This window comes from Rhodosalinus sp. K401 (assembly GCF_041365735.1).
In the GTDB taxonomy this organism is placed as follows: Bacteria; Pseudomonadota; Alphaproteobacteria; order Rhodobacterales; family Rhodobacteraceae; genus Rhodosalinus.
The window spans coordinates 1-441700 of the sequence record NZ_JBGFSI010000001.1 but is presented as its reverse complement, the minus strand read 5'-3'; the positions used below and the strand labels follow the sequence as shown (position 1 = coordinate 441700).

General features: G+C 69.7%; 429 protein-coding genes, 10 tRNA genes, 2 other RNA genes and 5 pseudogenes (1 of these 446 cut by a window edge). 231 read left to right on the top strand and 215 right to left on the bottom strand.

Going from position 1 to position 441700, the window contains the following annotated elements:
- A protein-coding gene (locus AB6A66_RS02230) for a RecQ family ATP-dependent DNA helicase (protein WP_371054610.1) crosses the window boundary here: on the bottom strand, nt 1-4257 show its 5' portion. It extends 849 nt beyond the left edge of the window; the window shows 4257 of its 5106 coding nt (coding positions 1-4257); its start codon is at nt 4255-4257; the stop codon falls past the left edge of the window.
- A gap of 701 nt (nt 4258-4958) precedes the next feature.
- Nucleotides 4959-5849 (bottom strand): LysR family transcriptional regulator, encoded by an 891-nt coding sequence (locus tag AB6A66_RS02225; protein WP_371054609.1) that lies wholly within the window; start codon nt 5847-5849, stop codon nt 4959-4961.
- Nucleotides 5850-5967: 118 nt separating this feature from the next.
- Here AB6A66_RS02225 and AB6A66_RS02220 point away from each other — a divergent pair, with 118 nt between their 5' ends.
- From AB6A66_RS02220 to AB6A66_RS02205, 4 genes are read left to right on the top strand one after another with little or no spacing between them, the layout of a single operon-like run.
- Nucleotides 5968-7092, top strand: coding sequence for a mandelate racemase/muconate lactonizing enzyme family protein (locus AB6A66_RS02220; RefSeq protein WP_371054608.1), 1125 nt, complete (start codon nt 5968-5970; stop codon nt 7090-7092).
- Nucleotides 7089-8252 carry a mandelate racemase/muconate lactonizing enzyme family protein gene (locus tag AB6A66_RS02215; protein WP_371054607.1) on the top strand — a complete coding sequence of 388 codons (1164 nt, stop codon included), beginning with the start codon at nt 7089-7091 and terminating at the stop codon, nt 8250-8252. Before AB6A66_RS02220 ends, AB6A66_RS02215 begins: the two co-directional genes overlap by 4 nt.
- A complete protein-coding gene (locus AB6A66_RS02210; protein WP_371054606.1) occupies nt 8249-9736 on the top strand; it encodes a flavin-containing monooxygenase in 1488 nt (495 codons plus the stop codon). Before AB6A66_RS02215 ends, AB6A66_RS02210 begins: the two co-directional genes overlap by 4 nt.
- 26 nt (nt 9737-9762) lie before the next feature.
- The gene (locus AB6A66_RS02205; protein ID WP_371054605.1) at nt 9763-11409 is read left to right on the top strand and encodes an ABC transporter substrate-binding protein; all 1647 of its coding nucleotides are present in this window, start codon (nt 9763-9765) and stop codon (nt 11407-11409) included.
- 803 nt (nt 11410-12212) lie between these two features.
- Here AB6A66_RS02205 and AB6A66_RS02200 read toward each other — a convergent pair.
- Together AB6A66_RS02200 and AB6A66_RS02195 are read right to left on the bottom strand one after the other, a co-directional pair.
- Nucleotides 12213-13271: an extracellular solute-binding protein gene (locus tag AB6A66_RS02200; RefSeq protein ID WP_371054604.1), complete on the bottom strand. Its 1059-nt coding sequence runs from the start codon at nt 13269-13271 to the stop codon at nt 12213-12215.
- Nucleotides 13258-14991, bottom strand: coding sequence for a chloride channel protein (locus AB6A66_RS02195; RefSeq protein WP_371054603.1), 1734 nt, complete (start codon nt 14989-14991; stop codon nt 13258-13260). Before AB6A66_RS02195 ends, AB6A66_RS02200 begins: the two co-directional genes overlap by 14 nt.
- Before the next feature lie 105 nt (nt 14992-15096).
- Here AB6A66_RS02195 and AB6A66_RS02190 point away from each other — a divergent pair.
- Nucleotides 15097-15225 (top strand): annotated as a pseudogene (locus AB6A66_RS02190) (integrase core domain-containing protein); the annotation flags it as partial.
- Between the two features lie 513 nt (nt 15226-15738).
- Here AB6A66_RS02190 and AB6A66_RS02185 read toward each other — a convergent pair.
- From AB6A66_RS02185 to hisD, 13 genes and pseudogenes are all read right to left on the bottom strand, one after another.
- Nucleotides 15739-16080: pseudogene (locus tag AB6A66_RS02185) on the bottom strand (IS256 family transposase); the annotation flags it as partial.
- Nucleotides 16081-16441: 361 nt separating this feature from the next.
- A tRNA-Phe gene (locus AB6A66_RS02180) sits at nt 16442-16516 on the bottom strand.
- A gap of 77 nt (nt 16517-16593) precedes the next feature.
- Nucleotides 16594-16770 carry a DNA gyrase inhibitor YacG gene (locus AB6A66_RS02175; protein WP_371054602.1) on the bottom strand — a complete coding sequence of 59 codons (177 nt, stop codon included), beginning with the start codon at nt 16768-16770 and terminating at the stop codon, nt 16594-16596.
- A complete protein-coding gene (locus AB6A66_RS02170; RefSeq protein ID WP_371054663.1) occupies nt 16767-17801 on the bottom strand; it encodes a ribonuclease E/G in 1035 nt (344 codons plus the stop codon). The genes AB6A66_RS02175 and AB6A66_RS02170 overlap by 4 nt, the downstream gene beginning before the upstream one ends.
- On the bottom strand, nt 17798-18373 hold the full coding sequence (locus AB6A66_RS02165) for a nucleoside triphosphate pyrophosphatase (RefSeq protein WP_371037964.1): 576 nt from the start codon (nt 18371-18373) through the stop codon (nt 17798-17800). Before AB6A66_RS02165 ends, AB6A66_RS02170 begins: the two co-directional genes overlap by 4 nt.
- 4 nt (nt 18374-18377) lie before the next feature.
- Nucleotides 18378-18596, bottom strand: a complete 219-nt coding sequence (gene infA, locus AB6A66_RS02160) for a translation initiation factor IF-1 (protein ID WP_005620785.1) — start codon at nt 18594-18596, stop codon at nt 18378-18380.
- An 82-nt stretch (nt 18597-18678) separates the two neighbouring features.
- Nucleotides 18679-19569 (bottom strand): carbon-nitrogen hydrolase family protein, encoded by an 891-nt coding sequence (locus AB6A66_RS02155; RefSeq protein WP_371054601.1) that lies wholly within the window; start codon nt 19567-19569, stop codon nt 18679-18681.
- Between the two features lie 173 nt (nt 19570-19742).
- Nucleotides 19743-20324 carry a GNAT family N-acetyltransferase gene (locus tag AB6A66_RS02150; protein WP_371054599.1) on the bottom strand — a complete coding sequence of 194 codons (582 nt, stop codon included), beginning with the start codon at nt 20322-20324 and terminating at the stop codon, nt 19743-19745.
- Nucleotides 20324-20725 (bottom strand): nuclear transport factor 2 family protein, encoded by a 402-nt coding sequence (locus AB6A66_RS02145; RefSeq protein WP_371054598.1) that lies wholly within the window; start codon nt 20723-20725, stop codon nt 20324-20326. The genes AB6A66_RS02150 and AB6A66_RS02145 overlap by 1 nt, the downstream gene beginning before the upstream one ends.
- Nucleotides 20722-21183: a low molecular weight phosphatase family protein gene (locus AB6A66_RS02140; RefSeq protein ID WP_371037960.1), complete on the bottom strand. Its 462-nt coding sequence runs from the start codon at nt 21181-21183 to the stop codon at nt 20722-20724. Before AB6A66_RS02140 ends, AB6A66_RS02145 begins: the two co-directional genes overlap by 4 nt.
- A gap of 3 nt (nt 21184-21186) precedes the next feature.
- The gene (locus tag AB6A66_RS02135) at nt 21187-21666 is read right to left on the bottom strand and encodes a UPF0262 family protein (RefSeq protein ID WP_371054596.1); all 480 of its coding nucleotides are present in this window, start codon (nt 21664-21666) and stop codon (nt 21187-21189) included.
- 72 nt (nt 21667-21738) lie between these two features.
- Complete coding sequence (locus AB6A66_RS02130; RefSeq protein ID WP_371054595.1) at nt 21739-22368, bottom strand: trans-aconitate 2-methyltransferase; 630 nt, start codon at nt 22366-22368, stop codon at nt 21739-21741.
- A 4-nt stretch (nt 22369-22372) separates the two neighbouring features.
- The gene (gene hisD, locus AB6A66_RS02125) at nt 22373-23674 is read right to left on the bottom strand and encodes a histidinol dehydrogenase (protein ID WP_371054593.1); all 1302 of its coding nucleotides are present in this window, start codon (nt 23672-23674) and stop codon (nt 22373-22375) included.
- A gap of 169 nt (nt 23675-23843) precedes the next feature.
- Between hisD and AB6A66_RS02120 the strand changes: the two genes are divergently transcribed.
- Entirely contained in the window at nt 23844-24248 is a 405-nt protein-coding gene (locus AB6A66_RS02120) for a cytochrome c (protein ID WP_371037956.1), read from the top strand.
- A 19-nt stretch (nt 24249-24267) separates the two neighbouring features.
- On the opposite strand, the gene AB6A66_RS02115 is transcribed toward AB6A66_RS02120, so the two are convergent.
- The 3 genes from AB6A66_RS02115 to AB6A66_RS02105 are packed head-to-tail and all read right to left on the bottom strand — an operon-like array spanning nt 24268 to nt 26233.
- On the bottom strand, nt 24268-24747 hold the full coding sequence (locus AB6A66_RS02115) for a DUF2948 family protein (protein ID WP_371054592.1): 480 nt from the start codon (nt 24745-24747) through the stop codon (nt 24268-24270).
- On the bottom strand, nt 24744-26015 hold the full coding sequence (gene murA, locus AB6A66_RS02110; protein WP_371054590.1) for a UDP-N-acetylglucosamine 1-carboxyvinyltransferase: 1272 nt from the start codon (nt 26013-26015) through the stop codon (nt 24744-24746). Before murA ends, AB6A66_RS02115 begins: the two co-directional genes overlap by 4 nt.
- Before the next feature lie 2 nt (nt 26016-26017).
- On the bottom strand, nt 26018-26233 hold the full coding sequence (locus AB6A66_RS02105) for a hypothetical protein (protein ID WP_371037953.1): 216 nt from the start codon (nt 26231-26233) through the stop codon (nt 26018-26020).
- Nucleotides 26234-26317: 84 nt separating this feature from the next.
- Here AB6A66_RS02105 and AB6A66_RS02100 point away from each other — a divergent pair.
- Nucleotides 26318-26392, top strand: a tRNA-Thr gene (locus AB6A66_RS02100).
- Nucleotides 26393-26423: 31 nt separating this feature from the next.
- Nucleotides 26424-26603, top strand: a pseudogene (locus tag AB6A66_RS02095) (DNA cytosine methyltransferase); the annotation flags it as partial.
- Here the strand turns inward: AB6A66_RS02095 and AB6A66_RS02090 are convergent.
- Complete coding sequence (locus tag AB6A66_RS02090) at nt 26603-26878, bottom strand: hypothetical protein (protein ID WP_371037983.1); 276 nt, start codon at nt 26876-26878, stop codon at nt 26603-26605. The pseudogene AB6A66_RS02095 and the gene AB6A66_RS02090 overlap by 1 nt on opposite strands.
- Before the next feature lie 229 nt (nt 26879-27107).
- Nucleotides 27108-28022, bottom strand: a complete 915-nt coding sequence (locus AB6A66_RS02085; protein WP_371054589.1) for a LysR substrate-binding domain-containing protein — start codon at nt 28020-28022, stop codon at nt 27108-27110.
- A gap of 220 nt (nt 28023-28242) precedes the next feature.
- On the opposite strand from AB6A66_RS02085, the gene katG reads away from it, so the two are divergent.
- Nucleotides 28243-30417: a catalase/peroxidase HPI gene (gene katG, locus AB6A66_RS02080; RefSeq protein WP_371054588.1), complete on the top strand. Its 2175-nt coding sequence runs from the start codon at nt 28243-28245 to the stop codon at nt 30415-30417.
- A gap of 249 nt (nt 30418-30666) precedes the next feature.
- Here the strand turns inward: katG and AB6A66_RS02075 are convergent, their stop codons facing one another.
- Nucleotides 30667-32265: a GMC family oxidoreductase gene (locus AB6A66_RS02075; protein ID WP_371054587.1), complete on the bottom strand. Its 1599-nt coding sequence runs from the start codon at nt 32263-32265 to the stop codon at nt 30667-30669.
- Between the two features lie 105 nt (nt 32266-32370).
- Here AB6A66_RS02075 and AB6A66_RS02070 point away from each other — a divergent pair, with 105 nt between their 5' ends.
- Complete coding sequence (locus AB6A66_RS02070; RefSeq protein WP_371054586.1) at nt 32371-33255, top strand: LysR substrate-binding domain-containing protein; 885 nt, start codon at nt 32371-32373, stop codon at nt 33253-33255.
- A gap of 81 nt (nt 33256-33336) precedes the next feature.
- Complete coding sequence (locus tag AB6A66_RS02065) at nt 33337-34371, top strand: NAD(P)-dependent oxidoreductase (RefSeq protein WP_371054584.1); 1035 nt, start codon at nt 33337-33339, stop codon at nt 34369-34371.
- Here the strand turns inward: AB6A66_RS02065 and AB6A66_RS02060 are convergent.
- The 6 genes from AB6A66_RS02060 to metF all read right to left on the bottom strand — a co-directional run bounded on the left by AB6A66_RS02060 (nt 34292) and on the right by metF (nt 40391).
- On the bottom strand, nt 34292-35080 hold the full coding sequence (locus AB6A66_RS02060; protein WP_371054583.1) for a cobalamin-binding protein: 789 nt from the start codon (nt 35078-35080) through the stop codon (nt 34292-34294). The two genes, AB6A66_RS02065 and AB6A66_RS02060, sit on opposite strands and share 80 nt — an antisense overlap.
- Before the next feature lie 66 nt (nt 35081-35146).
- Nucleotides 35147-35782 carry an ATP-binding cassette domain-containing protein gene (locus tag AB6A66_RS02055; protein WP_371054581.1) on the bottom strand — a complete coding sequence of 212 codons (636 nt, stop codon included), beginning with the start codon at nt 35780-35782 and terminating at the stop codon, nt 35147-35149.
- Nucleotides 35779-37455, bottom strand: a complete 1677-nt coding sequence (locus AB6A66_RS02050; protein ID WP_371054580.1) for an ABC transporter permease — start codon at nt 37453-37455, stop codon at nt 35779-35781. Before AB6A66_RS02050 ends, AB6A66_RS02055 begins: the two co-directional genes overlap by 4 nt.
- Before the next feature lie 64 nt (nt 37456-37519).
- A complete protein-coding gene (locus AB6A66_RS02045) occupies nt 37520-38719 on the bottom strand; it encodes an ABC transporter substrate-binding protein (RefSeq protein WP_371054579.1) in 1200 nt (399 codons plus the stop codon).
- Nucleotides 38716-39345: a CDP-alcohol phosphatidyltransferase family protein gene (locus AB6A66_RS02040; protein ID WP_371054577.1), complete on the bottom strand. Its 630-nt coding sequence runs from the start codon at nt 39343-39345 to the stop codon at nt 38716-38718. Before AB6A66_RS02040 ends, AB6A66_RS02045 begins: the two co-directional genes overlap by 4 nt.
- A 179-nt stretch (nt 39346-39524) precedes the next feature.
- The gene (gene metF / locus AB6A66_RS02035) at nt 39525-40391 is read right to left on the bottom strand and encodes a methylenetetrahydrofolate reductase [NAD(P)H] (protein ID WP_371054576.1); all 867 of its coding nucleotides are present in this window, start codon (nt 40389-40391) and stop codon (nt 39525-39527) included.
- Between the two features lie 93 nt (nt 40392-40484).
- Between metF and AB6A66_RS02030 the strand changes: the two genes are divergently transcribed.
- Nucleotides 40485-41390, top strand: coding sequence for a LysR family transcriptional regulator (locus AB6A66_RS02030; protein WP_371054662.1), 906 nt, complete (start codon nt 40485-40487; stop codon nt 41388-41390).
- Between the two features lie 7 nt (nt 41391-41397).
- Here the strand turns inward: AB6A66_RS02030 and AB6A66_RS02025 are convergent, their stop codons facing one another.
- Nucleotides 41398-41604, bottom strand: a complete 207-nt coding sequence (locus AB6A66_RS02025) for a cold-shock protein (protein ID WP_371054575.1) — start codon at nt 41602-41604, stop codon at nt 41398-41400.
- 218 nt (nt 41605-41822) lie between these two features.
- Between AB6A66_RS02025 and AB6A66_RS02020 the strand changes: the two genes are divergently transcribed.
- Nucleotides 41823-42137: an arsenate reductase family protein gene (locus AB6A66_RS02020; protein WP_371054574.1), complete on the top strand. Its 315-nt coding sequence runs from the start codon at nt 41823-41825 to the stop codon at nt 42135-42137.
- A gap of 47 nt (nt 42138-42184) precedes the next feature.
- Nucleotides 42185-42553 carry a hypothetical protein gene (locus AB6A66_RS02015; protein ID WP_371054572.1) on the top strand — a complete coding sequence of 123 codons (369 nt, stop codon included), beginning with the start codon at nt 42185-42187 and terminating at the stop codon, nt 42551-42553.
- Here the strand turns inward: AB6A66_RS02015 and AB6A66_RS02010 are convergent.
- The 5 genes from AB6A66_RS02010 to thrS all read right to left on the bottom strand — a co-directional run bounded on the left by AB6A66_RS02010 (nt 42537) and on the right by thrS (nt 47260).
- Nucleotides 42537-43097 carry a DoxX family protein gene (locus AB6A66_RS02010; RefSeq protein ID WP_371054571.1) on the bottom strand — a complete coding sequence of 187 codons (561 nt, stop codon included), beginning with the start codon at nt 43095-43097 and terminating at the stop codon, nt 42537-42539. The genes AB6A66_RS02015 and AB6A66_RS02010 overlap by 17 nt on opposite strands.
- 2 nt (nt 43098-43099) lie before the next feature.
- On the bottom strand, nt 43100-43855 hold the full coding sequence (locus tag AB6A66_RS02005; RefSeq protein WP_371054569.1) for a putative DNA-binding domain-containing protein: 756 nt from the start codon (nt 43853-43855) through the stop codon (nt 43100-43102).
- Nucleotides 43852-44709: a DUF692 family multinuclear iron-containing protein gene (locus AB6A66_RS02000; protein WP_371054568.1), complete on the bottom strand. Its 858-nt coding sequence runs from the start codon at nt 44707-44709 to the stop codon at nt 43852-43854. Before AB6A66_RS02000 ends, AB6A66_RS02005 begins: the two co-directional genes overlap by 4 nt.
- An 81-nt stretch (nt 44710-44790) precedes the next feature.
- Entirely contained in the window at nt 44791-45084 is a 294-nt protein-coding gene (locus AB6A66_RS01995; RefSeq protein ID WP_371037936.1) for a DUF2282 domain-containing protein, read from the bottom strand.
- 217 nt (nt 45085-45301) lie between these two features.
- Nucleotides 45302-47260 (bottom strand): threonine--tRNA ligase, encoded by a 1959-nt coding sequence (gene thrS, locus AB6A66_RS01990; RefSeq protein ID WP_371054566.1) that lies wholly within the window; start codon nt 47258-47260, stop codon nt 45302-45304.
- Between the two features lie 179 nt (nt 47261-47439).
- On the opposite strand from thrS, the gene AB6A66_RS01985 reads away from it, so the two are divergent.
- The 3 genes from AB6A66_RS01985 (at nt 47440) to AB6A66_RS01975 (ending at nt 49998) form a co-directional block, all read left to right on the top strand.
- Nucleotides 47440-48204 carry an alpha/beta fold hydrolase gene (locus tag AB6A66_RS01985; protein ID WP_371054565.1) on the top strand — a complete coding sequence of 255 codons (765 nt, stop codon included), beginning with the start codon at nt 47440-47442 and terminating at the stop codon, nt 48202-48204.
- The gene (locus tag AB6A66_RS01980) at nt 48197-49174 is read left to right on the top strand and encodes an alpha/beta hydrolase (RefSeq protein WP_371054564.1); all 978 of its coding nucleotides are present in this window, start codon (nt 48197-48199) and stop codon (nt 49172-49174) included. Before AB6A66_RS01985 ends, AB6A66_RS01980 begins: the two co-directional genes overlap by 8 nt.
- A 113-nt stretch (nt 49175-49287) precedes the next feature.
- Complete coding sequence (locus tag AB6A66_RS01975; RefSeq protein WP_371054562.1) at nt 49288-49998, top strand: alpha/beta fold hydrolase; 711 nt, start codon at nt 49288-49290, stop codon at nt 49996-49998.
- 9 nt (nt 49999-50007) lie between these two features.
- On the opposite strand, the gene AB6A66_RS01970 is transcribed toward AB6A66_RS01975, so the two are convergent.
- Nucleotides 50008-50526 (bottom strand): glutathione peroxidase, encoded by a 519-nt coding sequence (locus tag AB6A66_RS01970; protein WP_371054561.1) that lies wholly within the window; start codon nt 50524-50526, stop codon nt 50008-50010.
- A 117-nt stretch (nt 50527-50643) separates the two neighbouring features.
- Between AB6A66_RS01970 and AB6A66_RS01965 the strand changes: the two genes are divergently transcribed.
- Together AB6A66_RS01965 and AB6A66_RS01960 are read left to right on the top strand one after the other, a co-directional pair.
- Entirely contained in the window at nt 50644-50949 is a 306-nt protein-coding gene (locus tag AB6A66_RS01965) for a DUF4389 domain-containing protein (protein WP_371054560.1), read from the top strand.
- A gap of 93 nt (nt 50950-51042) precedes the next feature.
- Nucleotides 51043-51285 (top strand): CDGSH iron-sulfur domain-containing protein, encoded by a 243-nt coding sequence (locus AB6A66_RS01960; protein ID WP_371054559.1) that lies wholly within the window; start codon nt 51043-51045, stop codon nt 51283-51285.
- Between the two features lie 42 nt (nt 51286-51327).
- On the opposite strand, the gene AB6A66_RS01955 is transcribed toward AB6A66_RS01960, so the two are convergent.
- The 6 genes from AB6A66_RS01955 to AB6A66_RS01930 form a co-directional block, all read right to left on the bottom strand.
- On the bottom strand, nt 51328-53154 hold the full coding sequence (locus AB6A66_RS01955) for a M3 family oligoendopeptidase (protein WP_371054558.1): 1827 nt from the start codon (nt 53152-53154) through the stop codon (nt 51328-51330).
- Nucleotides 53155-53262: 108 nt separating this feature from the next.
- Complete coding sequence (locus AB6A66_RS01950) at nt 53263-53421, bottom strand: hypothetical protein (RefSeq protein ID WP_371037927.1); 159 nt, start codon at nt 53419-53421, stop codon at nt 53263-53265.
- 68 nt (nt 53422-53489) lie between these two features.
- The gene (locus AB6A66_RS01945; RefSeq protein WP_371054557.1) at nt 53490-55097 is read right to left on the bottom strand and encodes an ATP-dependent DNA ligase; all 1608 of its coding nucleotides are present in this window, start codon (nt 55095-55097) and stop codon (nt 53490-53492) included.
- Between the two features lie 145 nt (nt 55098-55242).
- The gene (locus AB6A66_RS01940) at nt 55243-56259 is read right to left on the bottom strand and encodes a ligase-associated DNA damage response exonuclease (protein WP_371054556.1); all 1017 of its coding nucleotides are present in this window, start codon (nt 56257-56259) and stop codon (nt 55243-55245) included.
- A gap of 37 nt (nt 56260-56296) precedes the next feature.
- A complete protein-coding gene (locus AB6A66_RS01935) occupies nt 56297-57247 on the bottom strand; it encodes an alpha/beta fold hydrolase (RefSeq protein WP_371054555.1) in 951 nt (316 codons plus the stop codon).
- Nucleotides 57247-57534, bottom strand: a complete 288-nt coding sequence (locus AB6A66_RS01930) for an SCP2 sterol-binding domain-containing protein (RefSeq protein ID WP_371037923.1) — start codon at nt 57532-57534, stop codon at nt 57247-57249. The genes AB6A66_RS01935 and AB6A66_RS01930 overlap by 1 nt, the downstream gene beginning before the upstream one ends.
- Before the next feature lie 66 nt (nt 57535-57600).
- On the opposite strand from AB6A66_RS01930, the gene AB6A66_RS01925 reads away from it, so the two are divergent.
- The 5 genes from AB6A66_RS01925 (at nt 57601) to AB6A66_RS01905 (ending at nt 62680) form a co-directional block, all read left to right on the top strand.
- Complete coding sequence (locus AB6A66_RS01925) at nt 57601-58161, top strand: tetratricopeptide repeat protein (RefSeq protein ID WP_371054553.1); 561 nt, start codon at nt 57601-57603, stop codon at nt 58159-58161.
- A gap of 29 nt (nt 58162-58190) precedes the next feature.
- The gene (locus tag AB6A66_RS01920; protein WP_371054552.1) at nt 58191-61094 is read left to right on the top strand and encodes a helicase-related protein; all 2904 of its coding nucleotides are present in this window, start codon (nt 58191-58193) and stop codon (nt 61092-61094) included.
- A 4-nt stretch (nt 61095-61098) separates the two neighbouring features.
- Entirely contained in the window at nt 61099-61488 is a 390-nt protein-coding gene (locus AB6A66_RS01915; RefSeq protein WP_371037920.1) for an RNA-binding S4 domain-containing protein, read from the top strand.
- Between the two features lie 57 nt (nt 61489-61545).
- On the top strand, nt 61546-61884 hold the full coding sequence (gene fdxA, locus AB6A66_RS01910; RefSeq protein ID WP_371054551.1) for a ferredoxin FdxA: 339 nt from the start codon (nt 61546-61548) through the stop codon (nt 61882-61884).
- Nucleotides 61885-62170: 286 nt separating this feature from the next.
- Nucleotides 62171-62680 carry a CarD family transcriptional regulator gene (locus tag AB6A66_RS01905; RefSeq protein WP_371037918.1) on the top strand — a complete coding sequence of 170 codons (510 nt, stop codon included), beginning with the start codon at nt 62171-62173 and terminating at the stop codon, nt 62678-62680.
- A gap of 81 nt (nt 62681-62761) precedes the next feature.
- Here AB6A66_RS01905 and AB6A66_RS01900 read toward each other — a convergent pair whose 3' ends face one another.
- Both AB6A66_RS01900 and AB6A66_RS01895 read right to left on the bottom strand, forming a co-directional pair.
- On the bottom strand, nt 62762-64630 hold the full coding sequence (locus AB6A66_RS01900) for a monovalent cation:proton antiporter-2 (CPA2) family protein (protein WP_371054550.1): 1869 nt from the start codon (nt 64628-64630) through the stop codon (nt 62762-62764).
- A gap of 25 nt (nt 64631-64655) precedes the next feature.
- Nucleotides 64656-65111, bottom strand: a complete 456-nt coding sequence (locus AB6A66_RS01895) for an Lrp/AsnC family transcriptional regulator (RefSeq protein WP_371037916.1) — start codon at nt 65109-65111, stop codon at nt 64656-64658.
- 146 nt (nt 65112-65257) lie between these two features.
- On the opposite strand from AB6A66_RS01895, the gene hppD reads away from it, so the two are divergent.
- The 14 genes from hppD (at nt 65258) to AB6A66_RS01825 (ending at nt 78610) form a co-directional block, all read left to right on the top strand.
- Nucleotides 65258-66355, top strand: a complete 1098-nt coding sequence (gene hppD, locus AB6A66_RS01890; RefSeq protein ID WP_371054549.1) for a 4-hydroxyphenylpyruvate dioxygenase — start codon at nt 65258-65260, stop codon at nt 66353-66355.
- 244 nt (nt 66356-66599) lie between these two features.
- A complete protein-coding gene (locus AB6A66_RS01885) occupies nt 66600-67067 on the top strand; it encodes a DUF4863 family protein (RefSeq protein ID WP_371037914.1) in 468 nt (155 codons plus the stop codon).
- A 45-nt stretch (nt 67068-67112) separates the two neighbouring features.
- Nucleotides 67113-68678 carry a benzoate-CoA ligase family protein gene (locus AB6A66_RS01880; protein ID WP_371054547.1) on the top strand — a complete coding sequence of 522 codons (1566 nt, stop codon included), beginning with the start codon at nt 67113-67115 and terminating at the stop codon, nt 68676-68678.
- Entirely contained in the window at nt 68678-69496 is an 819-nt protein-coding gene (locus AB6A66_RS01875) for an alpha/beta fold hydrolase (RefSeq protein WP_371054546.1), read from the top strand. Before AB6A66_RS01880 ends, AB6A66_RS01875 begins: the two co-directional genes overlap by 1 nt.
- A 4-nt stretch (nt 69497-69500) precedes the next feature.
- Nucleotides 69501-69938 carry a DUF309 domain-containing protein gene (locus tag AB6A66_RS01870; protein WP_371037911.1) on the top strand — a complete coding sequence of 146 codons (438 nt, stop codon included), beginning with the start codon at nt 69501-69503 and terminating at the stop codon, nt 69936-69938.
- Between the two features lie 143 nt (nt 69939-70081).
- A complete protein-coding gene (gene boxC / locus AB6A66_RS01865) occupies nt 70082-71743 on the top strand; it encodes a 2,3-epoxybenzoyl-CoA dihydrolase (RefSeq protein WP_371054545.1) in 1662 nt (553 codons plus the stop codon).
- 67 nt (nt 71744-71810) lie between these two features.
- The gene (gene boxB, locus AB6A66_RS01860) at nt 71811-73262 is read left to right on the top strand and encodes a benzoyl-CoA 2,3-epoxidase subunit BoxB (RefSeq protein WP_371037909.1); all 1452 of its coding nucleotides are present in this window, start codon (nt 71811-71813) and stop codon (nt 73260-73262) included.
- A gap of 54 nt (nt 73263-73316) precedes the next feature.
- Nucleotides 73317-73490 (top strand): hypothetical protein, encoded by a 174-nt coding sequence (locus tag AB6A66_RS01855; RefSeq protein WP_371037908.1) that lies wholly within the window; start codon nt 73317-73319, stop codon nt 73488-73490.
- 141 nt (nt 73491-73631) lie between these two features.
- Nucleotides 73632-73826 (top strand): hypothetical protein, encoded by a 195-nt coding sequence (locus tag AB6A66_RS01850; RefSeq protein WP_371054543.1) that lies wholly within the window; start codon nt 73632-73634, stop codon nt 73824-73826.
- On the top strand, nt 73823-75016 hold the full coding sequence (gene boxA / locus AB6A66_RS01845) for a benzoyl-CoA 2,3-epoxidase subunit BoxA (protein ID WP_371054542.1): 1194 nt from the start codon (nt 73823-73825) through the stop codon (nt 75014-75016). The genes AB6A66_RS01850 and boxA overlap by 4 nt, the downstream gene beginning before the upstream one ends.
- Entirely contained in the window at nt 75016-75465 is a 450-nt protein-coding gene (locus AB6A66_RS01840; RefSeq protein ID WP_371054541.1) for an acyl-CoA thioesterase, read from the top strand. The genes boxA and AB6A66_RS01840 overlap by 1 nt, the downstream gene beginning before the upstream one ends.
- A 101-nt stretch (nt 75466-75566) precedes the next feature.
- Nucleotides 75567-76478 (top strand): helix-turn-helix transcriptional regulator, encoded by a 912-nt coding sequence (locus AB6A66_RS01835; protein ID WP_371054540.1) that lies wholly within the window; start codon nt 75567-75569, stop codon nt 76476-76478.
- A 5-nt stretch (nt 76479-76483) separates the two neighbouring features.
- A complete protein-coding gene (locus tag AB6A66_RS01830; protein ID WP_371054539.1) occupies nt 76484-77764 on the top strand; it encodes a 3-hydroxyacyl-CoA dehydrogenase family protein in 1281 nt (426 codons plus the stop codon).
- Nucleotides 77765-77866: 102 nt separating this feature from the next.
- Nucleotides 77867-78610, top strand: coding sequence for a HisA/HisF-related TIM barrel protein (locus tag AB6A66_RS01825; protein WP_371037902.1), 744 nt, complete (start codon nt 77867-77869; stop codon nt 78608-78610).
- On the opposite strand, the gene AB6A66_RS01820 is transcribed toward AB6A66_RS01825, so the two are convergent.
- A complete protein-coding gene (locus AB6A66_RS01820; RefSeq protein ID WP_371054538.1) occupies nt 78603-79193 on the bottom strand; it encodes a transglutaminase-like cysteine peptidase in 591 nt (196 codons plus the stop codon). The two genes, AB6A66_RS01825 and AB6A66_RS01820, sit on opposite strands and share 8 nt — an antisense overlap.
- A complete protein-coding gene (locus AB6A66_RS01815) occupies nt 79190-79885 on the bottom strand; it encodes a metal-dependent hydrolase (RefSeq protein ID WP_371054537.1) in 696 nt (231 codons plus the stop codon). The genes AB6A66_RS01820 and AB6A66_RS01815 overlap by 4 nt, the downstream gene beginning before the upstream one ends.
- Before the next feature lie 252 nt (nt 79886-80137).
- Between AB6A66_RS01815 and AB6A66_RS01810 the strand changes: the two genes are divergently transcribed.
- The 8 genes from AB6A66_RS01810 to AB6A66_RS01775 all read left to right on the top strand — a co-directional run bounded on the left by AB6A66_RS01810 (nt 80138) and on the right by AB6A66_RS01775 (nt 85510).
- Nucleotides 80138-80800 (top strand): ceramidase domain-containing protein, encoded by a 663-nt coding sequence (locus AB6A66_RS01810; RefSeq protein WP_371054536.1) that lies wholly within the window; start codon nt 80138-80140, stop codon nt 80798-80800.
- Nucleotides 80801-80832: 32 nt separating this feature from the next.
- Nucleotides 80833-81120: an Asp-tRNA(Asn)/Glu-tRNA(Gln) amidotransferase subunit GatC gene (gene gatC / locus AB6A66_RS01805; protein ID WP_371054535.1), complete on the top strand. Its 288-nt coding sequence runs from the start codon at nt 80833-80835 to the stop codon at nt 81118-81120.
- The gene (gene gatA, locus AB6A66_RS01800; RefSeq protein WP_371054534.1) at nt 81120-82601 is read left to right on the top strand and encodes an Asp-tRNA(Asn)/Glu-tRNA(Gln) amidotransferase subunit GatA; all 1482 of its coding nucleotides are present in this window, start codon (nt 81120-81122) and stop codon (nt 82599-82601) included. Before gatC ends, gatA begins: the two co-directional genes overlap by 1 nt.
- Nucleotides 82602-82631: 30 nt before the next feature.
- On the top strand, nt 82632-83339 hold the full coding sequence (locus tag AB6A66_RS01795; protein ID WP_371054533.1) for a hypothetical protein: 708 nt from the start codon (nt 82632-82634) through the stop codon (nt 83337-83339).
- A complete protein-coding gene (locus AB6A66_RS01790) occupies nt 83300-84016 on the top strand; it encodes an N-acetylmuramoyl-L-alanine amidase (RefSeq protein ID WP_371054532.1) in 717 nt (238 codons plus the stop codon). The genes AB6A66_RS01795 and AB6A66_RS01790 overlap by 40 nt, the downstream gene beginning before the upstream one ends.
- A 33-nt stretch (nt 84017-84049) precedes the next feature.
- Nucleotides 84050-84431, top strand: an RNA gene (gene rnpB, locus AB6A66_RS01785) — RNase P RNA component class A.
- Between the two features lie 127 nt (nt 84432-84558).
- The gene (gene rpmG, locus AB6A66_RS01780) at nt 84559-84726 is read left to right on the top strand and encodes a 50S ribosomal protein L33 (RefSeq protein ID WP_371037894.1); all 168 of its coding nucleotides are present in this window, start codon (nt 84559-84561) and stop codon (nt 84724-84726) included.
- 94 nt (nt 84727-84820) lie between these two features.
- Entirely contained in the window at nt 84821-85510 is a 690-nt protein-coding gene (locus tag AB6A66_RS01775; protein ID WP_371054530.1) for a VIT family protein, read from the top strand.
- A gap of 83 nt (nt 85511-85593) precedes the next feature.
- On the opposite strand, the gene AB6A66_RS01770 is transcribed toward AB6A66_RS01775, so the two are convergent.
- The gene (locus tag AB6A66_RS01770) at nt 85594-86367 is read right to left on the bottom strand and encodes a Bax inhibitor-1 family protein (protein ID WP_371054529.1); all 774 of its coding nucleotides are present in this window, start codon (nt 86365-86367) and stop codon (nt 85594-85596) included.
- A gap of 148 nt (nt 86368-86515) precedes the next feature.
- Nucleotides 86516-86725 (bottom strand): DUF1127 domain-containing protein, encoded by a 210-nt coding sequence (locus AB6A66_RS01765; protein ID WP_371054528.1) that lies wholly within the window; start codon nt 86723-86725, stop codon nt 86516-86518.
- A gap of 116 nt (nt 86726-86841) precedes the next feature.
- Here AB6A66_RS01765 and AB6A66_RS01760 point away from each other — a divergent pair, with 116 nt between their 5' ends.
- Complete coding sequence (locus tag AB6A66_RS01760) at nt 86842-87693, top strand: LysR family transcriptional regulator (protein WP_371037890.1); 852 nt, start codon at nt 86842-86844, stop codon at nt 87691-87693.
- Here the strand turns inward: AB6A66_RS01760 and AB6A66_RS01755 are convergent.
- Nucleotides 87690-88664: an NADPH:quinone oxidoreductase family protein gene (locus tag AB6A66_RS01755; protein WP_371054661.1), complete on the bottom strand. Its 975-nt coding sequence runs from the start codon at nt 88662-88664 to the stop codon at nt 87690-87692. The two genes, AB6A66_RS01760 and AB6A66_RS01755, sit on opposite strands and share 4 nt — an antisense overlap.
- Nucleotides 88665-88912: 248 nt before the next feature.
- Between AB6A66_RS01755 and AB6A66_RS01750 the strand changes: the two genes are divergently transcribed.
- The 7 genes from AB6A66_RS01750 (at nt 88913) to AB6A66_RS01720 (ending at nt 95755) form a co-directional block, all read left to right on the top strand.
- Complete coding sequence (locus AB6A66_RS01750; protein WP_371054527.1) at nt 88913-89296, top strand: helix-turn-helix domain-containing protein; 384 nt, start codon at nt 88913-88915, stop codon at nt 89294-89296.
- Between the two features lie 42 nt (nt 89297-89338).
- Nucleotides 89339-90130, top strand: a complete 792-nt coding sequence (gene hisN / locus AB6A66_RS01745; RefSeq protein ID WP_371054526.1) for a histidinol-phosphatase — start codon at nt 89339-89341, stop codon at nt 90128-90130.
- 71 nt (nt 90131-90201) lie between these two features.
- Nucleotides 90202-91599 (top strand): magnesium transporter, encoded by a 1398-nt coding sequence (gene mgtE, locus AB6A66_RS01740; protein ID WP_371037887.1) that lies wholly within the window; start codon nt 90202-90204, stop codon nt 91597-91599.
- The gene (locus AB6A66_RS01735) at nt 91596-92153 is read left to right on the top strand and encodes a 5-formyltetrahydrofolate cyclo-ligase (RefSeq protein ID WP_371037886.1); all 558 of its coding nucleotides are present in this window, start codon (nt 91596-91598) and stop codon (nt 92151-92153) included. The genes mgtE and AB6A66_RS01735 overlap by 4 nt, the downstream gene beginning before the upstream one ends.
- A gap of 53 nt (nt 92154-92206) precedes the next feature.
- The gene (locus AB6A66_RS01730; protein WP_371054525.1) at nt 92207-93019 is read left to right on the top strand and encodes a YmdB family metallophosphoesterase; all 813 of its coding nucleotides are present in this window, start codon (nt 92207-92209) and stop codon (nt 93017-93019) included.
- Nucleotides 93020-93021: 2 nt separating this feature from the next.
- Nucleotides 93022-93954 carry a DMT family transporter gene (locus AB6A66_RS01725; protein ID WP_371054660.1) on the top strand — a complete coding sequence of 311 codons (933 nt, stop codon included), beginning with the start codon at nt 93022-93024 and terminating at the stop codon, nt 93952-93954.
- Between the two features lie 85 nt (nt 93955-94039).
- Complete coding sequence (locus tag AB6A66_RS01720; RefSeq protein WP_371054659.1) at nt 94040-95755, top strand: SLC13 family permease; 1716 nt, start codon at nt 94040-94042, stop codon at nt 95753-95755.
- Here AB6A66_RS01720 and AB6A66_RS01715 read toward each other — a convergent pair.
- Together AB6A66_RS01715 and AB6A66_RS01710 are read right to left on the bottom strand one after the other, a co-directional pair.
- Nucleotides 95730-96632, bottom strand: a complete 903-nt coding sequence (locus AB6A66_RS01715; RefSeq protein WP_371037884.1) for a DMT family transporter — start codon at nt 96630-96632, stop codon at nt 95730-95732. The two genes, AB6A66_RS01720 and AB6A66_RS01715, sit on opposite strands and share 26 nt — an antisense overlap.
- A gap of 233 nt (nt 96633-96865) precedes the next feature.
- Nucleotides 96866-98635, bottom strand: a complete 1770-nt coding sequence (locus AB6A66_RS01710; protein ID WP_371054524.1) for an SLC13 family permease — start codon at nt 98633-98635, stop codon at nt 96866-96868.
- A gap of 144 nt (nt 98636-98779) precedes the next feature.
- On the opposite strand from AB6A66_RS01710, the gene AB6A66_RS01705 reads away from it, so the two are divergent.
- Together AB6A66_RS01705 and AB6A66_RS01700 are read left to right on the top strand one after the other, a co-directional pair.
- Nucleotides 98780-99526, top strand: a complete 747-nt coding sequence (locus tag AB6A66_RS01705; protein ID WP_371037882.1) for a YebC/PmpR family DNA-binding transcriptional regulator — start codon at nt 98780-98782, stop codon at nt 99524-99526.
- Nucleotides 99527-99590: 64 nt separating this feature from the next.
- Nucleotides 99591-100505, top strand: coding sequence for a DMT family transporter (locus AB6A66_RS01700; protein ID WP_371054523.1), 915 nt, complete (start codon nt 99591-99593; stop codon nt 100503-100505).
- Nucleotides 100506-100517: 12 nt separating this feature from the next.
- On the opposite strand, the gene choV is transcribed toward AB6A66_RS01700, so the two are convergent.
- The 3 genes from choV to choX all read right to left on the bottom strand — a co-directional run bounded on the left by choV (nt 100518) and on the right by choX (nt 103455).
- Nucleotides 100518-101549, bottom strand: coding sequence for a choline ABC transporter ATP-binding protein (gene choV / locus AB6A66_RS01695; RefSeq protein WP_371037880.1), 1032 nt, complete (start codon nt 101547-101549; stop codon nt 100518-100520).
- A complete protein-coding gene (gene choW / locus AB6A66_RS01690) occupies nt 101546-102379 on the bottom strand; it encodes a choline ABC transporter permease subunit (RefSeq protein WP_371037879.1) in 834 nt (277 codons plus the stop codon). The genes choV and choW overlap by 4 nt, the downstream gene beginning before the upstream one ends.
- 146 nt (nt 102380-102525) lie before the next feature.
- The gene (choX, locus tag AB6A66_RS01685) at nt 102526-103455 is read right to left on the bottom strand and encodes a choline ABC transporter substrate-binding protein (RefSeq protein WP_371054522.1); all 930 of its coding nucleotides are present in this window, start codon (nt 103453-103455) and stop codon (nt 102526-102528) included.
- A gap of 115 nt (nt 103456-103570) precedes the next feature.
- Between choX and betI the strand changes: the two genes are divergently transcribed.
- The 5 genes from betI to AB6A66_RS01660 all read left to right on the top strand — a co-directional run bounded on the left by betI (nt 103571) and on the right by AB6A66_RS01660 (nt 108446).
- Nucleotides 103571-104176 carry a transcriptional regulator BetI gene (gene betI, locus AB6A66_RS01680; RefSeq protein ID WP_371054521.1) on the top strand — a complete coding sequence of 202 codons (606 nt, stop codon included), beginning with the start codon at nt 103571-103573 and terminating at the stop codon, nt 104174-104176.
- A gap of 4 nt (nt 104177-104180) precedes the next feature.
- A complete protein-coding gene (betB, locus tag AB6A66_RS01675) occupies nt 104181-105638 on the top strand; it encodes a betaine-aldehyde dehydrogenase (protein ID WP_371054520.1) in 1458 nt (485 codons plus the stop codon).
- A gap of 82 nt (nt 105639-105720) precedes the next feature.
- Nucleotides 105721-107379, top strand: a complete 1659-nt coding sequence (gene betA, locus AB6A66_RS01670) for a choline dehydrogenase (protein ID WP_371054519.1) — start codon at nt 105721-105723, stop codon at nt 107377-107379.
- A gap of 54 nt (nt 107380-107433) precedes the next feature.
- A complete protein-coding gene (locus tag AB6A66_RS01665; RefSeq protein ID WP_371054517.1) occupies nt 107434-108108 on the top strand; it encodes a thermonuclease family protein in 675 nt (224 codons plus the stop codon).
- A gap of 89 nt (nt 108109-108197) precedes the next feature.
- Nucleotides 108198-108446, top strand: a complete 249-nt coding sequence (locus tag AB6A66_RS01660) for a YdcH family protein (protein WP_371037873.1) — start codon at nt 108198-108200, stop codon at nt 108444-108446.
- 63 nt (nt 108447-108509) lie between these two features.
- Here the strand turns inward: AB6A66_RS01660 and AB6A66_RS01655 are convergent, their stop codons facing one another.
- The 3 genes from AB6A66_RS01655 to AB6A66_RS01645 form a co-directional block, all read right to left on the bottom strand.
- Nucleotides 108510-108983, bottom strand: coding sequence for a hypothetical protein (locus AB6A66_RS01655; RefSeq protein ID WP_371054516.1), 474 nt, complete (start codon nt 108981-108983; stop codon nt 108510-108512).
- Between the two features lie 75 nt (nt 108984-109058).
- The gene (locus AB6A66_RS01650) at nt 109059-110450 is read right to left on the bottom strand and encodes a short-chain fatty acyl-CoA regulator family protein (RefSeq protein ID WP_371054515.1); all 1392 of its coding nucleotides are present in this window, start codon (nt 110448-110450) and stop codon (nt 109059-109061) included.
- Between the two features lie 85 nt (nt 110451-110535).
- The gene (locus AB6A66_RS01645; protein ID WP_371054514.1) at nt 110536-111750 is read right to left on the bottom strand and encodes a multidrug effflux MFS transporter; all 1215 of its coding nucleotides are present in this window, start codon (nt 111748-111750) and stop codon (nt 110536-110538) included.
- 183 nt (nt 111751-111933) lie between these two features.
- Here AB6A66_RS01645 and AB6A66_RS01640 point away from each other — a divergent pair, with 183 nt between their 5' ends.
- The 8 genes from AB6A66_RS01640 (at nt 111934) to AB6A66_RS01605 (ending at nt 118161) form a co-directional block, all read left to right on the top strand.
- The gene (locus AB6A66_RS01640; RefSeq protein WP_371054513.1) at nt 111934-113466 is read left to right on the top strand and encodes an acyl-CoA carboxylase subunit beta; all 1533 of its coding nucleotides are present in this window, start codon (nt 111934-111936) and stop codon (nt 113464-113466) included.
- 79 nt (nt 113467-113545) lie between these two features.
- On the top strand, nt 113546-113890 hold the full coding sequence (locus tag AB6A66_RS01635; RefSeq protein WP_371054512.1) for a hypothetical protein: 345 nt from the start codon (nt 113546-113548) through the stop codon (nt 113888-113890).
- Nucleotides 113860-114264 (top strand): DUF6497 family protein, encoded by a 405-nt coding sequence (locus AB6A66_RS01630; RefSeq protein WP_371054511.1) that lies wholly within the window; start codon nt 113860-113862, stop codon nt 114262-114264. The genes AB6A66_RS01635 and AB6A66_RS01630 overlap by 31 nt, the downstream gene beginning before the upstream one ends.
- A 214-nt stretch (nt 114265-114478) precedes the next feature.
- Entirely contained in the window at nt 114479-114625 is a 147-nt protein-coding gene (locus tag AB6A66_RS01625) for a hypothetical protein (RefSeq protein WP_371037866.1), read from the top strand.
- Nucleotides 114626-114748: 123 nt separating this feature from the next.
- A complete protein-coding gene (locus AB6A66_RS01620) occupies nt 114749-115096 on the top strand; it encodes a hypothetical protein (protein WP_371054509.1) in 348 nt (115 codons plus the stop codon).
- A 45-nt stretch (nt 115097-115141) separates the two neighbouring features.
- Nucleotides 115142-115501 (top strand): hypothetical protein, encoded by a 360-nt coding sequence (locus AB6A66_RS01615; RefSeq protein WP_371037864.1) that lies wholly within the window; start codon nt 115142-115144, stop codon nt 115499-115501.
- 319 nt (nt 115502-115820) lie between these two features.
- Nucleotides 115821-116024: a hypothetical protein gene (locus AB6A66_RS01610; RefSeq protein WP_371037863.1), complete on the top strand. Its 204-nt coding sequence runs from the start codon at nt 115821-115823 to the stop codon at nt 116022-116024.
- A gap of 136 nt (nt 116025-116160) precedes the next feature.
- Complete coding sequence (locus tag AB6A66_RS01605) at nt 116161-118161, top strand: acetyl-CoA carboxylase biotin carboxylase subunit (protein WP_371054508.1); 2001 nt, start codon at nt 116161-116163, stop codon at nt 118159-118161.
- Between the two features lie 40 nt (nt 118162-118201).
- On the opposite strand, the gene AB6A66_RS01600 is transcribed toward AB6A66_RS01605, so the two are convergent.
- The gene (locus AB6A66_RS01600; RefSeq protein ID WP_371054507.1) at nt 118202-118678 is read right to left on the bottom strand and encodes a DUF4174 domain-containing protein; all 477 of its coding nucleotides are present in this window, start codon (nt 118676-118678) and stop codon (nt 118202-118204) included.
- Between the two features lie 128 nt (nt 118679-118806).
- On the opposite strand from AB6A66_RS01600, the gene scpA reads away from it, so the two are divergent.
- The 6 genes from scpA to AB6A66_RS01570 are packed head-to-tail and all read left to right on the top strand — an operon-like array spanning nt 118807 to nt 124313.
- Nucleotides 118807-120948, top strand: a complete 2142-nt coding sequence (gene scpA, locus AB6A66_RS01595) for a methylmalonyl-CoA mutase (protein WP_371054506.1) — start codon at nt 118807-118809, stop codon at nt 120946-120948.
- A gap of 55 nt (nt 120949-121003) precedes the next feature.
- Nucleotides 121004-121630 carry a VOC family protein gene (locus AB6A66_RS01590; protein WP_371054504.1) on the top strand — a complete coding sequence of 209 codons (627 nt, stop codon included), beginning with the start codon at nt 121004-121006 and terminating at the stop codon, nt 121628-121630.
- Complete coding sequence (locus AB6A66_RS01585) at nt 121627-122118, top strand: N-acetyltransferase family protein (protein ID WP_371037859.1); 492 nt, start codon at nt 121627-121629, stop codon at nt 122116-122118. Before AB6A66_RS01590 ends, AB6A66_RS01585 begins: the two co-directional genes overlap by 4 nt.
- A 30-nt stretch (nt 122119-122148) precedes the next feature.
- Nucleotides 122149-122832 carry a TerB family tellurite resistance protein gene (locus AB6A66_RS01580; RefSeq protein WP_371054503.1) on the top strand — a complete coding sequence of 228 codons (684 nt, stop codon included), beginning with the start codon at nt 122149-122151 and terminating at the stop codon, nt 122830-122832.
- 3 nt (nt 122833-122835) lie between these two features.
- Nucleotides 122836-123870, top strand: coding sequence for an endonuclease/exonuclease/phosphatase family protein (locus AB6A66_RS01575; protein WP_371054502.1), 1035 nt, complete (start codon nt 122836-122838; stop codon nt 123868-123870).
- A 32-nt stretch (nt 123871-123902) separates the two neighbouring features.
- Nucleotides 123903-124313 carry a hypothetical protein gene (locus tag AB6A66_RS01570; protein WP_371037856.1) on the top strand — a complete coding sequence of 137 codons (411 nt, stop codon included), beginning with the start codon at nt 123903-123905 and terminating at the stop codon, nt 124311-124313.
- Between the two features lie 3 nt (nt 124314-124316).
- Here the strand turns inward: AB6A66_RS01570 and AB6A66_RS01565 are convergent, their stop codons facing one another.
- From AB6A66_RS01565 to AB6A66_RS01550, 4 genes are read right to left on the bottom strand one after another with little or no spacing between them, the layout of a single operon-like run.
- Nucleotides 124317-125864 carry a Ppx/GppA family phosphatase gene (locus AB6A66_RS01565; RefSeq protein ID WP_371054501.1) on the bottom strand — a complete coding sequence of 516 codons (1548 nt, stop codon included), beginning with the start codon at nt 125862-125864 and terminating at the stop codon, nt 124317-124319.
- A gap of 50 nt (nt 125865-125914) precedes the next feature.
- Nucleotides 125915-128089, bottom strand: a complete 2175-nt coding sequence (locus AB6A66_RS01560) for an RNA degradosome polyphosphate kinase (RefSeq protein ID WP_371054500.1) — start codon at nt 128087-128089, stop codon at nt 125915-125917.
- A gap of 54 nt (nt 128090-128143) precedes the next feature.
- Nucleotides 128144-128812 (bottom strand): chromosomal replication initiator DnaA, encoded by a 669-nt coding sequence (locus AB6A66_RS01555; RefSeq protein WP_371054499.1) that lies wholly within the window; start codon nt 128810-128812, stop codon nt 128144-128146.
- Between the two features lie 5 nt (nt 128813-128817).
- Entirely contained in the window at nt 128818-129885 is a 1068-nt protein-coding gene (locus tag AB6A66_RS01550) for an AI-2E family transporter (protein ID WP_371037852.1), read from the bottom strand.
- Nucleotides 129886-130283: 398 nt separating this feature from the next.
- Between AB6A66_RS01550 and proS the strand changes: the two genes are divergently transcribed.
- A complete protein-coding gene (gene proS / locus AB6A66_RS01545) occupies nt 130284-131639 on the top strand; it encodes a proline--tRNA ligase (RefSeq protein ID WP_371054497.1) in 1356 nt (451 codons plus the stop codon).
- Nucleotides 131640-131651: 12 nt separating this feature from the next.
- Here the strand turns inward: proS and AB6A66_RS01540 are convergent, their stop codons facing one another.
- The gene (locus tag AB6A66_RS01540; protein WP_371054496.1) at nt 131652-134381 is read right to left on the bottom strand and encodes a hypothetical protein; all 2730 of its coding nucleotides are present in this window, start codon (nt 134379-134381) and stop codon (nt 131652-131654) included.
- A 182-nt stretch (nt 134382-134563) separates the two neighbouring features.
- Between AB6A66_RS01540 and AB6A66_RS01535 the strand changes: the two genes are divergently transcribed.
- A complete protein-coding gene (locus AB6A66_RS01535; RefSeq protein ID WP_371054495.1) occupies nt 134564-135250 on the top strand; it encodes an SIMPL domain-containing protein in 687 nt (228 codons plus the stop codon).
- A 17-nt stretch (nt 135251-135267) separates the two neighbouring features.
- Here AB6A66_RS01535 and AB6A66_RS01530 read toward each other — a convergent pair whose 3' ends face one another.
- From AB6A66_RS01530 to AB6A66_RS01515, 4 genes are all read right to left on the bottom strand, one after another.
- Nucleotides 135268-136560, bottom strand: coding sequence for an O-acetylhomoserine aminocarboxypropyltransferase/cysteine synthase family protein (locus tag AB6A66_RS01530; RefSeq protein ID WP_371054494.1), 1293 nt, complete (start codon nt 136558-136560; stop codon nt 135268-135270).
- Nucleotides 136561-136765: 205 nt separating this feature from the next.
- Complete coding sequence (locus AB6A66_RS01525; protein ID WP_371054493.1) at nt 136766-137395, bottom strand: AAA family ATPase; 630 nt, start codon at nt 137393-137395, stop codon at nt 136766-136768.
- A gap of 4 nt (nt 137396-137399) precedes the next feature.
- Nucleotides 137400-137570 carry a hypothetical protein gene (locus AB6A66_RS01520; RefSeq protein ID WP_371037846.1) on the bottom strand — a complete coding sequence of 57 codons (171 nt, stop codon included), beginning with the start codon at nt 137568-137570 and terminating at the stop codon, nt 137400-137402.
- A 75-nt stretch (nt 137571-137645) separates the two neighbouring features.
- Nucleotides 137646-138647: a hypothetical protein gene (locus AB6A66_RS01515; protein ID WP_371054492.1), complete on the bottom strand. Its 1002-nt coding sequence runs from the start codon at nt 138645-138647 to the stop codon at nt 137646-137648.
- A 175-nt stretch (nt 138648-138822) separates the two neighbouring features.
- Between AB6A66_RS01515 and AB6A66_RS01510 the strand changes: the two genes are divergently transcribed.
- A complete protein-coding gene (locus tag AB6A66_RS01510) occupies nt 138823-139287 on the top strand; it encodes a GNAT family N-acetyltransferase (protein ID WP_371054491.1) in 465 nt (154 codons plus the stop codon).
- A 44-nt stretch (nt 139288-139331) separates the two neighbouring features.
- On the opposite strand, the gene AB6A66_RS01505 is transcribed toward AB6A66_RS01510, so the two are convergent.
- Nucleotides 139332-139415 (bottom strand) — tRNA-Tyr (locus AB6A66_RS01505).
- 149 nt (nt 139416-139564) lie between these two features.
- On the opposite strand from AB6A66_RS01505, the gene rlmB reads away from it, so the two are divergent.
- The 6 genes from rlmB to AB6A66_RS01475 all read left to right on the top strand — a co-directional run bounded on the left by rlmB (nt 139565) and on the right by AB6A66_RS01475 (nt 143367).
- A complete protein-coding gene (gene rlmB, locus AB6A66_RS01500) occupies nt 139565-140344 on the top strand; it encodes a 23S rRNA (guanosine(2251)-2'-O)-methyltransferase RlmB (RefSeq protein ID WP_371054489.1) in 780 nt (259 codons plus the stop codon).
- Nucleotides 140345-140359: 15 nt separating this feature from the next.
- The gene (locus tag AB6A66_RS01495; RefSeq protein ID WP_371054488.1) at nt 140360-140740 is read left to right on the top strand and encodes a hypothetical protein; all 381 of its coding nucleotides are present in this window, start codon (nt 140360-140362) and stop codon (nt 140738-140740) included.
- Nucleotides 140741-140816: 76 nt separating this feature from the next.
- Nucleotides 140817-141941: a 3,4-dihydroxy-2-butanone-4-phosphate synthase gene (gene ribB / locus AB6A66_RS01490; RefSeq protein ID WP_371054487.1), complete on the top strand. Its 1125-nt coding sequence runs from the start codon at nt 140817-140819 to the stop codon at nt 141939-141941.
- Nucleotides 141941-142495, top strand: coding sequence for a 6,7-dimethyl-8-ribityllumazine synthase (locus AB6A66_RS01485; protein WP_371054486.1), 555 nt, complete (start codon nt 141941-141943; stop codon nt 142493-142495). Before ribB ends, AB6A66_RS01485 begins: the two co-directional genes overlap by 1 nt.
- The gene (gene nusB / locus AB6A66_RS01480) at nt 142492-142971 is read left to right on the top strand and encodes a transcription antitermination factor NusB (protein ID WP_371037839.1); all 480 of its coding nucleotides are present in this window, start codon (nt 142492-142494) and stop codon (nt 142969-142971) included. Before AB6A66_RS01485 ends, nusB begins: the two co-directional genes overlap by 4 nt.
- A gap of 75 nt (nt 142972-143046) precedes the next feature.
- On the top strand, nt 143047-143367 hold the full coding sequence (locus tag AB6A66_RS01475) for a hypothetical protein (RefSeq protein ID WP_371054485.1): 321 nt from the start codon (nt 143047-143049) through the stop codon (nt 143365-143367).
- 294 nt (nt 143368-143661) lie between these two features.
- Here the strand turns inward: AB6A66_RS01475 and AB6A66_RS01470 are convergent, their stop codons facing one another.
- Nucleotides 143662-144429, bottom strand: coding sequence for a hypothetical protein (locus tag AB6A66_RS01470; RefSeq protein WP_371054484.1), 768 nt, complete (start codon nt 144427-144429; stop codon nt 143662-143664).
- Nucleotides 144426-145718 (bottom strand): hypothetical protein, encoded by a 1293-nt coding sequence (locus AB6A66_RS01465; RefSeq protein ID WP_371054483.1) that lies wholly within the window; start codon nt 145716-145718, stop codon nt 144426-144428. The genes AB6A66_RS01470 and AB6A66_RS01465 overlap by 4 nt, the downstream gene beginning before the upstream one ends.
- 116 nt (nt 145719-145834) lie before the next feature.
- On the opposite strand from AB6A66_RS01465, the gene AB6A66_RS01460 reads away from it, so the two are divergent.
- Nucleotides 145835-146293, top strand: a complete 459-nt coding sequence (locus AB6A66_RS01460) for an MmcB family DNA repair protein (protein WP_371054482.1) — start codon at nt 145835-145837, stop codon at nt 146291-146293.
- On the opposite strand, the gene AB6A66_RS01455 is transcribed toward AB6A66_RS01460, so the two are convergent.
- Entirely contained in the window at nt 146290-146508 is a 219-nt protein-coding gene (locus AB6A66_RS01455; RefSeq protein ID WP_371037834.1) for a DUF6324 family protein, read from the bottom strand. The two genes, AB6A66_RS01460 and AB6A66_RS01455, sit on opposite strands and share 4 nt — an antisense overlap.
- Before the next feature lie 330 nt (nt 146509-146838).
- On the opposite strand from AB6A66_RS01455, the gene AB6A66_RS01450 reads away from it, so the two are divergent.
- Nucleotides 146839-146915 (top strand) — tRNA-His (locus tag AB6A66_RS01450).
- A gap of 37 nt (nt 146916-146952) precedes the next feature.
- Here the strand turns inward: AB6A66_RS01450 and AB6A66_RS01445 are convergent.
- A complete protein-coding gene (locus tag AB6A66_RS01445; protein WP_371054481.1) occupies nt 146953-147243 on the bottom strand; it encodes a DUF6476 family protein in 291 nt (96 codons plus the stop codon).
- On the opposite strand from AB6A66_RS01445, the gene AB6A66_RS01440 reads away from it, so the two are divergent.
- Entirely contained in the window at nt 147242-148294 is a 1053-nt protein-coding gene (locus AB6A66_RS01440) for a pseudouridine synthase (RefSeq protein ID WP_371037832.1), read from the top strand. The genes AB6A66_RS01445 and AB6A66_RS01440 overlap by 2 nt on opposite strands.
- A gap of 142 nt (nt 148295-148436) precedes the next feature.
- Complete coding sequence (gene rpoH, locus AB6A66_RS01435) at nt 148437-149330, top strand: RNA polymerase sigma factor RpoH (RefSeq protein WP_371037831.1); 894 nt, start codon at nt 148437-148439, stop codon at nt 149328-149330.
- A 12-nt stretch (nt 149331-149342) separates the two neighbouring features.
- Here rpoH and phaZ read toward each other — a convergent pair whose 3' ends face one another.
- On the bottom strand, nt 149343-150614 hold the full coding sequence (gene phaZ, locus AB6A66_RS01430) for a polyhydroxyalkanoate depolymerase (protein WP_371054480.1): 1272 nt from the start codon (nt 150612-150614) through the stop codon (nt 149343-149345).
- Between the two features lie 101 nt (nt 150615-150715).
- On the opposite strand from phaZ, the gene AB6A66_RS01425 reads away from it, so the two are divergent.
- The 3 genes from AB6A66_RS01425 (at nt 150716) to phaR (ending at nt 153791) form a co-directional block, all read left to right on the top strand.
- Nucleotides 150716-152509 carry a PHA/PHB synthase family protein gene (locus AB6A66_RS01425; protein WP_371054478.1) on the top strand — a complete coding sequence of 598 codons (1794 nt, stop codon included), beginning with the start codon at nt 150716-150718 and terminating at the stop codon, nt 152507-152509.
- Between the two features lie 135 nt (nt 152510-152644).
- On the top strand, nt 152645-153109 hold the full coding sequence (locus AB6A66_RS01420) for a phasin family protein (RefSeq protein ID WP_371037828.1): 465 nt from the start codon (nt 152645-152647) through the stop codon (nt 153107-153109).
- A gap of 124 nt (nt 153110-153233) precedes the next feature.
- On the top strand, nt 153234-153791 hold the full coding sequence (gene phaR, locus AB6A66_RS01415; RefSeq protein ID WP_371037827.1) for a polyhydroxyalkanoate synthesis repressor PhaR: 558 nt from the start codon (nt 153234-153236) through the stop codon (nt 153789-153791).
- Nucleotides 153792-153795: 4 nt separating this feature from the next.
- Here the strand turns inward: phaR and AB6A66_RS01410 are convergent, their stop codons facing one another.
- The 4 genes from AB6A66_RS01410 to AB6A66_RS01395 form a co-directional block, all read right to left on the bottom strand.
- Nucleotides 153796-154986 carry a DegT/DnrJ/EryC1/StrS family aminotransferase gene (locus tag AB6A66_RS01410; RefSeq protein ID WP_371037826.1) on the bottom strand — a complete coding sequence of 397 codons (1191 nt, stop codon included), beginning with the start codon at nt 154984-154986 and terminating at the stop codon, nt 153796-153798.
- A 115-nt stretch (nt 154987-155101) separates the two neighbouring features.
- Nucleotides 155102-156040, bottom strand: a complete 939-nt coding sequence (locus AB6A66_RS01405) for a glycosyltransferase family 2 protein (RefSeq protein ID WP_371054477.1) — start codon at nt 156038-156040, stop codon at nt 155102-155104.
- A gap of 287 nt (nt 156041-156327) precedes the next feature.
- Nucleotides 156328-157935, bottom strand: coding sequence for a peptide chain release factor 3 (locus tag AB6A66_RS01400; RefSeq protein WP_371054476.1), 1608 nt, complete (start codon nt 157933-157935; stop codon nt 156328-156330).
- Between the two features lie 88 nt (nt 157936-158023).
- Entirely contained in the window at nt 158024-159031 is a 1008-nt protein-coding gene (locus tag AB6A66_RS01395) for a Hint domain-containing protein (protein WP_371037823.1), read from the bottom strand.
- 152 nt (nt 159032-159183) lie between these two features.
- On the opposite strand from AB6A66_RS01395, the gene AB6A66_RS01390 reads away from it, so the two are divergent.
- Together AB6A66_RS01390 and AB6A66_RS01385 are read left to right on the top strand one after the other, a co-directional pair.
- A complete protein-coding gene (locus AB6A66_RS01390; protein ID WP_371037822.1) occupies nt 159184-159966 on the top strand; it encodes an SDR family oxidoreductase in 783 nt (260 codons plus the stop codon).
- 59 nt (nt 159967-160025) lie between these two features.
- Complete coding sequence (locus AB6A66_RS01385; protein ID WP_371054475.1) at nt 160026-161144, top strand: ABC transporter ATP-binding protein; 1119 nt, start codon at nt 160026-160028, stop codon at nt 161142-161144.
- Nucleotides 161145-161259: 115 nt separating this feature from the next.
- Here AB6A66_RS01385 and AB6A66_RS01380 read toward each other — a convergent pair whose 3' ends face one another.
- A complete protein-coding gene (locus tag AB6A66_RS01380) occupies nt 161260-161919 on the bottom strand; it encodes a helix-turn-helix transcriptional regulator (RefSeq protein ID WP_371037820.1) in 660 nt (219 codons plus the stop codon).
- Nucleotides 161920-162146: 227 nt separating this feature from the next.
- Between AB6A66_RS01380 and AB6A66_RS01375 the strand changes: the two genes are divergently transcribed.
- Genes AB6A66_RS01375 through AB6A66_RS01360 form a run of 4 tightly spaced genes read left to right on the top strand, consistent with a single transcriptional unit; the run spans nt 162147 to nt 164631 of the window.
- Nucleotides 162147-162368, top strand: a complete 222-nt coding sequence (locus AB6A66_RS01375) for a twin-arginine translocase TatA/TatE family subunit (RefSeq protein ID WP_371054474.1) — start codon at nt 162147-162149, stop codon at nt 162366-162368.
- Nucleotides 162369-162371: 3 nt separating this feature from the next.
- The gene (gene tatB, locus AB6A66_RS01370; RefSeq protein ID WP_371037818.1) at nt 162372-162854 is read left to right on the top strand and encodes a Sec-independent protein translocase protein TatB; all 483 of its coding nucleotides are present in this window, start codon (nt 162372-162374) and stop codon (nt 162852-162854) included.
- Nucleotides 162851-163777 carry a twin-arginine translocase subunit TatC gene (gene tatC, locus AB6A66_RS01365; protein WP_371037817.1) on the top strand — a complete coding sequence of 309 codons (927 nt, stop codon included), beginning with the start codon at nt 162851-162853 and terminating at the stop codon, nt 163775-163777. Before tatB ends, tatC begins: the two co-directional genes overlap by 4 nt.
- Complete coding sequence (locus tag AB6A66_RS01360) at nt 163777-164631, top strand: ATP-binding protein (protein WP_371054473.1); 855 nt, start codon at nt 163777-163779, stop codon at nt 164629-164631. The genes tatC and AB6A66_RS01360 overlap by 1 nt, the downstream gene beginning before the upstream one ends.
- Nucleotides 164632-164710: 79 nt before the next feature.
- Here the strand turns inward: AB6A66_RS01360 and AB6A66_RS01355 are convergent, their stop codons facing one another.
- The 4 genes from AB6A66_RS01355 to AB6A66_RS01340 form a co-directional block, all read right to left on the bottom strand.
- A complete protein-coding gene (locus AB6A66_RS01355) occupies nt 164711-165574 on the bottom strand; it encodes an NAD-dependent epimerase/dehydratase family protein (protein WP_371054472.1) in 864 nt (287 codons plus the stop codon).
- Entirely contained in the window at nt 165571-166398 is an 828-nt protein-coding gene (locus AB6A66_RS01350; protein ID WP_371037814.1) for a glycosyltransferase, read from the bottom strand. The genes AB6A66_RS01355 and AB6A66_RS01350 overlap by 4 nt, the downstream gene beginning before the upstream one ends.
- The gene (locus AB6A66_RS01345) at nt 166395-167615 is read right to left on the bottom strand and encodes an NAD-dependent epimerase/dehydratase family protein (protein ID WP_371054471.1); all 1221 of its coding nucleotides are present in this window, start codon (nt 167613-167615) and stop codon (nt 166395-166397) included. Before AB6A66_RS01345 ends, AB6A66_RS01350 begins: the two co-directional genes overlap by 4 nt.
- A 233-nt stretch (nt 167616-167848) precedes the next feature.
- On the bottom strand, nt 167849-169045 hold the full coding sequence (locus AB6A66_RS01340; protein WP_371054470.1) for a sugar-transfer associated ATP-grasp domain-containing protein: 1197 nt from the start codon (nt 169043-169045) through the stop codon (nt 167849-167851).
- A gap of 311 nt (nt 169046-169356) precedes the next feature.
- Here AB6A66_RS01340 and lon point away from each other — a divergent pair, with 311 nt between their 5' ends.
- Nucleotides 169357-171762 (top strand): endopeptidase La, encoded by a 2406-nt coding sequence (gene lon / locus AB6A66_RS01335; protein ID WP_371037811.1) that lies wholly within the window; start codon nt 169357-169359, stop codon nt 171760-171762.
- A 127-nt stretch (nt 171763-171889) separates the two neighbouring features.
- On the opposite strand, the gene AB6A66_RS01330 is transcribed toward lon, so the two are convergent.
- A complete protein-coding gene (locus AB6A66_RS01330) occupies nt 171890-172123 on the bottom strand; it encodes a hypothetical protein (RefSeq protein WP_371054469.1) in 234 nt (77 codons plus the stop codon).
- Between the two features lie 276 nt (nt 172124-172399).
- Here AB6A66_RS01330 and AB6A66_RS01325 point away from each other — a divergent pair, with 276 nt between their 5' ends.
- The 12 genes from AB6A66_RS01325 to AB6A66_RS01270 all read left to right on the top strand — a co-directional run bounded on the left by AB6A66_RS01325 (nt 172400) and on the right by AB6A66_RS01270 (nt 182689).
- Nucleotides 172400-172879: an HU family DNA-binding protein gene (locus tag AB6A66_RS01325; RefSeq protein WP_371037809.1), complete on the top strand. Its 480-nt coding sequence runs from the start codon at nt 172400-172402 to the stop codon at nt 172877-172879.
- 138 nt (nt 172880-173017) lie between these two features.
- Nucleotides 173018-173092: transfer RNA gene (locus AB6A66_RS01320), tRNA-Val, on the top strand.
- 647 nt (nt 173093-173739) lie between these two features.
- Entirely contained in the window at nt 173740-174918 is a 1179-nt protein-coding gene (locus AB6A66_RS01315; RefSeq protein WP_371037808.1) for an ABC transporter substrate-binding protein, read from the top strand.
- A 78-nt stretch (nt 174919-174996) separates the two neighbouring features.
- The gene (locus tag AB6A66_RS01310; protein WP_371037807.1) at nt 174997-175920 is read left to right on the top strand and encodes a branched-chain amino acid ABC transporter permease; all 924 of its coding nucleotides are present in this window, start codon (nt 174997-174999) and stop codon (nt 175918-175920) included.
- A 1-nt stretch (nt 175921) separates the two neighbouring features.
- Complete coding sequence (locus AB6A66_RS01305; protein ID WP_371037806.1) at nt 175922-176953, top strand: branched-chain amino acid ABC transporter permease; 1032 nt, start codon at nt 175922-175924, stop codon at nt 176951-176953.
- 4 nt (nt 176954-176957) lie between these two features.
- On the top strand, nt 176958-177704 hold the full coding sequence (locus tag AB6A66_RS01300) for an ABC transporter ATP-binding protein (RefSeq protein ID WP_371054468.1): 747 nt from the start codon (nt 176958-176960) through the stop codon (nt 177702-177704).
- A 4-nt stretch (nt 177705-177708) separates the two neighbouring features.
- The gene (locus AB6A66_RS01295; RefSeq protein WP_371054467.1) at nt 177709-178410 is read left to right on the top strand and encodes an ABC transporter ATP-binding protein; all 702 of its coding nucleotides are present in this window, start codon (nt 177709-177711) and stop codon (nt 178408-178410) included.
- Between the two features lie 140 nt (nt 178411-178550).
- The gene (gene ectA / locus AB6A66_RS01290; RefSeq protein WP_371054466.1) at nt 178551-179126 is read left to right on the top strand and encodes a diaminobutyrate acetyltransferase; all 576 of its coding nucleotides are present in this window, start codon (nt 178551-178553) and stop codon (nt 179124-179126) included.
- The gene (gene ectB, locus AB6A66_RS01285; RefSeq protein WP_371054465.1) at nt 179116-180390 is read left to right on the top strand and encodes a diaminobutyrate--2-oxoglutarate transaminase; all 1275 of its coding nucleotides are present in this window, start codon (nt 179116-179118) and stop codon (nt 180388-180390) included. The genes ectA and ectB overlap by 11 nt, the downstream gene beginning before the upstream one ends.
- Nucleotides 180391-180394: 4 nt before the next feature.
- Nucleotides 180395-180778: an ectoine synthase gene (locus AB6A66_RS01280; RefSeq protein WP_371037801.1), complete on the top strand. Its 384-nt coding sequence runs from the start codon at nt 180395-180397 to the stop codon at nt 180776-180778.
- Nucleotides 180779-180793: 15 nt separating this feature from the next.
- A complete protein-coding gene (locus AB6A66_RS01275; RefSeq protein ID WP_371054464.1) occupies nt 180794-182203 on the top strand; it encodes an aspartate kinase in 1410 nt (469 codons plus the stop codon).
- A gap of 249 nt (nt 182204-182452) precedes the next feature.
- On the top strand, nt 182453-182689 hold the full coding sequence (locus AB6A66_RS01270; RefSeq protein WP_371037799.1) for a hypothetical protein: 237 nt from the start codon (nt 182453-182455) through the stop codon (nt 182687-182689).
- Between the two features lie 39 nt (nt 182690-182728).
- Here AB6A66_RS01270 and AB6A66_RS01265 read toward each other — a convergent pair whose 3' ends face one another.
- The 7 genes from AB6A66_RS01265 to AB6A66_RS01235 all read right to left on the bottom strand — a co-directional run bounded on the left by AB6A66_RS01265 (nt 182729) and on the right by AB6A66_RS01235 (nt 190649).
- The gene (locus tag AB6A66_RS01265) at nt 182729-183955 is read right to left on the bottom strand and encodes a threonine synthase (protein ID WP_371054463.1); all 1227 of its coding nucleotides are present in this window, start codon (nt 183953-183955) and stop codon (nt 182729-182731) included.
- A 63-nt stretch (nt 183956-184018) separates the two neighbouring features.
- Nucleotides 184019-184780 carry a sulfite exporter TauE/SafE family protein gene (locus AB6A66_RS01260; RefSeq protein ID WP_371054462.1) on the bottom strand — a complete coding sequence of 254 codons (762 nt, stop codon included), beginning with the start codon at nt 184778-184780 and terminating at the stop codon, nt 184019-184021.
- A complete protein-coding gene (locus tag AB6A66_RS01255) occupies nt 184773-185921 on the bottom strand; it encodes a mandelate racemase/muconate lactonizing enzyme family protein (protein WP_371054461.1) in 1149 nt (382 codons plus the stop codon). Before AB6A66_RS01255 ends, AB6A66_RS01260 begins: the two co-directional genes overlap by 8 nt.
- A complete protein-coding gene (locus AB6A66_RS01250; protein ID WP_371054460.1) occupies nt 185918-187516 on the bottom strand; it encodes a thiamine pyrophosphate-binding protein in 1599 nt (532 codons plus the stop codon). Before AB6A66_RS01250 ends, AB6A66_RS01255 begins: the two co-directional genes overlap by 4 nt.
- A 40-nt stretch (nt 187517-187556) precedes the next feature.
- On the bottom strand, nt 187557-189116 hold the full coding sequence (locus AB6A66_RS01245) for a tripartite tricarboxylate transporter permease (RefSeq protein ID WP_371054459.1): 1560 nt from the start codon (nt 189114-189116) through the stop codon (nt 187557-187559).
- Nucleotides 189113-189592, bottom strand: coding sequence for a tripartite tricarboxylate transporter TctB family protein (locus AB6A66_RS01240; RefSeq protein WP_371037793.1), 480 nt, complete (start codon nt 189590-189592; stop codon nt 189113-189115). Before AB6A66_RS01240 ends, AB6A66_RS01245 begins: the two co-directional genes overlap by 4 nt.
- A gap of 73 nt (nt 189593-189665) precedes the next feature.
- The gene (locus tag AB6A66_RS01235; RefSeq protein ID WP_371054458.1) at nt 189666-190649 is read right to left on the bottom strand and encodes a tripartite tricarboxylate transporter substrate binding protein; all 984 of its coding nucleotides are present in this window, start codon (nt 190647-190649) and stop codon (nt 189666-189668) included.
- Between the two features lie 160 nt (nt 190650-190809).
- On the opposite strand from AB6A66_RS01235, the gene AB6A66_RS01230 reads away from it, so the two are divergent.
- From AB6A66_RS01230 to AB6A66_RS01220, 3 genes are read left to right on the top strand one after another with little or no spacing between them, the layout of a single operon-like run.
- Nucleotides 190810-191721: a LysR substrate-binding domain-containing protein gene (locus AB6A66_RS01230; protein ID WP_371054457.1), complete on the top strand. Its 912-nt coding sequence runs from the start codon at nt 190810-190812 to the stop codon at nt 191719-191721.
- A gap of 18 nt (nt 191722-191739) precedes the next feature.
- A complete protein-coding gene (locus AB6A66_RS01225) occupies nt 191740-192336 on the top strand; it encodes an alpha/beta hydrolase (RefSeq protein WP_371054456.1) in 597 nt (198 codons plus the stop codon).
- A gap of 3 nt (nt 192337-192339) precedes the next feature.
- Nucleotides 192340-193077: a sulfite exporter TauE/SafE family protein gene (locus AB6A66_RS01220; RefSeq protein WP_371037789.1), complete on the top strand. Its 738-nt coding sequence runs from the start codon at nt 192340-192342 to the stop codon at nt 193075-193077.
- Here AB6A66_RS01220 and AB6A66_RS01215 read toward each other — a convergent pair.
- The 12 genes from AB6A66_RS01215 to AB6A66_RS01160 form a co-directional block, all read right to left on the bottom strand.
- Nucleotides 193074-194120 (bottom strand): YeiH family protein, encoded by a 1047-nt coding sequence (locus AB6A66_RS01215; protein WP_371054455.1) that lies wholly within the window; start codon nt 194118-194120, stop codon nt 193074-193076. The genes AB6A66_RS01220 and AB6A66_RS01215 overlap by 4 nt on opposite strands.
- 56 nt (nt 194121-194176) lie before the next feature.
- A complete protein-coding gene (locus tag AB6A66_RS01210; RefSeq protein WP_371037787.1) occupies nt 194177-194857 on the bottom strand; it encodes a fumarate hydratase C-terminal domain-containing protein in 681 nt (226 codons plus the stop codon).
- Nucleotides 194818-195783, bottom strand: coding sequence for a fumarate hydratase (locus AB6A66_RS01205; protein WP_371054454.1), 966 nt, complete (start codon nt 195781-195783; stop codon nt 194818-194820). The genes AB6A66_RS01210 and AB6A66_RS01205 overlap by 40 nt, the downstream gene beginning before the upstream one ends.
- Nucleotides 195780-197522, bottom strand: a complete 1743-nt coding sequence (locus AB6A66_RS01200) for an L-aspartate oxidase (protein WP_371054453.1) — start codon at nt 197520-197522, stop codon at nt 195780-195782. Before AB6A66_RS01200 ends, AB6A66_RS01205 begins: the two co-directional genes overlap by 4 nt.
- Before the next feature lie 4 nt (nt 197523-197526).
- Complete coding sequence (locus AB6A66_RS01195; RefSeq protein WP_371037784.1) at nt 197527-197868, bottom strand: succinate dehydrogenase; 342 nt, start codon at nt 197866-197868, stop codon at nt 197527-197529.
- Nucleotides 197865-198197, bottom strand: a complete 333-nt coding sequence (locus tag AB6A66_RS01190; RefSeq protein ID WP_371037783.1) for a succinate dehydrogenase — start codon at nt 198195-198197, stop codon at nt 197865-197867. The genes AB6A66_RS01195 and AB6A66_RS01190 overlap by 4 nt, the downstream gene beginning before the upstream one ends.
- A 1-nt stretch (nt 198198) precedes the next feature.
- The gene (locus tag AB6A66_RS01185; protein ID WP_371054658.1) at nt 198199-198909 is read right to left on the bottom strand and encodes a succinate dehydrogenase/fumarate reductase iron-sulfur subunit; all 711 of its coding nucleotides are present in this window, start codon (nt 198907-198909) and stop codon (nt 198199-198201) included.
- A gap of 531 nt (nt 198910-199440) precedes the next feature.
- Entirely contained in the window at nt 199441-200574 is a 1134-nt protein-coding gene (locus AB6A66_RS01180) for a porin (protein WP_371037782.1), read from the bottom strand.
- A gap of 245 nt (nt 200575-200819) precedes the next feature.
- Nucleotides 200820-201653: a polysaccharide deacetylase family protein gene (locus tag AB6A66_RS01175; RefSeq protein WP_371054452.1), complete on the bottom strand. Its 834-nt coding sequence runs from the start codon at nt 201651-201653 to the stop codon at nt 200820-200822.
- A 106-nt stretch (nt 201654-201759) separates the two neighbouring features.
- Complete coding sequence (locus AB6A66_RS01170; protein ID WP_371054451.1) at nt 201760-202746, bottom strand: polysaccharide deacetylase family protein; 987 nt, start codon at nt 202744-202746, stop codon at nt 201760-201762.
- Complete coding sequence (locus AB6A66_RS01165; protein WP_371054450.1) at nt 202743-202961, bottom strand: hypothetical protein; 219 nt, start codon at nt 202959-202961, stop codon at nt 202743-202745. The genes AB6A66_RS01170 and AB6A66_RS01165 overlap by 4 nt, the downstream gene beginning before the upstream one ends.
- Nucleotides 202962-203172: 211 nt before the next feature.
- On the bottom strand, nt 203173-204114 hold the full coding sequence (locus AB6A66_RS01160) for a LysR family transcriptional regulator (RefSeq protein ID WP_371054449.1): 942 nt from the start codon (nt 204112-204114) through the stop codon (nt 203173-203175).
- 442 nt (nt 204115-204556) lie between these two features.
- Between AB6A66_RS01160 and AB6A66_RS01155 the strand changes: the two genes are divergently transcribed.
- The 3 genes from AB6A66_RS01155 to AB6A66_RS01145 all read left to right on the top strand — a co-directional run bounded on the left by AB6A66_RS01155 (nt 204557) and on the right by AB6A66_RS01145 (nt 206965).
- Nucleotides 204557-205909 (top strand): lipocalin family protein, encoded by a 1353-nt coding sequence (locus AB6A66_RS01155; protein WP_371054448.1) that lies wholly within the window; start codon nt 204557-204559, stop codon nt 205907-205909.
- Between the two features lie 178 nt (nt 205910-206087).
- Nucleotides 206088-206633 (top strand): hypothetical protein, encoded by a 546-nt coding sequence (locus AB6A66_RS01150; protein WP_371054447.1) that lies wholly within the window; start codon nt 206088-206090, stop codon nt 206631-206633.
- 17 nt (nt 206634-206650) lie between these two features.
- Nucleotides 206651-206965, top strand: coding sequence for a hypothetical protein (locus AB6A66_RS01145; RefSeq protein ID WP_371037776.1), 315 nt, complete (start codon nt 206651-206653; stop codon nt 206963-206965).
- A gap of 274 nt (nt 206966-207239) precedes the next feature.
- Here the strand turns inward: AB6A66_RS01145 and AB6A66_RS01140 are convergent, their stop codons facing one another.
- Together AB6A66_RS01140 and AB6A66_RS01135 are read right to left on the bottom strand one after the other, a co-directional pair.
- Nucleotides 207240-207917: an AIM24 family protein gene (locus AB6A66_RS01140; protein WP_371054446.1), complete on the bottom strand. Its 678-nt coding sequence runs from the start codon at nt 207915-207917 to the stop codon at nt 207240-207242.
- Between the two features lie 12 nt (nt 207918-207929).
- The gene (locus AB6A66_RS01135; protein ID WP_371037774.1) at nt 207930-208730 is read right to left on the bottom strand and encodes a hypothetical protein; all 801 of its coding nucleotides are present in this window, start codon (nt 208728-208730) and stop codon (nt 207930-207932) included.
- A 121-nt stretch (nt 208731-208851) separates the two neighbouring features.
- Between AB6A66_RS01135 and AB6A66_RS01130 the strand changes: the two genes are divergently transcribed.
- From AB6A66_RS01130 to AB6A66_RS01095, 8 genes are all read left to right on the top strand, one after another.
- Nucleotides 208852-209850, top strand: a complete 999-nt coding sequence (locus tag AB6A66_RS01130) for a TAXI family TRAP transporter solute-binding subunit (protein WP_371054445.1) — start codon at nt 208852-208854, stop codon at nt 209848-209850.
- A gap of 585 nt (nt 209851-210435) precedes the next feature.
- Nucleotides 210436-211719 (top strand): lipocalin-like domain-containing protein, encoded by a 1284-nt coding sequence (locus tag AB6A66_RS01125; RefSeq protein WP_371054444.1) that lies wholly within the window; start codon nt 210436-210438, stop codon nt 211717-211719.
- Nucleotides 211720-211918: 199 nt separating this feature from the next.
- Nucleotides 211919-213421, top strand: coding sequence for a BCCT family transporter (locus AB6A66_RS01120; RefSeq protein ID WP_371054443.1), 1503 nt, complete (start codon nt 211919-211921; stop codon nt 213419-213421).
- Entirely contained in the window at nt 213418-215352 is a 1935-nt protein-coding gene (locus AB6A66_RS01115) for a glycine betaine ABC transporter substrate-binding protein (protein ID WP_371054442.1), read from the top strand. The genes AB6A66_RS01120 and AB6A66_RS01115 overlap by 4 nt, the downstream gene beginning before the upstream one ends.
- Before the next feature lies 1 nt (nt 215353).
- The gene (locus AB6A66_RS01110) at nt 215354-216718 is read left to right on the top strand and encodes a mechanosensitive ion channel family protein (RefSeq protein WP_371054441.1); all 1365 of its coding nucleotides are present in this window, start codon (nt 215354-215356) and stop codon (nt 216716-216718) included.
- Nucleotides 216719-217098: 380 nt separating this feature from the next.
- Nucleotides 217099-217395, top strand: coding sequence for a hypothetical protein (locus tag AB6A66_RS01105; RefSeq protein WP_371054440.1), 297 nt, complete (start codon nt 217099-217101; stop codon nt 217393-217395).
- A 168-nt stretch (nt 217396-217563) separates the two neighbouring features.
- Nucleotides 217564-217953 (top strand): SHOCT domain-containing protein, encoded by a 390-nt coding sequence (locus tag AB6A66_RS01100; protein WP_371054439.1) that lies wholly within the window; start codon nt 217564-217566, stop codon nt 217951-217953.
- 24 nt (nt 217954-217977) lie between these two features.
- A complete protein-coding gene (locus tag AB6A66_RS01095) occupies nt 217978-219402 on the top strand; it encodes a YbaY family lipoprotein (protein ID WP_371054438.1) in 1425 nt (474 codons plus the stop codon).
- Nucleotides 219403-219516: 114 nt separating this feature from the next.
- On the opposite strand, the gene AB6A66_RS01090 is transcribed toward AB6A66_RS01095, so the two are convergent.
- Nucleotides 219517-219942, bottom strand: a complete 426-nt coding sequence (locus AB6A66_RS01090) for a hypothetical protein (RefSeq protein ID WP_371054437.1) — start codon at nt 219940-219942, stop codon at nt 219517-219519.
- A gap of 464 nt (nt 219943-220406) precedes the next feature.
- Nucleotides 220407-220494: transfer RNA gene (locus AB6A66_RS01085), tRNA-Ser, on the bottom strand.
- 239 nt (nt 220495-220733) lie between these two features.
- On the opposite strand from AB6A66_RS01085, the gene AB6A66_RS01080 reads away from it, so the two are divergent.
- The 7 genes from AB6A66_RS01080 to AB6A66_RS01050 are packed head-to-tail and all read left to right on the top strand — an operon-like array spanning nt 220734 to nt 227215.
- On the top strand, nt 220734-221633 hold the full coding sequence (locus AB6A66_RS01080) for an SPOR domain-containing protein (RefSeq protein ID WP_371054436.1): 900 nt from the start codon (nt 220734-220736) through the stop codon (nt 221631-221633).
- A 30-nt stretch (nt 221634-221663) separates the two neighbouring features.
- Nucleotides 221664-222833, top strand: coding sequence for a D-alanyl-D-alanine carboxypeptidase family protein (locus tag AB6A66_RS01075; protein WP_371054435.1), 1170 nt, complete (start codon nt 221664-221666; stop codon nt 222831-222833).
- A complete protein-coding gene (gene tmk, locus AB6A66_RS01070) occupies nt 222830-223456 on the top strand; it encodes a dTMP kinase (protein WP_371037762.1) in 627 nt (208 codons plus the stop codon). Before AB6A66_RS01075 ends, tmk begins: the two co-directional genes overlap by 4 nt.
- Nucleotides 223453-224580, top strand: a complete 1128-nt coding sequence (locus tag AB6A66_RS01065; RefSeq protein ID WP_371054434.1) for a DNA polymerase III subunit delta' — start codon at nt 223453-223455, stop codon at nt 224578-224580. The genes tmk and AB6A66_RS01065 overlap by 4 nt, the downstream gene beginning before the upstream one ends.
- Nucleotides 224581-224632: 52 nt before the next feature.
- Nucleotides 224633-225439, top strand: coding sequence for a TatD family hydrolase (locus AB6A66_RS01060; RefSeq protein ID WP_371054432.1), 807 nt, complete (start codon nt 224633-224635; stop codon nt 225437-225439).
- Nucleotides 225436-226236 (top strand): MBL fold metallo-hydrolase, encoded by an 801-nt coding sequence (locus AB6A66_RS01055; RefSeq protein ID WP_371054431.1) that lies wholly within the window; start codon nt 225436-225438, stop codon nt 226234-226236. Before AB6A66_RS01060 ends, AB6A66_RS01055 begins: the two co-directional genes overlap by 4 nt.
- Nucleotides 226237-226279: 43 nt before the next feature.
- A complete protein-coding gene (locus AB6A66_RS01050) occupies nt 226280-227215 on the top strand; it encodes an AEC family transporter (protein WP_371054430.1) in 936 nt (311 codons plus the stop codon).
- Nucleotides 227216-227287: 72 nt separating this feature from the next.
- Here AB6A66_RS01050 and AB6A66_RS01045 read toward each other — a convergent pair whose 3' ends face one another.
- Entirely contained in the window at nt 227288-228517 is a 1230-nt protein-coding gene (locus AB6A66_RS01045; protein WP_371054429.1) for an acyl-CoA dehydrogenase, read from the bottom strand.
- Nucleotides 228518-228630: 113 nt separating this feature from the next.
- Here AB6A66_RS01045 and AB6A66_RS01040 point away from each other — a divergent pair, with 113 nt between their 5' ends.
- Complete coding sequence (locus AB6A66_RS01040) at nt 228631-229614, top strand: LysR family transcriptional regulator (protein ID WP_371054428.1); 984 nt, start codon at nt 228631-228633, stop codon at nt 229612-229614.
- Here the strand turns inward: AB6A66_RS01040 and AB6A66_RS01035 are convergent.
- The 5 genes from AB6A66_RS01035 to AB6A66_RS01015 form a co-directional block, all read right to left on the bottom strand.
- A complete protein-coding gene (locus tag AB6A66_RS01035) occupies nt 229535-230227 on the bottom strand; it encodes a M48 family metalloprotease (RefSeq protein ID WP_371037755.1) in 693 nt (230 codons plus the stop codon). The genes AB6A66_RS01040 and AB6A66_RS01035 overlap by 80 nt on opposite strands.
- 58 nt (nt 230228-230285) lie before the next feature.
- Complete coding sequence (locus tag AB6A66_RS01030; RefSeq protein WP_371054427.1) at nt 230286-231467, bottom strand: VWA domain-containing protein; 1182 nt, start codon at nt 231465-231467, stop codon at nt 230286-230288.
- 5 nt (nt 231468-231472) lie between these two features.
- Complete coding sequence (locus AB6A66_RS01025) at nt 231473-231637, bottom strand: apolipoprotein acyltransferase (protein ID WP_371037753.1); 165 nt, start codon at nt 231635-231637, stop codon at nt 231473-231475.
- Nucleotides 231638-231643: 6 nt separating this feature from the next.
- On the bottom strand, nt 231644-233011 hold the full coding sequence (locus tag AB6A66_RS01020; RefSeq protein WP_371054426.1) for a DUF2927 domain-containing protein: 1368 nt from the start codon (nt 233009-233011) through the stop codon (nt 231644-231646).
- Between the two features lie 143 nt (nt 233012-233154).
- Entirely contained in the window at nt 233155-233994 is an 840-nt protein-coding gene (locus AB6A66_RS01015) for an AAA family ATPase (protein ID WP_371054657.1), read from the bottom strand.
- A 184-nt stretch (nt 233995-234178) separates the two neighbouring features.
- On the opposite strand from AB6A66_RS01015, the gene dksA reads away from it, so the two are divergent.
- Nucleotides 234179-234601: an RNA polymerase-binding protein DksA gene (gene dksA, locus AB6A66_RS01010; RefSeq protein WP_371037750.1), complete on the top strand. Its 423-nt coding sequence runs from the start codon at nt 234179-234181 to the stop codon at nt 234599-234601.
- Nucleotides 234602-234676: 75 nt separating this feature from the next.
- The gene (locus AB6A66_RS01005; RefSeq protein ID WP_371054425.1) at nt 234677-235852 is read left to right on the top strand and encodes an FAD-dependent oxidoreductase; all 1176 of its coding nucleotides are present in this window, start codon (nt 234677-234679) and stop codon (nt 235850-235852) included.
- Nucleotides 235853-235876: 24 nt separating this feature from the next.
- Here AB6A66_RS01005 and xth read toward each other — a convergent pair whose 3' ends face one another.
- Nucleotides 235877-236656, bottom strand: coding sequence for an exodeoxyribonuclease III (xth, locus tag AB6A66_RS01000; protein ID WP_371054424.1), 780 nt, complete (start codon nt 236654-236656; stop codon nt 235877-235879).
- 296 nt (nt 236657-236952) lie between these two features.
- Here xth and AB6A66_RS00995 point away from each other — a divergent pair, with 296 nt between their 5' ends.
- Nucleotides 236953-237195 carry a hypothetical protein gene (locus tag AB6A66_RS00995; RefSeq protein WP_371054423.1) on the top strand — a complete coding sequence of 81 codons (243 nt, stop codon included), beginning with the start codon at nt 236953-236955 and terminating at the stop codon, nt 237193-237195.
- A gap of 7 nt (nt 237196-237202) precedes the next feature.
- Here the strand turns inward: AB6A66_RS00995 and AB6A66_RS00990 are convergent, their stop codons facing one another.
- The gene (locus AB6A66_RS00990; protein WP_371037746.1) at nt 237203-237526 is read right to left on the bottom strand and encodes a HesB/IscA family protein; all 324 of its coding nucleotides are present in this window, start codon (nt 237524-237526) and stop codon (nt 237203-237205) included.
- A gap of 80 nt (nt 237527-237606) precedes the next feature.
- Here AB6A66_RS00990 and AB6A66_RS00985 point away from each other — a divergent pair, with 80 nt between their 5' ends.
- The 7 genes from AB6A66_RS00985 (at nt 237607) to AB6A66_RS00955 (ending at nt 244624) form a co-directional block, all read left to right on the top strand.
- Nucleotides 237607-238779, top strand: a complete 1173-nt coding sequence (locus AB6A66_RS00985) for a deoxyguanosinetriphosphate triphosphohydrolase (protein ID WP_371054422.1) — start codon at nt 237607-237609, stop codon at nt 238777-238779.
- A 144-nt stretch (nt 238780-238923) separates the two neighbouring features.
- On the top strand, nt 238924-240669 hold the full coding sequence (gene argS / locus AB6A66_RS00980) for an arginine--tRNA ligase (RefSeq protein WP_371054421.1): 1746 nt from the start codon (nt 238924-238926) through the stop codon (nt 240667-240669).
- Between the two features lie 77 nt (nt 240670-240746).
- Nucleotides 240747-241847, top strand: a complete 1101-nt coding sequence (locus AB6A66_RS00975) for an SPOR domain-containing protein (protein ID WP_371054420.1) — start codon at nt 240747-240749, stop codon at nt 241845-241847.
- Nucleotides 241844-242863, top strand: a complete 1020-nt coding sequence (locus AB6A66_RS00970) for a glycoside hydrolase family 3 N-terminal domain-containing protein (RefSeq protein WP_371037742.1) — start codon at nt 241844-241846, stop codon at nt 242861-242863. The genes AB6A66_RS00975 and AB6A66_RS00970 overlap by 4 nt, the downstream gene beginning before the upstream one ends.
- Entirely contained in the window at nt 242856-243647 is a 792-nt protein-coding gene (locus tag AB6A66_RS00965; RefSeq protein ID WP_371037741.1) for a ScpA family protein, read from the top strand. The genes AB6A66_RS00970 and AB6A66_RS00965 overlap by 8 nt, the downstream gene beginning before the upstream one ends.
- The gene (scpB, locus tag AB6A66_RS00960; protein WP_371037740.1) at nt 243640-244311 is read left to right on the top strand and encodes an SMC-Scp complex subunit ScpB; all 672 of its coding nucleotides are present in this window, start codon (nt 243640-243642) and stop codon (nt 244309-244311) included. Before AB6A66_RS00965 ends, scpB begins: the two co-directional genes overlap by 8 nt.
- Before the next feature lie 97 nt (nt 244312-244408).
- The gene (locus AB6A66_RS00955) at nt 244409-244624 is read left to right on the top strand and encodes a hypothetical protein (RefSeq protein ID WP_371054419.1); all 216 of its coding nucleotides are present in this window, start codon (nt 244409-244411) and stop codon (nt 244622-244624) included.
- Between the two features lie 21 nt (nt 244625-244645).
- On the opposite strand, the gene AB6A66_RS00950 is transcribed toward AB6A66_RS00955, so the two are convergent.
- The 8 genes from AB6A66_RS00950 to AB6A66_RS00915 all read right to left on the bottom strand — a co-directional run bounded on the left by AB6A66_RS00950 (nt 244646) and on the right by AB6A66_RS00915 (nt 250272).
- The gene (locus tag AB6A66_RS00950; RefSeq protein ID WP_371054418.1) at nt 244646-245722 is read right to left on the bottom strand and encodes a 2'-deoxycytidine 5'-triphosphate deaminase; all 1077 of its coding nucleotides are present in this window, start codon (nt 245720-245722) and stop codon (nt 244646-244648) included.
- Nucleotides 245723-245771: 49 nt separating this feature from the next.
- A tRNA-Pro gene (locus tag AB6A66_RS00945) sits at nt 245772-245848 on the bottom strand.
- Nucleotides 245849-245919: 71 nt separating this feature from the next.
- Entirely contained in the window at nt 245920-246804 is an 885-nt protein-coding gene (locus AB6A66_RS00940; protein ID WP_371054417.1) for a MerR family transcriptional regulator, read from the bottom strand.
- Between the two features lie 11 nt (nt 246805-246815).
- Nucleotides 246816-247118: an integration host factor subunit alpha gene (ihfA, locus tag AB6A66_RS00935; protein ID WP_371037736.1), complete on the bottom strand. Its 303-nt coding sequence runs from the start codon at nt 247116-247118 to the stop codon at nt 246816-246818.
- 100 nt (nt 247119-247218) lie between these two features.
- Complete coding sequence (locus tag AB6A66_RS00930; protein ID WP_371054416.1) at nt 247219-248190, bottom strand: beta-ketoacyl-ACP synthase III; 972 nt, start codon at nt 248188-248190, stop codon at nt 247219-247221.
- Complete coding sequence (plsX, locus tag AB6A66_RS00925) at nt 248187-249287, bottom strand: phosphate acyltransferase PlsX (protein ID WP_371054415.1); 1101 nt, start codon at nt 249285-249287, stop codon at nt 248187-248189. Before plsX ends, AB6A66_RS00930 begins: the two co-directional genes overlap by 4 nt.
- Before the next feature lie 22 nt (nt 249288-249309).
- Entirely contained in the window at nt 249310-249516 is a 207-nt protein-coding gene (rpmF, locus tag AB6A66_RS00920; RefSeq protein WP_371037733.1) for a 50S ribosomal protein L32, read from the bottom strand.
- Between the two features lie 192 nt (nt 249517-249708).
- Nucleotides 249709-250272 carry a DUF177 domain-containing protein gene (locus AB6A66_RS00915; protein WP_371037732.1) on the bottom strand — a complete coding sequence of 188 codons (564 nt, stop codon included), beginning with the start codon at nt 250270-250272 and terminating at the stop codon, nt 249709-249711.
- 88 nt (nt 250273-250360) lie between these two features.
- Between AB6A66_RS00915 and AB6A66_RS00910 the strand changes: the two genes are divergently transcribed.
- The 4 genes from AB6A66_RS00910 to AB6A66_RS00895 all read left to right on the top strand — a co-directional run bounded on the left by AB6A66_RS00910 (nt 250361) and on the right by AB6A66_RS00895 (nt 254756).
- The gene (locus tag AB6A66_RS00910; RefSeq protein ID WP_371054414.1) at nt 250361-250813 is read left to right on the top strand and encodes an outer membrane protein assembly factor BamE; all 453 of its coding nucleotides are present in this window, start codon (nt 250361-250363) and stop codon (nt 250811-250813) included.
- Nucleotides 250814-250912: 99 nt separating this feature from the next.
- Complete coding sequence (locus AB6A66_RS00905) at nt 250913-251659, top strand: GNAT family N-acetyltransferase (RefSeq protein ID WP_371054413.1); 747 nt, start codon at nt 250913-250915, stop codon at nt 251657-251659.
- A gap of 44 nt (nt 251660-251703) precedes the next feature.
- Nucleotides 251704-253533 (top strand): ABC-F family ATP-binding cassette domain-containing protein, encoded by a 1830-nt coding sequence (locus AB6A66_RS00900; RefSeq protein ID WP_371054412.1) that lies wholly within the window; start codon nt 251704-251706, stop codon nt 253531-253533.
- A gap of 104 nt (nt 253534-253637) precedes the next feature.
- Complete coding sequence (locus AB6A66_RS00895; protein ID WP_371054656.1) at nt 253638-254756, top strand: acetoin utilization protein AcuC; 1119 nt, start codon at nt 253638-253640, stop codon at nt 254754-254756.
- A gap of 167 nt (nt 254757-254923) precedes the next feature.
- Here AB6A66_RS00895 and AB6A66_RS00890 read toward each other — a convergent pair.
- The 3 genes from AB6A66_RS00890 to speB form a co-directional block, all read right to left on the bottom strand.
- Nucleotides 254924-254997, bottom strand: a tRNA-Gly gene (locus AB6A66_RS00890).
- 61 nt (nt 254998-255058) lie between these two features.
- Entirely contained in the window at nt 255059-257104 is a 2046-nt protein-coding gene (locus AB6A66_RS00885; RefSeq protein ID WP_371054411.1) for an ASKHA domain-containing protein, read from the bottom strand.
- A 270-nt stretch (nt 257105-257374) separates the two neighbouring features.
- Nucleotides 257375-258334 (bottom strand): agmatinase, encoded by a 960-nt coding sequence (gene speB / locus AB6A66_RS00880; RefSeq protein WP_371054410.1) that lies wholly within the window; start codon nt 258332-258334, stop codon nt 257375-257377.
- Between the two features lie 134 nt (nt 258335-258468).
- Between speB and guaB the strand changes: the two genes are divergently transcribed.
- From guaB to AB6A66_RS00865, 3 genes are all read left to right on the top strand, one after another.
- Nucleotides 258469-259917, top strand: coding sequence for an IMP dehydrogenase (guaB, locus tag AB6A66_RS00875; protein WP_371037726.1), 1449 nt, complete (start codon nt 258469-258471; stop codon nt 259915-259917).
- A 21-nt stretch (nt 259918-259938) separates the two neighbouring features.
- A complete protein-coding gene (locus AB6A66_RS00870) occupies nt 259939-261096 on the top strand; it encodes an RsmB/NOP family class I SAM-dependent RNA methyltransferase (protein ID WP_371054409.1) in 1158 nt (385 codons plus the stop codon).
- Between the two features lie 107 nt (nt 261097-261203).
- Nucleotides 261204-263510: an ATP-binding protein gene (locus AB6A66_RS00865; RefSeq protein WP_371054408.1), complete on the top strand. Its 2307-nt coding sequence runs from the start codon at nt 261204-261206 to the stop codon at nt 263508-263510.
- A gap of 27 nt (nt 263511-263537) precedes the next feature.
- Here the strand turns inward: AB6A66_RS00865 and AB6A66_RS00860 are convergent, their stop codons facing one another.
- Nucleotides 263538-264128, bottom strand: a complete 591-nt coding sequence (locus AB6A66_RS00860) for a gamma-glutamyl kinase (RefSeq protein ID WP_371037723.1) — start codon at nt 264126-264128, stop codon at nt 263538-263540.
- A gap of 188 nt (nt 264129-264316) precedes the next feature.
- Between AB6A66_RS00860 and recA the strand changes: the two genes are divergently transcribed.
- The 4 genes from recA (at nt 264317) to AB6A66_RS00840 (ending at nt 269159) form a co-directional block, all read left to right on the top strand.
- Nucleotides 264317-265393 (top strand): recombinase RecA, encoded by a 1077-nt coding sequence (gene recA, locus AB6A66_RS00855; RefSeq protein WP_371054406.1) that lies wholly within the window; start codon nt 264317-264319, stop codon nt 265391-265393.
- Between the two features lie 175 nt (nt 265394-265568).
- Nucleotides 265569-268256, top strand: coding sequence for an alanine--tRNA ligase (gene alaS / locus AB6A66_RS00850; protein ID WP_371054405.1), 2688 nt, complete (start codon nt 265569-265571; stop codon nt 268254-268256).
- A 5-nt stretch (nt 268257-268261) separates the two neighbouring features.
- Complete coding sequence (locus AB6A66_RS00845; RefSeq protein WP_371037975.1) at nt 268262-268549, top strand: DUF1330 domain-containing protein; 288 nt, start codon at nt 268262-268264, stop codon at nt 268547-268549.
- A 61-nt stretch (nt 268550-268610) separates the two neighbouring features.
- Nucleotides 268611-269159, top strand: a complete 549-nt coding sequence (locus tag AB6A66_RS00840; protein ID WP_371054404.1) for a histidine phosphatase family protein — start codon at nt 268611-268613, stop codon at nt 269157-269159.
- A gap of 10 nt (nt 269160-269169) precedes the next feature.
- Here AB6A66_RS00840 and AB6A66_RS00835 read toward each other — a convergent pair whose 3' ends face one another.
- From AB6A66_RS00835 to AB6A66_RS00825, 3 genes are all read right to left on the bottom strand, one after another.
- Nucleotides 269170-269856 (bottom strand): DUF6639 family protein, encoded by a 687-nt coding sequence (locus tag AB6A66_RS00835; protein ID WP_371054655.1) that lies wholly within the window; start codon nt 269854-269856, stop codon nt 269170-269172.
- Nucleotides 269857-269894: 38 nt separating this feature from the next.
- Nucleotides 269895-271712, bottom strand: a complete 1818-nt coding sequence (typA, locus tag AB6A66_RS00830; RefSeq protein ID WP_371054403.1) for a translational GTPase TypA — start codon at nt 271710-271712, stop codon at nt 269895-269897.
- A gap of 64 nt (nt 271713-271776) precedes the next feature.
- Nucleotides 271777-272106: an SMR family transporter gene (locus AB6A66_RS00825; protein ID WP_371037717.1), complete on the bottom strand. Its 330-nt coding sequence runs from the start codon at nt 272104-272106 to the stop codon at nt 271777-271779.
- Between the two features lie 165 nt (nt 272107-272271).
- Between AB6A66_RS00825 and AB6A66_RS00820 the strand changes: the two genes are divergently transcribed.
- On the top strand, nt 272272-272949 hold the full coding sequence (locus AB6A66_RS00820; protein ID WP_371037716.1) for a sugar transferase: 678 nt from the start codon (nt 272272-272274) through the stop codon (nt 272947-272949).
- A gap of 11 nt (nt 272950-272960) precedes the next feature.
- Nucleotides 272961-275075, top strand: a complete 2115-nt coding sequence (locus AB6A66_RS00815) for a Wzz/FepE/Etk N-terminal domain-containing protein (RefSeq protein WP_371037715.1) — start codon at nt 272961-272963, stop codon at nt 275073-275075.
- Here the strand turns inward: AB6A66_RS00815 and AB6A66_RS00810 are convergent.
- Together AB6A66_RS00810 and AB6A66_RS00805 are read right to left on the bottom strand one after the other, a co-directional pair.
- Nucleotides 275063-276592, bottom strand: a complete 1530-nt coding sequence (locus AB6A66_RS00810; RefSeq protein ID WP_371054402.1) for a hypothetical protein — start codon at nt 276590-276592, stop codon at nt 275063-275065. The two genes, AB6A66_RS00815 and AB6A66_RS00810, sit on opposite strands and share 13 nt — an antisense overlap.
- Nucleotides 276589-277905 (bottom strand): lipopolysaccharide biosynthesis protein, encoded by a 1317-nt coding sequence (locus AB6A66_RS00805; RefSeq protein ID WP_371054401.1) that lies wholly within the window; start codon nt 277903-277905, stop codon nt 276589-276591. The genes AB6A66_RS00810 and AB6A66_RS00805 overlap by 4 nt, the downstream gene beginning before the upstream one ends.
- 53 nt (nt 277906-277958) lie before the next feature.
- Between AB6A66_RS00805 and AB6A66_RS00800 the strand changes: the two genes are divergently transcribed.
- Nucleotides 277959-279242, top strand: a complete 1284-nt coding sequence (locus AB6A66_RS00800) for a DUF2793 domain-containing protein (RefSeq protein WP_371054400.1) — start codon at nt 277959-277961, stop codon at nt 279240-279242.
- A 31-nt stretch (nt 279243-279273) separates the two neighbouring features.
- On the opposite strand, the gene AB6A66_RS00795 is transcribed toward AB6A66_RS00800, so the two are convergent.
- Genes AB6A66_RS00795 through AB6A66_RS00755 form a run of 9 tightly spaced genes read right to left on the bottom strand, consistent with a single transcriptional unit; the run spans nt 279274 to nt 291025 of the window.
- Nucleotides 279274-280395 carry a glycosyltransferase gene (locus tag AB6A66_RS00795; RefSeq protein WP_371054399.1) on the bottom strand — a complete coding sequence of 374 codons (1122 nt, stop codon included), beginning with the start codon at nt 280393-280395 and terminating at the stop codon, nt 279274-279276.
- A complete protein-coding gene (locus AB6A66_RS00790; protein WP_371054398.1) occupies nt 280392-281501 on the bottom strand; it encodes a glycosyltransferase family 4 protein in 1110 nt (369 codons plus the stop codon). The genes AB6A66_RS00795 and AB6A66_RS00790 overlap by 4 nt, the downstream gene beginning before the upstream one ends.
- Entirely contained in the window at nt 281498-282655 is a 1158-nt protein-coding gene (locus AB6A66_RS00785; protein WP_371054397.1) for a glycosyltransferase, read from the bottom strand. The genes AB6A66_RS00790 and AB6A66_RS00785 overlap by 4 nt, the downstream gene beginning before the upstream one ends.
- Nucleotides 282648-283472 (bottom strand): FkbM family methyltransferase, encoded by an 825-nt coding sequence (locus AB6A66_RS00780; RefSeq protein ID WP_371054396.1) that lies wholly within the window; start codon nt 283470-283472, stop codon nt 282648-282650. The genes AB6A66_RS00785 and AB6A66_RS00780 overlap by 8 nt, the downstream gene beginning before the upstream one ends.
- Nucleotides 283469-285601, bottom strand: coding sequence for a bi-domain-containing oxidoreductase (locus AB6A66_RS00775; protein ID WP_371054395.1), 2133 nt, complete (start codon nt 285599-285601; stop codon nt 283469-283471). Before AB6A66_RS00775 ends, AB6A66_RS00780 begins: the two co-directional genes overlap by 4 nt.
- Nucleotides 285598-287292 (bottom strand): heparinase II/III family protein, encoded by a 1695-nt coding sequence (locus tag AB6A66_RS00770; RefSeq protein WP_371054394.1) that lies wholly within the window; start codon nt 287290-287292, stop codon nt 285598-285600. Before AB6A66_RS00770 ends, AB6A66_RS00775 begins: the two co-directional genes overlap by 4 nt.
- Nucleotides 287289-288518, bottom strand: coding sequence for a glycosyltransferase family 4 protein (locus tag AB6A66_RS00765; protein ID WP_371054393.1), 1230 nt, complete (start codon nt 288516-288518; stop codon nt 287289-287291). The genes AB6A66_RS00770 and AB6A66_RS00765 overlap by 4 nt, the downstream gene beginning before the upstream one ends.
- Before the next feature lie 5 nt (nt 288519-288523).
- The gene (wecB, locus tag AB6A66_RS00760) at nt 288524-289660 is read right to left on the bottom strand and encodes a non-hydrolyzing UDP-N-acetylglucosamine 2-epimerase (RefSeq protein ID WP_371054392.1); all 1137 of its coding nucleotides are present in this window, start codon (nt 289658-289660) and stop codon (nt 288524-288526) included.
- 6 nt (nt 289661-289666) lie between these two features.
- Nucleotides 289667-291025: a nucleotide sugar dehydrogenase gene (locus AB6A66_RS00755; protein WP_371054391.1), complete on the bottom strand. Its 1359-nt coding sequence runs from the start codon at nt 291023-291025 to the stop codon at nt 289667-289669.
- Nucleotides 291026-291238: 213 nt separating this feature from the next.
- Between AB6A66_RS00755 and AB6A66_RS00750 the strand changes: the two genes are divergently transcribed.
- The 3 genes from AB6A66_RS00750 to AB6A66_RS00740 all read left to right on the top strand — a co-directional run bounded on the left by AB6A66_RS00750 (nt 291239) and on the right by AB6A66_RS00740 (nt 295583).
- Nucleotides 291239-291784 (top strand): transcription termination/antitermination protein NusG, encoded by a 546-nt coding sequence (locus AB6A66_RS00750; RefSeq protein WP_371054390.1) that lies wholly within the window; start codon nt 291239-291241, stop codon nt 291782-291784.
- Between the two features lie 135 nt (nt 291785-291919).
- Complete coding sequence (locus AB6A66_RS00745; protein ID WP_371054389.1) at nt 291920-292273, top strand: hypothetical protein; 354 nt, start codon at nt 291920-291922, stop codon at nt 292271-292273.
- 583 nt (nt 292274-292856) lie between these two features.
- Nucleotides 292857-295583: a calcium-binding protein gene (locus AB6A66_RS00740; protein ID WP_371054388.1), complete on the top strand. Its 2727-nt coding sequence runs from the start codon at nt 292857-292859 to the stop codon at nt 295581-295583.
- A gap of 99 nt (nt 295584-295682) precedes the next feature.
- On the opposite strand, the gene AB6A66_RS00735 is transcribed toward AB6A66_RS00740, so the two are convergent.
- Both AB6A66_RS00735 and AB6A66_RS00730 read right to left on the bottom strand, forming a co-directional pair.
- A tRNA-Ile gene (locus AB6A66_RS00735) sits at nt 295683-295759 on the bottom strand.
- A gap of 119 nt (nt 295760-295878) precedes the next feature.
- Nucleotides 295879-296232 carry a hypothetical protein gene (locus tag AB6A66_RS00730; RefSeq protein WP_371037698.1) on the bottom strand — a complete coding sequence of 118 codons (354 nt, stop codon included), beginning with the start codon at nt 296230-296232 and terminating at the stop codon, nt 295879-295881.
- Between the two features lie 339 nt (nt 296233-296571).
- Here AB6A66_RS00730 and AB6A66_RS00725 point away from each other — a divergent pair, with 339 nt between their 5' ends.
- From AB6A66_RS00725 to rnd, 4 genes are all read left to right on the top strand, one after another.
- Nucleotides 296572-297132, top strand: coding sequence for a peptide-methionine (R)-S-oxide reductase (locus AB6A66_RS00725; RefSeq protein ID WP_371037697.1), 561 nt, complete (start codon nt 296572-296574; stop codon nt 297130-297132).
- 93 nt (nt 297133-297225) lie between these two features.
- Nucleotides 297226-298269: a phosphoribosylformylglycinamidine cyclo-ligase gene (purM, locus tag AB6A66_RS00720; protein ID WP_371054387.1), complete on the top strand. Its 1044-nt coding sequence runs from the start codon at nt 297226-297228 to the stop codon at nt 298267-298269.
- On the top strand, nt 298266-298856 hold the full coding sequence (gene purN / locus AB6A66_RS00715) for a phosphoribosylglycinamide formyltransferase (protein ID WP_371054386.1): 591 nt from the start codon (nt 298266-298268) through the stop codon (nt 298854-298856). The genes purM and purN overlap by 4 nt, the downstream gene beginning before the upstream one ends.
- Nucleotides 298857-298956: 100 nt before the next feature.
- Nucleotides 298957-300129: a ribonuclease D gene (gene rnd / locus AB6A66_RS00710; RefSeq protein ID WP_371054385.1), complete on the top strand. Its 1173-nt coding sequence runs from the start codon at nt 298957-298959 to the stop codon at nt 300127-300129.
- Nucleotides 300130-300138: 9 nt separating this feature from the next.
- Here rnd and AB6A66_RS00705 read toward each other — a convergent pair whose 3' ends face one another.
- Nucleotides 300139-300633: a hypothetical protein gene (locus AB6A66_RS00705; RefSeq protein ID WP_371054384.1), complete on the bottom strand. Its 495-nt coding sequence runs from the start codon at nt 300631-300633 to the stop codon at nt 300139-300141.
- 134 nt (nt 300634-300767) lie between these two features.
- Here AB6A66_RS00705 and AB6A66_RS00700 point away from each other — a divergent pair, with 134 nt between their 5' ends.
- Nucleotides 300768-301175: a SufE family protein gene (locus AB6A66_RS00700; RefSeq protein ID WP_371054383.1), complete on the top strand. Its 408-nt coding sequence runs from the start codon at nt 300768-300770 to the stop codon at nt 301173-301175.
- Between the two features lie 99 nt (nt 301176-301274).
- Here the strand turns inward: AB6A66_RS00700 and AB6A66_RS00695 are convergent, their stop codons facing one another.
- Nucleotides 301275-301946: a DUF1638 domain-containing protein gene (locus AB6A66_RS00695; protein WP_371054382.1), complete on the bottom strand. Its 672-nt coding sequence runs from the start codon at nt 301944-301946 to the stop codon at nt 301275-301277.
- Nucleotides 301947-302068: 122 nt separating this feature from the next.
- A complete protein-coding gene (locus tag AB6A66_RS00690) occupies nt 302069-302776 on the bottom strand; it encodes a corrinoid protein (protein ID WP_371054381.1) in 708 nt (235 codons plus the stop codon).
- Nucleotides 302777-302970: 194 nt separating this feature from the next.
- Here AB6A66_RS00690 and AB6A66_RS00685 point away from each other — a divergent pair.
- Nucleotides 302971-304062: pseudogene (locus tag AB6A66_RS00685) on the top strand (PA0069 family radical SAM protein).
- Nucleotides 304063-304104: 42 nt separating this feature from the next.
- On the opposite strand, the gene bmt reads toward AB6A66_RS00685, so the two are convergent.
- Both bmt and AB6A66_RS00675 read right to left on the bottom strand, forming a co-directional pair.
- Nucleotides 304105-305121, bottom strand: a complete 1017-nt coding sequence (bmt, locus tag AB6A66_RS00680) for a betaine--homocysteine S-methyltransferase (protein WP_371037689.1) — start codon at nt 305119-305121, stop codon at nt 304105-304107.
- Between the two features lie 100 nt (nt 305122-305221).
- Nucleotides 305222-305536 carry a DUF1476 domain-containing protein gene (locus AB6A66_RS00675; RefSeq protein ID WP_371037688.1) on the bottom strand — a complete coding sequence of 105 codons (315 nt, stop codon included), beginning with the start codon at nt 305534-305536 and terminating at the stop codon, nt 305222-305224.
- A gap of 156 nt (nt 305537-305692) precedes the next feature.
- On the opposite strand from AB6A66_RS00675, the gene purC reads away from it, so the two are divergent.
- The 7 genes from purC to AB6A66_RS00640 all read left to right on the top strand — a co-directional run bounded on the left by purC (nt 305693) and on the right by AB6A66_RS00640 (nt 314781).
- On the top strand, nt 305693-306454 hold the full coding sequence (gene purC / locus AB6A66_RS00670; RefSeq protein ID WP_371037687.1) for a phosphoribosylaminoimidazolesuccinocarboxamide synthase: 762 nt from the start codon (nt 305693-305695) through the stop codon (nt 306452-306454).
- Between the two features lie 174 nt (nt 306455-306628).
- Nucleotides 306629-306859 (top strand): phosphoribosylformylglycinamidine synthase subunit PurS, encoded by a 231-nt coding sequence (purS, locus tag AB6A66_RS00665; protein ID WP_371037686.1) that lies wholly within the window; start codon nt 306629-306631, stop codon nt 306857-306859.
- Nucleotides 306859-307902 (top strand): alcohol dehydrogenase catalytic domain-containing protein, encoded by a 1044-nt coding sequence (locus tag AB6A66_RS00660; protein ID WP_371054380.1) that lies wholly within the window; start codon nt 306859-306861, stop codon nt 307900-307902. The genes purS and AB6A66_RS00660 overlap by 1 nt, the downstream gene beginning before the upstream one ends.
- 11 nt (nt 307903-307913) lie before the next feature.
- Complete coding sequence (purQ, locus tag AB6A66_RS00655) at nt 307914-308582, top strand: phosphoribosylformylglycinamidine synthase subunit PurQ (RefSeq protein WP_371054379.1); 669 nt, start codon at nt 307914-307916, stop codon at nt 308580-308582.
- 36 nt (nt 308583-308618) lie between these two features.
- Complete coding sequence (locus AB6A66_RS00650; RefSeq protein WP_371037683.1) at nt 308619-310382, top strand: ATP-binding protein; 1764 nt, start codon at nt 308619-308621, stop codon at nt 310380-310382.
- A 7-nt stretch (nt 310383-310389) separates the two neighbouring features.
- Nucleotides 310390-311724: a sigma-54-dependent transcriptional regulator gene (locus AB6A66_RS00645; RefSeq protein ID WP_371037682.1), complete on the top strand. Its 1335-nt coding sequence runs from the start codon at nt 310390-310392 to the stop codon at nt 311722-311724.
- A gap of 420 nt (nt 311725-312144) precedes the next feature.
- Nucleotides 312145-314781 (top strand): ribonuclease E/G, encoded by a 2637-nt coding sequence (locus tag AB6A66_RS00640; RefSeq protein WP_371054378.1) that lies wholly within the window; start codon nt 312145-312147, stop codon nt 314779-314781.
- A gap of 10 nt (nt 314782-314791) precedes the next feature.
- On the opposite strand, the gene AB6A66_RS00635 is transcribed toward AB6A66_RS00640, so the two are convergent.
- Nucleotides 314792-315016 (bottom strand): sulfurtransferase TusA family protein, encoded by a 225-nt coding sequence (locus tag AB6A66_RS00635; protein ID WP_371037973.1) that lies wholly within the window; start codon nt 315014-315016, stop codon nt 314792-314794.
- A 93-nt stretch (nt 315017-315109) separates the two neighbouring features.
- Here AB6A66_RS00635 and AB6A66_RS00630 point away from each other — a divergent pair, with 93 nt between their 5' ends.
- The 4 genes from AB6A66_RS00630 to AB6A66_RS00615 are packed head-to-tail and all read left to right on the top strand — an operon-like array spanning nt 315110 to nt 319471.
- Entirely contained in the window at nt 315110-315859 is a 750-nt protein-coding gene (locus tag AB6A66_RS00630) for a cytochrome c biogenesis CcdA family protein (protein ID WP_371037680.1), read from the top strand.
- A 58-nt stretch (nt 315860-315917) separates the two neighbouring features.
- A complete protein-coding gene (locus AB6A66_RS00625) occupies nt 315918-317162 on the top strand; it encodes a hypothetical protein (RefSeq protein ID WP_371054377.1) in 1245 nt (414 codons plus the stop codon).
- Entirely contained in the window at nt 317159-318511 is a 1353-nt protein-coding gene (locus AB6A66_RS00620) for a cytochrome P450 (protein WP_371054376.1), read from the top strand. The genes AB6A66_RS00625 and AB6A66_RS00620 overlap by 4 nt, the downstream gene beginning before the upstream one ends.
- A gap of 60 nt (nt 318512-318571) precedes the next feature.
- The gene (locus AB6A66_RS00615; RefSeq protein WP_371054375.1) at nt 318572-319471 is read left to right on the top strand and encodes a fructose bisphosphate aldolase; all 900 of its coding nucleotides are present in this window, start codon (nt 318572-318574) and stop codon (nt 319469-319471) included.
- A gap of 19 nt (nt 319472-319490) precedes the next feature.
- Here the strand turns inward: AB6A66_RS00615 and AB6A66_RS00610 are convergent, their stop codons facing one another.
- From AB6A66_RS00610 to ssrA, 5 genes are all read right to left on the bottom strand, one after another.
- Complete coding sequence (locus tag AB6A66_RS00610) at nt 319491-319721, bottom strand: ribbon-helix-helix domain-containing protein (RefSeq protein ID WP_371037676.1); 231 nt, start codon at nt 319719-319721, stop codon at nt 319491-319493.
- Nucleotides 319718-319894, bottom strand: a complete 177-nt coding sequence (locus AB6A66_RS00605) for a DUF4169 family protein (RefSeq protein WP_371037675.1) — start codon at nt 319892-319894, stop codon at nt 319718-319720. The genes AB6A66_RS00610 and AB6A66_RS00605 overlap by 4 nt, the downstream gene beginning before the upstream one ends.
- On the bottom strand, nt 319891-321282 hold the full coding sequence (gene fumC, locus AB6A66_RS00600) for a class II fumarate hydratase (RefSeq protein ID WP_371054374.1): 1392 nt from the start codon (nt 321280-321282) through the stop codon (nt 319891-319893). The genes AB6A66_RS00605 and fumC overlap by 4 nt, the downstream gene beginning before the upstream one ends.
- 67 nt (nt 321283-321349) lie before the next feature.
- Nucleotides 321350-321850, bottom strand: a complete 501-nt coding sequence (locus AB6A66_RS00595; RefSeq protein WP_371054373.1) for an SspB family protein — start codon at nt 321848-321850, stop codon at nt 321350-321352.
- A 164-nt stretch (nt 321851-322014) separates the two neighbouring features.
- Nucleotides 322015-322369: a transfer-messenger RNA gene (gene ssrA / locus AB6A66_RS00590) on the bottom strand.
- A 224-nt stretch (nt 322370-322593) separates the two neighbouring features.
- Between ssrA and AB6A66_RS00585 the strand changes: the two genes are divergently transcribed.
- The 12 genes from AB6A66_RS00585 to AB6A66_RS00530 all read left to right on the top strand — a co-directional run bounded on the left by AB6A66_RS00585 (nt 322594) and on the right by AB6A66_RS00530 (nt 336077).
- On the top strand, nt 322594-323583 hold the full coding sequence (locus AB6A66_RS00585) for an MDR family oxidoreductase (protein ID WP_371054372.1): 990 nt from the start codon (nt 322594-322596) through the stop codon (nt 323581-323583).
- A 259-nt stretch (nt 323584-323842) separates the two neighbouring features.
- Nucleotides 323843-324256: a universal stress protein gene (locus AB6A66_RS00580; protein WP_371054371.1), complete on the top strand. Its 414-nt coding sequence runs from the start codon at nt 323843-323845 to the stop codon at nt 324254-324256.
- A 67-nt stretch (nt 324257-324323) separates the two neighbouring features.
- The gene (locus AB6A66_RS00575; RefSeq protein WP_371037670.1) at nt 324324-325982 is read left to right on the top strand and encodes a BCCT family transporter; all 1659 of its coding nucleotides are present in this window, start codon (nt 324324-324326) and stop codon (nt 325980-325982) included.
- A gap of 132 nt (nt 325983-326114) precedes the next feature.
- Nucleotides 326115-327338, top strand: a complete 1224-nt coding sequence (locus AB6A66_RS00570; protein ID WP_371054370.1) for an aminotransferase class V-fold PLP-dependent enzyme — start codon at nt 326115-326117, stop codon at nt 327336-327338.
- A 51-nt stretch (nt 327339-327389) separates the two neighbouring features.
- On the top strand, nt 327390-328811 hold the full coding sequence (locus AB6A66_RS00565; RefSeq protein WP_371054369.1) for a deoxyribodipyrimidine photo-lyase: 1422 nt from the start codon (nt 327390-327392) through the stop codon (nt 328809-328811).
- Nucleotides 328812-328890: 79 nt separating this feature from the next.
- Nucleotides 328891-330099 carry a class I SAM-dependent methyltransferase gene (locus AB6A66_RS00560; protein WP_371054367.1) on the top strand — a complete coding sequence of 403 codons (1209 nt, stop codon included), beginning with the start codon at nt 328891-328893 and terminating at the stop codon, nt 330097-330099.
- Nucleotides 330099-330539, top strand: a complete 441-nt coding sequence (locus AB6A66_RS00555; protein WP_371037666.1) for a TrgA family protein — start codon at nt 330099-330101, stop codon at nt 330537-330539. Before AB6A66_RS00560 ends, AB6A66_RS00555 begins: the two co-directional genes overlap by 1 nt.
- Nucleotides 330536-331669, top strand: a complete 1134-nt coding sequence (locus tag AB6A66_RS00550) for an NUDIX domain-containing protein (protein ID WP_371054366.1) — start codon at nt 330536-330538, stop codon at nt 331667-331669. The genes AB6A66_RS00555 and AB6A66_RS00550 overlap by 4 nt, the downstream gene beginning before the upstream one ends.
- Before the next feature lie 72 nt (nt 331670-331741).
- Nucleotides 331742-332776 (top strand): cysteine synthase A, encoded by a 1035-nt coding sequence (locus AB6A66_RS00545; RefSeq protein WP_371054365.1) that lies wholly within the window; start codon nt 331742-331744, stop codon nt 332774-332776.
- 4 nt (nt 332777-332780) lie between these two features.
- Entirely contained in the window at nt 332781-335171 is a 2391-nt protein-coding gene (locus tag AB6A66_RS00540; protein ID WP_371054364.1) for a DUF3772 domain-containing protein, read from the top strand.
- 46 nt (nt 335172-335217) lie between these two features.
- Nucleotides 335218-335940: an alanyl-tRNA editing protein gene (locus tag AB6A66_RS00535; RefSeq protein ID WP_371054363.1), complete on the top strand. Its 723-nt coding sequence runs from the start codon at nt 335218-335220 to the stop codon at nt 335938-335940.
- Nucleotides 335941-335987: 47 nt separating this feature from the next.
- Nucleotides 335988-336077 (top strand) — tRNA-Ser (locus AB6A66_RS00530).
- Between the two features lie 308 nt (nt 336078-336385).
- Here the strand turns inward: AB6A66_RS00530 and AB6A66_RS00525 are convergent.
- The 13 genes from AB6A66_RS00525 to AB6A66_RS00465 all read right to left on the bottom strand — a co-directional run bounded on the left by AB6A66_RS00525 (nt 336386) and on the right by AB6A66_RS00465 (nt 346596).
- Nucleotides 336386-336886 (bottom strand): hypothetical protein, encoded by a 501-nt coding sequence (locus tag AB6A66_RS00525; RefSeq protein ID WP_371054362.1) that lies wholly within the window; start codon nt 336884-336886, stop codon nt 336386-336388.
- Between the two features lie 6 nt (nt 336887-336892).
- Nucleotides 336893-337948 (bottom strand): phage portal protein, encoded by a 1056-nt coding sequence (locus tag AB6A66_RS00520; RefSeq protein WP_371054361.1) that lies wholly within the window; start codon nt 337946-337948, stop codon nt 336893-336895.
- Complete coding sequence (locus tag AB6A66_RS00515) at nt 337948-338667, bottom strand: HK97 family phage prohead protease (protein WP_371054654.1); 720 nt, start codon at nt 338665-338667, stop codon at nt 337948-337950. The genes AB6A66_RS00520 and AB6A66_RS00515 overlap by 1 nt, the downstream gene beginning before the upstream one ends.
- Nucleotides 338667-339938 (bottom strand): phage major capsid protein, encoded by a 1272-nt coding sequence (locus AB6A66_RS00510; RefSeq protein WP_371054360.1) that lies wholly within the window; start codon nt 339936-339938, stop codon nt 338667-338669. The genes AB6A66_RS00515 and AB6A66_RS00510 overlap by 1 nt, the downstream gene beginning before the upstream one ends.
- On the bottom strand, nt 339931-340266 hold the full coding sequence (locus AB6A66_RS00505) for an HNH endonuclease (RefSeq protein WP_371054359.1): 336 nt from the start codon (nt 340264-340266) through the stop codon (nt 339931-339933). The genes AB6A66_RS00510 and AB6A66_RS00505 overlap by 8 nt, the downstream gene beginning before the upstream one ends.
- Nucleotides 340257-341972: a terminase large subunit domain-containing protein gene (locus AB6A66_RS00500; protein WP_371054358.1), complete on the bottom strand. Its 1716-nt coding sequence runs from the start codon at nt 341970-341972 to the stop codon at nt 340257-340259. Before AB6A66_RS00500 ends, AB6A66_RS00505 begins: the two co-directional genes overlap by 10 nt.
- Complete coding sequence (locus AB6A66_RS00495; RefSeq protein WP_371054357.1) at nt 341969-342433, bottom strand: helix-turn-helix domain-containing protein; 465 nt, start codon at nt 342431-342433, stop codon at nt 341969-341971. Before AB6A66_RS00495 ends, AB6A66_RS00500 begins: the two co-directional genes overlap by 4 nt.
- Nucleotides 342430-342645, bottom strand: a complete 216-nt coding sequence (locus AB6A66_RS00490) for a hypothetical protein (RefSeq protein WP_371054356.1) — start codon at nt 342643-342645, stop codon at nt 342430-342432. Before AB6A66_RS00490 ends, AB6A66_RS00495 begins: the two co-directional genes overlap by 4 nt.
- Nucleotides 342646-342925: 280 nt before the next feature.
- Nucleotides 342926-343480 carry a hypothetical protein gene (locus AB6A66_RS00485; RefSeq protein ID WP_371054355.1) on the bottom strand — a complete coding sequence of 185 codons (555 nt, stop codon included), beginning with the start codon at nt 343478-343480 and terminating at the stop codon, nt 342926-342928.
- Complete coding sequence (locus AB6A66_RS00480) at nt 343477-343665, bottom strand: helix-turn-helix transcriptional regulator (protein WP_371054354.1); 189 nt, start codon at nt 343663-343665, stop codon at nt 343477-343479. Before AB6A66_RS00480 ends, AB6A66_RS00485 begins: the two co-directional genes overlap by 4 nt.
- Nucleotides 343666-343742: 77 nt before the next feature.
- On the bottom strand, nt 343743-344381 hold the full coding sequence (locus AB6A66_RS00475) for a hypothetical protein (RefSeq protein ID WP_371054353.1): 639 nt from the start codon (nt 344379-344381) through the stop codon (nt 343743-343745).
- Entirely contained in the window at nt 344378-345625 is a 1248-nt protein-coding gene (locus tag AB6A66_RS00470) for a tyrosine-type recombinase/integrase (RefSeq protein WP_371054352.1), read from the bottom strand. Before AB6A66_RS00470 ends, AB6A66_RS00475 begins: the two co-directional genes overlap by 4 nt.
- A gap of 404 nt (nt 345626-346029) precedes the next feature.
- Nucleotides 346030-346596, bottom strand: a complete 567-nt coding sequence (locus tag AB6A66_RS00465) for a carboxymuconolactone decarboxylase family protein (RefSeq protein WP_371054351.1) — start codon at nt 346594-346596, stop codon at nt 346030-346032.
- Nucleotides 346597-346953: 357 nt separating this feature from the next.
- Here AB6A66_RS00465 and AB6A66_RS00460 point away from each other — a divergent pair, with 357 nt between their 5' ends.
- Together AB6A66_RS00460 and AB6A66_RS00455 are read left to right on the top strand one after the other, a co-directional pair.
- On the top strand, nt 346954-347583 hold the full coding sequence (locus AB6A66_RS00460) for a TetR/AcrR family transcriptional regulator (protein WP_371054350.1): 630 nt from the start codon (nt 346954-346956) through the stop codon (nt 347581-347583).
- A 128-nt stretch (nt 347584-347711) separates the two neighbouring features.
- Complete coding sequence (locus AB6A66_RS00455) at nt 347712-348071, top strand: hypothetical protein (protein WP_371054349.1); 360 nt, start codon at nt 347712-347714, stop codon at nt 348069-348071.
- Between the two features lie 12 nt (nt 348072-348083).
- On the opposite strand, the gene AB6A66_RS00450 is transcribed toward AB6A66_RS00455, so the two are convergent.
- Nucleotides 348084-349070, bottom strand: coding sequence for a YeeE/YedE thiosulfate transporter family protein (locus AB6A66_RS00450; protein ID WP_371054348.1), 987 nt, complete (start codon nt 349068-349070; stop codon nt 348084-348086).
- A 529-nt stretch (nt 349071-349599) separates the two neighbouring features.
- Between AB6A66_RS00450 and AB6A66_RS00445 the strand changes: the two genes are divergently transcribed.
- The 4 genes from AB6A66_RS00445 to AB6A66_RS00430 are packed head-to-tail and all read left to right on the top strand — an operon-like array spanning nt 349600 to nt 353535.
- Nucleotides 349600-350343 (top strand): acetoacetate decarboxylase, encoded by a 744-nt coding sequence (locus AB6A66_RS00445; RefSeq protein ID WP_371054347.1) that lies wholly within the window; start codon nt 349600-349602, stop codon nt 350341-350343.
- A gap of 16 nt (nt 350344-350359) precedes the next feature.
- The gene (locus tag AB6A66_RS00440; RefSeq protein WP_371054346.1) at nt 350360-351661 is read left to right on the top strand and encodes an NAD(P)/FAD-dependent oxidoreductase; all 1302 of its coding nucleotides are present in this window, start codon (nt 350360-350362) and stop codon (nt 351659-351661) included.
- 24 nt (nt 351662-351685) lie between these two features.
- Complete coding sequence (locus AB6A66_RS00435) at nt 351686-352477, top strand: 3-hydroxybutyrate dehydrogenase (RefSeq protein ID WP_371054345.1); 792 nt, start codon at nt 351686-351688, stop codon at nt 352475-352477.
- Nucleotides 352474-353535, top strand: coding sequence for a patatin-like phospholipase family protein (locus AB6A66_RS00430; RefSeq protein ID WP_371054344.1), 1062 nt, complete (start codon nt 352474-352476; stop codon nt 353533-353535). The genes AB6A66_RS00435 and AB6A66_RS00430 overlap by 4 nt, the downstream gene beginning before the upstream one ends.
- Before the next feature lie 18 nt (nt 353536-353553).
- On the opposite strand, the gene AB6A66_RS00425 is transcribed toward AB6A66_RS00430, so the two are convergent.
- Nucleotides 353554-354840: an alpha/beta hydrolase gene (locus AB6A66_RS00425; protein ID WP_371054343.1), complete on the bottom strand. Its 1287-nt coding sequence runs from the start codon at nt 354838-354840 to the stop codon at nt 353554-353556.
- An 89-nt stretch (nt 354841-354929) separates the two neighbouring features.
- On the opposite strand from AB6A66_RS00425, the gene AB6A66_RS00420 reads away from it, so the two are divergent.
- Nucleotides 354930-355097 (top strand): DNA cytosine methyltransferase, encoded by a 168-nt coding sequence (locus AB6A66_RS00420; protein WP_371054342.1) that lies wholly within the window; start codon nt 354930-354932, stop codon nt 355095-355097.
- Between the two features lie 694 nt (nt 355098-355791).
- The gene (locus AB6A66_RS00415) at nt 355792-356016 is read left to right on the top strand and encodes a hypothetical protein (RefSeq protein WP_371054341.1); all 225 of its coding nucleotides are present in this window, start codon (nt 355792-355794) and stop codon (nt 356014-356016) included.
- Here AB6A66_RS00415 and AB6A66_RS00410 read toward each other — a convergent pair.
- Complete coding sequence (locus AB6A66_RS00410) at nt 356013-356462, bottom strand: hypothetical protein (protein WP_371054340.1); 450 nt, start codon at nt 356460-356462, stop codon at nt 356013-356015. The genes AB6A66_RS00415 and AB6A66_RS00410 overlap by 4 nt on opposite strands.
- A 109-nt stretch (nt 356463-356571) precedes the next feature.
- On the bottom strand, nt 356572-357090 hold the full coding sequence (locus AB6A66_RS00405; protein ID WP_371054339.1) for a DUF3489 domain-containing protein: 519 nt from the start codon (nt 357088-357090) through the stop codon (nt 356572-356574).
- A 226-nt stretch (nt 357091-357316) separates the two neighbouring features.
- Here AB6A66_RS00405 and AB6A66_RS00400 point away from each other — a divergent pair.
- A pseudogene (locus AB6A66_RS00400) lies at nt 357317-357442 on the top strand (IS3 family transposase); the annotation flags it as partial.
- 10 nt (nt 357443-357452) lie between these two features.
- On the opposite strand, the gene AB6A66_RS00395 reads toward AB6A66_RS00400, so the two are convergent.
- The 11 genes from AB6A66_RS00395 to AB6A66_RS00345 form a co-directional block, all read right to left on the bottom strand.
- Nucleotides 357453-357734: a hypothetical protein gene (locus tag AB6A66_RS00395; protein WP_371054338.1), complete on the bottom strand. Its 282-nt coding sequence runs from the start codon at nt 357732-357734 to the stop codon at nt 357453-357455.
- Nucleotides 357735-358250: 516 nt separating this feature from the next.
- Nucleotides 358251-358724 (bottom strand): DUF427 domain-containing protein, encoded by a 474-nt coding sequence (locus AB6A66_RS00390; protein ID WP_371054337.1) that lies wholly within the window; start codon nt 358722-358724, stop codon nt 358251-358253.
- A complete protein-coding gene (locus tag AB6A66_RS00385) occupies nt 358721-359125 on the bottom strand; it encodes a DUF4149 domain-containing protein (RefSeq protein ID WP_371054336.1) in 405 nt (134 codons plus the stop codon). The genes AB6A66_RS00390 and AB6A66_RS00385 overlap by 4 nt, the downstream gene beginning before the upstream one ends.
- Complete coding sequence (ubiG, locus tag AB6A66_RS00380; protein ID WP_371054335.1) at nt 359119-359841, bottom strand: bifunctional 2-polyprenyl-6-hydroxyphenol methylase/3-demethylubiquinol 3-O-methyltransferase UbiG; 723 nt, start codon at nt 359839-359841, stop codon at nt 359119-359121. Before ubiG ends, AB6A66_RS00385 begins: the two co-directional genes overlap by 7 nt.
- The gene (locus tag AB6A66_RS00375) at nt 359831-360652 is read right to left on the bottom strand and encodes an isoprenylcysteine carboxylmethyltransferase family protein (protein ID WP_371054334.1); all 822 of its coding nucleotides are present in this window, start codon (nt 360650-360652) and stop codon (nt 359831-359833) included. Before AB6A66_RS00375 ends, ubiG begins: the two co-directional genes overlap by 11 nt.
- Complete coding sequence (locus tag AB6A66_RS00370; RefSeq protein WP_371054333.1) at nt 360649-361584, bottom strand: NAD(P)/FAD-dependent oxidoreductase; 936 nt, start codon at nt 361582-361584, stop codon at nt 360649-360651. The genes AB6A66_RS00375 and AB6A66_RS00370 overlap by 4 nt, the downstream gene beginning before the upstream one ends.
- Entirely contained in the window at nt 361581-362798 is a 1218-nt protein-coding gene (locus AB6A66_RS00365) for an FAD-binding domain-containing protein (protein WP_371054332.1), read from the bottom strand. The genes AB6A66_RS00370 and AB6A66_RS00365 overlap by 4 nt, the downstream gene beginning before the upstream one ends.
- 282 nt (nt 362799-363080) lie before the next feature.
- Nucleotides 363081-364964, bottom strand: a complete 1884-nt coding sequence (locus AB6A66_RS00360; protein WP_371054331.1) for a PHA/PHB synthase family protein — start codon at nt 364962-364964, stop codon at nt 363081-363083.
- A 56-nt stretch (nt 364965-365020) separates the two neighbouring features.
- A complete protein-coding gene (gene phbB, locus AB6A66_RS00355) occupies nt 365021-365752 on the bottom strand; it encodes an acetoacetyl-CoA reductase (protein WP_371054330.1) in 732 nt (243 codons plus the stop codon).
- A gap of 34 nt (nt 365753-365786) precedes the next feature.
- On the bottom strand, nt 365787-366296 hold the full coding sequence (locus AB6A66_RS00350) for a hypothetical protein (RefSeq protein WP_371054329.1): 510 nt from the start codon (nt 366294-366296) through the stop codon (nt 365787-365789).
- Nucleotides 366297-366316: 20 nt separating this feature from the next.
- Complete coding sequence (locus AB6A66_RS00345) at nt 366317-366571, bottom strand: hypothetical protein (protein ID WP_371038633.1); 255 nt, start codon at nt 366569-366571, stop codon at nt 366317-366319.
- A gap of 304 nt (nt 366572-366875) precedes the next feature.
- Between AB6A66_RS00345 and AB6A66_RS00340 the strand changes: the two genes are divergently transcribed.
- The gene (locus AB6A66_RS00340; protein ID WP_371054328.1) at nt 366876-367268 is read left to right on the top strand and encodes a CBS domain-containing protein; all 393 of its coding nucleotides are present in this window, start codon (nt 366876-366878) and stop codon (nt 367266-367268) included.
- 17 nt (nt 367269-367285) lie between these two features.
- Here the strand turns inward: AB6A66_RS00340 and AB6A66_RS00335 are convergent, their stop codons facing one another.
- From AB6A66_RS00335 to AB6A66_RS00295, 9 genes are all read right to left on the bottom strand, one after another.
- Nucleotides 367286-368029, bottom strand: a complete 744-nt coding sequence (locus AB6A66_RS00335) for a Crp/Fnr family transcriptional regulator (RefSeq protein ID WP_371054327.1) — start codon at nt 368027-368029, stop codon at nt 367286-367288.
- Between the two features lie 292 nt (nt 368030-368321).
- Nucleotides 368322-370082 (bottom strand): SLC13 family permease, encoded by a 1761-nt coding sequence (locus tag AB6A66_RS00330; protein ID WP_371054326.1) that lies wholly within the window; start codon nt 370080-370082, stop codon nt 368322-368324.
- 143 nt (nt 370083-370225) lie between these two features.
- Entirely contained in the window at nt 370226-371290 is a 1065-nt protein-coding gene (locus AB6A66_RS00325; protein ID WP_371054325.1) for a glycosyltransferase family 4 protein, read from the bottom strand.
- Complete coding sequence (locus AB6A66_RS00320; protein ID WP_371054324.1) at nt 371287-372876, bottom strand: ABC transporter permease; 1590 nt, start codon at nt 372874-372876, stop codon at nt 371287-371289. The genes AB6A66_RS00325 and AB6A66_RS00320 overlap by 4 nt, the downstream gene beginning before the upstream one ends.
- The gene (locus AB6A66_RS00315) at nt 372873-373673 is read right to left on the bottom strand and encodes an ABC transporter ATP-binding protein (RefSeq protein WP_371054323.1); all 801 of its coding nucleotides are present in this window, start codon (nt 373671-373673) and stop codon (nt 372873-372875) included. The genes AB6A66_RS00320 and AB6A66_RS00315 overlap by 4 nt, the downstream gene beginning before the upstream one ends.
- On the bottom strand, nt 373663-374646 hold the full coding sequence (locus tag AB6A66_RS00310; protein ID WP_371054653.1) for an ABC transporter substrate-binding protein: 984 nt from the start codon (nt 374644-374646) through the stop codon (nt 373663-373665). Before AB6A66_RS00310 ends, AB6A66_RS00315 begins: the two co-directional genes overlap by 11 nt.
- Before the next feature lie 44 nt (nt 374647-374690).
- Nucleotides 374691-375704: a YbhN family protein gene (locus AB6A66_RS00305; protein WP_371054322.1), complete on the bottom strand. Its 1014-nt coding sequence runs from the start codon at nt 375702-375704 to the stop codon at nt 374691-374693.
- Between the two features lie 3 nt (nt 375705-375707).
- The gene (locus AB6A66_RS00300; RefSeq protein ID WP_371054321.1) at nt 375708-377348 is read right to left on the bottom strand and encodes a sulfatase-like hydrolase/transferase; all 1641 of its coding nucleotides are present in this window, start codon (nt 377346-377348) and stop codon (nt 375708-375710) included.
- The gene (locus AB6A66_RS00295) at nt 377345-378085 is read right to left on the bottom strand and encodes a CDP-alcohol phosphatidyltransferase family protein (RefSeq protein WP_371054320.1); all 741 of its coding nucleotides are present in this window, start codon (nt 378083-378085) and stop codon (nt 377345-377347) included. Before AB6A66_RS00295 ends, AB6A66_RS00300 begins: the two co-directional genes overlap by 4 nt.
- Nucleotides 378086-378221: 136 nt before the next feature.
- Between AB6A66_RS00295 and AB6A66_RS00290 the strand changes: the two genes are divergently transcribed.
- The 3 genes from AB6A66_RS00290 to AB6A66_RS00280 all read left to right on the top strand — a co-directional run bounded on the left by AB6A66_RS00290 (nt 378222) and on the right by AB6A66_RS00280 (nt 381964).
- On the top strand, nt 378222-378773 hold the full coding sequence (locus AB6A66_RS00290) for a cytochrome b (protein ID WP_371038623.1): 552 nt from the start codon (nt 378222-378224) through the stop codon (nt 378771-378773).
- A gap of 69 nt (nt 378774-378842) precedes the next feature.
- Nucleotides 378843-380462: a glucans biosynthesis glucosyltransferase MdoH gene (mdoH, locus tag AB6A66_RS00285; protein WP_371054319.1), complete on the top strand. Its 1620-nt coding sequence runs from the start codon at nt 378843-378845 to the stop codon at nt 380460-380462.
- Nucleotides 380462-381964 (top strand): glucan biosynthesis protein, encoded by a 1503-nt coding sequence (locus tag AB6A66_RS00280; protein ID WP_371054318.1) that lies wholly within the window; start codon nt 380462-380464, stop codon nt 381962-381964. The genes mdoH and AB6A66_RS00280 overlap by 1 nt, the downstream gene beginning before the upstream one ends.
- On the opposite strand, the gene AB6A66_RS00275 is transcribed toward AB6A66_RS00280, so the two are convergent.
- The 7 genes from AB6A66_RS00275 to AB6A66_RS00245 all read right to left on the bottom strand — a co-directional run bounded on the left by AB6A66_RS00275 (nt 381961) and on the right by AB6A66_RS00245 (nt 390624).
- Complete coding sequence (locus AB6A66_RS00275; RefSeq protein ID WP_371054317.1) at nt 381961-382701, bottom strand: endonuclease/exonuclease/phosphatase family protein; 741 nt, start codon at nt 382699-382701, stop codon at nt 381961-381963. The genes AB6A66_RS00280 and AB6A66_RS00275 overlap by 4 nt on opposite strands.
- Before the next feature lie 87 nt (nt 382702-382788).
- Complete coding sequence (locus AB6A66_RS00270; RefSeq protein ID WP_371054316.1) at nt 382789-383424, bottom strand: ABC-type transport auxiliary lipoprotein family protein; 636 nt, start codon at nt 383422-383424, stop codon at nt 382789-382791.
- Between the two features lie 8 nt (nt 383425-383432).
- A complete protein-coding gene (locus tag AB6A66_RS00265) occupies nt 383433-385172 on the bottom strand; it encodes an MlaD family protein (protein WP_371054315.1) in 1740 nt (579 codons plus the stop codon).
- A complete protein-coding gene (locus tag AB6A66_RS00260; RefSeq protein ID WP_371054652.1) occupies nt 385173-386012 on the bottom strand; it encodes an ABC transporter ATP-binding protein in 840 nt (279 codons plus the stop codon).
- Nucleotides 386013-386014: 2 nt separating this feature from the next.
- Nucleotides 386015-387145 carry an ABC transporter permease gene (locus AB6A66_RS00255; RefSeq protein ID WP_371054314.1) on the bottom strand — a complete coding sequence of 377 codons (1131 nt, stop codon included), beginning with the start codon at nt 387143-387145 and terminating at the stop codon, nt 386015-386017.
- A gap of 209 nt (nt 387146-387354) precedes the next feature.
- Complete coding sequence (locus AB6A66_RS00250; RefSeq protein ID WP_371054313.1) at nt 387355-389376, bottom strand: hypothetical protein; 2022 nt, start codon at nt 389374-389376, stop codon at nt 387355-387357.
- A 21-nt stretch (nt 389377-389397) separates the two neighbouring features.
- Nucleotides 389398-390624 carry an acetyl-CoA carboxylase biotin carboxylase subunit family protein gene (locus AB6A66_RS00245; RefSeq protein WP_371038615.1) on the bottom strand — a complete coding sequence of 409 codons (1227 nt, stop codon included), beginning with the start codon at nt 390622-390624 and terminating at the stop codon, nt 389398-389400.
- 343 nt (nt 390625-390967) lie between these two features.
- On the opposite strand from AB6A66_RS00245, the gene AB6A66_RS00240 reads away from it, so the two are divergent.
- Both AB6A66_RS00240 and AB6A66_RS00235 read left to right on the top strand, forming a co-directional pair.
- Nucleotides 390968-391747, top strand: a complete 780-nt coding sequence (locus tag AB6A66_RS00240; RefSeq protein ID WP_371054312.1) for an ion channel — start codon at nt 390968-390970, stop codon at nt 391745-391747.
- Between the two features lie 92 nt (nt 391748-391839).
- The gene (locus AB6A66_RS00235; protein WP_371038613.1) at nt 391840-392655 is read left to right on the top strand and encodes a formate/nitrite transporter family protein; all 816 of its coding nucleotides are present in this window, start codon (nt 391840-391842) and stop codon (nt 392653-392655) included.
- A 13-nt stretch (nt 392656-392668) separates the two neighbouring features.
- Here AB6A66_RS00235 and AB6A66_RS00230 read toward each other — a convergent pair whose 3' ends face one another.
- The 5 genes from AB6A66_RS00230 to AB6A66_RS00210 are packed head-to-tail and all read right to left on the bottom strand — an operon-like array spanning nt 392669 to nt 396058.
- A complete protein-coding gene (locus AB6A66_RS00230; protein WP_371054311.1) occupies nt 392669-393946 on the bottom strand; it encodes an MFS transporter in 1278 nt (425 codons plus the stop codon).
- A complete protein-coding gene (locus tag AB6A66_RS00225; RefSeq protein ID WP_371054310.1) occupies nt 393943-394812 on the bottom strand; it encodes an MBL fold metallo-hydrolase in 870 nt (289 codons plus the stop codon). The genes AB6A66_RS00230 and AB6A66_RS00225 overlap by 4 nt, the downstream gene beginning before the upstream one ends.
- 23 nt (nt 394813-394835) lie before the next feature.
- Nucleotides 394836-395579: a ZIP family metal transporter gene (locus tag AB6A66_RS00220; RefSeq protein ID WP_371038610.1), complete on the bottom strand. Its 744-nt coding sequence runs from the start codon at nt 395577-395579 to the stop codon at nt 394836-394838.
- Between the two features lie 12 nt (nt 395580-395591).
- Nucleotides 395592-395759: a hypothetical protein gene (locus AB6A66_RS00215; RefSeq protein WP_371054309.1), complete on the bottom strand. Its 168-nt coding sequence runs from the start codon at nt 395757-395759 to the stop codon at nt 395592-395594.
- Nucleotides 395760-395770: 11 nt separating this feature from the next.
- The gene (locus tag AB6A66_RS00210; RefSeq protein ID WP_371054308.1) at nt 395771-396058 is read right to left on the bottom strand and encodes a hypothetical protein; all 288 of its coding nucleotides are present in this window, start codon (nt 396056-396058) and stop codon (nt 395771-395773) included.
- 131 nt (nt 396059-396189) lie between these two features.
- On the opposite strand from AB6A66_RS00210, the gene AB6A66_RS00205 reads away from it, so the two are divergent.
- From AB6A66_RS00205 to AB6A66_RS00190, 4 genes are all read left to right on the top strand, one after another.
- Nucleotides 396190-396567 carry a cupin domain-containing protein gene (locus AB6A66_RS00205; protein ID WP_371038607.1) on the top strand — a complete coding sequence of 126 codons (378 nt, stop codon included), beginning with the start codon at nt 396190-396192 and terminating at the stop codon, nt 396565-396567.
- Nucleotides 396568-396571: 4 nt separating this feature from the next.
- Nucleotides 396572-397984, top strand: a complete 1413-nt coding sequence (locus AB6A66_RS00200; RefSeq protein ID WP_371054307.1) for a dihydrolipoyl dehydrogenase — start codon at nt 396572-396574, stop codon at nt 397982-397984.
- Between the two features lie 36 nt (nt 397985-398020).
- Nucleotides 398021-399334, top strand: a complete 1314-nt coding sequence (locus AB6A66_RS00195; RefSeq protein ID WP_371054306.1) for a DUF2254 domain-containing protein — start codon at nt 398021-398023, stop codon at nt 399332-399334.
- A gap of 136 nt (nt 399335-399470) precedes the next feature.
- Nucleotides 399471-399647: a hypothetical protein gene (locus tag AB6A66_RS00190; RefSeq protein ID WP_371054305.1), complete on the top strand. Its 177-nt coding sequence runs from the start codon at nt 399471-399473 to the stop codon at nt 399645-399647.
- A gap of 367 nt (nt 399648-400014) precedes the next feature.
- Here the strand turns inward: AB6A66_RS00190 and AB6A66_RS00185 are convergent, their stop codons facing one another.
- Nucleotides 400015-401487: a ferric reductase-like transmembrane domain-containing protein gene (locus AB6A66_RS00185; RefSeq protein ID WP_371054304.1), complete on the bottom strand. Its 1473-nt coding sequence runs from the start codon at nt 401485-401487 to the stop codon at nt 400015-400017.
- Nucleotides 401488-401610: 123 nt separating this feature from the next.
- On the opposite strand from AB6A66_RS00185, the gene AB6A66_RS00180 reads away from it, so the two are divergent.
- The 6 genes from AB6A66_RS00180 to arcC all read left to right on the top strand — a co-directional run bounded on the left by AB6A66_RS00180 (nt 401611) and on the right by arcC (nt 408439).
- Nucleotides 401611-402696 (top strand): polyheme membrane-associated cytochrome C, encoded by a 1086-nt coding sequence (locus AB6A66_RS00180; protein ID WP_371054303.1) that lies wholly within the window; start codon nt 401611-401613, stop codon nt 402694-402696.
- A 211-nt stretch (nt 402697-402907) separates the two neighbouring features.
- Nucleotides 402908-403366 (top strand): TspO/MBR family protein, encoded by a 459-nt coding sequence (locus AB6A66_RS00175; protein WP_371054302.1) that lies wholly within the window; start codon nt 402908-402910, stop codon nt 403364-403366.
- 436 nt (nt 403367-403802) lie between these two features.
- On the top strand, nt 403803-405278 hold the full coding sequence (locus tag AB6A66_RS00170) for a YfcC family protein (RefSeq protein WP_371054301.1): 1476 nt from the start codon (nt 403803-403805) through the stop codon (nt 405276-405278).
- Nucleotides 405275-406504 carry an arginine deiminase gene (locus AB6A66_RS00165; RefSeq protein WP_371054300.1) on the top strand — a complete coding sequence of 410 codons (1230 nt, stop codon included), beginning with the start codon at nt 405275-405277 and terminating at the stop codon, nt 406502-406504. The genes AB6A66_RS00170 and AB6A66_RS00165 overlap by 4 nt, the downstream gene beginning before the upstream one ends.
- An 8-nt stretch (nt 406505-406512) precedes the next feature.
- On the top strand, nt 406513-407514 hold the full coding sequence (gene argF, locus AB6A66_RS00160; protein WP_371054299.1) for an ornithine carbamoyltransferase: 1002 nt from the start codon (nt 406513-406515) through the stop codon (nt 407512-407514).
- Between the two features lie 4 nt (nt 407515-407518).
- Nucleotides 407519-408439: a carbamate kinase gene (gene arcC / locus AB6A66_RS00155; RefSeq protein WP_371054298.1), complete on the top strand. Its 921-nt coding sequence runs from the start codon at nt 407519-407521 to the stop codon at nt 408437-408439.
- Between the two features lie 105 nt (nt 408440-408544).
- Here the strand turns inward: arcC and AB6A66_RS00150 are convergent, their stop codons facing one another.
- A complete protein-coding gene (locus AB6A66_RS00150) occupies nt 408545-409006 on the bottom strand; it encodes a hypothetical protein (protein ID WP_371054296.1) in 462 nt (153 codons plus the stop codon).
- A gap of 11 nt (nt 409007-409017) precedes the next feature.
- Nucleotides 409018-409305: a hypothetical protein gene (locus AB6A66_RS00145; protein ID WP_371038595.1), complete on the bottom strand. Its 288-nt coding sequence runs from the start codon at nt 409303-409305 to the stop codon at nt 409018-409020.
- Between the two features lie 249 nt (nt 409306-409554).
- On the opposite strand from AB6A66_RS00145, the gene AB6A66_RS00140 reads away from it, so the two are divergent.
- The 3 genes from AB6A66_RS00140 to AB6A66_RS00130 all read left to right on the top strand — a co-directional run bounded on the left by AB6A66_RS00140 (nt 409555) and on the right by AB6A66_RS00130 (nt 415124).
- Nucleotides 409555-410307, top strand: a complete 753-nt coding sequence (locus AB6A66_RS00140; RefSeq protein ID WP_371054295.1) for a VWA domain-containing protein — start codon at nt 409555-409557, stop codon at nt 410305-410307.
- Between the two features lie 562 nt (nt 410308-410869).
- Nucleotides 410870-412015 (top strand): efflux RND transporter periplasmic adaptor subunit, encoded by a 1146-nt coding sequence (locus AB6A66_RS00135; RefSeq protein WP_371054294.1) that lies wholly within the window; start codon nt 410870-410872, stop codon nt 412013-412015.
- Nucleotides 412016-412028: 13 nt separating this feature from the next.
- The gene (locus AB6A66_RS00130) at nt 412029-415124 is read left to right on the top strand and encodes an efflux RND transporter permease subunit (RefSeq protein ID WP_371054293.1); all 3096 of its coding nucleotides are present in this window, start codon (nt 412029-412031) and stop codon (nt 415122-415124) included.
- Between the two features lie 29 nt (nt 415125-415153).
- Here AB6A66_RS00130 and AB6A66_RS00125 read toward each other — a convergent pair whose 3' ends face one another.
- Both AB6A66_RS00125 and cls read right to left on the bottom strand, forming a co-directional pair.
- On the bottom strand, nt 415154-415996 hold the full coding sequence (locus AB6A66_RS00125) for an endonuclease/exonuclease/phosphatase family protein (protein ID WP_371054292.1): 843 nt from the start codon (nt 415994-415996) through the stop codon (nt 415154-415156).
- Between the two features lie 216 nt (nt 415997-416212).
- Entirely contained in the window at nt 416213-417664 is a 1452-nt protein-coding gene (gene cls, locus AB6A66_RS00120; RefSeq protein WP_371054291.1) for a cardiolipin synthase, read from the bottom strand.
- A 219-nt stretch (nt 417665-417883) separates the two neighbouring features.
- Here cls and AB6A66_RS00115 point away from each other — a divergent pair, with 219 nt between their 5' ends.
- From AB6A66_RS00115 to glnT, 5 genes are all read left to right on the top strand, one after another.
- Entirely contained in the window at nt 417884-418552 is a 669-nt protein-coding gene (locus tag AB6A66_RS00115) for a helix-turn-helix domain-containing protein (RefSeq protein ID WP_371054290.1), read from the top strand.
- 150 nt (nt 418553-418702) lie between these two features.
- On the top strand, nt 418703-419593 hold the full coding sequence (locus AB6A66_RS00110; protein ID WP_371054288.1) for a glutamine amidotransferase family protein: 891 nt from the start codon (nt 418703-418705) through the stop codon (nt 419591-419593).
- A gap of 1 nt (nt 419594) precedes the next feature.
- Nucleotides 419595-420272, top strand: a complete 678-nt coding sequence (locus AB6A66_RS00105) for a protein GlxC (RefSeq protein ID WP_371054287.1) — start codon at nt 419595-419597, stop codon at nt 420270-420272.
- Nucleotides 420272-421603, top strand: coding sequence for an FMN-binding glutamate synthase family protein (locus AB6A66_RS00100; RefSeq protein WP_371038586.1), 1332 nt, complete (start codon nt 420272-420274; stop codon nt 421601-421603). Before AB6A66_RS00105 ends, AB6A66_RS00100 begins: the two co-directional genes overlap by 1 nt.
- Nucleotides 421604-421640: 37 nt before the next feature.
- The gene (glnT, locus tag AB6A66_RS00095) at nt 421641-422969 is read left to right on the top strand and encodes a type III glutamate--ammonia ligase (RefSeq protein WP_371054286.1); all 1329 of its coding nucleotides are present in this window, start codon (nt 421641-421643) and stop codon (nt 422967-422969) included.
- A gap of 9 nt (nt 422970-422978) precedes the next feature.
- On the opposite strand, the gene AB6A66_RS00090 is transcribed toward glnT, so the two are convergent.
- Nucleotides 422979-423797, bottom strand: coding sequence for a cyclopropane-fatty-acyl-phospholipid synthase family protein (locus AB6A66_RS00090; protein ID WP_371054285.1), 819 nt, complete (start codon nt 423795-423797; stop codon nt 422979-422981).
- Nucleotides 423798-424066: 269 nt separating this feature from the next.
- Here AB6A66_RS00090 and AB6A66_RS00085 point away from each other — a divergent pair, with 269 nt between their 5' ends.
- From AB6A66_RS00085 to arsJ, 5 genes are all read left to right on the top strand, one after another.
- Entirely contained in the window at nt 424067-425386 is a 1320-nt protein-coding gene (locus AB6A66_RS00085; RefSeq protein ID WP_371054284.1) for a glycine cleavage T C-terminal barrel domain-containing protein, read from the top strand.
- A 99-nt stretch (nt 425387-425485) separates the two neighbouring features.
- Nucleotides 425486-426307, top strand: coding sequence for a methylenetetrahydrofolate reductase (locus AB6A66_RS00080; protein ID WP_371054283.1), 822 nt, complete (start codon nt 425486-425488; stop codon nt 426305-426307).
- A gap of 176 nt (nt 426308-426483) precedes the next feature.
- Nucleotides 426484-427329, top strand: coding sequence for a helix-turn-helix domain-containing protein (locus tag AB6A66_RS00075; RefSeq protein WP_371054282.1), 846 nt, complete (start codon nt 426484-426486; stop codon nt 427327-427329).
- Nucleotides 427326-428324: an ArsJ-associated glyceraldehyde-3-phosphate dehydrogenase gene (locus AB6A66_RS00070; RefSeq protein ID WP_371054281.1), complete on the top strand. Its 999-nt coding sequence runs from the start codon at nt 427326-427328 to the stop codon at nt 428322-428324. Before AB6A66_RS00075 ends, AB6A66_RS00070 begins: the two co-directional genes overlap by 4 nt.
- Entirely contained in the window at nt 428321-429589 is a 1269-nt protein-coding gene (gene arsJ, locus AB6A66_RS00065; RefSeq protein ID WP_371054280.1) for an organoarsenical effux MFS transporter ArsJ, read from the top strand. Before AB6A66_RS00070 ends, arsJ begins: the two co-directional genes overlap by 4 nt.
- Before the next feature lie 57 nt (nt 429590-429646).
- Here arsJ and AB6A66_RS00060 read toward each other — a convergent pair whose 3' ends face one another.
- The 5 genes from AB6A66_RS00060 to AB6A66_RS00040 form a co-directional block, all read right to left on the bottom strand.
- Nucleotides 429647-430228, bottom strand: coding sequence for a TIGR02281 family clan AA aspartic protease (locus tag AB6A66_RS00060; RefSeq protein WP_371038578.1), 582 nt, complete (start codon nt 430226-430228; stop codon nt 429647-429649).
- A gap of 54 nt (nt 430229-430282) precedes the next feature.
- Nucleotides 430283-430900 carry a MarC family protein gene (locus AB6A66_RS00055; RefSeq protein ID WP_371038577.1) on the bottom strand — a complete coding sequence of 206 codons (618 nt, stop codon included), beginning with the start codon at nt 430898-430900 and terminating at the stop codon, nt 430283-430285.
- A gap of 167 nt (nt 430901-431067) precedes the next feature.
- Complete coding sequence (locus AB6A66_RS00050) at nt 431068-432672, bottom strand: methyl-accepting chemotaxis protein (RefSeq protein ID WP_371054279.1); 1605 nt, start codon at nt 432670-432672, stop codon at nt 431068-431070.
- The gene (locus AB6A66_RS00045) at nt 432669-432968 is read right to left on the bottom strand and encodes a hypothetical protein (protein WP_371038575.1); all 300 of its coding nucleotides are present in this window, start codon (nt 432966-432968) and stop codon (nt 432669-432671) included. Before AB6A66_RS00045 ends, AB6A66_RS00050 begins: the two co-directional genes overlap by 4 nt.
- A gap of 64 nt (nt 432969-433032) precedes the next feature.
- Complete coding sequence (locus tag AB6A66_RS00040) at nt 433033-434892, bottom strand: ABC-F family ATP-binding cassette domain-containing protein (protein WP_371054278.1); 1860 nt, start codon at nt 434890-434892, stop codon at nt 433033-433035.
- A 213-nt stretch (nt 434893-435105) separates the two neighbouring features.
- Between AB6A66_RS00040 and ndk the strand changes: the two genes are divergently transcribed.
- Nucleotides 435106-435528 carry a nucleoside-diphosphate kinase gene (gene ndk / locus AB6A66_RS00035; protein ID WP_371054277.1) on the top strand — a complete coding sequence of 141 codons (423 nt, stop codon included), beginning with the start codon at nt 435106-435108 and terminating at the stop codon, nt 435526-435528.
- Between the two features lie 230 nt (nt 435529-435758).
- On the opposite strand, the gene AB6A66_RS00030 is transcribed toward ndk, so the two are convergent.
- Complete coding sequence (locus AB6A66_RS00030; protein WP_371054276.1) at nt 435759-436937, bottom strand: pyridoxal phosphate-dependent aminotransferase; 1179 nt, start codon at nt 436935-436937, stop codon at nt 435759-435761.
- 74 nt (nt 436938-437011) lie between these two features.
- On the bottom strand, nt 437012-437374 hold the full coding sequence (locus tag AB6A66_RS00025; RefSeq protein WP_371038571.1) for an MmcQ/YjbR family DNA-binding protein: 363 nt from the start codon (nt 437372-437374) through the stop codon (nt 437012-437014).
- Between the two features lie 196 nt (nt 437375-437570).
- On the opposite strand from AB6A66_RS00025, the gene cysS reads away from it, so the two are divergent.
- From cysS to AB6A66_RS00005, 4 genes are all read left to right on the top strand, one after another.
- Nucleotides 437571-439031, top strand: a complete 1461-nt coding sequence (gene cysS / locus AB6A66_RS00020) for a cysteine--tRNA ligase (protein WP_371054275.1) — start codon at nt 437571-437573, stop codon at nt 439029-439031.
- A 298-nt stretch (nt 439032-439329) separates the two neighbouring features.
- A complete protein-coding gene (cimA, locus tag AB6A66_RS00015) occupies nt 439330-440943 on the top strand; it encodes a citramalate synthase (RefSeq protein ID WP_371054274.1) in 1614 nt (537 codons plus the stop codon).
- A gap of 16 nt (nt 440944-440959) precedes the next feature.
- Nucleotides 440960-441130: a hypothetical protein gene (locus AB6A66_RS00010; RefSeq protein ID WP_371054273.1), complete on the top strand. Its 171-nt coding sequence runs from the start codon at nt 440960-440962 to the stop codon at nt 441128-441130.
- The coding region (locus AB6A66_RS00005; protein WP_371054272.1) for a squalene/phytoene synthase family protein at nt 441127-441700 on the top strand (574 nt) is incomplete at its 3' end. The genes AB6A66_RS00010 and AB6A66_RS00005, both read left to right, overlap by 4 nt.

The window sequence follows — 441700 nt, the reverse complement described above, 5'->3', positions numbered from 1 at the left end:
GCTCGGAAGGCCCTCGTTCGCCATCTCGACCGGGATGCCCAGGTGCTCGGCATAGCTGCGCACGGGTTCAAGACGGCGCCAGTCGCGGGCGATAATGGCGGCGTTGCGCCATTGCCAGTCCGGATCAAGCCGAGACAGGCGCACGAACTCATCGAGTGCCGCGACCGCCTGCACGTCATCGCCCGGTGGGGTGTCGAGCAGCGTCACGCGGCCGTGGCCGACCGGGTCGATCCTGGCCATTCCGCCGCCGGGACCGTCGTTTCGCCGTGCGCGGTCCACGCAGATCTCGTGCCCGTCTTTCATGCGGTGCCGTGCAGGCGCGATGACCGCGTTGGCCGCCGCTACAATGTTCCTGGAGGATCGGTAGTTTTCGGTCAGGAAGGTCGGCTTGGCGGAGTAATCCTCTTCGAAGCTGCGGATGAAATCGATCGAGGCGCCGGCAAAGGCATAGATGTTCTGATCGTCGTCTCCGACGGCGAAAAGGCTGAGGCGTTGATCCGGGTCGTCAAGACTGCGGCCGGCCACGGCCGAGATCAGCGCGTACTCCTCGGGCCCGATGTCCTGATACTCGTCCACGAGGATCCACCTGAAGCCCTGGATGAGCGTCTCGCGCAGCGCCTCCGCCTCGGTCTTGGACATGCCTTCGCCGCGCAGCAGGGCGACCGCCTGCATGACGATCCCGTCGAAGTCACGCTGACCTTCGGCCAGTCCGGCAAAGCTCGCCCCTAGAAGGCGCATGGCCAGGGCGTGACAGGTCGAGACCGTCACCCGGGTCGCGTCCTTGCCGATGAGGCGGCGCAGCCTCTCGCGGATCTCCGATGCGGCATGCCGATTGTAGGTGAGAACGAGGATGCCCCGCGGATCCTCGCGCCGCACGCGCACCAGATACGCGATACGGTGCACCAGGACCCGGGTCTTGCCCGAGCCCGGTCCCGCCAGAACGAGCACGTTGGTCTGCTCGCGGTCGTCCTTGACGATCTGTTCCTGAACCGGGTTCTCGAGCGCATCGACGATCGTCTTCCACGAGCGGCTCGTCGTCTGGCGCCGAAGCTCCGTGCCCCTGCCCGGCAGCCACCGACGGATGAAGGCGTCTCGATCGAGGACGAAGTAGTCCTCGGCGAGCCGCTGTGCCTTGTCCAGTTCCTCCAGCCCCATCTCGGCGTAGGTCGCCATCACATGGGTCTGGATGGTCTGCTCCGAGTAATGTTCCTCGAGCGGCGCGAAGTGCTGGACCGTGAACTTCCCGCCCATTGGATTCACATGCACGGTCATGGCCGGGCGGAACACGGTCAGGCCGCGGCCGAGCGTCAGGACCTGCTGCTCGTGAAGCCAGAGAAGGGCGCGATCCATCAGGCGATTGGCATCACGCACCGCGCCGCGAAGGAACGCGTCTCCGTTCAGCGCGGCCAGCATGTCGCCCAGCGTGGTCTCGACCCGGACGTCCTTGCCGCGCGCACCTTTCGGCGCCCGTTCGAGGAGATGCGTGAGAAGCCGCTCGCCCGCCTGCCGTCGCAGCGCGGCGGTTTTCTCGAGAACATCCCATGTCCGCTGTAGCCGGACCGACAAGGTGGTTCGACTGAGCTTGCGCAAGCTCAGATTGCCGCGGCCGCCGTCCTGATCACGTCCGTCGAACGTCATGCCGCGCAACAGCATCTCGACGAGGTCGGGCCGGACCTTCGAGTGCCCGCCATCCCGCAAGGCCTGGCACGTCTCGGTCAGGTTGAGTGGGAGCGGTTCGCCCGCGTCGGCCTCGGGTGCCGTCTCGCGCATGAGGGCGATCAGATCCGCTTCGAGCCGTGCTGCCTGCTCCAGTCTCCTGTGAGATGCATCCTCGACGGCCACGTGCATGAACACCGTTACAGCGGTGTCGTTGCTGGCGATCCCGAGCACCTCGAGATCGGCCAACGCTTTCCGTAGCGCATTGCCCGCAAGGCCGCTGGCGCCGGTCAGCTCGTCGGTGGAGATGCCGGCATCGGCGTCGGCGGTCATCACGTGCCGGACGACATCAAGCAGCTGCTTGCGCCGCGTTCCTGTGATCCGCGCCTTGTCGAGCAGTTCGGTCGCTTCCGCGAGGTTCCGGATGCGCAGCGAGGAGGGGAAAACCTGAACGCGGTTTTCCTCGCGAGAAAGAAGCTTCGCCTCTTCGAGCCAGGCCACGGCGGTCTTGACGCGCGTATCGTCCGTGGCGCTGTCGCGCTCGAATTCGGCGTCGTGCTCCTCCCGCACGATTTCACCGGAGGTGGCGATGACCGATCCGTTCTGCTTGAGCCGCTGATCGAGCCGCTTCAAGGCCTTGAGGATGGCACCGATCTCGTGCCGCGCGAGGCGAGAGCGCGCCGAAAGACTGAACTGACGCTCCACGTCGTCCGCGCTGAAGAGCAAGACGCATTTGGCGGGGGCGCGATCCCTCCCGGCGCGGCCGGCTTCCTGCAGGTAATTCTCCAGTGAACCGGGAATGTCGCCATGGACGACGAGCCGGATGTCCGGCTTGTCGATGCCCATCCCGAACGCGTTCGTGGCCGCAATCACGCGAAGCTCGCCCACGCGGAACCGCTCCTGGATCTCGCGCTTTTCCTCCGCGGAGAGCCCGGCATGGAAACGCTCGGCCGCCAGCCCCTGCGACTTCAGGAACTCTGCGGTCTTCTCCGTGGCGCTCCGTGTGGCGCAGTAGACGACGGCGCCGGACGCACCTTCGGGCGGAAGGCCGGACTCGATCGCATCGAGGATGTCTGCGAGCTTCGTGGTCGGTTGGGTGGGGCGAACAGCGAACGAGAGGTTCGTCCGCACCGCGCCGCCATCCAGCAGGTGCAGGTCGACGCCGAGCCGTGAGTGGAAGTGTTCGCGGATGTCGCGCACGACTTCGGGTTTCGCGGTCGCCGTCAGGCACAGGACAGGTGCGGTGGCCTCGTCGCCGGAATACTCCCGGATGAAACGGCTGACGTATCGGTAGTCCGGGCGGAAGTCGTGGCCCCATTTCGAGATGCAGTGGGCTTCGTCCAGAACCCACATTCCGACCTCGCGCTGCCGAAGCGCGTTGCGGATCGAGACCGATCGCAATTGCTCGGGCGAGATCAGGAGGATTGCCGCATCGCCCATCCGCACCTTCTCGAGCGCGTCGTGTCGCTCGGGCAGCGACAGCATGCCGTTGACGGTGACGGCGGAAGAGATCCCTGAACGCGCCAATCCCTGCACCTGGTCGGCCATGAGGGCCACGAGCGGCGAGATCACGACCGTCAGAGCGCCGGTCTTGTCGAAACGCGAGAGGGCCGGAATCTGGTAGCAGACCGACTTTCCCGTGCCCGTCGGCAGAATGCCCAGAACGCTCCGTCCGTCCATCGCTTCGGAGACGATGCGTTGCTGAAGGGGATGGCCGTCTGCGTCTACAGGTTCGGGACGGAATGACGGAAATCCGAACCAGCGCTCCAGGGCCCGCGTCGGATCGCTTGTCTCGGTGCACCAGGTGCAGTTCGGCCGCGAACATCGCCTGTCGCGTAGATGTTTTACGATCAGCGATGCTTCCCGGAACTGGTGGCGCACCCAGGGCGGCATTACCGAGTCTCCACCCGCCACCGAGATCCAGGACAGCGCGTAGGCCATCGGCCAGCCCAGTTGCGGGCTCGAGAGGCGCGAGATCGTCTGTTCCAGACGCTGGGTGCAGACCTGTCCATCCAGCAGACGCCGGATCGCTTCCGAGGCGTCGGGAACATCCGGCGTTTCGGCGCCTCGGATGTGCCGGAACAGGGCGTCGAAGCCGGCCGAATCCTCCGCGCGAGTCGTGAGAAAGTGATAGGCGGCCATCGCGTCAGGTGAGGTCCGGGCCAGGTCGCCGAACGCGGAGATCTGATTGGCCAGAACGTCGAACACGAGGCGCGCATCGAGCTCAGGGTCGTTGACATGCCCGGCCTCGAGCCGGCCGTCGTGGTGATGTTTCACGAGGTGGTGATACGGGTTCCTCGGGAAGGCGAGCGGGTTGAGCCAGAGCGTATCGATGGGCGCCGCGCTCAGTTCCGCGAGGCGCGCGCGGCTCGCCACAAGGTGCGGAAGGTCATGTCGCAGGATGTTATGACCGACCAGAAATTCGGCGCCGGCGCAGAATGCCTCCAGGCGGTCGAGTGCTGCTTCAAGCTCGCCGCGGTCGTGCCGGAGCACGTGATCTCCAGTCCCGTCTACGGCAGCGAACGAGAATATCCGTGCCGTCTTGGGATCGACCTCGAGATCGATCGACACGGCCTTGGCGAGCGCCGTGGGCAGCTCCATCAAGCTATGCTGCGGCTCACGTCCCACGTTCAGACGCTCATGGCCCGCTCGCGCCGCCAGCGTCTTCGTGACGTGCCGGGGGAAGGGCGGCAAGACACCGCGGAGGGAAGGCGATCCAGGAACTCATGGGACCTATTGAACACCAATTTTCGACATGAGAGTGGCCGGATGCTGGCAACACCGTCAATGCGTGTGGCGCGGCACGGCGCACGGCCTGAGAGCCGCTGGGTGCTCCGTTGGGGGTCAGCGATGGACCACCGATCGAAAACCCCGTAAAAACACGGTGCCTGTGAACCGCCGTGAGCGCCCGGATAAGCTGCCGCGCGCTGTCGCGCTCGGCATGTGTCGCGCTGCCCCGCTTGAAGAAACGCCGGGTTACCGGTTCGGCGGATCTCCTGTCACACAAGACGCTGTCACGATCCCGTCGGGCTGTGGGAGGGGCTGCATCCTCACCTGGAGACGTGGTCCCGGGCCATGTCGGACGGCCGTGGCGTGAGGTCTTCTTGGGCTTGGCTGGGCAGTTGCCTCGGCGTAGGAAGCGGCCCTCGGCCCCGGAGCGCTTTGATGGACCAGGCCGGGAGCGTGCTCGCGCCAAGCTTGGAAGCATGACCGGTTCCCGGCACCTGTTGCGCCCGGTGCCTCGGTTGGTGCGCGCGTGCGTAAGCCTTTCGTGTCGTGGCCGTCCGGACGGGACCGCCTCTTCAGGAGGCATCACCGCGTCGCCTTTCGTCCGCGCTGGCCTCCATCTCCCTCGCGGCAATCCTGATCGCGTCGAGGAGGGGGCCGAGTCTCGCATCGGGCTCACCCGGCGTCGTCGCAACGAAGACATCCACGGAGAACTGGGGCGCTTCGGCAATCAGATGGAGTTCTGCGCGCTCGATCAGGGAGGCGGCGCCGGGTAGAGGAAGAAAAGCGCAGCCGCCGAACTGCCGGAGCGTCGACCGGGCGATGCCGCTCACGCCGACGACGAGGGAAGAAACGGCGAAGTCCCCGACCTCGCGCAGGTGCCACGCGTTGAAGCGCGCGCCCCAGTTCACGTAGACGTAGTCGGCGGGCAACGTGCCGTTCCAGGCCGCGGGACGGTCCGCAACCATGCGTAGCGGCAGGGACGCGATGCGCTCCAGCCTCACGCCGCGCTCGTGCGAGGGCTCGAAGACCAGCGCGAGATCCATGAGTCCCTCCTCGATCCGGGCGCAGAGCGTGTCGGAATAGTCCGACATGAGGCGCAGCTGCACCGGCGGATCGGCCGCGCGCAGCTGCGCGTAGGATGCAGGCGCGAAGAACTCCCAGAGATCCTGCTGCATCCCGGCGCGGATCGGACGTGCACCGGCCGACACCGACTGGACCGTCGTCTTTCCCTGACGCCACGCGCGCAGCGCCGTCTCGGCGAGGGGAACCAGCGCCTCGCCCGCCTCGGTCAGGCGCACACCGTGACGACCGCGGTGAAAGAGGCGCGCCTGCATCTCGTCTTCCAGCGCGCGGATGCGAGCGCTCATGGCGGAATGGCTGACATGCAGGCGCTCCGCCGCGCGGATGAAACTGCCCGTATGCGCGGCTTCCAGGAAGGCGGAGATGTGGGCGAGTTGGGTCATGGGTGACGCCCCCCGAAAGGATGCAGGTTTTCTGCATTCTTCATATCAAAGTTTGCGTTTTACAAGATCGTGAAACCGCCCCTACCGTCCGAACGAGGAGGACTTTGGGAGGAGCCTCATGCGTATCACCCGGCTCACCGCCCATGCGGTGGAACTGCCGATCCGAGGCGAGGGCTACCGGATCTCGGGCGGGCGGCTCTATCACGCGATCCACAGCACGATCCTTCGGGTGGACACGGACGAGGGCGTGACCGGCTGGGGCGAGAGCTGCCCCTTCGGCTCGAACGTGACGCCAGGGTTCGCCGGCGGCGTTCGCGCCGGGCTCGCCGAGCTTGCGCCCGTGCTTCTCGGGCAGGACCCGCGGCGGACGGACGTGCTCGCCCGGCTCATGGACGTGACGCTCGCAGGACACGCCTATGTCAAGTCGGCGGTGGACATGGCGTGCCTGGACATTCTGGGGAAGTGGCAGGGCCGGCCGCTCCACGAGGTGCTCGGCGGGCGCTTCGAGGGCGTGCCGGAGATCCACGGCATCGTCCACGGCCCCGACACCGAGACGATGCTTGCCATGGTCGCCGCCTACCGCCGGCAGGGCTACACGCGTTTCAAGCTCAAGCTCTCGGGCGATCCCGACCGCGACATCGAGGCGCTGCGCGCGGTTGACGCGGCGCTGGAGTGCGGGGAGTCGATGTCGGCCGACGCCAACCGCGGCTGGACGCTGCAGGAGGCGCTGCGCGTGGTGCGCGCGGCGCGCGACCTGGATTTCCTGCTGGAGCAGCCCTGCCACGACTACGAGGCTTGCCGCGCGCTGCGCCGGCGCACGGACATTCCGATCATGCTGGACGAGGTGATCGACGGGATGCACGCGCTCCTGCGCGCGCTCGCCGAGGACGCGGCAGACGCGGTCAACTTCAAGATCGCCAAGGTCGGCGGGCTGACGCGGGCGCGACGGATGCGCGACGTCTGTGCCGAGGTCGGCATGGAGATGGGGATCGAGGACATCGGCGGCAGCGACATCTCCAACGCGGCGATGGCGCATCTGGCGCAGGCGACGCCGGCCAAGCTGCGCCGGCCGTGCCTCGAGTGGAACACGCTCGTCTCGCGCCGGACGGTCGAGGGCGGCGCCCGCATCGAGGCGGGCCGCATGGCCCCGCCGGAGGGCGCGGGCCTCGGCATCGTTCCCCGCGAGGACGCACTCTTTGACGTGGTGTTCGACACGAGCGCCGCGCAGGCGGGGGCGGCATGAAGATCGCGCGCATGACGATCCATTCGGTGGCGCTGCCGTTCCGGCTCGGCCGGTATACCTTCTCCGGCGAGCGCGAGATGGACGGCGCCGACAGCACCGTGATCTGCCTCGAAACCGATTGCGGGCTGCGCGGCTATGGCGAGGTCTGCCCGGCCGGCGCCTTCTACATCCCGCAGAATCCGGAGGCCGCGCGCGCCTGCCTCGCGTTGCTGGGGCCGAAGATCATGGGGCTCGATCCGCGGGAAATCGGAGTCGTGAACACCGCCATGTCGAAAGCGGTCAGTGGCCACGACTACGCCAAGGCGCCGATCGACATGGCTTGCTGGGACCTGCTCGGTCAGGCCACGGGGCAGCCGGTGCACCGCCTGCTCGGCGGGCGGCGGGCGGAGTCGGTGCCGGCCCACCGGGCCATCGCCTTCGGCGCGCCCGAAGAGGCAGTCGCCACGCTGGAGGCGCACCGGGCGCGGGGCTTCCGTCACTTCCAGCTCAAGGCAGGCTGCGGGGTGAAAGCCGACATCGCGAGGATCTCGGCGGTCGCCGACGCGCTCGGCGAAGACGAGGTGCTCTGCGTGGACGCGAACGGCGCATGGACCTTTCACGAGGCGATGCTGATCCTGCGCGGGACCGGCGAGCGCGACTTCATCCTCGAGGAGCCCTGCGCGCGCTACGAGACCAACCGCTCGGTGCGGCTGCACACGAACCTGCCGATGAAGCTCGACGAGTCGATCGACGATCTGCGCTCGCTGCTCAAGGCGCAGGAGGATCAGACCGCCGATATCGTCAGCATCAAGCTGTCGAAGTTCGGCGGGCTGACGGGTGCGCGGCTGGTGCGGGATCTGTGCGAGCGGCTGGGCATGGTGATGAACATCGAATGCGTCTTCGGCAGCGAGATCACGAGTTCGGCGGTCGCGCATCTGGCCATTTCGACCGCGCCGCGGCATCTTCTGAACGCGAGCCACTACGGCGACTACTTCGACGCCTCGCTCGGCGAGGGCAGTGCGCGCGTGGAGGGCGGGCGGATCGTCGTGGACGATCGCCCCGGGCTCGGCCTGCGCATCGACGAGGCCGCGCTCGGGCCGCCGCTCATGAGCTTCGGGGCCGAGGCCCGGCCCAGGCGCGCCGCCTCCGGGCGCGGCGCGGCGGTGGGAGAAGAGGCATGAGCGAAAGGGTTGCAGTCATCGGCGCCGGTCCGGCGGGTATCGCGGCGGCGCGGTATCTGAAGGGTCAGGGCTTCGCGCCGGTGCTGTTCGAGGCGCATGACGCGCCGGGCGGTCAGTGGAACCGGGAGAACCCCAAGAGCGGCGTCTGGCCCGGAATGCGGACCAACACGGCGCGGATGGTCACGAAACTCTCCGACGCCGACTATCCGGCAGGCACGGCCCTCTTTCCGCGCAACGGCGAGGTGTTGGCGATGCTGCAGACCGTGGCGGAGCGCTTCGGGCTGCTGGACGACGCGCGCTTCGGCGCCGAGGTGACCGGGCTCGCGCGCGGCGGCGCGGGCTGGCGGCTGACATGGCGCGACGGGCAGGGCGAGCATGCCGAGAGCTTCCCGCGCGCGGTCGTCGCCACGGGGCGCTTCAACCGGCCCTGGGCGCCTGAGATGCCTGGGCTCGAAAGCTTCTCCGGCACGCTCGGCGTGCGTCACAGCTTCGACTATCAAGGCCCGGAAGCCTGGCGCGGCAAGCGCGTGGTGATCGCGGGCGGCGCCACCTCGGCGGTGGAGATCGCTTCCGATCTCGCCATGGCGGGCGCGGCGGGTGTCCACGTCGCCCAGCGCCGCCAGCGCTACGTGATCCCCAAGATCGTGGCCGGCGTGCCGATCGAATATCTTGGCCTAACACTTCGCGCCGCGCGCGCGGCGGAGACGGCGCCCCCCGACCGCCTCGCCGCCGACCGGGACCGCTTCATCAAGGAGATCGGCGGGAATCCGGCCGCATACGGTTGTCCGCCCGCAGACCCGGACGTGGAGAAGGCGGGCGTGACGGGCTGCCCATACTACCTCGACCTCGTCGCCGAGGACCGCATCGCCGTGCATCCCTGGATCGCGCGGGTCGAGGGCCGGCGCGTCATCTTTGCAGACGGTGGGCATGTCGAGGCGGACGGCATCCTGATGGCGACGGGCTTCCGCCTGTCGCTTCCGTTCCTCTCGGACGAGATCGCGCGGACTGTCCGGCTCTCACCCACCGACATGGAGCTCGCCGAGTTCACACTGCATCCCGATCTGCCCGGCCTCGCCTTCCTCGGGCTCTGGCCGCAGTTCGGCCCCTACATGGTCGCGCTGGAGCAGCAGGCCCGCTTCGTGGCCTACGCCTGGGGCGGCGCGATCGCGATGCCGGACGCCACGAAGCTCCGCGCCGCCCTGCGCCCGCTCTCGGCGACCGGCGTGCCGGGCGGCGGACATCAGGCCCATGTCATGGCGCTCCATTTCGCGCGTCTGGCCGGGGTGGCCCCGCCCGAAACACTCGCGCGGCGGCCCGTCCTTGACCGCAGCCCGGTGACTGGCGAGACTTTCCGCGTCGCCGGGCCGAACGCCGATCCCGGTGCCGAGACGCGTCTGCGCCGCGACTTCGACCTTTTCGCCCCCGCAGACGCGAGCGCCGGCCCGGCTGGATTGCCGCGGCGCGACGGCTCTGACGCCGCCTGAGACACAGCACCAGGGAGGAGAGCACCATGACCCGTTACATGCTGACCGACCGGCATCTGCACCCGCTGGCCGAGCCGACCGCGCGCGCCTTTCGCGCGGGCCGCGTCACGCGGCGCGAATACCTCGCGACCATGGCGGGCCTCGGCGTGAGCGCGGCGGGCGCGCTGGCGCTGGGCGGTCTGCCGGGGCCGGCCGCCGCACAGGAGGGCACGCCTCGAAAGGGCGGCGTTCTGCGCATCTCGATGGCCGTGAAGGCTTTCAAGGAGCCGCGGCAGATCGACTGGGTGCACATCGCCAACATCGCGCGGCAGTGCAACGAGCACCTCGTGCGCTGGAACCGGGACTTCACGTTCGAGCCCTGGCTCCTGGAAAGCTGGGAGGTGAGCGACGACGCGCGCACCTATCTCCTCAACATCCGGCCCGGCGTGCGCTGGTCGAACGGGGACACGCTCAACGCCGACGACGTGATCCACAACCTCACGCGCTGGTGCGACGCGACGGTGGACGGAAACTCCATGGCCTCGCGCCTCTCCAGCCTGATCGACGCGGAGACGCAGCAACTGCGCGAGGGCACGCTGGAGCGGGTGGACGACCTCACCGTGCGGGTGACCCTGCCGCAGCCCGACATCACCCTCATCCCGGGCCTCGCGGATTATCCCGGCATCGTGCTGCACCGGAGCTACGCGGGCTCCACCGATCCCTTCGAGGCGCTTTCGATCACCACCGGCCCTTGCGAGCTCGTCGCCTGGGAAATCGGCGGCCGCGCCGAGGTGCGCCGCAAGGAGTCGCCCTGGTGGGGCGGCGAGTTCTGGCTCGACGGCGTCGAGTGGATCGACCACGGCGTGGACCCGGCGACCGCCGCCGCCGCCATCGACGCCGGCGAGGTGCATGCGACCTATGAAACGCAGGCCGACATGATCCCGGTGCTCGAGGACATGGGTGTGACCACCTCGGGCATCGCCACCGGCTCGACGATCGTTCTTCGGATGAACGTCAACCAGCCGCCCTACGACGACGTGCGGGTGCGCCGCGCCCTTCAGATGTCGGTGGCGCCGGCGCCGGTGCTCGCCATCGGAATCGACGGGACGGGGGAGGTGGCCGAGAACCACCATGTCGGGCCGATGCACCCTGAATATGCCGATATCGGGCCGGCCGTGGTGGACCGAGCGCAGGCGCGCGCCATGCTCGAGGAGGCCGGGCATCTCGACACCGAGTTCGAGCTGATCTCGATCGAGGGCGACTGGCGCAAGGTCACGGCCGACGCGGTGGCCGCGCAACTGCGCGACTCCGGGCTTTCGGTGAGGCGCACCGTGATCCCCGGCGCCTCCTTCTGGAACGACTGGACGAAGTATCCCTTCTCGGCGACCGACTGGAACGGTCGCCCCCTCGGCGTGCAGATCTACGCCCTCGCCTACAAGTCCGGTGTTCCCTGGAACGAGACGGGTCACTCGAACCCCGAGTTCGACGCCAGGCTCGACGAGGCGCTGGCGACGCCCGACGCCGACGCCCGGCGCGTGCTGATGGAAGACCTCGAAACCATGCTGCGCGAGTCCGGCGTCATCATCCAGCCCTACTGGCGCTCGATCTTCCGCTCCCACACGGACGGGGTCGAGGGCTACGAGATGCACCAGGCCTTCGAGCAGCACCTCGACCGCGTCTGGCTTTCCGCGTGACACGCCGCAAGGACGGCGTAAGGGCGGCTCAAGGAGCCGCTCCGGCGACGAGCGGCGCGCTCCCGCCCGACGCGGCCGCCGCAGCGGCGCCAAAATGTGGCTCGAAGCCGGCGTCCGGAGTTCGCTGTGGGCGTCACGTCGCGCGATCGACCAAGCTTCCATCGGGCGCTCGTTGATCGGGCGGTGTCTTGGGCGGTGACGTCGGCTGACTGCGTGGAGCCGGCGCGAGGTGCCGAAAGAAGGCGTGGGGTCACAGGGCGGCTGGAGGGATCTCACGGCAGAAGCTCGACCGAGCGGATCTTGGCCTGACCGAAAAGCTCCGGGCGATCGTGGACGCCCACTGCCACGCGAGCATCTGCAACCGGCGGAAGCTGGCGGGATGGTTCTCCAGGAAAGCAGACGCCGCGCGAAGCGCGCCGGAAGCTTGCGAAATGTGAGGCCTCCGCGCCCGGCGCGCTGCCTGGAAAGACCGCCCAGACGACCGGTCTCACCCACGCCTAGCAGACGCAGCGAATCTCCGGTTCGACGGGCCGCAGCGCGGCGCGAAGGCACCTCGGCCAAGGGCGGTAATGGGCCGCCGTCTGCGGCAACTTGTTCGAACTGGCGACTTGGGTGCCGTGTTGCCGCATGACACCTCTGAGACCGACGTTGCGAATGTCCGTCATGCGCAGACGACGGCACCGCACAGGAAGCCGCCGCGACATGGCCGCAGAGGCCGAAATCGGAGGCCTGGAAGAAGGCAACTCAGTCGAACGACAGGATGCCTCGATGCCGCCCTGGACCGATAGGCAAACCCGAACGGGTCACTCTGCCGCGTCAAGCCACGCGTGAAACCGACGCTGGCGCTGTTCTTCGGTGTTCGCGTACCAACTGCTGTCCTGAACGAGCGCCCGGCCCCCATGCTGAGGAGCGTTCGGCAGGTAGGCGCGCATTGGCACGCCCGTATCCGGGTTGAGACCGATCCGGTCGAAGGCGGACCGGCGGGTCGGGCCATAGGGGATACGGGCGGCGAAGCGCGCCATGCTGGCCGCCTCGGTGGCATGGATGATGAAGTCACGGGCGGCATCGAGCGCATCGGTCGCAGCGGCAATCGCCCAGACCTCGATGCCGATTATGCGGCCATCCCAGACGATGTCGATGGGCACCCGGCCGTTTTGTGCCACGTCGAAGAACCGGCCGTTGAAACCGGCCGCCATGACCGCCCGGCCATCGCGCAGCATCTCGGCGGGTTCGGCCGGGTCGTCCCACCAGACGATGTCGTCCCGGATTGTATCGAGCTTGCGGAACGCCAGCCGCAGCCCGCGATCGGTGCTCAGAAGGCCGTAGACCTGCTCGGGGGGCACGCCCTCGGCCAGCAGCGCCCATTCCAGAATGCCATCCGGACTGCGCTGAATGGCGCGTGGGCCGGGAAAGCGGGCGGTGTCGAAGAAATCCTCGATACGGGTCGGCTTGATCCCGGCAAAGGCGCGGTCGTCGAAGGCCATGACCCGGGCATAGGCGTTTTGCGGCACGGAACAGCGATCCGGCTGGACCGGGGTGAAATCCGCCAGCGCCTCGGACGAGAAGAGCGCACCCGGATCAAGCCTCAGCAACAGGCCGCGTGCGCAGGCGACCCGGGCCTGGTCGGCCAGCATGTCGATCAGATCCCAGCCCTCCGCAGGTCCGCGCTCGGCCAGGGCGGCCCAGCTCCCATCATAGACGGTCACGTCAATCTCCAGGCCGGTTTCCGCTTCGAACGGGTCGATGATGGCTTGTCTTTGCGCGGCCTCGTAGGCCCCGCCCCAGGAGACGATCGTCAGATCCCCTGCGGCGACCGGCGTGGCGCAAAGCGCCCAGGCAAGACAGAGATCAGACAGACGCATTCTCTTCCCTCCTCAGCCGGGCCGCCTCGTCCAACCAGGCCGCTACGAGATCCGCCTCGGTAACCGCGCCCAGGAATTTGCCGTCCGTCTCCGAGACGACCGGCACCGCGTCACCGACGAAACCGCGCAGGCGCTCCATTGCCTCGGCCAAATCGGTCGTGTCGTGGAAAACCAGCCTGGCCGGAACGATGCCTGACCCAACACGGTCGACATCGTCATGCGGACCGGGCGTAAATACGCCCAGCAGCCTGCCGTCTCGGTCAAGAACGAAGGCTTCGCGCCATCCCTGCCCGAGCAACCGGTCCGCTACCTCCTCCGGCGCGTCATCGGCCGTGGCGGTCAGGGCATCGGACTGAAGGTAATCAACGACCCTCAGCGCCGCGAGATGCGCGTGATCCCGTCCAAGAGAGAAGTCGATGCCGCGGCGGGCCAGTTGCACGTCGAACAGGGATCGGCCAAAGGCGCGATGCGACACGAGGTTGGAGAACACGACCGCAACCATCGCGGCGATGGTCACATCGTAGTTCCGGGTCAGTTCGAACACGATCAGGATACAGGTCAGAGGCGCGCCGATCACGGCACTGGCGAAACCCATCATGCCGCTGATGGCATAGATCGCCGCGCCTGACGTGGGCACGGCGGCGACCCCGCTCGCCACGGTCCAGAAGAACACGCCGATCAGGCTGCCGATCAGAAGCGCGGGGCTGAAGGCCCCCCCGGAAAAGCCCGCCCCGATGCAAAGGGCGGTCAGCACGATCTTGGCAATGATCAAGACCACGACCTCGCCGGGCCCGAAAGCGCCGTCGATCGTGGCAAAGCGCAGCGTAGAGGTGCCGATGCCCAGCACGTCCGGCAGGGCCAGCGCCGTCAGGCCGACCGCCAATCCGGCCAGTGCGGTGCGCAGCTCTGGCCGCTTCACCCAACGCGCCAGCGATGGCCCGACAGCCAGCAGAAGCCGCATGAAGACGATCGCCCCCGCGGCGACGAGAATGCCGAGCGCCGCGACAAGGGCGAATTCGTAGCCATGCGCGATGCCGGGTGCTTCGATCCTGAACAAGGCGGTCCGTTCGAAGATCACGTTCGCGAAAACGTAGCCGGTCACCGAGGCCACCGTCACCGGCGCGAAGGCGCGGGTGGCGTAGTGGCGCAAGACGACCTCATGCGCGAACAGCACGCCTGCGATCGGGGCGTTGAACGCGGTCGATATCGCCGCTGCGACGCCGCAACCGATGGCGATGCTGGCAAGGTTGGGTACACCGAGGCGCAGGTGCCGGGCGAACCCGCCGAAGATCGCGCCGAGATAGACCATCGGTCCGTATTGGCCGACCGAGGCCCCCGCGCCCAGCGACAGCGCGGCAGTCCCGGTCGAGATCAACCCGCTGCGCAGGCCCGGAAGCGGCTTGTGGAACTGCACGGCCTCGATCACATCCGGTGGACCCAGGGGCCGCCCGACAGGTGACAGGTGACGATGCACCAGCCCCACGATCAGCCCGCCCAGCGTCGGCACGAGGATCGTGGTCATGGCCACCAGCCACGGCAGGCTTTCCCATTGCACTCGCGCCTTGGGGGCGACCAACAGACCGGTGTTCAGCAGCGTAACAAGCTCCACCAGTGCGACGGCAGCCAGCGAGGCCGCACTCCCGACGACAAGGGCAATTCCGGTCAGAACGAGCACGCGCCAGAGTAGGGGCACCGTATCGGTGTTCGGGTCTGTGGCCATCCTAAATTAGATTGAACCACGTGAGAGGACGACGCAACGCCGCCCAAGATCGTGATGATTTCCGAGGGTGCGAGCGTCCTTAGAGGTCCATGGCCATCATCTGGCCGAACCTCTTCGGCATGGCGCGACGACTACAACCATCACCGCCCGCACACGAGCCTCGACGGGCTCATGCCGCGGGAATCCTTCAACCGGTCAGAGAAGGACCAAACCCGGAAAGGACTAAACTTCTGAACGAGGAAAATCAGGGGAGCAGGTCGGATCGTTTAAAAGCATGACTTGGCACTTTCAACGCTGTCCGCCCAGGTAACGCAGGACTCAATATCCTGCACATCGCTCCTTAGGTTCTCCACGTCGTTCAGGAGATCATTGTAGTCGTCGACGAGTTCGTTGTGAGTGCGCAAGAGTTGGTCATATTCGTCAACGCACTCGGTAACGTTCGACTTGCAAGTAAAGCCTTGGTAGTCACACTGATAGCGGTCGAAGCAAACCGCAGCGGCGTCAACACACTTGCCGAGGGAGGAGCAGACAGTGTCCCCGTAGTCGAGGCATGCCGGTCGTGTTCCAATGCGACAGGTGAAGCTTTGGCTGAAAGATACTGAGGGGTACATTAACAGAGCTATCAAAAGAATGGATCGTATCATTCATCTCTTTTTCTTTGTGAGCGTTTCGCCAAATTCTATCTGACTTACACTTGGCGCTGGATGCGGAGAGATATGCGCAGAAGTTGGTGACGCGTGATCCAGTGGCAGCCTGAAGTTGGCGGACGGCGTCTCGGAACTCAACCCCGCTGATGACCTCCGGCAAACGGTTGCGGCCGTCGAGCGTTCGCCATTTCGCCTGGGCGGACATCATCAGACTGAAGGCCATGGCCGGGCCGGTTTTTTGGCTGAGGCAGACCTAGGTGCGCTTTGTTCCATGTCTGACGGTGGCGAACGTGCTCTCGATCGGGTTAGACGTGCGGTTGTGCTTTCAATGTTCGGCGGGGTAGTCGTTGAAGCTCAGGAGCGCGTCCCGGTCTTTGACCATCTCGGCGAACGCGTCCCATTTCACGCCGTAGGCCTCGACGAAGAAGTCGAAGGCGACGTTAGGCGCGTCTGAAGCTGCGACCAAGCCTCCCGCAGGTACCGCGTTCCGGTTCTGAGCCATTCGCAAGAGATGCTTTCCCGGAAGGTCAACGTCACGGATGCGAAGGTGATACCAATATTCATCGAGCTGCTGTGCGGCCCTGGTTGCTCGTGAGGCGGCTACTGCGGATGAACGCGTCCTCAGAGAGTACGAGAGATCTTGCTGGTCGAGTAGTACTTCCGAAGGTCTCGAGGCACCCTTCGCCCGAAATAGCAGATGCCGCTCTTGGTGAACGAAAAGGGGACCGAAATGTCATACGCCATGACCTGCCCGCACAGTTTCCTCAAGAATCCGAGGCGTATCGATGGGTCGGCGAAGGGAGTGGTGCCCGGGGGCGGAATCGAACCACCGACACGAGGATTTTCAATCCACTGCTCTACCCCTGAGCTACCCGGGCACGGGCGCATGGCGTTGATGCGGGGTGGCGGCGTTCTAGGCGCTGTCGCGCCGGCTGTCCAGAGGCTTCACGACAGATTATCGACCGCCGCTCATCCCGCCCTCTTCGGGGTCGTCCGCATCGTCGCTGGCGGGCGATCCGGGCAGGGCATACCGGCCGGAGAGCCAGCGGTAGAGGTCGATATCGGCGCAGCGCCTCGAGCAGAAGGGCCGGGCGGCGGGGTCCGTCGGTTTCTTGCAGATCGGGCAGGTCACGGGCGAGCCAGGGGCGGCCGCGCGCGTTGGCGTTGAAGCTCGACATGACCGAGCGGGGTCCAGCCCACGAGTGCGGTGTCGACCGGGTCGCGGCGGAATGCGGCGCGCAGCGCGGCGTCGAGCTTCGGCCGATCCTTTCGCGGCATCGGTGCTGGGTCGATGACGATCTGCCCGCCGAGACCCCGAAGCCGAAGCGCCCGCGGCAACGCCTTCGCGGCGGCGAGGTTCGCCTTGAGCCCGGCGGCGGCGGACGCGTCCGCGCCCGTGTCGACATCGACGGCGACCAGCGCGCGCGTCGCCTCCACAGTCATGCGCGCCCCGCCGGGGAGGGCGGTGTCCGGCGCCGCGAGCGCGTCGATGGCGTCGAGCACGCCGGTCTCGGCGAAGCTGTCGGGCCCACGCTCCACCTGCGCCGGCTCGGTCCATTCGCGCCAGGCAAGCGCGTGGGGTCCGTCGCCCTCCACGAGCGTCTCGGGGGCAGGCCCGGTATCGGCCAGGATCTTGCGCGCCAGATCCGTGACCGCGCGGATATCGGCGGCGATCGCGTCGTCCTCCGCCTCCGCGCAGGACGAGCGCAGGACGAGACCGAGCGACGCCCCGGCCTCGCCCGCGTCCGGCAGGAAAGTGCTTTTGGCAAGCCCGATCAGCGCGTCGCGGCGTGTTTCGTCACGAATGCGGCGGCTGACATTCACGCCGGGCACATCGGGCGTCGCGATGGCGTAACGGCTTTTGAGCATGACGCGCGTGGTGACTGGAAACGCCTTGCCCGGCTCGGCATGGCCGCTGACCTGGACGATGAGCGGCTTGCCCGGCGCGACGCCCTTCGCCTGGCGCAGGAAGGCCATGCCGTCCGGCGTGCGCACGAACATCCCGCCAAGCCCCTTGAGCGGCCGGTCGGGCAGGGCGCGGTAGATCGTCCCCGGGCTGGGCGTGTCGCCGTCGACGAAGAGATCCTCGAGCACCCCGTCCACCAGTAGCGCGGCCGCCTCACGGCCCCGCCACGCCCCGAGCGCCACGATACGCCCCTTCACGGCGTGCGCCATAGCGGCCATCCCGCCGCCTGCAGAAGCCCCGCCGTCTCGGAGAGCGGCAGGCCCACGACGCCCGAGTAGGAGCCCCGGATCCACGGGATGAACGCCTCGGCCATGCCCTGGATGCCGTAGCCCCCCGCCTTGCCGTGCCAGTCGCCGCTGGCGAGATAGGCGGCGATTTCCGCCGCGCCCAGCCGCTTCATCTTGACCGTCGTCGTCACCGCGCGCTCCCAGACGCGTTCGCCGCGCCGGACCGCCACGGCGGTCACGACCTTGTGCCGCCGACCCGAGAGAAGTTCGAGAAAGGCCCGCGCCTCGGCCTCGTCGGCGGGCTTGCCGAGGATGCGTCGGCCGACGGCCACGGTCGTATCGGCGCACAGCACCAGATCGGTTTCGCCCGCGGGCACCGCTTGCGCCTTGCGGGCGGCGATCCTGACGCAGTACCCGCGCGGCAGCTCGCCGGGCAAGGGCGTTTCGTCGATCTCGGGGGGGTGTATGTCGTCGGGCGTCACGCCGAGCCGGGCAAGCAGTTCACGCCGACGGGGGCTGGCGGAGCCCAGAATCAGCCGCAACCGCTTACTTGAAGCGATAGTTGATCCGACCCTTGGTCAGATCGTAGGGGGTCATCTCGACCTGGACCCGGTCGCCCGCGAGGACGCGGATACGGTTCTTCCGCATCTTTCCTGCCGTGTGCGCGATGATCTCATGGCCATTTTCAAGCTCGACCCTGAATGTCGCGTTCGGCAGGAGCTCCTTCACGACACCGGGAAATTCGAGCGTATCTTCCTTGGCCATGATCTCTCCTGTAACTTCGTCCCGCCCTGTCGCGGAACGCGCTAGTAAATGAGGGCTTTCGGAGGGATTTTCAAGACACCATTCAGCGCAGCGCGCAGGTCGTGACCGCGCCGATGCGCGGGGCCTGCTCGTCCCAGTGAGTGGCGTTGAGCACCACCCCGTCGGCGCGCACCTGCGCGATCCGGTCGCGGTCGATCTCGGCGAAGGTCCAGCCGGGCGCATCGACCGCGCCGGCGGCAAGCACGCCGGTGGCGGGAAATCCGGTGTCCGGCGGGCCGAAAACACCGCCCGCGCCCGCGTTGGTGTCCACGGCCGGCGACCAGCGCGCATCGCCCACGGTCGAGGACATCACGCTCACGCACTGCCCTTCGAGGGCGCGCGCCATGGCACCGATGCGCACGCGCCAGTAGCCGGCCAGCCTCTCGGTGCAGGACGGGACCAGCAGGATTTCCGCGCCGGCCTCGACGAGGGCCCGCGCGAGCAGCGGATATTCCGCGTCATAGCAGATCAGGATGCCGACGCGGCCCAGCGCCGTTTCGAAAAGCTTGAGCGAGCCGCCCGGGGCCACGTCCCACTCGTCGCGTTCGAAGCGGGTCATGATCTGCTTGTCCTGATGGCCCTGCGCGCCCGAGGGCGCGAAAAGGCAGGCGCGGTTCACCGGCCGCGCGCCGAGCGCGGGATCGAAGACCGGCGCGGACGCCGCGAGGATGTGCACCCCATGGGCGCGGGCAAGCCCCGCGTGCAGGGCGCCGGCCTCTTCCATGCGCTCGGAGACGGCGTGAAGCGAGCGTTCCAGATCTCCGGCGGCCGCCTCGCCCGCAAGGGTCGCGAGTTCCATGGCGCCATATTCGGGAAACACCAGAAGTTCGGCCCCTTGCCCCGCGGCCTCGGCGACCCAGGCGGCGATCTTGTCCTCGTACTGCGCCCAGTTTTGCAGCCAGTCCATCGGATAGGCGGCGGTGGCGACTTTCATGTCCGATCTCCCTTGACTGTACCGCGGCAGGAAATCGCTTCGAAGCGATTTCCGCAAGCGGGTTCGGGCCTGTGCCGGCCCCCGGCCCACCCGTCGGGCGCGGCCCGAGAGAGCAGGGCGCCCGCGCCGCCCGGGGGCGGCGCGAAAGACCGTTCGAACGGTCTTTCGCTGCCTCAGAGCTCGCGCATCCAGAACTGGAGTGGTTTTTCCGTCTCTTCCGGCTGGTCTGTGTCCTTCCAGCTGAAATGCGCCACGACGCCGGGAAGCGGCGCGTAGCCGCGTTTGCGCCAGAACGGGTCGAGGGGCGCGTGATCGGCAGGGCGCAGCGGATGGTCGGCGGGGCGCAGCACGCCACAGAAACAGACTTTCGCATAGCCGAGGCGTCGCGCGTGCGCCTCGCGCAGATCGAAGAAGCGATGCCCGACGCCCTGCCCGCGATAGGCCGGAAGAAGCACCGATTCGGCGCAGTAGAAGAGGCTGGACAGATCGAGTCCGGTGCCCTCGAAGGCGGCGGCGAAATCATCGGCGTGGTCGGTCATCGGCGTGCCCGTCGCCGCGCCGACCAGCCGATCGCCGTCGAAGGCGCCCACGAGAACCGCGCGCTCGCTCTCCCGGTAGACCTCCAGATAGCGGCGCTCGTAGTCGAAATCCCCGTCGTAGAGATAGGGAAAGGCGCGAAACACCTCGATCCTCAGCCGCGCCACGTCGTCGAGCGCCCGCTCCAGCGCCTCGCCCGTCAGGGTCTCGACCCGCATCACGAGACCTGCCGGATCCAGTCGGCGAGGTTGTAGTAGGTCACGATGCGCGTGATCTTCCCGTCGCGGAGCGAGAAGAACGATCCCGCCGGCAGGCGATAGGTCTGCCCGCTGGCTTCCGGCAGCCCCTCTTCCGTGGACAGGTAGGTGCCGTTCACCATGTATTCCGCGGCCGCCCGCGCGCCGCCCTCGGCCTCGAACACCACCATGTCGGTCAGGGTTTCCCTGTAGCAATGGCCCATATGGGCGCAGAACTCGCCGAAGGCGGTCTTGCCGACGCGCCCGCGCCCCTCGTTCACGTGATGCTCCACGTCGGTATCCAGGCAGTCGAGCATGCCCTGCACGTCGCCCGCGTTGAACGCGTCGAAATAGCGCCTGACGGTTTCGCTTGCCGTTGTCATTCGTCCTCCTGTGGCTGTCCCCATGTCTCGATGAGCTTGGCCGCGATCTGGTCGCGGGTCTTGCGGTAGGCGGCGAGCTTGGCCTCGCGCGTCTCGCCCAGACCGGTCGGATCCATGATCGGCCAGTATTCCACGTCGATATGGAAGAACCGTGTGAGGTCGAGCGCCCGGTGGCGGCTTGCCGGCGAGAGCGCGATGACGAGATCGAAGGCCGACAGGTCATCGCCCCATTGCTGCATCTCGTCGAAGCTGCGCACCCGGTGGCGGGCGAGTTCGACCCCGATCTCGGCGCATACGGCGATGGCGAACCCGTCGATGTCGAGATCCGACAGCACGCCGGCGGACTGCACGTAGGTTTCGAAGCCGTAGAACTTCTTCATGATGCCTTCCGCCATGGGCGAGCGGACGGCGTTGTGATCGCAGCAGAAGAGGACCGACTGCGGAAGGTCCAGGGCCACCGTTCAGCCCCCGAAATGCAGCACGCAGATCAGCGTGAAGAGCCGCCGCGCCGTCGCCTCGTCGACGTCCGCCTTGCCCTCCAGCCGCTCCTGCAGGATGCGGGAGCCCTCGTTGTGGATGCCGCGCCGGGCCATGTCTATGGTCTCGATCTGGCCGGGCGGCAGCGTCTTGACGGCGTCGAAATAGCTTTCGCAGATCTGGAAGTAATCCTTCACCACCTGACGGAACGGGCTGAGCGACAGGTGGAATTCCGCCGCGTCGCTCCCGTCCTCGGTGTCGATGTCGAAGACGAGCCGCTTGTCGCGGATCGCCAGCCTGACCCGGTAGGGGCCCTCGGGCACGGCGCGTTCCTCGCGCGCTGGCAACGCGAAGAGGTTTTCCTCGAGCAGGTCGAAGATCGCCACCCGCCGCTCCTGTTCCACCTCCGGCGTGGGCGGGGGCAGGTTGCTGTCGTCGATCTCGATATGGCTTATGCGGGACATGGGATGATGCAGTTGAACAGCGGCTCTCGCGCCCTGACTAGCCCGCCCGTGCGCCGTGCACAATCCGCCCGCTCATGCGGTGTGGCGGAACACGCTCGTCTGGAACCTCTGCTCGGCGCCGGCCGGCGTGACGTGGGTGAGGCGCTCCGTGGCGAGCAGCCGGAAGCGGCGCGGGGCCAGCGCATCGAGCTCGGCGGCCAGATCCTCGGGCGCATAGCGCTGCACGGGCAGTCCCGAACATCTCTCTGGCCCGTCGTCGGCGAAGGTCGACAGGATAGCTGTGCCGCCGTCCCGCAGCGCCTTCTGCATCGTGTCGACGTAGGCCGCGCGATCGGCGGCCTCGACGAGAAAGTGGAACGCGGCCCGGTCATGCCAGACGGCATAGTCGCCGCGGTCCGGACTCCAGCCCGTCACGTCGGCCGTCACGAAGCGCACCCCGGGCACGTCCTCTCCGAGCCGCGCGCGCGTCTGCTCCACGGCCGCTTTCGAAAGATCGAGCAGCGTCACGGGTCCGAGCCCCCGCGCGATCAGCAGGTCTACCAGCCGCGACCGGCCCGCGCCGACGTCGATGATCGGATCGCCCGGCGCGGCATGGGCCGCCACGAGTGCGGCGAGCCGCTCCGGCGCCGACTCGAACCAGCTCACCTCCGCCTCGTCGCGCCCCTCGTAGACCTCGTTCCAATGCGTTTCATCACTGCCCATGCGGTCACTCGTTCAGCTTCGCCAGGCGCGCGGCCACGGACAGCCCGTGCGCCTCGAGGCTTTCGGCCCGGGCGAGGCGCTCGGCCGCGGGCCCGATCGCGCGAAGCGCCTCGGGCGTCATGCGCGCCGTGGTGGTGCGCTTGAGGAAATCGAGCACGGAAAGACCCGAGGAGAACCGCGCCGACCGGGCGGTCGGCAGCACATGGTTGGGCCCGCCCACGTAATCGCCGATGGCTTCGGGGGTCCACTGCCCGAGAAAGACCGCCCCCGCATTGGTGATGCGCGCGGACAGCGCCTCGGGGTCTGCGACGCAAAGCTCCAGGTGTTCGGGCGCGATGCGGTCGGCGAGCCGGGCCGCCTCGTCGAGGTCGCGCACGGTGACGATCGCACCGAAGTCGCGCCAGCTCGCCCCGGCGATGGCGCGCCGCTCGAGCGTCTCGAGCCGCCTGTCCACCGCCGCGGCCACGGCCCGTCCGAACGCCGCGTCGGTGGTCACGAGAAGCGCCTGCGCGCTTTCGTCGTGTTCGGCCTGGCTCAACAGGTCGAGCGCGATCCAGTCGGGATCGTTGTCGCCGTCCGCGATCACCAGGATCTCGGACGGCCCGGCGATCATGTCGATGCCCACGCGGCCGAACACGCGCCGCTTGGCCGCCGCGACATAGGCGTTGCCGGGCCCGGTGATCTTGTCCACCGGGCGGATCGTCTCGGTGCCGTAGGCCAGCGCCGCGATGGCCTGCGCGCCGCCCACCCGGTAGATCTCGTCCACCCCCGCGATCCGCGCCGCCATCAGAACGAGGGGGTTCGCCTTGCCGTCGGGCGTCGGCACGGTGATGGCCAGCCGGCCCACCCCGGCGGTCTTGGCGGGCACCGCGTTCATCAGCACCGACGAGGGGTAGGAGGCAAGCCCGCCGGGCACGTAAAGACCCGCCGCCGCCACGGGCCGCCAGCGCCAGCCGAGCGTCGCGCCCTCGGGATCGGTCCAGGAGGCATCTTCGGGAATCTGGCGGGCGTGATAGGCCCGGATGCGCTCGGCGGCGAGTTCGAGTGCCGCGCGCTCCTCGGGCGTGACGCGGGCGCACTCGGCCTCGATCTCCTCGGGCGTGAAGGCCAGGCGGTCGGGGGTGAGCTCCAGCCGGTCGAAGCGCGCGGTCAGTTCCACGAGCGCCGCGTCGCCGCGCGCGCGCACGTCGGCGATGATCGCGGCCACGGCCGCGTCCACATCGGCGCTGTCCTCGCGCTTGGCCTCGAGCAGCGCCGCGAAGGCGGCCTCGAAGTCGTGCTCGGCGGTATCGAGAAACTGGGGCATGCGTCGCCTTCCCTGCGTCTTGCTGCGGACATAGCCGCGTGCGCGCCGGCCCTCAAGTCCGGTCCCCGGACATGCGCCGTTGACGGCCGTCAATGCGCGCCCCGGCGCCGCCGGGAACACTTGACCGACGGGTCATCGGGCCCGGACAGGACAGGAAGGAGCACGTCAAATGAAAGCGAACCGCAACTTCGGCGCCGCCCTGGGGGCCGCGCTGGCGATCCTCGTGGCGCCCATGTCGCAGGCCGAAGAAGTCGGGGAGGCGGAATACGTCGCGGCCTGCGCCTCGTGCCACGGCGCGTCCGGCGAAGGCGATGGACCGCTTGCCGATCTCATGACCGTCGAGGTGCCTTCGCTTACCGGGCTTTCGGCGGCCAATGACGGGACCTTCCCGATGCTCGACGTCATCCAGGTGATCGACGGCCGCACGGGTGTGCGCGGACATGGCTATCCGATGCCGGTCTGGGGCTCGCGCTACAAGGCCGAGGCGATGGAGGCCGGCGAATACGCCGCCGAGATCGAGGTGCGCGGCCGGGTCCTCTCGCTCGCGATGTACATCCAGTCGATCCAGGAATGACGGGCCGTGCCGGGGCGGCTCAGTCGCCATGCTCCGGCGCCTTCCCCGAGGGCGCGCGGTAGGGGCGCGTCACGTCCCGAAGCCGGAGTTCCAGCGCCTCGAACTCGAGGCGGATGGCGCCGTCGCCCGCAAGCACGAGCGTCAGCGCGCCGGCCCCTTCCGGCCCGGGTTCGAACTCGAGCGCGAGCAGCGACAGCACCACGTCCGCGTCGCGCCGGTCGATGCCCTGGCTCGCCACCCCGAGCACGTTCTCGACCGCAAGGACCGATCGCGTCCGCTCATAGGGCCGCCCGCGCGCCTCGGCCGCGGCGCGGTCCTCCCAGCGGAACCGGTTCATCAGAAGCGAGAAGCGCCGGCGCCGCGGCTCCCACAGCATTTCCGTGGCCGGGAACACCGCGTCCTGCAGCAGTGCGGAGATCACCGGAACGTCCTCGGCGTCGAGCGCGCCCAGGTTGAGCGGCGTCTCCCGTCCCTCCTCGAAGCGCGCGTCGCGGGTCATTGCGCCGGAACCCTCTCGATCTTCGCACCGACAGCCGAGAGCTTTTCCTCCACGCGCTCGTATCCGCGATCGAGGTGGTAGACGCGGTTGACGGTCGTATCGCCCTCCGCGGCCAGGCCCGCGAGGATCAGGGACACGCTGGCGCGCAGATCCGTGGCCATCACCGGCGCGCCCTTGAGCCTGTCGACGCCGGTGACGCGCGCGGTCCCGCCCTGCACGTCGATCCGCGCGCCCATCCGCATCAGTTCGGGCGCATGCATGAAGCGGTTCTCGAAGATCCGCTCCTCGAGAACGGAGGCACCGTCCGCCGTGCACAGAAGCGCCATCATCTGCGCCTGAAGGTCGGTCGGGAAGCCCGGAAACGGCTCGGTCGTCACGTCCACCGCCTTCACCCGGTCGCTCCGGCGCGACACCTTGAGGCCGTTTGCGGTCTCGGTCACGTCGATCCCGGCGGCGTCGAGCTTTTCGCAGAAGGCGCCGACGAGGTCGATCCGCCCGCCGAGGCACTCCACCTCGCCGCCGCAGATCGCGGGCGCGAGCATGTAGGTGCCCAGCTCGATGCGGTCGGTCACCACCCGGTGCGTCGCGCCGTGGAGCCGGTCCACGCCCTCGACCGTGATCTCGTCGGTGCCTTCGCCCTCGATCGCCGCCCCCATCGTCCGAAGGCACCGCGCGAGGTCCACGATCTCGGGCTCGCGCGCGGCGTTGCGGATCACCGTCGTGCCGCGGGCGAGCGTCGCGGCCATCAGCACGTTCTCCGTCGCGCCGACCGAGACGAAGGGAAACTCGACCGGGCCGCCCCTCAGCCCTCCGGCCGGCGCCCTGGCGTGCACGTAGCCGTCACGCAGATCCATCTCCGCGCCGAGCGCTTCGAGCGCGCGCAGGTGCAGATCGACGGGCCGCGCACCGATCGCGCAGCCGCCCGGAAGCGAGACCTCGGCCTGACCCGCGCGCGCCAGCAGCGGCCCCAGCACCAGGATCGAGGCGCGCATCTTGCGCACGATGTCGTATTCGGCCCGGTGCCCCGTGAGCGCGTGGCTCGACAGCGCCAGGACCTGCCCGTCCTGGAGCGCGGACACCTCCGCCCCCAGCGACTGCAGCAGCGTCGTCATCGTGCGGATGTCGGAAAGCCGCGGCGCGTTCGTGAGCGTGAGCGGCTCCTCGCTCAGCAGCGTCGCGGGCATGAGGGCGAGGCAGGCGTTCTTCGCGCCCGCGATCGGGATCTGCCCGTGAAGCGGGCCATTGCCCGTGACGATGATGGAATCCATGCCTACTGCCCTCTCTCGCCGCCTGTGCCCCCGCCCGTTCCGGCGGTGTCGTTCTCGTTGCGCGCGGCATCGTCGCCGTCGTCGCGCGCGGCGTCTTCGCGGGCGCGGGCCTGCGCCTTCCGCCGGGCGATATTCGCCTTGAGGGCGGCCTTCAGCCGCTCTTCCCGCCCTTCGTTCGGCGGACCGGAGGCCCCTTGCCGCTTCGCGCCTTTCGTCATGGAAAACCTCTACAGGAGCCCGGGCGCAGCGTCCAGAATGCGCTTGCGCGACCGGGCGATAGCGTCTAATGACCCGCGCGTCGGGCTGCCGTAGCTCAGGGGTAGAGCACTCCCTTGGTAAGGGAGAGGTCGAGAGTTCAAATCTCTCCGGCAGCACCAGAAACCACCACAAAATTAATTGGATAAGCGGATGCTGCGGCGCAGGCTGCCCAGTTACCCCGGCGTTACCCTCGGGGTCAACGGCAAGACCGTTGCCGAGCACGCGCCCGAGGCAGACTTTGTCGGGATGCCCCGCCTGACCGTGCCGATGGTGGCGCGCATTCAGGGCTTCCCGGATGACTGGCACTTCACGGGCCGCAAGACCGCCGCCTACAGGCAGGTGGGCAACGCATTCCCGCCGCCCGTTGCGCGGGCAGTGGGCGAAAACGTGCGCGCAACCTCGGGCTGGCGGTCCCGGCAGGAGCTGAAGGCGTCCTTGCTCATGCCGAGGGCGCGGGCGATGGTCGAGACGTGGCAGCCGCGCCCGGCCAACTCCTCCACGAGGGCGATGCCCAAGGGGGTCACGCGCCAGTGGCTCCGGCCCGTCTCCCCCGGCTCCGGCGGGACCAGCCGGGCGGGCAGGTTGTCGTCATTGCGGTCGGTCATGGGCGTCTCCCGCTTCGGCTTGTCGGTCCGCGCCTCGGGATTGCTGGCGAACGAGCATCGTCGATCGTAAAGGCGGCCGATCCGGCGCTCGGTATCGCCCGTGCCGCGTCTTGGACGCTTCCGGATCCGTGTGTGCCGTGAACAGCACATACGCTCGACCGAGCGCCTCGAGCCACACGCGCAAGCGCCGGCTCGAACTCATCCGCGCCAACGGCGCGTCCGTCCCGATCTAGCTCGCGCCGCCCTTGTCGGCGGGCCGGGTTGCGGCGTGGCGCACAACCTTGGCGACCCGGTGCAGTTGCTCGGCCAGCGGGCTCGATTTCCTCCAGATCATGCCGATCCGTCGCGCCGGGCCGGGCGGGGCGAAGCGCGCCACGCTGACCGCGGCGGAGCGTGTCTCGACGGGCACCGCCATCTCGGGGATCAGGGTGACGCCGATGCCGGCGCCGACCATCTGCACCAGGGTGGAGAGCGAACTTCCGTCCAGAAGCTCGCGCGGGCGCGCAGCGTGCATGTTGCAGAAGGACAGGGCCTGGTCGCGGAAGCAGTGCCCCTCCTCGAGCAGGAGAAGACGCATCTCGCGCAGCCGCTCGGCGCTCGGAACGGGCTTGTCCGCATCGCCGGCCGGCCGCACCAGAACGAACTCTTCGGCGAAGAGGTCGATTTCGGCCAAGGCAGGTTCCGAGACGGGCAGGGCGACGATCGCGGTGTCGAGGCGGCCCTCCGACAACTCCTCGATCAGTCGCGCGGTGAGCGTTTCGCGGACCCGGATGTCGAGTTCGCCGTAGCGGCGCGACAGTTCGGCCATGATGCCGGGCAGAAGATAGGGCGCCACGGTCGGGATGATCCCGATCCTGAGCCTGCCGGCCAGGCTGTCCCGCGCGGCGCGGGCGAGATCGGAAAGCTCGTCGACCGAGCGCAGGATCTCGCGGGCGCGGGCAGAGACCTCCTCTCCGAAGCCGGTCAGGCGGACCCGCCGCGCGCCCCGCTCGAAAAGCGGCGTGCCGAGCGTTTCCTCGAGGTCGCGGATCTGCATGGAGAGCGCGGGCTGCGAGATCGCGCAGGCATTGGCCGCCCGCCCGAAATGCCCGTGTTGCGCCAGCGCGTCGAGATAGCGAAGCTGCTTGATGGTCAGATTTCTCATAAGTACGACTTATCAACCATATCAGAAAAAGAAACTTACACAAATCGCTCGGGTTTGCTAGAACGATTCCAGGAAGCGGGAGGGGTTCGTCACCGCGGCGCGCCGGTGGCAGCAGGCCAGAAGCAAGGCCCGCCACAGCGCCGCGCCGTTTACCGCAGGGCCCACACGCAGGCACCTCCCGGCCGCCGGACACGCAACGCAGTCACGATCGGAGAAAGACATGGACGGAAACGATATCCCCGCAGGCAAATGCCCGGTGATGCATGGTGGCATGACCGCGCTCGGCACCACCGTGATGGACTGGTGGCCGAACGCGCTGAACCTCGACATCCTGCATCAGCACGACCGCAAGCCCGACCCGATGGCGGAGACCTTCAACTACCGCGAAGAGGTCGAGAAACTCGACGTCGACGCGCTGAAGGCCGACCTGCACGCGCTGATGACCGACAGCCAGGAGTGGTGGCCGGCCGACTACGGGCATTACGGCGGCCTGATGATCCGCCTGGCCTGGCATGCCGCCGGATCCTACCGTCTGGCCGACGGCCGGGGCGGTGCCGGAACCGGCAACATCCGCTTCGCGCCGCTCAACTCTTGGCCGGACAACACCAGCCTCGACAAGGCGCGGCGCATTCTGTGGCCGATCAAGAAGAAATACGGCAACCGGATCAGCTGGGCCGACCTGATCATCCTGGCGGGCAACGTCGCCTATGAGTCCATGGGGCTCGAGACCTTCGGCTTCTCCTTCGGGCGCGAGGACATCTGGCACCCCGAGAAGGATGTCTACTGGGGCGCCGAGCGGGAGTGGCTCGCCCCGTCCGACACCCGCTACGAGGATGTGAGCAAGCCCGACACGATGGAGAACCCGCTCGCCGCGGTGCAGATGGGCCTGATCTACGTCAACCCCGAGGGCGTGAACGGCCAGCCCGACCCGCTCCAGACGGCCGCGCAGGTGCGCGAGACCTTCGCGCGGATGGCGATGGACGACGTCGAGACCGCGGCGCTCACCGCGGGCGGTCACACCGTGGGCAAGTGCCACGGCAACGGCGACGCGGCCGCGCTCGGCCCCGAGCCGGAGGCCTGCGGCCCCGAGAGCCAGGGCCTGGGCTGGGCCAACGCGGCGCAGGCGGGCCTTGCAAGCAAGGCGATCACCTCGGGGATCGAGGGCGCCTGGACGACGGAGCCCACCAAGTTCGACATGGGCTATTTCGAGATGCTCTTCGGTCACGAGTGGGAACTGAAGAAAAGCCCCGCAGGCGCGTGGCAGTGGCAGCCCGTCGACATCAAGGAAGAGGACATGCCGGTCGATGCGAGCGACCCCTCGGTGCGCCGCATGCCGATCATGACCGATGCCGACATGGCGATGAAGATGGATCCGACCTACAACGCGATCTGCCAGAAATTCATGGCCGATCCGGAGTATTTCAAGGACAGCTTCGCCCGCGCCTGGTTCAAGCTGACGCACCGCGACATGGGCCCGAAGGAGCGCTACATCGGCCCCGATGCGCCTCAAGAGGATCTGATCTGGCAGGATCCGGTCCCGGCCGGCCCCACGGGCTATGACGTCGCGGCGGTCAAGCAGAAGATCGTCGACAGCGGGCTTTCCGTGGCCGACATGGTCGCCACGGCCTGGGACAGCGCGCGGACCTTCCGCGGCTCGGACATGCGCGGTGGCGCCAACGGCGCGCGCATCCGTCTCGCGCCACAGAAGGACTGGGCCGGGAACGAGCCCGAGCGTCTGGCGCGCGTGCTGGCGGTGCTCGAGCCCATCGCGGCCGAAACGGGCGCGTCCATCGCGGACGTGATCGTGCTGGCCGGCAACGTGGGCATCGAGAAGGCCGCGAAGGCCGCGGGGATCGATGTCGAGGTGCCCTTCGCGCCGGGCCGCGGGGACGCCACCGACGAGATGACCGACGCGGACAGCTTCGCCCCGCTCGAGCCCGTCGCCGACGGCTACCGCAACTGGCTGATGAAGGATTACGCGGTGAGCCCCGAGGAGCTGATGCTCGACCGGACGCAACTCATGGGGCTGACCGCGCCCGAAATGACCTGTCTGCTGGGCGGGATGCGGGTGCTCGGCACCAATCACGGGGGCACGAAGCACGGTGTCTTCACCGACCGTGAAGGGGCGCTCACCAACGACTTCTTCGTGAACCTGACCGACATGGCCTATGCGTGGAAGCCCGCGGGCGAGAACCTCTATGAGATCCGCGACCGCAAGACCGACGAGGTCAAGTGGACGGCCACGCGCGTGGACCTCGTGTTCGGCTCGAACTCCATGCTTCGCGCCTATGCCGAGGTCTACGCCCAGGACGACAACCACGAGAAGTTCGTGACCGACTTCGTGGCGGCCTGGACGAAGGTCATGAACGCCGATCGGTTCGACCTGGTGGCGTGACGCGGGCAAGTGCGGGCCGCCCCGGCGGCCCGCCATGAGGACTGCAGGGCGCGGCGTCGCGGGGGAACCCCGGGCGCCGCGCCTTCGCGTTTCGGGACCGGCCCGGCGCGGCCGGCGCGCGGAAGGGCTATGCCGACCCGTCATCCGCCGGCCCGCTGCGCCCGGCGCCGGCCCCGGGCCGGGAACGGTCGCTTTTCGGGACATCGCGCCGGATGTGCCCGTGCCGCGCCCGCGCGGCGCGGGCCGCGCCTAACCGGCGAGGATCATGTCGGCCGCGCGGGTGGCGGTCATGATGGCGGGGGCGTTCGTGTTGGCCGATGTGATGTTCGGAAAGACCGAGGCGTCCACCACGCGCAGCCCCTCCACGCCCCAGACGCGCAGCGCCGGATCGACCACGCCGCCCGCCTCCCGCGGCGCCATGCGGCAGGTTCCGCAAGGGTGGAAGACGGTGGAGGCGCGCGCGCGGAAATCCTCGACGATGGCGCCGTCGCCCGCCCCCTCGGGCGTGAAGCTTTCCGCGCCGGCGACGAGCCCGCGCAGCGCCCGCGTCCCGAGAAGCCGCTCCACCAGCCGCGCGCCTTCCACGACCTGGGCGATGTCCTCGTTGGTGGAAAGATAGTTGGGCCGGATCCGCGGCGCCTGGGCGGGATCGGGCGACGCGATGTCGATGCGCCCGCGGCTCGTCGGCCGGCACGGATTGAAGCCGAGGCAGAAGCCGGGCCACGGGTCGGGTTTCAGAAGCGGACGGCGGCCCGTCAGGACCGTGGTGTAGCTGAGCGGGTTGAAATAGAGTTGCACGCCCGCCCGGGCCGCCCCGGGGGCGCCGCGCAGCAACCCGCCCATCTGGTTCACGCTGAGCGACAGCGGCCCGCGCCGCGTCAGGAGATAGCGCAGCGCCGCGCCAAGCTGTCCCGCGCGCCGGCCGAGCGCCTGGTTGAGCGTCGCCTCCGTGGCGTGGAAGATGTAGCTGACCGCGAGGTGATCCTGCAGCCCGCCGCCGACCGCGGGATTGTCGACCCGCACCGGGACGCCCATCCCCGCCAGAAGCGCGCCGGGCCCGATCCCGGAAAGCTGCAGGAGCTGCGGCGACTTCACGGCGCCTGCGGCGAGAAGGATCTCGGCCCGGCAGCGTGCGACACGGTCCGCGCCGCCCTTGCGGTAGCGCACCGCGACCGCCCGCGCGCCATCGAAGACAAGTCCCGTCGCCTCTGCCCCCGTGCGCACGACGAGGTTCCGGCGTCGCCGGGCGGGCGCGAGGAAGGCGTCGGCGGACGAGCAGCGACGGCCGTGCCGCGTGGTGACGTGGTAGGGCCCCGCGCCCTCTCCGGTCACGGTGTCGCCCTCGGCAAGCCCGGCCTCCCGCGCGGCGTCGAGATAGCGCCGCGAGACGGGATGATGCTCGCCCGAGCAGTCCGTCACCCAGAGCGCGCCGTCGCCGGCCGCGCGGCCGTCCGCGCCGACGCGCCGCTCCACGCGCTCGAAGGCGGCGGCGGTTTCCGCCGCGCCCCAGCCCGGGTTGCCCGCGGCCGCCCAGTCCTCGTAATCCTCGGGCAGGCCGCGGCAGTAGACCATCGCGTTGATCGCGCTCGATCCGCCCAGAAGCCGCCCGCGCGGCCAGTAGAGGTCGCGCCCGCCCAAGCCCGCATCCGGCTCGGAGCGGAAGCGCCAGTTCATGCGCGGGTGGTGGAAGAGATGCCCGTAGCCGAGCGGTACCCGGACCCAGGGCGAGCGCCCCGCGCCCCCCGCCTCGAGCAGGAGGACGCTGTGCCGGCCCGACGCGCTCAGCCGGTCGGCAAGCACGCAGCCGGCCGAGCCGGCGCCCACGATGACGTAGTCGAACTCTTCCATGTGCCCGGTCTCCGACCCTTGCAAGACGGAGGGTTTCAGGCTTGCAGACCAAAGACAAACAATGGAAATAGCGGGTATGACCCCATTGCGCTTTGGCCATCCGCGATGAAATCCCTGCCGCCCCTTGCCTGGCTGCGCAGCTTCGAGGCAGCGGCGCGCCATGGCGGCTTCGCCGCCGCGGCCGAAGAGCTTGGCCTGACGCCCGCCGCCGTCAGCCAGCAGATCCGCGCGCTCGAGGCACGGCTCGGGTTTCCGCTTTTCCGGCGGCTGCCGCGGGGCGTCGCGCTCAACGAGATGGGGCAGGCCTACCTGCCCTCGGTGCGCCGCGCCTTCGAGGAGCTGTCCACCGCCACGGCGGGGCTTTTCGGGCCGGGCCGTGCCGAGATGGTGGTGGTACGCGCGCCGCCAAGCTTCGCCGCCCTCCGCCTCGCCCCGGTGCTGGGACGCTTCCGCGAGGCGCGCCCCGACGTCCCGCTGCGGCTTTCGACCTCGATCTGGGCCGAGGCGTCCGACGACGACCGGGTGGACATCGACATCCGCTACGGCGACGGGCGGTGGGCCGCGCCCGGGTCGCACAGGCTGACCGAGCCCGTCTCGTGCCTCGTCGCCGCGCCGGGCGGCGCGCCCGCGCCCGGCGAGCCCGCGGCGCTTCTGAAGGCGGTGGCGCCGCGCGCCATCCATGTCGCCGGCTGCGAGAGCCTGTGGCATCTGGCCGCGCGGCGGTTCGGTCTCGACCCGGGCGCGACCGGGACTGGGCTCGGCGTGGATTCGTCGCTCGTCGCGCTGGAGATGGTGGCGGCGGGGCTCGGCGTCGCGCTCATCGCGCGGGATCTCGCGCAGCCCTACCTGGAGGCCGGCCGGGTCGTCTGCCCCGGGCCGATCGAGATCGCCCATGACGAGGCGCATTACGCCGTTCTGACGGAGGCGGGCCGCACACGGCCCAAGGCATGCCTTTTCCGGGATTGGCTGGTGGCCGAGTTCACCGGCTGAGAGGCGGGCGAATGCCGCTTGCCAGACGCCGCGCGCCGCGCGACGCTCATGATCGGCGAGGCAGTGCAGGACGGGTGCGCAATGGACGGGAAGATCGGTTTCATCGGGTTGGGGAGCCTTGGCGCCAATCTCGCCGGAAGCCTCCTGAAGAACGGGGCGGATCTGTCGGTGAGCGATCTCGACGCGGCGCGGGTCGGCGCCTTCGTCGCGCGCGGCGCGCACGAGGGGCACGACCCCGCGACCGTGACGGAACGCTGCGACACGGTCATCACCTGCCTGCCGAGCCCCGCCGCCTCCGACGCGGTGGTGCGGGCGATGCTGCCGGCCATGGGCCCCGGCAAGACATGGATCGAGATGTCGACGACCGACGCCGCGGAGGTGCGGCGCCTAGCGGCCCTCGTGACGCGGCGCGGCGGCCGGGCCGTGGAATGCCCGGTCTCGGGCGGCTGTCACCGCGCCGCCACGGGCAACATTTCGATCTTCGCGGGCGGCGAGCGCGACAGCGTGGACCACGTCATGCCGCTCCTCGCCGTCCTCGGACGGCGGGTGCTGCACACCGGGCCGATCGGCACCGCCTCGACGCTCAAGGTGATGACGAACTACCTCGCCACCGCGAATCTTCTGAGCCTTTGCGAGGCGCTGGTGACGATGAAGGCCGCGGGGCTCGACATGGCCACGACCTACGAGGCGATCCGCATCAGCTCCGGCAGTTCTTTCGTGCACGAGACCGAAAGCCAGCTCATCCTCTCGGGGTCGCGCGACGTGAACTTCACCCTCGATCTCGTGCAGAAGGACATCGGCCTCTTCCAGCGCATCGCCGAGGCGCATGGCGTGCCGCTCGAGCTGTCGCCCGAGATCATCCGCATCGTCACCGACGCGCAGGCGCGGCTCGGCGTGGCCGCGCAGTCGGACCGCGTGATCGAGCGGCTCGAGGCGGCCACCGGCCTCGAGGTGCTGGCCGAGGGCTTTCCGCGTGCACTCGTGGACGACGAGCCGGAGGCGCCGAGCTACGAGGTCGTCCCGCCGGGCCGCGCGGCTAACGGCGCGCCGCGTCCAGAAGCGCCGTCAGCGCATCCAGCCCGTCCGTCAGCGCCGCCGGACCCGGCTGAAGTATGAGCGGCGACTTGATCTCGTGGATGCGGTCCGCCCGCACCGCGGGGATCGCGTCCCAGCCGGGCCGCGCGGCGATCCGTTCGGGGCGCACCTTCTTGCCGCACCAGGAGGCCACGATCACCTCGGGGGCGGCGGCGATCACCTGCTCGGGCACGACGATCCGGTCGCGCGCGGCGGGTGCGGCGGCGAGCGGGGCGAACACGTCCTCGCCGCCGGCCACGCCGACGAGCTCGGACACCCATCCGATGCCGGAAATGAGCGGCTCGTCCCACTCCTCGATGTAGACCCGTGGCCGCGGCCCGTTCGGCACGCCTGCGGCGAGGCGGGCGAGGCGTGTCTCGTATCCCGCGGCAAGCTCCTCGGCCGCCGCGCGCCGGTCCACCAGCGCGCCCACCGTTCGGATCATGGCGAGGATCCCCGCCACGTCGCGCTGGTTGAAGAGATGCACGGCGACGCCAGCGCGCGCCAGTTCGGCCGCGATCTCCGCCTGAAGATCCGAGAAGGCCAGGACGAGATCGGGTTCCAGCGCCAGGATCTTCGGGATGTCGGCCGAGGTGAAGGCGCCCACGCGGGGCTTCTCGCGGCGCACGCGCGGCGGCCGCACGGCATAGCCCGTGACCCCCGCGATCCGGTCCTCCTCGCCCAGAAGGTAGAGCGTCTCCACCGTCTCCTCGGTCAGGCAGACGATCCGGTCGGGCGGGAAGCGGCGCATGTCCGGTCTCCTTCGATGGCAGTCGGCCGGGACGGTCGCGGCTTCGCCCCGCCGATGCAAGGGGCCTCAGCCCAGCCTGACCACCGGCCCGCCCGCCGCCTCGGCGTCGGCCACGTCGTGGGTGACCATGAGCACCGGCAGCCCCCGGTCCTTCGCGCGGGCGAAGACGAAGCTGCGGACCTGCGCGCGGCGGTCGGCGTCGAGGCTCGAGAACGGTTCGTCGAGAAGCAGCGCCCGCGGCTCTGCCAGGAGCGTGCGCATCAGCGCCACCCGCAGCTTCTGCCCGCCCGACAGCGTGGCCGGGTCGCGCCCGGCGAAGCCTGCGAGCCCCACCTCGGCGAGCGCGGCCTCCACCGCCGCCCGCCGCGCCGCTCGGCCGCGCACGCTCTGCGCGAGGCCGAAGGCAAGGTTGTCGCCGACCGAGAGATGCGGGAACAGAAGGTCGTCCTGGAAGAGGATGCCGATGCCGCGCCGCTCGGGCGGCAGGGCGGTCACGTCCTCGCCGTCGAGGCGGATCCGCCCGCTCATCGTGAAGGGAGGGCCGAGCGTGCCGATCACGGCGGCCAGAAGCGTGGATTTCCCCGAGCCCGAGGCCCCCATGACCGAGACGACCTCGCCCGGGGCCACGGCGAGGTCGAGCGACAGAAGCGGCGTGCCGCCCCGAAGGATGCGAAGCCCCTCGAGCACGAGGCCCCCGCTCATGGCCGCATCCCCCGGCGATCGCGATGGACGAGGCGCGGCAGGCCGAGCGCCAGCGCGAAGGGCAGGAGCGCGGCGGCCGTTTGCGCCAGCGCGTAGACGCCGATGGCGCGCCGGTCGCCCCCCGCGGCGAGCGCCACAGCCTCCGTCGTCACGGTGGCCACGCGCCCGCCGCCCACGAGCAGGGTGGGCAGGTACTGGCCCACGGAAACGGCGAAGCCCACCGCAGCGGCGGTCAGCGCCGGGGCGAGCAGCATCGGCATCCGCACCCGCCAGAGCACCCGCTCGGGCCCGGCGCCGAGCGTGCGCGCCACCGTGCCCATGCGCGCGTCCCATGCGCGCCACGGGTCGCCGAGCGCGAGAAAGACATACGGAAAGACGAAGAGAAGATGCGCGGCCGTCACTGCCCAGATCCCGGTGGTGAGGCCCGCGGCCAGCATCGCGGCCTGAACGCCGGGCAGGAACGCCACCTGCGGCACCAGCAGCGGCGCGTAAAGCAGCCACAGCCCGCCCGCGCGCAGGCGCAGGCCATGGCGGTACTCGGCCTCGAGGCAGCCGATGGCAAGCGCGAGCGCGGCCAGCGTGGCGATGACCGCGATCACCGCCGTCTGGCGCAGCGCCGCGCCCAGTTCGGGACCGTGGCGCGCCCAGCTTCGCGCGGTGAGCGCGTCGGGGAACGCCTCCGGGAAGGGCCAGAGCGCGGCCACCGACCAGAGCGCGAGCACCCCGAGCCCGGCCAGCACGGCGGTGGACGAGACCAGCGCCAGCCCGAGGGACAGGACCCGAAGCGCGCGGCCCCGGGGGCCCCGGCGGCCGGTGCGGATCCAGGCCCGTCCAAGCGCCGCCGCCGCCCCCTCCAGCGCGCGCCACAGCGCCAGCGCGCCCAGCACCAGGCCCAGTTGCAGCGCCGCCGCCGCCGCCGCCTGCAGGCGGAGCGCGAGGTCCGGATCCGCCATCCAGCGCACGAGCTGCACCGCCAGGGTGGAGGGCGTGTTCGGTCCAAGGATCACGGCGACATCCACCACCGTCATCGAGTAGGCGAGCACGACATAGACCGGCAGGCGGATCTGGGCGTAGAGCCTGGGAAACACCGCCACGAGCCAACCCGCCTCGCGCCCGTGGCCCAGCGCCCGCGCGGTGGTCAGCGCGCGGGCCTGGTCGGTCTGGCCCATCGCCGCGATGGACATGAGCAGGAGAAAGGGCACCTCCTTCGCCGCGAGCCCCGCGACGAGGGCGAGGCCCCAGGGATCCTGCACGACCAGCCAGTCCGGCGGCCGCTCGAAGCCGGAAGGCCACGGCGAGAGCGCGCGCATGACCCAGCCCGAGGGCGTGATCAGGAAGGCAAGCCCGAAGGCCGCCGCGGCATGCGGGACGGAAAGAAGCGGCGAGAGCGCCCTGCGGATCGCGCCGAAGACGCGCGTGCCCGACCACGAGGCGAGGATGAGCGCCGTGACGGCGAGCGAGAGCGCCGTCGCCGCGAGGCCGGTGACGAGGCTGAGCCGCGACGCCGCTGCAAGACCAGGCCAGTCGAGAAGCGACCGGAAGGCATCGAGGCCGGGCGCGGCGCGTCCGATCGCGGGCAGGATGCCGAAGGCGGGCAGAAGCGTGCCGGCCAAGCCCGCGGCCACGGGCAAAAGCAGAAGCGCGACGGTGAGGGCGGGGACGACGGGCAGCACCCGTCCGCGCCGGGGCGCTTGCCCGGCGCGCGCCGCGCCGGCGGTGGTGGCGCGGGCCTCCACGCTATTCGGTGACGCCGTAGCGCGCGATCCAGTCCTGCTCGATGCGTTCCATCCAGGAAGGGTGCGGCTCGGGCAGGGCGGGGCCGAGCGCGTCGGGTGGCAAGGTGGCGATACCGAGCTCGATCGCGTCGAAGCGGGCGCGGTCCCCGGGCGAGAGCGTGTCGAGGTCCAGCACCGTCCCGTAGCCCAGCACGTCGGGGTCGAGCGCGCGGGCCTGCGCCTCGGGCGACAGGAGGAAGTTGGCGACGACCATCGCCCCGGCCTTGGCCGAGGCGTTGTAGGGGATCGCCACGAAGCTCGCGTTGCCGATGCTGCCGCCCTCGGGCACGAAGGTGCGCACCGTGGCGGGCAGCTGGAAATTGGCGATGGCGGCCGACGCCTCGCCGGGGCTGAAGGAGATCGCGAGGTCGATCTCGTCGTCGGCCATCAGCTGGATCTGGCGCGGCCCGCTTTGCGGATAGGCCCGGCCCTGCCGCCAGAGATGCGGCGTGAGCGCGTCCACGAAGGCCCATAGCGGCGCGGTCACGGCCTCGTAGTCCGCTTGCGCGGCCGGCGCCAGAAGCACGTCCGGGTCCTCCACCACCCCGTAAAGCGCCTGCTTGAGGAAGGTGGAGCCCAGGAAGTCGGGCGGCTGGGGATAGGTGAAGCGCCCCGGGTTGGCCTCGGCCCAGTCGAGGATCGCCTGCATCGAGGGCAGCGGCCCGGGGATGTCCGCGGTGTCGTACATGAAGACCACCTGCGCCGTGGCCCAGGGGCTTTCGTAGCCGTCGGTGGGCACGGTGAAGTCGACCGTGACCGGCTTGCCCGAGACATCGACATGGCGCCAGTTCGGCAGATCCTCGGCGAAGGAGCCGAAAAGGAGGTCGTTCTCCTTCATGGCCGCGAAGTTCTCGCCGTTGATCCAGATGAGATCGACGGCGCCGCCCGCGTCGCGGCCCGCGGTCTTCTCGGCGAGCACGCGGCTCACCGCGTCGGCGGTGTCCGACAGTTTCACGTGCTCGAGCGAGACACCGTGCTCCTCGGCCACGCGCTGGCCGACCCAGGCGATGAAATCGTTGGTGGTGGTCGAGCCGCCCCAGGCGTTCCAGTAAACGGTCTGGCCGCGCGCCTCCTCGAGCACGGCGTCCCAGTCCGCCGGGTCCGGGTCGGCGAGGGCAGAGGCGGGCAGGGCGGCGAGAAGCGCGGCGAGCAGTCGTGTCATGCGGGATCCCCGTCGGTGGGTTTCGGAAAGACCTTCCGTGCCAGCAGAAGGCGCGAGGCGGCGGTGACGAAGCAGAGCACGCCGAAGGCCCAGGCCATGGGCGCGAAATGCTGCGGCAGAAGGCAGAGCAGCACGAAGAAGGCGATGGTCTCGGCGCCCTCAAGAAGCCCGCCCGTGAAGTAGAGGGACTTCACGCCGCGCGCGTCGGTGCGCATCTTCCGCTTCTCGGCGAGGATCGCGAAGCCCAGAAAGCTCGCCCCGTTGACGTAGAAGCTGAGAAGCAGGAAGGCGCCCGCGGCGCCGTTGGCGGCGGGATCGAGCCAGACGAAGCCCAGGGGCACCGCGCCGTAAAAGAGGAAATCGCTCGTGATGTCGAGGTAGCCGCCGAAGTCCGAGGGCCGTGTGGCGCGCGCGACCGCCCCGTCGAGGCCGTCGGCGAGACGGCTGGCAAGCAGGAGGAAAAGGCCCGGAAGCAGGTATCCCAGAGCGATCGCGCCGGCGGCCGCGAGGCCGAGGGCAAGCCCCGCGAGCGTCACCGCATCGGCCGTGATGCCCCGGCGCGCGACGACACGCCCGAGGGCGTCGAGCGGCGGGTCGATCAGCGGGCGGAGGCGGGCGTCGAACATGGCGTCGTCTTAGGCGAGGCGAGCGCGGCGCACGAGTCCCAATTCCGTGAGAGCGAGGTCAGGGGCGGCGTGCCGGAAGGGCCTTCGAAGGCCCTTCCCGCGCGCTCCCCGCCCGGTGTCGCCGCGCCTGCGGGACGCAGCGCCGCAAGGCGATTGAGGCGCCTTGCCCCGCCCTAGTCTCAGGCGACGTTCTCGAGCTGGAGATCGGGCTTGAGCCCCAGCGCGAAGCAGACGTCGCGGGTGAGTTCGGGCCGGTTCAGCGTGTAGAAGTGCAGCGTCTCCACGCCGCCGTCGATGAGCTTGCTGCAGAGCTCGCTGCACACCGCCGTGGCCAGCAGATCCTCGCGCCCGTCGCGGCGCGCCTTCTCGAAGGCGCGGTCGAGCCAGTCGGGAATGACCGCGCCGCAGCCCTTGGCGAAGCGTTTCACGCCGTCCCAGTTCTCGATCGGCATGATGCCGGGCGTGATCCGCGCGTCGAGTCCCGCCTTCTCGCAGCGGTCGCGGAACCGGAAGAAGGTCTCCGGCTCGAAGAAGAACTGGGTGATCGCCTCGGCCGCGCCCGCGTCGATCTTGCGCTTGAGCCAGTCGATGTCGGCCCCGTCATGCGGCGCCTCCGGGTGGGGGTCTGGATAGGCGCCCACGCGGATGGTGAACCGTCCCGTCGCGGCGAGCGCCTCCACGAGTTCCACCGAGGACGCGAAGCCCTCGGGATGCGGCGTGAAACGGCCCGCGCCCTTGGGCGGGTCGCCGCGGAGCGCCACGATCTCGGTCACGCCTGCCTCGGCGAAGCCCTCGGCGATGGCGAGCGTCTCCGCCTTCGAGGCGTTCACGCAGGTCAGATGCGCCGCCACGTCGAGGCCGGAATGCTTGTGGAGCGTTCCTACCGCGTCGCGGGTGAGCTCCCGCGTCGTGCCGCCCGCGCCATAGGTGACGGAGACGAAGCGGGGCGAGAGCGGCGCGAGCACCTGCACGGTGTCCCAGAGCCGGAAGGACGCTTCCAGCGACTTGGGCGGAAAGAACTCGAAAGAGACGCGCGGTGCGGACATGCCTGACCCTCCAATCGTTCCGCGCCTTGTCGCACGCGGGCGGACGTGAAACAAACTCATAAATCTCAAGACCAAGATGAGCCGAACATGAAGATGCACCTGGAATTGCGGCACCTGCGGTCGATCAAGGCCATTCACGACAATGGCGGGCTGGCCCGCGCGGCGGACGCGCTCAACATCACGCAGTCGGCGCTCAGCCATCAGATCAAGGGCCTCGAGGAGCAGACGGGGGTGGAGCTTTTCGTAAGGCGTTCGAAGCCCATGCGCCTGTCCGCGGCGGGCCAGAGGCTTCTGCGGCTCGCCGAGCGGGTGCTGCCGGAGGTCGAGGCGGCGCAGGCGGAGTTCGCAGGGCTGCGCGCCGGCCGCTCGGGTCGGCTGCACATCGCGATCGAGTGCCACGCCTGTTTCGAGTGGCTCTTCCCGGTCCTCGAGGGCTTCCGGAAGCTCTGGCCCGACGTGGACGTGGACATCCGCCCGGGCCTCGCCTTCGACGCGCTGCCGGCGCTTGCCAAGGAGGACGTGGACCTTGTCGTGTCCTCGGACCCCGAGGAATTGCCGGGCGTGACGTTCACGCCGCTCTTCGAGTATTCCCCGGTGTTCGTGGCGGCGTCCGCGCATCCGCTGGCCGCGAGACCGTTCGTCGAGGCCGAGGATTTCAGGGGCGAAACGCTCATCACCTACCCGGTGGAGCGGTCGCGCCTCGACGTCTTCAGCCAGCTTCTGAGCCGCGCGCGGGTGGAGCCCGCGGCGATTCGGCAGGTGGAACTGACCGCGGTGATCCTGTTGCTCGTCGCGTCGAACCGCGGCGTGTCGGTGCTGCCCGACTGGGTCGTGCGCGAGGTGAAATACAGCTCCGATTACGTGACCCGCCCACTGACCGCGAACGGGATCACGCGCAGCCTCTACGCCGCGACCCGGGCCGAGGACGCGGAGAAGCCCTACATGGTGGACCTCATCCGCCTCGCGCGCAGCGAGGCGGAGCGGATGCAGGCGGCGTGAGGCGCTTTCAGAGCGCCTTCAGGTCGCTCGCCATGGTGCGGCCGTCCCGGCCTTCCCTGAGTTCGTAGGACACTTTCTGGTTGTCGGCGAGCCCGGTCATTCCGGAACGCTCCACGGCCGAGATGTGCACGAAGACGTCCTTGCCGCCGTCCTCGGGCGCGATGAAGCCGTAACCCTTGGTCGTGTTGAACCATTTCACGGTGCCTGTCGGCATTTTCCGTGTCTCCTTTCCGTCTTCCGTCGTCAGCCCCGCCGCGGAGGCGAAGCGCGGTCCGGACGTCAGGTCCGGAATCGGAAGGTCGAGCCGGAAATCTGAACGGCCGTTGCCGCAAGGGAAGGATTGCATGCGAAATGTAAAATGCAAGCAAAACGGTGGTGATCCCGGGCCGCGCGCGATGTAGGACACCGGGGACGATCGACGGAGCGACGCGCATGCTGATCTACGGGCTGAAGACCTGCGACACCTGCCGAAAGGCGCTGAAATCCCTGCCGGAGGCGCGGCTCGTGGACATCCGTGCCGAAGGGATGCCGGAACCGGTGCTCCGGCGCGCGGCCGCGCAATTCGGGCCGGATCTGGTGAACCGGCGCTCCACCACCTGGCGCGCGCTGTCGGAGGAGGACCGCGCGCTCGCGCCCGAAACGCTCATCGCGCGCCAGCCGGCGGTCATGAAGCGCCCGCTTATCGACGACGGCGGAACGCTCTATCTCGGCTGGTCGGACGAGGTGCGCGCGGCGCTTGTCGGATAGCGCCGTGCGCGGGCCCATTTCGCGAAGAAGAGGTCAAGGAGTACGCCATGCGCAACGCGGCACTGACGCTCGGGATCATCGCCGGGGTGATCGGCATGATCGTGGGTTTTTTCGGGTACGGCTACGTCGAGCTCTCGAACCGGTTCGCCGAGGTCGACGAAATCTTCGGCCCGCTCGACAACAAGAGGCTGATCCAGGCGACCTCGATCCTCTCGCCGCTCCTCGCGATCGCGGGCGGGGCGATGGCGCGCGCCCGGGCGCTCTGGGGCGGGATCCTGCTGATCCTGTCCGCGGGCGGCATGTATCACGCCTTCGGGTTCAACGTGGCCACGATGTTCCCGATCGCCTTCGCGGGGCTCGGCGGGCTACTCGCGCTCGCCGCCGGAAAGCCCGACGAGCCTAAGGCGCATTTCTGAGGCGGGTCGCCAGCAGGCGGTCCAGCGAAAGCAGCCCCGCGCCCTTCAGAACGAGGGTGAGCAGCAGGAACACCCAGAGCGCGCGCTGATCCAGGATCGCCCCGTCCGGGAACCGGTCGAACCACGCCCCCAGCGTCTCGGCATGCTCGATCCCGCCATGGCCGTAGAGGTCGGTCAGGCTTTGCACCGCGATGAACCCGATCATGGCAAGCGCCGCGAGCCGCGTGGCGAGGCCCAGAACCACAAGCGCGGGCAGGACGAACTCCGCCAGCGTGCCCGATACGACGACCAGCCAGTGCCAGAGCCCCAGCTGCGAGGTATCAAAGCCCGCGGCCTCCATCTGCCGGGGGAAGATCTGCGCGTAGGCACCCATCGAGGGCTGCAAGAGACCGAAAAGGCCGTCGCCCGTCTTCGTTCCGGCCGCATGCCAGAAATAGACCAGCAGCACCGCGGCGAAGAGGAAGCGCGCCAGGGTGGGCAGGATCACCGTCTCGCGGTCCAGCGGGTCGGTGGCGCGGTCGTAGAGGGAAAGAAGGGCGTTCATGGTCATTCCTCGGGTGGCGTGAGGCCGGTGATCGCGCCGGCCCCGAGAAGGAGGCCGAGCGTCGCGGCGAGGTCGAAGCCGGGCGCGGCGGCCTCGGCGGCGGCATGGGCCTCGCCGAAGGGCGCACCGTGGGCGAGCGTGGTCACGAAGGCCGCGCCGCCCGGCGCCAGCAGATGCGGCGCGGGATCGAAGCCCGGGCGCGCCACCAGCACGTCCTGCGCGCCGGGCGCCGGTTTCGGCGCGCCCTCGACCATGTTGAAGGCCCAGATCGCGTGGAGCGGCCAGCGCGAGCGCAGAACGCGCACGGCGGGCGCGAGCGAAAGCCGGGTGTGCATCAGCCTGTCGGGCGGCAGCGCCTGAAGCGCGTCGGGCGCGATCGGCTCTGCGTCGGCGGCGTGATAGGCGTGGCGGAGCGCCAGGTCCAGCCGCGCCGCGTCGGGCAGGTAGCCGTGGCGGGCGAGCGGCGCGAAGCGTTCCAGAAACCCCGGCAGCGCGGCCCCGTAGAGCGCGAGGCGCGGATCCTCGGGCGGGTGCGCGCGCAGGAACGCCAGCGCCATGTTGCGGAACGCCGCGGCCCCGGTGAGCTTCGCGAGCAGCGGAAAGCCGACCTCGAGCGCCTCGAGCAGGCTCGCGGTGACGTTGTTGCGGTAGACGTCGAAGCGTCGTGCCGCCGGCCGGCCCGTCCCGTCGGTCAGCCCCGGGGGCGCCGGACGCACGGGATCGAGCAGCGCGGCGCGGAACTCGGTCTCGCGGTTCATGCGGCCACGCGCTCCAGCGCGGCGGCGGCGCGGCCGGCCTCGGCGCGGAGCACCGGCCAGTCCGGCACGTCGGTGTCCCATTCGACGAGCAGCGGGCGCGGGCCCGCCCGATCCAGAACCCGGTCGAGCAGCGCCCAGACCGGGTCGGCCACCTCGCGCCCGTGGCTGTCGATGAGAAGCGGCGCACCCGCCTCGTCGGCGTCCTCGTCGTGGCCGCCGAGATGGATCTCGCCCACATGCGCGACGGGGAAGTCGTCCACGTAATCCTGCGGCGAATGGCCGAGATTGGTGGCCGACACGAAGACGTTGTTGACGTCGAGCAGCAGACCGCAGCCGGTGCGCCGGGCGATCTCGGAAAGGAACTCGGTCTCGCTCATCTCGCTTTCGGCGAAGGCGAGGTAGCTCGACGGGTTTTCCAGCAGCATCCGCCGCCCGAGCGCCTCCTGCACCTCGTCGATGTGGCGGGAGACGCGCGCGAGGGTGGCGCGCGTGTAGGGCAGGGGCAGAAGATCGTTCAGGAACGCGCCGTCATGGGTGGACCAGGCAAGGTGCTCGGAAAAGCTCGCGGGCGCGATCCGGTCGCAAAGGGTTTTGAGCCGCGCGAGGTGATCGCGGTCGAGCGGCGCCTGCCCCCCGATCGACAGACCGACGCCATGCACCGAAACGGGAAAGCGCTCGGCGAGCGCGGCGAGCTGCGCGCGGGGGCGTCCGCCCGCGCCCATGTAGTTCTCGGCGTGGATCTCGATCCAGCCGACGGGCCCCGGCTCCGCCGTGAGGCCGGCGAAATGCTTCGCCTTGAAGCCCACGCCGACACGCGCGGGAAGCGATATGTCCTGGCTTGATGCGTCGAACATGGCGGGCGGTCTCCCTTGCGTCGGGTCAGGCGGTGGAGGAAGGGGCGGGCGTTCGGCCCGCCCCGAAAGCTCCGCCGCGTGTCAGCCCTGCTGCGGCAGGTCACGCTCCAGCGGTTCGAGCGATCCCATCCGGTCCCCCGGAAGCTCCATCGATTCGCAGGTGCCCTCGTCCACGAGGGTCCAGGCGTTGCCCTGGTAATCGACGGTGGACGTGCCCGCACAGGTCGTGCCGGGGCCGGCCGCGCAGTCGTTCTCGCCGGCGAGCGAGACGCCGTAGCACTTCTCCTGCGCCTGGGCGTGTGCCGTGCCGGCATAGGACGACAGGGCGGCGGCGACCGCGCCGGCGACTGCGGCGGATTTCAGCGTGATGGACATTTGTGGATCTCCCTCCAGTTTGGTCCGTGCTGCCGCGGAGCCGCGGCTGGGGGAGTCATACCGCTGCGACGACATGACACGCCAGTCACGGCCGCGTGCTTCACGGCGCCGTCATCGCGAGTGACGGGGCCGTGAGACCGGCTCGCGACCTGCATGGGGCAACGCCGCGATCGCCGGCGTCGGGGCGCGCGCCGCACGGGCGCGCCGCCCCCGAATGTTACAAACGGTCGGGCGCGCGCGCCTCGTCGGCCAGCGCGTTCACGAAGGCGTCCATCGGCTCGGTGCTGGTCGCCTTCTCGCCGAGGCGCCGGATGGTCACCGTGCGCTCCTCGACCTCGCGGTGACCGCAGGCGAGGATCACCGGCACCTTGGCGAGTGAATGCTCGCGCACCTTGTAGTTGATCTTCTCGTTGCGGGTGTCGGCCTCCGCACGAAGCCCGGCCGCGCGCAGCGCCGCGACAACCTCCGCGACATAATCGTTGGCGTCGCTGGTGATCGAGGCCACGACGACCTGACGCGGCGCAAGCCACATGGGCAGCCTGCCGGAGTAGTTCTCGATCAGGATCCCGATGAATCGCTCGAAGCTGCCCAGGATCGCGCGGTGCAGCATGACGGGGCGGTGCTTCTCGCCGTCCGCGCCGATATAGCTCGCGTCCAGCCGCTCGGGCAGGTTGAAGTCGGCCTGGAAGGTGCCGCACTGCCACTCGCGCCCGATCGCGTCGGTCAGCTTGAAGTCGAGCTTCGGGCCGTAGAACGCGCCTTCGCCCGGGTCGATCTCGTAGTCGTTCCTGACCGAGAGGATCGCCTTCTCCAGCGCCGCCTCGGCCTTGTCCCAGACCGCGTCGGACCCCACGCGCACATCGGGACGGGTGGAAAGCTTGATGTCGAAGCTGCCGAAGCCCGTGTCCTTGTAGACCTTGGACAAGAGATCGATGAAGCCCGCGCATTCCTGCTCGATCTGGTCCTCGGTGCAGAAGATGTGCGCGTCGTCCTGGGTGAAGCCCCGCACGCGCATCAGCCCGTGCAACGCGCCATGCGCCTCGTAGCGGTGGCAGGAGCCGAACTCGGCCAGCCGGAGCGGCAGGTCGCGGTAGCTCTTGATGCCCTGGTTGAAGACCTGCACGTGGCAAGGGCAGTTCATCGGCTTGAGCGCGTTCACCCGCTTCTCGTTGGCGTGCTCCTCGTCGATCTCCGTGATGTACATGTTCTCACGGTACTTGTCCCAGTGGCCCGACGCCTCCCACAGCTTGCGGTCCACCACCTGCGGCGTGTTGATCTCGCGGTAGCCCGCGGCGTCAAGGCGCCGGCGCATGTAGTCCTGAAGCTCGCGGTAGATGGTCCAGCCGTCGGGGTGCCAGAACACCATGCCGGGCGCCTCCTCCTGGAAGTGGAAGAGCTTCATCTCGCGGCCGAGGCGGCGATGGTCGCGTTTCTCCGCCTCCTCGAGGAAGGTCAGGTAATCCTTGAGCGCCTTGCGGTCCTTGAAGGCCACGCCGTAGATGCGCTGGAGCATCGGGCGCGAGCTGTCGCCGCGCCAGTAGGCGCCGGCCACCTTCATCAGCTTGAAGGCGTCGGCGGGGACCTGCCCGGTGTGGGCGAGATGCGGGCCGCGGCAGAGATCCTGCCAGTGGCCGTGCCAGTACATCCGGATGGGCTGTCCTTCCGGGATCGCCTCGACGAGCTCCACCTTGTAGGGCTCGTTGTTCGCCTCGTAGTAGCGGATGGCGCGGTCCCGCTCCCAGACCTCGGTGGTCACCGGGTCGCGGCGGTCGATGATCTCGCGCATCTTCTTCTCGATCGCGCCGAGATCGTCCGGGGTAAAGGACTCCGCGCGGTCGAAGTCGTAATACCAGCCGTTCTCGATGACGGGGCCGATGGTGACGCGCACCTCGGGCCAGATCTCCTGCACCGCGCGCGCCATGATGTGGGCGAGGTCGTGCCGGATGAGTTCGAGCGCGGGCGCGTCGTCGGCCATGGTGTTGATGGCGATCGCGGCATCCGCCTCGATCGGCCATTGCAGGTCCCAGTGGGCGCCGTTCACGTCGGCGCTGATCGCTTTCTTCGCGAGCGATTTGGAAATTCCCTCGGCGATCTCGCCGGGGGTGATCCCGGCGGGAAAGTCGCGGACGGAGCCATCGGGGAAGGTCAGGGAAACGGTGGACTGGTCGCGGGCCATGTCCGCTCTCCTCGTCGGTTCGGCGCCTACGAAGCGCCCGGTTGCGGGTCAGGGTTCGCGGGCGACATGGCGGGACGGGCCCGGGAAGTCAAGGATGACGGTGTCGTGCCGACACCCGCCGGGGCTTTTCACCCGGCCCGATCGCGGGCACTCTTCGCGCGCCACCGATCGGAGGATCCATGACAGAGCCCAGCTATCTCGACACGCCGCAGCGGCGCCGCATCGCCTATCATCGGACCCCGGGCGAGGGGCCGGGCGTGGTGTTCCTCGGCGGTTTCATGTCCGACATGGAAGGCACCAAGGCGCTGCACCTCGAGGACTGGGCGCGAAACGCGGGCCGCGCCTTCCTGCGCTTCGACTACTCCGGCCACGGGCAAAGCTCGGGTGCCTTCACCGACGGGTGCATCGGCGACTGGGCCGAGGACGCGGAGGCGGTGCTGGATGCGCTGACCGAGGGGCCGCAGGTGCTCGTGGGCTCCTCGATGGGCGGCTGGATCGCGCTGCTGACCGCGCGGGCCAACCCCGAGCGGGTGGCCGGCCTCGTCACCGTCGCCGCCGCGCCCGACTTCACGGAGGACGCGATGTGGGCGGGCTTCGACGCCGAGCAGCGCGCCGATCTCGAACGCGACGGCGTGGTGCACCTGCCCTCCGACTACGGCGAGCCCTATCCGATCACGAAGCGGCTTATCGAGGACGGGCGCGCGCATCTGGTGCTGCGCGCCGCGCTGCATCTGCCCTTTCCCGCGCGCTTCCTTCAGGGCACCGCGGATGCGGACGTCGACCGCGCGGTGGCGCTCGCGCTTCTCGACCACGCCACCGGTCCGGACATGCGGCTGACCCTTGTCGAGGGGGCGGATCACCGGTTCTCGGAGCCGGATTGCCTCGAGCTGATCACCGACAGCGTGGAGGAGGTGAGCGCCCGCGCCGCGCGCCGGCGTGGCTAGGGCGGTGGCCTGGGCGCTTCTTCTCGTCGCGACGGCGGCTGCGGCGTTCTGGTTTCTGGGCCCGCGCGAGACGGTGGCCGTTGCCGCGCCCGTGGCGCCCGAGGCGCTGGGCGATCTCGACCGGCATTTCGCCGATGCGGAGGCGCGCTTCGACGATATCGTGCCCGGCACGGAAAAGCGCGTGCTCTGGGCGGGCGCGCCGGGCGCGCGCACGGATCTGGCGATCCTCTACGTTCACGGGTTTTCGGCGACGTCCGAGGAGATTCGCCCGGTGCCCGACCGCGTGGCCGGGGCGCTTGGCGCGAACCTCGTCTTCACGCGGCTTCAGGGCCACGGCCGGGGCGGGGCGGCCATGGCCGAAGCCAGCGTCGCGGGCTGGATGTCGGACCTTGCCGAAGGCCTCGCGGCGGTGCGCGCCGCCGGTGACCGCGTGGTCGTGATCGCCACCTCGACGGGCGCCACGCTCGTCACGCTGGCCCTCGGCCGGCCCGAACTGGCCGAGGGCGTGGCCGGCGTCGTGTTGGTGTCGCCCAACTACGCCCTTCACGGGCGCTTCGCGGGTCTGCTCACCTGGCCCGCCGCCCGGATCTGGTTGCCGTGGATTCTCGGACCGACGCGGGGGTTCGAGCCGCGCAACGAGGCGCATGCGCGCTACTGGACGCAGAGCTATCCGGTGGAGGCGCTCCTGCCCATGGCCGCGCTCGTCGCGCATGTGCACAGGCTCGATCCGGGCGGCATCGGGGTGCCCGCGCTTTTCTGGTTCTCGGATGACGACCAGGTCGTGCGCGCGGACGCCACGCGCGCGGCGGCCGCGCGCTGGGGCGGCGCGGTAAGACTGCACCCGGTGTCCCCCGGCTCCACGGACGATCCCGCCGCCCATGTCCTCGCGGGCGATATCCTGTCGCCCGGACTGACGGACGCCGCCGCGACGGCGATCACGGCATGGATCCGCGCCTTGCCGGAGGGGTGAGCGCGGGCCTATGGCCCCTCCGTCCGGGGGCTGCTATCGAAACGGCCGCAGACGGCGGGGGAACGGGATGAACGGGCAGACGGCGCAGGACGTCACGAACGGGCAGGCGGTGCATGGCTGAACCGCTCGTCCTTCTGCCGGAGTTCATGTGCGACGCGCGCCTCTTCCTGCCGCAGATCACCGCGCTCGGCCGCGATCGCCCTGTGACGGTGGCCCCGCTCGCGGGCGGGGAGCGGGTGGAAGAGATCGCCTCGCACCTCCTGCCGCAACTGCCGCAACGGTTCGCGCTGGGCGGTCTGGGCCTGGGCGGCATGGTCGCCATGGAGATCCTGCGCCGCGCGCCCGACCGGGTGGCGCGGCTGGCGCTCATGGACACCGAGCCGCTGGCTGAGACGCCCGCGCAAGCCGGGGAGCGCGATCCCCTCATCGTCCGGGCGCGCAGCGGGGCGCTCGACGCCGCGGTGGCCGAGGTGATCCGGCCGGATCACCTGGCACCGGGGCCCGGCCGTTTCGAGGTGATGGCGACGCTCGCCGAGATGGCGCGCGGGCTGGGCGTCGAGGCGTTCACGCGACAGATCCGGGCGCTTCAGCGCCGGCGCGACCAGCAGGCGACACTGCGCCGGTGCAAGGTGCCCACGCTGCTGCTGTGCGGGGCCGAGGACACGCTCATGCCGGTCAAGCGCCACGTCTTCCTGGCGGAGCTCATCCCCGGCGCCACCTTGCGGGTCATCGACGGGGCCGGGCACTTGCCGCCTCTCGAGGTGCCGGAGGATACCACCGAGGCTCTGTCAGAGTGGCTGAGCGCGCCGTTCGTCCTGCGCTGAGCGCGCGGCTCAACTGCCCGCCAGCAGGGCCTCCACCGGCTCGGTGATCCGGCCCGACATCGGCCGGGCGGTGGCGCCGAACGTTTCCACCACGCGGCCCTCGCCATCCAGAAGCACCTTGTTGAAGTTCCACGACGGCTCGAACGTCGCGGTCTCCTTCAGCCAGGCGTAGAACGGGTGTGCCCCGCTGCCCCGCACGGGCGTGATGGTCGTCATCGGCATGTCGATGCCGAACGTGATCTCGCAGAACTCCTTCACCTCGTCGTCGGAGGCGAGTTCCTGGTTGAAGTCGTTCGACGGCACGGCAAGCACCACGAGGCCGGCGTCGCGGTAGCGGTCGTAAAGCGCCTGCAAGCCCTCGTATTGCGGGGTGAAGCCGCACATCGAGGCCGTGTTGACGACAAGGACCGGCTTGCCGGCATAATCCGACAGCCGGATCTGGCCGCCGTCGATGCTGTCGAAGATGAAGTCCTCGGCCGCGGCAGCGGTGGCGAAGACGGCGAGGATAATGGCGAGCAGCTGTTTCATGCGGGCCTCCCGTGGCTGATCGGAAAGATAGCTGCGTCATCTCCAAGTCAAGCGTCGCCGGGCTTGGCCCGAACCGGGCCGGCGCGGTATGCTTGATCTGCCATTCCGGAGGGACCGATGCCGCGCAACGATGAAGAGAAGCTGAACGGGCGCCTGCATGGCGCGCAGCCCCACGCGCCCAGGGAGTCCATGCCGGTGCGGCTGCTGCACGTGGTGCTCATCTGGATCATGCTGAGCCTCGCGCAGACCGTGCTGACGGTGGCCACGGTGATCCAGGCCGTGCTGATGCTGGTGAACAGGGGCGATCCCAACGCGCGGCTGGCGGAGTTCGGCACCGATCTCGGGATATGGATCGCGAAGGCCGCGCGCTTCCAGACCGGCGCCTCCGAGGTCAAGCCCTGGCCCTGGACGGAGCTTGACTGACCGGCGGGGAACGGGACGTCCGCGGGCGTCGTTGCATTGACCGCGCCGCACGCCGTGCCACGTTCGTGCCCTGCGCCAACGAAGGAGAATCCGATGTCCGACACCCCCGACATCCCGCAGAAAGCCCCGTTCCCGGCCGAGGTATCGGCTGGCAAAAGCTATTTCTGGTGCGCCTGCGGGCGCTCGTCGCGTCAGCCGTTTTGCGATGGAAGCCACAAGGGCACCGGCATCGAGCCCGTGAAATACACCGCCGAGAGCGACGGCCGCGTCTTTTTCTGCGGTTGCAAGCAGACGGCGCGCGGGCCGCTTTGCGACGGCACGCACACAGGGCTCTGATCCGCGCGGCGCGCCCGTCCGGCGCGGCGCGCGGCAGATATCCTAGTCCTCCATCGCCTCGAGCTCGTCGATGAGCCCGGCGATCATGGAAAGTCCCTTGTCCCAGAAGGCCGGGTCGGAGGCGTCGAGCCCGAAAGGCGCCAGAAGCTCCTTGTGGTGCATCGACCCGCCAGCCTTCAGCATCTCGAAGTACTTCTCCTGGAAGTCGGGATCGCCCTCCTCGTAGGCGGCATAGAGCGCGTTCACCAGCCCGTCGCCGAAGGCATAGGCGTAGACGTAGAAGGGCGAGTGCACGAAATGCGGGATATAGGCCCAGAAGGTCTCGTAGCCCTCCATGAAGGTGAAGGCGGGGCCGAGGCTCTCGCCCTGCACGCTCATCCAGATCGCGTTGATGTCGTCCGGCGTGAGCTCGCCGCCACGCCGGGCGTCGTGCAGCTTGCACTCGAAATCGTAGAAGGCGATCTGGCGCACGACCGTGTTGATCATGTCCTCGACCTTGCCGGCCAGCAGCACCTTGCGCTCGTTCCGCGTCTTCGCGTTCTCCAGAAGCCGCCGGAAGGTCAGCATCTCGCCGAAGACCGAGGCCGTCTCCGCCAGCGTGAGCGGGGTGCGCGACAGGAGTTCGCCCTGCCCGGCGGCGAGGCGCTGGTGCACGCCGTGGCCGAGCTCGTGGGCGAGCGTCATCACGTCGCGCGGCTTGCCGAGGTAGTTCAGCATCACGTAGGGGTGCACCTCGGTCACCGTCGGGTGCGCGAAGGCGCCCGGCGCCTTGCCGGGCTTCACGCCCGCGTCGATCCAGCCGCTGGTGAAGAACGGCTCGGCGAGCTCGGCCATCCGCGGGTCGAATTCCGCGTAGGCCGCGCGCACCGTCTCGCGCGCCTCGTCCCAGCCGATGGTGCGCGTCTCCTCCATCGGAAGCGGGGCGTTGCGGTCCCAGACTTCCAGCGTGTCGAGGCCGAGCCAGCGGCGCTTGAGCTCGTAGTAGCGGTGGCTGAGGCGCGGATAGGCGGCCACGACCGCGTCGCGCAGCGCCTCGACCACCTCGGGTTCGACGTCGTTGGCCAGGTGGCGCGCGGTCTGCGGCGTGGGCATGCCGCGCCAGCGGTCCATCACCTCCTTCTCCTTGGTCTGCGTGTTGTGCACGCGGGCGAAGGTGCGGATGTTCTCGGAGAACACTTCGGCGAGCGCCCGCGCCGCGGCCTCGCGCGTCGACCGATCGTGATCCGTGAGCAGGGTGAGCGTCGATTCGAGCCCGAGCGCCTCACCCTCCACCTCGAAGCTGAGCCCCGCCATCGTCTCGTCGAAAAGGCGCTCCCACGCGTCGCCCACGACGCCCAGGTCGTGCAGGAACTTCTCCAGCTCGTCCGAAAGCTGGTAGGGCTTCATGGCGCGGATGCGCTCGAACACGGGGCGATAGCGGGCAAGCTCCGCGTTCTCGCCGAACAGCCGCTCGAGGTGGTCGTCCTCCAGCCGGTTGAGCTCGAGCGTGAAGAAGACCAGCGGCGTGGTGAAGTTGGTGATCTTCTCCTGCATGTCGGAGAGGAACTTCGCCCGTCCCGCGTCGGTGGTCTGCTGGTAGTAGCGCAGCCCCGCATAGGACATGATGCGTCCCGCCACCGTCTCGATCCGCTCGTTGCGGCGCACGCAGTCCAGAAAGCCCGCCGCGTCGAGTTCGCCGAGCCGGCCCTCATAATCCGCCGCGAAGGTGCGGCCCTCGGCCTCCAGCCAGTCGAGGTCGCGTGCGATCTCTGCCGCGTCGGGCGCGGCATAAAGGTCCGTGAGGTCCCATTCCGGCAGATCGCCAAGGCCCTCGGGGCCGGAAGCGGAACCGGCGCTGGCGTCGAAGACGGGGCGGGGGGCGTGGCGCATGGGGATCTCCTGCGAAATTGGATGCCTGCGAGAGATAGGCTGGCGCGGCGGGGCGGATCAAGGCCGCGCGCCGAGGCGCCGCGGGTGCCCCGGGGGAAGGCGGCGCGCTCAGGGCCGGCCGAACAGACGCATCAGTACGTAGACCGCCGCGCCCGCGATCAGCGCCACGACCGCCGCCTTCAGCAGAAACGAGGCGATGGGTATGATGATCATGAGCCCGAAGACGATCGCGGCGGTTACGATCGCGATCCAGAGCGAATCTTGCATGTCCCGGTCCTCCGCTTGCCCGGCCCGCGCCGGAATCGCCGCGAGACTACCCGCGCCGCGGCCCGAAATCATCCCTCCGCGCCAGCCTGGCCATGGGCGGTCAGCATCTCCCTCAGATCGTCGAGCGTGTTCGCCTCGGCGGCCGGCTTGTCGCGGCGCCAGCGCGCCATGCGCGGGAAGCGGAGCGCGAGGCCGGACTTGTGGCGGGGGCTTTCGTGGATGCCCTCGAAGGCGATCTCGAACACCTGCTCGGGGCGCACCTGCCGCACGGGGCCGTAGCGTTCCAGCGTGTTGCGCCGCACCCAGCGCGTGATCTCGGCGAATTCCGCGTCGGTCAGGCCGGAGTAGGCCTTGGTGAAGGGGACAAGGGCGTTGCCCGACCAGACCGCGAAGGTGAAATCGGTGAAGAGATTGGCGCGCCGCCCGTGCCCGGCCTGCGCGTAGATCATCACCGCGTCCACGGTCAGCGGGTCGAGCTTCCATTTCCACCAGTCGCCGCGCTTGCGGCCCGCGAGGTAGGGGCTTTCGCCGCGCTTCAGCATCACCCCCTCGGCGGCCCGCGCCCGCGCCTGCCCGCGTGCATCCGCGAGCGCGGCCCAGTCGTCGAAGTCCAGAATCGGCGGAAGAACCAGCGGCGCCTCCGGCGGAAGATCGGCGAGCAGGCGTTCAAGCCGCGCGCGCCGCTCGTCGAAGGGACGGGCACGAATGTCCTCGCCACCCTCTTCCAGCAGGTCGTAGGCCGCGAGCGCGACCGGCGCCTCGGACAGAAGCTTCTTCGGCACGGTCTTGCGCCCGAGTCGCTTTTGCAGCGCGTTGAAGGACAGCGGCCCGTCGCGCCAGGCCAGCAGCTCGCCGTCGATCACCGTGCCGGGCGGCAGGAAGTCGCGCGCGCGGGCGAGTTCGGGAAAGCGATCCGTCATCAGCTCCTCGCCGCGGGACCAGACGAAATGCTGGCCGTCGCGCAGGATAAGCTGGCCGCGGATCCCGTCCCATTTCCACTCCGCCCGCCAGCCGGACGGATCGCCCAGCGTTTCCGGCCCCGCGTCGAGCTGGTGGGCGAGGTAGAACGGGTAGGGACGCGAAAGATCCGCCGCGCCCGCCTCGGAGTGCACGAGCTCCTGCCAGCTCGTGGTCGCGGGATCCCAGGCGCCCATCAGCCGATGCGCCATCTCGGCCTCGTCCCGGCCGAGCGCGCGGGCAAGCGCGCGCGTCATCAGCTTCTGGCTCACCCCGATGCGCCAGCCGCCGGTGAGGAGCTTGTTGAAGAGGAAACGCTCCGCGGGCTCCAGCGCCTCCCAGGCGTCGAGAATCGCGGCGCGCCGGTCCGGCAGCGGCCGGTCAGCAAGCGCCCTGAGCGCCGCGATCCACTCGGCCAGCCCGCGGTCGCGCGGGTGCGCGGGCGGCGGCAGGATGAGCGCGATGGTCTCGGCCAGATCGCCGACGATCCCGTAGCTTTCCTCGACGATCCAGAGCGGCAGGCCCGCGCGCTCCGCCGCCCATTCGCGCAGCTGTGTCGTCGTGATCGCGCGCCGCGGCCGCCGGCCCGAGAAAAGCGCCACGGTCCAGAGCCGGTCCGCGTCTGGCGCGGTCGCGAAATAGTCCGACAGCGCGTCCACCTTGGCCGATGTGCGCGTGGTCTCGTCGACCCGGGCGATGAGGCGGGCGAAGTCCTTCACGAGACCTGCGCGCGCCGGAGGTTGGAAGCCGAACGGCCGGGAATCGCGACAGACCTCCGGTTTTCCACAGCCATGTCCACAGGCGGACGGCGGCCGGGGCCCCGGCATGCGAGGATCAAGCCGCAAGTCGTTGACCGGACACGGATCATGGCGCCACCTCGGCCTCGTCTTCGGCCTCGCCGCCGAACTGCGTGGGCACGATGCGGGCATCGAATCCCTCCGCGCTCAGCCAGCGTGAGAATATTTCGGTGTAACCGTGCGTCACGAATATCTTTTCGGCACCCGTCCCCCGGATTGCCCACAGCAGCCCCTCCCAGTCCGCGTGATCCGAGAGCACGAAGCCGCGGTCGACGCCCCGGCGCCGCCGCACGCCGCGCAGGCCCATCCATCCGCTGGCCACGGCGGTGGACGCCGGGCCGAAACGTCGGGCCCAGGTGCTGCCAAGCGCGGCGGGCGGCGCGAGGACGAGCGCCCCCGGGAAATCCTTCGGGTCGAGCTCCGGCGTCACCTGCCGCGTCTCGGGCAGGGGCAGGCCGGCTTGTCGCAGCACGTCCGTGACGCCCTCGACCGCGCCGTGAGTGAGGATCGGGCCGATGCCGGTGTCGAGCATCGACAGCAGCCGCTGCGCCTTGCCCAGCGCGTAGGCGCCGAGCATGGCGGTGCGCCCGTCGCGCGCCGCGCCCGCCCACCAGTGGTTCAGCGCGCCGGCGACCTCGTCCTGCGGCGCCCAGCGGAAGACCGGCAGCCCGAAGGTGCACTCGGACACGAAGGCATGGGCGCGGAGCGGCTCGAACGGCTCCGACAGCCCGTCCGCCGCAATCTTGTAGTCCCCCGAGACGACCCAGACCTCGCCGGCGACCTCCACCCGGATCTGGGCCGAGCCCGGCACGTGGCCGGCCGGGTGGAAGGAGACGACCGCATCGCCGATCCGTCGTTCCTCGCCATAGCGCATCGTTTCGAGCGCCACGTCGCCGAGCCGGTGGCGCAGGACCGGCGCGGTGCCGTCCGTGCAGAGGTAGCGGCGGTGCCCCGGCCGCGCGTGGTCCGCGTGGGCGTGGGTGATGACGGCGCGATCCACCGGCCGCCAAGGGTCTATGTGAAAGTCGCCCGCCGGGCAGCGAATGCCGCGGTCGGTGAAATCGAGAACCGGGGGCCGTGTCATGCGCGCCAGTATAGGGCCGGCTTGCCGCGTGGCCAGCTTAGGCAGGTGCGCCCGCCTGTTCGAGGAAGAAGGACGCCGTCGCCCGAAGGATGCGGTCGCGGATCTCGGCGCGCTCCATCAGCACCTCGTGCTCCGCGCTCTCGAGCAGTTCGAGCCGGCCCGAGGGCCAGCCCCGCATCCGGTCATGGACGCGCGCCTGGTCGACGATCCGCTCCCGGCTGCCGAGCCAGGCGATGGCGGGCAGGTCCGGCGCGGGCCGGCGGGCGAGCGCGCGGCACTCCGCCAGCGCCTCGTGCAGCCAGTGAAGGCTGGGTCCACCCAGTTGCAGCTCGGGCCGCGCGTGCAGGTGGGACTGCATCGTCGCCCACATCCCGGCATCGGTGGTGAGCGTGTTGCCCTCGAAGGGGGCCGTCGCGATGTAGGATTGCGGGCCGGTTCCCGGCGCCACGACATGGCCGAGGCCGAGGCGCGCGCCGCTCCAGCTGATCGCCCAGGCGGCGGGCCGCATCAGCGCAGAGATCCGGATCCCCCACATCGGCCCGGTGAAGGCCGCGCCCGCCACGTCTAGCCCGTCCATCAGCGCGCGCAGGCCGATGCAGCCGCCCATGGAATGCGCCAGCAGGAAGATGGGCGCCGGAAGGGCCTCGGCACGCGCGACGGCCAGCATCGCGGCCACGTCGCGCTGGTAGTCCGAGAAACGCCCGACATGGCCGGTAAGCGGCTCTCCCAGAAGCCGCTCCGAAAGGCCCTGGCCGCGCCAGTCGACCGCCAGGACGGCGAGGCCGCGGTCCAGAAGCCGCGCGGCCACATGCGCGTATTTCTCGATGTACTCGGTGCGGCCGGGAAACACGAGCACCGTGCCGCGCGCGGCATCGTCGGGTTGCCAAAGTCCCATTCGAAGCCGCGCCCCGTCCTCGGCGTGCACCCAGACGGCCCGCGCCGCGGGCCAGCCGTTCACCAGGTCGTCGAAGAAGGGCGCATCTTCCATCAGCCCAGCGCGGAGCCGAGCTTCATCGCCATGCCCATGTCGCCGTCCACGCTCAGCTTGCCCGACATGAAGGCCGAGGTCGGGTCCATCTCGCCTTGCAGGATCTGCTGGAACGTGTCGGCCGAGGCGGTGAGCGTCACGTCGGCCTCCTCGTCGGCCGCACGCACCCCCCCGGCGTCGAGCATGATCGCGCCCTCGCCCTCGATGACGAATTTTGCAATCCCGTCAAATCCGCCCGAAAGCTTCTGGTTCAGGGCGTTCACGGCCTCGTTGATCATGTCGCTCATCACATCGCTCCTTCGAAACGCCACGCGCCTCTGGATTCGGCGCGGGTAACAGCTATTCTAGGATTTATGGTCACAAGCGCCTTCCCGATCAAACATCTCGTCGCGGCATTCGCCGCAGCCCTCTCCTTCGCGCCGCCGGCGTGGTCCGAGGACGGCGCGGCGGACGAGATGCTTGGCGAACTCCGCTCTGCCTCTCCGCAGCAGGCCGAACAGGTCGCCGGCGAGATCCGCAACCTCTGGTCGAAGTCGGGCTCGGCAGCGATGGATCTTCTCCTGCGCCGCGGCCGCGACGCGCTCGAGAACGAGGATTACGTGGTCGCGGTGGAGCATTTGACCGCGCTGACGGATCACGCGCCCGATTTCGCCGAAGGATGGGCCGTGCGCGCAATGGCGTTCTTCCGGCAGCAGGAATACGGCCTCGCCCTTGGCGATCTGCGCCGCGCGCTCGCGCTCAACCCGGACCACTTCGGCGCGCTCTACGGCCTCGGCGTCATCATGGAACAGCTCGAGGAGCCGCGCCTGGCCTGGCGCGCCTACGAGGAAGTGCTTGCCATTTACCCGCATCATCCCCAAGTGGGGCCGGCGATGGAACGGCTCGAGCGCGAGGTTCTCGGCGCGGAACTTTAGCCGCCGCGCCCGGCCGCGGGGAGTAGCGAATGACACGGCAAGGCAGGACCCTCGCGGTTCTGGGCCCCACCAACACGGGCAAGACCCACTACGCGATCGAGCGGATGCTGGGCTACCGGACGGGGGTGATCGGGCTGCCGCTCCGGCTTCTGGCACGAGAGGTCTATGACCGGATCGTCGCCGTGCGCGGCCCGTCCGTGGTGGCGCTGGTGACCGGCGAAGAGCGGATCGTGCCCCCGCGCACGCAGTACTGGGTCTGCACCGTCGAGGCGATGCCCGAGGGCATGGGCGCCGATTTCGTCGCCGTGGACGAGATCCAGCTTTGCGCCGATCCCGAGCGCGGGCACGTCTTCACCGACCGACTGCTGCGGATGCGCGGCCAGCACGAAACGATCTTTCTGGGCTCGGACACGATGCGCGCGCCCATCGCCGCGCTGGTGCCCGGGGTCGAATTCGTGCGCCGCGAGCGCCTGAGCGAACTCACCTACACCGGCTCGCGCAAGATCAGCCGGATGAAGCCGCGCAGCGCCATCGTGGGCTTCTCGGTCGAGAACGTCTACGCCATCGCAGAGCTGATCCGCCGCCAGAAGGGCGGCGCCGCGGTGGTGATGGGCGCGCTCAGCCCGCGGACGCGGAACGCGCAGGTGGAACTCTATCAGAACGGCGACGTGGATTACCTCGTCGCCACCGACGCCATCGGCATGGGGCTCAACCTCGACATCGACCATGTGGCCTTCTCCGGGGTGTCGAAATTCGACGGGCGGCGGGTGCGGCCTCTGGCGCCCAACGAATTGGCGCAGATCGCCGGCCGCGCCGGGCGCGGCATGGCGAACGGCACATTCGGCGTCACCGGGGAGGCGCCGCCGCTGCCCGACGAGGTCGCGCTTGCCATAACCGAGCACCGCTTCACCCCGTTGCGCCGGCTGCAATGGCGCAACGCGGCGCTGTCCTTCGGATCCGTCGAGGCGCTCATCGCGTCGCTCGAGGCCCCGCCGGAGAGCGAGATCCTGGCCCGCGCGCGGGAGGCGGACGATCTTCGCGCGCTCCGCGCGCTCTCCGCGCAGGCGGAGGTGCGCGCCCGCGCCTCGGACGGGCCGTCGGTGCGGCTTCTGTGGGATGTCTGCCGGATTCCCGATTTCCGCGGCATCAGCCACGCCGAGCACGCGAGCCTTCTCGAGGCGATCTACGGCCACCTGCACGAGCGCGGGCGCGTTCCGGACGAATGGCTCGCTCGCCACGTGGCGCGCATCGACCGGACCGAAGGCGACATCGACACGCTCTCGCGTCGGCTGGCCTTCATCAGGACCTGGACGTATGTGGCGCAACGCGCCGGCTGGGTGGCGGACGAAACCCATTGGCGCGAGGCCACCCGCGCGGTAGAAGACCGCCTGTCGGATGCGCTGCACGCGCGGCTGACGCAGCGTTTCGTGGATCGGCGCACCTCGGTGCTGATGCGCCGGCTCAAGCAGAAGGAGGCCCTGTTGGCCGAGGTGAACGAGAAGGGCGAGGTGACCGTCGAAGGCGAGTTCGTCGGTCGGCTGGAGGGGTTCCGGTTCCGTCAGGACCAGGCGGCGGCCGGACAGGAGGCCAAGACGCTGAAATCCGCGGGTCTGCAGGCGCTTGCGCCGCATTTCCACCTGCGCGCCGACCGGTTCTACAACGCGCCCGACACCGAGATCGACTACACCGAGCAGGGCGGCCTGATGTGGGGCGACCAGGCGGTGGGCAAGCTGGTCGCGGGCGATGAGCCGCTCAAGCCCCGGGTCAAGGCTTTCGTCGACGAGGAGGCGGGTGCGGAAGTCGTCCAGAAGGTCGAGCGCCGCCTGCAGCATTTCGTCGATCGCAAGATCGCCACGCTCTTCGAGCCGCTCCTCGCCATGAGCCGCGACGAGGCGTTGACGGGCCTCGCCCGCGGCTTCGCGTTCCGCCTTGTCGAAGGGCTCGGCATCCTGCCGCGCGGGCAGGTCGCCGCCGAGGTCAAGGACCTCGACCAGGCTGCCCGCGGCGCGCTGCGCAAGCACGGCGTGCGGTTCGGCCAGTTCACCGTGTTCATGCCGGCGCTGCTGAAGCCCGCGCCCACGCGGCTTCGCCTGATGCTGTGGAGCCTCGCGCAGGGTCTCGACACCTTTCCCGAGGCGCCGCCGCCGGGCCTTGTCACCGTGCCCGTGGACCGAAGCGCGCCGCGCGGCTATGATGCCATGGCGGGCTATCGCAACGCGGGCGAGCGGGCGATCCGACTCGACATGCTGGAGCGCCTCGCAGATCTCCTGCGCGCCGAAGATGGCCGCGCGGGCTTCGAGGCCAAGCCCGAGATGCTGTCCATCACCGGCATGACGCTCGAGCAGTTCGCGGACTTGATGCAGGGGCTCGGCTACCGTGCCGAGCGCGGCGAACGGCCCAAGGCGAAACCGGCCGCGGCGCCGGCGGGCGCGCCGGACGCCGCCGGGACCGAGGCTGCGTCTGCGCGCGAGGCCGGGACCCCCGAGGGGACCGAGGCAGAGACGCCACCGGCGACAGGGCACGACGCGGCGCCCGCCCCGGATGCGCCGGCCGCCGCGACCAGCGAAGAGAAGGTGCCCGGGGCCACCGGCGAGGCCGTGCCCGATACCGTCGACACGGCTCCGCCCGACGATGCGGCAGCGCCCGACGATGCGGCAGCGCCCGACGCCTCAACGCCCGAAGGCGCCGAGACCGAGGTCTTCTACACTTTCACCTGGATCGGACGGGGCGCGCGGGCGGGCAATCAGCGCGGCCGTGGCGCGGGCGCCGAGGGCCGCGGCAAGCCGAAGGGCAAGGGCAAGCCCAAGGCGAAGGGCAAGCCGCGCCGCGAGGAGGGCGAGAAAACCTTCAAGTCCGGGCCCCGCAAGGCGGATCGGATCGATCCGGACAACCCGTTCGCTGCCGCGCTCATGGGCCTCAAGACACGGGACTGACGGCGTGAACGGGCCGCGACCGACCCAGCGCCTCGACAAGTGGCTCTGGCAGGCGCGTTTTTTCAAGACGCGCAGCCTGTCGGCGCGGGAGATTTCCGCCGGGCATTGCCGGGTGAACGGCGCCCGGGTCACCAAGCCCGCCACCGGGGTGGGCGCGGGCGACGTGTTGACCTTTGCGCAGGGCCGGCGCATCCGCGTGGTGCGCGTCGCGGCCCTGCCCGAGCGGCGCGGGCCCGCCGCCGAGGCGCAGACGCATTACGACGATCTCGACCCGGTCGGGCCTGACGCCGAGGACGCGCCAGGGGCCGCCGCCGCCCCGCGTCCAGAGCCGGGCGGGCGCCCCACCAAGCGGGCACGCCGCGCCTTCGACCGGACGCGCGGCCCCGGCGCTTGAATGTCCCCCCCGGCTGGATTAGCTGGAAGCCGGAAGAGACAAAGCCGGAACCGCCCCATGACCTATGTCGTCACCGACAACTGCATCGCCTGCAAGTACACCGACTGCGTGGAAGTCTGCCCGGTGGACTGTTTCTACGAGGGCGAGACGATGCTGGTGATCCACCCCGACGAGTGCATCGACTGCGGCGTCTGCGAACCCGAATGCCCGGCCGATGCGATCCGCCCCGACACCGAGCCGGACATGGACAAATGGGTCGAGTTCAATCGCAAGTATTCCGACCTCTGGCCGGTGATCATCACCAAGAAGGACCCGCTGCCCGAAGCCGACGCGCGCGACGGCGAGGAGGGCAAGCTCGACAAGTATTTCACGGAAGCCCCCGGCGAGGGCGGCTGACCGGCCGATTCGCCCCTGCGGTCGCGTGGCGGCCGCCTATGGGACACGAAGTTTCCACGTTAAGCATTTGACGTGGCGCTGCTTATTCGATGCTGCACATGCACGCGCTGGAATTCTGCGCCCAAAGGTGCTATATTTCTGTCACATTGAGTTGCCCGGCCTGCGCCCCGCAAGGGTTTTCAGTAGGCCACGGCAGCGCATATGACGCTTCGGGCTCGGGAATATACCCATATTTCCGACCGTTTTTTGTCGCTCGTTGCTCGGGCGGCGCGCGAGGAAGGACCGCATGAGCAAGACCAAGAAAATCGAATTCCGTCCCAACGATTACGTCGTGTATCCCGCGCATGGAGTCGGGCAGATCCTTTCGATCGAGGAACAGGAAATCGCCGGCCTCAAGCTCGAGCTTTTCGTGATCTCGTTCGAGAAGGACAAGATGACCCTGCGTGTGCCGACGAACAAGGCCACCGAGATCGGGATGCGGTCGCTGTCGACGCCGGATGTCGTGTCCAAGGCAATGTCCACGCTGAAAGGCAAGGCGCGGGTGAAGCGGGCCATGTGGTCGCGCCGCGCGCAGGAATACGAGCAGAAGATCAATTCGGGCGACCTTATCGCCATCGCCGAGGTCGTGCGGGACCTTCATCGCGCCGACGATCAGCGTGAGCAAAGCTACTCCGAGCGCCAGCTCTACGAGGCGGCGCTGGAACGCCTGACCCGCGAAGTGGCCGCCGTTGCGGGCGGCGACGAGGTGGCCGCCGCGCGCCAGGTGGACGAGGTGCTGCTTTCGCGCGCGGCCTGACCAGGCCTTGCAGTGCACGTCGAGGGCCGCGGAAGACCGCGGCCCTTTTTCGTGCCGGGGCGACGGAAGGCGCGGGGCCGGTCAGGCCACGTCCTGCTTGGGTTCGAGCAGTTCCGTGAGCTGGGTTTCTAGGTCGCGCTCAAGCTCGCGCGCGCGGGCGATGTAGGCCTCGTTCTCCGACGGCGGGATATCCGGATCCCAGACCTTGGCGAGTTCTCGCACCGCCTCGCGGTCGTGCCGGTAGAAGGTCTTCTCGGCTTCGGCGGCCTCGAATTCGGTCAGCCCAATGTTCTCTAGCACGTAGCGCCCGGCCCGCAGCGAGCCGTCGAACATCTCGCGCACGATGTCGTTGGCCCCGGCGCGGTAGAGGTGGAAGACGTGGGTGCGGTCGCGCGCACGGGCGATGATATGCAGGTCCGGCCGCTCGCGCCGGGCATAGGCGACAAGGCGCGTGGATGCCTCCGGATCGTCGAGCGCCGCGACCAGCACCTTGGCGTTCTTCAGCCCCGCGGCATGCAGAAGCTCGGGCCGGGTCGGATCGCCGAAGAACCCCTTGAAGCCGAAGCGCCGCATCAGCTGGATCGTCTTCATGTCGTGATCGAGCACGACGGTGTTGTAGCCGGTGGACTGCACCAGCCGGTTCACGATCTGCCCGAACCGCCCGATCCCGGCGATGATGACCGGCCCGCTCTCGTCGATCTCGTCGGGTTCGACCGGCTCGCGCCCCTCGGCATGGCGTTTCGCCAGCCAGTCATGGAGGAGAAACAGAAGCGGCGTGGCCAGCATCGACAACGCGATCACCAGCAGCACCTGTTGCGAGAGCGTCCGCTCCAGCACACCCGTCTGCACCGAGAAGGAGGTCAGCACGAAGCCGAATTCCCCCGCCTGGGCGAGGCTAAGCGTGAAAAGCCACTGCTCGCGGCCCTTGAGGCGAAAGGCGAGGCCGAGGCCGTAAAGCACCGCGCCCTTCAACACGATCAGGCCCAGCGTGAGCCCCAGTATGAGCGCAGGCGCACCGAAGAGGACCTCGAAGTTGATCCCCGCCCCGACGGTGATGAAGAAGAGCCCCAGCAGCAGGCCCTTGAAGGGCTCGATGTCCGACTCGAGCTCGTGGCGGAATTCCGAGTTGGCGAGCACCACGCCGGCAAGGAACGTGCCCAGCGCAGGCGACAGCCCCACGAGCGTCATGAGCGAGGCGATCCCGACCACGATGAGAAGCGCCAGCGCGGTGTACATCTCGCGCAGTCGTGCGGCGTGGATGAAGCGGAAGACCGGCCGCGTCGCGTAGACGCCCGTGAGTATGATCGCGCCGACGGCGCCCAGCGTGACCAGCGTCGATGCCCATCCGGGCAGGTCGGCGACGAGAGACATGCCGCCTGCGTGTCCGAGGGCCTCGCCGTGCTCGACCGAGGCGTGCTCCGCCCCGCCTGCGGCGCCCTGCAGCGCGAGAAGCGGCAGCAGCGCCAGCATCGGGATCACCGCGATGTCCTGCGTGAGCAGGACCGAGAAGGCCGAGCGCCCGCCCGCCGTCTGGATCAGGCCCTTCTCCGACAGCGTCTGGAGCACGATCGCGGTGGAGGAGAGCGCGAAGATCATGCCGAGCGCGACCGCCACGTTCCATGCAAGGCCCGCGGCCATCGCGCCGCCCGCGACCAGCGCCATGGTGATGGCGATCTGCAGCCCGCCGAGCCCCAGAAGCTTGTGGCGCATGTTCCACAGAGCCCTTGGCTCGAGCTCGAGCCCGATGAGAAAGAGCATCATCACCACGCCGAATTCGGCGAAATGCTGAAGCTCCTCGGTATCCGCCCCGACGAGACCCAGCGCGGGTCCGATCACGATGCCCGCGGCGAGGTAGCCCAGCACGGAGCCGAAACCGAGCCGAGACGCGATGGGTACCGCGATGACCGCCGCGGCAAGGTAGATCGAGGCCTGGAGCAGGAAGTGTTCCATGCGGGTGCGGGTCCCGTTGCGGTTCTCAGGTCGGTAGCGGCGCGTCGCGCTTCAGCTGGTCCATGACGATCTGGCTGCGCACCCGTGCCACGGCGGGGTGGGCGAGAAGCACGTCGTGGATGAGTCGGTTCAGCGCGTGAAGATCGGGGCAGTATACCCGAAGAAGGTAGTCCGCTTCGCCGGTCAGTGTCCATGCGCTCACGATTTCGGACCGGGTGGAGACGAGGCGCGCGAAGCCCGCCGACTGCTCGGGGCCGTGGCGGGCGAGTTCCACCTGCACGAAGGCCTGCACGATCAGTCCCAGCCGTTCGGCGTCGAGACGAGCCGCGTAGCCCCGAATGTAGCCTTCCGCCTCCAGTTTCTGGCGCCGGCGGCCGGCCTGGCTGGGCGAGAGGTTAAGCCGTTCGCCGAGCTCCTGCGCGGTCAGGTGCGCGTCGGACTGAAGCGCGTCGAGAAGGCGTAGATCGGTTCGGTCCAGCATATGCGTGACCCCTGCATTTCAAGGCAGCATAATGCGGGTTTCGCGCGAAATGAAGGTGTGAGCATTGGCAGAATGCGCAGAAGCGGCGTTCGTGGTGCGATACTGTGCGGTGAAACGCGACTGGATCGACCGAGGAGGAGACGCAGATGGGACCTTTCCCGCACGACGCGCCCAAGGCGCAGATCACCGAGGCGAACCCTGCCGGCACCGACGGGTTCGAGTTCGTGGAATTCGCGCATCCCGACCCGCAGGCGCTTCGCGACCTCTTCGCGAAAATGGGCTACGCGCGCGTCGGCCGGCACAAGTCGAAGAACATCGAGCTCTGGCAGCAGGGCGACATCACCTACATCGTCAACGCCGAGCCCGGCAGCTTCGCGTCGCGCTTCGTCGAGGAGCACGGCCCCTGCGCCCCCGCGATGGGCTGGCGCGTGGTGGACGCGCAGCACGCCTTCGAGCACGCGGTGAAGATGGGCGCCGAGCCCTACGAGGGCCGCGACAAGACGATGGACGTGCTGGCGATCAAGGGCATCGGGGGCTCGCTCATCTACTTCATCGAGGATTACTACGAGACCTCGCCCTACAACGCGGAATTCGAGTGGCTCGCCCCGTCGAAGCCGCGGGGCGTGGGCTTCTACTACCTCGACCACCTGACCCACAACGTCTACCGCGGCAACATGGACAAGTGGTTCGAGTTCTACGGCAAGCTCTTCAACTTCCGCGAGATCCGCTTCTTCGACATCGAGGGCAAGTTCACCGGCCTCTACAGTCGCGCGCTGACCTCGCCCGACGGCAAGATCCGCATCCCGATCAACGAGGACCGGGGCGAGACCGGGCAGATCGTCTCCTACCTGAAGAAGTACAACGGCGAGGGCATCCAGCACATCGCCGTGGGCACGGAGGACATCTACGGCTCGACCGACGTCATCGCCGAGCGCGGCATCCGCTTCATGCCGGCGCCGCCGGACACCTACTATGACCTCAGCCACGACCGCGTGCAGGGCCACGAGGAGCCCGTGGACCGGATGAAGACGCACGGCATCCTGATCGACGGCGAGGGCGTCGTGGACGGGGGCGAGACGAGGATCCTGCTGCAGATCTTCTCCAGGACCGTGATCGGCCCGATCTTCTTCGAGTTCATTCAAAGGAAGGGCGATGACGGCTTCGGCGAGGGCAACTTCAAGGCGCTCTTCGAGTCGATCGAGCGCGAGCAGATCGAGTCCGGCGAGATCCAGGCGGCGGAATAAGCCGCCGGAGCACCGACCTTGCGGGCCGCGTTCCTTCCGGGGGCGCGGCCCTTTTTCGTGCCGGCGCGAAGCCGGGGTCTGGCTCACCCCCCCCTCGTGACGCTCCAGCCGGCGGGCGCCGGAAGCCGCTCGCCGGCGTGGAGTGTGCAAAAAAATGCAAATCAGTTGTGCAAGGCTTGCGCGTCGGACGTATTAATGCACTATAAAGCATACTTCGATTCTGCGTCAGACAGGGAGGAGAGCCATGTCAGCTGCGGATTTCGCCGAGGTGGTGGGCCGGGTCGCCCGCGACATCGAGGGTCGCCCTCTGGACGATGCGCTCGCCGCATATCTCAACGAAACCTATCCCGCCGGCGGCGAGACCTTCGCCCGGCTCAAGACGCTTTGCGCCGAGGGCGAGGCCGAAGGGTGGCTGATGGGGCGCGAGGCCGGCGGTATCAAGTTCGGCCGCGCGATCCGCCCCGGCGCCGAGGCGGGCGGCTTCTCGGTGGACGTGGTGCGCATGAAGGACGTGAAGGGCCCCCACCACGTGCACCCCAACGGAGAGATCGGCGCGGTGATGGCCATCGACGGCGCGCCCGCCTTCGATGGCTGGACCGAGGGCTGGTACGTCTACGAACCGGGCACCGACCACCATCCGACCGTCCGGGGAGGCGACGCGCACGTGCTTTACCTCCTTCCCGAGGGCGCGATCGAATTCACCGGAAACTGACGCGCCCGTCATCCGGGCGCCGCATCGGCAGGGGAGGGCCGAGGCATGAGCGCAAACGAGAACGCCGCAAGCTGGTTCGTGGACCGGCACGTGACGGAGGGCCGCGGCGCGAAGACCGCCTTCCGCGAGGCCTTCGGCGCGGGGCGCAAGCTCAGCTATGGCGATCTCGCCGAGGCGTCGGGGCGGGTCGCGGCGGCGCTCTCTCGCGCCGGACACCGCCGCGAGGAGCGGGCCGCCATGCTGGTCCTCGACCAGATCGAGTTTCCGCAGATCTTCTGGGGATGCCTCAAGGCGGGCGTGATCCCGATCCCGCTCAACACGCTGCTTGCGCCGGATGTCTACAACGTGATCCTGCGCGATTGCCGCGCCTCGGTGCTCTTCGTCTCGGCCGAGCTTCTGGAGACGGTGTCGCCCGCGCTCTCCGGCAATCCCTACCTGCGCCATCTGGTCGTGCTGGGTGATGCGCCCGCCGGGGTGGAGACCGGCCCGGCCCGGAGCGAGTCCTGGGACAGCTTCCTCGGCGATGCCGCGCCGGTGCCCGCGGTGGAGGCCGACGCGGACGAGGTCGCCTTCTGGCTCTATTCCTCGGGCTCCACGGGCCAGCCCAAGGGCGTGCGCCATGTGCATCATAGCCTGCGCTACACCGCGGATACCTACGGCGCCGAGGTCCTCGGGATAGAGGAGGCCGACACGGTCTATTCGGTGGCCAAGTTCTTCTTCGCCTACGGGCTGGGCAACGCGATGACCTTCCCGATGTCGGTGGGCGCGACCACGGTGCTTTTCAACGGCCGCCCGACGCCGGAGGTGGCGGTGCGCATCCTCTCCGAGGAAAAGCCCACCGTCTTCTGCGGCGTGCCCACGCTCTACGCCGCCACGGTCGCGCATCTCGAGGGGCAGGGAGGCGCGCCCGAGGTGCCGCTCCGGCGCTGCATCTCCGCCGGCGAGGCGCTGCCCGAGGAGATCGGCAAGCGCTGGCGCGCGCTCTTCGGGGTGGACATCCTCGACGGCGTGGGCTCCACGGAGATGCTGCACATCTTCCTGTCGAACCGCCCCGGCGACGTCGTCTACGGCACCTCCGGCCGGGCCGTGCCGGGATACGAGCTCAGGCTCGTGGACGAGGACGGGCGGGAGATCACCGCAACCGGCGATATCGGGGAGCTTCTGGTCTCCGGGCACTCCGCCGCCGAGGGCTACTGGAACAAGCGCCGCAAGTCGCGCACCACCTTCGAGGGCGAGTGGACGCGCACCGGCGACAAGTACGAGGTCACGTCGGAGGGGCGCTACGTCTACTGCGGGCGCACCGACGACATGTTCAAGGTATCGGGCATCTGGGTCTCGCCTTTCGAGGTGGAACAGGCGCTCGTCGCGCATCCGGGCGTGCTGGAGGCCGCGGTGGTGGCGGGGCGTGACGAGAACGGGCTGGAAAAGCCCCGGGCCTTCATCGTGCCGAAGGCCGGCCAGGACGGCGCCGCGCTCGCCGAAGAGCTCAGGGAGTTCGTCAAGGCGCGCATCGGGAAATGGAAATACCCTCGCTGGATCGAGGTGGTGGAGGACCTGCCCAAGACCGCGACCGGCAAGATCCAGCGCTTCAAGCTGAGGGAGGTGGCGTGATGGCGGATTGGACGCGCGGGCCCGCGACGCTGGAGGCGGGCGGCAAGCGGCTGGAATACGCCTGCTGGGGGCCGCCCCCCGGCGAGGCGCCCACCATCGCGATGCTGCATGAGGGCCTGGGCTGCCTCGCGCTCTGGCGCGACGTTCCCGAGGCGCTGGCCGCGCGGACCGGCTGGGGGGTGATGGCCTGGTCGCGGGCGGGCTACGGCCAGTCGGACCCGGCGGATTTGCCCCGCCCGCTCGACTACATGACGCGCGAGGCGCAGGACGTGCTCCCGCAGGTTCTGGACGCCATCGGCTTTCGCGAGGGCGTGCTGCTGGGCCACTCCGACGGGGCCACCATCGCGGCGGAATACGCGGGCGGGGTAGAGGATTTCCGCGTCCGGGGCCTTGTCCTGATGGCGCCGCATTTCTTCACCGAGGAGCCCGGCCTGCGTGAGATCGCGCGCGCGAGGGAGGCGTTCGAGACGGGCGATCTTCGGGCGCGCATGGCCAAGTATCACCGCGATCCCGACGCCGCCTTTCGCGGCTGGAACGACGCCTGGCTCGATCCCGGTTTTCGCGCGTGGAACGTGGCCGAGTGCATCGATTACCTGCGCATTCCTGCCCTCGCGATCCAGGGGCGCGAGGATCCCTATGGCACCCTCGCCCAGATCCGCGAACTCGAGGAGCGGGCCTATTCGCCGGTGGACACGGTGATCCTGGACGAGTGCCGCCACGCCCCGCATCTCGAGCGGCCCGAGGCCACGCTCGACGCGGTGGCCGAGTTCTGCGCGCGGCTTGCGCGGATCGAGGCCGCCGAGGTCGAGACGGCCTGAGGCCATGCGGCCCGCGCACGCCTATGTGCCAGGCGAGACGCCGCGGCACCCCGAGGGCGCGTTCGACGCGATCCGCGACAGCGTGATACCGGGCCTCGCGCCCGAGGCCCTGGCCGCGACCGAGGCCTGGCGGACGGGTCTGCGCTGGCTGGAGGAGGGCTATTACTGGGAGGCCCACGAGGTGCTGGAGCCGGTCTGGATGGCTGCGCCGCCCAACGCGCCCGAGCGGCACCTGGTGCGTGCGGTGATCCAGTGCGCGAACGCGCGTCTGAAGCGGCGGATGGGCCGGGAGAACGCGGCGCGGCGGCTCGAGGCGCTGGTGGCGGGGCTTCTCGACGAGTGCGCGCTCTCGGGCCGGTCGCGGGTGATGGGGCTCGATCTCGCCGCGGCGCGGGCGACCCTGCTCGGCGGCGGACGATTCGATCACGAATATGCAATATAGTGCACTTATAGGAGTCCGAAAAATCAGTAGATTGGTAAAAATTTGATTCAAAATGACTCTTTTATACGCATTATAACGCATAAAGCTGTTTACCAAGTGGCAGACGCGCAGTATGTTGCATTCCAATCTCGAGGAGACCGAGCGTGACCAAGCTGATCGACTTCCAGACCGACCCTTCGAAATACCGCCACTGGCGGGTCGAGTATGACGGCCCGGTTGCCTATGTCTCGATGGACGTGGACGAGGATGGCGGGCTGTTCGAGGGCTACAAGCTCAAGCTCAACTCCTACGACCTCGGCGTGGATATCGAGCTCAACGATGTCGTCCAGCGCATGCGCTTCGAGCATCCCGAGGTGCGCGCCGTCGTGATGCGGTCGGGCAATCCGGCCGTGTTCTGCGCGGGGGCCAACATCCGGATGCTGGGCGGCGCTTCGCACACGCATAAGGTGAACTTCTGCAAGTTCACCAACGAGACCCGCAACAGCTACGAGGCGGCCGAGGCGGACTCCGGGCAGACCTGGATCGCGGCGGTGCGCGGCTCCTGCGCGGGGGGCGGCTACGAGCTTGCGCTCGCCTGCAACCACATCATGCTGACCGACGATTCGACGTCGAACGTGGCGCTGCCCGAGGTGCCGCTTCTGGCGGTGCTGCCAGGGACGGGCGGGCTGACGCGCGTGACCGACAAGCGCAAGGTCCGCCGCGACCTTGCCGACGTCTTCTGCTCCATCGAGGAGGGGGTGAAGGGCAAGCGCGCCGTCGAGTGGCGCCTCGTGGACGAGGTGGTGCCGAACTCGAAGTTCGACGAGGCCGTGCGAGAGCGCGCCCACGAGATCGCCGCGCGGCATCCGAGAGAGGGGGCGACGGGCATCGCGCTCACCCCGCTGGACCGCCGCCTCGGCGAGGATGGGTCCGTCAGCTACTCCACCGTCGAGGTGGAGGTGGACCGCGCCCTGCGCCGCGCGACCGTCACGGTCAAGGGCCCCGAGGAGGACGCGCCCGGCGCGATGGCCGACCTGCACGCGGAAGGCGCCCGGGGCTGGATGCTGCGCGCCGCCCGGGAACTCGACGACGCCATCCTGCATCTGCGCCTCAACGAGCCCGAACTGGGCCTTCTGGTGCTCCGCACCCAGGGCGACCCGGAGAAGGTCGCGGCGCACGAGGCGCTTCTGCTCGCCCACGAGGACGAGGACTGGCTCGCCGCCGAGATCCTTCACTACTGGAAGCGGGTGCTGAAGCGGCTTGACGTCACCTCGCGCTCGCTCGTGGCGCTGGTCGAGCACGGTTCCTGCTTCGCCGGACCGCTGGCGGAGGTCCTCTGGGCCGTTGATCGCTCCTACATGATGGAAGGCGAGTTCGAGGGCGACAACCGCCCGCTCGCGACGGTGACGCTGGGCGCGTCCAATTTCGGCCGCTACCCGATGGCGAACGGTCTCAGCCGGCTCGAGACGCGCTTCTGGGGCGCGCCCGAGGCGGTGGAGGCCGCCCGCGGACATGCAGGCGAGGCGCTCGAGGCGGAAGAGGCCGATGATCTGGGCCTCGTCACCTACATCCTCGACGACATCGACTGGGAGGACGAGGTGCGCATCTTCATGGAGGAGCGCGCGAGCTTCAGCCCCGACGCTATGACGGGGATGGAGGCCAATCTGCGCTTCGCGGGCCCCGAGACGATGGAAACGCGGATCTTCGGCCGGCTCACCGCCTGGCAGAACTGGATCTTCCAGCGCCCCAACGCGGTGGGAGAGGCCGGCGCGCTGAAGCGATACGGCACAGGGCATCGCGGCGAATACGACATGGAGCGCGTGTGAGCACACGCGGGAAACGGAACAAGGGCGGGCCATACCGCGCGCCCGGACACCTGGGAGGACGGACCCCATGCTGGATCTCATAAACGTAAGCTACGACACGCAGATCCCGAACAATGTCGGGCTCAGCTCGGACAAGCGGGTGCTCAAGGCGCTCGAGAAATGGCACCCCGGCTACATCAACTGGTGGAACGACCTGATCCCGGAGAATTTCCAGAAATCGCTGGTCTATCTGCGCACCGCCGTCAGCGTGGACCCCAAGGGCTGGGCCAAGTTCGACTACGTCAAGATGCCGGAATACCGCTGGGGCGTGCTTCTCGCGCCGGAGGTCGAGGGCCGCACCATTCCCTGCGGCGAGCACGCGGGCGATCCCGCCTGGCAGGAAGTTCCGGGCGAATACCGCAACATGCTCAAGCGCCTCATCATCATCCAGGGCGACACCGAGCCCGCGAGCGTCGAGCAGCAGCGCAGCCTCGCGCTGACCGCTCCGTCGCTCTACGACATGCGCAACCTCTTCCAGGTGAACGTGGAGGAGGGCCGGCATCTCTGGGCGATGGTCTACCTGCTGCACAAGTATTTCGGACGCGACGGCCGCGAGGAGGCCGACGACCTGCTGATCCGGTCCTCGGGCTCGGAAGAGGCGCCGCGGATGCTGGGCGCCTTCAACGAGGAGACGCCCGACTGGCTGTCGTTCTTCATGTTCACCTACTTCACCGACCGTGACGGCAAGATGCAGCTCGAAAGCCTTGCGCAATCGGGCTTCGATCCGCTCAGCCGCACCTGCCGCTTCATGCTGACCGAGGAAGCGCACCACATGTTCGTGGGCGAGACCGGCGTGGGCCGCACGATCGAGCGCACCTGCCAGGTGATGAAGGAGAACGGGATCGAGGATCCCTACGACATCGACAAGATCCGCAGCCTGGGCGTCATCGACCTGCCGACGATCCAGAAGAAGCTGAACCTGCATTACACGCTCAGCCTCGACCTTTTCGGGCAGGAGGTGTCGACGAACGCGGCCAACGCCTTCAACGCGGGCATCAAGGGCCGCTACATGGAAAGCCGGATCGACGACGATCACAGGCTGCAGGACGCCACCTACGAGGTCACGACCATCGAGGACGGCGAGATCAGGCGCATCGCGGCGCCCGCGCTCACCGCGATCAACATGCGCCTGCGCGACGATTACACCCGCGACGCGGCCGGCGGCATCAAGCGCTGGAACAAGATCATCGAGAAGGCCGGCGTGCAGTTCGAGCTCAAGCTGCCGCACGAAGGCTTCAACCGAAAGATCGGTGTCTTCGCCAATCAGCTGATCGACCCCGAGGGCAAGTTCGTTTCGGGAGCGGAGTATGACGCCAAGGTCAATGACTGGCTGCCGACCCATGCCGACGGCGACTTCATCCAGTCGCTGATGACGCCGGTCTACGAGCCCGGGCAATACGCGGGCTGGATCGCGCCGCCGAAAGTGGGCATCGACAACAAGCCCGGCGACTTCGAGTATGTGAAGCTGCACATGGCCTGACGGGCCTCTCCGGGCCGGGGGCACCCCCGGCCCGCGTCAACAGGGAGAGAGACCATGGAAATCGAACGCAAGGCAGGCGCGGCGCCCCGCACGGCGGCCCTTTCGAAGACGCTTTCGGCGGTGCAGGGCCCCTGCGTCGGCTGCCATAACTGTCGTGGGCTCTGCGCCGCGATGATCGAGGCGATGACCGTGCCCGACATCGTGCTGGGCCAGCGACAGGCCCGATAGGAGTTGCGGTCGCCTAGGTTCAATAGGCGCGAGGCGGCTTTTCTCGCGCGAGCGGCATCCGAGCGTCGCGTTGTAACTTATGGCGAATTTGCAAAAGGGTTTGGGCGCGCAAACCAAGGCTGCGGTCAGATCCTTACCGAAATGGGCGAACGCCTTCGCCACGAAAAGTTGCCGCTGCTGCCTGTCCTAGTTGTGAACAAGGAAACCGGTGTTCCTTCAGAGGATGCCGACTTCTATCGCAGGCTTGGGCTGGATCGCGACGGCATAGAGCTGGAACAGCAAAACTGCTTCGAGCATGACTGGACAAACGCCCCATTCTGGAGCGACGAGCGATGAACAAACCCTTCAAGCAGCACCTGATCGACCCCGAGATCTGCATCCGCTGTTACACCTGCGAGATGACCTGCCCGATCGGCGCGATCGAGCACAACGACGACAATGTCGTGGTGGATGCGGACAAGTGCAATTTCTGCATGGACTGCATCCCGGTCTGTCCCACCGGCTCCATCGACGAGTGGCGGGTGGTGAACGAGCCCTATTCCCTCGAGGAACAGTACGAGTGGATGGAGCTGCCCGAGCAGGCCGACATCTCCGTGCCCGAGGGCGAGGGCGCGAGCGTCGAGGCGCTCGACGAGGCGATGGCCGCGCTGCTGGCCGAGGCTCATGCCGGCACGGGCGGCAAGCCCAGGGCGCCCGCCACGGCGGCCAAGCCCAGCGTGAACCTCTACAATCTGGGCAAGCCGGCCGAGGCCACCGTGCAGGGCAACTACCGCCTGACCGCCGAGACGAGCGACAGCGACGTGCGCCACATCGTGCTCGATTTCGGCGGCCAGCCGATGCCGGTGCTCGAGGGGCAGTCCGTCGGGATCATCCCGCCCGGCACGGACTCCGCGGGCAAGCCGCATCTTCCGCGGCTCTATTCCGTCTCGAGCCCGCGCGACGGCGAGCGCCCCGGCTACAACAACGTCTCGCTTACCGTGAAGCGCGAGGAGAAGGGCATCTGCTCGAACCACCTGTGCGATCTGAAGCCTGGCGACAAGGTGCGGGTCACGGGCCCCTTCGGCGCGACCTTCCTGCTGCCATCCGACCCCGAGGCGCATCTGATGATGATCTGCACCGGCACCGGCTCGGCGCCCTTCCGCGCCTTCACCATGCGCCGCCAGCGCGAGATGCCCTCGCGCGAGGGCACGCTGACCCTGGTCTTCGGCGCCCGCCGACCCGAGGAGCTGCCCTATTTCGGCCCGCTCAAGAAGGTGCCCGAAAGTTTCATGGCCAAGCATTACGCCTTCTCGCGCGACGGCGATCGGCCAAAGCAGTACGTGCAGGACAAGCTCCGCGAAGAGGCCGCGGCCGTGGCCCGCCTTCTGAAGGATCCCCGGGGCCACATCTACATCTGCGGGCTGAAGGCGATGGAGGCGGGCGTCGAAGAGGCGCTTACCGAGGTCGCGGCCGAGGCGGGGCTCGCCTGGCCGGAGGTCCGCGACGCGATGCGCGAGGACGGGCGCTACCACGTGGAAACCTACTGATGAAGGACCGCGCGGCCGGCGCCGGGGTCTTCGAGCACGAGATCGCCGTGCGCTGGGGCGACTGCGACCCGGCCGGGATCGCCTATACCGCCCGGCTGCCGGCCTTCGCGCTCGACGCCATCGACGCCTGGTGGGAGCGCCATCTCGGCGGGGCGGGCTGGTATCAGCTCAACCTCGACCGCAATCTCGGCACGCCCTTCGTGCGCATGGCGATCGATTTCCGGTCGCCCGTCACGCCGCGCCATCGCCTCGTCTGCCGGACATGGCCGGCGCGGCTCGGGACCAGCTCCATCGACTTCCGCGTGGATGCCAGCCAGGACGGGGAGCTTTGCTTCGAGGGGCGCTTCACCTGCGTCTTCGTCGTGGCCGACCGCTTCACCAAGACCCCGCCGCCCGAGGACATCCGCACCGTGGTAGAGGCGCATCTGCGGCCCGATGAGGCAACATAGTGCGGCGCTTCTTGGTGAAGCGGCTTGAAAAGCCGCGCGATCCGGACAAGTTTTCTTGCACTATTGTTCATGTTGCGAGGCCGGGAAGGGTGCGCGGTCGGATGGGCGAGATCACCAATTTCCGGGGCGAGGCCACCGGGGCCGAGGCTGTCGATGGCGATGGTCCCGAGGCGCTCATCGCGCGGGTAGGCGAGCGTGTGCGCCGCGCGCGCGAGCGCAAGGGCATCCCGCGCCGGGTGCTTTCGGACATCTCCGGCGTGTCGCCGCGCTATCTCGCGCAGCTCGAATCCGGCGCGGGCAACATCTCCATCGGGCTCCTGAGCCGGGTGGCCGCCGCGCTCGATCATCGCATCGAGTGGCTGATCGGCGAGGAGGATCCGTGGAACTCCGACGCGCTGCGGGTGGCCGACCTTTTCCGGCAGGCCGACGGCGCGACCCGCGCCCGCGTGCTGGAAGTGCTCGCGCCCGAGGCGGCGGGCGTCGCGCGCGCGCGACGGATCGGCCTTGTCGGTCTGCGCGGGGCGGGCAAGTCCACGCTCGGCGAATTGGCCGGCGCGGCGCTCGACCTGCCCTTCGTGGAACTCAACCGCGAGATCGAATCCGCCTCGGGGATGCCGGTGGACGAGGTCATGGCGCTGTACGGACAGGAGGGTTATCGCCAGCTCGAGGCGCAGGCGCTGGAACGGATCGTCGCGACCCATGACGCGATGATCCTCGCCGTGGCCGGGGGGATCGTCGCCGAGCCGGAAACATACCGCACGCTCCTTTCCAGATTTCACACGATCTGGCTCAAGGCCGGGCCGGAAGAGCACATGGCGCGGGTGCGCGCGCAGGGGGACGAACGCCCGATGGCCGGCAACCCGGAGGCGATGGCGCAGTTGCGCACGCTGCTCACCGCGCGCGAGCCGCTCTATCGCCGCGCCGAGGCGGTGGTGGACACCTCCGGCAAGACGCGCGAGCGCGCGCTCGATGAACTTCTGGCCGTGATCCGCGACCGCGGCTTTCTCCACTGACCCCCGTGACCGGTGCAAGCGACCGCATCGGCGGCGAGAGGCCGGACGCCGCGGCGCGCGACGCCGCGAAGGCGCATCTCGCGCGGGCCGAGGCCGCGGCGCGGGCCGAGCCCGCCATCGCCGCAGGGGGCAAGCCCGCGCTGTCGCGGGTCGCGGTGGCCGGAAGCGGCCCGGCCGCGGTGTCGCTCGTCGGCGCGCTCGTGTCGGCGGGACATGCGGTGCTGCTCTTCGACCCCGATCGGGACGACGCGACGCGCGCCTTCGACATGGCCCGGCGATTGCTGGGGCACCTCGGCGCGGACGCGGACGGCGCGGCGTGGCGTGTCTCCTCCGATCCGGCGGCGCTTTCGGATGCCGGGATGCTGCTCGATCCGGGCGAGATCGAGGGCGGTGTGTCCCCCTTCGCCGCGGAGCTGCCGCCGGGCGCGATCTTCGCCATCGCCGCCTTCGGGCCGGAGCTCGCGGCGCGGGCGGCCGGCCTGCCCGATCCGGGCCGCGTCGTGGGGCTGGAGTTCGAGCCGCCGGCGCACGCCACGCGGCTGGCCGAGATCGGCCCGGCGCCGGGCTCCGCGCCCGAGGCGCTCGCCGCGGCCTACGCGCTCGCCGCGCGGCTCGGGCGAATCCCGGTGCCCGCCGGTGGCGCGCCGCTCGGCGAGGCGCTGATGCTCGCCACGCTTGCCGCGGCCGACGAGATGCTGATCCGGGGCGCGCTGCCGTGGGAACTCGACGAGGCGATGGTGGCGTTCGGCTTCGCCACCGGCCCGCTGGAGGCACAGGATCTTTCGGGCCTCGCCCGCACGCAGGCGGCACGGGCGCGCGCCGGCGCGGCCCAGCAGCCGATCCAGCCCCGCATGGTGGCCGAAGGGCGGCTCGGCAAGGCGGCGGGCGTGGGCTGGTATCGTTATCCGGGCGGCGGCGGCGCGGTCGTCGATCCGCTGATCGAGGACCTGATCCGCGAAGAGGCGTATTTCGCCGGAATCGCCACCCGAGACTGGTGCGCCGCGGAGATGCGCGAACGCATTCTGCTCGCCCAGATCGCAAAGGCCGCACGGCTGCTGGAGAGCGGCGCGGCTCGGCGCGCCGCCGATCTCGATCTGGTGAGCGTGCACGGGCTCGGCTTTCCGGCCGCCCGCGGCGGGCTTTTGCACTTCGCGGACAGCGTGGGGCCAGCGCGCCTCGTCGCTCGCCTTGCCGCGCTGGGCGAAGAGGACGGGCGGCGCCCGGAGATCCCGCCGCTTCTGGCCCGCCTCGCCGAAACCGGCGGGCGTTTCGGCGCCCCGGGGTAGGCGCGGCTTCGCTTTCCGCCCGTCCCGCGCCGCATTCGTCCCTGCGCCGGGCGCCCGTGTCTGGCATCGTCCCGGAGCATCGCCGCTTTCGGAGAATCGTCCATGAGGCTTTATCCCGCCATCGAGTTGCAGAATGGCCGCTGCGTGAGCCTGCGCCGCGGCCGCCTCGACGAGCCGCATGTCTGGCACGTCGACCCGGTCGAGAAGGCGCGCGCCTTTGCCGCCGCCGGGGCAGAGTGGATCCATGTCACGGATTTCGACGCCGTGGCGGGCGTGGGCGACAACGCCGAACTGATCGAGCGGATCATTCGTGCCGCCCGGATCCCGGTGCAGGTGGGCGGCGGCATCCGCTCCGTCGAAGCCGTGTCGCAGTGGATGGATCGTGGCGCGGGCCGTGTCGTGGTGGGCACCCTCGCCGTCGCCCGGCCCGACCTGGTGAAGCAGGCGGCGAAATACCATCCCGATGCGGTGGTGCTCGCCGTCGACGTGTTCGAGGGCTTCGTGACCTCGGACGGGTGGCGCCAGCCGAGCAGCTTCCGGCCGCAGGACTTCATCGCCCAGTTTGACGAGGATCCGCTGGCCGCGATCCTCGTCACCGACATCGGCGCCGATGCGGGCGACGTGGAGGAGCCGCTCTCGCTTGTCACCGAACTTGCCGGGCTCGCCCGTGCCCCGGTGATCGGCTCGGGCATGGTGCACACGCTCGACGACCTGTCGCGGCTGAAATACGTCCCCGACGTTCACGGCGCGCTGGTCAGCCGGGCGCTCTTCGCGAAGACCTTCACCATCGAGGAGGCGCTCGCCGTGGCCGGCGAACCCGAAAGGGAGCGGGCGGCGTTCATCTGACGGCGGTCTGATGCCGGGTGAAGCGGTCCCACAGCCCGTCTGGCCGCTCGCGCCGCTCGTAGCGATAGGGCGATGCGTTCCAGCAGGTCAGCTGCGGCGCAAGGTTGTCGAGCACCCAGGTGCCGTGTGTCGTTTCCGCAAGCAGCACGGCATGCGCGAAGAACCGTTCCCTGTGGTGGACGATCGCCATGGTGAGCGACGCGCCGGGCAATCCCAGGGCCACGAGGCGGCGGCGCTTCTCGAGCGCGAAATCCTCGCAGTCGCCCACGCCTTCCCGGGGGAAGTCCCAGAGATCCTCGAGGCCGAGGCACTCCTGATCTGCGAGAAGGCGGACCTGCGCGTTGACCTCACGATTGACCCGCGCCAGCGCGGCACGGGTCTCGGGCGTCCACTCGAGCCGTGCCGCGCCGCCGAGGCGACAGGCGTCCGGGTGGTGCCCGCAGAAGGCCGCGTATTGCGAGGGCGGAGGCTCGGTTCGTGCCACCGCCAGCGCGAGCGGTGGGCAGCCCCGCGCGTCCGACCCTGCGGCGGTGGAGCAGGCCGCCAGCAGCGCGGCCGTCGCGGCGGCGCGCCAAAGGATCACAACTCGATCGGCGCGAGCACCTCGGGCTCGATGACGTCGACGCCGGGCAGAGCATCCACGAGCGCCTGGGCCGATTGTTCGAGGATCGGAAACGTCTTGTAGTGGCAGGGGATGACCGTCTTGAAATCGAAGAAGGTTTTCGCCGCATAGGCCGCGCGCGCCATGTCCATGGTGAAGTGCCCGCCGGCGCAGAGGATGCCGATCTCGGGGGCGTGCAGATCCTGGAAGACCTTCATGTCGGCCATCACGTCGGTGTCGCCCGAGACGTAGATCGTGCGCCCGCCATGGGAGATCATGAAGCCCGCCTCGGTGCCGGTGTAGACCGGCCGGCCCTCGTCGTCGGCGAGCGAGGAGGAATGCGTGGCCTGCACCATCGTGACCGCGACGTCGCCCAGCATCACGGTCCCGCCCTTGTTGAAGCCCACGGTCTCGATCTTGTCGCGTTTCTCCAGCCAGCTCGCGAGATCGAAGATTGTCACCAGCGGGATGCCGAGTTCCCGGGCCACGCCGGGCGCGTCGTTGACGTGGTCGAAATGCCCGTGGGTGACGAGCACATGCGTCGCGCCGGCGATCGCCTCGTCGCGCCGGTCCTCGGGGAACATCGGGTTGCCGGACAGCCACGGGTCGACGAGCAGGATCTGGTCGCCGATCTCGATGCGAAAGCCTGAATGGCCGAGCCAGGTGAGTTTCATCGGTCTCCTCCGCGCGTTGAATGTATTTAGCGAGCCTAGCATCGCGGGCGGCGAGGGAAAGCGCCGCGTGTCAGGGCGGAGCACGCGCGTGGCGCGCGCGGCCATGCGGGCCTTGGGGGCGCTGCCCCCGCCCGCGCCCCGGGGGCGCGGCCTCCCCCGGAGTATTTCTTCCAAGAAGAAGGGGGTGTGCGCGGCTGGACGCCGGGGGCGCCGCGCTTAGCTTGGCACGGGGACGGCGGCGGAGGTACGGGCATGGACTGGACACGGCAGATCGACGCCTACTGTGAGCGGCTCGACGCGGGCTACTGGGCCGAGCCGGTGAACGCGATCACAAACGCGGCCTTCCTGGTCGCGGCCTTCGTGATGTGGCGGCGCGTGCGCGGGGCGGGCCTGCCGCTCGCCATGGCGCTGGTCTGGGTGCTCGCGGCGATCGGGGTCGGGAGTTATCTTTTCCACACTCACGCGCAGGCCTGGTCGGCGCTTGCCGACGTCGTTCCCATCCTGCTCTTCATCCTGATCTACATCTACGCGGCGAATCGGCATTACTGGGGGCTGTCGCGGCTCTGGTCGGGTCTCGGGGTGGCGGCCTTCTTTCCCTATGCCGCCGCCACCGTGCCGCTCTTCCAGATGGTTCCGGGGCTCGGTTCCTCGGCGGGCTACGCGCCGGTGCCAGTGCTGATCCTGGCCTATGGCTGGGCGCTACGGCGCCGCGCGCCGGAGACGGCGCGCGGGCTGACGCTCGGCGCGGGGGTGCTGGTGCTGTCGCTCGGCTTCCGCACGGCCGACATGGCGCTCTGCCCGGCGGTGCCCGTGGGCACGCATTTCATGTGGCATGTCCTGAACGCGGTCATGCTGGGGTGGATGATCGAGGTCTATCGCCGGCACATGCTTGCGGGCCACCGGGGCCCGCGCTAAACGGCGGGCCAGTTCGAAAGGGAGCGCCGACGATGTCCATCGACACCCGCACCGCCGCCCATGTGGCGCATCTGGCCCGCATCCGCGTCGAGGAGGAGGATCTGCAGGCCCTCGCGGACGAGTTCAACCGGATCCTGCGCTTCATCGAGGAGCTGGGCGAGGTCGATGTGGAGGGCGTGGAGCCAATGGTGAGCGTCACGCCCATGCGGCTGAGGCGTCGCGAGGACGCGGTGACCGACGGCGGCATGTCCGAGAAGGTCCTCGCCAACGCGCCCGACGCGCGCGAAGGGTTCTTCGCCGTGCCCAAGGTGGTGGAATGATGACGGATCTCAACGCGCTGACGATAGCGGAGGCCCGCGACAAGCTGCGGGCGGGCGAGGTCACGAGCGTCGCGCTCGCCGAGGCGTGTCTTTCGGCGATGGAGGGGGCGGGCGCGCTGGGCGCGGTGGCGCACATGACGCCGGAGATCGCGCTCGAGCGGGCGCGCGCAGCGGATGCGCGGCTTGCCGCCGGCGAGGCGCCAGCGATGTGCGGCGTGCCCGTCGGCATCAAGGATCTCTTCTGCACCGAGGGCGTGGCCAGCCAGGCGGCGAGCCGGATCCTCGACGGATTCCGCCCGGAATACGAGAGCACCGTGACGGCGCGGCTGCGCGAGGCCGGCGCAGTGATGCTGGGCAAGCTCAACATGGACGAGTTCGCCATGGGCAGCTCCAACGAGACCTCGGTCTACGGGCCCGCGGTGAACCCCTGGAAGGTGGACGAGCGCGAGCTCACCCCTGGCGGCTCTTCGGGCGGGTCCGCGGCGGCGGTGGCGGCCGATCTCTGCCTCGCGGCCACCGGCACCGATACCGGCGGCTCGATCCGCCAGCCTGCGGCGTTCACCGGGATCGTGGGCCTCAAGCCCACCTACGGGCGCTGCTCGCGCTGGGGGATCGTGGCCTTCGCCTCCTCGCTCGACCAGGCCGGGCCGATGACCAAGACGGTGCGCGACGCGGCGATCATGCTGCAGGCCATGGCGGGGCACGATCCGAAGGATTCCACCTCGGCCGAGCGCGCGGTGCCCGATTTCGAGGCGATGCTCACGGGCGACGTGAAGGGCAAGGTGATCGGCATCCCGCGTGAATACCGCATGGAGGGGATGCCGGAGGAAATCGAGGCGCTCTGGGCCCGCGGCGCGGAGATGCTGCGCAACGCGGGCGCGGAGGTGCGCGACATCACGCTGCCGCACACGAAATACGCGCTGCCCGCCTACTACGTCATCGCCCCCGCCGAGGCGTCGTCGAACCTCGCGCGCTACGACGGTGTGCGCTACGGCTACCGCGCCAGGCTCGCGCAGGGCGACGGCATCGTCGACATGTACGAGAAGACCCGCGCCGAGGGCTTCGGCGCCGAGGTGAAGCGCCGGGTGATGGTGGGCACCTATGTCCTTTCGGCGGGCTTCTACGACGCCTATTACAACCGCGCGCGCAAGGTGCGCACGCTCATCAAGCGCGACTTCGAGCAGGTCTTCGACGCGGGCGTGGACGCGATCCTGACGCCGGCCACCCCGTCTGCCGCCTTCGGCATCGGCGAGATGGCCGAGGCGGATCCGGTGCAGATGTATCTCAACGACGTCTTCACGGTCACGGTGAACCTGGCCGGGCTTCCGGGCATCTCGGTGCCCGCGGGCCTCGATTCCAAGGGGTTGCCGCTCGGGCTCCAGCTGATCGGGCGGCCCTGGGAGGAAGGCGAGCTTCTGAACGCGGCCTTCGCGCTGGAGCGGGCCGCGGGGTTTGTGGCGAAGCCGTCGAAATGGTGGTAGCGTCGGCGCCGGCGAGATGAGGCAGGGCTGATGATGGTGCGTTCGTTTGCAGTCGCGCTGGGGCTTTCGGCCCTTGCGGCGTGTTCCCCGGCGGTGCCCGACAGCGGACCGGGTTTCGACGATTACGATGTCTACGAGGCGCGGCGTGCGGCGCGCGACGCGGCGCTGGAGGCGCCCGTCACGGTGCGTCCGCCGGCCGCCGCCGAAAGCCCGCTCGACGCCGCAAGGGCCGCGCTGGCCGAGCCCGGCGCATCCGGGGAGGCCGCCGCGGCACCGCCGCGCAGCGCGCGCGAGGATCCGATGCAGGCGTCTCCGTCGAACCCGCCGCCGGTCGTCGTGAACAATCCGGGGCTATCGGACGAGAACGACTTCGAGGCCGTCTCGGAACGCCGCGGCATCGAGAGCGACGCGGAGCGGCTTGCCCGTGCGCAGGCCCAGTATCAGGTCATCCAGCCCGAGGCGCTGCCGGAAAGACCGGGCGCGCGTGAGCCCAATGTCGTGGCCTTCGCGCTGCAAACCACCCATCCCGTGGGCACGCGCGTCTGGAGCAGGGCCGGGATCAATGCCGAGGCCCGGTTCCGGCGTAACTGCGCCGAGTACGCCTCTTCCGACAGGGCGCAGGCGGACTTCCTCGCCCGGGGCGGGCCCGAGCGCGATCCGCGCGGGCTCGATCCCGACGGTGACGGCTATGCCTGCGCATGGACTCCCGCGCCGTTCCGGGCGGCCGTGCGCGACTGAGCGCGCCGCGCTGGCATCCGTCGCCCAATTTCGGGCCGCGCCGCGATGGCGCGCGGCCCGACATGGTGATCCTGCACTACACGGCGATGGAGGGTGCCGCGGCCGCGCTCGAGCGGCTTTGCGAGCCGGGGCCGGAGGTTTCGGCGCATTATCTTCTCGGGGCGGACGGCGCGGTCTGGCAACTCGTGGCCGAGGAGGCGCGGGCGTGGCATGCGGGCGCGGGGGCCTGGGGCGACGTGGATGACGTGAACTCGCGCTCCATCGGGATCGAGCTTGCCAACCGGGGCGATCATCCCTTCGCCGCGGCCCAGATGGCGGCGCTGGAGCATCTTCTCGCGGGGGTGATGGCGCGCTGGGCGATCCCGCCCGAGCGCGTGTTGGGCCACTCCGACATCGCGCTGGGGCGGAAGATCGATCCGGGCCCGAGATTCGACTGGCGGCGGCTGGCGCGCGGGGGGCTCGCCGTCTGGCCGGCGCCGGCCGCGCCCGGCGATTTCCTGGCCGACGCCCGGCGCGCGGGCTACCGCTGGGCCGGCACGACCGAGGACGCGGAAACGCTTGTGTGCGATGCCTTTCGTCTGCGGTTCCGGCCCTGGGGGCGCGGACCCGTCGGCGCAGCCGACCGCGCGATGATGGCGGGGCTCGCCGCGGGCTGGCCCTGCCTGGGTGGGGATTGACCGGGGGCGCGCGCGTGCCTATTTCCACGTGGCGCGGAGGGCCGGATGGCCGCGGCCCCTCGGGGTCGAGGAAAGTCCGGACTCCAGGAAGCGACGGTGCCGGGTAACGCCCGGGCGGGGCAACCCGACGGATAGCGCCACAGAGAACAGACTGCCCGCGTCCGACGCGGGTGAGGGTGAAACGGTGGGGTAAGAGCCCACCGGGCCTCCGGCAACGGCGGCCGCATGGCAAGCCCCACCGGGAGCAATGCCGAATAGGGACCTCGCGCGGGGCGATCCCCCGCAGGGCGCGCTTCGGCCCAGAGGTCCGGGTTGGCAGCTCGAGGCGCGCGGGCAACCGCGCGTCCAGATGAATGGCCATCCAGGGGGCGCTCGCGCCCCTGGACAAAATCCGGCTTACAGGCCCTCCGCGCAAGTTTTCCGGCCCGATGTCCCGGCTGTCGTCAGGCGCCGGGATTCCGGTTGACACGACAGGCTGCGCCGGTAAAAGGCGGACTTCAGGAATTCCACGGGGGCTCGCCCTCCGTTGCAGGAGTAGGACCATGGCGAAGCCGACGACCATCAAGATCCGCCTGAACTCCACGGCGGGGACCGGGCATTTCTACGTCACGAAGAAGAACGCCCGCACCATGACCGAGAAGTTCACCATCCGGAAATTCGATCCGGTGGCGCGCAAGCATGTCGAATACAAGGAAGGCAAGATCAAGTGATCTGAGCCGACCACCGAAGAGACCAGGGGCCACGCCGCGCGCGTGGCCCTTTTCGTATCCGCCCCGTCGCGATTGAGTTGCAGTAAAGACAACGATGCCGAAGGAAGGTCACTACGTCACCCGGACCGGCTGGTTGCGCGCGGCGGTGCTGGGCGCGAATGACGGCATCGTCTCGACCGCGAGCCTTCTCGTGGGCGTGCTCGCGGCCGGCATGGACCGTCCCGCGGTTCTGTTGACGGGCCTCGCGGGGCTTACGGCGGGGGCGTTCTCGATGGCGGCGGGCGAATACGTGTCGGTCGCCGCGCAGTCGGACTCGGAGGCCGCCGATCTCGAGCGTGAACGCCGCGCGCTGGCGCAGGATCCCGACTACGAGCTGGAAGAGCTTGCCGGCGGGCTCGAGGCGCGCGGCGTGGCGGAGGATCTCGCGGTGGAGGTCGCGCGGCAGATGACCGATCACGACGCGCTCGACGCCCATGCGCGCGAGGAACTGGGCCTGAGCTATTCGGCGCCGCCCGAACCATTGCGTGCGGCCGTGGCGTCGGCGGCGGCCTTCGCGATCGGGGCCGGCCTACCGCTCGGGGCCGCGGTCCTCGCGCCTCAGGGCGGTGCCGCGCTGGGCATGGTGGCCGCGGTGACGCTTGTCGCGCTGGCGCTTCTCGGCGCCGCGGGCGCCCTGGCGGGCGGTGCGCCGGTGGGGCGGGCGGTGATCCGCGTGCTGCTCTGGGGTGGGCTGGCGATGGCGGTCACGGCGGGCGTCGGGCGGATCTTCCACATGGCGGTGTGACGGCGGTCCCGCCGCGCTCGCGGCACGAAAAAGGGGCCAGTCTGATGACCGGCCCCTCGCGCGTTTCCGTTAAACGATCGGGCTTATTCCTGCTGGCCCATGAACATGAGCAGGAACTGGAACATGTTCAGGAAGCTGATGTAGAGCGCGAGCGCCCCGTCATAGGCCGCCTTGTCCAGCCAGTCCTGATCGCCATGCGCGGCGTGCGCGACGTAGGTGCTCTTGATCTCCTGCGTGTGGAACGCCGTCAGGCCGGCGAAGATCAGCACGCCGAGTGCCGAGATCGCGAACATCATCGCGGGCGACTGCAGGAAGATGTTGATGACCATGGCCACGATCAGGCCGATCACGCCCATCACCAGGAACGATCCCCAGCCCGACAGGTCCCGCTTCGTGGTGTAGCCCCAGAGCGAAAGGCCCGCGAAGGCGATCGCGGTCACGAGGAAGGTCTGCGTGATCGAGTAGGACGTGAACACCAGGAAGATCGAGCTGAGCGACAGCCCGATCAGTGCGGCAAAGCCGAAGAAGGCCAGTTGTACCGCCGCCGCGGGCGCGCGGCGCAGGAGCGAGCCCCAGCCGAAGAAGATGAATGCCAGCGGCGCGAGCATGATGACCCAGCGCAGCGGCGACATGTAGATCGCCTGCCCGAGACCGGTCAGGTACTCGCCCTCGCGGAGCATGACGCCCGTCGGCTCGGTCGTCGTCGCGAGACCCGAAATCGCCCAGGCGGCCAGCGCGGTGATGAGCATGCCCACGGACATGGTGCCGTAGACCTTGTTCATGTGGGCGCGCAGCCCCGCGTCGATTTCCGCGCTGCGGACACCGGTCGCAGTCCGCATCGTGTTGTATTCAGCCATTTTCCGTCAAGCCTCCGTCCAAGATCCCTGCTGAGACGCAACCGCATGCACGCGGGCAGCGGTCCTCGGGTATCATATCGGTAGGACAGGGGCAGTTTTCAAGGTTTTCCGGTGCCGGATCGCGCGATATGCGACGCCGTGCCCCGTTTCAGCGCCGCCAATACGTCGGCACGTCCCAGATCGGGCGGCAGGCCTCCGCCAGCGCCTCGTCGCGGGTGAGGCCGATGTCCCTCAGCCGGCTCGCGTCGAGCTTGGCCAGCGCGCGGCGCTGACGGGCGAGTGCGAACATGTCGCCAAGCCGGGCCAGGCGGATGCGCGGGGCGGGACGCGCACGCCCCAGCGTGGTTTCGGAGTGCATGAGTGTCATCCTTGTTTCGTGATCAAAGGGATCGGTGTGATTTCAAGGGTTGATGTAGGGGCGCCCAAAGAATATTGGAAACGAATGTTTTTGAATAATCAGATCAACAGGGGTGATTGATGCGGAACCTGGACATCGGCGTTCTGCGCTCCTTCGTCGCGGTGGCCGAAACCGGCGGCGTGACACGGGCGGCGGGACTTTTGAACCTGACGCAATCGGCCGTCTCCATGCAGCTCAAGCGCCTCGAGGAGGTTCTGGGCCTTGCCGTCCTCGAACGGTCGGGCCGGGGGGTCGCGCTGACCGGTGCGGGCGAGCAGCTTCTGGGCTACGCGCGGCGCATGGTGGAAACCAACGACGAGGCGTTCAGCCGCCTGACCCACAAGGCGTTCGAGGGCGAGATCGTGCTCGGCGTGCCGCTCGACATCGTGAACCCGGTGATCCCGCAGGTGCTGCGCCGGTTCGCCACCGATTTCCCGCGCGTGAAGGTGCAGCTTCTGTCGCTTTACACCGATATGCTGAAGGACATGCTCGCGCGCGGCGCGTGCGATTTGATCCTGACGACCGAGGCGCGGGCCGACGCGGGCGCCGAGACGCTGCGCGAGGTTCCGTTGCGCTGGGTCGGCGCGCCGGGCGGCAGCGCGGCGCGGTCGAGGCCGCTGCGGCTGGGCTATTGCCGCCACTGCACGTTCCGTCGTGGCGACATCGCGCGGCTCGACGCGGCCGGCATCCCCTGGGAGATGGCGGTGGAGTCGGATTCCGACCGCACGATCGAGGCCACGGTGAGTGCCGATCTCGCGGTGACGACCATGCTCGAGGGCACCGAGCCCGGGCACCTGGAATGCCTGCCCCCGGGCACGCTGCCCGATCTCGGCGTGCAGAAGATCAACCTTTACCGGAACCCGACCGCGACCCCCGAGGTGGCCGACGCGCTTTGCGCGCTCCTGCGGCAGGGGTATGGCGGGCTCTAGCCCGGCGCGTCGCCGATGCGCACCACGACCTTGCCCGTGGCGCGACGCGTGCGCAGAAGCTCCAGCGCCTCGCCCGCCTCGCAGAGCGGCAGGACATGGCCGACATGCGGGGCGAGCCGTCCCTCGCCATGCCAGCGCAGGAGTTCCGCGAGGCTCGCGGTGACCGCCTCGGGACGGAAGCGGAAGTAGCCGCCCCAGTAGAAGCCCATCACCGACAGGTTCTTGACCAGCAGATGGTTGGCGCGGATCTCTGGCACCTCGCCGCTCGCGAAGCCGATCGAGAGGATCCGCGCCTCGGGCCGCGCGGCGCGCAGCGCCGCCGCGAAAAGCGGCCCGCCCACCGGGTCGTAGACGACATCCGCGCCGCCCAGGGCTTGCACGCGCTCGCGCAGCTCGCCCGCCTCGCTGTCCACCAGATGCGCCGCGCCGGCGCGGCGCGCGATCTCCAGCCGGTCGGCGCCGCGGGCGCAGGCGACGACCTCGGCGCCCATCAGCGCCCCGATCTCCACCGCCGTAAGCCCCACGCCGCCGGCCGCGCCCAGCACCAGCAGCCTTTCGCCCGGTTCGAGCCGCGCGCGCCGCGCGAGCGCGAGGTGGCTGGTGCCGTAGGCCACGAGAAAGCCCGCCGCGGTCACGTCGTCCATCGAGCCGGGCAGGGGAACCGCCCGCTCGGCCGGAAAGCAACCCAACTCGGCAAGCCCGCCATGGCCGCCGAAGACGGCCACGCGGGTGCCGGGGGCGGGCCCGGGCGTTCCGGGCCCGAGCGCCTCGACGCGGCCCGCGACCTCCATCCCCGGTGTGAAGGGGGCGTCGGGCATGTCCTGGTAGGTGCCGCGCAGCATCAGCAGATCGGCGAAATTCAGTCCGCAGGCCGAGATGCGCACCAGCACTTCGCCCGGACCCGGCCGGGGCCGGGCGATCCGGACGAGCCGGGGCGTCGCGCCCTGCGCCTCGACGCGGAAGGCGCGCATTTCGGTGTCGTCTGCGCTCATGTGTCCCGTCCTTTCGATCCTGCCGCCGCTTCGCAAGCCGTCTTGTGGTTTACCCAACGTCAAGAAAAAAACGACTCCTCCGGGAATCGGGATTTGCTATATCGCGTCGCTATCCGCGGTCCCGGCCGTGATCCACCTCGAACGACCCGCGTGTGCGAGCGAGGCGCCGGGTCCGCGAGGTGGTCAGACGAGACTGTGACGAGTGGTCCTTCCTGTCGGAGGTTTTCATGGTTCATCCCGTTGACGTTCATGTTGGCCGACGGATCCGCCAGCGGCGTTTGCTGATCGGCATGACGCAGCAGCAACTGGCGCAGGCCGTCGGCATAAAGTTCCAGCAGATCCAGAAATACGAAACCGGCGCGAACCGCGTCAGCGCGTCCCGGCTCTGGGACATCGCCGATGCGCTCGACGTGCCGGTCAGCGTTTTCTTCGAGGGGATCGACGGCGGCGCCGACACGTCCGGGGGAACGGCCTCGCGGTCGCGCGGCGTGCCCGCCAGCCTGCTCGACGACAAGGAGGCGCTGGATCTCGTGCGATCCTACTACGCCATCCCCGCGAACCAGCGCCGGCGCCTCTTCGAGCTGGCGCGCGTTCTCGGCGACGTGGTCTGAGCCGCGGTGACGTCGGACCGGCTCAGCCTCCCCCCCCTCCCGATGGACGAGCAGGCCGCGATCGTCGCGACCGCCGACGCGCTCGCGGAGACGGCCCGGCGTGCCGTGCTGCCCCATTTCCGAAATCCCGCGCTTGGCGCCGACAACAAGGCGGCCCGGGGCTACGATCCGGTCACCGAGGCCGACCGCGCCGCCGAGACGGCGATGCGCGCGCATCTGGCCCGCGCCCGGCCCCGCGACGCCATCCTCGGCGAGGAGTTCGGCGAGGTTGCGGGCGAGAGCGGCCTGACCTGGATGCTCGATCCCATCGACGGCACGCGCGCCTTCATCGTGGGCGCGCCGACATGGGGGGTGCTGATCGCGCTCTGCGACGCGGGCGGGCCGGTCTACGGCGTGATCGACCAGCCCTACACCGGGGAGCGTTTCGCGGGCGGGTTCGGCGCGGCGCGCATGACCGGCCCCGCAGGCGCCCGGACCCTCGCCACGCGCGCCACCCGCAGCCTGGATGAGGCGATCCTCCTGACGACCTTCCCCGAGATCGGCAGCGCGGACGAGCGCGCGGGCTTTGCGGACGTGGCGGCGCAGGTGCGGCTGGTGCGTTATGGCCTCGATTGCTACGCCTACGCGCTTCTGGCCGCGGGGCATGTCGACCTCGTGATCGAGGCCGGGCTCGCACCCTACGACATCGCCGCGCCCATCGCGGTGATCGAGGCGGCCGGGGGATGCGTCACGGACTGGCGCGGGGGCCCCGCGCATGGCGGCGGCCGCGTGCTCGCCGCCGCCAACGCCGACGTGCACGCCGCCGCGCTGCATATCCTCGCGCGGGTGCCCTGATCGGTGCGCGGCCCCTGTCGCTTGCGACCGGCTTCGCATAGATATCCGCCCATCGGCAGGAGGGGCGCGGCATGAACGACGACACGGACCAGATCGAGCCCGAAGCGGACCTCGAGGACGAAGACGCATACGCTCTCGACCGGCGCAAGGTGGCAGCGGTTCTCGAGGCCGTCGACCGCGACGACGCGGGCGAACTCGCCGACCTGCTGGAGCCGCTGCACGCCGCCGACATCGCGGACCTGATCGAACAGATCAACCCGTTCGACCGCCGGCGCCTCGTGGCGCTCGCCGGGTCGGCGATCGACGGCGAGATCCTCAGCGAACTCGAGGAGAGCATCCGCGAGGACGTGATCGCGCTGCTGCGTCCCGAGGTGCTGGCCGACGCCGTGCGCGACCTCGACAGCGACGACGTCGTGGACCTGCTGGAGGATATGGAGGCCGACCAGCAGCAGGCGCTTCTGGGCGCGCTGTCCGCCTCCGAGCGCGCGGCGGTGCAGCAGTCGCTCACCTATCCCGAGCAGTCGGCCGGGCGTCTCATGCAGCGCGAGGTCGTGATGGCGCCCGAGCACTGGACGGTGGGGCAGTCGATCGACCACATGCGCGAGCGCGAAGACCTGCCGGAGCAGTTCTACCACGTCATCCTCGTGGATCCGAAGCTGCATCCCGTCGGAAACGTCACTCTGGGCAAGATCATGTCCTCGCGCCGGAACGTGCCGCTGCGCGATCTCGTGGAAGACTCGTTCCGCGTGATCCCGGCCACCCAGGACGAGGGCGACGTGGCCTACGCCTTCAACCAGTATCACCTCATCTCGGCCCCGGTGGTGGACGAGAACGAACGGCTCGTCGGCGTGATCACCATCGACGACGCGATGGCGGTCCTCGACGAGGAGCACGAGGAGGACATCCTCCGCCTCGCGGGCGTGACCGAGGAGGCGAGCCTCGCCGACACGGTGCTCGAGGCGGCGCGCGGCCGCGCCACCTGGCTTTTCGTGAACCTTCTGACGGCGATCTTCGCCTCCGTGGTGATCGACCTTTTCGCCGATACCATCGAGCAGATGGTCGCGCTCGCCGTCTTGATGCCCATCGTGGCCTCGATGGGCGGCAATGCGGGCACGCAGACCATGACGGTGGCGGTGCGCTCCATCGCCACCCGCGACCTGACCTCGCAGAACGCCTTGCGCGTGGCCTGGCGCGAGCTGTCGGTGGGCGCGCTCAACGGCGCGCTCTTCGGGCTGCTCATGGCGGGGGTGGCGGCGGCCTGGTTCGGGGTGCCGATGCTCGCGGCCGTGATCGCGCTGGCGATGCTGCTCACGCAACTCTCGGCCGCGCTTGCGGGGATCGCGATCCCGATCCTGCTGGACCGGCTCGGCATCGACCCGGCGCTCGCGTCGGGGCCATTCGTGACCACGGTGACCGATGTCGTCGGCTTCTTCGCCTTCCTCGGCCTGGCGACCGTGGTGCTGCTGTGAGCGCGCTCGAGGAAGAGAAGAGGGCCGCGCGCGCGGCGGCCTTCGCGCGCCGCAAGGCGGCCTTCGAGGCGCAGGGCCCGGACGCGGCGGCGCATCTCTCGGCCTTTCTCGCCGGTCACCGGGGCGTTGCCGTCTCGGGCTACCTGCCCATCCGGACCGAGATAGACCCGCGCCCCGCCATGGCCGAGGCCGCGGCCCATGGCCCGGTCGGCGTCCCGGTGATCCGCGGCCCCGGGAGGCCGCTGGTGTTCTCGCGCTGGCGACCGGGCTGCGTGCTCGTGCCGGGCCCCTTCGGCGCCGAGGTGCCGCAGGACGAGGAACTGATCGAGCCCCGCATCGTGATCGTGCCGCTGGTGGCCTTCGACCGGAAGGGCGGGCGGCTGGGCTACGGGGGCGGTTTCTACGACCGGACGCTCGCGCGCCTGCGCGCGGCGCGGCCGACGCTGGCGGTGGGCTTCGCCTTCGCAGCGCAGGAGGCAGAGGCGCTGCCGCTGGAGGAGACCGACCAGCCGCTCGACCTCGTGGTGACCGAGGCGGGCCTCATCGAGGTCTGAAACCCGCGTTTCGCCCTTGCCGAGCGGCCCATGCCGCCCTAGGCCCAACACGCATGAAGATGCTTTACCTGGGAGACGTCGTCGGCCGCGCCGGCCGGGAGGCGGTGACCGCGCGGCTGCCGAAGCTGCGAGAGGACTGGCGGCTGGATTTCGTCGTGGTGAACGGCGAGAACGCGAGCCACGGCATGGGCCTCACGGGCGCGCATGCGAAGCTCTTCCTCGATGCCGGGGCGGACGTGGTCACGCTGGGCGACCATGCCTTCGACCAGAAGGACATGCTTCGGTTCATCGAGACGGAGCCGCGCATCATCCGCCCGCTGAACTACGCCAAGACCGCGCCGGGGCGCGGGCAGGGCGTCTTCGCCGCGCGGGGCGGGCGGAAGGTGCTCGTCGCGCAGGCGCTCGGGCGGGTGTTCATGAACCGCGCCTTCGACGACCCGTTCTCGGCCGTGGACGCGACGCTGCGCGCCCATCCGCGCGGCGGCATGGTGCAGGCGGCGATCGTGGATATCCATTGCGAGGCCACGTCGGAAAAGATGGGCATGGGCCATTTCTGCGACGGTCGCGCGAGCCTCGTGGTCGGAAGCCACACGCATGTCCCCACGGCCGACGCCCAGATCCTGCCCGGCGGAACCGCCTTCCAGTCCGACGCGGGCATGTGCGGCGACTACAACTCGGTGATCGGCATGGACCGCGCCGAGCCCCTGCGCCGTTTCGTCACCGGCATGGGCAAGGGCCGGTTCGTGCCGGCCGAGGGGGAGGCCACGCTCTGCGGCACCTATGTCGAGACCGACGACCGGACCGGCGCGGCCACCCGCGTCGCGGCGGTGCGCCTCGGCGGGCGGCTCGCGGAGGCGCACCCGTGACCATGTCCGAGCGGGTGGGCCTCGTCTTCGCGCTGGTCGTTCTCGGGGCAGGGTGGGGGCTGACGCAGCCGCTGGCCAAGATCGCGGTGACGGGCGGCTACCGGCATTTCGGGATGATCTTCTGGCAGCTCGCGATCGGCGCCGTGGCGCTTGGCGCGCTCTGCCTCGCGCGGGGGCGGCGGCTGCCGCTCGGGCCGCGCCACCTGAAGCTTTACGCGCTCGTCGCGCTGATCGGGACGATCCTGCCCAACTCGGCGAGCTACCAGGCCGCGGGGCACCTGCCGGCTGGGGTGATCTCGATCCTGATCTCGCTGGTGCCGATGTTCGCCTTTCCCGTCGCCCTCGTGCTCGGGATCGACCGCGTGTCCTGGCTGCGCCTCGCCGGGCTTTCCGCCGGGCTTCTCGGCGTCGTCCTTCTCGTCGCGCCCGAGACGAGCCTGCCCGATCCGGCGATGATCCTCTGGGTGCCGGTGGCGCTGGTCGCGCCGTTTTTCTACGCGCTCGAGGGCAATTACGTCGCCCGGTGGGGCACCGAGGGGCTGGACGCCATCCAGACGCTGTTCGGCGCGTCGGTGATCGGCTGCGCGCTGGCCTTGCCGCTCGCCGTCGGATCGGGTCAGTGGATCGATCCGCGCCCGCCCTGGGAGCTGCGGGACCTGGCCGTGGCGGGGATCGCGGTCGTGCATGCCGGGGTCTACGCGGGCTATGTCTGGATGGTGGGCCGCGCCGGGGCCGTCTTCGCGGCGCAGGTCAGCTATCTCGTCACGCTCTGGGGCATCGTCTGGGCCAAGCTCATTCTCGGCGAAAGCTATTCGGGATGGGTCTGGGGCGCGCTTGCGCTGATGATGGTGGGCCTCTTTCTGGTGCAGCCGCGCCCCCGCGGCGCGGCTCTTGCCCCGGTGCTGCCGGTGGAGCAGACTGGCCGCCGCGCCTGAGGCCGGCCGGGGACCGTCATTGATCGAATTACTGCACCTCAGCCCGTCCGCCGAAGCGGCGGTGGCGCTTGCCACGGTGGGCGTGATGTTCGTGCTGTTCGTGCGCGAGGTCTACCCGACCGAAGTGGTGGCGCTGGGCGGCGCGGCTTTCCTGCTCGTCACGGGCATCCTGCCCTACGACGCGGGGCTCGCCGTTCTTTCGAACCCCGCGCCCTGGACCATCGCGGCGATGTTCATCGTCATGGGGGCCCTCGTGCGTACCGGCGCGCTCGACGCCTTCACGTCGCTCGCCGCCGCGCAGGCCACCACCCGCCCGCGCCTCGCGCTCGCGCTGCTGCTGGCCTTCGTGATCGCCGCCTCGGCGGTGGTGTCGAACACGCCCGTGGTCGTCGTGATGATCCCGGTCTTCGTCCAACTCGCCCGGTCGATGGGGCTGCCGGTCTCGAAGCTGCTGATCCCGCTCTCCTACGCGGCCATCCTCGGCGGCACGCTCACGCTGATCGGCACCTCGACGAACCTTCTGGTGGACGGGGTCGCGCGCTCGCAGGGGCTTGCGCCCTTCACCATCTTCGAGGTCACGCCGCTGGGCCTTGCGCTGGTGACGTGGGGAATGATCTATCTTCGCCTCTTCGGAGTGCGCCTGCTGCCCGAGCGCGGCAGCCTGGCCGACCTGCTGTCGGACAGATCGCGGATGAAGTTCTTCACCGAGGCGGTGATCCCGCCCGAATCGAACCTGATCGGCCGCGAGGTGCTCGGCGTGCAGCTCTTCAAGCGCGAGGGCGTGCGGCTCGTCGACGTGATCCGGGGCGACGAGTCGCTGCGCCGCGATCTCGACGGCGTCACGCTTCAGGTCGGCGACCGGGTGGTGCTGCGCACCCAGATGACCGAGCTTCTGAGCCTTCAGAACAACAAGTCGCTCAGGCGCGTCGACCAGATCTCGGCCAAGGAGACGACGACGGTGGAGGTGCTGATCACCCCGGGCGCCCGCATGGTCGGCCGTCGGCTGGGCGACCTGCGCCTGCGCCGGCGCTACGGGGTCTACCCGCTCGCCGTGCACCGCAGGAACCAGAACATCGGCCGCAAGATCGACGACCTGGTGGTGCGGGTGGGCGACACGCTTCTTCTGGAAGGGGCGCCCGAGGACATCAACCGGCTGGCGCAGGACATGGGGCTCGTCGATGTCTCGCACCCCTCGGCGCGCGCCTTCCGGCGCGGACATGCGCCGCTCGCGGTGGCGGCGCTGATCGGTATCGTGGCGCTTGCCGCGTTCGGTCTTGCGCCGATCCTGATGCTGGCGATCGTGGCGGTCGCGCTCGTGCTGCTGACGCGCTGCATCGACGCGGACGAGGCGTTCTCCTTCGTGGACGGGCGGCTTCTGGCGCTGATCTTCTCGATGCTGGCGGTCGGCGCGGCCCTGGAGTCGTCCGGCGCCGTCGTGCTGATCGTGGAGACCGCGGCGCCCTGGCTTCACGGCCTGCCCGCGCCGCTGGTGGTCTGGGCGGTCTACCTGCTGACATCGGTGCTGACCGAGCTCGTCTCCAATAACGCGGTTGCGGTGGTGGTGACCCCGATCGCCATCGGCCTGGCCGAGGCGATGGGCGTGGACCCGCGCCCGCTCGTCGTGGCGGTGATGGTCGCGGCCTCGGCCAGCTTCGCAACGCCCATCGGCTACCAGACCAACACCATGGTCTACGGCCCAGGCGGCTATCGCTTCACCGATTTCCTGAAGGTGGGCATCCCGCTCAACCTGACCATGGGGATGCTCGCCTCGGCGCTCATCCCGCTGATCTGGCCGCTCTGAGCCGGCGCGACCGGCGCAGCCCGATCCAGTTGCTGATGGCGAGCGCGCCGAGAACCATCGCCCCGCCCGCGAGTGTCCAGGGCCCGGGCGCCTCGTCGACCACCGCCCAGACGAGCAGCGGCCCGAGAATGGCCTCGAGCAGCATGATCAGGCTCACATCCGCCGCGGGCAGGTAGCGCGGGCCCGTGGCGAGGCAGGCGAAAGCCACCGGCACCACGAAAAGGCCCATGGCCGCCATCCAGATCCGGTCGGGCGCGGGGACGGCCACGCCGGGCGCCACGAGCCCCGCGAAAAGCCCCGCGGCGAGCGCACCGAGCCCGGTGAACGGCACCGCGCTGCCCGAACTCCGCGTGGCGCGCGCAAGAGAGAAGACGACCGCGAGGCAGACCGCCGCGACGAGCGCCGCCGCGTCGCCGGCAAGCGACCCGGTCGCGCCGCCGCCCTTCGCGCTGCCCGCCGCGATCACGGCGATGCCGGCCAGTGTCGCGGCGATGGTGATCCAGGTGCGTCGGCCCACCGTCTCGCCCAGCACGAAGCGGGCGATGAGGGCCGCGAAGACGGGCGAGGTGGACAGGATGAAGAGCGTGTTGGCGACGAGCGTGTTCGTCGCGGAATAGACGAAGGCGATGTTGCCGATGCCGTAGGCCACCGCGATCCCCAGCCCGGTGGGGCCGGCGCGCAGGAGGCTGCGCAGTCCGCGCGCGCCGGTCAGGGCGAGGTAGACGCCGAGGATCAGCGCGCCCGACAGCGTGCCGCGCCAGAAGGTCTGCGTCCAGGCCCCGGCGTCGATCAGCCGGATGAGGAGGGTGTCGGGCGATATGACGATCACGCCCGCAAGCGTGATCGCCAGCCCCTTGGCGTAGTCGCTCGAGGTCATGCGGCGCCGTCGGGCCCGTGAGGGCGCGTCGCGGGAGTGAGCAAGATCTGGGCCATGGGACGACGTCCTTCGTTTCGATGTGTCTTCGGGCAGAAACGCCCACGCGGCCGCGCGGCGACGGGTAGGGCCGCCGGCAGCGCGGCCTCGCCCGTGCCCCGCGCCGGGCCATGTGGTGTGGGCGATGTCCGTTCGGCCGGGAGCCTAGGGTGCGGGGCACGCCCCGGCAATCCCGCTCAGACCCAGACCAGCAGGATGACCGGCACCGCGACGGCCACCACGATCACCTCGAGCGGCAGGCCCATCTGCCAGTAGTCGCCGAAGCGATAGCCGCCCGGGCCCAGGATCAGCGTGTTGTTCTTGTGCCCGATGGGGGTGAGGAAGGCGCAGGACGCGCCCACCGCCACCGCCATCAGGAACGCATCGGGCGACACGCCGAGCGCGCGGGCCATCTCGATCGCCACGGGCGCGGCCACGACCGCCGTCGCGGTGTTGTTCAGCACGTCCGAGAGCGTCATCGTCACCACCATGAGCGCGGCCAGAACGGCCCAGACCGGCCAGCCCGCGGTGAGGTTCGTGAGGTTTTCCGCGATGAGCCGCGTGCCGCCCGCTGCGTCGAGCGCGCCGCCAAGGGCGATCATGCTGCCCAGAAGCACCAGCACCGGCCATTCCACGTGGTCGTAAAGCTCGCGCACGGGGAGGATGCCGAGCAGAACGTATCCGACCACGACGATGCCGAGGCCGATGGGCAGGTAGACGAGCCCCACGCTCGCCGCCGCCACCGCCGCGGCGAAGAGCCCGATGGCCGCCCAGGTCTTGGTGTTCTGCGTCACCGTGAGGCCGCGGTCGGCCAGGGGCAGCACTCCAAGCCACTCCACGACGGTCGTCGCGCTTTCCTTCGGCGCGAGCAGAAGCAGGATGTCGCCCGGCCGCACCTTGGTGCGCCGCATCTGTTCGGTGATGCGCCGGCCCTGCCGCGAGATGCCCATGAGAACCGTGTGCTGGCGCCAGAGAAGCCCGACGGAGTGCACGGTCTTTCCCGCGATCCGTGCGCCTTCGGGCACCACGACCTCGATCAGGGTCAGGCCCGATCCCTCCGCCTTGAGCTTGTCTTCGTGCCCCTTGTCCGCGAAGCCGAGCGAGAGCGCGCTGCGGAACTCCTCGAGCGCGGCGGGCGTGGCCTCCAGCACCAGCGCGTCGCCCGCTTGCAGTTTCGTGTTGGCCGAGGTGCCGTAGCGCCGCTTGTCGTCCCGGATCAGGCCGATGATCGCGACATCGGTCTCCTCCGCCGTGACGTAGAGTTCCCGTACGCGCTTGCCGATCACCTCGCTGTCGTCGGGCACGGTCAGTTCGGCGACGTATTCGGTGACCTTCTCGACATGCTCGGCGACGTCGCCGCGAGAAGGGATCAGGCGCCAGCCCACCAGGGCCACGAAGGCCAGGCCCGCCACCGCGGTCGCCACGCCCACGGGCGCGAAGTCGAACATGCCGAAAGGCGCGCCGAGGCTCTCTTCGCGGATGCCCGCGATGATGATGTTGGGCGGGGTTCCGATCAGCGTGACCATGCCGCCGAGGATCGTGGCGAAGGACAGCGGCATCAGGGTCCGGCCGGGCGGCCGGCCCGCCTTGCGCGCGGTCGTCACGTCCACCGGCATCAGGAGCGCCAGCGCCGCCACGTTGTTGATGAAACCCGAGAGCGCGGCGCCGATCCCGCCCATCACGGCGATATGCCCCTGAACGCCGCGTGCGCTGTCGGTCACGGTCCGGGTCAGAAGATGCACCGCGCCCGACCGGACGAGCCCCGCCGAGACGATGAGGACCAGCGCGACGATCACCACCGCCGGGTGGCCGAAGCCCGCGAACGCCGCGTCCTCGGGAACGACACCCAGCGCGACGCCCGCCAGCAGCGCCGAGAAGGCCACGATGTCGTAGCGCCAGCGCCCCCAGACCAGCAGTGCGAACACCGCGCCGAAGAGCGCGAAGAGGATGGTCTGCTCGAACGTCATGGCCGCGACCATAGCCACCGCCACGCCGGGGCGGAAGGTGCCGCGCCGCTTTCGCGTGCGCCGAGCGGCGGGATTGCTCCGGCCCGGCGCATTGCCTATAGACGCGGGCAGTCGTCAGACGAGACACAGATCAGAGGTCCCTTCATGGCCGGCCATTCCAAATGGGCCAACATCCAGCACCGCAAGGGGCGCCAGGATGCGGCACGCTCCAAGCTCTTCTCCAAGCTCTCCAAGGAGATCACCGTCGCCGCCAAGATGGGCGACCCCGATCCCGACAAGAACCCGCGGCTGCGCCTCGCGATCAAGGACGCGAAGGCGAGTTCCATGCCCAAGGACAACATCGAGCGCGCGATCAAGAAGGCCGCGGGCGGCGAGGGCGACGCCTACGAGGAGATCCGCTACGAGGGCTACGGCCCGGGCGGCGTGGCGGTGATCGTCGAGGCGATGACCGACAACCGCAACCGCACCGCCTCGAACGTGCGGGCGACCTTCGGCAAGCACGGCGGCAACCTGGGCGAGACGGGCTCGGTCGGGTTCATGTTCGAGCGCAAGGGCGAGATCGTCTACCCGGCCTCCGTGGGCGACGCCGAAGCGGTGCTGGAAGCCGCGATCGAGGCGGGCGCCGAGGACGTGGAAAGCTCGGGTGACGGGCACGTGATCTGGTGCGTGGACACCGACCTCAACGACGTCGCCTCGGCGCTCGAGGAGAACCTTGGCGAGTCGGAGACCACGCGCCTTGTCTGGAAACCCGCCACCACCACGGAACTCGACCTCGAGGGGATGCAGAAGCTGATGAAGCTCGTCGACGCCCTCGAGGACGACGACGACGTGCAACGCGTCACCACCAACTTCGATGCCTCCGACGAGGTGATGGAGCAACTCGCCTCCTGATCGGCCTCGGGGCGCGGGCAGCGGGGCCTTGCCCCCGCCCGCGCTTTGCGGTCCCTTGCGCGGCATGGCAACGCCCGCACCCCTTCCTGAACCGCGCCCCGTCGCGGGTGTCCTCTGGATGCTTCTGACAGGCCTCTGCTTCGTGGCGGTCATCGCGCTCGTGAAATACCTGGGCGACGGCATCCCCGCGGCGCAGTCGGCCTTCCTGCGCTATCTGCTGGGCCTCGTTTTCGTGCTGCCGATGCTGCGCCCGCTCCTGCGCGCGCGGCCGACGCGGCGCGAGCACGGGCTTTTCGCCGCGCGGGGGCTTCTCCATGCGCTGGGCGTGATCCTGTGGTTCTACGCGATGACGCGCATTCCCATCGCCGAGGTCACGGCGATGAACTACCTCTCGCCGGTCTACGTCACGCTGGGCGCGGCGATTTTCCTTGGCGAAAGGCTGGCGGTCCGGCGGGTGGCGGCGGTGGTCGTCGCGCTGATGGGCGCGCTGCTGATCCTGCGGCCGGGCTTTCGCGACCTCGATCCGGGCCACCTCGCCATGCTGGGCACGGCGGTGATCTTCGGCGGGTCCTACCTTCTTGCCAAGGCGCTGTCGGACGCGGCGAGCCCGGCGGTGGTGGTGGCGATGCTGTCCTTCTGGGTGACGGCGGGGCTCGCCCCGGTGGCGCTCGCCGTCTGGGTGCCGCCCAGCATGCATGACCTCGCGGTGCTTCTGGGCGTGGCCTTCTTCGCCACGGCGGGGCACTTCACCATGACGCTGGCCTTCCGCGCGGCCCCGATCACCGTGACCCAGCCGGTCACCTTCCTTCAGCTCGTCTGGGCGGTGACGCTGGGCGCGGTCGTCTTCGGCGAACCGGTCGATCCCTTCGTGATCCTGGGCGGGCTCGTGATCGTGGGCTCGGTGGTCTTCATCTCCTGGCGCGAGGCGGTGCTGAAACGCCGCTCCATCACGCCGCCGGCGCCGGCCACCAAGCTCTGAGCGCGGCGCGGCTCAGGCGCCGCGCGGGTCGATCAGGCGGGAGAGGATGCCGTTCCGGGTGATCCGCCCGACGAGACGGCCATCCTCCATGACCCCGACCGGCGTCTCGTGGCCTTGCGCGGCCTCCATGACCTCGTGGATTGTGGCGCCCGGGGAGACGGTGATCTCCGGCATGTGGCCGGTCGCCGGTTCCATCACGTCGCGGGCGGTCAGAACGCCGAGCGGGTTCATGTGGGCCACGAACTCGGCCACGTAGTCGGTGGCGGGATCGGTGAAGATCTGCTGCGGCGTGCCGCACTGGACGATCCGCCCGCCCTCCATGATGGCGATGCGATTGCCGATCTTGAACGCCTCGTCGAGATCGTGGGAGACGAAGACGATGGTGCGGCGCAGGCGCTCCTGCAACTCCAGAAGCTCGTCCTGAAGCCGCGTGCGGATGAGCGGGTCGAGCGCGGAGAAGGGTTCGTCCATCAGCAGGATCGGCGCATCCGTCGCGAAGGCGCGGGCGAGGCCCACGCGCTGCTGCATGCCGCCCGAAAGCTCGCCCACCTTGCGGTCGGCCCAGTCCGAAAGGCCGACGAGCTCGAGTTGCGCGGCGACCCGCTCGCGCCGTTCCGCCCTGGAAACCCCCGCAAGCTCGAGCCCGAGCCCCACGTTCTCGGCCACCGTCCGCCAGGGCAGGAGGCCGAACTGCTGGAACACCATCGCGACGTGGCGCTGGCGCATCCGGCGCAGCGTCGCCGCGTCGGCGTGGGTCACGTCCACCATGTGCTCGCCGTCGTTCACCCGCACCTGGCCGCGCGCCACGGGGTTGAGCCCGTTGACCGCCCGCAACAGCGTGGACTTGCCCGAGCCCGACAGCCCCATCAGCACGACGATCTCGCCGGTTTCGACCTCGAGCGTGCAGTCGTGCACGCCGAGCACCTGTCCCGTGGCCGCCTGCACCTCGGCGCGGGTCCGGCCCTCGTCCATCAGCGGCAGGGCGCGCCCGGGCGCCTCGCCGAACACGATGGAGACATTGTCGAACTCGACCGCGGCGGTCATTTGCGTTCCACCCGGAGCATGCGGTCGAGGATGATGGCCACGACCACGATGACGAAGCCCGACTCGAAGCCGAGCGAGGTGTTGACCTGGTTGAGCGCGCGCACCACCGGCACGCCGAGCCCGTCCGCGCCCACCAGCGCCGCGATAACCACCATGGAGAGCGAGAGCATGATGGTCTGGTTGAGCCCGGTCATGATCTGCGGCAGCGCGTAGGGCAGTTCCACCTTCCAGAGCGTCTGCCCGTCGGTCGCGCCGAAGGCGCGCGCGGCCTCCAGAAGCGCCGTGGGTGTGGACGAGATACCGAGATGGGTCAGCCGGATCGGCGCGGGCAGCACGAAGATCACCGTGGCGATGAGGCCGGGAACCATCCCGATGCCGAAGAAGACGATTGCCGGGATGAGGTAGACGAAGGGGGGCAGCGTCTGCATCAAATCGAGCACCGGCCGGAGCCACGCGTAGAAGCCCGGGCGATGCGCGGCCGCGATGCCGACGGGAACGCCCACCCCCATGCAGACCACGCAGGCCGAGGCGACGAGCGTGATGCTTTCCAGCGTTTCCTCCCAGTAGCCCTGGTTGAGGATGAAGAGGAAGCCGAGGAAGGTGAAGAGCGGCGCCTTCCATGTGCGCTGCAACGCGAAGGTCAGCGCCGTGAAGGCGGCCACGACGATCAGGGGGTGCGGCGTCTCCAGGACCCAGAGGATCGCGTCGATGAGCGCCTCCATGGCGCCGGCGAGCCCGTCGAAGAACCAGGCGCCATTGACTTGAAGCCAGTCGAACATGGTCCCGGCGACATCGCCGACCGGGATCTTGCGCTCGGTGAGCCACTCCATATGCCGTGTTTCCCTGTCCTGTCGGGCCTGTTCTGGCGGCCGGGGCGCGTGTGCGCGCGGCCCGATACGGAACGCACCGCCGCCCCTGCCGACCTCTCCCCTTGGGCCGGGGGCGCGGCGCCTCGCGGCGCCGCGCCGCGCCGCGTTCAGTTCAGGCCAAGCTCCTGCGAGACCGCCGCGGCCGCGTCCGAGCCGTCACGGGCGGTGACGCCCTCGAGCCAGCCCATGACGGTCTCGGGGTTCCGTTGCATCCACGCCACGGCGGCCTCGCGCGGGTCGGCGCCATCGTCCAGGATCGCGCCCATGATCTCGTTCTCCATGGCGAGCGAGAATTCGAGATTTTGCAGGAACGCGCCCAGGTTGGGGCACTCCTCCACGAAACCCGCCCTGACATTGGTGTAGACGGTGGCGCCGCCGAGATCGGGGCCGAACCAGTCGTCGCCGCCCGTAAGGTAGGTGAGGTCGAAATTCGCGTTCATCGGGTGCGGCTCCCAGCCGAGAAACACGATCGGATCGCCCGACCGCGTGGCGCGGGCCACCTGCGCGAGCATGCCCTGCTCGGAGCTTTCGACCACGTCGAAGCCCGAGAGGCCGAAGGCGTCGCTTTCGATCATGTCGAGGATCAGGCGGTTGCCGTCATTGCCCGGCTCGATGCCGTAGATGCTCTCGTCGAGCGCATCGGCATGGGCGGCGATATCGGCGAAACTCGTGATGCCGAGTTCAGCGCCGTGCGCGTTGGTGGCCAGCGTGTATTTCGCGCCCTCGAGGTTGGCGCGCACCGTGTCCACGGTGCCGTCCTCGCGGTAGGGTGCGATATCGTTTTCCATCGTGGGCATCCAGTTGCCCAGAAAAACGTCCACGTCCCCGTTGGAAAGCGAGACGTAGGTCACCGGAACGGACAGCACCTTGGTCTCGGTGTCGTAGCCCAGCGCGTCGAGGACCGCGGTGGTGGCGGCGGTGGTCGCGGTGATGTCGGTCCAGCCCACGTCCGAGAACGTGACCGTGTCGCAATCCGCGAGCGCCGGCAGCGCGGCGGCCGAGAGCGCGAGGGTGGAGAGGGTGGTCCTGAAGGTCATGTCGGGTCTCCCTTGTCGGTTCGGTTTTTCTTGATTGACGCATCAATAAAAAACCATCTAGCCTTCGGATGCTACAGTCGGGTGAGCCCGGCCTCGAGTCAACGCGGGACATGGGATGCCGAAGACGGGAATGGAGCCGATCCGCCGCGCCGCGCTTGTGGAGGCCACGATCGACGAGATCGGGCAGGCCGGAACGCTTGACGTGACCGTGGCGCAGATCGCGCGCCGCGCCGGCATGTCGAGCGCGCTCGCGCATCACTATTTCGGCGGCAAGGAACAGATCTTCCTCGCGGCGATGCGCCATGTCCTCGCGCTCTATGGCGCGTGTGTGCGCGGCGCCCTGGCGATGGCCGACGGCCCGCACGCCCGGCTGGAGGCGATCGTGCGCGCGAGCTTCGCGGGCGAGAACTTCCGGCCCGAGGTGATCTCGGCCTGGCTCAACTTCTACGTCCTCGCGCAGCGCAACGCCGACGCGCGGCGGCTTCTGACGATCTACCAGGCGCGGCTCCGCTCGAACCTGCGCCATGCCCTCCGCCCGCTCGCGGGCGACGATGCGGCGCGGCTGGCCGAGACGGCCGCGGCCCTGGTGGACGGCGTCTATCTCCGCGAGGGGCTCGGGCAGGGCGCGCCCGACGCCCAGGCCGCGGCCGAGCTCGTGCTGGGCTGCCTCGCGCCCCATCTCGACGCCGCCGGGCGCGGCGTCCCGGACAAGGAAAGGTGACCCGATGACCGTCGATCCCCGGCCCAAGGCCAGCCATTTCGTCGCCGGGCGCCCGGTGGAGGACACCGCGGGCGACCCGATCCCGGTGATCTACCCCGCCACCGGCGAGGAGATCGCCCGCGTTCACGCCGCGACGCCGGACGTGGTGGAGGCCGCGCTGGCCTCCGCCCACGCCGCGCAGGAGGACTGGGCGGCGCGCCCCGGCGTGGAGCGGGGCCGCGTGCTGCGCCGCGCCGCCGACATCATGCGCGAGCGCAACCGCGAGCTCTCGGAGCTCGAGACGCTCGACACCGGCAAGCCTCTGCAGGAGACGCTCGTGGCCGACGCCACCTCCGGCGCCGACGCGCTGGAGTATTTCGGCGGGCTCGCCGGCGCGCTCACGGGCGAGCACATCCCGCTCGGTCAGGACTGGGCCTACACCGTGCGCGAGCCGCTCGGGCTCTGCGTCGGGATCGGGGCCTGGAACTACCCCACGCAGATCGCCTGCTGGAAGGCCGCGCCGGCGCTCGCCTGCGGCAACGCGATGGTGTTCAAGCCCTCCGAGACGACGCCGCTTTGCGCCCTGAAGGTCGCCGAGATCCTCGTCGAGGCCGGGCTTCCCGAGGGCCTCTTCAACGTTGTGCAGGGGGCGGGCGAGGTGGGGCACGCGCTTGTCACCGATCCGCGCGTGGCCAAGGTCTCGCTCACCGGCTCGGTGCCCACGGGGCGAAAGGTCTACCAGGCGGCGGCGGAGGGGATACGCCACGTCACCATGGAGCTCGGCGGCAAGTCGCCGCTTCTGGTCTTCTCGGACGCCGATCTCGAGAACGCGGTGGGCGGTGCGATCCTCGGCAATTTCTACTCGACGGGGCAGGTCTGCTCGAACGGCACGCGGGTCTTCGTGGAGCGCGGCATCAAGGAGCGCTTCCTCGACCGGCTCACCGAGCGGCTGGAGGGGATCGCGATGGGCGACCCGCTCGACGAGGCCACGAATTTCGGCCCGATGGTGAGCGCGCGGCAGCGCGAGATCGTGCAGGGCTACATCGCCAAGGGGCAGGAGGAGGGCGCGCGGCTCGTCCATGGCGGCGGCCGGCCCAACCGCCCGGGCTTCTGGATCGAGCCCACGGTCTTCGCCGACGTCACCGACGACATGACCATCGCCCGGGAAGAGATCTTCGGGCCTGTGCTGAGCGTGCTCGATTTCGACGGGGAGGAGGAGGCGATCCGCCGCGCCAACGCGACGGAATACGGCCTCTCGGCGGGCGTGTTCACCCGCGATCTCGCCCGCGCGCACCGGGTGATCGGACGGCTGCGGGCCGGGTCGTGCTACATCAACTCCTACAACGACGCGCCGGTCGAAGTGCCCTTCGGCGGCACGAAGGCGTCGGGGGTCGGGCGCGAGAACTCGCGTGCCGCGATCGAGCACTACTCGCAGCTGAAGTCGGTATTCGTGCGGATGGGCGACGTGGAGGCGCCCTACTGAACGGGCGGCCCCGCGCGGCGCCGCCTCGCCCGCCCACCCGCGCCGCCGCGCGGGGCCGGGACACGCGATCGAGGTGGAGATAATGGAAGCGGATTTCGTCATCGTGGGGGCGGGCAGCGCCGGCTGTGCCATGGCGTGGCGGCTGGCGGAGGCGGGCGCCTCGGTGCTCGTGATCGAGCATGGCGGCACCGATGCCGGGCCTCTGATCCAGATGCCGGGCGCGCTCAGCTTTCCGATGAACATGGCGCGCTATGACTGGGGCTACCGGACCGAACCCGAGCCGCATCTGGGCGGGCGACGCCTCGCCTGCCCGCGGGGCAAGGTGGTCGGGGGGTCCTCCTCGATCAACGGCATGGTCTATGTCCGCGGCCATGCGCGCGATTACGACCACTGGGCCGAGACCGGCGCGCAGGGCTGGTCCTATGCCGATGTTCTTCCCTATTTCCGCCGGATGGAAACCTGGCACGACGGCGGCCATGGCGGCGATCCGGACTGGCGCGGGACGGACGGCCCGCTGCACGTCAGCCGCGGGCGGCGCGACAACCCGCTCACCCGCGCCTTCGTCGAGGCCGGCCGGCAGGCGGGCTACGAGACCACCGAGGATTACAACGGCGAGAAGCAGGAAGGCTTCGGCGCGATGGAGGCCACGATCTGGCGCGGGCAGCGCTGGTCGGCGGCCAACGCCTACCTGAAGCCCGCACTGCGGCGCGACGGCTGCGATCTGGTGCGCGCCTTCGCCCGCCGCGTGGTCATCGAGGAGGGCCGCGCCACCGGCGTGGAGGTGTCACGCGGCGGCCGCGTGGGCGTGATCCGCGCCCGCCGCGAGGTGATCCTCGCCGCCTCTTCGATCAACACGCCGAAATTGCTGATGCTTTCCGGGATCGGTCCGGCGGCGCATCTCGCCGAGCACGGGATCGGGGTGGTCGCGGACCGGCCCGGGGTGGGCGCCAACCTTCAGGACCATCTGGAACTCTACATCCAGATGGCGGCCAGCCGGCCGGTGAGCCTTTATTCCTACTGGAACCTGCCGGGCAAGGCGTGGGTGGGCGCGCGCTGGCTTTTCACGCGCAGGGGCCCGGGCGCCTCGAACCAGTTCGAGAGCACGGCCTTCATCCGCTCGCGCGCGGGGGTGGAATACCCCGACATCCAGTACCACTTCCTGCCCATCGCGGTGCGCTACGATGGTCAGGCGGCGGCCGAGGGGCACGGCTTTCAGGCCCATGTCGGGCCGATGCGCTCGGCCGCGCGCGGGTCGGTCACGCTGCAGGGCGCCGACCCCGAGACGCCGCCGCGCATCCTCTTCAACTACATGAGCGAACCGCAGGACTGGGCGGATTTCCGCACCTGCATCCGCCTGACCCGCGAAATCTTCGCCCAGCCCGCCTTCGCGCCCTTCGTCCGCCACGAGATCCAGCCGGGCGCGGCGGCGCAGAGCGACGACGCGCTCGACGGGTTCATCCGCGAGCATGTCGAAAGCGCCTATCACCCTTGCGGCACGGCACGGATGGGGCGCCGCGACGATCCCGGCGCGGTGGTCGATCCCGAGGGACGGGTGATCGGGGTGGACGCGCTTCGGGTGGCTGACAGCTCGGTCTTTCCGCGGATCACGAACGGCAACACCAACGCTCCGTCGATTCTCGTGGGCGAGAAGATGGCCGATCATGTGCTCGGGCGCGATCCGCTGCCGCGCGACAACCGCGCCCCATGGATCCATCCCGGCTGGCGCACCGCGCAGCGTTAAGCATGGTCGCGAAAACCGCTTGATCCCGCGGGCTTGTCCCGCGAGATTAACGGAATGTTAAGAATTCGTTCCATTCTTGTTCTGGCCCTCGTCGCTCTTGCCGGCGCGGTCCCGGGCTTCCGGGCCTCGGCCGGGCCCGCGGGCATCGTTCAGGTGATCGACGCGGACACGCTCCGCGTGGACGGGGCGACGGTGCGGCTGCACGGGATCGACGCCCCCGAGCACGACCAGACCTGCCGCCGCGCCGACGGGCGAGAGTGGGCGTGCGGCGCCTGGGCGTCGCGCGAGGCGCGCGCGCGCCTCGAGGGCCGGCGCGCCGTCTGCGCAGAGCGCGACCAGGACCGGTATGGCCGGATCGTGGCGCGCTGCGACATGGGCGGCCGGGATATCGGGGCGATGCTCGTCGCCGAGGGCATGGCGGTCGCCTACCGGCGCTACTCGCGCGACTACGTCCCCGCAGAGCGCGAGGCGGCGCGCGCGGGGCGGGGCCTCCACGCCAGCCGCTTCGTGCCGCCGGAAGCCCACAGGCGCGCCACTCCGCCCCGACCCGAGGCGGGCTCCGCACGCTGCCGCATCAAGGGCAACATCGCCGGCGACGGCGAGCGGATCTACCACGTCCCCGGTCAGCGCGACTACGCGGCCACCCGCATCAGCGAGCGCCGTGGAGAGCGCTGGTTCTGCTCGGAGCAGGAGGCGCGCGCCGCGGGCTGGCGACGGGCCCTGCGATAGCTCCTGCGCGCTTGATCGAGGTCAAGGCTGGACGAGGTCCCCGTGCCTAGGCTGGCCGCCAGCCCAAGGACAAGGAGGAGACGCAAGAGATGTCCCATACGCCGCACGAGCTGCACGAAGAATTTCCGGAATTCGCAGAGAAGATCAGCGCGCTCAAGCAGTCGGACGCGCATTTCGCCAAGCTTGCCGACCGCTATCACGACCTCAACCGGCAGGTGCACCGCGCCGAGACCAATGTGGAACCGGTGGAAGAACTGGCCGAGATGCAGCTGCGCAAGGAGCGCGCGGGCCTCAAGGACGAGATCTACGCCTACCTGAAGGCCGGAACCGAGGCCTGACGCCTGCCTGCCGGCGCGTCGTCGCGGGGAGGACCTGCGATGGCGGCGCTGACCCGCGACCGCTCAGATGCCGAAGATGTCGCCCATGTTCTCGATGATCGCGACGAGCAGCACGACGCAGGCGATCAGAAGCGCCACCAGCCAGATGAACTGGAAGGTGATCGCGGCGGCGCCGAGGCTGGCGCCGTAAGCCGCATAGCGCCGATTCTCGCGCGCGATGGCCGAAATCGCGGCCAGGACGAGTGCTGCGATACCCAGAAGCGGTGCCGCGATGGCGAGTGCGGCCCATGCCGTGACGGCAGATGGCTCCGGCTCGGGCGCGGACAGGCCGAAAAAGGAGCGCCAGGCGGATCGCCTGATCTCTCCCGCGATCTCGCCGATCTGCGCGCCCACCGATGGCGTGGGCTCGAGGGTGGGGCCAACGATCTGGACGAAGACGAGCACGAGGCCCGCCGCGCCGGCCAGCACGGCCCAGGCGCCCCATTGGCGCAGCGGGCTCGGATCGCCCGCGCCCGGAATTTCGGCCTGACTGTTCATGCCGCCACAATGGCAGGCGTTTCTGGCGGCAATATGGCGCTCCGGCCGATGCCGCCTTGCCCGACCGCTGACGTCTCATTCCACGTGATAGGGCAGGACGCCGCGCCGGTCGGGGTCCACGCGCAGCCGCCGCTCGAGCGGTGGAACCGCGCGCTGGTGGCACTCCGTGCGCTCGCAGATCCGGCAGGAGATGCCGATGGGCTCGAAGGCGCGGGCGTTCTCCACGTCGAGATCGTCGGCGTAGACGAGCGCGCCCGCATGCGCCACCTCGCAACCCAGCGCGATGGCGAAGCGGCGCGTCGGCGCGCCGAAGCGCCCGCCCGGCTTCGAGACGTCGCGCGCGAGCGAGATGTAGCGCACGCCGTCCGGCGTCTCGGCGAGCTGGCGCAGGAAACGCCCCGGCGTCTCGAAGGCGCGGTGCACGTTCCAGAGCGGGCAGGCGCCGCCGAAGCGCGCGAACTGAAGCCGGGTGGCCGAATGGCGCTTGGTGATCGTGCCGGCCTGATCGACGCGCACGAAGAAGAACGGGATTCCCTTCGCGCCGGGACGCTGAAGCGTGGCGAGGCGGTGCGCCACCTGCTCGATCGAGGCGCCGAAGCGATGCGCGAGAAGCTCGAGATCGTGGCGCGTCCGCTGGGCGGTCGCGAGGAAGGCGCCATAGGGCATCATCGCGGCGCCGGCGAAGTAGTTGGCGAGCCCGATCTTGGCGATGTCGCGGGCCTCGCCCGTGCGGAAGCGCGCAAGATCGAGTGTCGCCTCCAGCAAGGGGCTCTGCGTGAGCAGCGCCAGCTGAAGAAGCATCTGGAACGTCTGCGTCTCGGGCGCGGCGCGCGACGACAGCACCAGCCGCTTCGTCGCGGCATCGTACTGCCGCAACCCGTCGGTGTCCTCGCGCGTGACGGTCACGCCGGCCTCCGCCAGCCGTGCCTCGGCGCGCGCGGGTCCGGCCATCGCGTCGCCGCCCGCGAACCGCTCGGCGGCGCGGTCCACCGCGTCGATGTAGTTGTCGCAATAGTGGAAGAAGTCGCGCACTTCCTCCCAGGGCGAGGGCCGGACGCGCGCATCCTCGCGGCCCAGCGCCTCGTCGAGGGAGGCGAGGCGCTCATGCACCTCGCGATAGGCGCGGTGAAGCCCGAGGAAGGCGCGGGCGAGGGCGGGTGCGTTCGACGCCGCGAGGCGGAGATCGGCCACCGGCGGCGGATCGGCGAAGACCGGATCGGCCAGCGCCTCGCGCATGTCCGAGACCAGCCGCTCGGCTTCGCCCGAGCCGAGTTCGGTCACGTCGAAGCCGAATTCCTCGGCCAGCGCCAGCACCACCGTGGTGGAAAGCGGGCGATTGTTGTTCTCCATCTGGTTGAGATAGGGCAGCGAGACGCCGAGTTTCGCGGCGAACGCCTTCTGGGTGAGATCCATCCGGGTGCGGATCTCGCGCAGTTTCGCGCCTGCGAAAAGCTTTCTGGGCGGCATGGGCGGCGACTCGTGGCGGCGCGGGAGGGTTTGCAGCTTCGCGTTTCCCAGCGATAGCTTTGCAAAGCCGTCCTGCCAACCCCGATCAGATCCCGAGCTGTCGCTCGCGGCGGATGACGTAGAGGATTGCGGCGACGCCGAGCGCCGCCGAGCCGCCCATGATGACCAGAAGCGGCGCCGCGCTGGAGCCGGGGCCGAGGGCGAGGCCCGCCAGAGCGGAAAGCGCCGCGCCGCCGCCGATCATGATCGCACCGCCCAAGCCGCTGGCCGAGCCCGCGAGATGCGGGCGCACCGACAGCATGCCCGCCGTGGCGTTGGGGATCGACATCCCGTTGCCGAGACCCACGAAGAACATGAAGCCGAAGAAGCTGGCCGCCGAGGACGCCCCGGCGAGCACGACCGCCAGCGAGGCCGCGCATCCCAGCGTGACGCAGGCCGTGCCCCAGAGCACCATGGCGTTGATCCCGAAGCGCACCGAGGCCACGCCCGACAGGAAATTGCCCAGGAAGTAGCCCACCGCCGGGGCGCCGAAGTAGAGGCCGAGTTCCTGCGGGCTCAGCCCGTAGACCTCTGTGCCCACGAAGGGACCGCCGCCGAGATAGGCGAAAAAGGCGCCCGAACCGAGCGCCGAGGCCAGGCAGTAGCCCCAGAAGCGCGGCGCGCGCAGAAGCTCGGGGTATTGGCGGAACTGCGCGGCGAGGCTGATCTCGCCGCGCTGGCCGGTCTCGCCGAGGTCGAGCCAGACCAGCGCCAGCACGGCCGCGCCCATCCAGAAGAGCAGCCAGAAATTCGCCTGCCACCCGAAGGCCGCGTCGAGAAGGCCGCCGATGGCGGGGCTGATCATCGGCACCACCGCCATGCCCATGGTCACGAAGGCGATCATGGAGCCGGCGCGCTCCGCCGGGACCATGTCGCGCACCACGGCGCGGCCGAGCACCATGCCCACCGCGGCGAAGGCCTGGATCATCCGGAAGACCAGGAAGACGGTCACGTTGGGCGCCCAGATGCAGCCCAGGGTCGCCACGCAGAAGATGGCGAGGCCCGCGAGCACCACCGGGCGCCGGCCCAGATTGTCCGCGACAGGGCCGACGAGGACCTGGATCACCGCGCTTACCGCGAGGTAGAGGCCGACCGAAAGCCCGATCACCGCGGAGGAGGTGCGGAAATGCTCGGCCATGGAGGGCAGGCTGGGTAGAAACACGTTCATCGCCATCGCGGACATGCCGGTCAGCGTGATGAGCGTGAAAAGATGCGGTGGCGTCGTCCGGGACAGGAACCGGACCTCGGGAAGGGCGGGCATGCCGTACCGGTTAGGCCCGCGCCGCCTGAATGTCCATCGCCCGACTGCCGGGGGCCGCGCTCTTTGCCGATTTGCATGTTTGCGCACAGCCCTTTGCGTGGCTTTGCAAATTTGCCCGTTTTTCCTTTTTCGCCGGGCGGCCCATCGTTAAGGTCTGCCGAACCGGCACGAAGGGGAGGCGTGATGAAGGACATCCTGCAGGAACTCGAGACCCGCCGCGGCGAGGCGCGTCTCGGTGGAGGCCAGGCGCGGATCGACAACCAGCATGCCAAGGGCAAGCTGACGGCCCGCGAGCGTATCGAACTGCTGCTCGACGAGGGCAGCTTCGAAGAGTTCGACATGTTCGTCACGCATCGCTGCACGGATTTCGGAATGGAGGATTCCAAGCCCTACGGCGACGGCGTCGTCACGGGCGGGGGCACGGTCAACGGCCGCCAGGTCTATGTCTTCGCGCAGGACTTCACCGTGCTGGGCGGCTCGCTGTCCGCGACCCATGCCATGAAGATCGTAAAGATCATGGACATGGCGATCCAGAACGGCGCGCCCGTCATCGGCATCAAGGATTCGGGCGGCGCGCGCATCCAGGAGGGCGTGGACAGCCTCGCGGGATACGGCGACGTCTTCGACCGCAACATCCTCGCCTCGGGCGTCATCCCGCAGATCAGCGTCATCATGGGCCCCTGTGCGGGCGGGGCGGTCTATTCGCCGGCCATGACCGACTTCATCTTCATGGTGAAGGATTCGTCCTACATGTTCGTGACCGGCCCCGACGTGGTCAAGACGGTGACGAACGAGCATGTCACGGCGGAGGAACTGGGCGGCGCGACCACCCACACGCGGAAATCCTCGGTCGCCGACGGCGCCTTCGAGAACGACGTGGAGGCGCTGGCGGAGGTCCGCCGGCTCGTGGATTTCCTGCCGCTCAACAATCGCGCCGGGACGCCCGTCAGGCCCTTCTTCGACGATCCCAAGCGCGTGGAACCCTCGCTCGACACGCTGGTGCCGGAAAACGCCAACACGCCCTACGACATGAAGGAGCTGATCCTGAAGGTCGCGGACGAGGCGGATTTCTATGAGATCCAGGAGGATTTCGCGAAGAACATCATCACCGGTTTCATCCGGCTGGAGGGGCGGACGGTCGGCGTGGTGGCGAACCAGCCGATGGTGCTGGCCGGCTGCCTCGACATCGACTCGGCGCGCAAGGCCGCGCGCTTCGTGCGCTTCTGCGACGCCTTCGAGATCCCGCTTCTGACCTTCGTGGACGTGCCGGGTTTCCTGCCGGGAACCAAGCAGGAATACGACGGCATCATCAAGCATGGCGCGAAGCTTCTCTTCGCCTATGGGCAGGCGACGGTGCCCAAGGTCACCGTGATCACCCGCAAGGCCTATGGCGGTGCCTACGTCGTCATGGCGTCGAAGCACCTGCGCGGCGATTTCAACTACGCTTGGCCCACCTCCGAGGTCGCGGTGATGGGCGCCAAGGGCGCGGTGGAGATCCTCTACCGCTCCGAGCTTGGCGACGCGGACAAGATCGCCCGGCGCACCCAGGATTACGAGGACCGCTTCGCCAACCCCTTCGTGGCGGCCGAGCGCGGCTTCATCGACGAGGTGATCCAGCCCCGCTCCACCCGGATGCGCGTCGCCCGCGCCTTCGCGAGCCTGCGCAACAAGAAGGTGGAAACGCCCTGGAAGAAGCACGACAACATTCCTCTTTGAGCGTTCCGATGCGTCTTGCCGCTTCGAAGACCCCCGCCCGCGATGGCCTGCCGCGCCCGGCCGTGCCGGGGGGCGCCCGATGAGCCGCGCGGGATGGCACGGCGCCTTCGAGGGCGATCGCTTCGTGCTGGCGCGGCGCCTGCCCGTGCGCTGGGATGTGGCGGCCAGCTGCCGGATGCCCCGCGTCTCGGCCCCGCGCCTGGCGCGCGCGGTGCGCCAGGACGTCTGGCGGGCCCTGCGCCGGCTGCGCGGCTTCGCGCCGAGCGTCGAGATCGCGCCGGAGGGGCAGGGGCTTCGGGTCGTCGCGGGCGGCCGGGTGGATGGCCCGCTTCCCCGTGCCAGCGTCGAGGCGCGGCTTGCCGAGCTGCTCGCCTGCCCGGTGCGCCGGGCGCGATGGACCGCATATGCGGGGCCGGCCCGGTGATGCGCCCGGCGCTCTTGTTGATCGCGGCGGCGGGCGTCGCGGCCGCGGAGGGCACCGTGCCGGTGCCCTCGGGCCAGCCGGTCACGCGGATCGAGATCATCGAGGAGATGATGGCCGAGGGGCCGGTCCTGCGATACCGTTTCCTGGCCCCGAAGGCCGCGACGCTCGACTTCGAAACCCGCATGGCCGACATGGCGCATCTGTGCGAGTCGGTCGCCGTGCCGGATCTGCGCGACGCCGGGCCGGAGCGTCCCAGGGTGGTCGTCAGCCTGTCGGAAAAGCTCGTGGAATTCGGCGCGCGGGATGCCAGCGTGGCGCAATTCTTCGAGTCCTACACGGTCGCCGAAGATCGCTGCATCTGGGAGGCTTTTTGATGTGCCCTCAAGATCTGGTGGTTTTTCGCGGCTTTTCGGACGCGGATGCGACATTCGGGCCACAACCCCGGCGCATCGCGCATGCGGCATATGATTCCTTCATGGATTGCCGTAATTTGCACCGAGGTTGCCCGGAGGTGACCCGTGCCTCTCCGGCGTGTTCGGCGGACAAGTTGGTGCGTCGGCGCGCTATAAACGTAAACAGGAGTAACAAATGGCCAAGATCGTCAAGCTGTGCGCACTTTTCGGCTTCACCGCCGTCATCGCGGCCTGCGGCCAGCAGCAGCAGCAGGAAGAGTTCATCGTGGTCGAGCCCGAGCCGATCACGCAGGAACCGACCAGCACCGGCAAGTACAAGTAAGCCGGCTTCGGGACGGGCCCATGGGTCCGTCCCGCCTTCACCGCCACGGCGGGCTGAGCATCCTTTCTGTGCGCAAGCGAAGCCGTGCGGTACTTCGCTCATCGCCATTCCGGAGGATGTCAAATGGCTCATATCAGGTCCCTCATCGTTACCGCCGCGATCTGCGCCGGCCTCGCCGCCTGCGGACAGCAGCAGCAGCAAGCCGCGCCCCAGCCCGTCTACGTTCAACCGACATTCGACAAGTTCGGCGGCGCGAGCTGCCCGGACGGGTACACCGTTTCGAGCACCGCGAGCGGTCAGATCGTCTGCATCCCCGTGGGCCAGCGCACGCCCGGCCAGCCGGGTAACGGTAACGGAACCCGGACACCGGAGACGCCCGAAACCCCCGGTACCGCACCCGGCCAGAACCAGAACCGGAACCAGAACGAAAATCAGAACCAGAACAACCAGCAGACGGGCGCCGGCACCTGACGCCACGCTCGCACGCGGCATGGCCGCCCCGACGCGGGGGCGGCCATGCTGAAGCACCGGGGCTTTCCCGGCCGATTGCCCGGGACCGACTACCAGTTCACCATCCGGCGGGCGAACCCGAAGGGCGCCACCGCGATCATCCGCCGCGAACGCCACGCAGACCGCAGGCCGGCCGACCGCCGCGCCGACACGGCCTTCGTCGCCGCGCTGTGGCATCATTTCGGCGACACGCCCTTTCCGCGCGGCAACCTCGACGCCGGTCGTCTCAGCTGGCTTTTCGGCCGAGAAGTGCTTCCCGCTGACGATCCTTTCGATCCGGCCGATTACGACGCGCGGCTCGTGCTGGACGAGACGGCGGCGCGACGCGCCTTTCCCGAGGCGTTCGAGGACAACCCATGGGCATGATCCCGCGCATCCGGTCCCGATCTCGGCGGGTTGCGGCCGAATGGTGCCGCAGGGGAACATCGTGCTTGCCGTGCGCGGCGTCCGTCGGCTCCATGCAATCTGCACGGGAAACGCTTGCGTCGCGTAACGCGGCCGCGGGCCCGGGCTACCCTTCCCCTGACGGGCGGACCGCTCTCCCCCCGGAGCGGCCGCCCGGATTTTTTCCCGACGCGCGGGAAGCTGCCGAGCGCGGCGCGGCGCGCCGGCAAAGTCTTGCACGCGGGCGTGCCGTTGGGGCATCAATGGCACGCGTAGCAGTCAACGATAAGGAAGCGAACACATGCGAAATGCGTTCCGGGCCATGGCCCTTGCAGGCGTCGCCCTCGTGGCCGCGTGCGGCGACACCCCGCTCGAACAGGGCGTCACTGGCGCCGCGGGCGGCGCCGTCGCCGGCGAAGTGCTCTTCGGCGAGGCGCTCACCGGCGCCGCGATCGGTGCGGCCGGCTCCGTCGCCTATTGCCAGCGCTTCCCAGAGCGCTGCTGACACCGGGCGCGGCCACGCCGCGACCCGTCCAATCGATACCGGGACCATCGGGGCCGCCGCCGCCCCGGTGGTCCTTTTTGCGTTCAGCGATACCGGCGCCCGGGCGCCGGCCATGAAAGACCGGAAGGGATAGCGCATGTTCAAGAAGATCCTGATCGCGAACCGGGGGGAGATCGCCTGCCGGGTCGTCAAGACGGCCCGCGAGATGGGCATCGCGACGGTCGCGGTCTATTCGGACGCGGACAAGAACGCGCTGCACGTGGAAATGGCCGACGAGGCCGTGCATATCGGCCCGCCGCCGGCCAACCAGTCCTACATCGTGATCGACAGGATCATGGAGGCGATCCGCGCGACCGGCGCCGAGGCGGTGCATCCGGGCTACGGCTTCCTGTCCGAGAACCCGAAATTCGCCGACGCGCTGGCGCAGGCGGGCGTGGCGTTCATCGGCCCGCCCAAGGGCGCGATCGAGGCGATGGGCGACAAGATCACCTCGAAGAAGATCGCCCAGGAGGCCGACGTGAACACGGTGCCGGGATACATGGGCCTCATCGAGGATGCCGAGGAGGCGGTGCGTATCTCTTCCGACATCGGCTACCCGGTGATGATCAAGGCCAGCGCCGGCGGCGGCGGCAAGGGCATGCGCATCGCCTGGACGGACGAGGAGGCACGCGAGGGCTTCCAGTCCTCCAGGAACGAGGCGGCCAGCTCATTCGGCGACGACCGGATCTTCATCGAGAAGTTCGTCACCCAGCCGCGCCACATCGAGATCCAGGTTCTCGCCGACCAGCACGGCAACTGCATCTACCTGGGCGAGCGCGAGTGCTCGATCCAGCGCCGCAACCAGAAGGTGATCGAGGAGGCGCCCTCGCCCTTCCTCGACGAGGAGACGCGCCGGAAGATGGGCGAGCAGGCGGTCGCGCTCGCCCAGGCGGTGGGCTACACCTCCGCCGGCACGGTCGAGTTCATCGTGGACGGGCAGAAGAACTTCTACTTCCTCGAGATGAACACGCGCCTGCAGGTGGAGCACCCGGTCACCGAGCTCATCACCGGGATCGACCTCGTGGAGCAGATGATCCGCGTCGCGGCCGGAGAGCCGCTGAAGATCGCGCAGTCGGATGTCAGGCTCAATGGCTGGGCCATCGAAAGCCGGCTTTACGCGGAAGATCCCTACCGCAACTTCCTGCCTTCGATCGGGCGGCTGACCCGCTACCGCCCGCCCGCCGAGCTTGCCGTGGAAGGCGCCGTGGTGCGCAACGACACCGGCGTGTTCGAGGGCGGCGAGATCTCGATGTTCTACGACCCGATGATCGCCAAGCTCTGCACCTGGGGGCACACGCGCCTCGAGGCGATCGAGGGGATGCGCAACGCGCTCGACGCCTTCGAGGTCGAGGGGATCGGCCACAATCTGCCCTTCCTCTCGGCGGTGATGGATCATCCGAAATTCGTGGCGGGCGAGATGACGACGGCCTTCATCGCCGAGGAATGGCCCGACGGCTTCGCCGGCGTGCACTTGCCCGAGGACCAGCTGCGCCGCGTCGCCGCGGCCGCCGCCGCGATGTACCGGGTGGCAGAGATCCGGCGCACCCGCATCTCGGGACGGATGGATAACCACGAGCGCAAGGTGGGCGCCGACTGGGTGGTGACGCTGCAGGGCGCGGATTACGCCGCGCGCGTGGAGGCCGACCGGGAGGGCGCGACGGTCAGCTTCACCGACGGGCAGGCGCATCGCGTCTCGGGCGGCTGGACGCCGGGCGACCCGCTTGCCGAGATGACGGTGGACGGCGCGCCGCTGGTGATGAAGGTGGCCAAGATCTCGGGCGGCTACCGGCTTCGGCTCCGCGGCGCCGACCTCAAGGTGCATGTGCGCACCCCGCGGCAGGCCGAGCTTGCGCGGCGCATGCCCGAGAAGGCGCCGCCCGACACCTCCCGCATGCTGCTCTGTCCCATGCCTGGACTGATCATGAAGGTCGACGTGGAGGTGGGGCAGGAGGTCCAGGAAGGCCAGGCGCTCTGCACCGTCGAGGCCATGAAGATGGAGAACATCCTGCGCGCCGAGCGCAAGGCGGTGGTCGCGAAGATCAACGCCGCGGCGGGCGACAGCCTCGCCGTGGACGACGTGATCATGGAGTTCGAGTGAGCCCGCCGCGCAGCCCCGACGCGTCCCGCCGGCCGCGCCTTCAGCGCGCGCCGGCCGCGCCCTGCTCGCGGACTTCCTGCTGGCGGAGCGGCAGCTTGTCGATGGAGGCGGTGATCTCGCGCACATCCCACGGCAACGGCTTGCGCGTGATCAGCGTGCCGTCCTTGCCGATGATCGCCAGCATGAAGCCGCGCGGGCGCAGTTCCCGGCGCAGCGCCGAGCGCGCGGACGGATCGGTATCGGTAAGCACCACGACGTCGCGGTATGCCAGCGCCTCCTCTCGGGCGCGGATCTCCTCCATCTGCTGGACGAAGCGCGGATCGTTCGGGCTGTCGGCGAACACGACGACGGGGCGGGCCACCCAGAGGAATTCCTCGAGCGTCAGGTCGGTGCCGTCGCGGATGATCGAGGCTTCCGCCGTTTCTTCGGCGGTTTCGGACTGCGCGGCGTCGGCCTGCTGCGCTGTCACGGGATGCGCCGCGAGCGCGGCGAGGATGATGGCGGCTATTCGGGTCATGGTCACTCCTGTCGCCGGAGATATAGTCGGCGCTCGAGAAATTGCGAAACCCCCTAGTGACGCACGGGCGATTTTTTCCCCGAAAGAACCGGGCGCTCCGGCGCGCCGCGAAAGATGAGGACCACGACATGACCAGCAAGAAGGACGCCTGGCGCGCGCTCGCCGAGAAGGAGCTGAAGGGCCGGCCGCTTTCGGATCTGACCTGGGACACGCTCGAGGGCATCGCGGTCGAGCCGGTCTACACCGAGCAGGATCTCGAGGGGCTGGACCATCTGGGCGCGATGCCCGGCTTCGAGCCCTTCGTGCGCGGCCCCCGGGCCACGATGTATGCCGGCCGCCCCTGGACGATCCGGCAATACGCGGGCTTCTCCACCGCGGAGGACTCGAACGCCTTCTACCGCAAGGCGCTGGCCGCGGGGCAGCAGGGCGTCTCGGTCGCCTTCGACCTCGCCACCCATCGCGGCTATGACAGCGATCACCCGCGCGTGGTCGGCGATGTCGGCAAGGCGGGTGTGGCGATCGACAGCGTGGAGGACATGAAGATCCTCTTCGACGGTATCCCTCTCGACAAGGTGTCGGTCTCGATGACGATGAACGGCGCGGTGATCCCGACGCTGGCCAACTTCATCGTCACCGGCGAGGAACAGGGTCACGACCGCTCCGTGCTCTCGGGCACGATCCAGAACGACATCCTGAAGGAGTTCATGGTGCGGAACACCTACGTGTATCCGCCCGAGCCCTCCATGCGCATCGTGGCCGACATCATCGAGTACACGATGAACGAGATGCCGCGCTTCAACTCGATCTCGATTTCCGGCTACCACATGCAGGAGGCCGGCGCGAACCTCGTGCAGGAGCTGGCCTTCACGCTCGCCGACGGCAAGGAATACGTGAAGGCGGCGATGGCGCGCGGGATGGACATCGACCGCTTCGCGCCGCGGCTGTCGTTCTTCTTTGCGATCGGGACGAACTTCTTCATGGAGATCGCCAAGCTGCGCGCCGCGCGGCTGCTCTGGCACGGGATCATGGAGGAGCTGGGCGCGCAGGACCCGCGCTCCAAGATGCTGCGCACCCACTGCCAGACCTCGGGCGTGAGCCTGGCCGAGCAGGACCCCTACAACAACGTCGTGCGCACCGCCTACGAGGCGCTTTCGGCCGTCCTCGGCGGGACGCAGTCGCTGCACACCAACGCGCTCGACGAGGCGATGGCCCTGCCCACCGAGTTCTCGGCCCGGATCGCGCGGAACACGCAGCTCATCCTGCAGGAGGAGACGGGCGTCACCAATGTCGTCGATCCGCTGGCGGGTTCCTATTACGTCGAGAAGCTGACCCACGATCTCGCCGAGAAGGCCCGCGCGATCATCGCGGAGATCGACGACATGGGCGGCATGACGGAGGCGGTGATCTCCGGCATGCCCAAGCTGCGCATCGAGGAGACCGCGGCCACCCGGCAGGCGATGATCGACCGGGGCGAGCAGGTCGTGGTCGGGGTCAACAAGTACCGGCTGCCGCACGAGGAGGATCTGGACATCCTCGCCATCGACAACGCGAAGGTGCGCGAAAGCCAGATCGCGCGGCTGGAGACGGTGCGCGCCGCGCGCGACCAGGCTGCCTGCGACGCGGCGCTGGCCGAGGTCGAGCGCGCGGCCGGCGAGGGCGGCAACCTGCTCGGCGCGGCGGTGGAGGCCGCGCGCGCCCGGGCCACCGTGGGAGAGATCAGCATGGCGATGGAGAAGGTGTTCGGCCGCCACCGGGCCGAGGTGAAGACGCTGGCGGGCGTCTACGGAAAGGCCTACGAGGGCGACGAGGGCTTCGCGGCGATCCAGAAGGCGGTCGAGGATTTCGCCGACGAGGAGGGCCGCCGCCCGCGCATGCTCGTGGTCAAGATGGGGCAGGACGGACATGACCGGGGCGCGAAGGTGATTGCCACGGCCTTCGCCGATATCGGGTTCGACGTGGATGTGGGGCCGCTGTTCCAGACCCCCGAGGAGGCCGCCCAGGACGCGATCGACAACGACGTGCATGTCGTGGGCGTGTCGTCCCAGGCGGCGGGCCACCGGACGCTCGCGCCGCAACTCGTGGACGCGCTGCGCGAGAAGGGCGCGGGCGATGTGCTGGTGATCTGCGGCGGGGTGATCCCGCAGCAGGACTACGAGTTCCTCAAGACGTCGGGCGTGAAGGCCATCTTCGGGCCGGGCACCAACATCCCCGATGCGGCGAAGGACATCCTGGACCTGATCCGCAAGGCGCGCAACGGCGAGGCGGCCTGACGCGCCGCCGCGGCGGGGACGTGCGCGCCCGCGCGGGTGCCGGCGGGCCGGGGCCATGGGGGACATGACGGTGACGCTCGAATTCGACCATCTCGCGGTGGCGGGCGAGACGCTCGGCGCGGCCGCGGCGCATGTGGAAGCGGCGCTCGGCGCGCCGCTTTCGGGCGGCGGGCGGCACGCGCGCTTCGCGACGTGGAACCGTCTGCTGTCGCTCGGGCCCGCGGAATACCTCGAGGCGATCGCCGTGGACCCCGAGGCGCCGCCGCCGGCCGGCGCCCGCTGGTTCGGCCTGGACGGGTTCCATGGTCCGGCCCGGCTTCAGGCGTGGATCTGCCGGGTCGCGGACCTCGACGCGGCGCTGGCCGCGCTGCCCGAGGCGGGGCAGGCGGTGGACCTGGCCCGCGGCGACCTGCGCTGGCGCATGGCCGTGCCGGAGAACGGGCTTGCGGCATGGGATGGCCTCTTCCCGGCGCTCATTGAATGGCAGGGGCCGCGCGCGGCGGATCGCCTCGCCGAAAGCGGGTGCGGGCTTCGCGCGCTCCATCTGTGCCACCCGGAGGCCGAGGCGCTCGCCGCGCGGCTCGCGCCCCATCTCGACGACCCGCGCATCGCGTTCCGGGAAGGGCGGCCCGGGCTTCGGGCGCGGATCGACACGCCGCGCGGGGTGCGGCAGCTGGCATGATCGTGCGTGCGGCAAGGGTCGGGGATGCCGCGCCCGTCGCGGCGATCTGGAACGCGGTGATCCGCGACACGGCCATAACCTTCACCACCGAGGAGAAGACGGAGGCCCGGATCGCCGCCGATATCGCGGCGCGTGGCGGCGCCTTCGTCGTGGCCGAGGAAGCGGGCGCGCTGCTCGGTTTCGCAACCTATTTCCAGTTTCGCAACGGGCCGGGCTACGCCCGCACGATGGAGCACTCGATCATGCTCGCGCCCATGGCGCGGGGCCGCGGCGCGGGCCGCGCGCTCATGACCGCGCTGGAAACCCATGCGCGGGCGGCCGGCATGTGCAGCCTTTGGGCCGGGATCAGCGGGGCCAACCCCGACGGCGTGGCCTTCCACGCCGCGCTCGGCTTCGAGCATGTCGCGGTGCTGCCCGAAGTGGGCTGGAAGTTCGGGCGCTGGCACGATCTCGTGCTGATGCGGAAACGCCTTCACGGATCCGCCTGACACCGTCGCGCGCCCGCGTTAGGATCGCTCATGTCCATCTGGAACCGCATCTCCGACGCGCTGAAGGCGCTCCGTCAGGGGGAGAGCCTCGCCGACGTCTTCGACCGGCTGAAGACGCCGCCGGATCGCAGCGTGGGGTTCACCATCGCCGTGATCGCGCTCGGCGCGAAGATGGCCAAGGCCGACGGTCAGGTCACGCGCGACGAGGTCGCCGCGTTCCGGGAGGTGTTCCAGATCGCCCGGGAGGATGAGCGCGAGGCGGCGCGCGTGTTCAATCTCGCCCGGCAGGACGTGGCGGGCTACGAACACTACGCGCAGCGCATCCGCAACATGTTCGGCGACGAGATCGCCACGCTGTGCGACCTGATGGAGGGGCTCTTTCACATCGCGCTGGCCGACGGGGCCTATCACCCGGGCGAGGACCGGTTCCTGCGGCGTGTGGCGCAGATCTTCGGGCTCTCCGGGCCGCAGTTCGCGGCGCTGCGCGCGCGCTTCGTGCCCGAGGACGGCATGCGCGACCCCTACGCCGTTCTGGGCCTCGCGCCCGACGCCTCGCGCGAGGAGGCGCGCGCGGCCTGGCGCGCGCTCGTGCGCGAGACGCATCCGGACCGGATGGTCGCACGCGGCGTGCCCGAGGAGGCGATCCGGCTCGCCGAGCGGCGGATGCAGGACATCAACCGCGCCTGGGAAGAGATCAGCGAGCGCAGGGCCTGAGCCATGCGCCTGGCCACCTACAACGTGGAGTGGTTCGACGCGCTTTTCGACGACGAGGGCGGGCTTCTCGCCGACGACGCGCGCTCGGGCCGCCGCGGCGTCACGCGCTTCGAGCAGGCCACGGCCCTCGGCATCGTGTTCACCGCGCTCGACGCCGACGCGGTGCTCGTGGTGGAGGCGCCCGCGGCGCACCGGGGGCGTGACGGGGTCAGGGCGCTGGAATCCTTCGCCGCGATCTACGGGCTGCGCACGCGCCGGGCGCTGATGGGGTTCGCGAACGATACCCGGCAGGAGATCGCGCTCCTCTACGATCCCGACGCGGTCACCGCGCGGCACGATCCGCGCGGGGGCCTCTCCGATGAGGACGGAGAGCCGCCGCGCTTCGACCAGCCGTTCCGGATCGACCTCGACATAGACGACCGGGTGGATCGGGTCGCCTTCTCCAAGCCGCCGCTCGAGGTGGCGCTGGCGTCCGCGGGCGGGGCGCGGAGCCTTCGCCTGATTGGGGTGCACCTGAAATCGAAGGCGCCGCACGGGGCAAGGGACCGCGACGCGGTGATGCGCGCGGCCATCGCCAACCGGCGCAAGCAGCTTGCCCAGGCGATCTGGCTGCGCCGCCGGGTGGACGCCGACCTTGCCCGCGGGTCGGACGTGATCGTGCTGGGGGATCTGAACGACGGCCCCGGTCTCGACGTCTACGAGGATCTCTTCGGCCGCTCCTCGGTGGAGATCGTCATGGGCGGGGACGGCGAAAACGGGCTTTTCGACCCGCATGCTAGGGAGGCGCTGGAGCGGCGGCTCGGCGCGCAACCCAGCACCGCGCGGTTCTACCTGGACACCGAGCGGCGCTTCCTCGCGGCGCTGCTCGATTACGTCATGGTGTCGCCTGGGCTGATGGCCTGCCGCCCGGCCTGGCGGATATGGCATCCTTTCGACGATCCGGTTTGCTGGGAAACGCCCGAGTTGCGCGGCGCGCTTCTGACGGCCTCGGATCATTTTCCGGTCACGCTCGATCTCGACATCGCGGCGCGATCTTAAAACCGTCATCCGAAGGTCCTATATTGCGGTCCATGAAACGCGTAGCTCCTGCCTGCCTCGCCGTGCTCCTGTCGGCCTCCCCCGCCCTGGCCCAGGAGGCGGAGACACCCCCCGAGACGCCGCCGCCTGACGCGGGAGAGGCCGAGAACGGGCTGAGCCTGATGGAAGAGGGCGCCAAGCTTTTCATGCGCGGCATCATGAACGAGATGGAGCCCGCGCTGCGCGAACTCGAGGGCATGGCGCGCGACCTCGAACCCGCGCTGCGCGACTTCGCCGAGCAGATGGGCCCGGCGCTGCGCGACCTCTTTGCCGAGGTGGAGGACTGGAGCGCCTACCACCCGCCGGAAATGCTGCCCAACGGCGACATCATCCTGCGGCGCAAGACCCCCGAGGAAATGGCGCCCGACCCCGAGGCGGGGCCCGACGGCTCGATCGAGCTCTGACGCTCAGCGCCGCCCGATATTGACCGAGATTTCGGCGCCGAGCGCTGCGCCCAGCGACTGGAACCGTGCCTCGGCAACCTCTCCGTAAAGGGGTGCGGCGTCCGCCGACAGGTGCAGCTGAAGGATCTTCTTCTTCGGAAACCACCGCAGTTCGCCCGGCTGTTCCTCGTTCGACATCCAGAGCATCGCACCGAACCGCATCGCCTTGCCGAGCACTTCCGCCTCGTTGCGTTCGGGCTCGTCGAGCAGGTCGTAAAGCCTGTCGAAGCGGGTGCCCTCGCGCTTGTTGCGGTAGCGGTGCATCAGCGCGAGCCCCAGAAAGACCCGTTCGGAATGCTTCAGCCCGCCGAGATTGGCGCGCGTGGCGTTGTCGAAACAGATCTCGGCGCGATAGTCCGGATGGGCGCGCCAGCTTACGTCGTGCAGCAGGCAGGCCGCCTGCACGAGGCGTTTCTTCGCCTCCGGCGCGTTGCGGAAGAGGGGGCGTATGAACTCGTGAAGCTTGCGCCCGAAGCCCGGCAGCCGCGCATCCTTGGCCTCTGAAAACAGGCACGACTCGATCAGCGGATCGCGGTCGCGCAGCCGCTGGGGCATCTGCTCGTAAAGCAGGCCCTCGCGGATCCCGTAGCTCGACAGCGCGATGTCCTTGGGCTGGAACCGCCGCACCAGTCGCCCCAGCACCTCGGCGGCGTAGGGCACGAGCGACATGCGGCTGGACGAGATGTTGCAGGCGGTGCGCAGCGCCTCGAGATCGGCCTTCTCGATGAACTTGACCGTCTGCGAGACGGCCTTCGCGGTCATGCGGTATTCGTGCAGCACGTGGAGCGGGTAGCCGCGCCGCTCCATGTCGATGCGCGCAATCGCGCGCCACGAGCCGCCGACGAGGAAGAGACGATTGTGTTGCGGGCCCATCTCCGCGGCAAGCTGCTCCATGACCTCGGCGATGTGGGCCGTGCGCGCCTTCTTGCCGCCCGGCATGTCGCGCAGCCTGAGCGGCCCGAGCTGGGAGCTGACCCTGCGCCCGACGCGGCCCTCGAAGATCTCCGCCAGCTCCATCGACGACCCGCCGATGTCGCAGACGAGCCCGTAGGAGCCCGGCCAGCCCAGCAGCACGCCCTGGGCGGAAAGGCGCGCCTCCTCGCGGCCGTCGATCACCCAGAGTTTCAGGCCGGTTTCGCCCTCGACCTCGGCACGGAACTCCGCCCCGTCGGCCGCGTCGCGCACCGCCGCGGTCGCGACGACCGTGAGCGGCGTCGCGCCCATGCCTTCGGCCAGAAGCTGGAAGCGCGCGAGCGCGGCAAGGGCGCGCGCGCGTCCCTCGGGGTTCAGACGCCCGGTTTCCGCGAAGCCCGCGCCGAGCGCGCACATGATCTTTTCGTTGTAGAAATAGGCCGGCGAGCGCGCGGCGCCGTCGAACACCACGAGGCGGACGGAGTTCGAGCCCACGTCCACCACGCCGACCCGCGACAGCGCCCGAGCCGAGGCATCGCGGAAAAGCGGTCTGCCGAAGGGTTCCCCATCGTCAGCGACGGAGTGGTCCGACCCGTCCATCTCGCCCCCAAGCGGTTCACGCGGAAGAATGTGGTCTCGCGTCGGCAAGGTCAATCGCTGGTATGGGTCAGTTGCGGAACGTCATGCGCGCCCGCCGACCCGCGGCCCGAAAGCGAGGGGTTTTCCATGAAGAAGCGGTGGCAATTGAACGCGAACGCGCCCTCAGGCACCGGCTCGCGGTGAAAGCTGCCGTCGGGCCGCATCACCCAGGACTGCGCCGTGTCGGCGAAATTCGCGGCCATGATCTGATCCACGATCTGGGCCTTCACGGTCGCGTTCTCGATCTCCACCAGGGTTTCCACCCGGCGGTTGAGGTTGCGCCCCATCCAGTCGGCCGAGGAGATGTAGACCCTGGCCTCGCTCGAGGGCAGCCCGTGACCGTTGCCGAAGCAGACGATGCGCGAGTGTTCGAGAAAGCGGCCGACGATGGACTTGATGCGGATGTTCTCCGACAGCCCCGCGATGCCCGGGCGCAGCCCGCAGATGCCGCGCACCACCCCGTCGACGCGGACGCCGGCCCGGCTTGCGGCGTAAAGCGCGTCGATCATGTCGGGCTCGATCAGCGAGTTCATCTTCAGCCAGATCCGCGCGGGCTTTCCTTCGCGCGCGAAGGCGGCCTCCTTCTCGATCATCTCGAGCATCCGCGGTTTCAGCGAGTGCGGGGAGATCGCGAGGTTCTCCAGCGTTTCGGGCATGGCGTAGCCCGACAGGTAGTTGAAGACGCGCGTGGCGTCCCGCCCCAGCGCGGGATCGCAGGTGAAGAAGCTGAGGTCGGTGTAGATCTTGGCGGTGATCGGGTGGTAATTGCCGGTGCCGTAATGCGTGTAGGTGACCAGCCGCTCGCCCTCGCGCCGCACCACGGTGCTGATCTTGGCGTGGGTCTTCCAGTCGATGAAGCCGTAGACGACATGGGCGCCCGCGCGTTCCAGCCTTCGCGACTGACGGATGTTCGCCGCCTCGTCGAAGCGTGCCTTCAGCTCGACGAGCGCGGTGACCGACTTGCCGTCCTCCGCCGCCTCGCAAAGCGCCTCGACGATCGGGCTGTCGCGCGAGGTGCGGTAGAGCGTCTGCTTGATCGCGACGACGTCGGGGTCGCGCGCCGCCTGTTGCAGGAAGCGCACCACCATGTCGAAGGTCTCGTAGGGGTGATGGAGCAGCATGTCCTTCTGGCGGATCGCCGCGAACATGTCGCCCTCGTGGTCCTGCACCCGCTCGGGCACGCGCGGCGTGAAGGACGGCCAGAGCAGGTCGGGCCGCGCGTCGAGCACGAGCTCCTTCAGGTCGGCGACGCCGATCATGCCGTCGATCTCGATCACCTCGTCGGGGATCACCTCGAGTTCGCGCATGATCATCTCACGCAGTTCTTCCGGAGCGCCGGACGAGATCGTCATGCGAACCACCTCGCCGCGCCGCCGGCGCTTCAGCGCGACCTCGAACTCGCGCACGAGGTCCTCGGCCTCTTCCTCGAGCTCGAGATCGCTGTCACGCAGGACGCGGAAGGTGCAATGGCCGGTCGGCCGGTAGCCGGGAAACAGGCTGTCGAGGTGCAGCATCAGCAGCTCTTCGAGCGGCAGAACCCGGTGGTTGCCGTCGGGCGAGGGCAGCGGTGCGAAGCGGTCGATCTGGTGGGGGATCGGCAGGAGCGCCTGAAGCGCGCGCCCGTCCCGGCTACGCTCGAGCTGCAACGCGAGGCTGAAGCCCGTGTTGGGAATGAACGGGAACGGATGCGCCGGGTCGATCGCGAGCGGAGAGAGCACCGGGAAGACGCGGTCGAGGAACACGGTCCCCAGATGGTCGCGGTCGGCCTCCGAGAGCGTCGCGGCCGTCTCGATGACGATGCCTTCCTTCTCCATCTCCGCGCGGAGCGCGGCGTAGACCGATTGCTGGCGCTCCATGAGGCTCCGCGCGTTCTCGTCGATCAGCACGAGTTGCTGGGCCGGGGTAAGCCCGTCGGCGGCCGGCGTCGTGTTGCCGGCCTTCGCCAGTTCGCGCAGGCCGGCAACGCGCACGGTATAGAACTCGTCGAGGTTCGTGGCCGAGATTGACAGGAAGCGAAGCCGCTCAAGCAACGGCACGCGCAGGTTCTCCGCCTCTTCGAGCACGCGCCAGTTGAAGCCGAGCCAGGACAGCTCGCGGTTGAAGAACCGCCGCGGCCCCGACAGATCGTCATCGGGCAGCGGCTCGGGCTCGGGCAGGTCCGAATTGAGGAAATCCGCGGTGGTCATGGTCTCTCCTTGCTCCGCTCTCGTGTCGTCGCGATGACACTGGGCGGGCTGGCGTCATGTTTCATCGAGCACCTCGGCGGCAAGCGCGCGCGTGACCGGACGCTTGCCCGCCAGCGCGGCGCGGTCAAGCTTTGCCACGATCCGGGCGGCGGCGGCGAAGGAGCGGTCGATACGCCGGGTGAGGTAGGTGATGGTGTCCGGGCTCGGGCTGAGCTGGCGATCTGCGAAGAGCTTCGCCAGCAGCGCCGAAAGCAGCGCGTCGTCGGGTGCGGCGAGGCGGACGATGCCCGCGGCCTGAAGCCGGCTTTCCAGATCGGGCAGACCGAGGCCCCAGCGCCCCGGCGCGTCGCGCCCCGTGACCAGAAGCGCCCGCCGCTCGGCGAGTGCGAGGTTGTGCAGGTGGAAAAGCGCGGCCTCGGCCGCGCCGTCTTGCGCGATGCGGTCCGCATCCTCCACCGCCACGGGGTGGGCGGCCAGCGCGGGGATGTCGGCCGCCGCCAGCTCCGCCGCGGCGACGATCCGTGCCCCCGACAGCGCGGCCCAGACATGGGCGAGGTGGGTTTTCCCAGCGCCTTGCGGGCCGACGAGCACGAGCTTGCCGCCGGGCCAGTCCCGCCACCCCTCGACGGTGGCGAGCGCCTCGGCGTTCGCGGGCGAGACGAAGAAATCGTCCCGTCCGAGTGCCGGCCGCGCCGGAAGATCGAAGCTGAGCTGGCGCGGCATTCGCGTCACTCGTCGTCCATGCTGTCGAGACCGCGATAAAGGCGGCTGTCGAGGTATTGCCCGACGGCGAACCGCGCCACGACCCCGATCGCGGCGGCCACGGGAACCGCGACGAGCATGCCGACGAAACCGAACAGCGATCCGAACACGGTCAGCGCCAGCAAGAGCCAGACCGGGTGCAGACCCACCGAGTTGCCGACGAGGCGCGGGGTGATGACGTTGCCCTCCATCAGCTGGCCGAACTGGAAGATCACCGCTACCAGCGCGATCCAGAGCCAGTCGCCCCAGAACTGGAACAGCGCGAGGCCGATCGCCATCATGCCGCCGACGATGGCGCCCACATAGGGAATGAAGGTCAGAAGCCCCGCGATGAAGCCGACCACGAGCCCGAACTGAAGCCCGACGGCCATCAGCGCCACGGCGTAATAGGTGCCCAGAAGAAGGCAGACGGTGCCCATGCCGCGCAGGAACCCCGAAAGCGTCCGGTCGATCTCGCTGGCGAGACGGCGGATCACCGGCGCATGGTCGCGCGGCAGAAGCCTGTCGATCTGCGCGATCATCCGGTCCCAGTCGAGCAGCAGGTAGACGGCCACGACCGGCACGATCACGAAGAGAAGGACGACGTTGAGGAGCGAGCTGACCGAGGACAACGCCCGGTTCAGCATCTCCAGCCCGCGCGACTGCACGGCCTCGGCGATCTGGTCGAGCGAGCGGCGGATCGTGCTGTCGGGCTCGACGATCTCGGGGAAGCGCGCCAGCAGGAAATCGCGCAGCTGGCTCAGCAGTTGCGGCACGACGTTCACCAGCTCGACCGTCTGCTGCACCAGCGTGGGAATGACGAGAAGCGCCATCACGACGAAGACGAGTACCGCGCCGACCGCGATGATCGCCGTGGCCAGGGCCCGGGAACATCCCGCGCGCTGAAGCCGGTCGGCCACGGGATCGAGGAAATAGGCGATGGCGCCGCCGAGTACGAAAGGCAGAAGCACGTCGCCGAGGTACCAGAGCACCACGAGGAAGAGCGCCGCGGCGATGCCCCAGTATTTCAGCTGCTGGCGGACGGGCAGGGCCATGGCGTCTCCTTGCTTTGGGGGTATTTCACCGTATCCGGCCGGCGTTTCAACCCCGCGTTGGCGTGGCGCCGCGCCGCGGCGGCAATCGGGCGGGATCTGACGAAAGGTCAGGTTTTCCGGAATTGCCGGAAAGCGGTCGAGCGTGCACGGTTCAACCACTCCGTCGTTTGGAGCTTAGCGAGTGGGCGGCCGACGGCGGCGTCGGTCGCCGGGGTTACCTGTCGTTCTCGTACGAGTGCCGCCGGCCGCGCCTGCCGCCCGGGCGCGCCGGCGGGGGGGTCCTGTGGCCGGGGCAGGGCGCGGGCCAACGCGCTGCCCGGGCCCGCCCTCGGCGCTTCCTTGTGCCCGGACGCAACCTCTTCTAAACCGCGCGGGACTGTCATGCCAGAGAGGGTCCGATGCGCCTGTCCCGCTATTTCCTGCCTGTCCTGAAGGAAACGCCCTCCGAGGCGCAGATCGCGAGCCACCGCCTGATGCTGCGGGCGGGCATGATCAAGCAGGCCTCCGCCGGCATCTATTCCTGGCTTCCGCTGGGCTTTCGCGTGCTGCGCAACATCGAGCGCATCGTGCACGAGGAACAGGTCCGCGCCGGGCACATCCCGATGCTGATGCCGACCCTGCAAGCGGCCGACCTGTGGCGCGAGAGCGGGCGCTACGATGATTACGGCGAGGAGATGCTGCGCATCCGGGACCGCCACGGGCGCGACATGCTCTACGGCCCCACGAACGAGGAACTGATCACCGACATCTTCCGCGCCCACGTCGCCAGCTATCGCGACCTGCCACTCACGCTCTACCACATCCAGTGGAAGTTCCGCGACGAGATCCGCCCGCGTTTCGGGGTGATGCGGGGGCGGGAGTTCTACATGAAGGACGGCTACACCTTCGACCTCAGCCGGGAAGACGCGATCCACGCCTACAACCGCCATTTCGTCAGCTACCTGCGCACCTACGAGCGGATGGGGCTTCAGGCGATCCCGATGCGGGCCGATTCTGGCCCCATCGGCGGCGACGACACGCACGAGTTCCTGGTGCTCGCCGACACCGGCGAATCCGAGGTCTTCTACGACAGTGCCGTGACCGACATTCGCATGGGAGAGCGATCGACCGACTACGACAGCCCGGCCGACTGCAAGGCCGTGGTCGATGAATTCACGGCCCTCTACGCCCGCACCGACGAGACGCATGACGCCGCGGTCTTCGCCGAGGTGCCGGAGGCGCGCCGCCGGAAGGGCCGCGGCATCGAGGTCGGCCAGATCTTCTATTTCGGGACCAAGTACTCGGAACCGATGGGCGCTGTCGTCACCGACCACGACGGCAACCGCGTGCCCGTGCACATGGGCAGCCATGGCATCGGGGTGTCGCGGCTCGTGGGCGCGATCATCGAGGCGAGCCACGACGAGGCCGGGATCATCTGGCCCGAGGGCGTGACGCCTTTCCCGGTGGGGCTGGTCAACCTTCGCCCGGGCGACGGGGCGACCGATGCCGCCTGCGGGCACATCTACGAGGCGCTCGCGGCCGAGGGGCTGGAGCCGCTCTACGACGACACCGAGGAGCGCGCGGGCGCCAAGTTCGCGACGCAGGACCTGATCGGCCTGCCGTGGCGGATCACCGTGGGGCCGCGCGGGATCGCGCAGGGAAAGGTCGAACTGACGTCGCGCCGCACGGGCGAGAGCGAGGAGATGTCGACCGAGGCTGCGGTCGCCCGGATCGTGGAGATCTACGCCCCCCACCGGCCGCGCCACGCGCCCTGACGGGGCGCCCGGTCAGCCGCTCGGCATCCGCAGGACGTGGTTCCGCCCGTTCTTGGTGTAGCGGAGTTCCGCGTCGCCGATGGCGTTGACCTGCCCGCCGTCGAGGCGGTCGCCCACCTCGACCTTGAGGTAGCGCCCGTTCGAGAGGCGCACCAGCGCGCGGCGGTTCGACGGCTGACCGTAAACCCCGATCAGGTTGACCTGTCGCAGGTTGATCGCGTTGTCGAGCGTGGCCTCGCGCGCGACCGTGGTGCTCGACGGGGCGGCGGGTGTCACGGTGCGGGGCGCCGCGGCCGCGATGCGCGTGGGTTCCGGCCCGGCGCGGGCGACGGTCCGGCCGAAATTCCCCGGCCGTGCCTCGGGCGCGATCGACGCGACGACGGCAAGCCGCGTCGCGGAGGACAGATCGGGCGCCTCGGATGCGGGTTCGGCCGTGGCGGTCGAGGCGGAGGCGCTCGCCGAGGCGGCGTCTGCGGCGGCGCGCCGGGCCTCCGCCAGCGCGGCCTCGGCGGCGGTCTGCGCGTCTTCGAACGTGGCCGCCCGGGCCTGCCCCGCGGCCGTCACGGCCGCGGGGCGCGCCTGCGGGCGCACGGCGGCCAGGGCGCTTTCCGGCCCCGCCTCGTCCCCGAGCAGGCTCTCTTCGGCAGGCGCGGCCTCGTCCGTCCGGGATAGATCGCCCGGCCGCGTCGGCGGGCCGTCCTCGGCCACGCCATCGAGGCGCGGGCCGAAGATCAGCCCGGTGTCGGGCACGACCTCGGGCGCGGTGTTCCCCGTGTCGCGCCTAGGCGGCACCACCGGCGGCGGGCCTTCGTAGATCGTTATGCCGAGCGGCGAATAGGAGCCTTCGGGCGTGGGCCGGATGTTGCCGTCCTCGTCAAGCTGGAACACCGTCCCGGGCGGCGGCGCCGGGGGCTGCCGCGGCAGGGTCCTGTCGGCACGCGCCGGCGCGGCGCGCGGGCGCGAAAGCGCCTCGGCCCGCGGGACCGCGCCGTCGATCGAGGCGAGGACAAGCCCGCCGATCGGGATTAGCTCGGGCAGATCGGGCCGCTCCGGCGCGATCTGCCAGATGCCGGTCACCGCGTAGCGCGCCTCGGCCTCGGCGGGGGTGAGTGCGCGCCGGGCCTCCGGGGCCGGTTCCGGCTCTGGCAGCGGTGTCTGTGCGGGGGGCGCCTCGGGGGTGCGCGCGGCCGTCTCGACCGCTTCGGGCTCCGGCTCCGGCGCGGGTTCGGGGGACGCGTCCTCCGCTTCCGCCTCCGGGGCGGCGACTTCCGGCGCTGGGTCGGCGGGCTCTTCCGGCGCGTCGAGACGCGCCGCCGCCCTCTCCGACCGGTCGGGGAAGAACCGCGCGAGACCCTCGTCGACGAAGACCGCGGCCCAGGCGGCGACACCCACGAGAAACAGCAGAAGCGCCGCCGTCAGCATCAGGCCGAGATAGCGGGGCTTGCCCCCCACCTTCTGGTCGCCCCGCGCGCCGAAGAGTGTCAGGCGTTCAGCTTCGTCGTGGCTCGGCGCGCTGCGCGGCGGCTGGCCCGCGGCCGGTTGCGGCGCGGCGATCGCGGGGCCCGACGTCCGGATCGGCGGGGGTGCGGATGGCGTGCCGGTCGTGTCTTTCTCCGCGCCGCGGCGCGCGGCGGGGCCGGCCGCCGGCGGTCGGGCGGGCGGCTCCCGGTCCTGCGGCCTTGGGCCGGTGCCGGGCGCCGGGGGCGTCGCGAGCCTTGGGGCGGGCGCCTGCGGGATGCGCGGCGGCTCGGACCCGGTGCCGCGCAGCGGCGGCGCGACGGGCGCCTCGGGCGGGTCGCGGCGCGCCGGGTCCGCCGAGCGGAAGGACGGCAGGACCGGCGTCGCCTCGGCCGCTTCGGAGGCGGCGGTGCTGCGGCGCGCCCGGATCGAGAAGAAGAGCGCGGGCGGCGCCTCGTCGGCGGCCTCGTCCTCGTCTTCTGCCGTGGCGTCCTCCGGCGTCGCGGCCTCGCCGGACATTCCGCCTGTCGGACCGGCGTCCGCGGGAGCCCCGGCATCCTGCTGTGCGCCGGGCGTTTCGGGGGCGGTCGCGCCGCCGGCATCCGGCGCGGAGGACGCCGCCGCCTCTTCGCCATCGGGTGCCGCCGGCGCGTCTGCCCCCGCGCTGTCGTCGCGGTCCTCGGGGCCACCGGACGGCGTGCCATCCGCCCGCTCGGCCGGAACGGCGGGTGGCGGGGCCGCGCCCACCACCTCGAGGCGGGTGTCTTCGGGCTCAACCGAGGTGCCCGCAGACAGGAAAAGATGCGCCGCGGCGGTTTCCCCGAAAAACACCTGGCGTCCGAAACCGCCGCTTTCCGGCGTGGCGACGAAGCTGACGGGATTGAACCGGTGCTCGAGCGCGAAGGCTTCCGCCTCTTCCAGCGTCTCGCGCGCGACCGCCGCGACCCGCGTGACGGAGCCGTCCACGGTCCAGTCGAAGGTCAGTTCCTCGACCGCGTAGGGCGTCGCGCCGTCTAGCGCATGACGGATCATCGCCTGGCGGGTCTCGTCGTCCGCCGCGCCCGTCTCGATCTCGAGGTAGCGGATCTGCGACTCGGGGATGACGAGCATCGTGGTGAAGCCGCCCGGCGCGAGGCCTAGGGCGGCGCGCCGCAGGTCCGCAAGTTCGGCGTCGAGATCGTCCACGTCGAGTGTGACGTCCCCCACGCGAAGCCAGCCCCCATCCCCGCGCAGATGGAGGCCGATGCCGTCAAAGGACAGCGACAGGGCAAAATCCGGTTTCATCGCTGAGTCTCATAGCATTCTTGCGACAGGCAATGGGAGTCCCGCGATGCGCGCGCCGCGACCCGGCTAGCGATTTGCCGCCGAGCGCGATGCGCGCGCCGCGCTCGGCGCTTGCCAGCAGCCGGGGGTTGAGCGACGCTGACGCTGTGGCCGTGGAATTCGCGGCAGGAGGAGCCTTTCGCATGCGATTTGCACTTGTTCTGGCGGCCGTGCTGGCCATCGCCGCCCCCGCCCTGGCGCAGACGACCGCGCCCACGATCACCGTCACCGGCACCGGAGAGGCAAGCGCCGCCCCGGACACGGCGATCGTCTCGCTGGGCGTCGAGGAGCACGCCGAGACCGCCCGCGACGCCATGGACCGCGCCTCGCGCGCGGCGGGCGCGATCCTGTCGCGCCTCGAGGAGATGGGCGTGGCGGCACGCGACGTCCAGACCAGCGAGCTGTCGCTGACCCCCGTCTGGAACGACCCGGAGCGCGACGTGCCGCGCGAGATCACGGGCTACGCGGCGCGCAACCAGGTGACGGTGCGGCTGCGCGACCTCGACGCGCTGGGCGGTATTCTCGACGCGGTTCTCGCCGATGGCGCCAACCGGTTCGGCGGTCTGAGCTTCACGCTGGCGGATCCTTCGGGGCCGATGGCCGAGGCGCGCGCGGCGGCCGTGCGCGACGCGATGTCGCGCGCCGCGCAACTGGCCGAGGCGGCTGGCGTCGGCCTTGGCCCGGTCCAGAGCATCGGCGAGCGCGGCGGCGCGCCGCGCCCGGTGATGATGGAGGGGGCGCGCATGGCCTCGGACGCGGCCATGCCGGTGGCCGCTGGCGAACTCGAACTGCGCGTTCAGGTCGAGATGGTGTTCGCGATTGCGCAGTGAGTTCGCGGGTGGCCGGTTCAGCCGGCCGCTTTCGCCAGGCCCTGCTCGAGGTCGGCGATCAGGTCGGCCGCGTCCTCGATCCCGATGGAGATCCGCACCACGTCCGGCCCCGCCCCGGCCGCGACCTGCTCTTCCGGGGTCAGCTGGCGGTGGGTGGTCGAGGCCGAATGGATGACGAGCGAGCGCGTGTCGCCGAGGTTGGCGACGTGGCTGAAGATCTCGAGCCCGTCGACAAGCTTCACGCAGGCGTCGTAACCGCCCTTGAGCGACACGGTGAAAAGCCCGCCCGCGCCCCTCGGGCAGATCCGCGCCACGCGATCGTTGTAGGGCGAGGAGGGCAGCCCGGCATAGGTGACACGCGCCACCGCGGGATGCTTCTCGAGCCAGCCCGCCACCTCGATCGCGTTCTCGCAGTGCTTGCGCATCCGCAGCGACAGCGTCTCGATGCCCATGAGCGTGTAGTGCGCTGCCTGCGGATTGAGCGTCATGCCGAGGTCGCGCAGCCCCACGGCGATGCCGTGAAAGGTGAAGGCGAGCGGCCCGAACGTCTCGTGGAACTTCAGGCCGTGATAGGCGGGCTCGGGTTCGGACAGGGAGGGGAACTTGCCGGAGGCGGACCAGTCGAACCGGCCCGAATCGACCACCACGCCGCCCGTGACCGTGCCGTTGCCGGTGAGGAACTTGGTCATCGAGTGCACGACGAGCGTGGCGCCGTGCTCGATCGGGCGGCAGAGATATGGCGTGGCCGAGGTGTTGTCGACGATGAGCGGCAGGCCCGCCCCGTCGGCGATCTTCGCGATCTCGTCGAGGTCGGTGATGTAGCCGCCCGGGTTGGCGATCGATTCGCAGAAGATCGCGCGGGTGTCGTCGTCGATCGCGGCCTCGATGGCGGTGTAATCGTCGAAATCGACGAAGCGGGCGGACCACCCGAAGCGCCTGATCGTCTGGCTGAACTGCGTCACCGAGCCGCCGTAGAGACGGGTGGAGACGACGATGTTCCGCCCCGGTTCCATCAGCGGGAAGAGCGCCATGATCTGCGCCGCGTGCCCCGAGGAGCAGCAGACCGCGCCCACGCCGCCCTCGAGCGTCGCCATGCGTTCCTGCAGGACGGCGACCGTCGGGTTGGTGAGGCGCGAGTAGATGTAGCCCACTTCCTGGAGGTTGAAGAGCGCGGCGGCGTGATCCGCGTCGCGGAAGACATAGGCCGTGGTCTGGTAGATCGGGGTCTGGCGGGCGCCGGTCGCCGGGTCTGGGCGGCTGCCCGCGTGGATCTGCAGCGTGTCGAAGCCGTAGTTGGGCCCGTCGGTCATCTGGCACTCTCCCTGTGAAATTCGCCCCGAGGTTTAGGCGCTTTCCGCGCGCCGCTCAATCGTCCCCGGCGGGTGCGGGGCCGGAAAGGACGGCCGTGCGACGCGTGGCGGCGTCCGCGGACGCGCGGCCCGCGCGCCTCGCGGTCCCCGGAACGGCGGCGCGCGGCGGACCCCAGGCGGCGGAACGCCCGTTCCTTGCGGCGCGTCAGTCCGGCAGCGCGTCGAGCACGGGCTGCCACTGCGCGCGCATCGGCGCGTAAAGCTTCTGCCGGCGGTCGAAGATCGACAGGCCCTGGCTGGCCAGGTCGCCGTAGGCCGCGCGCTCGGTGATCCAGGCGAGCGGCATCTGGCCGATTTCCTCGCAGAAGACGGCAAGCTCGCTCGCGGCGCGGGCGCGCGGGCGCACGCGGTTGGCCACGGTGTGGATTTCCACGCGGCCCTTGCGGACACGCTTGATCGAGCGGAGATCCCGCAGGAAGCGCTTCGTCGCGTCCTCGTCGAACCAGGACGGCATCAGCGGCACCAGCAGAAGATGGCTCCGGGCCACGAGATCCTGCGCCTCGTCCCCGTCGAGCCCGCCCGGCGCGTCCACCACCACCCAGCCGGCCTTCTTCCCGGGCGCTTTGCCGAGCGATTTGGGCGACGTCCAGTCGAGCCGCGCGATGGCCGCGGCGTCGTCCGGCCGGCGCTTCAGCCACCGGAACGCCGATTTCTGCGGATCGGCGTCGGCCAGCGCCACCCTCTCGCCCCGCGCCGCCAGCGCCGCGGCGACGGTGATCGCCAGGAGCGTCTTGCCGGCACCGCCCTTGCGGTTGGCCACGAGGATGGTGCGCACCGCTCTAGCCTTCCTTGCCCTGTCCGTGGCGCTTGACGAAATCGCGGATGAAAAGGCGAATTTCCCGCGCGGCGGAGCTGTCCATCTCGTCGCAAAGCTGGATGAACTCGTCGCGATCGTCCTTTGCGATCCGGATCACGAGTTGCCCGTCCTTGGCCTTCTTCTTCTTCGGCATGGGATCTCTTGTGGCTTTCGGTGCCGTTTTTGCCTAGCCTGCGTATATACGCCGCGCAACCCCTTCGCCCTTGCGTCAGCGAATCCAGTAGCCGGCCTTCTTGATCCGGTTGCGCAGTGCCTGCTCGCGCCGGGGCAGGGCGTCGCGGTCGAAAAGGGCGCGTAACTTCCGGCCTCGCCCCTGAAAGATCAGGCGTTTGGCAGCCTCGTGACCCTTGAGCACCTTCTTGATCCGATTGGGGGCGGCCACCTGTTCGAGAACCTCCACCACGCGGTCGTCCTCGCGGGCGTAGAGTAGCGGCAGCAGCCGGTAATGGCAGGTCGTCCGCCCGTCGAGATAGCCCGGCGGCAGCGTGTGGCGCCCCCCGCCGAAGGAGTGGATGACGAGTGGCAGCGCCACCTGGTCGAGCCAGGGATCGAGGCTCTGGCAGACGAGTTCGCGCGGCGGGTCGTCCCGGATCGCAAGCGCGTAGTCCAGAAAGCGCCGCCCGAAGGCGTGGGCGTCGCGGTGATAGAAGAAGCCCGCGTTGAAGTAGAGATAGCGCCGCCAGAACTCGTCCGGTTCGGTGAGGTCCAGCGACGTTTCGAAATCCAGCCCGAACTTGTCGTAGAGCGAACGCCAGATATCCGTGTAACCCGGCCCGTAGAGTTCCAGCATGGGCCAGGTGCCCTCGCGCCGCAGCGACGCGCTCGGCCGGTCGAAGTCGAAGGGCACCTCGGCGAGTTCGCCCGTCACCAGCGTGTCGGTGTCGAAGAAGACGAAGGGCCGGTCGCCGGGCAGGGCGGCGAGCGCCTCGATCTTGTTGCCGTAGGGGTAGCTATCCCCGAAATGCCGGCTTTCGAAGGGCAGGAACTCCGCACCGAGCTCGCGCAGCAGGGCGCGGGTGGCGTCGTCGGAGATCCTCGGGTCGCGCGACCAGAGCGGGCCGGGCTGCGGCTCCGCCAGAAAGAGGCGCCCCGCAAAGCCGGGACTCATCGCGCGAAGTGACGCGGCGAACAGCACCGCCTCGTATTGCAGCCGCCCGGCCTGGACGACGACAAGGATGTCGAAGGGTTCCGCTGCGCGCGCCCCGTCCATGGCTGCCCCTTCCAAGCTCGGCCCCGACTATAGGCGGCGGGCGCACAGGCGCAACGGCACGGCGCGGCGGCACGGAGCGTGACGCATGGCGGGCTTGCGGTGCGATCGCTTGTCCGGGCCGGGCCGCGAACCGATGTCCTCGGCAGACGTTTCCGAATTCCTGGCAAGACACATCATGGCAGCCGACATCCCTGCAACCCCTTCGCTGCTGCGCGGGCCTCTGGCCGCGCTGCAGGACACCCTGTCGCGCCACTACCGCAGGCTCGGCGCATTGTCGCGGATGTTGCGGTTCCGGGTGGCGGCAAGCGACAGCTGGATGGACCGGCAGGCGCACCGCGCGCGCCCCGACCGCGTGCTCGGCATCCAGATCGACGGCGATGTCCGCGCCGTGCTGGAGCTTTACGGCCTCGGCGACGGCCACGCCGAGATCGGCCTCTCGGTCGAGGACGCCTACCAGAACCGCGGCCTCGGCCGGACGCTATTCCGCGCGGGGCTCCGGGCGGCGCGGGAGATGGGGGTGGAGACGGCGGATCTGTTCTTCTCGCAATCCAACACGGCGATCATGAAGATCGTCTCGGAGGTCGGCGCGGAGATCCGGGACCAGCAAGGCGACCGCTGGGCCAGCATCCGCCTCTTATGAGCGGCGCCGCCGGCGATGCGCCTGGGAATTGCCTGTTGGGGGAATGGTGGGCGACCCTGGAATCGAACCAGGCATGGGTCTCCCCGGCGGATTTACAGTCCGCTGCCGCACCTTGCAGCGCGTCGCCCTTACGCAGGAACCCGGTCCAGCGTGCGGCGCGGGATAGCCTTTGGCCCATGAGGCGTCAACCGGAAATCGCGGGCGCGCGGCGTCGAGGCTTGGCAAGCGCGCCGCCGGCGCGTAAGCCGGACACCGCTTGAAGGGGAGGGTCCGACGCGTGGCGAAAAAGCCGACCTGGGTGGTCGAGAAGGAGCGCGCGCGCCGCGCGGCCGCGGCGGAGACGCTGTGGCTTTTCGGGATCCACGCTGTGGGCGACGCGCTCCGGAACCCGCGCCGGGCGCGGCTGCGCCTCGTGCTGACGAAGAACGCCGCCGACCGCCTTGCAGACGCGGTGGCGCAAAGCGGCATGACGCCCGAGATCAGCGACGCGCGAAAATTCTCCGCCCCGCTCGATCCCGGTGCGGTGCACCAGGGCGCGGCGCTCGAGGTGCGACCGCTCGACTGGGGGCCGCTCGACGCGCTGGTCGCGGATGCGCCGCAGCCCGCGCGCATCGTGGCGCTCGACCGGGTGACCGACCCGCACAACGCCGGCGCGATCCTGCGCTCGGCGGAGGTGTTCGGCGCGGCGGCGGTGATCGCGCCGCGCCACCATGCCGCGCCCGAGACCGGCGCGCTGGCCAAGACCGCGAGCGGCGCGCTGGAGCGCCAGCCCTACCTGCGGGTGCGCAACCTCGCGGACTCGCTCGAAGAGCTGCGCGGCATGGGCTTCGCCGTGATCGGCCTCGACGGCGGGGGCGAGGTGACGGTGGGCGAGGCGCTCGCCGCGCATCGCGACCTGCCGGTCGCGCTCGTGCTCGGGGCGGAGGGGCCGGGGCTGCGTCCCCGCACGCGCGACACATGCGACGCGCTGGCGCGCATCCCCGCGGCGGGGCCTTTCGGATCGCTCAACGTCTCCAATGCGGCGGCGGTCGCCCTATATGCAGCACGAGCCGAGTGACGCCGGGAGAGGCCGATGCCGCACGCCACGAAGATCGCCACCTGCACCTATTGCGGAACGCGGGCCGCGCTGGTCCTGCGCGGCGACACCCGCCATGAACTGTCCTGCGCGGCCTGCGGCGCGCCGCTGCACGATCTGAAGATGCTGCGCGCGGATGCCGTGGAGGCGCGGGGCGGGCGCCCCGCGCAGCCGGCCCGGGCGGCCTCGCGCCCCGCGTCGCGCGGCCCGGGCGCCCGCGGCGTGACGCCGCCCGCCCACTGGGAGCGGATGCGCGACGGGCACGATGATCGCCCGCGGCGGAAGAAAACGTCCCGGAAGGCCCGGAAGAAGCGCAAGGGCTTCATGAGAAAGGCGCTGGAAGAGGCGTTCGACGTGCTCGAGGACATCTTCGATTGAGCGCGGGCACCCGGCGCTGGCTCTGGTCAAGGCGCCGGGGCTCCACTAAGTCCGGCCCGAGGAACGGAGGCTGCCCATGACTTACGAAAGACCCGGCCCGGTCGAACAGGCGTGGGGCGACGCGATCTCTCCGATCGAGGAGATCATCGACGACGCCCGCAACGGGCGCATGTTCATCCTCGTCGACCACGAGGACCGGGAGAACGAGGGCGACCTCGTGATCCCCGCGCAGATGGCGACGCCGGACGCGATCAACTTCATGGCGCTGCACGGCCGGGGCCTGATCTGCCTCGCGCTGACGCCGGACCGGGTGGATGCGCTCGGCCTGTCGCTGATGTCGCAGCAGAACTCGTCGCGCCACGAGACGGCGTTCACCGTCTCCATCGAGGCGCGCGAGGGGGTCACGACCGGCATCTCTGCGGCCGACCGCGCGCGCACCATCGCGGTAGCGACCGATGCGGCGCGCGGCGCCGAGGATATTGCGACACCGGGCCACGTCTTCCCGCTGCGCGCCCGCGAGGGCGGCGTTCTGGTCCGCGCGGGCCACACCGAGGCGGCGGTCGACGTGGCGCGACTTGCCGGGCTCAATCCCTCGGGCGTGATCTGCGAGATCATGAACGAGGACGGCAGCATGGCGCGCCTGCCCGAGCTCATCGCGTTCGCGCAGCGCCACGGGCTCAAGATCGGCACGATCTCCGATCTCATCGCCTACCGGCGGCGGCACGACAACCTTGTGCGGGTGGTGCGCGAGGACACGATCACCTCCGTCTTCGGCGGCGAGTGGCAGATGCGCGTCTATACCGACGAGGCGCATGGTGACGAGCATATCGTGCTCACCAAGGGCGACGTGTCGGGCGACGCGCCGGTGCTGGTGCGGATGCACGCGCTCGACCCGATGCTCGACGTGGTGGGCGCGGGCCCTGAGGGCCGGGTGGGCGAGTTCGGCCGCGCCATGGATCTCGTCGCGCGCGAGGGCCGGGGCGTCGTGGTGCTGCTGCGCGACACCGAGATGAAGATGACGCCGCAGGACGGCGTCTCTCCGCGGACGCTCCGACAATACGGGCTGGGCGCGCAGATCCTGTCCTCGCTCGGCCTGTCGAAGCTGGAGCTTCTGACCAATTCGCCCACGCCCCGGGTTGTGGGGCTCGAGGCCTACGGGCTCGAGATCGTCGGCACGCGGGCGATCGGGGGGCAGGGCTGATGGCAGGCCAGGAGACGCATTATACCCTGCCGCGCGCGACGTTCGAGCGCCCGGTGAAGCTGCTGCTCGTCGTCGCGCCCTACTACCGCGACATCGCCGACGGGCTGATTTCCGGCGCGCGCGCGGAGCTCGAGGCCGTGGGCGCCGCGCATGACCTGATCGAGGTGCCGGGCGCGCTCGAGATCCCGCCCGCCATCGCCATGGCCGAACGGTTGTCGAATTTCGACGGCTACGTCGCGCTGGGCTGCGTGATCCGGGGCGAGACGAGCCATTACGATACGGTATGCAACGACAGCTCCCGCGGGCTCATGCTGCTCGGGCTTCAGGGCGCCTGCATCGGCAACGGGATCCTGACCGTCGAGACCCGCGCGCAGGCCGAGGTCCGCGCCGATGCGGAGGGACAGAACAAGGGCGGCGGCGCCGCCGCGGCGGCCTTGCATCTGATCGCCCTCGCCCGTAACTGGGGCGGCCGGCGCAAGGGGGTGGGCTTTCGCCCCGCCTCCGAGGAATTCCGCATCGCCGGTCAGGACAGCGAAGGCTCCTCCACGGCATGACCGCAGATACCGCCCCCAGGGCCCCCACGGCCCGCCAGATGAGAACGACCGCCCGCCTTCATGCGGTGCAGGCGCTTTTCCAGATGGAAGCCTCGGGGCAGGGCACCGAATCGGTGATCCGGGAATTCCTCGATCATCGCTTCGGCGCCGTCTACGACGGCGACGAGATGATGGAAGGCGATCCCGATCATTTCCGCGCCGTGGTCGAGCAGGCGGTGAACTGGCAGGCGCGGATCGACCAGATGACCGACCGCGCGCTCGTGGCCAAATGGCCGATCGCCCGCATCGATCCCACGCTGCGCGCGCTCTTTCGTGCGGCCGGAGCCGAGCTTGTCGCGACCGACACTCCGCCCAGGGTCGTCATCGTGGAATACGTCGAACTGGCGCGTGCCTTCTTTCCCGAGGGCAAGGAGGCCGGTTTCGTCAACGCGGTTCTCGACCACATGGCGCGCGAGGCCCGGCCGGAGGCGTTCTGACGCCGATGCGGCGACGGGGGGTTTTCCTCGCCCCAGACGTGGCTACATTGGATGGTGCAAGGCAAGGAGAGCGACATGCCCAATCTCATCCGGCTCTACATTACCCAGACGGCCATCGGCTTCGTGGTCGCGGCCGCATTCGTCGCGATGCTCCTGTGGTTCAACGTCGCCAATCTCTGGCACTTGGTGACGCATGATCCTGCGGGCCCGCTCGCGGTACTGCTGTTGTGGGTCTTCAACGGGATCGTGTTCTCGGGCGTCCAGTTCGGCATCTCCGTGATGCGCATGGCCGAGCCCGACGATACGCCGCGCGGCGGCGGCAGCGCGCCCGAACGCGCCAGTCTGGATTACGCGACCATCCCGGTGCGTGCGGACGAGGGTAGGCGCCAGCGCTGACCGCCGTGTACATCACCGATCGGTGAGAGGGTCGTGCTTCAGAGCACGGCCCTTTTTTTCGTCGTGCGCGGATGTCGCCGGACGGGAAATGTGGCGGGCCCGCTCGCAACCGTGTGGTTCTGTCATTCCCGAGGACCTGCGTGAACAGGTGGGCGCCAGGTAACCGGACCAGGGCCCGGACAGAGCCAGCTCCCTCGGAAGTGTTATAGGCCACCGGAATGTCACCGTTCACGAGAAGGGCAGCACCCGCCGCGAGAAGAAGTAGTGGTGCGCCGGGGGCGAGACAAGGGGCGTTCACCCGTTCCAGGGCGAGGTGACCAGACGATAGCTCTGCAACTCCTCGGGGGTGAGCAGGTAGATCTCGTCGGGCGGCGTCAGCAGCGCGGGTTGCATCACCGCCAGATCCACGCCCATCGCGCTCAGATACGCCATGACCTCGCCTTGGCCGTGCTGGATGTCCTCCACCGCGATGAAGGCGGGAAGCAGCGTGTTCTCGCCGAAGTAGTGCTGGTGCACGCCCACCAGCGCGGCGGGATGCGCGCGCCGCGTGGATCCCGCCGCCAGAAGATAGGGGCAGGCGGAAAGGCAGATCGCCTGCGCGCCGACCTCGGTCGCGATGCCGAGGCGCCGGATCATCCGCCCGATGGCGAGCGCGTCGCTCACCGACCCGCCCGGGCTGTCGAGTCGCAGGATCCCGGGCGTCGGGTCCATGCTGGCGATCCTCCGGGCAAGGAGGTCGGCGTCGCCGGCCGCGATCTCTCCGCGGAGCGTCGCCGCGTCATCGCCGTCCCGCTCGAGCTGCAGGCGCACGGGCATCGGCGCGCTATCGGGCCGGGCGGGACGGTCCGTGGGCGCGAAACGACGGGTCTGGTCGCCGGGCCGGGCGGGTTGATCCAGCCCCGGCGCCGCCGGGCCGGTCGAGGGCAGGCTGAATCCGCGGCCGACATCGCCAAGAAAGAGCAGCGCGGCCAGGCCCAGCTGGAAGGCCAGAACCCCGGCAAGCGCCCGGCGTATCGTCCGCGCGCTGTCGCCGTGACCGGATTCGGGGGGCTCCGCGCTCATCCGCGGCGCGGCACCGGCGTGACGCGCGGGGCCTCCTCGCCGGGAGCGTGCGGCGGCTCGCTGTGCTGGGGCAGCCTGTCCGAGGCGATCTCCACCTCGCGCAGCGCGGCAAGCGCCGCGCGCAGTTCCGCCAGCGTCAGCGTGTCGGCGGTGCCCGCGCCCTCGCGGCTGGCGCGGATCGCCCCCTGCGTGATCGCCAGGATGAGGACAAGCACGCCGGGCAGCAGGTCGATGGCGATGGCGCCTGCCCAGGAGGGCACGAAGCTCGACGCGTAAAGGATCACCGCGTCCGCCGCCGAGACCGGCGTGTAACGCGTCTCGGGCGGGGGCGGTATGGCGATCACCGCGGCGGCCGCCGCTTCGAGCGTGGCGGCGCGTTGCGCGACGACCTCGAGAACGGCCTCGATCGTGGCCAGCTGGTCGCCGCGGTTCGCCGCGGTGCGCCCGTCGAGCTCCGGCAGCACCGCCGAGGCCGCGAGATCCTGCGCCGCGCGCTGCACCAGCGGCGCGACGGAAAGCTGCCGGAGCTCCGTGACGATTCCGGCCAGGCGCACCGCCTGCTCGGAGAACTCGACCGAGCGCGTCTCGACCGGTCCGGGTTCCACCGTCAGCGCGCGCATCCGGCTCAGGATCGCGTTGCCCTCGTCGAAGGCGGCCGCGACCTGCGGGGCCTGCGCGGCGATCTGCGCCTCGAGCGCGGCAAGCTCCGTGGCCTTCTGGCGCAGCAGCGAATAGACCGACCCGCGCCCGGCGAGTCCCGAAAGCCCGCCCTCGGCCTCCTGCGCCGAGAGGTCCTCGAAGCTCTGGCGCACCCGCGCCACGTCCTGTTCGAGCGCCTGCGCCGAGACGGCGATCTCGTGCGCGCGCTCCAGCGTCTGCTGGTAGTCCTGCACCGTGTTGGCGAGATGCTGCTCCACCGCCGCCGAGCCGGCAAGCGCCGCGGCGTTGAGCCAGCTCGACATCGCGACGATGGCGAGGCTGCCGAGCCCCATCGCCCCCATCAGGCCCGCTCGCGCGCGGGCCGAGCGCATGGCGGGAAAGAGGCGCAGCATGTAGGACCAGAAGACGAATATCCCCACGGACACCGCCACCGAATAGGCGATCGCCGCGAAGGCCGACATGGCGCCGCTGTCGTCGAGCAGCGAGGACACGCCGAGATAGGTGTAGATCCCCGAGGCCACGGCGAGCACGCCGAGCGCGGTGCCGGTGAAGCTGTCGAGCCAGCTCACATGGCTCTCTAGATCTCGCGCGGCGCGCAGGTCGGCGGGTCTGGGCTCGGTCGGGCTCATCTTCGGCACTCCGGGGCGGGGGACGCCCCCTTATAGCAGTGTCGCGCCGCGGCGACACTCCTGCGGTGCGGATCGTCGGGGTTGCGGCGCGTTCTTGATATGTTCATATTCGGCCCATGCCGGAAGGTTCCGACAGCACCGCGCTCGCTCCGGGCCAGCTTCTGGCGCGCGGCGTCGCGCGGCACCTCGCTGGGATGGGGTTCGCCTGCATCGAGGAGTTCGTGCCGGAACGCGGGCTGCGCCTGGACGTGCTGGCGCTGGGACCCGGGGGCGAATTCTGGGTGGTGGAGTGCAAGTCGTCCCGCGCCGATTACGCCTCCGACCGCAAATGGCAGAATTACCTCGGCTGGGGCGACCGGTTCTTCTGGGCTGTGGACGCGGCATTTCCCGCGGACATCCTGCCCGGCGAATGCGGCCTTATCCTTGCGGACGCCTACGATGCGGAGGTGGTGCGGATGGGGCCCGAAACCCGGCTGGCCGGCGCGCGGCGCAGCGCGCTGACCCGGCGTTTCGCCCGGCAGGCGGCGCTTCGCCTGCAGACGATGCGCGACCCGGCCGCGCGTCTCATGCCCTAGCCTTTCGGGCCGGGCTTCTTCCTTTTCTTGCCGAGCGCCCGTGCGGCCCCCGCGGCGGCGCGGATTTCTTCCGCGATCTCCTCCGCCTCCTCCGGTTCGAAATCCATCGGGATCTCGATGCCGCCCTCGGCGGAGACATAAAGGCGCACGAGTCCGGTGTCGGTGGGCCCGATCTGGAGGTTGGCCTCGATGTCGCGTTCGTCGTTGATGCCCATTGGATCGCCCTCGCGCGGATGGGCGATGCTGCTAGCCGGTTTCGACGGGCCGTGCAAGCGGGGGCCAGGGGGCCCCTGCTTGTGGGCACTGGGTTCGTGCCGTGCCTGCATCCGTCCCTTCGGGGCAGGGCGCGGTTTCGCACGCTTCGCCGGCCCGCGCGCCGCGCGAAACCGCCCGGCCCGCCTGCGCCCGTCCGCCCCGCCGCGGCGCCCCCCTATCCGCGGACGGGCGATGCGGACGCCCGGCCGCGACCGCGGGGAAAAGCGCCGCGACCACTATCTCTGAGCGCTTGCATTCGCCAGGGGCAGGCGTTAGATCGCGCGCACGGTGCCGCCTTAGCTCAGTTGGTTAGAGCGCTGGATTGTGGATCCAGAGGTCCCCCGTTCGAGCCGGGGAGGCGGTACCATCGTCCGGCACACGCGGCCAAGACCTTCCCAAGGCCATCATTCGACCGCGATCTCCTGGCGCAGTTCGCCCGTGGCGCGGTCGAAGATCAGGATCCGGTCGTCGTCGGTCGTCACGGCGTACCAGTCCGGTCCCTGCGTGAAGGCCACCGCACGCGCCCCGCCCGGAAGCGCGATGCTGTCGGGCAGCGCGGGGGCCGTGGCGCCCAGGCGGATGACAAGCGCCGTGGCGACCACTACAACGCCCGCGATCATGGTGAGGGTCAGCGCCGTCACCAGCCGCCGCAGGGCCCTGACCTGTGCCGGTTCCGTCTCTGGGGATTCGTCCATGGCCGCTCGCATCCTCCGCTTCCGGATCGCGCCCGATCCGCCGCAGCGCCTTGATAAGGCGCTGGCGCGGGATGCGCCAGCCGAGGCGTCCCTGTCGCGCACCCGGCTTGCCCGGCTCCTGTCCGAAGGCGCGGTGCGGGTGGACGGTGCAACCGCGCGGGATCCGAAGGCCGCGGTGAATGCGGGGGCCGAGGTTGAGATCACCGTCGAGGATGCCGTCGAAAGCCCGATCGGAGCGGAGGCCATTCCCCTCGACGTGGTGCACGAGGATGCCGACCTCATCGTGGTGAACAAGCCCGCCGGCATGGTCGTCCACCCCGCGCCCGGTTCGCCCGCCGGCACGCTGGTGAACGCGCTCATCGCCCATTGCGGCGACAGCCTGTCGGGGGTGGGCGGCGAGAGGCGCCCCGGCGTGGTCCACCGCATCGACAAGGAGACCTCGGGGCTGCTCGTCGCGGCCAAGAGCGATCGCGCCCATCACGGTCTCGCCGCGCAGTTCGCCGCCCACGATGTGGAGCGCGTCTATGCCGCGGTGGTGCACGGCTGCCCCGACGCGGGCGACCCGAGGCTCCTGGGCACGCGCGGGGTCGGGACGGAGCCGGGCGGCGTGATCCGCATCGCCACCGGGATCGGCCGGCACCGCACCGACCGCCAGCGCCAGGCCGTCCTGTTCGATGGCGGACGCCATGCCGTCACCCGCCTCCGGGTCGCGGAACGGTTCGGCGGCCCGCCCGCCGCCGCGCTTGTGCGGTGCTGGCTGGAGACGGGTCGCACGCATCAGATCCGGGTGCACATGGCGCATGCCGGGCACGGGCTGGTGGGCGATCCGCTTTACGGCGGCCGGCGCGCGCCCTCCGTCAAGGCGCTTGGCGCCGCGGCGGCCGAGGCGGTTCGCACCTTCCGCCGGCAGGCGCTTCACGCGGGGGTCCTGGGCTTTGTCCATCCGGTGACGGGGGCGCGCCTGCGCTTCGAGGCGCCGCTTCCATCCGACATGGCGCGGCTGGTCGAAATACTGCGCGGGGCCGCCGACGGGCCCGACACGGATCCGTGAGAACGGCGACATATTGCCCGTCACCCGACGCAAAAGGCGCCGATATCGTGTAAACTGCGCCATATCGATTGGTTGCACGGGCGGCTTCCGGCACCTAGATTGAATGTTAACGAAATACACATCGAGAGGGGATCTCAGAGAGATGAGCAATTACGGCAATCTGCCGGCACCGACGCCCGAGGGCGGACTGACGCGTTACCTCCAGGAGATCCGGAAATTCCCGCTGCTCGAGCCGGAAGAGGAATACATGCTGGCCAAGCGCTGGGTGGAGGATCAGGACACCGAGGCCGCGCACAAGCTCGTGACCTCCCACCTCCGTCTCGCCGCGAAGATCGCCATGGGCTATCGCGGCTACGGCCTGCCCCAGGCCGAAGTGATCTCGGAGGCCAATGTGGGCCTGATGCAGGCGGTGAAGCGGTTCGACCCCGAAAAGGGCTTTCGCCTCGCGACTTACGCGATGTGGTGGATCCGGGCCTCGATCCAGGAATACATCCTGCGCTCCTGGAGTCTCGTGAAGCTTGGCACCACCTCGGCGCAGAAGAAGTTGTTCTTCAACCTGCGCAAGGCCAAGGCGCGCATCGGTGCGCTGGAAGAGGGCGACCTGCGCCCCGAGGCGGTCAAGCAGATCGCCCACGACCTCGGCGTGACCGAGGACGAGGTGATCTCGATGAACCGCCGCATGTCGGGCGGCGACGCCTCGCTCAACGCCACGGTGGGCCAGGAGGGCGAGGGCACCATGCAGTGGCAGGACTGGCTGGAGGACGAGGGCGCCGACCAGGCGGCGGATTACGAGGCACGCGACGAGCTGGAGATTCGGCGCGAACTGCTCGCCGAGGCGATGGACGTGCTCAACGAGCGCGAGCGCGACATCCTGACCAGGCGGCGGCTGACCGAGGACCCCCTCACCCTGGAGGAGCTGTCGGGGCACTACGACGTGAGCCGCGAACGCATCCGCCAGATCGAGGTCCGCGCCTTCGAGAAGCTTCAGACCCGGATGCGCGAGCTCGCGCGGGAAAAGGGAATGGCGGCGGCCTGAGGCCGCCAATCCTCATGCCACCGCGTGGGGCCGCCGTCGCACCGGGTGCGGTGCCGCGGCATTCGAATCGATGAAATCCAGAACGAGCGGCCGGATGTTGTGCCGCCAGCTGCGCCCCGCGAAGATGCCGTAGTGGCCGGCGTCGGGCTCCACGTGGCTTGCCTTTTTCGAGGCGGGCAGACCCGTCAGCAGATCGAGCGCGGCGACACACTGGCCCGGGGCCGAGATGTCATCCTTCGCCCCTTCCACCGTCTTGACCGCGACGTTGGTGATCTTGCCGATATCGACCGGCTTGCCGGCCACGGTAAACGCGTTGCGGGCGATCTCGCGGTTCTTGAAGACCCGTTCCACGGTGGAGAGGTAGAATTCCGCGGGCATGTCCATGACGGCGAGATACTCGTCGTAGAACCGGTTGTGGCCGTCATGGTCCGACGCCTCGCCCCTGGCCGCGCGCAGGATCTGGTCGCGGAAGGCGCGCCCGTGGCGTTCGGCGTTCATCGACATGAAGGAGGCGAGCTGCAGCAGCCCCGGATAGACCATCCGGCCCACGCCCTTGTACTTGAAGCCGACGCGCTGGATCATCGTCTCCTCGAGCTGGCCCATGGTGACGCGGCGGCCGAAATCCGTGACCTCCGTCGGCGTGGCGTCGGGATCGATCGGCCCGCCGATCAGCGTCAGGGTGCGCGGCTGCGCCTCGGGGTCCTCGGCGGCGAGATGCGCGGTGGCGGCAAGGGCGAGCGGCGCGGGCTGGCACACCGCGATCACGTGAGTGTCGGGGCCCATCTCCCGCAGGAAATCGGCGACGTAGAGCGTATAATCCTCCACATCGAACTTGCCGCAGCTCACCGGGATGTCGCGGGCGTTGTGCCAGTCGGTGATATAGACCTCGCAATTGACGAGGAGGCTCTTGACCGTGGAGCGCAGCAGCGTGGCGTAGTGGCCCGACATCGGCGCGATCAGCAGGATCTTGCGCGGCTGCTCGGGCCGGCCGAGCACGTGAAAGTGGATCAGGTCGCCGAAGGGCTTTTCGACCACCGTGTCGACGCGCACGAGGTGGTCGCGCCCGTCCTCGCAGGTGAAGGTGCGGATCCCCCAATCGGGCTTGGCGACCATCCGCTCGAAGCTGCGTTCGGTCACCTCGCCCCAGGCGGCCATCCACTGCATCATCGGATTCGGCGTCAGCGCGAACATGGGGTAGGACGCCATGGCTTTGGCAGTCGCCCCGAGCCATTGGTTTGTGTTACGCACCGATTCCATAAAGTCATATGTCGCCATGTATCGCATTCATGCTTCTCCTTTACCTGCCTCTCGGGCGCGGGTGTTGCCGGGCCCCGCAGTCGGCGACCTTCGCTGCGTGGCAGCGACGATAGGTGGAAATCCTTAACATGACAACTGACGAGGAAAATGCGCCCGAGACCGCGCCCGCGCTTCAGGACAATATCCGCAAGATCGAGGAACTGTCGCAGCGTCTGATCGCGGCGCTGTCGCGGCGCGCGCCGGCGCATCCCGGGCTGCAGGGCCCGAATCAAGAGCTCTACACCAACGCCGCGACAGCCTACTGGTCCGAGTGGATGCACAACCCCGCCAAGCTGCTCGAGCACCAGATCACCTACTGGAGCAAGTCGCTCGTCCATTTCATCGAGGCGCAGCAGCAGTTCGCGCGCGGCCAGCTCGCACCGCCGGAGGATACCACGCCGGACGATCCGCGCTTTTCCAACCCTCTGTGGAAGACGCACCCCTACTTCAACTTCATCAAGCAGCAATATCTCATCTACGCCGAGGCGATGCGCGAGGCGGTGGAGAAGATCGACGATCTCGACGAGACGGAAAAGCGCCGCCTGAGGTATTTCTCCGACCAGATCGTCGACATGCTCTCGCCCACCAACTATCTCGGCACGAACCCCGACGCGCTTGAAAAGGCCCTGGAAACGGAGGGCGAGAGCCTCGTGAAGGGGCTCGAGAATCTCGTCTCCGACCTCGAGGCGAACGAGGGCGAGCTCGTCGTCCGCCTGGTGGACGAGGACGCCTTCGAGGTTGGCGGCAACCTCGCCACGACGCCGGGCAAGGTGGTCTATCGCAACCACATGTTCGAGCTGATCCAGTATGCGCCCGCCACCGAGAAGGTGCGCGAGACGCCGCTCGTCGTCTTTCCGCCCTGGATCAACAAGTTCTACATCCTCGACCTGAAGGCGCAGAACAGCTTCGTAAAATGGGTGACGGAGCAGGGCTACACCCTTTTCATGGTGAGCTGGATCAACCCCGGTCCGTCCTATGCCGATGTCGGGATGGAGGATTACATCGAGGACGGGTTCTTGGCCGCCATGCGCGAGGTGAAGGCGATCACGGGCCAGGAGCGTCTCAACGTGGTCGGCTACTGCATCGCGGGAACCACGCTGGCGCTGACGCTTTCGCTGATGAAGAAGCGGGGCGACAAGTCGGTCCGGTCGGCCACCTTCCTGACCGCGCTCACCGATTTTTCGGACCAGGGCGAATTCACGCCCTTCCTGCAGGACGATTTCGTGGACGCGATCGAGGAGGAGGCGACGGAAAAGGGCGTGCTGTCGAGCAAGATCATGGGTCGGACCTTTTCCTTCCTGCGCTCGCGCGACCTCGTCTTCGGGCCCGCCGTCCGCTACTACATGATGGGAGAGACGCCGCCCGCCTTCGACCTGCTCTACTGGAACGGCGACGGGGCCAACCTGCCCGCGAAGATGGCGATCCAGTATCTTCGCAGGCTCTGCCAGGCCAACGACTTCGCCGAGGACGGCTACGAGCTGATGGGAGAGACGCTGCGCCTGCGCGACGTGGACGTGCCGTTCTGCGCCGTCTCCTGCGAGTCCGATCACATCGCGCAATGGAAGGACTGCTACCGCGGATTTCAGCAGACCTCGAGCAGGTCGAGAATCTTCATCCTGTCGCAGTCGGGGCATATCGCGGGCATCGTGAACCCGCCGAGCAAGAAGAAGTACGGCCACTATACCCACGACGACCTCCGGCTGGATCACGAGAACTGGCGGGCCGAGGCGGAGTTTCACGAAGGCTCCTGGTGGCCGCGCTGGGACAGCTGGCTCGCCCGACGGTCCGGCAAGTGGGTGCCCGCCCGCGAGCCGGGCGATTCGCAGCATCCGCCGCTGGCCGAGGCCCCCGGAACCTATGTCGTGGCGCCGCCAACCGACTGACATTCCTGCCGCTAGGGAAGTTTTTGCTGCGCCGCAGCGAAAAGGCTTGAAATGCTGCGGTGCAGCATGCATATTCGTCGCAGTTGGAGAGCACGGGGAAAGTCCCGTTCCACCAAGGCACAAGAGGATAGCATCATGGCAACCGCAAAGACCCAGACGACCGATTTCACCCAGATGATGAAAGACATGATGGGCGCGTTCCCGGTGGACAATTCCGCCATGGAAGACGCCTTCAAGACGACCGCCTCGCTCAACGAGAAGCTGGCCGGCGTCGCGCTCGAGGCCGCCGAGAAATCGTCGGAGCTTTCGGCGAAGTGGACGAAGGACACCATCTCCAAGATGGGCGAGATGACGAAGGCGAAAGCCGAGCCCGCGGACTACGCCAAGGCGATGACCGACTTCGCGTCGGCACAGGCCGAAGTGGCCGCAGAGCACATGGCTGCCTTCGCCGAGATCGCGAAGAAGGTCCAGATGGACACCGTCGAACTGATGATGGCGGCCGGCAAGGACATGACCGAGGACGCGAGCGCGGCCATGAAGAAGGCCACCAACGACATGACGTCCGCCGCCAAGAAGGCCGGCACCGCCGCGTCGAAGTGATCGCGGGGGCGCCACCGGCGCCCGGCACGCATCGGGGCGGGCGCGGCGAGAGCCGTGCCCGCCCTTTTCATTTGATCCGTGGCATTCTAGGCTTCCTCTCGTTCACATCCGGGGAGGAGAGCCCGTGGCAGATACCGAAAAGCCGCTCCTGATCAAGCGCTACGCCAGCCGCCGGCTCTACAACACCGAAACCAGCGACTACGTCACGCTGGAGGATATCGCGGGCTTCATCCGCGCAGGACGCGAGGTCAAGATCGTCGACCTGAAATCCGGTGACGACCTGACCCGGCAGTATCTTCTCCAGATCGTGGCCGAGCACGAGTCGAAGGGCGAAAGCGTGCTGCCCATCAACGTGCTGACCGACCTCGTCCGGAGCTACACCACGTCCGCGCACTCCATGGTGCCGCAATTCCTCGCCATGTCCTTCGAGATGCTCCGCGACGGACAGACGAAGGTGATGGAGAACATGGAGAAGATAAACCCCATGTCGGCGATGCCGGGCTACGATGCCATGCGCGCGCAGCAGGAGGCGTTCCTGAAGGCGATGACCGGCGGCATGGGTGCCAACTGGTCCGGCCCGGGCCGCGAGGACGACGACAACGGCCAAGGCTCCGAGGATCTGGACGAGATCAAGCGGCAGCTCGCGACGCTTCAGGCGAAGCTCGACAAGCTGGGCGAGTGACGCCTCAGGTTCCGTAGGCGCGCGGCGGTGCGCATACCGCCTCTGCCGCCTCGACCAGTGCCTCGGCGATCGCGACGCACTCCTCCCGCGACAGCCGTGCGGGCAGCCGCACGTCGCAGGCGCGCATCAGCATGGTGCGCGTTGCGGGAAGTTCCGGCATCTCGGGCAGGAACCGCCAGTTCCAGAAGGCGCGGGCGTTGTCGTCGGAAAGTCCGAAGACCTGAACCTTCACGCCGCGCGCGCCCGCCTCTGTGGCGAAGGCGCGGGTCTGCGCCTCGTCCAGGCCCTCCAGATTGAACTGGATCGAATCGGGTGCGCGCAGCTCGCCGTCGAGGGCCGCGGGAACCGTCATCGAAGGCGATGCGTTCAGCATCGCCGCGACAAGATCGTGGTTCGCGCGCCCGTCGCGCACCCGGCGCGGGATCTCGCGCAGTTGCGGGCGGATCACCGCCGCCGAGAGGTTCGACATGCGCATGTTGTAAAGCGGCAGGAGGTTCTGCCAGCGGCGGAACGCCTCCTCGAGCCCGGTGTGCTTCTTCCAGTTGTGCTCGTAGGCGCCCGACATGATCACGGCGCGCGCGACGAGGTCGGCGTCGTCGGTGACGAGGATGCCGCCTTCGCCCGCGTTCACGAGCTTGTAGCTCTGGAAACTGAAACAGCCCGCCCGGCCGAGCGTGCCGATCTTGCGCCCGCGCCATGTGGTGCCGAGCGAATGCGCCGCGTCCTCGATCACCGGCACGCCGCGCGCGTCACAAAGCGCCATGATCGCGTCCATGTCGGAGGTGTGCCCCCGCATGTGACTGATGATGACCGCTTCGACGCCGGCAAGCTTCGCCTCGAAATCGGCGAGGTCGACGCGGTAGTCCGTGCCCACTTCGCACAGGACCGGCACGCAGTCGGCATGCACCACCGCCGATGGCACCGCGGCGAAGGTGAAGCCGGGGATCAGCACGCGGGCGTCGCGGGGCAGGTCGAGCGCCTTCAGCGACAGGAAGAGCGCCGCCGAGCAGGACGAGACGGCGAGCGCGTAATCCACACCCATCAGCGCCGCGAACTCCCGCTCTAGAAGTGCCACCGGCGCGTCGGCTGGCGCGGTGTAGCGGAAGAGATCGCCCGAGGCGAGCAGGCGGTCGATCTCGGCGCGCGCGGCCTCGGGGATCGCTTCGGCGTGGTGCACGTTGGGCATCTGGCGCATATTCGGAAATCCTGAATAGATGTTTTGGGAAATGTAAAACAAAAGGACCATGCGGCCAAGGCGGAAGCGCCGCGCGGTTCGTCGCGTGGCCGGAATGCCGCAGCGGCAAGACCCGTCAGAACAAATGCCGCGCGATCCGGGCGTCGAGGTCGAGGTCGCATCGCCGCAACAGTCCCTCGCGCGCGAGCGCCGCGAGACGCTCGGGCGTGGCGGTGCAGACCTCCTCGAAGAAGGCGCGAAGCCCGTCCTCGCCCGCGGCCGCCTCGATCTCCGACAAGAGCGCGTGGACGGTCAGATTCCGGCTGCCCGGCCCGGCCTGCGGCGTCAGCTCCGCCCGGTAGGCCCCGGCCTTCAGCCGGTAGCGATACTGCCCGATCCACGTCTCCCAGTCCGGAGCGTGCAGGTGGCAGAGCTCGATGCAGGGCAGGGGGCGCTCGCCGGGGTTCTGCTCCTCGCCGAGCCAGGCGTTGTGGATGCGCGCGCGAAGCCCGTGTCCCGTGCGCAGAAAGAGCTTGCCCGCCACGTGGCTCAGGAAACCGCCCGGCAGATCGCGGCCCCAAGTCGGAAAGACCCGCGCCGCGGCCTGCTGCCGCCGGGTGCGGTCGAGGTGGAACGCCTTGAAATGCACGGGCGGGCCGCCCGATGGCTCGGCGAGCGCCTCTAAGGGGCGCGTGCGGGCGCAAAGGCAGTCGTCGGGAAGGGCGGCCAACTCCTCCGCCACCGAGTTCTCGCGCGGCCAAAGGAACTCGTCCACGTCGATATGGGCGAGCCAGTCGACCTCCGCGCGCCGGTCGAGCGCGTGGCGCAGGTTGCGCGTCTGGCGTTCCTGGTGCTTGGCGGGCCGGCCGCCCCGTTTTTGCCACCAGTCGTCGTCCGTCCGGAAGACCCGGAGCTTCGGATGCGCGGCGAGCCGAGCCTCTGTCTCGGGCGCCTCGGCGTCGAGGTAGACGAAGACGCGGTGCGCGCCGAGGTCGAGATGGTGCGCCGCGAAACCCAGCACCGCCCGCGGCGGCGCCTTCACGGTGGCGGTCACGCCCCAGCGCGGGGCGGTCATGGCGCGGGGTCCTTTCGGCGGGATCGGGCGGTCATGGGCAGAGACTGCGGCCGGGGGCGAACGGGCTCAAGCCCCAGCGCTTGCGTGCAGGCCCGCTCGGCAGCTCGCGCGCGTCGCGCGCGGGCTCGGCACCGTGACGCGGCCGCGGGGCCGGGGACGCAGCAGGTGGCCGCCCGTCACACGCCACGCCGCGCCATTTTCGAGGATGAAGGCGCCATCGGGCAGCGCGTCCGCCTCGGACGCGTGGCGGATTTCCGAGCGGACCGGCCGCACCCGGTTCCGACATGTCACACCTGCATTTCCTTGGTGTCGGTAAGCCGGAGCTCGGGATAGTCGCGCTCGATCCGGTCGATGTCCCATTGCAGGCGGGTCAGGTAGACCGTGTCGCCGTCATTGTCATGCGCGATATGCTGCTTGTTGGCGGTCACGAAGCGGTCCATCGCCTGCTTCTCTCCGGCGACCCAGCGGGCCGAGGTGAACTGCGAGGGCTCGAATCGGACCGGCAGGCCGTATTCAAGTTCGATCCGGCTGGCCAGCACGTCGAACTGGAGCGCGCCCACCACACCCACGATGAAGCCCGAGCCGATGGCGGGCTTGAAGACCTTGGCCGCGCCTTCCTCCGCGAACTGCATGAGCGCCTTTTCGAGGTGCTTGGCCTTCATCGGGTCGCCCGCCCGCGCGGATTGCAGAAGCTCCGGCGCGAAGGAGGGGATGCCGGTCACGCGAACCGCCTCGCCCTCGGTCAGCGTGTCGCCGATGCGGAGCTGGCCGTGGTTCGGGATGCCGATGATGTCGCCCGCCCAGGCTTCTTCGGCCAGTTCGCGGTCGGCCGCGAGAAAGAGCACCGGCGCGGAGACGGTGATCGGTTTTTTCGTTCGGACATGAGTGAGTTTCATGCCGCGCTTGAAGTGTCCCGACGCCAGGCGGACAAAGGCGACGCGGTCGCGGTGCTTGGGGTCCATGTTCGCCTGAACCTTGAAGACAAAGCCAGAGACGCTTGTTTCTTCAGGGGAAATCTGCCGTGGCTCCGCGCGCTGGACCTGCGGTTCGGGCGCGTAGCGGCCGATCCCGTCCATGAGTTCCTTCACCCCGAAGGAATTGATCGCCGAGCCGAACCAGATCGGCGTCATGTGCCCCTCGCGCACCGCCTTCGGATCGAGGGCGGGCAAGAGGGCGCGCGCCATCTCGACCTCCTCGCGGAGTTTCGCCAGGAGCTGCGGCGGCACGTGATCGGCCATGCGCGGATCGTCGAGGCCCTCGATCTCGACCGTCTCGGCCACGCGGTTCCTATCGGCGCGGTCCATCAGTTCGAGCCGGTCGCGCAGCAGGTCGTAGCAGCCGAGGAAATCCTGCCCCATGCCGATGGGCCAGGAGGCGGGTGTCACGTCGATCGCGAGGTTTTCCTGGATCTCGTCGACGATGTCGAAGGTGTCGCGGCTTTCGCGGTCCATCTTGTTGCAGAAGGTCAGGATCGGCAGGTCGCGCAGGCGGCAGACCTCGAAGAGCTTGCGCGTCTGGCTTTCCACGCCCTTCGCCCCGTCGATCACCATCACCGCCGCGTCGACGGCGGTGAGCGTGCGATAGGTGTCTTCGGAAAAGTCGGAGTGGCCGGGCGTGTCCACGAGATTGAAGCGGAAGTCCCGGTAATCGAAGGACATCGCCGAGGCCGAGACGGAGATGCCGCGGTCCTTTTCCATCGCCATGAAGTCCGAGCGCGTGCGCCGCGCCTCGCCCTTGGCGCGCACCTGGCCCGCCATCTGGATCGCGCCGCCGAAAAGCAGGAACTTCTCGGTCAGCGTCGTCTTGCCCGCATCGGGATGCGAGATGATGGCGAAGGTGCGCCTGCGGGCGATCTCGGGCGGCAGGTCGGGGCGGTTCGGCAGAGTGTCCAGCATGGCCGCGCATATAGGGGAGCGGCGGGGCGCGCGCAATCGCGGCCCGCCGGCGCCCCGGGCCGCCTTCTCTTTCCCTCGTGTCGCGCCGCTAGCGTGCCGAGGCGCGGCGCAGAAGCTCGGCCGCGTCGGGCCGGCGCAGCAGCGTCTCGCGCACTTCGAGGCCGCGAAGCGCCCCGTCGCCGTGGCCCGGCAGCCGGTTCGCCAGCGCGCGGTCGAGCGGCGCAGGCAGCAGGGGCCGGTTGCGCGCATCCAGCAGCATCGATTCGGCCGCGATGCCCTCGGCGTAGATGATCTGGTGGCAGTCGAGCAGCAGCTGGAAATACTCCACGAACCCGCCCGCCCGGCGCCGCACGGTGGTGCCGTTCACGAGATGCCTGGCGCGCACCAGCACCTCGGGCCGGCCGGCGCCGAGCGCATCCTTGCGCTGGTAGACGAAGAGCCGGTGATCGGGGCTGACCACGAGCTCCCCGGTGTTGTGGAGCGCACCTGCCGCGATGACGATGGGCGCGAAGGCGCCCGCAGCGCGCACCGTGCTGCGTCCGATCCAGCGGATTTCCTGCGCACCGTCGTCCCGCGTCAGCAGCCGGTCGCCCGGCGCCAGCGTCTCTATCGGGCGCTGCTCTCCGGAGGGCAGGGTGATCCGCGTCCCCCGCGAGAAGGAGACGCAGCCGAGTTCGGCGAAACGCCGGCGCGCGCCGCCGGGATCGACGTTCACGAGGGTGTAGGACGTGCGCGGCGCCACCCGGTCGAGCGGGTGAGCATGAACCGCGCGCACGGTGCCCGCGCGATCCGTTTCCACCAGCACAAGGACCTCCAGCACCTGCCCGGCGCTGTCCATGAAGGTGAGGCAACTGTCGAGGAAGACCGTCGCGCCGGGGGTGCCGAGCGGGCTGTCGGGGGCGACGACGAGGCTCTCGCCCGCGCCTATCTCCAGCGCGAGCCTGAGCGCCCGGGCGTCCGTCGCGAGTTCGTAGACGTCGTCCGGCGCCAGCGCGTCGGCGTGTTCCAGCGGGTCGCCGCGCCGCGCGCCCTCGGTCGCGCGAAAATCTTCCGCGCGGTGGACTGCCAGATTGATGACGGGTCGTTCGGTCGGCATGAGATCCGGGGGTGCAGGGGCTGGCGTTCGCCCCAGCCTACTGCCATCAGCGTGATCATGGAATGTGGCGCGGCAGGGCCGGGGCGCGGGCGATTTGCTGGCATGCCCCGCGCGCCGGTGATAATTGCCACCAACGCAAAAGGGAGGGGCACATGGATCTGGGGATTTCGGGAAAGCGCGCGCTGGTCTGCGCGGCGAGCAAGGGATTGGGGCGCGGCTGCGCCGAGGCGCTCGCCGAAGCGGGGGCGAGCCTGGTGATCAACGCCCGTGGCGCGGAGGCGCTGGAAGAGACCGCCGCCGCGATCCGCGCCGCCCACGGCGTGGAGGTCACGGCCGTGGCCGCCGACATCACCACCGAAGAGGGCCGGTCGAAGGTGCTCGACGCTGCGGGCGCGCAGGTCGACATCCTGGTGACCAATGCGGGCGGGCCGCCGCCGGGGATGTGGACGGACTGGGAGCGGGACGATTTCATCCGCGCCCTCGACGCGAACATGCTGACGCCCATCGCGCTCATCAAGGCCCTGGTTCCGGGGATGATGGAGCGCGGCTGGGGCCGGGTCGTCAACATCACCTCGCAATCCGTCAAGGCGCCGATCCCGGTGCTGGGCCTGTCGAACGCGGCGCGCACGGGGCTGACGGGCTATGTCGCCGGCACGGCGCGGCAGGTGGCCGGCGCGGGCGTCACGATCAACAACCTTCTGCCCGGCATCCACGCCACCGACCGCGCGGTCGCGCTCGATACCGGCGTCGCCGGCAAGGAGGATATCACGCTCGAGGAGGCGCGCCGCCGGCGCGAGGCGACGATCCCCGCCGGCCGCTACGGCACGAAGGAAGAGTTCGGCGCGGCCTGCGCGTTTCTCTGCTCGCAGCACGCGGGCTTCATCGTCGGGCAGAACATCCTTCTCGATGGCGGCGGGACGAACTTCACCATCTGAGCCGCGCCCTCGCGCCCCGGCCGCTTGCGCGGGCGGGGCGGGGTTGCTATCTCGCCCGCATGTCCGAGCAAATTGATCGGGAAAAGTCGGCCGTGGCCGCGCCGGCACCGAGGCTGGAGGTCCGCCACCTTACCCGCCGCTTCGGCGGCCGTGTCGTCGTGGACGACGTGTCGCTGGCGATCCGGCCGGGGCAGGTGACCTGCCTGCTCGGCCCGTCGGGCTGCGGCAAGTCGACCACGCTGCGGATGATCGCGGGCGTGGAGATGCAGGACGAGGGCGAGATCCGGGTCGACGGGGAGCTGATCTGCGACACGGTCTACCGCGTGCCGCCGGAGCGGCGCTCGATCGGGCTGATGTTCCAGGACTTCGCGCTTTTCCCGCATCTCTCGGTGGCCGACAACGTCGCCTTCGGCCTGCGCGCACCGCGCGAGGCGCGCCGCGCGCGGGTCGAGGAACTTCTCGCCCGGGTGGGGCTGTCGCATTACATCGACGCCTTCCCGCACGCGCTTTCGGGTGGCGAGCAGCAGCGCGTGGCGCTGGCCCGCGCGCTCGCCCCGCGCCCGTCGATCATGCTGATGGACGAGCCCTTCTCGGGCCTCGACAACCGGCTGCGGGACGGGATCCGCGACGAGACGCTGTCGATTCTCAAGGAAGAGGACACGGCCGTCCTGCTGGTGACCCATGAGCCGCAGGAGGCGATGCGCATGGCCGACGAGATCGCGCTGATGCGGGACGGGCGGATCGTGCAGATGGGCGCGCCCTACAACATCTACAATGCACCCCTCGATAAGGCGGCGGTGGCCTTCTTCTCCGATGTCAACGTGATCCGTGGCACGGTGCGCGGGGCGCTGACCGACACCCCCTTCGGCCAGTTCCTGGCCCCGGGCGTGCCCGACGGGGCGGAGGTGGACATCGTCTTCCGCCCGCAGCATGTGGGCATCGACTTCGATCGCGGCGGGCACGGGCCGCAGCCCACCGCGCGGGACGGGGTCGCCGCGCGCGGCGTGGTCGAACGCGCGCGCTTTCTGGGCAACGAAAGCCTCGTGGAGTTCCGCATGGATCATGACGGATCCGTGCTGAAGGCGACCGTGCCCAATGTCTTCCTGCCGAGGCCCGGCCGCGCGCTTTGGCTGACCGTGCGCCGCGACCGCTGCTTCGTCTTTCCCGCGCGCGACTGATTTTCCGCCGCGCGCGGGCCGCCGCGTGGTCCGGGGGCGCTGCCCCCGTCGCGCGTTCCGCGCGACTCCCCCGGAGTATTTCGGCCAAGAAGAAGTCCGGTGTCCTTCCGGCCGGTCAGGGCCTGGCCTCGAAATCGGAAAGGCGTTTGCCCGGCTCGTCCACGAAAAGCGAGGGGATCGTCACGAGGTCCTCGATGCGGTCCAGGCGGAGGGTGGCGAAATCCGCCGCCGCCTCGTCCCAGACCACGGCCGACCAGACGCGCCCCCAGTAGTCGACCTTGAGCGGACGGACGACACGCGCGCCGCCGCCGCCGGACATGCGCACGCGGAGCTTCTGGCGTGCCCGGATCGCGGCGCGCAGCCGGGGCATGTGGGCGAAGCCCCGCGCCGCGGCCTCGAACGGGTAGGTGGCCAGGCCGAAGCGGGCCTGCGCGCCCGGCTCCTCGGGCAGGACGGCCTCGATCTTGGCCGAGAGCGAGATGGCGGCGGCGCGCAGATCCTCGTCCACCGCCTCGCCCGTGACGGCGAGGGCGAGGTGCAGGATCTCGAGCTCCGTCTCGGTCAGGTTGAGCGGCGGAAGGGTGATCGCCGCGGAGGCGCGGTAGCCCTCGCCGCGCGCGCCTTCCACCGGCACGCCCGAGGCGGCAAGCGTCTCCATGTCGCGGTAGACGGTGCGCATCGAGACGCCCGTGCGGCGGGCGAGGTCCTCTGCGCGGTGCGGGCCGCCGCGCTTCAGGATCTCGATGAGGGCGTAGAGTCGGTCCGCGCGTTTCACGTCGTCATCCTGCCGGCTGATTCGGTGGATATTTGTCATTGATCTGTCAGTTGACAGAATAGTGACAATTAAGCGCCTGAAAACCTTTGTCAGAGGGGCCGCGAGGCCCGGTTTGGCGCTTTCATGCCGGCACGGATGAGAGTAGAAACTCACGTGGCTTTTTCGGGCGCGCGGACCATGACCCGGGCTGGCGGCTGGCGGCGCGCCCTCGATCCAGGAGAGACGTCATGCTCAACAATATCGGACTACCCGGACTTCTTCTCATCGCCATCGTGGTGCTCGTCATGTTCGGCCGCGGCAAGATCAGCTCGATCATGGGCGAGGTCGGCAAGGGCATCACCGCGTTCAAGAAGGGCGTGAAGGACGGCACCGAGGAGCTGGATAACCAGCAGGCCGAGGAGGCCCGCGACGTGACGCCGGAGGGCGAGAAGGAAAAGGACAAGGTCTGATCGATGCTCGATCTCGGCTGGACCGAACTCCTTCTGATCGGAATCGTGGCCCTGATCGTGGTGGGCCCGAAGGATCTGCCCGTGCTCTTTCGAAACGTGGGACGTTTCATGGGCAAGGCGCGCGGCATGGCGCGCGAGTTCAGCCGTGCGATGAACGAGGCCGCCGAGGAGAGCGGCGTCAAGGAAGCCACCAAGGGCTTCAAGGACATGACGTCCTCGAAGTCGCTTGGGCTCGACGGGGTCGAGAACGAGTTCCGGTCCGCCGCGAAGTGGGATCCCGACAGCGAGACGGCGAAGCTTGCCCGCGAGCGCGCCGCCGAGGCGCAGGCGCGCCGGGACGCGCTGCGCGAGCGCAAGGAGCGGGGTGCGGCGGCCGCGGCGGGTGATGCCGATCGGGAGGCCGCCGCATCTTCCGAGACCGCGCCCGTTCCCGACACCGCGCCCGCCGCCGGGACGACGGCCAGCGAGGACGACACCAAGGCATGACCGACGCACCGCAGGCTGACGAGATCGACGACAACGAGGCCCCCCTTATCGAGCACCTGGCCGAGTTGCGCACGCGGCTCATCCACTCCGTGCTCGCCTTCATCGCGGGCATGGTGGTCTGCTTCACCGTCTGGAACCCGATCTTCGACTTCCTGACCCAGCCGCTTTGCAGCGCCATGGCGACGCGCGGGATGGAGAATTGCGGCCTGATTCTCATCAAGCTGCAGGAAGGCTTCTTCGTCGCGGTGTCGATCTCGCTCCTGGGCGGGCTGGTGCTGTCGTTTCCCTACATCAGCTTCCAGATGTGGCGCTTCGTGGCGCCGGGGCTCTACAAGTCCGAGCAGAACGCCTTCCTGCCGTTCATGCTGGCCTCGCCCTTCATGTTCTTCCTGGGCGCGTCCTTCGCCTATTACGTCGTTACGCCGCTCGCCTTCGACTTCTTCCTGGGCTTCCAGCAAGCCGGCACGGTGCTCGACGAGGGCGAGGTGGAGAACGCGACCGCCGGCATCGCCTTCCAGGGCTCGGCGCAGGAATACCTGTCGCTGACCATAAAGTTCATCGTGGCCTTCGGGCTGTGCTTCCAGCTTCCGGTGCTGCTGACGCTCATGGGAAAAGCCGGCCTGGTCAGCGCCGAAGGGCTTCGGAAGGTCCGCAAATTCGCGGTCGTGGGCATTCTCCTGCTGGCGGCGCTCGTCACGCCGCCCGACGTCATCACGCAGGTGATCCTGTTCGTGGTGGTCTACGGGCTTTACGAGGTGTCGATCTGGCTGGTCGAGCGCGTGGAAAAGCGGCGCGAGGCGGATCTCCGGGCCCGCGGCCTCTGGTTCGAGGATGACGACGATCCCTACGGCGAAGGGTCCGAGCAGGACGATCCGCTGATGCGGGAATTCGACGAGACCGACGACGAGGAGCGTGGGCGCTGATGCCGGAGTTCGAGGCGGATGCGCTGGCGCGGATCGCGTCGGCGCTGGAGCGGATCGCGCCCGCCGCGCGGCCCGCGCCCGACTTCGAGGCGGCGGACGCCTTCGTCTGGCATGTCGCGCCCGACCGGCTGGACCCGGTAGGACGCGTGAACCGGGTGGATCTGTCGCTTCTCGTGGCGGTGGACCGGGCGAGAGACACGTTGCTTGCCAACACGCGCCAGTTCGCGCGCAGGCTGCCGGCGAACAACGCGCTTCTGTGGGGCGCGCGCGGGATGGGCAAGTCCTCCCTCGTGAAGGCGGTCCACGCTGCGGTGGTGGCCGAGGGACACGACCTGAAGATCGTGGAGCTGCAGCGTGAGGACCTGCCGAGCGTGGGGCGACTGCTCTCGATCCTGCGGGCCGCCGGGGATCACCGCTTTCTGCTCTTCTGCGACGATCTCTCCTTCAGCCACGACGACGAACACTACAAGAGCCTCAAGGCCGTGCTCGACGGCGGCGTGGAGGGTCGTCCCGGCAACGTGGTGCTTTACGCGACCTCGAACCGGCGCCATCTGATGCCGCGCGACATGATCGAGAACGAGCGATCCTCCGCGATCGCGCCTTCGGAAGCGGTCGAGGAGAAGGTTTCGCTTTCGGACCGGTTCGGGCTCTGGCTGGGCTTTCATCCCTGCAGCCAGGACGAGTTCCTCGACATGATCCGGGGCTACTGCGCCGCGCACGGCGTGAAGATCGCGGAGGACCGTCTGCGAGCGGAGGCGATCGAGTGGCAGGCGACCCGCGGCGCCCGGTCGGGCCGCGTGGCCTGGCAGTTCTTCGTCGATCTCGCGGGCCGCGAGGGCGTGCCCCTGGCTTGAGGGCGGGCAAGGCCTTTGGAAAGGCCTTGCAAGCGGTTTCGAAACCGCTTGCGCGCCGCCTTGGATGCGGCGCGGTCGATCACAACATCGCGGGCAGCGCCGCTTGCAGACCCGCCCATCCCCCCGGCCGCCAGCCGAGCGCGCGCAGCCTGTCAGTGCGCATCTCGCTCACCGCGGTGTCGCTGGGCGCGGGTGGCGGGTGGCGGCAGCCGGTGAGCCGGGCGACCTCGGCGAGCAGATCGTGGCGATCCAGCAGGATGTCCGAGGCGTTGAAGATCCCGTCGCCGAGCCGTGCATCCGGCACGGTCAGAAGCAGCCGAACGGCCGCGGCGAGGTCGGTACCGTGGAGTTCCGTTCCTTTTCGGGAAACGATCTCGTCTCCTGCCAGGTAATTGTCGAAGAGATCGCGCCACTTGTGGCGCTGTCCGGGGCCTGCCGGGCCGTACACGCCGGTGGCGCGCAGCGAGACACCGGAGAGGGGCAGGGCGGCGAGCGCGGCCTCGGCCTCCCGCTTGACCTCGCCGTAAAGCGTGTCGGGCCGGGCAGGCATCTCCTCGCGAAGCGCCGTGCCGGGCGGGTAGTCGCCATAGACCGCGCGGGAGGACAGGAAGACGATCCGCCCGACGCCCGCGGCCCGCGCCGCTTCGAAGAGCCGCCTCGTGCCTTGGGCGTTGCGCCTCAGGAAGCCTTCGGGATCCTCGCCCTCGCCGCCGCGGTAGCGGCCGGGAATGTGGGCGAAGCCCGCATGGACGAGCGCCTCCACACCCTCGAGCCGCGCCTCGGGGCGGTCGAGATCGAAAGGCTGGTGGGCCACCTCGGACGAGAAGAAGCCCGGCGCGGGCGGGCGGCGCGTGAGCACCGTCACCGCGTCGCGCGCGGCAAGCGCCGCCTCGACGATGAAGCGCCCGACGAGCCCGGTGCCGCCGGTGACGGCGAGCCTCATGCAGGGTTCTCGAGGGCTGAAAGATCGGGCGCCTCGCCCCGGGCGTAGGCGTGCCAGAGCTCGATCAGCGGGCGCAGGCGTTCGGCTTTGGCGTGGTCTTCCCACGGCTTTTCGTACTGGAAGTGCAGCACCCGGATGGATGCCCAGTCCCAGAGCCCGGGCAGGTTGAACCAGACATATTGCAGCATGTTGTCGAAGACGGGCAGCCCGTGCCAGTCCGGGAAACAGGCCTGCAGGAAGGTCTGGTCGGTGCGCCGCCAGAACGCGCCCGGCGCGTCGAGCCGCGCGAGCATCGCGTCGAAGGTCGCCTGCGCGGGCCGCGCGGTGAAGACGCCGGAGTTCATGCGGTGAAAATCGCCGAGGCTTTCGTAGACGTTGGGGGCCGCGCAGAACTCGGGATAGTCGAAGAGCCGGTCGATATCGCGCAGCACCAGCGTGTCGGCATCGAGGAACACGACGCGCGCGTAGTCGAGCTGCCAGAGCCGGAGCTTGGCGAAATTGTCGAGCGGCGTGTGGAAGGCGGGCTTCTCGCCCTTCGTGAAGGGGGCGAGCCCGTGCAGCCGGTCGCGCGCGTGGGCGGCGTTGAAGGCGTCGGAGGTGGGCAGCAGGTCCGTGGCCACCAGCCGCGCGCCGCGGTCGCGGAGCGGCGCGAGCGCCGCCTCCTCCACGCCGCCAGTGTGCAGCACCACGCGGTCCGCCGCGGTTCCCGTCAGCGCGAGAGAGTGCAGAAGCGCCGCCGCGCCGCGCGCGAAATCGGCATTGGTGACCAGCGTCACGAAGGCACGATCGGAGCTGGCCGGCCGCTCCGGGCTAAGGCCGCTCACGAGACGGACTTGAGCGCCTTGCCTTCCGGGTCGCGCTCCACCCGCTGCGCGATGTCCTTGGTCCAGGCCGACACCGCCGGCACGCGCGAGCGGTCGATGCGGTGGGCGTATTTCCTGGCCACCTCGACCACCTCCTCGAGCAGACCTTCGGCGAGCGTCGTGGGGTCGAGGCCGAGGGCCAGGAACTGCTCGTTCCTGACCACGAGCTCGTTCTCGTCGGCCTCCTTGCGCGGGTTGGGCAGGTAGGCGATGCGCGCGCCGGTGAGCTTCGCCACGAGCGCCGCGAGGTCGCGCACGCGGTGCGTCTCGGTCATCTGGTTGAAGATCTTCACCCGCTCGCCCGCCTTCGGCGCGTCCGCCAGCGCCAGCTCGATGCAGCGCACGGAGTCCTGGATGTGGATGAAGGCGCGGGTCTGCCCGCCTGTGCCGTGCACCGTCAGCGGGTGGTCGATCGCGGCCTGGATCAGGAAGCGGTTGAGCACCGTGCCGTAATCGCCGTCGTAGTCGAAGCGGTTGATGAGCTGCTCGTGTCGGCGCGTCTGGTCGGTGTGCGTGCCCCACACGATGCCCTGGTGCAGGTCGGTGATCCTGAGCCCGTCATTCTGGGCGTAGAACTGGAAGAGGATCTGATCGAGCGACTTGGTCATGTGATAGACCGAGCCGGGCCGCGTCGGGTAGAGGATCTCGAGCCCCTTCGTCTCGCCTTCGAGGTTCTCGATCTCCACGTCGAGGTAGCCTTCGGGGATCGCCGCGCCCACGCTGGAATAGCCGTAGACGCCCATGGTGCCCAGGTGCACGAGATGGGCGTCGACGCCCGCCTCGACCATCGCGGCCAGCAGGTTGTGGGTGGCGCTGACGTTGTTGTTGACGGTGTAGACCTTGTGGCGGTCGGTCTTCATCGAGTAGGGCGCCGCGCGCTGCTCGGCGAAGTGCACGATCGCGTCGGGGCGGTAGTCCGTCAGCCACTGGCGCAGCCGCTCGTATTCCTTCGCCAGGTCGAGGAGATGAAACCGGATGGTCTCGCCCGAGACCTCCGTCCAGATGCGGCATCGTTCCTGGATCGAGTCCATCGGCGTCAGCGATTGCACGCCGAGTTCGGTGTCGATCCAGCGGCGCGAGAGGTTGTCGAGGATATGGATCTCGTGACCGAGGTGCGACAGGTGCAGGCAGGTCGGCCAGCCGACGAAGCCGTCCCCTCCCAGAATGGCGATACGCATGGGTCCGGTTCCCCTCCAAGTGGCGTTGCGCGCCCGATAGAAGGTCTTCCCGCGGCGCGCAAGTGACGGTTTGGCGACAATAGAGCCTGCGCGGCAGCGGTGCAATTCCGGCCCTGGCCGACGCGATGCGGCGGGGCGGCCGGCGGTTTTGCGCCACGCCCTGTCGGGATCGCGGCCCGCGCGCGCGATGCGCGGGCGGGGCTGGGCGTGAGCGAGGCGGCCTTCCCGGTCTGTCAGCGTCGGCCGGTGATCCCGCGAAGGAGGCCGCGGCGCTTGGGCGCGAAATCCTGTCCATGGAAGGCGAAGAAGTCACGCACCTCGGGCTGGAGCAGGCCCTTCCCAGTGCCGTTCTGGAGCACGTCGAAACTGCCCGCGTAGTTGAGTTCCACGAGGACCGGCCCGTCGGGCGTGATGGCGATGTCGGTGGACTGGTAGGCAATGCCCCCGAACAGGCGAACCGCGCGCTCATGCAGCTCGCGCACCTGCTGCCAGAAAGGCAGGGCGAGCCCGGTAAGCCCCGGGCGCTCCGGATGATCGGGCAGCGCCGCGACGCGCGGCCCGTCGCGGCCCGCCACGCGCGTCACCTCGCCGGTGTCGACATCGAGCCCGCAGACGAGATTGCCGGGCCGCCAGAAGGCGCAGGCCTCGTTGCCCGCCGTCGCGAGCTTCATGACCGCCATCGGCACGGCGACGTCGCGCCCCATCACGAAGGCGGGCAGCCGGACCGTCGTCAGGCCCGTGCAGAAAGGCGCGAGCGCGGGATGGTTCTTCAGCCGGGTCTGCAACAGGTAGGGCGCATCGCCGAAGACCCGCGAGATGACCTCGTCATAGGCGAGACGGCCGTAACCGGGAACCTCGAGCCCGGATGCGTCCGCGGCGCCCAGCGCGAGCGCGCCCGACCCCACCATGCCGTCGAGTGTCTTGGCGAAGAGGCTTCCGGCCGGCCGCGAGAGGACGACGTCGCGCAGTGCCGCGCCCGTCTCGATCCGGGCCACGCGCCCGTAACTGCGCGCGGACGCTGTGTCGATCACGGCAACGGTCTCGGGCTGTGGAAGCCCGTCGGCCGCGAGCAACTGCGACATCGCGAACTTGTCCTCGGCGGCCGACCACCAGGATTTGCTGTTCACCGCGTGCGCGACGGGCCAGGCTGTGGCGGCGCCGACGAAGCGATCCGCGGCGTCACCGGGGTGCAGGTCGCGATCCCAGAGCTGATAGCGCAGGTAATCGGAGACCTCGATCCCGCGGCCCGATCGCGCGTGGCGCATGATGTCGCGGCCGATGGCCAGCGGCGATTGCCCGCTCAGCTTCGCGGCAAGCGCGATGAGAGCGTTGTTGTTGCCTCCGCTGGCGCTCCCCGCCTCGTAAAGCGCGCGGTCGCGGGTCGTCGCGTCGCTTTCCGGCGGAAGATCGATGGGTGCCGTATGGGTCATGGGACGTGTCCCCGGGGTGATCGGTTGCTGTGGGTGCCAGACTGCCTGGGCGCGAAGCTAGCGGCGAAACATGGCAGCAATTGGGCCGGTGTGCCGTGCGGCGCCGTCGACGCCGTCGCCGTCGCCAAACCCCGGCTCCCCTTGCGCACCGGCGCGCAGGCGGCCATTCTCGTTTTGATCCCGCGCGGGGAGGCGCGCCGTCCCGGTTGAAATTCCGGCGCCGCCCCCCACATTCAGGAACCAGATCGGGGAGGGCCGAAGGCTGCCGCGCAGGCGGGGCAGGGGCCCTCTGCCAAGAACAAGGACCTATCATGCAAGAACCTCTCAACACTTCCTATCCCGTGCTGCCGCTGCGCGACATCGTGGTGTTCCCCCACATGATCGTGCCGCTCTTCGTCGGCCGCGAGAAGTCGGTGCGCGCGCTCGAGGAGGTCATGCAGGACGACAAGCAGATCCTGCTGTCGAGCCAGATCGACCCGTCCGAAGACGACCCGACCTCGGAGGGGATCTACAAGGCCGGCGTGCTCGCCAACGTGCTGCAACTGCTGAAGCTGCCGGACGGCACCGTGAAGGTGCTCGTCGAGGGGCAGGCGCGCGTGCGGATCGTAGAATATCTCGAAAACGAGAATTTCTTCGAGGCGCGGGCGGAATACATGACCGAGATGCCCGGCGACCAGGCCGCGATCCAGGCGCTGCTGCGCACCGTCGCGGACGAGTTCGAGCGCTACGCCAAGATCAAGAAGAACATCCCCGAGGAGGCGCTCGCCGCGGTGGCCGAGACGACGGAACCGGCGAAGCTGGCCGATCTCGTTGCCGGCCATCTGGGCATCGACGTGGCCCAGAAGCAGGAGCTGCTGGAGACGCTGTCGGTCAGCGAGCGGCTGGAGAAGGTCTATGGCCTGATGCAGGGCGAGATGTCGGTCCTGCAGGTCGAGAAGAAGATCAAGACCCGCGTCAAGAGCCAGATGGAGCGCACCCAGCGCGAATACTACCTGAATGAGCAGATGAAGGCCATTCAGAAGGAGCTCGGCGACGGCGAGGACGGCGCGGGCGAAGTCGCGGAACTCGAGGAGCGCATCGAGAACACCAAGCTGTCACGCGAGGCGCGCGAGAAGGCCGAGGCGGAGCTCAAGAAGCTCAAGTCGATGAGCCCGATGAGCGCCGAGGCCACGGTGGTGCGCAACTACCTCGACTGGATGCTGTCGATCCCGTGGGGCAAGAAGTCCCGCGTCAAGAAGGACCTGCACCGCGCGCAGACCATCCTCGACGAGGACCACTACAGCCTCGAGAAGGTCAAGGAACGCATCGTCGAGTATCTGGCCGTGCAGCAGCGCTCGAAAAAGCTCAAGGGGCCGATCATGTGCCTCGTGGGTCCTCCGGGCGTCGGCAAGACGTCGCTGGGCAAGTCGGTGGCCAAGGCCACGGGCCGCGAGTTCATCCGCATCTCGCTGGGCGGCGTGCGCGACGAGAGCGAGATCCGCGGCCACCGCCGGACCTATATCGGCTCCATGCCCGGCAAGATCATCCAGGCGATGAAGAAGGCCAAGACCAACAACCCGCTCATCCTGCTCGACGAGATCGACAAGATGGGTCAGGACTTCCGCGGCGACCCGGCCTCGGCGATGCTGGAGGTGCTCGATCCCGAGCAGAACTCGACCTTCGTCGATCACTACCTCGAGGTGGAGTACGACCTGTCGAACGTGATGTTCATCACGACGGCCAACTCCTACAGCATGCCCGGCCCGCTCCTTGACCGGATGGAGATCATTCCGCTCGCGGGCTACACCGAGGACGAGAAGCTGGAGATCGCCAAGCGCCACCTGCTTGACAAGCAGGTCAAGGACCACGGCCTGAAGAAGGGCGAGTTCGAGGTGACCGATCCGGCGCTTCTGGACATCGTACGCCTTTACACGCGCGAGGCGGGTGTGCGGAACCTCGAGCGCGAGATCGCGAAGCTCGCCCGCAAGGCGGTGACCGAGATCGTGCGCGACGGAAAGACGAAGGTGACCATCACCCAGGAGAACCTTTCGGACTACCTCGGCGTGAAGAAGTACCGCTTCGGCCTGGCCGAGATGGAGGACCAGATCGGCGTCGTGACCGGCCTCGCCTGGACCTCCGTGGGCGGCGATCTGCTGTCGATCGAGGCGTTGCGCCTGCCTGGCAAGGGTCGGATGAAGACCACCGGCACGCTTGGCGACGTGATGAAGGAGTCGATCGACGCGGCCTCGAGCTTCGTGCGCTCCATCGCGCCCGAGATCGGGGTGAAGCCGCCGCGCTTCGAGAAGTGGGATATCCACGTCCACGTGCCCGAGGGCGCCACGCCCAAGGACGGGCCGTCCGCGGGCATCGCGATGGTGACGTCCATCGTGTCGGTGCTCACGCAGATTCCGGTGCGCAAGGACATCGCCATGACCGGCGAGGTCACGCTTCGCGGCAATGTGCTGGCGATCGGCGGGCTGAAGGAAAAACTGCTCGCGGCGCTTCGCGGGGGCATCAAGACGGTGCTGATCCCGGAAGAGAACGAGAAGGACCTCGCCGAGATCCCCGACAACGTGAAGGAGGGGCTGACGATCATCCCCGTCTCGAACGTGAAGGAGGTGCTGAAGCACGCCCTCGTGCGGGAACCCGAACCGGTGGATTGGGACGAGGCGGCCGAGGAAGCGGCCGCGGCGGAAGCCGCGCGCAACGCCGGTACCGCCAGCGCGGTCGCCCACTGACGCGCGACATCTCGCCCGGAACGAGAAGGGCGCCCTCCGGGACGCCCTTTTTTCTTGCTGCAACACCCGCGCCGCATGCCCGGGAGCGGGGCGGGCGGGCCCGGCTGACGCCGGCCCGAGTTCGATGCTACTGGAGGTTTCGTCCTTCAAAAACAGATTCGTTTCCAGCACCGCCGCCACTGGCGCTGGCCGCGATCAGCACGAGCAGCATGGTGGCCGCGATCGCGATCTGGGTGTCGCGGGCGTCCGTCCCGGCCGATTGTGTGGACGTCACCGGTTCCAGCCCTTCCGGCGTGACATGATAGCTGCACCCGGCAAGAAGCGTGGCCGCGCAGATCGTGGCTGTGAGCGCTCGTTTCATGGAATCGTCCCTCGTTCCGTGTCGCGTCTTGGCCCGACGTCGCCGGGCCGACGGGCACATGGATGGCGCATCCTGACGTGACAGGTCAAGCTGTCAGCCCGTGCGATGCGTCGTGGACGCCGGGGGCCTCTCCGTTACCGCCGAAGCCCTTGCGCTGCGCCGGACGAGGGCGCCGGCCGGAACACGCGCGTGGCCTGCACCGCGCATCGCTGCTATGCTTCGTGCCAGTTCCGCGCCGCGAGGGCCGCCGCCAGGGCGGCTGACAGCGACGCGCGGATGGAAAGGCTGAGCGAGGACGCGATGGACAGCAAATCGAACGGGGCCAAGGCCGGGGCGAGTGCCGCGGGCGCGGCACCGAAAGCCACGCGATCGACAACGCGGGCCGCGGCGGTGAAGCCGGCGCGCAGGGCGGCGGCAAGGGCCGAGCCGGCGGCGGAAGCGGAGGCGGAGCCTGCAGGAACGGCGCCTGCACGGCAGGAGGCCGCGCAGGCTCTGCCCGCGCTCAAGAAGGCGGAGCTTCTGGACGCGGTGGTTGTACGCTCGGGCGTGAAGAAGGGGCAGGCCAAGCCGGTCGTCGAGGCGTTGCTCGCCGTGCTGGGCGAAACCGTCGGCGAGGGGCGCGACCTCAACCTGGAGCCGTTCGGCAAGCTGAAGATCAAGCGCAGCGAGACGGGCGCGAACGGGCGCGTCACGGTGGCGCGATTGCGTCAGAAGGACGGGCCGCCCAGGGCGCCAGCCGAAGATCCGGACGGCTGAGCGGGTCGCCCCGCGCCGCGCTGCCCGCGGCGGTCGTGCCGATCGGCCCGCGCGAAACGCCGCGACGGTGTCGCGACCCCTGCTTGGCGAAAACCCCCTTGCACGGACGGTGGTCCGTGGCTAAGAGAGCCGCCCAGAGGGTGATTAGCTCAGTGGTAGAGCGCTTCGTTCACATCGAAGATGTCGGGAGTTCGAATCTCTCATCACCCACCATTCCTCCCGCAACACCCGTGACCGCCGCGACGGGACCCGCCGTCGGCAAAGGCGCGCCCATCCGGCGGGCGCCATCGTCAACCCCGCGCGCACACGTCTCGTGAGCGCGCCGCCTGCCGCGCATCCCGGACCGCCGTCGCTCCCGCTGGCCGTGACGGTGCGCCGCTGCCGGCGGGCCCGGACCTGAAGATCACGCATTTTGCGATGCTTGCGCCGGTTTTCACCGCAAGGGTGGGGAGCGGGGCCGGCGTCGTCGCGCTCGGGGTCCGGCGGTGATTTTCCTCGGCCCCTGGGCGCAAGAAGTTGCATGTGTCAGGGCCTTGCAGCGCAGGGTTGCGCCGCGAGCGCGGGCAGGAAAGAAAATGCATACGAGGTCGCGGGACATGCCGGGAACCCGTCTGCATCCCGCGCGGGCAGGAGTGCATTTCCCTAATCGCCTCAATCTCCTGGCGGGGCTTCATGCGGAATTACGGCCGTCATGTCCGTGCAGCGCCGCCCGCCTTGATCTGATTGCACAATAATGCATTATTGATTTCAGCCTGCGTCCCGGCCCATGCTCGGGCGCCGGGCCGAGACGACCGGCGCGGAACGACAGGACGGGCGGCTATGGGCGGCTTGCCCGGGAAAACACAAAGGGGAGGTCCTTCATGAAACGCACTCTGGCGACGCTGCTCGCGGCGTCCATGCTCTCGTCACCGGCCTGGGCCGAGGACGTGAAGATCGGCTTCGTCACCACCCTCTCCACCGGGGGCGCGGTGATCGGCAACCAGATGAAGAACGCGGTCGATCTCGCGATGGAGCATCTTGGCGGCGAGGCCGGCGGCCACACGCTCGAGGTGATCTTCGGCGACGACCAGTTCGCGCCCGAGGCCGGCAAGCAGGCGACCGACAAGTTGGTGAAGCAGGACGACGTTGACTTCGTCACGGGCTACATCTGGTCGAACGTGCTGCTGGCGTCGCGGAACTCCGTCGTGAACGCCGACAAGTTCCTGATTTCGGCCAATGCGGGCCCGAGCCAGATGGCGGGCGTCCTCTGCCACCCGAACTTCTTCTCCACCTCCTGGCAGAACGACCAGACGCCCATGGCCATGGGCGAGGTGCTGAACCAGCTCGGGGTCCAGTCGCTCTACGTGATGGCGCCCAACTACGCCGCCGGCAACGACATGGTCGCCGGGGTGGAGCGCACCTTCGCCGGCGAGATCGTCGGAAAGGACCTGACCAAGTGGGGCGCGGATGCGCAACTCGACTTCTCGGCCGAACTCGCCAAGGCGCGGACCTCGGGGGCGGAGGCGATCTTCGTCTTCTACCCGGGCCCGGCGGCCGGGGCCTTCGCCCGGCAATACGACCAGCTGGGCCTGGCGGACGAGCTGCCGCTCTACTCGGTGTTCACGGTCGACGCGATCTCGCTGCCGCGGTTGCAGGAGGCGGGCTTCGAGGCGGTCATCGGCTCGCGCACCACGCAGCAGTGGGACCCGACGCTCGACAACGCCGCCAACAAGCGCTTCGTGGACGACTACAAGGCGACATACGGCAACTACCCCTCCTATTACGCGGCGCAATCCTACGACGCGATCATGCTGATCGCCTCGGCGGTCGAGGCCGTCGACGGCGACATGGAGGACAAGGACGCGGTGCGCGAGGCGCTGCGCGCGGCCGAGTTCGACAGCGTCCGCGGAGAGTTCCGCTTCGGCCCGAACCACCTGCCGATCCAGGACTTCTACCTGCGCGAAGTCATCGTGGACGAGGACGGGGTCTGGACCACCAAGGTCGTCCAGACGGTGTTCGAGGACCACCAGGACAGCTACGCCGAACAGTGCAACATGTAAGAGCGGCGCGGCAACGCTGCGCACCGGCCGGGCGGCACGACCGCCCGGCCGGGCCGTGAAACGCGGACGGAGGGGCCCTTGGATATCGCGCTCTTGGTGCTGCAGACCCTGAACGGGCTGCAACTGGGACTTCTGCTGTTCCTCGTCGCGTCGGGGCTGACGCTCGTCTTCGGCATCCTCGACTTCGTGAACCTCGCGCACGGGGCGCTTTACATGCTTGGCGCGTTCGTCTGCGCCTCGCTCACCCTGGCGACGGGAAGCTTCCTGCTGGCGGTCCTGCTTGCCCTGCCGATCACGGGGGCGGCGGGCTACGTGATCGAGCGCGTCGTGGCACGCAACCTCTACCAGCGCGACCATCTCGACCAGGTGCTCGCCACCTTCGGCCTCATCCTAGTGATCGACACCTTGGTGCACATCCTCTGGGGGCCCGAGGGGATGGCCGTGCCGCTGCCCGACATCCTCGAAGGGCAGCTGCGGGTGGGCGAGAACTTCGTGCTGCCCGTCTACCGCCTCGTCATCATCGGCACCGGGCTCGCCGTCGCCGCGGGGCTCTACTGGCTGGTCAACTTCACGCGGCTCGGCATGCTGATCCGGGCTGGCGCCTCGAACCGCCGCATGGTCTCGGCGCTCGGGGTCGACATCAACACGCTCTTCACCTTCGTTTTCGCGCTGGGCGCGATGCTCGCGGGGCTCGCGGGCATGCTGATCGCGCCGATCACGGAGGCGTCCATCGGCATGGGCAACAACATCATCATCACCGCCTTCGTGGTCATCATCGTGGGCGGCATCGGGTCGATGAAGGGCGCCTTCGTCGGCGCGCTGCTCATCGGGCTCATCGACACGCTCGGCCGGTCCTTCCTCGACTCGTTCTTCGAGCTTTTCATGAGCACCGCCGCGGCCGAGACCTCGGCGCCGGCGGTTTCGGCGATGCTCATCTACATCATCATGGCGGCGGTGCTCGCGGTGCGCCCGCAGGGCCTCTTCCCGCCGAAGGTGCGCTGAGATGGCGGGGCTTTCGAGAACCGCGCTCGCCACCATCGTGCTGCTCGGCCTCCTGGCCGTGCTGCCGCCCATCTTCGTCTGGACGGGCAACGCCTTCTACGTGGACCTGGCCACGCGGCTGGTGATCCTCGGCATCGCGGCGACCAGCCTGAACCTCATCCTGGGCTATGGCGGGCTGATCAGCTTCGGTCACGCGGCCTTTCTCGGGATCGGCGCCTACGGGGTGGGCATTCCCGCCTACCACGCGATCTTCGGCGGCTTTCCCGCGGTGGCGAGCTTCAACGGCTTCTTCCAGGTGTTGCTCTCGACCGGGGTCGCGGCGCTCTTCGCGCTGATCACGGGCGCGATCTGCCTGCGCACGAAGGGCGTCTATTTCATCATGATCACCATGGCCTTCGCGCAGATGGTCTATTACTTCTTCGTTTCGCTCTCCACCTACGGCGCCGATGACGGGCTGGTCATCAACATGCGCTCCGAGGTGCCGCTGATCGACCTGAACGCGCCCTTGCAACTCTACTACCTGTGCTTCGCCAGCCTCGTCGCGGCGATGCTGATCGTGCGCACGATCGTGAACTCGCGGTTCGGGATGGTGCTTCAGGGCGCGAAGGGCAACCCCGAGCGCATGGTGTCCATGGGCTACAACATCTTTCGCTACCGGCTGACGGCCTACGTTATCTCGGGCGCGATGGCGGGCTACGCGGGCGCGCTTCTGGGCAACTTCACCACCTTCATCTCGCCCGACATGATGGACTGGACCCGCTCGGGCGAGCTCATGTTCATGGTCATCCTGGGCGGCGCGGCGACGACGCTCGGCCCGGTCATGGGCGCCACGCTCTTCATCGTGCTGGAGGAAGTGCTGCAGATCGTGCTGGACTGGCTCGAACCCGTGGCGGAGCCCGCCTACACGGCGCTGACCGGCCGTGACCTGCAGCTGGAGGTCTACTGGCACCTTCCCTTCGGCATCGTCCTGATCCTCGTGGTGCTGTTCGTGCGGGGCGGCCTCATGGGCCTCATCCGCGGCAGGAGGGACTGAGCCCATGCCCGGCGCGATCCTGAAGGTCGAGGGCCTCAACAAGAGCTTCGGCGGCATCAAGGCCACCGACGACGTGAACCTGAGCGTGGAAGAGAACGAGCTTCACGCGATCATCGGGCCGAACGGGGCGGGCAAGACGACGCTGATCGCGCAGCTCTCCGGCCAGCAAATGCCGGATGCGGGGCGCGTCATCTTCCGCGGCCGAGACATCACCCGCGCGGCGGCGCACCGGCGCGCGCGCCTCGGCATCGCGCGCTCGTTCCAGATCACGAGCCTGGTCATGGACATGTCGGTGCTCGACAACGTGGCACTCGCCGTGCAGGCGCGGCACGGCCATTCCTTTCGTTTCCTGCGGCCGGCGCGCAAGGTGGCGCCGATCCGCGACGCCGCCATGGCGTATCTCGCCGAGGTCGGGCTCGAGGATCGGGCGGAGCGGCCGACGGTGGCCCTCAGCCACGGCGAACACCGGCTGATGGAGATCGCCATCGCGCTCGCCGCCGAGGCGCCGCTTCTGCTTCTCGACGAGCCGATGGCCGGGCTGGGCGCCGAGGAATCCGCGCGGATGGTGGCCTTGCTGAAAGGCCTCAAGGGCTCGCGCACGATCCTGCTCATCGAGCATGACATGGACGCGGTCTTCGCCCTCGCCGACCGCATCAGCGTCCTCGTCTACGGTCATGTCGTGGCCACCGGCGACCCGGTCTCGATCCGCGGCAACGACGCGGTGCGCCATGCGTATCTCGGCGAGGAGTGAGCGCATGCTGACGGTCTCCGAACTCACGGCCCATTACGGCACCTCCCAGGCGCTGTTCGGCATGGATTTCGCCTTCGGCACCGGCGAGGTGGCGACGCTGCTGGGGCGGAACGGGCAGGGCAAGACCACCACGATCCACTCCATCTGCGGGGTAGTGCGGCCCTCGGGCGGCGCGATCCTCTTCGACGGCGAGGAACTCTTGGGCCGGCCGTCCTTCCGCATCGCCAATCTCGGGATCGGCCTCGTGCCCGAGGGGCGGCAGGTCTTTCCCAACCTCACGCTGTGGGAAAACCTCGTGGCCACCGCCTCGAACCATCTCGGGCACGCCGAGCCCTGGACGGTGGAGCGGGTCTTCGACCTCTTTCCCGAACTCGGGGCGCGCAAGGGGTCCATGGGCAACCTGCTGTCGGGCGGCGAGCAGCAGATGCTCGCCATCGGCCGCGCGCTCATGACCAACCCCAGGCTCTTGATCCTCGACGAGGCGACCGAGGGGCTCGCACCGCTGATCCGGCAGAAGATCTGGCACGCGCTGGCCGAGATCAAGCGCCAGGGCCTGTCGATCCTCGTGGTGGACAAGAACCTGAGCGACCTGCTGCGCATCGCCGACCGCAACTTCATCGTGGAGCGCGGGCGCGTGGTCTGGTCGGGCAACTCGGACGCGTTGCGGGCCGACCGCGACACGTTGCACCGCTACCTTGGCGTGTGACGACGGAACCCCCACCGGGGCCCGACGGCGGTTTCGCGCAGATCCCGGCCCCGCCGTGCAATCCCCTTGCCGCGCCGGGCAAAAGATATGACAATGGCGCTGACGACGCCAAGGACACGTCTCTGAGGATTCCAAGCCACATGAACACGCCCCCGAACCGCGCCCCGGTGCTCTCCTTCCGCGCGCCCTCCGCAGAGGACGGCGCGGATGTCTGGGATCTCATCCGGAAAAGCGGCCCGCTGGACGAGAACTCGATGTACTGCAACATCATCCAGTGCGACCATTTCGCCGATACCTGCGTTGTGGCCGAACTCGACGACGAGATCGTCGGCTGGATCTCCGCCTTCATCCCGCCCGACGCGACGGATACGCTTTTCGTCTGGCAGGTCGCCGTGGGCGAGGCCGCACGCGGGCGGGGCGTGGCGAAGAAGATGCTGACGCACCTGCTGGAGCGGGAGGCCTGTTCCGGCGTGACGCAACTCAAGACGACGATCACCGCGGACAACGAGGCAAGCTGGGCGCTCTTCAACAGCTTCGCCGAGAAGATGGACGCCGAACTCGACTACGAGCCGCACTACAAGCGCGACGCGCATTTCGGCGGCCAGCACGCGACCGAATACATGGTGACCATCGGCGACATCGACGCCGACACGGCCAGCGACGACAGCGCCGCGCAAGCGGCCCCCACCGAAAAGGAGGCCCCCCATGCAAACTGACGTCTTCGAGCGGCGCGAGTCGCAGGTCCGCAGCTACTGCCGCAACTTTCCCGTCGTCTTCGCCCGCGCCGAGGGCAGCCACATGTTCGACAGCGACGGGCGGCGCTACATCGATTTCCTCGCGGGATGCTCGACCCTGAATTACGGGCACAACGACCCCGACATGCAGGACGCCCTGATCGAGCATATCAGGGGCGGCGGAATCGCGCACGGCCTCGACATGTACACGGTCGAGAAGGCGCGCTTTCTCGAGGCGTTCGAGGACATCATCCTCAAGCCACGGGGCCTCGACTACAAGGTGATGATGACCGGCCCCACCGGCACCAACGCCGTGGAGGCGGCGATGAAGCTCGCGCGCAAGGTGACGGGGCGGCGCAACATCGTGTCCTTCACGAACGGGTTTCACGGCATGACGATGGGCGCGCTTTCGCTCACCGGCAACGCGGGCAAGCGCGCGGGCGCGGGAAGCGGGCCGCTCTGCGGCGCGACCCACATGCCCTTCGACCGCGCGCTCGGCGCGGATGTGGACACGCTCGCGCATCTCGAGATCATGTTTTCGAACAGCTCTTCGGGCGTGGATGCGCCGGCGGCTTTCATCTTCGAGCCGGTGCAGGGCGAGGGCGGGCTCAACGCGGCCTCGATCGAGTGGATGCAGGGCGTGGCCCGGCTGGCCGGGAAGCTGGGCGCGCTGCTGATCGTGGACGACATCCAGTCGGGCTGCGGGCGCACCGGCACCTACTTCGCCTTCGAGGAGGCCGGGATCGAGCCCGATCTCGTCACGCAGGCGAAATCACTGTCGGGCTTCGGGCTGCCCTTCGCCGCGCTCCTGGTGAAGCCGGAGCATGACATCTGGAAGCCGGCCGAGCACAACGGCACCTTCCGCGGCAACACGCACGCCTTCGTCACGGGCCGTGTAACGCTCGAGAAGTTCTGGAAGGACGACGCCTTCGCCGCCGAGGTCCGCCGCAAGGGCGCGCATCTGCACGAGCGCCTGTCGCGGATCGCGGCCCTGGTGCCGGGCGCGGAGCTGCGCGGGCGCGGCATGATGCAGGGCATCGACGTCGGCACCGGCGACATCGCAGGGCGCATCTGCTCCACGGCGTTCGACAAGGGGCTGATCATCGAGACATCCGGGGCCGACGACGAGGTGGTGAAGTTCCTCGGCCCGCTCACCACGCCCGACGAGGTGCTCGACGAAGGACTCGACATTCTGGAAGCTGCCGTGAAAGGCGTGATGAACGAGAACAAGGAAGCAGCGGAGTAGCCCGATGATCGTAAGAGATTTCAACGAACTGAAAGACAGCGACCGCGCGGTGTCCGATGCGCAGTGGACCAGCGTGCGGATGCTGCTGGCCGATGACGGGATGGGTTTTTCCTTCCACATCACCACGCTCAAGGCGGGCAGCGAGCACACCTTCCACTACAAGCACCATTTCGAGAGCGTCTACTGCATGTCGGGGCGCGGGCGCATCACGGACCTCGCCGCCGGCGAGACCCACGAGATCCGTCCGGGCGTGATGTACGCGCTCGACCAGCACGACAAGCACACGCTCGTCGCCGACGAGGATCTCGTGATGGCCTGCTGCTTCAACCCGCCGGTGACGGGCACCGAGGTCCACCGCGAGGACGGCTCCTACGCGCCGGCCGACTGAGAGACGCGAGAGAGCATGACGACAGGACACACCGTCGAGAAGATCGGCGGAACGACCATCAGCCGGGCGGACGAGCTGATGGACACCCTCTTTCTGAAGTCCGACGGCGACGGCCCCTATGACCGGGTCTTCGTCGTCTCGGCCTTCGGCGGTATCACCGACCTGCTGCTCGAGCACAAGAAATCGGGTGAGCCGGGCGTCTACGGTCACTTCGCCGCCGCCGAGAGCGACCTGCGGTGGAGCGAGGCGCTGGACCGCGCCGCCGCGCGCATGGGCGAAGAACATGCCCGGCTTCTCGATCATGCCGCCGACCGGCAGGAGGCCGACGAATTCCTGCGTGACCGGATCGAGGGGGCGCGGTCCTGCCTTCTGGATCTTCAGCGGCTGACCTCCTACGGGCATTTCCGGCTGAGCGACCAGATGCTGACGATCCGGGAACTCCTCTCGGGGCTTGGCGAGTCGCATTCGGCCAAGGTGGTCACCCTGATGCTGAACCGCCGTGGCGTCGATGCGCGGCTGGTGGATCTGTCCGGCTGGCGCGACGAAAGCCATCCCGACCTGGAGACACGGTTGACGGGCGCGATGAAAGGTGTGGATTTCGCCTGCGAACTGCCCATCGTCACCGGCTACGCCCAGTGCCGCGAGGGGCTGATGCGGGAGTATGACCGGGGCTATTCCGAGGTCACCTTCGCCCATATCGCGGCTCTGACCGGTGCGCGGGAGGCCGTGATCCACAAGGAATTCCACCTGTCGAGCGCCGATCCCAAGCTCGTCGGCGAGGACAAGGTCGTCAAGATCGGCCGGACCGACTACGACGTGGCCGATCAGCTCTCGAATCTCGGCATGGAGGCGGTGCATCCGAACGCCGCCAAGATCCTGCGGCAGGCCGGCATCCCGCTGCGCGTGGCCAACGCCTTCGATCCGGGCGATGCGGGAACGCTCATCCTGGCCGAGGTGGACGCCGATCCGCGTGTCGAGATGGTCACCGGCCTGCCCGTCGCGGCGCTGGCGGTGCACGAACCCGACATGGTCGGGGTGAAGGGGTATGACGCCGCGATCCTAGAGGCGCTGACCCGGTTCGATGTCTGGATCGTCTCGAAGGCCTCGAACGCCAATACCATCACCCACTATGTCGATCCCAACCTGAAGGCCCTGCGCCGCGTGGAAAGCGCGATCGAGAAAGCCTTTCCCAAGGCGGAGATCGATATCCGCAAGGTCGCGCTGATCAGCGCGGTGGGCCGCGATCTGCTGAAGCTCGAGGTGCCCGCCCGGGGCTTGCGGGCGCTCGTGGCGGCCGGGATCGAGGTGCTCGGTGTGCATGCGCTCGCCCGTGGCGTCGATGTCCAGTTCCTCGTTCCCGAGGAGCGGCTGAAAGAGGCCGTCGCCGCGATCCACGAGGCCCTCGTCGAGGCGGGGCAGGGCTAGCCCCGGCCCCTGCGCCGGTACACGCGCCCGCCTTTCCCGCCCGCGCATTTCGCGTGGCGCCGTGCGCCGCGCTCCGTCTCCGCCCGGGGCGCGGACGGGGCGCTCCTCGCAGGCTTCACGTCCGCGCGGCCGGGAGCGCATGACCGCGTCGCCGCGTTGTCTTGCACCAGGCGCATGGCGGCTTTCGCGGACATGGTCTTGCTGCGCTGCAGCGAAGCGGTAAGTTCAGGGCATCGAGAGGATGCCGCAATGAACACCGCAACGACCACCATGACCGCCGCCGCCGCCCCGACGTCCACCCCCCGTGGAACCGGCCCCGCCAACCCGGTCGCAGCCCTGCTGCGCCTTGTCGACGCGCTCGCGGTGGCCTGCCGCCTGAGCCGCGAGGCACGGCTCCTGCAGTTCTCCGACGCGGCGCTGGCAGAGCGCGGGCTCACGCGGGACGAGGTGCGCGAACAACTGATCGCATCGATCCCGCGCGGCTGAGTCACTGTTTGCCTGCCCGTCTCCGGGCAGGCCGTAGGCTCAGGCGAACGCCCCGAAATCGATCGGCGCGTCCTTGTCGAGGCTCTTCTCCACGGCCGGCATCGGGTATTTGAGACCGGTAGCGCAATTCCACAGCACCGCCCGGTCGTCGCGCGAGATCAGCCCTTCGGCAAGCGCCTTCCTGTAGGCGGCGGCGGTCGCCGCACCCTCGGGGCAAAGCAGCAGACCCTCTTTCGCCGCGATCTCGTCGCGCACGCCCATCAGGTCGTCGTCGGCCACCTCCATCGCGAAGCCGCCCGACTCGCGCACGGCCCGGATGATCAGGAAATCGCCCACGGCCACCGGCACGCGGATGCCGGCCGCGACGGTGTGGGCGTCCTGCCAGAGCGGGGCGTGCTCCTCGCCCTCCTTCCACGCCTTGACGATAGGCGCGCAGCCCTCGGCCTGCACGGCGACCATTTTGGGCAGCTTGCCCGTGATCCAGCCCATCTGCTGCAATTCGTGGAACGCCTTCCACATGCCGATCAGCCCGGTGCCGCCACCCGTCGGATAGAAGATGACGTCGGGCAGCTCCCAGCCAAGCTGTTCGGCCAGTTCCAGGCCCATCGTCTTCTTGCCCTCGATCCGGTAGGGCTCCTTGAGGGTGGACACGTCGAACCAGCCGACCTTTTCCTTGCCCTCGCCCACGATCTTTCCGCAATCGTTGATGAGCCCGTTGACCGGATAGGTGTCCGCCCCCTGAAGCTCGATCTCGCGGATGTTGATGTCGGGCGTGTCCGCCGGGCACAGCACGGTCGTGCGGATACCCGCCCTGGCGGCATAGGCGGCCAGCGCTGCACCGGCGTTGCCGTTCGTGGGGATCGCCATGTGGTCGATCCCGAACTCCTTCGCCATCGACACGGCGAGGCAAAGCCCCCGCGCCTTGAAGGATCCCGTCGGAAGGCGCCCCTCGTCCTTGACGAGTACCCGGTCGGGATCCGCGCCGAGCACCGGCGCGCTTTCCCGCAGCGGGATGATCGGCGTCATCACCTCGCCCAGCGAGACGCGGTTTTCGGGCCGCGTGACCGGCAGGAAGCTGGAATAGCGCCAGAGGCCGGGGGCATCGGATCGGGCCAGCGCATCCTTCGAGAGAGCGGTCTTCATGGCGTCGAGGTCGTAGCGGACAAGAAGCGGCCGCCCCGCCTCCGACAGGCCGTGAACCTGCCCCGCCGGGTAGTGCTTGCCCGTGATGGAGCATTCGAGGTGGGTGACGAACGTCTCGGCCATGCGTGATCTTCCTTCTTGTCGTTACGGTCTGGTCGGTCTTGTCGCGGTTCGGCCCGTAAGCCTTCATTCCATGAGCGCCTTGCGCAGAAGGTTGAGCCCGAGCAGCAGGAAAAGTGCAAGAGACACCTTTCGGAACAGGCCGGGCGAAAGATACGCGCGCGTCATCTCGCCCACACGAAAGCCCATGAGCGCGGGCACCACGAGCGCCGCCGAGGCGAGCGCGAGGCCCCCGGTCAACGTGCCGCTCGTGGCGTAGCCCGCGATGAGGGGGAGAGAGCCCAGGCTGATCAGAAGCCCCGAGGCCCGCACGAACTCGTCGCCGGTGCGGTGGCGCGCGGAAAGATAGATCGCGATCGGCGGCGCCCAGATCGCGGTCAGCCCGCCGAGAATGCCGGCGCTCGCGCCGAAGCCGAGTTGCGCGGCCCTGTCGTAGCGGTCCGGCAGCGGCGGCAGGTCGACGGTGAGGTTGACCAGGACGAAAAGCACGAAGGCGATCCCGGTGACGGCGTAAAGAAGCCGGTCCGACGCGCCGGCGGCGAAGAGCGCCATGGCGAAGGCGCCGATCATCATCACCGCGGCGAAGGGCGCGTAGTCGCGCGCCGCGCGCAGGATCTCTCCGGCCCGCCAGATCTGCCAGAAATTCGAGACGATCATCGGAAAGAGAACGAGCGCGATCGCCGTGCGCGGGTCCAGGAAGAGTGTCGTGAGGCCGATGCAGATCGCCGGGAATCCCAGCCCGGTGACCCCCTTGATCGCCCCCGCGAGCAGATAGGTCGCAAGGACAAGCGCCAGCAACCCGGCATTCAGCCCCGCCAGATCAGCCATCGCGGGTCCTCGACAGCTCGAGCGTGAGGTAGCGCCCGATCTCCTCGGGCAGGGCGTCGATGCCGAGCCCGGGCGCATCGGAAAGGTGAAGCCGGCCGTCCCCGAGGATCCCCGCGCCGGGGAACGCCTCGCGAAGCGGGTTCGGGTTCGCGTCGATTTCCAGAAGCCCGTCGCCGCCCGCCGCCGCAAGCAGATGCGCGGAGGCCAGGAGTCCGATCCCGCCGCCCAGGAAATGCGGGCAATAGGTCAGGCCCGCTGCCCCGATCGCGCGCGCCACGGCAAGATTGCCGGACACGCCGCCCCATTTCGCGAGATCGGGTTGCAGGTAGGCGAAGCTGCGCGATGCGATGGCCGCGTCGAAGGCGTCATGCCCGGCGATGTTCTCCCCGCCTGCCAACGGGATCGAGGAGGCGCGGGCGAGGTCCGCCCAGTCGGCGGGGGGCGCATCGGCGGGCAGGGGCTCTTCGAGCCAGCCCAGGCCGATCGCGCGGCCCGCTTCGACGAAGCGCAGCGCCTCGGGGAGCGTCCAGGCCTGGTTCGCGTCCGCGAAAAGGCGCTCGCCTGGGGCGAGGCGAAGCGCGTGCAGCGCCTTGAGGTCGCGGGCCGCGTCGAAGCCCACCTTGACCTTGAAGGCGCGGTAGCCCGCGGCGCGGGCCGTGGCGAGCGCCTCCTGCGCGTCGTGCACCGCGATGCCGCTGGCGTAGGCGGGCACGCTGGCGCCCGCCGACGCGTCGAGCCAGGTCCGCATCGGCTGGCCGGCGGCACGCGCGAAGAGGTCGCTGAGCGCCGTGTCGATGCCCGCGATCACCTGTCGGAACGGGCCCCATTCGCCGCATTGCAGGGCGCGGATGCGGGTTGCGCGCTCCAGCTCGTGAAAGGTCCGGGCCGGATGTTCGACCCTGCGGCCCGGCAGCAGATCGCCCATGTCCTCCATCAGCAGGCGCGCGCGGTGCTCGGCCCCCGCCGCGGGCCAGTTCGCGAAAACCTCGCCCCAGCCGAAGGCCCCGGACGCGGCGGTGATCTTCACGAAGACGGCCGGACGGTCGCGCATCACGCCGAACGAGGTCGCCACGGGCCGCGCCACCGGCACGCGGTAGACCCGCGCCTCGATCCGCTCGATGATCTGGGCGTCGTCGCTCAATGTCCCGGGCCGGCCGGTGCCGGCAGCCCCTCGAGCTCCACGTTGACGCAGGCCGGACCGCCGGAGGCGAGCGCCCGGTCGAGCGCCGCGTCCAGTTCTTCGGGCCGGGTGACGTATTCGCCATGCGCCCCGAGCGCGGCGGCGGCGAGATCGTAGCGTGCGCCGCTGAGGTCACACCCGATCAGCCGGTCCGGGCCGTAGTCGCGAAGCTGGATCTGGTGTTCGGCGTTCCAGACCCGGTCGTTGCCGATCACGGCCACGAAGCGCGCGCCCGCGCGCACCGCCGTCTCGAACTCGGGAAGGTGAAAGCCCGCCGTCCCGTCGCCCATGAGCGCGAAGACCGTGGCGTCCGGACGGGCGAGCGCTGCCGCCACGGCCTGCGGCAGCCCGCCGCCGATCGCGCCCGAGGGCCCGTTGATGACGCGCGCGTCCGCCCATGTCAGGGCCTGCGCCCATTGGCCGAACTCGCCGCCGTCGCAGATCGTCACCGACGCGGGCGCCGCGGAAATCCGGCGTTGCACCGCGTCGCAGAGCAGATCCGGGGTGATCCCCGGCCCGCCCGGCCGCGCCGCGCGCGCGGCCGTCGCCTCCGCCACCCGGTGCCGCCAGGCCTCGCGCGTGTCGCGCAAGCGGTCCCGGGTGAGCGCGTGGGCGGTGGCGCGGGGGTCGGCGTCGAGGGCCAGAGCAAGCCGCGCGCCGAGATTGCGGCTGGCGCGGTCGAGGGCGGCCTGCTCGGCGTCCACGACGACGAAGGGGCAGCCCGGTGCGACGCGATCCTCCGCGCCGAAGGCGAGGGTGAAATCGATCTGCTTGCCGAGCGACACGATCAGGTCGGCCTCGCGCAGCGCGGTGGCAAGATCGCCGAGCGCCGGATCCTTCAGGCCGCGGGGGCTTTCGAGCGGCAGGACCGCGGCCCCCGTCGCGTCTTCGAGGTCGCGCAGCAGCGCGCCGGCCCGGGTGCGGTTCAGCGCGGGTCCGGTCAGGATCGCGGGCCGCTCCGCGGCGGCCAGCCGGTCGCGCAGGTCGTCTAGCGCGTCGTCCGTGGGCGGCGTTCCTGCACTGGCGCCCCCCGGCGCCGTCACCAGCCCCTCGGCCGGGGCGGTCAGGACATCTGCCGCCAGGGCGAGGTGGACGGGTCCGGGCCGCCCGGAGGCCGCGGTTTGCAACGCCGTCATCACCGCCTCGGCCAGGGCCGCGGTGGAGGCGGGGCGCGCGGTGGCCTTGACGAGGGGCGCGGCCACGGCGCACTGGTCGAGTTCCTGGAAGGCGCCGCACCCGTCCTGGTCGAGCGGCGAGTCCCCGGAAAGCAGGAGCACCGGGCTTTCGGAACAGCGCGCGCTGTAGACCGCCCCGGCGGCATTCGCGAAGCCCGGGGCGGCGGTGACCAGGGCGACGCCCACCTCGCCGGTGAGTTGCGCCCAGGCCTCCGCCATGAAGACGCAGGCGTTCTCGTGGCGCGTGTGCACGATCTCTATCCCGGCATCGAGACAGGCGTCGTAGACCGGCATGATCTGGTTGCCCGAAAGGCTGAAGATGCGCCGGATGCCCGCCGCCGCCAGCGTTTCGACAAGAATATCCGCCCCGCGGCGAGCCATGCGCGTCTCCTTCCAGGCCGCCACGCGGGCGGTCTTCTTCTCAGCTTTTCGTGTCCTGGGCGTCCCGGCGCACCGTCGTCTCGTCCTGCGCGCCTGCGCGGACCTCTTCGACCGGCGCCGCGCCGCGGCCTTTCAGCCCGGCCCGCAGGATCGCCACGATGGTTATGATCGTGAGCCCCCAGAAGAACCAGGTGATCGGCCCGCGCGCGAGGATCGTCGCGTCGCCGCCGGACATCAGCATCGATTGGCGGAAATTGTTCTCGAGGAGCGGGCCGAGGATGAAGGCGATCAGGAACGGCGCGGCGGGCACCCCGTAGATCAGCATCAGGTAACCCAGCCAGCCCATCGCGAACATCACGCCCACGTCGAAGATGGAGTTGTTCACCGCATAGCCGCCATAGACGCAAAGCACCAGAACCGCGGGGAAAAGGATGCCGCGCGGTATGTCGGCCACGTAGCGGAAGGCGCGGATCGCGGCCGAGCCCACGGCCAGCAGGATGACCGAACTGACGATCAGCCCCATGAACATGCCGTAGATGATGTCGACGTTCATCACGAACATCATCGGGCCGGGCTGAAGCCCGTGGACCATGAAGGCGCCGATGATGATGGCGGTGATGACGTCCCCCGGCACGCCCAGCGCCAGAAGCGGGATCAGCGTCGCGCCGGCGACACCGTTGTTGCCCGCCTCCGAGGCGGCCACGCCCTCGATCTCGCCCTTGCCGAAATTCGCCTTGTTGGGCGATTTGCGCCGCGCCTCGCTGTAGGACAGGAACGCCGCGGGCGCGGCGCCGATCCCGGGGATGCTGCCCAGGAAGACGCCGATGAAACTGCCGCGCACGATCGTGCGGAAGCTCTTGCGGTACTCGGCGAAGCTGACGCCCTTTCGGCCGAGCGCGCGGGTCTCCCCGTCGCGGGGGCGCGGGTCGCGGGCCATGGTCAGGATCTCGGGGATCGCGAAGAGGCCGATCAGCACGGCGATGAAGTTCAGCCCGCCCATGAGGTTGGGATCGCCGAACGTGAAACGGTTCGTGCCGTAGACGAGATCGAGCCCGATCGTGGCGAAGAGCAGTCCCAGCAGCGCGCTGAAGATGCCCTTGATGAGGCTGTCGCCCGAAACGCCCGCGATGATCGTGAGCGAGAACAGGATCAGCGTGAAGAATTCCGGCGGGCCGAAGTTCAGCGCGAAGGAGGCGAGGAACCCGGCGAACAGGATCAGCGCCAGGTTCGAGATCACGTCGGCCGTGCAGGAGGCGTAGAGCGCCATCGACAGCGCGCGCCCGGCCTCTCCCTTCGCCGCGAGCGGATAGCCGTCGAGCGTCGTCGCGCTCGAGGCGGGTGTGCCGGGCGTCTTGATCAGGATCGCGGGAATGGACCCGCCGAAGATGCCGCCCTTGTAGACGCCGAGAAGCAGCAGGATGCCGATGATCGGCGGCATGGAGAACGTGAAGGGCAGGGTGAGCGCGACGGCCATCGTCGCCGACATGCCCGGGATCGCGCCCGCGAACACACCTATGCAGATGCCGCCCGCCAGCGCGAGAAGGCTTTCGACGTTCGCGACGACCGAAAGGCCCAGGGCCAGGTTGTCGAGCAGGCTCATGGCAGTCTCACGAACAGGCCCTGCGGTACGGCGACGGAGGCGACATGCGCGAAGAACCCGTAAAGCAGGAGCGGAATGCAGACGGCGCAGATCAGCGCGGCCAGGGGGTGGCGTGTGTGCATCACGAAGGCCGAGACCGCGAAGGCCGCCATCGAGGCCCAGACCATGCCCAGAAGCGGCAGCGCCGCGACATACGCCACCATCACGACCGCCATCGCCGCAAGGCGCAGCGCGGCGCCCGGGGGCGCGTCACCGACCTCGACCGGCTGTGCCACCTCGCTGCGCGCCAGCCAGACGAGCGCAAGCCCGCAGGCCATGAGCACGCCGGAGATCGCGTAGGGCCAGAAGGCCGGCGACAGGACGATGCGGGAGACGTTCGTCGGCACGGAAACCCATGTCGGGATTCCGTAAAGCAACAGGACCCCCGACATGAGGACGGCCGCGGCGCCGACCTGGAACTGGACCGATTTTAGCATGGTGAAAGGCCTCGGAACCGGGCGGGACGTGCCGCGCCGGACGGACCGGCGCGGCGTGGGCGGTGGGGCTGCGTCAGCCCTCGATCCGCATTCCAAGCTCGTCTACGAGGTCACGGAAGACCTCGTACTGGCCGCGGATGAAGGCTTCGCCTTCTTCGGGGGACATCAGCTCGATGACCGACCCGCGCGCTTCCATCTGCTCGCGGAACGTCTCGTTCGCGGTCGCCTCGGCAAGCCAGTCACCCCACTTGGCCGCGACCTCGTCCGGCAGTCCGGTGGGGCCGGCGATGCCGGTCCAGCCAACGAGCTGCTCCAGCGCGGGCATCTCGAGATCCGCCGAGGTCGGCGCGTCGAAGCCCGGCACCGGCTCGGCCGTGGTCACCAGAAGGGGCCGCAGCTGTTCGTTCGCCACGAAGCTCGCCAGCGCCGAAGAGTTCGTGCAGATGAAGGTGGCGGTGCCGTTGAGAACCGCGGTGGCCGCCGCGCCGCCGCCGTCGAAGGGCAGGTGCACGGCCGCAGTCAGCGGATCCTCGATGCCGAACTCGCGCAGAACATACGCCCCGGACAGGTGCAGCAGCGAGCCCACGCCCGACGAGCTGTAGCTGACGCGGCCCGGGTTCGCCTCGACCTCGGCGATCAGGTCCTCCATGCTCTGGATGTCCGAGTCCTGACGCACGGCGCAGGCCACGGGGTTGATCTCGTAGACCCCGACGAAGCGGAAATCGTCCAGCGTGTAGGGCAGCGTCGCCTTCATCGCCGGGTTCACGGTGTGCGATCCGACGCGCGCGAAGAGCAGCGTGTAGCCGTCGGGCTGCGCGTTCTGCACGGCGACGGACCCGGTCGCGCCGCCCGCGCCGGTGCGGTTCACCATGACGAGGGGCGAGCCCACGGCCTCGGCCAGCGGCTCGGCGAGGGTGCGGGCGGAAATGTCGGTCGCACCGCCCGGGCCATAGGGGATGACCATGTTCACCGGGCGTTCGGGGTATTCGGCCGTCGCGGCGCCCGCCGCGAGCCCGAGCACGGCTGTGGCAACAGCGGTTTTCACCAGCTTTTTCACGTTAGTCTCCTCCCGTTTTCGAAATTCGGAACGGGCCTCCCAACCCATCCAGGCCAGCATTATGTGGCGCGTTGACACACACTAAAAGTAAGTTACTCCTTCCACAAAGCATAATCGCTTTAGAAAATTGAAAGCTCCGCTTACGGATTGGGGCCGAGACATGTCGATCCGGAACCTGCGCACATTGATCGCGGTCGCCGATCACGGCACGTTCAGCGCCGCGGCCGAGGCGGTTTTCGTCACCCATGCCGCGGTCAGCCAGCAGATGAAGTCGCTCGAGGCGGAGTGGCAGGTGCAGCTTTTCGACCGGTCGCGCCGCAGCTCCGATCTGACCCCGGTGGGCCGCGCGCTCGTCGCGCAGGCCCGCGAGGTCGTGGCCGCCTACGACCGCATGGTGCCGATGGTCCTGGGCGACAGCGGCCTGAGCGGCGAGGTCACGATCGGCGCCGTTCCGACCTCCCTCACGGGGCTGATGCCCTTCTCGATGGCGATGCTGAAACGCGACTACCCCGAGCTGCATGTCCGCGTGGTCCCCGGCGAGACCATCGCGCTGGTCGAGCAGGTCGAGCGCGGCGCGCTCGATGCGGCCATCGTCACGCGGCCGAGCTGGACGCGCGAGCGGCTGGACTGGCGCGAGCTTGCCGTGGAGCCGCTGGAACTGCTCGCCGCCAGGGACGTCGAGGGCGAGGACGCACGCACACTCCTCGAACGGTATCCGTTCATCCGCTTCTCGCGGCGAGCCGTCGTCGGGGGCATGATCGAGACATGGCTGCAGAAGCAGGGCATCGAGGTGCGCGACAGCATGGAGCTGGAGAACCTGGACATCATCTTCGGGATGGTGGCGGCCAACCTCGGCGTGTCGATCGCGCCCCGGCGCTGCGTGCTGCCCCCGCACGACCTGGCGTTGCGCCGCCTGTCGCTTCCGGAAGGCGCGCCGATGCGGCATCTGGGGCTGCTGTCGCGCGCCGACACCGTGAAGCGCCGCGTGCTCGACGAGTTGATCCGCCGCCTCGACAAGGCGATCGAGGTCGGGCGCTTCGACCCGGCCGCCATTCCCCCGACCATCGGTTGACAGCAAGGAGACCACCGCATGCAGACGATTTCTCTGGCCGCGACGGACGGTGTGCCGCTCGAGGCCGATCTTTATCCCGGCGGGGCGCGGGCCGTCGTCCTTCTTCACGGCAAGGTCTTCGACAAGGAAAGCTGGGCGGACACGGCGCGCGGCCTGTCCGGGCGCGGCCTCACCGTGCTGGTTCCGAACTTCCGGGGCTATGGCGGGTCGGGCGAGGGCGAGGCCCCCGCCGGGTATGCCGCCGATGTCGCGGGCGCCTGTGCCGCCCTGCGGGACCGGAACGCCGCCTCGGTGTCGATCGTCGGCGCCTCCATGGGCGCCATCGCCGCGGCGAAGGCCGTGTCTGAGGCCATGGCCGGCGAGATCGACAGGCTCGTGCTGATGGCGCCGCGCGCGATGGCGCGGCCCGAGGCGCTGCGCGCCGCAGAGGTGCATTTCATCGTCAGCCGCGACGAGTCGTGCTTCGAGGACGTGGCGGGCTTTCACGCGGCGGCGCCCGACCCGAAGGAGCTGCATGTCTTCCCCGGCGAGGCGCATGCCCAGTTCCTGTTCGGATCGGAACACGGGCCCGAGCTCTCCGCGCTGCTGCATCGCATCCTCGCGGACCCGCGCTGATCCATGGCGCCCGAGACGATCCTGATCATCGCCGCCGGCGCGGCCAGCGGCGGCTTCATCAACGGGCTGGCGGGTTTCGGCACCTCGCTTTTCGCGCTGGGCTGGTGGCTTCAGATCATGCCGCCGGCGCAGGCGGTGCCCGTGGCCCTGGTGATGTCGGTCGCCAGCGGCCTTCAGGGGGTGGCGCTGGTGCGCCGGTCCATCGACTGGCCGCGGCTTCTGCGCTTCCTGCTGCCGGCGGTGGCGGGCGTGCCGCTGGGGCTGATGCTTCTGAGCGAGATCGAGGCGCAGCCGCTCAAGATCGTCATCGCGGTGTTTCTCGTCATCTACGGTGGCTTTCTCGCCTTTCGCCGCGATCTGCCGAACATTTCCCGGCCCACCCCGGTGATCGACGCCGGCGTTGGGTTCGCAAGCGGCGTTCTCGGGGCGCTCGCGGGGCTTTCGGGCGCGCTGCCGACGATGTGGTCGTCCCTGCGAAGCTGGGGAAAGTCGGAGCGCCGCGCGCTGCTGCAACCCTTCAACGTCGCGATCCTGGGCCTCTCGGCGCTCGTGCTCGCGCTTACCGGGGGCATCGGCCGCAGCTCGCTTGTCGCCATGCTGATCGCCCTGCCGGTCACGATGCTCAGCGCGCAGCTCGGCATCGCCGTCTTCAAGCGGTTGAGCGACGGCCAGTTCCGGCGCCTGGTGATCGTGCTGATGCTGGTCTCGGGCGTGGTGCTTCTTCTGCGCGAGGCGCTCTAGACGAGCCCGGCCTCGATCACCGCGAGGACGCCGACGGCAAGCGCGACGGTGAGGCCGCAGATCACCACGACGGCCGAGCGGCCGACATCCTTCAGCTTCTTCAGCGAGGTCTTCATCCCCAGCGCGGCGATCGCGATCACGAGGCACCAGCGCGACGCCTCGAGCACCGTCTGCCGCGCGGCCTCGGGCACGAGGCCGGTGGATCCGAGCGCCACAAGCGCACAGAAGCCCAGAACGAAGAAGGGGATCGGCAGGGGGGTCCGGTCCGCCCCGTCGCGCCGGGAGGCGAAGACAAGCGAAAGACCGACCACCACCGGCACGAGGAGGGCCACGCGCATGAGCTTCACGACCGTGGCGGTATCGCCCGCCTCCTGCGAGATGGAATAGCCCGCGCCGACGACCTGCGCGACGTCGTGGATCGTGGCGCCGAGAAAGATGCCGGCTTGCAAATCGTTCAGGCCGAGCCCGGCCGCGACGAGCGGGTAGGCGACCATGGCCACGGTCGAAAGCGCCGTGACCCCGATCACGGTGAAGACGGTGTCGCGTTCCTTCGTCGGCCCCTGCGGCAGAACGGACGAGATCGCCAGCGCGGCGGACGCGCCGCAGATGGCCACCGCGCCCCCGGTGAGCAGGGCGAAACGCGCCCGCCTTCCGACGAGGCGCGACAACAGCAGGCTCATGGTGATGGTGCCCGCCACGCCGGCCACCGTCAGCGCGACGACGCCGCTGCCGAGCGCCGCGATCTGCTGCACGGTGATGCCCAGCCCAAGAAGCGCCACGCCGAGGCGAAGCAGGGTCCGCGAGGCGAACTCGATCCCGGCCACGCACCGGCCCTCCGCCTCCTCGGTGAGGAAGTTGAAGGCCATGCCGAGCAGGAGCGCCAGCAGCATGACCGGCGCGCCGTGATGCAGCGACAGGAAACGCGCGGCCATCGCTACGGTCGCGGCGATCAGCAGTCCGGGAAAGAGGCTGCGTGCCCGCGACCGAAGCCGCGGCATAAGGCCGGCGCCCGGGCCGGCCGGGCGCTCTGTCGTCTCTGCCATGGGTAATCCCCGTTCCGGCCTGCGCCGCGTGTGCGCGCCGTTCCCTCGGCGCCGGCTCAGATCACCTCGTCGCCGCGATCATCCGTCTCGCCGAAGCGCTTGAGTACCGCCGGGCGCGTGCCCTCGTAGACCGCGTCGAGATTGGCACGGATCCTTTCGTTTTCGCGTTCGAACAGGCTGTTGCCCTTGAGGTCGCTCTCGACGATGAACGGGCCGAAATTCTCCACCTCGATCACCCACATGGCCTGAGCGAGGCCAAGCTCTTCACGCCAGTGAAGAGCGCGGACACGCTTCACCCCGCGCCCGAGAAGGGCGCCGGTCCCGTAGCCGACCGTGGTGAGGTAGATCGCGCCGTTCGGAACGAAATGCGTGCGGTAGTCCTCGGCGCTCATGCCGCCCTTTCCTAGGATCAGTTTCGCGCCTGATATCTCGAACCACTTGCCGATCCATTTCGAAAAGCGGAACGAGGCCGTCGCCGTGACCGCGCCCATGCGCAGCGCGCCGTCCTCGGCCTGCGCGGCGGCGGGCGAGCAGTGGAAATTCGCCGCGCTTTCGGCGGGCAGGTCCAGCGGAAGCGCCTCGCCGTCCTCGCAGGCGCGCTTGTAGACGCCTTCCCGCGCCGTGTAGACGACCCCGTCCAGAAACACGATGTCGCCGATGTTGAGCGCCTCCAACGCCTCGCGAGAGGGGTTTGTGCTCAGGCGGACCTTTGTCGGTTGTCCTCCGGTGCCTTCCATTCGACCGTCTCCCGGCGTTGAAAATCCGTGAACCATTGCGGGTCGGTGCGGTATTCGACCCGCCCGTCGGCATGGACGCGCGCCACCGCGCGTCTCGACGACAGGCAGAAGGCGTGAACGCTCATCTGCATGCCGCCTGTGTGGCAGTAGCCGACCTCGATGTGGCAATCGACGACCATCGACTTGCCGACGAACCCCATCGCGCCCATGCCGATGGAATTACCCAGTTCCTTGAACTCTTCCTCCAGCTCCGCGATCTTCGGGTCCGGGTTGCGGTCGCCCACCGTGCGCAGGCAGGCCGCGCGCTTTCCCAGCACCATGCAGGTGTCCTTGGACCCGCCGAGGCCGATGCCGATGATCGCCGGCTGGCAGGCGAGCCCGCGCTTGCCGAAGGCCACGAGGCAGTCGAGGTAGAACCGCTTGATCCCCTCGATGCCGTCGCTGGGAAAGAGCATCCGGTAGTCGGTGCCGAAGAGCCCGCCCTTGTGCACCGTGATGAGGTCGATCCATTCGCCCCCGGGCTCGAAGCCGTATTCGATCTCGGGCGCGCCGATGCCGACATTGTTGTCGTGGTCGGTGCGCCAGAGCGGATGGACCCGGTTGGGCCGGAGCGGCACACCGTCCGTGGACGCCGCGGTGGCGCGGCGCAGCGCCGTCTCCAGCGCGACGGGACCGCCCTCGATCCGGGTGTCGTTGCCCATCTTGACATACCAGCGCGGACACCCGGTGTCGCCGCACATGGCGCGGCGATCTTCCTTGGCGGCCTCGTAGTTCTCGAGCATGGCCTGAAGCACGAAGGAGGACAGGTCGCCGTCTTCCGCGGCCGCGGTCTTCTTCAGCCCTTCGAGGTAGTCGTCCGGGATCTCGATGGCCGCCCGCTGCATCAGTTCGACGGCCGTCTTCTCGATGAGGTCTATGGATATCATTGCGCTGCCACCATGGTCTCGGCGTCCTCCTCCAGAAGCGACTCGCCGGGGCGGACGATGGAAAACTCCACGTCCTCCCGCGAGACATCGAGCCCCGAAGCCCCCGCGCGGGCCACGGTGAAATAGGAGGTTTCCAGTTCGCCGGTTTCGGGGAAATCTTCGCGGAAATGCGCGCCGCGCGAGTTTTCGCGCCAGAGCGCGGCGGTGCCGATCACCTCTGAAATCTCGACGAGGCTGCGCAGGTTCAGCCAGTCGTGCCAGGTCAGGTTGAAGCCGAGGTCATCGCCCGCGACGCCCGTCTCCTGCAGTTCGGCGCCGATCTCGCGCACCTGCGCCAGCCCGCGTTCCAGCCGCTCGGCCGTGCGCAGGACGCCCACATCCTCCCACATCGCGTCCATCAGCCCGTCACGCAGCGGCTGCACGGGCGCCGGCTTGCGTCCCAGCGGATGGCGCGCGCGCGCGATCTCCGCCTCGATCGCGGCCTCGTCGGGATCGCGCAGCGCCCCGTCCCGGCGCGCCTCGGCGGCCATCACGTCGCCCGCGATGCCGCCATAGACGGTTGAGTTGGCGACCCCGTTGCCGCCCAGCCGGTTGGAGCCGTGGGCGCCGCCGGCGTCCTCTCCGGCGACGAAGAGGCCGGGCATGTCGGTGCGCGTGTCCGGGTCGACGACGATGCCGCCCATGAAATAATGCGCTGTGGGCACGACCTCGACCCGGCCCGCGGCCAGATCGAAGCCGCTGTCGGCGCAGCGCTTGACCATGCCCTTGAACTTCTGGCGGACATTGTCGGGGCCGAGATGCGCCATCGAGATGTAGACACCGCCCGAGGGCGAGGCGTTGCTCTTGCGCATCTCGGCGTAGATCGCCCGGCTGACCACGTCGCGCGTCGCCCGTTCGCCCTTGTCGTCGTAGTCGAACATGAAGCGCGCGCCGTGACCGTTCAGCAGGTGGCCGCCGGCGCCGCGCAGCCCCTCCTCGAGAACCGTTCCGGTCATCCTGGTGCCCTCGCCGGCGAGAAGCCCGGTGGGATGGAACTGCACCATCTCCATGTCGCGCAGCGGAAGGCCCGCGCGCAGCGCCATGGCCAGCCCGTCCATCGACTTGTCGCCGGAGGGCGTGTGATAGCGGTACATCGTCGGCCCGCCCCCCGTGGCCAGAAGCACCGTCCTGGCGCGAACGAACCGGAAGCGCCCGGTGCGGATGTCGATGAAGAGCACGCCGGCGAGCCCGTCGCCGCCCCTGGCGGGGATCAGCCCCACGGCGCGGTGCTCCTCCATCCGTTCGACGGGGCGGGCGAGCACCTGCTCCATCAGGCGGTTGATGATCTCGATGCCGGTCAGGTCGCCCTTGTGCACGGTGCGATCCGCGGTCTGGCCGGCGAAGGCCTTCTGGTGCAGCGTGCCGTCGGTGTTGCGGTCGAAGAAGCAGCCGACCTCGTTCTCCAGCTCGGTGATGCGTTCCACGGCGGTCTTGCACAGCCGCCAGGCCATGTCCTGGTTCGGCAGCCACTTGCCGCCGCGGATCGTGTCCATGAAATGCCGCTCGACGCTGTCCCCATGGCCGAGCGCCACGTTGTACCCGCCCTGCACCATGCGCGTGCAGCCGCATTTTCCAAGCAGACCCTTCACCGCGATCGTCACCTTGCGGTCGGGCGCGGCGCGCTGGGCATGGAGCGCCGCGAAGAGGCCCGCGCCGCCCGCGCCGATGATCAGGATATCCGTGTCGTGCCTGTCGAGCATGGCGTCACACCGCGTTCAGGAAAAAGGTGCCGGAGACGAAGACCGATCCCGCCACCGCGCCGGCGGCCAGCGCCTTCTGGCGGGGCGACCAGGGCAGAAGCTCGAGGGCGAGCAGCCGCAGCCCGCCGAAGAGATGCGCCGCGAGCAGGAACACCAGCCCGAACTCCGCGATCTTGACCATGGTGAAATCGGTCCAACGAAGGAACCCGTCGAGCGCGGCGGGAGAGGTCAGTGCCAGCGACAGGATCAGGAAATGCGCCGGCAGGAAGAGCGCCAGCGCGAGCCCGGAGACGCGGTGCAGCACGAACGCGTACCAGAGCGGGTGAGAGCGGTGCGGGCGTCTCATGCCGCCACCACGGCGAAGACGGCGTAAAGCCCCATGGCGAGAAGGATGCCCCCGACGCCCCAGGTCAGGGCGCGCAGGCCTCCGCCCGCAAGCCCCAGCGTCTCGTACGCGATCACGCGCAGGCCGATCGCGGCGTGGAGGGAGACCGCGACGACGAAAAGACCGTAGAAGAGCGCCCAGAACACGCTGCCGCTGGTGCGGCCGAGGATTTCCGCCGCACTGAGCCCGCCCTGAACGGCGTAGATCATCACCGCGATGTGCCCCAGCACGAGCGGGACCATGACCAGCGCGCTGATCCGTTGCAGCAGATAGAGCCTGACGTCCAGCATGTCAGCGCCTCCCCAGGCCGAGGAGCCGTCGGGTCGTTTCCCGTTTCAGACCGGCGATGGAGGCGGTGGGGACCAGTTCGCTCGGGCAGTACTCGACACAGCTCTGGTGCGAGTGGCAGTTGTGGCAGCCGCCCGGTCCGGACACCGCGTCGAGCCGGGCGGCGCGCGCACCGTCCTTCTCGTCGTTGACGAGGCTCCAGGCGCGGTTGAGCGCGGCGGGGCCGAGGTAGTCGGGGTTCGAGGACACCACGTCGCAGGCGGCATAGCAGACCGCGCAGTTGATGCATTCGGTCGCCTGGTCGGCGGTGAGGCGCAGTTCGCTCTCCGGGTCGATGCGGGGGATCTCGTCCTCGCGGGTCGCCGAGGGGTGGAAGACGCCCTCGGCCTCGATCCACTTGTCGAAGAACGGGGCCATGTCCACGACGAGATCCTTCACCACCGGCAGGTTGCGCAGCGGCGCGATCTCCAGCCGGCCGTTCTCGGCCACCTTGTCCACATGCGTCCGGCAGGTCCAGCGCGGGCGCCCGTTCACCATCATCGCGCAACTGCCGCACATGCCGACCCGGCAGGCGAAGCGGTAGGACAGCGACGGGTCGGCGTATTGCTGCACCCACGAGACCACGTCCAGCACGGTCTGGCTGTCGCGCCGGGGCACCTCGTAGGACGCGAAATCGCCATCATCACCGCGTCCGCGCCAGACCTGCACCGTCATCTGCCCTGTCGAATCGTTCAAGGTCCGCTCCTTTCGATTGCAACAGAAAGGTAACGGTAATCTTTTCTAACACATATCTAAAACTTCTTTCCTGAGCGGTTAGGAAAACTTTCAAGGTGCGCGTGGCCGCCTCCGCTCCATGTTTCGGCGCGCCTGCCCGGATCCTGCGGGCTACCCCTGTCGAAAGGACGCCGTGATCCTTGCGCGAGGCATCTCGGGGCCGTCACGGCAGGTCGGCACCTCCGCGGGTGTCAGAGGGGTCCGACATCAGGGCGGACGCACCGTCAGCCGGTCGGGCGGCGGCGAATGCCCGCGGCTGCACGACCTCGCTTTGGTATCGGCTGACCTCTCCGGCGTCTCACCGCCCCGGCCCGGCTGCGCGGGCCGTCCGGGCGCGCGCGACGCCGCCGATGGGCGGCGAGGGGCCCCGATCATCCCCGCAGGGCAGGACGAACGCCGGGAACACCCGTCGCCGCCCCGTTTCGCCGCGCCCGGTCATGGCGGAGCGCGTCTCCGTGCTTTTCCGCGGTGTCAGAACTTGAAGCGCGCGCCGAGGAAGACCGAGCTTGCATCCTGGTAGGATGCGGCATCGTCGTCGTAGTAGTATTCCCGGTACCCCAGATACACGTCGAGATCGAGATCGGTGAAGGTCTGCATCGCCGCGAAGCCGACCCCCTCGGACGACGAGTTTTCCTCGGCCACGTCGCTTCCGCCGTAGTAGCTGACCGCGAGGGCGGTCGGACCCTGCGACGTGACATCGTAAACCCATCCGGCCCTCACGAAGCCGTAGTTGCCGCCGTCGGGATCTCCCCCGGCCGAGGCGCTGAGATTGAGGCCGGTCGGCGTGTGAAGCAGCGAGAAGGAACCCGAGTAGCGCTCGTTCGTCGTGACGTCGCCCGGTTTCAGTCCGGGGGCCCTGCTGTTGCCTTCGTCTTCCCAGGCATAGCCCGCCGCCGCGGCCAGCGCGAAGTCGCCCTGCGTGCCGGACCAGCGAAGCGCGATGTCGTAGTAGTCCGTGTCGTCGTCTTCGGCCAGCACGTTTCGCCCGTAGGATACCGCCCCGGAAAAACCCGAATAGGTCGGCGTATCGTAGCGGATCCTGAACAGGCGCGCGCCATCGAACTCCTTGAATGCGTCGATGACGCGGACGTCGGAAAGTGCGCCGGACTTTTCGCGGAATGCAAAGGCCGCGTCCGAAACCCCGACCGAGACGACGAGCGCCGTGCCCGACGGATCGAGTGTCGCGACATTGTCGGTCGCCATGAACCCCTGACCGATCGCCAGTGTCCCGAAGTCGGCGGTGTAGGCGGCCTCGAGCCGGCGAAGGGCGGTCCTGCGCCAGTCGAGCGTCGGGGGCGTGTTGGACTGCGAGAGCAGAGCGCTTTGGCGGAACCCGAGCCCCGTCTCGAAGGTGAAGACAAGGTCGCCGTCAGACATCGGCTGGGTCACGGCAAATCCGAACCGGGTGTTGGAGTTGGAATTGTCGACGATCTTGCCGGTCGTCTCCTCGCCGTCGTCGAAACTCAGGTAGGAGGGGCTCGCCTGCCCGTAGAAGCGGACCGATCCGCCGGTGTCGTTCTCGAACGTCTGTGCGCCGGCGGACGTGCCAGCGATGACGGCCGCGAAGGTCAGGCCCGGGCCCACTCTCGCATCGATTCTGCTCATGTCATCCCTTTCGCTCCCCCGCGGCGGTTTCCGTGACGGGGCTTTTCAAGTCAGTTGCCTGGTCGAAAAAGACGGGCTCGGCGCCGGTCCACGGATTTCAGAGCCCTCGCCGAAACGGCTTCGGTGGCGCTGGCGAAACACGCTGCGAAATGCCGGAATGCGGCCGCGGCAAGGCAAGGCCGCATTCCGGAAAAGTCACGATACGCGGCCGCATCCGCTCTCGTTTCACTTCGGCTTGGCCCGGCTCACTCCGTCCAGATCGAGGGCTCGAGCCGCAAATGCGTTTCCGGCGGATGTTGTGCGCGCCAGTGATCGGCGCACTGCTTCGCCGTGGCGATCCAGACGTCTTCGTTTTCCGTCACGGATGCGAGAAACTCCTCGAGCATCCTTATCCGATGCAACGTCCCGATGATGTGAGGGTGCAGCGTCATGGTGAACATGCGCCCTCTGTCGTATTGGGCCGCGAAAGCGGAACGCCAATTGCTTGCAAGAACCTCGGGGTGCTCGATCCCGGACCCGCCGCGCAGGGCGAGGGGCGGAAACTGAAGAAAGAACTGGTCATCGGAATGATAGGAATACGGCATCGTGACCAGTGCCTTTGGCGGCTCGGGGTCCGTGACCCAATAATGCGGCGTATCGTCCGCCATGCCGTTTCCGAGATATTCGAATCCTTCGTCTATCAGCAGATCGACGGTATTGGGGCTGACCGAGCCCGCGGCATACCTGTCGCCCTGGCGGGGCAGGCCATACCATCCGGCCGGGGCGTTCCCCGTGGTTTCGCCGATGGCGTAAGCAGTCGCCCTGAGGCGCACGCGCTCCACGTCCGGCGGAAGCTCCGTCGGGTCCTCATGCCGAAAGCCGAGCGCGGCAATCTCGTGGCCGGCCTCGGCCAGCTGGCGAACCCGGTCCGCTTCGACCGCGGCGATCACCGCGGGGACCGCGAATGTCGCGCGAATGTCGAAGCGATCGAGGACGTCCAGCAGCGCATCGAGCCCCGCACCGAAGGCCAGCTCCGCATCGTCCCCCGACAGATCCCTGGCAAGAAGACCTTCGGGCATGATCGCGGTGCTCAGCGCCACCGTGACGTTGACCGCACAGCGCTTGTCCGAGGGCCAGACGATCTCGTCGTCCGCGAGGGCGATCTCGTCCGAGATGGTGTAACCTGATTTCCATGGCATAACGGCGTCACTCCTCGTTGCAGGCGAAGGCTTCGGACGGAAGGGCGAGACAGTGGCGCGCGACGTCCTCGGAATTGGCGAACCACACGCCGGGCAGGCTCTTCATTCGGGTGATCAACTCGTCGAGCATCGCGATGCGCGCGGAGTGACCGATGATGAAGGGATGCAGGGCGATGTTCAGGTAGCCGCCCGCTTCATATTGCTGCTGAAAGGCCTGCCACCAGATATCCAGCACGAGGTCCTGGTCGGAAAGACGCTGCGCCGAGGCGGCGCTGCCGATCCAGCCGTAATTGAAATACATGGCATCGTCGATCGCCAGATGGACGGACAGATTGAGCAGTTCCTTGCCGTCCCGCCTCACCTTGAAGGGAAGAGGAGAGGCGAAGCCGTGCGAATTGTAGATGTAACCCATCTCAAGAACGAGGGCGTCCGGATAACTGCTACGGGTGCCCACGGGCGGACGGCCGGCCAGTTCGGTCAGCACGTCGCGGGTTCTCAGCATGTGGTCGCGCTGAACGACGGGATCGGCCGGCACGTAATGCTCCCACATGTGATCCGCGAATTCGTGGCCCCGTTCGGCGATCTCGCGAAGAACGGACGGGTAGAGATCCACGCTACGCCCGGGCGTGAAGAAGGTTCCGACGATGCCGTGACGGTCGAGCAGTTCGAGCGTGCGCCATGCCCCCACGCGACCACCGAATTCGCCCTTGGCGACCTGCATGGGCGGCTCGTCATTCGCCGTGCGACTCAGGACATGGTCGACATCGAACGTGAAATTCACTGCGATCCTCGCACCGTCCGGCCAATTCGGCTGCGTCAGATGGCAATAGCGGCGTCTTCGGGCCTGCGTGGCGGCTTGCAATTCTTCCAGCTCTGCCAGCAGGCTTTCCCGGCTGGAGAGCGGCAGGCTTCCCTTGTCACCCGGCGTCGGGTGGCGCGTCATTCCGCGTGAGGTTTGCCCGGCGGCCCATACGGAGGCCGGCGCGGCGGTCATTGCACCCCCCGTGGCAAGCAATTGCAGAAGAAGCCTTCGGTCCATTTCGCCAGTCCTTTTTGCCTGTCGGATGCGCCGTTTCGATCTGTTGCGCGGCGCGCGTCCGTCTTCCGGAACGCGGCCTTGCTTTGGAAACGGCCAGAGATCGGGCTGACGCGTCCCATGAAGCCGTTCGCCGGTCCAATGCGGAATTCCGCTCCGGTGATGCGTGTCATGCATGAGCGCGCGCGCCGTCACGATGCGACGTTCGGGCGGAAGGGCGCCGAAGGATCCGTTCGGCCGCAAGGGCGGCGGGCGTCACCGTCCGCCGATCTGGAAAGGCCAGGTCAGGGGGATGCGGCGGCCGCGCGGATCGGTGGACGGCGCCAGCGGGCTCGCTCGGGCTTGCCCCCTTCGAAGCGGGCCCGCCGGCATGAGCGTCAGGCCCTATGCCCCCGGATTCAGTAGCGTCTTTTGCCGGGCCTGTGTCACCCGCAGGGTGTCGACGAAGCGAACGAGGGTGCGCGGCCACGACCTTTCGGCATGCCAGACCAGCCCGTATTCCATGCGCATCCATGGCTCTTCGACGGGCAGCGTCACGAAGTCGCCGCGTTCGATCTCGTCGCGGATGAAAGCCGGTGGCGCGGCGCTGATCGCGCGTTCGTTGCGGACGGCGGCCGTCATGGCTGAAAAGCTGTCGACGCAGATCGCGGGAACGAAGTCGCCGGTCTCGGGGTCGCGCCGTCCCGCCGCCCCGAGATCCTGCGGCAGAAGATCGAGCCAGCGTCCCTGCATCAGCGTCAGGGCCCAGGGAAAGCGCATGATGTCGTCCCACCCGACGTCGGACCGCTGGGCGAGGGGATGGCGCCAATGACAGAAGAACGACACCGGACCGCCTCCGAGCGTTTCGGTCGCGAGTCCCGGGCGATCGGCAGCCGACCGCGTGTCGGTGATGGCGAGATCGCTGCGGCCGTCGAGCACGTCTTCGAGACAGGTCCGCCAGTCGCGCACCACGAGCCGGCCAAGCGAGATCCGGCTCGTTCCGGCGTGGTCGGCGAAGCTTTCAAGCCCGACGGCCTCGGCCGCGAACGGGCCGACCGAGACGCGGAAGCCGCGCTGGTCCTCGTTGCGTTTCAGCTCGAGCGTCTGCGCGAGATCGTCGAAACCCGCAATCAGCGCGTCGCAACGCTGCAGAACGATCTCTGCGGCAACGGTTGGCGTGACGGAGGTGCGGCTCCGGTCGAAGAGCGGCATGCCGACGGAGTCTTCGAGGCTCCTCAGGGCGCGGCTCAGGTTCGGCTGGCTCATCCCGAGTTCATCGGCCGCCCGCGCAAAGTTCCGATGCAGGGCGAGGGAACGAACGATCCGGAGGTCCCGGACGGATCTCATTGATGCAGCGCATGTATCACAACGGGGCCAGACTGCATTGGACAGGGGGCATAGCGCAACCTGTTACTCCCCGACCAGATCCCCGGCAAGCGGCAGCGAACCTGCGTTCGCGGTCCCGGCGCGCGGGCTGTGCCGTCCCTTGACTGCCCGGGGCCATGGCGACGCGCGCCGGCGGCCGGCGCTCGTGATGGCCCCGGCGTTCCTTGCCGGAACTGCGGTTGCAACGCGGAAGCGAGAGGGCGCGTCCCGCCCCGTCCCCTGGGAAAACGCCCGCATGGCCGGCTCGGACCCATGCAGGGTGTGCATCACACGGACGGAATTGGGAATTGGACAGTCCCGACCGCGCACGAGAGAAGCCTGTCCGGGGTGCGCCCTTCCGGCTTGCAACGCTCAGCCGACCGCGCGCGGCCCTTGACCGATTTAGCTGGGAGCCAGACTCATCATGACTGCAAGCACCAATCGCGGCGCGCCGGCGGGCAGCGGCCTGACCCGCCGCACCTTGCTGAAATCCGCGCCCGTCACCGGCTTTGCGCTAGGGTCCGGCGCATTCGCCGGAACGCTGGCATCCACGAGCGCGCCCGCCCGCGCCCAGGACGGGCAGCCGCCCCTGCAAGGTCCGGGCATCGAGACGTCGAGCGGGCAGGCGCTCTATTCGCTGCCGCGCGATCACGCGTGGCATGGCGGCGAATTCTACCAGACCAACGATTTCAACGAGTGGCATTACATCACGGTTCTCGGTCGTGACCTCGACACCGGCGAGCGCATCTCGGTGTTCTGGGTGCCGCTCAGCCAGGGCTGGGTCGCCAGGGAGGGCCGGCCGCTGCACAACGTGCTCTTCGCCTTCCACAACCTCGACACCGGCGAGTTCCACACCGCGCTGCTCTACATCACGGGGCCGATGACCACGGAAGGCTCGGGCCCGGACGCGGAGGATTTCCACTTCCGCTACGAGATCGACGACGGCAAGAGCGGTTTCACGACGGCCTATACGCACGCCAACGAAACCTGGGAATTCGGAGGGTATACCACCGAGAAGGATGACTGGAACGAACCGTTCCGCCTGTCGATGACGTCGCAGGCCCGGGCGCCGGGCTATGCGCCGATGGCCTATTGGGGTCTGGAAAGCATCGGGGTCGATCCGCAGGAGCGCCAGAACCCGGAAACGATGTACGGCCTGACCTACTACTACACCGCACCCGACATGGCCTCGTCGGGCGAGCTCGAAGTGGCCGGCCGCACGGTCCGTTTCGAGGGCACCGGCTGGTTCGAGCACCAGTGGGGCAACTTCCGCAACACCTACCAGTATCGCTATTTCTGGGCCTGGTTCCGCTTCGAGGAGAGCGGAGACCTGATGACCTTCCGCCAGTACTACGAAGGCGAGGATTTCCGGAATCCGAACTACGGCGTGAACCGCTACTTCCACATGGACGGCGAGACCTTCGAGCGCAGCTATGCCTTCGGCCCGGCCTTCAAGCTCATCCCCGAGCGCATGTGGACCTCGCCGAAATCGGGCAAGGTGTATCCCTGGTATGGCCGGATCGAGACGCCGAACGGCACCTACTGGTACGAGCCAACGCTCGAGGAGCAGGAGGGCCTCGGTTTCGCCGGCCCCTATATCGAAGGCGTGATCCAGCTGCGCGACGGCGGGCCGGACGGCCCCGTCGTGGCGACCGGCTTCTGCGAGATGATCATGTTCACGGGGTCCTACGACGACGGCACCGACCACTCGATGGGTCCGCCGATCTCGCGCGGCCTGCCCGAAGACGAGAACGGGCCCTGGACGCCCGAACTCTGATCCCCTGATCCCGGACGCAAATCCCCAGCGTCCGGGTCTCTCCGGCGCCGCCGCGTCCCCGCAAGGGGAAGTGCCCGGTGCCCTCGTGCCGGGCATGTGCGCCGGCGGCGCCGGATCCAGATGGATGTTTGCACGGCCCCGTCCATCGACCGGGCGCAATCGATTGGAGGCATCAGCGATGAAAACCGGTCTCGGACTCACGGCTGCGATGCTCATGGCGGGCGCGGGCGCGGAGGCGCAGACGCCTGTCACTTACGTGGAAGACGGGCGCGCCCTTTTCACCGTCGAGGTTCCGGACTTCTGGTCCGTACGCACCGGCGGCAGCCGCCGGATCGCGCCGTCCGATGGCGCGGTGCCCGCCGACGTCCCGCGGGTGCTGGCGTTGCAGCCGACCGTCGACGAGGGGGCGTGGCTTGGCTTCATCTCGCCTCCCGGGTTGGGGGACCTGGCCGAGGCCCGCGGCTATCTCGGCCAGCTGGGCCGGTTCCTCGCGCTCGAGGCCAGGACCACCGAGCCCGTGCCACGGCGGATCGGGGGACGCCCGGCGGAGGTGTTTGCCGGACGTGGGCGTCGCGACGGCCGGGCGTTGCAATTCACGGTCGCGGCCATCGATCTGCCGGGCGGGCGCGTCGCCATTGCCGCCGCCGTTCTGGAGGCCGGCGTCGATCCGGCCTTCGCAGAGGTGCTGAACGGGGTGTTCGCCTCGTTCCGCGCCGCACGCTGATGGAAGGAGAGGTCCAGATGGCCGGAATGATGCGTCGCTCCGCGATTTTCGCCGCGCTCACCGGTGCGGCGTTCGGGCTGGCCGCCTGCGACGGGGTGGGCGTCGGGATCTCTTACGGCTACGACGACGCCTTGTTCTGGAACCATTACTACCATCACGACCATCGCCCGGATCGTCCCGTGCGCCCGGATCCCCCGGGGCAGGCCGTTCCCCCGATCGCGACGGCACCCCGGCCGGTCCCGCCCATCGCCACCGTACCGCGCCCGACCCCCCGTATCGCGACCCCGCCTGCGATCCGTCCGCCTCTGGCGCGCCCGGTCGTGGCCCGGTAGGCACGTCCGGCGCCGTCGCGGGCGCAGGGTGGACGGAAAGATCGGGCGGCCCCTTTCTTCTGACCGGCACGCGGAAGGTGCCGTCGCGCCCCGAAAGCCAGGAAAGCCACGGTCGAGGGGGCAGGGACGGGTTTGCCATCACCCATGGCAACGGCGTGCGCCGGCGCGATCCGCGCACGGCGCAACCGGTTGTCGGGGATGTCGCGCGGCACCGCCGTGACACCGCTTGCCGGCGGGCGCCGCGCCGGGCGGCAGGCCCGACCGAAGGCCGGGCTCATTCGAAGATCGAGCTTTCGATGTCCTCCCCGGTCATGCGGTTGAACATGTACTGGTGCCAGTATGGCGTCCAGGCGATCATCACCTTTCCGGTCCCCTCGAAGAGACGCAGACGTTTCTGCCCGGAAATGAAGTTGCGCGGGAACCGGGCGGAGCGGACGGACCGGAAGCGCAGCCCGGCCGTGCGGCCCAGCACCAGGCGACCCTGCACCCGGAACTCGCCATCGATGTCGATCGTCTCCACCGGGCCGGGGGCGTTGATCGCGACCTGACCCGGGCCGGTGAGCGTCGTCTTCCAGTTCAGCAGCCCGTCGCCCGCCCGGAGGCTGGCGAAGAGCGGCTCTCGTGAAAGGCCCAGCCTGACGGAGCCTTCCGACGCCCAGTAGACGCCAGGCTCGAGCAACCATCGCTCTCCCTTCGCGACGTGAAGGACATGGTAGCCCGAGAGCGAGGGCTGCAGGATGATCCGGCCGGTGCCGCGATACCACGGTCTCACCCGGGCTTCGCGCGTGAAGAGCGAACGCCACAAGTCGCCGGCGCCCGGCAGGCGCGGGGTGAACTCGATACGCCCGCACATGTTCGAAAGGGCGCCGGCGCGGGCACGCACCGTCTCGTCGGCGATGTCGATCGCCACCTGGCGCATCCCCTCGACCTCGCGCTGCGTGAATTCAGCCATGCCGCGCGTTCCTCATGTCAGCCCCTCGTCCCACTGCATCCGCCGTTCCCACAAGAGCGCGAAGGGCGTCGGCTCCAGGCCGGCCTCGCCGCGCAGCGGGTCGTCGAGCATGACGATGACGAATAGGATCACGCCGAGGAAGAAGGAGGTGATGGTGCCGACCATGAACTGCGTATGCAGGCGCATCTTCAACAGGCACAGAAGGAGGACATTGACCGCCGCGCCGACGAGCACGGCGTACCAGAGGATGTCCGGGATCTCGGTGATGACGCCGGCGAGGCGCCGTTCACGGGCCGCGTCGAATTCGCGGAAGCCCTGCATGACGCCTTCGTGGACGATGGTCTGCCCGGCGCCCTCGGGCTCGAACCGCGCGAGGCGTTGCCGCATCGCGTCGGCACGGTTCGCGCCGCCGTCGAGGAAGGCGCCCTGTCGGTGGGCCGGCCAGTCGCGGTGGATCGTGTATAGCGTGTAGTCCCGCAGCATCTCGCGCATGTCCGAGCGCGTCGGTTCGGGATAGGTCTCCATGTCGGCGTAAAGGCCGCCGATCGCCAGGGCCTCGGACTGGATCGCCAGCCGGACCTTCTCGCTGTTCTGGTAGGCCGAGACGGTGAGCAGGCCAAGCAGCAGGCCATAGAACAGGTTGAACCCCGAGGCTCCGAAGGCCAGGTTCTGGTTGAAATCGGGCCCGGTTCCGAAGACGATCCGCATGAGCGGTTTCGTGACCAGAAGCCCCAGGGCAACGGCGGCGACCGCGACCGCGGTAAAGAGAAGCGCGAGTTCGGTGCTCGGCAGATAGTAAAGGAACTCGGGCATGATCGGCCTCCGTCGGTGAGGCGACCGTAACCTCGGGCGACGCTGCCGGCAAATTCGAATCCGAACGATCCGTTCGGACCCGTGCCGGGCGCACGCGCGCGGCGTTCTTGCAGGAGGCGTCATGCCCGCCAGCGAATGCGCAATCCGGTGCCGGCCCGTTGCGGCGGCCCTCGTCCTGATGGTCGCCGTCGCGTTCCAGGCACCGCCTGCCGGCGCGGAACAGCTGCGCTTTTTCACGCTGGGGACGGCCGCGCTGACCGGGAACTACTACGCGGCCGGCCGCGCCATATGCCGCGTGATCAACCGCGAGGGGCCGGCGGACCTGCGGTGCAGCCCCGAGCCGACGCCGGGCTCGCAATACAACCTTCTCGCGCTGGAAAAGGGTGAACTCGACTTCGCCTTCGTCCAGTCCGACTGGCAGCACCGGGCCCATGAGGGTCGCGGAGCCTTCGCCGGAGCGGCGATGAAGGAGCTGCGAAGCGTCATGTCGCTCTATGCGGAGGCGGTCACCCTCGTGGCGCGCACCGACGCGGGCATCGGTTCGGTGAACGATCTCGCCGGCAAGACGGTGGACCTCGGCAATCCGTCGACGGCCCGGCGGGGAACGAATGTCAGGGTCCTGAGCGCCATCGGGATCGACACCGGCCTGTTCGGGCGGATCACCGAGCTTTCCAGCGCGACCGTGGGGCCGGAGCTCTGCGCCGGCCGGATCGACGCCGCGCTGATCGTGATCGGGCATCCGAATGCGCAGTTGGCCGAGCTGCTGGAGCTCTGCGAGTTGCAACTCGTCTCGATCGACGGGCCCGCGGTGCGTGATTTCGTCGATAAGAGTGCCGACTTCGAGACCTACGCGATCACGCCGGGCACCTACCAACAGGTGAGGAGGCCCGTACGCACCGTCTCGACCGTCGCGACGCTCGTCACCCGTTCGCAGGTGTCGGACGATCTCGTTGCCCATGTCGCGCGCACGGTCATCGCGCGCTACGAGACGCTTGCAGAACAGGTGCCGGCGCTCGGCACGCGCGATCTGGAGAAGATGCGCCGCGCCGGACTGACCGCGCCCCTGCACCCCGCGGCCGCAGCCGTCTTCGACGCCTCGCCGGGCGGCCCCGACGACTGACCGGGGTCGCCAAGGTGGCATGATCCTCGGGTCCGCGGCCCCCGGGTGTGCCGCCGGAGGCGCGCATGGGACGCATCGGTGCATCACCTGCGTACCCGGCGGCCCGATCGCCGCGCAAGGGGCCCGGGCGCCCCTTCTTCCACCGACACCGCACGGGCGGGAACGACATTGTCGCGTGTCGGTGCCGCAGGATCGCGGAATTGAACCGGCACATGAGGCGATGCCCGCCACGATCGCGCGCGTGAACGAGCGCCCGCGGCCGTTCGATCTGCCGGCAGCGGCGCGTTGCTTTCGCCGATGACGCGGTCCTGACCTGATATCGAGACTGCATCGCTTGGCGACAAATTCGCATTGGACGCGCGCAAAGCTGTGCAGCAGTAGGAGCGTGCCATCAAGATGGCGCAAGCTGGCCGTTCCGGAGCCATGGGTCCGGGGGTGCGACCGGGTTTCTCTTGAAAGACCAAGGAATGGAAAGATGGATCGCAGACTTCTCCTGAAATTGCTGGCGTCCGGCACGGCAATGACCGCCGCGCCCGCCTCTGCCTGGGCGCAGGTGAAGGGCGAAAGCTCGCCGCGCAAGTACGAATGGGGCTTTCCCGAATATCCCCCACCCCGGCGGGCAGCGGCAATGCCACGCCCTTCGGCGAGGGCCCGCTGAACGGTATCGAGACGGAAAGCAGGCACGAGCTTTACAGGTTTCCGCGCGATCATCGCTATCATTACGGCCCGATCTATCGCGGCCCGGAATACTGCGAATGGTACTATTTCAGCGCTTTCGTCTACGACAAGGCCACCGAAGAGCCCTACACCCTCTTCAGGATGACGCTGTTCTCGGGCTGGGACGAGGGGCTGCAACGCCCTGTGAAGAACGTCTTCTTCGCGCTGCACAACCTGCGCACCGGCGAGTTCCAGCCGGCCGTCACGCTCTATCCCGGCGAATTCGTCGCCGATGGGTCGCCGAGCGACGCGCCCAAGGAGGATTTCTGGTTCCGCTATCGCATCGGCACGCCGGAGCACGGCGAGATGGAGGAAAGCTACCGCGCCGCCGACGAGACGTGGCGTTTCAAGGCGAACGTGGTCGACGCCGCGCCCGCTCGCAATTCCGTGCCCTTCAGCATGGACATCACCGGCAAGGTCTACGCGCCCGGCTACATCTTCAACACGCCCTGGGGTCTGGAGAACGAGGGTTACGACGTCTCGCGCACGGGCCGCCACAACCCGGAGACGGTCTACGGCATCTCCTATTACACGATCGCGCCGAAGATGATGATCTCGGGCTCCGTCACGGTCAACGGCCGCGAGATGGAGGTTGAGGGCCTGGCCTGGTGGGAGCACCAGTGGGGCAACCTGCGCACGCCAGATCACCTCGAAGGGCACTACATCTGGCAGAACGCCTATCTCGACAACGGCGACATGTTCCGCCTGCGTTTCTGGCGCAAGCCGGACCTGTCCATAGCCGAGGAGGTCACGAACTACGCCTACATCCACGCCGACGGGCGGATGGAATACGCGCTGGGCGAGTCCGTGACCTGGACCACGATCAAGTCCTGGCCCTCGACCGTCGTCGAGAACGTCGATATCCCGCTCTTCGGGAAGCTCGAGACGCCGCAGGGCACCTTTTACGTGGCACCGGAATATCCCAACCAGCAGGCGATCGGCTTCGCCGATTATACCGCGCTGTGGGAAGGGGCCGTGTATCTGCACGAGGGCTCGCTCGACGGGCCTGTCGTCGGCCGCGCCTATCACGAGAACATGATCGTGCCGTGGTATTACATCCCCCGCGGCTTCGACAAGCCGATGCGCGAGGATCTTCCGCGCAAGCTCGACGGCGGCATGCCGCCGGCCCCACCGTTCAACTTCTTCAAGTAAGGCAAGTGGGGGCGGCGGAACGCCCTCCGCCACGGGGCGATCGGGGCTTCGCCGGGCACGTCCATGCCTAAAGTGCATCGCACGGCGACAGGACTGCATTGGACAGGCCGCCGCCCGTGCGTCAGCAACGCGCCACCACACCGGACCGTGAGGCATCGCGGAAAGGTGCGCTCCTGCCAACGTCGGAAGGCCCGCCAGCATGAAGTCGAATGCCGTCTTCCTGATTGCCCTCGCCATCTGCGTGCCCGTGGGGCTTTGGGGCCTCTTCGCACCGGACACGATGGCGGGCAGCGTGCTGGGCTTCACCACGTGGTTCATGGTGGGCGCCAGCTGGTGGTGGCTCGCGCTCTGCTCCGCCTTCGTGATTTTCGCCGCCGTGCTCGCCCTCGGCCCGTGGGGAAGCATCCGCCTAGGCGCGGACGACGACCGGCCGGACTTCTCCACCGCGTCGTGGATCGCGATGCTGTTCGCCGGCGGCATGGGGGCGGGGCTCTTGTTCTGGGGCGTGGCCGAGCCCGTCACCCATTTCGACGCGCCCCCGGGACAGGAGGGCGGCACGCCCGAGGCCGCCCGCGTCGCGATGGTGATCACCAATCTGCACTGGGGTCTGCACGCATGGTCGATCTACGGCATCTGCGCCCTCATCATCGCCTATTTCACCTTCCGCCGCGGCGGCAAGCCGCTGATCTCGACGCCGCTCGTCGGCCTGATCGGGGGGCGGGCCGAACGCGGCGTGCTGGTCGGGGCGGACGTGCTCGGCGTGGTGGCGGTGGTCTTCGGTCTCGCCGGCTCGCTCGCGATGGGCGCGTTGCAGGTGCGGTCCGGCCTCGCGAGCGTGATCGATGTCCCCGAGACGATCGGCGTCGCGCTGGCGATCCTCGCCGTTCTCTACGCGGCCTACATGATCTCCACGCTCACCGGCGTCGAGAAGGGCATGAAGCTGCTTTCGAACATCAACATGGTGCTCGCCCTTGCGATGATGCTTTTCATCATGCTGGTCGGACCCACCGCCTTCATCTTCGAAAGCGCGGTCGACACGCTGGGCGCCTATGTCTCGCAGATCGTGACGCTCTCGTTCCGTCTGTTCCCCTATGAAGGGCTGACCCAGTGGTCGGCGAGCTGGACGCTGACCTATCTCATCTGGTGGCTCGCCTGGGGTCCGTTCGTCGGCGTCTTCATCGCGCGGATCTCGAAGGGCCGCACGATCCGCGAGTTCTGCGCCGGCGTGATCCTCGTGCCGACGCTGTTCTCGATCCTCTGGTTCGCGGTGTTCGGCGGCGCAGGCATCTACGTGGAGCTCTTCGGTCCGGGCGGGCTCTCGGCGCTCGTGGCCGACAACGTCTCCGAGGCGCTTTTCGCCTTCTTCGGCTACTTCCCGCTCGCGGGGCTCCTCAGCGTGGCGGCGCTCGCGCTGATCTTCATCTTCCTCGTGACCTCGGCGGATTCCGGCACCTTCGTCCTGTCCATGATGACCACGGACGGACGCCTCGAACCGCCCGCCACGGCCAAGATCGTCTGGGGCGGCCTTGTCGCGGTCATCACCGCGGCGACGCTTCTGTCGACCTCCGTGGAGGTGGCGCGCGCCATGGCGACCCTGGGCGCCATCCCGTTCTCGGCGGTTCTGATGCTTCAGGTCGTCGGTTTTCTGCGCGCGCTCGCCAGCGAGCCCACCGGCAGAGCGAAGGCAGATCAGGTGACATGATGCGAGGGGTCGCCGCCTTCTGCCTCGTCGCAGCGCTGACGCTTTCGGCCTGCGCCCGGACCCCGGTCGTCGTGGCCTCGAAGAACACGGTTCAGGACCGTGTTCTCGCCGAGATGATGGCCCTGACGCTGGAGGCGCGGGGCTTCTCCGTCGAGCGGCGCATCGGCCTCGGCGACAGCGCGGACGTCTTCCAGGCGCTGCGGGCGGGCAGCGTCGATGTCTACCCGGAATATTCCGGCACCGCGCTCGCGCTGCTCGACGTGCCGCCCGAGGTCGATCCGGACGCCGTGCGCGCGCGGCTCGTCGAACCCTTCGCCGCGCTCGGCCTCGAGTTCCTCGCTCCGTTCGGGGTCGAGTCGCGGTTCGTGCCGGTGACGCGCCGGGCGCTGGCGCAGCGCGCGGAGCTTGCCGGCGTCAGCAGCCTCGCGCCCATCGCCGGGGAGCTTCGCCTCGGCGTCAGCCGGAGTTTCGCCGAACGTCCGCGAGACGGCCTGGCCGGCTTCGTCGAGCTGTTCGGCCTCGACTTCCGCGATGTGGTCGTGGTCCCGGACGAGCGGCGCGAGGGCCTTTACCAGATGCTCATCGACGAGCGGATCGACGTGATGATCGGTTTCTCGACCGACCCCCAGATCTTCGATTTCGGCCTTGCGCCCCTGTCGGTGGACCGGCCCTTCTTCCCGGCCTACGACGCTGCCCCGCTGACGAGCACCGCGGCGCTTTCGCGGCATCCGGCCCTGCCCGACGCCCTTGCGCCGCTGGCCGGCGCGGTCGACGCGCCGACGCTGCGCGAACTGGTCAGGCAGGTGCAGGTCACGGGGCGCACGCCGCGCGCCGTGGCGGCCATCGCGCTGGCGCGCCTCGGCATTGTCGAGGGCAGCGCCGCCACGCCGCCGGAGATCCCGCTGGCAATCGCGGTCAATCCCGAGGAGTTGGGCAGCGGGCCTGCCAATCGCGCGCTCGAGGCGGTGCGCACGGCGATGCCGGGCCGCGCCGTGGCGCTGGCGCCCGCCAAGCGCCCGCTCTCGGCCCTCGCCGGAGGCGAGGCCCGCATGGCCGTCGTGCCGGCGGCCGCGCATTTCCGGCTCACACCGGATGGCGCGATCCGCGAAGAAGGCGTCGAGGCGATCGGCGTGGTCGGGCGGTCCGTCCTTTACGCCATCGCGCAGGATGACGGGCCGGCGCGCCTTGGCGACGCGCGGGTGGTGGCCACCGGTCCGGAGGGATCGCCGAGCCACCTCATCGCCTCTGTCCTGACCCGGCACGGAGAGGGCGATCTCACGCTCGCGCCACAGGCCGACAGCGGCGCTGCGTCCATCGGATCGGCGATCGCCCGGGGTGCCGCCGAGGCGGGCCTCGTGATCGCGAGCCGCCAGCGCGGCGACGTGGTGCGCCTGCTCCGCGAGTCGCCCGGGCTGCGCCTCGTGGACGCGTCCGCCTGGTGGCAGGGGCCCACGCGCATCGCCCTGCCGTTTCTCGGAGAGGCCACGCTGCGCCCCGAAAGCCACCCCGGGCTCGACCGCGCCGTCTCCGTGCTGTCGATGCAGACGGTCATCACCGGACCCGCGCCGCCCGGAACCGCCGGGCTTGGCCGGCAGGGGCCGATTTCCTTCGACACTCGGGTGCAACCGCTCACGGACACGACCGTGCGCGCGATCGATCGGGCGCTCGGCACGCGCGTGGACGTCGGCGCGAGCCTGCGCGCCGCCCCGGCGCTCGTGCCGCGCCCGCCCGAGGCGCGCACCGCGCGCAACCCCAGACCCGACCAGGCGCTGCTGACCGCGGGCATCTTCGCCTATCTCGGGGTGATCGGCTGGCTGCTCCTCCGGCGCCGCGGGCAGCTTCCGAATGCACGGTCGGACGACCGCGCAACGCCGGCCGCCTCCGCCCCGCGAGCGGCCGCATCCGATCACTCGCAGAATCAGGAGACCTGAAATGCATCGCCTCCGGGTCCTTCTCATCCTTCTTCTTTTCGCCGTGGCGCCTCTGCCCGTCGCGGCGCAAAGCGAAACGGCGAACGATCGCGCCACATCCGGTAGCGCCGCCGAAGAGGCCACCGCGACGCCCCGCGCCATCGAGGACCCCGGCTTTCCGGAGGGCCTCGCCGATCCCGCGATCCCGCTCGAGGAGTTGCGCCTTCGGCTGGTGCCGCTCACGGTGGAGGAACTGACCGCGCTCGCCGAGGCCTGGCGGGACATTGCCCGCGACGCCACGCTCGCGGTCGTGGAACGCAACCTGGAGATCCGACAGGAGGGCGAGGGCGTCGCGAAGGCGGAAAAGGCCGCGCAGGCCGACCTGCTGGCCGCGCGCAGCGAGATCTTCGAGAAATACGGCGCCGTCGTCACCAGCCTGGAGGGCAAGGGCGGCGACCCGGCCCTGATCGACTCGCTGCGGACCTACCGCAGCGCCATCACGGTCGAGGAGACGGCGACGCTGGAGCCGCAGGAGATCGCCAGGAACGTTCTGGCCTGGTTCGTCTCGCCCGAGGGCGGGCTTCAGCTCGCGCTCCGCGTTGCCGTGATCGGGGGCTCGCTGCTCGGCCTGCTCGTCGTGGCGCGGATCGTGCGCGCCTGGGCGCGGCGGCTGCTGGGGCGCGTGCCGAACCTGTCGAAGCTCTTGCGGGGCTTCCTCGCCATGGTCGTCTACTGGCTGGTGATCGCCGTGGGCCTGATGATCGTGCTCGCGGCGCTCGGCGTGAACATAACGCCGCTCTTCGCGCTCGTCGGCGGCGCCTCGTTCATCGCCGCCTTCGCGATGCAGGACACGCTCGGCAACCTTGCCGCCGGGCTGATGATCATGATCAACCGCCCCTTCGACGAGGGTGATTACGTGACGGTGGCGGGCGTCGGCGGCACGGTGAAGAAGGTGTCGGTCGTGTCGACGACGGTGACGACGCCCGACAACCAGGTGATCGTGATACCCAATTCCAAGGTCTGGGGCGACGTCATAATAAACACCACCGCCTCGGAGACGCGGCGCGTCGATATGGTTTTCGGCATCGGCTACGAGGACTCGATCGAACTCGCTCAGGAAACGCTCGAGGAGGTGCTCGGCGCGCACCCCAAGGTGCTAAAGGAGCCCGCCCCGGCCATCCGCGTCCACGAACTCGGCGAGAGCTCCGTCAACTTCATCGCCCGGCCATGGGTGCGCGCAGAGGATTACTGGGAGGTCTACTGGGACCTGACCCGGCAGGTGAAGGAGGCCTTCGACGCCCGTGGCCTGACGATCCCGTTCCCGCAGACCGAGATGCGGATCAAGGGAGACCCGCGCGGCGGGGCGGCCATCGCGCCCGTGGCGTGACAATGTCCCGTTGCCCGGCGAGGGACGAACGGGCCATCGCGACAGGCTGTCTTGCGCAGGCCGCTGACCGCCGACGTCCCGCAGGCGCGCGTGAGGGGCGCGTGCCCGTCGCGTCGTCTCTCCTTGGCCGTCTCGATCAGCCGGAGGCTGGCCGCCGGGATCGCGGCAGATATCCCGCCCGCGGCGATATCGGAAAAAGGCGTGATGCCCGGGCGGCATCACAGGGATGGAAGTCTGCATTGGACAGCGGATCTGCTGCCAAGGGAAAAGACGAGCACGACAAGACGAGGCGGGCGGTTTCCGGTTTCGCGGGGGATGCGCGCCGGGGCGCTTGCACTGGAAAGAACCCTCGGGGGATTTCCGCAAAAAAGGAGACGTCGATGGAAGGGATTGTCGCAGTCGCGGTACAGGCCCTCGCCGGCATCGCAGGTGGCGGGGTGGCGAGCCAAGTCGTCAAGTCCGCGGGCATGGCGCTTTTGCCGAAGCTTCTTTCCGGCGCGCTGGGCGGCGTGGCTGGAGGCTCGCTGATCGGTGCGATCCTGGGCGGTGCGGGCGACCCGGCCGCAGCGGCCAGCGGACTGGATCTGGGATCGCTGATCGGTCAGCTGGCCGGCGGCGCGGTCGGCGGCGGGGCTTTGACGGCGGTCGTCGGGCAGGTTCTGGGCAAGCGCGGCTGAACCTCGCGGGCGGCAAGTGGTGGGCGCCTGAAGCGGCGCGCGTCTCCTTGCCCTCGCTCGGCCCCTCGGCGCCTCGACCGCAGACCGTGACGACATCCCCCGGGACCGGGTCCCGGGGCGATATGGCGCCCCGAGGAGTTCCGGGCGCGGGAAAGAAAAGGAAATGCCATGGAAGAGAGCATCGGTTTCTTCGGCCTCATCTGGTCCATCTTCTTGCTTTTCATGCTCGCCGCTTGGATCTGGGTGTTGATCTCGGTCGTTGCCGACATCTTCCGCTCGCAGGACATGGGCGGCGTGGCCAAGGCACTCTGGATCGGCTTCGTCATCATCATTCCGTGGCTCGGTGTTCTCGTCTACATCGTCGTCCGTGGCGACAGGATGCACGAGAACACGGTGGATGCGATCGCCCGTGCCGAGGAGGCGCGCCGCGACTACATCCGGTCGGTCGCCCAGGTCTCGCCCGCGGACGAGCTTTCCAAGCTGGCGGAACTGAAGGAAAAAGGCATTCTGACGGATGACGAATTCGCCACGCAGAAGTCGAGAATTCTCTCGGCCTGACATCATCCAATCAGGAGACGGTCGATGCGCCTCCCGCAACCCATGCTCTTCGTCAATGCCCTTGCCCTCGTGCAGTCGGTTTTCCTTGGCGCCGCCTTTGCCAGCGAGGCGCGCGTCACCGGCAGCGTGACCTATCCCGACCACGTCACGCTGCCGCCGGGCGCCGTGCTCGAGGTGGCGCTGGAGGACGTGTCGCTGGCCGACGCCCCGGCCACGGTGATCGCCACCGACACGCCGAAGAACCTGGGCCTTCCGCCCTTTCCCTTCTCGCTGACCTACGACCCCGCCCAGATCGATGAACGTCACACCTACGCGGTGCGCGCGCGCGTCACGCTGGGCGAACGGCTGTTGATGACGACGGACACGCACGCGCCGGTCATCACCCGCGACGCCCCCATGCAGGTGGACGTGATCCTGCGCCCCGTTTCGGCGCAGCCCGACCGCGCGGGTCAGGTGCACACGGCGCCGGGTCTCACGCTGCCCGCGAGCTTTACCGGAACGATGCCGATGGCCTCCGGTCCCGGCGTCGACTGGCATCTCGATATCTGGCCGGACCAGGTCTACCACCTTCGCCAGACCTATGGCGGTGGCGACCCGGTTTATGACCGGGGGCGTTGGCACGCGGATCCCGCGCGCGGCGCCATCGTGCTTCGCGGCGGGCGCGAGGCGCCGGTCGTCCTCGACATCATGGGCAACGGCGATCTTCGCATGACGGATACGCAGGGAAACCGGATCGAGAGTGACCTTCCCTACACCCTCGCCGCGGGCCCTTTGCAGCCCGCAGAGGGGACCCAGTTTCTGACCGGAATGTTCCGCCATGTCGCGGACGCGGCACGCTTCACCGAATGCCTGACAGGCCGGTCCTACCCCGTTCTGATGCACGGCGCGTTCATCGATGTCGAGCGCGCCTATGAGCGCCTCGACACGCAAGAGCCCGGCGACCCGGTCCTGGCGATGCTCGAAGGTCGACTGGCGGTGCACCCGGCGATGGACGGGCCGGACCGCATGCAGCTGGAGATCGAAAGCTTCTTGCGGTTCGAGCCCGGACTGACCTGTGCCGGCACCGGCGGCCACGCCGGTCCGCAGGATGCCGCGGCGTTGACGAACACGTACTGGAGGCTCCTCGAGATCGAAGGAGAGGCGACACGCCCCGTCGAGACCAGGCGCGAGCCCCATCTTTTGCTGCGCACCGGCGAAGAGGCCACCTTCGGCGCCACCGTGGGCTGCAACAGGATCCGTGGCGGCTACGAGACCGAGGGCAACACGCTTTCCTTCGCTACCGCCGCGATGACCAGGATGATGTGTCCGTCGCCGCTGGATGAGGCCGAGCGGGCCCTCGCACGGGCCCTGGAACGCGTGGCGCGCTGGCAGATCGACGGCACCACGCTGGACCTCTTCGACAAGAGCGGCGTGCGCGTGCTCAGGGCGGAAGCCGTCTACCTCTACTGAGCGGCGACCCGCTGTCTACCTCGCTGCGTGCCGAAGCCCGCTGAACCCGGCGTTGACGCGTCCGCGACCCTGGTGTGGCAGGTGGGACGACTGTCGGTCACCCACAGCCGGTGATCAGGTGATCTCGAGCGCGTCCAGTATAAACAGCATTGCCAAGGTCGTTGCGCCGCTCACCAGGTTCAGACCGAAGATGAAAAGCCGCGGCCTTCCTGCCAATGGGGTCGCCTCGGGGGGCAGCCATCTCAGGATCACCCAGTATTCGATGATGAGATTGACCAGCGATGTCACCAGCAGAAACAGAAGGAACCCGAGAATTACGACCTCGACGGGCATTCGCGTGAAGGAGATGTTGAGGCTCGTGTCGAGCGGGATCCCGATGATGAAGCCGAGGACAATGCCCGCGAGCGTCGAAAGCGTGTTGGCGGCGAGGCAAACCTTGAAAGCCTTACCAAGCGATAGATCGAAGCGCTTCCAAAGCGCGCCCCATTCCAGTGCGAAGGGGAGGATCACAACCCACCAGTAGACCGCGAGCGCGGGCATGGCGATCCAGAACCACCCGGCATTGGCATGGGCAGTACCGGTAAAGGACGAAAGCGCCAGACAGGATAGCGCAAATCGCTTGATACTGATCTTGATGCGTCGCTCCGTGGCCTCGGTCGTGTCCCGTGACGTCGTGTAAGTCGGTCTTTCCCAATTGAACGCCGTTGTGCGTCAGGTTGCAATCCGTAGCGGGTCCTGACAACGATCTTGGGCCGAAAGCGCCTCTCGCGGGCCCGCCGCCCTGCGATGAGCCTTTGTGTGAGCGTTCGTCTCCCTTCGTGACCCCCCAGTTGTCCGGCTTGACGACGCGCACAGAGACCGCCGCGCTGGCGCTGGACCAACGCTTCGACGGCTCACAGCTGACCCGAGAGTCCGGCAAATACCGGGGCAGTCGTCGCCATTGCGTATTTTCAGAAGGTAGAAATCAACTGCTCCGTACAAAACAATGATTTGCGGGAGTGCGGTGGCGGAAGGGGTGGGATTCGAACCCACGGATGGTTTCCCATCGGCGGTTTTCAAGACCGCTGCAATCGACCACTCTGCCACCCTTCCCGAGCGCGCGGTCCGGCGCCCGGCCGTCCGGCCGGCCACGCTCTTTGGAGGCGCGGGAACGTGCTATCGCGTGACATGAAATTGAGCAAGGCGCGCGGCGGAGGGTTTCCGCCGGCCGGGCGGCACGGGCTTTCCATGCGCGGGGCCCCGCGCTATGATCCCGGCACGCGGGGTAACACCGCGCAGGCGGGGCAAGGACCGGAAACAAACCGGCCGCGCTGGCAGGCAAGGGGCATGACATGATCATCTTACCGGCAGATCACGCGCGCCGCGGCCGTAGGGCAGGGGCGGCGTTCGCACTCGTCCTGGCGCTCGCGCTCGCGGGGTGCGGCGAGGACGGCGCACCGGGTTTCCTGCAGCCGCAAGCGAACGGCACGGGTGCCGCGCCGGGCGCGTCAGGGCAGCGCTCGGTCAAGCTCGTGGAACGCGACGTCGAAGCACCCGAGGTGTTCGGGGTCGCGGAGGCGGGACTTTGGGACGGGCGTCCGTCGCTGGGCGGCGTATGGGTCGCGCATCCCGAGGTAGCCGAGCCCGAGCGCGTCATCATCCGAAACACCGTCAACGGGCGCGATGTCGTCGGCGCGCTTTTCCGGCGCGAGCGGCAGAACCCCGGTCCACGGCTTCAGGTCTCCTCGGACGCCGCGGCTGCGCTCGGCATGCTCGCGGGGCAGCCCGTGCGGCTGGAGGTGGTCGCGCTGCGCCGCGAGACGGTGCAGGAAGAGACGGGCGAGGCGCCGCCCGAGGAGGGCGGGGGCGACGCCGAGTCGCTTGCCGCGCCGGCGGAGATCGAGGCCGCGCCCCTCGACCCGGTGGCGACCGCGTCCGCGGCGCTGGATGAAGATACCGCGCCGGCGCGCGCGGCGGCGGAAGGCGCCCCGGCCGCGGCGGACGCGGCGGAGCCCGCGCCCGCGCGATCCTACGTTCAGATCGGGATCTTCAGCATGGAGGAAAACGCGCGCGAGGCCGCGAGCGCCATGCGCGAAGAGGGTCTTTCGCCCGAGATCCGGCGCCAGACGAGCCAGGACAGGACCTTCTGGCGGGTGCTCGTGGGACCCGCCGCAAGCGAGCGCGAGCGCGAGGAGACCCTCGGCATCGTGAAGGCGGCCGGTTTCGCCGATGCCTATGTCGTGAGAAACTGACGGAAGGAACCGACGGGAACGATGCCGATCATGGAATTCCGAGCGCTCTTCCGCCTGGCCACGGGGCTCATGGCCGCGATCTGCCTTGCGCTTCCGGCGCAGGCCTTCGAGACCGAGGCGGGCGCGGCCTATGTCTACGATCACAATACCGGCACGGTGCTTCTGGCCAAGAATGCCGACACGCCCCTGCCGCCGGCGTCGATGTCGAAGCTGATGACGCTTTACATGTTTTTCGAAGCGCTTCGGAACGTGGAGAGCATGACGCTCGAGACCCGCTTCGATGTCTCGGAACGCGCGATGTCGATGGGCGGGTCGTCGATGTTCCTGACCACCACGGACCGCCCCACCGCCGAGGAACTGATCCGCGGGATCGTCGTGCAGTCGGGCAACGACGCCACGGTCGTGGTGGCCGAAGGGCTTGCCGGAAGCGAGAGCGCCTTCGCGCGGCTCATGAACGAGCGGGCCGAGATGCTGGGGATGACGCAGTCGAATTTCGTGAACGCGAGCGGCTGGCCGCATCCCGAGCATCGCATGAGCCTGCGCGATCTCGGTATTCTCACCACGCGACTGATCGAGGATTTCCCGGAATTCTACACCTATTTCGCCGAGGAAGAGTTCGAGTATGACGGGCGCGTGCCGTCCAACCATTTCAACCGCAACCCGCTCCTGGGGCTCGGCGTCGGGGCGGACGGGCTCAAGACCGGGCACACGGAGGAGGCGGGCTACGGCCTCGTGGGGTCGGCGGTGCAGGGCGATCGCCGCGTCACCTTCGTCATCACCGGGCTGGCCGACCGGACTGCGCGGTCCGAGGAGTCCCAGCGCATCCTGAACTGGGCGTTCCGCCAGTTCGTCGCGCGGGATATCGTCGAGGCCGGCACCGTTGTGGCCGAGGCGGATGTCTGGCTCGGCGCGGATGCGCGGGTGGGCCTCGTGGCGGGCGAAAGCCGGGAGATCCTCGTGCCGGCCGTCGCGCAGGAGCGCGTCGAGGGCGAGGCCGTCTTCGACACCCCGGTCGAGGCGCCCATCGAGAAAGGCCAGCGCCTCGGAGAACTCATCCTGCGTCCCGAGGGCCTGCCCGAGACGCGCATCCCGCTGGTGGCCGACCGCGACGTGGCCCGGGGCGGTTTCCTGGACCGGGTTCAGCTTGCCGCGCGGCTTCTGGCGACACGGTTGAGCGAGCGCGCGGGCGACGCGCTTTGACGCCTCGCGCCGTGCCGGGACGCTTCATCACCTTCGAAGGGATCGACGGCTCGGGAAAGTCGACGCAGGCGCGCCTGCTCGCCTCCCGCCTCGAGGCCGCTGGGGGCGACGTGGTGCTGACGCGCGAACCGGGAGGCTCGCCCGGCGCCGAGGAGATCCGGCGCCTCCTGCTGACGGGGGATCCCGGCCGCTGGTCCGCGGAGACGGAGATCCTGCTTTTCACCGCGGCGCGGCGCGATCACCTGGAGCGCACCATAGAGCCGGCGCTGGCGCGCGGCGCGACGGTGGTCTGCGACCGTTTCGCCGATTCCACGCGGGTCTATCAGGGGGTGACGCGCGGCGACCTGCGCGCCCTCGTCGATCGCCTGCACGAGATGACCATCGGGCGCGAACCCGACCTCACGATCCTGATCGACATCGATCCAGCGGCGGGTCTCGCGCGGGCAGGGGCCCGGGGCGGAGAGGAGGCCCGCTTCGAGGCTTTCGGCGTCGAGATGCAGGCACGGATGCGCCGCGCCTTCCTCGATCTGGCGGCCGAGGCGCCGGCGCGTGTCCGGATCGTCGACGGGTCGGGCCCGCCGGAGGCGGTGGCCGCGCGCGTCGCGGAAGCGGCGGGCGCATGAGCGCGGCGGACGATCTGCCCGAGCCCGATCGCGTCGAGGGCGCGCCGCACCCGCGCGAGACGCCGCGGCTTTACGGACAGGAGGCGGCGGAGCGCGCCTTCCTCGACGCCTACGCGTCCGGGCGGCTTCACCATGGCTGGCTGCTGACCGGTCCGCAGGGCGTCGGCAAGGCGACGCTCGCGTGGTCCATCGCGCGCTTCCTGCTGTCCCGGCCCGTGGAGGAGGGGGGCGGGCTTTTTTCGGACGCACCGCCCGCGGCCGACGGCCTCGCCGCCTCTCCGGATCACCCGGTGGCGCGGCGGGTGGCCGCGCTTTCCGATCCCGGGCTCTTCCTGCTGCGCCGGGGGCCGCGGGACGACGGAAAGGCGCTTTCGGCCCAGATCAGGATCGACGAGGTCCGCAAGCTCAAGGGCTTCTTTTCGCTGTCGAACACCGAGGGCGGCCGGCGGGTGGTGATCGTCGACGCCGCCGACGATCTCAACGTGAACGCCGCCAACGCCCTTCTCAAGCTGCTGGAGGAGCCGCCCTCGCGGGCGACCATGCTGCTTGTCGCGCATCAGCCGGCGCGGCTTCTGCCGACGATCCGGTCGCGCTGCCGGGAACTTCGCCTCGTCCCGCTCGCGCCCGGCGACATGGCCGCGGCGCTCGCGCAGGCGGGGGTCGATGCGGGGCAGGAAGAGGCGCTGGCCCTCGCGGAACTGTCGGGCGGCTCGGTGGGCGCGGCTGTGCGGCTCGCAGGGCTCGGCGGCATCGGGCTTTACCGCGACCTGTTGCACCTCCTCGAAAGTCTGCCGCGCCTCGACCGCCCGGCCGCGATCGCGCTTTCCGAACGCGCGTCTGGCCGGGGCGCGGAGCCAGTGCGCGATCTTCTGATCGAGCTTCTCGACCTTGCGATCGCGCGTCTGGCGCGCACGGGCGCCACGGGCGCGCCGCCGCCCGAGGCCGTGCCCGGAGAGGCCGCCACGCTCGCCCGCCTTGCCCCCGACATGGCCGCCGCGCGGCGCTGGGCCGAGCTTAGCCAGACGCTGGGCGCGCGGCTTCGGCATGGCCGGGCGGTCAACCTTGACCCCGCCACGCTCATCCTAGATACGGTCCACAGGATTGCAGGGCAGGCGGTGCGCTGACGCCGGGCCGCAACCGCAAAAGGCAGTCAGCAAGGGCAGGGGGACGTGCGGCATGAGCGTTGCGCCGAGGATCACCGACAGCCATTGCCACCTCGATTTCCCGGAACTCGCCGAAGAGCTGGACGCCGTCATCGCGCGCGCCCGGGACGCCGGCGTGCACCGGATGGTGACGATCTGCACGAAGCTGCGCAGCCTTCCCGCCGTGCGCGACATCGCGCACCACAACGCGGGCGTGTTCTACGCAGCGGGGACCCACCCGATGAGCGCCGCGCAAGAGCCCCTGGCGCAGCTGGAGGAGCTCGTCGCCCTCGCCGAGGATCCGAAATGCGTGGGGCTCGGCGAAAGCGGCCTCGACTACCACTACACCGCCGAGAGCGCGGCGGTACAACAGGAAAGCCTGCGTATCCATATCGCCGCGGCGCAGGAGACCGGCCTGCCGCTCATCATCCACGCCCGCGACGCGGATGACGACATGGCGCGGATCCTTGCGGAGGGACACGCGAAAAAGCCCTATCCCTGCGTGATGCACTGCTTTTCGTCGGGGGCGGGCCTGGCCCGCGCGGCACTCGACCTGGGCTTCTACCTGTCCATGTCCGGGATCACCGCCTTTCCGAAATCGAAAGCGCTTCGCGAGATCTTCGCCGCCGCGCCGCTCGACCGGATCCTCGTGGAGACCGACAGCCCCTACCTCGCGCCGCCGCCCCATCGCGGCAAGCGCAACGAGCCCGCCCATGTCGTGCACACCGCCAAGGCGGCAGCCGAGCTATTCGGGCTGTCCTACGCAGAGTTCGCCGCGCGCACGGAGGCCAATTTCGAGCGACTCTTCGACCGCGTGCCCGCCTACGAGGCGGCCGCGTGAGCGGCGAACTGCGCTTCACCATCCTGGGCTGCGGCTCCTCGGGGGGCGTGCCGCGGCTTGGCGGGCACTGGGGGGCCTGCGATCCGGCGAACCCGAGGAACACCCGCCGGCGCTGCTCGCTTCTTGTCGAGCGGGAGACCGAGGTGGGCACCACCCGCGTGCTGATCGACACCACGCCCGATCTGCGCCAGCAGCTGCTCGACGCGGGCGTGGGAGAGCTCGATGCCGTCGTCTACACCCACAGCCATGCCGACCACGTCCACGGAATCGACGACCTGCGGATGATCGTCTTCAACATGCGCAGCCGTCTGCCCGTCTGGGCCGACGGCGACACGCAGAACGACCTTTACTCGCGCTTCGGCTACGCCTTCATGCAGCCCGAGGACAGCCCCTATCCGCCGATCCTCGACATGCACACGATCCGCGAAGACTTCGAGATCGCGGGCTCGGGAGGCACGATCCCCTTCACGCCGTTCCGGGCGAAACACGGCGCGATCGATGCGCTGGGCTTTCGCATCGGGCCGCTGGCGTACCTGCCCGACGCGGTCGAGATCCACGACGCGGCGTGGCCGGTTCTGGACGGGCTCGACTGCTGGGTGCTCGACGCGCTGCGGCGCACGCCGCACCCCACCCATGCCCATCTCGACCTCGCGCTCGACTGGATCGGGCGCGCCGCGCCCGCGCGCGCCGTGCTGACCAACATGCATATCGACATGGACTACGAAGAGGTCGACCGGGACACGCCCGACAACGTCACCCCCGCCCATGACGGGATGGTGATCCGCTACCCGCTGTGAACGCACACCCCGCCCTGGCGCGGCGCGCGGCCCGGAGGCGCCCGTGCAGGCGCTGATCGAGGTCGTCCTGCCGGTCTTCCTGGTGATCGGCTTCGGCTATGCCGCCGTGTGGCGGGGCCTCTTCAGCGAAAGCGCGGTGGACGGGCTTATGGTCTTCACCCAGAGGTTCGCGCTGCCCTGCCTGCTGTTCCGCGCGCTCTCCACGCTCGACCTCGGCGCGGGCTTCGATCCCGCGCTCATCGGGAGCTTCTATGCGGGGGCGGTGGCGGGCTTCCTCGCGGGGCTTCTGGGCGCGCGCTACCTCTTCGGGCGCGACTGGGAGGACGCGGTGGCGATCGGGTTCTGCTGCCTCTTTTCCAATTCTCTCCTGCTCGGGCTGCCGATCACGGAACGCGCCTACGGCGCCGACGCGCTGGCCGGGAACTACGCGATCATCGCGCTTCATTCTCCCTTCTGCTACGCGCTGGGCATCGCCGCGATGGAGCTGGTGCGCGCCCGCCGCGCGGGGGCAGGCACCGCGGGCCTTCCGACCAAGGTCGCGGGCGCCATGCTCAAGAACGCGCTGATCCTCGGTATCCTCGCGGGCATCGCGGTCAATCTTTCGGGATGGCCGCTGCCGGTGCCGATCGGCGACGCGCTCGACCTGATGGTGCGCGCGGCGCTTCCCGCGGCGCTCTTCGGGCTGGGCGGCGTGCTCTACCGCTATCGCCCGGAGGGGGATCTGCGCACCATCGCCTTCGTCGCCGCCGTGTCGCTGCTGCTGCATCCGGCGGTCGTCTGGGGGCTGGGCCAGGCCTCCGGGCTGCCCGAGACGGGTCTGCGCTCGGCGGTGGTGACGGCGGCCATGGCGCCTGGCGTGAACACCTACATCTTCGCCGACATGTACGGCCGCGCGCGCCGCGTCGCGGCCTCCTCGGTGCTGATCGGCACGGCCGCGTCGGTCTTCACCGCCTGGCTCTGGCTCGCGGCGTTGCCCTGATCCGGCGGAGGCGCGCGTTCCGCGCGCCACGCCTTCACCGGGCGCGCCCGTCCGGGCGCGCGATGGGGCGCGTCAGACGAAGGCCTGCAGCCCGGTGATCGCGCGACCCAGGATCAGGGCGTGGATGTCGTGCGTGCCCTCGTAGGTGTTCACCGTCTCGAGGTTCATCATGTGCCGGATCACCTGGAATTCGGAGCTGATGCCGTTGCCGCCATGCATGTCGCGGGCGTGCCGCGCGATCTCGAGCGCCTTGCCGCAATTGTTGCGCTTGACGAGCGAGATCATCTCGGGCGCCGCGTTGGCCTCGTCCATGAGCCGGCCCACCCGGAGCGACGCCTGCAGGCCGAGCGCGATCTCGGTTTCCATGTCGGCGAGCTTCTTCTGGAAAAGCTGGGTCTGGGCGATGGGCTTGCCGAACTGCTTGCGGTCGAGCCCGTAGCCCCGCGCGGCGTGCAGGCAGAACTCCGCCGCGCCCATGACGCCCCAGCTGATGCCGTAGCGTGCGCGGTTGAGGCAGCCGAACGGCCCCTTCAGCCCCTCGACATGGGGCAGCAGCGCGTCCTCGCCGATCTCGACGCCCTCCATCACGATCTCGCCGGTGATCGAGGCGCGCAAGGAAAGCTTGTTGCCGACCTTGGGCGCGGAGAGGCCCGTCATGCCCTTTTCCAGCACGAAACCGCGGATCTTGCCGTCATGCGCGTCCGACTTGGCCCACACAACGAAGACGTCCGCGATCGGCGAATTCGAGATCCACATCTTGGAGCCCGTCAGCCGGTAGCCGCCCTCGATCTTCTCGGCCCGCGTCTTCATCGCGCCCGGGTCGGAGCCCGCGTCCGGCTCCGTCCGGCCGAAACACCCGATCCATTCCCCGGAGGCGAGTTTCGGCAGGTAGTTCTGCCGTTGCTCCTCGGTTCCGTAAGCGTGGATCGGATACATGACGAGGCTCGACTGCACCGACATCATCGAGCGATAGCCCGAATCCACGCGCTCGATCTCGCGCGCCACGAGCCCGTAGCTCACATAGCTTCCGCCAAGGCCGCCGTATTCCTCCGGCACGGTCACGCCGAGCAGGCCCATCCCGCCCATCTCGCGGAAGATCTCCGGGTCGGTCTTTTCGGCGTCGAAGGCCTCGATCACGCGGGGTTGCAGCTTCTCCTGCGCATAGGCGCGGGCGCTGTCGCGGATCATCCGCTCTTCCTCGGACAGCTGATCGTCGAGGCGCAGGGCATCGGCCCAGTCGAAGCGTCCGAGATCGGGGGCGTCCTTGGCGCGCAGGCGCGGGGCGGGGGTGTCTAGGGTCATGGCGGTCACCTTTCTCCGGGAGGATCCCGGCAACGTTTGACACAGCATAGCGGCTCGACGCGCCGCGGCAAAACGACTATCGCGCATCGTTTCATGTGCTAAGGTCATGTCCCATGAGCTGGTCGCCACGCTATCTGCCCTCGATCTCGATGCTTCGGGCCTTCGAGGCGGTGATGCGCACGGGCGCGACCACGGCGGCGGCGGATGAACTGCACATGACCCAGGCTGCGGTGAGCCGGCATGTCCAGCGGCTCGAGGCGCAGCTCGGGGCGGCGCTTTTCCGCCGCGAGAAGCGCCGGCTGGTGCCGACGCCTGCCGGGCGCCACTATGCCGAGGCGGTGTCGCGGGCGCTCGACCTCATCGGGCGTGCGTCCATGGAACTGACCGCCAATCCGGGGGGAGGGACGCTTTCGCTCGCCATCCTGCCCGCCTTCGGCACCCGGTGGCTCGCGCCGCGCCTCGCGGCGTTCCAGGCCGCGCATCCGGGCGTCACGCTGCACCTCACGACCCGGCTCCGGCCGGTGGATTTCGAGACCGAGGCCTTCGACGCGGCGATCCATTTCGGCGCGGCCGACCGGGCGGGCTGCGGGCACCTTCACCTTGCCGACGAGCCGTTGCTGGCGGTCGCGTCGCCGGGTGTCCTGGAGCGGCATCCGCCGGACGGGCCCGCCGCGATCGCGGCGATGCCGCTTCTGCACCTTCAGTCGCGCCCGCGCGCCTGGGAGCGGTGGTTCGCGCATCACGGCCAGGCCGCGCCGGCGCAGCGGGGCATGGTCTTCGACCAGTTCGCGCCGATGACGCAGGCGGCGATCCACGGGCTGGGCGTGGCGCTCCTGCCGCCCTTCCTGGCGGAGCCCGAGATCGCTGAGGGGCGGCTTCGGCCGGCCTGGGGGGCGGCGGTGCCGGGGCGGGGAGGGTATTGGCTGGTGTGGCCGCACGCGCGGGACGATTACCCGCCCCTTGCCGCGTTCCGGGACTGGCTTGCCGCGGAGGTCCGCGGGGGGCAGGGCGGGGCGGTCAGGTCTCGCCCGGCTGCCACTTCCCCTCCAGACGCTCCAGCGCCGCAATCCGGTCTGCCGTCTTCGGATGGCTCATGAGCCAGGCCGGCGCGACACCCGCGCGCGAGCGCGTCAACTCGTCGAGCTTGTGGAAGAGCGAGATCTGCGGCGCGACGCCGATCCCGGCCTTGGTCAGAAGTGCCGCGGCATAGGCGTCGGCCTCGTACTCGTCGGCACGCGAAAGCCCCGCGGCCAGCAGAGACGTGAGCGCGCTCGCGATCCAGACGCCGATACCCGGGATGATGCGCCCGAGCACCATGGCGAGCGCGCTTCTGAGCGCGTTCTGCCCGGAAAAGTCGATCATCCGCCGCCGGGTGTGGCCGAGCGCGACGTGGCCCAGCTCATGCGCGATGACCGACGCGATCTCTTCCCCGCTGACCTCGCCATTGCGGTATTTCTGGTAGAAGCCCCGGGTGATGAAGATCCGCCCGTCCGGGGCGGCGAGCCCGTTCACCGGGTCCACCTCGTAGATGTGCACGCGGATGCGCGGCACGTCGAGCGCCTTGGCCATCCGGTCGGTGAGCGCCTTGAGCCGCGCGTCGGCAAGTTCGGTGGAGCGCGCGTCGAGCTCGCGCTTCGTCCGCCAGACCGACATGCGGTACATGACGAGCGCGTAAAGCACCGCGAGCAGGATCGGCGTCACCTTAATCATGACGAAGATATGGGCTCGCCCGGGCCGCCCGGCAAGCGGCGAAACGGCGCGGCGCGTGTCACCGCAGGACCTGGATGCCGCGATTGATCCCTTCGAGGGTGAGCGGCACCATCCGGTCCTCGAAGATCTCTCGGATCATTCGGATCGAGGGCGTGTAATCCCAGTGTCGCTCGGGCACGGGATTGATCCAGAGCGTCTCAGGCCACTGCGCGCGCGCGCGGCGCAGCCAGGTCTCGCCCGCCTCGGCGTTCCAGTGCTCGTTCGCACCGCCGGGATAGGCGATCTCGTAGGGGCTCATGCTGGCGTCGCCCACGAAGATGCACCGGTAATCCGCGCCATAGGTGTGCAGCACGTCCCAGGTCGGCGTGACCTCGTTCCAGCGGCGGCGGTTGTCGCGCCAGACGCCCTCGTAGAGGCAGTTGTGGAAGTAGTAGTGCTCGAGATGCTTGAACTCGGCGCGCGCGGCCGAGAAAAGCTCTTCCACGACCTTCACATGGGCATCCATCGATCCGCCCACGTCGAGAAAGAGCAGCACCTTCACCGCGTTGCGGCGCTCAGGGCGGGTCTTGACGTCGAGGTAGCCGTGTTCGGCGGTGGCGCGGATCGTGCCGTCGAGGTCGAGTTCCTCGGCCGCGCCGTCGCGCGCCCATTGCCGCAGCCGCTTCAGCGCCACCTTGATGTTGCGGGTGCCGATCTCCACCGAGTCGTCCAGGTTGCGGAAATCGCGCCTGTCCCAGACCTTCACGGCGCGCTGGTGGCGGCTTTCGTCCTGGCCGATGCGCACGCCTTCGGGGTTGTAGCCGTAGGCGCCGAAGGGCGAGGTGCCCGCCGTGCCGATCCACTTGGAGCCGCCCTGGTGGCGCGCCTCCTGTTCCGCGAGCCGCTTCTTGAGGGTGTCCATGAGCGCGTCGAACCCGCCGAGCGCCTCGATCTCGGCCTTCTCGGCCTCGCTCAGGTGCTTCTCCGCCATCTTGAGCAGCCAGTCTTCGGGCAGATCGACCCTGTCCAGCATCTCGGCAAGCGAGACGTCCTCGAGGCCCTGGAAGGCGGTGGCGAAGGCGCGGTCGAAGCGGTCCAGGTGGCGCTCGTCCTTCACCATCGCGGTGCGCGCGAGATAGTAGAATCCCTCCACGTCGTAGGTCACGAGATCGGCCTTCACCGCTTCGAGGAAGGCCAGGTACTCGCGAAGCGTGACGGGAACGCCGCTCTCCCTGAGGGTGAGGAAGAAGGGCTGGAACATCGCCCTCAGACCTGCAGCCGGACGAGCGCGATCGACAGTACCGCGCCCACGAGGCCGAAGGCGATGCCGTATCCGGCCGCGTAGTGCAGCATGTCGAGCCGGTTGCCCTTGCGCCGGTAGGCGGTGAATGCGCCGATGGCCGCGCCGATCAGCGCCGAAAACAGGATCATTCGGCCTCAGCCCCCCGTGTGGTTTCGCGGGTTCAGGGCGGCGATTTCGGCCAGCTTGCCGCGCACCGCCCCCTCCGGTCCGAACCCGTATCGCGCCCAACCGAGGCTGTCCAGACGCAGGGCGCGCGCCTCCTGCGGGCGCCCGGCAAGCGCCAGCGCCTCGGCGCGCAGCAGCATCAGCGTGGACAGAAGCATCGCGTTCTCGTGGCGCGAGGCGACCGGCATCGCCCGGGCGGTGAGCGCGAGCGCCCGCTCGGCGTCGCCGTCGGCGATCGCGTAGGCGGCGAGCTGGGCGCGCACGAAGGCGCGGTGCGGTTCGGAGCGGGGCAGGGCCGCGAGCGTCCGGTCCGCGGTTTCGAAATGCTCCCGCGCCGCGTCGGGCGCGTGGCTCTGGGTAAGGCGGCCGAGCGCGAAATGGCCGAAGGCGAGCCGGTGATCGCGCCAGCCCGAGGCCCGCGCGATGGCCACGGCGCGTTCGGCCGCCGCGCGTCGCGCCGCCGGCGCGGCCCCCGGGCCGAGCGCCTCCTGGATCGTGTCGCTCCAGGCGCGCGGCGTCGGCGCGAGCGGCCTTGCGGGCAGCCCCTCGCCCGCCGGGTTGAGCCGCGCGAGCACCGCGGGCAGGTGTCGGGCGACATCGTCGCGGCTCATGCCGCTGGCAAGGTCCGGCGCGTAGTAGGCGCGCAGGATCAGCATGTCGAAGCCGGTGAGCACCGCGTGCATGTTGTCGTCGTTGAAGACGCTGTCGGACAGCCGGTAGAGATCGTTCAGCGGCCCGAGCGCCTGGGCGAGTTCCTCGTGCAGGCAGTCGCGCGCCTCCTGGCCCGAGATGTCGGCGGGCAAAAAGATCCCTACCCGTTTGCGGGTGGGCAGTTCGGACCAGGCCGTGCGCGCGCTGCGGCGGTTTCTCGCATAGTCGGAGAGGCTGCTGACATTGGGGACGACGAAGCAGGCCGCCTGCGGCAGCACGCTCCGGATGCGCGCGCCGGGCACGCTTTCGATCGTTATGTTGGCCTCCGGTCCGCGCGTGAGGCGGATGTCGATGCCCGCCTCGTCGCGAAGCCGGCGCAGCAGATCGCGCAGGTCCCGTGCCAGGGCGGGATCGGCCCGCCCGGTCACGCGCAGGGTGATCGGTTCCTCGAAGCGCGTGAAGACCGGGACGGGGCGGCCGCTTTCCAGCGTGAAGGCGAGGTCGAGGAAATCGCGCGCGATATCGGCGTTGGACCGGGCGGGCGCGTCAGGGCGCGCCGCGGAGAACTGCTTGGCCGGCGGCAGCTTCGGGATTGCCACGGCGAGGCGCGCTGCGGTGTCCGCGGCCCGGGGCGCGGGCGCGCAGGCCGCGAGCAGAAGCAGAAGTGGCAGAACGTATCTTGGCACGAGCGCTCCCTTGCGTCTTCGCTTTTTGCGGCGCGGGCCGCGCCGGCGCGCCGCGGGACCCGGCAGGCGCAGCCTAGACCATGAATGCCGCGCCGTCACACGCGGGCTGCCGGGGCGGCGCCGGCGTTGCCGGGCCGACCGCCTCAGCGCTGCCGCCGCGCCAAGAAGGCCAGGCGTTCGAAAAGATGCACGTCCTGCTCGTTCTTCAGCAGCGCGCCGTGAAGCTGGGGCAGCGCGTCGGGTCCGTCCCGGCGCAGGTCGGCGGGCTCCATATCCTCGGCCAGCAGCAGCTTGAGCCAGTCCAGCACCTCCGAGGTGGAGGGCTTCTTCTTCAGGCCCGGCTGTTCGCGCAATTCGTAGAACTGCGTCAGCGCCGTCTCGAGCAGCGCGGGCTTGATGCCCGGATGGTGGACCTCGACGATGCGTTTCATCGTCTCCGGGTCCGGGAAGCGGATGTAGTGGAAGAAGCAACGGCGCAGGAAGGCGTCCGGCAGCTCCTTCTCGTTGTTGGAGGTGATGATGACGATCGGGCGGTGCCGGGCGCGGACCGTCGCGCCCGTCTCGTAGACGTGGAATTCCATCCGGTCGAGCTCCTGCAGGAGGTCGTTGGGGAACTCGATGTCGGCCTTGTCGACCTCGTCGATGAGCAGCACCACCTTGCCGTCGGCCTCGAACGCCTCCCAGAGCTTGCCCTTGCGGATGTAGTTCGCCACGTCGTTCACCCGCGCGTCGCCGAGCTGGCTGTCGCGCAGGCGGCTCACCGCGTCGTATTCGTAAAGCCCCTGCTGGGCGCGGGTGGTGGATTTCACCGACCATTCGATGAGCGGCAGGCCCAGCGCGCCCGCCACCTGCCGCGCGAGTTCGGTCTTGCCCGTGCCGGGCTCGCCCTTGACGAGAAGCGGGCGCTCCAGCGCCACGGCCGCGTTCACCGCGACGGTCAGGTCTTCCGTCGCCACGTACTCGCCGGTTCCGGTGAATTTCATCATCTGCTCCAAGCCATTGCCGAACGTCCTTGCAGCGCCGCGCCCGCGCCCGAATTAACCATGGCCGACCCGTGTTTGTGTAGTGACATTGCCAGTGCCTTCGGGTAATTGCCGCGTCGAGGGGTGCCACATGTCTGACAAGTATTCCATGGCTGAAGTGGGTCATGAAAAGGGAGCGCAGAAGATGAAGGCCGAAGTGTTCCTTCCCGAGGATTACAAGCCCGCCGAGGACGAGCCGTTCATGAACGAACGCCAGCTCGAATGGTTCCGGCGCGAACTGATGCGACAGAAGAACGAGCTTCTTTCCGACAGCAAGAACACCATTGCGGGCCTTCAGGACGCGACCCGCAACATTCCCGACGTGTCCGATCGCGCGAGCGAAGAGACCGACCGCGCGCTCGAGCTTCGGATCCGCGACCGTCAGCGCAAGCTCGTCTCGAAGATCGACGCCGCGTTGCGCCGGATCGAGGAGGGCGAGTTCGGATACTGCCAGGAGACGGGAGAGCCGATCTCGCTGAAACGTCTCGTCGCGCGCCCGACGACCACGCTCAGCCTCGAGGCGCAGGAGCGTCACGAGCGCCGCGAGAAGGTACACCGCGACGACTGACGCGAGGCCGACCGGGACCGAGAGACAAGAGAACGCCGGGGGAGCCTCCGGCGTTTTCCTTTTGGGAAGCGAGAGATGCAGCTCGACGCGCTTGAGATTTCCGTGGTGGGCGGCGGCATCGCGGGGCTTGCCGCCGCGCTTGCGCTCGGCCGGCGCGGCGCCTCCGTCACCCTGTTCGAGCAGGCCCCCGAGATCGCGGAGGTGGGTGCCGGATTGCAGATCAGTCCCAACGGGCTTCGCGTGCTGCGCGCGCTCGGCCTCGAGGCGGAGCTCGCGGCGCGCGCGCCCCGCGCCCAGGCGGTGAGCCTTCGGCGCGGCGAGGACGGCGGCGAGGTTCTGCGCCTCGACCTCGCGCGCCTCGGGCGGGAGCAGGGGTACCATTTCGTCCACCGCGCGGATCTCGTCGATTTGCTCGCCGCCGCGGCCCGCGCCGCGGGCGTCCGGGTCCGGCTTCTGCAACGGGTCGCGACGGTGGAGGACGGCCCGCGCGCGCGGATCGTCTTCGAGAACGGCGCGGAGCACAGGGCGGATCTGGTGCTCGGCGCGGACGGTCTGCACTCCCGCGCGCGCCACGCGCTGGGATCGGCGCCGCCCGCGCGCTTCACCGGCCAGGTCGCGTGGCGCGCGCTTCTGCCCAACGTCATCGGCCAGCCTGCGGAGGCCCGGGTGCTCATGGGGCCGGGACGGCACATGGTGGTCTATCCGCTGCGCGACGGGCGCACCCTCAACCTTGTGGCGGTGGAAGAGCGCAGCCGCTGGGCCGAGGAGGGCTGGACCCACGCGGACGACCCTGCGAACCTGCGCGCGGCCTTCGCGGGCTTCGGCGGGGACGTGCCGGCGATCCTCGGCGCGCTGGACAAGGTGCATGTCTGGGGTCTCTTCCGGCATCCGGTGGCCGAACGCTGGCATGGCCGGTCCGTTGCGATCCTGGGCGATGCGGCGCATCCGACGCTGCCGTTCCTCGCGCAGGGCGCCAATCTCGCGCTCGAGGATGCGTGGGTCCTGGCCGACGCGCTTGACCGCGCCGAGGATCGCGCCTCCGGGCTCGCGGCCTACCAGCGGCGGCGCCGCGCCCGTGCCGAGCGTGTGGTCGGCGCGGCGGAGCGCAATGCCCGGCGCTACCACCTGCGGCCCGGCCCGGTGCGCGGGCTTGCCCATGCCGCGCTGGGGCTCGGCGGGCGGTTCGCGCCCGGCGCGATGCTGGCGGGGTTCGACTGGCTTTACGGGCACGACGTCACCGCCGAGGCGTGACCGGGTGCGGTTCGCGTTCCCGGCTCAGACGGACAGTTCGATCCAGACCGGCACGTGATCGGAGGGTTTCTCGCGCCCGCGCAGCGCGGCCTCGATGCCCGTGCCGGTCATGCGATCGGCGGCCTCGGGAGAGAGCAGCAGGTGATCGATGCGGATCCCGTTGTTCCGCGCCCAGGCGTTGCCCTGGTAGTCCCAGAAACTGTAGTGGCCCGGGCCCTGAACCCGCGCGCGGACGGCCTCGGTGTAGCCCATGTGAAGGATGCGGCGAAACGCCGCCCGGCTTTCCGGCAGCGCCAGCGCGTCCTCGCGCCAGGCCTCGGGATTGGCCGCGTCCTCGTCCTGGGGGATGACGTTGTAATCACCGGCAAGCACCACGGGCTCTTCCAGCGCCAAGAGCTCTTGCGCGCGTGTGCGCATACGGGCCATCCAGGCCAGCTTGTAGTCGTATTTCGGCCCCGGCGCGGGGTTGCCGTTGGGCAGGTAGAGCCCGGCCACGCGCACGGGAACATCGGCCATCACCGTGGCCTCGATCCAGCGGGCCTGCGTGTCGTCATCGTCGCCCGGCAGCCCGCGCCAGACGTCCTCGAGCGGCAGCCGCGAAAGGATCGCCACCCCGTTGAAGCCTTTCTGGCCATGGGTCTCGACGGTATAGCCGCGCTCCTCGAAAAGCTCGGCCGGGAAGGTCTCGTCGAGCGACTTGATCTCTTGCAGAAGCACCACGTCGGGGCGGTCCTCGTCCAGCCAGTCGCAGAGCGCCTGGTGCCGGGCCTTGATCCCGTTGATGTTGAAGGTGGCGATCTTCATCGGCGCGCTCCTCTTGGCCTCGCCCCAGCTAGCCGGTTCGCCGGTCCGGGCGCAAGGCGGGGAAGAGCGGCGCCGCCGCGAGCGTGCGTGCCCGCCCCCGAGACATCGGCCCGGCGCCGGGCCGCACGGGGCTTCTGCGGCCCTTTCCTCGCGCGTCATGCGCTGCCATTCTGCTGGCCGCGTGCGAGCCCGGCCGCGCAGATGGAGTGAGTTTGGCCCCGGGCCGGCGTCGTGCAGGCGTCCGGGGCCGTGGTCCGGACCTATAGGCCGCGACAAGGCGCGAAAAGGGAAGGCGGATGGCCACGATCCTGACGACGGCGCGAACGCATCTCTTTCCGGGCGCGCGGGGGCGGGTCGAGGGTCCGCCAGAGGGCGGCTGCATGGTGCGATTTTCGGACGGTGTGGAAGTGCCGGGCGAGATCGCGGGCGAGGTGCTGGACCTTGCGCCTCATTTTACCGCTGCGGGCACCGCGATCCCCGCCCGCCGCTGGGCCGTCACCTTCGCGGAGGGGGCGTTCCGGGTGACGCGCCGGCTGTGACACGGCGCTACATGGAAAAGGAGGTGCCGCAGCCGCAGGAACTCGAGGCGTTGGGGTTCTCGATGGTGAACCGCGCGCCGATCAGTTCCTCGGTGAAGTCGATCACCGCGTTCTCGAGAAAGGGCAGGGACACCGAATCGACCACCACCTTCTCGCCCCCGCCCTCCAGCACGAGGTCGTCCTCGGCGGGCGAGTCGAGGCGGATGTCGTACTGGAAGCCCGAGCAGCCACCACCCTCGACGGCCACGCGCAGCGCCTGACCCTCGCGGGAGGCGCCGATCTCGGCCAGTCGCGCGAAGGCGCGTTCTGTCACTTTCGGAGGAAGTTGCATCTGGGCCTCGTTGCGACGGTTCAGTTCCTCGATTGCTTCAAATATATGAGGTCGCGGGACATGCGACAAGGAGGGGACCCATGCGCGCCCGATACGCGTCCGACCCGGCGAGGAGCCGTGGACGGCTCGTGCCAGAGCCGGAAAGCGCATTCCGCTCCTGCTTTCAGCGCGACCGGGACCGGATCATCCATGCCTCGGCCTTTCGCAGGCTCAAGCACAAGACACAGGTCTTCATCGAGCATGAGGGGGACTATTTCCGAACCCGTCTGACGCATTCGCTCGAAGTGGCGCAGGTGGCGCGCACCATCGCCGGTACGCTCGACCTCGACCCGGCGCTGACCGAGGCGGTGGCGCTTGCCCACGATCTTGGCCACACGCCCTTCGGCCACACCGGCGAGGACGCGCTCGACGCGCTGATGCAGCCCTATGGCGGGTTCGACCACAACGCGCAGGCGATCCGTATCGTCACGCGTCTGGAGCGCCATTACGCCGCCTTCGACGGGCTCAACCTGACCTGGGAGACGCTGGAGGGCCTTGCCAAGCACAACGGGCCCGTGACGGGCGCGATCCCTTACGCGCTCGCCGAATACGACGCCGTCCACGATCTGGAACTCGACACCCATGCCAGCGCGGAGGCGCAGGTGGCGGCGCTGGCGGACGACGTGGCCTACAACAGCCACGACCTGCACGACGGGCTGCGCGCCGATCTCTTCACGCTGGAGGAGATCGCGGCGCTGCCGGTGCTGGCCGACTGCTTCGCGGAGGTGGACCGGGCGTGGCCGGGGCTCGAGCCCTACCGGCGGCGCCACGAGGCGCTGCGGCGCTTCTTCGGCGTCATGGTCGAGGATGTGATCGCCACCACCCGCGCCGCGCTGGACGCGCTCGAGCCCGCGGACGTGGACGCGGTGCGGCAGGCCGGGCACATGGTGGTGCGCTTTTCCGACGGGCTTTTCGCGGATCTCGGGCAGATCCGGGCCTTTCTCTTCGAACGGATGTACCGCGCGCCGGAAGTCGTCGAGACGCGCGCGCAGGCCACGCGGGTGGTGCAGGATCTCTTCCCCCTCTACCTGGCCCGGCCCGAGCTCCTGCCCCGGCGCTGGCAGGCGGACGTGGCGGCCGCCGCCGACGAGACGACGCTCGCGCGCATCGTGGCCGACTACATCGCCGGCATGACGGACCGCTTCGCGCTGCAAAGCCATGCCCGGCTGCTGGGTGGGCAGGACATGGCGGACCTGCGCCCGGGCCTGCGCTAGCCCGCACGTCATGGGGATCCCGGCCGGCGGTGCCGTCGCGGGGCGCGGGCGTCGGGCGCCCGCCGCGCGCCCGGCGTGACGGTCGCGCGGCGTTGACGCGCCCACCCTGCATGCTACACCGCCCGCCGAGCGAGAGGGACGCCGATGAACCTGTTTTCCGAACTCCGTGACACCGTGACCGGGGCGCTGGGCGCCATGGTGGCCGACGGGGCGTTGCCCGACGGTCTCGACCTTGCGGCCGTGACGGTGGAGCCGCCGCGCGATCCCGCCCATGGCGACATGGCCACCAACGCGGCGATGGTCCTCGCCAAGCCCGCCGGCGCGAAGCCGCGCGATATCGCCGCTGCGCTCGCCGAGCGGCTGGCCGCCGATCCGCGCATCGCCATGGCAGAGGTGGCCGGGCCGGGCTTCATCAACCTGCGCCTGTCGCCCTCCGTCTGGCAGGAGGTCGTGCGCCGCGTGCTCGCGGCCGGCAACGGGTTCGGCCGCTCGGAACTGGGCGCGGGCGAGCGGGTGAACGTGGAATACGTCTCGGCCAACCCCACCGGGCCGCTGCATGTGGGCCACACCCGCGGCGCTGTATTCGGCGACGCGCTCGCCTCGCTTCTCGATTACGCGGGCTACGAGGTGACGCGCGAATACTACATCAACGACGGGGGCGCGCAGGTCGATACGCTCGCCCGCTCGGTCTACCTGCGCTATCTCGAGGCCCATGGCCACGAGGTCGCCTTCGAGGACGGCACCTATCCTGGCGATTACCTCGTCCCGGTCGGCGAGGCGCTGAAGGCCGAGGTGGGCGACGCCTATGTCGGCACGCCCGAGGAGACATGGCTTGCCCCCGTGCGCGCCTTCGCGACCGAGCGCATGATGGAGTTGATCCGCGCCGACCTCGATGCGCTCGGCGTTCGGATGGACGTCTTCTTCTCGGAAAAGTCGCTCTACGGCACCGGGCGGATCGAGGCGGCGCTCGACGCGCTGCGGAGCAAGGGGCTGATCTACGAGGGCGTGCTGGAGCCGCCCAAGGGCAAGACGCCCGAGGACTGGGAGCCGCGCGAGCAGACGCTCTTCCGCTCCACCGCGCACGGGGACGACGTGGACCGCCCGGTCATGAAATCCGACGGCAGCTGGACCTATTTCGCCCCCGACATCGCCTATCATTACGACAAGATCGAGCGCGGCTTCGACCGGCTGATCGACGTGTTCGGCGCCGATCACGGCGGCTACGTCAAGCGGATGAAGGCCGCCGTCTCGGCGCTGTCGGACGGCCGCGTCCCGCTCGACGTGAAGCTCATGCAGCTCGTGAAACTTTACAAGCGCGGCGAGCCCTTCAAGATGTCCAAGCGCGCGGGCACCTTCGTGACGCTGCGCGACGTGGTCGAGGAGGTGGGCGCCGACGTCACGCGCTTCGTGATGCTGACGCGCAAGAACGACGCGCCGCTCGATTTCGATTTCGACAAGGTGCTGGAGCAGTCGAAGGAAAACCCTGTCTTCTACGTGCAATACGCCCATGCGCGGGTGTGCTCGGTCCTGCGCAAGGCGGCGGAGGCCGGGATCGAGGCGGATGACGCCACGCTCGCGCGGGCCGATCTGTCGCGCCTCGATCACGAGGCGGAGCTTGCGCTGGCGCGCAAGATCGCCGAGTGGCCGCGTCTCGTGGAGATCGCCGCCCGGGGCTACGAGCCGCACCGCGTGGCCTTCTACCTCTACGATCTGGCGAGCGAGTTGCACAGCCTGTGGAACCGCGGCAACGACGAGCCCGCGCTGCGCTTCCTGCAGGAGGGCGATTCTGCCACGAGTCAAGCGAAACTGGCGCTCGTGCGCGCCACGGCCGTTGTCATCGCGGCGGGTCTGGGTATCCTTGGGGTGCGCCCGGTCGAGGAGATGCGGTAGAAAGCCGCGCGGCCGCCCGGGCAGAGGCGGAACGAACAGAACCCGGCGGCACGCATCGTCGGGCAAGCGAGGCAGACATGAGCTATCAGCAGATGCACGCGGGCGCCTCGTCGCCCGCCCTTGGTGAGTCCACCTCCGAAAACGATGCCCTCGCGCCGGAGGCGGCGCCCAGGATCGGCGGGGCCGCGCAGGTCGTGGCGGCGCTGGTGTCGCTGACCCTTCTGGGCGGTGCGGGCGTCTGGGGCACGAAACTCGTGATGCGCGACGTGAGCGGCGTGCCCGTGGTGCGCGCCGCCGAGGGGCCGATGCGCGTCTCGCCCGCCGAGCCCGGCGGCCAGGCCGCGGCCCATCAGGGGTTGTCCGTCAACGCCGTCGCCGCGAGCGGCACGGCCGAACCGCCGCCCGAGGAACTGCGCCTCGCGCCGACGCCCGTCGCGCTGGCCGAGGACGACCTCGCCCTCGGCGCCCTCGCCGCCGCGTCGGCGCCGGAGCCCGCCGACGACTTGCGACCGGGATTCGCGGCAGGCATGGGCGCGCCAAGCGCGGCGCTGCGCGATCTTGCGACCCGGTTGAACGCCGAGGACAGGCCGGATCTTCCGGTGGGCACCAAGCGGGAGCTTGCGCGCGTCACAGCGGTTCCGGCCGCGCTACGCGTGGAAACGCCGGCGCCCTCGCGCGACGAGGCGGTGAGCGCCGCGGTGGATGCGGTGGTGGCCGCCGTCGTGGCCGATGCGCCCGGCACGGCCCCGGCCGCCGAGGCGCAGGACGAGACCGGTGCGCAGGTCGAGGCGGTTCCGGGCGTTCCGGCGCGGTCGGTGCGCCCGCGCCTGCGGCCTGAAAACCTCGATCTCGCGGCACTATCCGGCGCCGGCCGGGTCGCCCCCGCGCGCGCCGAGGTGCCGGAGGCCGATCCCGCGGAGCTGCCCGTGGGCACGCGCCTCGTGCAGCTCGGCGCGTTCGAGAGCGCCGAGGTGGCCCGCGCCGAATGGGGCCGGATCGCCGGGCGGTTCGAGCCCTATCTCGCCGGCAAGACCCGGGTCGTGCAACGCGCCGAAAGCGGTGGGCGGATCTTCTATCGCCTCCGCGCGATGGGCTTCGAGGATCTTGCCGACGCGCGGCGGTTCTGCGCGGCGCTGATGGCCGCGAACGCCGACTGCATCCCCGTGGTCACCCGGTGACTCCACCGGTCGGCCGCGGCGCGGCGATCTTCGGCTGCGCGGGGCCGCACCTTGCGCCGGCCGAGGCGCGCTTCTTCAGAGAGGCCGACCCGTTCGGATTCATCCTGTTCGCGCGCAACTGCGAAAGCCCGGAGCAGATCCGCGGCCTTACCGCGGCCTTGCGCGATGCCGTGGGCCGCGCGGCGCCGATTCTCATCGACGAAGAGGGCGGGCGCGTGTCGCGGCTGCCCCAAGGTGTGGGCCGCCGCCTGCCGCCGCCGCTCGACGCGGTGCGTGCCGCGCGCGGCAGGGCGGCCGACATGATGCGGCTGCGGTACCGTCTGATCGCGGCCGAGTTGCAGTCGCTCGGCATCGACGTGAACTGCGCGCCGCTTGCCGACATCGCCACGCCCCGGACCCATCCGTTCCTGCGGGATCGCTGTTACGGCACGACGGCGCAGGAGGTCGCCGCGAATGCCCGCGCCGTGGCCGAGGGGCTCTTCGCGGGCGGGGTGCTGCCGGTTTTGAAGCACATCCCCGGTCATGGCCGCGCAGAGGCCGACAGCCACCTCGCGCTGCCCCGGGTGCAAGAACCTGCCTGCACGCTGCGCGAAACGGATTTCGCGCCCTTCGCCGCGCTTGCCGATCTGCCGCTCGGCATGACGGCGCATGTGGTCTTCGCCGACCTCGACGAGCGTCCCGCCACGACCTCGCCCGCGGTGATCCGCCTCATCCGCGAGGAGATCGGGTTCGGCGGGCTTCTGATGACGGACGACATCTCGATGCAGGCGCTCGAAGGGTCGGTCGCCCGCCGCGCGGCGGACGCGATCGCGGCCGGGTGCGACGTGGTCCTGCATTGCAACGGCGCGCTGCGCGAGATGGAGGCGGTGGCCGAGGCCGCGGGCACGATGGGCGAGGCCGCCCGCGCGCGCGGCGCCAGGGCGCTCGCGCTGCGCCGGGCCGCCGACGCGCCGGTTGACATTCGGGCGCTCGAGGCGAAGCTCGGTGCCGTGCCCGGAGGGTTCGGCGATGGATGAAGGCAGCGGTCACGAGGAGGGGGGCGTCGAGGCGCGGCTTGCCGCCGAGGCGCTGATCGTGGATGTCGAGGGCTACGAGGGGCCGCTCGACGTGCTGCTGTCGCTGGCGCGCGGTCAGAAGGTGGACCTGCGCCGGATTTCCGTGCTGGAGCTTGCGCAGCAGTACCTTGCCTTCGTCGAGGAGGCGCGCGCGCTGCGCATCGAACTCGCCGCCGACTACCTCGTGATGGCGGCCTGGCTCGCCTTTCTCAAGTCGCGCCTCCTGCTTCCGCCCGACCCGGCGGAAGAAGGCCCCTCGGGCGAGGAGATGGCGGCGCATCTGGCGTTCCAGCTCGAACGGCTGCAGGCCATGCGCGAGGTCGCGGCGCGGCTCATGGGCCGCGACAGGCTGGGCCGCGACGTGTTCGCGCGCGGCCTGCCCGAAGAGGTGGAGCGGGTCCGGCGCGTGCGCTACACCGCGACGCTGCTCGATCTCATGCAGGCCTATGCCCGCATCCGCACCCGCGAGGAGTTCCGCCCCTACGCCTTCGACCGCGAGGCGGTCTACACCATGGAAGAGGCGCTCGACCGGCTGCGCGGGATGATCGGGTTCGCCGGGACCTGGACCGACATTTCCGCCTACCTGCCGGAGGGCTGGCGCGAGGATCCGGGGCGGCGCCGCTCCGCCACGGCGGCGACCTTCGCCGCGACGCTGGAACTGGCCCGGGAGGGGCGCATCGAGCTGCGTCAATCGGAAGCCTTCGCGCCCATTCAGCTTCGCCGGAGGGCCGCGCGCGATGAGTGACGACACGCGCGCGGCAGACGGCGACGGCGAGGAGGAGCCCGTCCTCTTCGATGCGCCGCCCATGGGCGAGCAGGAGCGCATGGTCGAGGCGATGCTCTTCGCCTCGGCCGAGCCCGTCTCGGCGCGCGATCTGGCCGAGCGCATGCCCAAGGGCTCCGACCCGGCCGAGGCGCTTCAGCACCTGCGCCGGCGCTACGAGGGGCGGGGCGTTCGCCTCGTGCGGGTGGGCGACGCGTGGGCCTTTCGCACCGCGCCCGATCTGGGCTTCCTGATGCAGACCGAGACGGTCGAGACCCGCAAGCTTTCGCGCGCGGCGATCGAGACGCTCGCGATCATCGCCTATCACCAGCCCGTCACCCGGGCCGAGATCGAGGAAATCCGCGGCGTCTCGGTCTCGCGCGGGACGGTGGACCAGCTGCTCGAGCTCGAGTGGATCCGTTTCGGCCGGCGACGGATGAGCCCCGGGCGCCCGGTGACCTTCGTCGTGACCGAGACGTTTCTCGACCATTTCGGCCTCGAATCCGCGCGCGATCTGCCGGGGCTTGCGGAACTGCGCGCCGCGGGCCTTCTGGACAGCCGCCCGCTGCCGGGCGCGGGCGAGGCGGAGGCCGAGGAGGAGGACGATGCGGGCGATCCCGGCCAGGGCGAGATGTTCGAGGAATAGCCAGACCGGCGCGTCTCGGCCGGAAAGCCCTGAAAACGGCAAGATTGCGGGCTAGATCGGATGCAAAGGAAAATCTCAGGAAACTCGGGAGGCAGCGATGAACCCTGACCGGCTCTTCAGCATGCTGGTGCGCATGGTCATGCGCAAGGCCGTCAACAAGGGGCTCGACGCCGGAATCGACAAGATGTCGAAAGGCTCCGGACGCGGGTCCGAGGACAGCGGCGCGCAGCGTCCGGCGCCACGGTCGGACCGGAAGCGCGCAGGTCATCTCAAGCGCTCCATGCGCCTCGCGCGGCGTATCGGCCGTTTCTGAGGAGGCTGCCGCGGGCGCCCGTCAGGCGGCCCGGAAGTGCTTGGACAGCTTGAGGCCCTGGCCCTGGTAGTTCGACGCGATGCCCGCGCCGTAAAGCCGGTCCGGCGGCGTGGCCATGCGCTCGTAGACGAGCCGCCCGACCACCTGGCCATGCTCCAGCGCGAAGGGCGCCTCGTGGCAGCGCACCTCCAGCACGCCGCGCGCGCCCGTGCCGCCCGCCGCGTCGTGCCCGAAGCCCGGGTCGAAGAAACCCGCGTAATGCACCCTGAACTCACCCACCATGGCGAGATAGGGCGCCATCTCCGCGGCGTAGCCGGGCGGGATATGCACCGCCTCGCGGCTCACCAGGATATAGAAGGCGCCGGGATCGAGGACGATCTGCCCGTCCTCGGCGTGCACCTCCTCCCAGTAGTCGGCGGGGGCGTAGTGGCCGATCCGGTCGAGGTCGATGAGCCCGGTGTGGGGCTTGGCGCGCCAGCCCGCGAGCGTGCCCTGCGCGGGCCGCAGATCCACCGAGAAGCCGAGCCCCTCGGAGATGACCGCCTCGCCCGACACCAGCGGGTTTTCGGCGTGAAGCGCGCGCAGCGCCGTGTCGTCGAGCACGGCATGGCCTTCGCGGAACCGGATCTGGTTCAGCGTCATGCCGGGCCGCACCAGCACCGAGAAGGAGCGCGGGCAGATCTCGGCGTAAAGCGGGCCGGCGTAGCCGTCGGGAATGCGGTCGAACTCGGTGCCGCCGTCGGTGATCGCGCGGGTGAGAAGGTCGAGCCGCCCGGTAGAGCTTTTCGCGTTCGCGACGGCGCTGACGCCCGGGGGCAGGGCGAGCCGTTCCTCGATCTCGGCGACATAGACGCAGCCCTTCTCGAGCACGGCGCCCGCCGACAGGTCGATCTCGTGCATGGTGAAGCGATCGAGCCGCGCGGCCACCGGTCGCCCGGCACCGGCGAGGAAGGAGGCGCGCACACGCCATGCTCGCCGCCCCAGCCTCAGATCGAGGCTCGCCGGCTGGACCTGCGTGTCGGTGATGGGCCGGTCCGTGGCGATCGCACCCTCGGCGATCATCGCGCGAATGGCCTGGCAGGGCATCACGCCGGTCATGCGGACCCTTCCTGGATCGAACCGGGTTTCCGGTTGCAAAGGGGGAAATTGGTCGGGCTAGCAGGACTTGAACCTGCGACCTTCCGTCCCCCAGACGGACGCGCTACCAGACTGCGCCATAGCCCGAACAGGGCGGGTTCATACCTGTTTCCTGCGCGAGAGCAAGGGTGAATTGCCACGGAGTCGCGATCCCGGGATCAGGGCCGGGCCGCATCGGCGCGGCGCGCGGCGAGAGTTCGCAACTCGGACGCGATCGCGGCCGCGGCCTCGGTTTGCGTGCCGGGGAGCCAATGAATCTTGGCGAGGCGGGACAGGAGGCCCGCTGCGGCGGGAAGCGCGTCGTCCGCCGGGTCGGGTGGCGTGGTTACGGCCCGTATCGCCGGTGACGCGTCGGCTGTTCCGGGCCCGTCCGCGAAAGGCGCGTCGCGCGCCGCCGGTGCATCGGTCCCGGTGGCCGTGGCGCGCGGGCGCAGGAAGGACGGAACGCCGCTGTCGCGCGGCGGCGGCGCAAGGGGCGGGTGCGTTGCGTCGCCGGGCGGCGGCGTGGCGCCCTGCGGCGCGGCCGCGGCGGAGGCCTCCTCTTCCTCCGCCACGGCCGCGGGCGCCGTCTCTTCCGCCTTGCGCGCCCGGGCGGGCACGTCGTCTGCCGCGTCGGTCGTCGGGGACGCCCTCGCGGTTTCCTCCTCCGGCGGGAAGAGCGGCAATTCCTCGGCGTCCTCCACCGGGCCGCGCGTGCGGCCCGCCCGCCGGGGCTGGAACGGCAGGACATGCACCTCTTCCGGCTCCCGCTCGGGCGCCTCACCGGCCAGCGGCGGGGAGAAGCTCGTCACGTGCTTTACGCCCTGCTCGCGCAAGAGCTTCTGAACGCCCTTGATGGTCATGCCCTCGTCGTGCAGCAGGGTCTTGATGCCGCCGATCAGCGCCATGTCGGACGGACGGTAATAGCGCCGCCCGCCGGCACGTTTCACCGGCTTCACCTGCGAGAACTTGCTTTCCCAGAACCGCAGCACGTGGGCCGGCGTTTCCAGCCACTCGGCCACCTCGCTGATCGTGCGGAACGCGTCGGGCGATTTGGTGGCCATCGGGGGCGTCCTCAGCGGCGGTTTCCGGCCGCCACGCGATCCTTCATCAGGTGCGAGGGCCGGAAGGTCAGGACCCGCCGCGGCAGGATCGGCACCTCCTCGCCGGTCTTGGGGTTCCGGCCGACCCGGGCGGCCTTGTCGCGCACCGAGAAGGTTCCGAAGGAAGAGATCTTCACCTGCTCACCCCGCACGAGCGCGTCGGACATGTGATCGAGCACGCTTTCGACGAGCTGGGCCGATTCGTTGCGCGACAACCCCACCTCGCGGAAGACGGCTTCGCTCAGATCCATTCGGGTGAGTGTGCGCTGGCTCATGCCGTCCCTCCAACCGTTAACGGATTGACCTTAGGGGCAGGAAAATTTCCGAGTCAATATCAACAGCTTGTGCGGCAGTGCAGAAGCGGCAGTCATCCGCCTACCAGCGCAGCACCACGGCACCCCATGCAAGGCCGCCGCCGATCGCCTCGGTGATGACGAGATCGCCCTCGCGGATCTGGCCGCGCTCGCGGCCGACGGAGAGGGCGAGGGGGATCGACGCGGCCGAGGTATTGCCGTGGTCCTGGACGGTGACGACCACGTTGTCCATCGGCAGCTGCATCTTCTTGGCGGTGCCCTGGATGATGCGGATGTTGGCCTGGTGCGGCACCACCCAGTCCACGTCCGAAGAGTTCACGCCCGCCTTGTCCATTGCCCGGTGCGCGGTGTCGGCCAGCTTTTCGATCGCGTGGCGAAAGACCTCCTTGCCGAGCATGCGCAGATGCCCCGTCCGACCGGTGGAGACGCCGCCATCGACGTGCAGGATCTCGCGGAAACGTCCGTCGGAATGCAGGTCGGATGCGAGGATCCCGCGGTCTTCCGGCTGGCCCGTGCCTTCCGCCGCCTCGAGCACGAGCGCGCCCGCCCCGTCTCCGAAAAGCACGCATGTCGACCGGTCTTCCCAGTCCATGAGCCGCGAGAAGGTCTCGGCCCCGATCACGAGGATGCGCCGGGCCTGCCCCGAGACGATGAGCGCGTTGGCGTTCGCAAGCGCGAACACGAACCCCGCGCAGACGGCCTGCACATCGAAGGCGAAGCCCGTCGTCATGCCGAGTTCGGCCTGCACCATCGTGGCGGCGGAGGGGAAGGTGAAGTCCGCCGTCGAGGTGGCGACGATGATCGCGTCGATCTCGGAGGCGGCAAGGCCCGCATCCTCGAGCGCGGCGCGCGCGGCGTGGGCGGCAAGCTCGGAGGTGGTCTGCCCCTCGGCCGCGAAATGCCGGCGCTCGATCCCCGAGCGGGAGCGTATCCACTCGTCGCTCGTGTCGAGAAAGCTCTCGAACCAGGCGTTCTCGACCACCCGTTCGGGCAGGTAGTGCCCGACGCCCCTGACGATCGCGCGTGTCGTCATCCGTGTGTTCCGTTCCTGTCCTGCGCGGGCTGGGCCGGCGCGGTCGGGCTGGCCGAGGCCACCCGCGCCGCGAGCCGGTCCGAGAAGCCCGATTGCGCCAGCTGGAAGGCCAGCTTCACCGCCGCCGACACGCCGGTCGCGTCGGCCGAACCGTGCGATTTCACCACCGTGCCGTTCAACCCCAGAAACACCCCGCCGTTGACGCGGCGTGGATCGATCCTCTTCTGCAGCCGCCGAAGCGACGTGTAGGCCAGAACCGACGCGATGCGCGACAGCGGCGAAAATCGGAACGCTTCGCGCAGCAGGTCGCCGATGAGGTGCGCGGTGCCTTCGCCGGTCTTGATCGCGACGTTGCCGGTGAACCCGTCCGTCACGATCACGTCTGCGCGCTTGCCGGGAATGTCACCGCCCTCCACGAAGCCAACGAACTCGAAACTGGCCGCTTGCGCGTTGGCGGCGATGAGTTCATGCGCTTCCCGGAGTTCGGACCGCCCCTTGTGCTCTTCGGTGCCCACGTTCAGCAGCCCGACCCGCGGGTGCGCGATCCCGAGCCCGTTGCGCGCGTAGGACGATCCCATCAACGCGTATTGCAGCAGATCGCGGGCATCGGCGCGGACATCCGCGCCCACGTCCAGCATCACGTTGAAGCCCTGCGGGTTCCGCGAGGGCCAGAGCACCGCGATGGCGGGCCGGTTGACGCCCTCGATCTTGCGCAGGCGCACCATCGAAAGCGCCATGAGCGCCCCGGTGTTGCCGCAGCTCACCGCCACGGAGGCCTCTCCGTCCCGGACGGCCTCGATGGTCGACCACATCGAGGTGCCCTTGCCCTGGCGCATCACCTGGCTCGGTTTGTCCTGCATCCGCACGACCCCTCGGGCGTCGCGGATCTCGCAGATGTCGGAGAGCCGGCGCTTGGCGACGAGCCGCTCGAGCTCGTCCTTCGGGCCGTGCAGGATGAACCGGATGTCCGGGTTCTTGGTGGCCGACCTTGCAAGGCCTGCGACAACTGCCGCTGGGCCGCGGTCGCCGCCCATGGCGTCAACGCTGATGACCGTGGAGGAAGCGCCCCCGCGCCGATGATGCTCGCGTTCGCTCATCCGGGGGCCCGCGCAGTGTGCCTCAGGCGGCGTCCTCGTCCAGGTCGATCTCGTCCGCCATCACGACCACCTCGCGGTCGGCATAGTGGCCGCAGGACGCGCAGACGTGGTGCGGGCGCTTCAGCTCGCCGCAGTTCGGGCACTCGTTGGGATTCACCGCTACCAGCGCGTCGTGCGCGCGGCGGTTGTTGCGGCGCGACTTCGAAACTTTGTTCTGTTGAACGGCCATGACAGACCTCGGCTTTCTCTATGTGTCGGTCGGCGCGGTGGAAGCCCGCGCGGGGCGCGCGCAATTGGCGTGAGCCGGCGCTTAGCCGTGATCGCGCCCGGAGGGCAACCCCAAATCCGGATGAAGGCGCGAAAATACAGCGAATCCCGCGCCGCGCAAGGCATTTCTCGGGCCGCGCGAGAGGCGGTCCTTTCAGGAGTCGCGGCGCAGCTTGTCGCGCAGGCCCTGCAAGCCCGCGAAGGGTTTCAGCTCCTCGTCCGAAAGCGGCGCGACGCCGGGCGGCGCCGCCTGCGCCGTGCCGAGCTCCACGCCTGGGGCGCGGGGATAGTCCGGCAGCGAGAGGGCCAGCGCCTCCGTCATCACCGCCATCAGGTCCACGCGCTCCGGCAGGGGCTCGGAGGTGACGTCCTCGGGCATCTCCACCTCGGCCACGGTTTCGGGCATGTCGAAGCCCGCGAGATAGCGGCGCGTCACCGTGGTGTCGATTCGCGTTGCGACGGGCGCGAGCGTGACGACGCAGGGCTGCACCACCGTCGCGCCGAGCACGCCCTCGAGGTGCCAGTCGCTCCGGCCCTCCGGCGCGAGGGTGCCCGTGAAGCGCAGCTTTCGGATCGCGTCTATCCCGAGCGTCTCGGCAAGCGCCGCGCGTGTCCCGGCATCGGGTTCGAGCGCGAATGCGGTGGGCGCGTCCTGCGGCAGTTCTGCAAGGCGCAGGATCCGGGGCGACGGGTCTGACGGCCGGGAGGGGTCGGTCATGGGTGCGCGTGCTCCCCTGGCTTGAACGGCTTTTCATCCTTCGCTATGCGGGATAGAAGCCGTGGACAGGCAAGACAAGAGGGCCGCAATGAGGCTTAGGAGTTTCGGGCTGAGAGCCGCCCTCGCGATCGCGGTGCTGTCCGGCCTGTCCGCTTGCAGTGCTCAGTATCGCACGCACGGCTATATTCCGCCACAGGAAGACCTCGACGCGATCGTCGTCGGCCTGGACACGCGCGACACGGTGTCCGAGACCATCGGCACGCCCAGCACCGCCGGCCTCACGGATGTGAGCGGCTTCTATTACGTCGAAAGCCGCGTCCGCCGCTTCGCGTGGCGCGCGCCCGAGGAAGTCAGCCGCGAGGTGCTCGCGATCAGCTTCGACGACACCGGAACGGTGCGCAACATCGAGCGCTTCGGCCTCGAGCAGGGGCGCGTGGTCACGCTCTCTCGCCGCGTCACCGAGACCGGCAGCAGCGTGGGCTTCCTGCGCCAGCTCCTGCGCCGCATCGGCGCGTTCTCGGCGGAAGATTTCATCGACTGACGCGCAGCGGCGCCCTTGCGTCACGCCGCCGTCATGCTTGTCTGTCAGGGACGGGCTTCGTAGCCTCTTCCTGCAGGTTACCGCGCACGGGGCCATACCATGATCGGGTTGAGCAAAGGGCGCTACCGCGCCCGGATCGCCGAAGGCGTCGAAGACCTGCGCGCCGCGCAACGCCTGCGCCATCTTGCCTTCGCGCGCCATCGTGCCGATGGCGGCGGCCTCGATGCGGACGACTTCGACGGGCGCTGCACGCACTTTCTCGTCGAGGAGGCGCGGGGGGGCAGGCTGGTCTGCTGTTTCCGCATCCTGCCGCTTCACGGCGGGTGCGAGATATCGCGCAGCTACTCCGCGCAGTTCTATGAGCTTTCGGCGCTCGAGGTGTATGAGGGGCGCCTTGCGGAAATGGGACGCTTCTGCATCCATCCCGACATCCAGGACCCGGACATCCTGCGCGTGGCCTGGGGGGCGCTGACGCGGTATGTCGACGAGACGGGCGTGGATCTTCTGTTCGGCTGCGCCTCCTTCCCGGGCACCGACGCCGCACGCTACCTCGACGCCTTCGCCATGCTGAAGGAGCGGCACCTCGCACCGAAGCGCTGGCTGCCCAGGGTGAAGGCGCCCAACGTCTTCCGCTTCGCGCAGCGCCTTGCGCGGTGCAAGCCCGACACGCGCCAGGCCATGCTGCGGATGCCGCCGCTTCTCAGAAGCTACCTGCTGATGGGGGGATGGGTGAGCGACCACGCGGTCGTGGACGACCACATGAACACGCTGCACGTCTTCACAGGGCTCGAGATCGGCGCGATCCCGCCCGCGCGCAAGCGGCTTCTTCGCGCCGTCGCGCAGTAGCCATCCACGTTGACCTTCGCGCGCGCCGCGCTTAGCTGCGCGTCATGGTGAAGGCTCCGCTTCTGCAACTTTCGGGCATCTCCCTCGGTTTCGGGGGGGAGCCCCTCTTCGCGGATCTCGATCTCGTGGTGCATCCCGGCGACCGGCTCGCCCTCGTCGGGCGCAACGGATCGGGAAAGTCGACGCTGCTGAAGGTCATGGCCGGCCTGGTGGAGCCCGATGCCGGTGCGCGGGTCGTGCCTCCGGGCGTGAGTGTGGGCTACATGGAACAGGAGCCCGAGATGGCGGGGTTCGCCACGCTCGGCGACTTCGCCGCGGCCAGCCTGGAACCGGGAGAGGAGTACCGCGTGGAGCAGGCCGCCGAGGGCCTTGCTTTCGATCCCGCCCGCGAGGTCGCGGCCGCGTCGGGCGGAGAGCGGCGCCGCGCCGCGCTCGCTCGGCTGATGGCCGAGGATCCCGAGCTCATGCTTCTCGACGAGCCGACGAACCACCTCGACATCGCGGCGATCCGCTGGCTCGAGGCACAGCTTTCGGCCACGCGCAAGGCCTTCGTCGTCATCAGCCACGACCGCGCCTTCCTCGATGCGCTGACGCGCGCGACGCTCTGGATCGACCGCGGGCAGGTGCGCCGGGCAGAGGTCGGCTTCGGCGGCTTCGAGGCCTGGCGCGACAAGGTCTGGGAGGAGGAGGACCAGGCGCGCCACAAGATGGACCGCAAGATCCGTGCCGAGGGGCGCTGGGCGGTGGAAGGCATCAGCGCGCGGCGCAAGCGCAACCAGGGCCGGCTGCGCGCGTTGAAATCCCTGCGCGAAGAGCGCGCGTCGATGATACGCCGGCAGGGCGCGGCGGCCATGGCGCTCGAATCGGGGCCGGCCTCGGGGCGGCGCGTGATCGAGGCCGAAGGCATCGCGAAATCCTACGACGGCAAGACCATCCTCAGCGACTTCTCGCTTCGCATCCTGCGCGGCGACCGGGTGGCGTTCGTGGGTCCGAACGGCGTGGGCAAGACGACGCTTCTGAAGATGCTCATGGGCGAGGTGCCGCCGGATCGGGGGCGTGTTCGGCACGGCACGAACCTCGTGCCGGCCATCTTCGACCAGGCGCGGGCGCGGCTCGACTGGGACGCCTCGCTCTGGGAGAACCTGACCGGCGATCCCGAGATGCGGGTGTCGGGACAGGCCGACCAGATCATCGTGCGCGGTCAGCCGCGCCACGTCGTGGGCTATCTCAAGGACTTCCTGTTCGACGAGCGGCAGGCGCGCGCTCCGGTCCGTGCGCTGTCGGGGGGCGAGCGCGCGCGGCTTCTGCTGGCCAGGCTCATGGCGCGGGAATCGAACCTGCTCGTGCTCGACGAGCCGACGAACGACCTCGACGTGGAGACGCTCGATCTCTTGCAGGAACTGCTCGACGCCTATGACGGCACGGTTCTGGTCGTCAGCCACGACCGGGATTTCCTCGACCGCGTGGCGACGGTGACGGTCGCGATGGAAGGCGACGGCCACGCCCCCGTCTATGCCGGGGGCTGGTCGGACTACCTGTCCCAGAGCGGCGGGGATCCCTTCGCGCCCGAGGGGGGTGGCCAGAAGGCGAAGGGCAAACCGAAGAAGTCCGGCGGGAAACCTCAAGAGGGTGGCGCGGCCGCCGCGGCGAAGCTGTCCTTCACCCAGAAGCACCGGCTGGAGTCGCTGCCCGACGAGATCGCGCGACTCGAGGCCGAGATCGGCAGGCTGGAGGGGCTTCTCTCCGACCCCGAGCTTTACGCGCGCGATCCGGTCAAGTTCGCCAAGGCGACAGAGGCGCTCGCCACGCGGCAGGAAAAGCTTTCCGCGGCCGAGGAGGAATGGCTGGAGCTTGCGGAGAAGGCCGAAGGGTAGGGGCCCTTCCCCGCCGCGTGCCCGCGCCGCGCGCCACCGGACGCTCCGCCCTGCGATGGCGGGCCGCGCTCGCCGCGGCCGGCGCGGACGCTAGAATGCCCGGTATGGACATGCCCCTCTTCATAGGTTCGGAAATCTACCGCGGCTCGAGCTACGGGCCGGATCACCCCCTGCGGGTGCCCCGCGTGCCCACCGTCACCGACCTGGCGCGCCGGCTGGGCTGGATCGCGCCCGGACAGTTCCGGCAGAGCCCGCGCGCCCGGCCCGCGGCGCTCGCTGCCTTCCACACGCCCGCCTATATCGCCGCGCTCGCCCGCGCCGAGGAAACCCAGTCGGTCGATGCGGCGACCCGCGCGCGTCACGGGCTCGGCACCCCGTCCAACCCGGTCTTCCCCGAGATGTTCCGGCGGCCGGCCACCGCCGCGGGCGGCTCGCTCCTCGCGGCGGAGCTCGTGGCGGGCGGCGGGGTCGTCCACAATCCCGGCGGGGGCACGCATCACGGCATGGCGGATCGGGCTGCCGGGTTCTGCTACCTCAACGACCCGGTGCTGGCGCTGACGCGCCTGCGCGCGCTGGGCCTCGGGCGGCTCGCCTATGTGGACATCGACGCCCACCATGCCGACGGGGTGGAGGCGGCATTCGCGGGCGCCGAGGGCATGTTGCTCCTGTCCACCCACGAGGAACGGCGCTGGCCTTTCACCGGCGCGCTCGCGGATCACGCGGGCGGTGTCGCCCTCAACCTGCCATTGCCGCGCGGCGCCCATGACGGCGATGCCGCGCGGGCGCTCGACGAACTGATTCTGCCCGCCGTCGCGCGGCACCGGCCCGACGCGATCGTGCTGCAATGCGGCGCGGACGCGGTGACGGAGGATCCGCTGTCGCGCCTCGCCTGGTCCAACAACGCGCATCTGGCCGCCGTGCGCGCGCTTCGCCCGCTCGCGCCGCGGCTGATCGTGCTCGGGGGCGGCGGCTACAACCCCTGGTCGGTCGGGCGCGCCTGGACCAGTGTCTGGGCCACGCTCGCGGGCCACGAGATCCCCGAGCGTTTGCCGCCTGCGGCCGAAGAGGTGCTTCGCGGGCTGCGCTGGACGCACCGGCTGGGCCGCAACCCGCCGGAGCACTGGTTCACCACTCTTCGGGACGCGCCGCGCGAGGGCCCGCCCACGCCCGGCGTGGCCGAGCGGATCGCGGCGCTGCGCACGCGGCTGCGCGCCGAGGTCTGAGGCGCGCGCGGCGATGCCTGCGACGGCCGCGCCCCATCCGGTCATTGCGCGAACGGAGGGCCAAAGACCCGCTGCACACCCTTGGCGCGCGGGGGTCGCCGACGCGGCATGTCTTGGCACGCGGGCCCGATTTCCGTGATGTCTCGGGAAGGATCCGGGGCCGGCCTTGGAGCGGGTAGCGGGAATCGAACCCGCGCGTTCAGCTTGGGAAGCTGACAGGCTACCATTACATCATACCCGCCCGGCCCAGAGCGGTTATCTAGCAGCGTGCCCCGCGGCCGGTCAAGGCCCCGTGCGGGGCGTCAGGCCCGCCGGCGCCGTCGCCGGCGCCCGCCGTCGTCCTCCCCGCCGCCCGTGTTGAAACTGACCTGCGGCAGCGGCACGATGCGAGAGAGTTCCGGAAACGGATCGGTCGCGTGCGGAATGGCGTTGGCGGCCACGAAATGCTCCTGGAAGCGGGGCTCGATCGCGGTCTCCACCTTGGTGATGCGCCGCACCGTGCGCTCGATCTCGGCCCGCGCGCCGGCGTTGCAAAGCGCGATGCGCGCCCCGGTGCCGGCGGCGTTACCGGCGGAGGTCACCTTGTCGAGCGGCACGTCGGGGATCATGCCGAGCACCATGGCGTGCTTGGGGGAGATGTGCGCGCCGAAGGCCCCGGCGAGCACCACGCGGTCCACCTTGTCCACCCCGCGCTCGTCCATGAGCAGGCGCGCGCCCGCGTAAAGCGCCGATTTGGCAAGCTGGATGGCCCGGATGTCGCCCTGGGTGACCGCGATGCGCGGCCCGCCCTCGGCGCTGGCGTCGTGGACGAGATAGGCGTGGGTCCGCCCCTCCGCGAAGCAGCGTGCCGTGCCGGTCTGCGCAGCCGAGCCGATGAGCCCGCCCGCGTCCATGATCCCGGCCATGCGCAGTTCCGCCACCGCCTCGATGATGCCCGAGCCGCAGATGCCGGTGATCCCGGTCTCGGCGATGGCGTCGGCAAAGCCGTCCTCGTCGGACCAGAGATCGCAGCCGATGACGCGGAAGCGCGGCTCCTTCGTCTCGGGGTCGATGCGGATCGCCTCGATGGCGCCCGGCGCGGCGCGCTGGCCCGAACTGATCTGCGCGCCCTCGAAGGCTGGGCCGGTGGGCGAGGAGCAGGCCAGCACCCGCGAGCGGTCGCCGAGCAGGATCTCGGCGTTCGTGCCCACATCCACGATGAGCGCCAAGTCCTCGGATTTGCCGGGTTCTTCGGAAAGAGCCACAGCGGCCGCATCGGCCCCCACATGCCCGGCGATGCAGGGCAGGATGTAACTGCGCGCGCGCGGGTTGATGGCGCAGAGACCGAGATCGCGCGCGTCCATCGCGATCGAATCCGAGGTCGCCAGCGCGAAGGGCGCCTGGCCGAGCTCCACCGGGTCGATGCCGAGCAAAAGGTGGTGCATCACCGGGTTGCAGACGAAGACCGTCTCCACGATGAGCGCGGGGTCGATCTCCGCCTCGCGGGCGATCTCGACGGCGAGCGCGTCAATGGCCTCCCGCACCGCGCGGGTCATCTCGGCCGCGCCGTTCTCGTTCATCATGGCGTAGCTCACCCGGCTCATCAGGTCCTCGCCGAAGCGGATCTGCGGGTTCATGATCCCCGAGGACGCCTTGACCTCGCCGGTGTCGAGGTCGGTGAGATGCGCGGCGATGGTCGTGGAGCCGAGATCTATGGCGAGGCCGTAAAGCCCGCCCTCGTGCAGGCCCGGCCAGACCTCCAGGATGCGCGGAACCGCCTCCTTGTGGGATTTGTGCAAGGCCACGGTGATCTGCCAGCCGCCTTTCCGCAGAACGGGTTGCAATTTCGCAAGCAGGGTCGGGTCCGCGGCGATGTCCTCCACGTCCCATTGCGCCTTGAGGGCGCGCGCCACGCGCTCCAGGTCGCCGGTCGGCTCGTGCATGTCGGGCTCGTCCACCACGACGAGGTGAAGCCGCGTGGCCGGGTCCATCTCGATCGCGCGCACGGCGGCGGACTTGCGCACGATCTGCCGATGGACCTGGCTTTCGGCCGGCACGTCGATCACCACGTCGCCCAGGATCTGTGCCTGGCATCCCAGGCGCCGGCCCGGCTTCAGCCCGCGCTTGCTGTCGTAACGCGCCTCGACCGCGTTCCACTCCGAAAGCGCGCCCTCGCGCACCGTGACGCCGTGCTTGGAGAATTCGCCGTAGGCGGGCGTCACCTGGCACTTGGAACAGATGCCCCGCCCGCCGCAGACAGAGTCGAGATCGACGCCGAGCTGGCGCGCCGCGGTCAGGACGGGCGTGCCCGCCGGAAAGCGCCCCCGCTTGCCCGAAGGCGTGAAGACGACGAGGGGATCGGTACTCATGCTGTGTGGACCTCGCTCATTTCGATGCGCCGCCAGAACATAGGACGTCGAAGGCCGCGTGTCGGCCCGCAACCGGCAGAATCTTGCATGGCCGCGTCATCTTTCGATCCGCGGCCGGGGCTGACGCGCCACGCCGCGCCCGGGGCGGCCGGCCCCCGGAGGCCGGTCCCGATGGCGATCCCGCGCGCCGTGTCCGTTCCCCTGGACGGCGCGAAGCGCGAGCGATGCGGGACGGGGCCGTGCCGCCCCGCCCCGCCCGCGGTCCTCGTCTCAGCGCGCGCCGCGAGCGTGGAAGATGAAGCCGAGAAAGTTCAGGAGAAGCTGGGCGGCGAGGATCTGGGTGGAGCCCGACGGGTCGTAGTCGGGCGCGACCTCGACGAGGTCGAGGCCCGCAACCTCGTGACGCCGCGCGACCTCCTGAAGAAGCTCCAGCACCTCGTAGTAGAGAAAGCCGCCATGGCTGGGCGTGCCGGTCCCGGGCGCGATCGAGGGGCAGAAGGCGTCGATGTCGATGGTGACGTAGATCCGCGCGCCTTCGGGCAGCCTTTCGGCCAGCGCCTTGGCGCCGAGGCGGCGCGCTTGCCGGACCGACAGGATGTCCGAGCCCATGCGGCGGGCATCCTCGTAGCCCTCGCGCGCGGTGGAACTCACGTTGCGGATGCCGAGCTGCGTCAGTCCGGTGACATGCGTTTGCTCGGCGGCGCGGCGCATCGGGTTGCCGTGGCCGTGGCGCACGCCGTGGCGCTCGTCCACGAAATCGAGATGCGCGTCGATCTGGAGGACGTGGATGTCGCCGCACCCCGCGAAGGCGCGGATGCATGGGATGTTCACCGAGTGATCGCCGCCGATCACCACCGGCAGCGCGCCCGCGTCGAGGATCGCGCGCACGCCCGCCTCGATGTTGGCGTGGCTCTTCTTGGTGTCGGTATGGACGATATCGGCGTCGCCGATATCCGCGATGCGCACAGAGGCGGGCAGGTAGGTCGCGTCGTCCTCGTGGTCGTAGGCGCCGGCGTGGCCGAAGCTGAAAAGCGTGGAGGCGTCGCGCACCGCCCTCGGCCCGAACCGCGCCCCCGCGCGCCACTGGGTGCCTGCATCGAAGGGCGCGCCTAAAATCGCGGCGTCGGCCGCGATCGCGCCCCAGTCGGTCTGGATCTCGCGCTTGCCGAAGCTCGCGATACCGGTGAAGGGCAGGTCGAGCCGCCCCGTCTCGTAACCATGTCCGGCCATTCGGACCCCCGTTCCACGTCACCCGTAGCCTGCCGCCCGACCGGCGGCCCGTCCAGCCGGAATCGGTCTTTCGCCTCCCCGCCATCCATGCAATAGGGAAGCGCCAAACGATCCCAGCCGAGGACAGGACGGACATGGAGATTCGCGAGGCGCTTACCTTCGACGACGTGCTGCTTGTACCGGGCGCCTCTTCGGTGCTGCCGGGCGAGGCAAGCACGGCCACGCATGTCACGAAGGCGATCGCGCTCAACATCCCGCTGCTCAGCTCGGCGATGGACACGGTGACCGAAAGCCAGATGGCGATCACCATGGCCCAGGCGGGCGGCATGGGCGTCATCCACCGCAACCTCGACGTGGAGGTGCAGGCGCGGGAGGTGCGTCGCGTGAAGCGCTTCGAGTCCGGCATCGTCTACAACCCGATCACCCTGCGCCCCGACCAGACGCTCGCCGATGCGAAGGCGCTGCAGGAACGTTACCGCGTCACCGGCTTTCCCGTCGTGGACGAGCGGGGCCATGTCGTCGGCATCGTCACCAACCGCGACATGCGCTTCGCCACCGACGACGACACGCCCGTGCGGGTGATGATGACCTCAGAGAACCTCGCCATCCTGCGGGAGCCCGCGGACCGCGAGGAGGCCAAGAGCCTCATGAAGGCGCGGCGGATCGAGAAGCTGCTGGTGACAGACGCGTCGGGCAGGCTGACCGGCCTTCTGACGCTCAAGGACACCGAGCAGGCGGTCCTGAACCCCACGGCCTGCAAAGACGGGCTGGGCCGGCTGCGCTGCGCGGCGGCCACCACGGTGGGCGATGCGGGCTTCGAGCGGTCCGAGGCGTTGATCGACGCGGGCTGCGACCTGATCGTGATCGACACCGCCCACGGCCATTCCGCCGCCGTCGCCGAAGCGGTCACGCGGGTCAAGCGGCTGTCGAACGAGGTGCAGGTGGTCGCGGGCAACGTCGCGACCGCCGAGGCCACCCGCGCCCTCATCGACGCGGGCGCGGATGCGGTAAAGGTGGGCATCGGGCCCGGCTCGATCTGCACGACGCGCGTGGTCGCCGGCGTCGGCATGCCGCAGTTCACCGCCGTGATGGACTGCGCCGCCGCGGCGGGGGACGTGCCGGTGATCGCCGATGGCGGCATAAAGTTCTCGGGCGATCTCGCCAAGGCGATCGCGGCCGGGGCGTCCTGCGCGATGGTGGGCTCGATCCTCGCGGGCACCGACGAAAGCCCGGGCGAGGTGATCCTCTACCAGGGCCGGAGCTTCAAGTCGTATCGCGGGATGGGAAGCCTTGGGGCCATGGCGCACGGCTCCGCCGACCGGTATTTCCAGAAGGACGCAGCGTCGGACAAGCTGGTGCCCGAGGGCATCGAGGGGCAGGTGCCCTACAAGGGCCCGGCCTCCTCGGTGGTCTACCAGCTCGTGGGCGGGCTGCGCGCGGCGATGGGCTACACCGGTTGCGGCACGGTGCCCGAGATGCGCCGCGGCTGCCGGTTCGTGCGGATCACGGGCGCGGGGCTCAAGGAAAGCCACGTGCACGACGTGCAGATCACCCGCGAAAGCCCGAACTACCGCCTTGGCTGAGCGCAGGCGCGGGGGCGGCGTGTGACGCCCGCGGCGCGGGTCGCGGCCGCCGCCGAGGTCCTCGACGAGATCCTCGCGGGCGCACCGGCCGAGCCGGCGCTTTCGGGCTGGGCGCGGCGCTCGCGCTTTGCCGGATCGAAGGATCGCCGGGCGCTTCGCGATCTCGTCTTCGACGCGCTGCGCAGGCGGCGGTCCTATGCCGCGCGGGGCGGGGCGGACACCGGGCGCGGGCTGATGCTGGGACGGTTGCGGGACGCGGGCGAGGATCCGGACAGCGTCTTCACGGGTGTCGGCCACGCGCCGCCTCCCCTGTCGGAGGCCGAGCGAACCGCCGGCAACCCGCCCGAGGGGGCGGCCGCGCGCGATTTGCCCGATTGGCTCTGGGACCGGTTCGAGGCCTCGCTCGGGACAGACGCGGATGGCGCGGCGCGCGCGCTTCGCGACCGGGCGCCGGTGCATCTGCGCGTGAACCTGCTGCGGACGGACCGCGCGGGCGCCGTGGCCGCGCTCGCCGGAGAGGGGATTTGCGCGCGCCCCGTCGAGACCGTCGAGACCGCCCTCGAGGTCACGGAAGGCGCGCGTCTTGTCGCGCGCAGCCGGGCCTATCTCGACGGGCTGGTGGAGCTTCAGGACGCGGCCAGCCAGGCCGTGGTCGCGCGGCTTGCGCCGCGCGCGGGGGGGCGGGTGCTCGATTACTGCGCCGGAGGCGGGGGGAAGACGCTGGCGCTCGCCGCGCTGGCGCGGGCGCCGGTCTGGGCGCATGACGCGCATCCGCGGCGCATGCGCGATCTGCCTGCGCGTGCGGCGCGCGCGCAGGCAGATGTCAGGATCGTGGACGATCCTGCGGCCGAGGGCCCTTTCGATATCGTGCTCTGCGATGCGCCATGTTCCGGAAGCGGGTCCTGGCGGCGCGATCCCGAGGCCAAGTGGCGGCTCGATCCCGAAGGTCTTGCCGGGCTCGAGGCTCTGCAGGCCCGCATCCTCGAGACCGCGGCCCAGCTCGTGGCCCCGGGCGGGCGGCTGGCCTATGCGACCTGTTCGGTCCTCGAGGGCGAGAACCGCGCACAGGTGGAGGCGTTTCTTGCCCGAAACCCCGGTTGGGTGCGGACCGATTGCCACCTGTGGTTGCCGGGCCCAAGCGGCGATGGTTTCTTTCTCGCGGTATTGACGGCCCAGTGAGGCCGCGCATTATGCAACTCAGAGGTGTCTTCGTCCGGCGTTAAGTGGCGCTTAAGCATCGCCGGACGTAATGCCCGTGGCTCGAATCGAAAAGGTGCCCCGACCCGGTGTCCGAAACGATGCTCTCTCTCGCGACGTCTCCGCGTGCCGACTGGCAGATGTCGCGCCGCTTCTGGCTGCTCCCGCTCATCGGCATCTTGATGGTCGCCGCGGGCGCGATGGCCCCGTCGCCCGCCTTCGCCGCCGGGGCCTTCGCAGCGGGGGCGACGCTTCTGGTGCTGTCGGCGATCATCCGCGCGGCGGAAACCTGGTCGGCGCGCCGCCGGCGCCGCAACTTCGCCGCGATCGCGGAGTTCGTCCGGCACGACGCGGTGCCGTGCCTTCTGTCCGACGAGGCCGGGGCGCTCTGCCTGTGGAATGCCGCGGCGGAACGTCTCTACAACGCAGAGGCGCACGAGACGCTGGCGGGTGCGCTCCGCAGCACGCTGGCCAGCCCCTCGGCCGTGCTCGGCCGGCTGTCGCTCAAGGCGCAGGCTGCGGGTGCTGCGCGCGAGGACGTGGTGACCCGCAAGGGCAATCTGCGGCTCTCGGCGCAACGGATCGGCCCGGGGGCGCTGCTGTGGCGGGTCGAAAGTTTCGGGGACCGCGCCGCCGCGGCGGGCGGCGGCGACACGCTCGGCATTCCGCGGCTCACCGCCGGGCGCGGCGGCGCGATCCTGTTCATGAACGACGCGGCGCGGCGTCTGCTCGGCGCGCGGGTGAAATCGCTGAGCCAGATCTTCGACGCGCCGCCCGTGTCGGGAGAGGTGGCCCGGGTCGCTGCCGCCGAGGGCTCCCTGGATTGCCTCGTGGCCGAGGGCGAGGGCGGTGGCGGCCGCCGCGATCTCTATCTGTTTCCCGCACCCGCGCGGACGGACCCCGTGCCGGCCTCCGACCGGGAGACGATCGACAGGCTGCCCGTCGCGCTGCTGAAGCTTGGCGCCGACGGGCGGGTTCTCGCCGCCAACGGCGATGCGCAAAGGCTTCTGGGCAGCGACCCCGAGCCCGGCACGCGGCTCGCCGACCTGATGGAGGGGCTGGGCCGCCCCCTGGACACCTGGCTGGAGGAAGCGGTGAGGGGCGTGGTGCGCTCGGAATTCCTGCGGCTGACGCGGCGCGACCAGGAGGTGTTCGTGCAGGTCACGCTGAGCGCGATCACGGAACGCGGGGCGTCCGCGCTGCTGGCTGTCCTGCACGACGCGACGGAGCTCAAATCGCTGGAGGCGCAGTTCGTGCAAAGCCAGAAGATGCAGGCGATCGGGCAGCTCGCCGGCGGGGTGGCGCACGACTTCAACAATCTGCTGACCGCGATCTCGGGGCACTGCGATCTGTTGTTGCTGCGCCGCGACCAGGGCGATCCCGACTACGGGGATCTTGTCCAGATCCACCAGAACGCGAACCGCGCCGCGGCGCTGGTGGGTCAGCTTCTCGCCTTCTCGCGCAAGCAGACGCTTCGGCCGGAACGGCTCGACCTGCGCGACACGCTGGCGGATCTTACCCATCTGCTGAACCGACTGGTGGGCGAACGCGTGTCGCTCACGCTGGTGCATGATCCCGATCTGCCGCCCATCCGCGCCGACAAGCGCCAGCTCGAGCAGGTGCTGATGAACCTCGTTGTGAACGCGCGCGATGCCATGCCGCGTGGCGGGGAGATCCGGATCGAAACGCAGCGCCTCCACCTCGCCGACCCCTGGCGGCGCGACCGCGCCGAGGTGCCGCCGGGTGATTACGTCGCGGTCAGGGTCACGGATGAGGGCGTCGGCATCCCGCCGGACAAGATCGGCAAGGTGTTCGAGCCCTTCTACACCACCAAGCGGACCGGGGAGGGCACGGGGCTCGGCCTTTCCACGGTCTACGGCATCGTCAAGCAGACCGGCGGCTTCGTCTTCGTGGACAGCGGCCCCGGGGAGGGTGCGACGTTCACGCTGCTTTTTCCCGCCCCGGCCGATGCGGCCGAGGCCAGCCCGCGGGACGGCGCCGCGCCCGAGGCCGGGCGCGCCCTGGCACACCGCGAGGCGGTCGTGCTGCTGGTCGAGGACGAGGTGCCCGTGCGTGCCTTCGCGTCGCGTGCGCTCAGGCTGCGGGGACATACTGTGCTGGAGGCCGGATCGGCGGAGGAGGCGCTCGAAACGCTGCGCGGGAGCGACCTCGACGTCGATGTCTTCGTGACCGACGTGGTGATGCCGGGACGCGACGGGCCGAGCTGGGTGCGCGAGGCGCTGCGCGATCATCCCGGCATTCGGGTGGTGTTCGTTTCGGGCTACGCCGAGGAAAGCTTCGGTCGCGAGAGCACAGACATCCCGAACGCGGTGTTTCTCCCGAAGCCTTTCTCGCTCGATGAGCTTACCGAAACCGTGCAGCGCCAGCTGCACTGACCCGGGGCGGCCACCGTTTCCGGGCACTCACCGGCTTCCCTCCCAAAGCGCGTAATCCTCCGCGCAGACCTCCCGCAACGCCGCGCGCGTTGTTGGCGCAAGCTCGAGCGGCGCCTCGGGCGACACATTGCGCCGGGCCGGCGCCGGCCGGACGCCCAAGCGCGCCTCGAGGAAATCCAGCAGCGATCCGGGCGCCTCGTAGCGAAAGACATGATCGGCTGCCGTGCCATTGCGCCGCGGCGCGAGAAATGCCGACTGGCTGCCGACCCGCGCCCAGGCGGGCTGCGGCTCCGAAAGGTAGCCCTGGACGAACGCGTCGAAGCCGAGCCGTTCGGTGGAGACGGGCTTGCCCCGCGTGAAGGGCCGCCGCCGGTAGCGATACCAGCTCCCGAGCCAGCTTTCCGGTTCGCGCACGACCGCGATGGTCTCCATCTCGCCCGCGAACTTTTCCAGCATCGGCCTGAAGAAGCGGTTGTAGCGCCAGATCGGCGCGTGCTTGAGCTCGGGCGGGTCGCGCACAACGAGGCTCGCATGGGGGGCGAGGGCCTCCGCGTAGGCGGTCGTACCGGTCTTGGGCACGGCGAGAAACACCAGTCCCTGCTTCGCGAAAACCAGCATGGCGCGCGTCCGACCTCCCGTGACCTGCACGGTTAAACTACTTCTTAACCGTTGTGCGGGAAAGTACGGGCAAGAGGGATTTTACTTGAAATGTTCGCTTTTTGGTCTCACAAGGGAAGCAAGAACACAAAGTGAACAAAGGCAATCATTGCCGCTCGGCGCGGCGTGTGAAATAAGGACGAAACCCAATGGCAACGGCAGACCTTCTCTCCATGGACAGCAAGAAAAGCGCGGACAAGCAGAAGGCGCTCGACAGCGCGCTCGCCCAGATCGAGCGCCAGTTCGGCAAGGGCTCGATCATGAAGCTCGGCGCCGACAACCCGGTGAAGGATATCGAGGCCACCTCGACCGGATCGCTCGGGCTCGACATCGCGCTCGGGATCGGCGGCCTGCCCAAGGGGCGCATCATCGAGATCTACGGCCCGGAAAGCTCCGGCAAGACGACGCTGACGCTGCATTGCGTCGCAGAGGAACAGAAGACGGGCGGCGTCTGCGCCTTCGTGGACGCGGAACACGCGCTCGATCCGCAATATGCCCGCAAGCTCGGCGTCGACCTCGACGAGTTGCTGATCAGCCAGCCCGACACCGGCGAGCAGGCGCTCGAGATCACCGATACGCTGGTACGCTCCGGCGCCGTCAGCATGGTGGTGGTCGATTCGGTGGCCGCCCTCACGCCCAAGAGCGAACTCGAGGGCGACATGGGCGATTCGTCCGTGGGCGTGCAGGCCCGCCTCATGAGCCAGGCCATGCGCAAGCTGACCGGCTCCATCTCGCGGTCGAAATGCATGGTGATCTTCATCAACCAGATCCGCATGAAGATCGGCGTGATGTTCGGCTCCCCCGAGACGACGACGGGCGGCAACGCGCTGAAGTTCTACTCCTCCGTCCGCCTGGACATCCGCCGGATCGGCTCGATCAAGGACCGCGACGAGGTCGTGGGCAACGCCACGCGCGTGAAAGTGGTCAAGAACAAGGTCGCGCCGCCGTTCAAGCAGGTGGAGTTCGACATCATGTACGGCGAGGGCATCTCCAAGACCGGAGAGCTTCTCGATCTCGGCGTGAAGGCCGGGGTGGTGGAGAAATCCGGCAGCTGGTTCAGCTACGGCGACGAGCGTATCGGCCAGGGCCGCGAGAACGCCAAGACCTATCTGAAAGAGAACACGGCCGTCGCGCTCGAGATCGAGGACAAGATCCGCGCCGCCCACGGGCTCGATTTCCATATGGCCGAGGGCGGCGACGGCGACGGCGAGGTGATGGAAGGCTGAGGGCCTTCCCTCCGGACCCGGAAAGCGGTCGGCGCGGCGCTGCGGCCGACCCCTTTCGCATGGACAGCGCCGCGGCACGGGGATAGAGGTTCCGGAACCCGGCAGGGCCCCGTGCCGCAGCGCCGCGCCCGAGCCGTCGGGGATGCCATCAACCGTCCGGAAGACCGCCCGCCCGATGCAAAGCCTCAACGATATCCGCACCACCTTCCTCGACTATTTCAAGCGGCAGGGTCACGAGATCGTGCCGTCGAGCCCGCTGGTGCCGCGCAACGACCCCACGCTGATGTTCGCGAATTCGGGGATGGTGCAGTTCAAGAACCTGTTCACGGGGCTCGAGCACCGCGATTACACCCGTGCGGCCACGGCGCAGAAATGCGTGCGCGCGGGGGGTAAGCACAACGACCTCGACAATGTCGGATACACCGCGCGGCACCACACCTTCTTCGAGATGCTCGGCAACTTCTCCTTCGGCGACTACTTCAAGGAGCAGGCGATCCCCTTCGCTTGGGAGATGGTCACGAAGGAACTCGGCATCCCGAAGGACAGGCTGCTCGTTACCGTCTATCACACGGACGACGAGGCGGCCGATCTGTGGAAGAAGGTCGCGGGCCTGCCCGACGATCGCATCCTGCGTATCGCCACCGATGACAATTTCTGGATGATGGGGGCCACCGGCCCCTGCGGCCCCTGCTCGGAGATCTTCTTCGACCACGGCGAGCAGTACTGGGGCGGTCCCCCGGGCAGCCCGGAGGAGGATGGCGACCGCTTCGTCGAGATCTGGAACCTCGTCTTCATGCAGTACGAGCAGTTCGAGGACGGCACGCGGCGCGAGCTTTCGGCGCAGTCGATCGACACCGGCATGGGGATCGAGCGGGTGGCGGCGCTCCTGCAGGGCACCAACGACAATTACGCCACCGACCTCATGCGCAGCCTGATCGAGGCCTCGGCCAACGCGTCGAACACCGATCCCGACGGGCCGGGGCGCACCCATCACAGGGTGATCGCGGACCATCTGCGCTCCACCTCCTTCCTGATCGCGGACGGGGTGATGCCTTCGAATGACGGGCGCGGCTACGTGCTCCGCCGGATCATGCGCCGGGCGATGCGCCACGCCCATCTCCTGGGCGTGAAGGAGCCTCTGATGCACCGGCTGGTGCCCGCGCTCGTCGCCAAGATGGGCGCGGCCTATCCCGAGCTCGGCCGCGCGCAGGCGCTCATCGAGGAGACGCTGAAGCTCGAGGAGACGCGCTTCCAGCAGACGCTCGACCGGGGGCTGAAGCTTCTGGAGGAGGAGCTTGCGGAGCTGCCCGACGGCGCGTCGCTGCCGGGCCGCACGGCGTTTCGGCTTTACGACACCTATGGCTTCCCGCTCGATCTGACCCAGGATGCGCTGCGCGAGAAGGGCCGCGCGGTGGATGCCGAGGGTTTCGAGACCGCCATGGCCGAACAGAAGGCAAAGGCCCGCGCGGCCTGGTCGGGCTCTGGAGAGGCGAAGGACGCCGCGATCTGGTACGATCTCGCCGAGACCCACGGCGCCACCGATTTCCTGGGCTACGACACCGAGACCGCCGAGGCCCAGCTGCTCGCGCTGGTGCAGGACGGGCGCGAGGTGGCGCAGGCGCATCCTGGCCAGGCGGTGCAGATCGTGCTGAACCAGACCCCGTTCTACGCCGAGTCCGGGGGCCAGGTGGGCGACACCGGCGTCATCGCCACCGACGCGGCCACGGCGCGCGTGACCGACACGAAGAAGGTGGCCGGGGTCTTCATCCACTTCGCCGAGGTCGAGGAGGGTGTACTGGAGCCCGGGCAGCCCGCCCGGCTCGAGGTCGATCACGACCGCCGCACCGCGATCCGCGCCAACCATTCGGCCACGCACCTTCTGCACGAGGCGCTTCGCGAGGCGCTCGGGGATCACGTGGCGCAGCGGGGCTCGCTCAACGCGCCGGACCGGCTGCGGTTCGACTTTTCCCACGCCAAGCCGCTCACCGAGGCGGAGGTCGCCCGCGTCGAGGAAGAGGTGAACGCCTACATCCGGCAGAACGCGCCGGTCGAGACGCGCATCATGACCCCGGACGACGCCCGCGCCATCGGCGCACAGGCGCTTTTCGGCGAGAAATACGGCGACGAGGTGCGGGTGGTGTCGATGGGTATGCAGCCGGGCTCCGGCAAGGGCGGGGACGGGCGGACCTATTCCATCGAGCTTTGCGGCGGCACCCATGTCCGGCGCACGGGCGACATCGGGGAATTCGTGCTTCTGGGCGACAGCGCCTCGAGCGCAGGCGTGCGCCGGGTCGAGGCGCTCACCGGCGAGGCCGCGCGCGCCCATGTCGCGCGGCTGCGCAAGCTCGTCGAGGACGCGGTGGCCGAACTGCGCACCACGCCCGAGCACCTGGTAGAGCGCGTCCGGGCCGATCAGGCCAAGCTCAGGGAGCTTTCGAACGAGGTGGCGCAGCTTCGCCGCGATCTCGCCATGGCGGGCGGGGCCGGGCAGGGGGGGGGGCAGCCCGCGCCCAAGGACGTGCAGGGCGTGTCGTTCGTCTCGCAGGTGCTCTCGGGCGTCTCGGGCAAGGATCTTCCACCGCTCATCGACGAGATGAAGGCACGGCTCGGATCTGGCGCGGTGCTGCTCATCGCGGATACCGGCGGCAAGGCGGCGGTGGCGGCGGGGGTGACCGACGATCTGACGGACCGGCTCTCGGCGGTCGAGATCGTGAAGGCGGCCGTCTCCGAGCTTGGCGGCAAGGGTGGCGGCGGCCGGCCCGACATGGCCCAGGGCGGGGGCAAGGATCCCGCGAACGCCGATGCGGCGATCAAGGCCGCCGAAACCGTGATCGCGGGCGCGCCCGCCGAAGAAGTGGAATGACAGCCATGCCCGCGCTCTGGATCGCCCATGTAACCGTCACCGACCCCGAGGGGTACGGGAAATACGCCGAACTCGCCGGCCCCGCCATCGCCAAGCATGGCGGGCAGTTCATCGCCCGCGGCGGGCGCTATGTGCAGCTCGAGGGCCAGGAACGGCCGCGCAACGTCGTGGCGAAGTTCCCCTCCGTCGAGGCGGCCGAGGCGTGCTACCATTCTCCCGAGTACCAGGAGGCGCTGAGCCACGCCCGCGGCGCCTCGGAGCGCGAGCTTCTCATCGTCGAGACCACCGGGTAGCGCGCCCGCTGGACGGTCGGCCGCCCAGTCCTAAGGTCTCGATAGCGAAGGGAGGGTCCCGATGCGCCGCTTGATCGCCGCCGTGCTGGTCATCTGTCTGCCGCTCTCCGTGGCCGCGCAGGATCTTTCCGCACTGAAGGCGCCGGGGGCGGTCGCGCTCATGCGGCACGCGCTCGCGCCGGGAACGGGCGACCCGGCAGGCTTCACGCTCGGGGACTGCGCGACCCAGCGCAATCTCTCGGAGGACGGCCGCGCGCAGGCCCGCCGAATCGGCGCGGCGCTGCGCGAGGCGGGCATCGTCTTCGACCACGTCTGGACCAGCCAGTGGTGCCGCTGCCGCGAGACCGCGGAGCTTCTGGAACTCGGCACGTTGGCGGAGCGCCCGCCGCTCAATTCCTTCTTCGGCGGACGCGGCGATACCGCCGCGCAGACGGCGGCCACGCGGGCGCTCCTCGACGCGCTCCCCCAAGGCGAGCGGGCGATGCTCGTGACGCATTACGTGAACATCCGCGCGCTCACCGGCGTCGCGCCCGGCTCGGGCGAGATCGTGGTGGTGCAGCGCGGCGAGGACGGCCTGCGCGTCGCCGACCGCATCCTGATCGCGCCCTGAGACGGGGCGTTCAGTAGGCGTCGAGCCCGAGCTGCGCCTCTCCGGAGATGAGCCGCGCAACGAAGCCGCAGCCGTTCTCCGGCCGCGAGAAATGCGTCCACGCCCAGGCGGCGAAGGTGTCCGGCGCGGCGACGGCGATGAACTCGTTCAGCCGCTCTTCGGTCACGCGGTCCAGCCCGCGCGCCGCGCCGGTAACGATAGCGCGGTGCTCGGGCGCGAGGGCCTGCATCTGCATCGTGTAGGCGACGTATTCGTGTTCGGCGAGGCAGGGCGGCGCAGCGCAGGGCTGCTGGGCGAGCGCGGCGTGGGCGAGTTCATGCACCACGAGGCTGTCGAAGAGCGCCTCGCGCGGGATGTCGCGCAGCACGCTGTCCGGCGCGAGGGCGGCGTCGAGCGCCGCCGGCGTCACGAGGCGGAGTTCCAGCCGGTCGCAATCATATGCGCCGAGGCACGAAACGTCGCCATGCGCGATCTCCGGCACCGCGAGGATCACGAGCGGCGCCCGGATCGGCAGGCCGCAAGCTTCGAGTTGCTCCGCGCCCGCCTCCGCCACGCGGCAGATGTGTTCGTTCAGCGTGGCGTCCGGGCTCGCCACGGTGAAGGCACCGCTCGGGCAAATAATGGTGCCGCCCGCCAGCGGGGCAGGGGCGAGGAGGAACGCCATCGCGAGCGCGGCGAGGGTCGGGCGCGGTCCCATGGGCAAGGCTAGGCCGTCCTGCGCCCGCCCGGCAAGCCTCAGGTGGTCTTGGCGGCGCGCTTGCGCTCATGCGGGTCGAGGTGGCGCTTGCGCAGGCGGATCGCGTTCGGCGTCACCTCGACGAGTTCGTCGTCGTCGATGTAGGCGATGGCCTCCTCGAGCGTCAGCCGCGTGGCCGGCGTGAGCCGCACCGCGTCGTCCGAGCCGCTCGCCCGGACGTTGGTGAGCTTCTTGCCCTTGAGCGGGTTCACCTCGAGATCGTTCTCGCGCGAATGCTCGCCGATGATCATGCCCTGGTAGACGCGCTCCTGCGGGCCGATGAAAAGCCGCCCGCGCTCCTCGAGGTTCCAGAGAGCGTAGGCCACCGCCTCGCCGTCCTCCATCGAGATCAGCACGCCCGCCCTGCGGCCGGGTATCGGCCCCTTGTGCGGCGCCCAGCCGTGAAACACGCGGTTCAGGACGCCGGTGCCGCGGGTGTCGGTCAGGAACTCGCCGTGATAGCCGATGAGCCCGCGCGAGGGGACATGGGCGACGATCCGCGTCTTTCCCGCGCCCGCGGGGCGCATCTCCACCATCTCGCCCTTGCGAGGGCCGGTCACCTTCTCGATCACCGCGCCGGAATACTCGTCGTCCACGTCGATGGTGACTTCCTCGATGGGCTCGAGCGTCGTGTCGTCCTCCTCGCGCATCAGCACCCGGGGGCGCGAGATCGAGAGCTCGAACCCCTCCCGGCGCATGTTCTCGATCAGGACGCCCATCTGAAGCTCGCCCCGGCCGGCGACCTCGAAAGCCTCGCCGCCCGGCGTGTCGCTCACCCGGATCGCCACGTTCGATTCGGCTTCCCGCATCAGCCGCTCGCGGATCACGCGGGACTGCACCTTCTTGCCGTCGCGCCCGGCGAGCGGGCTGTCGTTGATCCCGAAGGTGACCGAGATCGTGGGCGGGTCGATCGGCTGGGCGGGCAGCGGCTCCTCGACCGCGAGCGCGCAGATCGTGTCCGAGACGGTCGCCTTCGACATGCCCGAGAGCGTGACGATGTCGCCGGCCACGGCCTCGGGGATTTCCTGCTGGGAGAGGCCGCGGAAGGCCATGATCTTCGAGACGCGGAACTGCTCGATCTTCTGGCCCATGCGGCTGATCGCCTGAACCGTCGCGCCCGCCTTGATCCGGCCGGATTCGACCCGGCCCGTCAGGATGCGGCCCAGGAAGGGATCGGCGCCGAGCGTTGTGGCGAGCATGCGGAAATCCTCGCCCTCGCGGTGCAGCTGGCGCGGCTTCGGCACGTGGTTGACGATCAGCGCGAAAAGCGCGGACAGATCCTTGCGCGGACCGTCGAGCTCGGTGTCGGCCCAGCCCGCGATGCCCGAGGCGTAGAGATGCGGGAAATCGAGCTGGTCGTCGTCGGCGCCCAGATTGGCGAAAAGATCGAACACCTCGTCGAGCGCGCGGTCGGGTTCCGCCGCGGGCTTGTCCACCTTGTTGAGCACGACGATCGGCCGCAGCCCCAGCGCGAGCGCCTTCGAGGTCACGAACTTCGTTTGCGGCATCGGTCCCTCGGCCGCGTCCACCAGGAGCACCACGCCGTCGACCATGGACAGGATGCGTTCCACCTCGCCGCCGAAATCGGCGTGGCCGGGCGTGTCGACGATGTTGATGCGCGTGCCCTTCCAGTCGACCGAGGTCGCCTTGGCCAGGATGGTGATGCCGCGCTCGCGCTCGAGATCGTTGGAATCGAGCGCGCGCTCGGCCACGGCCTGGTTCTCGCGGAACGTGCCGGACTGGCGCAGGAGCGCGTCCACGAGCGTGGTCTTGCCGTGGTCCACATGCGCGATGATCGCGATGTTGCGAATGTCCATGTCGGGGAGGTCCGGAAGTTGTTGTCGGGGCCTGATAGGGGCGCGGGCCCGGAAAGGCCAGCCCCTAGTGCGGCCCGGTGTCGGAAAAGAGGTTGATCACCAGGATCCCCGCGAGGATGAGGGCGATCCCGGCCACGGCGGGCCAGTCGAGCCGCTGCCCGAAAAGCGCAAGCCCGATCAGCGCGATGAAGACGATGCCGAGGCCGGACCACATCGCGTAGGCGATCCCCACCGGAAAGAACCTGAGCGCCTGGGCAAGCAGGAAAAAGGACGTGGCGTAGGCCACGACCACGATGACCGAGGGCACCAGCCGCGTGAACTGCTGGCTCGCCTGGAGCGCCGTGGTGCCGATGGTTTCGGCCAGCACCGCGAGGATGAGCGTGACATAGGGCATGGGGTGATCCGCGCCTTGGCCGAAAAGGGAATCGCCCGTCACCCTAGGCCGGGAGACGCGCACGCGAAACGGGGATCGCGGCTGCACCGGTGCGATTAACGATTTGTTAGGGTTAACCGCACCCTAATGCACCGGAGAGACCGCCGATGGTACCGGAGCGCCGCGATGCTGCCAATACAATATCTTCACGCCGACCGGGTGCGGGCGGATCGAGGCTGCGACACGGCGGTGAGCGTTGCGCCGTCCGGATCTTCCGGGGCGACGTTCCGCAGGGCAAAGCGCGCCTTCGATCTGGTGCTTTCCGTGATGCTGCTACCGGTTCTGGTCACCGTGGCGGCCCTGCTGCTTTGCCTGAACCTGGTCCTGAACCGCGGGCCGCTCGTTTTCGCGCAGGAACGGCTGGGACGCCATTGCCGGCCGTTTCGTGTCTACAAGTTCCGCACCATGCGGCCCGGGCCGGACGCCTTCGCGGGTGCGCTGGCCACGGCCGAACGGCATCGCATCACGCCGCTTGGCGGTCTGCTGCGGCGCACCCGTCTCGATGAGCTGCCGCAGGTCGTGAACGTGCTGCGGGGCGAGATGAGCCTGATCGGCCCCCGTCCCGACATGCTGGATCACGCGCGGCGCCACCTGTTCTCGGTTCCCGGCTATCGCGCGCGCCATGCGGTGCTGCCGGGCATCAGCGGTCTCGCCCAGGTGGTCGAGGGCTACGCCGAAACGCCGGAGGCGGTACGTCGCAAGGTCGAGGCCGACCTGCGTTACATCGCCGAGGCGGGCTGGCGGCTCGAGGCGTGGATCGTCTGGCGCACGCTTCTCGTCGTGCTCCGTGCGCGCGGCATCTGAGGGCGCGCCCGGTGCAGGAGCTTCAGTTCGTCCGCTCGGGCCAGCGCCCCATCACGCTGCCGGCGGCTGCGCCGGAACCGGACGAGCCCGGCCTGTCCGACCGTCTGGGCGCGCTCTGGCGCGGGCGGCGGACGATGGCGGCGACGACGCTCCTCGCGCTGGCACTCGGGGCGGCCTATCTCGGCTACCTGGCCGAGCCGCGTTACCGCGCCACGGCCACGCTCGCGCTCGACGTGCAGGGCGCGCGCGTGGTCGACCTGGAACAGGTGGTGGGCGGGCTTCCCGTGGGAACCGCGGCGATAAACACCGAACTCGAGGCGATCCGCTCTCCCGCGCTGATCGGCCGGCTTGTCGCGGACCTGGGGCTTTCCGGCGACCCCGAGTTCAACGCGGACCTGCGCCCCGCCCCCGGCTGGTGGCCGACGCGCATGTTCGACGCCCTGCGCGACCGCCTCGGGCGCGTGCCGCCGCCGCCGGGCGAGGGCGAGACGCGCCGCCGCGTGGTGGAGGCGGCAGGCGCCGCTCTCACCGTCGCGGGCCAGCCGCGGAGCTACGTCTTCACCCTGTCCGCGACGACGAGGGATGCCGCGAAATCCGTGCGGATGGTCAACACTCTGGCCGAATTGCACCTGTCGCGGCAAGTGGAGCAGAAGCTGCGCGCCACGGACGAGGCTGCGGACTGGCTGTCGCGACGGGTGCGGGAACTCGATGCGGAGCTTCGCGCGCAGGAGGCCGAGCTGACGCGGTTGGGTGCGGACCGCGACGTCTCTGGCGGGCCCGCGGCGCTCGAGGCGGTGTCGTTCCAGCTGGCCGAGCACCGCCGGACGCGGGCCGAGGCCGCGGCGGCCGCGGCGCAGGCGACGGCCCGTGCGGCGTCGCTGCGCGCCGTGACCCAGGGCGCGGAGGCGCCCGAGACCGGTGCCTTGGCACAAATGCGCCAGGAGGGCGCCTCGGAGGACGCGGTCCGCGCGCGCGCCGCGCGTCTTGCCGAGGCGGCGGAGGCCGAGGCCGCGCAGGCCCGCGCGACGGCGGCGCGGTTCGCCGAGGCCGAGGCGCGCCTGACCGAGCGCAGCGAAGGCCAGGCGGCCGATCGCGTGCGCGCGGAGCAGATGGCGCGCGACCTCGACGCGACACGGGTGCTTTACGAAAGCTTTCTCGCCCGGCTCAAGGAAACCACGGTGCAGCGCGGCCTGCAGCGTCCCGACAGCCGGATCGTCGCGCTTGCCGAAGGCGCGGAGCAGGTCGCGCCCCGGATGGCTGTCGTTCTGGCACTGGCCGGTCTGGCGGGCCTTGTCGCCGGCGGGGCGCTCGTCCTTGCACGGGACGCCGCGCGCGAGGGCTTTCGCACCGCGGAGGAGCTCGGGCGCGCGGCGGGCGCGCCCGTCCTCGGCGAAGTCCCTTGCCTGCCCGTGCGCCGGCGGGCGCGGCTGCTGTCCTATCTCGAGGCAAAGACCGCCTCTCCGGGCGCCGAGGCGGTGCGCAGCCTGCGCACCTCGCTTCTGTTCTCCGATCCGGTGCGCCCGCCCCGCGTCGTGGCGCTGCTGTCCTCGGTCCCCGGAGAGGGCAAGAGCACGATCGCCGTCGCGCTCGCCCACGACCTCGCGCGGCTGGGCCGCAGGGTCCTTCTGGTCGAGGGTGACCTTCGCCGCCGCGTGCTTGGCCAGTATCTGGGCGGCGCGGGCGGTGCGGGGCTTGGCGCGGTGATGACCGGCTTCGCGAGCCTGGAGGAAGCGGCGCGGCCCAACCCCGCGCTGGGTGCCGACGTGCTGCCCGCCGGCCCCCGCACCGGCGACGCGGCCGACCTGCTGGCCGCGCCGGGCTTCGCCCGGCTGATCGAGGCGGCCCGGACGCGATACGATCACGTCATCATCGACACGCCGCCCGTGCTTGCCGTGCCCGATGCGCGGCTGGTGGCGCCGCTGGCGGATGCGGTGGTTTACGTCGTGCGCTGGAACCGCACCACGCGCGAGCAGCTCGACGAGGGGCTGCGGCAACTCGACCTGGTGCGCGCCGCGCCGCGGGGGATGGTGCTGAGCCGGGTCGATCCGGCCGGAATGCGGCGTCTCGGCCATGCGGGCAGGTCGGGCGCCTATGCCGCTTATGGGCGCGCCTACTACCAGCCCTGAGCGCGCCGCCGGCGGGCAAGGCTGATAGGCGCCGGGCCGTGGCCGAGCCACCGGGCGAGCCAGCCCAGCGCCCCCGCCGCGCCGATATAGGCGAGGTAGATCGGGAGCGGACCCAGGATGCCGGTCACCACGAAGCGGTTCGGCCCGAGGATCGCCATCTCGAGCGCGAGCAGAACCGCGGGCAGCATGATGAAGGCGCGCGCTCTGACCGCCCCTATCGCGTGCGTGGACATCATGGCGAAGAGCCATCCGACAAGGGGACAGCCGAGCCAGAGCCCGGCCCAGCCGAACTGCCAGTAGAGATCGCCGTAGATCGAGAGCGCCAGGAAACTCTCGGCATCCGGCGCGCCCGTGACCAGCCGGTGGACCTCGAGACCGGGGCCGGGAAGGACCGGTTTTCCCGGCCAGAGGACCCGCGGCACCAGATAGACCCACGCATCGGCCAGCGGCAGATAGGACAGGCCGCGTGCCTGGGCCTCGATGGCGAAGGCCTGGGGGCCTGCGAAACTGAGGCGTGTCCACCAGCCCTGCCGGCCGCTCGCCCCGGCGGCCGCCGCCCCGGCGCCAGGGTCGCGCAGATAGTCCCGCGCGATGCCCGCCCGCGCGGCGTAGCCCGCGCCGTTGAGCGTTCCCGTGGCGTCCGCCACGGCCGCGCGCCCGTGATGCACGTAGGGCTGCGCGGCCGTGTAAAGCGCGCCGGCGAGCGCGAGCGAGATCACCAGCCGCCCGGGCTTGCGGTGGGCGAGGAACGCACCGATCGCCGGCAGCACCAGGGCGAGCATGATGTCGAGCTTTGCAAAGGACAGCGCCGAAAGGGCGAGGTGCAAAGGCCAGAGCGCCCGGAACGCGGCCCGCGCGCCACGATGCCCCGCGGCGGCGGCGAAGGCGAGAAGGGCGAACCCGACATCGGTCAGCGCGCCGAGATTGCTGACCGCGCCTGGCACCACGCGACCGGTCAGCCCCCATTGCCCCGGGTTGATCAGAAGATACTTGAGCGCGCCGCCCGCGATCACGAAAGCGAGCCCGAGGCGGAGGGCGTCCACCGTTCCCCGCGCGCGCGTGCGGCCGCGCGCCCAGTCGCGCGGCGCGGCGATCATGTGCAGCCACAGGCCCGACAGGACCAGCGTGACCCCGACGGCGGCCAGGGCGCTCGCCTCGAGCAGCCGTTCGGGCGAGAGCGCCAGCGGATGCGCGGCGAGCGCGGCGCGCGTGGAGGCGGTTCCGTAGACCTCCACCAGCGGGCCGAAGCCCGAGAAGACCGCCGCCTGCGCCGGAAACCAGAACGCGGCGGACCAGACCGCCTCCGGCATGGTGCGGGCGACCTGGCGGACGAGACCGGCGAGGATGAGGATGAAGAGGACCGGCAGCGTGCCGTTGACCGTGCCCGCCGCGCCCGGCGGAAGCGTCAGGGCGGAGAGCCCGATCCAGAGGCCCGAGAGCGGCCAGAGCGCGAGTAGCGCTCCGAGATAGGCGGCCCGAAGCCGGGCTGCGGCGTGCCGGGCGGAGGCGTCGTTCATCGCGCCCATGTCCGGATGCCGAGGCGGTGGGCGGCCGCGCGGGCGAGAAGCAGATGCGCGAGCGCGAGCGAGACGACAGAGGCGGCCGCCGCGCCCGGCGTGGCGAAGGCGGGAATGAGGACCGCGTTGAGCGCCGCGTTGAGCGCCGCGCCGGCCGCCACCGCCTTCACCGTCGCCATCTCGTGCCCGGCCATGTTCAGAAGCGCGTCGGCCGGCCCCGTGGCGGCGACGACCAGCAGGCCGACGCAGAGGAAGACCGCAAGCGGCGCCGCCGTGGCGAAGGCGGGGCCGACCAGCGCCTCGATCGCCGGCGGACCGGCGAGGGCCACAGCAAGCGCGGCGCCGGCGACCGACAGGGCGGCGAGCCGCGCCGCGCGGGTCGCGAGGGCCTGCAGTTCGTCCCGCGCCCCCGCCGCCCAGAGCCGGGCGAGGCGCGGTTGCAGCACCGTCGCCACGATCTGCCGGCCGATGAGCGCCGTGCCCGCGATCTGCGCCGCGATCCCGTAGACGGCGACGCTTTCGGGCCCCTCCAGAACACCCAGCATCAAGAGATCGAGCCGGGCGTTGACGAGGGCCGCGGCGGTGATGAGCGAGAGCGGCAGGAGACTTCGCAGCCAGGCGCGGGCGGCGTAACGGGGGTGAGCAGTGGCCGGCGCCGGCGCAAGGCGCGCCATCGCAAGGAGCGTCCACGCAAGCGCCCCGGCCACCGCACCCGCGTGAAGCGCCATGGCGCCCGCAGGCGAAAGGCCCCCGGCGGCCAGCGCCAGCGCGACGAAAGCCAGAAGAAGAAGCGGGCGGAGCGCGCCGTCGGGCAGAGCGCCCGCGAAGGGTTTCTCGTGACCTTGCAGAAGGGACGCCGCGACGCGAAGAAATCCGAGGCCCGCGACGAGCGGCACGGCCAGAAGCGCCACGCCCGCGCCGCCACCGGTGGGGGCCGCGACGAGGGCCCAGCCGAGCGCCGCGAGCCCGAGCAACCCGCTCGTCCCGGCGACGAGGCCGAATGCCCAGCGGCGCAGCCCCCGCAGCGTGGCCCGGTCGTTTGTTGCGCGCGCGACCGCCGTTTCGCGAACGACCAGAGTGGGCAGCCCTGCAAGCACCGGCATCGCGAGGATCTGCGCAAGCGCCAGCGCGAAGAGATATTGCCCGTAGCCATCCGCCCCGAGCGCCCCGGCGAGCAGCACGGTCAGCGCGATCCCGGCGCCGAGGTTGACCGCGCGGACGGCGGCGAGGCGCACCCCCGCCCCCAGAAGCCCCGTTGCCTGCGTGCGGTGAGGCAGGGCGGTCTCAAGCTTTCTGCGCGAGATCACCGCCACCCGAACACGCCGCGCCCGCGCCCCCGCGGGTCCGGCAAGCCAGGAGCCGTCCCATGGATCAGTCGCCCGCGCTGGGGCTTCCCTATATCCTGCCCAACCAGGCCCAGAAACATGTCACCCACAACGAGGCGCTGCGCGTGCTCGACGCGGTGGTTCAGATCGGCGTCGCCTCGCGGGGCGAGACGAGCCCGCCGCCCGCGCCCGCGGACGGAACCCGCCACATCGTGGCCGCGCCCGCGGCCGGCGCCTGGGCCGGGCAGGAGGAGGCGCTCGCCGCCTTCCTCGACGGGGCGTGGCATTTCTTCGCGCCGAAGGCGGGCTGGCTTGCCTGGGTCGCGGACGAGGCGAGGCTTCTGGTCTGGGACGGGGCGGCGTGGCGCGTCGCCGCGAGCTCCGACATGGCGACGCTTTTCGGCGTGAATACCGAGCCCGACGCGGTGAACCGGCTTTCCGTCAAGTCCGACGGCGTTCTCTTCTCGCATGACGACGTGACGCCCGGCTCTGGCGGCGTGCGGCTGACGCTGAACAAGCAGGACGCCGCGGCTACCGCCTCGGTGCTGTTCCAGTCGGGCTATTCCGGCCGGGCGGAATTCGGCCTCGCGGGGGACGACAACTGGCGCGTGAAGGTTTCGGCCGATGGCGTGAGCTGGCGCCCCGCGCTTGCCGTGGACGCGGCCACGGGGCACGTCGCGGTGGGCGCGGCGCAGCCGCAGGGCCCGCTCCACGCCGAGGGGGAGGACGCCGCGCTGGTGCTGGGAAACGCGCTCCATCCCGCGGCGATATGGTCGGTCGCCCCCGGTCGGCCGGGCTTTTACGAGGATCACCTGATCTTTGCGCATGGCGGGGATCTGTCCGATCCGGCGACGCACCGGATGCGCCTGCCGAAAAGCGCCGCGCCGCCGAGCTTCCCCGAGGGGCTCGCCGTCTCCGACGGCAAGCGTTTCGCCAGCGAGACGAGCGCGGCGCTCGCCCACTACATCCCCTTCGACGGAACCCGCGGGCAGCTTGCGTTTCGTGGCGCGGACGGGGGCGGGACCGCGCGTTTCCGTCTGACGGCCTACTACCACGACGGCGCCTGGCATGCCGCGACCGCCGGCGGCTGGATGGTGGATGCGGCAGGCCCGCGCCTCGGCGTGGGCACGGACGCGCCGAGCGCCACGATCCACGCCGAAGGGCCCGTGCGGGTCGGCAGTTTCTCCGTCGCGGCGCTGCCCGATGCCGTCGCGGTCGGCGCGGGCGCCATCGTATTCGTGCCCGACGACATCGGCGGGCCGGCGCTTGCCTTCTCGGACGGGACCGTCTGGCGGCGCGCGGCGGACGGCACGTCGATCCCCTGAGCGCCCCCGCGCCCGGCGGTGACGCCGCGCGTCAGGTCCATGGCGCACAAGGCTTCCGTCGGGCGCGCAGGTCGCGATATCTCGCCACGATCGCGTGGACGCGGTCGTCGGCGGAGTGGCCGTCGGCGATCACGCGCCGCCGGCCGGCCGCCGCGATGGCAAGCCGCGCCTCCGGCTCGGCCAGGTAACGCCGCACCTCGTGCACCAGCTCGTCGGGGCCGTCGAAGAAGGCGGCCTCGCGCCCTTCCTCGAAAAAGGCGGTCGCCTCGCGCGTGCGCTGGTGCAGCATGAAGCCGCCGGCGGCGGGGATCTCGAAGCTGCGCGCCGTCATCACGTCGCCGCTCGATGCGCCGGGCTGGCGCTCGGTCAGAAGCCCGAGGTTGATTTTCGAAAGCCCGATGGCCTTGGCGTATTCCCGCCCCGTGACACGGTCGCCCTGCCATGTCCGGCGAAGCGCGGGCGGCGCCCGCCGCCAGCGGTCGGGACCCCAGATCCGCAGGTCGAGGTCGGGGCAGGCCGCGGCGAGCGCGGCGAGCAGGCGCTGCTTCTCCGGCGAGCGGTCGCCGATGAAGGACACGTCGCAGGCATGGCGCGCGCGGTCGGCCTCGGTAAGGTCGGCTGGCGCGTGGGTTTCGGGGTCGAAGGCGTGCGGCAGGAAGGACGCGTCGCGGATGCCGAGGCGTTCGGCCATGTCGGACAGCCCGAAGCTTTTCGTGGTGAACACCCAGTCGTAGCAGGGCAGCGCGCGCGGCAGTTCCGGCCCGTGCGTGAAGACGCTCACATCCGGGAAGAACTGGATGCAGATCACGCCCTTCGCGCGCAACCGCTCGAGCGTGCGCGCCGCCACCATCGGTCCCTTGAAGACGAAGAGCATCTCGGGACGCAGGGCCTCGGCCTCGGCCATGAGCGCCGCGTTGAACTCGCGCACGAGGCGCGGGCGGAGCGCGCGGCGCAGCGCGCGCAGCGCGGGCGCGCGCCAGGCGGGCAGGAACTCGGCTTCCGCGATCGCCCGGACGGAGTGGCCCGCGCGGCGCAGTGCGCGCACCAGCGCGTAGTCGTTCGCGCCCTGCCACTGCGCCGACACGGCGAGGATGCGAAGGGGCGGGCGATGCTCGGGCAGGGCGGCGGGGCGGGATGCGCCGGGCCCGGTCATGCGCGGGCCCCTCGTGGCGTGGGGCGGGTCGTGGCGGCGAACTCGTCGAGGATCGGCAGCAGGCGGTCGCGGAACGCGCCGTACCGGAAGCGGGCCTGCCAGTGCCGCGCGCCCTGCGCGCCGAGCCGAGCGCGGAGCCCCGGATCGCGCAGCAGGGCGATCAGCGCCGCGCTCAGCGCCCCCGGCGCGTCGAGATCAGCGTTCAATCCCGTCTCGCCGTGCCGGTTGACCTCCTGCCCCGCGTCCTGGCACGACGCAATCACCGGAAGGCCCCGGCGCATCGCCTCCGTATAGACGAGGCCGAAGCCCTCGCCGCGGCTTGGCATGGCGAAGAGATCGGCGCGGGCCCAGAGCGCTTCGAGATCGCCTTCCCGCACATGGCCTGTCACCTCGATGAAGCCCGCGGCCGGCGAGCGCCGGGCCGCCTCGCGGATGAGCGGCACCCCGTCGCCCCCGCCCGCGATCACGAGCCGTGCACCGGGCACCGCCTGCACCACCTCGGCCCAGCAGGCGACGAGTTCGCGCTGCCCCTTGTACATCTGCGCGCGGTCGATCCGCCCGAGGCAGAGCACCACGAGTGGCGCGTCCGGCGGGCGGGGCGGCCGGGGGGCGGGCGGCCGGTCAGCCTCCGTGCCCAGCTCGCAGACGCGCGCGGCGCGCAACTGGCCGTGGCGGGCCTCCAGACGCGCGAGCGTGAAGCGGGAATTGGCAAGGAGCAGATCCGCGCCCCGAAGCGCGCGGGCGCGGCCCGGGGTCAGCCCGTTCCAGACTTCGACCCCGTGGACCCAGACGGCATAGGGCCGGCGCAGGCCCGGCAGTCGCGGATGCGCGCGCGCCATGCCGACGGAATCGTAAAGGAAGAGGTCGCTGCGGGCGGCGGCGGCCAGCAGGCCCGCGGCAAACCGGGCGCGGCTTCCTCGCGCAACGCGCATGGTCCGGCCCGCCGCCATTCCGGGGCGGTCGTCGAGATATGACAGAAGGGCCGCATCCGCCCCCGCCTCGACAAGCGCGCGGAGCGTGATGCGCGCCACGGCGGCGATGCCGCCCCGGCCCGGGCGGACAAGCGTTGCGCCGATCTGCCAGCGCGGTCTCTGGGCGGGCGTCACGGCCGCGGCGCCTCGGGCGCCATGGCGGTGCGGAACATGGCGGCGGTGGCGCGTGCCGCGTCCGCCTCCGCATGGCGACGCTCCGCCAGCCGGCGCGCGCCGCGCCGCCAGCGCTGCCGTTCCTCGGGCGGCAGGGCGGCGTAGCGATCGATCGCGGCAGCGAAGCGCGAGGGCTCGCCAAGCGGCAGGTCCCACCCCGCCCGTGCCTCGGCGAGACCGCGCCAGGGCGTGCGGTCGCTGGTGATGACGGGCAGGCCGGCGGCCAGCGCCTCGGCGATGGCGTGGCCGTAGCTCTCGTTCAGGCTGGGCATGAAGAAAACGTCGTAAGCCTCCAGGATGGATATTGGTTCCTCCGCCGGGATCGACGGCTTCCAGGTCGCGCGCACATGGCGCGGCAGCCGCGAAATCGCCGCGTCGCAGGCTACCTTGTACCGCGCGCAGACGACGGGGCCGATCAGGTCGAAGTCGACCGGGACGCGGACGCGCGTGAGCGTCTCCAGCGCGAAGACCAGGTTCTTCACGGGCGCGACGCGCCCCAGAAAGACGATCCTGAGCGGTCCCCCGCGGTGTCTCGATCCCTTGAGACTTTGGGGCGGAGGGGCGAGCTGCGCGGTGTCGGGCGCGTCGAGGATGCCCCTCGCGGGAAGACCGAGCGCGGCGATGTCCCGGCGTTCCTGCAGCGCGGTTGCGTGGAGCCACACGTCGTCCAGGAGCCCCAGGCGGCGGAGCGCCGTGAGATAGGCGCGCTTCGCGCCGGCCTTCTGCGCGAGCGCGCCCGGCGCGCATTCGCCGCGCGGCGAGACCAAGACCGGCATGCGCGGCACCAGCCCCGCGCGGCGCAGCGCCAGCACGGGCAGCGTGGTTTCCCGGTCGAACAGGCTGTTGAGATGGACAAGGTCGAAATCGCCGCGCGCCAGAAGGCGCCGGACCGGGTGCCAACGCGCGCCGCCCGGCGCCAGCACCACGCGTGAAAGGCCGCGCGCGGTCGCGCAGAACACATCGGCGCTTGCCGCGAGCGTGAGAGCGAATTCGTCCGACAGATCGCACGTCAGCGCCTCGAGGCTCCGGACCGCGCCCGAGGCGGGCTGAGCGCGACCGGAGGCACCGAAAAACACCGCGACGGACGGGTGCGCCCGGGCCGCGCCGTCAGCCATGCACGTTGAATCGGTCGAAGCGCCCGCGCCGGAGCGGAAGCCAGTCGAGCGCGCGGGCATGGACGAGCGCGTAGTTCGACTGGAAGAAGCGTTCGAGTTCCGGATGCCAGTCCTCGAACACGGTGCAGGCGGCCGGATCCACGCGGACGAGCGTATAGTCGAGCCCGCCGATCAGGTCGAAGACATCGCGCAGGAAGGCCCGCCCGAAGATCCAGCGGTGGTTGTACTCGAACTGGAAGATGTCGATCCGCCCGGCGGCCAGAAGCGGGCGCGCGCCGGTGAGCACCCGCAGGTCGTGGCCCTCGGTGTCGCTTTTGGCCAGGTGGATCCGGGCGAGGCCGAGCGCGTCGGCGACGGCGGTGAGTGGCGCGGTCGGCACGCGTTGCCGTGCCAGCCCGGGGCGCGACGGGTGGAGCGAGTTCGTCCCCGCGCCGGGCCCCTCCAGCGCGATCTCGGCCTGGCCCTCGGTGTCCGACAGGGCCGTCTCGTGAAGCGTGACCGCCCCCGCGCGCGCCGCGATCTCGGCGCGAAAGAGCGCCGCGGTCTCGCGGACCGGTTCGAAGGCGTGCACGGCAAGGCGCCCGGCCGCGCGCCGTGCGGGTGGAAGCTGCTCCAGCAGGCTTGCCGTCCATGCGCCCCGGTTCGCGCCGATGTCGAGGACGGCGAAGGGGCGCGCGGCGCCGGTGGCCGCGATGGCGCGGCGCTGGAGCATCGCCTCGCCGTTCCGGGCGATGGTGTCGCGGCGCTGCTCGCCGCGCGCGGCGCAGTAGACCCGCCGGCCGACCCGCCAGGCGAGATGGCGGCCGGGCGCGCTCATGTCCCGTCCTGCCGCTGAAGGGGCACGGCACGGCCCGTGCGGACCGCCTGTTCGAGCGCGAGGCTCGCCTCGGTGGCGGCGAAGATCTCGGGCTCGGGGATCGGCGGGGCGCCGCCCTCGCGGATCGCCGCGACGAAGGCCGCCATCAGCGCCCGCTGCCCCTTGTCCTGCTTGCGGCGCAAGACCTTTCGCCGTCCGCAGGCTGCGATCTCGAGGCGCGTGAAATCCTCGAGCCGGAGCGCCCGGCCGGCCGCGAAGACCTCCACCTGCTCTTTCGGGAGGGCCGGGTCGCCCATGGGCGCGTAGACGAGCGCGCCGGTGGAACCGTCGGCGAAACGCAGAAGCGCGGACACCACGTCGCCCGCGCCGCTTGCCGCGACGGCCTGGACCGAAACGGCGGGCGCGCCCGCGAGATGGGCCATCGCGTCGAGGAAATGGCAGCATTCCCCGAGGAGCCGTCCGCCCCCCTCCGTGCCGTGGATCCAGCTTTCGGGCGGCAGCGGCCCCGCGTTGACCCGGTAGAGGATCTGGAGCGGTCCCGCCATGCCGGCGAGCGCCGCCTTCATCTCGCCCATGAGCGGCGCGAAGCGGCGGTTGAAGCCCACCGTCAGGAGCCCGGGCGCCTCTGCCGCCGCCGCGCGCACGGCGTCGAGCCCCTCACGATCGAGCGCGAGGGGCTTTTCGCAGAACACATGCTTGCCCGCGCGCAGGGCCGCGGCCGCGTAGCCCGCGTGGCTGTCGTGGCGCGTGGCGATGACCACCGCCTGCGTTCCCGGATCTTCCAGAACCGCGCCGGGCTCGGTGGCGGCACGGGCGAAGCCCGCGCTGTCCGCCGCGGACCGCGCCGAGAGGCCGCGCGAGGTGACCACGGCGGTGAGCGTCGTACCGCTGGCGGCGCGCAGGGCCGGCAGGAGGGTGCCGCGCGCGTAGCTGCCGAAGCCGATGAAGCCCACGCCCGGGCGCGTGTCCGTCGCCGTCCGCGACAGCGAGAGGTGGCGCGCGGGCGCGGCCCGCGGTGGGGCGGGATAGTCGAGCAGGATGGCGAGGTGCGGCCCACCGCCGCCCAGCAGGTGGTAGGCCTGCGCCGCGTTCGCGATGGCGAACCGGTGGCTGACGAGCGGCGCGGGCGTCAGCCGGCCCGAGGCCACGAGATCCAGGAACGCTTCCATGTTGCGCTGCCCGGTCCAGCGGACATGGGGCAGCGGATAGTCCCGGCCCGCGATCTCGTAATCCGGGTCGTGGCGGCCGGGACCGGTCGAGAGCGCGAGGCGCAGGTCGAGCTCGCGCCGGTAGAAGAGGTCGCGGTCGATCTCCATGCCGGTCAGGCCCACGAGGACCACGCGCCCGCCGAGCCGGCTGATCGCGGCGGCGGCGTTGACCGGTGCGCTCGACCGAGTGGCGGCGGTGACGATCACGGCATCCGCCCCCGCGCCGCCGGTGAAGGCCGCGGCCGCGCCCTCGAGATCCGCGCTGACGGCGTGTTCGGCGCCAAGCTCGCGCGCGAGGGCGGCGCGCGCGGGGTCGGGATCGTATCCCAGGACCTGGCAGCCGTTGGCCTTCAGCAGCTGCACGGTCAGAAGCCCCAGAAGCCCGAGCCCCGACACCGCCACCCGCTCGCCGAGCGCGGGCGCGGCACGGCGGACGCCCTGAAGCGCGATCGCGCCCACGGTGGCGAAGCTCGCCTCCGTGTCGCTCACGCCTTTCGGGATCCGCGCGCAGAGGTTGCGGGGCACGGCGTTGATCTCGGCGTGGCTGGCGAAGCCCGCGCCGGCGCAGGCCACGCGGTCGCCCACGGCCAGCCCCGCGACCCCGCGACCGATCTCCAGCACCTCGCCGGCAAGGCTGTAACCCGGCGCCGCGGGATCGTCGAGCTTGGCGCGCACCTTCTCGGCGGTGCGCCGCAGCCCTTCGCGACGCGCCGTCCGGACGACCTGGCGCACGAGGTCGGGCCGCGCGGCGGCCTTCCCGGCGAGCGTCGCCTGCGCGAGTTCCAGGATCTGGCGTTCCGTCCCCGAGGAGATGAGCGAGGCGCGCGTGGCGACCAGAATGCGGCCGGGCAGGGCGCGGGGCGCGGGCGCCTCCACGACCTCGGGCGCGCCACCGCGGTAATCCTGGCGAAGCTGTTTCATGGGGCCTTCCCTTCCAGAAGCGTGATGCGGGTGATCAGGCGAAGCGGTCCGCGCCCGGCGAGGACGCTGAGGCGGGTCGTGCGCCGCTCGACCCCCAGATCGGGCCACCAGATGGCGGGCTCCAGGCGGATGGGGGCGGTGGCGGCCACCACGAGCCGGGCGCGCCCTTCAAGGTGAAGCCGCACCGCCTTTCCGTCCGGGCCCGGCTCGGCGCGGATGTCGGGGTGCAGGAGAAAGCCCGCCGTCGCATCGGCCGTCGGGCCGCCCGCCAGCCGGTCCTCGATCGTGACGCCGGTTGCGTGCGCATCGAAGCGGCGGCGGTGGACCGGCCGGCCCGGCGCGGTGCGATAACCGTCATGCCGCCCTTCGAGGCGGATGCCCTTAGGCCCGGCCTCCCACCGCTCCAGCGTCACCTCGGGCCGCCGGCCGCAGCGGAAGGCGCCGAAGAACTCCGCCTGCTCCGCCCCCGCGAGCGCCAGCGTGTTGTGCGCCGCCGTGCTCCGGGCGGCGTCGCGGCGCGGACCCTCGGCATATTCGAACACGCCCTGGTCCACGATCACCCGCCGGCCGTCGACAGAGAGCTCGAAGCCGAGCGCGTCGCCGTGGCCATGGGCGGGCAGATCGTCCGGCGCGATCCGTCCGCAATCGGCGACTAGGTAGAGCGGCCCCCGGCGCATCCCGAAACAGCCCGCGTCGGGAAAGGCGAAGGTATCGCGCGGTGCCGGCGCGGGCCCGATCAGGCGGGTATAGGCTGCGAGGCAGTCTCCGGGCGCACGCGCCATGGACAGCCCCGCGTCGTTCAGAAGCACCACGCCGCCGTCGGGATGGGCGAGGTCCGCCGCCGCGAGGGCCATGGCGGCGAGCGGGCCGTCGAGCCACGCGCCTTCCGCCCCCAGCGCGGCGCGGCAATCGAGGAGGTCCGCCATCACCTGGCAGTGGTAGGAGGGCGAACGCTCGAAATGCATCCCGTCGGGCAGGATCTGCCGGGCGGCCTCGCGGCGCAGGCGCGCCACGGCGCGGCGGCGCCAGCCTTCGGGCGCGCGGCCCTCGAAATATGCCGCCCCCCGGATCAGGGCGCGGAGGTCGCGGATCAGGTGGTTGCCGCCCAGATCGGTCTCGAGGTGCCGCGCGAGGAAGGCGAGCTGGCCGAGAAGGCTCTCCTCGGCCCGCCCGACGAGGGACGCCGGCAGCCGCGCCCGCCGCCGCGCGAGTTCGTCCATCCAGACGCAGGCGCGGGTGGCCAGCGCATAGGCGTTCCACGCATCCGCCCAGGCGCCGGGCCGGGGCCGCGCGTTGGCGTCGAGCCAGTCCGAGACCAGCCGAGCCCAGAGCGCGGCGTCCGCGCCCTCGAGATACTCCATGTAATGCAGGGTCATCCGCCAGAGCTGCGCGCGCGGGCCGGGGCCGGGGGCCTGCCAGTCGATCCCGGGCCCCGGCATCTCCACGCACCGGTTGAGAAGCGTGACCGCGAAGCCCGCGCCCCGCGGCGCCACCGCGCAGCCGGGCCGCGGGGCGAAAAGCGGCTGCGGCGGCGCCGCGGCCGCCCGCGCGGCCGGGGCGGCGGGCGCGCGCGGCCCGAGCCGGTCGGCGAGCCGTCTGCGGGCGACGAGTTCGGCGCGCCGGGCGAGTTTCTCCAGCGGCATGTGCCGCCCGAAGGCGCAGGCGCGGGCCAGCCCGGCAAGGGTGCTCATGCCGCCGCCACCTCCTCCAGCAGCGAGAGATACTCGGCCGCGATCCGGCGCCGGTCGAAATGGCGCTCGGCATGGGCGCGGCCCCGCCGCCCCATGCGGGCGGCCTCGGCGGGATCGCGGGCAAGGCGCAGCACCGCCGCGGCGATCTCCTCGGCGCTTTCGGGGGTCACCGCGAGGCCGGCCCCCGCGGCCTCGAGCTCGGCGCGCGCCGCGCCCCGCACCCCCAGCACCACCGGTTTCGCCGCCGCCATGGCTTCCGCGAGCTTCGAGGGCAGCACCCGTGCGAAGGCGGGCCGGTCCCGAAGGAGCACGAGGCTCGCGTCGCTCGCCGCGAGGACGGAGGGCATCTCCGCGCGGGGGAGCGGGCCGGCCACCCGAAGGTTGGGCAGCGCCATCGCCCGGGCGCGCGCGGCGAGGCGCGCCTGGTCCGCCCCGTCGCCCACCAGCAGGAAGCCCACCCCCGGCTCGTGGCGCAAAAGCGCGGCCGCGTCGAGCACCGCGTCGAGCCCGTGCGCCATCCCGTGCGTGCCGGCATAGGTGGCCACGAAGCGCCCCGCGAGCCCGAAGCGCGCCTTCGCACCCGCCGCGTCCTCTTGCGCGGCGGGGTGGAACGCCGCGAGGTCGACGCCGTTGCGCAGCACCGTGATCCCCTCCGCCCCGCCGCGGCGGTCGGCGATGTGGGGCACGAACCCCTCGGCCACCGGCACGACGTGGTCCGCGGCGCGATAGGCGCGCGCCTCGAGCGCCTCTAGCACCCCGATCGCGCGCCCGCGCGTCATCGCGTTCACCGCCAGGATGCTCTCGGGCCAGAGGTCGCGCACCTCGAACACCCAGCGCGCGCCGGTCATCCGCCGCGCGGGCAGGCCCGCGAGCCCGCAGAAGAACTGCGGCGAGGTGGAGAGGATCACGTCGGGCCGGCCGAGGCGGGGCAGGGCGGCCAGCGCCGAGAGTGCGAAGGAAAGATGGCTCGCCGCGCGCCGCGACACGCCGGCATTGGGGGCGATGTGGCTCCAGACGCGCACCAACCGCACGCCCTCCGAACTCTCCTGCTGGAAGAGCCGGTTCCGGTAGCCCGGGTAGAGCCGCCCGCGCGGATGGCTCGGCGCGCAGGTCACGACCGTCACCTCGTGCCCGGCCGCGGCCCAGTGGCGCGCGTGTTCCGAACTGCGCGCGGCGGGCGCGTTCGTCTCGGGCGGGTAGTAGTGGCAGAGCAGCAGGATGCGCATCACGCTCAGGCCGGGATCAGGAAGTCCCGCACGGCACGGGCGACGCGAGGGGCCGCGCGCCCGTCCCAGAGTTCGGGGCGGCGGACCGGCCCGGCCCCTCCCGCGAGCGCCCGCGCCACCGCCGGGCCGAGGGCGGCAGGGTCGGTTCCCAGCAGCGTGTTGGTGCCCTCTGCGATGGTCACCGGCCGTTCGGTGCTGTCGCGCAGCGTGAGGCACGGCACGCCGAGCGCCGTGGTCTCCTCCTGCACCCCGCCGCTGTCGGTGATCGCGAGCCGCGCCTCGCGCAGCAGCCCCAGCATCGACAGGTAGCCCAGCGGCGGCGTGACGAGCAGCCCCTTGCAGCCCTCGAGGCGCGGCAGGAGCGCCGTCTCCGCGAGGCGCGCGCGGGTGCGCGGGTGCAGCGGCCAGACCAGCGGAAGCCGCGCCGCGATCCCCTCCAGCGCGGCGAGGCCGGAGGAAAGCCGCGCGGGGTCGTCCACGTTCGAAGGCCGGTGCAGCGTGACGACGCCGAAGCCCGCGCGCCAGGCACTGCCGAACCGCCCCGCGCCGTCCTGCGCGGCGATGGTTTCGGCCGCCGGGCGGGTCCGCGGCAGCGCCTCGCACAGCGTGTCGATCATCACGTTGCCGACGAAGCGGATGCGCGTCCTGCACACGCCCTCCGCCTCAAGACGGCCCTGCGCCGCGCGTTCCGTGGTCAGCAGCAGATCGGAGAGCCGGTCGGTCACGAGCCGGTTGATCTCTTCGGGCATGGCGCGGTCGCCGCTGCGAAGCCCCGCCTCCACATGGGCGAGCGGGATCCGGTGCTGGGCGGCCACGAGCGCGGCGGCGAGGGTGGAGGTCACGTCGCCCACGACCAGCACGAGCGCCGGGCGATCGGTCGCGAAAGCGGCGTCGAGCCGCTCCATGATCCGGGCGGTCTGCACCGTCTGCGTGCCGCCGCCCGCGCCGAGATGCACGTCGGGGCGCGGCAGCCCGAGCTCCTCGAAGAACACCGCGTCCATCTCGGGGTCGTAGTGCTGCCCCGTATGCAAGAGCCGCGGCGCGAAGATGCCCTCGGCGCGGAGCGCGCGGAGGATCGGCGCCATCTTCACGAAATTGGGCCGGGCGCCCACCACGCAGTCGATCCGGGAGCCTCCGGCCATCTCGTCTCAGGCGAGCACGAGGTTGGCGCCCGATGCCCCGGCGCGGCGGCAGGCGTTGCGCGTGTCCACGACGAGGGGCGCATGGCGCACCACCGCGCGGTAATCCACCGCGTCGTGGTCGGTGACGACGAGCGCCGCGTCATAGCCCGCGGCGAGGTCGTCGCGCCACGCCACGCCCGCGCGGCCCGAGAGGCCGGGATGCGCGGCGAGGGCGGGCAGGCGCGCGACCTGCGGGTCGTGGAAATCCGTGGCCGCGCCCATCGCCTCGAGCCGCTCGATGATCCGCAGCGCGGGGCTTTCGCGCACATCGGCCACGTTCCTCTTGTAGGCCACGCCCAGAACAAGGATCCGTGCGCCGCGCACGCCCGTCCCGCCCCGCCGCGCGAGCGCCTCGGCGACGCGCGCGGCGACGCGGCCGGGCATCGCCGCGTTGATCTCCGCGGCAAGCTCGACGACCCGCGCGGCCCGCCCATGCGCGCGCGCCTTCCAGGCAAGGTAGTGGGGGTCCACCGGGATGCAGTGCCCGCCAAGGCCCGGCCCCGGATGGAAGGGCATGTAGCCGAAGGGCTTGGTGGCCGCGGCCTCGATCACCTCCCAGATGTCCACGCCCATCGGCTCCAGCACGTCCTTGAGCTCGTTCGCGAGCGCGATGTTCACCGCGCGGAACACGTTTTCGGCCAGCTTCACCGCCTCCGCGGTGCGGGTGTCGGACACGGTGACGACGCGGTCGGTGAAAAGGCCGTAGAGGTCGCGGGCGAGCCGCCGCGCCTCCGGGCAGGACCCGCCGACCACCTTGGGGGTGTTCCGCGTCCCGAAGGCGGTGTTGCCGGGATCCTCGCGCTCCGGCGCGAAGGCGAGGAAGACGTCATGCCCGCAGACGAGGCCGCCCGCCTCCAGGATGGGCCGCACGACCTCCTCGGTGGTGCCGGGATAGGTGGTCGACTCGACGATCACGAGTTGCCCCGGCCGCAGCCGCGTGGCGATGTCCCGCGCGGCGCGCGTCAGCGGGCCGAGATCGGGCTCCCGCGCGTCGGTGAGCGGCGTCGGCACGCAGATCGCCAGCACGTCGGGCTCCGCGAGGCGCGCGACATCGGTGGTGGCCCGAAGCCGCCCCGCCGCGACGGGCCCGGAGATCCCCTCGGAGGGGAAGTGCCGCAAATGGCTTTCGCCGCGCATGAGCGCCGCGCAGGTCGCGTCGTCGATGTCGAAGCCGAGCGTGGAAAGCCCCGCGCCGGCCGCCGCCGCCGCGAGCGGCAGGCCGACATGGCCCAGGCCCACCACGCCGAAAACCGCGTCGCGCGACGCGATCCGGCGGCGAAGAAGCGCGGCATGGGGCGGCGCGTCGATGGGGCGGGCGTCGTTCATGATCGGAAAGGCGGCGCGCGGGGGGGGCGGCGCGCCATGGCTACCGCAGCGGAAGTCGCCCGGTCAGGGCGCCCGTGATATCCGCGGCGCGGTCATGGAACGACTTTCGCGGATTCCCGCCATGCGGGTCAATTCTTTTTTAACGTCGCCCATTAACGGTGTCTTAACCAGTTTTCCGGAGCCTTCCCACACGCACAGGAGTGGCCCGAAAACATGAGCTTGCACGCCGTCGCCGACATCTCCGTTACCCGGGCCGACAGCGATGGGTGGTTCGTCGCGCAGCTCAAGCCGAACGGTCTTTCCATGGCCGTCACCCATCTCGGCCGGCAGGGTTTCGACACCTTCGCCCCCTGGCGCCTCGAGACGAGCCGCCGGGGCCACCGGCTGCGCGGCCTGCGCCGCCTGCTGTTTCCCGGTTACCTCTTCGTCCGCGCCACGCCCCGGGCGGGCCCCTGGCGCGCGGTGCAGGGCACGCGCGGCGTGGCGCGTCTGGTGCAGACGGCCCAGCGCAGGCCGAGCCCGCTGCCTGCGGGCTTCGTGGACGTGCTGCGCGCGCGCTGCAATGAAGAGGGCCGGCTTATCGGCGCGCCCTGCTTCGCGGAGGGCGACCGGGTGCGCGTGGTGGCCGGGCCCTTCACCGATCTCGCGGGCCGGATCGAGGCGATGGACGAACCGGCGCGGTTGCGGGTCCTGTTCTCGATGATGGGACGGGAGGTGCGCGCGACGGTGCCGGCCGAAAACCTGCACCCGCTGCGTTGAGCCGGACGCCGCCGCACCGTGCCGGCGGTTTCCTGCGCAGGCCGCAACGAATTCCATATTTGTTATATCACGATTGCGTTATGTGTGATATCTTCCCGTTTCAGGTGGGGGGCTGACCTGAGCGAGGAGACTTTCATGAAACGATCGACACTGGCCGCGACCTTCGTCGCAACAACGCTATGCCTTGGCGCACCGCTGCAGGCGGACCACGGCAATCCGTGGGCGGGCGAGGACGATACCGTCCTGTCCAAGTATCACGACGCGAACCAGGCGCGCAGCGCCGATACCCCGGGCGAAGACGAGATGCGCGGCGCGCTGGCCAGAAACGCGCATGGCAAGCTCGACACGGACGGGTCCGGTCGTGGTGGTGGTGGCGGCGGCCATGGCGGCTCCGGCAATGGCGGTGGCGATGGCGGCCACGGCGGTGGCGGCCATGGTAACGGTAATGGCGGCCATGGCGGTGGCAACGGGGCAGGTTCGCGCCGCTGACCGCCGCGCACCGGCCATGCATCTGCGTCCTGCATGCGAGTGGTTCGGGCGCGACTGACTTCAAATCCCGGCGGCACATCTGCCGGCGGGAATTGCTTGCGATCCAAACCTCGATGCGGGCTTTCGGCGCAAGATTGGCCCGATGACTGCAAAGCGGCCATTTCTTCGCACGTCGACATCTGCGGAAATGGCGGTCCGACCCGCCCGAGCACTCATTTCCCAGGCCTCGCGGGCCATGTCGGAGCGCGCGCCGTGCAACTGTTCCCTAGGCTGCGCGCGGCAGACCCGGGCCGCGTCCTCCGGGTGCGGCCGCGGGCCAAGGGGCGGCCCCGTCACGGCGGGCGCGGACAGGCGTCCCGGCGCATGTTCCGCCGCGGCAGCGGGCACAGGCCAGAGAGTGCGCCGATGTACGATCCCGTGCCGGTGCTGGCGTCACGTTGATATCTATCAATGCCCCCCCACCGGGCCGCGCCTAGCGTTTTCCATGGCGGAGTGAGCGCGCGGAAGCGAGTCGTCTGGTCCCGGATGTGATTGCGACGTCGGCACTTTATTGTTCGCCAATGGTTTTGGAGTGGAGGGAAGAATGGCTACACCGATCAATCCCGAGAATGTTCAGGATTTCGACCAACCTTTGAACACGACGCCGGACTACAGCGTGGTCCACGTCTTCAGCACCAATGATGTCACCGGTACCTTCGACGGGCTCACGCAGGGTGACGTGCCGCCGGGCGAAACCCCGGTCATCGACTTCACCGCCGATCCGAAGGTCACCAACGACGGTGTTAGCCTTTACCCGATCAACAGCGAGTTCGGCTTCCTCGTCACCGATTTCGACGGCGCCGTGCAGAAGGATTTCGTCCTCAACCCCGAATACGAAGAGGGCTTCGCGGGCGATCTGCTCGGCGACGGCGGCGAACAGATAGGCCTTGTGCTGTCGGACGCACCGACGGACGAGTTCAAGGCCCCGGCGCTTCTCGGCACCTGGCTCGCCGGCCTCGGCGGCAACTCGGTGAAAGCCTCCACCGAGCATTATATCGTGATGCAGAACATCCTGTCGGACCAGCGTTACCCCGGCGACCCGGATGCCGAGTATCCGCTGGACGACAACCTCGTGATCGTCGGGGGCACCTATGACGGGCAGTTCGTCGCCGACGTGATCCCGATCGTGGGCGACGTGAACGGCGACGGCGTCGAGGACATCAAGGACGTGCTCGCCCCGAACGAGACCACCATCGCCGCGGACATCGCTGTGAGCACGGACTACTCCGTGACGCTGAAGGACGACGGCAAGCTCCTCTACCGGTGGGGCAACATGGTGAAGCGTCCCAACGACATCCGCCTCGAGGTGGAAATGCCGCTGCCGGACGAGTGGAAGACGCCGACCTCGGAAGATCCCGACGTGATGCCGCTCTACCGGATCACCTCGGCCGAGCTGGTGACCCATCACACGATCACCAACAACCCCAACGACCAGGTCCGGCCCGAGGATTACGAGAACGAGTCGGCGATCGGCACGCTGCCGACCTACGAGATCGTTCCGGACTACAATCTCGACGGGCAGGGGCCGCGCGAGGTCTGGGTCTCGACCGACGACTACTACGCGGGCGACGGCACGCTCTATCCCGCCGGCACGATCCTGAAGGACCAGTTGCTCGCGGACCAGTGGGCGGCCAGCGACATCGCCGCGATCGGCGCGAACGACGGGGCCGAGGGCTTCACCAACGCCTGGTACACCACGATGGACCGGGAGCCCTTCGAGCCGGTGCTGAACGAGACGGAAACGGATTACGACACCGGCCCGCGCTGGCGGCTCAAGCCCAACAAGTACGGGCAGGATCTGCCGGGCGTGGAGGTGACGACCGATCCCAGCTCGCCCCCGCCGCCCCGGCAGGACGAGATCAAGTACGAGACGGGCGCGGAAACGCAGACGGTTCTCAACCTGCTCGACTGGGAGTTCCCGGTCTCGCCGCTGTCGATCAGCGCCGGATGGATGAACAACGCCGGCGAAGTGTCTGAAAACGGTCTCAACCTGACCGACAACTTCGACGTTTCCTTCTACGTCAAGGGCGACATCAAGCCCGCGACGCTCTACAGCACCGAACTCCTCATGGACTACGAGGAGATCGATATCGCGGCGGCCGGCGAGACGTTGACCGGGACCGCGGGGGACGATCACCTCGCTGGCCGCGGCGGCAACACCTTCACCGGCGACACGGGGACCGATCTTTTCGTGGTGGGCTACGCCACCGCATTGGCCAGCCTCGTGGCGAGCACGATCAACGACTTCGAGGTCGGCACGGACATCCTCGGGCTGATCAACCACGGCGTGGACGACGTGACCTTCGACACGCTGGTGACGCAGACCGTGGATGCCGGCAACCTGACGGTCAGCATCGACGGCACCGATGTCGCGACGCTCAACGGCGTGGATGAGGCCCTCGCGATCGAGGACTTCCTGCTCGCGAACTATGACGCGCCAACGGCACCGCCGGGCGTCATCACCGGAACCGAAGGCGACGACGATCTCCTGGGCACCGAGAACGCCGACGAGATACTCGCGCTTGGCGGCAACGACAGCGTTCAGGGTCTGGGCGGCGACGACACGATCGACGGCGGTGCGGGAGACGACGTTCTCAACGGGGGTGACGGCAATGACGTCATCGATGGCGGCGACGACGACGACGTGCTGATCGGCCTCGGCGGCGACGACACGCTCGATGGTGGCTCCGGCGACGACATCCTGAATGGCGGCGAGGGCAACGACCGTCTGGTGGACGGGTCCGGGGCCAACCGGTTTGTCGGTGATGCGGGCGACGATACGCTTGTCGCGTCCGGCGGCACGGAGCGTAACGAGATGTATGGCGGCACGGGAGCAGACACCCTGCTTGACGGCTCCGGAGGCTCGGTGCTGTTCGGCAATGCCGAAAACGATCGCTTGATCGGGGGAGGCGGCAACGATCAGTTGTTCGGAGGTGTCGGAAATGACGTTCTCAACGGGGGCAACGGCGCCGACCGGCTTCGCGGCGATGCCGGAGACGACTACCTGCTGGGGGGCGGCAACACCGATCTCTTCATTTTCAACGAGACCGGAATAGGTGCCGACCGCGTCGCGGACTTCGTGATCGGAGAGGACCGGATGTTCCTGTCCTCGACGCTTACGGGCGGCGAGACCGATGCGGCGAGCGTGGTCGCCACTTTCGCGAGCTTGTCGGGAGCGGATGTGGTGTTCGATTTCGGCGGAGGCGACACGGTAACGCTTCTCGGCCTCGGCACCACCGTGGATCTGGCAGACGATCTGATCATCGCCTGACCAAGAGGATCCGAAACCGGCGACGGCCGGGCGCGACCCGCGCCCGGCCGTTTGCACGCCGGGGGTGTCGCGTGATGCCAGCGCATGTCTCGAGAGGACTGGTAGGCCCGGAGGGACTCGAACCCCCAACCAAAGCGTTATGAGCGCTCTGCTCTAACCGATTGAGCTACAGGCCCGCCGCGATCTGATTGGCAGGGGCGGGTGGTCAGGTCAAGTCCGCCCGGCGGTGGGGCCGCGTGCGGGGCGGGGCAGGGCGCGGCGGCGGTGCCGCCGCGCCCCGCTGGAGCCCGGGGCCTTACACTTCCTCGCCGTTCACGAGGATGGTCGCGTTCGCGCGGTCGGTCACCTGGATGTTGCGCAGGGTCCCGCTCACCTGGAAGCAGTCGCGCCCGTCGAACACGGTCCCGGCGGCGTTGTTGTCGTAGACCGAGTCCTCCATGCCGATGCCGCATTCGTGCAGCTGGACGATGTTGCCGTCCGCGAAGATGCGATAGCCCACCGGCGCGTCGCCCTTGGCCATGATCTCGATGCGGTAGTCGCCCTCCTGCATGTTGCTTTCCATGTCGCCGCTGCCCTGAGCGACGGCAAAAGTGGAAAGTGCGCTCGCGGCGACGAGGCCGGAGATGACGGTTTTCAGGTTCAGTTTCATGTTGCCCTCCTTCGTTGATGTTCAGGCAGGGATGACGCTAGGTCCACGGGCCGTTCACGCACAAAACACCTTGCGAGGATCACGGGTGAACGTCCCGTGAGCGGCGCGTTGCGCCTGCGATCATGGCCTTTCACGGCCTCGGTGTCCGGGCGCGCCCTGGTCCGCGACGCGCGGCTTGCCGGCGGCGTTCACGACCACCCTACAGGGCCGCGACGAGTCACCGCAGCCTTGCGCACGGCGGCGTGCGCGCGGCGCGCGTCCGGCTCACGACGGGTTTCGTCGCGTGTGAGCGGGCGGCGGGTGTAGCCTGTCCGGACACGCAAGAGGGAGACAGATGCCATGACCGACGCACATCACGCCAGGCTGGGCCGCCGCAGTTTTCTGGGATCCGCGGCGGCGACGGCCGCGACGCTGGCGGCCGGCCGGCCGCGTTCCGCGGATGCCGCCACCGCCGGCGACGGCTTCACCTTCGAGATCCAGCGCAGCGAGGCCGAGTGGCGCGCCATGCTCGACGACACGGAATTCCGCGTTCTGCGCGAGGAAGTCACCGAGCGCCCGCACACGAGCCCATTGGTGACGGAAGGCCGCGCCGGCCTTTACCGCTGCCGGGGGTGCGACCTGCCCGCCTACGACGCGCGGTACAAGGAACCGCTCGACAAGGGTTGGGTCTTCTTCCGCCACAGCGAGCCCAACGCCGTCCTCACCGGGATCCAGTATTTCGAGGTGCAGGTTACGGACATGAGCGCCGGAACATCGCAGGACGAGCCGGTCGCCAAACCCGAGATCGAGGCGCATTGCCGCCGCTGCGGAAGCCATCTTGGCCATATCCTGCTGGTCGAGGGGCAGGTGCTGCACTGCATCAACGGCACGAGCCTCGTCTTCGAGCCGAAAGACGCCTGACCGGGCGAGTGAATGGCGCGGCCGCGGGAGTTGCGGGGTCCGGAGCGTTGGGATACGCCCTCGCACACCCGCGAGCCGCCCGGAGCACAGCCGATGACCCAGAAGAACGGACTGACCTACGCCCGGTCGGGCGTCGATATCGACGCCGGCGAGGCGCTGGTGGAGCGGATCAAGCCCGCCGCCGCGCGCACCGCGCGGCCGGGCGTCATGGCCGGGCTCGGCGGGTTTGGCGCGCTCTTCGACCTCAAGGCGGCGGGCTACGCGGACCCGGTCCTCGTGGCTGCGACCGACGGGGTGGGCACCAAGCTGCGCATCGCCATCGACACCGGCACGCTCGCGGGCGTGGGGATCGATCTCGTGGCGATGTGCGTGAACGACCTCGTCTGCCAGGGGGCGGAACCGCTCTTCTTTCTCGACTATTTCGCGACCGGGCGGCTCGAGCCCGATGCGGCGGCCGACGTGATCGAGGGGATCGCGGATGGGTGCGCGCGGTCGGGCGCGGCGCTCATCGGCGGCGAGACGGCGGAGATGCCGGGCATGTACGGGGCCGGCGACTTTGACCTCGCGGGCTTCGCCGTGGGCGCCATGGAACGCGGTCAGGCGCTTCCGTCGGGCGTCTCGGAGGGCGACATGCTGCTGGGCCTCGCCTCGGACGGCGTGCATTCGAACGGCTTCTCGCTCGTGCGCCTGGTGGCCGAGCGCGCGGGACTCGCGTGGGACGCGCCGTGCCCCTGGGGCGCGGGATCGCTCGGCGCGGCGCTTCTCACTCCCACGCGGCTTTACGTCAAACCCGCGCTCGCGGCGCGGTGCGCGGGCGGCGTTCGGGCACTCGCCCACATCACCGGGGGCGGGCTCACCGAGAACCTGCCGCGCGTCCTGCCCGAGGGGCTCGGCGCCGAGATCGATCTGGCCGCCTGGGCGCTGCCGCCGGTCTTCGGCTGGATCATGACCGAGGGCGGCGTGGACGGCGCCGAGATGCTGCGCAGCTTCAACTGCGGTATCGGCATGGTGGCGGTGGTCGCGCCCGACCGGGCCGACGCGCTGGCCGCGCTGCTGCGCGCCGAGGGCGAGACCGTGCACCGGATCGGCCGGGTCACCGCGGGGCAGGGGGTCGCCTACCGGGGCGCGCTCGGGTGACGCGGCGGGTCGCCATCCTGATCTCGGGCGGCGGCTCCAACATGGTGCGCCTCGTGGAAAGCATGGCGGGCGATCATCCCGCCCGCCCCGTGCTGGTCCTGTCGAACCGCCCCGGCGCGGGCGGGCTCGCGCGGGCCGAGGCGCTCGGCGTGCCCACGGCGGTGGTGGATCACACGCAGTTTCCCGACCGCGAAAGCTTCGAGGCCGCGCTCGACGCCGCGCTCGCCCCGGCCCGGCCCGACATTCTTTGCCTCGCGGGCTTCATGCGCGTGCTGAGCGAAGGCTTCGTGGGCCGTTGGGCCGGGCGGATCCTCAACATCCACCCCTCGCTTCTGCCGAAATACCGCGGGCTCGACACGCATGCCCGCGCGCTCGCCGCGGGCGACGAGGCGCATGGCTGCACCGTGCACGAGGTCACGGCCGCGCTCGACGACGGCCCGATCCTCGGGCAGGCGCGGGTACCGGTGGAGCCTGACGACACCCCCGGCACGCTGGCCACGCGGGTTCTGGCGGCCGAGCATCGCCTTTATCCCGCGGTGCTTCGGCGTTTCGCGGCCGGCGACACGACGCCGGTACGTCTGCTGTGAGCGGCGCTTTTCATCCGCGCCGCCATGGCTTACGACCACCCGGCCGCCCGCTCGCGAGGACGGGCAGGCCACGAGCGAAGGTTTCAAGCGACAGGGTTTCATGCGCACACTGACCAACACCGAAGAGCTGACCGCCTTCTGCCGGGAGGCGATGACGCGCCCCTACGTGACCGTCGACACGGAGTTCCTGCGCGAGCGGACCTATTACTCGAAGCTTTGCCTCGTGCAGCTCGCCATACCCGGCGAGGACGACGCCGACGCCGACGCGGTGCTGGTGGATCCGATCGCGGGCGATCTGGAGCTCGCGCCGCTCTACGAGCTTTTCCGCCACGAGGGCACGGTGAAGGTCTTTCATGCCGCGCGGCAGGATCTGGAGATCTTCTACGTGGATGCGGGCGTGATCCCGAAGCCGCTCTTCGACACGCAGGTCGCCGCGATGGTCTGCGGCTTCGGCGAGCAGGTGGGCTACGAGACGCTGGTGCGCAAGATCGCAAAGGCGCCGCTCGACAAGTCCTCGCGCTTCACCGACTGGTCGCGCCGCCCGCTCACCGACGCGCAGAAAACCTACGCGCTGGCCGACGTGACCCATCTGCGCCGGATCTACGAGCATCTGGCGAGGCGACTGAAGGAGACCGGCCGCACCGGCTGGGTCGAGGAGGAGCTTTCGACGCTCACCGATCCGGCCACCTACGAGCTGCACCCCTCGGATGCGTGGAAGCGCATCAAGACGCGGAACGACTCGCCCCGCTTTCTTGCCGTGGTGCGCGAGCTTGCCCGCTTTCGCGAAGGCTACGCGCAATCGCGCGACATCCCGCGCTCGCGCGTCTTCAAGGACGACGCGCTGCTGGAGCTTGCCTCGACCAAGCCGCGCGACCAGCAGGAGCTGTCGCGCGCGCGCCTGCTCTTGCGCGAGGCGCGCAAGGGCGAGATCGCCGAGGGGATCCTGACGGCCGTCCGCGTGGGTCTGGAATGCCCCCAGCAGGATCTGCCGCAGCCCGAGCGCGGACGCGACAAGCTGCAGGCCAATCCGGCACTGGCCGATCTGCTTCGGGTGCTTCTGAAGGCCAAGACCGAGCAGGCGGGCGTCGCGTCGAAACTCATCGCCTCGGCCGCCGATCTCGACGCGCTCGCGGGCGGCGCGCGCGACGTGGCCGCGCTCAGGGGATGGCGGCGCGAGGTGTTCGGCGCCGACGCGCTGCGGCTTTGCGAGGGGGGCATCGCGCTGGCCGCGAAGGGGCGCAACGTGGCCGTGGTGGACCTGCCCGAGGGCTGAGCCGGTCCTTCAGCGCAGCGACTCGCGCGCGTTGCGCGCGCCCTGCACGCGGATCGTGCGCACGGTCTCGAGTTCTCCGTCCGAGAGGAACGTGGCCACCGTCACCTCGCGCGAGCGGGCCGGACCCACCGCGGTGCGGTAGGCGGGATAGATCACGTTGAAGCTGTAGGCACGCAGATCCGCGCGGTCGGGATCGCCGAGGGGCACGAGCCGCACCTCGTAGGGGCCCTGGCGCGCGGCGAGGCCGGTGGCCGTCACGATGGCGCCGCCCGGCATCGGCTCCACGCGAAGCTCGGTGATCTGGTCGATCGGCACGCCGCGATAGACGTCCTCGGGACGGGCGAAGGCGCGCCGCTGCGGGATCAGCGGGTTGGTGTCGCCCGCGGCCTCGACGGGGACGGAGCGGCCGAACCAGTTGAACGGGTTGAGGCGCGACTCGCGCACGGTCGCACAGCCCGCCAGGAGGGTCGCCGCCAGCACGAGCACGGTCACCGATCTGCGCATGGACACTGCCCCTTTTCCCGCCTTTCCCTCCGAGTAGCGCATCGTCGCGGGCTTGAAAAGCGGCAAGGCGGGGCTGGACCCGCCCGCCCGGCGCGCCTAGGTCACGAGTGACAGCACATGCAGGGGATCAGGCGATGGCGAGTGGGGCCTTCGAGGACATCGTGGCGGATTTCGAGTTCCTCGACGATTGGGAGGACCGGTATCGCTACGTGATCGAGCAGGGCAAGGCGATGGATCCGCTCGACCCGGCGCTCAAGGTGCCGGCCACCAAGGTCGACGGCTGCGCGAGCGAGGTCTGGCTGCATCCCAGGGCCGAGGAGGGCCGGTTCTATTTCGACGGCGACAGCGACGCGCTGATCGTGCGCGGGCTGATCGCGGTGCTGCGGCAACTCTACAACGGGTTGCCCGTGGACGAGGTGCCCGCCGTCGATGCGCGGGCGGAACTGGCGCGGCTGGAACTGAACGATCATCTTTCGGCGCAGCGCTCGAACGGGCTGCGCGCCATGATCGAGCGCATCCGCGAAAGCGCGGCCGGGATGTAAGGGGCACCGCGCACGGCAAAGCCCCGCGCAGTCCTGGAGCGTGCCGGGCTGCCGTGGGACTGTCGCGCGGCGCCGCAGCCGCCCCGGACGCGCCGCCCGTCAGCCCTGCCTCGCCCAGTGGGCGAGCGTTCCCTCGAGGTCGCCGTATCCCGTCAACCGGCGTTCGAACGGCAGCCCGAGCCGCACGGCGCAGTCGCGGGCGCGGTCGGTCAGTGCCGGATCGTCGGTCTGCGCCTGGTAGACGAGCTTTTCGTAATGGCCGAAATAGCTGTCGCGCAATTCCGGGTGGCGGTCGAGACCGAGCGGTTCCCAGACGAAGGCGTCGAACTGCCGGACGAGGAAATCGGTGAGATAGAAGGCGGCGAATTCCGTCTCGGCGCGGGTCGCGAAGGCGCGGTTGCCCTCGAAGAAGCTGTAGCAGTGCGGCCCCGCGACCATCTCCACGCCGAGCTCCTCGCAGACCGCCGCGAGATGGCCGCCGGTACCGCAATCGGCATAGACCACGCAGATCCGTGCGAAACCGTTCCCGTGGCGGGCGACCGCCTCGCGCACCGCCTCGGGGATGCGGTCGGGGTGATTGTGCAGGATCGCCGGCAGGCAGTGCAGCTCCAGGTGCTCCCAGCCATTCGCGGCCTTGAGGTCCAGGATCTCGCGCGCGAGGGCGCCGCAGGCGATCAGCAGCACCCGCCCCGCCCGCGCGGGCACGGTCCTCCGCCCCTCGCGGGTGAGCGTGGCGTCGTCAGGCAGGGTGGCGGGCGTCTCGGGCGTCATGGGCTGAACCTAGTCTGCCTGCCGGCCCGCGGGAAGGTGCCGCCCCGCCCCGCCAAGCCGCGCGGGCCAAGGCCGGCGCGCCCCTTGGGGGGCGCGCGCCGGCAGCGAAAGACAGGAGCGTATCAGGCGCCCGCGGTCATCTGGTTGTGCTTGCGCAGGACGAAGTCCTTGGCCGTCTCGACCGCCACGGCGGCGTCGCGGCAATAGGCATCCGCCCCGATCGCGCGGCCGAATTCCTCGTTCAGCGGCGCGCCGCCCACGAGCACGATGTAGTCGTCCCGGATGCCCTTCTCGACCATCGTGTCGATCACGACCTTCATGTAGGGCATGGTGGTCGTCAGCAGGGCCGACATGCCGAGGATGTCGGGCTGTTCGGCCTCCAGCGCCTCGAGGTAGTTCTCCACCGGGTTGTTGATCCCGAGATCCACAACCTCGAAGCCCGCTCCCTCCATCATCATGGAGACGAGGTTCTTGCCGATGTCGTGGATGTCGCCCTTCACTGTGCCGATCACCATCTTGCCCATGCGCGGCGCGCCGGTCTCGGCCAGCAGCGGCTTGAGGATCGCCATGCCGCCCTTCATCGCGTTCGCGGCCAGAAGCACCTCGGGCACGAAAAGGATGCCGTCGCGGAAGTCCTTGCCCACGATGGTCATGCCGGCCACGAGCGCCTCGGTCAGGATGCCATAGGGCTGCCAGCCACGCTCGAGCAGGATGTTCACGCTTTCCTCGATCTCGTCCTTGAGACCGTCGTAGAGGTCGTCGTGCATCTGCTGGACGAGTTCCTCGTCGTCGAGTTCGGACAGGATGATGTCTTCTTCTTCTTCGGCCATGTCGCGTTCCCCTGACGCCGCCGCAGTCTGGCGCGGCGGTATTGCTTCGTGCTGTTTGGTCAATTCGTCGCAGCCGCACTTGGCGGATTGCGACATGCGCCGCGCCTGCACCGACGCGGCCGCGCTTTGTGAGCGGCGCGGGCGCGCCCGCGCGCAGCGTTGCGAATGTTCTGCTTGTGTTCTACGCTCGCCCCATGGAGCGCGACGTGCCTCTCATCGATCCTGCCCGCCGCCCCGGCCGCGGCGCCGCGAGCTGCCGCGCGGGCCGCTTCGAGCGCCATGCGCGGGTCGCGGTGGAGGACGGCTGGGACATCGCCGAGGAGACGCCGGTCCTGCGCACGGTCGTGACCGAAGAGGCGACGCGGCGCGCGATCACGCGCAACGCCTCTCCCGACATCCCCTTCGACCGCTCGCTCAACCCCTATCGCGGCTGCGAACATGGCTGCGTCTACTGCTTCGCGCGGCCCACCCACGCCTATCTCGGCCTCTCGCCCGGGCTCGATTTCGAGACGCGGCTCGTGGCGCGGCCCGGTATCGCCGCGGCGCTGGAGCGTGAGCTTTCCCGCCCGTCCTACCGGCCCGCGACGATCGCCCTCGGCACCGCGACCGACCCCTACCAGCCCGTCGAGCGCGACCGCGGGCACACGCGCGCCTGCCTCGCGGTTCTGGACCGCTTCGCGCATCCGGTGGGTGTGGTGACGCGGGGCACGGTGGTGGAGCGCGACATCGACATCCTCGCGCGCCTCGCGGCGCGGGGGCTGGTGCGGGTGGGCATTTCGCTCACAACGCTCGATGCGGGCCTCGCCCGCCGGATGGAGCCGCGCGCGCCCGCGCCGGCGCGGCGCCTCGCCATGATCCGGCGCCTGTCCGAGGCGGGCGTCCCGGTGCGCGTCATGGTCTCGCCGGTCGTGCCCGGCCTCACCGACCCCTAGCTCGAGTCGATCCTCGCGGCCGCGCGGCAGGCGGGCGCCGTCGCGGCGAGCTGGGTCATGCTGCGCCTGCCCCGGGAGGTTTCCGAGCTCTGGCGGGACTGGCTGGCCGAGCACTACCCGGATCGCGCGGGGCGCGTGATGGCGCGGCTGCGGGAGATGCATGGCGGGCGCGACTACGCCTCCGACTGGGGCCGGCGCATGCGGGGCGAGGGGCCCTACGCCGCGCTCGTGGCGCAGCGCTTCGCGCTGGCCTCCCGGCGCGAGGGGCTGGCCGAGGCGCTGCCGGAGTTGCGCACCGATCTCTTCGCACCGCCGCCCGGATCGGGCGATCCGGCGCAGCCCTCGCTCTTCTGACAGGGCCGAGGGCGGGCCGGGCTCGATGCGCCGCGCGGCCATTCAGCCCCGGCGGCGGCGACGGCGGCGCGGTGCCGCGCCCTGCTCGGCCTCGCCGGTGCCGTCGCTTGCGGACGAGAAGTCGCCAAGCGCCGCGGTGATCTGCTCGAGCGTGGGCACGGGGCCTTTCGGGCGCGTCTCCAGCGCCTCGCGCATCCGTTCCAGATGCTCGGGCATGGTACCGCAGCAGCCGCCGATGATCCGCGCGCCCGCGTCGCGTGCGAGCACCGCGTAATCGGCCATCAGCGCCGGGGTGCCGTCGTAGTGGATGTGGCCGTCCACGTATTTCGGGATGCCGGCGTTGCCCTTGGCGATCACGGGCCGTTTCGGGCCGGCCTCCATGAAGCCCAGCACCGTGCGCATCAGGTCCGCCGCACCGGTCCCGCAATTCGCCCCGAAGGCGATGGGCGGGTTGGGCAGGCCCTCCACCAGCGCGACCATGTCCGGCGCGGTCACGCCCATCATCGTACGCCCCGCGGTGTCGAAGCTCATGGTCCCGCACCAGGGCATGTCCGCCTTCTGGAACGCCTCGGCGGCGGCGCGATACTCCTCCGGTGCGCTGATCGTCTCCAGCCAGAGCACGTCCGCGCCGCCGGCCTTCAGCCCCTCGGCCTGCTCGTGGAACATTTCCACCGCGTCGGCGTGGGTGAGCGTGCCGACGGGCTCCATGATGTCGCCCGTGGGCCCGACCGAGCCCGCGACCACGACCGGCCGCCCGGCCTTGTCGGCGATCTCGCGGCCGATCTCGGCGGCGGCCCTGTTCAACTCGAACACGCGGTCCTGCGCGGAATGCAGCTTCAGCCGCGAGGCGTTGCCGCCGAAGGAGTTCGTGAGGAAGAGATCGCTGCCCGCCTCGACGGCGCCGGAGTAGAGCGCGCGGATCCGGTCTGGATGGTCCACGTTCCAAAGCTCGGGCGCGTCGCCGGATTGCAGCCCCATGTTGAAAAGGGTCGTGCCGGTCGCGCCGTCGGCCAGCAGCCACGGGCGCGCGTCGAGCAGGCGGGAGAGAGCGTCGGTCATGCGGATCGTTCCATGCGAATGGCCCGGCCTTCCTGTCACGGAAGCGCCGGGCCGGGCAAACGCAAACGGCTCATGTTAAGCATGAGCCGGGCGCGCGGTGTCAGTGTTCCTCGAGAAGCTGCGCCTTCGCCTCGGCGAGCAGTTCGGCCATCTTGGCGCGCACCTCTTCGGGCGTGGCCTTGTCGCCGAGATCCCCGGCGACCTTGCGGACCACGTCCTCGTGGCCCGCCTCCTCGAAGTCGGCCTTGATGACCTCCTTGGCGTAGTCCGCTGCCTCCTCGGGCGACTTGCCCAGAAGCTCCGCGGCCCAGTAGGCGAGCAGCTTGTTGCGCCGCGCCTCGGCCTTGAACTGCATTTCGGCGTCGTGAGCGAACTTGTTCTCGAAGGCGCGTTCGCGATCGTTGAAGGTGGTCATGGTTCGGGATTCCCTTGGCTGTCCGGGGCTCGGTCAAGATATGCCTGCCCGGGGCTTCGCCCGCAAGGGTCGCGCGGCTTGCGGGCGGGGGCCCCATGCACTAAGAGAGCACATCGGCGCCGGAACGCATTTTCGGCGCAACCTGCAAGGATTACCATGGCGCGGCGCAAGAAGATCTACGAGGGCAAGGCGAAGATCCTCTACGAAGGCCCCGAGCCCGGAACGCTCGTCCAGTATTTCAAGGACGACGCGACCGCCTTCAACGCCGAGAAGCACGAGGTGATCGAGGGCAAGGGGGTTCTCAACAACCGCCTGTCCGAGTTCTTCATGACGGGGCTGAACAACGTCGGCGTGCCAACCCATTTCATCCGGCGGCTCAACATGCGCGAGCAGCTCGTGAGGGCCTGCGAGATCATTCCCCTCGAGGTGGTGGTGCGCAACTTCGCCGCCGGCTCCATGTCGAAGCGGCTCGGCATCGAGGAGGGCACGCCGCTGCCGCAGCCCATCGTCGAATACTACTACAAGGACGACAAGCTGGGCGACCCGCTGGTGACGGAGGAACACATCCACGCCTTCGGATGGGCCTCGCAGCAGGACATGGACGACATCGTGCGGCTTGCGCTCCGGGTGAACGATTTCCTGTCGGGGGTGATGATGGCGGTCGGCATCCGGCTGGTGGACTTCAAGATCGAGATCGGGCGCGTCTACGAGGGCGATTACCAGCGCCTCATCGTGGCCGACGAGATCAGCCCCGACAGCTGCCGGCTGTGGGACATGGAAAGCGGCGAGAAGCTCGACAAGGACGTGTTCCGCCGTGATCTGGGGAACCTGTCGGACGCCTACACGGAAGTCGCCCGGCGGCTGGGCGTGATGCCCAGGCAGGGCGGGCAGATGACGAAACCGCACCTCATCAACTGACCCCGGCCCGGCGCGCATGTTCGGCCCTTCTCACCGCAAGGACCCGCTTCGGCAGAGATCCGGCGCGTGCAGCGTCGCCGCGGTGAGCGTCACCGGGGCGGGGGCCGGCGCGATCCGGGGGCGGCGGCACGACGGGCGCGACGGGCCCGGGGCGAACGAGACGGGAGAGACGCGATGAAGGCACGGGTGCATGTCATGCTCAAGGAGGGCGTGCTCGACCCCCAGGGAGAGGCGGTGCGCCATGCGCTGGGCAGCCTCGGCTTCGAGGGCGTGACGGGCGTGCGCCAGGGCAAGGTGATCGAACTCGATCTCGCGCCCGGCACCGACCGCGAGACCGTCGAGCGGATGTGCGAGGCGCTGCTCGCCAACACCGTGATCGAACGCTACGACATCGAGATGGGCTGATGCGGGCGGCGCGGCTCACCGGCTGGCGCGCGCCTCTCGACATCGTCGCGGAGGCCGATCCGGCGCCGCCCCCGGGCGGCGTGGTGCTGCGCGTGCTTGCCTGCGGCGTCTGCCGGTCCGACTGGCATGTCTGGACGGGCGCCGACCCGGACGTCGCGCTGCCCCACATTCCCGGGCACGAATACTGCGGCGAGGTCGTCGCGGTGGGCGACGGCGTGACCCGCTGGCGCGAGGGCGATCGCGCGATCGCGCCCTTCATCCTGGCCTGCGGCGCCTGCCCGGCCTGCGCGGCGGGCCGCCAGACCACCTGTGCGCGCCAGGTCCTGCCGGGCTTCACCGTGCCGGGCGCCTTCGCCGAATATGTCGCCGTGGCCCATGCCGACGCCAACCTCACCGCGCTTCCGCCTGCCGTGGCCCCCGATCTCGCCGCGGGGCTCGGCTGCCGGGTCACCACCGCCTGGCAGGCGCTGACAGGCCGTGCCGCGCTCGGCCCCGGCGAATGGCTCGCCGTCTTCGGCGGCGGCGGGGTGGGTATCTCGGCCCTGCTTCTGGGCCGCGCCCTCGGCGCGCGGGTGATCGTGGTGGACGTGGTGCCCGAGAAGCTGGAATTCGCCCGCGCCCTCGGCGCCGAGGCGGTGGTCGACGCCCGCGAGACGGACGCGGCCCTGGCCGTGCGCGAGATCACGGGCGGCGGCGCGGATCTCGCCGTCGAGGCGCTCGGGATCGAGGAAACCACGGCAAGCGCCTTGAAGAGCCTGGGCAAGATGGGGCGGATGGTGCTGGTCGGAATGCCCGCCGGCGCCAACGTCGCCATGACGCTGCCGATGGACGCGGTCTATTCCGGGCAGCTTGCGATTTACGGCACGCGGGGGATGCCGGCGTGGCGCTACCCGTCGCTTCTGAGCCTCGTCGAGGCGGGGCGCGTCGATCTTTCGGCCCTCGTCACGCGGCACATCGCGCTGTCCTCCGTCACCGAGGAACTTGCCGCCTTCGACCGGCCCGCGCCGCCGGGGGTCGCGGTCATCACCGATTTCGCCAGCTGAGGAACCACGCCATGCGCGCCGCCGTCATCGTCTTTCCCGGATCCAACTGCGACCGCGACCTCGCCGTGGCGCTCGCCGCCGGCGGCGCGCAGGTGAGCATGGTCTGGCACAAGGAAACCGAACTGCCGCAGGGGATCGACCTCGTGGCGCTGCCCGGCGGCTTTTCCTTCGGCGATTACCTGCGCTGCGGCGCCATCGCCGCCAACGCGCCGATCTGCCGGGCCGTGGTCGAGCATGCGGGGCGGGGCGGCTACGCGCTGGGCATCTGCAACGGCTTCCAGGTGCTGACCGAGACCGGGCTTCTGCCCGGCGCGCTCATGCGGAACGCGGGCCTGAAGTTCGTCTGCCGGCCGGAGCGGCTTTGCGTCGCCACGACCGAGAGCGATTTCACCCGCGACTACGCCGCGGGGCAGGAGATCGTCGTGCCGGTGGCCCACCACGACGGCAACTACACCGCCGACGCGGCCAAGCTCGACAGGCTTGCGGGGGAGGATCGCATCGCCTTCACCTATCTCGACGACCCCAACGGTTCCGCGCGCGGCATCGCGGGCATCCTGTCGGAGAACCGCCGCGTGATGGGCATGATGCCGCATCCCGAACGCGCCGTGGACCCGGCCCATGGCGGCACCGACGGGCGGGCGCTCTTCGCGTCGCTCGTGGGCGCGCTCGCGGCGGCCTGACTTGAGTGGCCGGGCCCCGCCCCGTAATCTCGGCCCATGACGAAGCTCGTGCCCATGACGTCGCTCGGTCGCCGGACCGGGCCCATCGGGTGGAAGGTGCGCCTGGCGCTTCTTCTGCTGCTCGGCCTGGCGGCGATCACCGTCTGGCTGACCAACCACCTGCTCACCGAGCGGTTCACCGAGACGACGCGCAACCGTGCCGAACTGCGGCTCGCGCTCTACTCGGGCAACCTTCTGTCGGAGCTTCGGCGCAACGCCATCGTCCCGCAGCTTCTCGCGCGGGATCCCGCGCTCATCAACGCGCTGAGTTCGAGCGATTACAGTCAGTCCACCCAGCGGCTCATCGGCTTCGTCGACGAGATCGGCGCGGCCTCGCTCACCCTGCTGGACCGCGACGGGCGGACGGTGGCAGCGACGGACCGCAACCAGCTGGGCGCGACGCATCGCTCGGAGCCCTATTTCGTGGAGGCGCTGCGCGCGTCCGGCACGGTCTTCACCACCTTGCCGCGCGAGGCGGGCGGCTATCGGTTCATGTACTCGCGCCGGGTGGAGGGGCAGGGCGGCGTGCTCGGCGTGATCGTGGTCGAGGTCGATCTCGCCAAGTTCGAGCGCGCCTGGGCCGGCATTTCGGACGCGGTTCTGGTCACCGACAGCGAGGGCAGCATCATCCTGTCGACCGAGCCGCGCTGGCGCGGGCTGACCGAGGACGCGGCGCTCGAGCGCGAGCCCCCCGACAGCGCGATCGAGCGCGCGATCCAGGCCACGGCCGACTGGACCGCGCTGCCCGCCGACGCCTACCTGGGCGGGCAGGCGGTGATGCGCACCGAGACACGCCTGCCGTTCCGCGGCTGGCGCATGGCCAGCTTCACCACCTACGCGTCGGTGCGCGAGCGGGTGAACGCCGTTCTCGCGCTGGAGATCATGGGCTTCGCGATCCTGCTGGCGCTGAGCTTCTACTTCCTGTCGCGCAAGACCGCGCTCCGCATGGCGCTGTTCCAGCGTGAGTCGGCGGAACTTCGCGCGCTCAACCAGCGGCTTCAGCGGGAAATCGCCGAGCGCGAGCGCGTGCAGGAGACCCTCGCCGTGGCCGAGCAGACGCTGGCGCAGTCCTCCAAGCTCGCCGCGCTGGGGGAGATGTCGGCCGCGGTCAGCCACGAGCTCAACCAGCCGCTCGCCGCGATGAAGACCTATCTCGCCGGCGCGCGGCTTCTGCTGCGGCGCAACCGGCCCGACGAGGCGGTGGCCGCCTTTCACCGCATCGACGACCTGATCGAGCGGATGGGCGCGATCACGCGGCAGCTGAAATCCTATGCCCGCAAGGGGGACCAGGGTCTCGCACCGGTCGATCTCGGCGAGGCGCTGGCCTCGGTCCTGTCGATGATGGAGCCGCAGTTGAGGCAGGGCAATATCCGCATCAACCGGGTCCTGCCGCGCCAGCCGGTCATCGTCATGGGGGACCGGGTGCGGATCGAGCAGGTGATGGTCAACCTCATGCGCAACGCCATCGACGCCACCCGCGGGGAGGCGGCGCCCGAGATCGACATCATCCTCGCCAGCGGCGAGACCGCGGTGTTCACCGTGCGCGACAACGGGCCGGGCATCGAGGATCTCGACGCGCTCTTCGAACCCTTCTACACGACGAAGCAGCCCGGCGAGGGCGTCGGGCTGGGGCTTGCCATTTCCTCCGGCATCGTCGCCGATCTCGGCGGCAGGCTGACCGCGCGCAACGCCGAGGCGGGCGGCGCCGTGTTCGAGATGCAGTTGCCGGTCCTGACCGAAGAACCAAGAGCCGCGGAGTGAGCGTGCCATGACCAAGGCGATGAAGATCGCGATCATCGACGACGAGCGGGACATGCGCCAGTCGATCAGCCAGTGGCTTGCGCTGTCGGGCTACGACACGGAGACCTTCGCAGGGGCCGAGGAGGCGCTGAAGGCGCTCGGCCCGGACTATCCCGGCATCGTCATCACCGACATCAAGATGCCCGGCATGGACGGCATGCAGTTCCTGCGAAAGCTGATGGGTGCCGACAGCGCGCTGCCGGTCATCATGATCACCGGCCACGGCGACGTGCCGATGGCGGTGGAGGCGATGCGCCTCGGCGCGTTCGACTTCCTCGAAAAGCCCTTCAACCCCGATCGGATGACCGAGCTGGCGAAGCGCGCGTCGAACGCGCGCCGGCTGACGCTGGACGCGCGCGCGCTGCGCCGCGAGCTTGCCGATGGCGGGCAGATCATGAAGAAGCTCATCGGCTCCAGCCCGGCGATGGAGCGCCTGCGCGAGGATATCCTCGATCTCGGGCAGGCCGACGGGCATGTCCTGATCGACGGCGAGACCGGGACCGGCAAGACGCTGGTGGCGCACGCGCTTCATGCCGTGGGCTCGCGGGCGGGAAAGAAATTCGTGCTGGTGCCCTGCGCGGCCTTCGAGGAAAGCGCGCTGATCCGGCGTCTCTTCGGCCCGATGCTGCCCGAGGACGGGCGGCTGCCGGCCTTCGAGGAGGCGCGCGGCGGCACGCTGGTGCTGGAGGATATCGAGACGCTGACCGAGGCCGCGCAGGCGCGGCTTCTGTCGGCGATCAACGACCAGGGCCAGCCCGCCGAGACGCGGATCGTGGCGATCTCGAACCTGCAGGACGAGGGGCGCACCTGCGAGGACGCGCTGCGGCCCGACCTCTATTACCGGCTGGCCGCGCTCAAGATCACCGTGCCGCCGCTGCGCGCGCGGGGCGAGGATATCCTGACGCTCTTCACCCGGCTCATCGAGCAGTTCGCGGAGGAATACGGCTGCGAGGTGCCCGAGGTCTCCGCGCAGGAGGCCGCGCAGCTTCTTCAGGCGCCCTGGCCGGGGAACGTGCGCCAGCTCATCAACCTCGCCGAGCGCGCGGTGCTGCAGGCGCGGCGGGGCCAGGGCTCCATCGCGTCGCTCCTGATGAACGACCACGAGGACATGCAGCCGGTTATGACGACCGAGGGCAAGCCGCTCAAGGAATACGTGGAGGCCTTCGAGCGCATGCTCATCGACAACACGATGCGCCGGCACAAGGGCTCCATCGCGGCGGTGATGGAGGAACTGTCGCTGCCGCGGCGCACGCTCAACGAGAAGATGGCGAAATACGGGCTTCAGCGGGCGGATTACCTGTGAAAGGCCGCGCCGGCCGGCCCGGCGCGCCGCGCCCGCGCGTTTTCTCCATTGTCATTGCCGGCGCACTCCTCTTATGGTGTCAGGCAGGCCGCATCATGCAGTTTTGCGGCGGCCGCCAGACGTTTTGCTGTTTCTGACAGTCGCGGGCCATCCGGCCCGGCGCTCCGGAGCAGACCGACCGGCCCCTCGGGCCAGCACAGGATTGCCCGCGCCGCGCTTGACGCGCCGGGCTTTGAACGGATGTCCCCGAGCGGGATGTCGGAGAAGAAACGCGATGACGCGCGCGCGACAGGCACATCATGAGAGCGAAGCCCCCGGGGCTTGCTCCGTCAGCGCGGCGATCATCGCCCAGACCAGACACGGCCGCCGCTCACGCCGCTCCTTGCAGGGGGGCGTGCCGGCTGCGTGCAGACGGATAACATGGCAAACAAGATGCTTATCGACGCCACCCACGCGGAAGAGACCCGCGTCGTGGTGGTGGACGGAAACAAGGTCGAGGAATTCGACTTCGAGTCGGAGAACAAGCGCCAGCTAGCGGGCAACATCTACCTTGCGAAGGTGACGCGGGTCGAACCGTCGCTTCAGGCGGCATTCGTGGACTACGGCGGCAATCGCCACGGGTTCCTGGCCTTCTCGGAAATCCACCCCGACTACTACCAGATCCCCGTCGCGGACCGCGAGGCGCTGATGGAGGAGGAGCGCGCCTACGCCGAGGCGATGCGCGCCGAGGCCGAGGCCGAGGAGGACAAGCCCAAGCCGACGCGCCGCCGTCGCGGCGCGCGGCCCGCCAAGACCGAGGCCGAGGACGCCGTGATCGCCTCCGAACCGGTCGAGACGCAAGCCGGCGAGGCGTCGGCCGCAACGGAGGAGGCGGACGAAGAGGGCCGCTCTCCGATGGAGCGCGTGGAGGACACGCCCGTCGAGGAACCGGAAAACGGTGACAACGGTCACGCCGCTGCGGACGGGGACGAGGACGACGAGCCCTTCGTCGCCGCCGATCACGCCGCGGAACGCGACGACAGCATCGAGGCGGTGTCCGACGACGACGACCAGGAGGACATCCGCCCGCCGCGCAAGCCGCGCCCGCGGAAATACAAGATCCAGGAAGTGATCAAGGTCCGGCAGATCATGCTGGTCCAGGTCGTCAAGGAAGAGCGCGGCAACAAGGGCGCGGCACTGACCACCTATCTCAGCCTGGCGGGGCGCTATTGCGTGCTCATGCCGAACACCGCCCGCGGCGGCGGCATCAGCCGCAAGATCACCAACGTGGCCGATCGCAAGAAGCTCAAGGAGATCGCCTCGGGGATCGAGCTTCCGGCCGGGGCGGGGCTCATCATCCGCACCGCGGGCGCGCAGCGCACCAAGACCGAGATCAAGCGCGATTACGAGTATCTGCAGCGCCTGTGGGAGCAGATCCGCGAGCTCACGCTCAAATCCATCGCCCCGGCGAAGATCTACGAGGAGGGCGACCTCATCAAGCGGTCGATCCGCGACCTCTACAACCGCGAGATCGACGAGGTCCTGGTCGAGGGCGAGGCGGGCTACCGCATCGCCAAGGGCTTCATGAAGATGATCATGCCGTCGCACGCCAAGAACGTGAAGCACTACCAGGATCCGCTTCCGCTCTTCGCGCGCTACCAGGTGGAAAGCTATCTCGCCTCGATGTTCAACCCGACCGTGCAGCTGCGCTCCGGCGGCTACATCGTGATCGGCGTGACCGAGGCGCTGGTCGCGATCGACGTGAACTCGGGCAAGGCGACCAAGGAAGGCTCGATCGAGGAGACCGCCCTCAAGACCAATCTCGAGGCGGCCGAGGAGATCGCCCGACAGTTGCGTCTGCGCGATCTCGCCGGGCTCATCGTCATCGACTTCATCGACATGGACGAGCGCAAGAACAACGCCGCCGTGGAGAAGAAGCTCAAGGAAAAGCTGAAGTCCGATCGCGCCCGCATCCAGGTCGGCCGCATCTCGGGCTTCGGTCTTCTGGAGATGAGCCGCCAGCGCCTGCGTCCCGGCATGCTGGAGGCCACGACGCAGCCGTGCCCGGCCTGCCACGGCACCGGCCTCATCCGGTCGGACGACAGCCTTGCGCTGTCGATCCTGCGCCAGATCGAGGAGGAGGGCGTGCGCGGCCGCTCGCGCGAGGTGGTGGTGAAATGCCCCGTCGGCATCGCCAATTTCCTGATGAACCACAAGCGCGAGCACGTCGCACAGATCGAGGCGCGCTACGGCCTGTCCGTCCGCGTCGAGGGCGACCCGATGCTGGTGAGCCCCGATTTCACGGTCGAGAAGCTCAAGACGGCGACCCGGTCGGTCCCCGAGGTCACGGCGCCGGTCGTGTCGGCCAACGCCTCGCTCATGGACACCATCGACGAGGAAGACGAGGCCGCTGCGGACAACCTGCCGCCCGAAGAGGCGCCAGCCCCGGCCGCGTCCGAGGAGAAGCCCAAGAAGAAGCGCCGCCGCCGGCGCAAGCGCAAATCGTCGAAATCGGGCGAGGGCGAGGCCCCGCAAGCCGGGGAACAGCCCGCGACCGAGCCTCGTGAAGAGGCCGCGGAGGAGCGCGCCGCAGGGGCGGGGGCCGGATCTGGCGCCGCGCCCGCGGCCGGGGAGGCCGCGGAGGAACCCGCCGCCGCGGAGGCGCCGGCCAAGCCCAGGCGCAAGCCCAGCACCCGCTCGCGCGGAAAGCCCAAGGCCCAGCCTGCGCAGGAGGAGCCCGCGGCCGCAGCCGCGGCGGAAGGAACGCCCGCAACCGAGGCGCCCGCGGCTGCGGCGGAAGAAACGCCCGCGCCCGCGCCCGTGGACGAGGCGCCCGCACCTGCCGAGGCGGAGGCGCCCGCGCCTGCGGCAGAAGATGCCGGTGAGCCCGCCCCGGCGGCCGCCGAGACGCCCGACCCCGCCGAAGAGGCGCCCGCGCCCGCCGCGGAGACGCCGGCCGAACCCGCGCCGAAGCCGGGCGAGGACGACAAGACGCCCGAACCCGTGGGCGCCGAGGAGACGACCGAGGAAGACCGGTCGAAGCCCCGGCGGCGCGGCTGGTGGTCGCTGGGGCGCTGAGCCCCGGGTGTCAGTCGCCGCGGCGGATGAGGTAGCTTTGCGCCCCGTCCGCCTCGGCGGTCTCTTCCAGGCTGTGCCCGGCTTCGCGGCAGAAATGCGGAACGTCCACCACAGCGACGGGGTCGTCGGCAAGCAGGCGCAGGCGCGCACCGGGCGGCAGCGCCGCGAGGCGCTTGCGCAATTTCAGCACGGGAAGCGGGCATTTGAGCCCGCGGGCGTCCAGCTCCTCGGTCATGGCGGTGGCATAGGCGGCCTGCGCCGTTCTGTCCACGCGGATGTGAGGCCCCAGAGGGTGACGGCCCCGCGCCGATCGCCTATGTGAGGAACGATGTTCGGAATAGAAATCATCGACGCCAGCCTGCTGCCCGCGATGCTCGTGGCCATGTTCGCCGGCGTCATCTCTTTCCTGTCGCCCTGCGTGCTGCCCATCGTGCCGCCTTACCTCGCCTACATGAGCGGCGTGACGGTGACCGAGCTGAGCGCGGGCGAGGGGCGCAACCGGGCCCTTTTCCCCGCGCTTTTCTTCGTGCTGGGCCTGTCGACCGTTTTCCTCTTCCTGGGCTTCACCGCCTCCGCCGTGGGGCAGGTGTTTCTGGCCTACCAGGGCTGGTTCAATACCGTGGCGGGACTGCTGGTGATGGCGTTCGGGGCGCATTTCGTGGGCGTCTACCGGCTGGGCTTTCTCGACATGGAGGCGCGGATCGACGCGGGCGATCACGGGGGGACGGCCTTCGGCGCCTACATACTTGGGCTTGCCTTTGCCTTCGGCTGGACGCCCTGTATCGGGCCTCAGCTGGGCGCGATCCTGTCGCTCGCCGCGTCCGAGGCGAACGTGGCGCGCGGCACGACCCTTCTTGCCGTCTACGCGATCGGGCTCGGGGTGCCGTTTTTGCTGGTGGCGGCCTTCCTGCCGCGGATGGGCGGACTCATGGCGTGGATGAAGCGGCACATGGACCGGATCGAGAGGGTGATGGGCCTTCTGCTCTGGACCATCGGGCTCATGATGCTGACGGGCGGTTTCTCCGCCTTCTCGTTCTGGCTGCTCGAAACCTTCCCGGCGCTCGCCGCGCTCGGCTGAGGGCCACGCCCCGGCGCGGCCTTACTCTCGCCCGCATGGGCGGCTACACTCGACATCCATGACGATGCGCGCGGCTCAGGCGGGGAAGGTGGCGCGCCGGCGGGTGTTCTACATCCCCGGCTACGATCCCTTTCCGCCGCGCCGCTACCGCGAACTCTACCGCAAGGAGGCCGCGCGACAGGCGGGGATCTCGGGCTACACCATCGCGCTCTTGCCGGGCGGCGGGCAGGCCCCTGGCTGGCAGGTGACGGCCGAGATGGACGGCGCGCGGAGCGAGGCCGCGATCGAGGTGCTCGTCTGGTCGGATATCGTGCAGGAGAGCATGTCGCACTCCATCCCCGGCACCTACGCCCAGCTTCTGCGCACGGCCTGGGTGTATATCTCCACGGGCGCGCTCTTCCGGCTGATGCGGCTGCGCAAGGGGCCGGTGATCGCGGGCTTCTACCCGGTCGCCATGCTTCTCGCCCAGCTCGCCCTCGCCGTGGCGGCCGCGTGGCTCGCCCTGGCGGCGGCGGCGCGGCTCTGGGCGCTCGCCGGCGGGGCGGAGGGCTGGGGCGCGCTTGCCGGCGCCCTGCCGGGCGGGCTGGCCGGCTGGGCGGTGCTGGCCTGGTTCCGCGCGAAGGACGGCAAGCTTTTCGCCTACTACCTGATGCACGATCTCGCCTTCTCGGCGCGGCGGCGCGGCGCGACCCCGCCCGCGCTCGAGGCGCGGCTTGCCGATTTCGCCGACCGGATCGCCGAGGCGCTCGCAGAGGATGTGGACGAGGTGCTCGTGGTCGGCCATTCGTCTGGCGCGCATCTCGCCGTCTCCGCGCTCGCCGACCTCGTCCGGCAGGGCCGGGTGCCCGCGGACGGCTCCGCGCTCTCCTTCCTGAGCCTCGGTCAGGTCGTGCCCATGGTCTCCTTCCTGCCCGGCGCCGATCGCCTTCGCGCCGACCTTGCCTTCCTCTCGGCGCGCGACGAGATCACCTGGGTCGACGTCTCGGCGCCCGGCGACGGCTGTTCCTTCGCGCTCTGCGATCCCGTCGCGGTCTCGGGCGTGGCACCCCCGGGCAAGCGCTGGCCGCTGGTGATCTCGGCGGCCTTCACCCGGACGCTGTCGCCCGACCGCTGGAAGGCGCTGCGCTGGCGGTTCTTTCGGCTGCATTTCCAGTATCTCTGCGCCTTCGACCGTCCGGGCGACTACGACTATTTCCGCATCACCGCCGGGCCGAAGACGCTCGCGCAGCGCTTCGCCGGGCGGCGGCCCTCGCGCTCGCGGATCGAGCGCGCGGCCTCGGGCCACCGCGGCCAGGCCGCATGATCCCGCCGAAACCGGCCGCCCGGCCCGAGCGGGTCTCGCTCTGGCGCTACATGCGCCTCTTCCGGCAGGACATCCTGTCGGCGCAGCCCGCGCGTCTCTACAGCGCCTGGATGGCGGAGTTCCGCACGCCCTTCTTCCGCTCCTACCTCGTGAACGATCCCGCCCTCGTGGACCTCGTGCTGAAGGAGCGGCCGGACGATTTCCCGAAATCCGGCCGCGTCTCAGAAGGGCTCTCCCCGCTTCTGGGCGAGAGCGTGTTCCTCACCAACGGCGCCACGTGGAAGCGCCAGCGCCGGATCATCGACCCGGCCTTCGACGGTGGGCGCCTGCGCGAGACCTTCCCGGCGATGTGGGATGCCGCCGAGGCGGCGGCGGCGCGGCTCGCCGCGCGGGCGGGCGACACTGTCGAGATCGAAGCCGAAACAAGCCACGCGGCCGCCGACGTGATCTTTCGCACGCTCTTTTCCATCCCGATCGAGGACCGGATCGCCACCCGGGTCTTCCGTGAGTTCCGCGCCTACCAGCGCAGCCAGCCCATTCTGAACGCCGCCGCCTTCCTGCGCCTGCCGCGCTGGGTGCCGCGCGGTCATCGAGGCGGGACGCGCCGTGCCGCGCGCGCCATCCGCGCCCTTCTTGCCGAGCTCACCGCCGGGCGGATGCAGGCCATCGCGGCGGGAGAGGCGCCGGACGACCTTGCCACCAAGATCATGACCACCTGCGATCCCGAGACGGGCGAGACCTTCACCGAGGCCGAGATGGTGGACCAGGTCGCGATCTTCTTCCTCGCGGGCCACGAGACCTCGGCCTCGGCACTGGCCTGGGCGCTCTACCTCATGGCGGCCTTTCCCGACTGGCAGGACAAGGTGGCCGAGGAGGCCCGCGCCCATCTCGCCCCTGATTTCGCCTGCGTCTCGCGGCTTCGCGTGGCGCGCGACGTCTTCCGCGAGACGCTGCGCCTTTATCCGCCTGTCCCGATGATGGTGCGCGAGGCCACGCGGCCCGAACATTTCCGCGGCCGCGACGTGGCCCCCGGCGCGCAGATCGTGCTGTCGCCCTGGCACCAGCACCGGCACACGCGGCTCTGGGACGACCCGGACGGGTTCGACCCCGCCCGCTGGGAGACCGAAGAGGGCAGGGCCTCGGCGCGGGTGGCCTACATGCCGTTCTCGGCGGGGTCTCGGGTCTGCACCGGCGCGGGCTTTGCCATGATGGAAGGGGTGCTGCTTCTGTCGCGGCTGCTGCGCGATGTCCGGGTGGAGCTTGCCGACCGCCCGCCGCCCGTGCCGGTGGCCCATCTGACGGTGCGCGCGCGCGACGGTATCTGGCTGCGGGTGCGGCGCCGGGATTGACGGGCGCGCGGCGGCGCGGCATGACCCGTCGACACCCGCAAGAGCCCGGAGGAAGCCCCGATGACCGACGCCGACCGCCTGACAGAGCAGCGCCGCCAGATCGCCGAGGGGCAGGGCTTCATCGCCGCGCTGGACCAGTCGGGCGGCTCCACGCCCAAGGCGCTGCGCCTCTACGGCGTGCCGGAAGACGCCTATTCCGGCGAGGAGGAGATGTTCGCCGAGATCCACGCCATGCGCGCGCGGATCATGCAGGCCCCGGATTTCGACAGCCGCAAGGTGCTGGGCGCGATCCTCTTCGAGCGGACCATGAACGGCGAGGTGGGCGGCAAGCCCGTGCCCGGCTACCTCTGGCAGGAGCGCGGGGTGGTGCCCTTCCTCAAGGTGGACAAGGGCCTCGCGGAGAAGGCCGAGGGTGTGCAGCTCATGAAGCCGATGCCCGATCTCGACGCGCTTCTGGAGGCGGCGGTGAAAAAACGCATCTTCGGGACCAAGATGCGCTCGGTCGTCCAAGAGGCGGACGCCGCCGGCATCGAGGCCGTTGTGGACCAGCAGTTCGAGGTGGCGCGGCAGATCATGGCCCATGGGCTGGTGCCGATCGTGGAGCCCGAGGTGGACATCCATTCGCAGACCAAACCCGAGGCGGAGGCGATCCTGCGCGACCGCATCGCCGCGCATCTCGACGCGCTGCCCGGCGAGGCGCCGGTGATGCTGAAGCTCACGATCCCGTCGCAGGACGATCTTTACGCGCCCTTCGTCGCCCATCCGCGCGTACTGCGCGTCGTGGCGCTTTCGGGCGGCTACTCCACCGAGGACGCTTGCGCGCGGCTCGCGCGGAACACCGGGATGATCGCCTCCTTCTCGCGCGCGCTCACCGAGGGGCTGACGAAGCAGATGTCGGACGCGGAGTTCGAGGCGGCCCTCGGCGCGAACATCGACAAGATCTACCGCGCCTCTGTCTGAGCGGGGCCGGCCGGCACGATCAGCCGTCGCGCGCCTTCTGCCGGTAGTGTTCCAGAACATGGACGCGGATGGCCGAGGCGAGCCCCGTCTCCAGCCCGCGTGCCGCGTCGATCTCGGCGGCGAGGCCGTTCACGCTCTGCCCGCGTTCGGCCGCGATCTCGCGGAAGGCGCGCCAGAACTCCTCCTCGAGCGACACCGAGGTGCGGTGGCCCCGCAGCGTCAGCGAGCGCTTGACGGGCCGCGCGCTCATTCCTCGCGTTTCAGCCCCTCGAGCGCCCGGACGATCCGCTCGGCTTCGGCGCGGGCGGCCTCCTTCTCGGCCTTCGTGCGCCCGAACTTCACCGCGTTCTCGTCGGCGCGGGCCTTCGCCTCTGTCCGCGCCCTGGCCTTGCGGTAGCGGTTGAGGTTCACCGGCGTCGTCATTTCGGCCCGATCATCTCTTCGGGGCGCACCACGCGGTCGAAGGTCTCCTCGTCCACGAAGCCGAGGCGCACCGCCTCCTCACGCAGCGTGGTGCCGTTCCTGTGCGCCGTCTTGGCCACCGTCGTGGCGTTGTCGTAGCCGATCTCGGGGGCGAGCGCCGTGACGAGCATCAGGCTTTCCCGCATCAACTTGTCGATCCGTTCGACATTCGCCGTCGTGCCCATGAGCATCCGCTCGGTGAAACTGTCGGCCGCCTGGCCCAGAAGCGTCATGGATTGCAGCAGGTTGTAGGCCATCATCGGGTTGTAGACGTTGAGCTCGAAATGGCCCTGGCTGCCCGCGAAGGAGATCGCCGCGTCGTTGCCGAGGACATGCGCGCAGACCTGCGTGAGCGCCTCGGCCTGGGTCGGGTTCACCTTTCCGGGCATGATCGAGGATCCCGGCTCGTTCTCGGGCAGGATCAGCTCGCCCAGCCCCGAGCGCGGGCCGCTCCCAAGGAAGCGCATGTCGTTGGCGATCTTGTAGCAGGCCATCGCCGCCGTCTTGATCGCGCCGGACATGAAGACCATCGCGTCATGGGCGGCCAGCGCCTCGAACTTGTTGGGCGCGGTGACGAAGGGCAGGCCGGTGATGGCCGCGATGTTGGCCGCCACCGTCGTGTCCCAGCCAATGGCGGTGTTGAGCCCCGTGCCCACGGCCGTGCCGCCCTGCGCCAGCTCGTAGATGCCGGGCAGTGCCAGCCTGATCCGCTCGATCCCTTTCCGGACCTGGTGCGCGTAGCCCGAGAACTCCTGGCCCAGCGTCAGCGGTGTCGCGTCCTGCGTATGGGTGCGGCCGATCTTGATGATGTCCCTGAACTCTTCGGACTTGGCTTCCAGCCCCTCCGCGAGCTTCTCCAGCCCGGGCAGAAGCGTGTCGTGCACAGTCGTCGCCGCTGCGATGTGCATGGCCGTGGGGAAGGTGTCGTTCGACGACTGGCCCATGTTGCAGTGATCGTTCGGGTGCACCGGGGTCTTTGAGCCGATTTCGCCGCCCAGCATCTCGATGGCGCGGTTGGCGATCACCTCGTTGGCGTTCATGTTGGACTGCGTGCCCGAGCCCGTCTGCCAGACCACGAGGGGGAAATTGTCGTCGAGCTTGCCGTCGATCACCTCCTGCGCGGCGGCGATGATCGCGTCGGCGAGGCGCGCGTCGAGCTTGCCGCTGGCCCTGTTCGCCTCGGCGCAGGCGCGCTTGACGACGCCCAAGGCACGGACGATCGCCACGGGCTGACGCTCCCAGCCGATCGGGAAGTTCATGATCGATCGCTGGGTCTGCGCGCCCCAATACCTGTCGGCGGGCACTGCGAGGGGGCCGAAACTGTCGCTCTCGGTGCGGGTGTCGGTCATGCGCGGGCTCCTCTGGCATGCGGTCGCATACCTTTAGCTGCCCCCGCCGCGCAAGACAACGCCGCGGCTACTTCCTGAACTTGTCGAGGCTGACGACGTCCGCGTCCTTCTTCGGCGCGTCTTCCGGTTCGGCCACGTGGATGTCCGCCGCGCCGTCTTCCTCGCCCGCGAGGTGGGGTGCCTCTTCCTCGCCGCCTTCGGACGCCTCGGGTTCCGCGTGCGCCTCGAAGCGCAGGCCGAACTCTACCGAAGGGTCCACGAAGGTCAGGATCGCGTCGTAGGGGACGTGAAGGCGCTCGGGCTGATCGCCGAAGTTCAGCGTGACCGCAAAGCCGTCCTCGCCGACCTGAAGCGCGTCGAACCATTGCTGCATGACGATGGTCATCTCGTCGGGATACCGCTCGCAGAGCCAAGGCGCGATATCGACGTCGGCGTGACGCGTGTCGAAGGTGATGAAGAAATGGTGTTCGCCGGGCAGCCCGTGCTCGGCCACGACCGAGAGAACCTCGCGGATCAGCCCGCGCATGGCGTTGTGCATGAGCTTGCCGTAGTCGATGCTGTCGGTCATGGCCTCTGCCCGGCTCGGTTTCGCCTTGACCATAAGGGATTCGGACAGAAACGGAAGGGCACGCGTGTGTTCGCGCCCCAGCGGCGCGCAGGCGGGCCTTCGGGGGCCTCGAAAGGGGCAGTCCGGGTCGCAGAAGGTGCGCGGGCCGCTGCGGAAAGGGGGAGAGTGCAGGCTTCTGTTGCCAGGTGCCTGCGAACCCCGCCTAACCCTGCTAGAGGCTAGGACTTAAGTTTCGGTCTTGCGCGCTGCTTACGCAGCGAGCGCGACCGGAGCACGGTTGTCGTTGGCAACTATGCGTTACGGACCGATAACGGTGGTACCTCACCGGGACAAAGCCACGCCTTTACACGTTCGTCGATCCTGTTTCGGCCCCTCGTGTCCGCCCCAACGAGGCAGGGTTATGGTGGAGCCGCCGGGTACCGCCCCCGGGTCCGAACCGCTTATTCCGCGCGCGTTTATGTCCATAGTCTCTTGCGAGACACGGCCAATATAGGGGCGCGCGGCGGGCATTTGAAGGGGGATTCCGCCGCCCCGTCCCGCGCACGCGACCCGCCGCCCTCGGTCATCCACGCCCAGCCGATCACGGCGGGACATGCGACCGCGCCCGCCGATCCCTGCCTTCTGCCGAAAGAGGGGCCTTGGCTTCGAGCGCCCCCGTGGCGCAGGGTGACGCGACGGGGCCCGGCGGGGCCTCTCACGTGAAACCCCGGGGGCATCGCGCCCCGCGAAGGAGGAAGAGACCGATGTTCGACGCGCTGGTGGTGGAGAAGGACGAGGACACGGGCAAGACCCATGCCGAGGTGAAGCAGCTTTCCGAGAGCGATCTGCCCGACGCCGAGGTCACGGTCGCCGTCGAGCATTCGACGCTCAACTACAAGGACGGGCTGTGCATCGGCCCGGGCGGCGGCCTCGTGCGGCACTATCCCCATGTGCCGGGCATCGATTTCGCCGGCACCGTCGAGGCCTCTTCGGACGCGCGCTACAAGCCCGGCGACAAGGTGGTGCTGACCGGATGGCGCGTGGGCGAGGCCCATTGGGGCGGTTACGCGCAGAAGGCTCGGGTGAAGGCCGACTGGCTGGTGCCGCTGCCCGAGGGCATGACGACGCGGCAGGCCATGGCGGTGGGCACCGCGGGCCTGACCGCGATGCTGGCGATCCAGGCGCTCGAGGATAACGGGCTCGCCGACCATCACGGGCCCGTGCTGGTGACGGGCGCGGCGGGGGGCGTGGGGTCGGTCGCCACGGCGATCCTGGCGCGCCTCGGGCGTGAGGTGGCGGCCGTCACCGGCCGGCCGGAGCAGGCCGACTATCTCAGGGGTCTCGGCGCGACGGAGGTGGTGCCGCGCGAGGAACTGACCGAGGTGACGCGCAAGCCGCTCGAGTCTGAACGCTGGGCGGGCTGCGTGGACGCCGTGGCCGGGCCCATGCTGGGACGTGTGCTCAAGCAGATGAAATACGGCGCCTCGGTCGCGGCCGTGGGGCTTGCCGGCGGCGCGGCGATCGAGGGGGCGCTCGTCACGCCGTTCATCCTGCGCGGGGTGAACCTGCTGGGAATCGATTCGGTCCTGCAGCCCTACGACAACCGGGTGCGCGCCTGGGAGCGAATCGCGCGCGATCTGCCCATGGAAAAGCTGGAGGCGATGATCGAGCCGGCCGGCCTAGAGGATCTGCCGCGCCTCGGCGCCGAGATCCTCGCCGGGCGCGTCAAGGGCCGGGTGGTGATCGATCTTTAGGCGCGCACATGGGCCGCAAGACGCGACGGGGTCGCAAGGCGTTGAAAAGTCAATAACGCCGACGGTTCGACTTGCGCGTTTTTTTGATCAGGGCCGCGGAACGCGGTTTGCTTTCCGCGGCCAGAACGCGCTAACGTTTATGTCTCAAGATCCACGCAGCCAAGGCTGCGGGTCCACACGATACGCGACGCGCCGGTCAGCGCCTGCCCGAGGGCCGTTGCCGGTTTCTGCCACGGCGCGCACAGGAGGGAGTGACGACGTGTTTAGCAAGATCATGACGCCAGTGGACCTGGCCCATGTCGAAACGCTGGAGAAGACGCTGCAATGCGCGGCCGACCTTGCCACGCATTACAAGGCGCAGGTGGTCTATGTCGCCGTGACGACCGGGCAGCCCAGCAAGATCGCCCACACGCCGCAGGAGTTCGCGCAGAAGCTCGAGGCGTTCGCGAAGGAACAGGCCGACACGCACGGGATCGAAACGTCGTCCCATGCGCTGACGAGCCATGATCCGACCATCGACCTCGATCCCACGCTTCTCAAGGCGGTGGACGAGACCGGAGCGGACCTCGTCGTGATGGCGACCCATCCGCCCAATTTCAGCGACTACGTCTGGCCGTCGAATGGCGGCTACGTGGCGGAGCATGCGAAAGCGTCCGTCTTCCTCGTCCGCTAAGGGCGGCACGGCCACGCGGACGCGTGGCCGGTCGGCAAGAAACGACATCAACCAAGGGAGGCCGGAAATGGCCGACGAAACAAGTCAGGGTGTCCCCGCGCCGGAAGGCGAATCGGACATCATCGAGACCGAATACGAGATCGGTCAGGACAACATCGAAGGGAAGGTCGGTCCCTTCGGTTTCGACATTCACAACCCGGTCTTCGTGATCTCGGGCCTCGTCGTGGTGGCCTTCGTGGCCTATGCGCTGATCCTGCCGCAGCAGGCTTCGGACTTCTTCGGCTGGCTGCGCCCGCAGCTCACCTCGACCTTCGACTGGTTCTTCCTGCTTTCGGCGAACGTCTTCGTGATCTTCTGCCTGTTCCTGATCGTGTCGCCCTGGGGGGCTGTACGCCTCGGCGGGGCGGAGGCCACGCCGGATTACGGGTATCTCGGCTGGTTCGCGATGCTGTTCGCCGCCGGCATGGGGATCGGGCTGATGTTCTTCGGCGTGCTCGAGCCCGCCTATTACTTCGGCACGCCCTGGGGGGATGCGCCACTCGGCACCGTCCGACCCTTCGACGACGATGGCAACCTGATCGCCGCCAACGTCGAGGAGGCGCGGCGCATGGCGCTTGCGGCCACGTCCTATCACTGGGCGCTGCATCCGTGGGCGATCTACGCCGTGGTGGCCCTCGCACTGGCGCTCTTCTCCTACAACAAGGGCCTTCCGCTCTCGATCCGCTCGGCCTTCTACCCGATCCTCGGAGAGCGCGTCTGGGGCTGGTGGGGCCACACGATCGACACGCTGGCCGTTTTCGCCACGCTCTTCGGCCTTGCCACGTCGCTCGGCATCGGGGCGCAGCAGGCGGCCGCGGGCATGTCCTACGTCTACGGCTTCCCCGAGGATCCGGGCAGCGTCGGCTTCCAGGTGTTCCTGATCGTCGCGATCACGGGCATCGCGCTCATCTCGGTGCTGCGCGGCCTCGACGGCGGCGTGAAGGTGCTGTCCGAGATCAACATGGGCATCGCGACGCTGCTGCTGATCTTTGTGCTGTTCACGGCCGGCGCGGCGACGATCCTTTCGGAATTCGTCGCGGGTCTTGGCGCCTATGCGCGCGAGGTCGTGCCGCTGTCGAACCCGTTCGGGCGCGAGGACACCGGCTACATGCAGGGCTGGACGGCCTTCTACTGGGCCTGGTGGATCAGCTGGTCGCCCTTCGTGGGCATGTTCATCGCGCGGGTCAGCCGCGGCCGCACGGTGCGCGAATTCATCACCTGCGTGCTGATCATCCCGTCGCTTGTCTGCATCCTGTGGATGGCGGTCTTCGGCGGTTCGGCGATCAGCGACATGATCGCGAACCCCGACACCAGCGCGGTGAAGGCGAACGTGATCGACAGCTATTCGCCTGAACTTTCGCTCTTCGCGATGCTGGAAAGCCTGCCTCTGGCGGCGATCACCTCGACCATCGGGATCGTGCTCGTGATCGTGTTCTTCGTCACCTCGTCGGACTCCGGCAGCCTCGTGATCGACACGATCACCGCCGGCGGCAAGGTCGACGCGCCGGTGCCGCAGCGGGTGTTCTGGTGCACCTTCGAGGGGCTCGTGGCGATCGCGCTGCTTGTCGGCGGGGGGCTGACGGCCTTGCAGGCGATGGTGATTTCCACCGGTCTGCCCTTCACGCTGATCCTGCTGATGATCTGCTACGCGATCCTTCGCGGGCTCATGTCCGAGCCCCGGGGCTGAGACATGACGCGAGGGGGCGTTCGTCCCCTCGCGTCCCGCCCGGCATCGCCGGGCCCGAGACAGGACCCGGCTGAGAACAAGGATCGGGCGCGCGCTTGACGGTGCGCGCCCGACACGCTTTGAGTGCGCCCCATGATGCTGGATGTGGATTTCGCGCGGGCGCAGTTTCCCGCCTTCGCCGAGCCCTCGCTCGAGGGTCAGGCGTTCTTCGAGAACGCGGGCGGGTCCTACGCCTGCGCCCCGGTGATCGAGCGCCTCACGCGGTTCTACCGGGCGCGCAAGGTTCAACCCTACGCCCCGTTCGAGGCAAGCCGGCTGGCGGGCGAGGAGATGGACGAGGCGCGCGGCCGCATGGCCGCCCTGCTGGGTGTCGGCGAGGACGAGCTGTCCTTCGGGCCCTCCACCACCCAGAACGCCTATGTGCTCGCGCGCGCTTTCGCGGGGTTCATGGACAAGGGCGAGGCGATCGTCGTCACCGACCAGGACCACGAGGCCAATTCCGGCCCGTGGCGGCGCCTGGCCGAGGAGGGCTTCGAGATCCGCGAATGGGCTGTCGACCCCGAAACCGGACGGCTCGACCCCGACGATCTGGCCGCATTGCTCGACGAGAAGGTGCGGCTCGTCTGCTTCCCGCACTGCTCGAACGTGGTGGGCGAGGTGAACCCCGTGGTGGAGATCAGCGCCATCGCCCATGCCGCCGGCGCCTTCGTCTGCGTGGACGGGGTGAGCTATGCGCCCCACGGGCTGCCCGATGTGGGCCGGCTGGGACCCGACATCTACCTCTTCTCGACCTACAAGACCTACGGGCCGCACCAGGGCGCCATGGTGATCCGGCGCGCGCTCGCGCAATTGCTGCCGGTGCAGGGGCATCATTTCAACGCGGACGTTCCCGAGAAACGCTTCGTTCCCGCCGGGCCGGATCATGCGCAGGTGGCGGCCTGCGCCGGGATCGCGGATTACTGGGACGCGCTCGCCGCCCATCACGGCGTGACCGCGGAGCGCGCGGCCGATCGCGCCGCCGCGGTGCACGATCTTTTCCGCGCCCACGAGACGGCGCTTCTTCAGCCGCTGCTCGATCACGTGGCCGGGCGCGACGACATGCGCCTTCTGGGTCCGGCCCGCGCCGAAGCGCGGGCGCCCACGGTCGCGGTGGCGCTGGAGCGGCCGGGCGCGGAGGCGGCCGCGCGGCTTGCGCCGCACGGCATCATGGCCGGCGGCGGGGATTTCTACGCCCACCGGCCGCTTCGCGCGATGGGGATCGATCCCGAACACGGGGTGCTGCGCGTGAGCTTCGTGCACTACACCACAGCGGAGGAGGTCGACCGCCTGATCGCCGCGCTCGACGCGGCCCTTTGATCCCGCCCCGCGCGGGCTATGTTCCCGCTCTGACCTGAGCCGGAGAGCGTCTTGAGCGACAACGCGCCCATCATTCTGTGGTTTCGCCGCGACCTGCGGATGGCCGATCACCCCGCGCTTCACGCCGCCGTGTCGTCGCGGCGGCCGGTGATCCCGGTCTTCCTGCGGGACGATCTCGTCGATCGGCTTGGCGCCGCGCCGAAGTTCCGCCTCGGCCTCGGGCTGGAACGCTTCGCGGCGGAGTTGCAGGATGCCGGCAGCCGCCTCGTTCTGCGCGCCGGCGCCGCGCTGCCCGTGCTGCGGGCCCTCGCCGCCGAGACGGGGGCCGCCGCGGTCTGGTGGACGCGCGCCTATGATGCCGACAGCGTGGCGCGCGACAAGGAGGTCAAGGCGGCGCTCCGCGAGGACGGGATGGAGGCGCGCAGCTTCGGCGGCCACCTGATGTTCGAGCCCTGGACCGTGGAGACGGGGCAGGGCAGCTTTTACAAGGTCTACACGCCCTTCTGGCGCGCCGTGTCGGGCCGCGACGTGGACGCGCCGCACCCCGCACCGGGCCGTGTGCCGGCCCCGGACGCCTGGCCCGAAAGCGAAAGCCTTTCGGACTGGGAACTGGGGCGCGCCATGAGGCGCGGCGCGGAGGTGGTGGCGCGCTTCGCCCGCGTGGGCGAGGCCGCCGCGCGCGACCGGCTCGCGCAGTTCATGGACGGGATCGTGGCGGGCTACGACGACAGCCGCGATCTGCCCGCCGAGGACGGCACATCGGCGCTGTCCGAGAACCTCTCGCTGGGCGAGATCGGCCCGCATCAGTGCTGGCACGCCGCGATCCGCGCCCGCGAGGAGGGCAAACCGGGCGCGGAAACCTTCATGAAGGAGCTCGTCTGGCGCGAGTTCGCCTATCACCTGCTCCATCACACCCCGCGCCTCGCAACCTCGAACTGGCGGGAAGAGTGGGATGCCTTTCCCTGGAACGAGGACGAGGACGATCCGCGCGTGACCGCCTGGCGCCGCGGGCGTACCGGCATTCCCTTCGTCGATGCCGGCCAGCGCGAGATGTATGTGACGGGGCGGATGCACAACCGCGCCCGGATGGTCGTGGCGAGCTATCTCACCAAGCACCTGCTGACGCACTGGAAGATCGGGATGCGCTGGTTCGAGGAGCACCTGATCGACTGGGACCCGGCCTCCAACGCGATGGGATGGCAGTGGTCCGCGGGCTCCGGCCCCGACGCCACGCCCTATTTCCGGGTCTTCAACCCGCTCACGCAGGCCAAGCGGTTCGATCCCGACGGTGCCTATCTGCGCCGCTGGATCGCGGAGGGTCAGGACGACCCGCCGGCCGATGCGCTGGCCTATTTCGACGCCGTGCCGCGATCCTGGGCGCTTTCGCCGGACGACGACTATCCCGATCCGGTGGTCGATGCCTCCGAAGGGCGCAAGATTGCCCTGGAAGCCTATGAAAACAAGGATTTCTGACCGGTATCCACATGCCCGCGCTTGCCGCTTCGGCCTGTTTCGGCATAGCTGTTCCGGATAATCCCCGATGGAGACGCGCATGATCCTGACCACCACCGAGGGCCAGACCGGCCTGCCGCTCTATTTCGCGCGGGTGTTCGCCATGGCCTGCCGGATGAACAACGGGCGCGCCGATTTCGTGCTGCCGGACGGGCGACGCTTTCGCGCAGAGGGGCGCAACCCGGGCCCGGTGGCCGAACTGCATGTCCATGACCCGGACATCTTCGCGCGCCTTCTGCGCGACGGCGACCTGGGCTTCGCCGAGGCCTATTTCGAGGGCGGATGGAGCACGCCGGACCTTCAGGCCTTCATGGACCTCGTGCACAACGATAATGATGTCGTCTACGACGGTTTTCCCGGCATTGGACTGGTGCGCGCGCTGGAGCGGCTGCGCTTCTGGCTTCAGTCCAACACGAAGCGGCAGGCGCGGCGGAACATATCCGCCCATTACGATCTCGGCAACGATTTCTACGCGCTCTGGCTCGATGACACGATGACCTATTCCTCGGCGCTCTTCGAGACGGGCCAGGAAAGCACCGAGCGCGCGCAGGAGGCAAAATACGCCGCGCTGGTGGACAGCATCGGCGTGAAGCCCGGCGAGCACGTCCTCGAGATCGGGTGCGGCTGGGGCGGTTTCGCGGAATACGCCGCGCGCGAGCGGGGCCTGCGCGTGACCGGGGTCACGATCAGCCGGGAACAGTTCAACTACGCCCAGCAAAGGATCGCGAAGGCAGGGCTTTCCGACCGCGTGCAATTCCGGCTCGAGGATTACCGCGACATCCGCGGGCAGTTCGACGGGGTCGCGTCGATCGAGATGTTCGAGGCGGTGGGCGAGCGTTACTGGCCGGTCTACTTCGATACGGTGCGCGAGCGGCTCAAGCCCGGACGCTCGGCGGGTCTGCAGATCATCACCGTTGAGGACCGCCGCTGGGAGAGCTACCGCAAGAGCGTCGATTTCATCCAGAAATACATCTTCCCGGGGGGCATGCTGCCATCGCCCACGGTGCTGCGCCAGCAGGTGGAACGTGCAGGTCTGGCCTTCGACGACAGCCGCGAATTCGGCGAAAGCTACAGCCTGACGCTGCGGCGGTGGCACGAGACGTTCAACGCGCAATGGGACCGGATCGCGGCCACCGGGTTCGACGACCGCTTCCGCCGGATGTGGAACTATTACCTCACCTCTTGCGCGGCGCTGTTTCACAGCGGTATCTGTGACGTCACGCAGATCTCGATCCGAAGGCCTGTCTGATGCCGACCGCCGCGCGTCTCGTCGCCGCCCTGATCCTCGCCGCGACGGGATTCCTGGCCTCGGAAATCGTGAAATCCGTCATCGAGCAGGAGATGGATTTCGGCTGGCTGACGCTGATCAACACGGTGCTGGGCGCGCTCTGCGGCTGGATCGTGGTCGGCAGCCGCGCCGGGCGCGGCTACTCGGCCGCGATCGGCAACGGGCTGACCGGGGGTGCGGCGCTGGTGTTCTGGGCGCTGTTCCTGCAAGCGGTGAACGAGATGGTGCGGCTGTCGCTGCGCCGGGTCTACGACGGCCCGATGGAGGCGATCGCGGCGGTCTTCGAACTTCTGGTCGAATACGGCGCCTACCTGCTTGACGGGCAGGTGATCTGGACCCTGCTTGCCGGGGCGCTTCTGTCGGGGCTCGTCGCGGAATTCGCGTCGCGCCGCTGGCGATGAGCGCGCCGCTTTTCCTTTACGGAACGCTGCGCCATCCGCCCCTGCTCGAAACGGTGCTGGGCGCGCCCGCCGGGGACGCGGGCGCCGTGCCCGCCGCGCTTCACGACCACGCGGTGCGTCGGGTCGAGGACGAACCCTTCCCGATGCTGCTGGAGGAGCCGGGCGCCCGGGCCGAGGGGCTTCTGCTTGAGCGGCTCTCGGCGGAGGGGCGCGCCCGGCTCGATTTCTACGAGGGCGGCTTCGATTTCGCGCGCCGGCAGGTGACGGTCGAGACGGGGCAGGGGCCGCGCAGGGCCGAGGTTTATGCCTGCCCGCCGGGGCGCTGGACGCCGGGCGCGCCTTTCCGCCTCGACGCGTGGGCCGCGCGGTGGGGCGCGCTCAGCGTGGCGGCCGCCGAGGAGGTGATGATCCACCGCGAGCAGCGGGACGCCGACAGCGTCGCGGCGATGCTTCCGATGATCCGCGCCCGCGCGCAGGCCCGGTTGAACGCGCTTGAGGCGCCCGCGCCGGATCGCGCCCCGCAGGGCTTCGGCGCGGACACCGTGCGCGAGACGGCGCGCCGCATCCCCTACGCGCGGTTCTATTCGGTCGAGGAGCGCGACCTTTCCTACCCGCGCTTCGAGGGCGGTTACGGCCCGGTGGTGACGCGCGCGGCGCTGATGGGCACCGATGCCGCGATCGTGCTGCCCTACGATCCGGTCTCGGACCGGGTGATGCTGCTGGAACAGTTCCGGCCGGCCCCGTATTTCCGCGGCGATCCCCGGCCCTGGTGCCTTGAACCGGTGGCCGGGCGCGTGGATGGCGGCGAGACGCCCGAGCAGGCCGCCCTGCGCGAGGGCGCGGAAGAGGCCGGCCTGTCCTTCGACCGGCTTGAATTCGTGTCACGCAACTATCCCAGCCCCGGCAGCACCACCGAATACTTCCACGTCTATGTCGGGATCTGCCGCCTGCCCGAGCGGGTCGAGGGCACCGGCGGGCTCGACGACGAGGCGGAGGACATCCGCCGCCACGTGATGCCGTTCGAGACCGCGATGGCGCTCGCCGAGGCCGCGGAGCTCGATGTCGGTCCGCTTCTGCTGGCGCTTTACTGGCTGGCGCGGCACCGGGCGCGTCTGCGCACGCAGGCGTGATCTTCGGGGCCGCTTGAGTTCGCGGCGAGCCGCCCATAGACAGGGCGAAACAGCGTGAAGGGAGGGTGCCTCATGCGCGTGGCCGGGAATCTCGCCGATGCGATCGGAAATACGCCGCTCATCCGGCTCCACGGCCCGAGCGAGGCCACCGGCTGTGAGATCTGGGGCAAGGCCGAGTTCATGAACCCCGGCCAGTCGGTCAAGGACCGCGCGGCGCTCTGGATCATCCGCGACGCGGTGGAGCGGGGCGCGCTCGGCCCCGGGGGCACCATCGTCGAGGGCACGGCGGGCAACACCGGCATCGGGCTTGCGCTGGTGGGCGCCTCGATGGGCTTTCGCACCGTCATCGTGATCCCCGAAACCCAGAGCCAGGAAAAGAAGGACATGATCCGCCTTGCGGGGGCGGAGCTGGTGGAGGTCCCGGCCGCGCCCTACCGCAACCCGGACAACTACGTCCGCTATTCCGGCCGCCTGGCCGAACGGCTGGCGCAGTCGGAACCGCAGGGCGCCATCTGGGCCAACCAGTTCGACAACACCGCCAACCGCCAGGCCCATGTGGAGAGCACCGGGCCCGAGGTCTGGGCGCAGACCGAGGGGAAGGTCGACGGCTTCATCTGCGCGGTGGGCTCGGGCGGCACGCTGGCAGGCGTGGCAGAGGCGTTGCAGTCGAGGGGCGTCAAGATGGGCCTTGCCGACCCGATGGGCGCGGCGCTTTACAGCTACTACACCACGGGTGAGTTCAAGGCCGAGGGCAGCTCGATCACCGAAGGCATCGGGCAGGGGCGGATCACCGCCAATCTCGAGGGCTTCACGCCCGATTTCTGCTACCGGATCCCCGACGAGGAGGCGCTGCCGGTCGTCTTCGACCTGCTGGAGCAGGAGGGGCTGTGCCTCGGGGGTTCCTCGGGCGTCAACGTGGCGGGCGCCATGCGCATGGCGCGTGAGATGGGCCCGGGCCATACCATCGTGACGATCCTGTGCGACTACGGCACCCGCTACCAGTCCAAGCTCTACAACCCCGAGTTCCTGCGCGAGAAGGATCTGCCGATGCCGGGCTTCCTGACGCGCGCGCCGGCGTCGCTGCCGTCGGTATTCGAAGGGAAGTGAGCGCATGTCGAGATCCGCGTTCGGGATGATCCGCGCCACGGCGCTTGCCGCGGCCGTCCTTTTCTGGATGGTGGTCGGCGCGCTTGCGCAGGATGCCCCGGCGGGCCCCATCGATTACGAAAGCTGGGCCACGGTGGCCGATCGCGCCGAACAGGTCGTGGAGGCCGGGCGCGCGTCGAACGAGGCGCTGGAGGATCTTCGCGGGCAGATCGCGGAGTGGCGGATGCGCTTCATCGAGGCGCAGGACCAGAATGCCGCGCGGATCGCGACCCTGCGCACCCAGCTCGCCGCGCTCGGCCCCGTGCCCGAGGACGGCACCGAAAGCGATGAGATCGCCGCGCGGCGCGCCGAGTTGCGCACCCAGCTCGAGGGGCTGCTCGCACCGGTGCTCAGGGCCGAGGAAGCGTTCAAGCGCGCGGACGGGCTGATCCGCGAGATCGACGGCACGATCCGCCAGCGCCAGCTGCGCGAACTTCGCTCGCTCGGGCCCAGTCCGCTGAACCCGATCCACTGGCCGGATGCGCTGGAGGATCTGTCGCGCTCCGCGGTCGCGCTGCAGCGCGAATTCCGCGAAAACTGGGCGTCTCCCACCGTACGCGCGCAGATGCGCGACCGCGCGCCCGTGACGCTCGGCATGATCGCCGTGGGGCTTCTGCTTGCGCTGCGCGGCCCGCGCTGGGTTCGGATCGCCGGCGCGCGGCTGCGACAGAGCACGCGGCGCGGCACCGGCGTGTGGACCACGCTGGTCTCGCTGGGGACCATCATCCTGCCGCTCGTGGGCTTTTCCACCATCGTGCTGGCGCTGCGTGACGGGGGCGGGGCCGGGGTGCGCGGCGAGCTTCTGCTGTCGCTGCTGCCGGGCGCGGCGGCGCTGCTTCTGGGCTATCGCTGGATCGGTCTGCGCCTTTTCAGTCAGCACGAGCGCGAGGCGATCATCCCGATCGAGGGCACCGCGCGCTTCGAGGCGCGGTGGTACACGTCTGCGCTGGCTCTTCTGATGGTCCTGCACCTGATTCTGGGCCGCATCATCGAACTGGAGAACTACGCGCCCGAATCCGTTTCCGTCCTCGCCTTTCCCGTGATCGCCCTCGTCGGGCTCGTGCTTTTCCGGCTGGGGCAGATCCTGTCGAACTACAGCGCGGAGCCCGAAGATGATGGCGAAGAGGTCTTTCATCACCGGCTGATCCGCCTCGCGGGCCGGATTTCCATGGTGGTCGCCGTCGCCGCACCGGTGCTGGCCGGCATCGGCTACCGCGCCGCGGCGGAGGTGATCTACCCCTGGGTGCTCACCCTCGCGATCGCGGGGATCGTGCTGATCCTCCAGCGTTTCGTGCGCGACGTCTACCGGCTCGTCACCAAGCGGACCGAGGCCGATCCGGAGGGCCTGATTCCGGTCATGCTGGGAATGCTGTTGAGCCTTCTCGCGCTGCCGTTCATCGCGCTCGTCTGGGGCGCGCGCGTGGCCGATCTGACCGAGTTCTGGGCGACGCTGCGCGAGGGGGTCGTCCTCGGCGAGACGCGCATCACGCTCAGCGATTTCCTCACCCTCCTGATCGTCTTCCTGCTGGGTTATCTCGGAACGCGCCTGCTGCAGGGCACGCTGCGCAACTCCATCCTGCCCAAGACGAAGATCGACGTGGGCGGGCGCAACGCCATCGTCTCGGGCGTGGGCTATGTGGGCATCTTTCTCGCAGGTCTGCTTGCCGTCTCCGTGGCGGGGATCGATCTCAGCGGTCTCGCGATCGTCGCGGGCGCGCTCTCGGTCGGCGTGGGCTTCGGGCTGCGGACGATCGTCGAGAACTTCGTCTCGGGCATCATCCTGCTGATCGAGCGCCCGGTCTCCGAGGGCGACTGGATCGAGGTCAACGGGCAGATGGGATATGTGCGCGCGATCTCGGTGCGCTCCACCCGCATCGAGACGTTCGACCGCACGGACGTGGTGATCCCCAACGCCGATCTCGTCTCGGGGGTGGTGACGAACTGGACGCGCGGGAACACGATCGGCCGCGTGATCGTGCCCGTGGGCGTGGCCTACGGCACCGACACCCGCAAGGTGGAAAAGATCCTCATGGACGTGGCCGAGGATCATCCCATGGTGCTGGTCAATCCACCGCCCGCCGTTCTCTTCAAGGGCTTCGGCGACAATTCCCTGGATTTCGAGATCCGCGCCATCCTGCGCGACGTGAACTGGATGCTTTCGGTCCATTCCGACATGAACCACGACATCGCCCAACGCTTCGCCGAGGAGGGGATCGAGATTCCCTTCCCGCAGCGCGACGTGTGGCTGAAAAACCCCGAGACGCTGCTCAAGGGCGCGCCGCCGCCCCCCGCGGCGGCCTCTCCCGACGAAAGCACGCCGCAGGACGGCGGGTCCCCCGTCGCGCGCGAGGCCTGAGGCAGAGGCCGCCGCGCCCCCCAATCCTAAGGAGACCGACAGGCCCATGACACGTCTTCTCTACCGCGAGGACCCCTACCTCAAGACCGCCCCCGCCCGCGTCGCGGCGGTGACGCCCGAGGGCGGCGTGGTGCTCGACGCCACGCTCTTCTATCCCACCGGGGGCGGGCAGCCGGGCGACAGCGGAACGCTCGAATGGGAGGGTGGGGCGCTGCGCGTGGCCACAACCGTCAAGGGCGAGGGGGACGCGATCGTGCTCGTGCCTGACGATGGCGACGCGGCGCGACCGCCGGTGGGCGCGGCGGTCGTGCAGACCCTCGACTGGGCGCGGCGGCACGCGCACATGCGGGTGCACACCGCGCTGCATCTGCTGTCGGTGGTCCTGCCGCTGCCGGTCACGGGCGGCGCCATCGGCGAGGGCAAGGGCAGGCTCGATTTCGACATGCCCGAGGCGCCCGAAGACAAGGCCGCGCTCGAGGCGGAGCTCGACACGCTGGTGGCACGCGATCTTCCCGTGACCGAGGACTGGATCACCGACGAGGAGCTCGCCGCGAAACCCGGCCTCGTCAAGACCATGTCGGTCGCCCCGCCCAGCGGCGCGGGGCGGGTGCGTCTCGTCCGGATCGGCGCGGGCGAGGACCAGGTGGATCTTCAGCCCTGCGGCGGCACCCATGTGGCGCGCACCGGCGAGATCGGGGGGCTGCGCCTCGGCAAGATCGAGAAGAAGGGCCGCCAGAACCGACGCGTGACGCTGCACCTCGCCGACTGAGCGCCCCCTTGCATCGCGCGCGCGCCTGAGGCAAACACCATCTCCACGGAGAGGTGGCCGAGCGGTCGAAGGCGCACGCCTGGAACGCGTGTAGGCGGGAAACCGTCTCCAGGGTTCGAATCCCTGTCTCTCCGCCACTACATCTAGATTTCGCATTTATTATCAATATCTTAGTCGGACCTTTCGGCGGCGCGGGCCCGTTCTACCCGCCTACGCGCGATGCGAGCCCCGCGCTGGCAGGCCCCCGAGCAGAACACCGCGTCCGCCCGCAGATCGTCGGAGATCGGCCCGCCGCAATGCCGGCAGCTCCGCCCGGCCCGTGCCTCCCGCCGCGCCTCGGAGACCAGCCCGTTGAGGACGGCGTTCTTGCACTTGACCGAACAGAACGCGCGCCGCGGGTGCGCGTTGTCTGGGAGGCGCACCCCGCAATGCTCGCAGTAGCGCCTTAGATCGAGCGGGTCGCCAGCCATGCCGCCTCGCCCTCGCTGGCCTCGCGCATCCGCGCCAGGCGCATGTGATGTGATGACCTGCAAAGCGCGCCGCAGAACTTGCGATGCCCCTCGGGCAGCTTCTCGTGACAGTGGATGCATCGGGTCCGCTCGATCAGCACGCCGCCCTCGATCGTGTGCTCCGGTTGCCCCTCATACCAGTCCGGCCGGGTCGCCCGGACGCGGCGGAGCACCTCGTCCATCATGTCGCAGGCGACCAGGTGCGCATCGATCCAGCGCCAGCCTTGCAGGCAGAGATCGGACCGGATCGCGTGGCGGAGCGGTCCCTCGAGCCCGAGAAGCGTTGCCGTCGCGCCCGCCTCCTGGGCGAGACACACGACGCGGCCGAGCTCGGCCACGAGCGCGTCGTAGCGATGCCGCCCGAGCTGCCCGCGAAGCGCGTCACGCTGGCGGCGGGCACGGCGGCGCAGTTGCCGGGCGAGCTCGGGCGATGCCATCAGCACCTACTCGCGCTCCGCCCAGCCCACGAGCCGGAGCGCGGCCTCGGGATCGATGCCCTCGGCTTTCGCCTGGGAAAGCGCGGTGATGATCGCGGACATGGCGCGAGCGCGCCCGCCGGTGTCGAACGCTTGCAGGGGCCGCATCACGTCGAGCGCCACGCGCCCCCCCAGCTTTGCGGAGGCTTCCTCGGCGATCAGGCCGGCGATCGGCTGGAGCGTCCAGGTCGCAAGGTGCCGCTCGGCCTCCCGGATCACCGGCCCGGTTGCCGAGCGGTTGTGGATCGCGGGCAGGACGCCGAACGCCTGGGAGATCGCGGCGCGCGCGGCCTCGAGCGTGTCTGTCGCCATCGATCGCTCGAGGTTGGGCGTGAGGTCGTCGGGACGCCGATTCTCTCCAGGATGCAGCCCGGCCGCCGCCGCCTGGGCCGCGCCCTCGATCACCAGCACCGATCCACGCCGCCCGCGGAAGGCGTCCCGCAGGTTCGCCATGTCGTCCGCCGAGCCCTCGGGCAGCGGCACGATCTGGCTCCCGAGCGGCATGGTCTCGAAGGTCTCGGCGAGCGCGGCCTCGAGCGTGTGCAGGAGCCCGGCCGTCAGGCTCGCGCGGCGAAGCGGCGCGGTCCCGATCCAGGGCTGTGCCGGATCCGCGCCGATGCGGACGTGCAGCACCTCCGCCGCGAGCGCCGTCATCGAGCGCCCGCCCCCCGCTTCCGGGATCGAGAGCCGGTAGGCGGTCGGCCGCCCGTCCGCCGTCTTCACGTCCCAGTCGATGCAGGGGATCAGCCGATCCCGGATGAGCCACAGCGCCTCGCCGCGGAGCGCCAGGCAGCGCGCGGTCCGGGCCAGCGCCGCCCTGTCGAGAAGGTCGGTCCCGGCCACGTCCGCCGCCGCCAGCGCGTGCTCCCACATAGAGACGCAGCTCTGCGCCGTGGCGGTGAGCTCGGCGAGCCCGCGGGCGCCGGAGATGTAGGCTTCGCGTGCCTGGATCACCTCCGCGGTAAAGCCCCCGGCCCGCGTCTCGGGCGCCGGCTCGGTCTTTCTCTTGAATGGCCAGATCATCACGCTCTCCATCGATTGACTGCGCGTTGCAGCCCCGCGTCGGGCCGCTCGTCCCGCGGCGACCTCGTTTGTCGCAACTTGCAACAAACGAGGTCACCCGCGACGACCGCGCCGCCGCCATGTGGGCGGCCGAGGATCGCGAACGCTTTGAGGCCATGCGCGCCGCCCAGCCCCGCGTCGGGCCGCTCGTCCCGCGGCGACCAGCGCCGCGCCTCCACTTGCGCCTTCGCCTCGCCGTAGGCCGGCCAGGTGACGAGGCTCAGCTCGTAGAGCAGCGCCTTCCGGACCGTGCGGAGGATCGTCTCGCCCTCGGAGCGCACGTCCTCGGCGCCCGGATCGTCGGCCAGCCGGAAGCCCGGCGAGACGCCCCGGATCAGCCCCGCCTCGAGCCCGCCCAGCACGTCCGCGACATAAGGCGCCGCGCGGAGCTGCGCCCCGATCTCGGCGGTGAAGGTGAGCGCGTCCTCGCGGTCCTCGATCTCGAGCGTCCCGGCCTCGCGGGACGCGAGCGGCCGGTCGGGATCGTGCCCGACCAGCAGCCAGATGTTCTCGCCCGCCTCGATCCTGGGCGAGAAGGCGCGTGGGGCGACGGTCTCCATCCGCCGCCGCCCCAGCGTCGTCGCGATTCCATAGGGAAAGCGCCCGGCCAGCCGGACGCCCCCCGATGCGAGGCGGCGCAGCTCGAGCCCGCCGCCGTCTGCCACGCCGCCCCAGAGCATCACGTCGCCGCCTGGATGCCGGTCAGCACCTCGAGCTGCGCCGGGCGGGCCACCGTGATGTCCACCGTCGCCAGCGCGGTGAGCCGCAGCCCGCCCGAGGTCGCGTCCGAGTAGGGATCGCGGATCAGGTCCACCGCGCCCCAGGTGCCGATGAAGAACGGCGCCACGCCGCCGCTGTTCGTCGTGAGCAGCGCCGTCGCCGCGGCCGGCGAGCCGGACGGCGCGGCCAGCGCGTTGGCGCTCATGGCGATGTTGCCCGCGGGCACGTTCTTCACCAGGCGGTCCCACTCGGTGACGCCCGAGCCGGTGTCGAACCACTCGCCGTCGAGGACCGCGTAGGTCTCGGGACGGATCAGCAGCCGCACACCGGACGGCGCGGAAACCGCGTTGGCGGTCATGAATCGCACGATCGCGTCCCGGAAGGCGCCCCAGGTCGCCGTCGCGTCGATCGCCGTGGAGGTCAAGCCGTAGGTGCCCGCCCCGGCGATCACGCCCAGCGGCTCGCCGGCCGAGCCCGCGCCCAGGAACGCGGCCTTGTCGAGCTCGGCGGCGATCGCGCCCGCCATGTCCCGCCGCACCGCCTGCTCCAGCGCCGCTCCCGACTGCTTCATCGCCTTGCGGGTGATCTTCATCGTGATCCCCAGCGTCTGGTCCGGCGACAGGTTGCGGTCGGTCGTGGCGTAGACGGTCGGCCCGGCGACCGTGCCGGTCTCGCCGTCCGCCCAGCCCGCCGAGACGGCCGAGGTCGTCACCGGCCACTCGGCCTGACCGCTGGCGATCTGGATCATCTGCCCGCCCAGGCGCGCCGCGACAGACTGCGGAAAGAGCCTGTCGATGATCGGCCGAGTCATCACCGGGTCCGGCGTGCCCGAGGCGACGGTCTCGCCCACGCGCTGCTCGAGCGCCTCCCAGGGCACCGGGACGCCGCGATAGCCGCCCTTCTCGCGCAGCTCCTGCACGATCTCCGCCGTCTGGCCCTCGAGGACGCGCCCCTCGTCCAGCGCGAGCGCGACCTGGCGCATCTCGAAGCCAGCGAGCATGTCGGCCCATTCGCGGCCGTCGCGGGTCTCGAGCTCCTGCCCGGCCGCCCGGCGCTCCTCCTCCTCGGCGATGAGCGCGGCGCGCAGCTTGCGCTCGTTGTCGCCATACTCCTTGTCCAGCGCGTCGATCTTCGCGCGCGCCTCGTCGGTCAGGGCCTCGGCCCCGGCCAGCTCGGCGAGGGCTTGGCGCACCTCGCTCTGCCGGCGTTGGATCTTGACGGATTCAAGCATTGGATTCCCTTTCGTGCTCGATCGGTGTTTTCAGTAGGTTGCGCCACGCCGCCCGGCGTGGATCGGGCGGCGCGTGGCCGCACTCGATTCTGGTTTTTTTCGTGTGGCAGGCCGCGCATAGCGCCTGGAGGTTCGCGGGGTCGTAGGCGCGCTCGGGCGCGGACCTGACGGGCTCGACGTGATCCACCTCGAGCCGCCCGCGCGCGCCGCAGGACCGGCAGCGGTAGCCGTCCCGCTCGAGGATCGCCGCGCGGAGCGCCTTCCAGCGCGGGCCGCGGGTGACGCGCCGAGAGTGACGGATGTATTCGCTGTCGCGCTTCACGCCCATGCCAGCCTCGCTTTCTGGCGCGGCCGGGCCGCGATCCGGGCGCCCTCGGCCACCGCGAGCACAGTCGCGGCGGCGGCGTCGATGCGGCCGTAGCTGCGGGCCTTGGCCAGCTTGATGTTGTTCGCCGGATCGCGGAGGCACACGGCGTCGGCAAACGCCGAGCGGAGCAGCAGGGAAGGCAGTGCGCGGACCTGGCCATCGAAGCAGGCCCGCCGGAAGCGTTCCGCGTCTTCGTTCCCGTCGCGGAAGCCCATTCCGCGCCAGATCACCGGCGCGCGGATCCCGGCGCGGGCCAGCGCCTCGGAGAGCTGGGCCTGTTTGAATCGGTCCGCCACGATTGCGGCTATGGGCTGGTCCACGACGCGGGACATGATCTCGGCCAGCCAGGGCGCGACCGGGACGGTGCGCTCGCCGATCGTGAAGAGCTCGCCCCGCTCGGCCATTTCTTCGTAGCGCCGCGCAACGCCGTCATGCTGGCCGCGATCGAGGAGCGACGGCTGCGAGGGGAAGGACGCCACGGCCTCGAGGCGGCCGCTGTCGGGCCAGTAGAAGGCCGCCGCGGTCATGCTCGCCGAGTCGCCCAGGTCGATCCCGATCACCACCGCGCCCTCGCGGGGCGGGAGCTCCGTCACCTCGCAGCTCAACCATTCGTCAACAGTGAGCAGGAGATCGCGCGTCTCGCCGGAGACTCTCTCATTCCGATTGTAGAGCCTGAACGTGGTGAGCGCGGATCCGCCGCGGGCGATCGCGCGCTGCGCCTGTGCCTCGAGCCAGTCGAGCGAGGCGCCGATGCCATGCTCGGCGCCGGGGTTCGCCAACAGCAGCGAGTCCCGGTCGTCGGCAGGCAAGCCGGGCGGCGGTCGATGTTCCTGCACATAAGTGCCGGCCGGCGGCTCATCGAGCCAGCGCGAGAAGGGATGGGTATCGTCCGGCGCGCTCGTAGAGATCAGGAAGGCCCGGCCGCCCCGCTTGCCAAGGCCGCTTAGAAGCGCGTGCTCGAGCTCGTCGCCCTTGTCGAGCTGCCAGTGACCTCTCTCGTCCAGGATGGCGAGGTTAGGCGCCCCGCCGAGCGCGCTCTTGCCGTCCGCCGCGATGCAGCGCAGAACGTGCCCGCCGCCGTCCCCGTCGAACTCGATCTCGAGCCTCGGGAACTTGCGGAAGGTGAGCGCGCGCTGGACCTCGGGCGGGAGCGAGGCCGCGAATCCGCAGGCGAAGTCCCATACGATCCTCGCCTGGTCGCGGGTGCGCGCGGCCACGACGATCTCGCGCCGCGGCTGAGAGTCCCAGGCGCCGAGAAGCGCGCCGAGGGCGAGCCCGCCCGTCAGTGCCGACTTGCCGTTTCCGCGCCCGATCGAGAGACAGGCCGCCGTGACGTCCGGCGCGAGCGCGCCGCGCACAAACCGATCTTGGAACGGCGCCAGGCGCACCGGCTTCCCGGCGTTCGGGCCTTCCGGGATCGAGAGCCGTTGCAAAAAGTGCATGGCTCGGTCGGGGGCGGGCGCGTCGGGCAGCTCCTCCCAGATTGCAAATTCTGCTAACTTGGGGGTTCGGTTTTGCAAACCTCCGGGAATCCCGGCATTGGGACCATCCCAAAAGAGGTTGGGCTGGCGCGGATCGGTCTCAGGCCGCACCGGCGGCGGCGCGGCGGGCTCGAGCTGCGAACCGTCCGCGCGCACCCACTTCCTGGGGCTCAGCTCTCCGCTCATTCGCTTCTCCTTCTCTGCGAATGCGGCGGTGCGGCCGGGCGCCAGTCGTCGGTCGCTTCCTCCTCCGGTAGAGTTATGGCCATGACGAGATCGTCGTAGGCGCTCGGTGCCCTATCTTCCCTTTCTGCGGCAAATCCTGCCCCACCCTCATCGGCAAATCTTGCCGCCCCCCGCAGGTTGTATCGGTTGCGGAGATAGCGACGGCCGAGGTCGGTCCGAACCTTTCTGTGGAAAGTAGCCAAGAGGCCCGCCTTCTCGAGCGCGCGGAGCGAGAGACGGATCGTCCGCTCGGCGAGCCCGGTCTTCTCGGCCAGGCGCGCGAGCGACGGATCGCACCGCCCGGTCTCCTGGTTGTGGCAGTGGGCCAGCGCGATCAGCGTCAGCGCGGCGCTCGGCGTGAGGTCGCCGCCCCGGCCGTAGGCGATCTCGTTGAATGCCCAGTTTATCGCGCGGATGCTCATTGCTCGATCACCTCCACGTCCTCGGGCGCGGCCAGCGCCTCGGCCACGATCTGGCGCATGATCCCGGCCTGGCGCCGCGTCGGCCGCCAATTGCGGTTGCGGGCGCGCATGGCGATGCCCTCGGCGAACTGGCGCTCCCAATCATTCAGGCCGGCGCGGAAGGTGGCGCGCCGCAGATACCAAACCAGGCGCTCCAGCTCGTCCTCGCTCATCATGCTTAATCGGTTTATCTCTCCCAAGTTGGGAGAGATCATTCGCCTCGACCCACGCCCCGAACGCCCGGTCATCTGCGATCCCCTTGCACATACTGGAGAAAGGCGCGCTGGTTCTCGGGGCTCATTGCCTCAAAGGCCGCGAGGCAGACCGCCTTTCGGTAGCTCTCGTGCGCGGTCGCCGCCCATCTGTGGGCCTCAGCCATCGTCCCGCACCAGGCGGAATCCGGCACGAGCCGCCAGGCGGGCTCGGCGAACGGCTGTCGCGTCATGGGGCCGGTCATGCCCTCACTCCCCGATACCGTGCCGCGGCGCGGCTGAGCGCGGGCGCCTGGGCGGGCGCGCGGTGATCGTGCCCGATCCCGTCGAACAGCCAGCCCGCGGCCTCGCAGACGGCGGCGCGGAGGTCGCTTGGCGCGGTGCCAATCGGCCAGCCGGCCGCGTAGGCGAAGCGCCAGCGGCTCCAGTATTCATCCTCGGCGGGGTCGCGGGTGAGGCGCAGGACCGGGCGCTCGCCGTGATCGATCTCGAAGGCGTCGAATGCCTCGCCCTCCACCGTCACGGCCACGCTCGCGCCCTCGAGGACCGGCCCGATCGGGAGGCTCATCTCGTCACTATCGCCACCGGGCCAGCGCGGCGCCGTCACGATCACGGTCTGCGGCACCACCGCCAGCGAGGCCAGCCGCTCGATCTCCAGCTCGGCCGCGCGGAGAAGCGCGTCGAGCTTCGGGTCGTCGTCGGGAAAGTCGAGGCGAAGATGTGCCTTCGCCTCGGTAAGAGACGTCGCCGTGCCCGTGGCGCGGGCGGTGCGTTCGATGCGGAGAAAACCCGTCATGCGACGGCCTCCGCCTTCTCGGCCTCCCAAGCCTCAAGGTCGCTGAGTTTCCACCGGGTGCAGCCGGGGGACAGCCGGATAGGCAGCGGCATGTCCGGGCGCTCGCGTGTCCAGCGCCAGATGGTGTTGCGCGCCACGCCGTAGCGGGCGGCGAGGTCAATATCGCGGAGGAAGGTTTCGGGCATGGCTGGCTCCCCTTGTTACAGGGAGAGACAAGCCCAACCGGCGGTGCGTTGTGAAAGGCAGTAAAATCCGCCGGGTTTTATTCTCGCAGTGCCGCGCGTTGGCGATAGAGCTTCTCGAAGTAGCGGGCGCGGCTTTCCTCCTCGGCCCGCCCCTCGCCCGCGGCCGCATCACGGGCGGCTTGCGGGATCGACGCGCCACCTGCCACCGCCAGCCGCATCGCGTCGAGGTGCTGGACAACGTTGCGCCAGGGCGGCGTGGCAGACGGCCGGCCTGGCGGCTTCCGCGCCGGCTCCAGGCAGCTCAGGATGCGCCAGCACTCGCGCGGGCTCTTGCCGGCGAGCTCCGCCTGTTCGTAAAGGCGCTCGAACCTCGCCCTCTGGTCCGGGTCCGGGCTTCTCAAGCCGCGCAGGAAATTGTTGAGCGGCCCGAGCTCGCCCGCCTCGAGGCGCGCGGCGATCTCCGCGAACACGCCAGGCTGCGGATCTAGACGCGCCGCCAGCCGCGCGCGCTCGGCCTCGTAGATGCCCGCAATCTTGAGCCGGTCGATCTCGCGCAGCGCGGCCTTGTCGGCCTCTTCGCAACTTGCGAATTGCAGTAAGGACGAACGCGCCGCGCGGCCTTTCCATACAATCGCCTCCAGGTCGATCTCGTCACAGGCCGCGATCCGATACTCGCTCATCGTCATTCGCTCATTGTAGCGCGGCTCATCGCTCATCGCGCGGCCTCCATGTGAATCACCTTGGCGCCCGCCTCGCCTTTGAGGAACCGGCCCCACGCGGCCATCATCGCACGGCGCTTCTCGATCATGTCGCTGCGCCGGTAAGCGCGCTCAACGGTGCTCCCGACCGTGTGCGCCAGAGCGAGCTCGGCCATATCCCGCTCGTAGTCCGTGCGCTCCGCAGTCCAGTCGCGGAAGGTCGAGCGCAGCCCGTGCGGGACGGCCGGACGCCCCGAGCGCGGGTCGAGATAGCCGCCGTCACGCGCCTCGTGAATCCGCCTCATGGCGGCGCTGAGCGCCATGTCGGAGAGCGGCCCGCCCCGCGCGGCCGGGAAGATGAAGGCGCTGCCCTGCATCCGTGGCAGCGCCTTCAATAGCGCCACCGCCTCGGCCGTGAGCGGGACGCGGTGCTCTTTCCTCGCCTTCATGCGCTCGGCCGGGATGATCCAGAGCCCGGCCTCGAGGTCGAGCTCGCGCCACGTCGCGCCGCGAACTTCGCCGGATCGGGCGGCCGTCAGCGCCGCGAACTCGAGCGCGCGGGTTGCCATGCCCTCCCGGCCGCGCAGATCGGCGAACCAGGCGGGCGCGTCGTCCAGGGCGAGCGAGGGGTAGTGCTTCACCTTCGCCACCTTGCCCGGTTTCGGTAGAACGGCGTCCAGATTGCCGCGCCAGCGCGCCGGATTGTCGCCCTTCCGGTGCCCGGCCACGGTTGCCCAGGACAGCACGGCCTCGATCCGGCCGCGCAGCCGCGATGCCGTCTCGGTCTTGGTGGCCCAGATCGGCTCGAGGACGCGGAGCACGTCCCGAACGTCGATCTCCGCCACGCCCATGTCGCCGAGGATCGGGATCGCATAGGTGTCGAGTGTGGCCCGCCATTGCTTGCGGTGCTTCTCGCTTCGGAACTCGGCCGTGCGCGCCTCGAGCGTCCGCTCCATCGCCTCGGCGAAGGTGAGCTGGCGCCGATCGGCCAGAGGATCGCCGCCCTCCCAGATCACCTGCTTGATCGCGCGCGCCCGATCTCGCGCCTGGGCGAGTGTCACGTCCGGATATGGCCCGAGCCCGAGCTCGCGCCGCCGGCCCTTGATCGTCACTCGCAGAAGCCAGGAGCGCGCCCCGGTCCGCGTCACCTGGAGCTGGAGTCCGTCCACCCCGCCCACGGCCACGTTGTGATTGCCGCCCGTGCCGGGATGCGCGATCCTGCGCACCTCCGCGGCCGAGAGCTCTTTCGCTTTCCTTGGCATGGCGATTTCCTTCCTACCCGCCAAAAGACAATGGCATCGGCTGCGATCCATCGCAACAGGGTGTTACAGGAAATCGGCTAAGACATTGGCGCTACAGCCTCAAATGATACTTGGCGAAACATGCTGTTACACGGCCTAGGCCGCCTGTCTCTCCGCCACCTTCACCATTGCGAACTCGTTCTCCCGATCCGGCTGCGGCCGGATTGGTTCTTTTTTTTAAGGTTTATGCGGGATGCGCTGAGCAATGGCATAGTCGCGGGAAGGCCAGGATGCTCGGTGCGATCGCGATGGTCCACTGGAGGCGGGTGAATTTCCTGCCGACCGAGAGCCACCCGATGGGCGGCATGGAATTTCAGCTGGTCCTGCGCGCGACCGCCCCGGCCTAGGCCGGGGCGGGCCGCTCGTCAGGCCGCCTCGAAGGGGGCGAACACATCGTCGATGGGCGTCGCGGCAAGGTGGTTGACGTAGTTTGAAAACGTCTTGCAGGCGATCGCGAGAACGACGCCGAGCACCTGTCTTTCGCCGTAGCCTGCGGCGAGGAAGGCGTCGACCGCCGCCTTCCCCGGGTTGCCGCGCGAGACGACCATCGCCTCGGTGAAGGCGGCCACAGCTTGCAGGTCCGGGTCCGGCAGCGGCCGGCCATCGCGCAGGGCGGCGAGGGAGTCGGCCGGGACACCTGATTTCTTGTCGGCGATCATCGAGTGGGCGGCGGTGCAGTAGTGGCATCCGTTCACCCGGCTGATCGTCAGGAACACCGTCTCCTGCTCGGCGGGGGAGAAGCCCGATTGCGAGCGGAAGTCGTCATAGGTCCGCAGGTAGCCGTCGAGCACCGGAGGCAGCTTGGCCATGTAGGTATACATGTTGGGCAGGAAGCCGAGGTTCTGCTTCGCGCCAGCCATGAGCGCGTGGGCCTCGCCATCGGTATTTTCGGGGTCGGCGGGCTCGATATCGAGCAAGGGAGCCTGTGCCATGAGCGTCTCCTGTCATTTCAGAACATTCGTTCTGTAACTTGCCGGGGCACGTCGATCCACCTATTTTTGAAATGGTCGTTTCAAAAAGAGGTGATCCATGGGGGAGGCGCGGGTCCGCGGCCGGCCAAGGGGGTTCGACGAGGGCCGGGCCCTCGACGCGGCGGTGCGGCTGTTCCGGGCAGAGGGCTNAGCGCGTGGGCCTCGCCATCGGTATTTTCGGGGTCGGCGGGCTCGATATCGAGCAAGGGAGCCTGTGCCATGAGCGTCTCCTGTCATTTCAGAACATTCGTTCTGTAACTTGCCGGGGCACGTCGATCCACCTATTTTTGAAATGGTCGTTTCAAAAAGAGGTGATCCATGGGGGAGGCGCGGGTCCGCGGCCGGCCAAGGGGGTTCGACGAGGGCCGGGCCCTCGACGCGGCGGTGCGGCTGTTCCGGGCAGAGGGCTACGACGGCGCCTCGGTGGACAGGCTGTGCCGCGAGATGCGGGTGCCGCGCGCGACCCTTTACGACCGGTTCGGTGGCAAGGAGGGGCTCTTTCTGGCGGCGGTCGCCCGCTACGCGGATACGCGGATCGCGCCGGTGCTCGCTGCGCTGGGGCCGGCGGGCGCGCTGCGCGAGGATCTCACGGCATTCTACGAGGCCGTGATTGCGCTCGCGACGGCGGACCGGGAGGAGGCGCCGGGCTGCCTCGTCTCCTGCGCCCTTGCGGACGCTGCGGGCGCACATCCCCGCTTCCGTGGCGAGCTCGCGGCGCGCTACGATGCGATGGAGGAGCGGATTACCGCAAGACTCAAGGCCGCCGAATGGGACGGGCGGGCCACGACGTCCCCCGAGTCAGCGGCCGCTCTCGCCGCATCGATCGCCCGCGGCCTCATTCTCGCGGCGCGCTCGGGCGCGGGAACGGCCGAGTTGCGCCCGACCGCGGAGGCGGCCGTTCGCGCGCTTCTCACGCTCCATCACGAGGGGACGCTGGGTCACGGCTGAGCGGGCCGCTCGCGCCAGTTCACGATCCGGTTCGCGGTATGGCGCGGGCGTCGCCTCTCTGCGAGGCTCTCCGGCGCAACTGCAATAACGATGGATCGGACACCGTTATGCCCCTCGCCAGACGTGACTTGCTCCTGACCGCCGGCATCGCCGCAGCCCTTATCGCGGCCACGCTGCTCGGCGCGACCGAGGCGCTCGGCGCCCATCCGGTCTGGGCGATGCAGACCGGCTCCATAGGCGCGGCCGGAGGCGCGGCGGCGTTCCTGGGCCTGCGCCTCGCGGGTGTCCCGCCCCGCGGAATCCTTCTGCTCGGTGGGGCGGCGCTGGTCGCGGCCTGCCTTGCCGTCCACTTCGGCAAGGCCGCCTTCGCCGCGTCCTTCGCGGAGAACGTCATGGCGGGGCGTGCGTGGTATCTGGGCTGGTTCGCCGTCGCCGGGGCGGCCTGTCTCGTCCTCTCCGGCGCCCTCGCTCACGTCCTGCGGCGCTGAAGCGGGCCTGCGTCACGGGACGGCGCGGCAGACATCCGCCTCGCAGCGTATGCGCGGCAGGCGCGCGCCCGTCCGTCGCATCGCCCCGAGCGTCAGGAGAATCCCGGCCACGATGGCGAGCCACGTGGGAAGGGCATGGGGTGACAGCGACGGCAGGCCGAACAGGATCAGCCCGTCGTTGCCGCCGGGGATCAACGCCGCGCCCGCGCCCATCGTCGCACCGGCGACGAGGTGCCGGAGGGCGGCTCGGGGCCTCGGGCGCCGCAGCCGGAAACTGCCGCGCAAGGCCGCCGAGCCGAACATGCCGGCGAAGGCCGCGCCCGAGAGCAGCCACAGCAGATCCGGCGCGCCGCAATGCGCTGCCGCCCCTGCCTGCGCCGTGCAGAGGGCGGTCGAGGTGAAGGACCATGGCACGCCCGCCAGCAGGAGTGCGGCATAGGCGGCGGCCATGACGAGCACGGCGAGCGAGAGCGGCCAGGCCGCCGCACCGCCAGGCCCCAGCCCGTCGCGCCGCAGGCGAAGTGCGAGGCGTATCCCTTCCGCGCCGATCCAGACGACCGCCGGCAGCGCCAGCCAGGCGGGCAGGGTCATGGACCGCTCCGTCACCGGCGGACCGGCTGCGACATAGGCGAGCGCGGCCATGCCGGCGAGCCAGCCGAGCGGGGCGAAGGCCATGGCCACGCGCCCCTCTGCGAGCCGCGCGAAGGTCGACAGCGCACAGGCGCCGTTCAGCGCCGCGCCCATGCCGAAAAGTAGCCCACCCACCAGCGTCATCCAGTCCAGCGGGTGGGCGGCGAGCGGCGGCGCATGGCCGGCCGCCGTCGCGAGCGCGAGGAAGCTCGTCGTCCAGAGCGACGCCTTGAGGAAGGACCAAAGGATATGCCCGCGCCGGGTCGTCAACACTTCGGCCACGGCCCGCACGGTGCACAGACCGCCCCGGTGTGCCGCCGCGCCGAGCAGGGCGGCGACGGCCAGCGCGAGCGCCAGGCCCGCCGTCATTCCGGGTCCCTCCTGGATGGGGCGACCGGGCGGTCCGACTCGCTGCCTCTGCGGGGCGTTGGGTTCTGCATGGCGGGTCCTCTCCTGCCTCCAGTATGGACGCCCTCGCACGCATGGACAGCGGCCCTGAAACGAGGCGCCAAGGATCGTGAGGCGAAGTGATCCAGTGCACGGCGATGCGGTGGGAAGCGCGATGGCGACCGCGCCGAGGGCAGGCCTGTCTTGCGACGGTCGGGACGGGGAGATCGTGCCGGCCACCCGGGACACCTGCTCCGGGGCTTTTTTTTGGGGGGGGCAGGGGGTCGCGGGGCGGCCGACGACGTCAGCTTACGCCAGGTGCGCGGACTGGGGCCAATCAGCTTCGTTCACGAACCCGCGGCGGGATCGTGTTTTCGGAGTGATGTTTCAGGCCGTGGCGCGGCCGTGAAGAGAGTTGTGTGGCTCGCTTCCCGGACGTTGCGATAGCGCATTGGAGGAAAGACACACCCGGCCCGGCCCTGGGCCCCTTCAGACGCAGCGAGCCTGAGACATGACGGAAGACGAAATCCTGGACCGCGCGGGCATGCCGCCGGGAAATCCGAGCTACCCGTTCGGACCCTACCGTTTCATCGATCGCCAGTATTTCATGGTGATCTACGAGACCGACGCGGAAGCGATCCGCGCCTGGCTGCCCGAGCCGCTGGAGCCCGATGGCTCCGGCACGGTCGTCTACGAGTGGATCGACATGCCCGACAGTTCCGGTTTCGGAAGCTACCGCGAGTCGGGTCTGGTCATCCCCGCCACGCTGGACGGCGTTCCCGTCAATTACACCGCGATGATGTTCCTCAACGACGAGCCGCCGATCACCGCCGGGCGCGAGATCTGGGGCTTTCCCAAGCGCTGGGGCGAGCCCACGCTCGACGTGCGCGCCGACACGCTGACCGGCACGCTCGCCTATTCCGGCGAGAGGGTCGCGATGGGCACGATGGCCTACAAGCCCGAGCGGCTCGCCTGCGACCCGGAGGAATGCGCGGCCCGGATCGCCAAGACCACCGTGAACCTCAAGCTTCTGCCCTGCGTCACCGGCCGGACCCTGGTCGCGCAAATCGTGGCCTTCGAGATGACCGACATTCACGTGAAGGGCATCTGGCGCGGGCCGGCGCGTCTGCACCTCGTGCCCCATGTCCACGCACCCCTAGCCGACCTGCCGGTGCGCCGCGTGGTCGAGGGCCAACACGTGATCGCCGACATGACCCTGCCATACGGCCGGGTCGTCCACGACTATCTCGCCTGACCGCAAGGAGCCCGCCATGACCGACAGCCAGACCGCCGCGTCGCCGCGTGATGCCGACACGGAGACCGGGCAACGCCCCCGCGTCGTGATCGTGGGCGCGGGCTTCGCCGGCCTCTCGGCCGCCAGGGCGCTGGCCCGCGCACCGGTCGATCTCACCGTGATCGACCGGCACAACTACCACCTTTTCCAGCCGCTGCTCTACCAGGTGGCGACGGCTGCGCTGACGCCGGCCGAGATCGCCGAGCCGATCCGCGGCGTCCTGCGCTGCCAGGATAACGCGCGGGTGTTCATGGACGAGGTGACGGGCATCGACACCGGGGCCCGCTGCGTCCACACGAAGCGCGGCGCGCGCGTGGGCTACGACACGCTCGTGCTCGCCACCGGCGCGCGGCACTCGTATTTCGGCAAGGATCACTGGGCCGCGCACGCGCCAGGCCTCAAGACGATCGACGACGCCTTCCACCTGCGCCAGCGCATCCTGTCGGCCTTCGAGAAGGCCGAGATGGCCGAGGACTCCGAGGACCGCGCGGCGCTGCTGACCTTCCTGATCGTGGGCGGCGGGCCGACCGGGGTGGAACTGGCCGGCGCGATCGCCGAACTCGCCCGCTCCGTCGCCCGCGATTTCCGCCGGATCGACGCCACGAGCGCGCGGGTGGTCCTGCTCGAGGCGGGGCCGCGGGTGCTGTCGCCTTTCCACCCCGACCTGTCGGCGCGCGCCCGGCGCGACCTCGAGGAGCTGGGCGTGGAGGTGCGCACCGGCACGCCCGTCACGGAGATAGCCGAGGGCGTCGCGGTGGTCGGCGAGGAGCGGATCGCGACGGGCACGATGATCTGGGCGGCGGGAGTGCAGGCCTCGCCGGCCGCGCGCTGGCTCGGCGTCGAGCCGGGCCGGGGCGGACATGTCCCCGTCGGCCCCGACCTGACGGTGCCGGGCCATCCCGAGATCTACGCCATCGGCGACACCGCCGCGCATGTCCCCGACGGCGCCGACCGGCCGCTGCCCGGCGTGGCGCCGGTCGCCAAGCAGATGGGTGCCTATGTCGGACGGCGCATCGCGCGCAGCGCAGCGGGAAAGGCGCCCGGCGGTCCGTTCCGTTTCCGCGGGCGCGGCGCGATGGCCACCATCGGGCGCAACCGCGCCATCGCCCAGATGGGACGGCTCCGGGTCCGCGGCTTCCCGGGCTGGATGCTCTGGGGGCTCGCCCACGTCTATTTCCTGATCGGCTTCCGCAATCGCCTCGCCGTGCTGATGAACTGGACCTGGGCCTACGCCACCTGGCAGCGCGGCGTGCGCCTGATCACCGGCGCACAGATCTGAAAATTCATTCAAGGAGACGACAGGATGAACGAACGAACGGGCCAGGGCACCGCCCTCGTCACCGGCTCGTCGAGCGGCATCGGCCTCGGCATCGCCCATGCGCTCGCCGCGGCAGGCCACGACGTGATGCTCAACGGGATCGAGGCGGAGGCGGACGTCGCGGCGCAGCGCGACCGGCTGGCCGAGACCCATGGCGTGCGCACCGCCTATGCCCGCGCCGACCTGACCGACCCGCACGCGGTGGACGACCTCGTCGGCGAGGCGGAAGACAGGCTGGGACCGATCACCGTGCTGGTGAACAATGCCGGCGTGCAGCATGTGGCCCCCATCGGCGAGTTTCCCGACGACAAGTGGGAGCTCATCCTCGCGCTCAACCTCTCCGCCGCCTTCCGCGCGATCCGCGCGGTCGTGCCGGGGATGACCGCGCGCGGCCACGGCCGGATCGTCAACGTCGCCTCGGCCCATGGCCTTGTCGCCTCGCCGGGCAAGGCGGCCTATGTCTCGGCAAAGCATGGCCTTCTGGGTCTGACCAAGACCGCGGCGCTGGAGACGGCCGAGCACGGCGTGACCGTCAACGCGATCTGCCCGGGCTATGTCTGGACGCCGCTGGTGGAGAGCCAGATCCCCGACACGGCGAAGGCTCGCGGCATGACCGAGGCGGAGGTGAAGCGCGACGTGCTGCTCGCCGCCCAGCCCACGCGGGAATTCGCCACGACGGCTCAGATCGGCGCACTTGCGGCCTTCCTGTGCTCCGACGCGGCGGCCCAGATCACCGGCGCGGCGCTGCCCGTCGATGGCGGGTGGACGGCGCAATGACACTGCACCCCGTGAGAAAAGCCGAGCCCAAGCCCGTGAACCTCGCGCTGCAGGGGGGCGGCGCGCATGGCGCCTTCACCTGGGGCGTCCTCGACAAGCTGCTGGAGGACGGGCGGCTCTCCATCGCTGGCATCTCCGGTACTTCGGCCGGCGCCTTCAACGCCGTCGCCGTGGCTGCCGGCACGACCGAAAACGGGCCGGAGGGCGCACGCGAGCGGCTGGAGGGCTTCTGGCGGTCGGTGTCGAGGGCCGCACGCGTCAGCCCCATCCAGCGCTCGCCGTGGGATATGTGGCTCGGGAAGTGGAGCCTCGATCACAACCCTGCCTATCTCGCCTTCGACGCGATGACCCGGATGGTCTCGCCCTACCAGCTCAACCCGATGAACATGAATCCGCTGCGCGACATCCTCGAGGCCGCGGTCGATTTCGAGAGCGTGCGCGCCTGCGACGCCTTCAAGCTCTACATCTCGGCCACCAACGTGGAAACCGGCAAGGTCAAGGTGTTCCCGCGCGAGCAGCTGACGGCCGACATGGTGATGGCCTCGGCCTGCCTGCCCTTCGTCCATCAGGCGGTGGTGATCGACGGCGTGCCCTACTGGGACGGCGGCTACATGGGCAATCCCGCGCTCTTTCCCTTCCACGGCCAGACCGGCACCGATGACGTGGTGGTGGTGCAGATCAATCCGATCGAGCGCCGTGGCGTGCCCCGAACACCGCAGGAGATCCAGAACCGGCTGAACGAGATCAGCTTCAATGGCAGCCTGCTGAAGGAGCTGCGCGCGATCGATTTCGTCGACCGGCTGATCGACGAGGGCAAGCTCTCGACCGAGCATTATCGCAAGGTCCGGGTGCATATCGTCCAGAACGAGGATGCGCTGAAGCCGCTTGGCGCGTCCTCGAAGATGAACGCCGAATGGGCCTTTCTCACCCATCTGCGTGATCTCGGCAGAGAAACGACCGCCCACTGGCTCGACGCGACCTGGGACGCGATCGGAGAGCGTTCCAGCGTCGATCTGCGCGCGATGTTCCAGGGGATCGGCGCGCAGCATCAGGGCTGAGAGCGCCGCAGCGTCCCCTCAGTCGCCCGGCGCGGGCGGGCGCGGCTCTGGCGGGGAAGGGTAGTCCCGGTGGAGCGACCAGAAATTGGCGTCGAGCCGGCGCATCGGGCGCCGCTCGCCGCCCGGCGGCACGCGATGGCGCAGCGCCAGCACGATGTCGGACAAGACCGCCGGGTTGTTGCGGAAGTAGCCGTGGCCGAGCGCGGGGCGCGCAGCCTCCACGGTGATGAAATGCACGTTTCCGATCCGGGAGAACGTCTCCCTGAGGGCGGGTGTCAGATCCTCAGGCCGGATGCGGCCGAAGCGCTGGCCCGACATCAGCGTCTGCGCCAGCCCGAGCGGCCCGTCGCCGGGATTGAGATAGACGTTGATCTGATCGAGCGCCGGGCCGAACTGCTCGGCCACGAGGCGCTGCTGCATGATCCCGAAATCAAGATCGGGCGCCGAGAGGATCAGCGTGCCGAGCTTCAGCGAGCGCCGCGGCACGCGGCCCGCCGCCCGCTCGGCGATGGCCAGCTCGCGCAGCGCGCTCGTGGCGATGTCGGTGCCGCGGCTGTGGGCGATCAGGTTGATGCGCTCGAGCCCCGGCGTTTCGCCGAGCATCCGCAGCGTCTGCTTGAGGTGAAAGATGGTGAACTCACCCGCCTCCCGGTCGCGGAAGTAGCCGAAGAATCCGGTATTTCCCGAAGGCCAGGAGTAGAGCAGCGGCACCCCCGGCCGTCCTGCCCAGTGCCATAGATTGGCCAGCGTCCCCTGCGCCTCCTCGAAGGTCGTCGCCACGCCGTGGACGTAGACCGTCACCTCCCGGCGCTCGGTCTGCGCGAGTGCGGCGGCGATCTCGTTGCGGAACGCCGCGGCCTTGGCGTCCCAAGCAGCCTGCGCTTCGGGCAGCGTGCGCACCCGGCCGTTCGCGACATCGAATGGCAGAGGGGTGGCCGGAAAGCGCACCGTCTCCGTCACCTCGACCGGCCGGAGACGGAGTGCGCCCCGTCCGCCGTCACCACTGCTGCGGGCGATGAGGGCTGGCCAGTCGAGCCTCTCGCCGAACCGGACCTTCGCCTTGCCGAACGCCATTTCGGCCGAACGCCCAGCGCCGTAGGGCTGCACCGATTGCGCCCCGGCCAGCCGCCCGCGGTCGGTCACGAACCAGATGTCTGGCTGCACGGTACGCGCCGCCGGTGCCACCTCGGCGGCCGGATAGCCTTCGGGGCCGGCATGGACGTTGGGCATGTCCGCCAGTTGCGGCCCGCCGCAGGCAGCGAGAAGGAGCGGCAGCGCAAGAGCAGGATAAATCAGGCGCGACATGCGGTGCGCTCCTCGTCCGATAAGTGGCGGGAGCAGCGTTTCGCATCGGGCGGCGCGTGGCCATAGAGGTGGCCAACCCTCACGGAGCTTTGAGCACAGACGTCGCTCTCGACGCGGGCAAGCGCCGGGGCGCGGACGACCCGCGCCATCTCTGGCCGCATGTCGCCCGCATCGTCGGCGACGTCGAGCCGTCCTTCGTGTTCCTCGAGAACGTCGCCCATCATCTCCGCCTCGGCTTCCCCGAAGTCGCCGGATGACTGGTCGGCATGGGCTGCCGCCACTCTATTTCCGTAATACAAACCTAGTAACTATCCAGGCCCCGCACCATAAGACACCAACCGGGAACAGGATAATTTTGGCAACGAAAAGCCATTCGTCATCGGAAATGCGATAGCCGAACGGTTCAAAAATGACAACAAAAGCCAAAACGACTACTGCCCAGAAGACCGGTCCGGCGAGCAAGGGCCTCGTCCATGGGTCCGAACCCCCAAGAATTTCCTGCATGAGAGGGAATAAATCAGGGCCGAGCTTGAATCCGAGAAAAGCAGAAATAATGGGAAGAATAAAAATGCAATTGGTGTACGAAAACGAACGCTGCTGACGTCGAAAAAATCCATGCTCATTTGAAGAAAGAAGTAAAGAAGGGAGAGGGCGAAACAACCTACCAAGAAACCGACTGCTGCGCCAGTAATTCTGTAACCAAGTTTATCCACGACGCCCGCTCCAGATTTGTCTATCATAATTTCGTACTATGAGACGGGCAAATTCGCAACGGCCTCCTTGGCCGCGAGGTCCTGGTGACGCCGACGGCTGGCGGTCGTTCCTTGCGACACGCCCCTGACCTTGAACCCAGCCTTCGTCGAGGCGCTGATGGGATGGCTCACCGGGTGGGCGGGGCATGCGCCCCGAACTCTCGCAGCTGAGCTTCTGGCCGATGGATGAGGGCGCGCGATGAAGCAGAGCAGGGCCATGTCGCTGGTGGAGGCTGTCGCCAACGTGGCGGTAGGCTACGGCGTCGCGGTCGTGACGCAGATCCTGATCTTCGTGGTCATCGGGCTGCGCACGACGCTCGCACAGAACCTGAAGATGGGCGCGGTGTTCAAGGTGGTACGCATCGGGCGGTCTTTCGCTCTGCGTCGGCTGTTCGAGGCGATCCGGGTGCGCGGCTCAAGCTAGTTGGCCATGATCTTTTGCCGAACCTTCCTGGCAATCCCGGTGAGCGTTGCCATCAGTCGATTGCTTTCAGAAACTGACCCGGAGAGTTCAGGACCGTAGCGGGAAATCAAGTATTCTCGGCCTTCAGTCATCCGAACCAGATGATCAAGCGTCAGCCTCCGAAGTATCAGCCCCCGGTCGACTGCAGTCTTCGCGCGAACGGCAAGGTTGTGAAAATGTGCACGCACCTTTTCGGGAGGCTCACCTGAGGCGAGCAGGAACGCATTGAGGTAGAGTTCAATCGCGTGGATTGCGCAGAGTTGCGCTGGCGCGCGCGACATCGGTTGTCGCGGTTGGCCCTTTCGAATCAGGTCCTCTGCGGCTGAGTGGTATTCGGCCGCCAAGGCGAAAATCTCTGCCGGGTTGGCGTTGGTGCCCGGATAGGGTCTGGAAATCCCATCCTTCATCTAACCTATATGACAGGTGAAATCGACAAATCTTTGGCCGGCTTTGCAAGTTGTCATAGCCGCCGCCCCAAGCGGGACGGCGGCATCGGGACTGTCGTGGTGTGCGGCGTCAGTCGTCGGCGATGATGTATGCCCTGCCGCGACCTTCGACCTTCACGGCGATGAACGTCCGGCCCAGCTTCTTCTTGAGCGCGCCGGACATGGCGCCTCTCACCGTGTGCGGTTGCCATCCCGTGGCTTCGACGATCTCGTCGATGGTCGCGCCGCCCTCGGCGCGGAGCATCTCGATCAGTGTTTCCTGCTTGGCGCCCTTCCCGCGCTGGACCGGGGCGGTCGGCGTTTCCGCCGGCGGCGTCTCGTCCGGCTCGTCCGTGATGCCGAGGGTGCCGTAGGCCAGCGGGGCGGCGTGCAGCGTGATCGGGCCGCGCTTCTCGTCGTGCCGCCAGACCGTGTTGAGATCCGTTGCGTTGATTTCCTCGATCAGGCCTTGCTTAAGGAGGCTCTCGCAGACGTTGCCGACGGCGCCGCCCTTTAGGTTGGCAGTGACGGGAAAGACCGCTCCGTCCTCGCGCGCGCAGGCGGTGGACGGGATGACGGCTTGAGCGTCGGCAAGCTGGATCTGGGTCATGGGGTCGTCTCCGTATTCGGGCCCGCGTCATGCGGCGCCTTTTACGACCCGCTCGCCCGACTTACGCGGCCCCACTGCGGCCACGGTTCGGGCTCACCGCGCAGGGCGGTACGCGGCGGGAGTTCCGGTGTTGCCGGAGATCAGCGGGCGTGCTCGCCTTCGCCAAAGGCGCTGTCGGTGATGCGCTCGAGGAGGCTGGCGTCGTGTTCTAGGGTGCCGACCATGCGCCCGCACCCTGACGACCGCAATCGCCCGCCCCGCTGCGCGAGACGAAAGCTCCGCGCGCCGGGCGATTGCTCAACCTGCGCAAACCGGCGTCAACGCCAACCGGGCTCCGGTCGCGGCTGGATGAAAGTCCAGTGTCAGGTCAACGCGTCGACGATGCCCTGACTGTCGATATCGGTGTAGGGGCTTTCATAGAAGTTCTTGGGATCGACGGAGCCTGTCTCGGAAAGTGCGTCGATCATCCGGTCGAGGAACTCAAGCTGATCGGCGGCTTGCTGGCGGCGGGCGACGAACCCGCCGAACGCATCTCTCGGCGGCACGATGCAACCTGGTGAGCATCTCGGGAAGCGGTGCAGCCCCATCTCGGCTTTACCGGCCTCCGGGTCTTCGGGAGCGGCGATAACCTGTTCCACGAACACCCTAGCGGCGATTCTCCTTAGCGACCGGCACTTTGGCGAGTAGTTTCCACGTCGTCCTGTGCTGGTCGAGGGGGTCCAGCCCATCCTTTTTCACGAAACCCGAGATCGCCCGGGGCGGACACATCTGCTTGCCCCAAAATCGAGTGCTCGTAGCCGTTGGTAGATAACAATACCGGGTTGGGCGCCATCCATCCGCTCCACACAATCGGCGTGGAGTTTGCCTGCTGCTGGCCGACGCGGGCGTCCTTCCTGGTGAGTTTTGCCTCGATCACGGCCGGCGGCTTGCCGTCGCCGCCCCAGAGAACGTCATATCGAGCGCGAGGGCATATCGGCCAGTCGCGGTCCGCCACAGGCAGCGAGCGAGCGCGCCATCGCGAGACGGAACGGGCGGAACACGCGGCGCCCCCCTCGACGTGGTCTCATGGCCGGGCTTTCGCATCGGATCGCGCGGGGCCGGAAAGGTGGCCCGTCTTCACGCGGACGTGCTCGAAACCGCCAGTCGCAAGCAGGAGGGCGCTACCAGTGCCGGGTGCCGTGCGCGCCCTTGATGCGGCCCTCGAGGTTGGGAGTGACCCACCCGCCGTAGAAATCCCCCGGCTGGGGCAGGACGCGCACGCCCCCGACCCACGCCTCGTCCATCAGCCCCGCGTAGAGGGCCACGAACCCCGCAAGCGGCGCGAAACCGGCGGCGGGGTGGTCGTAGCTCCAGGCGGCACGCGGCGCAGTCGTCGCACCGGCGAGCACGTCGAAATAGCGCGCCGCGCCCTTCCACTCGCAGAACGTGGCGCCGCCCACCGGGCGCAGCGTGGCGCCGATATCCTCGGGCGGCAGGTAATAGGTGGGCGCGTGATGGGTCTCGAGCACCCGAAGCGCGTGGGTCGTGTCCGCGACCGTCACGCCCCCAAGCCGGACCGTCACCCGCTGCGGCACAGGCTCCAGCGCCGGCGGGCGCGGGTAGGACTGGACGTTCTCGATCGGCAGGCCGGTCATTCGAGCCCTCCGCCGGCGAAGCGCGCCAGGACATAGGCCGCGATCACGATATGGGCGAGGGTGATGACGACGGAAAGCCCGTGCAGCCACTTGAAGCGCGCCTTCGCGCCCGTGTCGGTGGCGCGGTTGATGGCCGGCATCAGGATCTGCCGCGTGGGCAGCGTCGTGGCCGCGACCAGCGCGAGCAGCCCGGCCGCAAGCGGGTCGACGGGCCACGCGAGCGCGGCCGCCGCCGCGGCGACGCCCATGACGAAAAGATAGAACAGTGGAAAGGCGCGCCGGATCGTCGTGCCGGCCACGTCCGGCGGCAGGGCGGTGAACAGGAAGGCCGCGAAACCGAAGGAATAGAGCACCATGCCCCCGAAAAGAAGCGCGGTGGCGAGAAGCGCCGCGGTCAGCATGAGACATCTCCGCTTGCGAGGGCGGGCCGCCGGGCGAGGCCCATGTAGAGGATCGCGGTGAGGGGCAGGGGCCCGAAGGTCAGGTCCAGGCGGCGGTCGATGCCGCGCGGCCCGAGGCCGGTCATCAGCCCCGGCGCGAGGCCCGCGCCCTCCATCGCGCGCGAAAGCTCCCGCGGCTTGATGAACATCGCGGGATCGTGCGTCCCGCGCGGCAGAAGGCGCAGCAGATCCTCGGCCACGGTGATGGTGGCGAACCGCGCCAGCGGGTTGCGGTTGATCGTGTCGTAGAGAAAGCACCCGCCCGGACGCAGAACGCGCGCCACCTCCGAGAGCACCCGGTCGAGGTCGGCCACATGTTCGAGCACGTCGACGCAGACCACGGCATCGAAGGCCGCGTCGTCGTATGGCAGGGCCTCGCCCACGCCGACATCGTAGCGGATCCCGAGCCCCCGGGCGTCCGCGTGGCGGCGCGCGGCCTCCACCGCCTCGGCGGCGGGGTCGATCCCGGTGACCCGCGCGCCGCGCCCGGCCATCGCCTCCGCCATGAAGCCGCCGGCGCATCCCAGGTCCAGCACGTCCTTTCCCGCCCAGTCGATATGCCGGTCGAACCATTTCAGACGCCCCGGCACGAGATTCTTGAGCGTGCGCACCCAGCGCACCTCGTCCGACCACCAACGGTCGGCCACGGCGTCGTAGATCGTCAGGTCATTTCGCATCGGCATTGTCCCGTGTCGGTCTGGGCCGCGGCACCACATAGGGCACGGAGGCGCGGTACCGCGCGAACCGGTCGCCGTAGCGCGCGGCGAAGCGCCGTTCCTTCAGGCGCGGGGCCAGCAGGCAATAGGCGGTGTAGCTGACGGCGAGGGCGAGCTGGTCTGGCGTCCAGACCGGCACCGTCCAGAGCGTGAGCGCGAACGCCACGTAGATCGGCTGCCGTATCACGCGGAACAGGCCCTGCGTCGGCATGTCGGGAAAGACCGGACGGATCCGCGCCATCAGCGACATCCATCCCAGCGCGCCCGACTGCACCTCCGCACCGGCGTCGAAGCTTGCCTTGATCAGCAACAGCCAGCTTGCGGCATAGGCCGCGCAGATCGCCCAGAACGCCGCGCCCTCGGCCCGCCACCAGACGATGCCCGAAGGTGTCCAGAGCGCGAAGAGCGCCAGCAGCTGCGCCGAGGCGATGATGGCATAGGTGGTGGTGGCGAGCGTCGCGCCGTGCGGGCCGGGGATCAGCCGCGTCAGCCAACGCCCGCCCGGACCGGTCAGCAGGAACGAATGGGCAAGCGGAAACTGGGCGATCAGTGCCGCGTTGGCCAGCAGCGCCCAGGGCCACGGGACGGTGCCGAAGCTTTCGCTCAGCCCGAAGAACATGGCGGCGATCATCGCCAGCACGGCCGCCGCGAAAAGCGTGTGGCAGAGCAGCCCCAAGCCGAGCGCGAGGGCGATGCGCCCGGCGCCCGGCGGTGGACGCAATGCGGCGCCGATCAGGGCGAGCAGCCGGGCTATCCGGGGGTCATCGGTCATGGCATGCGCTCCAGCAGGGTGTCGGCGGCGGCGGTGCCGCTGGTCCAGGCCGCCTCGACGCGCGGGCCGAGGCACCAGTCCCCGGCAAGGCAAAGCGTGCCATCCGCTGCCGCGAGGCAGGGCTGGCCGAGCGGCGCGGTGACGTGGGCGTAGCGCCAGCGATGCGCCGCGGCGTGGACCGCGCGATCGGGCGCGGTGCCCAGCCTGTCGCAGAGCAGGGGCAGCATCGCCGCGGCGATATCGTCCGGGTCGTCTTCGAGGTGGCGCCGGCTGAACGCGGCACCCGCCTGCGCGACCCATGCCGCCGCGTCCGATGCGGGGCGGCCCGGTTTGCTGCTGTCCTGGGCAATCCAGGAGAGCGGATCGTCCGGGTCGCACCGCGTGACGAAGGGGGCGGGCGCGCTCAGCGCCGCCATGAGCGTCAGGGAGGGGGCGAACCCGACGGCGGCCAGCGGCGCGACCAGCGGATGATCCGCACCCAGCAGTCCCGCCACTTGCGGCGCGGGGACGGTCACAACGACGCGGGCGGCCCGGTGCCAGGCGTCGCCCACGCGCAGCATCCACGCGCCCTCGTCGGGGCGCAGGGCCGTGACCTCGGCCCGCTGGCGCACCTCGAGACCCTGTGCGAGCGCCTTGGCGAGCGACGACATGCCGGGCGTGCCGACGAGGTGGGCGCGCCCGGAGCCGTCCTGCCAGCGCGCCACAGCCTCGCGGGTTTCAGCCGCGTCGAGCACCGCGGCAAAGGCATCCCCGCGCGCCGTGACGTACTGCGCGCCGTGGTCGAATTGCAGCCCGTCGGCGCGCCGGGTGGCGACCCGCCCGCCGATGCCGCGCCCCTTGTCGAACAGCACCGGCACCAGCCCCGCCCCGGCAAGCCGCCGCGCACAGGCGATGCCGGCGATTCCGGCCCCCACGATTGCCACGTCCATCATGCCTCGACCGTCCGTTCGAGGATCTGCGGGATCTTTTTCTTCACCTTGAAGAACCCGGCGGTCGCGTGGGGCCAGATCGCGCTGTCCCAGTCGCGGCGCCACTCTCGGATCGCGATGCCACGCGCCTCGAGCGCCGGCCGCGCCTCCATCAGCCAGTCATGCAGCGGACCGCGCGTCACATAGGGCGTGACGATCTGCGTGGCCCCCGCCTCGGCCGCCCAGCGGGCGAGAAGATCCGGGTGATCGGCGCGCAATCTGGCGGGCGAGACGCCCGCCCGGGCCGCCGCGTCGGCGAGCGCAACGGCCTCGAACCGCGCGACGGCCTCCGCCACGGGCCGGGGCGAGCGCAGGTGGCTGGCCGCCAGCGTGGCGGTGCCGCGGATGTCGAGACCGGCGAGGTCGAACTCCTCGACGCGGCAATCCTCGTCGGTGATCAGAAGCGCGGCGGGCGCGTGCGCGTCGGGTTCAGCGACTTCGCGCAGCGGCTGGACCGGGGGCAGCCCGTCGGGCTCTTCCGCCTCAAGGCCCTCGGTCACCTCTGCCAGGTCGCTCTCGCGCGGGGTGAAGCGGCCGCCGGTGAACTTGGCGATGTTCCAGGCCTGCGCGCGGTAGGGCTTGCCGCGCGTGTGCAGCCCCGCCACCCAGCGCCAGCCCAGCGTGTTCGAGGCCGCATCACCGTCGAGCAGGTGGCGGTAGAAGAAGTCGGCGCCCAGACGCCAGGGCAGTTCCAGCGTGAAGATCCAGATCGAGGCGAACCACATCCGCGCGTGGTTGTGCAGATACCCGGTCTCGACCAGTTCCTCGGCCCAGGCGTCGAAACACGCCAGCCCGGTCCGCCCCTCCTCGGCGCGGCCCACGTCGCGCCGGAGGCGGCGGTCGAGATCGAGGGTCTCCAGATCGGCCCGGACGCCCTCGGCATAGCGGGTCCAGACCTGGGGCCGGCGTTCCAGCCAGCCCTTGAAATAGCCGCGCCAGATCAATTCCTGGACGAATTTCTCGGCGTTCTCGGGGCCGTGGGCGGCCAGCGCGGCGGCCGCGACCTCTTCTTCGGTGACGAGCCTGCGCCGGATATAGGGCGACAGGACGGAGACGTCCTTGTGCCGGCCGGGCCCCCGGTCATGGTTGCGCCCGTTGGCGTAGCGCCGGCCCATGGCTGGCACGAAGTTTTCCAGGCGTTCCAGCCCATGGGCGCGTGTGGCGATGGGGCGATGCATCTCTCTGCCGTATCCGGTTACCGGTGTCGGGCGCAGATGTTTCGCGGCGCCGGCGGGTCAACACCATGCGACGGGGTGTCCCCGGATTTCTTCAATGGACATCGCGCGGCCGGGCAGGGCGCCGCGCCGTCCGTGCCGGCACGCATCGCTGGTCTTTCCGGCCCATGTCCGGGTGCTCGCGCCGCGTGCGAGCCCGTGCCCGCGTCTTGCCGCGCGACGGGCTGGGAGGTGTCGGCGGGCCGGGCGCGAGCCCTTCGCGCCGCGCCCCCATGCCGCCGTGCCTCAGCGCTGGAACACGTAGGCGCCGGGCGCCTCCTCGATCGGGCGATAGCGGCCCGACGTGGTGCCCATGGCGGGCGGCGCCACCTCCTTCGAGGAGCGTTCGCCGAGCCACGCGGTCAGCGCGGGCCACCAGGAGCCCTCCTGCCGTTCCGCCGACGCCTGCCACGCCTCGGGCGAGAGATAGGGCTCCCCGTCCTCGGTGGTGCGTATCCGGTACTCCCGGCCGTCATGGCCGGGCTCGCTGATGATGCCGGCGTTGTGGCCGCCATTGGTCAGCACGAAGGTGAGCTGCGTGTCGGCAAGCAGGTGCAGCTTGTAGACCGATTGCCAGGGCGCGACGTGATCCGACGTGGTCGAGACGCAGAAGATCGGCGCGTCGATGTCGCCCACCGTCACGGGCTTGCCGTTCAGCCGGTACTTGCCTTCCGCGAGTTCGTTGCCCAGGAAGATCTTGCGCAGGTACTCGCTCTGCATCCGGTAGGGCATCCGCGTGGCGTCGGCGTTCCACGCCATCAGGTCGAACATCTCCTGCCGGCGCCCCATCAGGTACTCGTGGACGTAGCGCGACCAGATCAGGTCCGCCGAGCGCAGCAGCTGGAACGCCCCGGCCATCTGCTTGGTGTCGAGATAGCCCTGGTCCCACATCATGTTCTCGAGAAACGCGACCTCGCTTTCGCTCACGAAGAGCTGAAGTTCTCCCGGCTCCTCGAAATCGGTCTGCGTGGCGAAGAGCGTCAGCGAGGCCAGCCTGTCGTCGCCGTCGCGCGCCATCTGCGCCGCCTTGGCCGCCATCAGCGTGCCGCCGAGGCAGTAGCCGACACCGTGGATCTTGCGGTCCGGCACGATCGCGCCCACCGCGTCCAACGCCTCGGCCACGGCGTCGAAATAGTCGTCCATCCCCTTGTCGCGATCCTCGGCCGTGGGGTTGCGCCACGACACCATGAAGACCGTGAACCCCTGCTCGACTAGGTATTTCACCAGCGAGTTGTGCGGGCTGAGATCGAGGATGTAGTATTTCATGATCCATGCCGGGACGATCAGCAGCGGTTCGGCCTTCACCTTGTCCGTCTGCGGCGCGTACTGGATCAGTTCCAGAAGCCGGTTGCGGTAGACGACCTTGCCGGGCGTGACGGCGACGTCGCGCCCCGGCAGGTAGTCCTCCGTGCCCACGGGCAGCTTGCCCGAGATCGCGCGCTCCCAGTCTTCCAGGAAGTGCTCGGCGCCGCGCACGAGATTGGCGCCGCCTTCGCGGAACGTCGCCGCCGCGACCTCGGGATTGGTCGCCACGAAATTCGACGGCGACATCATGTCGAGTATCTGCCGGGTGACGAACGAGACCACCTGCTCCTGGCGGGGGGTCACGCCGTCGATGTCGCAGGCCGCGTTGTACCACCATTGCTGGTTCAGCAGGAAAGCCTGGTAGATGGCGTTGTAGGGCCAGCGCGTCCAGCCCTCGTCCTCGAAACGGTGGTCGTGGGGCAGGGGCTCGATGCAGGGCTCCGCGCCGGGATCCCGGGCGAGCTGGCCCGCGTAGACGCCGAAGCGCATCGCCTTGCGCGCGGCCTTCTCGGCCAGCTGGACCTGCTTTCCGGGCGATCCGGCAAGGTGGGTCCACCACGTGAAGAAGGTGGAGGCGAGGCCATAGGGCGATACACCGAGGGTGAAGCGCGCCAGATGCGCGTTGGCGGCCCGGTCGAGGCTCTTGGTGCTGTACCGGTCGGGCGCCTCGAGCGGCGAGGTATGGACGATTTCGGGCGGCTCTGCGTCGAGGCCGCTGCGCGCCTCGCGCGGCGTGGACTGGCCGGCCTGCGCCTCGTCCGCGTCAGGCTTCCGGGCCTTCTCCGCCTTGGAGGAACGGGGGGTCTCGTGCTTGGTGTCGGGCATGACTGCTCCTTTCGAACCTTCGCCGCCGCGTTTTTCCGGGCCGGTCGCGCCCCGGTCTACCCCATCCGGAGCCCGCCGTTCACGGCAAGAGTGGTCCCGGTGATGAAACCCGCGTCATCGGAGGCGAGGAACCTGACGCAGCGCCCGATTTCCGGCGGTTCGGCGAGCCGCGAGAGCGGGATCATGTCCACGATGCCGTCCAGGATCTCGTCGGGCATGGCGCCCACCATCGGCGTGTCGGCATAGCCCGGGGCGATCGCGTTGACCGTGATGCCCTTGCCGGCCGTCTCGCGCGCGAGCGCGCGGGTGAAACCCTCGACGCCCGCCTTGGCTGCGCAGTAGTTGGTCTGGCCCGCCTGGCCCCGCGCCGCGTTCACCGACGAGATGTTGATGATCCGACCGAAGCCGCGCTCCCGCATGCCTTCGATCACCTGGCGTGTGACGTTGAACATGGATCCCAGATCGACCCGCATGACGGCGTCCCAATCCTCGCGGTCCATCTTGTGGAACATCGTGTCCCGGTTCACGCCCGCATTGTTCACGAGGATGTCGATCGGGCCCAGTGCCTCTTCGACTTCCGCGATGCCCTCGGCGCAGGCGTCGTAATCGGCCACGTCCCATTCGAAGACGGGCATGCCCGTCTCCTTCGCGAAGGCGTCCGCGCGCTCCCCGGCGCCAAGGTGCGTGGCGGCAACCGACGCTCCGCCCTCGGCAAGGGCGCGCGCGGCGGCCGCGCCCAGCCCCTGAACGCCGCCCGTCACCAGGGCCACTCTCTTCTCGGTCGTCATCGGTCGTCCTTTCCTTCTGGCTTGGCATCGAGGCTCAGGCGTCGCTCTCCAGCAGCAGCGCGATGCCCTGCCCGCCGCCGATGCACAGCGTCACGAGCCCCCGGCCCACGCTCTCGCGGCCCATGGCGTGCATCAGGCGGGTCGCGGGAACCGCGCCGTCCTCGGCGTTCACGGTCTTCCCGGGGAGTTCGAAGTCGTCGGTCAACCCGAGGGCGCTGGCGGTTGACGGCTCGTCGATCTCGGCCCGGCCCATATCGACCATCGACCAGCCCGCGCGCGCGAGCGCGAGGCGCGCGGCAAGCCGGAGGCGGTGGTCCTCGGCGATCTCGCGCATGCCCACGGCCATGCCGGTCGCTACGGTGGTCAAACCGGGCGCATGGCCGGCAGCGCGCGCGCCGTCCTCGCGAAAGGCCGGCGCGCGCTTTGCAAGCCCGTCCCCGGTGGCGTCGGGCCGGTTCGCCTCGTCCTTGCGGACCTCCGTCTCGCCGAACGTCCCGGCGAGCGTGCCGACGGCGTGGCGCGGAACCACTTCCGGAAGGGGCATCTGGGGCTCCGATCTGGGGATCAGGTTTCGGGAAAGTCGGTGTCGGTGGGCTTGCCGCTGCCCGGCTTGCCGCTCCGGACGTTCCAGTGCGGATCCTTGCGCTTGATCCGGCGCGAGATCGCGTAGGCGGCCGGCCAGGTCAGAAGCAGCCCCGCGACGACGGCGGCCGCGATCGGGATCCAGCTGTAGAAACCGAGGGACAGCACCGTGATCACCAGCCCGCCCACGAGGACGGGCCCCGTCAAGAGCGTCACGACGATACTCAGGCGATCCATCTCGGCTCCTTCTCCGGCCCGTGCCGGGACCTGTCTCTCCTGCCTCGGACCATGGTCGAAAAGGGGCCCGCGATCATTAACGCTCGTTAACGACCGCGGCGGCGCGGGGCTGCTTGACTGACGAGCGCTCAAGCTGACCCAGACGAAGCGAGACGGGCATGGGCATCGAGCCATATCCTTACGTAAAGCGCGGCCCCCGGCATCGCGCACCACTGCCGCGCGGCATCCGCATCCCGAGGCGGCTGGCCGCGTGGGCAACGCGGCGTGCGGGGTGTCGTTTCCTGCCATGAAGGTTCGCGAGATCATGTCGCGCCCCGTGGTCGCGATCTCCCCGTGGGGGTCGATCCGCACCGCCCTCGGCCTCATGCGCGAGAACGACATCGGCGCGCTTCCCGTGGTGGGCGAGGACATACTGGTGGGGATCGTCACGGATCGCGACATCGCCTTCGCGCTGGCCCAGGACGCCACCCAGGACACGCTTGTCTGCACGTTCATGACGCGGCATCCGGCAAGCTGCCGCGCCGATGAGGAGGTGGCCCGCGCCGCGGAGATCATGGGGGATCGGCAGGTCCGCCGGCTTCCGGTGCTCGACCGGGACGATCGCCTCGCGGGTGTCCTGTCGCTCGGCGACATCGCCGAGCGCGTGTCGGAGGAACTGGCCGGCCAGACCCTTGGCGAAATCTGTGAAAGGCGGTAGCGCCGCGCCGGCCCGGATCAGGCCGCGTGCGTGACTTCCCTGCGCAGCTCTTCGAGGTCGATCTCCGCGATCACGGCCAGCGCGTCGAGATCGTGAACGAAGATGTCCATGTGGTCGCTGACCGACAGGATGTCCTGCCGTTCGAAGCGGCGGAAGGTCCGGCAGACATGGACCGAGGACAGCCCGACGAAATCGCCCAGCACCTGCTGCGTCATGGGGATGTGGAACTGCTTTTCCCCGACGAGGCCCGATGTGGACGTGCGCAGCCCGAGTTCCAGTAGCGCGTAGGCGATCCGGCAGTCGGCGTTGCTCCGTCCAAGGCGCAGCATGCGCTCTGCCATGCGCGCATCGCGCAACGCGAAGAGATCGTCCACGAGCCAGTGCGCGTCCGCATGCGCGCCGAGAAGCCGCTGCCAGTCCCCGCGCGGGATGGAGGAAAGGGTGACATCCGTCAGCGCCCAGAGATCCGCCGTGGCGTGCTCCCCGCCCGCGGATCGCGGATCGAAGACGTCGCCGGGAAGCAGGATGTCGATGATCTGGCGATGCCCTTCCATCGTGGACTTCGACAGGACCAGCCATCCCGAGACCACGAAACAGATCGCCGTGCCCTGCTTGCAGGAGACCGACAGCGTCCGGTCCGCGGGGATGTTGCGCCGGGTCGCCTCGATCAGGGCGCGCAGCGCCTGCGCCGCCTGCGGATCCGCAATGTCCCAGCGCGGCATCGCAAGCGGGCTCTTTCCGGCCGGGGTCTTCCTGGTCATTCGCATCTCTCCGGAAGGTCCCGATGGCATCGGCGGGTCACGGTCGGGGCGCATGTGGCCGCACGCTCCGTTCGGTGAGCGCGTCGCACAGCTCCTGACATTCAGTGCCTTTGATATCACATGCGGTGGCGAATGGCCATGAAATCGCCCGATTTGGCGCACCGGCCGGAAAAAGCCCGGAAAACGCTCACCGGGAGCGGCGGTCCTTTCGCAAGGAGTGCGGCAGGACAGGTCGGGCCTTTTCTTGTGCCACCGCGCGTTCCCGCCCGCGCAGTGCGACGGATCCCGGTCCTCACCAGATCATCGGCACGAGGACGAGCAGCACCGTCACGCAGATCAGCGTCAGCGGCGCGCCGGCACGGGCGTAATCGAAGAACCTGTAGCGTCCGGCGTCGTAGACCAGCAGGCAGGCCGGCTCCAGCGGCGAGATGAACGACACCGAGGCGGACAGCGTCACGAGAATCGCCAGCATCCGCGGGTCGAGCCCCAACCCGTCGGCGGCCGCCACCGCGACCGGGATCACCGTCAGCGCGGCGGCCGCGTTGGACATCGGCTGCGTGAGCAAGACGGTCAGCAGGCTGAAGCCGGCCATCGCCGCGAACGGGCCGACGGGCGCGCTCCACCGCACGACGATATCGGCGAGGTAGGCCGCCGCGCCGCTTTCCTCCATCGCGAGCCCGAAGCCCGACATTGCCGCGATGAGCACGATGAGCCGCCATTCGATGAACCTGTAGGCTTCCGACATGGTGATGTTGCCGGCCAGGATCACGAAGAGCACCGCCACGAGGAACGCGAGCGACAAGGGCGCAAGGCCCAGGGCGCTGACGAGGATCGCCACCGCCATGGCCGCGAGCGCCCTGGTGCCTTCGCGCGGCGTGACGACCGGCGTCTCGACACGGGTGAGGACCTTAAGATCCGGATCGCCCCGCAGCGACGCCATGTGCCGTTCCGGGCCCTGAAGCAGAAGCACGTCGCCCGAGCGCAGCCGCAGGTTCTCGATCCGGGCCGGGCGGCTCCGCTCGCGCCGGTAGACGGCCAGCACGATGCCGCGGTAGCGGTCGAAAAAGCCGATCTGCTTGAGCGACTGCCCGACCAGCCGGGACTGCGGCGTCACCACCGCCTCCACCAGCACCGGCGTCACGTCGCCGCCGTATCGTTCGGAGAAGTGGCTGTCGGGCTCCAGCGTGAAATCGGAGGATTTCCTAAGCTTCATCAGACCGTCCCGCGTGGTCCGGATGATCAGCTCGTCGCCCGCGCGCAGCTTGCGGGAATGGTGCGGATCGCGCCTTTCGCGATCGCGAACGACGGACAGCAGGTCCGTGTCGAGCCCGTCGAAATCGAGGTTTCCGATGGCCTCGTCGATGGCCGAGGAGCCTTCGGGAAGGCCGAGCGTGGTGAAGAACCGTCGCGGTTCGGCGTTTCGCGCGGTCTCGACGGACCTCCGCGCAGGCAGAAGCCAATGCCCCGTCATCGCCAGCCACAGCAGCCCGGTCACCGACAGAACGGCGCCCACCGCGGCGAACTCGAAAAGCGAGAAGGGCTCCAGCCCGAGCCTTGATGCCATGCCGCTGCCCGCGAGGTTGGCCGAGGTGCCGATCAGCGTCGCCGATCCGCCGAGCATCGAGGCGAAGGCCAGCGGCATCAGGACCCGGCTCGCGCTGATCCCGGTGCGCCGGGCCGTCTCGATCGCCGCGGGCATCAGGATCGCGGTCGTGTTGGTGTTGCTCAGAAGGGCGGAACTGCCCGCGGACATGGACAGCAGCGTGAGTATCGATAGCCGCTCGTTGCCCTTTCCAAGGTCATGCGCGAATTTTCCCAGCCATTCCATCACCCCCGATTTCGCGACCGATCCCGCCAGCACCATGACCGACGCCAGCACGATGATGATTTCGCTGCCGAACCCCGTATAGGCGTCCGCCGGCGCGAGGATTCCGCTTGCGACGAGGGCCGCGAGCAATCCCAGCGCCGTGACGTCGGGCGAGACCAACTCCGTCGCGAAAAGGACCATCGCCGCCACCAGAAGCAGGAGGACAATCGCGATCTCGGGCGTCATCGTCTCCCCCGTCGGCCTAGCCCGGCGCGGCGCCGCAGGCAGGATTCGCGGGCCATTGAAGCCGGTTTCGGCGCAAGGCGCGAGCGCCGCCCGTGATGCGCCCCGGCCGGCGCCGTGGCGTGAGCGAAAAGCGGCGGCCGCGCCTAGGGGTGGTCGCGCCCCGGGGCAAGACCGTCGAGGACCAGGCCCGCCACCCGCGCGGTGTCGTCCCAGCCGGGCAGCGCCGCTCCGGCGGCCTGCGCGGCGCGCGCGGTGTCCGCGCGCAGCTTCGGGTCGCCCAGAAGTCGGTCGAGGGCCGCCGCGAACGCCGTGGCATCGTCCGGCGGCACCAGAAGCCCCGCGTTCTTGGCCACCGTGTCCGGCACCGCGCCGGTGCGGCAGGAGACGATGGGCAGCCCGTGCGCCACCGCCTCGTCGAAGACGATCCCGTGCCCCTCGTACCGGGTGGCGAGCGCGAAGATCGACGCTTCCCCGTAAAGCCGCGACAGCGCCTCGGCCGAGACCCGCCCGGCGATCCGCACCCGCCCGGCGAGACCGAGGGTCTCGCGCAGCCGGGCCAGCTCTTCCGAATGGGCCGCGTCGTGCGGCGCGCCGACGATCACGCAGTGCCAGTCGCGCGCGGTCAGCCCGGCCAGCGCCCCGAGGAGGATGTCGTGCCCCTTGCGCGGATGCTGGATGCCCACCGAAAGAATGAGCGGCGGATCGGTCGGCGCCCGCCGCCCGGCCGGGCGGTCGGTGCCCGGGCGGGCGATGGTGATGCGGTCGGGGGCGACGCCGTAATCCGCCTGCAGCGTCGCGGCGGTGTGGGGGCTCGGCACCAGGACATGGGCGGCAAGCGCGAGGTTGTCGCGCTCCGTCCGGTAAAGATGCGCGCGCCGGCGCGGCTCCAGCCCGCTTTCCAGGGCGAGCGGATGATGGATCATCGCGACCACGGGCGCGCGCACCTCGCCAAGCGCCCCTGTGTCGATCGCGCCGAAGACCAGCCCGTCGAGGATCAGCGGGCGGTCCGGCGCGATGGCGGCGAGGCGCGCGGCGGCGTCGGCCATGTCCCCGGGCGTCGGATCGGGAAACGAGGGCCCGAGGGCCAGATGGGCCACGTCGCGGCCCTGGGCGCGCAGCCCTTCGAGAAGCCGGCGCTCGTAGATGTAGCCACCCGTCAGCGTCGTGATGTCGCCGGGAATGGCGAAGGCGGCGGCGCGCGGGCTCATGCCAGCTGCTCGGGGGCGTAGACACGCAGCACGCGCGTCTCCAGCCGGCCGACCCCGGCATAGCCGAGCGCCGAGAACCCGGTGACGACCAGCACCGTGATCCAGAGCATGGTGTAGTCCGACAGCGAGGCCGACAGCGCCATGAGGCTGCCCACGCCCTTGCCGGTGGCGAGCCATTCCACCACCGTCACCGCGAGGACCGAGGCCGGCACGCCCATCCGCGCGGCAGCGAAGAAGGCGGGCAGCATCGCGGGCAGCCGGACCCGCAGCAGGCGCTGCCATTGCCCGGCGCCGTAGCTGTCGAGCACGTCGATCACCTGCCCGGGCGCCTGCCGCAGCCCGTGCAGGCATGCCACGAGGGTGGGAAAGAACACCATCACCGCGACCAGCACGATGGTGCCCAGCGCGCCGCGCCCGAGGAACAGGACGATGAGCGGCGCGGTGGTGACGATCGGCACGGATCGCAGCGCGATGGCAAGCGGCATGACAGTGCCCGCGACGGCCGGAACCAGCACGAAGAGAATCGCGAGCCCCGCGCCCGCGACGAGCCCGGCGGCGTATCCGGGCAGCAGGAACACCGCCGTTTCCGCCATCGCCGCGCCGAGCGTCGCGCGGGTGGCCGCGGCGTCGGGCGCGGTGACCAGCGCCGCAAGCACGTCGCCGGGGTCTTTCGCGAAGAACGGGTTCGGCCCGAAGAGCGCGATGGCGCCCCACCAGAGGCCCAGGATCGCGAGCGACACGCCGGCCACCCGCGCGAGCAGGCGGACGGGGCCCGCATCGGCCGCCGTCTCGGCCCGCGGCGGGGCGAGGATGATCGGCGGCGCGTCCTTCAGCGCATGTCGGGCGAGCGCCCCGATGGCGAGGTAGGCCAGCACCGAGACGGCCGTCGCAAGCGTGGCGATCGCCCAGGTCATCTCCACGTCGAGCGCGCGCATCGCGCGGGTCGTCAGGACCCCGAGGCCGCGCTCGGCGCCGGTGAATTCGCCCACCATCGCGCCGAGGAAGGCGGCGGGCGCGGCGATCTGAAGACCGGCGAAGAGATAGGGCAGCGACGCCATCAGCCGGATGTGGACAAGGGTCGCGATCCGTCCCCGCCCGTAGCTCGCCACGAGGTCGAACCAGCTCGCCGGCGCAGCGCGCAGCCCCACCAGCAGCGGGACCAGCGTGGTGTAGTAGACGGCGAGCGCGGCCAGCACGATCTGCGGCCAGTTCCCGGGCCCGAAGATCACGCGCAGGATCGGCCCCGTGGCCACCAGGGGCAGGCAGAACACCACGAGCGCGACCCCGGTCACCAGGCGCTGGCTGCGCGGCCAGGCCAGCGCGATGCCGGCGAGCAGCAGCGCGGCGAGATTGCCGAGCACGAAGCCCGCGGCCGCGTTGCCGAGCGTCTCGCCGAGCGCGCGGAGCATCAGCCCGCGATTGGCGATCAGATAGGCGATGACCTCCGACGGTGCGGCGAGGACAAAGGCGCCCGACAGGGCGCGGGCCGACAGCTCCCATCCCGCGAGGACAAGGGCGAGACCGAGGCCGGTCAGGCGCACGCTCCCCGCGCCCGTCGCGGCGGCCGGCTGCGCCAGCCCGCTCATTGCGCCGCGAGCGGCCGGTCGCGCAGCGCCGCGCCCTGCGAAAGCGCGGCGAAGACCTCGTCGACCAGCGCGACGAAATCGGGATGGCGGGCGTCTTCGGGGGCGCGTGGCCGGGCGAGGTCGACCGCGATGTCGGCCACGATCTCCGCCGGGCGCGGGGACAGCACGACCACCCGGTCCGACAGCATCACCGCCTCGGTCACCGAATGAGTCACGAGGATGGTGGTGGTGCCGCGCGCCTCCCACAGGCGCGGCAGGTCCTGGGCGAGTTGCTTGCGCGTCAGCTCGTCCACCGCGCCGAAGGGCTCGTCCAGCAGCAGAAGCCGTGGCTCGGTGGCCAGCGCGCGTGCAATGGCCGCGCGCTGGCGCATGCCGCCCGAGAGTTCCGCCGGGCGCGTGTCGGCGAAACCGTCAAGGCCCACCAGCGCGATCAGCTGGTCGATGGCGGCCTGGTCCACGGGGCGGCGCGCCAGCGACAGCGCCAACTCGATGTTCCCGCGCACGCTCCGCCAGGGCAGGAGCGACGGATCCTGGAAGGCCACCGACAGCCCGGCGTGGCGCAGGGTCTCCGCTGGTGGGCGACCGCCGATCTCGACGCGGCCCGCGCTCGGCGCCTCCAGCCCGGCGATCATCCGCAGAAGCGTGGACTTGCCGCAGCCCGAGGCGCCGACCATCGCCGTCGTCTGTCCGGGCGCGAAGCGGATGTCGACGGGTCGCACGGCCTCGACGACGCCGGGCCACGACTTCGCCAGCCCGGTGCAGGTCACGCCGGGAGGTTGGTTGGTGTCAGCCGCCATGGACCTCTTCTAGGATCGAGCGGTCCCACAGCTCGGGTGTGACCGTCCGGCCGAGAAGCGCGAGGGTTTCGATATTCGCGGCGACCGTCTCGTCGGTCCACCACCCGAAGCCGTTCTCGTCGGTCAGATCCGAGAACATCAACGGCACCTGACGCGCCGCCTGAAGCTTTTGCGTCTCGGGGTCGAGCCCCGCGTCGGGGTGCATCCGCAAGGTCAGCTCGGCGGCGGCGTCGGTGTCCTCGCGGTAGGCCTCCCAGCCCCGGACCTCTCCGCGCATCAGCGCCACGAGCTCGTCCCGGCGGTTGGCGATGCTGTCCTCTGTGGCGATGTAGGTCTGCGAATGCAGGGCGTAGCCGTGATCGGCCATCAGCATGGTGACCGACTCGATCCCGCGCACGGCCATGGCAACCGGCAGGTCGGTCTCCCAGCAGAGCAGGCAGTCGACCTCCCCGGCCAGCAGGGGCTGGGCGGAATACTGCGTGGGCACGATCTCGATCGCGTCGATGTCCACGTCGTTCAGCGCGCAGAGCGCGCGCAGGACGGGCGTGTTCGCCAGCGCCATGCCGATTCGCTTGCCGATGAGATCCGCCGGCGTGTTCACCGGGTTGCCGGGCAGCGAGGCGACGACGAAGGGGTTCTTCTGCATCGCGACGCCGAGAATGCGGAAGGGCGCGCCCTGTTCGACCGCCGCGGCGGTGTAATCTGCGGCGGAAATGCCGACGAGCGCCGCGCCCGAGATCACGGGCGGTTCGACCGGGGCGTTCGGTCCGCCGGGCAGAAGTGCGACCTCCAGCCCTTCCTCGGCCCACCATCCGCGGTCCTGCGCGATGTAGCTGCCCGCGAACTGCGCGGAATGCAGCCACGACAATTGCAGCGCCACCCGGTCCTGCGCCATCGCCCGGCGCGTCGAAAGCCCCAGCGCCGAGGCCGCGATGCCTGCCGCTCCGGCGCCGAGCAGGCCGCGCCGTGTCATGTTCGATCGTTTCGTCACCACATCCTCCTGTCGCGCCCGATAGGCTAAGTTGCTGGGCCCGATTGGCAAGGGGTCGCGTTTTCCTGTCCGGGTTTCCGGGGCGGCATCCCGCGCGGCGCATCGCCCGCGTCACGGCGCGGCGCCAGTCCGAAGAGCACGAGGCCCGGGCCCATCGAGGCAAGAAAGACGAGACCGAAGGCGACGCTCGCGGCAAGCCCCTCGGCCGCGCTCGCCCCGGCGAGGGGGAAGAGCGCGGCGGCGGCACCCTCGCGCAGGCCCCAGCCGCTGATCGTGAGGGGGATCACCATCGTGAAGAGGATGAGCGGGACCAGCGTCAGCACCGCGACGCCCGACAGCTCCGCGCCGATGGCCCGCGCGCAGAAGGCGAAGGCGGCGATGTTGCAGAGCGCGGTACCGAGGCTCAGCCAAAGCTGCCGCCAGCGCACGGCGGGCGCCGCGACCGCCTGCCCGAAGGCCCGCGCGAAGGCCTCGAGGGCGCGCCCGGCGGGTCCGGGCAGGAGCGTCCCGGCCGCCCACAGCGCCCCCGGCAGCGCGAGCCCGGCAAGCACGAACGCCGCGAGCGGGCCTTGCAGGGCGCCCGGCCAGTCGAGGCCGCCCGGCCGGGCGGCGGTGACCAGAAAGGCCATGGCCAGCACGATAAAGAGCGCGATCTGCCCCGCGAGCCGCTCGAAGAAGACCGCCTGCCCGGAGGCCAGAAGCCCGGCCTGCGAGCGCGCGCGCACCGCGCGCCCGGCGTCGCCCAGCATGCCGCCGGGCAACGCCTGGTTGACGAGCTGCGACAGGTAGTATTCGCGCAGCGCCGTCAGACGGTCGAGCCGGATGCCGAGCCGCGACGCCGTGAGCCGCCAGCGCAGCGCGGACAGGATCGTCTGCACCGTCAGCGCCGCGAGCGCCGCCGCCAGCCAGGCGGCATCGGCACCGGCGAGCCGCCCGGCCGCCTCCGCCCCGTCGGCGACGCGCCAGAGCAGGCCCAGAAGACCCGCGGTCACCGCGATCTTCACGAGCCCGGAAAGGGCAGGGGTCGACAGGCCGCGCACCGCTCAGCTTTCGCCGCCGGGCGCCCGGCCCGACGAATAGCTTCGCAGGATCAGGTCCCGCATGCGGTCCATCGGCACGACCTTCGCGTCGGGCGCCGGGATCAGCCCCGGTGCAAGGCCCCAGGTGGCGGCGCGCGACACGAGGTGCGCCGGGCCGATGACGTGGATCGGCACATGCGGGCGCTCGTCGAGCGCCACAAACCCCGCCGCCTGGTGGTCGCCCAGCACGATCATCAGCGGCGGATCGTCCGCATGACGCGCGGCATAGTCCAGCACGGTCCGAAGCGCGTAATCCACCGCGAGCCGATACTGCGCCCTGACGCGTCCGCGGTCGCGCCAGACCACGTCGGGCGGATCGCCCGCTTCGGCCATTGCGTCGAAGACGCGGCCGTTGCCGATCTCGTCCCACGCCACGAGATCCGGCACCGGCACCCAGGGCGCATGGGACGAGCCCGTCGCCACCTGCGCGAAGATCGGCCGGTCGTCGGGCGCGTCGCGCAACCTGCGGTCGAGCGCGGCCAGGGTGAACTGGTCCGGCATCGTCACCCAGTTGAACGGGCGTCCCCGATAGCCGAGATCGCGTGCGGCCAGGATCGTCTCGAAGCCCATGACCTCGGATTCCGGCCAGTCGAGCGTGATCTGCGGCATCACGGCGGCGGTGTGGAAGCCCGCGCGCCCGGCGAGGTGAAAGAGCGTCTGCCGGCCGGATGCGAGCGCGGCGCCATAGCGGGTCTGGCCGTCGATCCAGAGCCCGTTGGCGAAGGTCGCATGGGCGAGCCAGCTTTGCCCGCCCTGCGTGGGCGAGCCGAGAAGCCCCGACGCCATGGACAGGCCGAGCCCGGACAGACGGTCCTCTCCCCGGGCCAGCGTGGTGCGGTGCAGCTGCGCGAAGAAGGGCGTGTCGAGACTGGTGCGCCCGTAGCTCTCGACGAAGACGATCAGGACATCGCGGTCGATCAGGTCGAGAAGCCCGTCGCCGTCCGCGAGGGGATCCTCGGCGGCCGCCTGCCGGAACGTGCGCAGGTCGGCCAGCGTGGCGCGCGCTGATTGCAGGCGCTCCACGCCCACGCGGGCGGTGAAGGCGGCGCCCGGCGGGTCGAGCGGAAGGCTCCAGCGCCCCATCGCATGGCCGATCTCGGCGGTGGCGAGCCCGGCCACGAGGATCGCGCCCGCGGCCGCGCCCCGGCGCAGATGACGGTCGGGCCCGGGCAGCCGCGCCCAGACGGCCGTCGCCCACCACGCCGCCGCCGCCACGAGCGCAAGCGCGACGAGGGCGCCCGCGACGGAAAGGACCGCCGGCAGCGGGCCGATCGCGCCGGTCAGAAGCCGAAAGCCCGCCGCGACCAGGGCAAGGTCGGCCACGGGGTTGAAGCCCCGCGACAGCGAGGTGAACATCGCGAAGTCGGCCGTTTTCAGAACCGCGATCAGCAGCAGCGCGGCGACGAGCGCCGCGCGCGCCGCCGTCGCCCACGTTCCGGCCCCCAGCGCGACCAGCCCCAGCAGGATCACGGGCAACTCCAGCGGAAAGACCGCGAGCGCGCCCCAGGTGAAGGCCGCGGGATGGTTGGGCTGCACGAGCAGAAGATAGAGAACCAGCGCGGCGAGGGCCGGCGGCAGGGCGTTTCGGACGGTGCCGCGTGTCAAGGCCGGGTCCGCCAAAGCCAGAGCACGTCGCGCGCGAAGGACCACGCAAGCGCCGCGGCCACACCGGTAACGAGGGGCTCGGCGATGCGCAGGGCGACCGGGTCGAGCTGCAGGGCGATCAGCGCGCCCAGCTGCAGCACGCAGACGGCCTTGCGGCCGAAACGCTCGGGCAGGGGCCGGTCGAGCCAGGGCAGCACATGCGCGGCCACCGCGAAGACGTAGCGCGGCAGGCCGAGCAGTACCACGGCCGGTCCCGCGGGGCCGGCGACCCAGGCGTTCAACGCGAGGATCAGTGCGAGGGCCGCGTCCACCTCCATGTCGAAGCGCGCCCCGAAGGACGACACGCGCGCCTCGCGCCGGGCGAGCCACCCGTCGACGCCGTCGAGCGACAGCGCGATCCCGGCGACCGCAAGCACAGCCCAGGACGCGGCGGCGCCGGCCAGCGGCGCCAGAAGCGCAGAGGTCAGCGCGAGTCGCGTCAGCGTCACGACGTTGCAAAGCCCGAGCGCGCCATGGGGGTAGCCGCGGCGCATCAGGTGCAGGACGAAACCTGCACCCGCGAGATAGCCCGCGAGAGCCAGCGCCATGGCCGCGCCGTCCGGCCCGACCAGCGCCATGGCGACGGCGAGCACGATCGGAACGCCCCCGAGGACCGCCGCGCCAAGCATGCCGCGCGGCCCGCGCATCAGAGCGGGCCACGTGCGGCGCGGCGCGGGTACGAGATTGAAATCGCTCATCCGCGAAAGATTAGCGCCGCGCGCCTGCTGTCAAGATGAGACACCGGCCGCTTGATGCATGGCGGACCTGCTCTAACCTTTTAGGTGGGCAGAGACCTGCGCAGCCCGCGAGCGAGGACGGAGAAACCGGGCCCCGATGCAGATCACGCGATACTCGACGACCGCACGGCTCTTGCACTGGATCATGGCCGCGCTGATCCTTCTGACCATCCCGGCGGGGTTCGTCATGGTTCAGCCGGGTATCGACCGGGGGCTTCAGAACGCCCTTTTCATCTATCACAAGAACGTGGGCGTCCTGCTCTTCGTCCTCGTCGCCCTGCGCCTGGCCTGGCGGCTGCGCAACCCGCCGCCGCCCCTGCCGTCGCACATGCCGAGCTGGCAGGCGCGGATCGCCGGGGCCACCCATGCCGCGCTCTATGCCCTTCTGGTGCTTCTGCCCATCGCCGGATACGTGCGGGTCAGGGCCGGCGGCTTTCCCATCGAAAGCCTCGACGCGCTGGGCGCGCCATCGCTGGTGCCGCGCTCCGACGCGCTTGCCGAGGTCGCGAAACGCGTTCACTACATCGCCGCGATCTCCATTGCCGCGGTGCTCGCCACCCATGTCGGCGCCGCGCTTCATCACGGCATCGTGCGGCGTGACGGCGTATTTTCGCGCATGTGGCCGCCGATCGGGGGCAGGACACGCTGAGGCGTGCTTGCAACCGCCGCAGGTTGCGATAGCTGGCAGCGCAGCCGCGCGCCTCGACCAAAGAATGGCGTGGCTGGTCCGAAGGAGGGGCCGCCCTGCATCATGTCACTTGCCGAGATCGCCCTTCGCCCGGTCCGGGCCCATCCCGCGCGTCCAGCTCGCGGTGGCGGGCGGTGGCTGGGCGCCTTCCTCGCGCTGACAGCACTTCTCGCGGGTGCGCTCATTGCGGCGATGGCCCTCGCGATCAAGGAGTGGACGGTCCTCTCGTCCCTGGCGCTCGCGCTCGCCGGGCTGAGCGCGCTCTGGATCTCGGGCGGCGCGGCGACCGCGCTGGTGGGCCTCGCCCAGCCGGTCCTTGCGCGCGAAAACGTTCCCGATGGGTGGCGGCCGGCGGGCCGGACGGCGATCCTCGTGCTTCTGTGCAACGAGCCGCCCGCCGCGCTCGCCCGGTATCTGTCCGATCTGCGCCGCGGCCTCGACACGCTCGGTCTCGGGACGGAGGCAGAAATCTTCGTGCTGTCCGACACGTCGAGCCGCGAGGGGATCGCGGCGGAGGACGCGGCGCTCGCGCCGCTCGCCGCTGCGGGAGAGATAACCCTGCGCCGGCGCGCGAAGAACACGGGCCGCAAGCCCGGCAACATCGCCGACTGGCTGGACACCCACGGCGCGGCCTTCGAGCACATGGCCGTGCTCGATGCCGACAGCCGCATGAGCGCGTGGCGCCTGCGCGACCTGATCCACCGGATCGACACCCGGCCGCGCACGGGCCTCTTGCAGGCCGGCATGACGCTTCTGCCGGGCCGCAGCCGGTTCGGCCGCCACCAGCGGACATCCTCGCGCCTGCTGTCACCGAATTTCGGGCGCGGCATGGCCGCCTGGGCCGGCGAATGCGGCAACTACTGGGGGCATAACGCGATCATGCGGGTGGCGGCGTTTCGGTGCGCGGCGACGCTGCCGCGCCTGTCGGGCCCGCCGCCCTTCGGCGGCCCGCCGCTCAGCCACGACTTCGTCGAGGCCGCCTGGATCCGGCGCGCGGGCTGGGCGGTCGAACTCGATCCCGATCCGTCCGGCAGCGCAGAGGACGGCCCGCAGACGCTTGCGGCGTTCCATCGCCGCGACCGGCGCTGGTGCCAGGGCAATCTGCAACACCTGCGCCTGCTGGCCGCGCCCGGGCTCGACCCGGTCAGCCGGCTACACCTCGCCTCGGGCGTGCTGAGCTATCTCGCCGCGCCGATCTGGCTCGGGCTCGTGGCGCTGGTGGCGTCGGGTGCGGTCACCGTCTCGGGCGCTCTGCCTCTCGCGCTTGCCGCGGGCATCCTGCTGCTGCCGAAACTCTGCGCGATGGCTGGCTGGCTGGCCCGCGCGCGCACCGCCTTGCGCCGTCGGGTGATCCTGCGGGCCGCGGCGGGGGAATTGTGGCGGTCCACGCTGATCGCGCCGCTGGTGATGGTCAGGCAGGCGGGCTCGGTGGTGTCGGTGCTGACCGGCCATGACTGCGGCTGGACACCGGGTGCCGCGGCGCGGCGCATTCCGCCGCCGCGCGGCCTGCCCGAGGCGGCCGTGGGCCTTGCCCTCGTCGCGCTCGCCGCGCTTTCGGGATCCGGCACCGCGGCGCTCTGGGTGCTGCCCGTCGCCCTGCCTCTCGTCGCCGCGCCGATGATCGAGCGCAGGCTCGACGCGGGCGCGTGATGCGGCGGCGTGGGTTCCTCGCGGGGGCGGCGGCGCTCATCGCCGGACCGGCGCCGCGCGTCTCCGCACAGCCGGGACGCGGGACGCTGCTCGACGTCGCGCGGGCGCGGGCGGCCGCGCCCTTCGCGGAGAGCCCCGCGGCGCTGCCGCCGCCCTTCGCCGGCCTCGATTACGATGCCTTCCGAGGCATCCGCCCCGGCCCCGGCCGTGCCGGGATGCTGCCCCTCGGGTCGGGCTTCGCCGTCGACCTGCTGCCGCCCGGGCTCTACTTTCCCCACCCGGTGGAGATCGAGCTGCCCGAGGGCGACGGGTTCGCGCGCGTCCCCTTCGCGCCCGGCCTGTTCGATTTCGATTCGCGCTATTTCGGCGCCGTCCCCGACAAGGCCCCGGGCGCGGGGTTTTCCGGCCTGCGGCTGCGCCACCCGCTCAACGCGACCGGCCGCCCCGACGAGGTTCTGGTCGTGCAGGGCGCAAGCTATTTCCGCGCCGTCGGGCAGGCCATGGTCTACGGCCTGTCGGCCCGCGCCGTCGCGCTCGGCACGGGCGGTGCCGGGCCGGAGGAGTTTCCCCGCTTCACCCGCCTGCGCCTGCATCCGCCCGAGGGCGGCGCGGCGCGGATCGAGGCGGTGATCGACAGCTCGTCGCTGGCGGGGCATCTCGACATGACGCTCCGGCCCGGCGCCGAGACCGTCATGGATCTTGCCGTGACGATCCTGCCGCGCCGGGACATCGACGATATCGGCATCGCACCCATGACCTCGATGTTCCTGAAGGGGCCGATGCGCGCCGCGGTCTCGGACGATTTCCGGCCACGCGTGCACGACAGCGACGCCCTGGTGATCGAGAACGGGGCGGGCGAGGCGCTCTGGCGGCCCATCGCCAATCCCGCCTCGCTCCAGATGTCGTCCTTTGTCGATGAGGGCCCCGGCGCCTTCGGCCTCTGGCAGACGCCGCGCGGCTTCGAGGATTTCGAGGACAGCGAGGCGCGCTATCACGACCGGCCCTCGGCGGTGGTCCGGCCCGTGGGCGACTGGGGCCGCGGGGCCGTGGTGCTGGTCGAGATTCCCACGGCGGACGAGTTCATGGACAATGTCGTGGCCTTCTGGCGCCCCGAGGCGCCGCTGTCCGCCGGGGGCGAATACCGGTTCGTCTATCGCCTGGTCTGGACGCGGGCGGCGCCGCTGCCCGAAATGCCGCTGCCGATCCGGCAAAGCCGCAGCGGGCGCGAACATGACCGGCCCGGCACACGGCGCTTCGTCGTCGATTTCGCGGGCGCGGCGGCCGGGCTCGAACCGGACCTCTCGGTGAGCGGCGATGCGGAGTTGTCGGGGCTGAGCCTTTTCGCCCTGCCGGGCGGACGGGGCACGCGCGTCACCTTCCTGCTGACACCGGGCGAGGCGCCGGCCGCGGAATTGCGGCTCGGGCTGCGCCGCGCGGACGGATCGGCGGCGAGCCCCGTCTGGCTGCACCGGTGGACGCGGGCGCGCGACGGCGGCGTCTAGGGGTCGAACGCGACCTCCGCGCGCAGCGGGCGATGGTCGGAGGCCATCCGTAGCCCCGGCCCGTCGAGAACCCGGGCGGTGGCCACGCGCGCCGGCGCGGTGACGAGCACCCGGTCGAGCGGAAGAAACGGGCGACGCGCGGGGAAGGTCGCGGGCGCCGGCCCGGACAGGCGCAGCCCGGTGATCCCGTGCGAGAGGGCGAGCCCGCCCCAAGGCCGCCATTCGTTGAAATCCCCGCAAACGAGCGTCGGCCGCGCCGCGCGGCGGAAGAGATGCTGGCCCAGGGTGCGCATCTGCGCCACGCGCAGCCCCTGCGAGAGCGACAGATGGGTGCCCGCAAGGCGCAGCGGGCGGCCGTCGAGCCGGAAATCGACCACGACCGCGCCGCGGTGGCAGTGACCGGGCAGGTCCACCAGCGCGATGTCCTCGACGCGGCAGCGCGGATGCAGGAAGACGACCGTGCCCAGAAACCCGTGGCTTTCGGGGCCCCATCGGTGGCTCGCATCGCCGTGGATGTGGCGGAGCGCGGTGTCGGCCTCGATCCGGGCGAGGTCGAGAAAACCGCGATGCGGCGGCGCCTCCTCGTCGGCCTCCTGCAGGATCAGCGCGTCGAGGTCGGAGGAGCAGACCTCCTCGTGCAAAACCCGCGCGGTCCGGTCGGGATCGACGACGCCGTCATTGCCGCGCCCGCGGTGGATGTTCCAGCTGACGCAGCGAAACGTCTCGACGTCTGTCACGCGACGGCCCCCGGTGTCTTCGCCGTGGCGCGACGTAACTCCGGACGTTGCGCCTTCAAGCCGGATAAGCCGGTGGCCGGCCCGCGCCTAGCCCGCGCCGAGGGAGGATGTGGCCCAGGCGGCGAACTCCGAGATCACGCGCCCGGCGGCCGCGTCGAAGGCGCCAAGAAGCGCCTCGTCGTCGAGGGAGCTCGCCGAGGCGCTCGCCGCGAAGCTGCGGGTGGCGACGATCGCCGTGTCGCGTTCGCGGACGATGCGCGTGATCATGCGGACCACCACGCGGGCGCTGTCGGCGCTGGGGTCCTGCTCTGCGTGGAAATCAATCAGCTCGGTGACGATAGCGAAATCGCCGCTCGGGCCCAGGGGCTTTCGGCCGACATACTGGAAGGCCTGCGTCGAATCGAGGGCGCGCAGCATCAGCGTCTGCACCATCACGGGGGCCGGATCGGCCCACCGGACATCCGGCAGGTACTGGGCCTGCAGCGCGCCGGGGCGGATCATGATCCGGTCGGTCTGCAGCGCCCCGCTCGTGGTGGGCTCCTCGATGATGACGTCGCGTGCCAGCATCCGCCCCGCCCGGGCGGGCAGATCGGCGGGGGCCTGCAACTCGAACACGTTGCGCGGGGTGGTGGCATCGGTGAGCGCCGAGAGCGCGCTGCAGGACGCCAGCATCGGGACGGCCAGCGAAAGAGCCAACGCACGAACGGTATGAGCGAGGGGCACGGGGAATCTCACCTTCTGAATTCCGGCACGTTCCGATCCAACAGGAACTGGGTCGGGTTGCGCTCTATCTGTCGGGTGAGCTGATCGAGATTGGCGATCAGCTCGCGGGTCTCCTGCGTCAGCCGGGTGAAGAGCGGCAGCGCGTTTGTGGTAAAGTCCTGAATACCGGGCGCGGAGCTGTCAACAAGCCCCTGCACGCGCGTGAACGCGTCCGAGGCGGCCGCGCTGGCGGACCTGATCTCTGCCGAGATCTCCGGCAGGTCCTCCGACACGGTGCCGATCGCGTCGTTGAGGTCCCGGACCGTCGTGTCGAGCTCCGCGATCAGGGCGGACAGATCGCCGTTGATCATCTCATCCGCGCCGGTGAAGGCCCTTTCGGCGGCGGCCAGCGTGCGCTCGCCGGTTTCGAGCGCGCCGTTCATCGCCGACAGGGTCTCGTTGGCGTTGGCGAAGGTCTCGGTCACCTGCGTCATGGTCGTCTCCGCCGACGAGACGAGCTCCGCGACGTCGCCGCTGGCCGCGCTCAGGTCGCTCCCGACCGTGTCGATGACCGCGCGCGCGTTTTCCACGGCGGCGCGGACATCCTCCATGACCGCGGGCAGATCCGTCTCCGCCGCCTCCCGGATGGTCGCGATCGCCTCGGTCGCGTCGCTGACCGCGGTCCGCGTTTCGCTCAGCAGCGGGGTGGCCTGATCCTCGATCAACCCGTCGAAGCGGCTGGCCGCGGTCTCGACCGCGCCGGCCGTCTCGTCGAGCGATCCGATCAGCGCGTTCGCCCGCTCGAGCGTCGCTTCCGCCTCCTCCAGCCGGGCGGTGGCGGTCGATCCCGTCGTCTTGAGCGTCTCGATCAGTTCGCTCGCCTCGGCGCGCAGCCCCGCCATGTCGCTGCGCAGGGCGGCCAGCGTGTCCCGCGCCTCCGTCGTGGTGGCGGAGAGATCCTCGGAGATATAGCGGCGCGCGTCCGTAACCATCCCGTCGAAGGCCTCCAGCGTTCCGGACCCGGTCTCGACGACCCCCCGCGTCTCGGTGGCCAGCCCGTCGATGGAGACCAGCGTTTCGTCGGCCGTCGCCAGAACCGTGCTGAGATCCGCGCTGAGCGTGTCGAGCGTCGTGTTGAAGCGGTCGATCTGGAAGGCGAAATCGTCGACGGTGCCCGCGATGCCCGAGAAATCCTCCAGCGCGGCGGCGAATTCCGAGGAAGCCGTCTCGGCGTTCACGAGGATCCGTTCCAGCCGGTCCGCGTTCTCGCCGCGAAAGAGATCGCCGATCTCGCGCACGACGCGCAGGGTCTCGTTCACGAGTTCCGGGGCGTCCTCCGTCAGCGACTGAAGGGTCGAGCGGCCCGCCTCGATCTGCGGGATCTCCTCGTCGCTGACCTCGGTCAGAAGTGGTGCGTCGGGGCTGCCCGGGCCGATGCTGACATAGGAGACGCCCGTGACGCCCTGGGCTTCGATCGTCGCGACGCTGTCGGCGCGCACCGGCGTGTCGGCGGCCACCTCCACCCGTACCGCGATGCTGCCGTCGCCGTCCGGCGCAAGGCGCACGTCCACAACCTGGCCCACGGGCAGGCCGCTGAACCGCACGTCCGAGGCGTTGCTCAGCCCGGAGACGGAGGAGAAGCGGACGTCGTAATAGGCGAACTGCCGGTCGAGTTCGACGCGCGCGAACCACAGGAACATCCCGAGAATGCCCAGAAAGCCGGCGATGGCGAAAATGCCGATGAGGACGTAATTGGCTTTCGTTTCCACCTAGACGTCTTCCTTCGCAGTGTCGGGGGACGCGGTGTCCCGGGCCGCCCGCGCCCGCGGGCCGTGGAAGTAGTCGCGCACCCAGGGATGATCGACCGAGAGCATGTCCTGCATGGTTCCGGTCACCAGCACCTTGCGTTCCGCGAGCACCGCGATGCGGTCGCACACGGCGTGCAGCGTGTCCAGATCATGCGTCACCAGGAAGACCGTAAGACCGAGCGAGCGGCTCAGTCCACGGATGAGGTCGTCGAACTCCGCGGCGCCGATCGGGTCGAGCCCGGCGGTCGGCTCGTCGAGAAAGACGATCTCGGGATCGAGCGCGAGCGCCCGCGCGAGCCCGGCCCGCTTGCGCATGCCGCCCGAAAGCTCCGAGGGGTACTTGTCGCCGGCAAGGTAGGGCAGACCCACCATCGAGATCTTCAGGTCGGCCAGCGCGCGGGCGACCTGTCCGTCAAGGTCCGCGATCGCGTGCATCGGCACCTCGACGTTCTCGCGCACCGTCAGCGACGAGAAAAGCGCGCCGTCCTGGAACATCACGCCCCAGCGCGCCTCGAGCGCGGCGCGCGCGTCCTGGCTGGCGGTGAACACGTCGGTGCCCAGCACCTCGACGCTGCCTTGCGCTGGTCGGTTGAGCCCGGCGATGGTGCGCAGCAGCACCGATTTGCCGGTGCCCGACCCGCCGACGACGCCCAGGATCTCGCCGCGGTAGACGTCCAGATCGAGGTCGTCATGGACGACATGCGTGCCGAACTGGGTGCGCAGCCCCCGCACGCTTATGACGGCCTCGGCCCTGTCGCCCGCCGTGTCCTCGGCCCTCTTTTCCGTGGTGCCACCGTCCATCGTCATACCCCGATCTCGGCGAAGAAGACCGAAAACAGCGCATCCGCGACGATCACGGCGAAGATCGCGGCCACGACGGATTTCGACGTCTGCCGGCCGAGCGACTCCGCGTTGCTTTCCACCTGCATTCCGGCATGGCAGCCCACCACGCCGATGATCAGCGCAAAGACCGGCGCCTTGACCATGCCCACCATCAGGTGGCTCGTGTCCGTCCCCTCGATCAGCCGCGTGCGGAACATCGCCGGAGAAATGCCGAGCTCGATCCACGCCATCAGCGCCCCGCCGAAAAGGCCCGCGAGGTTCGCGATCAGCCCGAGGATGGGCAGCATCAGCAGCAGCGCGAGGATGCGCGGCACGAAGAGGATCATCGCCGGATCGAGGCCGAGGGTGCGCATGGCGTCCACCTCCTCGCGCATCTTCATCGACCCGATCGCGGCGGTGAAGGCCGAGCCCGTCCGCCCCGCGACGATGATCGCGGTCAGCAGGATGCCCAGCTCGCGCAGGATCGACACGGCGATCAGGTCCACCACGAAGACCTCCGCCCCGAACTGGCGCAACTGAGAGGCGCCCTGGAAGGCCAGCACCACGCCGATCAGGAACGCCATCAGCGCGACGATGGGAACCGCCTTCACGCCGACTTCCTCGCAATGATGCACGAGCGAGGTCAGGCGGAATTCCCGCGGGTGGCCCACGCTGCGCCCCAGCCGCGACAGGAAAAGGCCCAGGTATCCCGCCAGCCCGAGGAACTTGGAAACGCCGCCGGCCACGCGGCGGCCGACCTCTTCCAGCATCCCGACAAGCGTCGCGGGTTTCCCGGCCTGCTCCTCGGGTTCGGGCAGGGCCTCGGCGACGGTTTCGAGGATCGCCCGCGCCTCGGTCGAGGCGCCTTCGACCTCGAGCCGCCCGCCGCCCGCTTCGAGCCGCGAGCGGAGCGTCACGAGAAGCCAGGCCCCGGCCGTGTCGAGACGGGAGACCGCGCCAAGGTCGGCCACGACATCGGCGTCGGGGCGCAGGGTTTCGAACCGTCTTGCCACCGCGCCGACCGTGTGGATGGTGAACGCGCCGGACAGCTTCATCGCGACGGTGTCGGTCCCGACATCCATCTCGATTTCCGGGGAAGCGTCTGAAACCATCCTCGCAACCTCCATCGTCGGACAGCCCCGGTCCCGGCCCGGTCGGACGACAGGACAGGCCATCCGCTCGACCTCTACCGAAAATCCGCCTGCTGCAAGATGCAATAAATATCCGCGCCGGTGCGCGCCAGCCGGGCGGTGGTGCCGCGCGGGTCGCGCGCGTCGCGGGGGCGCAGGCGCCGCGCGTCACGGCCCGTGCCCCCGGCCGGTCAGTCCTGCTCGGCGCTGGCCAGGCGCGTGATCGCCGTGCCGGCGATCTCCTGCCGGCCGGCGGCCCAGGTTCTGCGCGCCATGGTGGCCGTGCGCTCCAGCACCGCCTGCGGCGGGCGTGTGGCTTCCTGCGGCCGCATCAGTTCCTCGTGGAAGAGATAGAGACGCGAGGCGAAAAGCTCGAAGGGCAGCGACGCCTCACCGTGCCGTTCGCCCGAGCCGTGGGTCGAGACCACGACGCCGTCGCCCCAGTCCTGGCCCGAGTCGTTGTTGGGGTTGTAGAAGTAGACCCGCATCTCGTCGTCCTGGTCGGGCGCGACGCGCAGGATGGTGATCGCGTGCCATCCGACGAAGCGCGCCGCGGCATCGGTGGCCGCGATGCCCGCGGGCTGGGGGTGGGTGACCGGTTCCCCGCCGTTGAATGCCGGATGGTAGGCGGAATGGAAGCGGGCGATGAAGTCCTCGATCCCGGCAAGCGCGCCGGTGGGCACGTCGACGGCTACCGCGCAGGCGCGGCCGACCCACCAGCCGTGGAATTCGGGATTGATCCAGATGTGCGGATCGTTGTTGCGGTCGCTGCAAAGGCGGCCCATCTCGGCGTAGATCCGGTCGAGATGCGGCACGAGCGCCACCGAGACCGGGTCGGCGTCGAGCGGTGCGCCCGCCGCGAGGCCCGCCGGCAGGTCGGCCGAACGGATCGCCCGGCCCTCGAAATGCATCGTCACCGTGTCGAAACGCGCGGCCTGCGCCGCAAGGTGAAGAAGGTAGTCGGGATCGTTCTGCGCCCACATGGCGATGGCGCGCGCCGACTGGCAGGTGGGATTGGCGCCTTGGCCCACGCCGAGAGGCTGGCCCAGAACCTGGATGCACCCGGCAAGCAGCAGATCAGCGGGCGGTGTCGCGTTCAGGCCCGAGATCGACAGCCGCTCGGCGACCGCCGCGTTCGGCACGAGCGCCAGCAGGCGGCGCAGGGCGGGGGCGACGGGCGCGTGATGCAGGATGCCGCGGTCCAGAAGAAGCGACAGGCCATAGAGCGCCTGCGCGGTTTCCGGCCGGACCGCGCGGCGGATGATCTCGATCACGAGCGCGCGATGGCGGCGCCAGCAGTCGCTGCCGGTGGCGCCGAGGCCCAGCGCCTCGGGGGCCATGCCGTCATGCTCGGAGTCGATCACCCAGAGCAGGAAAGCGGCGTGATAGTCGGAAACGAGTCCCGTGTCGTGCATGGCCCGGGCAAGGCCCTGCGCCTCGTGGCGCAGGTCGGAGTCGTCCATCGCCGAAAGCCGCTCGCGATAGATCTCGAGCCCCGGGTCGTCCATGCACGCGGTGGTGGGCCCGAAAAGGGCCGTCACCAGGCGGTCGGCGCCCAGGCGCTTTTCGCCGATGTCGCCGCCGCGCTCGGCCAGTGTGATCGCGATCTGCGCGATCATGTCCTTCACCTCGGCCACCTGGATCGGGCGTTGCCGCAGGATGCGCCAGATCTCGTCCACCAGCTCGCCCAGCACATCCTGAAAGCCGACATGCTCGGCGAGGTAGCGAAACAGCCCGTCGACGACGATCTGCCTCTCGCCCGCGGCGCGCGCGGCCTCGTCTGGGGCGCCGAAGAACCGCCGCAGGTTGAGCGCGAGGACCCGGGTCAGGAACCGGCGCGCTGCAGCGGCGTGGATGCCCGGATGCTCCGCCTCGCCATTGGCCACGGTCATCAGGCGCAGCAGGCTGACGGCTTCGGCGGTCACGGTGGCGGGCGCGCCGTTCTCCAGCGTGCCAGACACGAGGCCGGGCAGCAGGTTGGCCGGGGCGTCCCAGTCGGAGCCGGCGAAGAGGCCCGCCCGGTCCATGCGCGGGGCGAGCTCGTGCAGGCGGTCGATGCCGCCCGGAACGGCAAGCAGCCGGCCGGCCACGCTCAGCACCTGCGCCTGGTGCCGCGGCTTGGCGAAAGTGCGGGCCTCTTCGAGCCGTGCCAGCGGCCCTTCGAGGGTGGCGACGAGGCGCTCGGCCTCGTCACCCTGTGGGGCGCCGGTCATGGGCGGTGGCCTCCATGCCGGTTACACATAGAAATCGAGTTCTTCCTGCGCCTTGAGCAGGTCGCGAAGGCGGTGCGGATTCTCGCCGAAGAAATAGACGAGGCCCCAGTGGGTACCGAAGGCCGTGCGCTTGGTGACCTTCTGCTCGAAGGGATCGGCCAGTTCGTGAAACTCGAAATACGGGTCGTTCGCCGTCTCCTCGGGGATCTGCATCCGCTCGACCACGCGGCGGCGGGGATAGGCGCCGAAACAGCCGGCATGGCCCTTGGCATCCTCCACCGGCTTGGGGAAGAAGGCGTCGAGCTCTTCCTGCGTCGTCTTGGGATCGAAGGCGAGCACGATCCCTTGGTAGCCGTTGAAGCCATAAGCCCGCTCGATCAGTTCCAGCGCGTTGAAGCCCGGCGGGCGATAGGCCACCTCGCCGAAGTACATCGTGCCATCATTGGTCACGAAGTATTCAGGATGGATGAACCCGAAGTCGATGTCGAAAGCCTCGATCAGCTTGTTGATCTGCTCTTCGATCAGGGGACGCCAGGATTCCAGTTCCGGCGTGGCGGGCACGAAGACCGAGTAGCCCAGCGTCACGTATTCGGAGATGTTCAGGAACTGGATCTTGCGGTCCTTGATCCAGGCCTCGACCGCGAACTCCCAGCCGTCGAGATGGCTTTCGAGCAGGGCGGGAAACTCGTCGTCCGAGATCGAATCGACGTCCTCCACGGTGCGGATGGTCCGGTGACCCAGGCAGCCCGCCTTGTCGAACGCCTTGAAGTGGATCGGGTCGTCGGGATCGCCGTCGAGCTTCAGCAGCGTCTGGTTCACCCGCTTGAGAAACCGTACCACGTCGCCGCGGTTATCGGCCTCCTCGAAGATGCCCACGCGGATGCCGGCAAGCTGCGCGCGGCGCTTCATCAGCGACTTGTCGCGGAAGAGCATCGACTGCCCGAGCAGACGCGGGTTGTTAAGCAGGACGGAGTTGATGGCCCCGGCCCACTCCACGGTTTCCTCGTAAAGCGGGATCGCCACGTCACAGCCCTCGTCCTTGAGGATCTGCGCGATCTCGTGGGACCGCTCGTTCAGCCGGTCGAAATCCCACGCGATGAAGGGAATATCGTTGGCCTTGGCGTATTCCTCGGCCCAGGCGGGCGCGACGATCACGTAACGGCGGTCGAACCGGTCGATGGCGTCGATCGCGTTCAGCGACCAGCCGAGGATCGCGACGTAGCCCTTGTTGGGGTCTTTCTCGGTCATGATTGGCCTTTCGTTTCTGTGTGCCAAAAACTGCTTTGTTTCAGTAAGATGGACGCGGACTTCGACGCGAGCGCCCGTCATCGCATCCCGCCAGGGACACGCGAAGGACGTCGCGCTGTATCGGAGTGGGTCCGACGGCTCCGGTAGGTCGCGTCAGGTCATGGAGAGATGCTTAGCATGACTAAGCAGATTTGCCAACCCGCTTGCCGTTTTCCGCCGTCCGGCCCTGTTCCGGCCAGCCGGTGCGGCGCATCCAGGCGCAGCCGGGCGCGCTTTCGCACGACCGCCAGCCTTCCGCAAATTTCCCGTGTTCGCTCCGCAGCTTGTCGGCTAACGTCGCACCATGAAAGACCTGCACCGAACTATCCGCCTGCTCTACACGGGGCGCAGCCAGCGCGCGCGCCAGTTCCGCTACGGGCTGATCGTGTTCGACGCGCTGACCATTCTCTACTTCATCGCCACCGCGGCCCTTCCCACGACCCCTCTGATTTCGCTGCTGAACACCGTGCTCGGCGCGGCGATCCTTGCGGACATCTCGGCGCGTCTGTGGATTTCGGAGAACCGGCGCCGCGAACTGACGCGCATCCATACACTCGCCGACATCGTCGTGATCGGGTCGCTCATCCTTGCGCCGCTCTTCGCCGAGAACCTCGCCTTCCTGCGTGTCCTGCGGGGGTTGCGCATCCTTCACGCCTACCAGCTGCTGCGCGACCTTCGCAGCGAAAGCACGTTCTTCCGCTACCATGAGGATGCGATCCTCGCAGCGGTCAACCTGTTCGTGTTCATCTTCGTCACGACCTCATTCGTCTTCGTCATCGCCTTCGAGGATCGCTCGGGTCTCGCGGGCTATATCGACGCGCTGTATTTCACTGTCGCGACGCTGACGACCACCGGCTTCGGCGACATCACCATGACGACGCCGACGGGCAAGCTGCTGGCGGTCTTCATCATGGTCGTCGGCGTGGCGCTCTTCGTGCAGCTTGCGCGCGCCATCTTCCAACCCTCCAAAATCAAGTATAAATGTCCCGAATGCGGGCTGAACCGCCACGATCCCGACGCGATCCACTGCAAGCATTGCGGCACGTCGCTGAAGATCGAGACGGAAGGCGCGAACGGGACCTGACGCGGCCTTGGGGGTGTGCGCGACGGCGCGATCGCCCCGCCGGCCGCAGGATGAAGCCGCCCGCGTGACGCGGGCCCGAGGGGAACAGCACCATGTCGGAAGAGGCCGATCTCGACCGCGACGAGGAAAAGCGCGTCGACGAATACGAGAAGGTGCCCTCGTCGGTCATCTTCGAGGCGCTCCGCCGCGAGGGCGATCACGAACTGTCGCGGCCCGCGAACGCGCTCTGGTGGTCGGGCGTGGCGGCGGGGCTCGCCATCAGCACCTCGGTCGTGTGCAAGGGCTTCCTCGTGTCGATCCTGCCGCATGAGCCTTGGGCCGCGGGCATCTCGAACCTGGGCTACACGGTCGGCTTCCTGATCGTGATCCTGGGGCGGATGCAGCTTTTCACCGAGAACACCATCACGCCGATCCTGCCGCTGTTCCTGGCGCCGACGCGCGCCAATTTCTACCAGACCGCGCGGCTGTGGGGGATCGTGTTCGCGGCCAATCTCGCAGGTTGCCTTGCCGCGGCGCTCGTGCTGGCCTACGGCCATATCCTGCCTGAGGCCCGCTTCGAGGGCATCCTCTACGTTTCGCGCCACTACGCGGAGGCGACGCCGTTCGAGCATTTCGCCTGGGGCATCCCGGCGGGCTTCCTGATCGCGGCGCTGGTCTGGATCCTGCCGCGCATGGAAAGCGCGGGCGAGGTCCTGATGATCGTGATCCTGACCTACGTCATCGGGCTGGGCGGCATGTCGCACGTCGTCGCCGGTTCGACAGAGCTTTTCATCCTCGTGGCGCTGGGCGAGCTTGACCCGGCGGCCGCGGTGCTGGGCGGCATCCTGCCCGCCTTCGCCGGGAACGTGCTGGGGGGAACCGGCATATTCTCGACGCTGACCTACGCGCAGGTGCGCGCGGAGATCTGACGGGGGGAGTGGCTCAGTCCTGCTGAACCTCCTCCAGCCCGCGGGCGAGCACCGCGCCGAGCGCGGCGATGACGGCGAAGGCCAGAAGCACGGCGGCGGGCCCGAAGCGGTCGGCCGCCAGCCCGAAAAGCCCGCCGGCGAGAAGCGCCAGCCCGATCAGCGTGTTCGACAGCGCGGTATAGCGGGCGCGGAAGCCGTCCTCCGCCATGTCGGTCAGGTGCAGCTTGCGCCCCGCGCGCACGCCCTCATAGGCGATCTGCGCGGCGAAGATCGCCGCCGCCGCGCCGAGCGCGCCGCCGAGCCCCCCGAAAACGAGGCCGAGCGCGCCTGTCGCGGCGAAGACGACCGCCCCGAGCGCGCCCGCTGCCATCAGCGTCTGGCGGCTGGAGCGGTCCGACAGGCGCCCCCAGACATAGGAGGCCAGCACCGAGGCCGCGGTGGAGGCCATCACCAGCGGGCCCAGCTGGTCGAGCGCGGTGCGCCCCGACGCGGCCGAGAGCATGACGATGAAGGGCGGGGCGAGCGCCGTCACGGCCAGCGCGGCGCGCGAGCCCACGAAAAGGCGCAGCTGCGCGTCGGTCAGGATGGGATCGACGAGCGCGGCCAACGAACCGTCGTCGTTTTCGTCATCGTTGCGTTCCCGCGGTTCGCGCAGCGCCATGAAGAGAACCGCGGCGAGCAGGAAGGCCGCCCCCGCCACCGCGATCAGGGCGGCGAGCGGCGCGACGGCGACCTCGAAGACGCCCGCCGCCATCAACAGGCCCACTCCGAAGACCGAGACGGACGCGACCGACGCGGCAAGCCCGGTGATCGCGCCGCGGCGACGCTTGGCGATGGTGCGCGCCAGCGAGTCCTTGTAGCTGACCGACGAGGCCGACCGCGCCACGGCGAGCACCACAAGGCAGGCCACGATCACGGCCCCCGCCACGGCCCCGGACAGAAGCAGCGCCGCCGCCGCGATCCCGAGCGCCGCCAGCCCCTGCACCGCGCTGCCCGCGGCCCAGAACCGCTTGCGCTGCGGGCTCGCCTCGACGCTGCGGGCGAGCGCGAGCTGCGGCAGCAGCGCGCCGGCCTCGCGCACCGGGACCAGCAGGCCGATCATCGCCCCCGGCGCGGAAAGCGCCGTGAGAAGCCAGGAGAGCACCAGCTTGGGATCGATCAGCGCGTCGGCGGTCTTGGTCAGGGTCAGCGAGACGACGTGGATCATCCCGTTGCGCGCCTCGCCGGGGCGGACCTCCTCGGCGTCGGTGCCGGTGATGCGGCCGAACGCCGTTTTCAGCCCATCGCTCATCGCGGATCGAACTTTCCGACCGGGATCTTCAGGTAGCTGTGGCCGTCGCCCTCGGCCCCCGGCAAGCGGCCGCCGCGGATGTTGACCTGCAGCGCGGCGAGCATCCGGCCGGGCAAGGGCAGGGTGGCGTCGCGCGCCTCGCGCGTGGCGATGAACTCGGCCTTGCCGATGCCGTCCTTCACGTGCCGGTTGCGCAGCCGGTGCTCGGCCACGGTGGCCATGTATTGCGGCGCCGTGCCGTCGCCCGGATAGTCGTGACCGATGTAGAGCCGCGTCTCCGGCGGCAGGTCGAGGATCGCCCGCAGCGAGTTCCACAGATCCTCGGTGCTGCCGCCCGGGAAATCGGCGCGGCTGGTGCCGCTTTCCGGCATCATCAGCGTGTCGTGCACGAAGGCCGCGTCGCCGGCGACATAGGTGATCGAGGCCAGCGTGTGACCGGGCGAGAACATCACCCGCACCGGGATCTCGCCCACCATGAACTCGTCGCCCTCGGCGAAGAGGCGGTCCCATTGCGACCCGTCGGTCGGGAAGTCCTCGCCCAGGTGATAGAGGTCCTTCCAGAGCTTCTGCACGCCGGTCACCTTCTCGCCGATCGCGGTGGGCGCGCCCAGTTTTTCCGAAAGGTAGCGCGCCGCGCTGAAGTGATCGGCATGGGGGTGCGTGTCGAGAATCCAGTCGACCTCGAGCCCCTCGTCCCGGACATGGTCGAGGATCTCGTCGGCGCTTTCGGTCGTCACGGCGCCGGCCTCGGGGTAGAAGTTCCACACCGGATCGACGATCGCGGCCTTTTTCGTCTCGGGGCAGTGGAAGACGTATTGCAGGCTGCCGGTCGGGCGGTCGAAGAAGGCGCGGATGATGGGGGACATGGGATACTCCTTTTTCACGGAAGTCAGTGGGCGAGGACGAGCATCTGGAAGGCCATCATCACGGCGAAGGCCAGCGTGACGGCGGTCGCGGCGGAGCCGGTATCGACCTTTTCCGTCGCCTCGGGGAAGAGTTCGGCGAAGACCATCCAGATCATCGCGCCCGCCGCGAGGCCGAGGCCCACGGGCAGGAACGGACGGAAGGTTTCGACGAACAGGTAGGAGGGCGCGGCCATGATCGGCTGCGGCAGGCTGGTGAAGATGGCCCAGAGCCCGGCCTTCCAGACGGGCGAGCCGCGGGGCACGAGCACCAGCGCGATGGCCAGCCCCTCGGGCACGTTGTGAAACGCGATGGCGGTGGTGATGAAGGCGCCGAGCCCTTCCGATCCGGCGAAGGACACGCCCACGCCCACGCCTTCGGCGAAGGAATGCGCCGTCATGATCCCGAGGATCAGCAGCGCCTTCGTCGCGTTCGCACCGTGCAGGTCGGCCACGTCGACCTCGCCCGCGCCCGAGAGCAGCCTGTCGGCGAGCACGATCGCGCCGAGCCCCACGAGCACGCCCACGAGGGTGAGCGTGATGTCGAGGGTCGCACCCTCCGCGATCAGGCTGTGGCTGGCGGCCAGCATGAGCCCGCCGGCGGCGGCATTCGACCAGCCCATCGTGCGGTTGCCCAGTTTCTTCACGAACAGGAAGGGCAGGGCGCCCACGCCGGTCATGATCGCGGTGAGCATCGCCGCCGCGACGACGATCAAGAGGGTGGTTTCCATCCTTCGCTCCCGTCAGCTGTCGGAGCCGGTGTTCCCGCCGGCGGTCCGGGCCTCGGCGATCCCGGCGCGCATCTCCCCGGTCGTAGTCGGCGCGTCGGTATCCCGGGCGGCGGCCGGCAGGGCGGCGCAGCCCGGCGCCAGCGCCGCGGCGGCGCCGCGCAGTGTCGTGGCAAGGGTCATCGGCAGCGCCGTCACTTGAAGCGTGCCATGGCGTTGCGGAACGATTCCGAGAGGTTGTCCCACGCCTTGTCGAACCCGGATTTCATCTCGGCCCATGCCTCGTCGCTGGCCTCGCGCAGCTCCTTCAGCTTGGCCTCGGCCTCGTCGCGCCGGTTGCGCGCCTCCTCGAGCTGCTTTTCGTACTCGATCCTGGCGTCGGCCTCGGCCTCGTCGACCTTGGCCTTCATCTTCTCGATCTCGGCGTTCCACTGCTCCAGCTTCGCCTTGGCCTTCTCGATGTAGGCGTCTCTCTCGGACATCGCGCAAACTCCCTCCGGTTGACGATGCGCGCGAAAGCGCGCTCCATGACGCATATTGCATTGTTCGGCGCTGCGAAAGCATGCAAACTCCTGAATGAGACCCTGACGTAGGAACCGAAAGGAGAAATTTCATGTCGGAAACCCAGAAGCTTACCCTGCCTGTCGTGCGGATGGCGCGCGACAATGACGAGTTCCGCAAGGTCATCTGGACCGGCGAGAACGCCCAGCTGGTGCTGATGGCGATTCCCGAGGGCGGCGAGATCGGCGGCGAGGTGCACGAGGGGCACGACCAGCTGCTCTACTTCGTCGCGGGCAGCGGTGTCGCCAAGATCGGCGAGACGGAACTCGACGTGGCCGACGGCGATGTGAGCATCGTGCCCTCCGGCACCTTCCACAACTTCCGCAACACCGGATCGGGGATGCTGAAGCTCTTCACGACCTACAGCCCGCCCGAGCATGAAGCGGGCACGGAGCACGCCACCAAGGCCGAGGCCGACGCGGACGAGTGAGCGCGTGAAGGTCGATACCGCAATCGTCGGGGCTGGCACCGCCGGCCTGTCCGCCCTGCGCGAGGTGCGTCGGTATACCGACGACTTCGTGCTGATCAATCACGGTCACTGGGGCACCACCTGCGCCGCGACGGGATGCATGCCGTCCAAGACGCTGATCGAGGCGGCGAACGCGTTCCACCGGCGGCGCGCCCTCGCGACCCTCGGGATCCGGGGGGGCGAGGGGCTTCGTGCCGACATTCCGGCGGTCCTCGCGCGGGTGCGCGAGATGCGGGACGGGTTCGTCGAGGGGCCCGAGGCGGTGCCCGGCAGGCTTGGCGCGCGTGCGATGTCGGGCCGGGCGCGGCTTCGCGGCCCGGGCCGGTTGACGGTGGACGGCGACGAGATCGAGGCGCGCGCGATCATCCTCGCGCCGGGCAGCCGGCCCGTGGTGCCCGCGCCCTGGCGCGATTTCGGCGAGCGGCTGCTGACCACGGACACGCTCTTCGACCGGCAGGACCTGCCGCGCCGCATCGCGGTGATCGGCATGGGCGCGGTCGGGATCGAGATGGCCCAGGCGCTGGCGCGGCTCGGGCTGGAGGTCGCGGGCTTCGACGCGGTCGAGGCGGTCGCCGGCATCGACGACCCGGAGGTGCTCGCCTCGCTCCGCCCGCTGATCGAGGCGGAGCTTGCGCTCCACCTCGGCGCCGAGGCCGAGCTTCGGCAGGAGGACGGCGCGATCCGGGTCACCGGCGCGGGCGGCACGTTCGAGGCCGACGCGGTGCTGGCCGCGATCGGACGCCGGCCCAATCTGGACGATCTGGGCCTCGACACGCTGGGCGTTCCGCTCGACGACCGGGGGATGCCCGAGGTTGATCCCGAAACGCTGCGCATCGGCGATCTGCCGGTGTTCCTGACGGGCGATGCGAACGGTATTCGCCCGCTGATGCACGAGGCCGCGGACGAGGGGCACATCGCCGGTCGCATGGCCGCGCCGGAGGAGGTGCGCGAAAGGCTCTGCCGGCGCACGCCGCTGTCGATCGTGTTCTGCGCGCCGCAGGTCGCGCGCGTCGGCCCGCCGCTGTCGGAACTCTCCGACCGCGACATCGCCACGGGCAGCGCGGATTTTTCCGCGCAGGCCCGGGTGCGCATCGCCGAGAGCACCGCGGGGGTGCTTCGCATCCATGCCGAGCGCGATACCGGGCGGCTGCTCGGGGCCGAGATGGCGGTGCCCGCCGCCGAGCATCTCGCGCATCTGATCGCGCTCGCCGTGGAGCGGCACGCGACCGTGGCCGACATGCTTGCGATGCCCTTCTATCACCCGGTCCTCGAAGAGGGGCTTCGCAGCGCCCTGCGCGATCTTGCCAAGAAGGTTTCGGGCGCGGGCGGGTCGGACCTGTCGCGCTGCAAGGCGCTTGGCCATGACGCGCTCGACTGACGGGCGCCGGGCGTCTCGCGCGGGCGTTTGCGCGACATGATCTCGCGCTCGGCATGGTATCTTCGCGCCCTGCTCCGGCAGGTCTGGGTGCGCGTCGCGCTGTTCGCCGCGCTCGCGCTCGTCTCGGCCGTGCTCGCCCGCGTCCTGTCGCCCTACCTGCCGGAGACCGTCGCGCTCAGCACCGGGTCCGAGGCGGTGGCGCAGCTTCTGGGCGTTCTGACCTCCTCTATGCTCGCGGTGACGACCTTCTCGCTGTCGATCGCCGTCTCCGCCTTCGCGGCCGCGGCGGGCACCGCCACGCCGCGCGCCACCGTGCTCCTGCAGGAAGACCGGACGACGCAGAACGTGCTGGCCACGTTCCTGGGCGCGTTCCTGTTCGGGCTGGTCGGGCTGATCGCGCTGCGCGCCGATCTCTACGACGCGTCGGGCAAGGTCGTGGTGTTTCTTTTCACCGTGGCGGTCATCGGGCTGGTTGTCGTCGCCCTGATCCGCTGGATCGACCACCTGATGGAGTTCGGGCGGATGGGCGACACGCTCGACCGGGTGGAGCGTGCGGCGACCGCTTCGCTGCGCAAGCGCATCGACACCCCCTATCTCGGCGGACGCGCCCTCGCCACGCAGCCCTCGCGCCATGCGCAGACCGTCGACGCGACCGAGACCGGCTATGTGCAGAACATCGACATGCACGCGCTTCAGGAACGCGCCGAGGCGCTGGGGGCCCGCGTCATGCTGTGCCGCCTGCCGGGCGCGTTCGTGGCGCGGGGCGACCCGCTCATGGCGGTCGAGGGAAGCCCGATTTCCGAAGACGCGGCGTCGGCGATGGCGCGCGCGGTCATCATCGGCAACCGTCGCACCTTCGACGAGGATCCGCGCTTCGGGCTGATCGCCCTGGGCGAGATCGCCTCGCGGGCGCTGTCGCCCGCCGTCAACGATCCCGGCACGGCGATCGACATCCTGGGCCGGCTTGTCCGCGTGCTCGTGCCGTGGCGCGACGCCGATGGCGCCGAGATCCGCTTCCCCGACGTCTTCGTGCCCGCGATCACGGCGCAGGATTTCATGGAGGATGCCTTCCGGCCGATCGCGCGCGACGGGGCGGCGCTGTCCGAGGTGCAGATCAGGTTGCAGAAGGCGCTCTCCTCGCTGCGGCAGGACGCACCCGGGGATTTCGCGGCGGCCTGCGAACGCATGGCGCGGGAGGCGCTGGCCCGGGCCGAGGCCGAATCGCTTCTGCCCGCGGAACTGGCCGCGATCCGCGCGGCCGCGCGGCTGGAAACGCCCCCGTCCGGTGCGGGCGACGGGATCGCGGCGCCGCGCGGGGCAGGGCCCGCGGCGGGCGATCCGCCCGGGTGAGCCGGTCGCGCAGCCGGGGGCGATGCGCTGGTGCGGATGTCGCCTGACCTCTTGTCTTCGCCCGTCCCTGGTGCCAAGTGTCGCAGCCGGAAGACGCCGTCCGGCAGGACAGGCCCACGCATCGCGGAGATAACAGATGTCCTCACCCGATCCCGATTTCGAGAAGCAGAAGAAGCGCCACTGGCCGACGCTCATCGGCATCGCGGCCGTTCTCCTGCTCGTCATCGTGGCCATGCTGGGCTTCGGCGTGTGGGACGCGGCCCCGATCGAGGAGCAGGCCGCGCCCGGCCCGATCGAAGAGGGTGAGGGCTGATCCCCCGCGCGGCAGCCGAGCCGGTGGCACGGCGAGATCGTCATTGAAAAGTAGAGGGTTACGGCCCAGCTTTAACCTTTCGGCCCAAGGCCGGAACGGCCGCCTGTCGGGCCTGCGATGCCGTCGCGGCGCACGCCCCGAACCGCGGGGTCTGGCCGACCGCTTGACCGTCGCGGTTTTCCGGGGGCGATGTCCCGCCGCGGCGGGTGACGTCCATGGCCTAGGGGATGCGAAGGGCGTGCTGAAACCGGCGTCGTGCCCGATCACGTGACCCGTGCGGTCGCGCGCGCCGGTCCTTTCGCGTTCGTGACCTCGCCTCGCGCCGATATGAGGGCAGGGCGTCGCCCACCGCTCGCGGGCCGGCGGATCACCCCGCGAGCGCCACGAAGCCCGCGACGCCAAGCGCCAGCGCGGCGCCCACGGCCAGGTAACGCCCCCGCATCCGGCGGTCCTGCCGGGATGTGCCGCCGAGGTAATCGAAGCGCTCGTAGATGACCTGGTCCATCGGAACGCCGAGATCGGCGAGGGTGTCGGACACCGCGGTCACCATCGGCCCAGGTCCGCAGATGAACGCGACCGCCTGTTCGGGGTCGAGGTCCCGAAGCATCGCGGAGAGCCGGTCCCGGTCGAGCCGCCCGACCGCCCCGGCCCAACCGGGGCCGCCCTCCTCGCTGACGAGCAGGACCTCGAGGTCGAGGCGCGCCTTCGCCGCCTCGATCTCGGGCAGGCAGGCGAAGTTCTCGGGCGTGCCTGCCGCGTAGGCAAGCCGCACGGGCCGGGGATCGCCGCGCGCGTCGAGGTCGCGCAAGAGGCCCATGATCGGCGCGATGCCGACGCCGCCCGCGATGAGAAGGAGCGCGTTCCCGTCGTGGGACTCCAGCGTGAAGTCGCCATAGGGCCCGTCGATGCCGATGGTGGTGCCGGGGGGCAGCGTCCCGATCCGGTTTGTGAAGTCGCCGGCCTCCTTGATGATGAGGCCCAGCCCCGGGCGCTCCGGGCTGTCGGCGATCGAGAACGGATGGTCGAAGAGCGGAAAGCGCCGCGCGCCTTCGGTCATCCAGACGAACTGTCCCGCGCGATAGTCGAGCGGGGCGGTCCCCGGTGCGGGCTGGATGTCCAGCTCCCACATGCGATCGGCAAGCGGGGTGACACGGGCAAGCCGCCAGCGGCGCAGGTGCAGCTGGGCCCAACGCCAGCCATAGAGCACCGCCATGACGCCCACAACCAGCCCGGCCGTCACCCACCAGAAGGACTGGACCGCGCCCATCGCGCTGAACCGTCCCACCGCGAGCGCATGATGGAGGCCCGCGCCCACCGCCAGGATCGCGAGAACCACATGCGCCCCGCGCCACGCCTCGTAGGGCAGGGGCAGCCGCGCGCGCAGCGCGGAGCCTGCGACGAGAAGGAAAAGAGCGGCGACCGCGATGACCCCGCTGCGGTAATGCGGTAGCGTGTGGTAGGCCCAGAGCCGTTCCAGCCCGAGCGCGGGATCGGCCATGACCGTGGGCACGACATAGGCGAGCGGATGCAGCAGGGCGGCCAGCAGGACCCACCAGGCGGCGGTCTTGTGAAACGCCATCACGCGGTCGATCCCGAGATGCCCCGACACGACCTCGAACCGGCCGGAGGTCACGAACTGGACCGCCATCGCGGCAAGCGCCACCATGCCCAGCCCCGCCGCGGCGATTTCCCAGGGCACCGCCGGCGCCACGCTGCGCGTCGTGGCCAGCAGCAACGGCGCGAGGCAGGCCGCGACGTAGAGCGGCGCAAGCGCCCGCGACGGCACACGCAGGCTTCTGGATCGATGCGGTCGCTTGGCGGATGTGGCCACACGCGTCATGCCGCTGTCCCTCTTGCGTTTTCGCGACCACGCCGCGCCCGGTCCGCCATGCGCGATCATGCGCAGGACTCGCGCCTGATCGTATGGTATTCTCGAGCCATAGCCAATCTGCCGGAGGGTGCCATGTCCGCGATCCGAGTCCTGACGCTTTCCTGTGCGATGACGCTCGGTTTTCTCGCAGCTGCACCCGCGGCCGCGCAGGCGCCCACCCTCACGGAGATCACCGAGGCGTGGCTCGACGGTCCGCACGGGGATTATCGCTCGCCCTCCTACACGCACTGGAACGAGGATGGCGAAGTGCCGCCGGCCTGCGCCGCCTGTCACTCCGAGACGGGGTTCCTCGACTGGCTCGGCGCGGATGGCAGCGCGGCGCTGTCGGTCGAGCATCCGGCCACGATCAACACCGCGATCGGCTGCGTCTCTTGCCATGTCTCGCAGGCCGAGGCGCTCGACGCGGTGCCCTTTCCCTCGGGCGTGACCGTGAGCGGCCTCAACACCTCGGCCACCTGCACGGTCTGCCACCAGGGCCGCGCCTCGACCGCGACGGTGGCCGAGGCCACGGACGGAATCGGGCCGGACACGGTCTCGGACGAGCTGTCCTTCATCAACGTCCATTACGGTGTCGCGGCGGCGGTGATGCACGGCGCGGAAACGCGCGGCGGCTTTCAGTACGACGGCCGCAGCTATGTCGGCCGTTTCGTGCATGTCGCCAGCGCGAACAGCTGCGTGGCCTGCCACGAGCCCCATGGCGGAGAGGTCGCGACCGCGGGATGCCTCGATTGCCATCAGGGCGTTTCGGATATCGCGGCGATCCGCACGCGCCACGCCGATTTCGATGGCGATGGCATCGCCGATGGCGGCATCGCCGACGAGATCGACGGGCTGCACGCCATCCTGAACGACGCCATCACGGCCTATGCGCGGGAGGTCGCGGGCACGCCGATCGGCTATGACAAGGAAAGCTACCCCTATTTCTTCACCGACGGCGACGGGGACGGACGTATCGGCGCGGCGGAAGCGGTCTACCCCAACCGCTACGCGAGCTGGACGCCGCGTCTCTTGAAGGCGGCCTACAACTACCAGCTCGTGGCCAAGGACCCGGGCGCGTGGACGCACAACCCGTCCTACGCGATCCAGCTTCTGCACGACAGCGTCATGAGCCTGTCCGAACGCGTGGAGATCGATACCGGTGGCCTCGTGCGGCCGTAGCGCGGGTGCGCGCGCGGCGGGCATGGGTGTTCTCGCCCGGCGGCCGAGCGCGCGCGGGTGCCGGGCAAGACGCCACCTCACGCACCCGATCACCGCAAAGCGCCGCGTGGGGCTTCATCGCGCGGCGTTTAGCGGTTAGCGTGCGGTGTACACATGCCGGTTGCCGCGGACACGCCGCGCACGGGCCAGGGCCAGGAGCGCGGAGCGACCGATGACACTTTTTCCCCTCTACCTCGCGATCTGCGCCGTCCCTGCGGCGGCCGGCATGATGTTCAAGCCCGGTGCCTGGTACCGCGACCTCGACAAGCCGGGCTGGACGCCGCCCGACCTGCTTTTCCCGGTCATCTGGGCGGTGCTTTACGTCCTGATGTCTCTGGCGGCCGCGCGCGTCGCGATGCAGCCCGACAACGATCTTGCTCTCGGGCTCTGGGCGCTTCAGATCACCATCAGCACGCTCTGGTCGGCGGTCTTTTTCGGGCTGCACCGGATCCGCACCGGGGCTGTGGTGATCGCGCTCTTGTGGGCTGCGGTGCTGGCCACCACGCTCGCGTTCCTCGCCCATGACACGCTCGCCGCGCTGATGATGGTGCCCTATCTCGCCTGGGGCAGCTTCGCGCTTGCGCTGAACCTCTCGGTCATGCGGCGCAATCCCGAGCGCGGCTACGCCTGAGCGCGCGGCCGACCCGCCTTGCGCGAGAGGCACACGGGCCCGCAGGCGTGACATCCGGCCAGGGCGCCGTCTTGCGAAAGGAACCCGCCGTCTGCCGGCGCGCCGCCTGGTGTGACGCGCCACGGCCCGTCCCGTCCTGCGCAGCGCTCCGGCAGCCGAGCGCAGGGATGGCCGCAAGCTTAGGCCGAGGACGCGGGTCTGGGGAGCCGACCTTCACGACACTGCCTGCCCCGCGAGGATCGGGTGCCCCTCGCGGCCTGGCAATCCACCGCCCGCGCGCCACGCTGCCGGATGCGCGAGTCGCGGCCTGCGCGCGGGCGGGAAGACAGTCCTGCGCGCGCGCATTGACCCGCGTCAATGCCGCGCGCGGTCACGCGCGGGAGAGTGACCGCGCCGGTCGATGTCCACCGGTCGCAAACGGGAAGGGGAGGTGACCATGCCCGAGACCTCGAACGAGGCGGCCGACGAAAGCCCCCGCGGCGACGAGCCCGATCTCCAGTCGCGGTTTCCGACGGCCTACACGATCCTGTTCCTGCTGATCGTCCTGGTCGCCGCGCTGACATGGATCATCCCGGCCGGCCAGTACGACCGGGAACTGAACGAGGAAATCGGCCGCGAGGTCGCGGTGCCGGGCACCTACCAGACGGTCGAGGCGAACCCGCAAGGCCCGATCGACGTGCTTCTCGCCCCGATCGCGGGCTTCTACGATCCCGACAGCTATTCGGCCAACGCCATCGACGTGGCGCTTTTCGTGCTGCTGCTGGGCGGTTTCCTGGGTGTGGTGAACGCCACGGGCTCGATCGACACCGGCATGCGATCGGCGATGCGCTCGATGGAAGGGCGCGAGATATGGATGATCCCGATCCTCATGACGCTTTTCGCCATCGGGGGCACGACCTACGGCATGGCCGAGGAGACGCTGGCCTTCTACGCCATCCTTCTTCCGGTGGTGATGAAGGCGGGCTATGACGCGGTGACCGGCGTCGCGATCATCCTGATCGGCGCGGGCATCGGCGTGCTCGGCTCCACCATCAATCCCTTCGCGACCATCATCGCCTCCGATGCCGCGTCCATCCCCTTCACCAACGGCATCGTGCTGCGCTTCGTGATCCTGATCGGCGGGCTGGCGATCTGCGTCGCCTACGTCATGCGCTACGCCGCGCGGGTGCAGGCCGACAACGACCGCTCCGTCGTCGCGCGCCAGTGGGACGCGCACAGGCGGCACTTCCTGAAGGACGGCGGCGGGGAAGAGGGCGACGACACGCTGACGGGCACGCAGAAGGTGATCCTCGTCGTCTTCGCGCTCACCTTCATCGCGATGATCTGGGGCGTGTCGAGCCAGGGCTGGTGGATGGCGCGGATGGGCGCGCTTTTCCTTGGCGCCGCGATCCTGACCGGCCTGATCGGCCGGCTGGGAGAGAAGCGGCTGACCGGCGCGTTCGTCGATGGCGCGCGCGATCTGCTGGGCGTCGCGCTGGTCATCGGGCTTGCCCGCGGCATCGTCGTGGTGATGGAGGACGGGCTGATCGCCGACACGATCCTGCACGCCTCGGCCCAGACGCTGGGCGAGTTGTCGAGCGTCGCCTTCATCGCGACCATGTTCGGCATCGAGGTCGGGATGAGTTTCTTCGTGCCCTCGTCCTCGGGGCTGGCGGTGCTGTCCATGCCCATCCTCGCACCGCTCGCGGATTTCGCCGGGGTCGGGCGCGATCTCGTGGTCACGGCCTACCAGTCGGCGAACGGGCTGGTGAACCTCATCAACCCGACCTTCGCGGTGGTGATCGGCGGGCTGGCGATTGGGCGGGTGCCCTATGACCGCTGGATCGTCTTCATCTGGCCGCTTCTGCTGATCCTGACGGCCTTCATCCTCGTCGTGCTGGCGGCGGGCGCCCTGATGGGAGGTGCGGCATGAGCGATCGCGAGCTCGGGGTCCATTCCGAAACCGGCCAGCTGCACCAGGTCATCGTGTGCCGGCCCGGCCTCGCGCATCGGCGGCTCACGCCGCAGAACTGCGAGGACCTGCTTTTCGATGACGTGTTCTGGGTCCGCCAGGCGCAAAAGGACCACGACGTCTTCGCCGAACTGATGCGCGGCGAGGGGGTCGAGGTCCTCGACACAGGCGTTCTGCTGGGCCAGACGCTCGACATCCCCGAGGCGCGCGACTGGGTCCTCGACCACAGGATCACGCCGCAGGAGATCGGGGTGGGGATGCTGTCCGACCTGCGCGCCTGGATGAAGGAGCTGCCGGGCGAGAGGCTTGCCGAGTTCCTCATCGGCGGGCTCACGGTGGACGATCTGCCCTTCGAGCCGGCGGGCATGTTCGGCGCCTATCTCGGGCGGCTCGGCTTCATCCTGCCGCCGCTGCCCAACACGCTCTTCACCCGCGACAACAGCGCGTGGATCTACGGCGGCGTGTCGCTCAATCCGATGTACTGGCAGGCGCGGCGGCCGGAAACCCTGCTGACGGCGGCGATCTACCGCTTCCACCCGGTCTTCGCGGGCCGGGCGGAGGTGCTCTGGGGCGATCCGACCCGCAATTTCGGGCTCGCGACGCTGGAGGGCGGCGACGTGATGCCGGTGGGCGACGGGCTCGTCCTCGTCGGCATGGGCGAGCGGACCTCGCCGCAGGCGGTGGGGCTGCTGGCCGAGTCGCTCTTCGACCAGGGGCGGGCCACGCGGGTGCTGGCCTGCCAGCTTCCGAAGTCGCGCGCGGCGATGCATCTCGACACGGTCTTCACCTTCTGCGGCGGCGAGGTGGTGACGAGCTTCACCGAAGTCGCCGAGGAGATGACCGTCTACGATCTGCATCCCGGCGAGGGCCGCGCCCCGCTCGATATCCGCCGGATCGACCGCCCGCTCTTCGACGTCGTGGCCAAGGCGATGGGCTTCAAGAAACTCACCGTGGTGCCCACGGGCGGCGCGGACGCCTTCGAGGCCTCGCGCGAACAGTGGAACGACGGGAACAACGTGCTGGCGCTGCGCCCGGGACTCGTGGTCGGCTACGACCGCAACGACGATACCAACGCCGCGCTCAGGGCCGAGGGCATCGAGGTGCTCGAGGTGCCCGGCGCCGAGCTTGGCCGCGGCCGCGGCGGCGGGCGCTGCATGAGTTGCCCCACGATCCGCGACCCGGCATAGGAGGACGCATGGCCTACAATCTGAGGAACCGCCATTTCCTGAGCCTGAGGGATTTCGCCCCCGCCGAGATCGGGTTCCTGCTCAAGCTTTCCGCAGACCTGAAGGCGGCGAAATACGCGGGCACCGAGCGGAAGCTTCTCAAGGGCAAGGAGATCGCCCTGATCTTCGAGAAGGACAGTACGCGCACGCGCGCGGGCTTCGAGGTGGCCGCCCACGACCAGGGCGCCAACGTCACCTACCTGGGCCCCTCGGGCTCTCATATCGGCCGCAAGGAGACGGTGAAGGACACGGCCCGCGTTCTGGGCCGGATGTTCGACGGGATCGAGTATCGCGGCTTCGGGCAGGCGGTGGTCGAGGAACTGGCCGCCCATGCCGGCGTGCCGGTCTGGAACGGGCTGACCGACGAGTTCCACCCGACCCAGATCCTGGCCGATTTCCTGACCATGCAGGAGCATTCCGGCAAGCCCTGGCGCGACATCGCCTTCTGCTTTCTCGGCGATGCCGGCAACAACATGGGCGACAGCCTTCTGATCGGCGGCGCCAAGATGGGCATGGACGTGCGGCTTTGCGCGCCCAAGGCCTGCTGGCCCGCCGGGGAGATAGAGGCCGAGGCGCGGGAGATCGCCGAGGAGACGGGCGCGCGGCTCGCGATCACGGAGGACGTGGCCGAGGCGACGCGCGACGCGGATTTCCTCTACACCGATGTCTGGGTCTCGATGGGCGAGCCGAAGGAACGCTGGGCCGAGCGGATCAAGCTTCTCAAGCCCTACCAGGTCACGGCCGAGGTGATGGCCGGCACCGGCAATCCGCGCACCCGCTTCATGCATTGCCTGCCCGCCTTCCACAACGCCGAGACCGAGGTGGGCGCGGAGATCGAGAAGGCGTTCGGCATCACCGCCATGGAGGTGACCGACGAAGTCTTCGAAAGCGAGGCGTCGATCGTCTTCGACCAGGCCGAGAACCGGCTGCACACGATCAAGGCGGTGCTCGTCGCCACGCTGGGGGCGTGAGGCGATGCTGGTGGTGGCCGCGCTGGGCGGCAACGCGCTTCTGAGCCGCGGGCAGGCGCTCACCGCGGATAACCAGCGCGAGAACGCGCGGATCGCGGCAGGGGCGCTGGCCGAGATCGCGCGGGCCGGGCACGACCTCGTCGTGACCCACGGAAACGGCCCGCAGGTCGGGCTTCTGGCGCTTCAGGGCCTCGCCTACAAGCCAGAGGAGATCTACCCCCTCGACGTGATGGGCGCCGAGACGGAAGGCATGATCGGCTACCTGATCGAGCAGGAACTCGAGAACGCGCTCGCCCACGAGCGCACGGTGGCCACGCTGCTCACGCAGATCCGCGTCGATCCCGACGACCCGGCCTTCGAGGCGCCCACGAAATTCGTGGGACCGGTCTACGACAAGGCGAAGGCCGACGAGATGGCGGAACGCCACGGCTGGACCGTCGCGCAGGACGGAGAGCACTGGCGCCGCGTCGTGCCCTCTCCGGCGCCGGTGGAAATCCCCGACCTCAAGGTGATCCGGCAGCTTCTCCTGCACGGCACCATCGTGATCTGCGCGGGCGGCGGCGGAATCCCGGTGATGGCGCGCCCCGACGGAAGCCTTACCGGCGTGCAGGCGGTGATCGACAAGGACGCGGCCAGCGCGCTTCTGGCCGACGCGATCGGGGCCGACGCGCTGCTGATGCTGACGGATGTCGAGGGCATCGTCCGTGATTTCGGCACGGAGGCGGCCGAACGGATAGAGCATCTTTCCCCCTCCGAAGCCACGGCGCTGGATCTGCCCGCGGGCTCGATGGGCCCGAAAGCCGAGGCCGCGGCACGTTTCGCCGCCGCCCGCGAGGGCCGTATGGCGGGAATCGGACGCCTCGGCGAGGCGCTGGAGATCCTCGAGGGCCGGGCGGGCACGCGCGTGAGCGGCGCGCCGGGCTGATCGGGTCGCGCCTCCAGCGCCGATGCAAGCGCGGCAGGGGCACGCGTCTGTCGATGGATCGAAGTGCGGCGTGCCCGCGACGGTCGCGGGCGCGCCCGTGTCCGGTCAGTTGCCGGACGCGCCGTTGTCGTCGGCGCTCCAGGCCTCGGCGACCGCGTCCCAGGCGTCGGCGAAGCCGTCCTTGAGCTCGTCCCAGGCGCTGTCCGCGCCCGCCTGGAGCGCGCCGAAGCGCTCGCCCAGCCGGTTGCGCGCCGCGCGCAGCTCGCGAAGCTGGTCGCGGGCGGTCTCGCGGGCCTCCTCCGACATCTCCGCCCAGTTCTCGCGCAGCGCCTGCTCGCGCCGCGCGATCTCGGCGTCGAGCCGATCGAGCGCCTCGCGCGCCCGGGTCAGCGCCGCGTCGCGCTCCTGCTCGGAATAGGCCGCGACGGCGTCCATCGCCTCGGCGATCTCGGCGCGCACCTCCTCGGTCGTGGTCAGTGCGTCGGTATCCTGGGCGGCGGCCGGCAGGGCGGCGCAGCCCAGCGCCAGCGCGGCGACGGCGCCGCGCAATGTCGTGGCAAGGGTCATCGGCAGCTCCTTCACTTGAAGCGCGCCATGGCGTTGCGGAACGATTCCGAGAGGCTGTCCCACGCCTTGTCGAACCCGGATTTCATGTCGGCCCAGGCCTCGTCGCTGGCCTCGCGCAGTTCCTTCAGCTTGGCCTCGGCCTCGTCGCGCCGGTTGCGCGCCTCCTCGAGCTGCTTTTCGTACTCGATCTTGGTGTCGGCCTCGGCCTCGTCGACCTTGGCCTTCATCTTCTCGATCTCGGCGTTCCACTGCTCCAGCTTCGCCTTGGCCTTCTCGATGTACTCGTCTCTCTCGGACATTACTCAACCTCCATTCTGGACTGTCCGTGCGAGGCGGGATGCCTCGCCACGCGGCCAGTCGATTTCGGGCCCGGATGGGGTGCGCCGCCTTCGTACTCTCGAAGCAGCACAGTGTGGCCATCCGACTTGTGCCGACCTGTAGACCATGCATGAAATCCCTTTCCATTGACGCAGGTCAAGACCCGGCCGGGGCGTGAACCCGGCCGGCGCATGTGCTAGATTTCCGACGATGGTCGAAGGGGGGATGTCGTGGCCTCAGGATTGCGCGCGCTCGCCATGGCGGGCTTCGTTTCCGCCGGGACCCTCTCGGGCGCGCCGGGGCTCGAGGCCGATCCCGGCTGCGCGACGGATGCGATCCTCGTCTTCGACGGCTCGGGCAGCATGGCGGAGGTCGCCCATGATCCGTCCGGGACCCCGCGAATCATCGACGCGCGAGCCGCCATGCGCCGGGCCATTCCCGACATCACGCCGTTTCGCGATCTCGGCCTGCTGGTTTACGGCCCCGGCGGCGCCGACGCCTGTTCCGGGATCGATCTGCGGTTCCGGCCCGCGCCGGACATGGGGCCGGCCGTGATCGACGCGATCGAGAGGCTGGAGCCAGCGGGCCTCACGCCGCTCGCGGCGTCGGTGGAGCACGCGGCCGAAGCGCTCGACTACCGGACACGGCCCGCGATCGTCGTGCTGGTGACCGATGGCAACGAGACATGTGGCGGGACGCCTTGCGCGCTCGGCACCCGGCTTGCGTCGCGCGCGGCCGACCTGCGCGTCCATGTCATCGGCTTCAAGGTCGTGGACGATTTCTTCGGCTGGAACAGCCCGGAGGCGCGGACCTACACGGGCGGCGAAACCGTCGCGAAATGCCTCGCCGACGCGACGGGCGGGCTTTTCGTGTCCACCCGCACGGTCGATGACCTTACCCACGCGCTGCGCGAAACGCTGGGCTGCGCCCTGATCGGCCGCGCCGCAACGGCCCCCGGCGCGGTGGGCCGTGCGCCGGGGTGAGGGCCGGGATCCGGGGGCCGGCAGGGGCAAGGATGCGCCGATACGGCGATGCCGTGCGGGCGAAAGCCATGGCAAAATTCAAGAATACGTGATCCGTCCAGTGCGAATCGGGCATTTCCAGGCTGTGGATAACCGTCGGGACATTTCTGTCCCGCGGCTTGGGTGACGGACCTGCCATGACGCCGTCGCGGACGTTTGCGCCGCAAGGGCCAAGGTGCTGACAAGATACGAGATTGCCCGTGACACACGGGTGGGAGCGGCGTTTTCACCGGTGCGGCGGGGTGCTGGGCCGTGCGCGCGCCGGCCCGTGCACAAACCCTGAACGTCGGCGCTGCGTCGCTGTGGAACGGGCAGGGGCGGCGCCGCGCCTTGATCCAGATCAAGGTTTCCACGAATCCCGACCCTGTCGCCGCATCCGCATCGGCCCGCCGTTCGCAAGTGGGCGTCCGGGTCAGATGTCTCTTCCGCCGCGCGCTTTGCGAAACCGGGTTCGCGCCTGTCAATGCACGGTATATGCGCTAGGTTCGGTTGCGAAGGCAGCGGAGGCATACCGGTCAGAGGCATGGTAAGGCAACTTGTTCTTTCGCTCGTGGTGATCGCCGGAACGCTTGCGCTCTGGATCAACTACGTGCCGTCCTCCCTGCCGCTTCTCGACCGGCTAGGCGTTCTCGACCTCGTTGGGGTAGAGCTCGACGCAGAAGAGGATACCGGCGGCACTGGCGGGTTCGGGCGCGGACCGGCCACCGTCATCACCGTGCCCGTGACCGAAGGTGTCATCGACGACCGCGTGGCCTCCATCGGCGACGGCAAGGCGCTGCGCAGTGTCACGGTGCGCACCGACGCGACCGGCCGGGTGGTGGAGATCGGGTTCGAGCCCGGCGGCAAGGTGCGGGAGGGTGACCTGATCGTCAGGCTCGATGACGAGGCGGAGCGCATCGCGCTGGAGCGCGCGGAGCTGACGCTGGCCGATGCGCGGGACGAGGCGGAGCGGCTGGAACGCCTTGCCGGGACCGGATCGGTGACCGAGGTCAGACGTCGGGATGCCGAGCTCGCGCTGCGGCAGGCGGAGCTCGCCTTGCGCCAGGCCGAGTTCGACCTCGCGCAGCGGCGTGTGCGCGCACCCATCTCGGGCTGGGCCGGTGTGCCCGACCTCGGCGTGGGCGATCGCGTGACGGGCGGCGCGGCGCTCGTGTCGATCAGCGACCGCTCGGAAATCCTGATCGACTTCCGGGTGCCCGAGCGGGTGATCCCGCGCCTGGCAGCCGGGATGCCGCTGGAGGCGCGGCCGCTTGCCCTGCCGGACCGCCTGCTGGAGGGCGAGGTGCGCGCGATCGACACGATCGTGGACAGCACCAGCCGCACCCTGCTGGTGCAGGGCAGGCTCGCCAATCCGGACGACGCGCTGCGCGCGGGCATGGCGTTCGAGGTCTTCCTCGCCTTTCCGGGCGAAAGCCTGCCGTCGGTCGATCCGCTTGCCGTGCAATGGTCGAGCGACGGCTCCTTCGTCTGGGTCGTGCGGGACGGGGCGTCGGTGCGCGTGCCGGTGACGATCCGCCAGCGCAACGCGGAAGCGGTCCTGGTCGAGGGGGCGCTCGAGATCGGCGAGCAGGTCGTGACCGAGGGCGTGCAGAACCTGCGCCCCGGCGGCGAGGTGCGGGTCGCCGAACCGCAGGCCGCGCGGCTCGACACGTCGCGCGACGCGCTCTGAGGGGGGCGGGCGGATGATGGAGGATGCCACGCGAACGGCCCAGGGCGGCACGGCGCTTTTCGTGCGCCGCCCGATCCTGGCCTATGTGCTGAGCGCGCTCGTCGTGCTGGCGGGGCTCGCCGCGATCTTCGGCGCCGAGATCCGCGAGCTTCCGAACGTGGACCGCCCGGTCGTGACCGTCACGACCCAGTTCCCAGGCGCGTCGCCGGAGAGCATCGACCAGGAGGTGACCGGCCGGATCGAGGGGGCCGTGGGCCGGGTCGCGGGCATTCGCTCGATCTCGTCGAACTCGCGTTTCGGGCGCAGCCGCGTCACGCTGGAATTCACCGGCAACGTCGATATCGATGTGGCGGCGACCGACGTCCGGGATGCCGTGGCGCGGATCGCGGGACAGCTTCCCGACGGTGCCGAGACGCCCGAGATCGTCAAGGCCGACGCCGACGCGCAGCCGGTGGTGCGCGTGGCCGTGACCTCCGCCAGCCGCTCGCCCCAGGACCTCACGCGGATCGTCCGGGAGCGGGTCGAGGACCGGCTGATCTCGATCGAGGGTGTGGCCGACCTGCAGATCTACGGCGACCGGGAACCGATCTTCCGCGTGGACATCGACCTGGCCGAGCTGGCCAGCCGGGGCCTGACACTTGCCGACATGCGCCGCGCGCTGGCCGATGCGGGCTTCAACGCGCCGGCGGGCGACCTTGCGGGCAGCCGGCAGTCGATCAACGTGCGCACGACCGCGCTGGTGGCCTCGCCCGCCGCCTTCGAGGATCTGCAACTTGCCCCGAACGTCCGCGTGCGCGACGTGGCCACCGTGACGCTGGGCCCCGCGCCCAACGAGACGGTGCTGCGCGCGAACGGCCAGACGGGGCTCGGGATCGGCATCATCCGGCAGGCGGGCAGCAACACGCTCGACATCTCGGCGGCGGTGCGGGCGACCGTGGCGGAACTCGACGCGACGCTGCCCGAGGACGTGCGCATCTTCGTCACCTCCGACGACGCGGTGTTCATCAACGGCGCGATCGCGGAGGTTCTGAAGACGCTCGGCCTGGCCATCCTCATCGTCGTCGTGGTGATCTTCGTTTTCCTGCGCGACGCGCGCGCCACGATGATACCCGCGATTACCATGCCGGTGGCGCTGATCGGCACGCTCGCCGCGATCTGGATGGTGGGCTTTTCCGTCAACATCCTGACGCTGCTCGCCCTCGTGCTGGCCACCGGGCTCGTGGTGGACGACGCCATCGTCGTTCTGGAAAACATCGTGCGGCGGCGGTCCGAAGGAATGGGCCCGCGCGCGGCGGCCGTGCTCGGCACGCGGCAGGTGTTCTTCGCCGTGGTGACGACCACCGCGACGCTCGCGGCCGTGTTCGTGCCCTTGTCCTTCCTGCCGGGACAGGCGGGCGGGCTTTTCCGTGAATTCGGCTTCACCCTCGCGATGGCGGTGGCGCTCTCCTCCGTCGTGGCGCTGACGCTCTGCCCCGTGCTGGCGAGCCGTCTTCTGCGCGAGGGATCGGCCCGGACCGGCCCGGTGGCGTGGGTCGGCAATCGCCTCGCGGCGATCTATGCGCGCACGCTGGGCTGGGCGCTCGCCGTGCCGCTGGTGATCGTGCTTGCCGCGGTGCTCTTCGCGGCGACGGCCGTGCTGGTGGGCAGCGGCATCCGCCAGGAACTGACCCCGCGCGAGGATCGCGCCGTCGCACTTCTCAGCGTGACCGCGCCGCAGGGCGTCTCGCTCGACTACACCACCGGAAAGATGCGCGAGATCGAGGACGCGGTGCAGCCCATGCGCGAGGCGGGCGAGATCACCAACGTCTTCTCGATCACCGGCTTCGGCGCCGACAACCGCGGGTTCATGGTCTTCACGCTGGCCAAGTGGGGCGAGCGCGCGCGCAGCCAGGACGAGATCGTGGGCGAGATCAACGGCAAGCTGCGCCGGATCGTGGGCGTGCGCGCCTTCGCGATCCAGCCCAATTCCCTGGGCATCCGGGGCGCCGGGCGGGGCCTGTCCTTCGCCGTCACGGGATCGAGCTACGCGCAGCTCGCGGAGGTGGCCGAAAGCCTCGTGGCCCGGATGCAGGAGATGCCGGCGATGGGCCAGGTGCGCCTGGAATACGAGACGACCCAGCCGCAGCTTTTCGTGGAGATCGACCGCACCCGCGCGGCCGATCTGGGCATCGACATCACCGGGCTGGGCGAGGCGCTGCGCGCGGTGCTGAACGGGCGCACGATCGGCGAGGTCTTCGTCGAGGACGAGGCGATCGACGTGCAGATGCTGTCGACCACGAACCCCGTGAACGACCCGGGCGATCTGCAGAACATCTTCGTGCGCTCGTCGGAAGGGCAGATGGTGCCGATGTCGAGCTTCGTCCGACTGGAGGAGCGCGCTGTCGCGCCCGAACTCGAACGCGAGGGCCAGCAGCGCTCGGTCGAGATCTCGGCAGGGCTCACGCCGGAGCTGGCGCTTGGCGACGCGCTGGCGCAGGTCGAGGAGATGGCGGACGACATCCTTGCCGAGGAAAACCGCATCGTCCCGCTGGCCGAGGCCGCGACGCTCGACCAGACCAACGCGGGCCTCCTCGTGACCTTCGCCTTCGCCATCGCGGTGGTGTTCCTCGTGCTTTCCGCGCAGTTCGAAAGCTTCGTCTCGGCCATCGTCGTGATGGCGACCGTGCCCATCGGGCTGGCCTGCGCGGCCTTCGCGCTTCTGCTGACCGGGCAGAGCCTGAACGTCTATTCGCAGATCGGGCTCGTCATGCTGATCGGGATCATGGCCAAGAACGGCATCCTGATCGTGGAGTTCGCGAACCAGCTACGCGACCGGGGGCAGGGGGTGCGCGAGGCGATCCTCGACGCCTCCACGATCCGCCTGCGTCCCGTGATGATGACGATGACCTCTACCGTGCTGGGCGGTGTGCCGCTCATCCTGTCGTCGGGGGCCGGGGCCGAGGCGCGCGAGGCGCTGGGCTGGGTGATCGTGGGCGGGCTCGGGCTCGCCACGCTTTCCACCCTCTATCTCACACCGGTCGCCTACCTTCTGCTCGCCCGCTTTTCCAAGCCCCGTGCCGAAGAGGCGCGGCGGCTGACCCGGGAGCTCGAAGAGGCGCTGGCGGGCTGAGGCGGTCGCGCCGGCGCCGTCCTGCCGGCTCAGGCCCGGCGCAGCCTGCGGAGCCTCGACCGCGGCGGTGCGGGTCGCGCGGCGGGCGCGGGGTGGTCGGACGCGTCGGGCATGAGGGCGGGCGCGAATTCCGCCCAGACGGGCAGGTGGTCCGAGGCGATGCGGCTCGGCCCTTCCCTGACCACGCCCGCGCCGAAGGCGTGCAGGCCGCGGCCGTGCGCGATCCTGTCGAGCGGCGCCAGCGGCCGCGCGGCGTGGAAGCTGGCGCCCGGCGCGAGCACCGCGAAATCGGGCGCGAGGGCCTCGAGCCCGCGGACCGTGGACCATTCGTTGAAATCGCCCAGGATCAGGGTGTTGGGCAGGGCGGCGGCGTCCAGCCCGGTCCGGATCGTGGCGAGCTGGCGGCGCCGCCACGCGCGCAGGAGCCCCAGGTGGGTCGCGACCACGCGCACGCGCGCTTCGAGCCCGGGCACGGCGATTTCCGCCGTGATCGCGCCGCGTGGCTCGAGCGCGGGAAGCTCGATCGCGGCCGCCGCACGCACCAGCAGATCCCGTCGCACCAGCAGCGCGTTGCCGTGCACGCCGAGCGAGCCGGGATTGCCGCCGACGTCCACCACCGCCATGCCGGTGACGGCCTCGACCTCCGCCGCGGGCAGCGCCGCCGGCCGGGCGCCCAGGCGCAGATCGGCTTCCTGCAGGGCGACGATGTCGGCGCGCAGATCGGCGATGGCGGCGATCACGCGCGCGGGATCCCGCCGCCGGTCGAGGCCGACGGCCTTGCGGATGTTCCAGGTCGCCACGCGCAAGGCCGCGGCGGGCGCCGTGTCCGGTTCCCGTCCTTGCCAGTCTATCGTCTCGCGGTCTGTCTGCACCAATCCTCTGTTCCTTGCCGGGCGTCCTCTGCCCCCTTGTCGCGTCGCCTGGTCGCGCCGCGTGGGCGTGTCAGGCGCGCTGGTCGCCGGCCACAGGGCTGCTGCGGGGCCTCGATGATCGCCCGTGAGCCGCATGTCGGGCGGGGTTTCGCATTATGTCGCGACGCCGCGGCCGCGATTCAAGGCGGTGGCGCCGTGCGCCCCATCCCGCGCGCCTCACAGCACGGGGCCCATCATGGCGACCGAGTTGTTCCAGAGCCGTTTGCCCGGACCCCAATCCGTCACCTCCTTCATGGTGATTTCGCGCGACCGGGAAATGTAGCCGTCCTGCAGGTCGCGGAGTTCTCCGGTGAGCGCCCTGTCCTTGAGAAGCACGTTGTTTTCGTAGTTGAGCTCGAAGGAGCGCCGGTCGAGATTGGCCGAGCCGATCAGGGCGATCTCGCGGTCGAGGGTGAGCGACTTGGCGTGCAGCAGACCTCCCTCGTACTCGAAGATCCGCACATTCGATTGCAGAAGCTCGAGGTAGTAGCTTCGGCTCGCGGCGCCGACGATCCAGGAATCGTTCTTGGCAGGAAGCACCAGGCTCGTGCGGACCCCGCGATGGCCGGCGCCGCAGAGCGCCGACTGCATCGAATCCGAGGGCACGTAATAGGGCGTCGTGATCACCAGTTCCTCGCGCGCGCCGTGCATCAGAGTCTCGAAGACTTCCGGCATGGCGGAATTGCGGACCGTCGGTCCGGTGCCGATCGCCTGTGCCACGATCGAGCCCTTCGACGGCTGTTCCGCTGCCGATGCGTCCAGATCCTCCAGCCCGTCGTCGACATGCGAGACCCAGTCCTGCAGGAACAGCCTCTGGTTCTGGCCGGCCACCGGGCCTTCGAGGCGCAACATGACGTCGATCCAGGGGGCGTATCGGGGTTTCACCCGGAATTCCGGGTCTGCGCAGTTCTGGCTGCCGCAATAGGTGATGCGGTCGTCGATCACCACGATCTTGCGGTGATTCCTGAGATCGACCCGGCCCCGGATCGGGTGCAGCAGCGGGTTGCCGATGGGAAGCGCCGCGGCGAGCCGCACGCCCGCCGCCTGCATGTCGGTCCAGTGGTGCGAGCGCACGAGCCGCCGGGAGCCGAGATCGTCCGCCATCGCGCGCACGACGACCCCGCGGCGCGCGGCCGCCTTGAGCGCCTCGACGACCTTCAGACCGTTGGTGTCGTCGAGCCAGATGTAGAAGACGAGATGGACGTAGCGCTCCGCCGCCGCGATGTCGTCGAGCAGGGACGCGATGGAGGCGTTCGAGTCGGAGAAGACCCGCGCGGCGTTTCCGGTCGTGGGAAGAAAGCCGCTGACCGAATGGCCGAGGTTGAAGAGATACGCATGGTCCGAGGCGACGGCCGCGATCCGCCTGCGGGCATCAACTGGGTCGACCTGCGGCGCCTTGAAAAGCCGCGCGGCCTCGCGGTAGCGCGCGACCCGGCGCCGGCCGATGTTGGTTTCTCCGAAAAGGACATAGGCCAGCATGCCGACCGCCGGCAGCGCGAGCATGACGAGAACCCAGGCGACGCGGGCCGAGGGCTCCCGGTAGGGGCGGAGCAGCGCCCTCAGGATGAAGCCCACCTGCAGCGCGATATAGAGCGTCAGCAGAGAGACGGTCACGACCGATGAGCTCATCGCGCGTCCTGCGCAAGGTGATGAAGTCCGGTTGCCTGCGCCATGTTTACGCTTCCGTTTCGAGGGTGCCGCTTTCGGACGCATCCTCGGCGTTCGGCGCGCGCAGCGCAATGTCGCCATGGCGCGACGGCGTTGTCGCCCGTGGGTGCCGGATTGACCGCAGCGAACGATTTTTTCTCTTGCGGAACCGGGCTAGGCTTGCAGCCGGGGCGCTCGGTCATGTCGCGCCCGGAAGGAAAGAGGCGAGACGCCGTGGCGCGCAAACCCGTAACGCTGACCCAGGATCCCCATGGACGCCGCGGCGCGCGCGAAAAGGTGCTCGAGGTCGCGATCGGGCGGGAGTTGCGCGCCTTCCGTCGCCAGCAGAGCATAACGGTGGCCGAGCTCGCCCAGCAGACGGGGCTTTCGGCCGGTATGCTCTCGAAGATCGAGAACGGCAACATCTCGCCCTCGCTCACGACGCTCCAGGCGCTGTCGCACGCGCTGAGCGTGCCGCTCACGGCCTTTTTCCGCGGCTACGAGGAGCGCCGGGGCGTCGTCCATACGCCGGCGGGGCAGGGGGCGGATGTCGAGCGAGCGGGCACCCGGGCCGGGCACCAGTACAACCTGCTCGGTCACCTGGGCTCCAACGCGAGCGGCGTGGTGATGGAACCCTATCTCATCACGCTCTCCAAGAAGACGGACGTCTTTCCCGTCTTCCAACACGAGGGGCTGGAGCTGATCTACATGCTGGAAGGCGAGGTGGGCTACCGTCATGCCGACAGCCTGTTCGCCCTCCGGCCGGGAGATTCGCTCTTCTTCGATGCCGACGCGCCGCATGGCCCCGAAGAGTTGCGCCGCCTGCCCATCCGGTACCTCTCCGTGATCTGCTATCCGCAATCGGGATAAGCGTGGCTGCCTGAATTCTGTGCAGATCCGCCACTGGTTGGCGGGCCGGGGCCCAAGCTGGGTATCGGCACTTTTGCCCCAGAAGAAAATCTGTTGCCCATCAGTCCTGGCGGGCCCGTCTCTGGGCCGGCGGCGAAGCGGGGCGCGGCAATGTGCGGAATCGTCGGACTGTTTCTCAAGGACGCGGCGCTCGAGCCGCGGCTCGGCGCGCTTCTGTCGGACATGCTGATCACCATGACCGATCGCGGCCCCGACAGCGCGGGGCTCGCCGTCTACGCGCCGGGGGGCACGGGCAAGATCACGGTGCAGTCGGACGCGCCCGCGGCGGATCTCCCGGGGCTCGACGCGCGACTGTCCGAGGCTCTGGGCGCGAGGGTCACGATGCGCGCGAAGGACACCCACGCCGTTCTAGAGCTGCCCGCCGACTGCATTCCTGCGGCGCGCGAGGCCCTGGCCGGGCTAAGCCCGGGCCTTCGGGTGATGAGCGCGGGCGAGGCGATCGAGATCTACAAGGAGGTCGGGCTGCCCCGCGACGTGGCGGCGCGCTTCGACCTCGCGTCGATGACCGGCACCCATGGCATCGGCCACACGCGCATGGCCACCGAATCCGCCGTCACCACGCTGGGCGCGCATCCCTTTTCCACGGGCGCCGACCAGTGTCTCGTGCATAACGGCTCGCTTTCGAACCACCACAACCTCAAGCGCCGCCTCGCCCGGGCGGGTGTGGAGGTGCAGACCGAGAACGACAGCGAGGCGGCGGCGGCCTACCTCACCTGGCGGATGCAGGAGGGGGCCACCCTCGGCGAGGCGCTGGAGGCGGGGCTGGCCGATCTCGACGGCTTCTACACCTTCGTGGTCGGCACCAAGGACGGCTTCGGCGTCGTGCGCGACCCCATCGCCTGCAAGCCCGCCGTGATGGCCGAAACCGACGGCTACGTCGCCTTCGGCTCCGAATACCGCGCGCTGGTCGGGCTTCCCGGCATCGACGCGGCGCGCGTCTGGGAACCCGAACCCGCCACCGTCTATTTCTGGGCCCGCTGACATGCAGACGATCGACCTTGCCGCCGAGGACCTCCGGACGCTGAACGCCACGCTTCAGGGCGCGGGCGGGAACGCGACCGAGTGGGAGGTGCTGAACCCCCGCGGCGCCCATGCCCTGGCGGTCGGTCTCGACACGCCGATCCAGGTCACGGTGCGCGGCTCCACCGGTTACTATTGTGCCGGCATGAACAAGCGGGCAACCGTGCGCGTCGCGGGATCGGCCGGGCCGGGCGTGGCCGAGAACATGGTCTCGGGCACCGTCATCGTGGAGGGCGACGCCAGCCAGTATGCCGGCGCCACGGGGCGCGGCGGCCTGCTGGTCGTGAAAGGCAACGCGAGTTCGCGCTGCGGCATCTCGATGAAGGGCATCGACATCGTCGTGGGCGGGGGCGTGGGCCACATGTCCGCCTTCATGGCTCAGGCCGGAACGCTCGTCGTGTGCGGCGACGCGGGCGAGGCGCTGGGAGACTCGCTTTACGAGGCGCGCCTCTTCGTGCGCGGACGGGTGAAGAGCCTCGGCGCGGATTGCGTCGAGAAGGAGATGCGCCCCGAGCACCTGGAGCTGGTTGCCGGTCTGCTCGAGCGGGCGGAGATCGACGCGCGGCCCGAGGCGTTCCGCCGCTACGGCTCGGCCCGCACGCTCTACCATTTCGACATCGACAACGCCGGGGCCTACTGATGAGCGACACTCCCCAGACGCCGCCGCGCTTCTCCGCGACCTTCCCGCCCGAGGTGAACGCCGAGATCCGCCGCGCCGCGGCCACCGGCATCTACGACATCCGGGGCGGCGGGGCGAAGCGGCGGGTGCCGCATTTCGACGATCTGCTTTTCCTGGGCGCGTCGGTGTCGCGCTACCCGCTGGAGGGCTACCGCGAAAGCTGCGGGACGGACGTGGTGCTGGGCGGACGCCACGCGACGAAGCCGCTCAACCTCCAGATCCCGATCACCATCGCGGGGATGAGCTTCGGCGCGCTCTCGGGTGCGGCGAAGCAGGCGCTCGGCCGGGGCGCGAGCATGGCGGGCACCTCGACCACCACGGGCGACGGCGGCATGACCGACGAGGAACGCGAGCACTCGACGCTTCTGGTCTACCAGCTCCTGCCCTCGCGCTACGGCATGAACCCCGACGACCTGCGCCGCGCCGACGCCATCGAGGTCGTGGTGGGGCAGGGCGCCAAGCCCGGCGGCGGGGGGATGCTGCTCGGCCAGAAGATCTCGGACCGGGTGGCCGGGATGCGCACGCTGCCAAAGGGGATCGACCAGCGCTCCGCCTGCCGCCACCCGGACTGGACCGGGCCCGACGACCTGGAGATCAAGATCCTGGAGCTGCGCGAGATCACCGGCTGGGAAAAGCCGATCTACGTGAAGGTGGGCGCGACGCGACCCTACTACGACACCGCGCTCGCCGTGAAGGCCGGCGCCGACGTGGTGGTGATCGACGGGATGCAGGGCGGCACCGCCGCCACGCAGGACGTGTTCATCGAGCATGTGGGCATCCCGACCCTCGCGGCGATCCGCCCCGCCGTGCAGGCGCTTCAGGATCTCGGCGTCCACCGCGAGGTGCAGCTGGTCATCTCGGGCGGGATCCGCAGCGGCGCCGACGTCGCCAAGGCCATGGCGCTCGGGGCCGACGCGGTGTCCATCGGCACGGCGGCGATGATCGCCATCGGCGACAACGACCCGAAATGGGAGGCAGAGTACCGGAAGCTGGGTACCACCGCGGGCGCCTATGACGACTGGCACGAAGGGCGCGACCCCGCGGGCATCACCACGCAGGATCCCGAGCTTGCCGCGCGCCTCGACCCCGAGGACGCGGGCCGCCGGCTGCGGAACTACCTCAAGGTGATGACCCTCGAGGCGCAGACCATCGCGCGCGCCTGCGGGCACAACCACCTCCACAACCTAGAGCCCGAGGACCTGTGCGCGCTGACGATGGAGGCCGCGGCGATGGCGCGCGTGCCCCTTGCCGGGACGGACTGGTGGCCGGGTAAGCCCGGAGGCGGCCTCTAGCCCCGCCGGGGGGCGACATCGGAACAGGGAGACGGCGATGACACAGGATCTGGCGGAGTTCGCCCGCGAAAAGGGGATCAGGTATTTCATGATCTCCTTCACCGATCTCTTCGGCGGCCAGCGCGCCAAGCTGGTCCCGGCGCAGGCGATCGGCGACATGCAGAAGGACGGCGCGGGTTTCGCGGGCTTCGCCACCTGGCTCGACATGACCCCGGCCTTTCCCGACATGCTGGCCGTGCCCGACCCCGCGAGCGTCGTCCAGCTTCCGTGGAAGCCCGAGGTCGCCTGGGTCGCGGCCAATTGCATGATGGAGGGAGAGGAGGTCGCGCAAGCCCCGCGCAACGTGCTGCGCCGCCAGATCGCGGCCGCCGCGGAGGCCGGGCTGCACGTCAAGTCGGGAATCGAGGCGGAGTATTTCCTGCTCACGCCCGCTGGCGACGCCATAAGCGATCCCTACGACACCGCCGAGAAGCCCTGCTACGACCAGCAGGCCGTGATGCGCCGCTACGACGTGGTGCGCGAGATCTGCGACCACATGCTCGATCTCGGATGGGGCCCCTACCAGACCGACCACGAGGACGCGAACGGGCAGTTCGAGATGAACTGGGCCTTCGACGACGCCCTCGTCACCGCCGACCGGCACAGCTTCTTCAAGTTCATGGTGAAGTCGGTGGCCGAGGCGCACGGGCTGCGCGCCACCTTCATGCCCAAGCCCATCGAGGGGCTGACGGGAAATGGCTGTCACGTCCACGTCTCGGCCTGGGACGCGCCGGGCGCCGATGCCGGGCGCAACGTCTTCGACGGCGCTGGGGCGGGCCCCGCGGGGGAACTCGGCCTTTCGGCGGAGGGCGCGCATTTCCTCGGCGGGATCATGCGCCACGCCCCCGCGATGGCGGCGATCACCAACCCGGTCGTGAACAGCTACAAGCGGATCAACGCGCCCGTCACCCATTCCGGCGCCACCTGGGCGCCCAACACCGTCACCTGGTCGGGCAACAACCGCACCCACATGGTGCGCGTGCCCGGGCCGGGGCGGTTCGAGCTGCGCCTCGCGGACGGCGCGGCCAACCCCTACCTGCTGCAGGCGGCGATCATCGCGGCGGGGCTGTCGGGGCTGAAGCACGAGGCCGATCCGGGCCCGCGCCTCGACATCGACATGTACGCGGACGGCCACACCGTCACCGAGGCACCGCGACTGCCGCTCAACCTGCTCGACGCGCTGCGCGCCTTCGAGGCGGACGGGGCGTTCTCCGGGGCCATGGGGGAGGCGTTCACGGCCGCCTACCTGAAGCTCAAGAACCGGGAGTGGCACTCCTTCGTCTCGCATTTCTCCCGCTGGGAAAAGGAAAACGCGCTAGACATCTGAGCGCCGCCTTCAGCCGGGCTTGCTTGCGACGAGGCAGGCCCAGGTGATATGCCCGCCGACCAGCGCCTTCCGCCAGCGCGCGACGCTCTGCGCGATGGCGTCCCGCGCGTCGGGGTCGAGGCCGGGCACCGGATCCGACAGCGCCTCGGCCAGCTTGTCGTAATGGGTGCGGATGTCCCGGGGGCGCTCCTCCGACGCCGCGATCTCGAACCCCGCCGCCTCCGCCATGGCGCGGTAGTCCGCGGGCGTCGCGCCGGCCCGGGCGCCCAGCCTCGCGAAGGCCTCGTTGACCAGCGCCTCGTCCGCGCCCGGGGCGGTCAGGATGTCCGAGAGCGCGAAGACGCCGCCGGGACGCAGCACACGGTGGACCTCGGCCATCACGCGCGGCCGGTCCGTGGAATGGATGAGCGACTCCTGGCAGATCGCCGCGTCCCATGCGCCGTCGGGCTCGCCGATCTCGTGGAAATCGCCGAGCCGGACATCGATGCGGTCGTCGAGCCCGGCCTCGGCGTTGCGGCGCCGCGCCTCGGTCACGGCGCGCCCGGAGATGTCGATGCCCGCCGCGGGGCACCCCATGCGCGCCAGAAGGCGCAGCGTCCCGCCATAGCCGCAGGCGATGTCGAGAACCCGGTCGCCGGCCACGATCCCGGCGAGGGAGAGAAGATGGCGCGTCATCGCGACGGAGGCGTCGGCCACGCTTTCGGCCCCGGTGTCGTAACGCCCGATATGGATGTCGTCCCCGCCCCAGCAGAGCCGGTAGAAGGCCGCGACGTCTGCGTCGTCGTAATAGGCGGCCGCCTCTGCCGCGTCGGTCTTCCCGCCGTCCATCCGTGCCCCCGTGTCTGACACCTCCCCAAGACATGCCACGGCCCGACGTGCCGGTCCATGCCGTCGCGGCGCGCAGCTTGGCGCGGTCGGTAGCGCACCCCCGACGAGGTCGGCCGGAGCTTTAGAAGGCTGAGGTGTTTGCGAAACACCGGCGGGCTGTCGTTGCGCGACGCCCTCGGCTTTGGCAGGCTCGGAACGGCAGGAAAAGCCGGAGGTTGCGCGCGGGAGGAGCGCGCCGTCTCGAGACGCGACCGCAGGGAGGGGATCGCATGACGGAAGAGGGCCGCTCCCATCCGAACGTGCCGGGCGTGGACCAGTCCGACCGGCTGGTTCCCGTGAACCTGCGGCAGTCCGGCGCCCCGCCCGTGCAGATGCTCATCTCCACCCGTGTGCGGAAATCGCCCTTCTGGCATCTCTCGGTCGAGGCGGGGTGTTGGCGCGCCACCGTCTACAACCGGATGTATCACCCGCGCGGCTATGTCCGGCCCGAAGAGGGCGGCGCCATGGCCGAATACGAGGCGCTGGTGAACCGCGTCACGCTCTGGAACGTCGCGGTCGAGCGCCAGATCCGCGTGCGCGGACCCGACGCCGAGGCGTTCGTCAACCGCGTCATCACGCGCGATGCCACGAAGATCCAGCCCATGCGGGGCAAGTACGTGATCGTCTGCAACGAGAAGGGCGGCATCCTCAACGACCCGGTCCTTCTGCGTCTTGGCCGCGACGAGTTCTGGTTCTCGGCCTCCGACAGCGACCTCCTTTTGTGGTTGCAGGGCGTGAACGTGGGGCTTGGCCACGACGTGGAGATCGCCGAGCTCGACGTCGCGCCGCTTCAGGTCCAGGGGCCGACCTCGGAGGCGTTCATGGCCGATCTCTTCGGGGAAGAGATCCGTCGCCTGCCCTATTACGGCCTTTTCGAAACGACGCTTGCCGGCTGCCCGGTGGTGGTCAGCCAGACCGGCTTTTCCGGCGAGAAGGGCTACGAGATCTTCGTGCGCGACGCGACCCTCGCCGCGGAACCGGTCTGGTACGCGCTGCGCGCGCATGGCGCGCTCTACGGGCTGCGGGTGATCGCGCCGGCCCATCATCGCAGGATCGCGGCCGGTATCCTGTCCTGGGGCCAGGACATGGATACCGAGACCTCCCCCTTCCAGGTGAACCTCGCCTACCAGGTGCCGCGCAAGAAGGCCGCCGACTATATCGGGCGCGCCGCGCTGGAGGCTCAGCGCGCCGAGATCGACGCGGGCCGCTTCTCGTTCAAGCTGAAGCTCGTCGGGCTGACGATGGGCGGGCGTCCGGTGACCGACTACGCCCCCGATTTCTGGCTCATCGCCACGCCGGACGGAGAGCGGGTGGGCTACGTGACCTCGCCGTGGTGGTCGCCCGAACTTCAGGTCAACATCGCGCTCGGCTACGTGCCGCCGGCACTCTCGGCGCCGGACACGGCACTGAAGGTAGAGCTGCCAGACATCTACGCGGACGCCACGGGCCGACCCGTGGACGCCCGGGTGACGGAGGTGCCGTTCCGGCCCTCGTCGCATCCCGGCGCGCGGGAGCAGGCGCAGGCGGCCGGCCGCGACTGGGCCGGCTGAGGGCGCGGAGACCGGATCGTCGTGCCCCATCGCCAGCTTGTTCCACAGCCAGCCGATGCGCTCTTGCGGCGGCTCGTCATCTCCGGCGGGGCGGTGCCCATGGGGTTCGAACTGTTTCCGCCACGGTCGGAGCGCCGCCATGCGAAGTTCCGCGAGACCGTCGAGCGCCTCGCCCCGGCCGCCAGCGAAGGGTTCTCCGTCACGATGGGCGCGGGCGGCACCACGCGCGCGGGTACCCACGACAGCGCGGTGGAGGTAGCGCGCCTGACCGGGCGACCCGTCATGGCGCACCTGACGGCGCTGGGCCTGTCGCGGCGGGCGGCGCTCGAGACGGCGGAGGGTCTCTGGCAGGCCGGGATCCACGACATCCTTGCGCTGCGGGGGGATCAGCCCCGCGCGATGGAGGGTCCGCTGCCGCCGGGCTTCGCGCATGCCTCGGACCTCGTCGCGGCGCTTGCAGAGCGGCACCCGTTCCGGATCGCCGTCGCCGCCTATCCCGAAAAGCACCCCGAGGCCGGCACGCTCGACCAGGATATCGACCACCTGAAGCTGAAGCTCGATGCCGGGGCGCACATGGCCTATTGCCAATTCGTGCTGGACCCGGCGGCTTACGGGCGGTTTCTCGAGGCATGTGCGCGCCATGGCATCGACGCGCCGATCGTGCCCGGCCTCATGCCGCTCGAGGGGTGGGCGCGTGTGCGGAGCTTCGCCAAGGCCAACGGCACGACGGTGCCCGACTGGCTGGAACGGCTCTTCCGGGAGAGCGAGGACAAGCCCGAGATGCAGCCCTATCTCGCGGCGGCGGCCACGGTCGAGCAGGCCCGACGCCTCATCGCCTACGGCGCCCCGTCCATCCATGTCTACACGATGAACCGCTGGCCGCTTCCCCTGGCACTGTCGCGTCTTCTGGGGCGGTGCTGAGCCCGCGCGCATCGCCGCCACGCTTGCCGGGCTGAGCGGGGCCGGCACGCGGCCGTGGCGCAGCGCGGCCTGACGCTGCCTGACGCAACCGCAGCCGGCGGAAACCCGGGACGATCCTTTGCCCCCAAGCGGGAAAAAGAACTTGCGAAAGCTCATAATTCATATATTCACGAAATATGGAAATTACTGCCTCCGACCGCCTTTCGACACTCGGCCACCCGCAGCGGCTGGCCCTCTTCCGGCTGCTCATGCGCCGTTACCCGGACCGCGTGCCGGCCGGTGAGCTGGCCTGTGCGCTGGATCTCAAGCCCTCCACCTTGTCGTCCTACCTGGCCGCGCTGATGCAGGCCGGCCTCGTCACGCAGGAGCGTGCGGGCACGTCGCTTCGCTACACGGTCGACATGACGGAGGTGCGGGGCACCCTCGACTACCTGCTGCGCGACTGCTGCCTCGGGCGGCCGGAACTTTGCCCGCCTCTGACCGATCCCTCCACGACAGGAAAACTTCCCATGCCCGAAAACCTTTACAAGGTGCTCTTCATCTGCACCGGCAACTCGGCGCGGTCGATCTTCGCCGAGTCCATTCTTCGCAAGGAGGCCGGCGACCGCTTCGAAGCCTATTCGGCCGGCACGAAACCCTATTCCGAACTCAACCCCTTCGCGCTGGAGGTGCTGGCGCAGAAGGGGCACGACATCTCCGTCCTGCGCGCGAAAAACCTGTCGGAATTCCAGGGCGACGACGCGCCCAAGTTCGATTTCGTCTTCACGGTCTGCAACCAGGCGGCCAACGAGGAATGCCCCGCCTGGCAGGGGCAGCCGATCAGCGCCCACTGGGGCATGCCCGACCCGGTGCAGGTGGAGGGAACCGACGCCGAGAAGAGCCTCGCCTTCCAGCAGGCCTACGGGGCGCTGCGCAATCGCATCCGCGCCTTTGCCGCGCTGCCTCTGGCCTCGCTCGACCGGATTTCGCTCCAGAAGGCGGTGGACGAGATCGGCCATGCGAGCAACGGGGCGCCGGCATGACGGTCTACGCGGTGAACGGCCTGGGGCGGATCGGCAAGCTCGCCCTCAAGCCGCTGCTCGAGCGCGGGGCGACGCTCGCCTGGATCAACGACGCGATCGGCGATCCGGCGATGCACGCCCATCTGCTCGAGTTCGACACGGTGCATAGCCGCTGGGACGCATCCTTCGCACATGACGAGGCCTCCGTCACCATCGACGGCACGCGCCTGCCTTTTGTCGGCGCGCGGGATCTTTCCGACCTGCCGCTCGAGGGCGTGGACGTGGTCATCGACTGCACCGGCGTCTTCAAGACCGAGGCAGCGCTCGCGCCCTATTTCGAGGCGGGCGTGAAGAAGGTGGTCGTTTCCGCGCCGGTCAAGGACGGACCCACCGCCAACATCGTCTACGGCGTCAATCACGACATCTACGATCCCGTGGCCCACCGGATCGTCACCGCCGCGTCCTGCACCACGAACTGTCTCGCGCCGGTGGTGAAGGTGCTGCACGACAGCCTCGGCATCCGCCACGGCTCCATCACCACGATCCACAACGTGACCAACACCCAGACCATCGTGGATCGCCCGGCGAAGGATCTGCGCCGGGCGCGCTCGGCGCTCAATTCGATGATCCCGACGACGACCGGCAGCGCGACGGCGATCACCCTCATCTACCCCGAGCTCGCGGGCCGGCTCGATGGCCATGCCGTGCGCGTGCCGCTTCTGAACGCCTCCATCACCGACTGCGTCTTCGAGGTGGAGCGCGCGACCGATGTCGATGAGGTGAACGCGCTCTTCGCGGCCGCGGCCGAGGGGCCGCTTTCGGGTATCCTCGGCTACGAGGAACGCCCGCTCGTCTCGACCGACTACACCAACGATACCCGGTCGGGTATCGTGGACGCGCCCTCGACCATGGTGGTGAACGGCACGCAGGTGAAGGTCTACGCGTGGTACGACAACGAAATGGGCTACGCGCACCGGCTGGTGGACGTGGCGCTGATGGTGGGCGCGTCGCTGTGAGCGCGCGGCCCGACGGTCTTTCCGCCTACGTCGCCGTGACGGCAGCCTACTGGGCGTTCATGCTGACCGACGGCGCGCTCAGGATGCTGGTGCTGCTGCATTTCCACACGCTGGGCTTCACGCCGGTGCAGCTTGCCTATCTCTTCGTGCTCTACGAGATCGCCGGGATGATCACGAACCTCGCGGCCGGGTGGATCGCGGCGCGGTTCGGGCTGACCTCGACGCTCTATGCCGGGCTCGCGATCCAGGTCGTGGCCCTGGTCGCGCTGGCGCGGCTCGACCCGGACTGGGCGATCGGGCTTTCGGTGGCCTATGTCATGCTCGTCCAGGGGGCGAGCGGCGTGGCCAAGGATCTCGCCAAGATGTCGTCGAAGTCGGCGGTGAAGATCCTGGCGCCGGCCGGGCAGGGCGGCCTCTTTCGGTGGGTGGCGCTGCTGACGGGGTCGAAGAACGCGGTGAAGGGCCTGGGCTTCCTGCTGGGCGCCGCGCTGCTGGCCACGCTCGGCTTCGCGTGGGCCGTCCTCGCCATGGCGGCGGTGCTGGCGGCGATCCTCGTCGCCGTGCTGATCGTCATGCCGCCGGGCCTTCCGAAAGGGCGCAAGGGGGCGAAATTTTCCGAGGTGTTCTCGAAATCGGCCAACGTGAACTGGCTGTCGGCGGCCCGGGTGTTCCTTTTCGGCGCGCGCGACGTCTGGTTCGTCGTCGGCATCCCGATCTATTTCTACGCGGTCCTCTCGGACGGCACGGAGGCGGGCAACCGCGCGGCCTTCTTCCTCGTCGGGAGCTTCATGGCGCTCTGGATCATCCTTTACGGGGCGGTCCAGGCCGCGGCACCGCGCCTCCTGCGCGCCGCCGCGCGCCCGGAGGCCGAGCTGGTGCACGCGGCGCGGGGCTGGGCCTGGGGCCTGTTTCTCGTGCCCGCCGCGCTTGCCGTCGCCGCGCTCCTGTCGCCCGGGCCGCAAGCCTGGCTGACCGCAACGCTGGTCGCGGGGCTTCTGGTCTTCGGCGCGATCTTCGCGGTGAACTCGTCGCTGCACTCCTACCTGATCCTCGCCTTCACGCGGGCCGAGCGGGTCACGATGGATGTGGGCTTCTATTACATGGCGAATGCGGCGGGCCGGCTTCTCGGGACGGTTCTGTCGGGGCTCACCTACCAGCTCGGGGGGCTGGCGCTCATGCTCGGGACAGCGGCGGTCATGCTCGCGGCCTCGGCGCTGGCCGCCGGGCGTCTGCGCGCGGACCGGTCTGCGGAGGCGCCGGCCTGAAGGGTGGGGCGATCGCGGATCGAGGCCCGCGCCCGACGCGGGGACGGCGCCCGGGCCTCACCGGGTCAGCACAAGCTCGCCATCCGAGATCCGGATCGTGCCGAAGCGTTGCAGGTAGCTCATCCCCAGGAGCGACTCGCGCATCTCGCCCGCGTTGACCCAGGCGTTGAAGCCCTCGTCGCGGATCGGACCCGTGCCGATGCTGTCGAGCCTCACGGGCGCGGTGGCCACCTCGCCATTCGCGGTCATGGCCCGGCCGAGAAAGGCAAGGGACTCCGTGTCGATGCCCGCCCGCGCGGCGTCGGCCCGCGTGAGGACGACCTGGCTCGCGCCCGTGTCCACCACGAAGCGCACGGGGACGCCGTTCACGTCGAGGGTGAGGTAATAGTGCCCGTCGGGTGCGCGCGGCACCGTGATCCGGCCCTGATCGGCCAGCACGTTCTGGCGCGGCGCCACCGTCTGGCGGATGTCGCCCCAGAGCCCCACCGCCGCGATCGCGCCGAGAAAGATCAGCCCCCAGACCGCGGCGTATTGCGCCATCTGTCCCAGGCGCGTCCGGTTGCGCAGCAGAAGCCAGAACGCGATCGCCCCACCCAGAAGGGCGAGGTAGGTCAGTTGGGCGATCTGGTCTCCGGTCATCGGTGGCGGCCCTCTGGCGGTTGAATGGGGATGTAGGCACACCGGCCCCGGATGTCAGGACCCCGAAAGCCCGAAGGCGCGGAATCCGTCCAGCACGAACTGCACGGACAGCGCGGCGAGCAGCATCCCCAGAAGCCGGGTGACCACGTTGACGCCCACCCGCCCGAGCGCCCGTTCGATGAGGCCGCTCGCGAGAAAAAGGATGAACGCGATCGCGACCACCGTCGCCATCACCCCCGTGACCCAGGCCAGCCCCAGAAGGCCGGGGTTCTCCTCGGTCAGCAGGATCATCGAGGCGATGGCGCCCGGTCCGGCCAGCAGCGGGATCGCCAGCGGGAACACCGACGGGTCGGGACGATCTTCGCTGGCCTGGTCCTGGCGCCGCTGGGCGCGCCGCTCGAACAGCATGTCGAGCGCGGTGAGGAAAAGCAGGATCCCGCCGGCAATGCGGAAGGCGGGCATCGAGATCCCGATGAAGCCCAGAACCGCCTCGCCGAACGCTCCGAAAAGCGCGAGGATCGCGATGGCGATCACGCAGGCGCGCAGCGCAATGGCGCGTCGTTCGGCAAGCGTCATTCCGGGTGTCAGCGCGACGAAGACGGGGGTGAGGCCCACCGGATCGATGACGACGAACAAGGTCGTGAAGGCGACGACGAGAAAGGCGGGCTCCATGCGCGCAGTCTTTCCCCGAAGACGCAGATGCGCAAGACCCGCGGCCTCGCGGGTGGGGCCGTTCTTCCGCCGCGTCCCGGGAGCGTTTCACGGTCATCGCCGCGCCATCGACCTGTCCTGCGCCGGGTCGCTTTCGGGCCGCGGATCCTGGTCCGGGCCGGGACGCGTCAGCCTGCGATGCGGTGTGTCCGGTCCTCGCATGCCGCTGTCGGCGCCATGGCGCTCCTTGCCGGCCCGGCTTCCGTGGCAGGACCGTCGGCGCCGCGGAAACGGGCCACCACCTCGGACAGGCTTTCGGCGCGTTCCTGCAGGACAAGGCTTGCCGCCGAGGTTTCCTCGAACATCGCCACGTTCCTTTGCGACATCTGGTCGAGTTCGTGCATCGCGCCGTTGATCTCGTCGACCGCGCTCGACTGCTCGGTCGCGGAGAGGGAGATCGCACTGACGTGCTCCGACAGGGTCGCGACCTCCTCTCCGATACGCGTCAGCGCCTCGGCGGCGGTGCCGGCGATCTGCACGCCCTTGTCGATCCTGGCGTCGGACTCCGAGATGAGCGTGCCGATCCGCTCGGCGGCGTCCGCCGAGCGTTGCGCCAGCGCGCGCACCTCGTCCGCGACGATGGAAAAGCCCCGACCCGCGTCGCCCGCCCGGCTCGCCTCGACATTGGCGTTGAGCGCGAGCAGGTTGGTCTGGAAGGCGATCTCGTTGATGACGCCCGTGATCTGGCCGATCTCGCGGGACGCCTCCTGGATGTCGCGCATGGTCTGCTCGGCGCTCTGGACGACGGACTTCGACTCCTCGGCGCGCTTGTGCGCGGAGGCGGCGCGGCTTTCGGCATTGGCGGCCGCGGCGGCCTGCTCGCGGATCCGTGCGGCGATCCTGTCTGCCGCACCGACGATTTCGGCAAGCGTCGCGGCCTGCTTCTCGCTGCGTTGCGAAAGCGTCGTCGAGGCTCCGGCGATGCTCTGGGTTTCGGAACGCACGGCCTCCGCGCTGGCGTGAACCGACGCGATGGCCTGCGAAAGTTCCGTGCAGGCGCCGTTGAAGTCGTGGCGCAGATCCTCGTAACGGCCCGCGAAGACGTCGTCGATCCGCGCGCCCAGATCGCCGTCCGCGAGCGCATGAAGGGCCCGTTGCAAGGCGGCGACGACCGCCGTGCGCTCCTCCTCGAGGCGGGATTGCTCCGCCGCCCGCCGGGCGGCCTCCGCCCGGGCGCGGGCATCGGCGTCGGCCCGCTCGGCCTCCAGGCGGTTGCGGCTGCGGATCGCCCACCAGAGCGCGCCGGCCTCGATCGTCACGACGAGGCCGTGGAAGAGCGTGCGCGACAGATCGTTGGCGAGGCCGAGCGAGGGGTAGATCAGCGCGGGCAGCGCCAGGGTGAGCATCAGGTGATGTGCGGCGATCGCGGCGGCGGCGGCCAGCACTGCCACCTCGTCGGACATGACGAGCGTCGCCGCGAGAAGGGCGAAGAAGATCATGTGACTGTCGAGCTGCCAGGCATGTCCCGCGAGCGCCGCGGTAATCGCGATGGCCTGACCGACGAGGCCCAGCGCCGCGGCGATCCGGCCCATGCGTCCGGCCGCGCTTGCGCCCAGGGCGCCCAAGCCCGCGAAGAGCGCCGCGGCCAGAAGCGGCGGCCAGACGGGATTGCCGGCGACCGCCGCCGCCAGCGCGGAGAACGGAACAAGCGCGAAGCAAAGCCGCACGATCAGTCGCAGCCCCGCGTTGCGGGCGACCTCCAGCCCGGTTTCGGTGTCGGTGGCGGCGGTCATGCCCGGCCTCCGCAGATGGCGGCGAAAAGGCCCGCATCGGCCACCGCCCAGGCGCCCTGCGCGCGGAGCGCGGGCGCGAAACCCGGCCCGGGGAACTGGGCGAGGCGCGCGAAGGGTGGCGAAACCGGCGCGACCGGCCAGCCGCCGGCCTCCCGGATCATCGTGTCGATCCCGGCCCAGGGCGGGGCCACCACCAGAACCGGGGCGCCCGGCCGCGGCGGCGCGCCGTTGAGCGCAAGCACCGGCCCCGAGACGAGCATGGCGAGACAGAGCATGGCGAGAGCGAGTTGCGGCATCGGGGCGCCTCCCTTCCGGATGCCGAATCGCTATCATGCGAGAGCTTTTGAAACGTTTAACGCCTCAGCTGCCGCCGGCGGTCTCCAGACGCTCGACCGCCCGGACCCAGAGCGCCTCGGCGCGGTCCAGCCCTTCCATGACCTCGGCGTACTTGCGCTGCCAGACCGTCGCCTCATCGGTGCGTTCGGGCGCGTAAAGCTTCGGATCGGCGAGCTTTTCCGCCAGCCGGTCGCGCATCTCGGTGAGCTTTTCGAGGCGCGCCTCGCATTTGCGGACCTCCTGGCGCAGCTCGGCCATCCGCTCGCGCGAGGGCCGGCGCGGCCGTTCGGGCGCGGCGGGCCGGGGCGCGTCGCGCGGCGCCCTGGACTCTTCCAGCAGGAAGCGGCGGTAGGCGTCGAGATCCTCGTCGTAAGGCGCCACCGTCCCGCCCGACACCAGCCAGAGCCGGTCGGCCACGAGATTGAGCAGATGCATGTCGTGAGAGACGAGGATCACCGCGCCGCTATAGGCGTTGAGCGCCTCGACGAGCGCCTCGCGGCTTTCCATGTCGAGGTGGTTGGTCGGCTCGTCGAGGATCAGCAGATGCGGCGCGTCGAGCGTCGCCAGCAGGAGCGCCAGCCGCGCCTTCTGCCCGCCGGACAGGCGCGCGGTGACCGTATCGACCTGCTCGGCATGAAGCCCGAATCCCGCAAGCCGCGCGCGAAGCTTCGCAGGGGGCACGTTCGGCCGGGCGCGGGCGAGATGCTCGAGTGGTGTCTCGCCTTCGCGCAGCTCATCGAGCTGGTGCTGCGCGAAATAGCCCACGCGCAGCTTCGCGGCGGTCGTCTTGCGCCCTTCCATCAGCGGCAGCCGGTCGGCGAGCAGCTTGGCGAGCGTGGATTTGCCCTGTCCGTTCCGCCCGAGGAGCGCGATGCGGTCGTCCTGGTCGATCCGCAGGTCGAGCCGCCGCAGCACCGGCGTGCCGTCGTACCCCGCCGCGCCGCCCTCGATGCGGATGATGGGCGGCGAAAGCGCCTCGGGCTCGGGGAAGGTGAAGACCTGCCTGGCCGCCTCCTCTGGGGCCGCGATCGGGTCCATCCGCTCGATCATCTTGATGCGCGCCTGCGCCTGGCGCGCCTTGTTCGCCTGGTAGCGGAACCGGTCGACGAAGCTTTGCATGTGGGCGCGCCGCGCCTCCTGCTTCTTCGCCTCGGCCGCCTGCACGGCGCGGCGTTCGGCGCGGGCGCGTGCGAAACGGTCGTAATTCCCCGTCCAGAGCGTGAGCTTGCGGTCCGAAAGCTCGAGGATCGCGCCCACGGCGCGGTTCAGCAGGTCCCGGTCGTGGCTGATGACGATGACCGTGTGCGGGTAGCGTGCGAGGTAGCTCTCGAGCCAGAGCGCGCCTTCGAGGTCGAGGTAGTTGGTGGGCTCGTCGAGCAGCAGGAGGTCGGGCTGCGCGAAAAGCACGCCAGCGAGCGCCACGCGCATCCGCCACCCGCCCGAGAAGGCCGAGCACGGCATCGCCTGTTCCGCCTCGGTGAAGCCGAGCCCCTTCAGGATCGCTGCCGCGCGCCCCTCGGCCGACCAGGCGTCGATGTCCGCAAGGCGCGTCTGGACCTCGGCGATCCGGTCGGGATCCTCGGTCGTTTCGGCCTCGGCCAGGAGCCCCGCGCGCTCGGCGTCGGCGGCGAGCACGGTGTCGAGGAGCGATACCTCGCTCGCCGGCGCCTCCTGCGCGACGCCGCCGATGCGCGCGCGGGACGGCAGCTCGATCCGTCCGCCCTCCAGCGCCAGCTCGCCGCGGATCAGGCGAAAGAGCGTGGACTTGCCCGTGCCGTTCCGCCCCACGAGCCCCACCTTGTGCCCGGCGGGAATCGTGGCGGAGGCCTCCTGGAACAGCGGGGTGCCTTCCATGGAGAAGGAGATGTTCTCGATACGCAGCATGTGCGCTCTCTAGCAGCGGCGCGGGCCGGCATCCAGCGGGGCTTTGGCCCATCGCGACGACATGCCCCCCGGGGGCCGGCGCGCGCGCGCCGACCGCCGGGCGGCCGAGGCGTTTCCCGGGTTTTCAAGGGCGGGTCTGCATGCTAGGCGCACGCCCGACATGACCGGGCGGGCATGGGGCGCGCCCATCATTTCTTGCGAGGACAGACCGATATGGCCACCGAACGCACGCTGTCGATCATCAAGCCCGACGCCACCCGCCGGAACCTCACCGGCAAGATCAACGCCAAGTTCGAAGAGGCGGGACTGCGCATCGTCGCGCAGAAGCGCATCCGCATGACGATCGAGCAGGCGCAGACCTTCTACGCCGTCCACAAGGAGCGCCCCTTCTTCGGCGAACTCAGCGAGTTCATGGCATCCGCACCGGTCGTCGTGCAGGTGCTCGAGGGCGAGGGCGCGATCGCGAAGAACCGCGAAGTGATGGGCGCGACGAACCCCGCCGATGCCGCGCCGGGCACCATCCGTGCGGAGTTCGCGGAATCGGTCGGCGAGAACTCGGTGCACGGCTCCGATGCGCCCGAGACCGCTGCGCAGGAGATCGCGTTCTTCTTCTCCGAGCTCGAGATCGTCGGCTGATCGCAGTCGTTCAGTGACCGTAGATGGCCGCCGCCGCATCCGCGCCGGCGGCCTTTTCGTGCCCGGAGGGCGCGTGGTCGCCACGCACCGCGCCAACCCGGGGCGGCCGTGCGCACCGCACACCCGACCGGCGTAGGGTGCGTGCTCGCCACGCACCACACCGGCCCCCCGACCGCGTGCTCGTCACGCACCGCGCCCGCGCGCTTCTTTCATGGGCGAAGGCCCGGGCCTCAGACTGCCTCGGCGGCGCGTTCGGCGGCGAAGGCGCAGATCGTCTCCAGCGCTTCGGTGAAGGCGTCATCGGGCACCGTCATCGCCACCCTGACATGGCCCGCCGCGGCGCGCCCGAAGCTTTCCCCGGGCATCACGGCGATGCGGTGCGCGTCGAGCAGCCCATCCGCGAAGGCGATGCCCGAAAGCCCGGTGCGGCGGATGTCGAGCATCACATACATCGCCCCCTCGGCGGGCACGAGGCCCACTGCCTGCTGGCGCGCGAGGATGTCCCGCGCCAGCGCGCGGCGGCGGCGGAAGGGGGCCGCCACCGCCTCCTCGAGATCGGGACGCGACAGGGCGAAGATGCCCGCGTCCTGGATGTAGCCCGGCACGCCGTAGGTGGTCACGGTGGCGATGTCTATGAGCCGGGCAACCGCCTCTTCCGGCCCGACGATCCAGCCCAGCCGCGAGCCCGTCATGGCGTGGCTCTTCGACATGGACCCCACGACGAGCGTGCGCGCGGCCATGCCGGGCAGGGCGCGCGGAGAGACGTGCGCTCCCTCCCAGACCTGGGTGTCGTAAACCTCGTCCGAGACGACCCAGAGATCATGCGCCTCCGCCACGCGGGCGAGGCCCTCGAGCGTCTCGCGGCGATAGACGGCGCCCGTCGGGTTGTTGGGGGTGTTGACGAGGATCGACCGCGCGCCCGTGGCCATCTCCGCCACCGCCTCCGCCTGCGGCTGGAAGCCGTCCTCAGCCCGGGTCTCCACGCGCACCGCCTCGGCGCCCGCCGCGCGGATCGTGCCGGGATAGGTCGCGTAGTAGGGCTCGAGGTAGAGCGCCCGGTCGCCCGGGTCGCAAAGCGCCATGTGCGCGGCGAAGAGGCCGGCCTGACCGCCCGGCGTGATCAGCACGTTCTCCCGGCCCGTCGTCACGCCCGTGCGCGCGACCACCCGCGCGGCGACGGCGTCCCGAAGTGCGTCGACGCCCGGCACCATGGCGTAGCCCGTGTGCCCGGCCGCCGCCGCTGCATGCATCGCCGCGAGAATCTCGGGGTGGGTGGGTACATCGTGCTCGCCCACGGTGAGTTCGGTCACCGGCTGTCCCGCCGCCTTGAGGGCGCGCGCGCGATAGAAGAGCTCCCAGCCGTCCGAGCCGCCTTCGTTGAGCGTCCTGATCCGTCTCGAGAGTTCCATGCAAGTCCCCTTTCGCCACGCGCGGCGGAAAGGACCGCTGGCGGCCGGCGATGTCAACCGCCGCGGGCGGCGCGTCAGTCCGCGGCGGCGATCCGGGCGCGTTCGGTGTCGGGAAGCTCTTGCAGCGCCCGGTCATGGCTGTCGCGGATCCGGCGCTTCAGCACGTCCTCGGAGGTGGAAGATATCTCCACCGCGATCCAGCCGTCATGGGGCAGGAACGGGGCCATGCCGGTATAGGCGGCCCTCAGGCGTTCGGCGGCGCTTTCGGCCCCGTCGGCCCTGAGCGACAGGGCCTCGCCGCCATCGGCGAGAAGCGCGAAGGCCCTGGAGCCCACCATCCAGCAGATGAGGCCGGCGCCGAACGGGTTGTCCCGGCGCGCGCCCGGCAAGCCGTCGCAGTAGGCGATGATCTCCTCGCGCATCATGGACTGAGTCATGCCCGAGCGGGGCCTGTCGCGCAACGCTCTTGGCAGGACCGGCGCGTGTTGTTACAGGAACTTCATGACCACCGTCGCCACCTGCATTCGCATCTGCACCATCCGCTGAGCCTGAGCGGCGGGACGGTCTTCACTTTCCATTTCCGGACGAGATCGCTAAGCCCGCCGCGGCAGACCCGCCAGAGGGACGCGCGCCATGACCGAGATCCGCCTGACCAACACGCGAACGCGCCGCAAGGAGGCGTTCGCGCCGCTCGATCCCGGCAACGTGCGGATGTATGTCTGCGGCCCCACGGTCTACGACCGCGCCCATCTGGGCAACGCGCGGCCCGTCATCGTCTTCGACGTGCTCTACCGGCTGCTGCGCCATGTCTACGGCTCCGAGCACGTGACCTACGTGCGCAACATCACCGATGTCGAGGACAAGATCATCGCCCGCGCGCAGGAGCGCGGCATCGGGATCGACGACCTGACCCGGCAGACCACCGAGTGGTTCCACGAGGACATGGCCGCGCTTGGCGTTGACTATTCCGACGACCCGCGGTTCCGCGAGCCCCACGCGACCGATTTCATCCCCCAGATGATCGCCATGATCGAGGCGCTCATCGCCCGCGGCCACGCCTACGAGGCCGAGGGACATGTCCTGTTCGCGGTGGGCAGCTACGCGAATTACGGACGCCTCTCGGGCCGCTCGGTCGAGGACATGATCGCGGGCGCGCGGGTGGAGGTGGCGCCCTACAAGCGCGACCCGATGGATTTCGTCCTCTGGAAGCCGTCGACGCCGGAAGAGCCGGGCTGGGAGAGCCCCTGGGGCCGCGGGCGACCGGGCTGGCACATCGAGTGCTCGGCGATGAGCCACGCGCTTCTCGGCGCGTCCTTCGACATCCACGGCGGCGGCAACGACCTCATGTTCCCCCACCACGAGAACGAGATCGCGCAGAGCTGCTGCGCCCATCCCGAGGGCAGCTTCGCGCGCTACTGGCTGCACAACGAGATGCTGCAGGTGGAGGGCAAGAAGATGTCGAAATCCCTCGGCAACTTCTTCACGGTGCGCGACCTGCTGGAGGGCGACTGGAGCGGCGGCTGGAAGGTGCCGGGCGAGGTGATCCGCCTCGTCTTCCTCCAGACCCATTACCGCAAGCCCATGGACTGGACCGAGGAGAAGGCGCGGGAGGCGAAGCGGCTCATCTTCGACTGGCACAAGCAGACCATGGATCTCGAACCGACACCGCAGGCTTCGTTCCGCCCGAGCGACACCATGCTCGACGCGCTTGCGGATGATCTGAACACGCATGAAGCCCTCAATGTTCTCAAGAGGCTCAGAAACGAGCCGCAGCGGCTCTTGGACAATGCGCGGTTTCTCGGTTTCCTGTCGGACGAGGCACGAGAACGGTTTCGGCAGGAATGGCTCGCGATGAGTAGCGGAACCGGCTCCGGCCCGAGCCTTGCAGAGCTCGGCCGCAAGCTGGATGAGCTGCGGAAAATGGCCATGCAGACCAAGGACTTCTCCGAAGTGGATCGGCTGAAGGCCGCGCTCGTCGCGGCCGGGGTGGAGGTCCGGATGAGCAAGGCGGGGGTGGAGCTATTGCCCGCCGCAGGTTTCGATCCGTCGAAGCTGGAGCCTTTGGAAGAAGAATGGCCGGACGAATGGGAGTGACCAAGGAAGCTGCCATGTGCCCCGCCCGGGCCAGCGGCCCGGGCGGCGCCCGCACCGCCCCCCCGGGGCGGGCGTTCCACCCGCCCCGCGGTGCGGGCGCCGCCCTTGCGGTGGCGCGGTATTGCGTGCCGCAGGGCTCGGGAGATAGCCCTACCGCGCGCTCCCTGTCGTCACACCCGCCCGGGCCAACGGCCCGGGCAGCGCCCGGCCGCCCCCCCGGGCGGGCGCTTCGGCGCCCACCCGCGGCCGGGCGCTGCCCTTCCGGCCGTGTGCGGCCCGCCGTCTCGGGGGCGCGTCCATGACCCGCGAGCGCCTCTCCATCTACGACACGACGCTCCGCGATGGGCAGCAGACGCAGGGCGTGCAGTTCTCCGTCGAGGAGAAGCGCAAGATCGCCGCGGCGCTCGACGCGCTCGGGGTCGACTACATCGAGGGCGGATGGCCGGGCGCGAACCCCACCGACAGCGCCTTCTTCGACGCCGCCCCCGAGACCCGCGCCCGCATGACCGCCTTCGGCATGACGAAGCGCGCGGGCCGCTCGGCGGAAAACGACGAGGTGCTCGCCGCCGTCCTCAACGCCGGCACGCCGGCCGTCTGCCTCGTCGGCAAGACCCACGACTACCACGTCGAGCGCGCGCTCGGGATCAGCCGCGAGGAGAACCTCGAGAACATCGCCCGCTCCGTCGCCCATGTCGTGGGCCAGGGGCGGGAGGCCATCTTCGACGCCGAGCATTTCTTCGACGGCCACGCCTCGGACCCGGGCTACGCGCTTGCCTGTCTCGAGGCCGCGCTCGCGGCGGGGGCGCGCTGGATCGTGCTTTGCGACACCAATGGCGGCGCGCTGCCGGGGCGCATCGGGCGCGTGGTGGGCGAGGTGATCGCCCGCGGCATCCCCGGCGACAGGCTGGGCATCCATACCCACGACGACACCGAGACGGCGGTGGCGGGGAGCCTCGCCGCGCTCGAGGCCGGCGCGCGGCAGGTGCAGGGCACGCTGAACGGCCTCGGAGAGCGCTGCGGCAACGCGAACCTCACCGCGCTCATCCCGACGCTGAAGCTCAAGCAGCCCTGGGCGAGCGCCTTCGAGACCGGCGTCAGCGACGCCGCGCTTGCGGGCCTCACCCGGACGAGCCGGATGCTCGACGAGATCCTGAACCGCGTGCCGCAGAAGCAGGCGGCCTATGTCGGCGCCTCGGCCTTCGCCCACAAGGCGGGCCTTCATGCAAGCGCGATCCTGAAGGATCCGTCCACCTACGAGCATGTCGATCCGGTCCGCGTCGGCAACGCCCGCGTCGTGCCGATGTCGAACCAGGCGGGCCAGTCGAACCTGCGCCGGCGCCTCGCCGAGGCGGGGCTCGAGGTGGCGCCGGACGACCCGGCGCTCGGGCGCATCCTCGAGGAGGTGAAGGCGCGCGAGAACGAGGGCTATTCCTACGACACGGCGCAGGCGAGCTTCGAGATCCTCGCCCGGCGGCTTCTCGGGCGGTTACCCGATTATTTCGAGGTGAAGCGCTACCGCGTCACGGTGGAGCGGCGGAAGAACAAGTACGACCGGATGGTGAGCCTCTCCGAGGCGGTGGTCGTCGTGAAGGTGGACGGGGAGAAGAAGCTCTCGGTGAGCGAATCGATGGACGATGCGGGCTCCGACCGCGGCCCCGTCAATGCGCTCGCCCGGGCGCTCGCCAAGGATCTCGGCCCATACCAGTCCGTCATCGACGACATGCGCCTGGTGGATTTCAAGGTGCGGATCACCCAGGGCGGCACGGAGGCCGTGACGCGCGTCATCATCGACAGCGAGGACGAGCAGGGGCGGCGCTGGTCGACCGTGGGGGTGAGCGCCAACATCGTGGACGCGAGCTTCGAGGCGCTGCTGGACGCGATCACCTGGAAGCTCGTGCGCGACGCGGGCTGAGGCGGAGGGCCGGGCGATGACGACCGACGACGCAGGCCACGCGGGCATGATGCGCTACCGCATCTGCCTGGTTCGCGAGGCACCGGACATGGCCGGGGACCTGCGCCGACCGCGGGGGAGGATGGCCGCCTCGCGGACCGCGCCCGCCAATATCGGCCGCACGCCGACCCCGGCGAGGCCGGCTTGACCCTGGAGGCCTGCGCAGAGCTACTTCGCCGGGGCGATCCGGACAGGTTCCGCGCCGCCATGGCCGCGCCGCCCTCCGCGCGCGGGGTACTCTTTCCGGTCTTCGCCTTCAACGTGGAGGTGGCGCGCGCGCCTTGGGTGGTCTCCGAGCCGATGCTGGGCGAGATTCGCCTGCAATGGTGGCGCGACGCGCTGGAGGAGATCGCGGAAGGCGCGGCCCCCCGGCGCCACGAGGTGGTGACGCCGCTCGCCGGGGTCATGGACGCAGAGGGCGCGCGGCTTCTCGACGGCGTGGCCGCGGCGCGGCGGGCCGACCTGGAGCGCGCGCCCTTCGCAGACGAGGCGGCGCTTCTGGCCTACATCGACGCCACGGCGGGCAACCTGCTCTGGGCGGCGGCACGCGCGCTCGGCCCGGCCGAGGAGGCGGTGGTGCGTGACGCCGGGCTTGCCGCGGGGCTTGCCGCCTATCTTCGCGCGGTGCCCGAGCTCGAGGCGCGGGGCCGCGCGCCCCTGCCGGACGGGCGGCCGGAGGCGGTCGCCCGGCTCGCCGCCGAGGGCCGGCGCCGCCTTG

What these genes read in the sequence shown, in the direction of transcription:
- AB6A66_RS02225 (WP_371054609.1), bottom strand. Translation starts at nt 5,849, where the DNA reads ATGACCCAACTCGCCCACATCTCCGCCTTCCTGGAAGCCGCGCATACG.
- AB6A66_RS02220 (WP_371054608.1), top strand. Translation starts at nt 5,968, where the DNA reads ATGCGTATCACCCGGCTCACCGCCCATGCGGTGGAACTGCCGATCCGA.
- AB6A66_RS02215 (WP_371054607.1), top strand. Translation starts at nt 7,089, where the DNA reads ATGAAGATCGCGCGCATGACGATCCATTCGGTGGCGCTGCCGTTCCGG.
- AB6A66_RS02210 (WP_371054606.1), top strand. Translation starts at nt 8,249, where the DNA reads ATGAGCGAAAGGGTTGCAGTCATCGGCGCCGGTCCGGCGGGTATCGCG.
- AB6A66_RS02205 (WP_371054605.1), top strand. Translation starts at nt 9,763, where the DNA reads ATGACCCGTTACATGCTGACCGACCGGCATCTGCACCCGCTGGCCGAG.
- AB6A66_RS02200 (WP_371054604.1), bottom strand. Translation starts at nt 13,271, where the DNA reads ATGCGTCTGTCTGATCTCTGTCTTGCCTGGGCGCTTTGCGCCACGCCG.
- AB6A66_RS02195 (WP_371054603.1), bottom strand. Translation starts at nt 14,991, where the DNA reads ATGGCCACAGACCCGAACACCGATACGGTGCCCCTACTCTGGCGCGTG.
- infA (WP_005620785.1), bottom strand. Translation starts at nt 18,596, where the DNA reads ATGGCCAAGGAAGATACGCTCGAATTTCCCGGTGTCGTGAAGGAGCTC.
- AB6A66_RS02155 (WP_371054601.1), bottom strand. Translation starts at nt 19,569, where the DNA reads ATGAAAGTCGCCACCGCCGCCTATCCGATGGACTGGCTGCAAAACTGG.
- AB6A66_RS02150 (WP_371054599.1), bottom strand. Translation starts at nt 20,324, where the DNA reads ATGCGGGTCGAGACCCTGACGGGCGAGGCGCTGGAGCGGGCGCTCGAC.
- AB6A66_RS02145 (WP_371054598.1), bottom strand. Translation starts at nt 20,725, where the DNA reads ATGACAACGGCAAGCGAAACCGTCAGGCGCTATTTCGACGCGTTCAAC.
- AB6A66_RS02135 (WP_371054596.1), bottom strand. Translation starts at nt 21,666, where the DNA reads ATGTCCCGCATAAGCCATATCGAGATCGACGACAGCAACCTGCCCCCG.
- AB6A66_RS02130 (WP_371054595.1), bottom strand. Translation starts at nt 22,368, where the DNA reads ATGGGCAGTGATGAAACGCATTGGAACGAGGTCTACGAGGGGCGCGAC.
- hisD (WP_371054593.1), bottom strand. Translation starts at nt 23,674, where the DNA reads ATGCCCCAGTTTCTCGATACCGCCGAGCACGACTTCGAGGCCGCCTTC.
- AB6A66_RS02120 (WP_371037956.1), top strand. Translation starts at nt 23,844, where the DNA reads ATGAAAGCGAACCGCAACTTCGGCGCCGCCCTGGGGGCCGCGCTGGCG.
- AB6A66_RS02115 (WP_371054592.1), bottom strand. Translation starts at nt 24,747, where the DNA reads ATGACCCGCGACGCGCGCTTCGAGGAGGGACGGGAGACGCCGCTCAAC.
- murA (WP_371054590.1), bottom strand. Translation starts at nt 26,015, where the DNA reads ATGGATTCCATCATCGTCACGGGCAATGGCCCGCTTCACGGGCAGATC.
- AB6A66_RS02105 (WP_371037953.1), bottom strand. Translation starts at nt 26,233, where the DNA reads ATGACGAAAGGCGCGAAGCGGCAAGGGGCCTCCGGTCCGCCGAACGAA.
- AB6A66_RS02090 (WP_371037983.1), bottom strand. Translation starts at nt 26,878, where the DNA reads ATGACCGACCGCAATGACGACAACCTGCCCGCCCGGCTGGTCCCGCCG.
- AB6A66_RS02085 (WP_371054589.1), bottom strand. Translation starts at nt 28,022, where the DNA reads ATGAGAAATCTGACCATCAAGCAGCTTCGCTATCTCGACGCGCTGGCG.
- katG (WP_371054588.1), top strand. Translation starts at nt 28,243, where the DNA reads ATGGACGGAAACGATATCCCCGCAGGCAAATGCCCGGTGATGCATGGT.
- AB6A66_RS02075 (WP_371054587.1), bottom strand. Translation starts at nt 32,265, where the DNA reads ATGGAAGAGTTCGACTACGTCATCGTGGGCGCCGGCTCGGCCGGCTGC.
- AB6A66_RS02070 (WP_371054586.1), top strand. Translation starts at nt 32,371, where the DNA reads ATGAAATCCCTGCCGCCCCTTGCCTGGCTGCGCAGCTTCGAGGCAGCG.
- AB6A66_RS02065 (WP_371054584.1), top strand. Translation starts at nt 33,337, where the DNA reads ATGGACGGGAAGATCGGTTTCATCGGGTTGGGGAGCCTTGGCGCCAAT.
- AB6A66_RS02060 (WP_371054583.1), bottom strand. Translation starts at nt 35,080, where the DNA reads ATGCGCCGCTTCCCGCCCGACCGGATCGTCTGCCTGACCGAGGAGACG.
- AB6A66_RS02055 (WP_371054581.1), bottom strand. Translation starts at nt 35,782, where the DNA reads ATGAGCGGGGGCCTCGTGCTCGAGGGGCTTCGCATCCTTCGGGGCGGC.
- AB6A66_RS02045 (WP_371054579.1), bottom strand. Translation starts at nt 38,719, where the DNA reads ATGACACGACTGCTCGCCGCGCTTCTCGCCGCCCTGCCCGCCTCTGCC.
- AB6A66_RS02040 (WP_371054577.1), bottom strand. Translation starts at nt 39,345, where the DNA reads ATGTTCGACGCCCGCCTCCGCCCGCTGATCGACCCGCCGCTCGACGCC.
- metF (WP_371054576.1), bottom strand. Translation starts at nt 40,391, where the DNA reads ATGTCCGCACCGCGCGTCTCTTTCGAGTTCTTTCCGCCCAAGTCGCTG.
- AB6A66_RS02030 (WP_371054662.1), top strand. Translation starts at nt 40,485, where the DNA reads ATGCACCTGGAATTGCGGCACCTGCGGTCGATCAAGGCCATTCACGAC.
- AB6A66_RS02025 (WP_371054575.1), bottom strand. Translation starts at nt 41,604, where the DNA reads ATGCCGACAGGCACCGTGAAATGGTTCAACACGACCAAGGGTTACGGC.
- AB6A66_RS02020 (WP_371054574.1), top strand. Translation starts at nt 41,823, where the DNA reads ATGCTGATCTACGGGCTGAAGACCTGCGACACCTGCCGAAAGGCGCTG.
- AB6A66_RS02015 (WP_371054572.1), top strand. Translation starts at nt 42,185, where the DNA reads ATGCGCAACGCGGCACTGACGCTCGGGATCATCGCCGGGGTGATCGGC.
- AB6A66_RS02010 (WP_371054571.1), bottom strand. Translation starts at nt 43,097, where the DNA reads ATGAACGCCCTTCTTTCCCTCTACGACCGCGCCACCGACCCGCTGGAC.
- AB6A66_RS02005 (WP_371054569.1), bottom strand. Translation starts at nt 43,855, where the DNA reads ATGAACCGCGAGACCGAGTTCCGCGCCGCGCTGCTCGATCCCGTGCGT.
- AB6A66_RS02000 (WP_371054568.1), bottom strand. Translation starts at nt 44,709, where the DNA reads ATGTTCGACGCATCAAGCCAGGACATATCGCTTCCCGCGCGTGTCGGC.
- AB6A66_RS01995 (WP_371037936.1), bottom strand. Translation starts at nt 45,084, where the DNA reads ATGTCCATCACGCTGAAATCCGCCGCAGTCGCCGGCGCGGTCGCCGCC.
- thrS (WP_371054566.1), bottom strand. Translation starts at nt 47,260, where the DNA reads ATGGCCCGCGACCAGTCCACCGTTTCCCTGACCTTCCCCGATGGCTCC.
- AB6A66_RS01985 (WP_371054565.1), top strand. Translation starts at nt 47,440, where the DNA reads ATGACAGAGCCCAGCTATCTCGACACGCCGCAGCGGCGCCGCATCGCC.
- AB6A66_RS01975 (WP_371054562.1), top strand. Translation starts at nt 49,288, where the DNA reads ATGGCTGAACCGCTCGTCCTTCTGCCGGAGTTCATGTGCGACGCGCGC.
- AB6A66_RS01970 (WP_371054561.1), bottom strand. Translation starts at nt 50,526, where the DNA reads ATGAAACAGCTGCTCGCCATTATCCTCGCCGTCTTCGCCACCGCTGCC.
- AB6A66_RS01965 (WP_371054560.1), top strand. Translation starts at nt 50,644, where the DNA reads ATGCCGCGCAACGATGAAGAGAAGCTGAACGGGCGCCTGCATGGCGCG.
- AB6A66_RS01960 (WP_371054559.1), top strand. Translation starts at nt 51,043, where the DNA reads ATGTCCGACACCCCCGACATCCCGCAGAAAGCCCCGTTCCCGGCCGAG.
- AB6A66_RS01955 (WP_371054558.1), bottom strand. Translation starts at nt 53,154, where the DNA reads ATGCGCCACGCCCCCCGCCCCGTCTTCGACGCCAGCGCCGGTTCCGCT.
- AB6A66_RS01950 (WP_371037927.1), bottom strand. Translation starts at nt 53,421, where the DNA reads ATGCAAGATTCGCTCTGGATCGCGATCGTAACCGCCGCGATCGTCTTC.
- AB6A66_RS01940 (WP_371054556.1), bottom strand. Translation starts at nt 56,259, where the DNA reads ATGACACGGCCCCCGGTTCTCGATTTCACCGACCGCGGCATTCGCTGC.
- AB6A66_RS01935 (WP_371054555.1), bottom strand. Translation starts at nt 57,247, where the DNA reads ATGGAAGATGCGCCCTTCTTCGACGACCTGGTGAACGGCTGGCCCGCG.
- AB6A66_RS01930 (WP_371037923.1), bottom strand. Translation starts at nt 57,534, where the DNA reads ATGAGCGACATGATCAACGAGGCCGTGAACGCCCTGAACCAGAAGCTT.
- AB6A66_RS01925 (WP_371054553.1), top strand. Translation starts at nt 57,601, where the DNA reads ATGGTCACAAGCGCCTTCCCGATCAAACATCTCGTCGCGGCATTCGCC.
- AB6A66_RS01920 (WP_371054552.1), top strand. Translation starts at nt 58,191, where the DNA reads ATGACACGGCAAGGCAGGACCCTCGCGGTTCTGGGCCCCACCAACACG.
- fdxA (WP_371054551.1), top strand. Translation starts at nt 61,546, where the DNA reads ATGACCTATGTCGTCACCGACAACTGCATCGCCTGCAAGTACACCGAC.
- AB6A66_RS01905 (WP_371037918.1), top strand. Translation starts at nt 62,171, where the DNA reads ATGAGCAAGACCAAGAAAATCGAATTCCGTCCCAACGATTACGTCGTG.
- AB6A66_RS01900 (WP_371054550.1), bottom strand. Translation starts at nt 64,630, where the DNA reads ATGGAACACTTCCTGCTCCAGGCCTCGATCTACCTTGCCGCGGCGGTC.
- AB6A66_RS01895 (WP_371037916.1), bottom strand. Translation starts at nt 65,111, where the DNA reads ATGCTGGACCGAACCGATCTACGCCTTCTCGACGCGCTTCAGTCCGAC.
- hppD (WP_371054549.1), top strand. Translation starts at nt 65,258, where the DNA reads ATGGGACCTTTCCCGCACGACGCGCCCAAGGCGCAGATCACCGAGGCG.
- AB6A66_RS01885 (WP_371037914.1), top strand. Translation starts at nt 66,600, where the DNA reads ATGTCAGCTGCGGATTTCGCCGAGGTGGTGGGCCGGGTCGCCCGCGAC.
- AB6A66_RS01880 (WP_371054547.1), top strand. Translation starts at nt 67,113, where the DNA reads ATGAGCGCAAACGAGAACGCCGCAAGCTGGTTCGTGGACCGGCACGTG.
- AB6A66_RS01875 (WP_371054546.1), top strand. Translation starts at nt 68,678, where the DNA reads ATGGCGGATTGGACGCGCGGGCCCGCGACGCTGGAGGCGGGCGGCAAG.
- AB6A66_RS01870 (WP_371037911.1), top strand. Translation starts at nt 69,501, where the DNA reads ATGCGGCCCGCGCACGCCTATGTGCCAGGCGAGACGCCGCGGCACCCC.
- boxB (WP_371037909.1), top strand. Translation starts at nt 71,811, where the DNA reads ATGCTGGATCTCATAAACGTAAGCTACGACACGCAGATCCCGAACAAT.
- AB6A66_RS01855 (WP_371037908.1), top strand. Translation starts at nt 73,317, where the DNA reads ATGGAAATCGAACGCAAGGCAGGCGCGGCGCCCCGCACGGCGGCCCTT.
- AB6A66_RS01850 (WP_371054543.1), top strand. Translation starts at nt 73,632, where the DNA reads ATGGGCGAACGCCTTCGCCACGAAAAGTTGCCGCTGCTGCCTGTCCTA.
- boxA (WP_371054542.1), top strand. Translation starts at nt 73,823, where the DNA reads ATGAACAAACCCTTCAAGCAGCACCTGATCGACCCCGAGATCTGCATC.
- AB6A66_RS01840 (WP_371054541.1), top strand. Translation starts at nt 75,016, where the DNA reads ATGAAGGACCGCGCGGCCGGCGCCGGGGTCTTCGAGCACGAGATCGCC.
- AB6A66_RS01835 (WP_371054540.1), top strand. Translation starts at nt 75,567, where the DNA reads ATGGGCGAGATCACCAATTTCCGGGGCGAGGCCACCGGGGCCGAGGCT.
- AB6A66_RS01825 (WP_371037902.1), top strand. Translation starts at nt 77,867, where the DNA reads ATGAGGCTTTATCCCGCCATCGAGTTGCAGAATGGCCGCTGCGTGAGC.
- AB6A66_RS01815 (WP_371054537.1), bottom strand. Translation starts at nt 79,885, where the DNA reads ATGAAACTCACCTGGCTCGGCCATTCAGGCTTTCGCATCGAGATCGGC.
- AB6A66_RS01810 (WP_371054536.1), top strand. Translation starts at nt 80,138, where the DNA reads ATGGACTGGACACGGCAGATCGACGCCTACTGTGAGCGGCTCGACGCG.
- gatC (WP_371054535.1), top strand. Translation starts at nt 80,833, where the DNA reads ATGTCCATCGACACCCGCACCGCCGCCCATGTGGCGCATCTGGCCCGC.
- gatA (WP_371054534.1), top strand. Translation starts at nt 81,120, where the DNA reads ATGACGGATCTCAACGCGCTGACGATAGCGGAGGCCCGCGACAAGCTG.
- AB6A66_RS01795 (WP_371054533.1), top strand. Translation starts at nt 82,632, where the DNA reads ATGATGGTGCGTTCGTTTGCAGTCGCGCTGGGGCTTTCGGCCCTTGCG.
- AB6A66_RS01790 (WP_371054532.1), top strand. Translation starts at nt 83,300, where the DNA reads ATGGACTCCCGCGCCGTTCCGGGCGGCCGTGCGCGACTGAGCGCGCCG.
- rpmG (WP_371037894.1), top strand. Translation starts at nt 84,559, where the DNA reads ATGGCGAAGCCGACGACCATCAAGATCCGCCTGAACTCCACGGCGGGG.
- AB6A66_RS01775 (WP_371054530.1), top strand. Translation starts at nt 84,821, where the DNA reads ATGCCGAAGGAAGGTCACTACGTCACCCGGACCGGCTGGTTGCGCGCG.
- AB6A66_RS01770 (WP_371054529.1), bottom strand. Translation starts at nt 86,367, where the DNA reads ATGGCTGAATACAACACGATGCGGACTGCGACCGGTGTCCGCAGCGCG.
- AB6A66_RS01765 (WP_371054528.1), bottom strand. Translation starts at nt 86,725, where the DNA reads ATGCACTCCGAAACCACGCTGGGGCGTGCGCGTCCCGCCCCGCGCATC.
- AB6A66_RS01755 (WP_371054661.1), bottom strand. Translation starts at nt 88,664, where the DNA reads ATGCGCGCCTTCCGCGTCGAGGCGCAGGGCGCGACGCCCCGGCTCGTC.
- AB6A66_RS01750 (WP_371054527.1), top strand. Translation starts at nt 88,913, where the DNA reads ATGGTTCATCCCGTTGACGTTCATGTTGGCCGACGGATCCGCCAGCGG.
- hisN (WP_371054526.1), top strand. Translation starts at nt 89,339, where the DNA reads ATGGACGAGCAGGCCGCGATCGTCGCGACCGCCGACGCGCTCGCGGAG.
- mgtE (WP_371037887.1), top strand. Translation starts at nt 90,202, where the DNA reads ATGAACGACGACACGGACCAGATCGAGCCCGAAGCGGACCTCGAGGAC.
- AB6A66_RS01730 (WP_371054525.1), top strand. Translation starts at nt 92,207, where the DNA reads ATGAAGATGCTTTACCTGGGAGACGTCGTCGGCCGCGCCGGCCGGGAG.
- AB6A66_RS01725 (WP_371054660.1), top strand. Translation starts at nt 93,022, where the DNA reads ATGTCCGAGCGGGTGGGCCTCGTCTTCGCGCTGGTCGTTCTCGGGGCA.
- AB6A66_RS01720 (WP_371054659.1), top strand. Translation starts at nt 94,040, where the DNA reads ATGTTCGTGCTGTTCGTGCGCGAGGTCTACCCGACCGAAGTGGTGGCG.
- AB6A66_RS01715 (WP_371037884.1), bottom strand. Translation starts at nt 96,632, where the DNA reads ATGACCTCGAGCGACTACGCCAAGGGGCTGGCGATCACGCTTGCGGGC.
- AB6A66_RS01710 (WP_371054524.1), bottom strand. Translation starts at nt 98,635, where the DNA reads ATGACGTTCGAGCAGACCATCCTCTTCGCGCTCTTCGGCGCGGTGTTC.
- AB6A66_RS01705 (WP_371037882.1), top strand. Translation starts at nt 98,780, where the DNA reads ATGGCCGGCCATTCCAAATGGGCCAACATCCAGCACCGCAAGGGGCGC.
- AB6A66_RS01700 (WP_371054523.1), top strand. Translation starts at nt 99,591, where the DNA reads ATGGCAACGCCCGCACCCCTTCCTGAACCGCGCCCCGTCGCGGGTGTC.
- choV (WP_371037880.1), bottom strand. Translation starts at nt 101,549, where the DNA reads ATGACCGCCGCGGTCGAGTTCGACAATGTCTCCATCGTGTTCGGCGAG.
- choW (WP_371037879.1), bottom strand. Translation starts at nt 102,379, where the DNA reads ATGGAGTGGCTCACCGAGCGCAAGATCCCGGTCGGCGATGTCGCCGGG.
- choX (WP_371054522.1), bottom strand. Translation starts at nt 103,455, where the DNA reads ATGACCTTCAGGACCACCCTCTCCACCCTCGCGCTCTCGGCCGCCGCG.
- betI (WP_371054521.1), top strand. Translation starts at nt 103,571, where the DNA reads ATGCCGAAGACGGGAATGGAGCCGATCCGCCGCGCCGCGCTTGTGGAG.
- betB (WP_371054520.1), top strand. Translation starts at nt 104,181, where the DNA reads ATGACCGTCGATCCCCGGCCCAAGGCCAGCCATTTCGTCGCCGGGCGC.
- betA (WP_371054519.1), top strand. Translation starts at nt 105,721, where the DNA reads ATGGAAGCGGATTTCGTCATCGTGGGGGCGGGCAGCGCCGGCTGTGCC.
- AB6A66_RS01665 (WP_371054517.1), top strand. Translation starts at nt 107,434, where the DNA reads ATGTTAAGAATTCGTTCCATTCTTGTTCTGGCCCTCGTCGCTCTTGCC.
- AB6A66_RS01660 (WP_371037873.1), top strand. Translation starts at nt 108,198, where the DNA reads ATGTCCCATACGCCGCACGAGCTGCACGAAGAATTTCCGGAATTCGCA.
- AB6A66_RS01655 (WP_371054516.1), bottom strand. Translation starts at nt 108,983, where the DNA reads ATGAACAGTCAGGCCGAAATTCCGGGCGCGGGCGATCCGAGCCCGCTG.
- AB6A66_RS01650 (WP_371054515.1), bottom strand. Translation starts at nt 110,450, where the DNA reads ATGCCGCCCAGAAAGCTTTTCGCAGGCGCGAAACTGCGCGAGATCCGC.
- AB6A66_RS01645 (WP_371054514.1), bottom strand. Translation starts at nt 111,750, where the DNA reads ATGCCCGCCCTTCCCGAGGTCCGGTTCCTGTCCCGGACGACGCCACCG.
- AB6A66_RS01640 (WP_371054513.1), top strand. Translation starts at nt 111,934, where the DNA reads ATGAAGGACATCCTGCAGGAACTCGAGACCCGCCGCGGCGAGGCGCGT.
- AB6A66_RS01635 (WP_371054512.1), top strand. Translation starts at nt 113,546, where the DNA reads ATGAGCCGCGCGGGATGGCACGGCGCCTTCGAGGGCGATCGCTTCGTG.
- AB6A66_RS01630 (WP_371054511.1), top strand. Translation starts at nt 113,860, where the DNA reads ATGGACCGCATATGCGGGGCCGGCCCGGTGATGCGCCCGGCGCTCTTG.
- AB6A66_RS01625 (WP_371037866.1), top strand. Translation starts at nt 114,479, where the DNA reads ATGGCCAAGATCGTCAAGCTGTGCGCACTTTTCGGCTTCACCGCCGTC.
- AB6A66_RS01620 (WP_371054509.1), top strand. Translation starts at nt 114,749, where the DNA reads ATGGCTCATATCAGGTCCCTCATCGTTACCGCCGCGATCTGCGCCGGC.
- AB6A66_RS01615 (WP_371037864.1), top strand. Translation starts at nt 115,142, where the DNA reads ATGCTGAAGCACCGGGGCTTTCCCGGCCGATTGCCCGGGACCGACTAC.
- AB6A66_RS01610 (WP_371037863.1), top strand. Translation starts at nt 115,821, where the DNA reads ATGCGAAATGCGTTCCGGGCCATGGCCCTTGCAGGCGTCGCCCTCGTG.
- AB6A66_RS01605 (WP_371054508.1), top strand. Translation starts at nt 116,161, where the DNA reads ATGTTCAAGAAGATCCTGATCGCGAACCGGGGGGAGATCGCCTGCCGG.
- AB6A66_RS01600 (WP_371054507.1), bottom strand. Translation starts at nt 118,678, where the DNA reads ATGACCCGAATAGCCGCCATCATCCTCGCCGCGCTCGCGGCGCATCCC.
- scpA (WP_371054506.1), top strand. Translation starts at nt 118,807, where the DNA reads ATGACCAGCAAGAAGGACGCCTGGCGCGCGCTCGCCGAGAAGGAGCTG.
- AB6A66_RS01590 (WP_371054504.1), top strand. Translation starts at nt 121,004, where the DNA reads ATGGGGGACATGACGGTGACGCTCGAATTCGACCATCTCGCGGTGGCG.
- AB6A66_RS01585 (WP_371037859.1), top strand. Translation starts at nt 121,627, where the DNA reads ATGATCGTGCGTGCGGCAAGGGTCGGGGATGCCGCGCCCGTCGCGGCG.
- AB6A66_RS01580 (WP_371054503.1), top strand. Translation starts at nt 122,149, where the DNA reads ATGTCCATCTGGAACCGCATCTCCGACGCGCTGAAGGCGCTCCGTCAG.
- AB6A66_RS01575 (WP_371054502.1), top strand. Translation starts at nt 122,836, where the DNA reads ATGCGCCTGGCCACCTACAACGTGGAGTGGTTCGACGCGCTTTTCGAC.
- AB6A66_RS01570 (WP_371037856.1), top strand. Translation starts at nt 123,903, where the DNA reads ATGAAACGCGTAGCTCCTGCCTGCCTCGCCGTGCTCCTGTCGGCCTCC.
- AB6A66_RS01565 (WP_371054501.1), bottom strand. Translation starts at nt 125,864, where the DNA reads ATGGACGGGTCGGACCACTCCGTCGCTGACGATGGGGAACCCTTCGGC.
- AB6A66_RS01560 (WP_371054500.1), bottom strand. Translation starts at nt 128,089, where the DNA reads ATGACCACCGCGGATTTCCTCAATTCGGACCTGCCCGAGCCCGAGCCG.
- AB6A66_RS01555 (WP_371054499.1), bottom strand. Translation starts at nt 128,812, where the DNA reads ATGCCGCGCCAGCTCAGCTTCGATCTTCCGGCGCGGCCGGCACTCGGA.
- AB6A66_RS01550 (WP_371037852.1), bottom strand. Translation starts at nt 129,885, where the DNA reads ATGGCCCTGCCCGTCCGCCAGCAGCTGAAATACTGGGGCATCGCCGCG.
- proS (WP_371054497.1), top strand. Translation starts at nt 130,284, where the DNA reads ATGCGCCTGTCCCGCTATTTCCTGCCTGTCCTGAAGGAAACGCCCTCC.
- AB6A66_RS01540 (WP_371054496.1), bottom strand. Translation starts at nt 134,381, where the DNA reads ATGAAACCGGATTTTGCCCTGTCGCTGTCCTTTGACGGCATCGGCCTC.
- AB6A66_RS01535 (WP_371054495.1), top strand. Translation starts at nt 134,564, where the DNA reads ATGCGATTTGCACTTGTTCTGGCGGCCGTGCTGGCCATCGCCGCCCCC.
- AB6A66_RS01530 (WP_371054494.1), bottom strand. Translation starts at nt 136,560, where the DNA reads ATGACCGACGGGCCCAACTACGGCTTCGACACGCTGCAGATCCACGCG.
- AB6A66_RS01520 (WP_371037846.1), bottom strand. Translation starts at nt 137,570, where the DNA reads ATGCCGAAGAAGAAGAAGGCCAAGGACGGGCAACTCGTGATCCGGATC.
- AB6A66_RS01515 (WP_371054492.1), bottom strand. Translation starts at nt 138,647, where the DNA reads ATGGACGGGGCGCGCGCAGCGGAACCCTTCGACATCCTTGTCGTCGTC.
- AB6A66_RS01510 (WP_371054491.1), top strand. Translation starts at nt 138,823, where the DNA reads ATGGCAGCCGACATCCCTGCAACCCCTTCGCTGCTGCGCGGGCCTCTG.
- AB6A66_RS01495 (WP_371054488.1), top strand. Translation starts at nt 140,360, where the DNA reads ATGCCGCACGCCACGAAGATCGCCACCTGCACCTATTGCGGAACGCGG.
- ribB (WP_371054487.1), top strand. Translation starts at nt 140,817, where the DNA reads ATGACTTACGAAAGACCCGGCCCGGTCGAACAGGCGTGGGGCGACGCG.
- AB6A66_RS01485 (WP_371054486.1), top strand. Translation starts at nt 141,941, where the DNA reads ATGGCAGGCCAGGAGACGCATTATACCCTGCCGCGCGCGACGTTCGAG.
- nusB (WP_371037839.1), top strand. Translation starts at nt 142,492, where the DNA reads ATGACCGCAGATACCGCCCCCAGGGCCCCCACGGCCCGCCAGATGAGA.
- AB6A66_RS01475 (WP_371054485.1), top strand. Translation starts at nt 143,047, where the DNA reads ATGCCCAATCTCATCCGGCTCTACATTACCCAGACGGCCATCGGCTTC.
- AB6A66_RS01470 (WP_371054484.1), bottom strand. Translation starts at nt 144,429, where the DNA reads ATGAGCGCGGAGCCCCCCGAATCCGGTCACGGCGACAGCGCGCGGACG.
- AB6A66_RS01465 (WP_371054483.1), bottom strand. Translation starts at nt 145,718, where the DNA reads ATGAGCCCGACCGAGCCCAGACCCGCCGACCTGCGCGCCGCGCGAGAT.
- AB6A66_RS01460 (WP_371054482.1), top strand. Translation starts at nt 145,835, where the DNA reads ATGCCGGAAGGTTCCGACAGCACCGCGCTCGCTCCGGGCCAGCTTCTG.
- AB6A66_RS01455 (WP_371037834.1), bottom strand. Translation starts at nt 146,508, where the DNA reads ATGGGCATCAACGACGAACGCGACATCGAGGCCAACCTCCAGATCGGG.
- AB6A66_RS01440 (WP_371037832.1), top strand. Translation starts at nt 147,242, where the DNA reads ATGGCCGCTCGCATCCTCCGCTTCCGGATCGCGCCCGATCCGCCGCAG.
- AB6A66_RS01445 (WP_371054481.1), bottom strand. Translation starts at nt 147,243, where the DNA reads ATGGACGAATCCCCAGAGACGGAACCGGCACAGGTCAGGGCCCTGCGG.
- rpoH (WP_371037831.1), top strand. Translation starts at nt 148,437, where the DNA reads ATGAGCAATTACGGCAATCTGCCGGCACCGACGCCCGAGGGCGGACTG.
- phaZ (WP_371054480.1), bottom strand. Translation starts at nt 150,614, where the DNA reads ATGCGATACATGGCGACATATGACTTTATGGAATCGGTGCGTAACACA.
- AB6A66_RS01425 (WP_371054478.1), top strand. Translation starts at nt 150,716, where the DNA reads ATGACAACTGACGAGGAAAATGCGCCCGAGACCGCGCCCGCGCTTCAG.
- AB6A66_RS01420 (WP_371037828.1), top strand. Translation starts at nt 152,645, where the DNA reads ATGGCAACCGCAAAGACCCAGACGACCGATTTCACCCAGATGATGAAA.
- AB6A66_RS01410 (WP_371037826.1), bottom strand. Translation starts at nt 154,986, where the DNA reads ATGCGCCAGATGCCCAACGTGCACCACGCCGAAGCGATCCCCGAGGCC.
- AB6A66_RS01405 (WP_371054477.1), bottom strand. Translation starts at nt 156,040, where the DNA reads ATGACCGCCCCGCGCTGGGGCGTGACCGCCACCGTGAAGGCGCCGCCG.
- AB6A66_RS01400 (WP_371054476.1), bottom strand. Translation starts at nt 157,935, where the DNA reads ATGCTGGACACTCTGCCGAACCGCCCCGACCTGCCGCCCGAGATCGCC.
- AB6A66_RS01395 (WP_371037823.1), bottom strand. Translation starts at nt 159,031, where the DNA reads ATGCCGACCGAACGACCCGTCATCAATCTGGCAGTCCACCGCGCGGAA.
- AB6A66_RS01390 (WP_371037822.1), top strand. Translation starts at nt 159,184, where the DNA reads ATGGATCTGGGGATTTCGGGAAAGCGCGCGCTGGTCTGCGCGGCGAGC.
- AB6A66_RS01385 (WP_371054475.1), top strand. Translation starts at nt 160,026, where the DNA reads ATGTCCGAGCAAATTGATCGGGAAAAGTCGGCCGTGGCCGCGCCGGCA.
- AB6A66_RS01375 (WP_371054474.1), top strand. Translation starts at nt 162,147, where the DNA reads ATGCTCAACAATATCGGACTACCCGGACTTCTTCTCATCGCCATCGTG.
- tatB (WP_371037818.1), top strand. Translation starts at nt 162,372, where the DNA reads ATGCTCGATCTCGGCTGGACCGAACTCCTTCTGATCGGAATCGTGGCC.
- tatC (WP_371037817.1), top strand. Translation starts at nt 162,851, where the DNA reads ATGACCGACGCACCGCAGGCTGACGAGATCGACGACAACGAGGCCCCC.
- AB6A66_RS01360 (WP_371054473.1), top strand. Translation starts at nt 163,777, where the DNA reads ATGCCGGAGTTCGAGGCGGATGCGCTGGCGCGGATCGCGTCGGCGCTG.
- AB6A66_RS01355 (WP_371054472.1), bottom strand. Translation starts at nt 165,574, where the DNA reads ATGAGGCTCGCCGTCACCGGCGGCACCGGGCTCGTCGGGCGCTTCATC.
- AB6A66_RS01345 (WP_371054471.1), bottom strand. Translation starts at nt 167,615, where the DNA reads ATGCGTATCGCCATTCTGGGAGGGGACGGCTTCGTCGGCTGGCCGACC.
- AB6A66_RS01340 (WP_371054470.1), bottom strand. Translation starts at nt 169,045, where the DNA reads ATGACCCATACGGCACCCATCGATCTTCCGCCGGAAAGCGACGCGACG.
- lon (WP_371037811.1), top strand. Translation starts at nt 169,357, where the DNA reads ATGCAAGAACCTCTCAACACTTCCTATCCCGTGCTGCCGCTGCGCGAC.
- AB6A66_RS01330 (WP_371054469.1), bottom strand. Translation starts at nt 172,123, where the DNA reads ATGAAACGAGCGCTCACAGCCACGATCTGCGCGGCCACGCTTCTTGCC.
- AB6A66_RS01325 (WP_371037809.1), top strand. Translation starts at nt 172,400, where the DNA reads ATGGAAAGGCTGAGCGAGGACGCGATGGACAGCAAATCGAACGGGGCC.
- AB6A66_RS01315 (WP_371037808.1), top strand. Translation starts at nt 173,740, where the DNA reads ATGAAACGCACTCTGGCGACGCTGCTCGCGGCGTCCATGCTCTCGTCA.
- AB6A66_RS01305 (WP_371037806.1), top strand. Translation starts at nt 175,922, where the DNA reads ATGGCGGGGCTTTCGAGAACCGCGCTCGCCACCATCGTGCTGCTCGGC.
- AB6A66_RS01300 (WP_371054468.1), top strand. Translation starts at nt 176,958, where the DNA reads ATGCCCGGCGCGATCCTGAAGGTCGAGGGCCTCAACAAGAGCTTCGGC.
- AB6A66_RS01295 (WP_371054467.1), top strand. Translation starts at nt 177,709, where the DNA reads ATGCTGACGGTCTCCGAACTCACGGCCCATTACGGCACCTCCCAGGCG.
- ectA (WP_371054466.1), top strand. Translation starts at nt 178,551, where the DNA reads ATGAACACGCCCCCGAACCGCGCCCCGGTGCTCTCCTTCCGCGCGCCC.
- ectB (WP_371054465.1), top strand. Translation starts at nt 179,116, where the DNA reads ATGCAAACTGACGTCTTCGAGCGGCGCGAGTCGCAGGTCCGCAGCTAC.
- AB6A66_RS01280 (WP_371037801.1), top strand. Translation starts at nt 180,395, where the DNA reads ATGATCGTAAGAGATTTCAACGAACTGAAAGACAGCGACCGCGCGGTG.
- AB6A66_RS01275 (WP_371054464.1), top strand. Translation starts at nt 180,794, where the DNA reads ATGACGACAGGACACACCGTCGAGAAGATCGGCGGAACGACCATCAGC.
- AB6A66_RS01270 (WP_371037799.1), top strand. Translation starts at nt 182,453, where the DNA reads ATGAACACCGCAACGACCACCATGACCGCCGCCGCCGCCCCGACGTCC.
- AB6A66_RS01265 (WP_371054463.1), bottom strand. Translation starts at nt 183,955, where the DNA reads ATGGCCGAGACGTTCGTCACCCACCTCGAATGCTCCATCACGGGCAAG.
- AB6A66_RS01260 (WP_371054462.1), bottom strand. Translation starts at nt 184,780, where the DNA reads ATGGCTGATCTGGCGGGGCTGAATGCCGGGTTGCTGGCGCTTGTCCTT.
- AB6A66_RS01250 (WP_371054460.1), bottom strand. Translation starts at nt 187,516, where the DNA reads ATGGCTCGCCGCGGGGCGGATATTCTTGTCGAAACGCTGGCGGCGGCG.
- AB6A66_RS01245 (WP_371054459.1), bottom strand. Translation starts at nt 189,116, where the DNA reads ATGAGCCTGCTCGACAACCTGGCCCTGGGCCTTTCGGTCGTCGCGAAC.
- AB6A66_RS01240 (WP_371037793.1), bottom strand. Translation starts at nt 189,592, where the DNA reads ATGCTAAAATCGGTCCAGTTCCAGGTCGGCGCCGCGGCCGTCCTCATG.
- AB6A66_RS01230 (WP_371054457.1), top strand. Translation starts at nt 190,810, where the DNA reads ATGTCGATCCGGAACCTGCGCACATTGATCGCGGTCGCCGATCACGGC.
- AB6A66_RS01225 (WP_371054456.1), top strand. Translation starts at nt 191,740, where the DNA reads ATGCAGACGATTTCTCTGGCCGCGACGGACGGTGTGCCGCTCGAGGCC.
- AB6A66_RS01220 (WP_371037789.1), top strand. Translation starts at nt 192,340, where the DNA reads ATGGCGCCCGAGACGATCCTGATCATCGCCGCCGGCGCGGCCAGCGGC.
- AB6A66_RS01215 (WP_371054455.1), bottom strand. Translation starts at nt 194,120, where the DNA reads ATGGCAGAGACGACAGAGCGCCCGGCCGGCCCGGGCGCCGGCCTTATG.
- AB6A66_RS01210 (WP_371037787.1), bottom strand. Translation starts at nt 194,857, where the DNA reads ATGGAAGGCACCGGAGGACAACCGACAAAGGTCCGCCTGAGCACAAAC.
- AB6A66_RS01205 (WP_371054454.1), bottom strand. Translation starts at nt 195,783, where the DNA reads ATGATATCCATAGACCTCATCGAGAAGACGGCCGTCGAACTGATGCAG.
- AB6A66_RS01200 (WP_371054453.1), bottom strand. Translation starts at nt 197,522, where the DNA reads ATGCTCGACAGGCACGACACGGATATCCTGATCATCGGCGCGGGCGGC.
- AB6A66_RS01195 (WP_371037784.1), bottom strand. Translation starts at nt 197,868, where the DNA reads ATGAGACGCCCGCACCGCTCTCACCCGCTCTGGTACGCGTTCGTGCTG.
- AB6A66_RS01190 (WP_371037783.1), bottom strand. Translation starts at nt 198,197, where the DNA reads ATGCTGGACGTCAGGCTCTATCTGCTGCAACGGATCAGCGCGCTGGTC.
- AB6A66_RS01185 (WP_371054658.1), bottom strand. Translation starts at nt 198,909, where the DNA reads ATGACGGTGCAGGTCTGGCGCGGACGCGGTGATGATGGCGATTTCGCG.
- AB6A66_RS01180 (WP_371037782.1), bottom strand. Translation starts at nt 200,574, where the DNA reads ATGAGCAGAATCGATGCGAGAGTGGGCCCGGGCCTGACCTTCGCGGCC.
- AB6A66_RS01170 (WP_371054451.1), bottom strand. Translation starts at nt 202,746, where the DNA reads ATGACCGCCGCGCCGGCCTCCGTATGGGCCGCCGGGCAAACCTCACGC.
- AB6A66_RS01165 (WP_371054450.1), bottom strand. Translation starts at nt 202,961, where the DNA reads ATGACACGCATCACCGGAGCGGAATTCCGCATTGGACCGGCGAACGGC.
- AB6A66_RS01160 (WP_371054449.1), bottom strand. Translation starts at nt 204,114, where the DNA reads ATGAGATCCGTCCGGGACCTCCGGATCGTTCGTTCCCTCGCCCTGCAT.
- AB6A66_RS01155 (WP_371054448.1), top strand. Translation starts at nt 204,557, where the DNA reads ATGACTGCAAGCACCAATCGCGGCGCGCCGGCGGGCAGCGGCCTGACC.
- AB6A66_RS01150 (WP_371054447.1), top strand. Translation starts at nt 206,088, where the DNA reads ATGAAAACCGGTCTCGGACTCACGGCTGCGATGCTCATGGCGGGCGCG.
- AB6A66_RS01145 (WP_371037776.1), top strand. Translation starts at nt 206,651, where the DNA reads ATGGCCGGAATGATGCGTCGCTCCGCGATTTTCGCCGCGCTCACCGGT.
- AB6A66_RS01140 (WP_371054446.1), bottom strand. Translation starts at nt 207,917, where the DNA reads ATGGCTGAATTCACGCAGCGCGAGGTCGAGGGGATGCGCCAGGTGGCG.
- AB6A66_RS01135 (WP_371037774.1), bottom strand. Translation starts at nt 208,730, where the DNA reads ATGCCCGAGTTCCTTTACTATCTGCCGAGCACCGAACTCGCGCTTCTC.
- AB6A66_RS01130 (WP_371054445.1), top strand. Translation starts at nt 208,852, where the DNA reads ATGCCCGCCAGCGAATGCGCAATCCGGTGCCGGCCCGTTGCGGCGGCC.
- AB6A66_RS01125 (WP_371054444.1), top strand. Translation starts at nt 210,436, where the DNA reads ATGGGGCTTTCCCGAATATCCCCCACCCCGGCGGGCAGCGGCAATGCC.
- AB6A66_RS01120 (WP_371054443.1), top strand. Translation starts at nt 211,919, where the DNA reads ATGAAGTCGAATGCCGTCTTCCTGATTGCCCTCGCCATCTGCGTGCCC.
- AB6A66_RS01115 (WP_371054442.1), top strand. Translation starts at nt 213,418, where the DNA reads ATGATGCGAGGGGTCGCCGCCTTCTGCCTCGTCGCAGCGCTGACGCTT.
- AB6A66_RS01110 (WP_371054441.1), top strand. Translation starts at nt 215,354, where the DNA reads ATGCATCGCCTCCGGGTCCTTCTCATCCTTCTTCTTTTCGCCGTGGCG.
- AB6A66_RS01105 (WP_371054440.1), top strand. Translation starts at nt 217,099, where the DNA reads ATGGAAGGGATTGTCGCAGTCGCGGTACAGGCCCTCGCCGGCATCGCA.
- AB6A66_RS01100 (WP_371054439.1), top strand. Translation starts at nt 217,564, where the DNA reads ATGGAAGAGAGCATCGGTTTCTTCGGCCTCATCTGGTCCATCTTCTTG.
- AB6A66_RS01095 (WP_371054438.1), top strand. Translation starts at nt 217,978, where the DNA reads ATGCGCCTCCCGCAACCCATGCTCTTCGTCAATGCCCTTGCCCTCGTG.
- AB6A66_RS01090 (WP_371054437.1), bottom strand. Translation starts at nt 219,942, where the DNA reads ATGCCCGCGCTCGCGGTCTACTGGTGGGTTGTGATCCTCCCCTTCGCA.
- AB6A66_RS01080 (WP_371054436.1), top strand. Translation starts at nt 220,734, where the DNA reads ATGATCATCTTACCGGCAGATCACGCGCGCCGCGGCCGTAGGGCAGGG.
- AB6A66_RS01075 (WP_371054435.1), top strand. Translation starts at nt 221,664, where the DNA reads ATGGAATTCCGAGCGCTCTTCCGCCTGGCCACGGGGCTCATGGCCGCG.
- AB6A66_RS01065 (WP_371054434.1), top strand. Translation starts at nt 223,453, where the DNA reads ATGAGCGCGGCGGACGATCTGCCCGAGCCCGATCGCGTCGAGGGCGCG.
- AB6A66_RS01060 (WP_371054432.1), top strand. Translation starts at nt 224,633, where the DNA reads ATGAGCGTTGCGCCGAGGATCACCGACAGCCATTGCCACCTCGATTTC.
- AB6A66_RS01045 (WP_371054429.1), bottom strand. Translation starts at nt 228,517, where the DNA reads ATGACCCTAGACACCCCCGCCCCGCGCCTGCGCGCCAAGGACGCCCCC.
- AB6A66_RS01040 (WP_371054428.1), top strand. Translation starts at nt 228,631, where the DNA reads ATGAGCTGGTCGCCACGCTATCTGCCCTCGATCTCGATGCTTCGGGCC.
- AB6A66_RS01035 (WP_371037755.1), bottom strand. Translation starts at nt 230,227, where the DNA reads ATGATTAAGGTGACGCCGATCCTGCTCGCGGTGCTTTACGCGCTCGTC.
- AB6A66_RS01030 (WP_371054427.1), bottom strand. Translation starts at nt 231,467, where the DNA reads ATGTTCCAGCCCTTCTTCCTCACCCTCAGGGAGAGCGGCGTTCCCGTC.
- AB6A66_RS01025 (WP_371037753.1), bottom strand. Translation starts at nt 231,637, where the DNA reads ATGATCCTGTTTTCGGCGCTGATCGGCGCGGCCATCGGCGCATTCACC.
- AB6A66_RS01015 (WP_371054657.1), bottom strand. Translation starts at nt 233,994, where the DNA reads ATGAAATTCACCGGAACCGGCGAGTACGTGGCGACGGAAGACCTGACC.
- dksA (WP_371037750.1), top strand. Translation starts at nt 234,179, where the DNA reads ATGAAGGCCGAAGTGTTCCTTCCCGAGGATTACAAGCCCGCCGAGGAC.
- AB6A66_RS01005 (WP_371054425.1), top strand. Translation starts at nt 234,677, where the DNA reads ATGCAGCTCGACGCGCTTGAGATTTCCGTGGTGGGCGGCGGCATCGCG.
- xth (WP_371054424.1), bottom strand. Translation starts at nt 236,656, where the DNA reads ATGAAGATCGCCACCTTCAACATCAACGGGATCAAGGCCCGGCACCAG.
- AB6A66_RS00995 (WP_371054423.1), top strand. Translation starts at nt 236,953, where the DNA reads ATGGCCACGATCCTGACGACGGCGCGAACGCATCTCTTTCCGGGCGCG.
- AB6A66_RS00990 (WP_371037746.1), bottom strand. Translation starts at nt 237,526, where the DNA reads ATGCAACTTCCTCCGAAAGTGACAGAACGCGCCTTCGCGCGACTGGCC.
- AB6A66_RS00985 (WP_371054422.1), top strand. Translation starts at nt 237,607, where the DNA reads ATGCGCGCCCGATACGCGTCCGACCCGGCGAGGAGCCGTGGACGGCTC.
- argS (WP_371054421.1), top strand. Translation starts at nt 238,924, where the DNA reads ATGAACCTGTTTTCCGAACTCCGTGACACCGTGACCGGGGCGCTGGGC.
- AB6A66_RS00975 (WP_371054420.1), top strand. Translation starts at nt 240,747, where the DNA reads ATGAGCTATCAGCAGATGCACGCGGGCGCCTCGTCGCCCGCCCTTGGT.
- AB6A66_RS00965 (WP_371037741.1), top strand. Translation starts at nt 242,856, where the DNA reads ATGGATGAAGGCAGCGGTCACGAGGAGGGGGGCGTCGAGGCGCGGCTT.
- scpB (WP_371037740.1), top strand. Translation starts at nt 243,640, where the DNA reads ATGAGTGACGACACGCGCGCGGCAGACGGCGACGGCGAGGAGGAGCCC.
- AB6A66_RS00955 (WP_371054419.1), top strand. Translation starts at nt 244,409, where the DNA reads ATGAACCCTGACCGGCTCTTCAGCATGCTGGTGCGCATGGTCATGCGC.
- AB6A66_RS00950 (WP_371054418.1), bottom strand. Translation starts at nt 245,722, where the DNA reads ATGACCGGCGTGATGCCCTGCCAGGCCATTCGCGCGATGATCGCCGAG.
- AB6A66_RS00940 (WP_371054417.1), bottom strand. Translation starts at nt 246,804, where the DNA reads ATGGCCACCAAATCGCCCGACGCGTTCCGCACGATCAGCGAGGTGGCC.
- ihfA (WP_371037736.1), bottom strand. Translation starts at nt 247,118, where the DNA reads ATGAGCCAGCGCACACTCACCCGAATGGATCTGAGCGAAGCCGTCTTC.
- AB6A66_RS00930 (WP_371054416.1), bottom strand. Translation starts at nt 248,190, where the DNA reads ATGACGACACGCGCGATCGTCAGGGGCGTCGGGCACTACCTGCCCGAA.
- plsX (WP_371054415.1), bottom strand. Translation starts at nt 249,287, where the DNA reads ATGAGCGAACGCGAGCATCATCGGCGCGGGGGCGCTTCCTCCACGGTC.
- rpmF (WP_371037733.1), bottom strand. Translation starts at nt 249,516, where the DNA reads ATGGCCGTTCAACAGAACAAAGTTTCGAAGTCGCGCCGCAACAACCGC.
- AB6A66_RS00915 (WP_371037732.1), bottom strand. Translation starts at nt 250,272, where the DNA reads ATGACCGACCCCTCCCGGCCGTCAGACCCGTCGCCCCGGATCCTGCGC.
- AB6A66_RS00910 (WP_371054414.1), top strand. Translation starts at nt 250,361, where the DNA reads ATGAGGCTTAGGAGTTTCGGGCTGAGAGCCGCCCTCGCGATCGCGGTG.
- AB6A66_RS00905 (WP_371054413.1), top strand. Translation starts at nt 250,913, where the DNA reads ATGATCGGGTTGAGCAAAGGGCGCTACCGCGCCCGGATCGCCGAAGGC.
- AB6A66_RS00900 (WP_371054412.1), top strand. Translation starts at nt 251,704, where the DNA reads ATGGTGAAGGCTCCGCTTCTGCAACTTTCGGGCATCTCCCTCGGTTTC.
- AB6A66_RS00895 (WP_371054656.1), top strand. Translation starts at nt 253,638, where the DNA reads ATGGACATGCCCCTCTTCATAGGTTCGGAAATCTACCGCGGCTCGAGC.
- AB6A66_RS00885 (WP_371054411.1), bottom strand. Translation starts at nt 257,104, where the DNA reads ATGAGTACCGATCCCCTCGTCGTCTTCACGCCTTCGGGCAAGCGGGGG.
- speB (WP_371054410.1), bottom strand. Translation starts at nt 258,334, where the DNA reads ATGGCCGGACATGGTTACGAGACGGGGCGGCTCGACCTGCCCTTCACC.
- guaB (WP_371037726.1), top strand. Translation starts at nt 258,469, where the DNA reads ATGGAGATTCGCGAGGCGCTTACCTTCGACGACGTGCTGCTTGTACCG.
- AB6A66_RS00860 (WP_371037723.1), bottom strand. Translation starts at nt 264,128, where the DNA reads ATGCTGGTTTTCGCGAAGCAGGGACTGGTGTTTCTCGCCGTGCCCAAG.
- recA (WP_371054406.1), top strand. Translation starts at nt 264,317, where the DNA reads ATGGCAACGGCAGACCTTCTCTCCATGGACAGCAAGAAAAGCGCGGAC.
- alaS (WP_371054405.1), top strand. Translation starts at nt 265,569, where the DNA reads ATGCAAAGCCTCAACGATATCCGCACCACCTTCCTCGACTATTTCAAG.
- AB6A66_RS00845 (WP_371037975.1), top strand. Translation starts at nt 268,262, where the DNA reads ATGCCCGCGCTCTGGATCGCCCATGTAACCGTCACCGACCCCGAGGGG.
- AB6A66_RS00840 (WP_371054404.1), top strand. Translation starts at nt 268,611, where the DNA reads ATGCGCCGCTTGATCGCCGCCGTGCTGGTCATCTGTCTGCCGCTCTCC.
- AB6A66_RS00835 (WP_371054655.1), bottom strand. Translation starts at nt 269,856, where the DNA reads ATGGGACCGCGCCCGACCCTCGCCGCGCTCGCGATGGCGTTCCTCCTC.
- typA (WP_371054403.1), bottom strand. Translation starts at nt 271,712, where the DNA reads ATGGACATTCGCAACATCGCGATCATCGCGCATGTGGACCACGGCAAG.
- AB6A66_RS00825 (WP_371037717.1), bottom strand. Translation starts at nt 272,106, where the DNA reads ATGCCCTATGTCACGCTCATCCTCGCGGTGCTGGCCGAAACCATCGGC.
- AB6A66_RS00820 (WP_371037716.1), top strand. Translation starts at nt 272,272, where the DNA reads ATGCTGCCAATACAATATCTTCACGCCGACCGGGTGCGGGCGGATCGA.
- AB6A66_RS00810 (WP_371054402.1), bottom strand. Translation starts at nt 276,592, where the DNA reads ATGAACGACGCCTCCGCCCGGCACGCCGCAGCCCGGCTTCGGGCCGCC.
- AB6A66_RS00800 (WP_371054400.1), top strand. Translation starts at nt 277,959, where the DNA reads ATGGATCAGTCGCCCGCGCTGGGGCTTCCCTATATCCTGCCCAACCAG.
- AB6A66_RS00795 (WP_371054399.1), bottom strand. Translation starts at nt 280,395, where the DNA reads ATGACCGGGCCCGGCGCATCCCGCCCCGCCGCCCTGCCCGAGCATCGC.
- AB6A66_RS00785 (WP_371054397.1), bottom strand. Translation starts at nt 282,655, where the DNA reads ATGGCTGACGGCGCGGCCCGGGCGCACCCGTCCGTCGCGGTGTTTTTC.
- AB6A66_RS00780 (WP_371054396.1), bottom strand. Translation starts at nt 283,472, where the DNA reads ATGAGCGCGCCCGGCCGCCATCTCGCCTGGCGGGTCGGCCGGCGGGTC.
- AB6A66_RS00775 (WP_371054395.1), bottom strand. Translation starts at nt 285,601, where the DNA reads ATGAAACAGCTTCGCCAGGATTACCGCGGTGGCGCGCCCGAGGTCGTG.
- AB6A66_RS00770 (WP_371054394.1), bottom strand. Translation starts at nt 287,292, where the DNA reads ATGAGCACCCTTGCCGGGCTGGCCCGCGCCTGCGCCTTCGGGCGGCAC.
- AB6A66_RS00765 (WP_371054393.1), bottom strand. Translation starts at nt 288,518, where the DNA reads ATGCGCATCCTGCTGCTCTGCCACTACTACCCGCCCGAGACGAACGCG.
- wecB (WP_371054392.1), bottom strand. Translation starts at nt 289,660, where the DNA reads ATGGCCGGAGGCTCCCGGATCGACTGCGTGGTGGGCGCCCGGCCCAAT.
- AB6A66_RS00755 (WP_371054391.1), bottom strand. Translation starts at nt 291,025, where the DNA reads ATGAACGACGCCCGCCCCATCGACGCGCCGCCCCATGCCGCGCTTCTT.
- AB6A66_RS00750 (WP_371054390.1), top strand. Translation starts at nt 291,239, where the DNA reads ATGAGCTTGCACGCCGTCGCCGACATCTCCGTTACCCGGGCCGACAGC.
- AB6A66_RS00745 (WP_371054389.1), top strand. Translation starts at nt 291,920, where the DNA reads ATGAAACGATCGACACTGGCCGCGACCTTCGTCGCAACAACGCTATGC.
- AB6A66_RS00740 (WP_371054388.1), top strand. Translation starts at nt 292,857, where the DNA reads ATGGCTACACCGATCAATCCCGAGAATGTTCAGGATTTCGACCAACCT.
- AB6A66_RS00730 (WP_371037698.1), bottom strand. Translation starts at nt 296,232, where the DNA reads ATGAAACTGAACCTGAAAACCGTCATCTCCGGCCTCGTCGCCGCGAGC.
- AB6A66_RS00725 (WP_371037697.1), top strand. Translation starts at nt 296,572, where the DNA reads ATGACCGACGCACATCACGCCAGGCTGGGCCGCCGCAGTTTTCTGGGA.
- purM (WP_371054387.1), top strand. Translation starts at nt 297,226, where the DNA reads ATGACCCAGAAGAACGGACTGACCTACGCCCGGTCGGGCGTCGATATC.
- rnd (WP_371054385.1), top strand. Translation starts at nt 298,957, where the DNA reads ATGCGCACACTGACCAACACCGAAGAGCTGACCGCCTTCTGCCGGGAG.
- AB6A66_RS00705 (WP_371054384.1), bottom strand. Translation starts at nt 300,633, where the DNA reads ATGCGCAGATCGGTGACCGTGCTCGTGCTGGCGGCGACCCTCCTGGCG.
- AB6A66_RS00700 (WP_371054383.1), top strand. Translation starts at nt 300,768, where the DNA reads ATGGCGAGTGGGGCCTTCGAGGACATCGTGGCGGATTTCGAGTTCCTC.
- AB6A66_RS00695 (WP_371054382.1), bottom strand. Translation starts at nt 301,946, where the DNA reads ATGACGCCCGAGACGCCCGCCACCCTGCCTGACGACGCCACGCTCACC.
- AB6A66_RS00690 (WP_371054381.1), bottom strand. Translation starts at nt 302,776, where the DNA reads ATGGCCGAAGAAGAAGAAGACATCATCCTGTCCGAACTCGACGACGAG.
- bmt (WP_371037689.1), bottom strand. Translation starts at nt 305,121, where the DNA reads ATGACCGACGCTCTCTCCCGCCTGCTCGACGCGCGCCCGTGGCTGCTG.
- AB6A66_RS00675 (WP_371037688.1), bottom strand. Translation starts at nt 305,536, where the DNA reads ATGACCACCTTCAACGATCGCGAACGCGCCTTCGAGAACAAGTTCGCT.
- purC (WP_371037687.1), top strand. Translation starts at nt 305,693, where the DNA reads ATGGCGCGGCGCAAGAAGATCTACGAGGGCAAGGCGAAGATCCTCTAC.
- purS (WP_371037686.1), top strand. Translation starts at nt 306,629, where the DNA reads ATGAAGGCACGGGTGCATGTCATGCTCAAGGAGGGCGTGCTCGACCCC.
- AB6A66_RS00660 (WP_371054380.1), top strand. Translation starts at nt 306,859, where the DNA reads ATGCGGGCGGCGCGGCTCACCGGCTGGCGCGCGCCTCTCGACATCGTC.
- purQ (WP_371054379.1), top strand. Translation starts at nt 307,914, where the DNA reads ATGCGCGCCGCCGTCATCGTCTTTCCCGGATCCAACTGCGACCGCGAC.
- AB6A66_RS00650 (WP_371037683.1), top strand. Translation starts at nt 308,619, where the DNA reads ATGACGAAGCTCGTGCCCATGACGTCGCTCGGTCGCCGGACCGGGCCC.
- AB6A66_RS00645 (WP_371037682.1), top strand. Translation starts at nt 310,390, where the DNA reads ATGACCAAGGCGATGAAGATCGCGATCATCGACGACGAGCGGGACATG.
- AB6A66_RS00640 (WP_371054378.1), top strand. Translation starts at nt 312,145, where the DNA reads ATGGCAAACAAGATGCTTATCGACGCCACCCACGCGGAAGAGACCCGC.
- AB6A66_RS00635 (WP_371037973.1), bottom strand. Translation starts at nt 315,016, where the DNA reads ATGACCGAGGAGCTGGACGCCCGCGGGCTCAAATGCCCGCTTCCCGTG.
- AB6A66_RS00630 (WP_371037680.1), top strand. Translation starts at nt 315,110, where the DNA reads ATGTTCGGAATAGAAATCATCGACGCCAGCCTGCTGCCCGCGATGCTC.
- AB6A66_RS00625 (WP_371054377.1), top strand. Translation starts at nt 315,918, where the DNA reads ATGACGATGCGCGCGGCTCAGGCGGGGAAGGTGGCGCGCCGGCGGGTG.
- AB6A66_RS00620 (WP_371054376.1), top strand. Translation starts at nt 317,159, where the DNA reads ATGATCCCGCCGAAACCGGCCGCCCGGCCCGAGCGGGTCTCGCTCTGG.
- AB6A66_RS00615 (WP_371054375.1), top strand. Translation starts at nt 318,572, where the DNA reads ATGACCGACGCCGACCGCCTGACAGAGCAGCGCCGCCAGATCGCCGAG.
- AB6A66_RS00610 (WP_371037676.1), bottom strand. Translation starts at nt 319,721, where the DNA reads ATGAGCGCGCGGCCCGTCAAGCGCTCGCTGACGCTGCGGGGCCACCGC.
- AB6A66_RS00605 (WP_371037675.1), bottom strand. Translation starts at nt 319,894, where the DNA reads ATGACGACGCCGGTGAACCTCAACCGCTACCGCAAGGCCAGGGCGCGG.
- fumC (WP_371054374.1), bottom strand. Translation starts at nt 321,282, where the DNA reads ATGACCGACACCCGCACCGAGAGCGACAGTTTCGGCCCCCTCGCAGTG.
- AB6A66_RS00595 (WP_371054373.1), bottom strand. Translation starts at nt 321,850, where the DNA reads ATGACCGACAGCATCGACTACGGCAAGCTCATGCACAACGCCATGCGC.
- AB6A66_RS00585 (WP_371054372.1), top strand. Translation starts at nt 322,594, where the DNA reads ATGTTCGACGCGCTGGTGGTGGAGAAGGACGAGGACACGGGCAAGACC.
- AB6A66_RS00575 (WP_371037670.1), top strand. Translation starts at nt 324,324, where the DNA reads ATGGCCGACGAAACAAGTCAGGGTGTCCCCGCGCCGGAAGGCGAATCG.
- AB6A66_RS00570 (WP_371054370.1), top strand. Translation starts at nt 326,115, where the DNA reads ATGATGCTGGATGTGGATTTCGCGCGGGCGCAGTTTCCCGCCTTCGCC.
- AB6A66_RS00560 (WP_371054367.1), top strand. Translation starts at nt 328,891, where the DNA reads ATGATCCTGACCACCACCGAGGGCCAGACCGGCCTGCCGCTCTATTTC.
- AB6A66_RS00555 (WP_371037666.1), top strand. Translation starts at nt 330,099, where the DNA reads ATGCCGACCGCCGCGCGTCTCGTCGCCGCCCTGATCCTCGCCGCGACG.
- AB6A66_RS00550 (WP_371054366.1), top strand. Translation starts at nt 330,536, where the DNA reads ATGAGCGCGCCGCTTTTCCTTTACGGAACGCTGCGCCATCCGCCCCTG.
- AB6A66_RS00545 (WP_371054365.1), top strand. Translation starts at nt 331,742, where the DNA reads ATGCGCGTGGCCGGGAATCTCGCCGATGCGATCGGAAATACGCCGCTC.
- AB6A66_RS00540 (WP_371054364.1), top strand. Translation starts at nt 332,781, where the DNA reads ATGTCGAGATCCGCGTTCGGGATGATCCGCGCCACGGCGCTTGCCGCG.
- AB6A66_RS00535 (WP_371054363.1), top strand. Translation starts at nt 335,218, where the DNA reads ATGACACGTCTTCTCTACCGCGAGGACCCCTACCTCAAGACCGCCCCC.
- AB6A66_RS00525 (WP_371054362.1), bottom strand. Translation starts at nt 336,886, where the DNA reads ATGGCATCGCCCGAGCTCGCCCGGCAACTGCGCCGCCGTGCCCGCCGC.
- AB6A66_RS00520 (WP_371054361.1), bottom strand. Translation starts at nt 337,948, where the DNA reads ATGATCTGGCCATTCAAGAGAAAGACCGAGCCGGCGCCCGAGACGCGG.
- AB6A66_RS00515 (WP_371054654.1), bottom strand. Translation starts at nt 338,667, where the DNA reads ATGCTCTGGGGCGGCGTGGCAGACGGCGGCGGGCTCGAGCTGCGCCGC.
- AB6A66_RS00510 (WP_371054360.1), bottom strand. Translation starts at nt 339,938, where the DNA reads ATGCTTGAATCCGTCAAGATCCAACGCCGGCAGAGCGAGGTGCGCCAA.
- AB6A66_RS00505 (WP_371054359.1), bottom strand. Translation starts at nt 340,266, where the DNA reads ATGGGCGTGAAGCGCGACAGCGAATACATCCGTCACTCTCGGCGCGTC.
- AB6A66_RS00500 (WP_371054358.1), bottom strand. Translation starts at nt 341,972, where the DNA reads ATGAGCGGAGAGCTGAGCCCCAGGAAGTGGGTGCGCGCGGACGGTTCG.
- AB6A66_RS00495 (WP_371054357.1), bottom strand. Translation starts at nt 342,433, where the DNA reads ATGAGCATCCGCGCGATAAACTGGGCATTCAACGAGATCGCCTACGGC.
- AB6A66_RS00490 (WP_371054356.1), bottom strand. Translation starts at nt 342,645, where the DNA reads ATGAGCGAGGACGAGCTGGAGCGCCTGGTTTGGTATCTGCGGCGCGCC.
- AB6A66_RS00485 (WP_371054355.1), bottom strand. Translation starts at nt 343,480, where the DNA reads ATGACGGGTTTTCTCCGCATCGAACGCACCGCCCGCGCCACGGGCACG.
- AB6A66_RS00480 (WP_371054354.1), bottom strand. Translation starts at nt 343,665, where the DNA reads ATGCCCGAAACCTTCCTCCGCGATATTGACCTCGCCGCCCGCTACGGC.
- AB6A66_RS00475 (WP_371054353.1), bottom strand. Translation starts at nt 344,381, where the DNA reads ATGAGCGATGAGCCGCGCTACAATGAGCGAATGACGATGAGCGAGTAT.
- AB6A66_RS00470 (WP_371054352.1), bottom strand. Translation starts at nt 345,625, where the DNA reads ATGCCAAGGAAAGCGAAAGAGCTCTCGGCCGCGGAGGTGCGCAGGATC.
- AB6A66_RS00465 (WP_371054351.1), bottom strand. Translation starts at nt 346,596, where the DNA reads ATGGCACAGGCTCCCTTGCTCGATATCGAGCCCGCCGACCCCGAAAAT.
- AB6A66_RS00460 (WP_371054350.1), top strand. Translation starts at nt 346,954, where the DNA reads ATGGGGGAGGCGCGGGTCCGCGGCCGGCCAAGGGGGTTCGACGAGGGC.
- AB6A66_RS00450 (WP_371054348.1), bottom strand. Translation starts at nt 349,070, where the DNA reads ATGACGGCGGGCCTGGCGCTCGCGCTGGCCGTCGCCGCCCTGCTCGGC.
- AB6A66_RS00445 (WP_371054347.1), top strand. Translation starts at nt 349,600, where the DNA reads ATGACGGAAGACGAAATCCTGGACCGCGCGGGCATGCCGCCGGGAAAT.
- AB6A66_RS00440 (WP_371054346.1), top strand. Translation starts at nt 350,360, where the DNA reads ATGACCGACAGCCAGACCGCCGCGTCGCCGCGTGATGCCGACACGGAG.
- AB6A66_RS00435 (WP_371054345.1), top strand. Translation starts at nt 351,686, where the DNA reads ATGAACGAACGAACGGGCCAGGGCACCGCCCTCGTCACCGGCTCGTCG.
- AB6A66_RS00430 (WP_371054344.1), top strand. Translation starts at nt 352,474, where the DNA reads ATGACACTGCACCCCGTGAGAAAAGCCGAGCCCAAGCCCGTGAACCTC.
- AB6A66_RS00425 (WP_371054343.1), bottom strand. Translation starts at nt 354,840, where the DNA reads ATGTCGCGCCTGATTTATCCTGCTCTTGCGCTGCCGCTCCTTCTCGCT.
- AB6A66_RS00415 (WP_371054341.1), top strand. Translation starts at nt 355,792, where the DNA reads ATGAAGCAGAGCAGGGCCATGTCGCTGGTGGAGGCTGTCGCCAACGTG.
- AB6A66_RS00410 (WP_371054340.1), bottom strand. Translation starts at nt 356,462, where the DNA reads ATGAAGGATGGGATTTCCAGACCCTATCCGGGCACCAACGCCAACCCG.
- AB6A66_RS00405 (WP_371054339.1), bottom strand. Translation starts at nt 357,090, where the DNA reads ATGACCCAGATCCAGCTTGCCGACGCTCAAGCCGTCATCCCGTCCACC.
- AB6A66_RS00390 (WP_371054337.1), bottom strand. Translation starts at nt 358,724, where the DNA reads ATGACCGGCCTGCCGATCGAGAACGTCCAGTCCTACCCGCGCCCGCCG.
- AB6A66_RS00385 (WP_371054336.1), bottom strand. Translation starts at nt 359,125, where the DNA reads ATGCTGACCGCGGCGCTTCTCGCCACCGCGCTTCTTTTCGGGGGCATG.
- ubiG (WP_371054335.1), bottom strand. Translation starts at nt 359,841, where the DNA reads ATGCGAAATGACCTGACGATCTACGACGCCGTGGCCGACCGTTGGTGG.
- AB6A66_RS00375 (WP_371054334.1), bottom strand. Translation starts at nt 360,652, where the DNA reads ATGACCGATGACCCCCGGATAGCCCGGCTGCTCGCCCTGATCGGCGCC.
- AB6A66_RS00370 (WP_371054333.1), bottom strand. Translation starts at nt 361,584, where the DNA reads ATGATGGACGTGGCAATCGTGGGGGCCGGAATCGCCGGCATCGCCTGT.
- AB6A66_RS00365 (WP_371054332.1), bottom strand. Translation starts at nt 362,798, where the DNA reads ATGCATCGCCCCATCGCCACACGCGCCCATGGGCTGGAACGCCTGGAA.
- AB6A66_RS00360 (WP_371054331.1), bottom strand. Translation starts at nt 364,964, where the DNA reads ATGCCCGACACCAAGCACGAGACCCCCCGTTCCTCCAAGGCGGAGAAG.
- phbB (WP_371054330.1), bottom strand. Translation starts at nt 365,752, where the DNA reads ATGACGACCGAGAAGAGAGTGGCCCTGGTGACGGGCGGCGTTCAGGGG.
- AB6A66_RS00350 (WP_371054329.1), bottom strand. Translation starts at nt 366,296, where the DNA reads ATGCCCCTTCCGGAAGTGGTTCCGCGCCACGCCGTCGGCACGCTCGCC.
- AB6A66_RS00345 (WP_371038633.1), bottom strand. Translation starts at nt 366,571, where the DNA reads ATGGATCGCCTGAGTATCGTCGTGACGCTCTTGACGGGGCCCGTCCTC.
- AB6A66_RS00340 (WP_371054328.1), top strand. Translation starts at nt 366,876, where the DNA reads ATGTCGCGCCCCGTGGTCGCGATCTCCCCGTGGGGGTCGATCCGCACC.
- AB6A66_RS00335 (WP_371054327.1), bottom strand. Translation starts at nt 368,029, where the DNA reads ATGACCAGGAAGACCCCGGCCGGAAAGAGCCCGCTTGCGATGCCGCGC.
- AB6A66_RS00330 (WP_371054326.1), bottom strand. Translation starts at nt 370,082, where the DNA reads ATGACGCCCGAGATCGCGATTGTCCTCCTGCTTCTGGTGGCGGCGATG.
- AB6A66_RS00325 (WP_371054325.1), bottom strand. Translation starts at nt 371,290, where the DNA reads ATGAGCCCGCGCGCCGCCGCCTTCGCCATTCCCGGCGACATCACGACG.
- AB6A66_RS00320 (WP_371054324.1), bottom strand. Translation starts at nt 372,876, where the DNA reads ATGAGCGGGCTGGCGCAGCCGGCCGCCGCGACGGGCGCGGGGAGCGTG.
- AB6A66_RS00315 (WP_371054323.1), bottom strand. Translation starts at nt 373,673, where the DNA reads ATGGCGGCTGACACCAACCAACCTCCCGGCGTGACCTGCACCGGGCTG.
- AB6A66_RS00310 (WP_371054653.1), bottom strand. Translation starts at nt 374,646, where the DNA reads ATGACACGGCGCGGCCTGCTCGGCGCCGGAGCGGCAGGCATCGCGGCC.
- AB6A66_RS00295 (WP_371054320.1), bottom strand. Translation starts at nt 378,085, where the DNA reads ATGAGCGATTTCAATCTCGTACCCGCGCCGCGCCGCACGTGGCCCGCT.
- AB6A66_RS00290 (WP_371038623.1), top strand. Translation starts at nt 378,222, where the DNA reads ATGCAGATCACGCGATACTCGACGACCGCACGGCTCTTGCACTGGATC.
- AB6A66_RS00280 (WP_371054318.1), top strand. Translation starts at nt 380,462, where the DNA reads ATGCGGCGGCGTGGGTTCCTCGCGGGGGCGGCGGCGCTCATCGCCGGA.
- AB6A66_RS00260 (WP_371054652.1), bottom strand. Translation starts at nt 386,012, where the DNA reads ATGGACGGTGGCACCACGGAAAAGAGGGCCGAGGACACGGCGGGCGAC.
- AB6A66_RS00255 (WP_371054314.1), bottom strand. Translation starts at nt 387,145, where the DNA reads ATGGTTTCAGACGCTTCCCCGGAAATCGAGATGGATGTCGGGACCGAC.
- AB6A66_RS00250 (WP_371054313.1), bottom strand. Translation starts at nt 389,376, where the DNA reads ATGACCGGCGCCCCACAGGGTGACGAGGCCGAGCGCCTCGTCGCCACC.
- AB6A66_RS00245 (WP_371038615.1), bottom strand. Translation starts at nt 390,624, where the DNA reads ATGACCGAGAAAGACCCCAACAAGGGCTACGTCGCGATCCTCGGCTGG.
- AB6A66_RS00240 (WP_371054312.1), top strand. Translation starts at nt 390,968, where the DNA reads ATGAAAGACCTGCACCGAACTATCCGCCTGCTCTACACGGGGCGCAGC.
- AB6A66_RS00235 (WP_371038613.1), top strand. Translation starts at nt 391,840, where the DNA reads ATGTCGGAAGAGGCCGATCTCGACCGCGACGAGGAAAAGCGCGTCGAC.
- AB6A66_RS00230 (WP_371054311.1), bottom strand. Translation starts at nt 393,946, where the DNA reads ATGAGCGATGGGCTGAAAACGGCGTTCGGCCGCATCACCGGCACCGAC.
- AB6A66_RS00225 (WP_371054310.1), bottom strand. Translation starts at nt 394,812, where the DNA reads ATGTCCCCCATCATCCGCGCCTTCTTCGACCGCCCGACCGGCAGCCTG.
- AB6A66_RS00220 (WP_371038610.1), bottom strand. Translation starts at nt 395,579, where the DNA reads ATGGAAACCACCCTCTTGATCGTCGTCGCGGCGGCGATGCTCACCGCG.
- AB6A66_RS00215 (WP_371054309.1), bottom strand. Translation starts at nt 395,759, where the DNA reads ATGACCCTTGCCACGACACTGCGCGGCGCCGCCGCGGCGCTGGCGCCG.
- AB6A66_RS00210 (WP_371054308.1), bottom strand. Translation starts at nt 396,058, where the DNA reads ATGTCCGAGAGAGACGCCTACATCGAGAAGGCCAAGGCGAAGCTGGAG.
- AB6A66_RS00205 (WP_371038607.1), top strand. Translation starts at nt 396,190, where the DNA reads ATGTCGGAAACCCAGAAGCTTACCCTGCCTGTCGTGCGGATGGCGCGC.
- AB6A66_RS00195 (WP_371054306.1), top strand. Translation starts at nt 398,021, where the DNA reads ATGATCTCGCGCTCGGCATGGTATCTTCGCGCCCTGCTCCGGCAGGTC.
- AB6A66_RS00190 (WP_371054305.1), top strand. Translation starts at nt 399,471, where the DNA reads ATGTCCTCACCCGATCCCGATTTCGAGAAGCAGAAGAAGCGCCACTGG.
- AB6A66_RS00185 (WP_371054304.1), bottom strand. Translation starts at nt 401,487, where the DNA reads ATGACGCGTGTGGCCACATCCGCCAAGCGACCGCATCGATCCAGAAGC.
- AB6A66_RS00180 (WP_371054303.1), top strand. Translation starts at nt 401,611, where the DNA reads ATGTCCGCGATCCGAGTCCTGACGCTTTCCTGTGCGATGACGCTCGGT.
- AB6A66_RS00175 (WP_371054302.1), top strand. Translation starts at nt 402,908, where the DNA reads ATGACACTTTTTCCCCTCTACCTCGCGATCTGCGCCGTCCCTGCGGCG.
- AB6A66_RS00170 (WP_371054301.1), top strand. Translation starts at nt 403,803, where the DNA reads ATGCCCGAGACCTCGAACGAGGCGGCCGACGAAAGCCCCCGCGGCGAC.
- AB6A66_RS00165 (WP_371054300.1), top strand. Translation starts at nt 405,275, where the DNA reads ATGAGCGATCGCGAGCTCGGGGTCCATTCCGAAACCGGCCAGCTGCAC.
- argF (WP_371054299.1), top strand. Translation starts at nt 406,513, where the DNA reads ATGGCCTACAATCTGAGGAACCGCCATTTCCTGAGCCTGAGGGATTTC.
- arcC (WP_371054298.1), top strand. Translation starts at nt 407,519, where the DNA reads ATGCTGGTGGTGGCCGCGCTGGGCGGCAACGCGCTTCTGAGCCGCGGG.
- AB6A66_RS00150 (WP_371054296.1), bottom strand. Translation starts at nt 409,006, where the DNA reads ATGACCCTTGCCACGACATTGCGCGGCGCCGTCGCCGCGCTGGCGCTG.
- AB6A66_RS00145 (WP_371038595.1), bottom strand. Translation starts at nt 409,305, where the DNA reads ATGTCCGAGAGAGACGAGTACATCGAGAAGGCCAAGGCGAAGCTGGAG.
- AB6A66_RS00135 (WP_371054294.1), top strand. Translation starts at nt 410,870, where the DNA reads ATGGTAAGGCAACTTGTTCTTTCGCTCGTGGTGATCGCCGGAACGCTT.
- AB6A66_RS00130 (WP_371054293.1), top strand. Translation starts at nt 412,029, where the DNA reads ATGATGGAGGATGCCACGCGAACGGCCCAGGGCGGCACGGCGCTTTTC.
- cls (WP_371054291.1), bottom strand. Translation starts at nt 417,664, where the DNA reads ATGAGCTCATCGGTCGTGACCGTCTCTCTGCTGACGCTCTATATCGCG.
- AB6A66_RS00115 (WP_371054290.1), top strand. Translation starts at nt 417,884, where the DNA reads ATGTCGCGCCCGGAAGGAAAGAGGCGAGACGCCGTGGCGCGCAAACCC.
- AB6A66_RS00110 (WP_371054288.1), top strand. Translation starts at nt 418,703, where the DNA reads ATGTGCGGAATCGTCGGACTGTTTCTCAAGGACGCGGCGCTCGAGCCG.
- AB6A66_RS00105 (WP_371054287.1), top strand. Translation starts at nt 419,595, where the DNA reads ATGCAGACGATCGACCTTGCCGCCGAGGACCTCCGGACGCTGAACGCC.
- AB6A66_RS00100 (WP_371038586.1), top strand. Translation starts at nt 420,272, where the DNA reads ATGAGCGACACTCCCCAGACGCCGCCGCGCTTCTCCGCGACCTTCCCG.
- glnT (WP_371054286.1), top strand. Translation starts at nt 421,641, where the DNA reads ATGACACAGGATCTGGCGGAGTTCGCCCGCGAAAAGGGGATCAGGTAT.
- AB6A66_RS00090 (WP_371054285.1), bottom strand. Translation starts at nt 423,797, where the DNA reads ATGGACGGCGGGAAGACCGACGCGGCAGAGGCGGCCGCCTATTACGAC.
- AB6A66_RS00085 (WP_371054284.1), top strand. Translation starts at nt 424,067, where the DNA reads ATGACGGAAGAGGGCCGCTCCCATCCGAACGTGCCGGGCGTGGACCAG.
- AB6A66_RS00080 (WP_371054283.1), top strand. Translation starts at nt 425,486, where the DNA reads ATGGGGTTCGAACTGTTTCCGCCACGGTCGGAGCGCCGCCATGCGAAG.
- AB6A66_RS00075 (WP_371054282.1), top strand. Translation starts at nt 426,484, where the DNA reads ATGGAAATTACTGCCTCCGACCGCCTTTCGACACTCGGCCACCCGCAG.
- AB6A66_RS00070 (WP_371054281.1), top strand. Translation starts at nt 427,326, where the DNA reads ATGACGGTCTACGCGGTGAACGGCCTGGGGCGGATCGGCAAGCTCGCC.
- AB6A66_RS00060 (WP_371038578.1), bottom strand. Translation starts at nt 430,228, where the DNA reads ATGACCGGAGACCAGATCGCCCAACTGACCTACCTCGCCCTTCTGGGT.
- AB6A66_RS00055 (WP_371038577.1), bottom strand. Translation starts at nt 430,900, where the DNA reads ATGGAGCCCGCCTTTCTCGTCGTCGCCTTCACGACCTTGTTCGTCGTC.
- AB6A66_RS00050 (WP_371054279.1), bottom strand. Translation starts at nt 432,672, where the DNA reads ATGACCGCCGCCACCGACACCGAAACCGGGCTGGAGGTCGCCCGCAAC.
- AB6A66_RS00045 (WP_371038575.1), bottom strand. Translation starts at nt 432,968, where the DNA reads ATGCCGCAACTCGCTCTCGCCATGCTCTGTCTCGCCATGCTCGTCTCG.
- AB6A66_RS00040 (WP_371054278.1), bottom strand. Translation starts at nt 434,892, where the DNA reads ATGCTGCGTATCGAGAACATCTCCTTCTCCATGGAAGGCACCCCGCTG.
- ndk (WP_371054277.1), top strand. Translation starts at nt 435,106, where the DNA reads ATGGCCACCGAACGCACGCTGTCGATCATCAAGCCCGACGCCACCCGC.
- AB6A66_RS00030 (WP_371054276.1), bottom strand. Translation starts at nt 436,937, where the DNA reads ATGGAACTCTCGAGACGGATCAGGACGCTCAACGAAGGCGGCTCGGAC.
- AB6A66_RS00025 (WP_371038571.1), bottom strand. Translation starts at nt 437,374, where the DNA reads ATGACTCAGTCCATGATGCGCGAGGAGATCATCGCCTACTGCGACGGC.
- cysS (WP_371054275.1), top strand. Translation starts at nt 437,571, where the DNA reads ATGACCGAGATCCGCCTGACCAACACGCGAACGCGCCGCAAGGAGGCG.
- cimA (WP_371054274.1), top strand. Translation starts at nt 439,330, where the DNA reads ATGACCCGCGAGCGCCTCTCCATCTACGACACGACGCTCCGCGATGGG.
- AB6A66_RS00010 (WP_371054273.1), top strand. Translation starts at nt 440,960, where the DNA reads ATGACGACCGACGACGCAGGCCACGCGGGCATGATGCGCTACCGCATC.